Annotated in this window: 412 protein-coding genes, 5 tRNA genes, 1 other RNA gene, 1 pseudogene and 1 riboswitch (2 of these 420 cut by a window edge); of the genes and pseudogenes, 246 read left to right on the top strand and 173 right to left on the bottom strand. The window is 60.5% G+C overall.

The window, feature by feature from the left end; translation table 11 throughout:
- Window positions 1–384: the final stretch of a GNAT family N-acetyltransferase gene (locus ABV589_RS22360; protein WP_367083707.1), read on the top strand. Its footprint begins 741 nt before the window's first position; 384 of the gene's 1,125 nt are visible here — the last part of the coding sequence; its start codon lies off the left edge, out of view; the stop codon is at window positions 382–384.
- A gap of 125 nt (window positions 385–509) precedes the next feature.
- Here the strand turns inward: ABV589_RS22360 and aqpZ are convergent, their stop codons facing one another.
- The 5 genes from aqpZ to ABV589_RS22385 form a co-directional block, all read right to left on the bottom strand.
- Entirely contained in the window at window positions 510–1,205 is a 696-nt protein-coding gene (aqpZ, locus tag ABV589_RS22365; protein WP_367083709.1) for an aquaporin Z, read from the bottom strand.
- 349 nt (window positions 1,206–1,554) lie between these two features.
- Window positions 1,555–3,387, bottom strand: a complete 1,833-nt coding sequence (locus ABV589_RS22370; RefSeq protein ID WP_223007649.1) for an ABC transporter ATP-binding protein — start codon at window positions 3,385–3,387, stop codon at window positions 1,555–1,557.
- 88 nt (window positions 3,388–3,475) lie between these two features.
- A complete protein-coding gene (locus ABV589_RS22375; protein WP_367083711.1) occupies window positions 3,476–4,039 on the bottom strand; it encodes a peptidylprolyl isomerase in 564 nt (187 codons plus the stop codon).
- Window positions 4,040–4,042: 3 nt separating this feature from the next.
- Entirely contained in the window at window positions 4,043–4,846 is an 804-nt protein-coding gene (locus tag ABV589_RS22380; protein ID WP_367083713.1) for an alpha/beta hydrolase, read from the bottom strand.
- A 14-nt stretch (window positions 4,847–4,860) separates the two neighbouring features.
- Window positions 4,861–5,784, bottom strand: a complete 924-nt coding sequence (locus ABV589_RS22385) for a LysR family transcriptional regulator (protein ID WP_007965998.1) — start codon at window positions 5,782–5,784, stop codon at window positions 4,861–4,863.
- A gap of 49 nt (window positions 5,785–5,833) precedes the next feature.
- On the opposite strand from ABV589_RS22385, the gene ABV589_RS22390 reads away from it, so the two are divergent.
- The 3 genes from ABV589_RS22390 (at window position 5,834) to ABV589_RS22400 (ending at window position 8,161) form a co-directional block, all read left to right on the top strand.
- The gene (locus tag ABV589_RS22390; protein ID WP_367083715.1) at window positions 5,834–6,148 is read left to right on the top strand and encodes a 3-phosphoglycerate kinase; all 315 of its coding nucleotides are present in this window, start codon (window positions 5,834–5,836) and stop codon (window positions 6,146–6,148) included.
- Between the two features lie 232 nt (window positions 6,149–6,380).
- The gene (locus ABV589_RS22395; protein ID WP_096796629.1) at window positions 6,381–6,980 is read left to right on the top strand and encodes an FMN-dependent NADH-azoreductase; all 600 of its coding nucleotides are present in this window, start codon (window positions 6,381–6,383) and stop codon (window positions 6,978–6,980) included.
- 323 nt (window positions 6,981–7,303) lie between these two features.
- Window positions 7,304–8,161 (top strand): carboxylate/amino acid/amine transporter, encoded by an 858-nt coding sequence (locus tag ABV589_RS22400; protein ID WP_367083717.1) that lies wholly within the window; start codon window positions 7,304–7,306, stop codon window positions 8,159–8,161.
- A 113-nt stretch (window positions 8,162–8,274) separates the two neighbouring features.
- Here the strand turns inward: ABV589_RS22400 and ABV589_RS22405 are convergent, their stop codons facing one another.
- Window positions 8,275–9,573: a mechanosensitive ion channel family protein gene (locus ABV589_RS22405; protein WP_095138585.1), complete on the bottom strand. Its 1,299-nt coding sequence runs from the start codon at window positions 9,571–9,573 to the stop codon at window positions 8,275–8,277.
- A 191-nt stretch (window positions 9,574–9,764) separates the two neighbouring features.
- Between ABV589_RS22405 and ABV589_RS22410 the strand changes: the two genes are divergently transcribed.
- Window positions 9,765–11,105, top strand: a complete 1,341-nt coding sequence (locus ABV589_RS22410) for a DEAD/DEAH box helicase (RefSeq protein WP_007962527.1) — start codon at window positions 9,765–9,767, stop codon at window positions 11,103–11,105.
- 63 nt (window positions 11,106–11,168) lie between these two features.
- Here the strand turns inward: ABV589_RS22410 and ABV589_RS22415 are convergent, their stop codons facing one another.
- The 4 genes from ABV589_RS22415 to ABV589_RS22430 form a co-directional block, all read right to left on the bottom strand.
- The gene (locus tag ABV589_RS22415; protein WP_007962528.1) at window positions 11,169–11,768 is read right to left on the bottom strand and encodes a hypothetical protein; all 600 of its coding nucleotides are present in this window, start codon (window positions 11,766–11,768) and stop codon (window positions 11,169–11,171) included.
- Window positions 11,769–11,780: 12 nt separating this feature from the next.
- Window positions 11,781–12,365 carry a papain-like cysteine protease family protein gene (locus tag ABV589_RS22420; RefSeq protein ID WP_367083720.1) on the bottom strand — a complete coding sequence of 195 codons (585 nt, stop codon included), beginning with the start codon at window positions 12,363–12,365 and terminating at the stop codon, window positions 11,781–11,783.
- Between the two features lie 262 nt (window positions 12,366–12,627).
- Window positions 12,628–12,903: a hypothetical protein gene (locus ABV589_RS22425; protein WP_041070242.1), complete on the bottom strand. Its 276-nt coding sequence runs from the start codon at window positions 12,901–12,903 to the stop codon at window positions 12,628–12,630.
- Between the two features lie 106 nt (window positions 12,904–13,009).
- On the bottom strand, window positions 13,010–13,744 hold the full coding sequence (locus tag ABV589_RS22430) for a thioredoxin family protein (RefSeq protein ID WP_367083722.1): 735 nt from the start codon (window positions 13,742–13,744) through the stop codon (window positions 13,010–13,012).
- 176 nt (window positions 13,745–13,920) lie between these two features.
- On the opposite strand from ABV589_RS22430, the gene ABV589_RS22435 reads away from it, so the two are divergent.
- Entirely contained in the window at window positions 13,921–14,313 is a 393-nt protein-coding gene (locus ABV589_RS22435) for a hypothetical protein (protein ID WP_007962546.1), read from the top strand.
- Window positions 14,314–14,391: 78 nt separating this feature from the next.
- Here ABV589_RS22435 and ABV589_RS22440 read toward each other — a convergent pair whose 3' ends face one another.
- The 3 genes from ABV589_RS22440 to ABV589_RS22450 all read right to left on the bottom strand — a co-directional run bounded on the left by ABV589_RS22440 (window position 14,392) and on the right by ABV589_RS22450 (window position 16,444).
- Window positions 14,392–15,261 carry a DUF6279 family lipoprotein gene (locus tag ABV589_RS22440; RefSeq protein WP_367083725.1) on the bottom strand — a complete coding sequence of 290 codons (870 nt, stop codon included), beginning with the start codon at window positions 15,259–15,261 and terminating at the stop codon, window positions 14,392–14,394.
- A 71-nt stretch (window positions 15,262–15,332) separates the two neighbouring features.
- Entirely contained in the window at window positions 15,333–16,049 is a 717-nt protein-coding gene (locus ABV589_RS22445) for a TorF family putative porin (protein ID WP_367083727.1), read from the bottom strand.
- Window positions 16,050–16,255: 206 nt separating this feature from the next.
- The gene (locus ABV589_RS22450) at window positions 16,256–16,444 is read right to left on the bottom strand and encodes a hypothetical protein (protein WP_016985943.1); all 189 of its coding nucleotides are present in this window, start codon (window positions 16,442–16,444) and stop codon (window positions 16,256–16,258) included.
- A 351-nt stretch (window positions 16,445–16,795) separates the two neighbouring features.
- On the opposite strand from ABV589_RS22450, the gene ABV589_RS22455 reads away from it, so the two are divergent.
- The 3 genes from ABV589_RS22455 (at window position 16,796) to ABV589_RS22465 (ending at window position 19,339) form a co-directional block, all read left to right on the top strand.
- A complete protein-coding gene (locus tag ABV589_RS22455) occupies window positions 16,796–17,632 on the top strand; it encodes a S1-like domain-containing RNA-binding protein (RefSeq protein WP_202369380.1) in 837 nt (278 codons plus the stop codon).
- 102 nt (window positions 17,633–17,734) lie between these two features.
- Complete coding sequence (locus ABV589_RS22460; RefSeq protein WP_367083729.1) at window positions 17,735–18,139, top strand: DUF2177 family protein; 405 nt, start codon at window positions 17,735–17,737, stop codon at window positions 18,137–18,139.
- Window positions 18,140–18,406: 267 nt separating this feature from the next.
- Window positions 18,407–19,339: a DMT family transporter gene (locus ABV589_RS22465; RefSeq protein ID WP_367083731.1), complete on the top strand. Its 933-nt coding sequence runs from the start codon at window positions 18,407–18,409 to the stop codon at window positions 19,337–19,339.
- On the opposite strand, the gene ABV589_RS22470 is transcribed toward ABV589_RS22465, so the two are convergent.
- Window positions 19,284–20,465, bottom strand: coding sequence for an MFS transporter (locus ABV589_RS22470; protein ID WP_367083733.1), 1,182 nt, complete (start codon window positions 20,463–20,465; stop codon window positions 19,284–19,286). The genes ABV589_RS22465 and ABV589_RS22470 overlap by 56 nt on opposite strands.
- Before the next feature lie 104 nt (window positions 20,466–20,569).
- Between ABV589_RS22470 and ABV589_RS22475 the strand changes: the two genes are divergently transcribed.
- Together ABV589_RS22475 and ABV589_RS22480 are read left to right on the top strand one after the other, a co-directional pair.
- Window positions 20,570–21,463 (top strand): LysR family transcriptional regulator, encoded by an 894-nt coding sequence (locus tag ABV589_RS22475; RefSeq protein ID WP_108589373.1) that lies wholly within the window; start codon window positions 20,570–20,572, stop codon window positions 21,461–21,463.
- 142 nt (window positions 21,464–21,605) lie between these two features.
- Window positions 21,606–21,734 (top strand): PA1414 family protein, encoded by a 129-nt coding sequence (locus tag ABV589_RS22480; RefSeq protein ID WP_367083735.1) that lies wholly within the window; start codon window positions 21,606–21,608, stop codon window positions 21,732–21,734.
- 201 nt (window positions 21,735–21,935) lie between these two features.
- Here ABV589_RS22480 and ABV589_RS22485 read toward each other — a convergent pair whose 3' ends face one another.
- From ABV589_RS22485 to speB, 6 genes are all read right to left on the bottom strand, one after another.
- On the bottom strand, window positions 21,936–22,184 hold the full coding sequence (locus ABV589_RS22485; RefSeq protein WP_007962561.1) for a hypothetical protein: 249 nt from the start codon (window positions 22,182–22,184) through the stop codon (window positions 21,936–21,938).
- Window positions 22,185–22,226: 42 nt separating this feature from the next.
- Window positions 22,227–22,952 carry an MBL fold metallo-hydrolase gene (locus tag ABV589_RS22490; protein WP_367083738.1) on the bottom strand — a complete coding sequence of 242 codons (726 nt, stop codon included), beginning with the start codon at window positions 22,950–22,952 and terminating at the stop codon, window positions 22,227–22,229.
- A gap of 85 nt (window positions 22,953–23,037) precedes the next feature.
- Complete coding sequence (locus ABV589_RS22495) at window positions 23,038–24,417, bottom strand: sodium:solute symporter (RefSeq protein ID WP_047598203.1); 1,380 nt, start codon at window positions 24,415–24,417, stop codon at window positions 23,038–23,040.
- A 185-nt stretch (window positions 24,418–24,602) separates the two neighbouring features.
- Window positions 24,603–26,114 carry a cytosine permease gene (locus ABV589_RS22500; RefSeq protein WP_007962564.1) on the bottom strand — a complete coding sequence of 504 codons (1,512 nt, stop codon included), beginning with the start codon at window positions 26,112–26,114 and terminating at the stop codon, window positions 24,603–24,605.
- Window positions 26,115–26,170: 56 nt separating this feature from the next.
- The gene (locus ABV589_RS22505) at window positions 26,171–26,593 is read right to left on the bottom strand and encodes a nuclear transport factor 2 family protein (RefSeq protein WP_047292404.1); all 423 of its coding nucleotides are present in this window, start codon (window positions 26,591–26,593) and stop codon (window positions 26,171–26,173) included.
- A gap of 10 nt (window positions 26,594–26,603) precedes the next feature.
- Window positions 26,604–27,554, bottom strand: a complete 951-nt coding sequence (gene speB, locus ABV589_RS22510) for an agmatinase (protein ID WP_003222717.1) — start codon at window positions 27,552–27,554, stop codon at window positions 26,604–26,606.
- Between the two features lie 383 nt (window positions 27,555–27,937).
- Here speB and ABV589_RS22515 point away from each other — a divergent pair, with 383 nt between their 5' ends.
- Window positions 27,938–28,831: a LysR family transcriptional regulator gene (locus ABV589_RS22515; RefSeq protein WP_007956593.1), complete on the top strand. Its 894-nt coding sequence runs from the start codon at window positions 27,938–27,940 to the stop codon at window positions 28,829–28,831.
- Window positions 28,832–28,835: 4 nt separating this feature from the next.
- Window positions 28,836–29,432 carry a DTW domain-containing protein gene (locus tag ABV589_RS22520; protein ID WP_367083742.1) on the top strand — a complete coding sequence of 199 codons (597 nt, stop codon included), beginning with the start codon at window positions 28,836–28,838 and terminating at the stop codon, window positions 29,430–29,432.
- A 144-nt stretch (window positions 29,433–29,576) separates the two neighbouring features.
- Here the strand turns inward: ABV589_RS22520 and ABV589_RS22525 are convergent, their stop codons facing one another.
- The 3 genes from ABV589_RS22525 to ABV589_RS22535 all read right to left on the bottom strand — a co-directional run bounded on the left by ABV589_RS22525 (window position 29,577) and on the right by ABV589_RS22535 (window position 34,791).
- Window positions 29,577–30,938 carry an HlyD family type I secretion periplasmic adaptor subunit gene (locus ABV589_RS22525; protein WP_367083744.1) on the bottom strand — a complete coding sequence of 454 codons (1,362 nt, stop codon included), beginning with the start codon at window positions 30,936–30,938 and terminating at the stop codon, window positions 29,577–29,579.
- A gap of 173 nt (window positions 30,939–31,111) precedes the next feature.
- Window positions 31,112–33,274, bottom strand: a complete 2,163-nt coding sequence (locus ABV589_RS22530; RefSeq protein ID WP_367083745.1) for a type I secretion system permease/ATPase — start codon at window positions 33,272–33,274, stop codon at window positions 31,112–31,114.
- Between the two features lie 158 nt (window positions 33,275–33,432).
- A complete protein-coding gene (locus ABV589_RS22535; protein WP_007962570.1) occupies window positions 33,433–34,791 on the bottom strand; it encodes a TolC family outer membrane protein in 1,359 nt (452 codons plus the stop codon).
- Between the two features lie 532 nt (window positions 34,792–35,323).
- Here ABV589_RS22535 and ABV589_RS22540 point away from each other — a divergent pair.
- The 3 genes from ABV589_RS22540 (at window position 35,324) to ABV589_RS22550 (ending at window position 46,265) form a co-directional block, all read left to right on the top strand.
- On the top strand, window positions 35,324–44,668 hold the full coding sequence (locus ABV589_RS22540; protein WP_367083747.1) for a retention module-containing protein: 9,345 nt from the start codon (window positions 35,324–35,326) through the stop codon (window positions 44,666–44,668).
- A gap of 706 nt (window positions 44,669–45,374) precedes the next feature.
- Window positions 45,375–45,746 (top strand): hypothetical protein, encoded by a 372-nt coding sequence (locus ABV589_RS22545; protein ID WP_367083749.1) that lies wholly within the window; start codon window positions 45,375–45,377, stop codon window positions 45,744–45,746.
- Between the two features lie 159 nt (window positions 45,747–45,905).
- A complete protein-coding gene (locus ABV589_RS22550) occupies window positions 45,906–46,265 on the top strand; it encodes a DUF6124 family protein (protein ID WP_367083751.1) in 360 nt (119 codons plus the stop codon).
- 136 nt (window positions 46,266–46,401) lie between these two features.
- Here ABV589_RS22550 and ABV589_RS22555 read toward each other — a convergent pair whose 3' ends face one another.
- The 4 genes from ABV589_RS22555 to ABV589_RS22570 form a co-directional block, all read right to left on the bottom strand.
- Window positions 46,402–51,021, bottom strand: a complete 4,620-nt coding sequence (locus ABV589_RS22555) for a hypothetical protein (protein ID WP_367083753.1) — start codon at window positions 51,019–51,021, stop codon at window positions 46,402–46,404.
- Between the two features lie 183 nt (window positions 51,022–51,204).
- Window positions 51,205–56,007 carry an Ig-like domain repeat protein gene (locus ABV589_RS22560; RefSeq protein WP_367083755.1) on the bottom strand — a complete coding sequence of 1,601 codons (4,803 nt, stop codon included), beginning with the start codon at window positions 56,005–56,007 and terminating at the stop codon, window positions 51,205–51,207.
- A gap of 191 nt (window positions 56,008–56,198) precedes the next feature.
- The gene (locus ABV589_RS22565) at window positions 56,199–56,594 is read right to left on the bottom strand and encodes a YbaN family protein (protein ID WP_007962157.1); all 396 of its coding nucleotides are present in this window, start codon (window positions 56,592–56,594) and stop codon (window positions 56,199–56,201) included.
- Window positions 56,595–56,604: 10 nt separating this feature from the next.
- Window positions 56,605–57,192 carry a YecA family protein gene (locus ABV589_RS22570; RefSeq protein ID WP_007962155.1) on the bottom strand — a complete coding sequence of 196 codons (588 nt, stop codon included), beginning with the start codon at window positions 57,190–57,192 and terminating at the stop codon, window positions 56,605–56,607.
- A 385-nt stretch (window positions 57,193–57,577) separates the two neighbouring features.
- Here ABV589_RS22570 and recQ point away from each other — a divergent pair, with 385 nt between their 5' ends.
- The 3 genes from recQ to ABV589_RS22585 all read left to right on the top strand — a co-directional run bounded on the left by recQ (window position 57,578) and on the right by ABV589_RS22585 (window position 62,169).
- Window positions 57,578–59,707 (top strand): DNA helicase RecQ, encoded by a 2,130-nt coding sequence (gene recQ, locus ABV589_RS22575; RefSeq protein WP_007962153.1) that lies wholly within the window; start codon window positions 57,578–57,580, stop codon window positions 59,705–59,707.
- A gap of 133 nt (window positions 59,708–59,840) precedes the next feature.
- A complete protein-coding gene (locus tag ABV589_RS22580; RefSeq protein ID WP_007962151.1) occupies window positions 59,841–60,275 on the top strand; it encodes a MarR family transcriptional regulator in 435 nt (144 codons plus the stop codon).
- A gap of 127 nt (window positions 60,276–60,402) precedes the next feature.
- Complete coding sequence (locus ABV589_RS22585; protein WP_367083758.1) at window positions 60,403–62,169, top strand: FimV/HubP family polar landmark protein; 1,767 nt, start codon at window positions 60,403–60,405, stop codon at window positions 62,167–62,169.
- Window positions 62,170–62,317: 148 nt separating this feature from the next.
- Here ABV589_RS22585 and ABV589_RS22590 read toward each other — a convergent pair whose 3' ends face one another.
- Window positions 62,318–64,507 carry a patatin-like phospholipase family protein gene (locus ABV589_RS22590; RefSeq protein WP_367083759.1) on the bottom strand — a complete coding sequence of 730 codons (2,190 nt, stop codon included), beginning with the start codon at window positions 64,505–64,507 and terminating at the stop codon, window positions 62,318–62,320.
- A gap of 71 nt (window positions 64,508–64,578) precedes the next feature.
- Between ABV589_RS22590 and ABV589_RS22595 the strand changes: the two genes are divergently transcribed.
- The gene (locus tag ABV589_RS22595; RefSeq protein WP_367083761.1) at window positions 64,579–64,866 is read left to right on the top strand and encodes a SelT/SelW/SelH family protein; all 288 of its coding nucleotides are present in this window, start codon (window positions 64,579–64,581) and stop codon (window positions 64,864–64,866) included.
- On the opposite strand, the gene ABV589_RS22600 is transcribed toward ABV589_RS22595, so the two are convergent.
- Both ABV589_RS22600 and ABV589_RS22605 read right to left on the bottom strand, forming a co-directional pair.
- Entirely contained in the window at window positions 64,860–65,753 is an 894-nt protein-coding gene (locus ABV589_RS22600; RefSeq protein WP_367083763.1) for a DMT family transporter, read from the bottom strand. The genes ABV589_RS22595 and ABV589_RS22600 overlap by 7 nt on opposite strands.
- A 173-nt stretch (window positions 65,754–65,926) precedes the next feature.
- Complete coding sequence (locus ABV589_RS22605; protein ID WP_367083765.1) at window positions 65,927–66,691, bottom strand: AraC family transcriptional regulator; 765 nt, start codon at window positions 66,689–66,691, stop codon at window positions 65,927–65,929.
- 136 nt (window positions 66,692–66,827) lie between these two features.
- On the opposite strand from ABV589_RS22605, the gene ABV589_RS22610 reads away from it, so the two are divergent.
- On the top strand, window positions 66,828–67,643 hold the full coding sequence (locus ABV589_RS22610; RefSeq protein WP_007966031.1) for a UDP-2,3-diacylglucosamine diphosphatase: 816 nt from the start codon (window positions 66,828–66,830) through the stop codon (window positions 67,641–67,643).
- A gap of 116 nt (window positions 67,644–67,759) precedes the next feature.
- Here ABV589_RS22610 and ABV589_RS22615 read toward each other — a convergent pair whose 3' ends face one another.
- Window positions 67,760–68,350, bottom strand: a complete 591-nt coding sequence (locus tag ABV589_RS22615) for an HD domain-containing protein (protein WP_367083767.1) — start codon at window positions 68,348–68,350, stop codon at window positions 67,760–67,762.
- Window positions 68,351–68,376: 26 nt separating this feature from the next.
- Window positions 68,377–68,688 (bottom strand): DUF962 domain-containing protein, encoded by a 312-nt coding sequence (locus ABV589_RS22620; RefSeq protein ID WP_003222750.1) that lies wholly within the window; start codon window positions 68,686–68,688, stop codon window positions 68,377–68,379.
- A gap of 164 nt (window positions 68,689–68,852) precedes the next feature.
- Here ABV589_RS22620 and ABV589_RS22625 point away from each other — a divergent pair, with 164 nt between their 5' ends.
- A complete protein-coding gene (locus ABV589_RS22625; RefSeq protein WP_202962693.1) occupies window positions 68,853–69,908 on the top strand; it encodes an AraC family transcriptional regulator in 1,056 nt (351 codons plus the stop codon).
- On the opposite strand, the gene ABV589_RS22630 is transcribed toward ABV589_RS22625, so the two are convergent.
- A complete protein-coding gene (locus ABV589_RS22630) occupies window positions 69,865–71,319 on the bottom strand; it encodes a TrkH family potassium uptake protein (RefSeq protein ID WP_007966025.1) in 1,455 nt (484 codons plus the stop codon). The two genes, ABV589_RS22625 and ABV589_RS22630, sit on opposite strands and share 44 nt — an antisense overlap.
- Before the next feature lie 121 nt (window positions 71,320–71,440).
- Between ABV589_RS22630 and ABV589_RS22635 the strand changes: the two genes are divergently transcribed.
- The gene (locus tag ABV589_RS22635) at window positions 71,441–72,007 is read left to right on the top strand and encodes a nitroreductase family protein (RefSeq protein WP_367083770.1); all 567 of its coding nucleotides are present in this window, start codon (window positions 71,441–71,443) and stop codon (window positions 72,005–72,007) included.
- Window positions 72,008–72,117: 110 nt separating this feature from the next.
- Here the strand turns inward: ABV589_RS22635 and ABV589_RS22640 are convergent, their stop codons facing one another.
- From ABV589_RS22640 to ABV589_RS22665, 6 genes are all read right to left on the bottom strand, one after another.
- Window positions 72,118–73,458, bottom strand: a complete 1,341-nt coding sequence (locus ABV589_RS22640; protein WP_367083771.1) for a HAMP domain-containing sensor histidine kinase — start codon at window positions 73,456–73,458, stop codon at window positions 72,118–72,120.
- A 170-nt stretch (window positions 73,459–73,628) separates the two neighbouring features.
- Window positions 73,629–74,078 carry a hypothetical protein gene (locus ABV589_RS22645; RefSeq protein ID WP_007966022.1) on the bottom strand — a complete coding sequence of 150 codons (450 nt, stop codon included), beginning with the start codon at window positions 74,076–74,078 and terminating at the stop codon, window positions 73,629–73,631.
- A gap of 276 nt (window positions 74,079–74,354) precedes the next feature.
- Window positions 74,355–75,032 carry a response regulator transcription factor gene (locus ABV589_RS22650; RefSeq protein WP_007966021.1) on the bottom strand — a complete coding sequence of 226 codons (678 nt, stop codon included), beginning with the start codon at window positions 75,030–75,032 and terminating at the stop codon, window positions 74,355–74,357.
- 7 nt (window positions 75,033–75,039) lie between these two features.
- Window positions 75,040–75,450 carry a translation initiation factor 2 gene (locus tag ABV589_RS22655; RefSeq protein WP_041073068.1) on the bottom strand — a complete coding sequence of 137 codons (411 nt, stop codon included), beginning with the start codon at window positions 75,448–75,450 and terminating at the stop codon, window positions 75,040–75,042.
- Window positions 75,451–75,728: 278 nt separating this feature from the next.
- On the bottom strand, window positions 75,729–76,028 hold the full coding sequence (locus ABV589_RS22660) for a YciI family protein (protein WP_367083773.1): 300 nt from the start codon (window positions 76,026–76,028) through the stop codon (window positions 75,729–75,731).
- A 1-nt stretch (window position 76,029) separates the two neighbouring features.
- Window positions 76,030–76,626 (bottom strand): septation protein A, encoded by a 597-nt coding sequence (locus tag ABV589_RS22665; RefSeq protein WP_367083775.1) that lies wholly within the window; start codon window positions 76,624–76,626, stop codon window positions 76,030–76,032.
- An 87-nt stretch (window positions 76,627–76,713) separates the two neighbouring features.
- Between ABV589_RS22665 and ABV589_RS22670 the strand changes: the two genes are divergently transcribed.
- The 6 genes from ABV589_RS22670 to rluB all read left to right on the top strand — a co-directional run bounded on the left by ABV589_RS22670 (window position 76,714) and on the right by rluB (window position 81,725).
- A complete protein-coding gene (locus ABV589_RS22670; protein ID WP_367083777.1) occupies window positions 76,714–77,577 on the top strand; it encodes a PHP domain-containing protein in 864 nt (287 codons plus the stop codon).
- A 13-nt stretch (window positions 77,578–77,590) separates the two neighbouring features.
- Complete coding sequence (locus tag ABV589_RS22675) at window positions 77,591–78,220, top strand: L-threonylcarbamoyladenylate synthase (RefSeq protein ID WP_367083778.1); 630 nt, start codon at window positions 77,591–77,593, stop codon at window positions 78,218–78,220.
- Between the two features lie 123 nt (window positions 78,221–78,343).
- Window positions 78,344–79,042 carry a ScpA family protein gene (locus ABV589_RS22680; protein WP_171061841.1) on the top strand — a complete coding sequence of 233 codons (699 nt, stop codon included), beginning with the start codon at window positions 78,344–78,346 and terminating at the stop codon, window positions 79,040–79,042.
- 11 nt (window positions 79,043–79,053) lie between these two features.
- Window positions 79,054–80,025 (top strand): SMC-Scp complex subunit ScpB, encoded by a 972-nt coding sequence (scpB, locus tag ABV589_RS22685; RefSeq protein WP_367083780.1) that lies wholly within the window; start codon window positions 79,054–79,056, stop codon window positions 80,023–80,025.
- A 145-nt stretch (window positions 80,026–80,170) separates the two neighbouring features.
- A complete protein-coding gene (locus ABV589_RS22690; protein WP_003222773.1) occupies window positions 80,171–80,362 on the top strand; it encodes a DUF1289 domain-containing protein in 192 nt (63 codons plus the stop codon).
- Window positions 80,363–80,504: 142 nt separating this feature from the next.
- Window positions 80,505–81,725, top strand: coding sequence for a 23S rRNA pseudouridine(2605) synthase RluB (gene rluB / locus ABV589_RS22695; RefSeq protein WP_367083782.1), 1,221 nt, complete (start codon window positions 80,505–80,507; stop codon window positions 81,723–81,725).
- 234 nt (window positions 81,726–81,959) lie between these two features.
- Here rluB and ABV589_RS22700 read toward each other — a convergent pair whose 3' ends face one another.
- The gene (locus ABV589_RS22700) at window positions 81,960–82,925 is read right to left on the bottom strand and encodes a hypothetical protein (RefSeq protein ID WP_041073062.1); all 966 of its coding nucleotides are present in this window, start codon (window positions 82,923–82,925) and stop codon (window positions 81,960–81,962) included.
- 71 nt (window positions 82,926–82,996) lie between these two features.
- Window positions 82,997–83,134 (bottom strand): hypothetical protein, encoded by a 138-nt coding sequence (locus ABV589_RS22705; RefSeq protein ID WP_003222780.1) that lies wholly within the window; start codon window positions 83,132–83,134, stop codon window positions 82,997–82,999.
- A gap of 893 nt (window positions 83,135–84,027) precedes the next feature.
- On the opposite strand from ABV589_RS22705, the gene ABV589_RS22710 reads away from it, so the two are divergent.
- From ABV589_RS22710 to ABV589_RS22720, 3 genes are all read left to right on the top strand, one after another.
- Window positions 84,028–85,446 carry an amino acid permease gene (locus ABV589_RS22710; RefSeq protein WP_367083785.1) on the top strand — a complete coding sequence of 473 codons (1,419 nt, stop codon included), beginning with the start codon at window positions 84,028–84,030 and terminating at the stop codon, window positions 85,444–85,446.
- Window positions 85,447–85,629: 183 nt separating this feature from the next.
- The gene (arfB, locus tag ABV589_RS22715; RefSeq protein WP_007965520.1) at window positions 85,630–86,043 is read left to right on the top strand and encodes an alternative ribosome rescue aminoacyl-tRNA hydrolase ArfB; all 414 of its coding nucleotides are present in this window, start codon (window positions 85,630–85,632) and stop codon (window positions 86,041–86,043) included.
- Window positions 86,044–86,274: 231 nt separating this feature from the next.
- Window positions 86,275–87,576: a hypothetical protein gene (locus ABV589_RS22720; RefSeq protein ID WP_367083787.1), complete on the top strand. Its 1,302-nt coding sequence runs from the start codon at window positions 86,275–86,277 to the stop codon at window positions 87,574–87,576.
- A gap of 63 nt (window positions 87,577–87,639) precedes the next feature.
- Here the strand turns inward: ABV589_RS22720 and ABV589_RS22725 are convergent, their stop codons facing one another.
- From ABV589_RS22725 to phhA, 6 genes are all read right to left on the bottom strand, one after another.
- Window positions 87,640–88,839, bottom strand: coding sequence for an MFS transporter (locus ABV589_RS22725; protein WP_367083789.1), 1,200 nt, complete (start codon window positions 88,837–88,839; stop codon window positions 87,640–87,642).
- Window positions 88,840–88,941: 102 nt separating this feature from the next.
- Complete coding sequence (locus ABV589_RS22730; RefSeq protein WP_007965516.1) at window positions 88,942–89,124, bottom strand: hypothetical protein; 183 nt, start codon at window positions 89,122–89,124, stop codon at window positions 88,942–88,944.
- A 70-nt stretch (window positions 89,125–89,194) separates the two neighbouring features.
- The gene (locus ABV589_RS22735; protein ID WP_367083791.1) at window positions 89,195–89,326 is read right to left on the bottom strand and encodes a hypothetical protein; all 132 of its coding nucleotides are present in this window, start codon (window positions 89,324–89,326) and stop codon (window positions 89,195–89,197) included.
- Window positions 89,327–89,580: 254 nt separating this feature from the next.
- On the bottom strand, window positions 89,581–90,774 hold the full coding sequence (locus ABV589_RS22740) for an amino acid aminotransferase (RefSeq protein WP_367083793.1): 1,194 nt from the start codon (window positions 90,772–90,774) through the stop codon (window positions 89,581–89,583).
- Window positions 90,774–91,130: a 4a-hydroxytetrahydrobiopterin dehydratase gene (locus ABV589_RS22745; protein WP_003222798.1), complete on the bottom strand. Its 357-nt coding sequence runs from the start codon at window positions 91,128–91,130 to the stop codon at window positions 90,774–90,776. The genes ABV589_RS22740 and ABV589_RS22745 overlap by 1 nt, the downstream gene beginning before the upstream one ends.
- Window positions 91,131–91,248: 118 nt before the next feature.
- Window positions 91,249–92,040 carry a phenylalanine 4-monooxygenase gene (gene phhA, locus ABV589_RS22750; protein ID WP_367083796.1) on the bottom strand — a complete coding sequence of 264 codons (792 nt, stop codon included), beginning with the start codon at window positions 92,038–92,040 and terminating at the stop codon, window positions 91,249–91,251.
- Between the two features lie 390 nt (window positions 92,041–92,430).
- Between phhA and ABV589_RS22755 the strand changes: the two genes are divergently transcribed.
- The 52 genes from ABV589_RS22755 to flhB all read left to right on the top strand — a co-directional run bounded on the left by ABV589_RS22755 (window position 92,431) and on the right by flhB (window position 151,629).
- Window positions 92,431–93,993 (top strand): sigma-54-dependent transcriptional regulator, encoded by a 1,563-nt coding sequence (locus ABV589_RS22755; protein WP_367083798.1) that lies wholly within the window; start codon window positions 92,431–92,433, stop codon window positions 93,991–93,993.
- Window positions 93,994–94,345: 352 nt separating this feature from the next.
- A complete protein-coding gene (locus tag ABV589_RS22760) occupies window positions 94,346–95,086 on the top strand; it encodes a flagellar basal body rod protein FlgF (RefSeq protein ID WP_007965507.1) in 741 nt (246 codons plus the stop codon).
- A 45-nt stretch (window positions 95,087–95,131) separates the two neighbouring features.
- Window positions 95,132–95,917, top strand: coding sequence for a flagellar basal-body rod protein FlgG (gene flgG / locus ABV589_RS22765; RefSeq protein WP_003222804.1), 786 nt, complete (start codon window positions 95,132–95,134; stop codon window positions 95,915–95,917).
- A gap of 52 nt (window positions 95,918–95,969) precedes the next feature.
- Complete coding sequence (gene flgH, locus ABV589_RS22770) at window positions 95,970–96,665, top strand: flagellar basal body L-ring protein FlgH (RefSeq protein WP_007965503.1); 696 nt, start codon at window positions 95,970–95,972, stop codon at window positions 96,663–96,665.
- Between the two features lie 27 nt (window positions 96,666–96,692).
- The gene (locus ABV589_RS22775; protein WP_161794916.1) at window positions 96,693–97,781 is read left to right on the top strand and encodes a flagellar basal body P-ring protein FlgI; all 1,089 of its coding nucleotides are present in this window, start codon (window positions 96,693–96,695) and stop codon (window positions 97,779–97,781) included.
- A gap of 11 nt (window positions 97,782–97,792) precedes the next feature.
- Window positions 97,793–99,079 carry a flagellar assembly peptidoglycan hydrolase FlgJ gene (gene flgJ / locus ABV589_RS22780; RefSeq protein WP_007965499.1) on the top strand — a complete coding sequence of 429 codons (1,287 nt, stop codon included), beginning with the start codon at window positions 97,793–97,795 and terminating at the stop codon, window positions 99,077–99,079.
- Between the two features lie 21 nt (window positions 99,080–99,100).
- Window positions 99,101–101,146, top strand: coding sequence for a flagellar hook-associated protein FlgK (gene flgK / locus ABV589_RS22785; protein ID WP_367083802.1), 2,046 nt, complete (start codon window positions 99,101–99,103; stop codon window positions 101,144–101,146).
- Between the two features lie 13 nt (window positions 101,147–101,159).
- Window positions 101,160–102,731 (top strand): flagellar hook-associated protein 3, encoded by a 1,572-nt coding sequence (locus tag ABV589_RS22790; protein WP_367083804.1) that lies wholly within the window; start codon window positions 101,160–101,162, stop codon window positions 102,729–102,731.
- A gap of 108 nt (window positions 102,732–102,839) precedes the next feature.
- Complete coding sequence (locus ABV589_RS22795) at window positions 102,840–106,442, top strand: glycosyltransferase (protein ID WP_367083806.1); 3,603 nt, start codon at window positions 102,840–102,842, stop codon at window positions 106,440–106,442.
- 232 nt (window positions 106,443–106,674) lie between these two features.
- The gene (locus ABV589_RS22800; RefSeq protein ID WP_367083808.1) at window positions 106,675–110,343 is read left to right on the top strand and encodes a calcium-binding protein; all 3,669 of its coding nucleotides are present in this window, start codon (window positions 106,675–106,677) and stop codon (window positions 110,341–110,343) included.
- A 255-nt stretch (window positions 110,344–110,598) separates the two neighbouring features.
- Window positions 110,599–111,372 (top strand): glucose-1-phosphate cytidylyltransferase, encoded by a 774-nt coding sequence (gene rfbF / locus ABV589_RS22805; protein WP_007966191.1) that lies wholly within the window; start codon window positions 110,599–110,601, stop codon window positions 111,370–111,372.
- Window positions 111,354–112,436: a CDP-glucose 4,6-dehydratase gene (gene rfbG / locus ABV589_RS22810; protein ID WP_367083810.1), complete on the top strand. Its 1,083-nt coding sequence runs from the start codon at window positions 111,354–111,356 to the stop codon at window positions 112,434–112,436. The genes rfbF and rfbG overlap by 19 nt, the downstream gene beginning before the upstream one ends.
- On the top strand, window positions 112,433–112,993 hold the full coding sequence (gene rfbC, locus ABV589_RS22815) for a dTDP-4-dehydrorhamnose 3,5-epimerase (RefSeq protein WP_166495459.1): 561 nt from the start codon (window positions 112,433–112,435) through the stop codon (window positions 112,991–112,993). Before rfbG ends, rfbC begins: the two co-directional genes overlap by 4 nt.
- On the top strand, window positions 112,990–114,216 hold the full coding sequence (locus ABV589_RS22820; protein WP_367083812.1) for a class I SAM-dependent methyltransferase: 1,227 nt from the start codon (window positions 112,990–112,992) through the stop codon (window positions 114,214–114,216). The genes rfbC and ABV589_RS22820 overlap by 4 nt, the downstream gene beginning before the upstream one ends.
- The gene (locus ABV589_RS22825; RefSeq protein WP_367083814.1) at window positions 114,213–115,070 is read left to right on the top strand and encodes an NAD(P)-dependent oxidoreductase; all 858 of its coding nucleotides are present in this window, start codon (window positions 114,213–114,215) and stop codon (window positions 115,068–115,070) included. The genes ABV589_RS22820 and ABV589_RS22825 overlap by 4 nt, the downstream gene beginning before the upstream one ends.
- A gap of 65 nt (window positions 115,071–115,135) precedes the next feature.
- Complete coding sequence (locus tag ABV589_RS22830; protein WP_367083816.1) at window positions 115,136–115,870, top strand: cephalosporin hydroxylase family protein; 735 nt, start codon at window positions 115,136–115,138, stop codon at window positions 115,868–115,870.
- 55 nt (window positions 115,871–115,925) lie between these two features.
- Entirely contained in the window at window positions 115,926–118,841 is a 2,916-nt protein-coding gene (locus ABV589_RS22835; RefSeq protein WP_367083818.1) for a TIGR00180 family glycosyltransferase, read from the top strand.
- Between the two features lie 30 nt (window positions 118,842–118,871).
- Window positions 118,872–119,873: a UDP-N-acetylglucosamine 4,6-dehydratase (inverting) gene (gene pseB, locus ABV589_RS22840; protein ID WP_367083820.1), complete on the top strand. Its 1,002-nt coding sequence runs from the start codon at window positions 118,872–118,874 to the stop codon at window positions 119,871–119,873.
- Complete coding sequence (gene pseC / locus ABV589_RS22845) at window positions 119,870–121,027, top strand: UDP-4-amino-4,6-dideoxy-N-acetyl-beta-L-altrosamine transaminase (RefSeq protein ID WP_367083822.1); 1,158 nt, start codon at window positions 119,870–119,872, stop codon at window positions 121,025–121,027. Before pseB ends, pseC begins: the two co-directional genes overlap by 4 nt.
- Window positions 121,028–121,058: 31 nt before the next feature.
- Complete coding sequence (locus tag ABV589_RS22850) at window positions 121,059–121,679, top strand: pseudaminic acid biosynthesis-associated methylase (RefSeq protein ID WP_367083823.1); 621 nt, start codon at window positions 121,059–121,061, stop codon at window positions 121,677–121,679.
- A complete protein-coding gene (pseF, locus tag ABV589_RS22855) occupies window positions 121,676–122,371 on the top strand; it encodes a pseudaminic acid cytidylyltransferase (RefSeq protein ID WP_367083825.1) in 696 nt (231 codons plus the stop codon). Before ABV589_RS22850 ends, pseF begins: the two co-directional genes overlap by 4 nt.
- On the top strand, window positions 122,368–123,873 hold the full coding sequence (gene pseG / locus ABV589_RS22860) for a UDP-2,4-diacetamido-2,4,6-trideoxy-beta-L-altropyranose hydrolase (protein WP_367083827.1): 1,506 nt from the start codon (window positions 122,368–122,370) through the stop codon (window positions 123,871–123,873). The genes pseF and pseG overlap by 4 nt, the downstream gene beginning before the upstream one ends.
- Window positions 123,866–124,918, top strand: a complete 1,053-nt coding sequence (pseI, locus tag ABV589_RS22865; RefSeq protein ID WP_367083829.1) for a pseudaminic acid synthase — start codon at window positions 123,866–123,868, stop codon at window positions 124,916–124,918. Before pseG ends, pseI begins: the two co-directional genes overlap by 8 nt.
- 226 nt (window positions 124,919–125,144) lie before the next feature.
- Window positions 125,145–126,071, top strand: coding sequence for a ketoacyl-ACP synthase III (locus tag ABV589_RS22870; protein ID WP_367083831.1), 927 nt, complete (start codon window positions 125,145–125,147; stop codon window positions 126,069–126,071).
- An 86-nt stretch (window positions 126,072–126,157) separates the two neighbouring features.
- A complete protein-coding gene (locus ABV589_RS22875) occupies window positions 126,158–127,447 on the top strand; it encodes a 6-hydroxymethylpterin diphosphokinase MptE-like protein (protein WP_367083833.1) in 1,290 nt (429 codons plus the stop codon).
- Entirely contained in the window at window positions 127,444–127,716 is a 273-nt protein-coding gene (locus ABV589_RS22880; protein WP_367083835.1) for a hypothetical protein, read from the top strand. The genes ABV589_RS22875 and ABV589_RS22880 overlap by 4 nt, the downstream gene beginning before the upstream one ends.
- Window positions 127,717–127,953: 237 nt before the next feature.
- Complete coding sequence (locus ABV589_RS22885; protein ID WP_367083837.1) at window positions 127,954–128,805, top strand: flagellin domain-containing protein; 852 nt, start codon at window positions 127,954–127,956, stop codon at window positions 128,803–128,805.
- A gap of 73 nt (window positions 128,806–128,878) precedes the next feature.
- Window positions 128,879–129,235 carry a flagellar protein FlaG gene (locus ABV589_RS22890; RefSeq protein WP_367083839.1) on the top strand — a complete coding sequence of 119 codons (357 nt, stop codon included), beginning with the start codon at window positions 128,879–128,881 and terminating at the stop codon, window positions 129,233–129,235.
- 83 nt (window positions 129,236–129,318) lie between these two features.
- Window positions 129,319–130,773 carry a flagellar filament capping protein FliD gene (gene fliD, locus ABV589_RS22895; protein ID WP_367083841.1) on the top strand — a complete coding sequence of 485 codons (1,455 nt, stop codon included), beginning with the start codon at window positions 129,319–129,321 and terminating at the stop codon, window positions 130,771–130,773.
- A gap of 130 nt (window positions 130,774–130,903) precedes the next feature.
- The gene (fliS, locus tag ABV589_RS22900) at window positions 130,904–131,299 is read left to right on the top strand and encodes a flagellar export chaperone FliS (protein WP_007966231.1); all 396 of its coding nucleotides are present in this window, start codon (window positions 130,904–130,906) and stop codon (window positions 131,297–131,299) included.
- Window positions 131,300–131,309: 10 nt separating this feature from the next.
- A complete protein-coding gene (locus ABV589_RS22905; protein ID WP_007966233.1) occupies window positions 131,310–131,606 on the top strand; it encodes a hypothetical protein in 297 nt (98 codons plus the stop codon).
- 172 nt (window positions 131,607–131,778) lie between these two features.
- Window positions 131,779–133,254 carry a sigma-54 dependent transcriptional regulator gene (locus tag ABV589_RS22910; RefSeq protein WP_003222863.1) on the top strand — a complete coding sequence of 492 codons (1,476 nt, stop codon included), beginning with the start codon at window positions 131,779–131,781 and terminating at the stop codon, window positions 133,252–133,254.
- 125 nt (window positions 133,255–133,379) lie between these two features.
- Window positions 133,380–134,573, top strand: coding sequence for an ATP-binding protein (locus ABV589_RS22915; protein ID WP_367086224.1), 1,194 nt, complete (start codon window positions 133,380–133,382; stop codon window positions 134,571–134,573).
- 5 nt (window positions 134,574–134,578) lie between these two features.
- Complete coding sequence (locus tag ABV589_RS22920) at window positions 134,579–135,958, top strand: sigma-54 dependent transcriptional regulator (RefSeq protein ID WP_367083844.1); 1,380 nt, start codon at window positions 134,579–134,581, stop codon at window positions 135,956–135,958.
- A 232-nt stretch (window positions 135,959–136,190) separates the two neighbouring features.
- Window positions 136,191–136,520, top strand: coding sequence for a flagellar hook-basal body complex protein FliE (gene fliE, locus ABV589_RS22925; protein ID WP_003222869.1), 330 nt, complete (start codon window positions 136,191–136,193; stop codon window positions 136,518–136,520).
- Window positions 136,521–136,535: 15 nt separating this feature from the next.
- On the top strand, window positions 136,536–138,323 hold the full coding sequence (fliF, locus tag ABV589_RS22930; protein WP_007966239.1) for a flagellar basal-body MS-ring/collar protein FliF: 1,788 nt from the start codon (window positions 136,536–136,538) through the stop codon (window positions 138,321–138,323).
- A complete protein-coding gene (fliG, locus tag ABV589_RS22935) occupies window positions 138,316–139,335 on the top strand; it encodes a flagellar motor switch protein FliG (RefSeq protein WP_007920042.1) in 1,020 nt (339 codons plus the stop codon). Before fliF ends, fliG begins: the two co-directional genes overlap by 8 nt.
- Before the next feature lie 4 nt (window positions 139,336–139,339).
- Window positions 139,340–140,146, top strand: a complete 807-nt coding sequence (gene fliH / locus ABV589_RS22940) for a flagellar assembly protein FliH (RefSeq protein WP_367083846.1) — start codon at window positions 139,340–139,342, stop codon at window positions 140,144–140,146.
- Window positions 140,136–141,494 (top strand): flagellar protein export ATPase FliI, encoded by a 1,359-nt coding sequence (gene fliI, locus ABV589_RS22945; RefSeq protein WP_007966241.1) that lies wholly within the window; start codon window positions 140,136–140,138, stop codon window positions 141,492–141,494. Before fliH ends, fliI begins: the two co-directional genes overlap by 11 nt.
- Window positions 141,495–141,500: 6 nt before the next feature.
- Window positions 141,501–141,950 carry a flagellar export protein FliJ gene (gene fliJ, locus ABV589_RS22950; RefSeq protein WP_103483925.1) on the top strand — a complete coding sequence of 150 codons (450 nt, stop codon included), beginning with the start codon at window positions 141,501–141,503 and terminating at the stop codon, window positions 141,948–141,950.
- Window positions 141,951–142,105: 155 nt separating this feature from the next.
- Complete coding sequence (locus ABV589_RS22955) at window positions 142,106–142,411, top strand: STAS domain-containing protein (RefSeq protein WP_007966243.1); 306 nt, start codon at window positions 142,106–142,108, stop codon at window positions 142,409–142,411.
- A 5-nt stretch (window positions 142,412–142,416) separates the two neighbouring features.
- Window positions 142,417–144,120: a fused response regulator/phosphatase gene (locus ABV589_RS22960; RefSeq protein ID WP_367083849.1), complete on the top strand. Its 1,704-nt coding sequence runs from the start codon at window positions 142,417–142,419 to the stop codon at window positions 144,118–144,120.
- A 30-nt stretch (window positions 144,121–144,150) separates the two neighbouring features.
- Entirely contained in the window at window positions 144,151–144,498 is a 348-nt protein-coding gene (locus ABV589_RS22965; RefSeq protein ID WP_367083851.1) for an Hpt domain-containing protein, read from the top strand.
- A gap of 106 nt (window positions 144,499–144,604) precedes the next feature.
- The gene (locus tag ABV589_RS22970; RefSeq protein ID WP_367083853.1) at window positions 144,605–145,999 is read left to right on the top strand and encodes a flagellar hook-length control protein FliK; all 1,395 of its coding nucleotides are present in this window, start codon (window positions 144,605–144,607) and stop codon (window positions 145,997–145,999) included.
- A 224-nt stretch (window positions 146,000–146,223) separates the two neighbouring features.
- Entirely contained in the window at window positions 146,224–146,727 is a 504-nt protein-coding gene (gene fliL / locus ABV589_RS22975) for a flagellar basal body-associated protein FliL (protein WP_007966247.1), read from the top strand.
- A gap of 9 nt (window positions 146,728–146,736) precedes the next feature.
- Window positions 146,737–147,705, top strand: a complete 969-nt coding sequence (gene fliM / locus ABV589_RS22980; protein ID WP_003222890.1) for a flagellar motor switch protein FliM — start codon at window positions 146,737–146,739, stop codon at window positions 147,703–147,705.
- A gap of 53 nt (window positions 147,706–147,758) precedes the next feature.
- Window positions 147,759–148,220, top strand: a complete 462-nt coding sequence (fliN, locus tag ABV589_RS22985; protein ID WP_164747895.1) for a flagellar motor switch protein FliN — start codon at window positions 147,759–147,761, stop codon at window positions 148,218–148,220.
- On the top strand, window positions 148,221–148,673 hold the full coding sequence (gene fliO, locus ABV589_RS22990; protein ID WP_007966250.1) for a flagellar biosynthetic protein FliO: 453 nt from the start codon (window positions 148,221–148,223) through the stop codon (window positions 148,671–148,673).
- A complete protein-coding gene (fliP, locus tag ABV589_RS22995; protein ID WP_003222895.1) occupies window positions 148,673–149,431 on the top strand; it encodes a flagellar type III secretion system pore protein FliP in 759 nt (252 codons plus the stop codon). Before fliO ends, fliP begins: the two co-directional genes overlap by 1 nt.
- Window positions 149,428–149,697 (top strand): flagellar biosynthesis protein FliQ, encoded by a 270-nt coding sequence (gene fliQ, locus ABV589_RS23000; protein WP_007920026.1) that lies wholly within the window; start codon window positions 149,428–149,430, stop codon window positions 149,695–149,697. The genes fliP and fliQ overlap by 4 nt, the downstream gene beginning before the upstream one ends.
- 3 nt (window positions 149,698–149,700) lie before the next feature.
- The gene (fliR, locus tag ABV589_RS23005; protein WP_007966251.1) at window positions 149,701–150,486 is read left to right on the top strand and encodes a flagellar biosynthetic protein FliR; all 786 of its coding nucleotides are present in this window, start codon (window positions 149,701–149,703) and stop codon (window positions 150,484–150,486) included.
- Window positions 150,487–150,489: 3 nt separating this feature from the next.
- Window positions 150,490–151,629: a flagellar biosynthesis protein FlhB gene (gene flhB / locus ABV589_RS23010; protein ID WP_007966253.1), complete on the top strand. Its 1,140-nt coding sequence runs from the start codon at window positions 150,490–150,492 to the stop codon at window positions 151,627–151,629.
- Between the two features lie 725 nt (window positions 151,630–152,354).
- Here flhB and ABV589_RS23015 read toward each other — a convergent pair.
- Window positions 152,355–152,714: a hypothetical protein gene (locus ABV589_RS23015; RefSeq protein ID WP_367083857.1), complete on the bottom strand. Its 360-nt coding sequence runs from the start codon at window positions 152,712–152,714 to the stop codon at window positions 152,355–152,357.
- Between the two features lie 630 nt (window positions 152,715–153,344).
- On the opposite strand from ABV589_RS23015, the gene ABV589_RS23020 reads away from it, so the two are divergent.
- The 15 genes from ABV589_RS23020 (at window position 153,345) to ABV589_RS23090 (ending at window position 168,760) form a co-directional block, all read left to right on the top strand.
- A complete protein-coding gene (locus ABV589_RS23020; RefSeq protein ID WP_007969653.1) occupies window positions 153,345–153,995 on the top strand; it encodes a hypothetical protein in 651 nt (216 codons plus the stop codon).
- Between the two features lie 228 nt (window positions 153,996–154,223).
- Window positions 154,224–156,353 (top strand): flagellar biosynthesis protein FlhA, encoded by a 2,130-nt coding sequence (gene flhA / locus ABV589_RS23025; protein WP_027613918.1) that lies wholly within the window; start codon window positions 154,224–154,226, stop codon window positions 156,351–156,353.
- 11 nt (window positions 156,354–156,364) lie between these two features.
- A complete protein-coding gene (gene flhF / locus ABV589_RS23030; RefSeq protein ID WP_095139383.1) occupies window positions 156,365–157,705 on the top strand; it encodes a flagellar biosynthesis protein FlhF in 1,341 nt (446 codons plus the stop codon).
- A 113-nt stretch (window positions 157,706–157,818) separates the two neighbouring features.
- Window positions 157,819–158,649, top strand: a complete 831-nt coding sequence (gene fleN / locus ABV589_RS23035) for a flagellar synthesis regulator FleN (RefSeq protein ID WP_003222917.1) — start codon at window positions 157,819–157,821, stop codon at window positions 158,647–158,649.
- On the top strand, window positions 158,646–159,386 hold the full coding sequence (fliA, locus tag ABV589_RS23040) for an RNA polymerase sigma factor FliA (protein WP_003222919.1): 741 nt from the start codon (window positions 158,646–158,648) through the stop codon (window positions 159,384–159,386). Before fleN ends, fliA begins: the two co-directional genes overlap by 4 nt.
- 166 nt (window positions 159,387–159,552) lie before the next feature.
- Window positions 159,553–159,924 carry a chemotaxis response regulator CheY gene (locus ABV589_RS23045; RefSeq protein ID WP_024012118.1) on the top strand — a complete coding sequence of 124 codons (372 nt, stop codon included), beginning with the start codon at window positions 159,553–159,555 and terminating at the stop codon, window positions 159,922–159,924.
- A gap of 17 nt (window positions 159,925–159,941) precedes the next feature.
- Entirely contained in the window at window positions 159,942–160,730 is a 789-nt protein-coding gene (locus tag ABV589_RS23050) for a protein phosphatase CheZ (protein WP_027613919.1), read from the top strand.
- 36 nt (window positions 160,731–160,766) lie between these two features.
- The gene (locus ABV589_RS23055; protein WP_367083859.1) at window positions 160,767–163,049 is read left to right on the top strand and encodes a chemotaxis protein CheA; all 2,283 of its coding nucleotides are present in this window, start codon (window positions 160,767–160,769) and stop codon (window positions 163,047–163,049) included.
- A gap of 49 nt (window positions 163,050–163,098) precedes the next feature.
- Window positions 163,099–164,235, top strand: coding sequence for a chemotaxis response regulator protein-glutamate methylesterase (locus ABV589_RS23060; protein WP_367083860.1), 1,137 nt, complete (start codon window positions 163,099–163,101; stop codon window positions 164,233–164,235).
- Entirely contained in the window at window positions 164,235–164,975 is a 741-nt protein-coding gene (locus ABV589_RS23065) for a flagellar motor protein (protein WP_007967839.1), read from the top strand. The genes ABV589_RS23060 and ABV589_RS23065 overlap by 1 nt, the downstream gene beginning before the upstream one ends.
- Before the next feature lie 15 nt (window positions 164,976–164,990).
- Complete coding sequence (gene motD, locus ABV589_RS23070; protein ID WP_007967837.1) at window positions 164,991–165,881, top strand: flagellar motor protein MotD; 891 nt, start codon at window positions 164,991–164,993, stop codon at window positions 165,879–165,881.
- 43 nt (window positions 165,882–165,924) lie between these two features.
- On the top strand, window positions 165,925–166,713 hold the full coding sequence (locus tag ABV589_RS23075) for a ParA family protein (protein ID WP_003222933.1): 789 nt from the start codon (window positions 165,925–165,927) through the stop codon (window positions 166,711–166,713).
- 131 nt (window positions 166,714–166,844) lie between these two features.
- A complete protein-coding gene (locus tag ABV589_RS23080) occupies window positions 166,845–167,792 on the top strand; it encodes a CheW domain-containing protein (protein WP_367083861.1) in 948 nt (315 codons plus the stop codon).
- Between the two features lie 89 nt (window positions 167,793–167,881).
- Window positions 167,882–168,367, top strand: a complete 486-nt coding sequence (locus ABV589_RS23085; protein ID WP_003222936.1) for a chemotaxis protein CheW — start codon at window positions 167,882–167,884, stop codon at window positions 168,365–168,367.
- On the top strand, window positions 168,368–168,760 hold the full coding sequence (locus tag ABV589_RS23090) for a DUF2802 domain-containing protein (protein WP_007961680.1): 393 nt from the start codon (window positions 168,368–168,370) through the stop codon (window positions 168,758–168,760).
- Between the two features lie 93 nt (window positions 168,761–168,853).
- Here the strand turns inward: ABV589_RS23090 and ABV589_RS23095 are convergent, their stop codons facing one another.
- Both ABV589_RS23095 and ABV589_RS23100 read right to left on the bottom strand, forming a co-directional pair.
- A complete protein-coding gene (locus ABV589_RS23095) occupies window positions 168,854–169,183 on the bottom strand; it encodes an EscU/YscU/HrcU family type III secretion system export apparatus switch protein (RefSeq protein ID WP_047292576.1) in 330 nt (109 codons plus the stop codon).
- Window positions 169,180–170,760 (bottom strand): flagellar hook-length control protein FliK, encoded by a 1,581-nt coding sequence (locus ABV589_RS23100; protein ID WP_367083862.1) that lies wholly within the window; start codon window positions 170,758–170,760, stop codon window positions 169,180–169,182. The genes ABV589_RS23095 and ABV589_RS23100 overlap by 4 nt, the downstream gene beginning before the upstream one ends.
- A 197-nt stretch (window positions 170,761–170,957) precedes the next feature.
- On the opposite strand from ABV589_RS23100, the gene ccmA reads away from it, so the two are divergent.
- From ccmA to ABV589_RS23150, 10 genes are all read left to right on the top strand, one after another.
- Entirely contained in the window at window positions 170,958–171,593 is a 636-nt protein-coding gene (gene ccmA / locus ABV589_RS23105) for a cytochrome c biogenesis heme-transporting ATPase CcmA (protein ID WP_367083863.1), read from the top strand.
- A complete protein-coding gene (ccmB, locus tag ABV589_RS23110; RefSeq protein WP_003222942.1) occupies window positions 171,590–172,258 on the top strand; it encodes a heme exporter protein CcmB in 669 nt (222 codons plus the stop codon). The genes ccmA and ccmB overlap by 4 nt, the downstream gene beginning before the upstream one ends.
- Window positions 172,259–172,336: 78 nt before the next feature.
- A complete protein-coding gene (locus ABV589_RS23115; protein ID WP_367083864.1) occupies window positions 172,337–173,092 on the top strand; it encodes a heme ABC transporter permease in 756 nt (251 codons plus the stop codon).
- A complete protein-coding gene (gene ccmD / locus ABV589_RS23120; protein WP_003222944.1) occupies window positions 173,089–173,265 on the top strand; it encodes a heme exporter protein CcmD in 177 nt (58 codons plus the stop codon). Before ABV589_RS23115 ends, ccmD begins: the two co-directional genes overlap by 4 nt.
- Window positions 173,262–173,717, top strand: coding sequence for a cytochrome c maturation protein CcmE (gene ccmE, locus ABV589_RS23125; RefSeq protein ID WP_041072935.1), 456 nt, complete (start codon window positions 173,262–173,264; stop codon window positions 173,715–173,717). Before ccmD ends, ccmE begins: the two co-directional genes overlap by 4 nt.
- A gap of 3 nt (window positions 173,718–173,720) precedes the next feature.
- Window positions 173,721–175,709 carry a heme lyase CcmF/NrfE family subunit gene (locus tag ABV589_RS23130; protein WP_367083865.1) on the top strand — a complete coding sequence of 663 codons (1,989 nt, stop codon included), beginning with the start codon at window positions 173,721–173,723 and terminating at the stop codon, window positions 175,707–175,709.
- Window positions 175,706–176,242: a DsbE family thiol:disulfide interchange protein gene (locus ABV589_RS23135; protein ID WP_346608346.1), complete on the top strand. Its 537-nt coding sequence runs from the start codon at window positions 175,706–175,708 to the stop codon at window positions 176,240–176,242. The genes ABV589_RS23130 and ABV589_RS23135 overlap by 4 nt, the downstream gene beginning before the upstream one ends.
- Window positions 176,239–176,709, top strand: a complete 471-nt coding sequence (locus ABV589_RS23140; protein WP_108590666.1) for a cytochrome c-type biogenesis protein — start codon at window positions 176,239–176,241, stop codon at window positions 176,707–176,709. The genes ABV589_RS23135 and ABV589_RS23140 overlap by 4 nt, the downstream gene beginning before the upstream one ends.
- Complete coding sequence (gene ccmI / locus ABV589_RS23145) at window positions 176,706–177,908, top strand: c-type cytochrome biogenesis protein CcmI (protein ID WP_367083866.1); 1,203 nt, start codon at window positions 176,706–176,708, stop codon at window positions 177,906–177,908. The genes ABV589_RS23140 and ccmI overlap by 4 nt, the downstream gene beginning before the upstream one ends.
- A gap of 24 nt (window positions 177,909–177,932) precedes the next feature.
- Complete coding sequence (locus tag ABV589_RS23150; RefSeq protein ID WP_367083867.1) at window positions 177,933–178,337, top strand: hypothetical protein; 405 nt, start codon at window positions 177,933–177,935, stop codon at window positions 178,335–178,337.
- Between the two features lie 105 nt (window positions 178,338–178,442).
- On the opposite strand, the gene ABV589_RS23155 is transcribed toward ABV589_RS23150, so the two are convergent.
- Window positions 178,443–178,910: a helix-turn-helix domain-containing protein gene (locus ABV589_RS23155; protein WP_367083868.1), complete on the bottom strand. Its 468-nt coding sequence runs from the start codon at window positions 178,908–178,910 to the stop codon at window positions 178,443–178,445.
- Window positions 178,911–178,994: 84 nt separating this feature from the next.
- Complete coding sequence (locus ABV589_RS23160; protein ID WP_367083869.1) at window positions 178,995–179,882, bottom strand: LysR family transcriptional regulator; 888 nt, start codon at window positions 179,880–179,882, stop codon at window positions 178,995–178,997.
- A gap of 267 nt (window positions 179,883–180,149) precedes the next feature.
- Between ABV589_RS23160 and ABV589_RS23165 the strand changes: the two genes are divergently transcribed.
- Together ABV589_RS23165 and ABV589_RS23170 are read left to right on the top strand one after the other, a co-directional pair.
- Window positions 180,150–180,362 carry a type II toxin-antitoxin system HicA family toxin gene (locus ABV589_RS23165; protein WP_367083870.1) on the top strand — a complete coding sequence of 71 codons (213 nt, stop codon included), beginning with the start codon at window positions 180,150–180,152 and terminating at the stop codon, window positions 180,360–180,362.
- Window positions 180,362–180,766, top strand: a complete 405-nt coding sequence (locus ABV589_RS23170) for a type II toxin-antitoxin system HicB family antitoxin (protein ID WP_007961664.1) — start codon at window positions 180,362–180,364, stop codon at window positions 180,764–180,766. Before ABV589_RS23165 ends, ABV589_RS23170 begins: the two co-directional genes overlap by 1 nt.
- 55 nt (window positions 180,767–180,821) lie before the next feature.
- On the opposite strand, the gene ABV589_RS23175 is transcribed toward ABV589_RS23170, so the two are convergent.
- Complete coding sequence (locus ABV589_RS23175) at window positions 180,822–182,009, bottom strand: MFS transporter (protein ID WP_367083871.1); 1,188 nt, start codon at window positions 182,007–182,009, stop codon at window positions 180,822–180,824.
- Window positions 182,010–182,252: 243 nt separating this feature from the next.
- Between ABV589_RS23175 and ABV589_RS23180 the strand changes: the two genes are divergently transcribed.
- Complete coding sequence (locus ABV589_RS23180; protein ID WP_367083872.1) at window positions 182,253–182,873, top strand: DUF5666 domain-containing protein; 621 nt, start codon at window positions 182,253–182,255, stop codon at window positions 182,871–182,873.
- A 238-nt stretch (window positions 182,874–183,111) separates the two neighbouring features.
- On the opposite strand, the gene ABV589_RS23185 is transcribed toward ABV589_RS23180, so the two are convergent.
- From ABV589_RS23185 to gcl, 8 genes are all read right to left on the bottom strand, one after another.
- Complete coding sequence (locus ABV589_RS23185; RefSeq protein WP_007961659.1) at window positions 183,112–184,107, bottom strand: sulfate ABC transporter substrate-binding protein; 996 nt, start codon at window positions 184,105–184,107, stop codon at window positions 183,112–183,114.
- A gap of 181 nt (window positions 184,108–184,288) precedes the next feature.
- The gene (locus ABV589_RS23190; RefSeq protein WP_047292605.1) at window positions 184,289–185,113 is read right to left on the bottom strand and encodes an ion transporter; all 825 of its coding nucleotides are present in this window, start codon (window positions 185,111–185,113) and stop codon (window positions 184,289–184,291) included.
- A gap of 21 nt (window positions 185,114–185,134) precedes the next feature.
- Window positions 185,135–186,049 (bottom strand): urea transporter, encoded by a 915-nt coding sequence (locus ABV589_RS23195; protein ID WP_367083873.1) that lies wholly within the window; start codon window positions 186,047–186,049, stop codon window positions 185,135–185,137.
- Between the two features lie 200 nt (window positions 186,050–186,249).
- Window positions 186,250–187,665: a pyruvate kinase gene (gene pyk / locus ABV589_RS23200; protein ID WP_367083874.1), complete on the bottom strand. Its 1,416-nt coding sequence runs from the start codon at window positions 187,663–187,665 to the stop codon at window positions 186,250–186,252.
- Entirely contained in the window at window positions 187,662–188,936 is a 1,275-nt protein-coding gene (locus tag ABV589_RS23205) for a glycerate kinase (protein WP_367083875.1), read from the bottom strand. Before ABV589_RS23205 ends, pyk begins: the two co-directional genes overlap by 4 nt.
- Before the next feature lie 170 nt (window positions 188,937–189,106).
- On the bottom strand, window positions 189,107–190,000 hold the full coding sequence (locus tag ABV589_RS23210; protein WP_007961653.1) for a 2-hydroxy-3-oxopropionate reductase: 894 nt from the start codon (window positions 189,998–190,000) through the stop codon (window positions 189,107–189,109).
- Window positions 190,001–190,200: 200 nt separating this feature from the next.
- Window positions 190,201–190,983, bottom strand: a complete 783-nt coding sequence (hyi, locus tag ABV589_RS23215) for a hydroxypyruvate isomerase (RefSeq protein WP_346608359.1) — start codon at window positions 190,981–190,983, stop codon at window positions 190,201–190,203.
- Window positions 190,984–191,159: 176 nt separating this feature from the next.
- Entirely contained in the window at window positions 191,160–192,935 is a 1,776-nt protein-coding gene (gene gcl / locus ABV589_RS23220; protein ID WP_108590493.1) for a glyoxylate carboligase, read from the bottom strand.
- Window positions 192,936–193,203: 268 nt separating this feature from the next.
- On the opposite strand from gcl, the gene ABV589_RS23225 reads away from it, so the two are divergent.
- Window positions 193,204–193,644 (top strand): heme-binding protein, encoded by a 441-nt coding sequence (locus ABV589_RS23225; RefSeq protein ID WP_108590494.1) that lies wholly within the window; start codon window positions 193,204–193,206, stop codon window positions 193,642–193,644.
- Window positions 193,645–193,854: 210 nt separating this feature from the next.
- Entirely contained in the window at window positions 193,855–194,313 is a 459-nt protein-coding gene (locus ABV589_RS23230) for a transposase (RefSeq protein WP_367083876.1), read from the top strand.
- A 126-nt stretch (window positions 194,314–194,439) separates the two neighbouring features.
- Here the strand turns inward: ABV589_RS23230 and ABV589_RS23235 are convergent, their stop codons facing one another.
- Window positions 194,440–195,048: a TetR/AcrR family transcriptional regulator gene (locus ABV589_RS23235; RefSeq protein ID WP_034151540.1), complete on the bottom strand. Its 609-nt coding sequence runs from the start codon at window positions 195,046–195,048 to the stop codon at window positions 194,440–194,442.
- A 134-nt stretch (window positions 195,049–195,182) separates the two neighbouring features.
- On the opposite strand from ABV589_RS23235, the gene ABV589_RS23240 reads away from it, so the two are divergent.
- Window positions 195,183–196,097 carry a DUF808 domain-containing protein gene (locus ABV589_RS23240; protein WP_367083877.1) on the top strand — a complete coding sequence of 305 codons (915 nt, stop codon included), beginning with the start codon at window positions 195,183–195,185 and terminating at the stop codon, window positions 196,095–196,097.
- Between the two features lie 174 nt (window positions 196,098–196,271).
- Here the strand turns inward: ABV589_RS23240 and ABV589_RS23245 are convergent, their stop codons facing one another.
- Both ABV589_RS23245 and ABV589_RS23250 read right to left on the bottom strand, forming a co-directional pair.
- Window positions 196,272–197,060: a VacJ family lipoprotein gene (locus tag ABV589_RS23245; RefSeq protein WP_007969640.1), complete on the bottom strand. Its 789-nt coding sequence runs from the start codon at window positions 197,058–197,060 to the stop codon at window positions 196,272–196,274.
- On the bottom strand, window positions 197,053–198,351 hold the full coding sequence (locus ABV589_RS23250) for a serine/threonine protein kinase (protein ID WP_367083878.1): 1,299 nt from the start codon (window positions 198,349–198,351) through the stop codon (window positions 197,053–197,055). Before ABV589_RS23250 ends, ABV589_RS23245 begins: the two co-directional genes overlap by 8 nt.
- 223 nt (window positions 198,352–198,574) lie before the next feature.
- Here ABV589_RS23250 and ABV589_RS23255 point away from each other — a divergent pair, with 223 nt between their 5' ends.
- Complete coding sequence (locus ABV589_RS23255) at window positions 198,575–198,943, top strand: hypothetical protein (protein ID WP_007969642.1); 369 nt, start codon at window positions 198,575–198,577, stop codon at window positions 198,941–198,943.
- A gap of 122 nt (window positions 198,944–199,065) precedes the next feature.
- On the opposite strand, the gene ABV589_RS23260 is transcribed toward ABV589_RS23255, so the two are convergent.
- Entirely contained in the window at window positions 199,066–200,661 is a 1,596-nt protein-coding gene (locus ABV589_RS23260) for a beta (1-6) glucans synthase (protein WP_367083879.1), read from the bottom strand.
- 301 nt (window positions 200,662–200,962) lie between these two features.
- Between ABV589_RS23260 and ABV589_RS23265 the strand changes: the two genes are divergently transcribed.
- The 3 genes from ABV589_RS23265 to ABV589_RS23275 all read left to right on the top strand — a co-directional run bounded on the left by ABV589_RS23265 (window position 200,963) and on the right by ABV589_RS23275 (window position 204,087).
- Entirely contained in the window at window positions 200,963–201,814 is an 852-nt protein-coding gene (locus ABV589_RS23265; protein WP_003222989.1) for a glycine betaine ABC transporter substrate-binding protein, read from the top strand.
- A gap of 306 nt (window positions 201,815–202,120) precedes the next feature.
- Entirely contained in the window at window positions 202,121–202,432 is a 312-nt protein-coding gene (locus tag ABV589_RS23270; protein WP_003222991.1) for a DUF485 domain-containing protein, read from the top strand.
- Window positions 202,429–204,087, top strand: a complete 1,659-nt coding sequence (locus ABV589_RS23275; protein ID WP_007969644.1) for a cation acetate symporter — start codon at window positions 202,429–202,431, stop codon at window positions 204,085–204,087. The genes ABV589_RS23270 and ABV589_RS23275 overlap by 4 nt, the downstream gene beginning before the upstream one ends.
- A 1,041-nt stretch (window positions 204,088–205,128) precedes the next feature.
- On the opposite strand, the gene gltA is transcribed toward ABV589_RS23275, so the two are convergent.
- Window positions 205,129–206,418 (bottom strand): citrate synthase, encoded by a 1,290-nt coding sequence (gltA, locus tag ABV589_RS23280; RefSeq protein WP_003222994.1) that lies wholly within the window; start codon window positions 206,416–206,418, stop codon window positions 205,129–205,131.
- Window positions 206,419–206,781: 363 nt separating this feature from the next.
- On the opposite strand from gltA, the gene sdhC reads away from it, so the two are divergent.
- The 12 genes from sdhC to ABV589_RS23340 all read left to right on the top strand — a co-directional run bounded on the left by sdhC (window position 206,782) and on the right by ABV589_RS23340 (window position 221,315).
- Entirely contained in the window at window positions 206,782–207,156 is a 375-nt protein-coding gene (sdhC, locus tag ABV589_RS23285; RefSeq protein ID WP_016773673.1) for a succinate dehydrogenase, cytochrome b556 subunit, read from the top strand.
- Window positions 207,150–207,518: a succinate dehydrogenase, hydrophobic membrane anchor protein gene (gene sdhD / locus ABV589_RS23290; protein WP_003222999.1), complete on the top strand. Its 369-nt coding sequence runs from the start codon at window positions 207,150–207,152 to the stop codon at window positions 207,516–207,518. The genes sdhC and sdhD overlap by 7 nt, the downstream gene beginning before the upstream one ends.
- 3 nt (window positions 207,519–207,521) lie before the next feature.
- Window positions 207,522–209,294, top strand: coding sequence for a succinate dehydrogenase flavoprotein subunit (gene sdhA / locus ABV589_RS23295; protein ID WP_007962857.1), 1,773 nt, complete (start codon window positions 207,522–207,524; stop codon window positions 209,292–209,294).
- Window positions 209,295–209,305: 11 nt separating this feature from the next.
- Complete coding sequence (locus ABV589_RS23300; protein WP_003223007.1) at window positions 209,306–210,010, top strand: succinate dehydrogenase iron-sulfur subunit; 705 nt, start codon at window positions 209,306–209,308, stop codon at window positions 210,008–210,010.
- Window positions 210,011–210,269: 259 nt separating this feature from the next.
- Window positions 210,270–213,101 carry a 2-oxoglutarate dehydrogenase E1 component gene (locus tag ABV589_RS23305; protein ID WP_007962858.1) on the top strand — a complete coding sequence of 944 codons (2,832 nt, stop codon included), beginning with the start codon at window positions 210,270–210,272 and terminating at the stop codon, window positions 213,099–213,101.
- 42 nt (window positions 213,102–213,143) lie between these two features.
- Window positions 213,144–214,367, top strand: a complete 1,224-nt coding sequence (gene odhB / locus ABV589_RS23310) for a 2-oxoglutarate dehydrogenase complex dihydrolipoyllysine-residue succinyltransferase (protein WP_367083880.1) — start codon at window positions 213,144–213,146, stop codon at window positions 214,365–214,367.
- A gap of 97 nt (window positions 214,368–214,464) precedes the next feature.
- Window positions 214,465–215,901, top strand: coding sequence for a dihydrolipoyl dehydrogenase (lpdA, locus tag ABV589_RS23315; RefSeq protein ID WP_007962860.1), 1,437 nt, complete (start codon window positions 214,465–214,467; stop codon window positions 215,899–215,901).
- Between the two features lie 202 nt (window positions 215,902–216,103).
- Complete coding sequence (sucC, locus tag ABV589_RS23320; protein ID WP_003223015.1) at window positions 216,104–217,270, top strand: ADP-forming succinate--CoA ligase subunit beta; 1,167 nt, start codon at window positions 216,104–216,106, stop codon at window positions 217,268–217,270.
- Window positions 217,270–218,151 (top strand): succinate--CoA ligase subunit alpha, encoded by an 882-nt coding sequence (gene sucD / locus ABV589_RS23325; protein ID WP_003223019.1) that lies wholly within the window; start codon window positions 217,270–217,272, stop codon window positions 218,149–218,151. The genes sucC and sucD overlap by 1 nt, the downstream gene beginning before the upstream one ends.
- A gap of 455 nt (window positions 218,152–218,606) precedes the next feature.
- Window positions 218,607–219,920, top strand: coding sequence for a branched-chain amino acid transport system II carrier protein (gene brnQ / locus ABV589_RS23330; protein WP_367083881.1), 1,314 nt, complete (start codon window positions 218,607–218,609; stop codon window positions 219,918–219,920).
- A 256-nt stretch (window positions 219,921–220,176) separates the two neighbouring features.
- The gene (locus ABV589_RS23335; RefSeq protein ID WP_007962863.1) at window positions 220,177–220,914 is read left to right on the top strand and encodes a DUF599 family protein; all 738 of its coding nucleotides are present in this window, start codon (window positions 220,177–220,179) and stop codon (window positions 220,912–220,914) included.
- The gene (locus tag ABV589_RS23340) at window positions 220,914–221,315 is read left to right on the top strand and encodes an MAPEG family protein (protein ID WP_007962864.1); all 402 of its coding nucleotides are present in this window, start codon (window positions 220,914–220,916) and stop codon (window positions 221,313–221,315) included. The genes ABV589_RS23335 and ABV589_RS23340 overlap by 1 nt, the downstream gene beginning before the upstream one ends.
- Window positions 221,316–221,403: 88 nt before the next feature.
- On the opposite strand, the gene ABV589_RS23345 is transcribed toward ABV589_RS23340, so the two are convergent.
- A complete protein-coding gene (locus tag ABV589_RS23345) occupies window positions 221,404–221,640 on the bottom strand; it encodes a hypothetical protein (RefSeq protein WP_007962865.1) in 237 nt (78 codons plus the stop codon).
- Window positions 221,641–221,798: 158 nt separating this feature from the next.
- On the opposite strand from ABV589_RS23345, the gene ABV589_RS23350 reads away from it, so the two are divergent.
- The 4 genes from ABV589_RS23350 (at window position 221,799) to ABV589_RS23365 (ending at window position 225,506) form a co-directional block, all read left to right on the top strand.
- Window positions 221,799–222,275, top strand: coding sequence for a PaaI family thioesterase (locus ABV589_RS23350; RefSeq protein ID WP_007962868.1), 477 nt, complete (start codon window positions 221,799–221,801; stop codon window positions 222,273–222,275).
- Window positions 222,272–222,724 carry a PaaI family thioesterase gene (locus tag ABV589_RS23355; RefSeq protein ID WP_103369300.1) on the top strand — a complete coding sequence of 151 codons (453 nt, stop codon included), beginning with the start codon at window positions 222,272–222,274 and terminating at the stop codon, window positions 222,722–222,724. The genes ABV589_RS23350 and ABV589_RS23355 overlap by 4 nt, the downstream gene beginning before the upstream one ends.
- A gap of 81 nt (window positions 222,725–222,805) precedes the next feature.
- Window positions 222,806–224,710, top strand: a complete 1,905-nt coding sequence (gene htpG / locus ABV589_RS23360; protein WP_367083882.1) for a molecular chaperone HtpG — start codon at window positions 222,806–222,808, stop codon at window positions 224,708–224,710.
- Between the two features lie 67 nt (window positions 224,711–224,777).
- Window positions 224,778–225,506: a dienelactone hydrolase family protein gene (locus ABV589_RS23365; protein WP_367083883.1), complete on the top strand. Its 729-nt coding sequence runs from the start codon at window positions 224,778–224,780 to the stop codon at window positions 225,504–225,506.
- Between the two features lie 157 nt (window positions 225,507–225,663).
- Here ABV589_RS23365 and ABV589_RS23370 read toward each other — a convergent pair whose 3' ends face one another.
- Both ABV589_RS23370 and ABV589_RS23375 read right to left on the bottom strand, forming a co-directional pair.
- Entirely contained in the window at window positions 225,664–226,527 is an 864-nt protein-coding gene (locus ABV589_RS23370) for a pirin family protein (protein WP_367083884.1), read from the bottom strand.
- A gap of 60 nt (window positions 226,528–226,587) precedes the next feature.
- Window positions 226,588–227,004, bottom strand: coding sequence for an OsmC family protein (locus ABV589_RS23375; protein ID WP_003223035.1), 417 nt, complete (start codon window positions 227,002–227,004; stop codon window positions 226,588–226,590).
- Window positions 227,005–227,155: 151 nt separating this feature from the next.
- On the opposite strand from ABV589_RS23375, the gene ABV589_RS23380 reads away from it, so the two are divergent.
- Together ABV589_RS23380 and ABV589_RS23385 are read left to right on the top strand one after the other, a co-directional pair.
- Window positions 227,156–228,178, top strand: coding sequence for an amidohydrolase family protein (locus tag ABV589_RS23380; RefSeq protein ID WP_367083885.1), 1,023 nt, complete (start codon window positions 227,156–227,158; stop codon window positions 228,176–228,178).
- 138 nt (window positions 228,179–228,316) lie between these two features.
- On the top strand, window positions 228,317–229,942 hold the full coding sequence (locus tag ABV589_RS23385) for a methyl-accepting chemotaxis protein (RefSeq protein ID WP_367083886.1): 1,626 nt from the start codon (window positions 228,317–228,319) through the stop codon (window positions 229,940–229,942).
- Between the two features lie 149 nt (window positions 229,943–230,091).
- Here the strand turns inward: ABV589_RS23385 and ABV589_RS23390 are convergent, their stop codons facing one another.
- Genes ABV589_RS23390 through purM form a run of 3 tightly spaced genes read right to left on the bottom strand, consistent with a single transcriptional unit; the run spans window position 230,092 to window position 232,522 of the window.
- Entirely contained in the window at window positions 230,092–230,805 is a 714-nt protein-coding gene (locus ABV589_RS23390) for a DUF3108 domain-containing protein (protein ID WP_007962880.1), read from the bottom strand.
- A gap of 8 nt (window positions 230,806–230,813) precedes the next feature.
- The gene (gene purN, locus ABV589_RS23395) at window positions 230,814–231,464 is read right to left on the bottom strand and encodes a phosphoribosylglycinamide formyltransferase (protein ID WP_367083887.1); all 651 of its coding nucleotides are present in this window, start codon (window positions 231,462–231,464) and stop codon (window positions 230,814–230,816) included.
- A complete protein-coding gene (purM, locus tag ABV589_RS23400) occupies window positions 231,464–232,522 on the bottom strand; it encodes a phosphoribosylformylglycinamidine cyclo-ligase (RefSeq protein ID WP_007962882.1) in 1,059 nt (352 codons plus the stop codon). The genes purN and purM overlap by 1 nt, the downstream gene beginning before the upstream one ends.
- 374 nt (window positions 232,523–232,896) lie before the next feature.
- On the opposite strand from purM, the gene ABV589_RS23405 reads away from it, so the two are divergent.
- The 5 genes from ABV589_RS23405 (at window position 232,897) to ABV589_RS23425 (ending at window position 237,583) form a co-directional block, all read left to right on the top strand.
- Entirely contained in the window at window positions 232,897–233,955 is a 1,059-nt protein-coding gene (locus tag ABV589_RS23405) for a DUF2066 domain-containing protein (protein WP_367083888.1), read from the top strand.
- A gap of 34 nt (window positions 233,956–233,989) precedes the next feature.
- A complete protein-coding gene (locus ABV589_RS23410) occupies window positions 233,990–235,063 on the top strand; it encodes an AI-2E family transporter (protein ID WP_367083889.1) in 1,074 nt (357 codons plus the stop codon).
- 219 nt (window positions 235,064–235,282) lie between these two features.
- On the top strand, window positions 235,283–235,987 hold the full coding sequence (hda, locus tag ABV589_RS23415) for a DnaA regulatory inactivator Hda (RefSeq protein WP_003223042.1): 705 nt from the start codon (window positions 235,283–235,285) through the stop codon (window positions 235,985–235,987).
- 225 nt (window positions 235,988–236,212) lie between these two features.
- Entirely contained in the window at window positions 236,213–236,827 is a 615-nt protein-coding gene (locus ABV589_RS23420) for an NlpC/P60 family protein (protein WP_007962885.1), read from the top strand.
- Window positions 236,828–237,046: 219 nt separating this feature from the next.
- A complete protein-coding gene (locus tag ABV589_RS23425; protein WP_007962886.1) occupies window positions 237,047–237,583 on the top strand; it encodes a C40 family peptidase in 537 nt (178 codons plus the stop codon).
- Between the two features lie 133 nt (window positions 237,584–237,716).
- Here ABV589_RS23425 and ABV589_RS23430 read toward each other — a convergent pair whose 3' ends face one another.
- On the bottom strand, window positions 237,717–239,030 hold the full coding sequence (locus ABV589_RS23430; RefSeq protein WP_367083890.1) for a sorbosone dehydrogenase family protein: 1,314 nt from the start codon (window positions 239,028–239,030) through the stop codon (window positions 237,717–237,719).
- Between the two features lie 68 nt (window positions 239,031–239,098).
- Window positions 239,099–239,683, bottom strand: coding sequence for a hypothetical protein (locus tag ABV589_RS23435; RefSeq protein WP_367083891.1), 585 nt, complete (start codon window positions 239,681–239,683; stop codon window positions 239,099–239,101).
- Between the two features lie 163 nt (window positions 239,684–239,846).
- A riboswitch (cobalamin riboswitch) is annotated at window positions 239,847–240,078 on the top strand.
- Between the two features lie 81 nt (window positions 240,079–240,159).
- On the opposite strand from ABV589_RS23435, the gene cobO reads away from it, so the two are divergent.
- From cobO to ABV589_RS23505, 14 genes are all read left to right on the top strand, one after another.
- A complete protein-coding gene (cobO, locus tag ABV589_RS23440) occupies window positions 240,160–240,771 on the top strand; it encodes a cob(I)yrinic acid a,c-diamide adenosyltransferase (protein WP_003223053.1) in 612 nt (203 codons plus the stop codon).
- Window positions 240,768–242,150: a cobyrinate a,c-diamide synthase gene (locus ABV589_RS23445; RefSeq protein WP_367083892.1), complete on the top strand. Its 1,383-nt coding sequence runs from the start codon at window positions 240,768–240,770 to the stop codon at window positions 242,148–242,150. The genes cobO and ABV589_RS23445 overlap by 4 nt, the downstream gene beginning before the upstream one ends.
- Window positions 242,147–242,797 (top strand): 5,6-dimethylbenzimidazole synthase, encoded by a 651-nt coding sequence (bluB, locus tag ABV589_RS23450; protein ID WP_367083893.1) that lies wholly within the window; start codon window positions 242,147–242,149, stop codon window positions 242,795–242,797. The genes ABV589_RS23445 and bluB overlap by 4 nt, the downstream gene beginning before the upstream one ends.
- Complete coding sequence (gene cbiB, locus ABV589_RS23455; protein ID WP_367083894.1) at window positions 242,794–243,702, top strand: adenosylcobinamide-phosphate synthase CbiB; 909 nt, start codon at window positions 242,794–242,796, stop codon at window positions 243,700–243,702. Before bluB ends, cbiB begins: the two co-directional genes overlap by 4 nt.
- Window positions 243,695–244,687 (top strand): threonine-phosphate decarboxylase CobD, encoded by a 993-nt coding sequence (gene cobD, locus ABV589_RS23460; RefSeq protein ID WP_367083895.1) that lies wholly within the window; start codon window positions 243,695–243,697, stop codon window positions 244,685–244,687. The genes cbiB and cobD overlap by 8 nt, the downstream gene beginning before the upstream one ends.
- On the top strand, window positions 244,684–246,135 hold the full coding sequence (locus ABV589_RS23465) for a cobyric acid synthase (protein ID WP_367083896.1): 1,452 nt from the start codon (window positions 244,684–244,686) through the stop codon (window positions 246,133–246,135). Before cobD ends, ABV589_RS23465 begins: the two co-directional genes overlap by 4 nt.
- Before the next feature lie 148 nt (window positions 246,136–246,283).
- Window positions 246,284–246,805 (top strand): bifunctional adenosylcobinamide kinase/adenosylcobinamide-phosphate guanylyltransferase, encoded by a 522-nt coding sequence (gene cobU, locus ABV589_RS23470; RefSeq protein WP_367083897.1) that lies wholly within the window; start codon window positions 246,284–246,286, stop codon window positions 246,803–246,805.
- Complete coding sequence (cobT, locus tag ABV589_RS23475; RefSeq protein ID WP_367083898.1) at window positions 246,802–247,857, top strand: nicotinate-nucleotide--dimethylbenzimidazole phosphoribosyltransferase; 1,056 nt, start codon at window positions 246,802–246,804, stop codon at window positions 247,855–247,857. Before cobU ends, cobT begins: the two co-directional genes overlap by 4 nt.
- Complete coding sequence (cobC, locus tag ABV589_RS23480; protein ID WP_367083899.1) at window positions 247,854–248,429, top strand: alpha-ribazole phosphatase family protein; 576 nt, start codon at window positions 247,854–247,856, stop codon at window positions 248,427–248,429. Before cobT ends, cobC begins: the two co-directional genes overlap by 4 nt.
- Before the next feature lies 1 nt (window position 248,430).
- A complete protein-coding gene (locus ABV589_RS23485; RefSeq protein WP_367083900.1) occupies window positions 248,431–249,162 on the top strand; it encodes an adenosylcobinamide-GDP ribazoletransferase in 732 nt (243 codons plus the stop codon).
- A gap of 200 nt (window positions 249,163–249,362) precedes the next feature.
- Complete coding sequence (locus ABV589_RS23490) at window positions 249,363–249,767, top strand: MarR family transcriptional regulator (protein WP_367083901.1); 405 nt, start codon at window positions 249,363–249,365, stop codon at window positions 249,765–249,767.
- 53 nt (window positions 249,768–249,820) lie between these two features.
- Window positions 249,821–251,029, top strand: coding sequence for an MFS transporter (locus tag ABV589_RS23495; protein WP_367083902.1), 1,209 nt, complete (start codon window positions 249,821–249,823; stop codon window positions 251,027–251,029).
- On the top strand, window positions 251,026–251,151 hold the full coding sequence (locus ABV589_RS23500) for a hypothetical protein (protein ID WP_256588587.1): 126 nt from the start codon (window positions 251,026–251,028) through the stop codon (window positions 251,149–251,151). The genes ABV589_RS23495 and ABV589_RS23500 overlap by 4 nt, the downstream gene beginning before the upstream one ends.
- Window positions 251,152–251,204: 53 nt before the next feature.
- Window positions 251,205–251,762: a glutathione peroxidase gene (locus ABV589_RS23505; protein WP_367083903.1), complete on the top strand. Its 558-nt coding sequence runs from the start codon at window positions 251,205–251,207 to the stop codon at window positions 251,760–251,762.
- A gap of 193 nt (window positions 251,763–251,955) precedes the next feature.
- Here ABV589_RS23505 and ABV589_RS23510 read toward each other — a convergent pair whose 3' ends face one another.
- The 3 genes from ABV589_RS23510 to ABV589_RS23520 form a co-directional block, all read right to left on the bottom strand.
- A complete protein-coding gene (locus ABV589_RS23510; protein WP_367083904.1) occupies window positions 251,956–253,227 on the bottom strand; it encodes an outer membrane protein transport protein in 1,272 nt (423 codons plus the stop codon).
- A 146-nt stretch (window positions 253,228–253,373) separates the two neighbouring features.
- Window positions 253,374–253,856: a hypothetical protein gene (locus ABV589_RS23515; protein ID WP_367083905.1), complete on the bottom strand. Its 483-nt coding sequence runs from the start codon at window positions 253,854–253,856 to the stop codon at window positions 253,374–253,376.
- 274 nt (window positions 253,857–254,130) lie between these two features.
- Complete coding sequence (locus ABV589_RS23520) at window positions 254,131–254,355, bottom strand: hypothetical protein (RefSeq protein WP_007962908.1); 225 nt, start codon at window positions 254,353–254,355, stop codon at window positions 254,131–254,133.
- A 1,019-nt stretch (window positions 254,356–255,374) separates the two neighbouring features.
- On the opposite strand from ABV589_RS23520, the gene ABV589_RS23525 reads away from it, so the two are divergent.
- Both ABV589_RS23525 and rmuC read left to right on the top strand, forming a co-directional pair.
- The gene (locus ABV589_RS23525) at window positions 255,375–255,698 is read left to right on the top strand and encodes a sel1 repeat family protein (protein WP_258679027.1); all 324 of its coding nucleotides are present in this window, start codon (window positions 255,375–255,377) and stop codon (window positions 255,696–255,698) included.
- A 175-nt stretch (window positions 255,699–255,873) separates the two neighbouring features.
- Window positions 255,874–257,238: a DNA recombination protein RmuC gene (gene rmuC, locus ABV589_RS23530; RefSeq protein WP_202371152.1), complete on the top strand. Its 1,365-nt coding sequence runs from the start codon at window positions 255,874–255,876 to the stop codon at window positions 257,236–257,238.
- 143 nt (window positions 257,239–257,381) lie between these two features.
- Here the strand turns inward: rmuC and ABV589_RS23535 are convergent, their stop codons facing one another.
- Both ABV589_RS23535 and ABV589_RS23540 read right to left on the bottom strand, forming a co-directional pair.
- Window positions 257,382–260,852 (bottom strand): NahK/ErcS family hybrid sensor histidine kinase/response regulator, encoded by a 3,471-nt coding sequence (locus tag ABV589_RS23535; protein WP_367083906.1) that lies wholly within the window; start codon window positions 260,850–260,852, stop codon window positions 257,382–257,384.
- Between the two features lie 247 nt (window positions 260,853–261,099).
- A complete protein-coding gene (locus tag ABV589_RS23540; RefSeq protein ID WP_367083907.1) occupies window positions 261,100–261,642 on the bottom strand; it encodes a TetR/AcrR family transcriptional regulator in 543 nt (180 codons plus the stop codon).
- Window positions 261,643–261,733: 91 nt separating this feature from the next.
- Here ABV589_RS23540 and ABV589_RS23545 point away from each other — a divergent pair, with 91 nt between their 5' ends.
- The 4 genes from ABV589_RS23545 (at window position 261,734) to ABV589_RS23560 (ending at window position 266,513) form a co-directional block, all read left to right on the top strand.
- Window positions 261,734–262,921 (top strand): MFS transporter, encoded by a 1,188-nt coding sequence (locus tag ABV589_RS23545; RefSeq protein ID WP_367083908.1) that lies wholly within the window; start codon window positions 261,734–261,736, stop codon window positions 262,919–262,921.
- 51 nt (window positions 262,922–262,972) lie between these two features.
- Window positions 262,973–263,284, top strand: a complete 312-nt coding sequence (locus ABV589_RS23550; RefSeq protein ID WP_367083909.1) for a cupin domain-containing protein — start codon at window positions 262,973–262,975, stop codon at window positions 263,282–263,284.
- 105 nt (window positions 263,285–263,389) lie between these two features.
- The gene (locus ABV589_RS23555) at window positions 263,390–264,541 is read left to right on the top strand and encodes a TDT family transporter (RefSeq protein WP_367083910.1); all 1,152 of its coding nucleotides are present in this window, start codon (window positions 263,390–263,392) and stop codon (window positions 264,539–264,541) included.
- Window positions 264,542–264,638: 97 nt separating this feature from the next.
- Window positions 264,639–266,513, top strand: coding sequence for an MFS transporter (locus tag ABV589_RS23560; protein WP_367083911.1), 1,875 nt, complete (start codon window positions 264,639–264,641; stop codon window positions 266,511–266,513).
- 123 nt (window positions 266,514–266,636) lie between these two features.
- Here ABV589_RS23560 and sugE read toward each other — a convergent pair whose 3' ends face one another.
- From sugE to rdgC, 3 genes are all read right to left on the bottom strand, one after another.
- Entirely contained in the window at window positions 266,637–266,951 is a 315-nt protein-coding gene (gene sugE / locus ABV589_RS23565; RefSeq protein ID WP_003223093.1) for a quaternary ammonium compound efflux SMR transporter SugE, read from the bottom strand.
- A 119-nt stretch (window positions 266,952–267,070) separates the two neighbouring features.
- A complete protein-coding gene (locus ABV589_RS23570; protein ID WP_367083912.1) occupies window positions 267,071–268,036 on the bottom strand; it encodes a bile acid:sodium symporter family protein in 966 nt (321 codons plus the stop codon).
- A gap of 146 nt (window positions 268,037–268,182) precedes the next feature.
- Window positions 268,183–269,103 (bottom strand): recombination-associated protein RdgC, encoded by a 921-nt coding sequence (gene rdgC, locus ABV589_RS23575; RefSeq protein WP_367083913.1) that lies wholly within the window; start codon window positions 269,101–269,103, stop codon window positions 268,183–268,185.
- Between the two features lie 159 nt (window positions 269,104–269,262).
- On the opposite strand from rdgC, the gene ABV589_RS23580 reads away from it, so the two are divergent.
- The 4 genes from ABV589_RS23580 to ABV589_RS23595 all read left to right on the top strand — a co-directional run bounded on the left by ABV589_RS23580 (window position 269,263) and on the right by ABV589_RS23595 (window position 269,805).
- Window positions 269,263–269,338 (top strand) — tRNA-Val (locus ABV589_RS23580).
- A gap of 19 nt (window positions 269,339–269,357) precedes the next feature.
- Window positions 269,358–269,434 (top strand) — tRNA-Asp (locus ABV589_RS23585).
- 199 nt (window positions 269,435–269,633) lie between these two features.
- A tRNA-Val gene (locus tag ABV589_RS23590) sits at window positions 269,634–269,709 on the top strand.
- A gap of 19 nt (window positions 269,710–269,728) precedes the next feature.
- Window positions 269,729–269,805 (top strand) — tRNA-Asp (locus ABV589_RS23595).
- 218 nt (window positions 269,806–270,023) lie between these two features.
- On the opposite strand, the gene ABV589_RS23600 is transcribed toward ABV589_RS23595, so the two are convergent.
- Both ABV589_RS23600 and ABV589_RS23605 read right to left on the bottom strand, forming a co-directional pair.
- Window positions 270,024–271,160: a catalase family protein gene (locus tag ABV589_RS23600; RefSeq protein ID WP_367086225.1), complete on the bottom strand. Its 1,137-nt coding sequence runs from the start codon at window positions 271,158–271,160 to the stop codon at window positions 270,024–270,026.
- Between the two features lie 26 nt (window positions 271,161–271,186).
- The gene (locus ABV589_RS23605) at window positions 271,187–272,995 is read right to left on the bottom strand and encodes a di-heme-cytochrome C peroxidase (RefSeq protein WP_367083914.1); all 1,809 of its coding nucleotides are present in this window, start codon (window positions 272,993–272,995) and stop codon (window positions 271,187–271,189) included.
- 270 nt (window positions 272,996–273,265) lie between these two features.
- On the opposite strand from ABV589_RS23605, the gene ABV589_RS23610 reads away from it, so the two are divergent.
- From ABV589_RS23610 to ABV589_RS23640, 7 genes are all read left to right on the top strand, one after another.
- Window positions 273,266–273,982 carry an FKBP-type peptidyl-prolyl cis-trans isomerase gene (locus ABV589_RS23610; RefSeq protein ID WP_007966725.1) on the top strand — a complete coding sequence of 239 codons (717 nt, stop codon included), beginning with the start codon at window positions 273,266–273,268 and terminating at the stop codon, window positions 273,980–273,982.
- A gap of 294 nt (window positions 273,983–274,276) precedes the next feature.
- Window positions 274,277–274,732: a YkvA family protein gene (locus ABV589_RS23615; protein WP_007966726.1), complete on the top strand. Its 456-nt coding sequence runs from the start codon at window positions 274,277–274,279 to the stop codon at window positions 274,730–274,732.
- Between the two features lie 113 nt (window positions 274,733–274,845).
- Complete coding sequence (locus ABV589_RS23620; RefSeq protein ID WP_007966727.1) at window positions 274,846–275,187, top strand: helix-turn-helix transcriptional regulator; 342 nt, start codon at window positions 274,846–274,848, stop codon at window positions 275,185–275,187.
- Window positions 275,184–275,555, top strand: a complete 372-nt coding sequence (locus ABV589_RS23625) for a hypothetical protein (RefSeq protein ID WP_003223109.1) — start codon at window positions 275,184–275,186, stop codon at window positions 275,553–275,555. Before ABV589_RS23620 ends, ABV589_RS23625 begins: the two co-directional genes overlap by 4 nt.
- Window positions 275,556–275,954, top strand: coding sequence for an SEL1-like repeat protein (locus ABV589_RS23630; protein ID WP_027613365.1), 399 nt, complete (start codon window positions 275,556–275,558; stop codon window positions 275,952–275,954).
- Between the two features lie 245 nt (window positions 275,955–276,199).
- Window positions 276,200–280,843, top strand: coding sequence for an RHS repeat protein (locus ABV589_RS23635; RefSeq protein WP_367083915.1), 4,644 nt, complete (start codon window positions 276,200–276,202; stop codon window positions 280,841–280,843).
- The gene (locus tag ABV589_RS23640) at window positions 280,840–281,148 is read left to right on the top strand and encodes a contact-dependent growth inhibition system immunity protein (RefSeq protein WP_367083916.1); all 309 of its coding nucleotides are present in this window, start codon (window positions 280,840–280,842) and stop codon (window positions 281,146–281,148) included. Before ABV589_RS23635 ends, ABV589_RS23640 begins: the two co-directional genes overlap by 4 nt.
- A gap of 174 nt (window positions 281,149–281,322) precedes the next feature.
- Here the strand turns inward: ABV589_RS23640 and ABV589_RS23645 are convergent, their stop codons facing one another.
- A complete protein-coding gene (locus ABV589_RS23645) occupies window positions 281,323–283,113 on the bottom strand; it encodes a bifunctional diguanylate cyclase/phosphodiesterase (RefSeq protein WP_367083917.1) in 1,791 nt (596 codons plus the stop codon).
- Between the two features lie 134 nt (window positions 283,114–283,247).
- On the bottom strand, window positions 283,248–285,332 hold the full coding sequence (locus ABV589_RS23650) for a carboxy terminal-processing peptidase (RefSeq protein WP_367083918.1): 2,085 nt from the start codon (window positions 285,330–285,332) through the stop codon (window positions 283,248–283,250).
- Window positions 285,333–285,470: 138 nt separating this feature from the next.
- Between ABV589_RS23650 and ABV589_RS23655 the strand changes: the two genes are divergently transcribed.
- A complete protein-coding gene (locus tag ABV589_RS23655) occupies window positions 285,471–286,433 on the top strand; it encodes a zinc-binding dehydrogenase (protein WP_367083919.1) in 963 nt (320 codons plus the stop codon).
- A 97-nt stretch (window positions 286,434–286,530) separates the two neighbouring features.
- On the opposite strand, the gene ABV589_RS23660 is transcribed toward ABV589_RS23655, so the two are convergent.
- The 6 genes from ABV589_RS23660 to ABV589_RS23685 all read right to left on the bottom strand — a co-directional run bounded on the left by ABV589_RS23660 (window position 286,531) and on the right by ABV589_RS23685 (window position 291,889).
- Window positions 286,531–287,184 carry an HAD family hydrolase gene (locus tag ABV589_RS23660; protein WP_367083920.1) on the bottom strand — a complete coding sequence of 218 codons (654 nt, stop codon included), beginning with the start codon at window positions 287,182–287,184 and terminating at the stop codon, window positions 286,531–286,533.
- A 34-nt stretch (window positions 287,185–287,218) separates the two neighbouring features.
- On the bottom strand, window positions 287,219–288,208 hold the full coding sequence (locus tag ABV589_RS23665; protein WP_252144357.1) for an ABC transporter ATP-binding protein: 990 nt from the start codon (window positions 288,206–288,208) through the stop codon (window positions 287,219–287,221).
- Entirely contained in the window at window positions 288,205–289,005 is an 801-nt protein-coding gene (locus ABV589_RS23670) for an ABC transporter permease (protein WP_007965346.1), read from the bottom strand. Before ABV589_RS23670 ends, ABV589_RS23665 begins: the two co-directional genes overlap by 4 nt.
- Window positions 288,992–289,828: an ABC transporter permease subunit gene (locus ABV589_RS23675; protein WP_163005303.1), complete on the bottom strand. Its 837-nt coding sequence runs from the start codon at window positions 289,826–289,828 to the stop codon at window positions 288,992–288,994. Before ABV589_RS23675 ends, ABV589_RS23670 begins: the two co-directional genes overlap by 14 nt.
- A 5-nt stretch (window positions 289,829–289,833) precedes the next feature.
- Window positions 289,834–290,640: an alkaline phosphatase family protein gene (locus tag ABV589_RS23680; protein ID WP_367083921.1), complete on the bottom strand. Its 807-nt coding sequence runs from the start codon at window positions 290,638–290,640 to the stop codon at window positions 289,834–289,836.
- 181 nt (window positions 290,641–290,821) lie between these two features.
- Window positions 290,822–291,889, bottom strand: coding sequence for an ABC transporter substrate-binding protein (locus ABV589_RS23685; protein WP_027613356.1), 1,068 nt, complete (start codon window positions 291,887–291,889; stop codon window positions 290,822–290,824).
- 352 nt (window positions 291,890–292,241) lie between these two features.
- Between ABV589_RS23685 and ABV589_RS23690 the strand changes: the two genes are divergently transcribed.
- Window positions 292,242–292,955: a UTRA domain-containing protein gene (locus ABV589_RS23690; protein WP_007965348.1), complete on the top strand. Its 714-nt coding sequence runs from the start codon at window positions 292,242–292,244 to the stop codon at window positions 292,953–292,955.
- A gap of 644 nt (window positions 292,956–293,599) precedes the next feature.
- On the opposite strand, the gene ABV589_RS23695 is transcribed toward ABV589_RS23690, so the two are convergent.
- The 10 genes from ABV589_RS23695 to minC form a co-directional block, all read right to left on the bottom strand.
- Window positions 293,600–294,547, bottom strand: a complete 948-nt coding sequence (locus ABV589_RS23695; RefSeq protein ID WP_367082655.1) for an IS110 family transposase — start codon at window positions 294,545–294,547, stop codon at window positions 293,600–293,602.
- Window positions 294,548–295,008: 461 nt separating this feature from the next.
- Window positions 295,009–296,343: an amidohydrolase gene (locus ABV589_RS23700; RefSeq protein ID WP_367083922.1), complete on the bottom strand. Its 1,335-nt coding sequence runs from the start codon at window positions 296,341–296,343 to the stop codon at window positions 295,009–295,011.
- 66 nt (window positions 296,344–296,409) lie between these two features.
- Window positions 296,410–298,563: a mechanosensitive ion channel family protein gene (locus ABV589_RS23705; RefSeq protein WP_367083923.1), complete on the bottom strand. Its 2,154-nt coding sequence runs from the start codon at window positions 298,561–298,563 to the stop codon at window positions 296,410–296,412.
- 77 nt (window positions 298,564–298,640) lie between these two features.
- On the bottom strand, window positions 298,641–298,817 hold the full coding sequence (locus ABV589_RS23710; protein ID WP_177327380.1) for a hypothetical protein: 177 nt from the start codon (window positions 298,815–298,817) through the stop codon (window positions 298,641–298,643).
- A gap of 150 nt (window positions 298,818–298,967) precedes the next feature.
- Entirely contained in the window at window positions 298,968–300,257 is a 1,290-nt protein-coding gene (locus ABV589_RS23715; protein WP_007965355.1) for a M18 family aminopeptidase, read from the bottom strand.
- 167 nt (window positions 300,258–300,424) lie between these two features.
- On the bottom strand, window positions 300,425–301,525 hold the full coding sequence (locus ABV589_RS23720) for a hypothetical protein (RefSeq protein WP_367083924.1): 1,101 nt from the start codon (window positions 301,523–301,525) through the stop codon (window positions 300,425–300,427).
- 50 nt (window positions 301,526–301,575) lie between these two features.
- Window positions 301,576–302,211, bottom strand: a complete 636-nt coding sequence (locus tag ABV589_RS23725) for an RluA family pseudouridine synthase (protein WP_007960625.1) — start codon at window positions 302,209–302,211, stop codon at window positions 301,576–301,578.
- A gap of 168 nt (window positions 302,212–302,379) precedes the next feature.
- Window positions 302,380–302,634, bottom strand: coding sequence for a cell division topological specificity factor MinE (minE, locus tag ABV589_RS23730; protein ID WP_003223146.1), 255 nt, complete (start codon window positions 302,632–302,634; stop codon window positions 302,380–302,382).
- Entirely contained in the window at window positions 302,634–303,446 is an 813-nt protein-coding gene (minD, locus tag ABV589_RS23735; protein ID WP_007960626.1) for a septum site-determining protein MinD, read from the bottom strand. The genes minE and minD overlap by 1 nt, the downstream gene beginning before the upstream one ends.
- A gap of 199 nt (window positions 303,447–303,645) precedes the next feature.
- Complete coding sequence (minC, locus tag ABV589_RS23740; RefSeq protein WP_045121954.1) at window positions 303,646–304,383, bottom strand: septum site-determining protein MinC; 738 nt, start codon at window positions 304,381–304,383, stop codon at window positions 303,646–303,648.
- 117 nt (window positions 304,384–304,500) lie between these two features.
- Here minC and ABV589_RS23745 point away from each other — a divergent pair, with 117 nt between their 5' ends.
- Both ABV589_RS23745 and ABV589_RS23750 read left to right on the top strand, forming a co-directional pair.
- On the top strand, window positions 304,501–305,436 hold the full coding sequence (locus ABV589_RS23745; RefSeq protein WP_367083925.1) for a lipid A biosynthesis lauroyl acyltransferase: 936 nt from the start codon (window positions 304,501–304,503) through the stop codon (window positions 305,434–305,436).
- A 35-nt stretch (window positions 305,437–305,471) separates the two neighbouring features.
- Entirely contained in the window at window positions 305,472–306,644 is a 1,173-nt protein-coding gene (locus ABV589_RS23750) for a patatin-like phospholipase family protein (protein ID WP_367083926.1), read from the top strand.
- A gap of 138 nt (window positions 306,645–306,782) precedes the next feature.
- Here the strand turns inward: ABV589_RS23750 and ABV589_RS23755 are convergent, their stop codons facing one another.
- The 8 genes from ABV589_RS23755 to puuE all read right to left on the bottom strand — a co-directional run bounded on the left by ABV589_RS23755 (window position 306,783) and on the right by puuE (window position 315,005).
- Window positions 306,783–307,568: an outer membrane protein OmpK gene (locus ABV589_RS23755; protein ID WP_367083927.1), complete on the bottom strand. Its 786-nt coding sequence runs from the start codon at window positions 307,566–307,568 to the stop codon at window positions 306,783–306,785.
- Between the two features lie 373 nt (window positions 307,569–307,941).
- A complete protein-coding gene (locus ABV589_RS23760) occupies window positions 307,942–308,727 on the bottom strand; it encodes an outer membrane protein OmpK (RefSeq protein ID WP_367083928.1) in 786 nt (261 codons plus the stop codon).
- 158 nt (window positions 308,728–308,885) lie between these two features.
- On the bottom strand, window positions 308,886–310,244 hold the full coding sequence (locus tag ABV589_RS23765; RefSeq protein ID WP_367083929.1) for a nucleobase:cation symporter-2 family protein: 1,359 nt from the start codon (window positions 310,242–310,244) through the stop codon (window positions 308,886–308,888).
- Window positions 310,245–310,481: 237 nt separating this feature from the next.
- Window positions 310,482–311,804, bottom strand: a complete 1,323-nt coding sequence (locus tag ABV589_RS23770) for a urate hydroxylase PuuD (protein ID WP_027613343.1) — start codon at window positions 311,802–311,804, stop codon at window positions 310,482–310,484.
- A 51-nt stretch (window positions 311,805–311,855) separates the two neighbouring features.
- Window positions 311,856–312,359: an ureidoglycolate lyase gene (locus ABV589_RS23775; RefSeq protein ID WP_007960648.1), complete on the bottom strand. Its 504-nt coding sequence runs from the start codon at window positions 312,357–312,359 to the stop codon at window positions 311,856–311,858.
- Window positions 312,360–312,482: 123 nt separating this feature from the next.
- Window positions 312,483–313,478 (bottom strand): allantoicase, encoded by a 996-nt coding sequence (gene alc, locus ABV589_RS23780; RefSeq protein WP_367083930.1) that lies wholly within the window; start codon window positions 313,476–313,478, stop codon window positions 312,483–312,485.
- An 88-nt stretch (window positions 313,479–313,566) separates the two neighbouring features.
- The gene (uraD, locus tag ABV589_RS23785) at window positions 313,567–314,082 is read right to left on the bottom strand and encodes a 2-oxo-4-hydroxy-4-carboxy-5-ureidoimidazoline decarboxylase (protein ID WP_098967921.1); all 516 of its coding nucleotides are present in this window, start codon (window positions 314,080–314,082) and stop codon (window positions 313,567–313,569) included.
- Entirely contained in the window at window positions 314,079–315,005 is a 927-nt protein-coding gene (puuE, locus tag ABV589_RS23790; protein WP_367083931.1) for an allantoinase PuuE, read from the bottom strand. Before puuE ends, uraD begins: the two co-directional genes overlap by 4 nt.
- A gap of 421 nt (window positions 315,006–315,426) precedes the next feature.
- Between puuE and uraH the strand changes: the two genes are divergently transcribed.
- Window positions 315,427–315,780: a hydroxyisourate hydrolase gene (gene uraH, locus ABV589_RS23795; RefSeq protein ID WP_003223171.1), complete on the top strand. Its 354-nt coding sequence runs from the start codon at window positions 315,427–315,429 to the stop codon at window positions 315,778–315,780.
- A gap of 210 nt (window positions 315,781–315,990) precedes the next feature.
- Here the strand turns inward: uraH and ABV589_RS23800 are convergent, their stop codons facing one another.
- The 3 genes from ABV589_RS23800 to ABV589_RS23810 all read right to left on the bottom strand — a co-directional run bounded on the left by ABV589_RS23800 (window position 315,991) and on the right by ABV589_RS23810 (window position 318,818).
- On the bottom strand, window positions 315,991–316,617 hold the full coding sequence (locus tag ABV589_RS23800; RefSeq protein WP_064586707.1) for a LysE family translocator: 627 nt from the start codon (window positions 316,615–316,617) through the stop codon (window positions 315,991–315,993).
- An 89-nt stretch (window positions 316,618–316,706) separates the two neighbouring features.
- Window positions 316,707–318,056 carry an NCS2 family permease gene (locus ABV589_RS23805; RefSeq protein WP_007960656.1) on the bottom strand — a complete coding sequence of 450 codons (1,350 nt, stop codon included), beginning with the start codon at window positions 318,054–318,056 and terminating at the stop codon, window positions 316,707–316,709.
- 315 nt (window positions 318,057–318,371) lie between these two features.
- Window positions 318,372–318,818, bottom strand: coding sequence for a MarR family transcriptional regulator (locus ABV589_RS23810; RefSeq protein ID WP_367083932.1), 447 nt, complete (start codon window positions 318,816–318,818; stop codon window positions 318,372–318,374).
- A gap of 82 nt (window positions 318,819–318,900) precedes the next feature.
- Here ABV589_RS23810 and ABV589_RS23815 point away from each other — a divergent pair, with 82 nt between their 5' ends.
- Window positions 318,901–320,067, top strand: a complete 1,167-nt coding sequence (locus ABV589_RS23815; protein WP_367083933.1) for a PLP-dependent aminotransferase family protein — start codon at window positions 318,901–318,903, stop codon at window positions 320,065–320,067.
- Between the two features lie 167 nt (window positions 320,068–320,234).
- Here the strand turns inward: ABV589_RS23815 and ABV589_RS23820 are convergent, their stop codons facing one another.
- The 5 genes from ABV589_RS23820 to ABV589_RS23840 form a co-directional block, all read right to left on the bottom strand.
- Entirely contained in the window at window positions 320,235–320,606 is a 372-nt protein-coding gene (locus tag ABV589_RS23820) for a glutathione S-transferase N-terminal domain-containing protein (RefSeq protein WP_007960660.1), read from the bottom strand.
- A 103-nt stretch (window positions 320,607–320,709) separates the two neighbouring features.
- The gene (folE, locus tag ABV589_RS23825) at window positions 320,710–321,255 is read right to left on the bottom strand and encodes a GTP cyclohydrolase I FolE (RefSeq protein ID WP_003442011.1); all 546 of its coding nucleotides are present in this window, start codon (window positions 321,253–321,255) and stop codon (window positions 320,710–320,712) included.
- Between the two features lie 77 nt (window positions 321,256–321,332).
- On the bottom strand, window positions 321,333–321,890 hold the full coding sequence (locus tag ABV589_RS23830; RefSeq protein ID WP_367083934.1) for a Smr/MutS family protein: 558 nt from the start codon (window positions 321,888–321,890) through the stop codon (window positions 321,333–321,335).
- A gap of 74 nt (window positions 321,891–321,964) precedes the next feature.
- Window positions 321,965–322,285, bottom strand: a complete 321-nt coding sequence (locus tag ABV589_RS23835; RefSeq protein WP_003223191.1) for a hypothetical protein — start codon at window positions 322,283–322,285, stop codon at window positions 321,965–321,967.
- A gap of 130 nt (window positions 322,286–322,415) precedes the next feature.
- Window positions 322,416–323,006, bottom strand: coding sequence for a cysteine hydrolase family protein (locus ABV589_RS23840; RefSeq protein ID WP_003223193.1), 591 nt, complete (start codon window positions 323,004–323,006; stop codon window positions 322,416–322,418).
- Between the two features lie 238 nt (window positions 323,007–323,244).
- Between ABV589_RS23840 and prmB the strand changes: the two genes are divergently transcribed.
- Window positions 323,245–324,153, top strand: coding sequence for a 50S ribosomal protein L3 N(5)-glutamine methyltransferase (gene prmB, locus ABV589_RS23845; RefSeq protein WP_064586711.1), 909 nt, complete (start codon window positions 323,245–323,247; stop codon window positions 324,151–324,153).
- 160 nt (window positions 324,154–324,313) lie between these two features.
- Here the strand turns inward: prmB and ABV589_RS23850 are convergent, their stop codons facing one another.
- Complete coding sequence (locus ABV589_RS23850) at window positions 324,314–325,105, bottom strand: hypothetical protein (RefSeq protein ID WP_367083935.1); 792 nt, start codon at window positions 325,103–325,105, stop codon at window positions 324,314–324,316.
- A gap of 99 nt (window positions 325,106–325,204) precedes the next feature.
- Window positions 325,205–326,158, bottom strand: a complete 954-nt coding sequence (locus ABV589_RS23855; RefSeq protein ID WP_367083936.1) for an alpha/beta fold hydrolase — start codon at window positions 326,156–326,158, stop codon at window positions 325,205–325,207.
- 130 nt (window positions 326,159–326,288) lie between these two features.
- Here ABV589_RS23855 and aroC point away from each other — a divergent pair, with 130 nt between their 5' ends.
- The 5 genes from aroC (at window position 326,289) to mtnC (ending at window position 330,506) form a co-directional block, all read left to right on the top strand.
- Window positions 326,289–327,380 carry a chorismate synthase gene (gene aroC / locus ABV589_RS23860; RefSeq protein WP_095667109.1) on the top strand — a complete coding sequence of 364 codons (1,092 nt, stop codon included), beginning with the start codon at window positions 326,289–326,291 and terminating at the stop codon, window positions 327,378–327,380.
- Between the two features lie 31 nt (window positions 327,381–327,411).
- Window positions 327,412–328,557: an MFS transporter gene (locus ABV589_RS23865; RefSeq protein ID WP_367083937.1), complete on the top strand. Its 1,146-nt coding sequence runs from the start codon at window positions 327,412–327,414 to the stop codon at window positions 328,555–328,557.
- The gene (locus ABV589_RS23870; RefSeq protein WP_367083938.1) at window positions 328,554–329,180 is read left to right on the top strand and encodes a methylthioribulose 1-phosphate dehydratase; all 627 of its coding nucleotides are present in this window, start codon (window positions 328,554–328,556) and stop codon (window positions 329,178–329,180) included. The genes ABV589_RS23865 and ABV589_RS23870 overlap by 4 nt, the downstream gene beginning before the upstream one ends.
- Window positions 329,181–329,272: 92 nt before the next feature.
- Window positions 329,273–329,818 (top strand): acireductone dioxygenase, encoded by a 546-nt coding sequence (locus ABV589_RS23875; RefSeq protein WP_027613329.1) that lies wholly within the window; start codon window positions 329,273–329,275, stop codon window positions 329,816–329,818.
- Between the two features lie 4 nt (window positions 329,819–329,822).
- Window positions 329,823–330,506 carry an acireductone synthase gene (gene mtnC, locus ABV589_RS23880; protein WP_367083939.1) on the top strand — a complete coding sequence of 228 codons (684 nt, stop codon included), beginning with the start codon at window positions 329,823–329,825 and terminating at the stop codon, window positions 330,504–330,506.
- A 189-nt stretch (window positions 330,507–330,695) separates the two neighbouring features.
- Here mtnC and ABV589_RS23885 read toward each other — a convergent pair whose 3' ends face one another.
- Window positions 330,696–330,974, bottom strand: a complete 279-nt coding sequence (locus ABV589_RS23885) for a DUF3509 domain-containing protein (protein ID WP_045121953.1) — start codon at window positions 330,972–330,974, stop codon at window positions 330,696–330,698.
- A 378-nt stretch (window positions 330,975–331,352) separates the two neighbouring features.
- On the opposite strand from ABV589_RS23885, the gene ABV589_RS23890 reads away from it, so the two are divergent.
- The 10 genes from ABV589_RS23890 (at window position 331,353) to ABV589_RS23935 (ending at window position 340,646) form a co-directional block, all read left to right on the top strand.
- Complete coding sequence (locus ABV589_RS23890; RefSeq protein WP_367083940.1) at window positions 331,353–333,191, top strand: long-chain-acyl-CoA synthetase; 1,839 nt, start codon at window positions 331,353–331,355, stop codon at window positions 333,189–333,191.
- A gap of 97 nt (window positions 333,192–333,288) precedes the next feature.
- Window positions 333,289–333,807: an ankyrin repeat domain-containing protein gene (locus tag ABV589_RS23895; RefSeq protein ID WP_007960690.1), complete on the top strand. Its 519-nt coding sequence runs from the start codon at window positions 333,289–333,291 to the stop codon at window positions 333,805–333,807.
- 214 nt (window positions 333,808–334,021) lie between these two features.
- Entirely contained in the window at window positions 334,022–334,552 is a 531-nt protein-coding gene (locus ABV589_RS23900; protein WP_367083941.1) for a hypothetical protein, read from the top strand.
- 71 nt (window positions 334,553–334,623) lie between these two features.
- On the top strand, window positions 334,624–334,815 hold the full coding sequence (locus ABV589_RS23905; protein ID WP_007960694.1) for a PLDc N-terminal domain-containing protein: 192 nt from the start codon (window positions 334,624–334,626) through the stop codon (window positions 334,813–334,815).
- A 237-nt stretch (window positions 334,816–335,052) separates the two neighbouring features.
- Complete coding sequence (gene speE / locus ABV589_RS23910; protein WP_041068886.1) at window positions 335,053–335,928, top strand: polyamine aminopropyltransferase; 876 nt, start codon at window positions 335,053–335,055, stop codon at window positions 335,926–335,928.
- A 256-nt stretch (window positions 335,929–336,184) separates the two neighbouring features.
- Window positions 336,185–336,418, top strand: a complete 234-nt coding sequence (locus tag ABV589_RS23915; protein WP_007960696.1) for a hypothetical protein — start codon at window positions 336,185–336,187, stop codon at window positions 336,416–336,418.
- A gap of 213 nt (window positions 336,419–336,631) precedes the next feature.
- The gene (locus tag ABV589_RS23920; protein WP_007960698.1) at window positions 336,632–336,979 is read left to right on the top strand and encodes a ribonuclease E inhibitor RraB; all 348 of its coding nucleotides are present in this window, start codon (window positions 336,632–336,634) and stop codon (window positions 336,977–336,979) included.
- Between the two features lie 494 nt (window positions 336,980–337,473).
- Entirely contained in the window at window positions 337,474–338,883 is a 1,410-nt protein-coding gene (locus ABV589_RS23925; RefSeq protein WP_367083942.1) for a circularly permuted type 2 ATP-grasp protein, read from the top strand.
- Between the two features lie 12 nt (window positions 338,884–338,895).
- Window positions 338,896–339,846, top strand: a complete 951-nt coding sequence (locus ABV589_RS23930) for an alpha-E domain-containing protein (protein WP_007960702.1) — start codon at window positions 338,896–338,898, stop codon at window positions 339,844–339,846.
- The gene (locus ABV589_RS23935) at window positions 339,843–340,646 is read left to right on the top strand and encodes a transglutaminase family protein (protein ID WP_027613320.1); all 804 of its coding nucleotides are present in this window, start codon (window positions 339,843–339,845) and stop codon (window positions 340,644–340,646) included. Before ABV589_RS23930 ends, ABV589_RS23935 begins: the two co-directional genes overlap by 4 nt.
- 120 nt (window positions 340,647–340,766) lie before the next feature.
- Here the strand turns inward: ABV589_RS23935 and ABV589_RS23940 are convergent, their stop codons facing one another.
- Window positions 340,767–341,534, bottom strand: a complete 768-nt coding sequence (locus ABV589_RS23940) for a cytochrome c (protein WP_367086226.1) — start codon at window positions 341,532–341,534, stop codon at window positions 340,767–340,769.
- A gap of 638 nt (window positions 341,535–342,172) precedes the next feature.
- On the opposite strand from ABV589_RS23940, the gene ABV589_RS23945 reads away from it, so the two are divergent.
- From ABV589_RS23945 to ABV589_RS23955, 3 genes are all read left to right on the top strand, one after another.
- A complete protein-coding gene (locus tag ABV589_RS23945; protein WP_367083943.1) occupies window positions 342,173–343,378 on the top strand; it encodes an acetyl-CoA C-acetyltransferase in 1,206 nt (401 codons plus the stop codon).
- A gap of 24 nt (window positions 343,379–343,402) precedes the next feature.
- A complete protein-coding gene (locus ABV589_RS23950) occupies window positions 343,403–345,547 on the top strand; it encodes a 3-hydroxyacyl-CoA dehydrogenase NAD-binding domain-containing protein (protein WP_367083944.1) in 2,145 nt (714 codons plus the stop codon).
- Window positions 345,548–345,642: 95 nt separating this feature from the next.
- Entirely contained in the window at window positions 345,643–346,371 is a 729-nt protein-coding gene (locus tag ABV589_RS23955; RefSeq protein ID WP_123586182.1) for an amidotransferase, read from the top strand.
- 132 nt (window positions 346,372–346,503) lie between these two features.
- Here the strand turns inward: ABV589_RS23955 and ABV589_RS23960 are convergent, their stop codons facing one another.
- The 3 genes from ABV589_RS23960 to ABV589_RS23970 form a co-directional block, all read right to left on the bottom strand.
- Window positions 346,504–347,475 (bottom strand): magnesium and cobalt transport protein CorA, encoded by a 972-nt coding sequence (locus ABV589_RS23960; RefSeq protein ID WP_007960718.1) that lies wholly within the window; start codon window positions 347,473–347,475, stop codon window positions 346,504–346,506.
- A gap of 134 nt (window positions 347,476–347,609) precedes the next feature.
- Entirely contained in the window at window positions 347,610–348,332 is a 723-nt protein-coding gene (locus ABV589_RS23965; protein ID WP_047292972.1) for a 1-acylglycerol-3-phosphate O-acyltransferase, read from the bottom strand.
- Between the two features lie 217 nt (window positions 348,333–348,549).
- Window positions 348,550–349,239 carry a crotonase/enoyl-CoA hydratase family protein gene (locus tag ABV589_RS23970; protein ID WP_007960722.1) on the bottom strand — a complete coding sequence of 230 codons (690 nt, stop codon included), beginning with the start codon at window positions 349,237–349,239 and terminating at the stop codon, window positions 348,550–348,552.
- Between the two features lie 295 nt (window positions 349,240–349,534).
- On the opposite strand from ABV589_RS23970, the gene ABV589_RS23975 reads away from it, so the two are divergent.
- Window positions 349,535–349,624, top strand: a tRNA-Ser gene (locus ABV589_RS23975).
- 164 nt (window positions 349,625–349,788) lie between these two features.
- Window positions 349,789–350,109: a YbjQ family protein gene (locus ABV589_RS23980; RefSeq protein ID WP_027613311.1), complete on the top strand. Its 321-nt coding sequence runs from the start codon at window positions 349,789–349,791 to the stop codon at window positions 350,107–350,109.
- A 64-nt stretch (window positions 350,110–350,173) separates the two neighbouring features.
- Here ABV589_RS23980 and ABV589_RS23985 read toward each other — a convergent pair whose 3' ends face one another.
- Window positions 350,174–350,452, bottom strand: a complete 279-nt coding sequence (locus ABV589_RS23985; protein WP_367083945.1) for a hypothetical protein — start codon at window positions 350,450–350,452, stop codon at window positions 350,174–350,176.
- Window positions 350,453–350,691: 239 nt separating this feature from the next.
- Here ABV589_RS23985 and ABV589_RS23990 point away from each other — a divergent pair, with 239 nt between their 5' ends.
- From ABV589_RS23990 to ABV589_RS24005, 4 genes are all read left to right on the top strand, one after another.
- Window positions 350,692–350,880 carry a hypothetical protein gene (locus tag ABV589_RS23990; protein ID WP_007960727.1) on the top strand — a complete coding sequence of 63 codons (189 nt, stop codon included), beginning with the start codon at window positions 350,692–350,694 and terminating at the stop codon, window positions 350,878–350,880.
- 325 nt (window positions 350,881–351,205) lie between these two features.
- A complete protein-coding gene (locus ABV589_RS23995; protein WP_007960728.1) occupies window positions 351,206–351,574 on the top strand; it encodes a glycine zipper domain-containing protein in 369 nt (122 codons plus the stop codon).
- 134 nt (window positions 351,575–351,708) lie between these two features.
- Window positions 351,709–352,134 carry a YMGG-like glycine zipper-containing protein gene (locus tag ABV589_RS24000; protein WP_367083946.1) on the top strand — a complete coding sequence of 142 codons (426 nt, stop codon included), beginning with the start codon at window positions 351,709–351,711 and terminating at the stop codon, window positions 352,132–352,134.
- A gap of 122 nt (window positions 352,135–352,256) precedes the next feature.
- Window positions 352,257–352,424 carry a hypothetical protein gene (locus ABV589_RS24005; protein ID WP_003223252.1) on the top strand — a complete coding sequence of 56 codons (168 nt, stop codon included), beginning with the start codon at window positions 352,257–352,259 and terminating at the stop codon, window positions 352,422–352,424.
- Between the two features lie 265 nt (window positions 352,425–352,689).
- Here the strand turns inward: ABV589_RS24005 and ABV589_RS24010 are convergent, their stop codons facing one another.
- Complete coding sequence (locus ABV589_RS24010; RefSeq protein WP_367083947.1) at window positions 352,690–353,073, bottom strand: hypothetical protein; 384 nt, start codon at window positions 353,071–353,073, stop codon at window positions 352,690–352,692.
- On the bottom strand, window positions 353,066–357,853 hold the full coding sequence (locus tag ABV589_RS24015; RefSeq protein WP_367083948.1) for an RHS repeat-associated core domain-containing protein: 4,788 nt from the start codon (window positions 357,851–357,853) through the stop codon (window positions 353,066–353,068). The genes ABV589_RS24010 and ABV589_RS24015 overlap by 8 nt, the downstream gene beginning before the upstream one ends.
- Window positions 357,854–358,099: 246 nt before the next feature.
- On the opposite strand from ABV589_RS24015, the gene ABV589_RS24020 reads away from it, so the two are divergent.
- Window positions 358,100–358,795: an HAD-IA family hydrolase gene (locus ABV589_RS24020; protein WP_027613306.1), complete on the top strand. Its 696-nt coding sequence runs from the start codon at window positions 358,100–358,102 to the stop codon at window positions 358,793–358,795.
- 78 nt (window positions 358,796–358,873) lie between these two features.
- On the opposite strand, the gene ABV589_RS24025 is transcribed toward ABV589_RS24020, so the two are convergent.
- Window positions 358,874–359,620 (bottom strand): 3-oxoacyl-ACP reductase family protein, encoded by a 747-nt coding sequence (locus ABV589_RS24025; RefSeq protein WP_367083949.1) that lies wholly within the window; start codon window positions 359,618–359,620, stop codon window positions 358,874–358,876.
- A gap of 126 nt (window positions 359,621–359,746) precedes the next feature.
- Here ABV589_RS24025 and ABV589_RS24030 point away from each other — a divergent pair, with 126 nt between their 5' ends.
- Window positions 359,747–360,673: a LysR family transcriptional regulator gene (locus tag ABV589_RS24030; RefSeq protein WP_367083950.1), complete on the top strand. Its 927-nt coding sequence runs from the start codon at window positions 359,747–359,749 to the stop codon at window positions 360,671–360,673.
- Between the two features lie 133 nt (window positions 360,674–360,806).
- Here ABV589_RS24030 and ABV589_RS24035 read toward each other — a convergent pair whose 3' ends face one another.
- The 3 genes from ABV589_RS24035 to ABV589_RS24045 all read right to left on the bottom strand — a co-directional run bounded on the left by ABV589_RS24035 (window position 360,807) and on the right by ABV589_RS24045 (window position 364,441).
- A complete protein-coding gene (locus ABV589_RS24035; protein ID WP_367083951.1) occupies window positions 360,807–361,535 on the bottom strand; it encodes an aspartate/glutamate racemase family protein in 729 nt (242 codons plus the stop codon).
- A 53-nt stretch (window positions 361,536–361,588) separates the two neighbouring features.
- Window positions 361,589–363,127: an NCS1 family nucleobase:cation symporter-1 gene (locus ABV589_RS24040; RefSeq protein WP_367083952.1), complete on the bottom strand. Its 1,539-nt coding sequence runs from the start codon at window positions 363,125–363,127 to the stop codon at window positions 361,589–361,591.
- A gap of 579 nt (window positions 363,128–363,706) precedes the next feature.
- Window positions 363,707–364,441, bottom strand: a complete 735-nt coding sequence (locus ABV589_RS24045; protein WP_367083953.1) for a phosphoadenylyl-sulfate reductase — start codon at window positions 364,439–364,441, stop codon at window positions 363,707–363,709.
- 163 nt (window positions 364,442–364,604) lie between these two features.
- Here ABV589_RS24045 and thrH point away from each other — a divergent pair, with 163 nt between their 5' ends.
- Window positions 364,605–365,222: a bifunctional phosphoserine phosphatase/homoserine phosphotransferase ThrH gene (thrH, locus tag ABV589_RS24050; RefSeq protein ID WP_367083954.1), complete on the top strand. Its 618-nt coding sequence runs from the start codon at window positions 364,605–364,607 to the stop codon at window positions 365,220–365,222.
- A 109-nt stretch (window positions 365,223–365,331) separates the two neighbouring features.
- On the opposite strand, the gene pabB is transcribed toward thrH, so the two are convergent.
- From pabB to ABV589_RS24070, 4 genes are all read right to left on the bottom strand, one after another.
- On the bottom strand, window positions 365,332–366,675 hold the full coding sequence (gene pabB / locus ABV589_RS24055) for an aminodeoxychorismate synthase component I (protein ID WP_367083955.1): 1,344 nt from the start codon (window positions 366,673–366,675) through the stop codon (window positions 365,332–365,334).
- Between the two features lie 322 nt (window positions 366,676–366,997).
- Window positions 366,998–367,984, bottom strand: coding sequence for an alpha-L-glutamate ligase-like protein (locus ABV589_RS24060; RefSeq protein ID WP_367083956.1), 987 nt, complete (start codon window positions 367,982–367,984; stop codon window positions 366,998–367,000).
- Window positions 367,984–369,519: an inactive transglutaminase family protein gene (locus tag ABV589_RS24065; protein ID WP_007960894.1), complete on the bottom strand. Its 1,536-nt coding sequence runs from the start codon at window positions 369,517–369,519 to the stop codon at window positions 367,984–367,986. The genes ABV589_RS24060 and ABV589_RS24065 overlap by 1 nt, the downstream gene beginning before the upstream one ends.
- A 5-nt stretch (window positions 369,520–369,524) precedes the next feature.
- Window positions 369,525–370,061: an ATP-dependent zinc protease gene (locus ABV589_RS24070; protein ID WP_007960896.1), complete on the bottom strand. Its 537-nt coding sequence runs from the start codon at window positions 370,059–370,061 to the stop codon at window positions 369,525–369,527.
- Between the two features lie 347 nt (window positions 370,062–370,408).
- Here ABV589_RS24070 and ABV589_RS24075 point away from each other — a divergent pair, with 347 nt between their 5' ends.
- The 6 genes from ABV589_RS24075 to prpD all read left to right on the top strand — a co-directional run bounded on the left by ABV589_RS24075 (window position 370,409) and on the right by prpD (window position 379,012).
- Entirely contained in the window at window positions 370,409–371,131 is a 723-nt protein-coding gene (locus tag ABV589_RS24075; RefSeq protein ID WP_174377155.1) for a GntR family transcriptional regulator, read from the top strand.
- On the top strand, window positions 371,128–372,018 hold the full coding sequence (gene prpB / locus ABV589_RS24080) for a methylisocitrate lyase (RefSeq protein WP_083366502.1): 891 nt from the start codon (window positions 371,128–371,130) through the stop codon (window positions 372,016–372,018). Before ABV589_RS24075 ends, prpB begins: the two co-directional genes overlap by 4 nt.
- Before the next feature lie 142 nt (window positions 372,019–372,160).
- Window positions 372,161–373,288 (top strand): 2-methylcitrate synthase, encoded by a 1,128-nt coding sequence (gene prpC / locus ABV589_RS24085; RefSeq protein WP_003223270.1) that lies wholly within the window; start codon window positions 372,161–372,163, stop codon window positions 373,286–373,288.
- Window positions 373,289–373,494: 206 nt separating this feature from the next.
- Window positions 373,495–376,089: a Fe/S-dependent 2-methylisocitrate dehydratase AcnD gene (acnD, locus tag ABV589_RS24090; RefSeq protein WP_367083957.1), complete on the top strand. Its 2,595-nt coding sequence runs from the start codon at window positions 373,495–373,497 to the stop codon at window positions 376,087–376,089.
- A 55-nt stretch (window positions 376,090–376,144) separates the two neighbouring features.
- Window positions 376,145–377,335: a 2-methylaconitate cis-trans isomerase PrpF gene (gene prpF / locus ABV589_RS24095; RefSeq protein ID WP_367083958.1), complete on the top strand. Its 1,191-nt coding sequence runs from the start codon at window positions 376,145–376,147 to the stop codon at window positions 377,333–377,335.
- A 192-nt stretch (window positions 377,336–377,527) separates the two neighbouring features.
- Window positions 377,528–379,012, top strand: a complete 1,485-nt coding sequence (prpD, locus tag ABV589_RS24100; RefSeq protein ID WP_367083959.1) for a 2-methylcitrate dehydratase — start codon at window positions 377,528–377,530, stop codon at window positions 379,010–379,012.
- Window positions 379,013–379,021: 9 nt separating this feature from the next.
- On the opposite strand, the gene ABV589_RS24105 is transcribed toward prpD, so the two are convergent.
- Window positions 379,022–379,756, bottom strand: coding sequence for an alanyl-tRNA editing protein (locus ABV589_RS24105; protein ID WP_367083960.1), 735 nt, complete (start codon window positions 379,754–379,756; stop codon window positions 379,022–379,024).
- Between the two features lie 66 nt (window positions 379,757–379,822).
- Entirely contained in the window at window positions 379,823–380,743 is a 921-nt protein-coding gene (locus ABV589_RS24110; RefSeq protein WP_367083961.1) for an EamA family transporter, read from the bottom strand.
- An 82-nt stretch (window positions 380,744–380,825) separates the two neighbouring features.
- Between ABV589_RS24110 and ABV589_RS24115 the strand changes: the two genes are divergently transcribed.
- Entirely contained in the window at window positions 380,826–382,241 is a 1,416-nt protein-coding gene (locus ABV589_RS24115; RefSeq protein WP_367083962.1) for a PLP-dependent aminotransferase family protein, read from the top strand.
- Window positions 382,242–382,335: 94 nt separating this feature from the next.
- Here the strand turns inward: ABV589_RS24115 and ABV589_RS24120 are convergent, their stop codons facing one another.
- Window positions 382,336–383,154: a pyruvate, water dikinase regulatory protein gene (locus ABV589_RS24120; RefSeq protein WP_007960912.1), complete on the bottom strand. Its 819-nt coding sequence runs from the start codon at window positions 383,152–383,154 to the stop codon at window positions 382,336–382,338.
- 174 nt (window positions 383,155–383,328) lie between these two features.
- Between ABV589_RS24120 and ppsA the strand changes: the two genes are divergently transcribed.
- The 9 genes from ppsA to ABV589_RS24165 all read left to right on the top strand — a co-directional run bounded on the left by ppsA (window position 383,329) and on the right by ABV589_RS24165 (window position 392,755).
- Window positions 383,329–385,704, top strand: a complete 2,376-nt coding sequence (gene ppsA, locus ABV589_RS24125; protein ID WP_007960913.1) for a phosphoenolpyruvate synthase — start codon at window positions 383,329–383,331, stop codon at window positions 385,702–385,704.
- A 187-nt stretch (window positions 385,705–385,891) separates the two neighbouring features.
- Window positions 385,892–386,881 (top strand): alpha/beta fold hydrolase, encoded by a 990-nt coding sequence (locus tag ABV589_RS24130; protein WP_367083963.1) that lies wholly within the window; start codon window positions 385,892–385,894, stop codon window positions 386,879–386,881.
- Between the two features lie 226 nt (window positions 386,882–387,107).
- Window positions 387,108–387,599: a ribonuclease E activity regulator RraA gene (gene rraA / locus ABV589_RS24135; protein ID WP_215501079.1), complete on the top strand. Its 492-nt coding sequence runs from the start codon at window positions 387,108–387,110 to the stop codon at window positions 387,597–387,599.
- Between the two features lie 21 nt (window positions 387,600–387,620).
- A complete protein-coding gene (locus tag ABV589_RS24140) occupies window positions 387,621–388,616 on the top strand; it encodes a zinc transporter ZntB (protein WP_183782180.1) in 996 nt (331 codons plus the stop codon).
- A gap of 63 nt (window positions 388,617–388,679) precedes the next feature.
- Window positions 388,680–388,928: a hypothetical protein gene (locus ABV589_RS24145; protein ID WP_003223293.1), complete on the top strand. Its 249-nt coding sequence runs from the start codon at window positions 388,680–388,682 to the stop codon at window positions 388,926–388,928.
- A 2-nt stretch (window positions 388,929–388,930) separates the two neighbouring features.
- On the top strand, window positions 388,931–389,755 hold the full coding sequence (locus ABV589_RS24150) for a mechanosensitive ion channel domain-containing protein (protein ID WP_007916401.1): 825 nt from the start codon (window positions 388,931–388,933) through the stop codon (window positions 389,753–389,755).
- An 87-nt stretch (window positions 389,756–389,842) separates the two neighbouring features.
- On the top strand, window positions 389,843–390,433 hold the full coding sequence (gene sigX, locus ABV589_RS24155; RefSeq protein ID WP_011333251.1) for an RNA polymerase sigma factor SigX: 591 nt from the start codon (window positions 389,843–389,845) through the stop codon (window positions 390,431–390,433).
- A gap of 107 nt (window positions 390,434–390,540) precedes the next feature.
- Window positions 390,541–391,590 carry an OmpA family protein gene (locus ABV589_RS24160; RefSeq protein ID WP_007960920.1) on the top strand — a complete coding sequence of 350 codons (1,050 nt, stop codon included), beginning with the start codon at window positions 390,541–390,543 and terminating at the stop codon, window positions 391,588–391,590.
- A gap of 145 nt (window positions 391,591–391,735) precedes the next feature.
- Window positions 391,736–392,755 carry a quinone-dependent dihydroorotate dehydrogenase gene (locus ABV589_RS24165; protein WP_367083964.1) on the top strand — a complete coding sequence of 340 codons (1,020 nt, stop codon included), beginning with the start codon at window positions 391,736–391,738 and terminating at the stop codon, window positions 392,753–392,755.
- A 267-nt stretch (window positions 392,756–393,022) separates the two neighbouring features.
- On the opposite strand, the gene ABV589_RS24170 is transcribed toward ABV589_RS24165, so the two are convergent.
- Entirely contained in the window at window positions 393,023–393,238 is a 216-nt protein-coding gene (locus ABV589_RS24170) for a ribosome modulation factor (RefSeq protein WP_003223300.1), read from the bottom strand.
- 532 nt (window positions 393,239–393,770) lie between these two features.
- Here ABV589_RS24170 and rlmKL point away from each other — a divergent pair.
- Both rlmKL and ABV589_RS24180 read left to right on the top strand, forming a co-directional pair.
- Window positions 393,771–396,041 (top strand): bifunctional 23S rRNA (guanine(2069)-N(7))-methyltransferase RlmK/23S rRNA (guanine(2445)-N(2))-methyltransferase RlmL, encoded by a 2,271-nt coding sequence (gene rlmKL / locus ABV589_RS24175; RefSeq protein ID WP_367083965.1) that lies wholly within the window; start codon window positions 393,771–393,773, stop codon window positions 396,039–396,041.
- A gap of 148 nt (window positions 396,042–396,189) precedes the next feature.
- Window positions 396,190–398,577 carry a diguanylate cyclase gene (locus tag ABV589_RS24180; protein WP_367083966.1) on the top strand — a complete coding sequence of 796 codons (2,388 nt, stop codon included), beginning with the start codon at window positions 396,190–396,192 and terminating at the stop codon, window positions 398,575–398,577.
- Window positions 398,578–398,733: 156 nt separating this feature from the next.
- Here the strand turns inward: ABV589_RS24180 and dacB are convergent, their stop codons facing one another.
- Entirely contained in the window at window positions 398,734–400,194 is a 1,461-nt protein-coding gene (gene dacB, locus ABV589_RS24185) for a D-alanyl-D-alanine carboxypeptidase/D-alanyl-D-alanine-endopeptidase (RefSeq protein WP_367083967.1), read from the bottom strand.
- A 234-nt stretch (window positions 400,195–400,428) separates the two neighbouring features.
- Here dacB and ABV589_RS24190 point away from each other — a divergent pair, with 234 nt between their 5' ends.
- Window positions 400,429–400,773: a YggL family protein gene (locus tag ABV589_RS24190; protein ID WP_003223308.1), complete on the top strand. Its 345-nt coding sequence runs from the start codon at window positions 400,429–400,431 to the stop codon at window positions 400,771–400,773.
- Between the two features lie 131 nt (window positions 400,774–400,904).
- Here ABV589_RS24190 and ABV589_RS24195 read toward each other — a convergent pair whose 3' ends face one another.
- Window positions 400,905–402,095: a benzoate/H(+) symporter BenE family transporter gene (locus ABV589_RS24195; protein WP_367083968.1), complete on the bottom strand. Its 1,191-nt coding sequence runs from the start codon at window positions 402,093–402,095 to the stop codon at window positions 400,905–400,907.
- Window positions 402,096–402,505: 410 nt separating this feature from the next.
- Between ABV589_RS24195 and ABV589_RS24200 the strand changes: the two genes are divergently transcribed.
- Window positions 402,506–403,270 carry a GntR family transcriptional regulator gene (locus ABV589_RS24200; protein WP_007961054.1) on the top strand — a complete coding sequence of 255 codons (765 nt, stop codon included), beginning with the start codon at window positions 402,506–402,508 and terminating at the stop codon, window positions 403,268–403,270.
- A 182-nt stretch (window positions 403,271–403,452) separates the two neighbouring features.
- Here the strand turns inward: ABV589_RS24200 and guaD are convergent, their stop codons facing one another.
- The 4 genes from guaD to xdhA all read right to left on the bottom strand — a co-directional run bounded on the left by guaD (window position 403,453) and on the right by xdhA (window position 409,618).
- Entirely contained in the window at window positions 403,453–404,757 is a 1,305-nt protein-coding gene (guaD, locus tag ABV589_RS24205; protein ID WP_367083969.1) for a guanine deaminase, read from the bottom strand.
- A gap of 13 nt (window positions 404,758–404,770) precedes the next feature.
- Window positions 404,771–405,628 carry a xanthine dehydrogenase accessory protein XdhC gene (gene xdhC / locus ABV589_RS24210; RefSeq protein ID WP_367083970.1) on the bottom strand — a complete coding sequence of 286 codons (858 nt, stop codon included), beginning with the start codon at window positions 405,626–405,628 and terminating at the stop codon, window positions 404,771–404,773.
- A gap of 143 nt (window positions 405,629–405,771) precedes the next feature.
- Complete coding sequence (xdhB, locus tag ABV589_RS24215) at window positions 405,772–408,171, bottom strand: xanthine dehydrogenase molybdopterin binding subunit (protein WP_367083971.1); 2,400 nt, start codon at window positions 408,169–408,171, stop codon at window positions 405,772–405,774.
- Window positions 408,164–409,618: a xanthine dehydrogenase small subunit gene (gene xdhA, locus ABV589_RS24220; protein WP_367083972.1), complete on the bottom strand. Its 1,455-nt coding sequence runs from the start codon at window positions 409,616–409,618 to the stop codon at window positions 408,164–408,166. Before xdhA ends, xdhB begins: the two co-directional genes overlap by 8 nt.
- 268 nt (window positions 409,619–409,886) lie before the next feature.
- Here xdhA and ABV589_RS24225 point away from each other — a divergent pair, with 268 nt between their 5' ends.
- The 12 genes from ABV589_RS24225 (at window position 409,887) to ABV589_RS24280 (ending at window position 427,687) form a co-directional block, all read left to right on the top strand.
- Window positions 409,887–410,546 (top strand): GntR family transcriptional regulator, encoded by a 660-nt coding sequence (locus ABV589_RS24225; RefSeq protein ID WP_045122360.1) that lies wholly within the window; start codon window positions 409,887–409,889, stop codon window positions 410,544–410,546.
- 2 nt (window positions 410,547–410,548) lie between these two features.
- Window positions 410,549–414,037 (top strand): chromosome segregation protein SMC, encoded by a 3,489-nt coding sequence (gene smc, locus ABV589_RS24230; RefSeq protein WP_367083973.1) that lies wholly within the window; start codon window positions 410,549–410,551, stop codon window positions 414,035–414,037.
- Between the two features lie 260 nt (window positions 414,038–414,297).
- Window positions 414,298–415,161, top strand: a complete 864-nt coding sequence (gene zipA, locus ABV589_RS24235; RefSeq protein WP_047293036.1) for a cell division protein ZipA — start codon at window positions 414,298–414,300, stop codon at window positions 415,159–415,161.
- A 215-nt stretch (window positions 415,162–415,376) separates the two neighbouring features.
- Entirely contained in the window at window positions 415,377–417,734 is a 2,358-nt protein-coding gene (gene ligA, locus ABV589_RS24240) for an NAD-dependent DNA ligase LigA (protein ID WP_367083974.1), read from the top strand.
- A gap of 253 nt (window positions 417,735–417,987) precedes the next feature.
- The gene (locus ABV589_RS24245) at window positions 417,988–419,151 is read left to right on the top strand and encodes a putative zinc-binding metallopeptidase (RefSeq protein ID WP_367083975.1); all 1,164 of its coding nucleotides are present in this window, start codon (window positions 417,988–417,990) and stop codon (window positions 419,149–419,151) included.
- Between the two features lie 147 nt (window positions 419,152–419,298).
- Window positions 419,299–419,395: signal recognition particle sRNA small type (gene ffs / locus ABV589_RS24250), an RNA gene on the top strand.
- Window positions 419,396–419,625: 230 nt separating this feature from the next.
- Window positions 419,626–421,575: a hypothetical protein gene (locus ABV589_RS24255; protein WP_367083976.1), complete on the top strand. Its 1,950-nt coding sequence runs from the start codon at window positions 419,626–419,628 to the stop codon at window positions 421,573–421,575.
- Between the two features lie 251 nt (window positions 421,576–421,826).
- Window positions 421,827–423,920, top strand: coding sequence for a DNA polymerase III subunit gamma/tau (dnaX, locus tag ABV589_RS24260; protein ID WP_367083977.1), 2,094 nt, complete (start codon window positions 421,827–421,829; stop codon window positions 423,918–423,920).
- Between the two features lie 67 nt (window positions 423,921–423,987).
- Window positions 423,988–424,326, top strand: coding sequence for a YbaB/EbfC family nucleoid-associated protein (locus tag ABV589_RS24265; RefSeq protein WP_003223337.1), 339 nt, complete (start codon window positions 423,988–423,990; stop codon window positions 424,324–424,326).
- Between the two features lie 300 nt (window positions 424,327–424,626).
- Window positions 424,627–425,661, top strand: a complete 1,035-nt coding sequence (locus ABV589_RS24270; protein ID WP_135295317.1) for an NADP-dependent oxidoreductase — start codon at window positions 424,627–424,629, stop codon at window positions 425,659–425,661.
- A gap of 66 nt (window positions 425,662–425,727) precedes the next feature.
- Window positions 425,728–426,330, top strand: a complete 603-nt coding sequence (gene recR / locus ABV589_RS24275) for a recombination mediator RecR (protein WP_007965550.1) — start codon at window positions 425,728–425,730, stop codon at window positions 426,328–426,330.
- Between the two features lie 208 nt (window positions 426,331–426,538).
- Window positions 426,539–427,687 (top strand): acyl-CoA dehydrogenase family protein, encoded by a 1,149-nt coding sequence (locus ABV589_RS24280; protein WP_367083978.1) that lies wholly within the window; start codon window positions 426,539–426,541, stop codon window positions 427,685–427,687.
- Between the two features lie 136 nt (window positions 427,688–427,823).
- On the opposite strand, the gene ABV589_RS24285 is transcribed toward ABV589_RS24280, so the two are convergent.
- Both ABV589_RS24285 and fnr read right to left on the bottom strand, forming a co-directional pair.
- Window positions 427,824–428,372, bottom strand: coding sequence for an adenine phosphoribosyltransferase (locus ABV589_RS24285; protein ID WP_003223345.1), 549 nt, complete (start codon window positions 428,370–428,372; stop codon window positions 427,824–427,826).
- Between the two features lie 78 nt (window positions 428,373–428,450).
- Entirely contained in the window at window positions 428,451–429,185 is a 735-nt protein-coding gene (gene fnr / locus ABV589_RS24290; RefSeq protein ID WP_003223347.1) for a fumarate/nitrate reduction transcriptional regulator Fnr, read from the bottom strand.
- 154 nt (window positions 429,186–429,339) lie between these two features.
- Here fnr and ABV589_RS24295 point away from each other — a divergent pair, with 154 nt between their 5' ends.
- Window positions 429,340–429,822 carry a hypothetical protein gene (locus ABV589_RS24295; protein ID WP_367083979.1) on the top strand — a complete coding sequence of 161 codons (483 nt, stop codon included), beginning with the start codon at window positions 429,340–429,342 and terminating at the stop codon, window positions 429,820–429,822.
- On the opposite strand, the gene hemN is transcribed toward ABV589_RS24295, so the two are convergent.
- The 8 genes from hemN to ABV589_RS24335 form a co-directional block, all read right to left on the bottom strand.
- The gene (gene hemN / locus ABV589_RS24300; protein WP_367083980.1) at window positions 429,819–431,201 is read right to left on the bottom strand and encodes an oxygen-independent coproporphyrinogen III oxidase; all 1,383 of its coding nucleotides are present in this window, start codon (window positions 431,199–431,201) and stop codon (window positions 429,819–429,821) included. The two genes, ABV589_RS24295 and hemN, sit on opposite strands and share 4 nt — an antisense overlap.
- 213 nt (window positions 431,202–431,414) lie before the next feature.
- A complete protein-coding gene (locus ABV589_RS24305) occupies window positions 431,415–432,098 on the bottom strand; it encodes a sulfite exporter TauE/SafE family protein (protein WP_027613258.1) in 684 nt (227 codons plus the stop codon).
- Window positions 432,091–432,303, bottom strand: a complete 213-nt coding sequence (gene ccoS / locus ABV589_RS24310) for a cbb3-type cytochrome oxidase assembly protein CcoS (RefSeq protein WP_007965536.1) — start codon at window positions 432,301–432,303, stop codon at window positions 432,091–432,093. The genes ABV589_RS24305 and ccoS overlap by 8 nt, the downstream gene beginning before the upstream one ends.
- A gap of 22 nt (window positions 432,304–432,325) precedes the next feature.
- Window positions 432,326–434,776 (bottom strand): heavy metal translocating P-type ATPase, encoded by a 2,451-nt coding sequence (locus ABV589_RS24315; RefSeq protein WP_367083981.1) that lies wholly within the window; start codon window positions 434,774–434,776, stop codon window positions 432,326–432,328.
- A 164-nt stretch (window positions 434,777–434,940) separates the two neighbouring features.
- A complete protein-coding gene (locus ABV589_RS24320) occupies window positions 434,941–435,480 on the bottom strand; it encodes a FixH family protein (protein ID WP_367083982.1) in 540 nt (179 codons plus the stop codon).
- 11 nt (window positions 435,481–435,491) lie between these two features.
- Window positions 435,492–436,907 (bottom strand): cytochrome c oxidase accessory protein CcoG, encoded by a 1,416-nt coding sequence (gene ccoG / locus ABV589_RS24325; RefSeq protein ID WP_367083983.1) that lies wholly within the window; start codon window positions 436,905–436,907, stop codon window positions 435,492–435,494.
- A 222-nt stretch (window positions 436,908–437,129) separates the two neighbouring features.
- Window positions 437,130–437,540 carry a type II toxin-antitoxin system VapC family toxin gene (locus ABV589_RS24330; protein ID WP_367083984.1) on the bottom strand — a complete coding sequence of 137 codons (411 nt, stop codon included), beginning with the start codon at window positions 437,538–437,540 and terminating at the stop codon, window positions 437,130–437,132.
- Entirely contained in the window at window positions 437,540–437,794 is a 255-nt protein-coding gene (locus tag ABV589_RS24335; RefSeq protein WP_047599120.1) for a type II toxin-antitoxin system Phd/YefM family antitoxin, read from the bottom strand. Before ABV589_RS24335 ends, ABV589_RS24330 begins: the two co-directional genes overlap by 1 nt.
- 627 nt (window positions 437,795–438,421) lie before the next feature.
- On the opposite strand from ABV589_RS24335, the gene ABV589_RS24340 reads away from it, so the two are divergent.
- Window positions 438,422–439,426 carry a metallophosphoesterase gene (locus ABV589_RS24340; RefSeq protein ID WP_367083985.1) on the top strand — a complete coding sequence of 335 codons (1,005 nt, stop codon included), beginning with the start codon at window positions 438,422–438,424 and terminating at the stop codon, window positions 439,424–439,426.
- Between the two features lie 56 nt (window positions 439,427–439,482).
- Here the strand turns inward: ABV589_RS24340 and ccoP (ABV589_RS24345) are convergent, their stop codons facing one another.
- The 8 genes from ccoP (ABV589_RS24345) to ccoN (ABV589_RS24380) form a co-directional block, all read right to left on the bottom strand.
- Complete coding sequence (gene ccoP / locus ABV589_RS24345) at window positions 439,483–440,466, bottom strand: cytochrome-c oxidase, cbb3-type subunit III (protein WP_202369687.1); 984 nt, start codon at window positions 440,464–440,466, stop codon at window positions 439,483–439,485.
- A complete protein-coding gene (locus ABV589_RS24350) occupies window positions 440,463–440,648 on the bottom strand; it encodes a CcoQ/FixQ family Cbb3-type cytochrome c oxidase assembly chaperone (RefSeq protein ID WP_003175465.1) in 186 nt (61 codons plus the stop codon). The genes ccoP (ABV589_RS24345) and ABV589_RS24350 overlap by 4 nt, the downstream gene beginning before the upstream one ends.
- Before the next feature lie 6 nt (window positions 440,649–440,654).
- The gene (gene ccoO / locus ABV589_RS24355; protein ID WP_024164411.1) at window positions 440,655–441,263 is read right to left on the bottom strand and encodes a cytochrome-c oxidase, cbb3-type subunit II; all 609 of its coding nucleotides are present in this window, start codon (window positions 441,261–441,263) and stop codon (window positions 440,655–440,657) included.
- A complete protein-coding gene (gene ccoN / locus ABV589_RS24360) occupies window positions 441,263–442,705 on the bottom strand; it encodes a cytochrome-c oxidase, cbb3-type subunit I (protein WP_007969186.1) in 1,443 nt (480 codons plus the stop codon). The genes ccoO (ABV589_RS24355) and ccoN (ABV589_RS24360) overlap by 1 nt, the downstream gene beginning before the upstream one ends.
- A gap of 481 nt (window positions 442,706–443,186) precedes the next feature.
- A complete protein-coding gene (ccoP, locus tag ABV589_RS24365) occupies window positions 443,187–444,140 on the bottom strand; it encodes a cytochrome-c oxidase, cbb3-type subunit III (RefSeq protein WP_367083986.1) in 954 nt (317 codons plus the stop codon).
- The gene (locus ABV589_RS24370; protein ID WP_007969188.1) at window positions 444,137–444,334 is read right to left on the bottom strand and encodes a cbb3-type cytochrome c oxidase subunit 3; all 198 of its coding nucleotides are present in this window, start codon (window positions 444,332–444,334) and stop codon (window positions 444,137–444,139) included. The genes ccoP (ABV589_RS24365) and ABV589_RS24370 overlap by 4 nt, the downstream gene beginning before the upstream one ends.
- A 5-nt stretch (window positions 444,335–444,339) precedes the next feature.
- Entirely contained in the window at window positions 444,340–444,948 is a 609-nt protein-coding gene (gene ccoO / locus ABV589_RS24375) for a cytochrome-c oxidase, cbb3-type subunit II (RefSeq protein ID WP_003223389.1), read from the bottom strand.
- A 10-nt stretch (window positions 444,949–444,958) separates the two neighbouring features.
- Window positions 444,959–446,383, bottom strand: coding sequence for a cytochrome-c oxidase, cbb3-type subunit I (ccoN, locus tag ABV589_RS24380; RefSeq protein WP_103368400.1), 1,425 nt, complete (start codon window positions 446,381–446,383; stop codon window positions 444,959–444,961).
- A 95-nt stretch (window positions 446,384–446,478) separates the two neighbouring features.
- On the opposite strand from ccoN (ABV589_RS24380), the gene ABV589_RS24385 reads away from it, so the two are divergent.
- A complete protein-coding gene (locus ABV589_RS24385) occupies window positions 446,479–447,156 on the top strand; it encodes an alpha/beta family hydrolase (protein ID WP_367083987.1) in 678 nt (225 codons plus the stop codon).
- A gap of 1,051 nt (window positions 447,157–448,207) precedes the next feature.
- Window positions 448,208–448,567, top strand: coding sequence for a hypothetical protein (locus ABV589_RS24390; RefSeq protein WP_367083988.1), 360 nt, complete (start codon window positions 448,208–448,210; stop codon window positions 448,565–448,567).
- Between the two features lie 244 nt (window positions 448,568–448,811).
- On the opposite strand, the gene ABV589_RS24395 is transcribed toward ABV589_RS24390, so the two are convergent.
- The 3 genes from ABV589_RS24395 to inhA all read right to left on the bottom strand — a co-directional run bounded on the left by ABV589_RS24395 (window position 448,812) and on the right by inhA (window position 452,164).
- Window positions 448,812–450,377, bottom strand: a complete 1,566-nt coding sequence (locus ABV589_RS24395) for a PAS domain-containing methyl-accepting chemotaxis protein (protein ID WP_003223402.1) — start codon at window positions 450,375–450,377, stop codon at window positions 448,812–448,814.
- A 102-nt stretch (window positions 450,378–450,479) separates the two neighbouring features.
- A complete protein-coding gene (locus tag ABV589_RS24400) occupies window positions 450,480–451,271 on the bottom strand; it encodes a type II CAAX endopeptidase family protein (RefSeq protein ID WP_367083989.1) in 792 nt (263 codons plus the stop codon).
- A 206-nt stretch (window positions 451,272–451,477) separates the two neighbouring features.
- Window positions 451,478–452,164, bottom strand: coding sequence for an isonitrile hydratase (inhA, locus tag ABV589_RS24405; RefSeq protein ID WP_367083990.1), 687 nt, complete (start codon window positions 452,162–452,164; stop codon window positions 451,478–451,480).
- A gap of 88 nt (window positions 452,165–452,252) precedes the next feature.
- On the opposite strand from inhA, the gene ABV589_RS24410 reads away from it, so the two are divergent.
- Window positions 452,253–453,236, top strand: a complete 984-nt coding sequence (locus ABV589_RS24410) for a GlxA family transcriptional regulator (protein WP_367083991.1) — start codon at window positions 452,253–452,255, stop codon at window positions 453,234–453,236.
- On the opposite strand, the gene ABV589_RS24415 is transcribed toward ABV589_RS24410, so the two are convergent.
- The 5 genes and pseudogenes from ABV589_RS24415 to ABV589_RS24435 form a co-directional block, all read right to left on the bottom strand.
- Window positions 453,205–454,098 carry an alpha/beta hydrolase gene (locus ABV589_RS24415; RefSeq protein WP_367083992.1) on the bottom strand — a complete coding sequence of 298 codons (894 nt, stop codon included), beginning with the start codon at window positions 454,096–454,098 and terminating at the stop codon, window positions 453,205–453,207. The genes ABV589_RS24410 and ABV589_RS24415 overlap by 32 nt on opposite strands.
- Before the next feature lie 176 nt (window positions 454,099–454,274).
- Window positions 454,275–454,913: pseudogene (locus ABV589_RS24420) on the bottom strand (BRCT domain-containing protein).
- A gap of 12 nt (window positions 454,914–454,925) precedes the next feature.
- The gene (locus ABV589_RS24425; RefSeq protein ID WP_367083993.1) at window positions 454,926–455,315 is read right to left on the bottom strand and encodes a hypothetical protein; all 390 of its coding nucleotides are present in this window, start codon (window positions 455,313–455,315) and stop codon (window positions 454,926–454,928) included.
- 390 nt (window positions 455,316–455,705) lie between these two features.
- Window positions 455,706–457,532 carry a glycoside hydrolase family 15 protein gene (locus ABV589_RS24430; RefSeq protein WP_367083994.1) on the bottom strand — a complete coding sequence of 609 codons (1,827 nt, stop codon included), beginning with the start codon at window positions 457,530–457,532 and terminating at the stop codon, window positions 455,706–455,708.
- The gene (locus tag ABV589_RS24435; protein ID WP_367083995.1) at window positions 457,525–458,325 is read right to left on the bottom strand and encodes a glucose 1-dehydrogenase; all 801 of its coding nucleotides are present in this window, start codon (window positions 458,323–458,325) and stop codon (window positions 457,525–457,527) included. The genes ABV589_RS24430 and ABV589_RS24435 overlap by 8 nt, the downstream gene beginning before the upstream one ends.
- A gap of 242 nt (window positions 458,326–458,567) precedes the next feature.
- Here ABV589_RS24435 and ABV589_RS24440 point away from each other — a divergent pair, with 242 nt between their 5' ends.
- Complete coding sequence (locus tag ABV589_RS24440; protein ID WP_367083996.1) at window positions 458,568–459,740, top strand: MFS transporter; 1,173 nt, start codon at window positions 458,568–458,570, stop codon at window positions 459,738–459,740.
- 183 nt (window positions 459,741–459,923) lie between these two features.
- Here ABV589_RS24440 and ABV589_RS24445 read toward each other — a convergent pair whose 3' ends face one another.
- Window positions 459,924–461,057: a cupin-like domain-containing protein gene (locus ABV589_RS24445; protein ID WP_367083997.1), complete on the bottom strand. Its 1,134-nt coding sequence runs from the start codon at window positions 461,055–461,057 to the stop codon at window positions 459,924–459,926.
- Window positions 461,058–461,237: 180 nt separating this feature from the next.
- On the opposite strand from ABV589_RS24445, the gene ABV589_RS24450 reads away from it, so the two are divergent.
- A protein-coding gene (locus ABV589_RS24450) for an alpha/beta fold hydrolase (protein WP_367086227.1) crosses the window boundary here: on the top strand, window positions 461,238–461,373 show its 5' end (the start). It continues 551 nt past the right edge of the window; 136 of the gene's 687 nt are visible here — the first part of the coding sequence; the start codon lies at window positions 461,238–461,240; its stop codon lies off the right edge, out of view.

Below are 461,373 nucleotides of genomic sequence, written 5' to 3' on the forward strand. Positions count from 1 at the left end.
GCGCGGATGCCAGAGGCGATTCGGGTGGTCTTCGCCAGGCAGGGTTCACGGCCGGTGGCGATGGCGTTCAGTCTGGTCGGGGGCGACAGCTTCTACGGACGTTATTGGGGCTGCCTCGCCGAGTTTGACCGGCTGCATTTCGAGACCTGTTTCTATCAGGGCATGGACTATGCGATTGCCCACGGTTACCAGCGCTTTGATGCCGGTGCTCAGGGCGAGCACAAGCTTATTCGCGGTTTTGAGCCGGTGATCACCCATTCGTGGCATTACCTGCGCCATCCGGGCCTGAAGGCCGCCGTCAAAGACTTCCTGCAACAGGAACGCGCCGGCGTTCTTGCGTACGCCGAGGAAGCCAGAACAGCCTTGCCCTATCGCCAAACCTAGATCCCTGTAGGAGCTGCCGCAGGCTCGGGCCGCGATCGGACGATCTTTTGATGTTGTTTTTAAGATCAAAAGATCGTCCGATCGCGGCCCGAGCCTCCGGCAGCTCCTACAGGGAGGCGGTGGTTTCACGTGGACTCTTTACCCAGCCAGCGATAAATCGTCCCGCCCACTACCGCGCCCAGCAGCGGCGCGACCCAGAACATCCACAACTGCGCGATCGCCCAGCCGCCGACCATCAGCGCCGGCCCGGTGCTGCGTGCCGGGTTGACCGAGGTGTTGGTGACCGGAATCGAGATCAGGTGAATCAGCGTCAGGCCCAGGCCGATGGCAATCGGTGCGAGGCCCGCCGGGGCGCGTTTGTCGGTGGCGCCGAGGATGATGATCACGAACATCCCGGTCATCACCAGCTCGGTGACAAAGCCTGCCGCCATGGAGTATTTGCCCGGTGAATGCTCACCGTAACCGTTGGAGGCCAGGCCGGCGGCAATGTCGAAGCCTTCCTTGCCACTGGCGATGTGGTAGAGCAGGGCGGCGGCGAGTATCCCGCCCAGCACCTGGGCGATGACGTAGGCCGGCAACTCCCTGGCCGGAAACCGCCCGCCAACCACCAAACCGACCGACACCGCGGGATTGAGGTGACAGCCGCTGATGTGGCCAATGGCGAACGCCATGGTCAGCACCGTCAGACCAAACGCCAGGGCCACCCCCAGCACCCCGATGCCCAACGGCGAAGACGCCGCAAGCACCGCACTGCCACAACCACCCAGAACCAGCCAGAACGTACCCAACAACTCAGTGACTGAACGTTTGAACAGAGACATGAGAGAGTCCTTGATAGGCGTGCTATCGAGACTGTGTTGCGTTGTGCTTCCTTGCCGATTTACGACAGGTTCCGCGCTGGAACCTTGGCTGAGTACAGCAGGCTTTGGATGGATTTCCAGCAGGCGCAAAAAACCGCCAGAGCCTGTGTTTGGCGGGCTGGGGCGGTTTTCTGGCGGGCAGGCATTGTGTGGCGAGGGAGCTTGCTCCCGCTGGACAGCGAAGCTGTCCCAATACTATCTGCACCTGTAGTGTCAGGCTCGCACAGTTGGCGGGCTTTGCGCCTGCTGCGCAGTCGAGCGGGAGCAAGCTCCCTCGCCACAAAAGTTCACTAAGTCAGATTTTTTGTGATCAATCGATGCCGACAAACCCTCCGGTCTGGTGCGCCCACAACCGCGCATACAAGCCGCGATGCGCGAGCAGTTCGGCGTGGGTACCGCTCTCGGCAATCTTGCCGTTTTCCAACACTACCAGCCGATCCATACGGGCGATGGTCGAGAGGCGGTGAGCAATGGCGATCACGGTTTTGCCTTGCATCAGGGTTTCCAGGCTTTCCTGAATCGCCGCTTCGACCTCCGAGTCGAGTGCCGAGGTCGCTTCGTCCATGATCAGGATCGGCGCGTCCTTGAGCAGCACCCGGGCAATCGCGATGCGCTGACGCTGACCGCCGGACAGTTTCACCCCGCGCTCGCCGACGTGCGCGTCGAAACCGGTGCGGCCCTCTGCGTCCGACAGCAACGGAATGAACTCGTCGGCGCGGGCCTTGTGCACCGCGTCCCAGAGTTCGGCGTCGGTGGCGTCGGGCTTGCCGTACAGCAAGTTGTCACGGATCGAGCGGTGCAGCAGGGAGGTGTCCTGCGTAATCATGCCGATGCGTGCGCGCAGGCTTTCCTGGCCGACTTCGGCGATGTTCTGCCCATCGATCAGGATGCGTCCGCCCTCTACGTCATACAGGCGCAGCAGCAGGTTGACCAGGGTCGATTTGCCGGCACCGGACGGCCCGATCAGGCCGATTTTCTCTCCGGGTTTGATGGTCAGGTTGAGGTCGCCGATGATGCCTTTCTTCTTGCCGTAGTGAAAATCCACGTGCTCGAAACGCACTTCGCCACGGGCCACGGCCAGCGGTTTGGCCTGCTCACGATCGGTGACGCTGACCGGTTGCGAGATGGTCTGCAGACCGTCCTGGACCATGCCGATGTTTTCGAAAATGCCAGTGACCACCCACATGATCCAGCCGGACATGTTGACGATGCGGATCACCAGACCGGTGGCCAGGGCGATCGCGCCGACGGTGATCAGTGACTGGGTCCAAAGCCACAGCGCCAGCGCAGTGGTACCGACGATCAGCAGGCCGTTCATGGTGGTGATTGCCACGTCCATGCTGGTCACCACGCGGCCGGCCATCTGTGCCTTGACCGTCTGTTCTTCGATGGCTTCCTTGGCGTAATGTTGTTCGAAGTTGGTGTGGGCGAACAGCTTGAGGGTGGCGATGTTGGTGTAGCCGTCGACGATCCGCCCCATGAGTTTCGAGCGCGCGTCGGAGGCCTCCACCGAACGCTCTTTCACCCGTGGCACGAAGTAATACAGCGCGCCGATGTAGGCGGCGATCCACGTCAGCAGCGGAATCATCAGGCGCCAGTCGGCTTCGGCGAACAGCACCAGCGAACTGATCGCGTAGATCACCACGTGCCAGAGCGCATCCACCGCCTGCACTGCCGAGTCACGCAGCGAGTTGCCGGTCTGCATGATGCGTTGGGCGATGCGCCCGGCGAAGTCGTTCTGGAAAAAATTCAGGCTCTGCTTGAGCACGTAGCTGTGGTTCTGCCAGCGGATCATGCTGGTCATGCCGGGGCTCAGGGTCTGGTGCACCAGCAGGTCGTGCAGGCCGAAAAAGATCGGCCGCAGTACCAGGGCGACCACCACCATCCACGTCAGTTCGAGGGCGTGGTCGCTGAAGAAATTCGGGTTGGGCGTGCCTTGGGCCAGGTCGATGATGCGGCTCAGGTAACTGAACAATGCCACTTCGATCAGCGCGGCAAACAGGCCGACGACGAGCAGGGCGGCAAAACTTGGCCAGACCTGCTTCAGATAATAGGTGTAGAAGGGCCAGACACGATCCGGCGGGGAGGCTGTGGGAGCGTCACGGAATATGTCGATCAGTTGTTCGAAACGGCGATAGAGCATCAGATAACCGCCCGGAAGCCGGGCTCTCCTTTTATCGGTGTGAGCGGCGTGGCGTCAGGCCAGCGCCGCTCGAAACGCCCTGTACAGCTTAGTCGATGACTTTGGCCGACTTGATGATCACAGGGTCGACAGGCACGTTTTGCATGTTGCTTTTAGTGGTGGTTTGCGAGTTGACAATGATGTCGACCACGTCCATGCCCTTGACCACTTTGGCGAATACCGCGTAACCGGCGTCACGGCCCGGGTCGAGGAAAGCGTTGTCCGCCACGTTGATGAAGAACTGGCTGGTGGCCGAATCCGGGTTGGAGGTGCGCGCCATCGACAAGGTGCCGCGAACGTTGTGCAGGCCATTGCTGGCCTCGTTCTTGATCGGCGCCTTGGTTTCTTTCTGCTGCATCTGTGGGGTGAAACCACCGCCCTGAGCCATGAAACCTGGGATCACGCGATGGAAAATGGTGTTGGTGTAAAAGCCGCTGTTGACGTAATCCAGAAAGTTTTTGGTACTGATTGGCGCCTTGACCGGATCCAGTTCGATTTCGATCTGGCCGTTGGTGGTGTCCAGCAGCACGTGCGGTGCTTTTGCAGGCGTGGCAGCCATCAGGTTGGCAGCAAACAGCACGGTGCCGGCGGCGAGGGCGAGTTTTTTCAACATGGGTCAGTGTTCCTGAGATTGAGTATCGGCTGTGGCAAGGAACTCCAGCAGCGTTTGGTTGAAGCGTTCGGGTTGATCGAGCGGGGTGGCGTGGCGCGAATCGGCGATGACCACCAGCCGCGCATCGGGCAGCAGTTTTACATAGGTTTCTTTCAGTGCCACCGGTGTGTAGTCACGGTCGGCGGTGACGATGAGGGTTGGACAGGTCACCCGGGAAAGTCGTTCCTGAACGCCCCAGCCAACAATCGCATCGAAGCTGGCGAGATAAGCACGTTTGTCGTTTTTTGCCCAGCGTTCGGCCATTTTCTGCCGCAGATCAGCTTGTTCAGGCTTAGGAAAAAGTTTGCTGCCCAGCGCCTTGCCGATGGTCGCGAGACTGAGCATGCGCATCAGGCTCCAGCGCTTGAACCACTGCCAGTAATCGTCGCAGCTGCGGATCTTCACCTCGGGGGCGCTGTTGACGATGGTCAGGCTTTTCAGCATGTGCGGTTGATCGACGCCGAACTGAAAGCCGATCATCCCGCCCATCGACAGCCCGACGTAGTGCACCGGGCCGAGGTTCAAGTGCTCGATCAGTGCCAGCAGATCGGCGCTGAACCCGGCGATGCTGTAGCGCTCGCGAGGTTTGTCCGAGCGACCGTGACCGCGTATGTCAGGGACGATCACCCGGTAATGCGCCGACAGCGCCGGGATTTGCATTTCCCAGTCCAGGGTGCTCGAACCGAGCCCGTGAACCAGCAGCAACGGGGTGCCGTGGCCATATTCCTCGTAGTGCAGGTTGCAACCTTCGTGCTCGAAATAGGCCATCGGTGAACTCCGTGTCAGGCTTGCTCAGGGGCGGCGAACGGTGCGTCCAGCGGCAAGGTGTCGAAGGTACGCAACAGTTCGATGAGGATTTGCGTTGCCGGGCCCAGCGGTTTGTCCTTGTTCGAATACAGATAGAAGCTCGGGTTGCGGCTGCCGCCCTGATCCAACGGTAGCAGCTTGAGCGTGCCTTCCTTCAATTCCCGTTCGATCATGTGTCGTGGCAGCCAGGCAAAGCCCAGGCCGCTGCTGACGAACGTGGCAGCCGTGGCGAGGCTGCCGACGGTCCAGCGCTGTTCGGCGCCGAGCCAGCCGACGTCGCGTGGTTGCTGGCGGCCGGAGTCGCGAATCACCACCTGCATCTGGGTTTCCAGGTCCTGGAAGTTCAGTTCGCGATTGAGGCGATGCAGCGCGTGATCCGGGTGGGCGACCGCGACAAATTCGACGTCGCTCAATTCCGCGCCGAGGTAACCGGGAATGCTCAGACCGGTGATCGCCAGATCGGCCACGCCCTCGAGCAATACCTCTTCGACCCCCGACAACACCTCCTCGCGCAGACGCACACGGCAGCCGCGACTCTGCGGCATGAACGCGGTCAGCGCCCGCACGATGCGTGCGCTGGGGTAAGCCGCATCGACCACCAGCCGCACCTCGGCCTCCCAACCTTGCTCCATGTGATGGGCGAGGTCTTCCAGTTGGCTGGCCTGTTTCACCAGTTGTCGCGAGCGGCGCAGCAGTACGCCGCCGGCCTCGGTGAGCACCGCTTTGCGCCCGTCGATGCGCAGCAATGGCACGCCGAGCTGGTCCTGCATGCGGGCGACGGTGTAACTCACAGACGATTGCGAACGGTGCAGAACCTCGGCGGCCTGGGCGAATCCGCCGTGGTCGACCACGGCCTGCAATGTTCGCCATTGATCAAGGGTCACGCGGGGCGCTTTCATCAATAGCTCCTCTTGTCCTAAGCTGGCCGTCCCTCATGGAGACTGGCGAATGAAAAAATTCTGTTGTGTGGTGCTCGCATTGCTGCCGCTGAGTGCGTTTGCTTACCCGATCGATGTGCAGAAGAACCTCAATGGCTTGAAGATCGACTACGAGACCTTCGACACCGACAAAGACATCGGCTCCATAAAAGTCGTCAACTTCGGTGATGTCGATGCAATCTGCAAAGTCGTTTTCAACAATGGCCCGGAAGCACCGCGTACGCGCAACATCGAAGTCCCGGCCCGCAAGCATACGAATGCCACGGCCAAGTTCTCCCGCGAGATCATCAGGCTGCGCATCGACCTGAGCTGCAGCCCGAAATAACACCGTCAATCCCTTGTGGGAGCGAGCTTGCTCGCGAATTGGCCGTTTCAGTCGACATCATTGCTGAATGACACACCGCTTTCGCGAGCAAGCTCGCTCCCACAGGGGTGCCAGTGCATCTAAACGAATTATTCGATGCTTTGCAGCAATTATTTGCGATTTTTCATCGATACAACCCTGTTTAACCTTCACTCCATCGACCTACAACATTCTCGGATGGAGACTACACACCATGTCCCGCGTTCTGATCATCGAAAGCAGCGCCCGCCAGCAAGACTCGGTTTCCCGTCAACTGACCCAGACCTTCATCGGTCAGTGGAAAGCGGCGCATCCCAACGATCAGATCACCGTGCGTGACCTCGCCGTGAATCCCGTTCCACACCTGGACGCCAACCTGCTGGGCGGCTGGATGAAGCCTGCCGAGCAGCGCAATGCCAGCGAACAATCGTCGCTGGAGCGCTCCAACGAATTGACCGACGAGCTGCTCGCCGCCGACGTACTGGTGATGGCTGCGCCGATGTACAACTTCGCGATCCCGAGCACCCTCAAGGCCTGGCTCGACCACGTGCTGCGTGCCGGCGTGACCTTCAAGTACACCGAAACCGGCCCGCAAGGCCTGCTCAGCGGCAAACGTGCCTACGTGCTCACTGCTCGCGGCGGGATCTACGCCGGCGGCCCCGCCGACCATCAGGAACCGTACCTGCGTCAGGTAATGGGTTTCATCGGCATCCATGACGTGACCTTCATTCACGCCGAAGGCATGAACCTGGGCGGTGACTTCCAGGAGAAGGGCCTGAATCAGGCCAACGCCAAACTGTCCCAGGTCGCTTGATATGTTAATCGCCAGATAATCGCCGCTTGTTTAAGTGACCTGGCGCAACCCTTCAAGGCTCTACGCGCATCGAACCTCCCTTTGCACTTGTTGCTCCTGAGTGCTGTAGCCCGATTGAACGCTTTAGCGAGATCGGGCTTTTTTTTGCCTGGGATTTCTCTGACTCACTGCTTCCCGTAGGAGCTGCCGCAGGCTGCGATCTTTTGATCGTGTTTTTTACAATCAAAAGATCGCAGCCTGCGGCAGCTCCTACAGTGGGATTTTGTGTTGGTTGCAGGATGTAAAAACCGCTATCGTCGCCGCCATTCGAAACAGAGGCGACCATGGGCTATCTACTTTTTGTCACGCTGATCCAGGCGTTTTCCTTCAGTCTGATCGGCGAATACCTGGCCGGACACGTCGACAGCTACTTCGCGGTGCTGGTGCGCGTGGTGCTGGCGGGGCTGGTGTTCATTCCGCTGACCCGCTGGCGTTCGGTGGAGCCGGCGTTCATGCGCGGCATGCTGCTGATCGGCGCGTTGCAGTTCGGCATCACCTACGTTTGCCTGTACCTGAGCTTCCGGGTGCTGACGGTGCCGGAGGTATTGCTGTTCACCATCCTCACGCCGCTGCACGTGACGCTGATCGAAGATGCGCTGAACCGACGCTTCAATCCATGGGCGCTGGTCGCAGCACTGGTCGCGGTGGGTGGAGCAGCAGTGATTCGCTTCGACCGGATCAACCCGGACTTCTTCATGGGCTTTTTGCTGCTGCAACTGGCCAACTTCACCTACGCCGCAGGGCAGGTGATGTACAAGCATCTGGTGGCAAAACACCCGAGTGATCTGCCGCATTACCGACGTTTCGGCTTCTTCTACCTCGGCGCGTTGGCGGTGGTATTGCCGGCATTCCTGCTGTTTGGTAAAGCGAACTTTCTGCCGGAAGCACCGCTGCAATGGGGCGTGTTGCTGTTCCTCGGACTGGTCTCGACGGCGCTGGGCATGTACTGGTGGAACAAGGGCGCTTGCATGGTCAACGGCGGCACGCTGGCGGTGATGAACAACCTGCATGTGCCGGTGGGGCTGCTGCTGAATCTGCTGATCTGGAATCAGCACGAAGAGCTGGGGCGATTGTTGCTCGGCGGCAGCGTCATCCTCGCCGCAGTATGGATCAGCCGTTTGGGTATCAGACGCACCGCGTAACCCGGTGTAGGAGCTGCCGAAGGCTGCGATCTTTTGCTCTTCAAAATATCAAAGTCAAAAGATCGTCCGAACGCGGCCCGAGCCTGCGGCAGCTCCTACACGGTAAGCGTGCGTTACATCAGGTGTTTCTGGGGTTCCGGAATGTGCGCCGAACCGAGCACCGCCGGCAGCAACCCGGTACGCAAATCCCCGCCACTCGGTTGCTGATACAGGCTCAAGCCAAACTCCGGCAGCACCGCCAGCAGATAATCGAAAATATCGCCCTGAATCCGCTCGTAATCAGCCCACACCGTGGTGGTCGTGAAGCAGTAGATTTCCAGCGGAATGCCCTGCGCGGTGGTCTGCATCTGGCGAACCATGCAGGTCATGTTCGGCTGCACCTCCGGGTGACTTTTCAGATACGCCAGCGCATAGGCGCGGAAGGTGCCGATGTTGGTCATGCGCCGGCGGTTGGCCGACATCGCCGCGACGTTGCCCTGCGCCTCGTTCCACGCCTTGAGTTCGGCTTTCTTGCGGCCCATGTAGCCGGTCAGCAGGTGCACCTGGGAGAGCTTTTCTTCCTCATCGTCGCGGATGAAGCGCACTCCGCTGGCGTCGATGAACAGACTACGCTTGATCCGCCGCCCACCGGACTGCTGCATGCCGCGCCAGTTGCGGAACGACTCGGACATCAAGCGCCAGGTCGGGATCGAGACGATGGTCTTGTCGAAGTTCTGCACCTTGACCGTGTGCAAGGTGATGTCGACCACGTCACCATCGGCGCCGACTTGCGGCATTTCGATCCAGTCGCCGACCCGCAGCATGTCGTTGCTGGTCAGTTGCACACTGGCGACGAACGACAGCAACGTGTCCTTGTAGACCAACAGAATCACCGCTGACATTGCACCCAGACCGGAGAGCAGCAACAGCGGCGAACGGTCGATCAAGGTAGCGACGATGATGATCGCGCCAAACACGTACAGAACCATTTTCGCCAGTTGCACATAGCCCTTGATCGAGCGAGTCCGGGCGTGTTCGGTGCGGGCGTAGATGTCCAGCAGCGCATTGAGCAGGGCACTGACCGACAGCAGCAGGAACAGAATCGTAAAGGACAGCGCCACGTTGCCGAGAAAGGTCATCGCGGTTTTGCTCAGTTCCGGCACCAGGTGCAGGCCGAACTGGATCACCAGCGACGGGGTCATCTGCGCCAGACGTTGAAACACCTTGTTGTGGCGAAAGTCGTTGATCCAGTGCAGCGCCGGCTGGCGCCCGAGCATGCGGCTGGCGTGCAGGATCAGATAGCGCGCCACTCGTCCGAGGACCAGCGCGATCACCAATAGCAGCATCAGCGCCAGGCCGGATTGCAGGAACGGGTGCTGTTCGAGGGCACCCCAGAGGTCTTGGGCGTTGAGCCAGAGCTGTTTGAAATCCATGTGAGCAACGATTCTTCTGTAAGACGCGATGGGCGATTAGAGCATTTAAGACGCTGTCTATTACCGTTGGTGACAAATCGAGCAACAAAAAAGCCACTGATTACGCCCGTTTGTATAAAGAAACTCGGCCTGAGCGCTCGAAACCGGTAACCTATGCAGCTGTTTTTTTGCATATCTTCGAGGTAGCACCCGTGTTTTCCCAATTCGCCCTGAACGAACGCCTGCTCAAAGCCGTGGCCGAGCTGAAATTTGTCGAGCCAACGCCTGTGCAAGCAGCGGCCATTCCGCTGGCGCTCCAGGGGCGTGACCTGCGGGTGACGGCGCAAACCGGTAGCGGCAAGACCGCCGCTTTTGTCCTGCCGATCCTCAATCGCCTGATCGGCCCGGCGAAGATCCGCGTCAGTATCAAGACCCTGATCCTGCTGCCGACCCGCGAACTGGCCCAGCAGACCCTGAAGGAAGTCGAACGCTTTTCGCAGTTCACTTTCATCAAGTCCGGCCTGATCACCGGCGGCGAAGATTTCAAGGTCCAGGCGGCCATGCTGCGCAAGGTGCCGGACATCCTCATCGGCACACCGGGCCGGATGATCGAGCAACTCAACGCCGGCAACCTCGATTTGAAAGAAGTCGAAGTGCTGGTGCTCGACGAAGCCGACCGCATGCTCGACATGGGCTTCGCCGAAGACGTGCAACGTCTGGTCGACGAATGCCCGAACCGTCAGCAAACCATGCTGTTCTCCGCCACCACCGGCGGTTCCGGCCTGCGCGAGATGATCGCCAAGGTGCTGAACAACCCTGAGCACCTGCAGCTCAACGCGGTCAGCCAGCTGAACTCGACCACTCGTCAGCAGATCATCACTGCCGACCACAATCAGCACAAAGAACAGATCGTCAACTGGCTGCTGGCCAACGAGACCTACCAGAAGGCCATCGTCTTCACCAACACCCGCGCCATGGCCGACCGCATCTACGGCCGCCTCGTGGCTCAGGAATACAAGGCGTTCGTGCTGCACGGCGAGAAAGACCAGAAGGATCGCAAACTGGCGATCGATCGTCTGAAGCAGGGCGGCGTGAAGATCCTGGTAGCGACCGACGTCGCGGCCCGTGGTCTGGACGTTGATGGCCTGGATCTGGTGATCAACTTCGACATGCCACGCAGCGGCGACGAATACGTGCACCGCATCGGTCGTACTGGCCGTGCCGGTAACGACGGTCTGGCGATCTCGCTGATCTGCCACGGCGACTGGAACCTGATGTCGAGCATCGAGCGCTACCTCAAGCAGAGCTTCGAGCGCCGCACCATCAAGGAAGTCAAAGGCACCTACGGCGGGCCGAAGAAGGTCAAGGCCTCGGGCAAAGCCGTTGGCGTGAAGAAGAAAAAGACCGACGCCAAGGGCGACAAGAAGAAAACCGCCGCCAAGACCCCGACCAAGCGCAAGAGCGCCAACCGGCCGAAGCCGGATTCTCTGGTGAGCAGCGACGGCATGGCCCCGCTCAAGCGCCGCAAGCCGGCAGAGCCTGCGGCTGAATAAGTCGTTTCAAGCGGCCAATAAAAAACCCGGACAGTGTCCGGGTTTTTTTATGCGCGGGGTTTGTCAGTTGCCCAACTGTCCGCTGGTGTCGGCGTCAAAGCGCTGTTTGGCGCGATCTGCCGCTGGTTTGAGCAGCGCGAGCAGCGCGGCTTCGCTGTACAGCCGCGAGTCCCCAAGCTCTTTCGGCGTTGGCTCGATCGGGATCAGCACATCTTCACCGTCAGCGTGCAGCCAGATCGCCACGACGTGCAGTGCCGAGACAAACAACACGCGCAATTCAACGCTTTTGCCCTGCAGTTGCGGCGCCTGTTCCGCCAGTTTCAACGCGCCCACGGTGTCGGCGGCGCGGGTGCCGTGGTTCAGCGAAGCGAACTCGACATGGCCACGTACCTCGGCCAGTTGCGCATCGGCAATACTCACGCCGTCGGCAAACACCAAGTAATGCCAGTCGCCGATGCGTGCGTCTTTCAGACCTTTGCCCAGACTCAGGTCATCCAGCGTCAGCGAGTAGCCGCGATAGGCTTCGCTGAGGCTGACTTTGGCCGGTGCCGCGTTGGCGAACTGGCGGTTGATGCCGAAGCCCTGGTTTTGCAGCGCGGCTTGCAACACCGGACGCAAAGTCTGTACGCCGTTGGAAGGCGCCTTTGGATAAGTCAGTTGCATGATGTCGCCCTCCTAGTTTTTCGCGGTGAAGTAAGTGTGAGTCCAGTTGCCGCCGCCGTTGTACGAACCCGGGAAGGAGTTCAGCGCGCGGGTCGAGTAACCGTAGATCGAGTCGGCAACCAGCACATAGTTGCCGTTGGTGCCGTAGATCGCCAGGAAGTGCGCACCGCCACCATACCAGGCACAACGCAGGCCGACCGGGCGGCCCATGTTGATCTGATTCTGAATGGCCGACATCTGCAGCGAGCCCTGATTCATGCCGTTGTAGCTGCGGGTGGTCTGCAGGGCCGAATCCAGGTAGCCATAGACGTTGCACGGGCCAGGCTGGCTGCAGCAATTGCGGTCCAGTTGGGTGCTGGCGACGCCGCACTGAGTCCAGGATCCGGTGCCATAGTAGTTGCCGACCGATGTGGAAACGGCGGCCCAGCACCAGTTGGTCTGGGTCTGTTTCTGCATGCTGAAGTTGAGGTTGACAGCGGCCAGTGCCGCCGTTTGCGCAGTGGCTTCAACCTCGACCAGTTGCGGGTCCAGCAGGTGGCCAATGAGGCACCTTGGCAGGCTCTCGCCGGTGAATGATGTTGCTTGAGTGGTTAACATTTTTTCAGTCCTCCATGAATGAAAACAAGCGTCCAGCTTGTGGTTGTGTTGCGGTAATGCCGAGCGATCGGTGGTTAACGGTTTTCATCTGCGATGAACGGTGCCGATCTCCTTGCTCGAGGTAACCTTAGTCTGCATATGCGTTTATGCAAGAAAATAAATGCATAAATGCATTTTTGGCAGCAAAAGATCGCAGCCTTCGGCAGCTCCTACAGAGTTCGGTGTAGGAGCTGCCGAAGGCTGCGATCTTTTGATCTTGCTTTTAGCCCTCGGCTTTTTTCTCAGCCGTCCCCAATTCCTTCAAGCGCTGATCAATCAACTGGCACTTGTCCGGCAGATCCGCACTGGCCGTCCCCAGGTCCATTTTCTGCAACTCGGCGTTGATCTCCTTGGCCTTGGCCGGATTCTGTTCGGTGAGCTTGGCCACTTCCTTGGCCAGTTGTTCACGTTTGGCGGTGGCCTCTTCCGGCGTGCAGGCCCAGACGGGCAGGGCGCAGGCGAGGGTGGCGGCGAGGGTGAGCTTGAGCAGGGTTTTCATGGGGGCGGGCCTCCGTTCCGGTTAAGGCGGGTTAACCGGTGGAGGGCCGGATGACGTAAAAAGTTCAGAGTTGTGGCAGCCAGCAAGGTTTGCTGCCACAGGTTTATCAACTGCCATGACAGCAACTGGATTTTGTTTCTCTCTCATATCGGTCGTGGTGCCGCACCCATTCCATGATCTCGTCCTCATTGCGGCCCTTGGGCGTGAGGTCGAGATAGTTGTAGGCCCCAACCAACATATCCAGCCCACGGGCATAAGTTGAGTAGGTATGAAAAATCTCCCCGGATGCATTGCGATAAAACACACTCAGCCCCGGCATTTCTTCCTCGGCGCCGTCAGTCTTTTCGTAGTTGTAGGTAGCCTTTCCGGCTTCGGCGTCCTCGGCTCTGGCGCAAACACCAAAGTCGTAGTTGAAATCGGAACCGTCTGACGACACCCAGTCGAATTTCCAGCCCATGCGCTGCCTGAAGGCCTGAAACTGTTCGAACGGTGCGTGGGAGACCGCCACCACCGCGATATCGTGATGAGCCAGATGCTGGTTCGCGCCGTCGATGTGGTCGGACAGGAACGAGCAGCCCTGGCAGCCTTCCTCCCAGTCCTTGGCGAACATGAAGTGGTAAACAATCAGTTGACTGTGTTGGCCGAACAAGTCGGCCAGTTTCAGTTCGCCGTTCGGGCCGTGGAAGCGGTAGTCCTTGTCGACTCTGACCCAGGGCAACGCCCGGCGTTTGGCGCTGAGGCGATCGCGCTCGCGGGTGAAGGCCTTTTCGTCGGCCAGATGTTGTTTGCGCGCGGCGAGCCATTCTTCGCGCGATACCACCGGATGATTCTCGACGTTCATGATGATTTCTCCTGCGGGGGTTGAAACCGTCTCTGTCAGACTAGTCGTTTAACCCTCGATCAATTCGACAGACCGCCGGTCGGTCGCCGCGGAAAATGCCGCTGAACGGCTGCGGTGCGTCCGGGTCACAACCTATGACAGCGCCCCAAATCACGCGCACCGGAGGTTGAATCAGGATGACGACTTATAACTGGGATTTGATTGAACGTTTGCTGCATGAAGTGCAGAACAGTGCAGGCGAAAGTTTCGCGCCGCGAAAATATGCCGAGGATTATGCTGCGGCGAAAGCCAGCGCCGGTGAGCCGATCGAGAATCTGGATCACCTGAAAACGGTGGCTTGCGAATACGAAGGCTTGTTGCTTGATCGTGGATTTATCGAACCGCGTCCGGATCATATGGGCAGCACCGGCAACAATTTCATTCTGACCCCGCGTGGGTCGAGCCTGTTGAGCCTTATCGACAGCAGCATTCCCGGCAATGATCATCCACGGCAGGTGCTGGATGAGCAGGACGATGCGCTGGATGAAGCGACATTCGATGAAGTGGCTTCAAAGGCGCAGATTGCCTGAAAGTAAAAGATCGCAGCCTCCGGCAGCGCCTGCACATAACCCTGTAGGCGCTGCCGAAGGCTGCGATCTTTTGATCTTCTATTCCTGCTTTGCTGCCTTCAGACACTTCAAATCATTGAAGTCCTTACGCACACCCTCGATCTTCTTCAACAACCGCTGACGCTGCTGCGGCGTACTCTCCGCCATCAGATCCACCGCCAGCGAACGCGCCTGCGCTTCGGTGTTGGCGTAGGCCTTCTGGTAATCCGCTGTCCATAATCGCTCGCGGTTGACCAGAAGTGTCTCGATTCGCTGTGGGAATTCCGGACTTTTACGCTGGGCAACGGCGTTACTGAACTGCTGCTGCCAATGCGCGCGGTTGGCGATCCATTGAGTGTTCTGATCGCCCAGTGCGGTTGACCAGGCCATCACTCGTTGTTCCTGAGTAACGCTCAACGGGCCGAGCCAGTCGGTCAGGCGCTTGTCCATGCGTGCAGCGCGTTCAGCAATCTGCTGCGCCAGCGGCGGTTTGACGAATTCCTTTTCCCGTTTGCGCAGGTCCTTGGCGAACGCGTCGTTCATCTCGGCAACTTGTTTGTCGTCCAATCCTTGCAGCAATTCGACGGCCGACGGGGTGATCTGGTGCGCAGTTTCAGCGATGGCCTGTTTGGCCTCTGCGGTTCGCGCTTGCAACGCCGCGTCCGTCACCTGATTGGTTTCGACCATCGCCTGCAAGCGATCCAGCCAGTCGAGATAGCCCGGCAACTGCGTGGTGCAGTGCCAGTTCAGGTGTTCCTTGAGCCGTTCGTTGAACCAGTCCTTCTGCTCGCCGTTCATGTCCAGGTAGTCGCCAAGCGTCCACGGAATGATCACGTCGAGATTGCGGTAGGCCAGGCCGACACGGCTGCAGGCGCCGAGGGCGAGGGTGAAGATCAGCAGGGTGGCGATGTACTTGAACCAGCGAGACATGAGCGAGTCCTTGCGAGAGCCTGACGTCTGATTCCTATGTGAACGCAGGAGGCTCCCGGCAGTTCAGCCGATCAATAGAAAGCGCGTTCGGCCTTGAGCGTGACCAGGCCGTCGCACTCGCTGTTTTGCCCGGAGTAAGCCGAGCAATCGCTGCCACTGAGGTTGGAATTGCTATAGATCAGGTCGAGGTCGACGCCCATGAATGGCCGGGAAAATTTCACCGACCAATCGGTAAAACTGCTGACGTAACCACCGTCCACCGACACCGGCGTGTTCAGTTGATGGGTGGTGTATTTCATGCTGATCCCGATGCCGAACGGCTGATTGCCGCCAAGGTCGGCGAACAGCGTGTTGTTCTGTTTGTCCGGGTCGTTGCTGAAGGCCACGCCGAAACGACTGCCGAGCAGGGTCAGGCCGCCGAACAGTTCCTGGCTGTCGAGGGTGTCCACTTTGGGGTAGCTGTAGTGGATCATCCCGACTTCATAGCCGAGCGACTGATCGAAAGGTTGTTTGAAGCCGACGTAGGAGTCGATTTCGAGGTTCTTGCCCGGGGTAAGGCCCATGCTCGGTGCGTACTGGCCGACATACAGGCCGCTGTCGTGACTCAGATCGAGGCCACCGTGGAAAGAACCGACTGCGGCAGGTTTGACCAGCCCCTGAGCCATGCTGCGGCTGGGCGTGGTGCCGAGTTTGAGGTCGAAGTCGCCGAGTTCGCGCTGGAAAATCTGCGCGTGCGCGGACGAGCAGACCAGCAGGCCGACAAGCACTAAACGGAAAGATTTGAGCATGCGTCACTCCATGAACAGCGAGGGCAGGGCTTGAACCTGCTGAAACGCTTAATCCAGACGCGTGCAAGGATACCGGCGAATGCTCGGCAATGATGGCCGTTCGTCGATTTTCAAAGATTGATTAAACAGAATGGAGGCTGTTGCGCGGGTGCCAGTCCAGACGCTTCGAAGCTCAAAGCGTCTCAGGACGGGTGTATTACCGGGTATTACTTCTTGCCCAGGCTGATCTGCTTGGACGGGCCGAACGTCTGGCCGCTGACGCCTTTGGCAATTTGCTGGATTTCACCGCCGGACTTGAGGAACGCTGCGATCTGATCGTTAATCGATTCGCTGGTTTCAACGGCTGGAGCTGGCTTTGCTTTGCTGGTGGATGCTTTTACACGCATGGCGGCCATTAACCTGTAGAAAAGTAACTCGGCCAGGCATCGTACAGGAATAACTTGACAATTGCTTGATAAATATCCCCCGGAATAACTGAGCGCCTGGGTGGAGTATTCTCGATCAATTATTCGAAATATCATCCTAAGCTGCTGTTTTAAATACGAACATTTATTCGCCACGAGTGAGATTGTCTGCGGTGAAAAGGCGTGGCAATGCCTGCGATGGTCTGACGAATGGCGCTCCAGTCGCGTCAGATACAGGAAAATCAAGGCGTTCCGCCGATTTTTCCGAGACGGCCGTTCAGCCAGCGAACGAGACGGGCAAAACCGGGTAGAATGCCGCCCACGCAATGAGGGTTCTGGAAAATGGCTTTAGTCGGGCGTTACAACAGTTTGCAAGTGGTTAAACACACTAACTTCGGTTTATATCTGGACGGCGGTGCCGACGGCGAAATTCTTTTGCCCAACCGTTATATCCCTAAAGATATTCCCAGCGAAGATGAAGACTGGCTCAACGTATTTATTTATCTGGACAGCGAAGACAAACTTCTCGCTACCACTGAAAAACCAAAAGTTCAGGTCGGTGAATTTGCCAGTCTGAAAGTTGTTGAAGTCAACAGTATCGGTGTGTTCCTCGATTGGGGCCTGCCGAAGGATCTGTTGCTGCCGTATTCCGAAGAAAAGCGCCAGATGACCGCTGGCGAGTACTGCGTGGTGCACGTCTATCTCGATAAACATACGCGTCGCATCACCGCGACTGCGCGCCTGGATCGCTACCTCGACAAGACCCCGGCCAACTACAGCGCCGGTCAGGAAGTCGATTTGCTGGTTGCCGAAGCCACCGACATGGGCTTCAAGGCGATCATCAACAACAAGCACTGGGGCTTGATCCACAAGAATGAGATCTTCAAGTTCATGCGTTCCGGCATGCGCGAGAAGGGTTTCATCAAGGAAGTGCGTGCCGACGGCAAGATCAGCCTCAGCCTGCAACCGGTTGGCCAGGAAGCGGCAAGCAGCCTGAGTTCGAAGATTCTTGCCAAATTGCGTGAAAGCAACGGCACGCTGGCCATCAGTGACAAGAGCGATCCGGCGCTGATCAGCAGCATGTTCGGTGTCAGCAAGGGCAACTTCAAGAAGGCCATCGGTTCGCTGTACAAGGAAGGCAAGATCGTCATTCACGCCGATCGCATTGAACTAACCTGAGCCACCGCCGGCCCCATGTAGGAGCTGCCGCAGGCTGCGATCTTTTGATTTTCAAAGGCAAAAGATCGCAGCCTGCGGCAGCTCCTACATGAGGGTTCGCAGATGAAGAAAGTGTTGATTGCCTATGGCGCCACACTGCTGGCGTTTCTGTTGCTCGACGGTATCTGGCTCGGCGTATTGATGGCGCCGACCTACCGCGAGCTGCTCGGTTCGCTGATGCTCGAAAAACCGCTGCTGGTTCCGGCAGCGGTTTTTTATTGCCTGTACGTTTTTGGTTGCGTGCAGTTTGTGGTGTTGCCGGCGCTGAGCTGGCAACGGGCGGCAACGATGGGCGCATTGTTGGGGCTGGTGGCGTACGGCACGTATGACCTGACCAATTGGGCGACGTTGCGCGGGTGGTCGGTGCAGGTGAGTTTGATGGATTGGGCGTGGGGGGGCTTTGCGACGGCTGTTGCCTGCTCGGTCGGATTTTTGGTGACGAAACGACTACTGAGTTCACCACCCTGATCTGCGTTGTTCAAACTGACGCCATCGCTGGCAAGCCAGACTCCCACAGAGTTTTGTGTCGAACAAAGAGTCAATGAGCAAACCGGTCATTGTGGGAGCTGGCTTGCCAGCGAATGGCGGCGCAGCCGACGGCCATTCACCGCTGACGTTCCTGACGCAGACAAAGTCTTTTTCAGACGGCTTTTTTTGCCCGAGTGATTGATAATCCCCGACACAGATTTTCGACCAGTGGATGGCTGCCATGTTGTGTGTGTTCGAGGTGTTGCGGTGAGTGTCGAGCGGCGCAATGCCGATGGGTTTGCCTTGCAGGTGATGATCGGCCTGTGCCTGATCTGGGGCGTGCAGCAAGTGATGATCAAGTGGGCCGCGCCGGACATCGCGCCGGTGATGCAGGCCGCTGGACGCTCGGGGATATCCGCGTTGCTGGTGGGCCTGCTGCTGTGCTGGAAGGGTGGCTGGGATCAGGTCGGCAACACCTGGCGCGGCGGCCTGCTGGCCGGTGCGCTGTTTGGCCTGGAGTTCTTCTTCATCGCCGAAGGCCTGCAACTGACCACCGCCGCGCACATGTCGGTGTTCCTTTACACCGCGCCGATTTTCACCGCGCTCGGCGTACATTTTCTGTTGGCCAGTGAACGCTTGCGCCCGCTGCAGTGGCTGGGGATTCTGCTCGCGTTCGTCGGTATCGCCATCGCCTTCGCCGGCGGCGTGTCGTGGGACAACCTCGACCGGCGCATGCTGCTGGGTGATGCATTTGGTGTCATCGCCGGCGCTTGCTGGGGCGCGACCACCGTGGTGGTGCGCGCCTCGCGTCTGTCAGAGGCACCAGTGACGTTGACTCTGTTCTATCAGTTGATCGTCGGCTTCGTCGGTCTGCTGTTGATCGCACTGTTCAGCGGCCAGATCACTCACGTCAGCCTGACCACCGTGGCGGTCGCCAGCGTGTTGTTTCAGGGCCTGGTGGTGTCGTTCTTCAGTTACCTGACGTGGTTCTGGCTGCTGCGCCGCTATCTGGCGGCCAATCTGGCGGTGTTTTCGTTCATGACCCCGTTGTTCGGCGTCACGTTCGGCGTGGTCCTGCTCGGTGAAGAATTGAGCGTGAACTTCGTCATCGGCGCGGTGCTGGTGTTGCTCGGCATCACCTTTGTCAGCGCTGAGCAGTGGGTGCGTCGGCGTTTGCGCAAAGCCCTCGGCCAGCGCTGACCGATTGCAGCGCCAGCCCGCCGGCAATCAGCAGACCGCTGCCGGCAATGATCAGCGCCGGTTGCAGACCACCGCTGAAATGGCTGCTGAGCGCCGCCAGCAACGGCCCGCTGAGCTGGCCGACGGCGAAGCATGCGGTCAGCAGTCCGGCGTTGCGCTGAGTTGTATGCGGCGCCAGTTCTCGCGAGCGTTGCATCACCAGTTGCATGCAAGCGAGGAACGGCATGCCGCATAACACCACCCCCAGCGCCAGGCCATAACCGCTGCCCAACAAGCACGCAAAGACTCCCAGCGCCTGCAGCCACAGCGTGGCCGTCAGCCAGTGACGCGTGGTGTTCGGATCGTGGCGACGCAGACTCACCAGCAGCACGCCAATCGCCGCGCCGAGGCCGAAGCACGGCCAGAACAGATCAGCCTGCCATTGCCCGTGAAACTGCGCGTTGGCCATTTGCGAAAGAAACGTGGCGGGGATGATGTAACCCACGCCATACAGCGCATACACCACTGCCAGTCGCGGGATGCCGCGATTCGAATGGCTGACATTGAGCGTGGCGACCGGCGTGTGCACACCCGGTTGCGGCAGGATTCGTACGATTGCGAGCAACATCACCAGCGCCACGGCGGCATAGATCAGCCACAGCGTGGCGGAAGTCTGGTTCAGCAGATGTGAGAACAGCGCCAGCAGCCCGGTCAAAAAAATCCCCAGCCCCGGACCGGCAAATACCAGCGCCCCCAGCCGTGGCCGACCTGCAGCCGCTGCCAGTGGCTGACTCAGTGCGGTAATCATCACCAGCACCCAGGCACTCGCCACCCCGGTGCCGAAGCGCAACAGCAAATGCGCCCAGAAGCCGTTGGCCCAGAACGACGCCAGGGTCAGCAGCACGCACAGCCACAAGCCGCCATGCAACCGGCGCTGCACTTGCGGCGGACGATGGGCGAACATTGCGTCCACTGCGCCCAGCAGGTAGCCGAGGTAGTTGGCCGCGGCAATCAGACCGGTGGCGGTCAGGTCAACCTGGCCCTCGCTGAGCAGGTGCGGCAGTTGTGGCGTGAGGGCGAAACGCCCGATGCCCATGGCCATCATCAGGGCGACGAAGCAGGCGGATAAGCGAATCAGTGGCGACATGGTCGGGATTCCTGTGAAGGAGCGATGACCGTCAGGCTAGAACCGTTTGACTTTCTTTAAAATTGAATAATAGTGAGCAACTTGTTCTGTTATGGAGAAAACTCGTGGAGTTCAGCCAATTGCGGATCTTTCAGGCAGTCGCCGAGGAAGGTTCGATCACCCGCGCAGCAGAACGCCTGCACCGGGTGCCGTCCAACCTGTCGACCCGGCTCAAGCAGCTGGAAGAGCAATTGGGCGTCGAACTGTTCGTTCGTGAGCGTCAGCGTTTGCAGTTATCGCCTGCGGGAAAAGTCCTGCTGGACTACACCGGCAAGCTGTTCGCCCTGCGTGATCAAGCCAGTGCGGCAGTGATGGGCGGGCAACCGGCGGGGGATTTCGTTCTCGGTACGCTGTACAGCACCGCGGCAATCCACTTGCCGGCGTTGCTCGCGCGCTATCACAAGCAATATCCGGCGGTGAATCTGCAAGTGCAGTCCGGCCCCAGCGGCGAGTTGCTCGAAGGTCTGGTCTCCGGGCGTCTCGATGCGGCGTTGGTGGACGGTCCGCCGCAACTGGCCGGGATCGACGGGGTGCCGCTGTGTGACGAGCGTCTGGTGCTGATCAGTGAAGCCGATCACCCGCCGATCCGCAGCGCCAAAGAGGTCGAGGGCAGGGCGGTGTTCACCTTCCGTCATGGCTGCGCCTATCGCGCACGGCTGGAGGCGTGGTTCGTCCACTATCAGGCGGCGATGGGCCGGGCGATGGAGATCGAGTCGTATCAGGGCATGCTGGCTTGCGTGATTGCCGGCAGCGGTGTGGCATTGATGTCGGAGTCAATGCTGGCCAGTCTGCCGGGGCGCGAAAGCGTCGCGGTGCACCCTTTGGCCGAGCCGTTCGCCAGTGCGACAACGTGGCTCATGTGGCGCAAGGGCATGGTCGGGGCCAACCTCAATGCCTGGATTGAACAGCAGCAAGCGCTCTATCCCGTGGCTGCGAACGAAACCCGGCAAACGGCGTGAACCAACCGATAGTAATTCTGTTCAATTCAGTAACAGATCATTGCGGATTTGGCCGAGCATTGCGTAGGACTTCGGACTATTATCAGTGCGAAGCGGCCTCAGAATTCCGGTCGCTCAGCACTACCCTGAAGGGGGCATGACGATGAAAGATAAAATTCAGAACTGGCTGCACGATTTGGGTGTTGCCCTCGGCTTGATCGAACCGCCTCTGCAACCCGTACCGATCCGCACCGATGACGAACAGCGCCGGCGTCAGCCTCGCCGGCGGTAAGCACCACCCCATGTGAGTGACGCTGTTGTGGCGAGGGAGCTTGCTCCCGCCCGGCTGCGCAGCAGTCGTAAGGTCACTGAACAAGGTCCGTCTGGCACAACCGGGCTGAATGGTTTTGGGGCTGCTTCGCAGCCCAGCGGGAGCAAGCTCCCTCGCCACAGGGTTTCAGCTCACCCTGATGGTTGTATTTGGCAAACCCTCTCAATGCCGTCCAATCTCCAGTAAAAACCGGCTCAAGTCATTCGCGGTCTTCGCGGTCTTGAGCATGTGATCCTCTTCGGCAGTGAATGCCGTCAGTCCGAATTCATCTTCCAGATGGAAGATCAGATCCTCGATATCCGCCTTCTCCAGCCCCAGTTGCACCAGGCTGGTGTTGTCGTTGAAGTCGCGATTTTCCAGCAGGCGCTTGATGAACCGATGTACGGCGGCACGCACGGCAGCTCTTCTCATGGCAGACAGTTTCGTTGTTGTTTTGACTGATTACAGCAGGCCTCAAGCGTGTCGGCGCAGCCATTCGTCAATCATCGAGCGCAGATGCTCGCCGGAAAAACTGCCGAAATGTCCGCCATGCACCGTGCGGATCGGTAGCGCCTGCAAGCGCCGCAGACTGGCGGCGTAATCCTGCAGATTGGAGTGGTAGGCGTCCTCGATCAACGGCCCGTCGTAAATGATGTCGCCGCTGAACAACGTTTCGGTCGCCGCTTCATACAGGCTGATCCCGCCCGGCGAATGCCCCGGCGTGTGCAGCACCTGCAAGGTGCGGTTGCCCAGATCCAGCACGTCGCCATCCTCGACAAACCCGGTGGCCGGCGCGGCCTTGACCCGGTATTCGGCGTAGCACAGCGGGCAGCCCGGGTGCGCCTCGAACATGTCGTCGCCGACGAAGGCCCGGCTCAGGTCATTGTCACCATCCGGCGCGGCAAGAATGTCGGCCTCGGCGCGATGTACCAGGCGTTCGGCGAATTCGTGATGCCCGGCGATGTGATCAAAGTGGCAGTGGCTGGCGACGGCCACCAGCGGCCGTTCGGTGAGCCACGGCAACTGTTCGCGCAGGCTGACCAGCCCCGAGCCGCTGTCGAGCAGCAGATCCTTGTTGCGGCCCTGGATGTGCCAGAGGTTGCAGCGGTAGAACGGGCGGATGTACGGCTCGTGGATCAACCGGATGCCATCGCTCAAGCTCAAAACGTCGAACCATTGATCGCGAGAAACAATCTTCATCAATCATTTTCTCCAGACGAAAAAAACGGGTGTGGCAACCGACGCCACACCCGTCGAAGAAAGCATCAAGTCGTTACATCAAAGCTTAGATCGCACTCGCCACCGTCGCCGGGCGCGGGGAGACCAGGCTGACCACCACAAAACTCACCAGGCCCACAGCCAGGCTGTAGTAGATCGGCGTGTTGGCGTCCAGACCGTCCTTGAACATGAACAGCAGAGCGGTGGCAAAACCCAGGCCCATGCTGGCGATGGCGCCGGCGGTGGTCGCGCGTTTCCAGAAAATCGCACCGATCAGCGGAATCAGCATGCCGCCCACCAACAGGTTGTACGCCAGGGTCAGGGCGCTGATCACGTCATTCACCACCAGCGCGATGCCCAGGACCACGACACCGGTCAGCAGGGTGAACAGGCGGTTGATCGCCAGGCTCGACTGTTTGCCGCCGCGCAATTTCGGCAGCAGGTCTTCAGTCAGGGTGGTGGCAGCAGCGAGCAGGCCGGCGCTGGCGGTGGACATCATCGCCGCCAGTGCCGCAGCGATTACCAGACCACGGATGCCGTCCGGCAGCGACAGTTTGACGATGGCGGCGAAGGCGTTGTTGACGTTGTCCAGATCCGGGATCAGTACGTGAGCGGCCATGCCGATCAGTGCGCAGGCCAGACCGTAGAGGATGCAGTAGATACCGGCGATGCTGCCGGCGTACTGGGCGACTTTGGCGGTCTTGACGGTGAACACCCGTTGCCAGATGTCTTGACCGATCAGGATGCCGAAGAAGTAGATCATGAAGTAGGTGATGATCGTGTCCCAGCCGATGGTGGTGAAGTTGAACGCCGCTGCCGGCAGCTTCAGCACCAGTTCGTCCCAGCCGCCGACGCGGTACAGGCAGATCGGCAACAGGATGAACATCAGGCCCACGGTCTTGATGATGAACTGGACGATGTCTGTCAGGGTCAGCGACCACATGCCGCCGATCGCCGAGTAGATCACCACCACGCCACCGCCGAGCAATACCGAGATCCAGAAGGGCAGGCCGAACAGCACTTGCAGTACGGTGCCGATCGCCAGGATCGAGGTCACGCCGATCATCAGGGCATAGGCCAGCATGATCGCCGCGCTCGCCGAGCGGGCCATCGGGTTGTAGCGTTTTTCCAGCACCTGGGTAACGGTGTAGATCTTCAGTTTCAGCAGTGGTTTGGCAAGGAACAGGTTCAGCGCGACGATGCCGCAGCCCAGTGCCGCGCACAACCAGAAGCCGGAAATGCCATGCACGTAGCCCAGACGCACGGTGCCGACGGTGGACGCGCCACCGAGTACGGTCGCGGCCATGGTGCCCATGTACAGGCTCGGGCCCAGGTTACGCCCGGCGACCAGAAAGTCCTCGTTGGTCTTGGCCTTGCGCATGCCGTAGTAGCCGAGCAACAGCATGCCGGCGGCGTAGATGAGGACGACGAATAAATCCAAAGCCATGATGGCGTGTCTCCGATTGTCTTTTTTATGTGGAACGCTGAATCGAATGCCTCTCTGTGGCGAGGGAGCTTGCTCCCGCTGGGCTGCGAAGCGGCCCCAACAGCTTCATTGCGACTGCTGCGCAGTCGAGCGGGAGCAAGCTCCCTCGCCACAAGAACTCCAATCCTTCAAATTTTCTGTGTGAATCAGGCCGCCTGGCGCAGTGCCGATTTAGCTGGCGACTTCGCGCCTTGGCTGCGCGCATCCTGCGGTCCAAACACCTCCCGCGGTTCCGGGAACAGGCTCAGCAGCGTCAGGTACACCACCGAGGCCAGGCCCAGGGTCACCGGCAGGCTGATGTCGATACCACCGGCCATCTCGCCCAGCGGGCCGACGAACTGCCCCGGCAGGTTGACGAAACACAGGCCGACCGCCGCGCTCGGGATCCATGCGCCCAGGCCACGCCAGTTCCAGCCGTGGTTGAACCAGTAGCGTCCGCCTTGCTCGCCGCGAGTGAACACCTGCAGGTCATCCGGGCAGTAGAAGCCGCGACGCATCAAGAGGCCGATGATCATGATCACCATCCACGGGGTGGTGCAGGTGATGATCAGCACGGCGAAGGTCGACACGCTTTGCACCAGGTTCGCCGCGAAGCGCCCGATGAAGATGAAGGCAATCGACAGCACGCCGATCAGCAGCGTGGCTTTCACGCGTGACAGCACCCGTGGGAACACGCTGGACATGTCCAGCCCGGTGCCATACAGCGAGGTGGTGCCGGTGGACATGCCGCCGATCACCGCAATCAGGCACACCGGCAGGAAGAACCAGCTCGGCGATACCGCCAGCAGGCCGCCCACATAGTTGTTCGCCGCGATGTAGTCCGGCGCCTTGATCGCGACAATGGTCGCGGTGGTCAGGCCGAACAGGAACGGGATGAACGTGGCGATCTGCGACAGCACCACGGCGGCCATGATCCGCTGCTTGGAGGTGTCACGCGGGATGTAGCGCGACCAGTCGCCGAGGAACGCACCGAAGGAAATCGGGTTGCTCATCGCCACCAGCGCCGCGCCGATGAACGCCGCCCAGAAGCCCGGTTGACCGAGGTTCACCGTGCCGGCGTAGTTCACATCGAAAGGACCGGCGAAGGCGAAGATGCCCAGCAGGAACAACAGGCTGGCGCTCCACACCGCGATCTTGTTCACCCACAGCAGAAAGCGGAAGCCGTAGATGCACACGGTCAGCACCAGAATCGCGAACAGACCGTAGGCCAGACCCAGGGTCAGGTCGGTTTCCGGCAGACCGATCAGGCGTTTCGCACCCCCGATCAACGCATCCCCCGAACTCCACACCGAGAGCGAGAAAAACGCGATGGCGGTCAACAGCGACAGGAACGAGCCGACGATCCGCCCGTGCACGCCGAAGTGGGCACCCGAGGACACGGCATTGTTGGTGCCGTTGAGCGGGCCGAACAGGCCCATCGGTGCGAGGATCAGCGAGCCGAGCAGCACGCCCAGCACAATTGCCCAGACGCCGGCCTGAAACGACAGGCCGAACAGCACCGGGAAACTGCCGAGCACGGCGGTGGCAAAGGTATTGGAACCACCGAAGATCATCCGGAACAAGTCCGTCGGGCCTGCGGTGCGTTCGTGGTCCGGGATCTGCTCGACCCCGTGGGTTTCAATTTGCGTAAGGCTTTGGTCGTTGTTGTTGTTATTCATGATCTGCTCCGATCATAAAGGCGCGCCTCATCGTGTGTGAGGCGTCACCTGTTTGGCTAAGGGGATGGCAGCCCTTCCGGCATTGCGGACAAATGTTCGTGGCAGGCCAGCCAATGGCCTTGTTGTTCTAGGCTCGACGCTTGTTTCCTGAAAACAATCGTCTCGCGCTCCTGGCTGAAATGTTGCTCCCCTTGCATGCGCAGCTCGGTGGCCACGTCATGGATAAACACCGCCACGTCACCTTGCAGGCTGACGAAGGCGTTGCTCGAAGTGCACGACAGCACTTCAAAGCCATCCTCGGCGCGCCAGCTGTCCCACAAGGCCTGATAGGCATCGCGCGACAGCAACGGCTGTTCGAGGGTGTAAAACACGAAACTTGCATCGGCGCTGAACGCGCCGAAATAAGCTTCGCGATCGTTGCGAGCGAAGGCGGACACCAGATCGGCGGCCGCTTTCAACACCTGATCACGTTCGTTCATGGCCGAACCCTCAGCGGTGGACCACGCCCGGCAGTACGCAGAGCATTTCGTACAGCAGGTTGGCGGCCAGCAGCGAGGTGTTGCCGGTGGTGTCGTAAGCGGGCGAGACTTCTACCAGATCGCAGCCGATCAGGTCGAGGCCCTGGCAGCCACGAACGATTTCAATCGCCTGAATGGTCGTCAGACCACCGATTTCCGGGGTGCCGGTGCCGGGCGCCCAGGCCGGGTCGATACCGTCGATGTCGAAGCTCAGGTACACCGGGCCGCCGCCGACTTTCTCGCGCACTTCGGCCATCAGCGGTGCCAGCGACTTGTGCCAGCACTCTTCGGCTTGTACGACGCGGAAGCCCTGATCGCGGCTCCAGTTGAAGTCGTCAGCGGTGTAGCCCTGTGCGCGCAGACCAATCTGCACCACGCGGTCGCAGTCCAGAAGACCTTCTTCGACGGCGCGACGGAAGGTCGTGCCGTGGGCGATCTTCTCGCCGAACATGTGATCGTTGACGTCAGCGTGGGCATCGATGTGCACCAGACCGACCTTGCCGTGCTTTTTGTGGATGGCACGCAGGATCGGCAGGGTGATGGTGTGGTCGCCACCCAGGGTCATCGGGATCACGTTGTGCTCGAGGATGTTGTCGTAGGCTTCTTCGATGATGCGCACGGCGTCGAGCAGGTTGAAGGTGTTGATCGCCACGTCACCGATGTCGGCAACCGACAGCGAGTCGAACGGCGCGGCGCCGGTGGCCATGTTGTACGGGCGGATCATCACCGATTCGGTGCGGATGTCGCGCGGCCCGAAGCGGGTGCCGGGGCGCAGCGAAGTACCGATGTCCAGGGGCACGCCAACGAAGGCAGCGTCCAGGCCGGCAGCGGTCGGTACATGGGGGAGTCGGAGCATGGTGGCGATGCCGCCGAAGCGCGGCATTTCGTTGCCGCCCAGTGGTTGGTGAAGAATCTTGTCCACGGGTAGGGCCTCATCGTCTTTGTTTTATTTATGTCGGCGCACCGTCGAGCACAGGTTCGGACGCCGCTGTGGGGCCGATTCTGCGAAATGTAGTGCGGGGGAAGAATCGCTACGGGCAAAAACTTAGTTCAGATTTTTCTAAACTAATGGAGAGGCGCGGGATAGACTTCCCGAACCCGTACCGATACCCCTGTGGCGAGGGAGCTTGCTCCCGCTGGGCGGCGCAGCCGCCCCAAAACCACACGACTCGGTACACCTGATCAACTGTATTTGCCGGGTTTGCGACTGCTTCGCAGCCGAGCGGGAGCAAGCTCCCTCGCCACAAGGGATGTGGTGTGGTGCAGCGTTCTACGCACCTGTGATCCTTGTTTGTGGAGTACCTGATGGCCAACGCTTTACCCGACCTGAAACTATTGCGCATCTTCGTCAGCGTGGTCCGGCATCAGGGTTTTGCCAATGCGCAGCAGGAGCTCAACCTGTCGACCTCGGCGATCAGCACCTACATGAGCCAGCTCGAAGCGGCGCTCGGTCTGGTGCTGTGTCATCGCGGGCGCGGCGGGTTCAGCCTGACCAGCAAGGGCGAGCTGTTCCATCAGGAAACCCTGCGCCTGCTCGCCGAACTCGAAGGTTTCGAGCAATACGCCGCCGCGCTCAAGGGCGAACTGCGTGGCACGCTCAACCTCGGGGTGATCGACTCCACCGTCAGCGACAAGGCCTTGCCGTTCGCCGAAGCCATTGGCGCCTACAGTCAGGAACACCCGGCGGTGCATTTGCACCTGTCGGTGATGAGCCCCTACGAACTGCAACTCGGTGTGCAGGACAACCGTCTCGACTTGGCGATCGGCGCGTTTTCCACGCGCATGAGCGGTCTGGTGTACATGCCGCTGTACCGCGAGCAACACTGGCTGTATTGCAGCAGCCGGCATCCGCTGTTCAACGAGCGGCGAATTCCCGAGCAGGTCATCACCCAGCAACGCATGGTTGGCCGTGGTTACTGGAGCCAGGCAGAGCTGGCGCGCCATGGTTTCAAGCACAGCGCGGCGACTGTGGAAAGTATGGAGGCGCAACTGATTCTGGTGCTGTCCGGCGCCTACATCGGTTACCTGCCGGAGCACTACGCCCAGGCCTGGGCCGACAAGGGCGACTTGCGCGTGTTGCTGCCGGCAACTTTCGGTTATCAGGCACCGTTCTCGATGATCATGCGTCGTGGCCGCAGCCGCGAACCGCTGATCCAGACCTTCCGTGATTTGCTCAAAGCACAGCTCAATCAGGCATAGAACCATGTCCAGACCGCAATGCCCGCGCTGCCTGCGCCCACAAACCCACTGCCTGTGCCCGCTGATCCCGAGCCTCGACAGCCGCACCCGCGTTCTGCTGTTGCAGCATCCGAGCGAGGTCAATCACGCGCTCAACACCGCGCGACTGGCGGCGCTGGGTTTGACCAATGCCGAGCTGATTGTGGGGGAGGTGTTCGAGGATTTGCCGGCGTTGTTGAACCGACCCGGTTATCAGGCGCGGTTGCTGTTTCCCGCTGACGATGCGCAGCCGATGCAGGCTTACCGCGAATCCGATGAGCCGCTGCTGTTGGTGGTGCCGGACGGCACCTGGCGCAAGGCGCGCAAGATGCTCCATCTCAATCCATTGTTGGCGGCGTTGCCGCGGGTGACGCTGGCGCAGGGCGGGGTGTCGCGTTACCGGTTGCGCAAGGCGCCGGGGCCGGGGGCGTTGTCGACGATTGAGGCGATTGTGCAGGCGCTGGAAACCCTTGAGGCGCCGACGACTTTTTCGCCGTTACTGAAGCCGTTCGAGGCGTTGATCGAGGGGCAGATTGCGGCGATGGGGGCGGAGGTTTTTCAGCGTAATCATGGCGACAGATAAGTGTTGGCAGTACTGGCCTCATCGCTGGCAAGCCAGCTCCCACAGGTTCTGAGGTGTTCGCAGATTTTGTGTTCGACACGGACACTGTGGGAGCTGGCTTGCCAGCGATGAGGCCAGCCAATTCACCACAAAATCCAGACATTTCTACCGCTCCCGCATCGCCTCGGTCCGGGCTTTGAGCACCGGTTTAAGCAGATAATCCAGCACACTTTTCTCCCCGGTAATGATGTCCACCGTCGCCACCATCCCCGGGATGATCAGCAGCGGTTTCACATCGCCGCCCAAGTGGTTTTTATCTGTGCGCACCTGAATCAGGTAGAAGCTGTTGCCCTTGTCATCGGTGATGGTGTCGGCGCCGATCAGTTCCAGTTTTGCGCTCAGGCCGCCATAGATCGTGTAGTCATAAGCACTGAACTTGACCATGGCTTTCTGGCCCGGATGGAGGAACGCGACGTCTTGCGGACGGACCTTGGCTTCGATCAGCAGGTTGTCTTCCAGCGGCACGATTTCCACCATGTCGCTACCCGGCTGCACCACGCCGCCGATCGTGTTGACCTTCAGCTGCTTGATCACCCCGTGCACGGGCGAGGTCACGGTGGTGCGGCTGACGCGGTCGTCGATGGCGATGCTCGAGGCGGTGATTTTCGACAGGTCGGTGCGTTTCTGATTGAGGTCCTTGGCGGCGTCGGAGCGGAAGGTCTGTTCCGACTCGTCGATCTTGCTCTTGATCTCGTTGATTGCCGATTCGGCCCTTGGGATCGCCAGGGTCGTTGCGTTGAGTGAACCGCGAATTTCCACCGCGCTGCGTTTCAGTCGCAGGATCTCCACCGGTGATACCGCACCCGTGCCGACCAGTGGCGCCGACATGTTCATCTCTTGCTGCAGCAGCGCCAGACTGGAGCTGTACTGGCCTTGCTTGGAGCGAAACTCCGCCAGCTCCTGAGTCTTCTGCCGCAGTTGTTCGGTGAGGGTGCGTTGCTCACTGGCCAGACGCCGTTGGCGCTGGTCATACAGCGCGCGCTCGTCTTCGGCGACCTGTGGCGCCTTGGCGATCACTTCGTCAGACAGCTTGAACGGACGGCCCTCGGCTTCGGCGGAAAGGCGTTCGACTTGCGCGGTCAGGGCGTAACGATCGGCTTCGCTCTCACCCTTGTTCGACAGAAACCGCGTGTCATCCAGGCGCAACAGTTTGTCGCCCTTGTTCACCATCTGTCCTTCACGGACAAAGATCTCGGTGACGATCCCGCCCTCAAGGTTCTGGATCACCTGGACCTTGCTCGAGGGAATCGCCTTGCCTTCGCCCATGGTCACTTCTTCGAGCACGGCGAACTTGGCCCAGACCAGCGCACTGATCAACAGCGCTGCCGCCAGCCACACGGTGATCCGCGACCAGCGCGGCGAATCCTGCAATGCCGCGCCGGCGGTTTCCGGCATGAACTCGGCTTCGGCGCTTTTGCCGAAACTGTCGAAGTAGCCGCGTGATTTGCTATCTGAAGCTGCAGACATGGGGCGATACCCCTCACTCAAGAGAAACAGGTCAACACAATCCTTGTGGCGAGGGAGCTTGCTCCCGCTTGGGTGCGCAGCGCCCACAAGATCTTTGGGGCTGCTTCGCAACCCAGCGGGAGCAAGCTCCCTCGCCACAGACAGTAGGTGGCCGCAGGTTTATGTTGCATCGACTAAACCGCCGCCGAGCCGACCCGGCCTTTGCGCAGTGCATCGATGACCGCTTCTTTCGGGCCGTCGGCGACGACCCGGCCGTTGTCCAGTACCAGCAGCCGATCCACCAGGCTCAGCATCGAGGTGCGGTGGGTGACCAGCAGCAGCGTCTTGCCTTGCACCCAGCCGTGCAGCTTCTGGCGCAGCAGGTCTTCGCTGCTGTTGTCCATGGCGCTGGTGGGTTCGTCGAGCAGCATGATCGGTGGGTCGAGCAGCAACGCCCGGGCCAGTAACACCGCTTGGCGCTGGCCGCCGGAAAGTAATTGGCCGCGTTCGCCTACCGGCCGGTCGAAACCTTGCGGATGCTGGCGCGCCAGTTCGGTGACGCCGGTCAGTTCGGCGACTTCGAGCATGCGTGAATCGCTGATGTAGCGGGCGCCGAGGGTCAGGTTGTCGCGCAGGCTGCCGGCCAAAAGCGGCAGGTCGTGGGCGACATACCCGATCTGCTGGCGCAGGTCGGCGACATCCAGTTGCCGCAGGTCGAGACCGTCGAGCAGCAACTGGCCTTCCTCGGGTTCATAGAAGCCCATCACCAGCCGCGCCAGGGTGCTTTTGCCCGAGCCGCTGCGGCCGATGATGCCGATCCGCTCGCCGGGTTTCATGCTGAAGCTGACGTTGCTCAGCGCCGGTGCATTCTGGCCGTTGTAGTGAAAGGTCACGCCACTGACGTCCAGCGCACCTTGCAGTTGCGTGCGTTCCAGTGGCCGCTGCTTGCCGTCGCGCTCCTGGGGCAGGCCCATCAGTGCGTCGGTGCTTTTCATGGTCAGTTGCGCTTGCTGGTAGCGGGTGATCAGCCCGGCGATCTGTCCCAATGGCGCGAGCACCCGGCTGCCGAGCATGTAGCTGGCGACCAGCGCACCGACGCTGAGGTTGCCGGCGATGATGCTGTAGACCCCGGCGACAATCGTCGCCATCCCGGAAAACTGCTGAATGAACAGCGTGCCGTTGGTCGCCAGCGCCGAAAGATTGCGCGCGTGGCTGTCGAGGCGGGTGAGGGCGCCGTGGGTGCTTTCCCATTTGTGCTGGCGCTCGCTTTCGGCGCTGCAGGCCTTGAGGGTTTCCAGGCCGCCGAGGGTTTCGATCAGCAGCGCCTGCCGTTCGGCACCGAGGCTCAGGCTTTTCTGCACGGTGTCACGCAGGCGGACCTGAATCGCCAGGGCAAAAATGATCGTGAGCGGAAACGCCAGCAGCGGAATCACCACCAGCCAGCCGCCGAGCAGGCCGATCACCACCAGCATCAACACCACGAAGGGCAGGTCGATCAGGCTGGTCAGGGTCACGGCGGTGAGGAATTCGCGCAGGCCCTGAAAGTCATGAATGCTCTGGGCGAAACCGCCAATGGTTGCCGGCCGCGCTTTCATCGACATGCCGGTGATGCGTTCAAATAAAGTCGCGGAAAGGATCACATCGGTTTTCTTGCCGGCAGTGTCCAGCAGGTGCGCGCGCACCACCCGCAACACCAGTTCGAAACCGGTGCCGATCAGCAGGCCGATCGCCAACACCCACAGGGTCGACGTGGCCTGATTCGGCACCACGCGGTCGTAGGTCTGCATGACGAACAGCGGCACCATCAGGCCCAGCAGGTTGATCAGGAAACTGGCGAGAATTGCATCGCTGTACAGCCATTTCGACAGCTTCAGCGTGTCGCGAAACCAGGCATGCACCCGCGGCACCAGCGGTGACCGCAAGTCTTCGAGTTCGTGGCGCGGACGGGCGAACAAGGCCTGGCCGCTGTAGTGTTCGGCGAGTTCTTCGCGCTCGACCCATTGCTCGCCACCATCGGCTTCGCTGGGCAGGATCAGCGCCTTGCCGTCGTCGGCGAACCGTCGCAGCACGGCGGTGCGCCCATCCTTGAGCAGCAACAGGATCGGCAGATTCAGCGTAGAAATATCCTTCAGCTCGCGGCGCAACAAACGCGCCTGCAAACCGGCCCGGGCCGCTGCGCGGGGCAGCAGGTCCAGGCTCAGACGTTGCTTGTTCAGAGGCAGCCCGGCACTCAGGCTGGCGCGACTGACCGTCGCGCCGTGGAGCTTGCAGAGGATCAACAGACCGTCGAGCAACGGGTCATCGAAGCTCAGCCGCGGATCGATCCCGGTGTGTCCGCCTTCGGCCATGCTGGTCATATTGATCGCCCCTGTAATGACTGGTCCAACCTTGTGGCGAGGGGATTTATCCCCGATGGCTGCGCAGCAGCCCCATGGAACTCATTGCTGCTCAAATCTTTGGGGTCACTGCGCAACCCAGCGGGAGCAAGCTCCCTCGCCACAATGGATCGTGGGACTTACTTCAGCTCAGGCAGGCGTGCTTCGTTTTTGACTTCGGTCGCTGCGATCGCATCCGCCGGCAGAACCACCCGTTGCTTGCTCAGCAACTGGCCCATGTTCGCCAGCACGCGGTACATCGAATATTCCTCGGTGTAGCGGATTTCGGTGTAGCGGCGGTTAGCGTTGTAGAGCTCGTTTTCACTGTCGAGCAAGTCGAGCAGGGTGCGTTGTCCGAGGCCGAACTGATCCTGATACGCCGCGCGTACACGCTTGGTGGTCTCGGCGTATTCGCGGGCGGTCGGGGTCTGCTTGTTCGCGTTGACCATCGCGTTCCAGGCCAGGTGAATGTTCTCGTTCAACTGGCGCAGGGCGTTGTTGCGAATGTCCATCGCCTGGTTGATCTGGTGCGCATCGGACGCCAGACGGGCCTTGTCGCTGCCGCCGCGGAACAGGTTGTAATTCATGATCACGCCGACGCGCCATTCGTTGTCGTGGCCTTCATCGCCTTGCACGTTGTTGTTCGCACCCACCGCCGCTTCGGCGTCGAAACGCGGGTAGAACGGCGATTTGGCGACTTCGTACTGGCTCTCGGCTGACTGCACGTCCGCCTGCGCGGATTTCAGGTACGGGTTGTTCTCGACCATGCTCTGCTGGGCTTCCGGCAGGCTGGTGGGGATTTCGCCGCGAGTCGACGGTGGCGCTTCCAGCTCATCGGGCATGCGTCCGACCACGGCGTAGAAGTTCGATTCGGCATCCGCCAGATCGACCTCGGCAGTGTCGAGGTTGTTTTGCGCCAGCGCCTTACGGGCCACCGATTGATCGGAGTCGGCGGTGCTGCCGATGCCGCGCTGGGTGCGCAGGCCGATCTGGTCATTCACGCGCAAGTGCGCTTGCAGGTTGTTCCTGGCCAGGGTCACCAGTTCACGGCGCTTGAGCACTTCGAGGTAGACCTCGATGGTGCGCAGCGCCAGATCCTGAGCGGTGCCCTGTGCGTAATAGGCGCGCGAGTTGGACACGCCCTTGGTGCGCTCGACCTCGTTGGCGGTGTTGAAGCCGTCGAAGATCATCTGCCGCAGGCGCAGTTCCGACTGGGTGTAATTGAGGATTTCGGTGTGGTGATTACCGAAAGCCCGGGTATTGGTGTTGTCGCTGTAACCGCGCCCGTAAGCGGCATTCAAATCGACGGACGGATAGAAGCCACCCTTGGCCACTTTCACCTGTTCATCGGCGGACAGTTTGGCGTCCACGCGCGAGGCGAGATCCGGGTGGGTGGCGATGGTGCTTTGAATCGCTTCGGTCAGGTTCATGGCCTGGGCTTGGGAAGTGCAAGCCATGGCCAGCAAAACCGCGCTGCAGAGGGGGGTTAAAACGCGCATGGGGTGCATCTCCCTGGTCCTGATGGTGCGTTACTGTCGCCAAATATTTGACGATAATTTGAGGTGTAAGCGTTTCACTCTTGTAACAACAGAGCTAAGAACATCCTGAAGCGTAGCTAAGAAAAAATTTTCATAAGGCTTATGCCGAAAAAAACTTATGCGCTTGGCGAAAACCGGCACATTGTTCAGGGCGAAAGCCTTTGTTTCATGCGCTTTAGGGAGCACAAAAAGGCTTGAGGAAAGTTCCACTCACTTTGCGACATACGGCGAAGTACTGCTGAAGGGGAGGGACGCGTAGCGGCAAACGAGCGACAGATTTTTGTCACTCAGGTGATTCACCACCGTTACGTAGCGTTAGTGGGCTAACCGCATCGATCAGGACGCCGAAGTGCTTGAAAGCACTGAAGTTTCCTTTTCTGCGCAACCCGCGAAACGAACTGTCGAGGTGCGAGCGTCACCCCGGCAACCCGCTTGAGCCATGGGCTGCTTCGCGAACCAGTGCCGACGGTGGTCGGCAGCGGAGGAATTTCACATGGCAACGCTCATCGGGATCGTCACTAAAGTCATTGGTCAGGTTTTTGCGCAGGGCACCGACGGCACGCGCCGCGCCCTGGTCGAGGGCGACCGCTTGTTTGCCGGCGATCAAGTGATCACCGGGGCAGAAGGTGCCGTCGCCATTCATCTGCAAAATGGTCACGAGTTGACCCTGGGCCGCGACAGCAGCATGACCCTGTCCGGGCAACTGCTGGCCAATCAGGCCGTACATGTCGATTCCCCTGAAGCGCTGACCCCCAGCGAAGCACAACTGACGGACGTCGAGCAGATTCAGAAAGCCATCGCTGCCGGCGAAGACCCGACCAAAGCGGCAGAGGCCACCGCCGCCGGCCCGAATGCACCGGGCGGCGTGCCGGGTGAGTTGGGTGGCGGTCACAGTTTTGTGCTGCTGACGGAAGTCGGTGGGCGTGTGGACCCGGTCATTGGCTTCCCGACCGCCGGTTTCAACGGCATCCCAGAGTTTCCTGAAGAGCGCCATAACGTCGTCATCGACAATGGCGACAACACGCCAATCGTGCCGCCGCCGGTCAACAATCCGGTGACCCTCAGTGGCCTTGCCGTGCCTGGCGGTGAGCTGACCCTCAACGAAGCCAACCTGCCTGCCGGCTCCTCCGCCAACCCCGGCGCGCTGACCCAGAGCGGCAGCTTTACGGTGTCGGCGCCGGATGGCCTGAGCAGCCTGAACATCGGCGGCATCAACGTGATCAGCGGTGGCGTGGCGGCGGGTTTTCCGCAGTCGATCACCACACAACTGGGCAACACCCTGACCATCACCGGCTACAACGCCGCGACCGGAGTCGTCAGCTACAGCTACACCCTCAACGGCAACGACGCCCATCCGGCCGGTGACGGTGCCAACAGCCTCAGCGAACATTTCACCGTGACCGCAGGCGACAGCAATGGTGACAGCGCCACCGGCTCGCTCGACGTCAACATCATCGACGACGTGCCCAAAGCGGTGAATGACAGTAACGCCAACACCGCCTCGGAAACCCTGCTGACCCTGACCGGCAACGTGCTGACCAACGACGTGCAAGGCGCCGACCGTGTACCCACCGGCCCGGTCACCGCCGGTACGTTCACCGGCACCTACGGCACCCTGGAACTGCACACTGACGGCACTTACACCTACACGCTCAACACCACCGACGCAGACTTCAAAAACCTGCACGGCGGTGGCAATGGCACCGAAACCTTCACCTACACCATCACCGATTCGGACGGCGATACCAGCACTGCGAATCTGGTTTTGCAGATTCACAACAACGACGATCCGGTGCTGATCAATGGCTTGAACGTCGATGGTGGCGAGCTGACGGTCTATGAGAAAAACCTCGGCACTGGCAGCGAGCCGGATTCCAACGCACTGACCCAGAGCGGCACGTTTACCATCACCGCACTGGATGGTGTCACCACGCTGACTGTGGGTGGCATTGCCGTAGTGACCAATGGCGTGGCCGCAGGCTTCCCTCAATCGGTCACCACGCCGTTGGGCAGCACGCTGACCATCACCGGTTTCAACGCCACCACCGGCGTGGTGAGTTACAGCTACACCCTCGATCACAATGACGCGCATCCAACCGGCAACGGCGCCAACACCTTGCCAGAGCAATTTGCCGTCACCGTGGTGGACGACAACGGCACGACGGCCAATGCGACCCTCGACGTCAATGTGGTCGACGACCTGCCCAAAGCGGTGAACGACAGCAACACCGGCACTGCCTCGGAAACCAGTCTGACCCTGACCGGCAATGTCCTGACCAACGACGTGCAAGGCGCGGACCGCGTGCCGACAGGCCCGGTCACCGCCGGTACGTTCACCGGCACCTACGGCACGCTGGAACTGCACACTGACGGCACCTACACCTACACGCTCAACCCGACCGACGCCGACTTCAAAAACCTGCACGGCGGCGGTAACGGTACCGAGACCTTCACCTACACCATCACCGATTCGGACGGTGATACCAGCACTGCGAATCTGGTGTTGCAGATCCATAACAACGACGATCCAGTGATCATCAGCGGCCTGGATGTGAACGGCGGCGAACTGACCGTCTACGAGAAAAACCTCGGTACCGGTAGTGCGCCTGATGCCAACGCACTGACTCAAAGCGGCACCTTCACCATCACCGCTCTGGACGGTGTTACCACGCTGACAGTGGGTGGTATCGCTGTCGTGACGAATGGCGTGGCGGCAGGCTTCCCGCAATCGGTGACTACACCATTGGGCAGCACCCTGACCATCACTGGTTTCAACGCAGCAACCGGTGTCGTCAGCTACAGCTACACCCTCGATCACAACGATGCGCATCCGACTGCCAATGGCGCCAACTCGCTTTCCGAACAGTTCGGCGTCACGGTGGTCGACGACAACGGCACCACTGCCAACGCCACGCTTGATGTGAATGTGGTCGATGATCTTCCTAAAGCAGTGGATGACAGCAACACCGGCACCGCGTCAGAAACCAACCTCACGCTGACCGGCAACGTCCTGACCAACGACGTACAAGGCGCCGACCGCGTACCGACCGGCCCGGTCACCGCCGGGACTTTCACCGGCACCTACGGCACCCTCGAACTGCACACCGACGGCACCTATACCTACACGCTGAACACCACCGACGCCGACTTCAAGAACCTGCACGGCGGCGGCAACGGCACTGAAAATTTCACCTACACCATCACCGATTCGGACGGCGATACCAGCACCGCCAATCTGGTGCTGCAGATCCACAACAACGACGATCCGGTGGTCATCAGTGGCCTCGACGTAAACGGCGGCGAGCTGACGGTTTACGAAAAAAACCTCAGCACCGGTAGCGCGCCTGATGCCAGTGCGCTGACTCAAAGTGGCACGTTTACGATCACCGCTCTGGACGGCGTCACCACGCTGACCGTCGGTGGCATTGCGGTGGTCACCAACGGCGTAGCCGCAGGCTTCCCGCAATCGGTCACCACACCGCTCGGCAGCACGCTGACCATCACCGGTTTCAACGCCACTACGGGTGTTGTGAGTTACAGCTACACGTTGGATCACAACGACGCCCACCCAACCGCCAACGGCGCCAACAACCTGCCCGAGCAGTTCGCCGTCACCGTAGTGGACGACAACGGCACCACCGCTAACGCAACCCTCGATGTGAACATCATCGACGACCTGCCAAAAGCCGTGAACGACAGCAACGCCAATACCGCGTCAGAGACCAATCTGACCCTCACCGGCAATGTGCTGACCAACGATGTTCAGGGCGCCGACCGCGTGCCCACCGGCCCGGTTACCGCCGGTACGTTCACCGGCACCTACGGCACCCTCGAACTGCACACCGACGGCACCTATACCTACACGCTGAACACCACTGACGCCGACTTCAAGAACCTGCACGGCGGCGGCAACGGCACTGAAAATTTCACCTACACCATCACCGATTCGGACGGCGATACCAGCACCGCCAACCTCGTCTTGCAGATCCACAACAACGACGATCCGGTGATCATCAGCGGCCTGGATGTAAACGGCGGCGAACTCACCGTCTACGAGAAAAATCTCAGCGACGGCAGTGCGCCTGATGCTAACGCGCTGACCCAGAGCGGCACCTTCACCATCACCGCTCTGGACGGCGTCACCACGCTGACCGTCGGCGGCATTGCGGTGGTCACCAACGGCGTAGCCGCAGGCTTCCCGCAATCGGTCACCACACCGCTCGGCAGCACCTTGACCATCACCGGATTCAACGCCACCACCGGTGTCGTCAGCTACAGCTACACTCTGGTCGACAACGAGGCACACCCGACCGCCAACGGCGCCAACAATCTGCCTGAACAGTTCGCCGTCACCGTGGTGGACGACAACGGCACCACTGCCAACGCCACCCTCGACGTCAACATCATCGACGACCTGCCAAAAGCAGTGAACGACAGCAACGCCACCACCGCGTCGGAAAGCCAGTTAATCCTGACCGGCAACGTCCTGGCCAACGACGTGCAAGGCGCCGACCGCGTACCGACAGGCCCGGTCACCGCCGGCACGTTCACCGGCACCTACGGCACCCTGGAACTGCACACCGACGGCACCTACACCTACACGCTGAACACCTCTGACGCTGACTTCAAGAACCTGCACGGCGGCGGCAACGGCACTGAAAATTTCACCTACACCATCACCGATTCGGACGGCGATACCAGCACCGCCAACCTCGTCCTGCAGATCCACAACAACGACGATCCGGTGATCCTCAACGGTCTCGACGTCAATGGCGGCGAACTCACTGTCTACGAGAAAAACCTCAGCGACGGCACCAGCCCCGATGCACCGGCGCTGACTCAGAGCGGCACCTTCACGGTAACGGCCCTCGACGGCTTGCAAACCCTGACCGTGGGCGGCATCAACGTCGTCACCGGTGGTGTCGCGGCAGGCTTCCCGCAATCGGTCGTCACGCCGCTGGGTAGCACGCTGACGATCACCGGCTACAACCCGACGACCGGCGTGGTCAGCTACAGCTACACCCTGGTCGAAAACGAAACCCATCCCAACGGCAACGGCGCCAACAGCATCACCGAGAACTTCAACGTGGTGGCGACTGACACTGACGGCAGCACCGCCAGCGGCCAGATCAATGTCAACATCATCGATGACTTGCCGAGTGCGCACGCCGATTCCGCCTCGGTGGCGGAGGGCGGCACCGTCAGCGGCAACGTGCTCGACAATGACATCGGCGGCGCCGACGGCCCGGCCGTGACCGGCGCGGTGGTCGGTGTGCGCGCCGGCTCCGACACCTCGACCTCGGCCATCGGCGGCCTCAACAGCAACATCAATGGCACCTACGGTTACCTGACGCTGGATGCCAACGGCAACGCGGTCTATCACAGCAACCCCAATGCCGTGAACGGCCCCGGTGCGGTGGATGTGTTCACCTACACCGTGCGCGATTCCGATGGCGATGAAAGCACCACCACCATCACCATCGATGTCGCCAACAGCAAGCTGAATGCGACCAGCGATACCGACGTCACCGTCTACGAAAAAGCCCTCGACCTGACCAAGGACGGCGCCGATCTGGCCCCCGGTACGGTCATCGGCAGCGATCCGACCAGCACCGGCGAAACCGCCTCCGGCACACTGGTCGGTTCGGTCACCGGTGCGGTCGGCGCCATCAGCTATGCGCTGGTCGGCAGTGCCACCGGCAACTACGGACAGATCGTGCTCAACCCCAACGGCACTTACACCTACACCCTGACCTCACCCGCGACCACCACGCCGCATGCCGACGACGGGGCCAATACCCTGACTGAAACCTTCACCTATCAGGCGACCGACTCGCTGGGCAATGTGGTCACCAGCACCATCGTCGTCAGCATCGTCGATGACGTGCCCAAGGCGATGAACGACAGTAACGCCACCAGCGCCTCGGAAACCCAGCTGACTCTGACCGGTAACGTGCTGACTAACGACGTGCAAGGCGCGGACGTGGTCGCCACCGGACCGAATGCCGGGCCGATCACCGCCGGTACGTTCACCGGGACTTACGGCACGCTGGTGCTCAACGCCAACGGCACTTACACCTACACGCTCAACCCGGCTGACGCCGATTTCAAGGCGCTGCACGGCGGTGGAAACGGCACTGAGACATTCACCTACACGCTCACCGATGCCGACGGCGATACCAGCACCGCCAACCTGGTGCTGAACATCCACAACAACGACGATCCGGTGGTGCTCAACGGCCTCGACGTCAATGGCGGCGAGCTCACCGTCTACGAGAAAAACCTCAGTGACGGCACCAGCCCCGATACTCCGGCGCTGACCCAGAGCGGTACCTTCACCGTCACGGCCCTGGATGGCCTGCAAACCCTCACCGTCGGTGGCATTGCCGTCGTGACCAACGGGGTTGCCGCAGGCTTCCCGCAATCGGTGGTGTCGCCGCTGGGCAGCACGTTCACCATCACCGGTTACAACCCGGCGACCGGCGTGGTCAGCTACAGCTACACCCTGGTGGACAACGAAAACCACCCGACCGGTAACGGCGCCAACAGCCTCACCGAAAACTTCAACGTGGTCGCGACGGACACCGATGGCAGTACCGCCAGCGGCCAGATCAACGTCAACATCATCGATGACCTGCCGACCGCCAAGGCCGACACCGGCTCGGTGGCGGAGGGCGGTACGGTCAACCTCAGCGTGCTCGGTAACGATGTGACCGGCGCCGATGGTGCAGCGGCAGGCGGGGCAGTGGTCGGCGTGCGCGCCGGCAGCAACACCGCGACCTCGGCGATCGGCGGCCTCAACAGCAACATCAACGGCGCCTACGGCTACCTGACTCTGGACGCGGCGGGCAACGCCATCTACCACAGCAACCCGAACTCGGTGAACCCGCCGGGCGCCACCGACACGTTCACCTACACCATCCGCGACGGTGACGGCGACGAAAGCACCACCACCATTACCATCAACGTTGCCGACAGCAAACTGGTGGCGTCGGTCGATCAGGACGTGACGGTCTACGAAAAAGCCCTCGACCTGACCAAGGACGGCCAGGATCTGGCCCCCGGCACGGTCACCGGCAGCGACCCGAGCAACACCGGCGAAACCGCCACCGGCACCTTGGTCGGCGCGGTCACCGGCGGCAGCGGGGCGCTCACCTACACCCTGGTCGGCAGCGCCACCGGCACTTATGGGCAGATCCAGCTCAACGCCGACGGCACTTACACCTACACCTTGACCTCGGCGCCGAAAACCACGCCGAACGCCAACGACGGCGCCAATACCCTGAGCGAAAGCTTCACCTACAAAGCCACCGATGCGCTGGGCAACAGCACCACCAGCACGATCGTGGTCAATATCGTCGACGACGTGCCCAAAGCCGTGGCGTCGGATCGCTCGGTGGCGGCGGTGGAGATCGATTCCAACCTGCTGATCGTCCTCGACATCTCCGGCAGTATGGCCGACGCCTCCGGTGTGCCGGGGCTGTCACGGCTGGCGCTGGCCAAGCAGGCCATCAGTGCCTTGCTCGATAAATACGATGACCTCGGTGATGTGAAGGTGCAGCTCGTCACCTTCAGTAGTAATGCCACTGACCGGACTTCGGTGTGGGTCGATGTGGCGACGGCCAAGTCCATACTCGCCGGCCTCACCGCCGGTGGCGGTACCAACTACGACGCCGCCGTTGCGGTGATGCAGTCCGCGTTCAACACCTCGGGCAAACTCACCGGGGCGCAGAACGTCGGCTACTTCTTCTCCGACGGCAAACCCAACGAAGGCGACATCAACGCTGCTGACGAAGCCGCGCTGAAAAACTTCCTCGATGCCAACAACATCAAGAACTACGCGATCGGTCTGGGCAGCGGCGTGAGCAACGCCAACCTCGACCCGCTGGCCTATGACGGCATCAGCCACACCAACACCAACGCGGTGGTGGTCACCGATCTCAATCAGCTCAACTCGGTGCTGTCGGGCACCGTCGAAGGCGCGCCGGTCACTGGTTCGCTGCTGGGCGAGGGCGGTACCTTCGGCGCCGATGGCGGCTTCATCAAATCCATCGTGGTCGACGGCACCACTTACACCTATGACCCGCGCGCCAACAGCGGCCAGGGTTCGTTGACCGCATCCGGCGGCACCAATCACGGCACGTTCAACACCGTGAACAACACGATCAGCATCGCCACCAACAACAGCGGCACGCTGGTGATCAACCTCGACACCGGTGACTACAGCTACACCTCGCAAAAAACCACAACAACGGTGATCACCGAGAATATCGGCTTCACCCTCAGCGACAACGACGGCGACCTCGCCAGCTCGACGCTGACCGTGAAAGTGATCCCCAACTCGCCACCGGTGGCGACGGACGACCACGTCATCACCAACGTGCTGTCGAGTAGCGTCACGGTGCCGGGCGAACTGTTGCTGGCCAACGACAGCGACCCGGACGGCGACCCGCTCAACGCCTCGCCAACCACCTTCAACACTGGCTGGGCGGCCAAGGGTGCGGACTTTACCGGTACCGGTGCGATCAACTTCGCCGGCACCGGCAACACCGCGGCCAACCAGGCCCTGGCCGACGTGCGCAACGCGTTCGCCGCCAACACCGCCGCGATGACCGCCGTGCTGGTGGTCAGCGGTTACCTCGGTGCGGTGACCAACGCCAATGCCAACGATGAGGACCTGATCACCGTCAAACTGAAACAGGGCGAGACGCTGAACCTGGATCACAACCTCGCGGCCGGTCACGTCACGATGGAATACTCGGTCAATGGCGGCGCATTCGTCAGCATCGCCGACGGCGGCACCATCACTGCCAGCGCCGATGGCACCTACCAGATTCACGTGACCAACATCAGCAACACCAGCGGCAGCAATCCGACGGCCGCGGAAAACTATCAACTGACGATGACGGTCAACTACGCCGGCGCCCACGACGTGACGCCGGATTTCCACGGCACCTACACCGCTAATGACAACCATGGCGGCAGCGACACCGCCAACGTCAGCATCACCTATCAGGATGGCCACACCCTCACCGGTACGGCCGGGGATGACATTCTGGTGGCGGGCACCGGCAACAACATCCTCAATGGCGGCGACGGCAACGACGTACTCACCGCCGGTTCCGGCAACAACGAGATGCACGGCGGTGCGGGCAACGACTTGCTCTACAGCGGCCCGGGCAATGACATTCTCGACGGCGGCACCGGCATCGACACGGTCAGCTATGCCCATGCCACCGCCGGGGTCACGGTCAACCTCGGCCTGCTCGGTGCGCAAAACACCATCGGCGCCGGCACCGATACGATCAGCAATATCGAGAACCTGGTCGGCTCGAACTTCAACGACACCCTGACCGGCGACAACAATAACAACGTGATCAACGGCGGCCTGGGCAACGACATCCTCAACGGTGGCGGCGGCGATGACCTGCTGATCGGCGGCATGGGCAACAACACCCTGACCGGCGGCCCGGGCGCGGACACCTTCCAGTACCTGAAGGGCAACAGCGGCCACGACACCATCACCGACTTCACCCCCGGCACCGACAAGCTCGACCTGTCGCAACTGCTGCAAGGTGAAAACGGCACCACGGCGTCGCTCGACGACTACCTGCACTTCACCGTCACCGGCAGCGGCGCTTCTGTCCTTACCAGCATCGACGTCAGCGCCCTGGCCGGCGCCACGCCGAACCAGACCATCGACCTGGCCGGCGTCAACCTTGCCAGCCACTACGGCGTGACGCCGGGGGCGGGTGGGGTGGTGGCCGGCGGGCACGACACGGCGACGATCATCAGCGGGATGCTCAATGATCATTCACTGAAGGTGGACACGGTGTGATCAAGGCCTGAAACGACAAAACCCGCCGCTCCGGTTGATCGGGGCGGCGGGTTTTTTCTGCCTGACGGAATGTGTTGCCGGTGCACCCAATCTCCCTGTAGGAGCTGCCGCAGGCTGCGATCTTTTGCCATTGCTCTTTTCGTCATCAAACAAGATCAAAAGATCGCAGCCTCGTTGCACTCGACAGCTCCTACAGAGGAGGGGGGCCAGCCTGCGAGCCGACCAATACCCGACTGGATGCACCCATTCCAACTGTGGGAGCCAGCCTGCTGGCGATAGCGGCCTGGCAAACAACATCAACATCGCGGGTGAATTATTCGGCCACTGTCTGCACGTAAACGTAACTAGCATGAGCATGTTTAAAGTACACGAACCGTTACGCCATAACGGCTACAACGCCTTGCGCCGTTACCTACGCGTACGCCAGAATCCGCCGGCTTACACGGCTATGGGGCGGGCTGTATCGTTTCCCTGTCACTGAAAATCAGTGATCGGGTTTGGTAGCCCGTCTTGAATTGTCGTTCTTGCGACACCTCCAAATGCTGCCTCTTATTGAGAACGGCTTTGTATGGTGGTCATGCGTGGGGCTCATTCGTGAGCGCCGGGTTTTGCCAATTCGACCGGTCTACCAACCCGCGCATGGCCGCCACCCATCGTTTGGTAGCGAGGGGTGATGGCTCCCATTTTTCAAATTGGAGCTTCATCTATGTTCAAAGCCACACCCAACCCCCCAAACACCTCGATCCCGTACGACCCAGCGCTCGAACCGCAGAAGATAAAAGCGGCAACCGACCGCGCCATCAACTTCTACCTCAACCCCGGCGCACTGAAGATTTCGATCCCTACAGCCTCGTCACGCCAGTCGAGCAGAATCTTCCTCATCGACCCCACCGTGGACGAGGAAACCTTGCTCGTCGAAGCCTGCGAATCTCTGGCCGCCGCCAGCGACATGGCCCGCGACATCGGCGACACCGTCGACCACTCACAGCGCCGGGCCATGCTGATGCTGCATCAGGTGATCATGCTCAGTGAACTGATGGTCAACCGGGTACTGGACGGCCGCCGCGTCCCGAACTAATCACCGGTCCCCTGTAGGAGCTGCCGCAGGCTGCGATCTTTTGATCTTGTTTTTCAAGATCAAGATCAAGATCAAAAGATCGTCCGAACGCGGCCCGAGCCTGCGGCAGCTCCTACAGGTCGTAATCCTTTCAAAGTACCTTGATCGGAGTTCCAACTGATGCCCGAAACCCCAACCAATCCGCCGATCACAGAATCGGTATCACCCTACGAATCCCACAACTCCAAAAAACTCCACGAAGCCGCCGAACGCGCCCTCGACCACTACCTCGCGCCCGCGCAAATCATGGCGACGCCCTACACCCCCAGCAGCATGTTCCTGGTCAACCCGCAAACCGACACCGAGTCCCTGCTGGCCAACGCCTGCGAATCCCTGGCCTCGGCCACGGTGATGCTCGGCGATTTCGCCGGGACGCTGGAAGGGGCGAGTCGCAATACGGTGTTGGGCATTGCGCAGGTGGTGATGCTGGGAGAGTTGGCGGTGAATCAGGCGCTGGATAATGTTGTGCCCAAGGAATAGGCGCTGATAGGTCTGGCCTCATCGCGTGCAGGCTCGCTCCCACAGTGGATCCGCGTTGGTCACAGGTTATGTGCCCGGCAAAGATGCCTTGTAGGTGTGAGCCTGCTCGCGATTGCCATTAAACAAATTCGTCCACTTATCCACTAATACACACCGGGATTCCAGTTGCGCCGGTTGACAACGCCCTAAGGACCCAGCCCGCGCCACCGTAAGAGACGAAGCCGAACCCTCCGTTACTTGGGTCGGGCTGTGAGTTGTTCAGACAGCATAGATACGTTTGCTGCGAGTCCTCAACATAAGCACTCTGCAGGGCTTCATAGAGTGGATAGTTCGTAGGATGGTTCGGGTAAAAGGGGGAGCCACCGTGCTGATTCATCCAAACTATTGCCTGTGGCGTGGTCATGACTGTACCGCTGCTGAAAAGCATTGCAACGTTCCTTGTCGTCACTTTGAAGTGCTTCTGTTGGGGCGGAAGAGCGCTGTCCTGGACCGTAATCTCCGTTGTTCCGTTTCCGGTGCTTCTAACGCGGCCAGTACCATCAACTGAGGCTACATTGCTGTTTAGGCTTGAGTATTTGTAAGGAGGAACTCCACCCGTAGCTGGTCTTGCTACTACAGTGCCAGCCGGATCACCTACACGGCGCCACCCGCTGATTCCATCGGCATTGATATTAACGCCATTAATTGTCAGGTCTGATGTATCCACCCTAAGCTCTGAAATCACGTTCACCACCCGCGGATCCGACGAGGCCCCCGTGCCGTACAGCGCCTTGGCAGTAAAACTATGGGACGCTACGCTCAGCCCATTGATTGTCAACGTCCAGATACCGGTCGATGCATCGGCCTTGACTTTGCCCATGGGCACGACGCCGTCCAAGATTTCCACTTCCTGCCCTTTAGCCCCGGAGCCTTCAAGATTGATTGAGGTGTCGAGTGTCATGCCGCCCGGGAGAATTTCTACGCCTTTGGAGTCTTCAGCGTGAATGATGGTCGGGGGGGCGCTGGCCGTCACTGTCAGCGTCCACACCCCCGACTCCGTCCCGCTGCCATACAACGCCTTGGCCTTGAACACATGCTCCGTAGTTGTCAGCCCGGTCAGCTCAACCGTCCATATACCTTTGTCATCGGCCCTGTCCTTTTTGCCAGTGGAGGTGGCACCGTCGAAAATCTCCACCTCAAGAAAGGTATTCGCCGTCCCCGTCAGATGAACAGTGCGGTCAACAGTGTTGCCACCATTATTGATCGGCTGCCCGTTGGAATCATGCGCGGCGGTGATGGCCGGCGCCACGCCATTCAACGCCGTCAAACGCCAGAGGTTAGACGTCGGGTTGTTCGCGTATTGGCCAACGGCCTTTAAGGAGTGCAGCACGTTCAGCGCTAACTCGCTGACGGTATGGGTCCAGATCCCGTCGGGTCCAGCTTCCGCGAAGCCCTTGGAGATCGTGCCGAGGAAAACTTCCACCTTCTGGCCGATAGGCGCGGAGCCGGTGAGTGTGACGCTGGTGTGCACGGTATGACCGTTATCGGGAATGCTCCAGTTGCTCTGATCTTTTACTGAGGTGATGGTCAGTGCGGTATTGGCCGTCACCGTCAACGTCCACGGCGTGGATACCTGCCCAATGCCATACAGCGCAGTGGCGGTGAAGCTGTGAGCGGCCAAGCTCAAGCCTGTCATGGTCAACTCCCACAGGCCGGTCGTCAGGTTAACCGTGGCTTCGCCTTTGACGGTATTGGCATCCTTGATCTGGACTTTCTGCCCTTTGGCGCCGGTTCCTTCAAGCTTGACTTGGGTATCAACGGTGATTGCGCCTTCGGCAATTGCTACTTCTTTGGAGTCTTTCGATCCGGTAATTGCTGGCCGCACATCTTCAAATGCTTTGATCATGTAAGTGCGCACAGGGAAAACCACTGCCTCGCTTTCATTCGTGCTCTTGCCGAACGCTGCCTTGAATTCCATCCTCAGCGTGCTGCCATTCTTGAGGTTTCTCAAGCCTGCAAGGGCGATGCTCCGCTCGTAATAGCCTTGATCGAGCCACTGAGTGCTGACCATTGAGCCTGGTGCCGTATGGATCTGCAGGTTGTAGTCGCTGCCATCCGTGTTCGTCCCTTTCAGACGCAGCCAGACATATTGGCCTGTGGCAATCAACGGCCAGACGCCCATGCGATAGGTGGCATTAGCGGTCAATTTACTCACATCGAACTGTGGACCGGCGCCGTTGTTGTCGGCGTCCAGAATCACCGGCAGGATCAAGCTTGAGTCCGGCAGGACTTCGATATTCAACAACAGCGGCAACGAGGTACGGGGCACAGCGCTGCGGATGACGGTGTACGTCACGGTGACGGTTTTGCCGAGGCTGAAGGCCAACACCGACAGTGGCACCGTGATCTGCAGCCCTTCGCTGACCAGTTGCAGCGGGCTGGTGTGGGAGCCGCCGGCTGCCGCAGTGGCGCCTGTCCATTGCACGCTCAGTTTGTCATCGTGGAGCAGGCTTGCCCCGGGGATCAGCACCACGATTTCAGGCAGAGTCGGCTTGAAGGTGTTGCCGGTCTGACCGCGTACGGTCGGGGCGAGGGGGGCCGTTACGACCACGACCCATGGATCCGATACCTGCCCACTGCCATATTGGGCAGTGGCAGTGAAGTTGTGGGACGCAACGGCCAGTCCCGTCACCGTGAACTCCCAGTCACCATTCTGTGCATCAACGTCAGCCGTACCTTTGACGGTGGCGCCATCCTTGATTTGGACCTTCTCGCCTTTGGCCCCTTTCCCTTTAAGCTTGACCATGGTGTCGACAGTCGTACCGCCATCCGGGATTTCCACCTCGCCAGGTAAACCCTTCACCGAGTCAATAGTTGGTGGTACCAATTCCACCACTTCCCCGACGACAAAAACCAACGGATTCGAATAACTGATCTTGTCCGTCGCATCCCGAACGATGTGGTAGCGCACACTCAACTGTTCACCGCGACGGGCTTCAAAGTACTGCTGCACAAACGCGGCGTTGAGCGGAAATTTAACGTCTTTGCCGGCGCTCAGGGCATTGAGTGTCTTGTGGTCTTCGAACAGCAACTTGTTCGACGCATCATGCAATTGCCAGTGCACCACATCCTTGGGCAGGGTCGGATTGTTCACCGGGTTGGGGCAGGTGACTTCGCTGATGCCGTTGGGCAGGTCCTTGGGTTCCAGCGCACCGTCCTGTTCACCGAGCAGGATGGGCGGAACCAGCTCAAGCCTGGGCTCGCCGATGTTCAGCGGCGCGGCGGGCAGGGAAGGCCGGCGAATGACCTCGTCGTTCTCGCCTTCGCTGAGCAGGTTATACGACACCTTCAGCGTGCCGCCTTCGCCGGGTTTCAGGTAGTCGGGGCCTGAAATGATGACGATGAAGCCGTCGGGGTCATTGGTCTCCTGCAGGGTCGGAAAGATCCAGTCCAGCTCGGGTTCGAAAGCGGTGCCATCCGCCTGGGTGATGCTCCAGAGCAGTTCGATGGCGTTGTCCGCGGTGATCAGCGGATCGAAGGGGAAGCGCACGATCACGTTCGCCAGGTCCGGATCCAGCGCACCGCTCACGGCGCTTTCGACGATGGGGGCTGCCAGGCGTTTGGGTTCACCCTTCATGTTGATGAAGCGGCCTCTGGAGCGTTGAATGATGCGGCCGTCACGTTCCAGATCGAAGAAAAACACCCCCTGGGTTTTTGCCAGTGCCCGGGCACCGTCGTTGTCCATCGGCACCTCGACCACAAGCGGTGGGTTTTTGTCGATGCGCTGGCAAGCGTCGACCGCCACGGGGTCGCCGTCGAGGGTGGTGCCCTGCAAGTGCATGATGATGATGTCGTCGAGTTTGAAGTCGTCGGACGATGCAGCAAAGACCTGGAGCAGCAATTGTTCATTGCCTAACTGGTCGAGGTCGAGTTCGTTGCCGTCAGCCTGTTTGAGAATCGGCGCATCCAGCCGCGAGTTGCCGGTGTCGACGACAATGCGCGCTTCCTTGCACCAGTCCTCGGAGTCGTTGTCGACAAAGTCTCTGACCAGGAATGACACCGCCAGCCCTTCGTTCCCGGAATCACCCGCCGCCAGGATGATGTCTTTACTGATATGGATGACGATCGGGTTATTCAGCGGGTCGTCGATCTGCGCTTGAGTGACCGGCGCCGACGCCACCAGCTTGCCGCCCCAGCTCGCGATGATCACGTCGCCCACGGCGATGTCGGGATAAGGCAGGTTGGAGCCACTGCCGGGTACGGCAACCACCATAATCTCCACACCCTTTTCGGCGGTGTCCTTGTCGACACCGTCCTGAACAATTTCCGGTGGCCTGAATGCCATGTGCAGGTTGGAGTGGCCCTGCTCTGGGTTGGTGTCCTGGCCGGCGGGGATTTCCAGTTTGACCGCGAGTTGGAGCGGTGGAGCAAAAGGCTCCGGCTGTTGAGCGACTCGTGTCACCCGATAGGCCAGCTCCCAGGCGCCGGTCTGAAAGCGGCCCGGTGCGACGAACAGGGTGGTGCGCTGGGTTTGCTCGGCCGGCTGGGTAACGGTTTGCTGGTCGACCGGAACGTTGTTGAGCAGCAGCTCGACCTTGTCGCCCAGACCTTTGTTCGACCAGACCGGGAGCTGCACCTTCAGGCCCAGAGCGGGAAAATTGAGCAGTGCGGCGGCGCGGTTGATGGCCCACTTGCCGTCCGGTAGCAACTTGGCGCCGGGGATTTCGGGGTCGAGCAGCGCGCGTGTACTGATGGCCTTTTTGGGTTGGACGAGCATGACGGGAACTCCTGCCGAACGGTGTGGGCGGTGGAGTGATTGAGCGATCAGACGGGGGATTTGGCTACTGTCAGATCTGACAGGTGAGTATGGATTTTCGACCAGCGGTCACACCCTTGGATTCGCTTTACGGTGTTTCTCAGCCAAAAAGACAACGGCCAGCGAAGGCCGTTGTCCCCTTCATCAGCGAATGCCTACAACGTTAGAATAACCACCCCCTGTTGTGGCGGATCCTTCACCTCCTGAAACCAGATACCTGGTTTTTTTTGCCGGATATGGCCACCAATAGTTACTGTCATCGGTTGACCAGTAATGATAATTTCCCATGGGCCACCGACTTCCATAAGCCACATGTATTTCGTACAACTCCGCCATGCTGGGGATCCGAGCGCCTGCCGACGCGGCCGATGAGTTGGCTTGCCCCCAGGTTGCATTCCCTAAGCCTATGCAGTGGATTACGTTCGTCACCGTCACGTTGTAGCTCTTGGACTGGTTGGCGCTGTCTCGGGCGGTGATGGTCGCTACCCCCCTGCCGCGCACGGTCACTAACCCGGTTCCATCGACTACCGCTACTCCCGTGTTGCTTGAGACATAGGTATAACCTGGCAGGCCACCGGAGGCCTGATGTCGCACCGAGTTACCAGAGTCGAAAGCAGGAAGAACTTCGGGGTTGCCCGGAATGATGTAAGTCTTGCCACCCAACGTGACCGGGCTGGTATTGAAGTTCAACGGTGCCAACGGATTTTCCCGAATAAAGCTGCGCGACGCGGTCTGTTGATTGTTGGCTACCGACTTCGCGTACACCGTGTTCGAGCCCAGATGAATGCCGAGGCTGAGTGACCAGTCACCGCTGCCGTTGGCAGGCACGGTTTGCCCCGCCACGTTGTTGAGAAAAATCTGCACGCTGTACAGCGGCGTTGCTGCTCCGCTCACGACCACCGAGGTATCGGTGGTTGTCCCGCCCGGGCCCAGTTCGCCGCCTGAATGCCGGACCGAAGTCAGCGTAGTGGTGCGATGGGCCCTGACGGTAAATGAGTGGAGGGGTGACTCAAGCTGACCTCCATAGAGTGCTTTGGCTTTGAGGGTGTAGGTGGTGTTCTGACTGAGGCTGGCAAGTCGAATGCTGCCGCTGCCATTGAGGCCCAGTGGTATCGGCGCACCAATGGGTGCTGCACCGTCGTATAGCTGGACACGCTGATTGCTGTCCGCACTGACGGTTACTGTGACCTCGCTTTCGTACGTCGTGCCATTGTGGCCAATGGAGCCTTTGACGTCGGTGACGGAAACGATACGAGGAGTCGTAGAAACTGCCACGGTAAAGGCACGAGTCGCAGATTCCGGTTGCGTACCGTACAAAGCCCTGGCCTTGATGGTATGGGTGATGGCGCTCAGACCGGTCAGTGTTTTGGTCCAATTGCCACTGGAATCTACAGGTGTGACGGGAGCGACAGCCGTGTTGTTATCGTAGATTTGCACGCTCTGGCCGTTACTCGCAGTGCCGGTAACCGTCACCGTGGCGTCGAACGTTGTGCCATTGGGAGGGATTTCTCCCTTTGAATCACTGATCAGGGAAATGATTGGAGCCAACGCTTCCAGCACAGTGAAAACTCTAACCGCAGATTCTGGCTGACTACCGTACAGTCCCTTTGCCGAGATTCGGTACACGGACGGGGTCAGGTTGGTCAGCGTCTTGGTCCAGTTCCGATTGTTGTCGACGGGTGTGTCGGGTGCAATGGGCGTCGTGCCGTTGTAAATCTGGATACGCTGGTTGGCGACAGCAGTGCCAAAGATGTCCACGTCAGTTTCGAACGTCGTGCCATTGTTGCTGATATCACCTTTTGAGTCGCGCACCCCGGATATGGCTGGAGCCGTAGCTTGCGCCACTTTAAATGTCCGGACTGTCGACTCCAGTTGATCGCCATAGGTTGCCTTGGCTTTGACCGGGTAAGTCCTTGGCGTCAGATTCTGCAGCCGGGTGCTTCCTTCGCCATTGCCGCCAAGTGTTATCGGGTTTCCGATTGCCGTTGCCCCGTCGTAAAGCTGCACCACCTGATGACTGTCCGCGTGAACTGATACAGCGACCTCAGTGAAATAGGTCGTGTCGTTGTCATCAACGGGACCATTGGCGTCCGTAACGGCGGTAATGCTTGGCTTCGTAGCGACAGCAATCGTGAAGGTTCGCGGCTCGCTGATTTTGTCATCGACGTCGTATAGGGCAATTGCCTCCACCCGTTGCAAACCCTCAATCAAATCCACCGTCAATGTCCATTTGCTGCTGGCATCCACGCTTGGCATGCCTTTGGATACGCCATTGATCTGGACATCGACTTCTTCGGCCCGCGTGGCTGTCCCTTCGATCGTCACACGCTTGTCATAGGTCTGGCCCGCTTCGGGAATGACCGTGCCTTGTGCCGTCTTCACGGTGGTGATGACGGGTGTGACGTACTCGTAGTGCTGGTGAATGATCAGCGGCAGTTTCGGGAAAACGATCGCGGCATCTTCATCCGTGCCGTTATCGAACATGACTTTGCAAACCACGATGGCGTTGGAGCCGTGAAGCAATTTCAGCAGTTCCGTCTTGAGCAGGGTTTCATTCAGACCTTGAGTGAGTTGCGTTGAGTTCACTTCATGCGCGCTGAGCAGATCGATTCGATAAGCGCCCGTGCTGGCCAGGCCCTCGATGTACAGCCAGACCCGTTGCTTCAAGGCAATAAACGGCCATGCCTTGACCAGAACGTTCGCGTTCCCGGTGAGCTCCATTACCAGCAATTCACCTGCGGTCGACTGTGGAACCTCGGGTCTTGGCAGCTCCGTTTCAGGGTCTTGAAAAGTGAGAATTTTCAGCGGGAGGGTTTCCGAAGCGGTCCACAAGCCATAGCGCTGGACGTCGTAATTGACCGCTACCTCGCGATTGATATTGGCGCCGACAAACGAAGGTGGCAGGTGGAACCTCACGGTGCCGGTGGCCTCGGCGGGTTTCTCCAGGTCTTCCGAAGTCCCGGCGCCTGGCGTGCCCCGCCATTTCAATCCGAGTGTGTCGAGCAAGGTGTCCATGGTCGCGTAGCTGCAATCGATGTCCACGCCATTACGTGCGTCCATTGGATTCAGCATGCCGCCGGGGGCCTGGACAACCGTAGGTGGCGGTAATTTGCCCAGAGGGATGCCGACCATCACCTCCAGAGGCGCGGAATAGCTGTATTCCCCGGAGGCAGCGTGCAGCAACGTGTAGATGACGGTCACGTAGTAGCCGATATTGGCCGAGACATAGCGTTTGTCCACGCGGAACCTTACGGGTTGGCCGACTGTTGCCAGGGTGATCGGCACGCTTGCGGTGGTGCTGCCGTAGAGGGTGACCCCGATCCAGTGGTAAGTCAGCGTATCGCCCTTGACCCAGTCCACCGGTCTGACCAGCACATGCACCAGTTTGTCTGTTTGAGACGGATCGAGAATGTCATCCGGTGCTTCTTCGACCTTGGGCGCTGGAAGCGTTGCTCGCCATGTGCCCACGCTGGCCCGCAGAAACTCGGACTCACTGGTTCCATACTGGCCGGTAGCATCGTTGAATACCCGGTATTGCAGTTTGAGGCTGCCGTTGTCCAGCGCTAAAACGTGCTCGCTGCTGACGTAAATCGTCACCTCGCCGGCTTTCTGCTCTTCACCTGAGACGGTGTGCTCTTCTTCGTGCAGATAGGCATCGTCGTTGGACTTTTTGCCCAGCCAGATCAACGTGAGGTGATCGCCATTGCGGATACCCGGGTACCTGACCACCACGGATGCCGCCATTACCGTAACCGGCAAAATGTTCCCGACCACCTCGTTGATGGTCGGAGCCGGCAGCAAAGACGGATTACCGATCACCGTAGCGAAGGTGCGCCTGGAATAAAGCGTCGGGCTGCCATCCTGCTTGCGCAATGCATAGGAGGCGTCGAGGGTGCCTTGGGCAAAGAGTTTCACGAACTCGTAGGCAACCGGGATCTCATGCAAATAGGGCGGGTTGCGGACGATGGCTTCAACGCTGAATGTCTGAGGTGGTCTGCCGGGAATCGGAGTGCCAACTACAGTGATCACGAGCGTGTCACCGGCAGTGAAGACGTCGTTGGATTTGATCAGGATCTGCAGGGTGACCGGGTTGGCATCCAGGTCCGCAAGGATGATTTTCCCGTCATCCGCTTCCTTGATGATGAGCGCATCGAGACGTGATACCCCGGCATCGACCTTTACGGTCGTGGCCTCTGACCACTTCACGCTCCAGTTGTAAACCACATCGCAAACATCGTAGTGGATCTTCATTGCCGCACTGTCACCGGCAGTGAGGATATCTTCGGGCCGGGCCATGACGACAATGTCGACGGTGCCTTCCACTTCTGCCTCTGTCAGCACATGTGGCAGAAGAAAAACGCTACCCCACATTGCGAGAATGATGTCGCCCTCCGCGATATTCGGATAGCGCGTGATGGTCATTGGCACGCCCGTGTCGAGCCACGGCTTGGTCACACCGTTATCGATGACATCCTGCGGTAACCCGACCATCTTCAGCTCCGAATGCCAAGGCTCGAAGGGACGCGTGTCGTCACCGGCCGGGTCGTCGATTTCCAGCAACAGCGTCAATTTGGCCGATGGATCGTCGGGCACGGTTTCGCCGGCCCGGGTCAACAGGTAGTGGCAGGTGAATAATCCCGGTAGCAACCCGTCCTTGGGAGCGAAGAAGAACCATCGCTGATTGAGGTGTTCATCGCTGACCTTGAGTTCGGCGACCTTTTCGTCATTCAGGAAAACTTCCAGCAGATCATCGATCGCCATGCCTAGGTAGGGGTCGATAAGGGCAAACAGACCGTCAGGGAACGCCTCAAATGCTTTTTTGTTGATCCCTCCGTCAGCACCCGGCACCGGGATGACCATGTCGGCGAAGTAGGGTGGGTACAATCCTGACAACGGGGCGGGCAGTTCATTGCGACTGGGGAACAGGGACCGACGGAAAGTGAACATGATCAACTCCATCCAGATTGGTGCACCCGTGAACTCAAGGATTTCTGGCTCTGAAAGTTCGAGCTGTGGATCAGGGGCAGGAGTGATTTAAGGCCTGAAGGGGAGGGACTGGCTACTGTCAGAAATAACAGGTGGGCGGGTATATCCGATGAACGGTTGGTCGCTTTTACGAGAGTGAGAGCAGGGTGAAATCAGGGATTGCGCAAGGTTTTCTGTTTGAGGATATACACCGTCACCAATACCGCGCTGGTCAACATGAACCCCCGCGCCCACGGCAGTGGCACCAGGTAGCACGAGAACAGAATGCTCGCCCACATCAAGCCGATCGCGTAGACCTTGCCCTTGAGCGGTATGCCGTTGCCGTCGAGGTAGTCGCGAATCCATGGCCCGAGCTTCGGGTGCTCGATCAGCCATTGATAGAAACGCGGAGAGCTGCGCGCGAAACAGGCGGCCGCCAGCAAAAGGAAAGGGGTGGTGGGCAGCACGGGCAGGAAAATCCCGATCACCCCCAATGCCACGCTGAGCCAGCCGACGGCCAGCAAGAAGTAGCGCAACATCAGGGAGCGGTTGCCTATGGGGTTGTCCATAGGCCGGATCTTAGTGGTGACGTGGCTTGAGGATCGCCGGTTTTTCGTCTGGCGCCTGGCACAGCAGGTACAGCGCGGTCAGGGCTTCCGGGATCTGCACGATCATGTCGTCCATCAGGTTGGCGTCCTTGGCGATGTCTTCGAACTCTGGCTGCTCGTCGAACAAGCCCGAACCGACCATGATCGGCAGGAGCATTTCGCTGACTTCTTCTTCGGCGGTCTCGAACCAGGCCGCTTCACGCAGGAACACGCCTTCCATGAAGCCGATGCACCAGCCGCGCAGTTCGGAGTCGTCCGGCTCGTCGCCCAGGTCCAGGTCGCACGGCAGTTCGAATTCTTCGTCGGACGCCAGTTGACGGGCGATGTGCGCCTTGAGGCCGATCAGCGTGGCCTCGATCTCTTCGCGCTGGGCCTCGCTGCTGTAATGCGGCTCTTCGGCGAACAGGGCGTCGATCCACTCACGCTCCGGTACATCTTCTGCACAGATCGACAGGGCGGTCAGGTAACCGTGGGCGGCCACGTAATCCAGCGCCTCTTCGTGCAGCTCGTCGGCGTCGAGAAAGACTTGCAGGCGGGTTAGTTGCTCAGCGAAGGACATTACGGGGCTACCTTGGGGGAATAAACAATGCGGGAATTCTAGGCCTTCTTGCGCGCTCAAGCCAGCCGCACGGCAGATTTGCCCCGCCACGGCCCGCAGATCCACCGCCCATCCCTGTAGGAGCTGCCGAAGGCTGCGATCTTTTAATTTTGTTTTTCAAGATCCAGATCAAGATCAAAAGATCGCAGCCTTCGGCAACTCCAACAGAAGATGAGTCTTCTCAGCGGCACCCCCTGCCGGGGAGGGCTCGGGTATACTGCCGCGTTTTGCGCTCCCTGCTCGTATTGCGGTGGTCTGGCAATGCGCTCTTACGTTTTGTTTAAGCAGCTGTGGCTGTCCTGAACCAGCCTGTGCAGGGATGTTTCGGTAGATTTTTGGAGTTTTTATGCTCGAACAGGCTCAACGCGTCCTCAAAGACATCTTCGGCTACGACAGTTTCCGTGGCCGTCAGGGTGCAATCATTGAGCGCGTGGCCAGCGGCGGTGATGCGCTGGTGCTGATGCCTACCGGTGGCGGCAAGTCCCTGTGTTTCCAGGTGCCGGCGCTGCTGCGCGAAGGCCTGGCGGTGGTGGTGTCGCCGTTGATCGCCTTGATGGACGATCAGGTCGCCACCCTCGAAGAGCTGGGCGTGGCCGCCGCTGCACTGAACTCCACCTTGAGCGCCGAACAGCAGCGCGATCTGGCGGCACGGATCAAACGCGGCGAAGTGAAAATGCTCTATCTGGCGCCGGAGCGACTGGTGCAGCCGCGCATGCTGTCGTTCCTGCAGGGCTTGAACATTGCTTTGTTCGCCATCGACGAAGCGCACTGCGTGTCGCAATGGGGCCACGACTTCCGTCCGGAATACCTGCAATTGGGCCAGTTGGCGGAAATGTTCCCCGACGTGCCGCGCATCGCCCTGACCGCCACCGCCGACAAGCGCACCCGCGAAGAAATCGTCACCCGCCTGCACCTGCAGAACGCCGAGCGCTTTCTGTCGAGCTTCGACCGGCCCAACATCTTTTACCGCATCGTGCCCAAGGAGCAGCCGCGCAAGCAGTTGCTGGCGTTCCTCGCCGAGCGGCGCAGCGATGCCGGCATCGTCTATTGCCTGTCGCGCAAGAAGGTCGAGGAAGTTGCCGCGTTTCTCAGCGAGCAGGGCTTCCCGGCGCTGCCGTATCACGCCGGTTTGCCCAATGATCTGCGCGCCTACCACCAGAAGCGCTTCCTCAACGAGGAAGGCCTGATCATGGTCGCCACCGTGGCGTTCGGCATGGGCATCGACAAGCCCAACGTGCGTTTCGTCGCGCACCTCGACCTGCCGAAATCCCTTGAGGCCTATTACCAGGAAACCGGGCGCGGCGGCCGTGATGGCCTGCCGGCGGACGCGTGGATGGCCTACGGTTTGCAGGACGTGGTGATGCTCAAGCAGATGCTGCAGAACTCCGAAGGCGATGAGCGTCACAAGCGTCTGGAGCAGCACAAGCTCGACGCCATGCTCTCGCTCTGCGAAGAAACCCGCTGCCGCCGGCAGACCCTGCTGGCGTACTTCGACGAAGACATGCCCGAGCCGTGCGGCCACTGCGACAATTGCGTCGACGGTGTGCAGACCTGGGACGCCACCGAGCCGGCGCGCCAGGCGCTGTCGGCGATCTATCGCACCGGCCAGCGCTATGGCGTCGGCCACTTGGTGGACGTGTTGCTGGGCAAGGACAACGAGAAGGTGCGCAGCTTCGGCCATCAGCATCTGTCGGTGTACGGCGTCGGTAAGGCGCTGAGCGAGAGCGAATGGCGCTCGTTGTTCCGGCAACTGGTGGCGCGTGGTCTGGCCGATGTCGATCACGAGGGCTACGGAGGCCTGCGCCTGAGCGACACCTGCCGGCCATTGCTCAAGGGCGAAGTGACCCTGGAACTGCGCCGCGATCTCAAGCCGCAGGTCACCGCCAAGACCGCCAGCAAGAGCCCGGCCAGTCAGCTGGTGCGTGGCGAAGAGCGCGAACAGTGGGAAGCCCTGCGTGCACTGCGGCGCAAACTCGCCGAGGAGCATGGTGTGCCGCCGTACGTCATCTTCCCCGACTCGACCCTGCTGGAAATGCTCCGCAGTCAGCCGACCTCGCTGGCCGACATGGCGCGGGTCAGCGGCGTTGGTGCACGCAAGCTGGAGCGTTACGGCGAGGCTTTCCTCGAAGTACTTGGCGGCGAGGCCGAAGCGCCGAAAGCGGTGGCCGACGTGCGCCACGAACTTATCACCCTGGCCCGCGCCGGCATGACCCCGATGCAGATCGCCGGGCAACTGCAGTGCTCGGAAAAGAACGTCTACACCATGCTCGCCGAGGCCATTGGCAAACAGCAGTTATCGCTGGAGCAGGCCTTGGACTTGCCGGAAGAACTGATGGGCGAAGTGCAGGACGCGTTCCTCGACGGCGAGGGCGAGTTACCGTCGGTCGCCGAAGTGGCCGAACTGTTCGCCGGTCGAGTTCCGGAAGGCGTTCTTTACTGCGTAAGGGCTGCGTTGCAATCCGAGTTTGAAATGTAAGAGGGCGTTTGCGCCAACCGTCAGGCAGTTGTAACGATTCAGTACAGGTCGGCTCTTGCCTATAGCTAAATGTCATGCTTAGCTGACTAATAATTAGTTTTTCTCTATTTGTCAGTCTACTCATGAGTGTTTTATGCCGTTAACCGATCAACACCGCTTTGGCATGCAATTGGCCCAGATGTCCCGAGGCTGGCGTGCCGAACTGGATCGCCGGCTGGCTGGTCTGGGCTTGTCCCAGGCGCGCTGGCTGGTGCTGCTGCATCTGGCGCGTTTCGAAGACGCGCCGACCCAACGCGAGCTGGCGCAAAGCGTCGGTGTCGAAGGGCCGACCCTCGCGCGCTTGCTCGACAGCCTGGAAAGCCAGGGCCTGGTGCAACGTCAGTCGGTGATGGAAGACCGCCGGGCGAAAAAAATCGTGCTCTGCGCCCCGGCACTGCCGCTGATCGAACAAATCGAAACCATCGCTACACAGTTGCGTCACGAATTGTTCGAAGGCGTCGACGAGGCCGATTTGAAGGTATGCATGCGCGTTCACGGGCACATTCTGGCCAACCTGGAAAAATCTTGAGGCATAACCGCGCGCAGGTTTTTTGAGGGATCGCGCAGAGCAGACTATAAGAACTACTGGGCAATATCGTGTTCGTACCGGATGTGCGAACGCATAGAAACCGGTTTTGCTTATTTAAGGGATGCTCATGCTCGCAAGTCGGCACGTTGTACTGCGCGGTGGCGCCAGATGGCTGCTGGTCGCTGGTGTATTCAGCTATTCGACCTGGTCGATGGCACTGGGGCTGGGCGACATCACCGTCCACTCGGCCCTCAATCAGCCGCTCAAGGCCGATATCGCGCTGGTGGATGCCGCTGGCCTGAGTGCCGGCGATCTCTCGGCCAGCCTCGCCACGGCCGATGAATTCGCCCGGGCCGGGGTCGAGCGGGTGTTTTTCCTCAATGACCTCAAGTTCACCCCGATCCTGCATGGCAATCGCCAGATGATCCGGGTGACCTCGCGCAAACCGGTCAATGAACCCTTTCTGAATTTTCTGGTGCAGCTCGATCAGCCCAATGGCCGCCTGCTGCGCGAGTACACTGTGCTGATCGATCCGCCCGGATCGCCAAGTATCGTGCCGGCTACCGACGAGCCCGATCCACGTCCGCAATCCTCTGAATTCCCCACCGTCGAGCCCGCCACGGCGGCGCCTCAGGCTGCTCAGGGCAAACGCGATGCCGCCCCTTCAGCGCCACCCGCTCCGGCGGCGCCAGCCAACGATGCCGTGGCCGAGCAATTGGCGGCCAGCGTGTTGCTCAGTCAGCAACTGCAAAAGACCGTCGACGAACTCAACGCCAGACTGCAGGCGCAGGATGTGCAGATTGCCGACGGCAAAAAGCAGATCAGTGATCTGCAAACGCGATTGAGCGAACTGCAACAGCCACCGGCGCCAGCCATCACGCCGCCAATACCCGCGCCAGTCACCACCGCGCCTGAAGCTGCCGACGATGGCCTCAACTGGCCGCTGCTCGGTGGCTTGCTGGTGCTGTTGGGATTGTTGGGTGCCGGGCTTTTCGTCCGACGTCGCCGGCAACTGGCGGAGGTCACGGCGCCACTGGCAGCTCTGCCCGCCGTTCGGCAAACAGATCCTGAAGACCCGCCAGCCACACAATCCGCCAGCCTGCGAACCACCACCGAACACCGCGAAGAACCGGCGGCCGGCGATGTGCTGGAGGCGGTGGGGATCTATCTGGCCTATGGGCGTTTGGGTGAGGCGGTCGGGCTGTTGCGCAATGCCATGGACAAGGAGCCAGAGCGTACGGAGCTGGGTGTGCAATTGCTCGAAGTGTTGGGGCGGCAAGGGGACAGCGCAGCTTATGAACAACAGGAAAACCGCCTGCGTGATGCCGGGGTGGATCCGCAGCAGCTGGCCGCGATCCGTGAGCGGCATCCAAAATTGACCGGCGCTGCGCCGATAACCCCGGCGGTGTCGATGGTCGCAGCCACAGCGGTGGCGCCTGAGCCATCGGCGCCCGAGGATGATTTCGAATTGAATCTGGGTGAGCTGTCGATGGCGTCCAGTTGGGATCTTGAAGACAGTCGTTCGACACCTGAGCCGCCCGCAGAACGGACTGCATCGAACTCCGATCTTGAAATCCTGCCGCCGGACTTCGAGCTGCCCGAAACGGTGGCCAGCGAAGAGGCGGAGCTGGAGTGGATCCCCGAACCGGACGCACAGCCGCTGGACGATGACTTTCTTAACGAGTTCGGTGATCCGGGCGAGTCGCTGGCACTGGAACCGCTGGAGCTTGGGGGCACTGAGCCGGAACACGGTTCTGAGAAGCTCGAACAGGCGCAGACTTGCATTGATGACGGGGATATCGACAGCGCAATTGCCTTGCTCAATGAATTGCTCAAGGAGGGGGACGAGCCACTCAAACAGACGGCGCGGACGTTACTCGCGGGTATTCGCTAGCCAAGGTGGTTGATATTGATGAGGAGATTGTTCAGGCCCCATCGCGAGCAGGCTCACTCCTACATTTGAACTGCATTTACAGATCCCTTGTAGGAGTGAGCCTGCTCGCGATGACGGCCTGTCAGGCGCCATCAATCCAGGAAAATACTCAGAACGTCTGCCCCAGATTCAGATAAACCGCCTGCTCATTCGCATCATTCAAGCCATAGGTGAAGTTCAGCGGTCCCAACGGCGTATCGAAGCCGATAAACACACTCGCTGCATTGATGTAGCCGCTGTCGAATTCATTGTCGTTGTTCCACGCCCGCCCACGTTCCAGCGAAGCCCCGGCATACAGCGGGAAGTCCAGTGGCAGGTAGGAGCGTGGTGTCAGCCGGCGGTAATACACCGCGCGTATCAGGCTGACGTTTTGTCCCGAAATCGAATCCTCGCGAAAGCCCGATAACTGCCGCGCACCGCCGAGCAGGAAGCTCGACGTCACCACGTTGGCATCGTCCAGCGTTCGGCCATAACGGCCGCCGAGAATCAGCGTATCCGGGCCATGGCTCATGGCTTTGTCCAGCTTGAATTCCCATTGCCGGTAGCGCGTGTCCGACCCCAGCCCCGGTTCGAATTGCATCAGGGTCAGGCTGACGTCCTTGCCCTCGTGGGGGAAGTAGACATTGTCCAGCGAGTCGAACGAGTACTTCAGCGAGTAGAAACCTTCAGTGAAGTTTTCCCTCGGCAGATCCTGATCGCCGATTCGCACATCCGCTTTGCCCCAGGCCTCGCCGACGCCGAAACGGATTTCGCCGTTGTTGCCGATCTGCCGACCGAAATTGAGGCCGAAACCATAGCGCTCGACGCGGTATTGAGCGATCGGATCGTTGTCGAGTATTGAATCGACGTTCTGCGCTTCAAACGCAGCATACGGGGCGACGAAGTAGCGTGAACCGACGTCCAGTGGCTGATAGAACTCGCTATACAGTTCCTGCTTGTCGCCGATCTGCGCGCGGGTCAGCCATTCCGCGCCGAGGCGGTTGATGCCGTTGATGCGATAGCTGGCGCCGAGGTTGAAGGCGCTGTCACCGCGCATGTCGTCCGACAGATTCAGGCCGACCCGCAGGTAATCGGTGCCGCTGCGTTTGCCCCGGGCGCTGATCACCAGGGTGTGATCCTGGCCCTTGTGCACCACGCGGTACTGCACCTGTTCGAAGTAATCGAGGCCGTACAGCGTGCCCATGTCCGAATGCAGTCGACCGAGGTCCAGCGGCTCGCCGATCGGCTGACGGATGTAATAGCGGATCACTTCGTCGCCGACTTTCGAGTCGTTTTCGACCCTGATCGCGGTGATGATCGGCGTGCGCTGGCCCGGCGCGCGGGCTGCGTTCAGTTCGGCGTCCTGAGATTCGTGAGGTTTGAGCTGAGCGAGGCGGGCGTCGAGAATCCGCGTGGCGCGGTAACCGGCATCGATCATCTCCTGGGCCTTGCCGAAGTCGGTCACGCCGAATGCCGCCAGCGCCGGCTGGATCAGCACATCGGTGGGTTTGAGGGCGGCCAGTTGTTCTTCGGAGTTGCGCCGGGTCATCAGGGTTATCGACTGGTTCAGCACATCGACCACGGTCGTCAGTTGTTTGCGGTTGCGCAGTGGCGTACCGATGTCGACCACGATTGCCACGTCAACGCCCATCTCCCGCACGACGTCGAGCGGGATGTTGTCAGTCATGCCGCCGTCCACCAGCAGCCGTCCGTCGAGTTCGACCGGGGCGAACACCGCCGGGATCGACATGCTGGCGCGGATCACCTGCGGCAGGTGGCCTTTGCGGAACACCACTTTTTCGCCATTGGCGATGTCGGTGGCCACGGCGCGGAACGGGATCGGCAGCTTGTCGAAGTCGCGGGTGTCACTGGTGTGCGCCAGCAGGCTCTCCAGCATCAGCGCGAGGTTCTGGCCCTGAATCACCCCCAGCGGCAGGCCGAGGCTGCCATCATCGCGAAAACTCAGTTGCTGTTTCACCAGAAAGTCGCGGTCGTCCTGTTTGCGTCGAAACGGCACGTCTTCGCGGGGCGGTGCGTCGGACAGCGCCTGCTGCCAGTCGATGTTCAGCGCGAGTTTTTCCAGTTCGTCGATCTTGTAGCCCGAGGCATACAGGCCACCAACCACCGCGCCCATGCTGGTACCGGCAATCGCGTCGATCTTGATCCCTTGTTCCTCCAGAGCCTTGAGCACGCCGATGTGCGCTAGGCCACGTGCGGCACCACCGGACAGCACCAGGCCGACTTTCGGGCGGGGGGCTTCAGTGGCATTTACAAACACTGGCAGGAAGCCAAGCAGCAGGCAGAACAGCAAACGGCGCATGGTGAGTCTCGGGGCAAGCGATAAAGCCGGCTATTATAGCGGCGCCCTCTGTCTCAGGAGTTTCAGCGCACATGTCTGCTGCAAAACCGGAAATCGTCATCACTTATTGCACCCAATGCCAGTGGCTGCTGCGCGCCGCGTGGCTGGCGCAGGAACTGCTCAGCACCTTCGGCGACGACCTCGGCAAGGTCTCGCTGGTGCCGGGCACCGGCGGGGTATTTCACATCAGCTGCGACGACGTGCAAATCTGGGAGCGCAAGGCCGACGGCGGTTTTCCCGAGGCCAAGGTGCTCAAGCAGCGAGTGCGCGATCAGATCGATCCTGACCGCGACCTCGGTCACAACGACCGCACTCAGTGAGACGCGGCTTCGGCAGCCACGGTTTTCTTGTCGGCGCTGCCTGACATCCGCGCCGAGACCACGATGGCGACGATGATCAGCGCGCCGCCGAGCAGCATGCGCAGCGTCGGGTTTTCATTGAACAGCAGCCAGGCGATGGTGATGCCGTAAACCGGTTCCATGGCGAACACCACGGCGGCAGTGCGTGCCTTGATCACCGCGAGGCTGGCGACGAACAGGCTGTGGGCGACGCCGGTGCAGAACACCCCGAGCAGGGCGATCCACAGCCAGTCCAATGCACGTACTTCGCTCAGTTGCGGGGCCGCGACCGGCAGCAGACACAGCGCCACCACCACGTTCTGGCACAGCGCGGCCTGCACCGCCGGGATGCGTCCGGAGCTGGCGCGGTTGGTCAGCGACAGCAGGGCGAACAGCAAGCCCGACAGCACCGCCCAGAGCAACCCGGTGGTGGCGCCGCTGGCCAGATCGAACGCCGGGGTGACCAGCACCAGACCGACGCTGACCAGCACCACCAGCACGATTTCATTGGCGCGGATGCGTTCGCGGAAGATCAGCCCTTCGAGAATCACGGTGAACGCCGGGAAACTGGCAAAACCCAACGTAGCAATCGCCACCCCGGCGACCTTCACCGCGATGAAAAAACTCACCCAGTGCCCGGCCAGCAATACGCCGCTGAGCGCCAGACGGCGCCAGTCAACCGCCTGCAGTTTCTGCCAGCCGTTCTGACTGGCGAAGCGGGCGAAAAAGGCCAGGGCGAGCACGGCAAACGCCGCACGTCCGAAGACGATCACCGCCGGCGAGGCGGCCGCGAGTTTGCCGAACACACCGGTCAGGCCGAACATCAAAGCGCCAATATGCAGGGCGCCGAGGGCGGTACGCGGAGTCATTGCAATCCTTCTTGAGTCTGTCGATACGCAACATGATCACTGTAGGAGCTGCCGAAGGCTGCGATCTTTTGATCTTGATCCTTCAAAGCAAGATCAAAAGATCGCAGCCTTCGGCAGCTCCTACACGTGGATGCACATTGAAGCGTGTTGCGGCTCGCAAGTCTGTCGGCGAACTAGCGTTTTTTGTCGCAGGAGTCTCGGCGCAACTGCCCCGGTGACGCGCCGAACTCGCGCAGCACGGCGGCCGAGAAGGCACTTTGCGAGCTGTAACCGACCCGACTGGCGATTTCGCCGATCGGCAACGCGGTCTCGCGCAGCAAGCCTACTGCCTTGTGCAGGCGTCGGCTGCGAATGTAGTCCATCGGCGTTTGCCCGCATTCGGCCATGAACCGCGCATGCAGGCGGGCGCTGGACAGCCCGGCGATCTGCGCCAGATCGGCCACTTGCAGCGGGTAGGCGGCGTGTTGCTCGATGTGCGCATCCAGCGCCGCGTAGGGCAGGCGCCGTGCCGAGAGTTCGCCAGGTCTGGCGTGATTCAGGCTGGCCAGCAGCAAGACTGCGCCTTGTTGCGCAATCAACGGATCACTGACCGGACTGTTCGCCAGCCAGTTGACCAATTGGCTTTGTCCCGCATCAAGAGACAACCGCGCAGGCTGGTCGAGCAAGCGCTGACTGGCGTCGGCATGCTCGCCCAGTGAATCGTTCAGCCATTGCCCGTCGGGCACGTCCAGCACCAGACAACGACTGCCATCGGGGCTGCCGCAAGCGTGATGCGCGCCGCCGGGAACCACCACGAAACTCTGCTGGCGTACCTGGCTGCCCTGACCTTCGACTTCGAAATCCAGCGCGCCGGACAGGCCGAACACCAGTTGCGCGTGGTCGTGGCTGTGGATGATCAGATCGTGGGTGTACTGGCGCAGTGTCAGGATCGGGCGCATGGCAGAAGTCTCCGAAGTGAGCGCCAGTCTACACCGGGACACCGGGCTTGCGCGCTGTCACACGACTGACGCCTGCCTGTCATGGTCGATTAACCCGGCGCGTGCACAGTGGCGAAAACATCGCAGAGGGTTGCCCATGACCAGCGCCGAGCTTGCCAAACCCAGCCGCAAACAACGGGTGCGTACTTTGTGGATTTCCGACGTGCACCTGGGCACGCGGGATTGCCAGGCCGAGCACTTGTCGCAGTTTCTCAAGGGCTACCACGCCGACAAGATCTACCTGGTCGGTGACATCATCGACGGCTGGAAGCTGCGCGGTGGCATGTACTGGCCGCAAGCGCACACCAACGTGATCCGCCGCCTGCTGACCATGAGCAAGCGCGGCACCGAGGTGATCTACGTCACCGGCAACCACGATGAATTCCTGCGCCGTTATTCGAAGCTGATCCTCGGCAACATCCAGTTGGTCGATGAGGCGGTGCACGTCACGGCGGATGGCCGGCACCTGCTGGTGATCCATGGCGATCAGTTCGACGTGATCACCCGCTACCACCGCTGGCTGGCCTTTCTCGGCGACTCGGCCTACGAATTCACCTTGACCCTCAACCGCTGGCTCAATCACTGGCGCGCCCGGTATGGCTACGGTTACTGGTCGTTGTCGGCGTACCTGAAGCACAAGGTGAAGACGGCGGTGAGCTTCATCAGCGACTTCGAAGAAGCCATCGCCCACGAATGCGTGAAGCGCGAGTTGCACGGCGTGGTCTGCGGGCACATTCACCATGCCGAGATTCGTAAAGTCGGCGAGGTGGACTACCTCAATTGCGGCGATTGGGTGGAATCGTGCACAGCATTGATCGAGCACTGGGACGGCACGATCGAGCTGTATCGCCTGGCGGATGCGCAGGCGCGGGAGGCGCAGCTCAAGGCGGCCAAGGTCGCCGAGATCGCCTGATTTTTCAGGTGTACAAAAGGGCCTCATCGCTGGCAAGCCAGCTCCCACAGGTATTGTGAACACCACAGATCACTGTGGGAGCTGGCTTGCCAGCGATGAGGCCGGTGCAGACAACATCAGGCGGGGGCGTGTTCTTCCATCGCCGCCTTGTAGATCGAGTGCTTCGGCTGCGCAAACAGCCGCTCCAGCATCGGCTCAAAAAAACTCAACGGCAGGCTGTCATACGCCGGGTCGAACGCCGCCGCATCGTATCTGGCGCAGAACTCCACCGTCGCCTGATACTGCGGATGCGCGGCGAATTGCTCGCGCAGGTGCCGATCCATGCCCAGATGATGGAAGAAGTAGTAGCCCTGAAAGATCCCGTGCTTTTCGACCATCCACAGATTTTCGGCACTGACGAACGGCTTGAGAATCGCCGCCGCGATGTCCGGGTGGTTGTAGGAACCGAGGGTGTCGCCAATGTCATGCAGCAGCGCACAGACCACGTATTCCTCGTCACGCCCGTCGCGATAGGCGCGGGTCGCGGTTTGCAGCGAATGGGTCAGGCGATCCACCGGGAAGCCGCCGAAATCACCTTCGAGCAACTTCAGGTGCGCGACGATCCGTGACGGCAGTTGCCGGGCGTAGGCGCTGAAGTCAGCGGCGATGATCGCCCAGTCTTCCTGGGTGCCGTCCTGCATGTGGGTGAAGCGGGCATTGGCGTTCATCGGCCAGCCTCCAGGTGTGTCGGGTTTCAGAACGCCACGCGGCCGAGAATCATGTCGCGGTACATGACGAAATCGCCGAGCAGGCTGTACAGCGGATGCTGGAAAGTCGCCGGACGGTTCTTTTCAAAGAAGAAGTGGCCGACCCAGGCAAAGCTGTAACCGGCCAGCGGCAGGGCCAGCAACAACAGCCATGCGCCTTTGGCGATGGTCATGGCCAGAATGAATATCACCAGCGTGGTGCCGATGAAATGCAACCGGCGGCAGGTACTGTTGGCGTGTTCGCTGAGGTAATACGGATAGAACTCGGCGAAGGTATTGAATTGCTTGATGTTTTCCACGACCGCGATCTCTGTGGTTATTGTTCTGACGGCAAGTTGTTCGGCGGGTAGCTTATTTGAGTCTAGAGTGAACACTGGCATCAGACAGTGACAATGGGCGCCACTTTAGTATCCTTCGCAAATCGGGTCGTAACATGCGATCCATCATGTAAAAGAATAACGCCATGAGCGAACGAACGACTTCTGCAAGCTGGGCGATGGGGATTGTCAAAGCATTGGAGATGGACGGCCTGGATTGCCGGGTACTGTTCAAGCAACTGGGGCTCGATTACGCCGCCCTGAATGATCCGGATGCGCGCTTCCCGCAAGATTCCATGACCCGCCTCTGGCAACGGGCGGTCGAGCTGTCCGGCAACCCGGCGATCGGCCTGAACATGGGCAAGGTGGTGCGCCCGGCGTCGTTCCACGTTGCCGGCTACGCCTTGATGTCGAGCAACACCCTGGCCGAAGGCTTTCAACGCCTGGTGCGTTATCAGCGGATCATCGCCGAGAGCGCCGACCTGAGTTTTCGTCTGCTCGAAGAAGGCTACGCACTGATCCTGACCGTGCATGGCGATCACCTGCCACCGACCCGGCAGAGCGCCGAAGCCTCGCTGGCCTGCGCGCTGGGTCTATGCGGCTGGTTGACCGGGCGCACCCTGCATCCGGTCAAAGTGCTGTTTCAGGGTGACGAGCCCGCCGATCTGCAACCTTACCGACAAGCCTTCCACGCGCCGCTGATGTTCAACGCGCCGTACGATGCGCTGATTTTCGAACGGGCCGACATGGAAGCACCGCTGCCCACCGCCAACGAAGCCATGGCGCTGCTGCACGACCGGTTTGCCGGGGAATACCTGGCGCGGTTTTCCGAAAGCCGCGTGACCCACAAGGCGCGCCAGGTGTTGTGCCGTTTACTGCCGCAGGGCGAGCCCAAGCGCGATACGGTGGCGCAGACCCTGCATCTGTCGCAGCGCACCTTGCAGCGCCGGTTGCAGGAGGAGGGCACCAGTTTTCAGCAGTTGCTCGACGACACTCGCCGCGAACTGGCCGAGCAGTACCTGGCGCAGCCGAGCATGACCTTGCTGGAGATTGCCTATCTGTTGGGTTTTGCCGATCCGAGCAACTTCTTCCGCGCGTTCCGTCGCTGGTTCGACACCACGCCCGGCGATTACCGGGCGCGACTGTTGCAGGCGCCGATCAATGACGCCAAAAGGCCGGAATACACAGCACAAACACCGTAATGATCTCCAGTCGGCCAAGCAGCATGCCGAACGACAGGATCCACTTGGCCGCATCCGGCAGGGTGGCGAAGTTGCCTGCCGGGCCGATGGTTTCGCCCAGACCCGGGCCGACGCCGGACACGGTGCTGGCAGCGCCGGTCAGTGCGGTCATCCAGTCCACGCCGAGCAGCGACAGCAGCAGGGCGATCACGCAAATCGTGATGGCGAAGAAGAACGAAAAGGTCAGGATCGAACGCACGATCTCCTCGTCGAGACGGTGACCGTTGTACTTCTGCTTGATCACCGCGCGCGGGTGAATCAGCTGGTTAAGGTTGGCCTTGAGCAGGATGTAGGCGACCTGGAAACGGAAGATCTTGATCCCGCCCGCCGTCGAGCCGGAGCAGCCGCCGACAAAGCCCAGATAGAAAAACAGCATCAGCGAGAAGTTGCCCCACAGGCTGTAGTCGCCGAGGGCAAAACCGGTGGTGGTGACTACCGAGGTCACGTTCAGCGCCACGTGCCGCAGCGCATCCAGCCAGTGCAGGTTGGTGGTCCACCAGTACCAGGTGCCGAGCACCAGCCAGGTCACCAGCAACATGCCGAGCAAACCCTGCACCTGCTGATCCTTGATCAGCGCCTTGCGATTGCCGCGCATGGTCGCGACGTACAGGGTGAACGGCAGGCTGCCGAGGATCATGATGACCACCGCCACCCAGTGCACCGCCGGTTGCGTCCACTTCGCCAGCGACTGGTCGGAGGTCGAGAAACCGCCGGTGGAGATCGCCGACATCGCGTGATTGATCGCATCGAACGGGCTCATCCCGGCCCACCAGAACGCCAGGCTGCCGAGGATCGTGATACCGACGTAGGCGGCCACAATCAGGCGCGCCACCATGTGCGAGCGCGGCATGACCTTTTCCGAGCGGTCGGACGATTCGGTCTGGAACAGGCGCATGCCACCGATGCGCAGCAACGGCAGAATCGCCACCGCCATGCCGATGAAGCCGATCCCGCCGAGCCAGTGCAGCAGCGAGCGCCACATCAGAATCCCCGGCGACATGGTGTCGAGCCCGCTGAGCACGGTCGAGCCGGTGGCGGTGATACCGGACATGCTTTCGAAGAACGAGTCGGTGTAGCTGATGTGCTGGGTCAGCAAGAACGGCAGCGCGGCGAAAATGCACACCACCAGCCAGCTGCTGACGGTCAGCAGATACATGTCGCGCGGGCGCAGGTGGATGTGTTCGGGGCGGCCGGGAATCACCAGCGCGAGGCCGGCGACGAAGGTGATCATGCTCGCCCAGAGAAACGACGGCAGATCGCCGGTGCGCTCGAAAATCACCAGGGTGGCCATGGGCACGACCATGGCGATGGCCAGGGTGATCAGGAAGATGCCGATGATGAAACCAATGATCCGTAAGGTCGGCAACGCCATGAAGTCCGCTCGGGCTGAAGGAGGAAGGGCGCCATTCTACCCGTGGGGCAGGGCATGTAAACCGGCACCCTGTTGCCGGATACCGCTAGAATAGCCGCACATTTTTCTCTGGAGGTGGCCGATGCAGGCTCTCGACGCGTTGCTCAACCGTGTTTCCGTTCCACGCCTGGTCGAACCGGCCCCTACTGCCGAGCAGCGCGAAGCTCTGTTTGGTGCAGCCCTGCGTGCCCCTGATCACGGCCACTTGCAGCCGTACCGTTTCCTCACCGTCGAAGGCGCGGCACGTGAGCAAATGGGCGAGTTGCTGGCCGAAGCGGCGCAGATGCAGGAAGGCGAAGTCACTGAAGCGATGATCGACAAGGCGCGCAACGGCCCGCTGCGGGCACCGCTGGTGGTGGTGGTGATCGCGAAACTGCAGGACCACGTCAAATATCCGAAGGCCGAGCAGTTGCTGGCGGCGGGGTGTGCGGCCCACGGGATTCTGCTGGCGGCGTATGCGCAGGGGATTGGTGCGGTGTGGCGTACTGGTGAACTGGCGTATTCGAAACATGTGGCCCAAGGGTTGGGGCTGGCGGAAGGCGAAGAGGTGATCGCGTTCCTGTACCTCGGCACGCCACAGAAGGAGCCGCGTGTGGCCGAGAAGGTTGATCTGGCCGAATTCGTCAGCGCCTGGCCCGGCAAGGCCTGACACCACCGATCAAATGTAGGAGTGAGCCTGCTCGCGATAGCGGTGGATCAGACGAAAATTCATTGACTGATCCACCGCTATCGCGAGCAGGCTCACTCCTACAGTTTTGATCAGGGTTGCACGACAGCGCCCGGTACCAACGGCAATTCCAGACTGGCGACAAACCCGCCCTCGGGATGATTGGCCAGCAGCAGACTCCCGCCATGCCGCTCCGCCGCGCGTCTGGCAATCGCCAGGCCCAGGCCATGTCCCGGCGCCGTCTGCCCCGGCGCCCGGTAGAACGGCTCGCCCAACTGGCTCAGATGCTCGGTCTGCACGCCCGGCCCGTGGTCGCGCACGCTCACCACAATCCGCTCGCCCTGACGCGTGGCCTGCATCTCGATTGCCTGATCCACCGGGTTGAAGCGTTGGGCGTTGCGCAAAAGGTTATCGACGGCGCGCTCGATCATGGTTGGCCAACCGGTCAGCGTCAGGTGTGGTTCGGCATCCAGGCGCACGGTCTGCTCCGGCGAGCCAAGTTGCGCGTCCTTCTGCAGTGTGCCGAGCAGCGCATTCAGGTCTACTTCTTCAGCACTGGCGTTGTCGGCATCGACTCGCGCCAGCACCAGAATTTCGCTGATCAGCGCTTCGAGGCGATCACATTCGCGGGTCAGGCGCGGCCAGAGTTTTTCCCGTTCTTCAGGATTGGCCCGTTCCGCCAGTGCCAGGGCAATACGCAGGCGCGCCAGCGGTGAGCGCAGTTCGTGGGATACATCACGCAGCAATTGGCGCTGGCTGCCGATCAGGCTTTGCAGGCGCGCGCCCATGCGGTTGAAATCAGTGGCGAGCACGCCGAATTCGTCTCGGCGGTTCGCCAGTTTCGCCAGGCTGTTCTGTTGATAGGTGGTCTGCCCCAGATCATGCACCGCCCCACGCAAGCGGCTGAGCGGGCGGGTAATGGAGAAGGTCACCAGCAGGCTGAACAGGGTCAGCACCACCAGCGCGATGCCCAGCGCACTCAGCGGCCAGAGCAGGCTTTCGCGGTGCCAGGCATCGAGTTCCGGGTGCGGGATGCGGAAGATGAACAGGTAGGTGTCACCGGTTTTTTCGCTGGTGAACTCGTCGGTCAGGCGCCGCCAGGGCAGGCGTCGGTCATCGTTGTTCTGCCGGGCTTCAAACGCCGCGGCGCGGCGCGGGAAGGTGCCGCGCACCACGGGGTCGCCGCTTTCGTTCAACACCTGCACGTCGATGTGATATTGGCGTTTGCGTTGTTCGAGGATGTCCTGCGCGGCGTCTTCGCCCTGGGCTTCGTAGGTTTGCGTCCATTCGGCGGCCAGGGTGTTGAGGCCCGGGTGACGGCTGAGAATCCACGCGTCCTGATTGAGCATGTGCCCGAGCAAGATCGACAGCCCCGCCACCAGAGCGATGGCCAGCCAGAAGCTCGCGAGAATACGCCAGAACAATGAACGCACAGAAAATCCTCAATCAGACGCGTAACCCCTGTAGGAGCTGCGGCACGCTGCGATCTTTTGATCTTATTTTTCATAAGCAAAATCAAAAGATCGCAGCGTGCCGCAGCTCCTACAGAGGGCGGATGTGAACAGGCCCGACGGGGTTAGCCGTCGGGCCTGTGATTAGAACATTATTGCGCTTTTTGCGGCTGCTGCGCTTTCCACGCCTTGAACTCGGCCCATTCGGCGCGGCGTTCAGCCTGTTTTTTCTGGATCTCGTCGAATTTCTTCTGTTGATCCGGTTTCAGCAGGTTACGTACGTCAGCTTCGGCTTTCTTGTGGTTGGCGGCCATCTCGTCTTTCATGGCTTTCTGGTCAGCCGGCGAGAGTTTTTCCAGGTACTTCTCGACTACCTGGCGACGCTCGTGCATCTGCTCGCCCATGATCTTGCGGATCTGATCGCGCTGTTCGCGGGACAGGTCGAGTTGGCTGTACGGGCCTTTGCCGTGCATGCCGTGCATCTGACCGCCGTGGCGTGCACCGTCCATCGGGCCACCCATCGGGCCGCCATCCTGTGGCACAGCCATGGCGACGGTTGGCAGAGCGGCAGCGAACATCAGAGCGATAAGAGTCTTGCGCATGGTGTATCTCCTTGTCTCGTTCCCGGTACGTTCCGGATGAGTTCAGATTACGGAGATCAAGGTCAGCGGCGGTCAGCGCTGCGTAAAGCTTGGGTAAAGACGCTTCGTACCCTGCCTGACAAATATCACTGGCACTCCGCCTGTGGCGAGGGAGCTTGCTCCCGCTGGACTGCGCAGCAGTCCCTCTTTTTTGATTTGAAAAACGAGGGCCGCTTCGCTGCCCAGCGGGAGCAAGCTCCCTCGCCACATATAGCATTCAGGCAGGTCTTTCCCGATTTACAGGCTGTAGTAGTAACCACGGCTGCGCAGGGCGACGATCCGCGGGCGGCCGTCGGGGTGGGGGCCGATTTTCTTGCGCAGGTTGCTGACGTGCATGTCGAGGCTGCGGTCGTACAGGGTCAGCTTGCGGCCGAGGGCCAGTTGCGCCAGTTCCTGTTTGTCCAGCGGCTCGCCGGGCTGCTTGAGCAGTGCTTCGAGCAGGCGGCTTTCGGAAACGGTGAGGGTCAGTTCTTTCTCGTCGATGCTGACCACGCCGCGCACCGGGCTGAAGCTCAGATCGCCCAGTTCGAGCTGGGTCGACACAGCGGCCGGATGGCTGCGGCGCAGCACGGCGCGCAGGCGCGCGGTGAGTTCACGCGGATCGCAGGGTTTGGCCAGGTAATCGTCGGCGCCCAATTCCAGACCGAGAATGCGATCCAGTGGTTCGCCCCGGGCCGAGAGCATCAGCACCGGCAGATCGGCGTGTTCGCTGCGCAACTGCTTGAGCAGTTCCAGACCACTGCCGTCGGGCAGCATCACGTCCAGCACCACCGCCGCCGGGGCGGATTCGGCCAACGCCTTGCGCGCGCTCTGGCCATCATGGCAGGCGCGTACCTGGAAGCCTTCCTGGCTCAACCAGCTACTCAGGAGTTCGCACAACTCCTGGTCATCATCAATCAGTAACAGCTCGCTCATGACTCACTCAATTTAGCCATTGCCGACGTTTTCGGCTTGCTCCACTGGCAAAGATACCGCACAGCAGCGCCAATAGCGCTACCCCGGCGCCGGTGACGAACCATTGCTGCTGTTCGGTCAACAGTCGTGGCAAGGGGCTTGCCTGGGCTTCCTTGAGTTGCAGCTTCAGGCGCTGGTTCTCCTGACGCAACCGGGCGAGCTGGGCGCTTTCGCGGGTGTTGTCGGCATTTTGCAGTTGTTTGCTCAATTCTTCCCGCTGCTGCTCGCTGGCCTTCAGGCGCTGCTGCAGTTCGGTAATCTGACTGCCGGCACTTAACGACAATGGCGTGGAGCTGCCGCTTTCGGTGGTTTCCTCACCATGGGCGGGTGCCATGATCGTCAACGTGACCCACATCAGACACAACGGACCTTTGCGCATTGCGATTCCTGCTTGCAAATGGATATTGGGCAGGTTGTCGGCAGGCAAACGAGAATAATGAGCGATTGAGAGTGGGGAGAAGCGGGAAGGTTCAGTGTCAGAGGCAATGTCGAGCGTGGTGAGTTGAACAATTTGAGCTTGGGGAGTCATTGTGGCGAGGGAGCTTGCTCCCGCTGGGGCGGAAGCGCCCCCCGCTTTCCAGCTCATAGGCAATGAGACTGCTGCGCAGTCCAGCGGGAGCAAGCTCCCTCGCCACAAAGTCCCTCGATATTCCTTGGTTACGGCAAGACTTGCTTGAACGGCTTGACGGTCACGTTGGCGTACACGCCGGCGGCAATGTACGGATCGGCGTCGGCCCAGGCCTGGGCGGCGCTGAGGGAGTCGAATTCGGCGACGATCAGGCTGCCAGTGAAACCCGCAGCGCCCGGATCATTGCTGTCGACCGCCGGGTGCGGGCCGGCCAGTACGATGCGGCCTTCGCCCTTGAGCACTTGCAGGCGTTCGAGGTGGGCCGGGCGCGCGGCGAGGCGGGCTTCGAGCGAGTTGGCGACGTCGGTGGCAATGATTGCGTAGAGCATGTCAGTCCTCGGTTTTTGGCGTTGTGGTATCGGCGTCATGCAGATGGCGGGACAGGTAGATGCCCTGACCGACCAGGAACAGCACGGTCATGCCCAGGCTGCCGAACACCTTGAAGTCGACCCAGATGCTCTGGAAGGTGAATGCCACGAACAGGTTGGCAGCGCCGCAGAACAGGAAAAAGGCGATCCAGGCGATGTTCAGGCGGGTCCAGACCGGATCCGGCAGGGTCAGCGCGTGGCCCATGATGCGTTTGATCAGCAGGCGGTCACCGATGAAGTGGCTGCCGATGAAGGCCAGGGCGAACAGCCAGTTGACCACCGGGGCCTTCCATTTGAGGAAGGTCTCGCTGTGGAAGGCCAGGGTCAGGCTGCCGAACACCAGGCAGGCGATCAGGGTCAGCCATTGGCTCTTTCCCAGCTTGCGCTGTTTGATGAACAACGCGCCGTAGACCACCAGGGAGCTGATGATCAGCATCGCCGTGGCGCTGTAGATACCGCCTACAGTCACTTGATGGCCAGCGATGTCGACGACCCGTGGATCCAGTTTGTAAACGATGAAAAACAGCAGAAGCGGGATGAAATCGATGAATTGTTTCACAGTGAGAGCCAGAAGCTGGATGTGGCGGCATAATAACAAACATATGGGCGCGCGATAGCGCCAGCTGATTTGAGGTTACAACTCCCCGTGAATGTTGATTTGCACTGCCACAGCACGGCCTCCGATGGCGCCTTGGCGCCTGCGGTTCTGGTTGCGCGTGCGTTCGAAAACGGCGTGCGAGTCCTGGCGTTGACCGATCACGACACCCTCGAAGGCCTCGCCGAAGCGCGCACGGCTGCCGAGGCGCTGGGCATGCAACTGGTCAATGGCGTCGAGCTGTCCTGCACCTGGGGCGGCGCGACCATTCATGTGCTGGGCTATGGTTTCGACGTCAACGCCGCGCCATTGGTCGAGGCCATCGCCAAGTTGCACGATGGTCGCTGGCTGCGGTCGGAAGAAATAAGCCGCAAGCTCGCCCTTAAAGGCATGCCCGGAGCCCTCGACGGCGCTCGGCAGATCCAGCAGGAACTGGGCGACAGCGGCAACGCCCCGGCCCGTCCGCATTTTGCCGACTGGATGGTGCGTGAAGGTTTTGTAAAGGATCGCGCCGAAGCATTCCGCAAATGGCTCGGCGCCGGCAAGCTGGGTGACGTCAAGCAGCACTGGCCGACCCTGGAAGACACCGTCGGCACCCTGCGTGCCGCCGGGGCGTGGGTCAGTCTGGCGCATCCCTGGCATTACGATTTCACCCGCAGCAAGCGCCGAAAGCTGATTGCCGACTATATTCAAGCGGGCGGGCATGCAATCGAAGTGGTCAATGGCCATCAGCCTGCGGAACAGGTCGGCAGCCTGGCAATCCTTGCCCGCGAGTTCGGTCTGCTGGTCAGCGCCGGCAGTGATTTCCATGGCCCTGGAGGCTGGTCCGAAATTGGCCAGTACCGGCCGGTTCCCGAGGACCTTCCACCCCTGTGGTGTCGGTTCAAACATGACACAGTTATTGCCGCCGTCTGAACAGGTAGAAAACGTGAGTCAATTTTTCCAGATCCATCCGGAAAACCCGCAAGCGCGCCTGATCAAACAGGCGGTCGAGATCATCCGCAAAGGCGGGGTGGTGATTTATCCCACGGACTCTTCCTACGCCATCGGTTGCCAGATCGGCGACAAGACTGCCATCGAGCGCGTGCGCCGTCTGCGTCAGCTCGACGAGAAGCACAACTTCGCGCTGATCTGCAGTGACCTGTCGCAATTGGGCAACTACGCCAAGATCGACACCGGCACTTTCCGCATTCTCAAGGCGCATCTGCCGGGGCCTTACACCTTTATCCTCAACGCCACCCGCGAAGTGCCACGGCTGTTGCTGCATCCAAAAAAACGCACCATCGGCCTGCGGGTGCCGAGCCATCCGATTGCCCTGGCGTTGCTGGCCGAACTCGGCGAGCCGCTGATGAGCGTGACCTTGATCATGCCCGGCGACGAAGACCCGCTGAGTGATCCGTACGAAATGCGCCAATTGCTCGAACATCAGGTAGACCTGATCATCGACGGCGGTTTTGGCGGGATCAAGGCGTCCACCGTGATTGACCTGCCCGGCGACGACCCGGAAGTGATCCGCGTCGGTTGCGGCGACCCCGCGCCGTTCATGGTCGAGGCCTGAATGTCCGCAGTGGAAACCGTTGTCGATCCCCAGGCCGGCGCCCAGCAGGAACTGCCGTTTGCCATGGTCTATGGCCAGGCGGTCACGGAAATGCCGCTGGACCTGTACATCCCGCCGGATGCACTGGAAGTGTTTCTCGAAGCCTTCGAAGGCCCGCTTGACCTGCTGCTGTACCTGATCCGCAAACAGAACATCAACATCCTCGACATCCCGGTGGCGGAAATCACCCGCCAGTACATGGGCTATGTCGAGTTGATGCAGTCGGTGCGCCTGGAACTGGCCGCCGAATACCTGGTAATGGCCGCGATGCTGGCCGAGATCAAGTCGCGGATGCTCCTGCCGCGCGCCGAAACCGTCGAAGACGAAGAGGACGACCCGCGCGCCGAACTGATCCGTCGCCTGCAGGAATACGAGCGCTTCAAGGCTGCCGCCGAAGGCATCGACGGCTTGAGCCGGGTCGGTCGCGACGTGGTCGTGCCCAAACTCGACGCCCCGGAAGCCCGGGCGCGCAAGCTGCTGCCGGACGTGGCGCTGGAAGAGATTTTGATGTCCATGGCCGAAGTGCTGCGCCGGGGCGATATGTTCGAGAGCCACCAGGTCAGCCGCGAGGCACTGTCGACCCGCGAGCGCATGAGCGATGTGCTGGAACGGCTCAAGGGCGGTGGTTTTGTGCCGTTCGTCGAGCTGTTCACTGCCGAGGAAGGTCGCTTGGGTGTGGTGGTGACCTTTATGGCGATCCTTGAGCTGGTCAAGGAATCCTTGGTCGAGCTGGTGCAGAATGAGCCGTTCGCCGCGATCCACGTGCGAGCCCGAGCCGAATAACGAGTCGAAACATGAACCTGACTGAACCCCGCGAGCTGGCGCCCCTGCTTGAAGCCTTTCTGTTGGCCTCGGGAAAACCGCAATCGCTTGAACGCCTCTACGAACTGTTCGAAGAGGGCGAGCGCCCCGAACCGCCGGTCTTCAAGAAAGCCCTGAGCCTGCTGGCCAAGTCCTGCGAGGGCCGCGCGTTCGAGCTCAAGGAAGTCGCCTCCGGCTACCGCTTGCAGATCCGCGAGAAGTTTTCGCCGTGGGTCGGGCGTTTGTGGGAAGAGCGTCCGCAGCGCTATTCCCGTGCGCTGCTGGAAACCATGGCGCTGATCGCCTATCGCCAGCCGATCACTCGCGGCGAGATCGAAGACGTGCGGGGCGTGGCGGTCAACACCAACATCGTCAAGACGCTGATCGAGCGCGAGTGGATCCGCATCGTCGGTTACCGCGACGTGCCGGGCAAACCGGCGATGTTCGCCACCACCAAGGCGTTTCTCGATCACTTCAACCTGAAGAACCTCGAAGACCTGCCGCCGCTGGCCGAACTGCGCGAGATGGAAACCGAGCCAGTCCTCGATTTCGACGACGCGCCAGTGCCGCAGGGCCTGCAGGAACAGGTCGACGCCAGCGCCGAGCCGGAAGAGCCGAAGGAAGAAACCAGCTTCCATACGCTGTTGCTGGAACTGGACAGCATGGAGGAGGGGATCAAGACCGACTTCGATGATCTGTTGCGCGATGCCGCGGATGGCGAAGCGTCGACGACTGAGCCGGAAGTCGAGACCGTCGAGCCGGCGGTTGAAGTTGAACTCGAGACCGAGCCAGAGGCCGAACCGGAAGAGGACATTCTTGGCGTCGCCGAAGCCCGGGAAAAACTCCTGGCCGCTGTCGCCGCGCTCGAACAATCGGTGCCTGAACCCGAGCTGAGCGAAGAAGAAGCCGAAGCCCGCGCCCTGGCCGAAGCGATCGAGGCCGAACGCCGCGAGTTCGAGGACTGACAATCAAATTTTCTGAACACTGACGAACCCTGTGGGAGCGGGCTTGCCCGCGATTGCGGTGCATCAGACACAAATATGCTGGCTGACGCTCCGTCATCGCGGGCAAGCCCGCTCCCACAGGGATCAATGTGTTCTGGAGAAAGGTATGAGCTCGACAAAAGACCCCTGCATCAGCCTCTGCAAATTCACCGACGACATCTGCCTGGGCTGTGGCCGCAGCAAGCGCGAGATCCGTGCCTGGAAGAAACTCGACAAGGACGACAAGCGCACGGTACTGGCCGAAGCCGCGCTGCGCCTGATCAAACTCGGTGGTGCCGGTCGGCGGAAAAAGAAATAAGTCGCCCACCATCAGCTAGTCTCTGATGCGCGATGGCGCACATCCGCGTATGATTCGCGACCCTTCGGCGATCCCTTCGCCCGAAAACCAGATTTCAATGCTTCAGGCGCCGCCTGAACAGACCACACCGGGAGGTGCCCAGATGAGTGACATCAATCAGCAAGACGACCAGGAAATCGGCCCAGCAGGCGAAAAACTGCAGAAGGTCCTCGCCCGTATCGGCGTCGGCTCGCGCCGTGACGTCGAAGCCTGGATCAGCCAGGGCCGGATCAAGGTCAATGGCAAAGACGCCACCCTCGGCCTGCGCGTCGACATGCACGACGCCATCACCATCGATGGCAAGGTGATCAAGCGCGAAGAGGCTGCCGAATCAGTGCGCCGCGTTATCATGTACAACAAGCCCGATGGCGAGATCTGCACCCGTGACGACCCGGAAGGCCGTCCGACCGTGTTCGACAAGCTGCCGCGTCCGAAAGAAGGTCGCTGGATCAACATCGGTCGTCTCGACATCAACACCACCGGTCTGCTGATGTTCACCACTGACGGTGAGCTGGCCAACCGTCTGATGCACCCGTCCTACGAAATGGATCGTGAGTACGCCGTGCGTGTACGCGGTGAAGTCGACGACGAAATGATCGAGCGCCTGAAGGCCGGCGTGGTACTGGAAGACGGCCCTGCGCGTTTCACCGACATTCAACAGGCACCGGGCGGCGAAGGCTTCAACCACTGGTATCACTGCGTGGTGATGGAAGGCCGTAACCGTGAGGTTCGTCGTCTGTGGGAATCGCAAGGTCTGGTGGTCAGCCGTCTGAAGCGCGTGCGTTTCGGTCCGGTGTTCCTCAACTCCGACCTGCCGATGGGCCGCTGGCGCGAAATGAGCCAGTACGAAGTCGACGTGCTCAGCGCCGAAGTCGGCCTGACCCCGGTGGCGATGCCGCAACTCAACGCCAAGAGCAAGGACAAGCTGGAGCGTATGCAGCGCAAATCGTCGCGGCCGATGGCCAAGACCGAGCGCGTGCGTACCCTGCGTCCAGCCGCTGGCGCGCCGACCGGTCCGCGTCCGAGCCGTGAGCCGCAGATCGAAGGCGAGCGTCCTGGCCGCAAGCCGGTTGCCCGTGATGGCGAACGCGCACCGCGTCCGGCCAATGGTCGTACCGAGCGTGGCGAAGGTCGTGCGCCTGCCGGTCGTGGTACGCCAGTGGCGGATCGTCCTGCCGACACCACCAACAAGCGTCCGGCCAAGCCTGCAGCCAAGCGCCCGGGGATCAAACTGGTCGACGGTGACAAGCCATCGGGCAAGCGCCGTGGCGCCCCGGCCGGCTCCGGTCAGCGCCCGGGTTTTGGTCGCAAGAAGCCGGAATAAGGCAGCTGTGAGCTTTGAGCGGCAAGCTTCGAGCTAAAGCAAAAAAACGCCAACCGCAGGGTTGGCGTTTTTTTTCGTCTGGCGAAAGGTATGTGGTGCTTTTGAGGGCCTCATCGCTGGCAAGCCAGCTCCCACATGGATCTGCGGTGTTCACAGGATTTATGCAGCGCAACAAAAACCTGTGGGAGCTGGCTTGCCAGCGATGACGCCAATGCAGCCACCTAATATGCAGGATCAGAACACAAACCGCCCGTCAAACACCGGCTTGTCATCCAGCGCCAAAACGCCGCCAGAAAAGATCAGGTCCAGGTGATGACTGCCTTTCGCGCCACCGCCGAGGCCCAGGTGCAGGCCGCAATGGCGCTCCTCGAACCCGGCGTTGCGCGCGTACAGATCTTTCACCCCTTCGTTGGTACCAATCCCCAGTTCCTCGATGCGCCGGTTCGACGGGTTGGCGTCCAGGTACTTGTTGAAATCATGCTCCAGCCCCGGCACATCGGTGGCGATGCGGCTGATGGTCGAGTTCTCGATCCACAGTTCCAGTGGCGACTCCAGCACGCCGTACTTGCGGGCAAACGGGATGGTGCTGAGGAACGTGCCCTTGAATTTCACATGGCCGTTGATGGCTTCGCTATGGGTGGCGATTTCGCCGGGGGCCAGGTCGAAGTTGCCGACGCCGTTGATGTCGGTCCATTTCTTGATGCTGCTCAGCGGCGTTTCAAACCAGGAACCGTGGTCGTCCTTGAAGCTCAGCGTCGTCGCTTGGGACATGCGCTGGATCAAGTGGCTGTTGAGCCCGGCGATACGCTGCGGGGTGACGCTGAAGGTGTCGTAGAAATAGTCGCCGTAATCCTTGAACAGCAGCGACTTCTTCCAGTTTTCCGCCATCACGCCTTGCAAGGCGCGAACGAACTCCGGGCCGTCGGGGCGCGGGTTGGGCAGGGTGGAAGAGTCGTAGAAGAAAATGTACAGATCGCTGTCGGCAATCGCCGCGGTCAGCGTGGCGGTGCTTTCCAGATCAAGGCGTCTGGCGCTGAAGGTGAAGCGGGGATGATCGCCGGCCTGTTCGGCGATGGCGCCGGTCAGGGCTTCGTAATCGGCGGTGTGGCCGAGCAGTACCTTCGCCGAATCGAGACCGGCAAGGGCAGGGTGATGTTCGAGGTAGTAAAGGAAATGCGAGATCGCGCGGGGCTTATCCATGAGTCCTCCCTGACTGACCGTGAAGAAAGCGGCAGGCACGACCGGCCGGATCGTGCCTGCCTGGGGATGTCTTACAGAGGCCACATCGCCGTGCCGAACGGAACCACCGCGTCGGCTTGCATCATTTCCACGGCGGCCTCATGGGTTGGTGCTTCAAACCATTCGTCCAGTTGCAGTTCGGTATCCAAGTCTTTTTCCAGTGCTTGCATGGTCGATCTCCTAGATGACTTTCGCGGTTATGACTGGCCGGTCGAGTTGGCCGGCAAGACGTGAAAAACCTAGTTCAGGGTGTTTTGTAATGCAAAAAATTATTTATTTAAAATTTAAATAAACTTTTTATTCTGTTTTCAAGCGGAGATTTTCTTATTTGAAAACAAAAAACTAAGCGGCAACTTTCATTAGCAAGCTTGCTACCGTCAATTTGCAGACGTCCTACAGAATTTTCCGAAATGGAAAATCTACGTTACGCCTCGTAAAGAAAAGTTTACGGAAACACCGGTAAAGCCCAGTGGATTTACCCCTTTGCCGACGCTGTAAGGAAAACCTGCCGAAGCCCGGCTGCAAAGGCGTCGCGCAGGGCTCTGGCGCGCTTGTTTCAGCGCTGTTTGCAGGGTGAGATGCGCCTCATGCCTGTCGTGCAGGCGCATAACAAGAAGGAGGCGCAATGAACGCCGAGATTGATCTTCACTTCTCTCCGTGGGGCGGTTTTTCGCTCGTCCCCGTCGATGGCCTGCAAAGGCCTGACTCAATTTTTGCAGCCGCCCGGGCATCTCGAGGCGGACCCACGCAATCCCGGCAAGCGCCACGCTGATCCAGCGGGGTCTGGCAGCAGGGGGTTGGCGGTGTACAATGCGCCGCGTTTTAACTGTGACCCTCTGCGTAATCGCGTAAACCTCAAGGTTATCCGCCTTGTTCACTCCGCCACGTCACAAGCGTGTCGGGTTCGATTTCGTCACAGATAAAAACAAACAGGTGACGCATGACCGTTGTAAAAAAACTGAATTCCTGGTGCTTGCGCTGGGGTTTGATCGAGGTTGTCTGAAATCGCAACCTTGCAGCAACGTCTACTGAACATCATCAAACCTTGCGTGGGACCTTTTTCATGAGTGGACAAAACTCGCAATCAGGCGAGCTGAAACGCGGCCTGAAAAATCGCCATATTCAACTGATCGCCCTCGGTGGTGCGATCGGTACCGGATTGTTCCTCGGCTCGGCCGGGGTTCTGAAATCCGCCGGCCCGTCGATGATCCTCGGCTACGCCATCTGCGGCTTCATCGCCTTCATGATCATGCGCCAGCTCGGCGAGATGATCGTCGAAGAGCCGGTGGCCGGTTCCTTCAGCCATTTCGCGCACAAGTACTGGGGCGGTTTTGCCGGCTTCCTGTCGGGCTGGAACTGCTGGATTCTGTACATTTTGGTGGGCATGTCGGAGCTGACCGCGGTCGGCAAGTACATCCACTACTGGGCGCCGGACATCCCGACCTGGGTCACCGCTGCCGCCTTCTTCGTGCTGATCAACGCGATCAACCTGGCCAACGTCAAAGTCTTCGGTGAAGCCGAGTTCTGGTTCGCGATCATCAAGGTCGTGGCGATTGTCGGCATGATTGCGCTGGGCAGCTACCTGCTGGTCAGCGGCCATGGCGGCCCGCAGGCCTCGGTCAGCAACCTGTGGTCGCACGGCGGGTTCTTCCCCAACGGCGTCAGCGGTCTGGTGATGGCGATGGCGATCATCATGTTCTCCTTCGGTGGCCTGGAAATGCTCGGTTTCACCGCCGCTGAAGCGGACAAGCCGAAAACCGTGATCCCGAAAGCGATCAATCAGGTGATCTACCGCATCCTGATTTTCTACATCGGCGCGCTGGTGATCCTGCTGTCGCTGACCCCATGGGACAGTCTGCTGGCGACTCTCAACGCGTCCGGCGATTCGTACAGCGGCAGCCCGTTCGTGCAAGTGTTCTCGATGCTCGGTAGCAACACCGCCGCGCACATCCTCAACTTCGTGGTCCTGACCGCAGCACTGTCGGTGTACAACAGCGGCACCTACTGCAACAGCCGCATGCTGCTGGGCATGGCCGAACAGGGTGATGCACCCAAAGGTCTGGCGAAGATCGACAAGCGCGGCGTGCCGGTGCGTTCGATCCTGGCTTCCGCAGCGGTGACGCTGGTGGCGGTGCTGCTCAATTACCTGATCCCGCAGCAGGCGCTGGAATTGCTGATGTCGCTGGTGGTTGCGACCCTGGTGATCAACTGGGCGATGATCAGCTTCTCGCACTTCAAGTTCCGTCAGCACATGAACAAGACGCAGCAGACGCCGCTGTTCAAGGCGCTGTGGTACCCGTACGGCAACTATGTCTGCCTGGCGTTCGTGGTGTTCATCCTTGGCGTGATGCTGCTGATCCCTGGCATCCAGATCTCGGTGTACGCGATTCCGGTGTGGGTCGTGTTCATGTGGGTCTGCTACGTGATCAAGAACAAGCGCGGCGCGCAGCAGGCGCTGCACGCGGCGAGTGCTTCGAAGTAAGCGCTAAGGCAACAAACAACAAACCCGGCCAATGTGCCGGGTTTTTTATTGCCCCTGTAGGAGCTGCCGAAGGCTGCGATCTTTTGATCTTGATCTTTAAAGCAGATCAAAAGATCGCAGCCTTCGGCAGCTCCTGCAGGGTTGATGGCGTATCCTGCACCTTCTGAATACGGATGCTTTTCCATGCTGGTGATTTCCAATAACGTGCATCTGCCGGATGCCGAGATCGAATTGACGGCCATTCGCGCGCAAGGCGCCGGTGGACAGAACGTCAACAAGGTCTCCAGCGCCGTGCACCTGCGCTTCGACATTCCGGCCTCGTCCTTGCCCGAGTTCTACAAGGAGCGGCTGCTGGCGCTGCGTGACAGTCGCATCACCAGCGATGGCGTGCTGATCATCAAGGCTCAGCAATACCGCACGCAGGAAGCCAACCGTGCCGATGCGCTGGAGCGTCTGGTCGAGCTGATCCTCAGCGCCACCAAGGTCGAAAAGAAACGTCGCCCGACCAAGCCGACCCTCGGCTCGAAGAAGCGCCGGCTCGAATCCAAGACCAAGCGCGGCAACATCAAGGCTGGGCGTGGCAAGGTGGATTTTTAAGGTTTGGCGTCCTGAAAGTGTTCCATTCCATCAGGAGCGGGCATTGTATCCATTGCGCACCACTCAACTTAAATGAGTTCCCGAATGTTGAAGTACACGTGCACATAAGAAAATCAATCAACTTTTGTTTTCTTATAACTAATCGGTCTACCAGACTGTCATATCTGACAGGTGTGCCGGATTGCTATTGCACGTTTACTGAGCTCTCTTTTCTTGATTGAGCAAAAGCAAATGAGCAACTTAATTGATGGGCGTGGTGCTCCTGATACTGATTTTGGTGTGCGCAGCGAGGTTGTTTTATATGGAGAACAAGGTCAGAGGCTTCAAGCTCGGGTCGTCACTCTCCTCTCAAATCCGAACAGGATTCTCTGCGGCGCAACTGACGAGGCGCGGCAAGAAACTTACCTGTCCATGCTTGATGAGGAAGGACGTATCGACAAAAGCTTCGGCAATTCGGGTAATGTTGTTTTTAAACTCTCGGAATTTTTTCCTGGGTGGGATTTGGCGCAGCCCTATAGCGTGAAATTTGATAGTGTTCATAGTAAGTATGTGTTGGGGTTCTTCGCTCGTAAAGACGGCTTTAATCGTGCTACCGGCCTGGCTCGATTCGATTTGAATGGGGAGTTCGATGAAGGGTTTGGCAGCAAAGGCATCATGCTGTGGTTTCCAGATTTGAAGGAGGTTGTTCCTGCAAGTTCAGATGTTCCGAAGGTGAAGCAACTTCTGGCGGATAAGGGGCGCGACTACCACGGAACTATGGAATTATTGGACGATGGCGGCGTTTTGCTTCTGACCACGCTTGACTACAGAGGATCTTTTGATAGAGCTTATGTGGTCAAGTTAAAAAATAACGGTAGTTTGGACGTAGTGTTCGGTAATCGCGGGTATGTACTTGTTTTTCGAGGTTCATCTGCTTCGGTCATAGGGCAGGATATGTTTCGTCAAGGTGTTGGTTATGTTGTCGCCGCTTCAGAAGGCCTTCGTGATAAAAGTTGGTTTGTTGGTCGGTATGATGCCCGTGGTGATCTTGACTCCAGTTTTGGGGTCGAAGGATATTATGATGGAGTCCCTTCGGTTAAAAACGTCATTCTGAAACGCGACGATCGTTCTCAGTTTTATATTGTAGGTACTTCGGATAATGGAGTTCCGCAGTATCTATATCTCCAGCTTCAACGTCGCGGGCTCGAAGGCGAGGAAGATCCACTTTTTGGCAAACAAGGATGGGGAGGATATATCAAAGATTATTTCAGCGATATCTATATAACCAAAGCAGCCCTCTATAATTTGAAATCAACCGCCGTGGTAGCAGGTTATGCTTATTTGAGTGGCGGGTCGGATAGCCAGGCATTTATTGCCAGTCTTGAACAAGACATGGGGTGGGATGAGGGGTTTGGTGATGGTGGAAAGATTGTATTTCCAGAAAAAGATCAGATTATTCACGATCTCGCGGTCCAGGAAGATCGAAAAATTGTGTTTGTTTCCAGTAAAAATAGAGAGCGCGGTAGCTTCGCCATCTTCCGTTTGCATGGTTAGCGTATAAAAGCTGCAGGTGTTTATTGGCCATTCGGAACCACCTGAATGGCCAATATTGGGCGATTACTGAAAGTGGTGTTTTGCTGTAATGCGGTACAAATACACACTCAGGATCAGGCCGCTCAGTGAGGCGACAGCGGCAAACAGGAAGATCGAAGCAAAACCGAAGCCCGACGCAATGGCCCCAGCCAACGGCCCGGTGATCCCCAGTGACAAGTCGATAAACAACGAATAGGCGCCGACCGCCGCACCACGGCTGGAGGCTGGCACCAGATTCACCGCTTCCACGCCCAGCGCCGGGAACACCAGCGAGAAACCGAAACCGCTGAGTGCTGCCCCGGCCAGCGCCCAATGCGCATCCGGTGCCAGCCACAGCAGCAACAGTCCAAGGGTTTCCACCGACAGGCAGGCGATCGCCACGCGGAAGCCGCCAAGACGGTTGATCAGGTTGCCGAACAGCAGCCGCGCGCCGATGAAGCTGGCGCCGAACAGGCTCAGGCACAGCACCGCGTTGTCCCAGTGCCGGGTGGCGTAATACAGGGTGATGAAGGTGGCGATGGTGCCGAACCCGATCGAGCCCAGAGCCAGACCGCAGCCGTGCGGGAACACCCGACCGAGCACATGCATGAACGGCAGGCGCTCACCGGCGACAATCGGCGCCGCGGTTTTCGGCCACGCCAACAGCAGGCCCAGCGCCGCCAGCAGGATGATGCTCACGCCCATGCTCCACAGTCCCAACTGGCCGACCAGCCACACACCGAACGGCGCGCCGACCGCCAGCGCACCGTAACTGGCGATGCCGTTCCACGAGATGACTTTGGCGGTATTCGCCGCGCCCACCCGGCCGATGCCCCAACCAATCGAGCCGGAGCCGACCAGACTTTCCGCGCTGCCCAACACCAGTCGGCCGATCAACAGGCTGATCAGGCTGAGCATCGGCAGGTTCGGTGTCCAGGCCGAAATCAGCATGAACACGCCGCTCAAGCCGCAACCGGCCAGACCGATCATCACCGCGCGCTTGCTGCCCTGATTGTCGATGATCTTGCCGGCGTACGGACGGCTGAGCAGGGTGGCGAGGTATTGCACGCTGATCACCAGCCCGGCGATCACCGCGCCAAAGCCCAGATCACTATGGACGTAACCCGGCAGCACGGCGAGCGGGATGCCGATGTTCAGGTAGCCGATGAAGGTGAAGAGGACGATGGAAACGACTTGCAGCGTGACCGCCAGGGGACGCTGGGGTTGTGGCATAGAGGACGACATGGGTAACGATCCACGGCAAAGCAGGATTAGATAGGCTGCTTATGATACCGGCGCGGACGTGTCAGGGGCGGGGAAAAGTAAAACTATTTCCGGGCGCTGGCTTCAGGGTTTGGCCGGGGCGACCAGTTGTGTGGTGACCAGAGCGGCGAGAGCGTTTTCTTCGCTGCCGAAACGGGCGAGCAGGGCGGCCTGTTTTTCCGGGGAGAGGCGCTGCCAGATCTCGATCATTTTTTCGGTGGCGCCGATCAGGACGGCGGCTTGGCTTTCAGAGAATTCGTCGGTCATGGCGGGCTCGGTTTCAGGCAGTGTGGAAAGCGCATCTTAGCGCTTTCCACACGGTCTGTACGGCGGGGTTTTACTCTTCGCTGTCGGCCTGGCGGCTCTCAACGGCTTCTTTCTGCTCGGGCTGCTCCGCGCCGGCTTGTTGCGTGGTCGTCTGCTCAGGTACGTGCAGGCTTGGGAAGGGGAGATTAGGAATCTCGTGCATGGTTGCGCTCCTCGCTAAGTCTGTTGATAGATCTGGTAGATCCGCGCTTCTTGAAAGCCTGCGCAGGATACAGCAGGAAAAATGACAAACAGACTTTTAATTCAAAATAATGCGACAGATGGCCGCAGGGGGAGGCGCCGCGAACAAATGCAGGAGCTGCCGAAGGCTGCGATCTTTAGACTTTGATTTTAAAAACAAAGATCAAAAGATCGCAGCCTGCGGCAGCTCCTACAGGGGTATTGCAGTGGCTGGATCTATTTGCTGACGTCAGCGATGGCTTGTGCCAGCAGCGCCAGGCGCGTGGCATCGATCCCGGCGACGTTGGCCCGGCCTGAACTGACCATGTACACGCTGTGCTGCTCACGCAGTTGTTTGACCTGCTCCGGTGACAGCCCGGTGTAGGAGAACATGCCGCGTTGCACGCCAATGTGCGCAAAGCGCTCACGCAAGCCGTGCGGCTCCAGTGCTTCGACCAGACCGCTGCGCAATTGGGCGATGCGCAAGCGCATGGCTTCCACTTCGTCGGCCCAGCGGGCTTTCAGCTCCGGATCGGCGAGGATGGTCGCGACCACGGCCGCACCGTGATCCGGTGGCGTTGACCACAGGTTGCGGGCGATGTTGGCCAGTTGACTGCGAATGTCGGTCAGCTTGTCGGCGGTTTTCGCGCAGACAATCAATGCGCCGGTGCGGTCGCGATACAGGCCGAAGTTCTTCGAGCAGGAACTGGTAATCAGCAGCTCGGGTACTTCGGCGGCGAACAGCCGGGTCGACCACGCGTCCTGCTCCAGACCATCGCCAAAGCCCTGGTAGGCAAAGTCGATCAGCGGCAGCAGGTCACGGCGGCGCACGACGTCGAGCACGCGCTGCCAGTCGTCATGGTTCAGGTCGAAACCGGTCGGGTTGTGGCAGCACGCATGCAGTAGCACCACGTCGCCTTGCGGCACTTCGTCAAGCACGGCCAGCATCGCATCGACGTCGAGGCGGTTGTTGCTGCCCACGTAGGGGTAGTGACTGACCTTGACCCCGGCCGCAGCAAAGATAGTTTCGTGGATCGGCCAGGTCGGGTTGCTCAGCCACACGCCTTTGCCCGGCAGGCACTGGGCGATGAAGTCGGCAGCCAGACGCAGGGCACCAGTGCCGCCCGGGGTCTGGGTGGCGCCGGCGCGCTGTTCGGCGATCAGCTTCGAGTTGGCGCCGAGCACCAGCTCATTGACGACCTTGCCGAACAATGGATTGCCGTGACCGCCGATGTAGGTCTTGGTGTCCTGGCTTTCGACCAGTCGCGCCTCGGCGATTTTCACCGCCTCGGGGATCGGCGTCAGGCCCTGGGCATCCTTGTAGACGCCAACGCCGAGGTCGAACTTGCGCGGGTTAGTGTCCTGCGCATAGGCCTCCATCAAACCGAGGATCGGGTCGCCGGGTACCCGGCCGATGGCGTCGAAGTGCATTACTTGCGTCCTTCTGCGGTCTTGGCCACTTCGTCAGTGCGTGCGGCCATGATGAAGTCGTTGCGGTGCAGGCCTTTGATCGAGTGGCTCCACCAAGTCACGGTGACTTTGCCCCACTCGGTCAACAGACCCGGATGGTGACCTTCGGCCTCGGAAATCTCGCCGACGGCGTTGGTGAAGGCCAGTGCGTGTTTGAAGTTCTTGAACAGGAAGACCTTCTCCAGCTGCATGATGCTGTCGCGTACTTCGATGTTCCAGTCCGGGATCTGCTTGATCAGGATCGGCAGTTCTTCGTCGCTGACTTGTGGCGCATCGGCACGGCAGGCTTCGCAGTGGGCTTGGTTCAAAGTGGACATGGTGTGATTCCTGAAATCGAGTGTGTTTTTTTTATAGAAGCTATCGGCCCGTCAATGCCGTCACGCTAAACCAAAGTGGCGGCGACTGACAGACTCAATTCTCAGCAAAAGTCGCGGATCACGCGGCTTTCGGTTTTGGCGGAAATTTCGGTGCGTGCAACCCCAGCTGCATGCCTTGGCGAACCATGGCCATGATGTCTTCATGGGCAACGTCGAACAGGCGCTTGAGGTTTGGCAGGACGAAATACAGCGGCTGCAGGATATCGATGCGATACGGTGTGCGCATGGCTTCCAGCGGATCGAAGGCCTGATGTTCTGGCTCTTCCGACAGCGAGTAAACGGTTTCCTTCGGCGAGGACAGGATGCCGCCGCCGTAGATGCGTTTGCCTTGCGGGGTATCGACCAGGCCGAACTCGATGGTCATCCAGTACAGGCGCGCCAGGTACACACGCTCTTCCTTGGTGGCCTGCAGGCCGAGTTTGCCGTAGGTGTGGGTGAATTCGGCGAACCACGGGTTGGTCAGCAGCGGGCAGTGACCGAAGATCTCGTGGAAAATGTCCGGCTCTTGCAGATAGTCCAGTTCTTCGCGGGTACGAATGAACGTGGCCACCGGAAACTGTTTGCTGGCGAGCAATTCGAAGAAGGTCTGGAAGGGAATCAGTGCCGGGACGCGGGCAACCTGCCAACCGGTGGTCTCACCGAGCACCTTGTTGATCTCGCCGAGCTGCGGAATGCGGTCGTGGGGCAGACCGAGTTTTTCGATACCGTCCAGGTACTCCTGGCACGCCCGACCCTCGATCACTTTCAACTGGCGAGTGATCAGCGTGTTCCACACCGCATGTTCTTCGGCGGGGTAGTCGATAAAACCTTGCGCATCGGGCTCGCGGGCCACGTATTGCGTCTGCTTCATACTGCTCTCCTGCTAGGGGAATTCGTTCTTGTTATGTCCAGCGATGGCTTCAGAATTACCTGAGAGCGGGGTGGGATGCAGCAGGTTGAACGCATGTCTCGTAGGAAAAGTCGCTGGATTTCGTAAAAAAATCGTTACGCATTGGCGCGTATCTCGGGTTTGCGGTGATTTGCAGGTTTGAAAACGGCGGTTGCTGTCACATAATCTTGACAACAATCTGCGCGCCTCGACAGAAAAATGGGTTCCGGGCGCACCGCAATACCCTGTGGGAGCGAGCTTGCTCGCGAACGCGCTAGGTCTGACACATCAATGTTGGATGTGCTGACGCCTTCGCGAGCAAGCTCGCTCCCACAGGAGTTGTGTTCAATCCCAATTTTTCGGGTCATTCATATGCGTATCAAAGTCCACTGCCAAAACCGCATCGGCATCCTGCGCGACATCCTCAACTTGTTGGTGGAGTACGGGATCAACGTGGCGCGCGGCGAGGTCGGTGGTGAGCACGGCAATGCGATCTACCTGCACTGCCCGAACCTCATCAACATCCAGTTCCAGGCGCTGCGGCCCAAATTCGAGGCGATTGCCGGGGTGTTTGGCGTCAAGCGCGTCGGGCTGATGCCCAGCGAGCGTCGGCACATGGAGCTGAACGCGTTGCTCGGCGCGCTGGAATTCCCGGTGCTGTCGATCGACATGGGCGGCTCGATCGTTGCTGCCAACCGCGCGGCGGCGCAGTTGCTCGGAGTGCGCGTGGATGAAGTGCCGGGGATTCCGCTGTCGCGCTATGCCGAGGATTTCGACCTGCCGGAACTGGTGCGCGCCAACAAATCGCGAATCAACGGCATGCGCGTCAAGGTCAAGGGCGACATCTTTCTCGCCGACATCGCGCCGCTGCAATCGGAACATGACGACAGTGAGGCCATGGCCGGTGCGGTACTGACCTTGCACCGCGCCGATCGCGTCGGCGAGCGCATCTATAACGTGCGTAAACAGGAGCTGCGCGGCTTCGACAGTATTTTCCAGAGTTCGAAGGTAATGGCCGCTGTCGTGCGTGAAGCGCGGCGCATGGCGCCGCTGGATGCGCCGCTATTGATCGAAGGCGAAACCGGCACCGGCAAAGAATTGCTCGCCCGCGCCTGTCACCTCGCCAGTCCGCGCGGGCAGTCGCCGCTGATGGCGCTTAACTGCGCAGGACTTCCGGAGTCGATGGCCGAGACCGAACTGTTCGGCTACGGCCCCGGCGCGTTCGAAGGGGCGCGCGCCGAAGGCAAGCTTGGCCTGCTGGAGCTGACGGCAGGCGGCACCCTGTTCCTCGATGGCGTCGGCGAAATGAGCCCGCGCTTGCAGGTGAAGCTGCTGCGCTTTCTGCAGGACGGCTGCTTCCGCCGGGTCGGCAGTGATGAAGAGGTGTATCTGGATGTGCGGGTGATCTGCGCGACCCAGGTCGACCTGTCCGAATTGTGCGCCCGTGGCGAATTTCGTCAGGATCTTTATCACCGCTTGAACGTGTTGTCGCTGCACATTCCGCCGCTGCGCGAATGCCTCGACGGTTTGACCCCGCTGGTCGAGCATTTCCTCGATCAGGCCAGCCGCCAGATCGGCTGCTCGCTGCCGAAACTGGCGCCGGCGGCGATGGATCGCCTCAGCCATTATCACTGGCCGGGCAACGTGCGGCAGCTGGAGAACGTGCTGTTTCAGGCGGTTTCGCTGTGTGACGGCGGCACGGTCAAGGTCGAGCACATCCGCCTGCCGGATTACGGCGTGCGTCAGCCGCTTGGCGATTTCTCGCTGGAGGGTGGGCTGGACGAGATCGTCGGGCGCTTTGAAAAAGCCGTCTTGGAACGCCTGTATTCCGAGCACCCGAGCAGTCGGCAACTGGGGAAGCGGTTGGGGGTTTCGCATACCACCATTGCCAACAAGCTGCGTGAATACGAAGTCGGTAAAGATTCTGCCGAGTAACCATTGTGGCGAGGGAGCTTGCTCCCGCTCGGCTGCGCAGCAGTCGTAAACCGGATCAATGCGGTTTGTCTGATACACCGTATTGAATGGGTTTGGGGTTGCTACGCAACCCAGCGGGAGCAAGCTCCCTCACCACAAGGTTCTTTTTCCATCTGCAAAAATCGGGATTGCCGCCTAGCGGCATAACACCGCCGGTTTTTCGACTTCGATACATTTCCAGTTCCCCCGCAAAACCCCGCAAGTCCTTTGTTTACCGGGCTGCAAGCCGCCAGAAAAAAGTTGGTCTGCAAATTGCTTATGGCTCAGCAGTACAGCGGTGGGCGGCAAACGTCCGGCATGCAGAGGAAAGAGTGTGGACAAGTACCTTTATGTGGCAATGACCGGCGCCAGTCAGAACGCACTGGCGCAAAAGGCCCATGCCAACAACCTGGCGAACATCTCCACCAATGGTTTTCAGCGCGACCTGGAGCAGGCGCGTTCGATGCCGGTGTTCGGTGACAGCTTTCCGGCGCGTGCGTTTGCCATGAGCGAACGGCCCGCCACCGACTTCACCGCCGGTTCGCTGGTGCAGACCGGCCGTGATCTCGACGTGGCCGTGACCGGCAACGGTTTTATTGCCGTGCAGAACCCCAACGGTGGTGAAAGCTACGTGCGCACCGGCAGCCTGAACATCGACGCCCTCGGCGTATTGCGCGCCGGCAACGGCATGCCGGTACTCGGCAATGGCGGTCCGATCGCCGTGCCGCCGGAGCAGCAGGTCGAAGTCGGTGAAGACGGCACCATCAGTATTCGTGCGATGGGCGAAGGCCCGCGCGTCATGGCGGAAGTCGACCGGATCAAACTGGTCAACCCGGACATCAAGAACCTCAACAAAGGCCTCGATGGCTCGATCTACACCAAGGACGGCCAACCGGCGCCGGCCGATGCCAACGTCAAACTGGTGTCGGGTTTCCTTGAGTCGAGCAACGTCAATGCCGTGGAAGAAATGACCTCGGTGCTGGCCCTGGCCAAGCAGTTCGAGTTGCACGTCAAGATGATGAACACCGCCAAAGACGACGACCAGGCCATGGCTCGGGTCTTGCAGATCAGCTAATTATCAGAACGTCGCGCCGTAAAACAGGCGCACGAGGAGAATCGAATGCTTCCGGCTCTATGGGTTGCCAAAACCGGTCTGTCCGCCCAGGACACCAACCTGACCACCATTTCCAACAACCTGGCGAACGTCTCGACCACGGGTTTCAAACGTGACCGTGCCGAGTTCCAGGACTTGCTGTACCAGATCAAGCGTCAGCCAGGCGCCCAGTCGACCCAGGACAGCGAACTGCCGTCGGGTCTGCAACTGGGTACCGGTGTGCGCATCGTCGGCACCCAGAAAAACTTCACCGCCGGCAGCCTGCAAACCACCGAGCAGCCGCTGGACATGGCCATCGACGGTCGCGGTTTCTTTCAGATCCTGCAGCCGGACGGCACCACGTCCTATACCCGTGACGGTACTTTCCACCTTGACTCCAACGGCCAGATCGTCAACGCCAGCGGTTTCGCCCTGGAGCCGGCCATCGTCATCCCGAACAACGCCCAGAGCTTCACCGTCGGCACCGACGGCACCGTGTCGATCACGGTGCCAGGCAACCCGGCCGCTCAGGTGATCGGCAACCTGCAAACCGCCGACTTCATCAACCCGGCCGGTCTGCAAGCAGTGGGCAACAACCTGTTCCTGGAAACCGCTGCTTCGGGCGCGCCGCAAATCGGCACCCCGGGCCTGAACGGTTTCGGTACCACGCTGCAGAACACCCTGGAAGGTTCCAACGTCAGCACCGTTGAAGAGATGGTCAACATGATCACCACTCAGCGCGCCTACGAGATGAACTCCAAGGTGATCTCCACCGCCGACCAGATGCTCTCGTTCGTAACGCAGAATCTGTAATCAAGTCTATGGGGCGGCCATGCGGTCGCCAGCAACACCGTGAGGTAGGGTCATGAAACGCTTCGTATCTGTTCTGGCATTGGGTGGGGTCGTCTCGCTCGCGGGCTGCGTCGCACCGACGCCCAAGCCCAATGACCCTTATTACGCTCCGGTGTTGCCGCGCACGCCGTTGCCGGCAGCCGCCAATAACGGCTCGATCTATCAGGCCGGCTTCGAGCAGAACCTGTACAGCGACCGCAAGGCGTTCCGGGTCGGTGACATCATCACCATCACCCTGAACGAGAAGACTCAGGCCAGCAAAAACGCTAACTCCCAAGTGGCCAAGAACAGCAAGACCGGCATCGGCCTGACTTCGCTGTTTGGCGGCAGTGGCACCACCAACAACCCGTTGGGTGGCAATGACCTGAGCCTGGACGTCGGCTACAGCGGCGACCGCGCGACCAAGGGCGACAGCAAGGCGGCGCAGGGCAACACCCTGACCGGCTCGATCACCGTGACCGTGGCCGACGTGCTGCCCAACGGCATCATCGCCGTGCGCGGTGAGAAGTGGATGACCCTCAACACCGGCGATGAGCTGGTGCGGATCGCCGGTCTGGTGCGTGCCGATGACATCGCCACCGACAACACCGTGTCGTCGACCCGCGTCGCCGATGCGCGCATCACCTACTCGGGCACCGGTTCGTTTGCCGATGCGAGTCAGCCAGGCTGGTTCGACCGTTTCTTCCTCAGCCCGCTGTTCCCTTTCTAGGTGGCGACTTTGAATTTCAAGAGCCTCATGCTGGCTGCGGCCCTGTTGTCCGCAGCCTTTGGTGCCCACGCCGAGCGGCTGAAAGATATCGCCAGCATTTCCGGCGTGCGTTCCAACCAGTTGATCGGTTACGGCCTGGTGGTCGGGCTTAACGGTACCGGCGACCAGACGACGCAAACCCCGTTCACCCTGCAGACCTTCAACAACATGCTCTCGCAGTTCGGCATCAAGGTGCCGCCAGGGTCGGGCAACGTGCAGTTGAAAAACGTCGCGGCGGTGTCGGTGAGTGCCGATCTGCCGGCGTTCGCCAAACCGGGGCAGCAGGTCGACATCACCGTGTCTTCGATCGGTAACTCCAAGAGCCTGCGCGGCGGCACCCTGTTGCTGACCCCGCTCAAGGGTATCGACGGCAACGTCTACGCCATCGCTCAGGGCAACCTGGTGGTCGGTGGTTTCGATGCCGAAGGTCGTGACGGTTCGAAGATCACCGTCAACGTTCCGTCGGCCGGTCGTATCCCCGGTGGTGCGTCGGTTGAGCGTTCGGTGCCGAGCGGTTTCAACCAAGGCAACAGCCTGACGCTGAACCTCAACCGTTCCGACTTCACCACTGCCAAGCGCATCGTCGACAAGATCAACGACATGCTCGGCCCTGGCGTGGCGCAAGCCATCGACGGTGGCTCGATCCGTGTGACCGCGCCGCTGGATCCGAGCCAGCGCGTCGACTATCTGTCGATCCTCGAAAACCTTGAAGTCGACCCGGGTCAGGCGGTGGCGAAAGTCATCATCAACTCGCGTACCGGCACCATCGTGATCGGCCAGAACGTGAAAGTTTCGCCGGCGGCCGTGACCCACGGCAGCCTGACCGTGACCATCACCGAAGACCCGATCGTCAGCCAGCCGGGCCCGTTGTCCAATGGGCAGACCGCCGTGGTGCCACGCTCGCGGGTCAATGCCCAGCAGGAAGCCAAGCCGATGTTCAAGTTCGGCCCGGGCACCACCCTCGACGAAATCGTGCGGGCGGTGAATCAGGTCGGCGCGGCACCGGGCGACCTGATGGCCATTCTCGAAGCACTCAAGCAGGCCGGCGCGTTGCAAGCCGACCTGATCGTGATCTGAGGACGGCGACCATGGATATGCGCAAAGGCAGTCTGGTGGGCACGGGCGATTCGGGGTCGTACTCCGACCTCAATCGTCTGAACCAGCTCAAGGTCGGCGACAAGAACAGCGATGCGAACATGCGCAAGGTGGCGCAGGAATTCGAATCGCTGTTCCTCGGCGAAATGCTCAAGTCGATGCGTTCGGCCACCGAGGCGCTGGGTAAAGACAACCCGATGAACACCCCGGCGGCCAAGCAATATCAGGAAATGTACGACCAGCAACTGGCGGTGTCGCTGTCCCGCGAGGGCGGTGGTATCGGTCTGGCCGACGTGCTGATGAAGCAGATGTCGAGGAACAAGCCGCTGGCGCCGGGTGAGGCTGCAGCCGCGTCCGCCGCCAAGCAAGAGGCGGCGAAAGCCGCTGCGGTGCAGACCCCGATTGCTGCCGGCACCACCGCCACCAGCGGGCCGTTATCGCGGCTCAATGGCGAGCGTCCGTTGTGGGCCTCGCGTTCCGGGCGTGTCGCCAATACCGAAGCCTCGCACAGCAATGACATGGCGATGATCAACAAGCGTCGCCTGGCGCTGCCACCAAAGCTGGCCGATCGTTTGCTCGCCGGTCTGGTGCCGTCGGCCACGCCGGCCGCCGCCAATGCGTTGCCGCAACGCACCGCGACCACGGCCGCCACCGGCGCCGGCCCGCTGTACAACGGCGACTGGCTGAGCCGTGCCGAAGACGCCAAGGCGTCCGGCGGGCAGATGCAGATTTACGGCCGGGCAATGGCGCAGATTCCGCTGGCGCCGGCCAAGCGCGCCTTCAGCTCCGCCGACGAATTCGTCAACACCATGCTGCCGATGGCCAAAGAAGCCGCTGCGCGTATTGGCGTCGATCCGCGTTATCTGGTGGCGCAAGCCGCACTGGAAACCGGCTGGGGCAAATCGGTCATGCGCGCCCAGGATGGCAGCAGCAGTCACAACCTGTTCGGGATCAAGGCCAGCAGCAACTGGACCGGCGATTCGGCCCGGGCGATCACCAGCGAGTTCCGCAACGGGCAGATGGTCAAGGAGACGGCGCAGTTCCGTTCCTACGCCTCGTACAAGGACAGTTTCCACGATCTGGTGACTTTGCTGCAGACCAACAATCGCTATCAAGATGTGGTGAAGTCGGCCGATAACCCAGAACAGTTTGTACGCGAGTTGCAAAAGGCCGGTTACGCGACCGACCCGAACTACGCGACGAAGATTTCGCAGATAGCCAAGCAGATGAACAGTTTCGAAAACTACGCTGCGGCCGGCGTTTCCACGACGCCTCTATAAACATACGGTAAGGTTTGAATCATGAGTTTGCTCAATATCGGGATGTCGGGGTTGGCCGCGAGCTCTTCCTCTCTGGCGACGACAGGTAACAACATTGCCAACGTCGACACCGCCGGTTATTCACGCCAGCAAACCGTGCAGGGCACCAAGGCCTCGCAGCAGTTCGGCAACGTCTTCATCGGTACCGGTACCACCCTGGCTGACGTGCGCCGGGTCTACAACTCTTACCTCGAAAACCAGCTGCATACCGCCACCTCGCTCAACAGCGAAGCGGCTGCGTACGGTGCCCAGGCCACTGCGCTGGATGCCTCGATGTCCGATACCAACACTGGCCTGACCGGTGTGCTGCAGAAGTTCTTCACCACGATGCAGGGCGTGGCGACCTCGGCCACTGACGACACTTCTCGTCAGTCGGTGCTGACGGGTGCGCAGGCGCTGACCAGCCGTTTCAATGCGCTGGCCAAACAGCTGAACGATCAGAACACCACGATCAACGGCAACCTGGGCGACATGACCTCCCAGGTCAACAAACTGGCGACTTCGATTGCCAACCTGAACCAGAAGATCGGCGAGATTTCCACCAGCGGCGGCCAGCCGAACGACCTGCTCGACACCCGTAACGAAGCGGTGCGCCAGCTCTCCGAGCTGACCGGTGCACAGGTCGTCGAACGTGGCACCAGTTTTGACGTGTATATCGGCACCGGCCAGCCGCTGGTGATCGGCAACACCACCAACACCCTGAGCACCGTGCCGAGCAAGGACGATCCGACGCGCATGGCCATTCAGATGGACCGTGGCTCAAGCGTCATCGACATCACGTCGGCCATGAGCGGCGGCGAAATCGGCGGCCTGCTGACCTATCGCAAGGAAGTGCTCGATCCGTCGCTCAATGAGCTGGGGCGTGTCGCGCTGGTCGTCGCCGATCAGATCAACAGCCAGCAAGCCCAGGGCATCGACAAGAACGGTGACTTCGGCGCAGCGCTCTTCAACAACATCAACAGTGCCGCGCTGGTCAGTCAGCGCAGCATTGCGCAGTCGGGCAACAGCGCAGGCTCGGGCAACCTCGATGTCACCATCAAGGACACCGGCAAGCTGACCACCAGCGATTATCAGGTGACCTTCACCAGCGCCACCAACTATTCGGTCAAGCGCTCCGATGGCACCGACATGGGCTCGTTCAGCACCACGACGACGCCACCGCCGGTGATCGACGGCTTCACCCTGGCCCTCAACGGCGGCGCCCTGAGCGCTGGCGACACCTTCAAGGTGACGCCGACCCGTAACGCGGCCAGTTCCATCCAGACCGTGCTGACCGATCCGAAGAAAATCGCTGCGGCAGCACCGCTGACCGGGGTGGCCAGTGCCAACAACTCCGGTACCTACACCCAGCCGACGCTGACCGATTCGATCGACATCTACAACCCGGCGTCGCAGACCGAGTTGCAGAATGCGCTCAAATATTCGACGCCGGTCAAACTGGTGTTCGGTGCGGTCGCCAGCGGCAGCCAGTCGTACAACATGGTCGACGCCAAGGGCAACACCATCGGTTCGGGCACCATCGTGCCGGGGCAGGCCAACACCTTGAACCTCAAGGTCGGCATGGTCGACTCCACCGGTGCGCCGGTGATGGACACCACTGTCACGCCGAACGTGCAGAAGACCTTCACCGTGCAGACCACCGTGGGCGCGACGCCGAAGTCCGGCGAGACCTTCACCATCAACCTGACCGGCGCAGCCTCTTCGGACAACCGCAACGCCCAGGCGCTGGTTGGCCTGCAGACCAAGCAGACCGTGGACACCGGCAGCGGCAGCAAAGGCATCAGCTTGACCGACGCCTACAACAAACTGGTGACCAACGTCGGTACCAAGGCTGCGCAGAGCAAGTCCGACAGCGACGCCACTTCGGTGATCCTCGATCAGGCCAAGGGCGCGCGCGATTCGCTGTCCCAGGTCAACCTCGATGAAGAGACCGGCAACCTGGTCAAGTATCAGCAGTACTACACAGCGTCTTCGCAGATCATCAAAGCTGCGCAGGAAACTTTCGCCACGCTGATCAACAGTCTTTAAGGAGTCGTAATTCATGCGCATTTCCACCGCCCAGTATTACGCGACGCAAGCTGCTCAATATCAGCGCAACTACAGCAAGACGGTCGCGACCGCCAACGAAGCGAGCAGCCTGCAGCGCATCAACACCGCTGCCGACGATCCGATCGGCGCCGGTCGTCTGCTCAAGCTGGGTCAGCAAAGTGCGATGCTCGACCAGTATCAGGGCAACATCGACACCACCAAGAGCGCGCTGACCGTGCAGGAGTCCACATTGAACTCCATCACCACGGCACTGCAGCGCGCCAAGGAAATCGGCCTGGCGGCCAACAACGGCATCGCCACCGATGCTGACCGCAAGGCGTACGCGGCGGAACTGGGCCAGATCCAGCAACAGGTGCTGGGCCTGATGAATTCCAAGGACGCCAACGGCAACTATCTGTTCTCCGGTTCCAAGACCGATACCGCGCCGTACTCGCAGAACGTCGACGGCACCTACACCTACAACGGTGACCAGACTCAGATCAACCTGGGCATTGGTGACGGCATGTCGGTCGCGACCAACACCACCGGTTGGGATGCGTTCCAGCAGACCATCAACACCAGCCGCACCCAGACCAACATGACCGCTCCGGCGGTGGATGACGGTCGTGTGGTGCTGTCCAACGGTACGGTCGGCACAGCGGCGACATACAACGCCAAATTCTCCGGCGGACAGCCATACACTGTCAGTTTTGTCAGCAGCACCCAGTTGAAGATCACCGATGCCCTGGGCAACGACGTGACGTCCGAAGCCAGCCAGAACGGCGTGATCAGCAACAGCAACGGCACCAACCAGGCCGTCAGCTTCCGCGGCGTCGACTTGAAGTTGAACATCAACCTCAAGGCCGGTGACACCAATCCGGACGCGGTCATCGCCGGTCACAGCTTCCAGCTGTCGGCCACGCCTGACTCTTTCACCACCGCGCGCAGCCCCGGCAACCCGTCGACCGCAGTGATCACCGGCGCCAGCGTGACCGACCAAGCGGCCTACAGTGGGGCTTTCCCGTCGGGCGGCGGTGCGGTGCTGAAGTTCACCAGCGCCACCGACTTCGATCTGTACGCGGCCCCCGTGACCGCTGACAGCAAACCGGTGTCCTCGGGCACCATGGTCGGTGGCAACGCCACGGCTGCCGGTGTGACTTTCGCCATCGGCGGTACGCCGGGCGCGGGCGATCAGTTCTCGATCCAGTCCAACAACCACCAGACCCAGAACGTGCTCGACACCCTGGGCCAGATGGTCACGGCGCTGAACCTGCCGGTCGATGGTGATCCGGTGGTCAAGCAGAAATTCCAGGGGGCCATGGAGTCGGCGTTGGGCAACCTCGACAGCGCCTCCAATCAGATTGGCGCTGCCGTGACCTCGATCGGTGCTCGTGGACAGTCGCTCGACGACCAGGACACGACTAACCAGAGTCTGATCCAGGCCAATACCATGACCCAGGGTTCGATCCGTGACTCGGATCCGGCCGAGGTGATGACCCGCCTGACGTTGCAGCAGACCATGCTGCAAGCCTCGCAATTGGCCTTCAGCAAAATCAGTCAGTTGGGTCTGTTCAACAAGATCTGACACTGAACGGGCGCGCGAGCGCCCGTTTGCCCAGTTCCTCAGTTAATGTTTTTTGCGGTTTCATGGGCTCGCTTTACCGAGCGGGCTCGTACCGCCTGCGAGCCCGCCGTGAATTCACTTCCCCTCGTCAGCCTTGTCATTCCTGCCTTCAACCCGCGCTTCTTCGAGCGCGCATTGCGCAGCGCCGTCAGCCAGGGCTATGGCCATCTCGAAATCATCGTGTGTGATGACAGTCGTGGTCCTGAAATCGAAGCCATCGTCGCGGCGATAACCGAGCAGAGCGGGGTTGTCGTGCATTACGTGCGTAACCCGCGCACCCTGGGCATGGTCGGCAATCTGCAAGCCTGCCTGGATCTGGCCCAGGGCGAATTCATCAAGTTTTTGTGTGACGACGATCAGCTGTTCGCCAGCTGTATCGAGCGTCAGGCTGATGTCTTGGCCAATCGTGACGAAGTCAATCTGGTGCTGGCCCAGCGTCTGTTCTGGGACGCCGACGACATGGTCCTGCCTTCACGCCTGGAAAATACGCCACTGTCACCGGTCAGTGGGTTGTTCAAGGGGGAGGACCTGCTGGCGCTCTTCGAGACGTTCCCGTCGAACCTTCTCGGTGGTTTCAGTAATGCCCTGTTCCGCCGCGCCGACGTTGTCGAATTGCTGCCGGCGTTGACGCAGCCGGGCCACTGTTTTGTGGCGAGCCTGGATTTCGCATTGTTCGTGTGTTTGCTGCGACGCGGCAACGCGGTGATCTCCAATCATGTCTTGAGTATCGAACGCCTGTATCCGGATCGCCTGAGTGGCCAGCAAGTGATGAAGGATGCTCTGGCCGTCGAGCAGCAATGGCTGCTGCAAATGCTCAAGGCGCGCAGCGGCGAATCGGCGCCCGCCAAGGGCTGGGTGCGTTATGTGCCCATGCCCAAGGCAGATGAGTCGCCCCGGGTCTGGGTGGAGCTGCCGCTGAGCCGCACGCTGGGCACCAAACAAAGTGCGCAGATCTGGCAGGTCGGCGCGGACAGCCAGAGTTTTGCCGAACTCTATGCGCAATGGCTGGAGTGCCGCAGGCTCAGCGACGTGCAGAACAGACTGCTGCCGGACACGCTGGCGAGCTGGCCGTCCACGCCGCGAATCGTGCCAGTCGTGGTGGATGAGCAGGGCAGTTCCGCGGCGCTGGAACGCACCCTGGAGAGTCTCGCCGCGCAGGTCTATCCACCCGAGTTGACGCTGGTACTGTCCACCGATTGTTCCGAGCCGGTACTGGACGGTCGGGTGTTCCATTTGCCGTTGCAGGACGATTACCTGCAACAGATCAATCAACTGCTGCCGCAGCTGGAAGGTGCTGACTGGTTTTATCTGCTGCGCGCCGGTGATCGTCTGGTGCCCCCGGCCCTGCTGATGATGGCCGAGCGCATCGCCTTCAACAGCGCCCTGCATTGTCTGTACAGCGATGAAGGCAGCTTGCGCGCAGGGGAATCGGTGGAGCCGGCATTCAAGCCCGACTTCAACCTGGATCTGCTGCGCAGCTACCCTTATGTCGGCCGCGCGCTGGCGTTCCGGCGCGAGGTTTTTCTGGCGCTCGGCGGTTTCGATTCGACCTTCACTGAGCTTGCGCCTCACGACATGCTCTGGCGCATGGTTGAGGATCACGGCACCCAGGCGGTCGGACACCTGGCCGAGATTGCCATCGAGTCGACATTCGACCTGACCCAGTGGCTGTCGCTGCCGGCCGTGACGCAAAACAATTCACGATTGCTGTCGGCTCATCTTGACCGTCTGGGTATCTCCCACGACCTGCGCCGAGGCAGTGTCGACCTGCTCAATCGAGTCGATTATCGGCATGCGCAGCGGCCGCTGGTCTCGATCATCATTTCGACCCGCGACCAGATTGCGGCGCTGCAACGCTGCGTCGAGAGCCTGCTGGAAAAAACCGCTTACAGCGAATATGAGCTGCTGCTGGTCGACAATGGCAGTCAGACCGCCGAGGCTCGTGCCTGGCTGGACGGCATGGCGCAATTGGGCAGCGAGCGTGTACGCGTGCTGAGTTACCCACAGCAGGGCAATGTCGCCGCATTGCGCAACTTTGCCGTGAGTCAGGCAAGGGGCGAATACGTCCTGCTGCTCAATCCTTATACGGTGATCACTCAGGCTGACTGGCTCGACGAACTGCTCAATCACGCGCAGCGCCCGGAAGTCGGCATCGTCGGTGCCAAGCTTTTCAATCCTGATGGCTATGTTTTGCATGCGGGTCTGGTGCTCGGTTTGCAGGGGCCGGCCGGCTTGCCGTTCTATGGCCAGTCGATGCAATCCTCCGGCTACATGTTCCGTTTGCAGGTGGTCCAGGATCTGAGCGCCGTTGGCGCCGATTGCCTGATGGTGCGCAAGTCAGTGTTCGATGCAGTGGGCGGCCTGGATGAGCAGAGCCTGCCGCGCATGCTGTATGAAGTGGATCTGGCGCTGCGCGTGGCCCGCCAGGGTTATCTGGTGGTGTGGACGCCCTATGCGGCGCTGGCGCTGGGCGCGCAGCCAGTCGATGCGGTCAACGATGAGGAAGGGGTCTCGCACAATCAGCAGGAAGAAACGTTCTTCAAGCGCTGGCTGCCGGTCGTTGCCCGTGACCCTGCCTACAATCCCAATCTGTCTTTGCACAAGCACACGGGCTCAAGCTTCACGCTCGAACCGGGCCTGCGCACCGGCTGGAGTCCTTTCAGCACTGGCACCCAGCCGAAGATTCTCGGGTTGCCGATCAACGCCTCGGCGATCGGTCACTATCGTGTCACGCAACCGCTGATCGAACTCGAAGCGGCAGGGCGGGTGCAAGGGCAGATTCGCTATAGCGTGAACCTGCCGCCGATCGTTGAAATCGAGCGCATGTCGCCTGATGTAATCGTTCTGCAAGGGCGTTACACAGAGGCGTCGGTCAACGAAATGCCGGTGCTGCGCAACTACTTCAATGCGCGGCGCATCTACGAGCTGGATGACTACGTCATTGATGTGCCGCATCGCAATGCGCATATCCGCAACATGCCGGACAAGTATGAAATGGAACGCATTGTTCGCCGGGCAATCGGCATGTGCGACCGTGTCGTGGTTTCGACTCAGCCATTGGCCAACGCATTGTCGGACATGCATCACGACATTCGCGTCGTACCGAACATGTTGGCGAAAGAGTTCTGGTGCAACCTGCGCAGCCAGCGCCGCACTTCGAAAAAGCCTCGCGTCGGCTGGGGCGGCGGCACCAGTCACCATGGTGACCTGGCGGTGATCGCCGATGTCGTGCGCGAACTGGCCGATGAGGTCGACTGGGTGTTTTTCGGCATGTGCCCGGACGACCTGCGTCCCTACATGCATGAGTTCCACGGGGTGATTCCCCTTGATGCGTACCCGGCGAAACTGGCCAGCCTCAATCTCGATCTGGCCCTGGCACCGCTGGAGTTCCACATCTTCAACGACTGCAAGAGCAACCTGCGTCTGCTGGAGTACGGCGCCTGCGGCTACCCGGTGATCTGCACCGACACCGAGGCCTATCGCGGTTACCTGCCGTGCACACGGATCAAGACCAACACCACGGATGAATGGCTGCAGGCAATCCGCATGCACCTGGCCGACCCGGATGCGAGCTACCGCATGGGCGACGAGTTGCGCGAGGTGGTGCTGCGCGACTACATCTTGCGCGGCGACAATCTGCGTTACTGGGAGAATGGCTGGCTGGCGGATTGATCGGTTCGTCCGGGCAGTAGCGAAAAAACAGGCGACTTTCACAGTCGCCTGTTTTTTTTTGCCTGCCTGTTCGTCTTTATTTCATTCCCGATACATTTCTTTTCGGCGGGCTCAAGGATTGGGTATTTCCTGTCGATATCAACACAATCGCTGTTCCAGAAAATTTCGCCGCGATGTCGTGTGATCGCCACGCTGGCCTGTACCGGTTCACAAACAAGGCAAGGAAGAAGTAATGGCAGTTATAAACGGGACAAACGGCGCGGATACGCTGAACGGTACCAGTGACGATGATCAGATCAATGGTCTGGATGGCAACGACCTGATCAAGGGCAGTGCCGGTGCGGACAAGATCGACGGTGGGGCCGGTTTTGATACGGTCGACTACTCGGCTTCCGCAGCGGGGGTCAATATCGACATCCGGCCGGGTACCGGTCTGGCCGGTGTTGGCGGCGACTCGCAGGGCGACACCCTGACCAACGTCGAAAAAGTCATCGGCTCGGCGTTCAACGATACCTTCACCACCGAAGCTTCTCTCTTTGCTACCTACGATGGCGGCGCCGGCAATGACATTTACTATGTCTCGGGTGGCGGTGTGACCGTCATCGAGCAGGCGGGCGGCGGCAACGATGAAGTGCGTGTCAGCTACAAGGACCATATGCTGGCGGCCAACGTCGAGCGTCTGACCTACACCGGCACTGGCCCGTTTACCGGCTGGGGCAATGCCAGCGACAACATCATCACTGGCGGCAGCGGCAATGACGTGTTCTATGGCGGTGGTGGTGCCGACCAGTTCATTGGTGGCGCTGGTCGCGACACCGTGTCGTACCTCGACAGTACGGTGGCCATGAGCATCAACCTGAAAACCGGCGTCATTTCGGGGATCGGTGCAGGTGATACGTTCAACGGCATCGAGGTGATCGCCGGTTCCAGATTCAACGACACGTTCGTGGTCGATACCCGAATTTCCGGTGTCGATGGCGGTGAAGGTATTGATACTGTCGATTTCTCGACCTCTGCTGCCGGCATCAATGTCGATATCCGTCCGGGCACTGGGCTGGCGGGCGTTGGCGGCGATTCGCAGGGTATGACCCTGGCCGGTATCGAGAAGGTCATCGGGTCGGCATTCAGCGATACCTTCACCACCGAAGCTTCTCTCTTTGTTACCTACGATGGCGGCGCCGGCAATGACATTTACTATGTCTCGGGTGGCGGTGTGACCGTCATCGAGCAGGCTGGCGGCGGTAACGATGAAGTACGGGTCAGCTACAAGGACCATATGCTGGCGGCCAACGTCGAGCGCCTGACCTACACCGGCACTGGCCCGTTTACCGGCTGGGGCAATGCCAGCGACAACATCATCACTGGCGGCAGCGGCAACGACGTGTTCTATGGCGGTGGCGGTGCCGACCAGTTCTTCGGTGGCGCCGGTCGCGACACCGTGTCGTATCTGGACAGCACGGTGGCCATGAACATCAACCTGAAAACCGGCGTCATTTCGGGGATTGGTGCAGGTGATACGTTCAACGGCATCGAGGTGATCGCCGGTTCCAGATTCAACGACACGTTCGTGGTCGATACCCGAATTTCCGGCGTCGATGGCGGTGAAGGTATTGATACTGTCGATTTCTCGACCTCTGCTGCCGGCATCAATGTCGATATCCGTCCGGGCACCGGGTTGGCGGGCGTTGGCGGCGATTCGCAGGGTATGACCCTGGCCGGTATCGAGAAGGTCATCGGGTCGGCATTCAGCGATACCTTCACCACCGAAGCTTCTCTCTTTGTTACCTACGATGGCGGCGCCGGCGATGACATTTACTATGTCTCGGGTGGCGGTGTGACCGTCATCGAGCAGGCTGGCGGCGGTAACGATGAAGTACGGGTCAGCTACAAGGACCATACGCTGGCGGCCAACGTCGAGCGCCTGACCTACACCGGCACTGGCTCGTTTACCGGTTGGGGCAATGCCAGCGACAACATCATCACTGGCGGCAGCGGCAACGACGTGTTCTATGGCGGTGGTGGTGCCGACCAGTTCATTGGTGGCGCTGGTCGCGACACCGTGTCGTACCTCGACAGTACGGTGGCCATGAGCATCAACCTGAAAACCGGCATCATTTCGGGGATCGGTGCAGGTGATACGTTCAACGGCATCGAGGTGATCGCCGGTTCCAGATTCAACGACACGTTCGTGGTCGATACCCGAATTTCCGGCGTCGATGGCGGTGAAGGTATTGATACTGTCGATTTCTCGACCTCTGCTGCCGGCATCAATGTCGATATCCGTCCGGGCACCGGGCTGGCGGGCGTTGGCGGCGATTCGCAGGGTATGACCCTGGCCGGTATCGAGAAGGTCATCGGGTCGGCATTCAACGATACCTTCACCACCGAAGCTTCTCTCTTTGTTACCTACGATGGCGGCGCCGGCGATGACATTTACTATGTCTCGGGTGGCGGTGTGACCGTCATCGAGCAGGCCGGCGGCGGCAACGATGAAGTACGGGTCAGCTACAAGGACCATACGCTGGCGGCGAACGTCGAGCGCCTGACCTACACCGGCACGGCTTCGTTTATCGGCTGGGGCAATGCCAGTGACAACATCATCACTGGCGGCAACGGCAACGACGTGTTCTATGGCGGTGGTGGTGCCGACCAATTCATTGGTGGCGCCGGCATGGACACCGTGTCGTACCTTGACAGCACCGTGGGCGTCAGCGTCAACCTGACAACCGGTATCAATACCGGGATCGCGCTGGGTGATACCTACAACAGCATCGAAGCGATGCGTGGTTCAAACTTCAACGACGTCTTTGTTGGCGGTGCTGCCGCACTGGCATTCGACGGTGGTACGGGCTTCGATCTGGTCAGCTACCAGTCGTCTGCCAGTGGTGTCACTATCGACCTGAAAACCAACGTCAACGCTGGTGATGCCACTGGCGATACCTTTGCCGGGATAGAGATCTTCCAGGGCAGCAATTTTGCCGACACCTTGTCCGGTACCGCGATCAATGACAACTTCGTCGGCGGCGGTGGTGCCGATGTGATTGACGCTCGTGAAGGGGTCGACACTGTCTGGTACCTCAACAGCACCGCGGCGGTGAACATCAATTTGCAAACCGGCTTCAATCAGGGAGGCGACGCGCAGGGCGATGTGCTGATCAACGTCGAGAGCATTATCGGCACCCACTTCAATGACATTCTGACCGGCAATGCGCTGGCCAACGGACTTGAAGGCGGTCTCGGCAATGACACCATTTATGGCGGGGATGGCAATGACATCATCTACGGCAGCTTCTACACCGAGCTCGGGCCGTTCGCCGTCGACGTGGCTGCCGCGGGTCCACAAGCCGACATGTTGTTCGGTGGCACTGGCAACGACAAGATCGTCAGTGCCCCGGACGACCGTGGCACCATCGCCTATGGCGAGGCCGGGCATGACACCATTTATGTCGTCAGTGGTACCGCAGATGGCGGGGAAGGCAACGATGATCTGCTCGGTACAGGTGCGAACTTTGTCCTGCTCGGCGGCGCGGGTAATGATGCGTTGACCTTTGGCGCCCTGGGTACTGCCTTCGGGCAGATGAAGGCCACCGGCTTCGCCAATGGCGGAGAGGGGGATGACATCTATTTCGTCAACACCGGTATGTTGGTGACGATTCGGGATGACGGGCTCAGCACCAATGACACCTTGATCCTGAATAACATCCGCTCGGCCAGTACGTTGCAGTTGGCACGGGTAGGCGATGACCTGTACCTCAACGACGGCCATTCCCCACTGTCCGATCCAACCGCCCAAGGCGTAAAACTGCAGGACTGGTTCGCCGGTGGCAACACCATCGAGCACTTCAAAGCGGCCAACGGTGATGTTCTGCCGATCAATGACGGGTTCAGCATGTTTGGCTGATTCGTTCCAATCGTTGTAACAGCTCGATGAAAGGGATGAATCCGATGACGGATTCATCCCTTTTTTCATGGCCGCACGTCCTGCCACACACTGCGCACCGAGCTGGCGCGTTTCCTGCAAGTCCCCCTCAAATCGCCATAAAACGAGCGCTTGCGGTCATCGCCGCGGCGCCGCCAGCGGCAAAAGGTTTGGCCAGAAGGCGCGCGCCGCTCAAGAAAGCTCTGCGCAGCCCGGTGAAGAACAAGAGGGGAGACGATGAAGGCAGTAATTTTGGCGGGTGGCCTCGGCACGCGCATCAGTGAAGAGTCGCACCTCAAGCCCAAGCCGATGATCGAGATCGGCGGCAAGCCAATTCTCTGGCACATCATGAAGCAGTATTCCGCTCACGGAATCCACGACTTCGTGATCTGCCTGGGCTACAAGGGCTACGCGATCAAGGACTTCTTCGCCAATTACTTCCTGCACACTTCCGACGTCACGTTCAACATGCGCGAGAACCGCATGGACGTGCATCAGAATTACAGCGAGCCATGGAGTGTCACCCTCATCGACACCGGCGAGGAAACCATGACCGGTGGCCGTCTGCTGCGTGCCGGCCGTTATCTGAAGGATGAAGAGGCGTTCTGCTTCACTTACGGCGACGGCGTTTCCGATCTGAACATTCGCCAGTTGGTCGAGTACCACAAGGCCCATGGCCGCCTGGCGACCGTGACGGCGGTGCAACCACCGGGTCGTTACGGCGCCCTGGAGCGCCAGGGTGATCAGGTCCTCGGTTTCACTGAAAAACCACGCGGTGACGGCGGCTGGATCAATGGCGGGTTTTTTGTCCTGTCGCCAAAAGTGTTGCCGTATATCGCGGGTGATGAAACCACCTGGGAGGCTGAGCCATTGGCACGGCTGGCCCAGGATGAACAGCTCAAGGCGTTCGAGCACGACGGCTTCTGGCAACCCATGGACACCCTGCGCGACAAAAACCACCTCGAAGCGCTGTGGCAGAGCGGGGAGGCCCCATGGAAGCAATGGGCCTGAGTGCGGATTTCTGGCGTGGCAAGCGCGTCCTGATTACCGGCCACACCGGTTTCAAAGGCAGCTGGCTGACCCTGTGGCTGCAAAGCCTCGGCGCGCACGTCAGCGGTTTCTCGCTGGATCCGTCAACCGAACCAAGCCTGTATGAACTGGCACGGGTTCACGAAGGGATCAACGATCAGCGCGGCGACCTGCGCGATCTCGGCGCGTTGCTGGAGATCATCGCCGACACCGAGCCGGAAATCGTCCTGCACTTGGCCGCGCAGCCGCTGGTGCGTGAAGGTTATCGCGATCCGCTGGGCACTTATTCCAGCAATGTCATGGGCACGCTGAACCTGCTCGAAGCGATTCGTCAGGTCGGTTGCGTGCGCGCCTGCGTGCTGGTGACCACCGACAAGGTCTACGCCAACAAGGAATGGCTGTGGCCGTACCGCGAAGACGAAGCCCTCGGCGGTCACGATCCTTACAGCAGCAGCAAGGCTTGCTGCGAACTGTTGGCGCAGTCTTATGCGGCGTCGTTTTTCCCGGCCGACAAGTACGCCGAGCACGGTCTGGCCCTGGCCACCGCGCGCGCCGGCAACGTGCTGGGTGGCGGCGACTTCGCCCCTGAACGGCTGATTCCCGACGTGCTCAAAGCCTGGACTGCCGACGAGCCGGTGACCCTGCGTTATCCGCAAGCCGTGCGCCCGTGGCAGCACGCGCTGGAACCGCTGGCTGGTTACCTGCAACTGGCTGCCGGCCTCTACGAGCAAGGCCCGGAATACGCCGGGGCGTGGAACTTCGGACCCGGCGAGGCGGACATGTGCAGCGTCGGCGAAGTGGTCGAGCTGCTCGCCAGTCGCTGGCCGCAGGCACGCGGTCTGCGCATCGAAAAAAGTGAATTGCACGAAGCTGGCCTGCTGCGCCTCGACAGTAGTCGCGCCCGTCAGGTGCTCGGCTGGCAGCCACGCTGGACCTTGCAGCAATGCCTGACCCAGACCCTCGACTGGCATCTGGCGTGGCAGAACGGCGATGACATGCGCACCGTGACCCTCGGCCAACTGAACCTGTACCGGGGCGCGCTGTGAGCGAGTTTTCCTTGAAACAATTGCCGCTGGCCGGGCTGTTCAGCGTGCAGCACAAACGCTTCGAAGATCAGCGCGGGCATTTCGCCCGGCTGTTCTGCGAGGGCAGCCTGAGTGCGTTCGGCAGCGAATTTCACATCCGCCAGATCAACCACTCCTGCACTCGCGAGAAGGGCAGTGTGCGCGGTCTGCATTACCAGAACGCCAACGCCCCGGAAGCCAAGCTGATCACCTGCCTGCGCGGTGAAGTGTGGGACGTGGCGGTGGATCTGCGTCCTGACTCCGAGACCTTTCTGCACTGGCACGCCGAGCACCTCAAGGCTGGCGACGGTCGCAGCCTGTTGATTCCGGCCGGCTTCGCCCATGGTTTCCAGACCCTCACCGACGACGCCGAACTGCTTTACCTGCACAGCGCCGATTACGCGCCGGAGCATGAGGGCGGGCTGTCGGTGAACGATCCACGGCTGGCGATTGCCTGGCCGTTGCCTGTCAATAATTTGTCAGCGCGTGATTCCAGCCATCCTGCGCTAGATCAACACTTTGCCGGAGTGCGTTTATGAACTGCCGTGGGTGCGCCGCACCGCTGAGCCTGCCGCTGATCGACCTCGGCACCTCGCCGCCATCCAACGCCTATGTGCACGCCGATCGGCTGGAACAGGCCGAACAATGGGTGCCGCTCAAGGTTGCCGTTTGCCAGCAATGCTGGCTGGTGCAGACCGAGGATTACACCCGTGCCGACAGCCTGTTCGATGCCGAATACGCCTACTTCAGTTCGTTTTCCAGCACCTGGCTGGCCCACGCCGAGCGCTATGTCGCCGAGATGGTCGAGCGCTTTGCGCTGAACGCCGACAGCCGCGTGGTCGAAGTGGCGGCCAACGACGGCTACCTGCTGCAGTACGTCGCTGCTCGCGGTATTCCGTGCCTGGGTGTCGAGCCGACCCGCAGCACCGCGCAAGCGGCGCGGGAAAAAGGCCTGCAGATTCGTGAAGTGTTTTTCGGCCGCGACAGCGCTGCGCAGTTGTATAGCGAAGGTTGGGGCGCCGACCTGATGGCGGCCAACAACGTGCTCGCGCATGTGCCGGACATCAACGATTTCCTTGGTGGTTTCGCCACGCTGCTCAAGCCGACCGGCGTCGCTACCTTCGAATTTCCGCAACTGCTGACGCTGATGGCCGGTGCGCAGTTCGACACGCTGTACCACGAGCACTATTCCTACCTGTCGCTGACTGCCGTGCAGACCCTGTGCGAGCGCAATGGTCTGGAAGTGTTCGACGTCAGTCAGTTGAGCACCCACGGCGGTTCGCTGCGGGTGTTCGTGCAACGCAAGGACGGTGAGCGTCGTGCGGTGCAGCCGGCGGTGCAGCAACAACTGCAGGCCGAACTCGATGCCGGGGTGAAAACCCCTGAGTACTACGCGACCCTCGCGCCGGCAGCCGAACGCATCAAGCATGAACTGCTGCGCTTCCTGTTGCAGGCCAAGGCCGACGGCAAGCGTGTGGTCGGTTACGGCGCGGCGGCCAAGGGCAACACCTTGCTCAACTACGCCGGGGTCAAACCGGATCTGCTGGCCTGGGTGGCCGATGCCAACCCGCACAAGCAGGGCAAATTTCTGCCGGGCAGTCGTATCCCGATTGTTGCGCCGGCGCAGATCGATATTGAACAACCGGATTACGTGCTGGTGCTGCCGTGGAACCTGCTGCACGAAGTCAGTCAGCAACTGGCGCAGGTGCGCCAGTGGGACGGGCGCTTCGTGATCGCCGTGCCTGAGATGAAAGTCCTGTGAACGTCCTGGTTACCGGGGCCACTGGTTTCGTCGGCCGGCATCTGGTCGCGGCGTTGCTGGCGCGTGGCTGCGCCGTTCGCGCGGTGGCACGCAATATAGATACGGCTGCGAGCATGCCATGGATCAATGACGTCGAATTCGTCGCGGCGGATATTCACGCGGCGGATCTGGACATTGCGGCGCTCACCGACGGCATTGACGTCCTTGCGCACCTGGCCTGGCCGGGGCTGCCGAACTATCGGGCGCTGTTCCATTTCGAGCACAACCTGATGGCCGACTACCGCTTTATCAAAGGCGCGGTCGAGGCGGGCGTGCAGCAAGTGTTGGTGACCGGCACTTGCTTCGAATACGGCATGCAAAGCGGCCCGCTCAGCGAAAGCACCGCGCCCCAGCCGAGCAATCCTTACGGGTTGGCCAAGCACAGCTTGCACCTGTTTTTGCAGAACCTTGCGCAAGAACATCCGTTCACTTTGCAGTGGGCGCGCCTGTTCTATTTGCATGGCGAAGGGCAGAACCCCAACAGTCTGCTGGCAGCGCTGGATCGGGCGATCGATAGCGGCGACGCGGCATTCAACATGTCTGGCGGCGAGCAGTTGCGCGACTTTTTGCCGATCGCCAGCGCCGCCGATTACCTCGCCGCGATCGTCCATCAGCGCGATTTCAACGGCGTGATCAATTGCGCCAGCGGCCAGGCGGTTTCGGTAAGAACCCTGGTCGAGCAACGCCTGCGTGAACGCGGCGCTTCGATCGATTTGAATCTGGGGCATTACCCCTATCCGACACACGAACCCATGGCGTTCTGGGCGGTGGTCGACCGTTTGCAACAGTTGCTTGAGGCGCAGCGAACCCATTGATGTGCTTCGACGCGAATGCCGTTTGGCAGCGCGACTAACAAATGACTTTTCAGAGAGACCGGACAATGAGCGATAACGTAATCAAAGCTTTCGAGGCGGAGTGCCACGCCGAAGTCAACGCCCAGGGCCAGGACAAGGACCTGAAGGCGCTGGCCCAGGAGTTCTACAACCAGTCGGCCAGACACAAGTACACCTATCACTTCTCGTGGATGGGCCGTCCGATCATTCAATTGCCACAAGACATGATGGCGATGCAGGAACTGATCTGGCGCATCAAGCCTGACCTGGTGATCGAGTGTGGCATTGCCCATGGCGGTTCGATCATTTACTACGCCTCGTTGCTGGAGCTGCAGGGCCACGGCGAAGTGCTGGGTATCGATCGCGACATTCGTGCGCACAACCGCGAAGCCATCGAAAGCCACCCGATGATCAAGCGCATCAGCATGATCGAAGGCTCCAGCCTGGATCCGGCAGTGGTCGAGCAAGTGCGTCAGGCCGCCGCCGGCAAGAAGGTGATCGTGGTGCTCGACTCCAACCATACCCACGAACACGTCCTCGAAGAGCTGCGTTTGTATGCGCCACTGGTTTCGCTGGACAGCTACTGCGTGGTCATGGACACCGTGGTTGAAGACATGCCGGCCGATGCCTTCCCGGATCGTCCATGGGGCCCGGGTGACAACCCGAAAACAGCGGTCTGGGCCTACCTCAAGGAGAACGCTGATTTCGAGATCGACCAGCACATGCAGGACAAGCTGCTGATCACCGTTGCTGCGGATGGCTATCTGCGTCGGGTTCGTTAATCGGTTCCATCATCAAAGCGTTTTTCGGGCGGTTTCGCCGATTGTGGGAGAAGTTATGCAAGGCAAGTACGGTACTGAAAACAGGCTGCCATTGAGCGAGTTGCTGACGGTGGTTCTGATCACCCACAACCGCCCGGCTTTTTTGCGTCGAGCGCTGCAGTACTACAGCAGCCTGCCTTGCAAGGTGCTGGTGCTGGACTCTTCTCCCGAGCGCCCGGAAGGTGACTTTTCCTCGGTCGATTATCAGCACCTGCCGCAATTCGCCTATTGGGGCATGCAGGCCAAACTGACCTATGGCGTCGAGCAGTTGACCACGCCGTATATGGTGTTCGCTGCCGACGACGATTTCATCCTGCATGAGTCACTGGCCGAGTCGGTGAGCTTCCTTGAAGCCAACCGCGACTACGGTTTGTGCCACGGCTATTGCCTGATGTACCTGGCGCTGGCCGGGAGTGTCAGTTACTACCGCCGCGACAAGAAAATCTGTGAAGACTACGCCTCGGAACGTGCCGAGGATCGCGTCCTCGACTTCATGCATCAGTACGTACCGCCGTTCTATGGTGTGTGCCGAACCTCGATCATCCAGGACTGGTATGCGGCATTGCCGGCGGGCACCAGTTTCGAATGGCAGGAGATTGGTCACAGCTACTACCTGCTGGCGAACGCCAAGGCGCGGGTGCTGCCAATCCCGTATGTCGTACGCGAAATCAACGTCGGTTTCTCCGACCACAACACCGAGGTGTATCACGCGCTGTCGTACACCGATGCCAAATCGGTGGCCGAGCGTGAAGCCTTCGCCGAATTCCTCGCCTCGCTGCCGACGGGCATCACCGACCTCGACCAGGCGCAGCGCAAGGCGTTCGCCCTGGAAAGCTTCGCGGCGATGACCGATAGCCTGGTGACCGGTCGCGCACTGACGGCCGAGCTGATTTTCCAGTCCATCTGGAACAACGTATCCAAAACCCCGGAGCGCCGCTTCGGGCCACTGCAGTACGTCGAGATGCCGTTCTACAACCAGCGCTTTTTTGATTTGCTGGCCGAGTTTGAATTCCTGTTGCACGCGATGCCGGCTGGCCGTGTGCAACTGGAACAGCTCGAGGGTGTCTGGACCCGCCAGGAATACCTGCAGCAGGCCCGCAATAACGACACGCCGGAAAGCGTGCTCGATCGGTTGTGGCAGGCCCATGACAGCAATGCGTTCAACCGTCGTGTGGTCAAGCGTCTGGTCGAGCAACTGCAGGCGTCCGGCGATGACACACAAGCTCAGGAAATGGCTGCCTGGGACGCGCGTCTCGAGACGGTGTCGAAGGCCGATCACTACCCGGTCTTCAGCAAGATGCGTTCGGGTCGTCTGCTCGAATGGCTGGCGTGCCGTACGCCGGACGCCGAGCAGCGAGCGTTGGTTGCCGCGCACCTGGCGGCGAACAACGGCGGGCCACAGTTCGGCATTTTCCTGCTGGACCTGGACAACGACGTCGACCAGTTGCAAGTGACCCTCGACAGCCTGGTTGAAGGCCACAGTAAAGCCTTCAAGATCGTGGTCTTCACCACGGGCGAACCGCAGGCTGCGACCACGGCGCAGAACACCTTGCACTTTGTCCGCGTCACCCCGGGCAATTTCGTCGACAAGCTCAACCTGAGTGCGGCCCAGTCGCCATGCGACTGGCTGCTGTTGGCACAAGTGGGCGATGAGTTCACGGCGGGTGGCCTGCTGCGTGCCGGCCTGGAATTGATGTCGGCCACTGGCCTTCGCGCGGTCGCCACCGATGAAATCCAGCGCAATGATGAGGGCGCGCTGATCGACGTGTTCCGCCCCGGCTTCAATCTCGACTTGCTGCAGAGCAACCCGTCGTTGATGGCCCGCCATTGGCTGATTCGTCGTGACGTGTTCCTTGAGGCGGGCGGTTACCAGGCTGATTTCAGCAAGGCGTTGGAGTTCGACCTGCTCTTGCGTCTGATTGAGCAGGGCGGTCTTGAGGGGCTGGCGCATCTTGACGAGCCACTGCTGATTACCCAGGTTCCGGTGCAAGAAGAGGTGGCCCACGAGCGTCAGGCGCTGCTGCGTCATTTGACCCATCGCGGCTACAAGGCCAAGGTCACGTCGTCGCTGCCGGGGACCTGGCAAGTCGATTATCGCCATACCGAACAGCCGCTGGTGTCGATCATTGTACCGGCCATCGACGATCTGCCGGCACTGCGTCGCTGCGTGGAAGGCGTGTTGCTCAGAACCCGTTACAGCCGTTATGAAGTGCTGATTGCGGCCAATCCGAATCAGTCGGCCGAGGTCAATGACTGGCTGGGCGCGCTGCGTAACCCTAAAGTCAATGTGCTGCGTGCCGATCAGCCGCTCGGCGAGACGGCGTTGTACAACGCCGCCAGCGAACAGGCGCAGGGTGAATACCTGGTACTGCTGGCCACTGACAGCGAAATCGTCAATCCGAACTGGATCGATTCGTTGCTCAACCATGCCCAGCGTCCCGAGGTCGGTATCGTCGGTGCCAAACTGGTCGACCGCGACGGCAAGGTTTCTCAGGCCGGTTTGATTCTCGGGATGAACGGCGGCGTCGGCTCGGCCTTCATCGGCGAAAAACATGCGGCTGCGGGTTACATGCAGCGTCTGGCGGTCGAGCAGAACTACTCGGCGGTGTCGAAGGTGTGTCTGATGGTGCGCAAAGAGTTGTTCGACGCACTGGGCGGTCTGGACGAAGTCGATTTCGCCAGCGGTTTCAGCGATGTCGACCTGTGCCTCAAGGCCGGGCAGGCGGGCTACCTCATCGTATGGACGCCGTCGGTGCAGGTACTGCATACCGGCGAGCTGCCGCAAGCACCCGAGGCGCTGCAGGTTTTGCGGGAGAAATGGAGCGGCGCCTTCGCGCAGGATCCGGCTTACAACGCGAACCTGGCCCTCACCGGCAAAGGTTTTACGCTGGCTGAAAATACCTCGATCGACTGGTCGCAGTTACTCGCTTGAGTCCGTCGGACAAGGAACAGGAATCAGCACATGTTCAACGGTAAATCGATCTTCATCTCCGGCGGCACCGGCTCGTTCGGGCGCAAGTTCATCGCCCGTCTGCTTGAGCAATACCAGCCCAAGCGCGTGGTGGTGTTCTCCCGCGATGAGCTCAAGCAGTACGAAATGCAGCAGACGTTCAACGCGCCGTGCATGCGTTACTTCCTTGGTGACGTGCGCGACGCCGACCGTCTGCGGCAGGCCATGCGCGGCATCGACTACGTGGTGCACGCGGCGGCGCTCAAGCAGGTGCCGGCGGCGGAGTACAACCCGACCGAGTGCATCCGCACCAACGTCAATGGCGCGGAGAACATCATCGCCGCCGCCATCGACAACGGTGTGAAAAAGGTCGTGGCGCTGTCCACCGACAAGGCCGCCAGCCCGATCAACCTGTACGGCGCGACCAAGCTGCTGTCGGACAAGTTGTTCGTCGCCGCCAACAACATTGCCGGCGAACAACAAACGCGTTTTGCCGTGGTGCGCTACGGCAACGTGGCGGGCTCGCGGGGTTCGGTGGTGCCGTTCTTCAGCACGCTGATCGCCGACGGCGCGCAGGAATTGCCGATCACCGACGAGCGCATGACCCGCTTCTGGATCACCCTCGATCACGGCGTACAGTTTGTTCTCGACAGCTTTGCGCGGATGCACGGCGGCGAAGTGTTCGTGCCGAAGATCCCGTCGATTCGCATCGTCGATCTGGCGCGGGGCATGGCCGAACATCTGCCGCACAAGAACGTCGGTATTCGTCCCGGTGAAAAACTGCATGAACTGATGGTGCCGCTGGACGATGCGCGGATGACCCTGGAATTCGCAGACCACTACACCATCCAGCCTTCCATCCGCTTTACCAGCGTCGATGTCGATTTCTCCGTGGACAAGCTCGGCGAACGTGGCCGGCCGGTAAGTGAGGATTTCGAATACCGCTCCGACACCAATCCGCACTACCTCTCGGTCGGGCAGATCGCCGAGCTGCATGCGAAGTTGTCGGCATGATTCCCTACGGTCGGCAGAGCGTTGATCAGGCGGACATCGATGCAGTGGTCGAGGTGCTGCAATCGGACTGGCTGACCCAGGGCCCGACCATCCAGCGCTTCGAGCAGGCGATGGCCGAGCGTTGCCAGGCCGACTTCGCGGTGGCGGTGTGCAACGCCACCGCGGCGCTGCACATTGCCTGCCTCGCGGCCGGCCTAGGCCCGGGCGATCGCTTGTGGACCACGCCGAACACCTTTCTGGCCTCGGCCAACTGCGGGCGCTATTGCGGCGCCGACGTCGATTTCGTCGACATCGATCCGCTGACCTGGAACCTCGATGCCTTCGCCCTCGCGGCGAAACTCGATCAGGCCGAGCAGGACGGCACGTTGCCGAAAGTACTGGTGGCGGTGGCGTTCTCCGGGCAGAGCTGCGACCTGCGCAAGATTGCCGAACTCGCCGAGCGCTACAACTTCACCGTGATCGAAGATGCCTCGCACGCAGTGGGCGCCAGCTACGCGGGGCGCCCGGTGGGTTGCGGGGAATTTGCGGCGATGACCGTGTTCAGTTTTCACCCGGTGAAGATCATCACCAGCGCCGAAGGCGGCATGGTCCTGACCAATCGCCCGCAACTGGCGGAGCGTCTGCAACGCCTGCGCAGCCACGGCATGACCCGCGATCCGCAGCAGATGAGCGAACCCAGCCACGGCCCGTGGTATTACCAGCAGATCGAGCTGGGCTTCAATTACCGGATCACCGATTTGCAGGCGGCGCTCGGTCTGTCGCAATTGGCCAAACTGGACGGCTTCATCGCCCGTCGCCGCGAACTGGCGGCGCGCTACGAGCGGTTGCTGGCGTATCTGCCGCTGACCTTGCCCAGCGCGCAGCCGGAGGCAGAATCGGCGTGGCATCTGTATGTGGTGCGCCTGCAGACCGAGCGCATCGGCCTGAGCCACCGTCAGATGTTCGAAGGCTTGCGTGCCGCCGGTATCGGCGTGAACCTGCACTATATTCCTGTGCATTTGCAGCCGTACTATCGCGACCTGGGTTTTGCCGAAGGCGATTTCCCCGAAGCCGAACGTTATTACGCCGAGGCGATCAGCCTGCCGCTGTATCCGCTGCTCAGTGATGAGCAGCAGGATCATGTGGTCGAGCAATTGCGCCGGCTGACCGAATAAATCCCGCTGCGGCGGCGAATGAGACTGTGCAATGCGTGATCTGAGTGAGCAGGAAAAATTCTGGCAGGGCGATTTCGGCAACCAGTACGTCGATCGCAACATCGGTCAGCCGCTGGTCGCGGCCAACCTGGCGTTGTTCGCCAAGGCCCTGAGCCGCGCCGGGCGCATCGACAGTGTGGTTGAGCTGGGCACCAATGCCGGCAACAACCTGCAGGCGCTGCATCAGTTGCTGCCGCACAGTGAATTGTTCGGCGTCGAGATCAATGAAAGCGCTTGCGCGCAGGCGCGGGCACTGGGCATCGCGCAGATCTGGCACGGCTCGCTGTTCGACTTCCCCCGCGAGCGCAGCTACGACCTGACCCTGAGCAAAGGCGTGCTGATCCATCTGGCGCCGGAGCTGCTGCCGACTGCCTACGCGCAGTTGTATGCGTTGAGCCAGCGCTACATTCTGATCGCCGAATACTACAATCCGGCGCCGGTGGAAGTGTCCTATCGCGGCAACAGCGGCAAGCTGTTCAAGCGCGATTTCGCCGGAGAAATGCTCGACCGGTATACCGATCTGCGCTTGCTCGATTACGGCTTTGGTTATCACCGTGATCCGCAGTTTCCGGTGGACGACATCACCTGGTTCCTGCTGGAAAAACGTCCTTGAACAGCGTCGCAATCATCCCGGCCCGTGGCGGCAGCAAGCGCATCCCGCGCAAGAACCTGTTGCCGTTCGACGGCGTGCCGATGATCGTTCGCTCGATCCGTACGGCGCTCGACAGTGGCCTGTTCGAACAGGTCGTGGTCAGTACCGACGATGCCGAAATTGCCGAACTGGCGTTGGCCCATGGTGCGCAAGTGCCATTCCTGCGCCCGGCTGAACTGGCGGATGATTTCACCGGCACCGCGGCGGTGATCGAGCATGCCTTGCAGCAACTGCCGGCCTTCGATTACGCCTGCTGCGTGTACGCCACCGCACCGTTGTTGCAGGCGCGCTTTCTGCGGCAAGGATTTGAGCTGCTGCAGCAGCACCCGGACAAAGCCTTTGCGTTCTCCGTGTGCAGCTTTGGTTTCCCGGCGCAGCGGGCGCTGACGCTGGACGGGCAGGGCGCATTGACGGCGTTGTACCCGGAGTTTCGCCAAACCCGCTCGCAGGATCTGCCCGAAGCCTTTCAGGACGCCGGCCAGTTCTACTGGGGCCGTAGCGAAGCGTGGTTGCGCGGTGAGGTACTGTATTCGCCCGCAAGCCTGCCGGTGATACTGCCGCGGCATCTGGTGCAGGACATCGACACGTTGCAAGACTGGAAACGCGCCGAATACCTGTACGCCGCGCTCAAGGCCGGCGGAGAACTGCAATGAGAGTGCTGATCCGCGCTGACGCTTCGCCGACCATCGGCAGTGGCCACATTGCCCGCTGCCTGACGCTGGCGCGAGTGCTGCGCAAACAGGGCAGTCATGTCGCGTTTGCCTGTCGGCGGTTGCCGGGGCATCGGCTCGATGCCTTGGCCGCCGAAGGTTTCGAGACCTTCACCTTGCCTGACGTCTACCCCGACGAAGACCCGCAGCAAGCCATCGAATCGATGCTGCCGTGGCAGGCGGACATCGAGGCGCTGGACGCCTTGCTGGCAGGTCACGCTGCATTCGACTGGATCATTGCCGACCACTACGGCCTCGATCATCAGTGGCAGACCGCCGCCCGCCGCTGGGCGCCTCGGATCGCGGCGGTGGACGATCTCGCCACCCGGCATTACAGCGTCGATCTGCTGCTCAATCAGAACTTGTCTGGCCTCAGCGAGGACTACGCGCCGCTGCTGCCCGAAGGCTGCCGCACCTTGCTCGGCCCGCGCTACGCCATGCTGCGCGAAGAATTCGTCTGCTCGGCCATCGAGATCAAACCAAGGGCCCGCCGGGTGCTGGTAAATTTTGGTGGTTTCGACGCGGCGATGCAGACCCATCACGCGATGTTGGCCCTGAAGGACTTCACCGAACTGGAAGTGGATTTCGTCGCCGGTGCAGACAATCCGGCATGGGCGCAAATGCAGGCGCTGGCCGCAACCAGGCCGCACTGGCGCCTGCACAGTTTTGTCAGCGATTTCCAGCAACGCATGACGGAGGCCGATCTGTTTATCGGCGCCGGTGGCGGTACCAGTTGGGAACGCGCGGCCCTCGGTCTGCCGACGATCTGCATCGCGGTTTCGAACAATCAGCAGGCCAACGGCGAAGTCATGGCGGCGGCCGGTGCGCATGTGTTCATGGGTGCCCGCGAGCAGGTCAGCGTCGAACAACTGCGCGACGCCATCGGTTTTGTCGTCGACAATGTCTATCTGCGCCAGAGTCTGGCCGAGCGCTCACGGCAACTGGTCGACGGGCGCGGTGCGTTGCGCGTGGCGGCGGCGCTGGCCGGCGCGGTGCTCACGTTGCGTCCGGCGACCCTCGATGATGCGCAATTACTGTTCGACGGGCGCAATGCCGAGGCTGTGCGGCGCTGGTCACTGGACACTGGCGCAATCGAATGGCCGCAGCACCTGAACTGGCTCAATGCGAGCCTGCGCAACCCGCAGCGTCTGCTGTTGATTGCCGAGGCCGATGACGGCGCGGTCGGCGTCTTGCGTTATGACTTGCGTGGATTCGAGGCTGAAGTGTCGCTGTATCTGCTGGGCGGGCGTTTCGGTCTGGGCTGGGGCAGGGCGCTGCTGGCGCGAGGTGAGGCGTTCGTTCGCGCGCACTGGCCGCAGTTGAGCGCGATTAGCGCTCAGGTTCTGCCGGATAATCGTCCCTCTTTGAATGTATTTCGTGACGCCGGATTCACCCAGAGTGCCTGCGCGTTCACCCAGGTTTTGAAGGATCACCGCGATGAGTAGTTTCAAGATTGGCGAGCGCCTGATCGGTGCCGATGCGCCGCCGTTCATCATTGCCGAAATGAGCGGCAACCATAACCAGTCGCTCGAGGTGGCTCTGCAGATTGTCGAGGCCGCCGCCAAGGCTGGCGCGCATGCCTTGAAATTGCAGACCTACACCGCGCAGACCATGACCCTGGATCTGGCCGAGGGCGAGTTTTTCATCAAGGACCCGAACAGCCTGTGGGCCGGTACTTCGCTCTACGACCTGTATGAGAAAGCTCATACCCCATGGGAGTGGCACGCGCCGATTTTCGCCCGGGCCAAAGAACTGGGGATGCTCGCGTTCTCGACGCCGTTCGATGACACGGCGGTGGACTTTCTCGAGAGCCTTGATGTGCCGGCCTACAAGATCGCCAGTTTCGAAAACACCGACCTGCCATTGATCCGCCGTGTGGCCGCGACCGGCAAACCGCTGATCATCTCCACCGGCATGGCCAGCATCGCCGAGCTCGACGAAACCGTGCGCGCCGCCCGCGAGGCAGGGTGCAAGGATCTGGTCTTGCTCAAGTGCACCAGCACTTACCCGGCAACCCCGCTCAACAGCAATGTGCGTACGATCCCGCACCTGCGTGAACTGTTCGGTTGCGAGGTGGGGCTGTCCGATCACTCCATGGGGGTTGGCGTGTCCGTGGCCGCTGTGGCACTCGGCGCGACGGTGGTGGAAAAGCACTTTACCCTCGACCGTTCGGCGGGCGGGGTCGATGCCAGTTTCTCGCTGGAACCTGCGGAGCTGGCCAGTCTGGTGGTGGAAACCGAACGCGCCTGGCAGGCCATGGGCCAGGTGCATTACGGCGTCACCGAGGCCGAGCGCAAGTCGCTGGTCTATCGCCGTTCGCTGTACGTCACTGCCGACATGGCGGCCGGTGAGCCCTTTTCCGGGGACAATCTGCGCGCCATTCGCCCGGGTCTCGGTCTGCCGCCCAAGCACACCGATGCCGTCCTCGGTCGCCGCGCTCGTCAGGCGATCAAACGTGGCACGCCGCTGGACTGGTCGTTGGTCGAATAACCCGATCTGCAACCGATTCGGCAAAATAGCGTGACCTGCGAGTCATAACGCGCATCTTCACTGTATTGTATTGACCGGGGAGATGGCGCCTGGCCGTGTATCGGTTCCAGTGATAGCCCTTTGCGCTCCCCGTGGCTGCCCTTTGTGGCGGCCGTTTTCTGTTTGTCGGCGCCCCTCGAATCCTTGCGAGCGGTGGTTTTGGGCTGTTTTTTATTGGGAAGCCGTAATGATTGGCATAAAAAGCATTGCGAGCTACGTTCCTGTAGCCGGCGTGGACAATTACGCACAAGGTGCAAAATTCGAGAAGGATGAAGAGTTCATCCTCGGCAAAATCGGTTCGGCCTTCCTGCCGCGCAAAGACGCTGAACAGGAAACCTCCGATCTGTGCGTGGAAGCGGCCAATGCGCTGTTTGCCAGCAACCCTGAACTGAAGCGTGAATCGATCGACGCACTGATCGTCGTCACCCAGAACGGTGACGAAGAAGGTCTGCCGCACACCGCTGCCATCGTCCAGGACAAACTCGGTCTGCCGACTAATGTTGCGGCGTTCGACATTTCTCTGGGCTGCTCCGGTTACGTCTACGGCATCTACGCGATCAAGGGCTTCATGGAAGCCGCCGGCCTGAAGAACGGCCTGCTGATCACCGCTGACCCGTATTCGAAAATCGTCGACCCGGAAGACCGCAACACCACCATGCTCTTCGGCGATGCCGCCACTGCCACCTGGATGGGCGAAGACCCGGCCTGGGCACTGGGCAAGGCCAAGTTCGGCACCGACGGTTCCGGCGCACCGCACCTGAAAGTCACCGATGGCGTGTTCTTCATGAACGGGCGTCAGGTGTTCAACTTCGCGCTGCTCAAAGTCCCGGCGCACTTGCACGAATTGCTCGACGACTCCGGCCTCAACGCTGACGACATCGACGCCTTCTGCATTCACCAGGGCAGTGCGGCGATTGTCGATGCGGTGGCGCGGCGTTTCGAAGGCGAGCCGGAGAAGTTCATCAAGGACATGGTCGAGACCGGCAATACCGTGTCGTCGAGCATCCCGCTGCTGCTGGAAAAACACGTGCTCAATTCCGACTGGCAGCGCATTGCCCTGAGCGGGTTCGGCGTTGGTCTGTCGTGGGGCTCGGCGATCATCTATCGCCCTTGAGCCCGGTCAAAAACGGCGGATACAAAAATAGCGTTCAAGGTTACCCTTGAACGCTATTTTTTTGCCCGAACGAAACGCGAGGCGTCATGAGCGAGTTTTTCCAACCCAATGCCCAGGTCATCCAGCAACGCTGGCCGGCGTTGTTCGAGCGGTTGCTGGCGGAAGACGGCTCAGTCGTTCAAGCCGAACTGGTGCAGGGCATGGGCTCGACGCTCAGCGTTAATGGCATTCAACTGACCAGCCGCCACGACCGGGTCCACGAAGCCCGCATCCAGGCGGCCAGCCTGGTGGAAAAACCGCAGCTGCACGTGTATGGCACTGGCCTCGGTGATCTGCCAGCGGTGCTGCTGGAGCGCGCTGGCCTTGAGCAGTTGTACGTGCATATCCTCAATGGCGCGTTGTTCGCGCTGGTGCTGCAACTGCTTGATCAACGGCAATGGCTGGAAGATCCGCGTGTGCAGCTGTTCTATGCCGGTGATCTGTCAGACATCTGCACACCGTTTTTCGCCCTGCCGGCGGAGATGCTGCTGGCTGATGACTTCAACGCGAAGATCCGCGATCGGCTGGTCAGCGAAGTGCACCTGAGCTTCAACAATCGTGAGTTCGATCCACACTTGCCGTTCATTCAACAGCGCTTGCAGGACTGCCTGCCGGTGTTGCTGGGCGATGACGATGTGGCGCAGTTGTTCGGCAGCGCCAATGGCCGGGAGATCTATGTGATCGGCACCGGGCCGACCCTGGAAGGGCATTTCCAGCGTCTGGCGGCGGTGCACGCGCAGGCTGAACGTCCATTGTTGGTGTGCGTCGATACCGCTTACCGGCCGCTGCGTGAACACGGCATCGTCCCGGATCTGGTGGTCACCATCGATCAGCGCATCAGCTTCCGGCATTTGCCGTTCGAGGACTCCGCTGGCATCCCGCTGGTGTATCTGCCCATGAGCGATCCTGTGGTGCTGACCGCCTGGAAGGGCAAGCGCTACGGCGGTTACTCGGCCAGTCCGGTGTACTCCGCGTTGTGTGAGCAATACCCGCGCGGGCAATTGCATGTCGGTGGCAGCGTGATTCATCCGGCGGTGGACCTGGCGGTGAAGATGGGCGCGTCGCGCATTACCCTGTTCGGTGCTGACTTCGCGTTCCCGATGAACAAGACCCATGCCGGCTGGAACGACGGCGATCTGGGGCCGGGGGTTGATCAGGCGCGGCACTGGGTGCAGGACGGCCATGGCCAGCGGGTCAGCACCCAGCTGAATTTTCGCGGCTATCTGTGTGTGCTGGAGCGCTATATCGCCGCGCATCCGCAGGTGCAGTTCTTCAACAGCAGTCGCGCGGGCGCATTGATTGCCGGGACGCAGTTCAATCAGGAGTTTGTGCAATGACCACGATTGAGCAGTGCGTCGACGAGTGCCGGCAGTGCGCCGGGCTGTTTCGGCTCGGGCGGGATGTCGAGGCGGCGCTGGATATGGTCGATGTGTTCGGAGGCGCGCAGCAGTTGCTGATAGCTGCGCCTGCGCCGATTCAGCAGGACTGGGCCTTTGTACTCACGCACATGCTCGATTGTCAGGAGCGTCAGGACTGGTTGGGGCTGGCTGACTGGATGGAGTACGAGTTGATCGAAGTGTTGCAAAAAGCACGATCGGCAACGTGAGCGACCGCACTGGCCCGCGGCTTTAGGTGGGGGTCGGTTTTATGGCGTCATTTTTTCGCAGGTGGGAGGGCGCTAAGCCCTTGTTTTCTCGGGGGTGGCAGGGTGATGGCAAATTTTTTTCAAAAAACCCTCAAGCAACTTGCCAACCCGACGATAACTATTACGAAGGTTCTCTAGGCCATTCCAGGCGGTTGCCAGGGCCGGAAGCCGCAGTACCCAACCAACGAGGAATTCGTCATGGCTTTAACAGTAAACACCAACACCACGTCGCTGAACGTTCAAAAGAACCTGAACCGTGCTTCCGACGCTCTGTCGACTTCGATGCAGCGCCTGTCTTCCGGCCTGAAAATCAACAGCGCTAAAGACGACGCTGCCGGCCTGCAGATCTCCACTCGTATGCAATCGCAAATCCGTGGTGGCAACCAGGCTATCCAGAACGCCAACGACGGTATCTCCGTTGCCCAGACCGCTGAAGGCGCTCTGCAAGCTACTACCGACATCCTGCAGCGTATGCGTGAACTGGCTGTTAAAGCACGTACCGGCACCAACGGCACTGCTGACCAGAAAGCGACCAACCTTGAATTCGCCGACATGTCCGACGAAATCAGCCGTATCGCTGCTTCCACCAACCTGAACGGCAAAAACCTGCTGGACGGTTCGGCTGGTACTGTGACTCTGCAAGTTGGTGCTAACACCGGTACTGCCAACCACATCGACCTGGTACTGAGCTCCAAGTTCGACGCCGTCAGCCTGTCCGTGGACAAAGGTACTCTGGCTCTGACCGGTACTGACGCTGCAAACGCCGGTAGCAACATCGACGCCGCCATCACCGCAATCGACGCTGCTATCGCTGCGATCGGTGATACCCGTGCCAGCCTGGGTGCTTCGCAAAACCGTCTGACCAGCACCATCTCCAACCTGCAGAACATCGTTGAGAACACCACTGCTGCACAGGGTCGTGTACAAGACACCGACTTCGCCGCAGAAACTGCTAACCTGACCAAGCAGCAAACTCTGCAGCAGGCTTCGACCTCCGTTCTGGCTCAAGCCAACCAACTGCCTTCCGCTGTACTGAAGCTGCTTCAGTAATTTCGGAATGAGTTCGGGCGGGGGAGTGCGCTAGTCGTGCTCTCTCGCCTTTTTACGTTAGGAGGTGATGAGCATGGACATGAGCGTGAAGCTTAACCAGTCTTATCCGGCTCCCAAGCCAGTAACGCCGGTTGCTGACAAACCGTCAGAGACGCCTGAAGTCAGCAAGTTGCAAGCGCCGGTCGCTGCCAAGAGTCAGGATACGGACGATGCCAAGTTGAAGCTGGCGGTGCAGGAGATCGAAAAGTTTGTTCAGTCGATCAAGCGCAATCTGGAGTTCTCCATCGACGAACATTCCGGAAAGGTCATCGTCAAGGTGATCGCAAGCGAGACGGGTGAGGTCGTTCGACAGATCCCCTCCGCAGAAGCCCTCAAGCTGGCAGACAGCCTCGCCAACGCGAGCCACGTATTGTTCGACGCCAAAGTCTGAGAGCTGGCATGAATAGTGTTTGTCTTTCTTTAATGACGCCGGGAAGGGTCAAAAGAACGGCAGCAAACTGAAGGGAGATGCACATGGCAAGTCCAATTTTACCGGGTTCGGGCCTGGGTTCCGGCCTGGACATCGGTGCGATCGTTACTGCGCTGGTCAACGCCGACAAGTCGCCGAAGCAGACGCAAATCGATACTGCGACCAAAGCCAATACGCTGAAGATTTCCGGCATCGGTTCGTTGAAGAGCGCGCTGACGGCGTTCCAGACGGCAATGACCAATCTGAGCAGCAAAACCAACCCTGCGTTTGCCGGCTTCACCGCCACTTCGGCCAATACGTCGGTTCTGAACGCCACTGCCGACAGCACCGCAGTAGCGGGAAGCTACAACGTAGTCGTGAGTCAGCTGGCCACCGGTTCGAAAATCGCCAGTGCCTCTTTCGCCGGCGGCGCCTCCAGTGCCATTCCGAGTGGTACCCTGAAAATCAGTCAGAATGGCACTGATTACAATGTCGACATCCCGGCCGATGCCACCTTGCAGAGCACCCGTGATGCGATCAACAAGGCTCAGGGTGCCAACGGTATTTCCGCCAACATCGTGACCGACGCCAATGGTGCTTCGCGTCTGGTGATCAGTTCGAGCAAGACCGGCGAAGGTTCCGACCTCACCGTCAGCGGTATTGCCGGTCTGGAAATTGATGGCACCAAGGCAATGAGCGGCACTCCGGCGGCAGGTGATTCAGGCGCCGTCAACGGCGTTGCAAAAAATGCCCTGTTGACCATTGACGGCCTTCAGGTAAGTAGCAAAAGCAATACGGTAACCGGCGCAATCAGTGGCCTGACCCTGAATCTGACGACGGTCAGCGCTAACGCGAACTCTCCGACTGTTGTCAGCGTAGATGCCAACACCAAAGGCTTGCAGACATCGATTCAGTCGTTTGTCGACGCTTACAACACGCTGAAGACCACCATTGATACGTTGTCCAAGGCGACGCCGGACGCCGATGGCAAGCTGACCGTGCAAGCGGCCTTCACTGGCGACGCGATGCCGCGCGCGCTGATTGCCGACGTGCGTGCCGAGTTGACGGCCAAGGGCGCTGGCGGTCCGTTGGCCGTACTGTCCCAGCTGGGCGTAATGACCGATCGCAACACCGGTAACCTGACATTTGATACCACGGCTTTCAACAAAACCATGGCTCAGCCAGGCATGACTGGCCAGGTTCAGCAATTGTTCACCGGCACCGATGACACCAACGGTCTGCTGGCGCGCATGACCAAGGCAACGGACCCGTACCTCAAGCCGGCGGCAGGTGATATCACCGGCAGCGGTCTGCTTGATCAGCGCATGGCCATCCTGAACAAAAACACGCGCAATCTTACCGATCAGCAGACGGCTCTGGATGTACGTGTTGCCAACCTGACCAAGACGTTGACTGCCAAATACAACGCCATGGACTTGCTGGTCGGGCAGATGAAGGCCACGGCGAGCAACATCACGTCGTTCTTCAGCACGCTGAACGCTCAGCAATCCGCGAAGTAACAGGCAAGAACGACAAAAACCCGGCTACGCTTTATCGGCGTGCGCCGGGTTTTTGTCTTTTGATCTAAAGTTCTGTGGCTCGTTGGCGATACACTGGTTATACGAGTCAATGTGGCAAATGAGGTAGAACATGAATCCAATGTTAGCCCTTCGGCAATACCAGAAAGTCGGCGCGCACGCCCAGACATCCGAGGCGAGCCCGCACCGTCTGGTACAAATGTTGATGGAAGGCGGTCTGGAGCGCATCGCTCAGGCCAAGGGCGCTATCGAGCGCAAGGATATTCCCGCCAAGTGCACGGCCATCAGTAAAGCCGTTGGCATCATTGGTGGGCTGTGTGAAGGCCTGGATCTGGAAAACAGTGCTGATTCGGTAGGTGAGCTCAACCAGCTTTACATCTACATGATGAAGCGACTCGCTGAGGCCAACGTCAAGAGCGATCCGAAAATCCTCGACGAAGTTGCCGGCCTGCTGCGCACCGTAAAGGAAGGCTGGGACGGCATCGCTCCGCCAGGTCCCCAGTTTTAAGGAGAGCACCATGAGTCTTGTATTGCAGCGAATCGCCGATACCCGTGAAGCCTTGGTCAGTGCGCTGGCCGAACGCAACTGGGAAGCCATTGGCGAGCTGGATCTGGCTTGCCGTTCCTGCATGGAAGACGTCATGGCCGAGGCCTCGCTGGATGAGGAGGCCTTGCGCAGTAACCTTGAGGAGTTGCTCCATGTTTACAAGGAGCTTCTGGAGGCGGCCATGGGTGAGCGGCAGGCGATAGCCAACGAGATGTCGCAGATCACCCAAGCGCAAAAGGCGGCAAAGGTTTACCATCTGTTTGGTTAATTAACCCCCAGTTAATCCAGACATGTGCGCCATAAATTTGACTGTGCACGGTTTTTTGACTTAACTAGTGGCTGTTTTCAGATTTCAGGCGTCTACAGGCACAAGGTGTCCTGCAAGCGTCTCGCTTGCCCCATTTTTCGGGCATTGAGTTGACTAGGGAAGTTGCTATTGCATGTGGCGTGAAACCAAAATTCTGCTGATCGATGACGATAGCGTCCGCCGCCGCGACCTGGCGGTGATTTTAAATTTTCTCGGCGAAGAAAATTTACCCTGCGGCAGCCATGACTGGCAGCAGGCTGTCGGCTCTTTGTCATCAAGTCGTGAAGTCATCTGTGTACTGATCGGGACGGTAAATGCTCCGGGTGCACTTTTGGGCTTGTTAAAGACACTCTCGACGTGGGATGAGTTCCTTCCGGTTTTGCTGATGGGCGATAATTCTTCCGTCGACCTGCCGGAAGACCAGCGCCGCCGGGTGCTTTCGACCCTGGAAATGCCGCCCAGCTACAGCAAACTGCTCGACTCCCTGCACCGTGCCCAGGTCTATCGCGAGATGTACGACCAGGCCCGCGAGCGTGGCCGTCATCGCGAGCCGAACCTGTTCCGCAGCCTGGTCGGCACCAGCCGGGCGATTCAGCACGTCCGGCAGATGATGCAGCAAGTGGCCGATACCGACGCCAGCGTGCTGATCCTCGGCGAGTCCGGCACCGGCAAGGAAGTGGTTGCGCGCAACCTGCATTACCACTCCAAGCGTCGCGACGCGCCGTTCGTGCCAGTCAACTGCGGGGCGATCCCGGCAGAACTGCTGGAAAGCGAACTGTTCGGCCACGAGAAGGGCGCCTTCACCGGCGCGATCACCAGCCGTGCCGGGCGTTTCGAACTGGCCAACGGCGGCACGCTGTTCCTCGATGAAATCGGCGACATGCCGCTGCCGATGCAGGTCAAATTGCTGCGCGTGCTGCAGGAGCGCACCTTCGAACGCGTGGGCAGCAACAAGACCCAGAGCGTCGACGTGCGCATCATTGCCGCGACCCACAAGAATCTCGAAAGCATGATCGAGATCGGCACCTTCCGCGAAGACCTCTACTATCGCCTGAACGTGTTCCCGATCGAGATGGCGCCGCTGCGTGAGCGCGTCGAAGACATTCCGCTGCTGATGAACGAACTGATCTCGCGCATGGAACACGAAAAGCGCGGCTCGATCCGTTTCAACTCGGCGGCGATCATGTCGCTGTGCCGTCACGGCTGGCCGGGCAACGTCCGCGAACTGGCCAACCTGGTGGAGCGCATGGCGATCATGCATCCGTACGGGGTGATCGGCGTGGTCGAGTTGCCGAAGAAATTCCGCTACGTCGACGACGAAGACGAGCAGATGGTCGACAGCCTGCGCAGCGATCTCGAAGAGCGCGTGGCGATCAACGGTCATACGCCGGACTTCACCGCCAACGCGATGCTGCCGCCGGAAGGCCTGGACCTCAAAGACTACCTCGGCGGTCTGGAGCAGGGTCTGATCCAGCAGGCGCTGGACGATGCCAATGGCATTGTGGCGCGTGCCGCCGAACGTCTGCGTATTCGTCGCACCACACTGGTGGAGAAGATGCGCAAGTACGGCATGAGCCGGCGCGAAGGTGATGAACAGGCGGATGATTGACGCCTGTTTTTCAACACCTTCATTTATAAGCAGTTTTTTTTAGGCACGGGTATTGCTACAGCCCTCGCAACGTTCCGTTTAACTGACGGTCAGCCAAGCGAGAGAACACAATGCCCCACGCCCAGATGTCATCTGCCTCCAATGTCGAGGGGCAACCGTCGTCCGTAGAGCAGACGAGCCGCCTGGGGCTTGAGCAGGCGTTCGCACTGTTCAATCAGATGTCCAGCCAGTTGACCGATTCCTACAGCATGCTTGAAGCCCGGGTCACCGAGCTCAAGGGTGAGCTGGCGGTAGTCAGTGCCCAGCGCATGCAGGAGCTGGCAGAAAAAGAACGCTTGGCCAATCGCCTGCAAAACCTCCTTGATCTGTTGCCCGGTGGCGTCATCGTGATTGACGGCCACGGCATGGTTCGCGAAGCCAATCCGGCGGCGATCGACCTGTTGGGGCTGCCGCTGGAAGGCGAATTGTGGCGCCATGTCATCGCGCGTTGCTTTGCCCCGCGTGAAGACGACGGTCATGAAATCTCTCTGAAAAACGGTCGACGCCTGTCGATCGCCACCCGCTCGCTGGATGCCGAGCCGGGGCAGTTGGTGCTGCTCAACGACCTGACAGAAACCCGCCACCTTCAAGCTCAATTGGCGCGCCATGAGCGCCTGTCGTCGCTGGGGCGCATGGTCGCCTCGCTGGCCCATCAGATCCGCACGCCGTTGTCCGCCGCGTTGCTTTACGCCAGTCATTTGACCGAGCAGGAACTGCCCGTCGCCACCCAGCAGCGCTTCGCCGGTCGTCTCAAGGAGCGCCTGCATGAGCTGGAGCATCAGGTGCGCGACATGCTGGTGTTCGCCCGTGGCGAGCTGCCGCTGACCGACCGGGTCACCCCGAATGCGTTGATGCAGTCGCTGCAAGCAGCGGCGCTGACCCATGTGCAGGATTTGCCCATTCGCTGGCAGTGCGACAGTCATGTCGGCGAATTGCTGTGCAACCGCGACACCCTGGTCGGGGCGATTCTCAATCTGATCGAAAACGCAATTCAGGCCAGCGACGGCAATGTGCGCCTGAAAGTGCATTGCTACACCCGCGACAACAGCTTGCGCCTGTGCGTCAGCGACAGCGGCAGCGGCATTGATCCGCTAGTGCTGGAGCGTCTCGGCGAGCCGTTTTTTACCACCAAAGTGACCGGCACCGGGCTAGGCCTGACCGTGGTCAAGGCAGTGGCGCGGGCACATCAGGGAGAATTGCAGCTGCGTTCGCGGGTCGGGCGTGGCACGTGCGCGCAGGTGATCCTGCCGCTGTTTTCCGCTGTACAGGGAGCTGAGTAAACGTCATGGGCATCAAGGTTTTGCTGGTCGAGGATGACCGCTCGTTGCGCGAAGCGCTGGCCGATACGCTGTTGCTGGCGGGCCACGACTACCATGCAGTCGGCAGTGCCGAAGAGGCGCTGCAGGCGGTCGAGCGCGAAGCGTTCAGTCTGGTGGTCAGCGACGTCAACATGCCTGGCATGGACGGCCATCAACTGCTCGGTTTGCTGCGTGCGCGGCAGCCGCAATTGCCGGTGCTGCTGATGACTGCGCACGGCGCGGTCGAGCGTGCGGTGGATGCGATGCGCCAGGGTGCGGCGGATTACCTGGTCAAGCCGTTTGAGCCCAAAGCGTTGCTGGACCTCGTTTCGCGGCATGCCTTGGGCAGCATCAGCATTACAGATTGCGAAGGTCCGGTAGCGGTCGAGCCGGCCAGTGCGCAGTTGCTCGAACTGGCGGCGCGGGTGGCACGCAGTGATTCCACGGTGTTGATTTCCGGCGAGTCCGGTACCGGTAAGGAAGTGCTGGCGCGTTACATTCACCAGCAATCCCACCGCGCCAGTCAGCCGTTCATCGCGATCAACTGCGCGGCGATCCCCGACAACATGCTCGAAGCCACGCTGTTCGGTCACGAGAAGGGCTCGTTCACCGGCGCCATCGCGGCTCAGGCCGGCAAGTTCGAACAGGCCGATGGCGGCACCATTCTGCTCGACGAAATTTCCGAAATGCCCCTGGGCCTGCAAGCCAAGTTGCTGCGAGTGCTGCAGGAGCGTGAAGTCGAGCGCGTCGGTGCGCGCAAGCCGATCACCCTGGATATTCGCGTAGTCGCGACCACCAACCGTGATCTGGCCGGTGAAGTGGCAGCGGGTCGTTTCCGTGAAGACCTTTTTTACCGCCTGTCGGTTTTTCCCCTGGCCTGGCGTCCACTTCGCGAGCGCACTGCCGATATCTTGCCGCTGGCCGAGCGGTTGCTGAACAAACACGTCAATAAAATGAAGCATGCGGCGGCGAAACTTTCGCCAGACGCCCAGGCTTGCCTGACCCACTACCCGTGGCCGGGCAACGTGCGTGAGCTGGATAACGCGATTCAACGGGCGCTGATTCTGCAGCAGGGTGGTTTGATCCAGCCGCAGGATTTCTGTCTGACCGGCGCAGTGACCTACACCGCGGCGCCGGTGCAACCGCTGGTGCGCGAGATCGAAGTCGAGGCCGAATCCGCCGGGGCGCTGGGCGATGACCTGCGGCGCCGGGAGTTCCAGATGATCATCGACACCCTGCGCACCGAGCGTGGCCGGCGCAAGGAGGCTGCGGAAAAACTCGGTATCAGCCCGCGTACCCTGCGTTACAAGCTGGCGCAGATGCGTGATGCCGGGATGGACGTCGAAGGCTATCTGTTCGCTACCTGAAAGTTGTCGCAGTCAATTGTGGGAGCGAGCTTGCTCGCGAAAGCGGTGGGGCAGTTGCGAAAATGTCGACTGATTCTCCCTCTTCGCGAGCAAGCTCGCTCCCACAGTGATTTCACGGTGCCTGGACGGGCTTTTATAAAATAAGTCCGCGGAGCTGGCACCGTTGTTGCTAACACCTGTGTACCCGCCGAGTGAGTGTCAAAAAATTGCGGGCCGCCCAAGAGAGTAGACCATGAGCCAAGGTATTGAATTCAATCGGTTGATGATGGACATGAAGGCCATGAAAATGGACGCCATGGCCACGCCGAAATCGACTGCCGCCGTCCCTGAACTGGCAGGCAGCAGCTTTTCCGACATGCTCGGTCAGGCCATCAACAAAGTCAGCGATACCCAGCAGGCGTCAACTCAGTTGGCCAACGCATTTGAAATCGGCAAGAGCGGCGTCGATCTGACGGACGTGATGATCGCCTCGCAGAAAGCCAGCGTGTCGTTCCAGGCTCTGACCCAGGTGCGCAACAAGCTGGTTCAGGCTTATCAAGACATCATGCAGATGCCGGTTTAAGGACGAGATTGAGTCATGGCAGAAGCAGTCGCCGATAACGTTCCGGCCAAGGCCACCCCGATAGACGGCAAACCGCCGCTGTTCGGCCTGTCCTTCCTGGAAAACCTCTCCGAGATGACCATGCTGCGTCAGGTGGGCCTGTTGGTCGGCCTGGCTGCGAGCGTGGCGATTGGCTTTGCCGTGGTGCTGTGGTCGCAGCAGCCGGATTACCGTCCGTTGTACGGCAGCCTTGCCGGCATGGACGCCAAGCAGGTCATGGACACCTTGGCCTCCGCCGACATCCCTTACACCGTCGAGCCGAACTCCGGCGCCTTGCTGGTCAAGGCCGACGACCTGTCCCGTGCGCGGATGAAACTCGCGGCCGCTGGTGTCACTCCCAGCGACGGCAACATCGGTTTCGAAATCCTCGACAAGGAACAGGGTCTGGGCACCAGCCAGTTCATGGAAGCGACGCGTTACCGTCGCGGCCTTGAAGGCGAACTGGCGCGCACCATCTCCAGCCTGAACAACGTCAAGGGCGCCCGCGTGCACCTGGCGATTCCGAAGAGCTCGGTGTTCGTGCGTGATGAACGCAAGCCAAGCGCTTCGGTGCTGGTCGAGTTGTACTCCGGGCGTTCGCTGGAGCCGGGTCAGGTGGTGGCGATCATCAACCTGGTGGCGACCTCCGTGCCTGAATTGAGCAAATCGCAGATCACCGTCGTCGATCAGAAGGGCAACCTGCTTTCCGATCAGGCGGAAAACTCCGAAATGACCATGGCCGGCAAGCAGTTCGATTACAGCCGCCGCATGGAGAGCATGCTCACCCAGCGCGTGCACAATATTCTGCAACCGGTACTGGGCAACGATCGGTACAAGGCTGAAGTCTCGGCCGACATTGATTTCAGTGCCGTCGAATCCACCGCCGAGCAGTTCAACCCGGACCAACCGGCGTTGCGCAGCGAGCAGTCGGTCAACGAACAACGCACCGCCAGCAATGGCCCGCAAGGTGTGCCGGGTGCGCTGAGCAACCAGCCGCCGGCGCCGGCTTCGGCCCCGCAAACCACCGGTGGTGCGCAAGCTTCTACCGGCATGATTCAGCCCGGTCAGCCACTGGTCGATGCCAACGGTCAGCAGATCATGGACCCGGCCACCGGCCAGCCGATGCTCGCGCCGTATCCGGCCGACAAGCGTCAACAATCCACCAAGAACTTCGAGCTCGACCGTTCCATCAGCCACACCAAACAGCAGCAGGGTCGCCTGAATCGTCTGTCGGTGTCGGTGGTGGTCGACGATCAGGTCAAGGTTAATGCGGCCAACGGTGAAACCACCCGCGCGCCGTGGAGCGCCGACGAATTGGCGCGCTTCACCCGTCTGGTGCAGGACGCGGTCGGCTTCGATGCCAGCCGTGGCGACAGCGTCAGTGTGATCAACATGCCATTCTCCGCCGAGCGCGGTGAAGTGGTCGCCGATATTCCGTTCTACTCCCAGCCATGGTTCTGGGACATCGTCAAACAAGTGCTGGGTGTGCTGTTCATCCTGGTGCTGGTGTTTGGTGTGCTGCGTCCGGTGTTGAACAACATCACCGGCGGCGGCAAAGGCAAGGAGCTGGCCGGTCTGGGCAGCGACGTGGAACTCGGTGGCATGGGCGGCCTGGACGGCGACCTGGCCAACGACCGCGTGAGCCTCGGTGGTCCGCAGAGCATTCTGTTGCCTAGCCCGAGCGAGGGTTACGACGCACAACTGAATGCAATCAAGAGTTTGGTGGCCGAGGATCCGGGTCGCGTGGCTCAGGTCGTGAAAGAGTGGATTAACGCAGATGAGTGATAACCGAGCCGCAACCGTCAAACTGAACAAGGTCGACAAAGCCGCGATTCTGCTGCTGTCCCTGGGTTCGACCGATGCCGCGCAAGTGCTGCGCCATATGGGCCCGAAAGAGGTTCAGCGTGTGGGTGTGGCCATGGCCCAGATGGGCAACGTCCATCGCGAGCAGGTCGAGCAGGTCATGAGCGAGTTCGTCGACATCGTCGGCGACCAGACCAGCCTTGGCGTCGGCTCCGACGACTACGTGCGCAAAATGCTCACCCAGGCGCTGGGTGAAGACAAGGCCAACGGCCTGATCGACCGCATCCTGCTCGGTGGCAACACCAGCGGCCTCGACAGCCTGAAGTGGATGGAACCGCGCGCGGTTGCCGACGTGATCCGTTACGAACACCCGCAGATTCAAGCGATCGTGGTGGCATACCTCGACCCGGATCAGGCCGGTGAAGTGCTCGGCAACTTCGACCACAAGGTGCGTCTGGACATCATCCTGCGCGTCTCGTCGTTGAACACCGTGCAACCGGCTGCGTTGAAAGAGCTGAACCAGATTCTCGAGAAGCAGTTCTCCGGCAACTCGAATGCCTCGCGCACCACCTTGGGCGGCATCAAGCGTGCGGCGGACATCATGAACTTCCTCGACAGCTCGATCGAAGGCCAGCTCATGGACTCGATCCGCGAAGTCGACGAAGACCTGTCCGGTCAGATCGAAGACCTCATGTTCGTGTTCAACAACCTGGCCGATGTCGACGACCGTGGCATTCAGGCGCTGTTGCGCGAAGTCTCTTCCGACGTGCTGGTGCTGGCCCTCAAGGGTTCGGACGAAGGCGTCAAGGAGAAGATCTTCAAGAACATGTCCAAGCGTGCCGCCGAACTGTTGCGCGACGACCTCGAAGCCAAAGGCCCGGTGCGCGTCAGCGACGTGGAAACCGCGCAGAAGGAAATCCTCACCATTGCCCGTCGCATGGCCGAGGCCGGCGAGATCGTGCTCGGTGGCAAGGGCGGCGAGGAAATGATCTAAGCCCATGGACAAGCATGACGAGTCAGTGACGGATCTGATCCGCGCCCGCGATGTCCGTGGTTTCGAATCCTGGGCGCTGCCCAGCTTCGATCCGCCGAAACCGGAACCCGAGCCGGAACCGGAGCCCGAACCGCCGGAAATGGAAGAAGTGCCGCTGGAAGAAGTCCAGCCACTGACTCTGGAAGAACTCGAAAGCATCCGTCAGGAGGCTTACAACGAGGGCTTCGGCATCGGCGAGAAAGAAGGGTTTCACAGCGCCACGCTGAAGGTGCGTCAGGAAGCCGAAGTGGCGCTGGCGGCGAAACTCGCCAGCCTCGAGCAACTGATGACCCACCTGTTCGAGCCGATTGCCGAGCAAGACACGCAGATCGAAAAGTCGCTGGTCGACCTCGTGCAACACATCACCAGACAGGTAATTAAGCGCGAACTGGCGATCGACTCCAGTCAGATCGAACACGTCATGCGCGACGCGCTCAAGCTGTTGCCGTTGGGCGTGGACAACGTGCGTCTGTACGTCAATCCGCAGGACTTCGAGCAGGCCAAGGCCTTGCGCGAGCGTCACGAAGAAACCTGGCGCATCGTCGAAGACGACACGTTGCTGCCGGGCGGTTGCCGGGTTGAAACCGAGCACAGCCGCATCGACGCCAGCATCGAGACCCGCGTGACCCAGGTCATGGCCAAACTGTTCGACCAGTTGCATGAACAGGCCCTGCACCCGGCGGCGCCCGATCTGAGCCTGGACATTCCTGAAGAAAGCCAAGCGGCGGCTGCGCCTGAAGAGCCGCTCGCGGACACCCCCGATGCGCCTTGAACGCACCAGTTTCGCCAAGCGCCTCAGCACCTATGCCGACGCCACTGAAATCGCCGGCGCGCCGATTCTCGAAGGCCGCCTGCTGCGCATGGTCGGCCTCACCCTTGAAGCCGAAGGCCTGCGCGCCGCCATGGGCACCCGCTGCCTGGTGATCAATGACGACAGCTATCACCCGTCTCAGGTGGAAGCGGAAGTCATGGGTTTTTCCGGCAGCAAAGTCTTTCTGATGCCGGTCGGCAGCGTCGCCGGTATCGCCCCGGGCGCCCGTGTGGTGCCGCTGGCCGAAACCGGTCGCTTGCCAATGGGCATGAGCATGCTCGGTCGCGTACTCGATGGCGCCGGACGCGCGCTGGACGGCAAGGGCGGGATGAAGGCTGAAGACTGGGTGCCAATGGACGGCCCGACCATCAACCCGCTGAACCGCGACCCGATCCACGAACCGCTGGACGTCGGCATCCGTTGCATCAACGGTTTGCTGACGGTCGGGCGTGGTCAGCGTCTGGGTCTGTTCGCCGGTACCGGTGTCGGTAAATCGGTGCTGCTGGGCATGATGACCCGCTTCACCGAGGCCGACATTATCGTCGTCGGTCTGATCGGTGAGCGGGGTCGAGAAGTTAAGGAGTTCATCGAGCACATCCTCGGTGAAGAAGGCCTCAAGCGTTCCGTGGTCGTCGCCTCGCCGGCGGACGATGCGCCGCTGATGCGTCTGCGCGCGGCGATGTACTGCACGCGGATCGCCGAGTATTTCCGCGACAAGGGCAAGAACGTCCTGTTGCTGATGGATTCGCTGACCCGTTTCGCCCAGGCCCAGCGGGAAATCGCCTTGGCTATCGGTGAGCCGCCAGCGACCAAGGGTTATCCGCCCTCGGTGTTCGCCAAACTGCCGAAACTGGTGGAGCGCGCCGGTAATGCGGAGAAGGGCGGGGGTTCGATCACCGCGTTCTACACCGTGTTGTCCGAAGGCGATGACCAGCAGGACCCGATTGCCGACTCGGCGCGGGGCGTGCTCGACGGCCACATCGTGTTGTCCCGGCGTCTGGCCGAGGAAGGTCACTACCCGGCCATCGACATCGAAGCGTCGATCAGCCGGGTGATGCCGGCCGTGGTCTCGGCGGAACACATGCAGCGCGCGCAGTACTTCAAGCAGCTGTGGTCGCGCTATCAGCAGAGCCGCGACCTGATCAGCGTCGGCGCTTACGTCGCCGGTGGCGACCGCGAGACCGATCTGGCGATCTCGCTGCAACCGCAACTGACCCGCTACCAGCGCCAGGGGCTGAACGACAAGATCAACATGGGCGAGAGCCAGGCTTACCTCGAAACCCTGTTCGCGCCTGCGGCGGGCGGGTAACCGGCCATGGCCGTGAGCCGAGCTGCGCGTCTGGCACCGGTGGTGGAAATGGCCGAACAGGCCGAGAAAACCGCCGTGCAGCGCCTGGGTTATTTTCAGGGCCAGGTCAAAGTCGCTGAAAGCAAACTCGCCGACCTCGACGCCTTTCGTCTGGATTATCAGGAACAGTGGATCGTGCGCGGCAGCGACGGGGTTTCCGGGCAATGGCTGCTGGGGTATCACGGCTTTCTGGCGCAACTGGACACCGCGATCGACCAGCAGCGGCAAAGCCTGGTCTGGCACCAGAACAACCTGATCAAGGCGCGCGACGCCTGGCAGCAAGCATTCGCCAAGGTCGAAGGTTTGCGCAAACTGGTACAGCGCTACCGCGAAGAGGCGCAACGCCTCGAAGACAAGCGCGAGCAGAAGCTGCTGGACGAGTTGTCGCAGCGCTTGCCGCGCCACGATCCTTTTTAAACCAGATCAAAAGATCGCAGCCTTCGGCAGCTCCTACACCGATCCTGCAGGAGCTGCGGCACGCTGCGATCTTTTGACTTTGCTCTGCACCTTGCCCCAACCCTGTCCAGGTGCTAAACCTTGTACACGTTCGTCAATGACAAGGAAGCCAGTCAATGTCAGTCGTTACAGAAGTCTCTCCGGATGGTCAAAAACTGACGATTTCGGTCAGGGGGCGGTTCGATTTTGGGCGCCATCAGGAATTTCGCGAGTCCTATGAGCGGCTTAACAGAAAACCTGACTCCATCGTGGTTGATCTGAAAGATGCCACCTACCTCGACAGCTCCGCGCTGGGCATGCTGCTCCTGCTGCGCGATCACGCCGGCGGCGACGACTCGGACGTGCGCGTGATCAACAGCAACTCCGACGTGCGCAAGATCCTCGCCATCTCCAACTTCGACAAACTGTTCGACATCAGTTGACGGCCATGCAGGCGCAAGAGCCGCTGACCATCCTGATCGCCGAAGACAGCGCCGCCGACCGTCTGCTGCTGTCGACCATCGTCCGCCGTCAGGGCCATGAAGTGCTGACCGCCGCCAATGGCGCCGAAGCGCTGGAGGTGTTTCGGCGTCAGCCACCGCATCTGGTGCTGATGGACGCGATGATGCCGGTGATGGACGGCTTCGAAGCGGCGCGGCAGATCAAGGCGCTGGCGGGGGAGACCCTGGTGCCGATCATCTTCCTGACCTCGCTGACCGAAAGCGAAGCCTTGGCCCGTTGTCTGGAGGCGGGTGGCGACGACTTTCTGGCGAAGCCCTACAACCAGGTGATCCTCGCCGCCAAAATCAAGGCGATGGATCGCTTGCGCCGCTTGCAGGCCACGGTCCTGCAGCAGCGCGACCTGATCGCCAAGCATCACGATTACCTGCTTAATGAACAGCGCGTGGCCAAAGCCGTTTTCGACAAGGTCGCGCATTCGGGTTGCCTGAGCGCGCCGAATATTCGCTACCTGCAATCACCCTATGCGCTGTTCAACGGCGATCTGCTGCTGGCGGCCTATACCCCGGCCGGCGACATGCATGTGCTGCTGGGTGATTTCACCGGTCACGGCTTGCCGGCGGCGGTGGGGGCGATGCCGCTGGCCGAAGTGTTTTACGGCATGACCGCCAAGGGCTACGGTCTGGCGGAAACCCTGCGCGAGATGAATGCCAAGCTCAAGCGCATCCTGCCGGTGGACATGTTCTGCTGCGCGACCATGCTTTGCCTGAGCTTTCAGCGCCGCACGGTGGAGGTGTGGAACGGCGGCATGCCCGACGGTTATCTGCACCGTATCGCCACGGGCGAACGGTTGCCGCTGGCGGCGCGCCATTTGCCGTTGGGGGTGCTCAGCCCGCAAGCGTTTGACGATCGCACTGAAGTGCAGGCCATGGCGGTCGGGGATCGCGTGTTCCTGCTGTCAGATGGCGTGATCGACACCACTGACGCCGATGACCGGTTGTTTGGCGTCGAGCGTCTGCAGCAACTGTTTGCCGCCAATCGTGAGCCGGACAATCTGTTCGCCGAGATCGAGCAGGCCTTGCACGCCTTTCGCGGCGAGCCCCGCGACGATGTGAGCATGGTCGAGATCAGCCTGCTGGAAGCAACGCAGGTAGTGCCGTCGACGCCGGTATATTCCGACAGTGGCCAATCGTGCCCGCTGGACTGGTCGGTAAGCTTCGAGTTTCGCGGGGCTACGCTCAAACGTTTCAATCCCTTGCCGTATCTGCTGCAGTTGTTGCAGGAAGTACACGGTTTGCGCACCCAGGGCGGGGCGATCTACAGCGTGCTCGCCGAGTTGTATTCCAATGCGCTGGAACATGGCGTGCTGGGTCTCGATTCCAGCCTCAAGCGCGATGCCGCCGGGTTTGCCAGCTATTACCAGCAGCGTAATGCGCGCCTCGAGGCCTTGCAGGACGGTTACGTGCGCGTGCATCTGCAAGTGAAGCCGCAAGGTGCCGGAGGCTGCCTGGTCATTCGCGTCGAAGACAGCGGCAAGGGTTTTGACGTGGCGAGGGTGATGGAGCGGCCGCTGGACGATGTCCGTTTGTCGGGGCGCGGCGTCAGTTTGATCCGGCAATTGGGGCATAACGCCAGTTGGTCGGACGAAGGTCGCAGTGCTTGCGTAGAGTTTTTCTGGGAGGTTAAGGCATAATCCGCCGATTCTTGATCAAGGAGTGAACAAGTGACTGACCAACATGTGGATCGCGAAGTACTCGATGCGTTGCGCGAAGTGATGGAAGACAGCTATCCGGATTTGCTGGATACCTTCCTGACCGATTCTGAAAGTCGCTTGCATCAATTGCAAAAGACCGCCGACGCCAAGGTGTTGGCCGAGGTCGCCCATAGTTTCAAGGGCAGCGCCAGCAACATGGGCGCCGTGCGACTGGCGACGCTCTGTCAGGAGCTGGAGGCGGATGCCAAAGGCAAAAGCCCTGCGGAAATCGTCAAACTGGTGGCCGATATCAGCAGCGAATTCGCCGATGTCCGCCCGATCTACGAAGACGAACGCCAGCACGCCCTGACGCATTGAATCCTGCCGTCCGACGCTTTTCGCAAGCGCCGGACAAAACTGGCCCGACACTTGCAATAATCCCCGTCAACTGTACCTACGATCCCAGTGCAGCGGAGACCGTGTCATGCCTGCGACCCCCAATGTTCTTCTTCAATCTGCCGCCCAGGCCAAGGCGCAAGCTGCCGCCGCGAAAGCGCCGGTCATAGCCGCAGACACCGGGGATAAGGCCTCAAGCTTCGCTCAGGTGTACGCTGATCAAGGCCCGAAGAAGCCCCTTGCGAGCGCTGACAATTCGGTGAAGCCGGCGCGCGACAAGGTGGCCGACAACAGCGACAAGAAGGATTTCAGCAAGGATAAATCTGCCGCCACGCAACAGACCGTTGCCGATAGCGGCAACGCCTTGCCTGCCGACAAGACTGCACTGACAACCTCCGATGATCAGGCAGCCGCTGACAAGGCCGCCGCCGATGCTGCCGCGGACAGCGCGCAGACGCCAGTGGCGGACACCCCTCCGGTGGATCCGGCACTGGATCCGGCACTGGCGCAAACCGTGCAACCGCTGGTGACCGCGCCAGTGGTGGCAGCGCCAGTCGCTGCAACACCGGAGCCGGCCAAGGCTGAAACACCGGTCGTGGCCGCAACCGTCGCGCCAGCCGTGGTCAAAGATCCGGCGGCATCGACCGACAGCGCTTTCGACCCGGCGACCGATCCGCTTGACTCGCTGCCGGCGGTGCGCATGGCGATGGAGCAGGGCGGACACATTTCCGCCAGCAGCCAGACACAAGCCAAAGCTACGCCGGCCCAGATCCAGGCCGACGGTGAATTGACTGCGGCGCAGAATTTCGCCGCCGGCATGGCCAGCATGCTCGACGTGCAGGCCGACAAGGACAGCACCAGTCAGAATGGCGAAAAGGCCTTCAGCGGGTTGATCGACGATGGCCTGAAAGATCTGAAGGCTGCTACCAGCGACACCCGGGTCGATGATTTCGCCAACCGTCTGGCAGCGCTGACGCAGGCGGCCACCCCGAAAACCGCGAACGCGGTGCCGGTGAACCAACCGATCGCCATGCATCAGAGCGGCTGGACCGAAGAAATCGTCAACCGCGTCATGTACCTGTCCAGCGCCAACCTGAAGGCGGCGGATATTCAATTGCAGCCGGCAGAACTCGGGCGTCTGGATATCCGGGTGAACATGGTGCCGGACCAGCAGACCCAGGTGACCTTCATGAGCGCGCATCCAAGCGTGCGTGAAGCCCTAGATGGTCAGATGCATCGCTTGCGTGACATGTTCACCCAGCAGGGCATGGGCCAGGTCGACGTCAATGTCTCCGATCAGAGCCGTGGCTGGCAGGGTCAGCAGGGTCAGGAACAGGCGCAGCAGGGCCAGAGCGGCCGCACCAGCGCCGTTGGTGGACGCCTGGATTCGGTGGAGGAAGAGCTGACGCCAGCGGCAGTGGCGGAAGCTGCTGCGCAAACCACCAGTGTCATTGGCAGCAGCGCCGTCGACTATTACGCCTGATTCAAAGTATCCCCAAAAACCTGTGGGAGCTGGCTTGCCAGCGATGGCGGCGGCACATTCAAAACCAATGTGTCAGACAAATCGCTATCGCTGGCAAGCCAGCTCCCACAGGGCTTGCATCGATTCATACTCCCACTCCTCCAAAGCTCCGACACTTCTGGCATAACACTTGCTCTTGCCTTGCCGTGCGACTGTGAAAACCCGATTAGTGACGGATTATTGGCATGGCGAAGAGCGAAGCAGCAGCTGTAAAAGACCCCGCGACCAAAGGCAAACTCAAGATGATCATCCTGATCGTGGTGGCTCTGCTGCTGGCGATCGGTGTGTCCGTGGGCGCGACCTGGTACTTCATGCACAGCGCTCAGAGCAAGCCTGCCGCAGCGGCCGAGGCCACTCCGGTCGGCAAGCAACCGGCGATTTTCGAGCCGATGGCACCGGCGTTTGTCGCCAACTACAACCAGAACGGCCGTCAGCGCTACATGCAGGTGAGCATCACCATGCTGGCGCGTAACCAGGCCGATCTGGAAGCGCTCAAAGTGCACATGCCGGTGATCCGCAACAACCTGGTGATGCTCTTCTCCGGTCAGGATTTCGCCACGCTGGCGACCCCGGTCGGCCAGGAGATGTTGCGCCAGAAAGCTACCGCCAGCGTCCAGGAAGTGGCGCAGAAAGAGCTGGGCAAAGTGGTGATCGAACAGTTGCTTTTCACTAATTTCGTACTGCAGTAGGAACACGACATGGCCGTGCAGGATCTGCTGTCCCAGGATGAAATCGACGCGCTGTTGCATGGCGTCGACGATGGTCTGGTACAGACCGATAACGCTGCCGAACCCGGCAGTGTCAAAAGCTACGACCTGACCAGCCAGGATCGCATCGTCCGCGGACGCATGCCGACTCTGGAAATGATCAACGAGCGTTTTGCCCGTTACACCCGCATCAGCATGTTCAACATGCTGCGCCGCTCGGCGGACGTTGCCGTCGGTGGCGTACAGGTGATGAAGTTCGGCGAATACGTGCACTCGCTGTACGTGCCGACCAGCCTCAACCTGGTCAAGATCAAACCGTTGCGCGGCACCGCGCTGTTCATTCTCGACGCCAAACTGGTGTTCAAGCTGGTGGACAACTTCTTCGGCGGCGACGGCCGTCACGCCAAGATCGAGGGGCGTGAATTCACCCCGACCGAACTGCGTGTGGTGCGCATGGTGCTCGAGCAGGCGTTCGTCGATCTGAAGGAAGCCTGGCAGGCGATCATGGAAGTCAATTTCGAGTACATCAACTCGGAAGTGAACCCGGCCATGGCCAACATCGTCGGCCCGAGCGAAGCGATCGTGGTCTCCACCTTCCACATCGAACTCGATGGCGGTGGCGGTGACCTGCACGTGACCATGCCGTACTCGATGATCGAGCCGGTACGCGAAATGCTCGACGCCGGTTTCCAGTCGGACCTCGACGATCAGGACGAGCGCTGGGTCAACGCCCTGCGCCAGGACGTGCTCGATGTCGACGTGCCGATCGGCGCCACCGTGGCCCGCCGCCAGTTGAAGCTGCGCGACATCCTGCACATGCAGCCGGGAGATGTGATCCCGGTGGAGATGCCGGAAGACATGATCATGCGCGCCAACGGCGTACCGGCCTTCAAGGTCAAGATGGGCTCGCACAAAGGCAACCTCGCGTTGCAGGTGATCGAGCCGATCGAGCGTCGTTGAAGCGCCGCTCTTACTCCCACGTATTTAACTGAATTGTTGCCCGCCGAGGACACATGATGAACGACGAAATGAACGCCCAGGACGATCAGGCACTGGCCGACGAATGGGCTGCGGCCCTGGAAGAGACCGGTGATGGCAGCCAGGCTGACATCGACGCGCTGCTGGCCGCCGACGCTGGCGCCGCAAGCTCCAACCGTCTGCCGATGGAAGAGTTCGGCAGCGTGCCGAAGAACAACGATCCGGTGACCCTGGACGGTCCGAACCTGGACGTGATCCTCGACATCCCGGTGTCGATCTCGATGGAAGTGGGCAGCACCGACATCAACATCCGCAACCTGCTGCAACTGAACCAGGGTTCGGTGATCGAGCTGGATCGTCTGGCCGGCGAGCCGCTGGACGTACTGGTCAACGGCACCCTGATCGCGCACGGCGAAGTGGTGGTGGTCAACGAGAAGTTCGGCATCCGCCTGACCGACGTGATCAGCCCAAGCGAACGCATCAAGAAGCTGCGCTGAGTGAAACGGTTTCTCTGGGCATTGCTGGCATTGCCATTGAGCGTGCTGGCCGCCGAGCCGTCGACGGCGACGACCGTGCCTGCTGCCACCGCGCCGATGGTCAACAGCGGCGTGGCCGGGCAACTGACCCAACTGGTGTTCGGCCTGTTGCTGGTGCTGGGGTTGATCTTCTTCCTCGCCTGGCTGCTGCGCCGGGTGCAACAGTCGGGGCCGGCGGGCAAAGGCCAGGTGATCGAGCTGATCGGCTCCCGCGCGCTCGGCCCGCGTGACCGGTTGATGCTGGTGCAGGTCGGCAACGAGCAGATTCTGTTGGGCCTCAGTCCTGGCACCATCACCGCGCTGCACGTGCTCAAGGAGCCGGTGCAAGTGCCGAGCAGCAGCGAAAAAGCGACCCCGGAATTTGCCCAGCATCTGCTGAAGATTCTCGGCAAGGATCAGAAGGATAAGAAGTAATGGGTGCGCTACGCATCGTCTTGACGCTGGCCCTGATGCTGGCCGCGCCGCTGGCATTCGCCGCCGACCCGTTGTCGATTCCGGCGATCACGCTGGGCACCAACGCCGACGGCGCGCAGGAGTATTCGGTCAGCCTGCAGATTCTGCTGATCATGACCGCCCTGAGCTTCATTCCGGCGGCCGTGATTCTGATGACCAGTTTCACCCGGATCATCATCGTCTTCTCGATCCTGCGTCAGGCCCTTGGCCTGCAGCAGACGCCGTCGAACCAGATCCTCACCGGCATGGCGCTGTTCCTCACCATGTTCATCATGGCCCCGGTGTTCGACCGGGTGAACAACGATGCGCTGCAGCCGTACTTGGCGGAAAAACTCACCGCCCAGCAAGCGGTGGAAAAAGCCCAGGTGCCGATCAAGGACTTCATGCTCGCCCAGACCCGCACCAGCGATCTGGAGCTGTTCATGCGTCTGTCCAAGCGCACCGACATCGCCACCCCGGATCAGGCGCCGCTGACGATTCTGGTGCCGGCGTTTGTCACTTCCGAGCTTAAAACCGCGTTCCAGATTGGCTTCATGATCTTCATTCCGTTCCTGATCATCGACCTGGTCGTGGCCAGTGTGCTAATGGCGATGGGGATGATGATGCTCTCGCCGCTGATCATTTCGCTGCCGTTCAAGATCATGCTGTTCGTACTGGTGGATGGCTGGGCACTGATCATCGGCACCCTGGCCAGCAGTTTCGGAGGTGTCTCGCCATGACGCCGGAAGTCGCGGTCGATATCTTTCGTGAAGCGCTGTGGCTGACCACCTTGATGGTCGCGATTCTGGTGGTGCCGAGCCTGTTGGTCGGCCTGCTGGTAGCGATGTTTCAGGCAGCGACGCAGATCAACGAACAGACCCTGAGCTTCCTGCCGCGTCTGCTGGTGATGCTGGTGACGCTGATCGTCGCCGGTCCGTGGATCGTGCAGACGTTCATGGAATACATCATTCAGTTGTACAAAAACATTCCGATGGTCATCGGCTAAGCCATGCAGTCGCTGCTTCAGCTGACCGACACCCAGATCAGTACCTGGGTGGCGTCGTTCATGTTGCCACTGTTTCGCGTTGCCTCGATGCTGATGGTCATGCCGGTGTTCGGCACCACGCTGGTGTCGCGGCGGATACGCCTGTATTTCGCCGTGGCCATTACCGTGTGCATTGCCCCGGGGTTGCCGCCGATGCCGGAGGTCAGTCCGCTTGCGCTCAGCGGCTGGTTGCTGATTGCCGAGCAGATTCTGGTCGGTGCGGTGCTGGGGTTTTCCCTGCAACTGTTTTTTCAGGCGTTTGCCGTGGCCGGGCAGATTGTCGCGATCCAGATGGGCATGGGCTTCGCCTCGATGGTCGATCCGGCCAACGGTGTCTCGGTGGCGGTGATCGGGCAGTTCTTCACCATGCTGGTGACCTTGCTGTTCCTGTCGATGAACGGCCACCTGGTGGTCTTCGAAGTGCTCACCGAAAGCTTCACCACGCTGCCGGTTGGCGGCGGGTTGATGACGGCGCAGTATTGGGAGCTGGCCGGCAAGCTCGGCTGGGTGCTGGGGGCCGCGTTGTTGCTGGTGCTGCCGGCGGTCACCGCGCTGTTGGTGATCAACATCGCATTCGGCGTGATGACCCGCGCCGCGCCGCAACTGAACATCTTCTCCATCGGTTTCCCGCTGACCCTGGTGCTGGGCCTGTTCATCGTCTGGGTCGGGTTGGCGGACATCCTCAATCAGTATCAGCCGCTGGCCAGCGAGGCCTTGCAGCTGTTACGCGAACTGGCACGGGCGCGCTGAGTCATGGCTGAGAGCGAAAGCGGTCAGGACAAAACAGAAGACCCCACGGACAAACGGAAAAAGGACTCCCGGGAGAAGGGCGAGATTGCCCGCTCCAAAGAGCTCAATACCCTCGCCGTGATGATGGCCGGCGCCGGTGCGCTGCTGGTGTTCGGCGGCATGCTGGCCGAAGACCTGATGGAGCTGATGCGCCTGAACTTCACCCTCTCGCGCGAAGTGATCATGGATCAGGGGGCCATGGGCAGGTTTCTGTTGCAGTCGGGCCAGATGGCGCTGCTGGCAATCCAGCCGATCATGATCACCCTGTTGCTGGCGGCGTTGATCGGGCCGATCTCCCTCGGTGGCTGGCTGTTTGCGGCCGGCTCCATGGCGCCCAAGTTCAGCCGGATGAACCCGGCCTCGGGCCTGAAACGGATGTTTTCGTTCAAGGCGGTGGTCGAACTGCTCAAGGCGCTGGCGAAGTTTCTGATCACCTTGTCTGTGGCGCTGGTGGTGTTGTCATCCGATGTCGACGATTTGTTGCGTATCGCTCATGAACCGCTCGAGATGGCGATCATTCACAGCGTCACGCTGGTCGGCTGGAGTACGTTGTGGCTGGCCTGCGGCCTGATCATCATCGCCGCCGTCGATGTCCCGGTGCAGCTCTGGGAAGCGCACAAGAAACTGCTGATGACCAAGCAGGAAGTGCGCGACGAGCACAAGGATCAGGAAGGCCGGCCGGAGGTCAAGCAGCGCATCCGCCAGACCCAGCGCGAGATGTCGCAGCGGCGGATGATGGCGGCGATTCCCGACGCCGACGTGGTTATCACCAACCCGACCCACTACGCCGTCGCGCTCAAGTACGACTCGGAGAAGGGCGGCGCGCCGGTGTTGCTGGCCAAGGGCAGCGACTTCCTCGCGCTGAAGATCCGCGAAATCGCCGTCGCCAACAACGTCATGCTCCTCGAATCGCCGGGGCTGGCGCGCTCGATCTACTACTCCACCGAGCTTGAACAGGAAATCCCCGGCGGCCTGTACCTCGCGGTCGCTCAGGTATTGGCCTACGTCTACCAGATCCGCCAGTACCGCGCCGGCAAGGGCAAACGCCCGGATCCGCTCAAGGACGATCTGCCGATTCCGCCGGATCTGCGCCGCGATTCCTGACGTCGGTGTGATGAAAAAAACCGCCGCCCCGATTTAACGGGGCGGCGGTTTTTTTATGCCTGACCCAATGATATTTTGGCTCCTGCCGCGGTCATTGTGTGGTGAGGGGATTTATCCCCGATGGGCTGCGCAGCAGACCCAAGGCCTGTCACTGCAATCTTTCAGAAATACCGCGAGCTCAGGTTTTACGACTGCTGCGCAGCCGAGCGGGAGCGAGCTCCCTCGCCACAGTTTCTCGTCTGACTTCTCAGCCCGGCAACTCCAGATTATCCAGCGCCCGATTCACCTCCAGCTCGCCACCTGACCCAATGAAACTTCGACTCCTGCCGCAGTCATTGTGGCGAGGGAGCTTGCTCCCGCTGGGCTGCGCAGCAGACCCAAATCCTGTCACTGCAAATTTTCAGAAATACCGCGAGTTCAGGGTTTACGGCTGCTGCGCAGCCGAGCGGGAGCGAGCTCCCTCGCCACAGTTTCTCGTCTGACTTCTCAGGCCGGCAACTGCAGATTATCCAGCGCCCGATTCACCGCCAGTTCCCCACCCGGCCCAATGAAGCTTCGACTTCTGATGCAATTATTGTGGCGAGGGAGCTTGCTCCCGCTGGGCTGCGCAGCGGTCCTAAAACCTGTCACTGCGATCTTTCAGAAATACCGCGAGTTCAGGGTTTACGGCTGCTGCGCAGCCGAGCGGGAGCGAGCTCCCTCGCCACAGTTTCTCGTCTGACTTCTCAGGCCGGCAACTGCAGATTATCCAGCGCCCGATTCACCGCCAGTTCCCCAAGCATGATCAGTTGCGCAATCCCCAGCAGCGTCCTGCGCTGCGACGCCGGTATGAGGTGGGCGAAGTCATTGGCGATGGTTCTGGCTGAGGCGAGGGTTTCGCAGGCATCGGCCAGCAGTTCCTCGTTTTTGAAGTCGGCGGTGACGGCGTACATCGAGCGGGTTTTACGTTGAATGGGCGTGGCGCCGGGGGAGCAGAGGTAATGGTCGAGGGCGCGATCGGCCGCTTCGTGGAGCTTTTTTGAATCGAGGGATTCGTAGGGGGAGGTGGCGTCGGTTTCGGGTGGGTTGGGTGTTGGTTTGATCATGGTGAAGCTCCTTTGAGGTGGAGCCGCTACAACCTGTCGCTAAACAGGAGGGTGGCGGCTGTACGCAGGTTAGCGAACCGGTCAAAGGCACCCGGCAGACCCGAAGGTCTCCCGCATACAGCCACCATGACGAAATCGCGAAAATACAGATCCGCAACGAAGCCTGGAACGCTGATGCACCTTTGAATTGAGTTCGAGTCGCTAAACCCGATCGCTGATTCGTCAGCGACCGATCCACAATAGAACCCGACCCCAAGGCGCACAAGCCGGCGGATTCTGGCTTGGCTGTAGGCAATGGCGCAAGGATGTGTAGCCCGCAAGGCGTGTCTTTAAGTGTCTTTTAAACATTTGCGTTTAAAAGGCGCTGTGGCTCTTGCGGTGTGGCTGCTGGGCTCTTCGCGGGCAAGCCCGCTCCCACAGGTGATCTGTGTGATACCTCCAATCTGTGTTCATTGCGGCGCGATTCCTGATAAATCAGAAGACCGCGACCTTCCGCCTGTCTGAAAAAGACCTCAACCTGTTAGTTCTGACAGTGGACACAAAGGGCATTCAGCTATCCCATGTTCCTTGGCAGGTTTCCCGGGCAAGTCGCCTTCTGACCTGTGTCTAACATTCGCCAAGGAGAAGATCATGCAGGAAAACTACAGAAAGCTTGAAGGAATGAGGTACGAGTTCGTTTCCGGGTCGGTGGTGAAAGAGTCTGTGCATATCGCTTGCACGGTCACTTTTATGGCGACGTTGGACTTAACGCATTTCAAGTACATGAGTAATACGTATGTGCCGGGTTATCTCGATTCGAGTACCAATGCGATCAAGCCAGAGTTGGAAGGGGTGGCCTACCATGGTCTCTACAACAGATTCAACAGTGCAGCTGGCAACATTGGCACCGTTGAGGCGTTGGTCAGAGTGTTCTCCTCTCCTGATAACTACTTCGATATATGGAGTGGCAATGGTCTACAGATGCGTTATCAAAAGCCCCAATTCGACACGGTCGGTGATCAGATAAAAATCACCGGTGGGCGGGACTATCGATGGGAGGACGAGCGGGAGATAAAGCCGCAGGATGTGCCGAACATTCACTTTACCTGGGCACTGAGTGTGCTGAAGGCACGCCCCGATGATCCTTTTCATGAGCCTGATGAAATCGTGAGATTTGGCTATTCTGAGGAAGAGTATGTCGAGGTGGAAGGCAGGCAGATCCGTAAGGGGGCGCGCTATCTGGTGGGCCGCGATTTGCGTCTTGGTGAAATTAATCCAAAGCAAATTTTGATTGCCGGATAAATTCGCCAATACGCGAGTTTTTCTGATTTTTGTTCACCTGCGCTAAGGGTGACAGCCGTCCTGCGACTGTTTTGCGGTCGGCTCCATGGCGCCCGGCTTCAGGCAAGACAATTCCCCGAAATAAACCTCAATTTCAATCCCCGGCAAAAGTTGGAAGGCTTCTTGCAGTAGCCGCCGTGCGCCTGCTTTGGGCGTCAAAAGTTTGCTTTAAAGGAACGGGGAAAACCGGTGGATCGCTCTCAGTTATTCAACACTGCTCGCTCGAATGTTGCCGACCTCAGTCGAGGCAATCTGGGCGTGCCGTTGTTGCTGCTGGTCATGCTGGCGATGATGATGTTGCCGGTGCCGCCGTTCCTGCTGGATGTGTTCTTCACCTTCAACATCGCCCTGTCGATCGTCGTCCTGCTGGTCTGCGTGTATGCGCTGCGGCCACTGGATTTCGCGGTGTTCCCGACCATTCTGCTGGTGGCGACGCTGCTGCGGCTGGCGTTGAACGTGGCCTCGACGCGGGTGGTGATGCTCCACGGTCAGGACGGCCATGCCGCTGCCGGTAAGGTGATCCAGGCCTTCGGTGAGGTGGTGATCGGCGGTAACTACGTGGTCGGTATCGTGGTCTTCGCGATCCTGATGATCATCAACTTCGTCGTGGTGACCAAGGGTGCCGGGCGGATTTCCGAGGTGAGCGCGCGCTTCACCCTCGATGCGATGCCCGGCAAACAAATGGCGATCGACGCCGACCTCAACGCCGGTCTGATCGACCAGAACCAGGCCAAGGCTCGCCGTCAGGAAGTCGCGCAAGAGGCCGAGTTCTACGGTTCGATGGACGGTGCCAGCAAGTTCGTCCGTGGTGACGCCATCGCCGGCCTGCTGATTCTGTTCATCAACCTCATCGGCGGTATGGCCGTCGGTATCTTCCAGCACAACATGACCTTCGCCGACGCGGGCAAGGTGTACGCCTTGCTGACCATCGGTGACGGTTTGGTGGCGCAATTGCCATCACTGTTGTTATCGACAGCGGCAGCGATCATGGTGACCCGTGCTTCCGGTTCGGAAGACATGGGCAAACAGATCAACCGGCAGATGTTCGCCTCGCCAAAAGCCCTGGCGGTGGCCGCTGGTTTGATGGCGGTCATGGGCCTTGTCCCGGGCATGCCGCACTTCTCGTTCCTGAGCATGGCCGCGCTGGCTGCCGGTGGCGCGTATCTGTTCTGGAAAAAGCAGAACGTCGCCAAGGTGCAGGCGCTGCAAGAGGTTCAGCGTCAGCAGGAACTGCTGCCGTCGCCGGCCCGCGCCATGGAAACCAAGGAACTGGGCTGGGACGACGTGACCCCGATCGACATGATCGGCCTGGAAGTCGGTTACCGCCTGATCCCGCTGGTAGATCGCAACCAGGGCGGGCAGTTGCTGGCGCGGATCAAGGGCGTGCGCAAGAAGCTCTCGCAGGATCTGGGCTTCCTGATGCCGACCGTACACATTCGCGACAACCTCGATCTGGCGCCGAGCGCCTATCGCCTGACCCTGATGGGGGTGATCCTCGCCGAAGCCGAGATCTACCCGGATCGCGAACTGGCGATCAACCCGGGGCAGGTCTACGGCACGCTCAACGGCATTACCGCCAAAGATCCGGCTTTCGGCCTCGAGGCGGTGTGGATCGAAGTCAGCCAGCGTGCGCAGGCACAATCGCTCGGTTACACCGTGGTCGACGCCAGTACCGTGGTCGCAACTCACTTGAACCAGATTCTGTACAAGCACTCCAGTGAGCTGATCGGCCACGAGGAAGTGCAGCAACTCATGCAATTGCTGGCCAAAAGCTCGCCGAAACTGGCTGAAGAGCTGGTGCCGGGGGTGGTTTCGCTGTCGCAGTTGCTCAAAGTGCTGCAGGCGTTGCTCGCCGAACACGTGCCGGTACGCGATATCCGCAGCATTGCCGAGGCTATCGCCAACAACGCCGCCAAGAGTCAAGATACCGCCGCCTTGGTGGCCGCAGTACGCGTCGGCGTATCCCGCGCCATCGTCCAAAGCATTGTAGGCACTGACTCCGAGCTGCCTGTGATCACCTTGGAACCAAGGTTGGAACAAATATTGCTCAATAGTCTGCAGAAGGCAGGACAAGGCTCTGAAGAGGGCGTTCTGCTGGAGCCAAGCATGGCCGAGAAGCTGCAGCGTTCGCTCATCGAAGCGGCGCAGCGTCAGGAAATGCAAGGTCAACCGGTGATTCTGTTGGTAGCAGGCCCGATCCGCGCGATGCTCTCGCGCTTCGGTCGCCTCGCAGTTCCAGGGCTGCACGTGCTGGCCTACCAGGAAATACCGGACAACAAGCAAGTGACCATCGTTGCGACAGTAGGGCCCAACGGCTGAGGTAGTGGTTTATGCAAGTTAAGCGTTTCTTTGCCGCCGATATGCGTCAGGCCATGAAGCTGGTTCGTGATGAGCTGGGCGCTGATGCCGCCATCATTGGCAACCGCCGCATTGCCGGCGGCGTCGAGCTGACGGCGGCGCTGGATTACAAATTGTCGGCGCTGGCGCCACGGGTTCCGAACATGGAGCTCGAGGACGAGCTGCGCAAGACCCAGTCGCGCATCGTTACCGCCCAGGCCGAGCTGAGCCTGCGTGGCGAAGCCGACGGCAACACCAATCGCCAGTTGTTCGCCGGGCTGCCGTTGACGGCCGGCCTGCCGCTGACCGCTGCCGAACCGTTGAGCGAACCGACTTACGCCGCCCCGGCGCGTCCGGCTCCGGCACCTGCACCGGCGGCCGCTGGTGTCGATCCGCGTGCGCTGGATTCGATGCGTTTCGAATTGAACAGTCTGCGTGAGCTGATGGAAGTGCAGCTCGGCACGCTGGCCTGGAATCAGCTGCAAGGCAGCCGTCCGGCCCAAGCCAATCTGTATCGCCGTCTGCAACGCATCGGTCTGTCCGGGCCGTTGTCGCGCGATCTGCTGGCGATGATCACTGACATCGAAGAACCACGTCAGGCCTGGCGCATGCTGCTCGCGCATCTGGCGCGAATGATTGCCGTACCGGAAGTCGAGCCGCTGGAAGAGGGCGGGGTGATTGCCATGGTCGGTCCGGCCGGCATGGGCAAGACCACCACCCTGGCCAAACTCGCTGCGCGCTACGTGCTCAAGTATGGCGCGCAGAACGTGGCGCTGGTCAGCATGGACAGTTTCCGTATCGGTGCCCAGGAACAGCTGAAGACCCTGGGGCGGATTCTCAATGTGCCGGTGACCCACGTCGATCCGGGCCAGTCGCTGGTGCAGGCGCTCGATCCGCTGCTGCGCAAACGCGTGGTGCTGATCGATACCGCCGGCCTGCAGGCCAGTGATCCGGCCCTGCGCATGCAACTGGAAAGTCTGGCCGGGCGTGGCATCCGTTCAAAAAATTATCTGGTGCTGGCAACCACCAGCCAGAAACAGGTTCTAACCGCCGCTTATCACAGTTACAAGCGTTGCGGGCTTGCCGGCTGCATCCTGACTAAACTGGATGAGACGGCCAGCCTTGGCGAAGTGTTGAGCCTGGCGATCAGTCATGAACTGCCGGTCGCGTACCTGACCGATGGCCCACGGATTCCGGATGATCTGCATCTGCCGCGCCGTCATCAACTGGTCAGCCGCGCCGTCAGCGTGCAAATGCAGGAAGAACCCAGCGAAGAAGCCATGGCTGACATGTTCGCTGATATCTACCACAGCCCGACCAAGCAGGTTGGCTGAGGTAATGAACAGTTTTTGTACCTACATCGATGGTCTGCCATGCATTGTTCCGGTTGTGAACGCGCAGCCAGTAATGTGGCCTCCGTCTATGCAAGACAAGGTAAAGAAATAACATGGGCAGCATGCATCCCGTACAGGTGATCGCGGTGACCGGCGGCAAAGGTGGCGTCGGCAAGACTAACGTGTCAGTGAACTTGTCTCTGGCGCTGGCAGAGCTTGGCCGTCGGGTCATGCTGCTGGACGCCGATCTGGGGCTGGCGAACGTCGACGTTCTGCTGGGGCTGACCCCCAAACGTACTCTGGCCGATGTGATCGAAGGCCGCTGCGAGCTGCGCGACGTGCTGTTGCAGGGGCCCGGCGGGATCCGCATCGTGCCGGCCGCCTCCGGCACCCAAAGCATGGTGCACCTGAGCCCGGCGCAACATGCCGGTCTGATTCAGGCCTTCAGCGACATCGGCGACAACCTCGATGTGCTGGTGATCGACACCGCTGCGGGTATTGGTGACTCGGTAGTCAGTTTTGTCCGCGCCGCCCAGGAAGTGTTGCTGGTGGTCTGCGACGAGCCGACCTCGATCACCGACGCCTACGCGCTGATCAAACTGCTCAACCGTGACTACGGCATGAACCGCTTCCGCGTCCTCGCCAACATGGCGCAGAGCCCGCAGGAAGGGCGCAATCTGTTCGCCAAGTTGACCAAGGTCACGGATCGCTTCCTCGACGTCGCCTTACAATACGTCGGCGCCGTGCCGTACGACGAAAGCGTGCGCAAGGCCGTGCAGAAGCAGCGAGCGGTCTATGAAGCCTTTCCGCGTTCCAAGTGCGCGCTGGCATTCAAGGCGATCGCGCAGAAGGTCGATACCTGGCCGCTGCCTGCCAACCCGCGCGGTCACCTGGAGTTTTTCGTCGAGCGCCTCGTGCAGCAAACGGCAGGGCCTGTGTTATGACCGCGAGCGGTATGAACTACTACAAGAAGTCGGCACGTGACGCGCAATACGAGTTGATCGAGCGTTACGCGCCACTGGTCAAGCGCATTGCCTATCACCTGCTGGCGCGCTTGCCGGCGAGTGTGCAGGTTGAAGACCTGATTCAGGCCGGGATGATCGGCCTGCTCGAAGTCTCGACCAAATACGACGCCAGCAAAGGCGCCAGTTTCGAAACGTACGCGGGCATCCGGATCCGCGGCGCGATGCTCGACGAAGTACGCAAAGGGGACTGGGCTCCGCGCTCGGTTCACCGCAACACCCGTATGGTCAGCGACGCAATTCGCGCAATTGAAGCTAAAACCGGCCGTGACGCTAAAGATCACGAGGTTGCGGCCGAACTCCAATTGAGTCTCGACGATTACTACGGGATTTTGAATGACACCCTGGGCAGCCGGCTGTTCAGTTTCGACGACCTGTTGCAGGACGGCGAACACGAAGGGCTGCACGAGGATGGCGCCAGTGCTCATCTTGAGCCGTCACGCGATCTGGAAGATGAACGCTTCCAGGCGGCGCTGGCGGACGCGATTGCCAATTTGCCGGAGCGTGAGCGACTGGTGTTGGCGCTGTACTACGACGAAGAACTGAACCTCAAGGAAATCGGTGAAGTCCTTGGCGTCAGTGAATCGCGGGTCAGCCAGTTACACAGCCAGTGCGCGGCCCGTTTGCGGGGGCGTTTGGGGGAGTGGCGAGCGCGCTGAAGGCAGTGTGGGGACACTGCGAACGAGGCTGGTGCGGTGATGAACGGCACCGGTCTTGCTCTGTTGTGCTCCAGACAGTCTTCGAGTGCTGCGCCGATTGATTGAAGTGGCGCGTCCAGGTGCTGGGCGCGTTTAAGACTGCTTGGAGGTCGAATTGAACAAAGACATGAAAATCCTCATCGTTGATGACTTCTCAACGATGCGGCGGATCATCAAGAACCTGCTGCGCGATCTCGGGTTCACCAACACCGTCGAGGCCGACGATGGCACGACCGCCATTCCGGTGCTCAACAGCGGCAGCATCGACTTTCTGGTAACGGACTGGAACATGCCGGGCATGACCGGTATCGACTTGCTGCGCCACGTGCGTGCCGATGAAAAACTCAAGCATCTGCCGGTGCTGATGGTGACCGCTGAAGCCAAGCGCGAGCAAATCATCGAGGCCGCTCAGGCCGGTGTGAACGGCTACGTGGTCAAACCTTTCACGGCTCAGGCGTTGAAAGACAAAATCGAGAAGATTTTCGAACGCATCGGCTGATGACGCGCGGGGGAGCTATGGAGCATAACGAATCTTCACAGGGCGATTTCGAGTCGACCCTGAAAAAACACGCGGTCGAACTGGTCGAGAGCCTTGAAAAAGGCAGGTTCGGCGACGCTGTGCAACTGATCCATGAGCTCAATCAGACCCGTGACCGCGGCCTGTATCAGGAAGTGGGCAAGCTCACACGCGAACTGCACAGTGCGATCGTCAATTTCCAGATCGATCCGCACATGCCGCAGGCCGAGGAAGTGTCGCAAATCACCGACGCCACCGAACGCCTGGGCTATGTGGTCAAGCTGACCGAAGCCGCGGCCAACCGCACCATGGATCTGGTGGAAAGCGCCACGCCGGTGGTCAATGGCCTGGCTGAAGAAGCCCAGGCGCTGAGCACCGATTGGGGCCGCTTCATGCGTCGCGAGGTCGGGGCTGAAGAGTTCCGCGAGCTGGCGCGCCGGGTCGACGGTTTTCTGTCACGCAGCAGCACGGACAACCGTGCGGTGTCGAGCAATCTGAACGACATCCTGCTGGCTCAGGATTATCAGGACCTCACCGGTCAAGTGATCAAGCGTGTGACCCAGCTGGTCACCGAAGTCGAAAGCAATTTGCTCAAACTCGTCCTCATGGCCAGTCAGGTGGACCGCTTTGCGGGCATCGAACACGACCGCGCCGCGATGCTTGCAGAAAAAGATCCACAAAAACATCTCTCGCAGGGTGAAGGTCCGCAGATTCATGCCGATAAACGAGAAGACGTTGTGTCCGGTCAGGACGATGTGGACGATTTGTTATCCAGCCTTGGATTTTGAGTTTTAGGTTTTTAGACCTGTAGGAGCACCCCATTAATGAGCTTCGGCGCCGATGAAGAGATCCTTCAGGATTTCCTGGTTGAGGCCGGCGAGATTCTTGAGCAACTGTCCGAACAACTGGTCGAGCTGGAAAGCCGCCCGGATGACGCAGATCTGCTCAACGCAATTTTTCGCGGTTTCCACACTGTAAAAGGGGGCGCCGGCTTCCTTCAGCTCAATGAGCTGGTGGAGTGCTGTCACATCGCCGAAAACGTGTTCGACATCCTGCGCAAGGGTGAGCGTCGCGTTGATGCAGAACTGATGGACGTGGTGCTTGAAGCACTGGACGCGGTGAACAGCATGTTCAGCGAAGTCCGTGAACGTGCACCGATCACTGCCGCTACCCCGGAACTGCTGGCCGCGCTGGCGCGTCTGGCCGAACCGCAATCGGCTGACGAAGCCCCGGCTTCGCCGGTGGCCGAGATGATCGAAGAGCTGGTCGTCGAAGGCGATTCGAGCGATTCGGGCGACATCACCGATAACGAATTCGAACAGCTGCTCGATTCGCTGAACGCCGTCAAGGCCGAAGCCGAAGCGCCGATTGCTGTGGCATCTGCGCCGGTTGCCGATGCGGCCGCCAGCGATGAAATCACCGACGCTGAATTCGAGTCCTTGCTCGATCAGTTGCACGGCAAAGGCCAGTTCGCGCCGGACGCCGTGGCACCGACGGCAGCCGCTGCGGCGGCACCGGCGGCGGGCGACAGCTCGGACATCACCGACGACGAATTCGAAGCACTGCTCGATCAGTTGCATGGCAAGGGCAACTTTGCCGTGGAAGCGCTGGAGTCGGCGATCGCCTCGGCACCGGTTGCGCCTGCCGCACCGGCGGCCGCCGCTGCCGGCAGCGATCTGATCAGCGATCACGAATTCGAATCGCTGCTCGACGAATTGCACGGCAAAGGCAAGTTCACCGACGTTGGCGCCGCTGCTGCGGGCACCGCATCGACCGTGGCTGCATCTGCCGCCAAGGCTGCTGCCGCTCCAGCCGCTGCGCCGAAGGCTGCACCCAAGCCTGAGCCGAAGGCCGAAGCGCCAAAACCGGCCGCCGCTGCTGCACCGGCCCCTGCCCGCGCTGCCGCGGCGCCGCCACCGGAAAAACCGGCGAGCGAAGCCGAGACCACCGTGCGGGTCGATACCGCGCGTCTCGACGAAATCATGAACATGGTCGGCGAACTGGTACTGGTGCGTAACCGCCTGGTGCGCCTGGGTCTCAACAGCGGCGACGAAGCCATGTCCAAGGCCGTGTCGAACCTCGACGTGGTCACGGCTGACTTGCAGACCGCAGTGATGAAGACCCGGATGCAGCCGATCAAGAAGGTCTTCGGGCGCTTCCCGCGTCTGGTTCGCGACCTCGCGCGTCAGCTCAAGAAAGAGATCAACCTGGAACTGGTGGGTGAAGAAACCGACCTCGACAAAAACCTTGTCGAGGCCCTGGCCGACCCGCTGGTCCACTTGGTGCGCAACGCGGTTGACCACGGTATCGAGTCGCCGGAAGAACGCGAAGCTTCAGGCAAGGCCCGTGGCGGTCGCGTGGTACTGGCCGCCGAGCAGGAAGGCGACCACATCCTGTTGTCGATCTCCGACGACGGCAAGGGCATGGACCCGAACGTGCTGCGTTCGATCGCGGTAAAACGCGGTGTGATGGACAAGGACGCGGCCGATCGCCTGAGCGATACCGAGTGCTACAACCTGATTTTCGCCCCGGGTTTCTCGACCAAGACCGAGATCTCCGACGTGTCCGGCCGCGGTGTCGGCATGGACGTGGTGAAGACCAAGATTTCCCAGCTCAACGGTTCGATCAACATCTACTCGACCAAGGGCCAGGGCTCGAAGATCGTCATCAAGGTGCCGCTGACGCTGGCGATCATGCCGACCCTGATGGTGATGCTCGGCAATCAGGCGTTTGCGTTCCCATTGGTCAACGTCAACGAAATCTTCCACCTCGACCTGTCGACCACCAACGTGGTGGATGGCCAGGAAGTGGTGATCGTGCGGGACAAGGCGCTGCCATTGTTCTACCTCAAGCGCTGGCTGGTCAGCTCCGCCGCTCACGAAGAGCAGCGCGAAGGCCATGTGGTGATCCTTTCGGTGGGCACCCAGCGGATCGGCTTCGTCGTCGATCAACTGGTCGGCCAGGAAGAAGTGGTCATCAAGCCATTGGGCAAAATGCTGCAGGGCACTCCGGGCATGTCCGGCGCCACCATCACCGGTGACGGCCGCATCGCGCTGATTCTCGATGTTCCAAGCATGCTCAAGCGTTACGCGACGAAGCGTATTTGAATCCGGGGCAGCGGGGCGACGACGTCCCGCTGCACCTAATGGAGTGTTTATGGCAGTCAAAGTCCTGGTGGTGGACGATTCGGGTTTTTTCCGCCGCCGCGTCTCGGAAATTCTTTCAGCGGATCCGAGCATCCAGGTGGTCGGTACGGCCACCAACGGTAAAGAGGCGATCGATCAGGCCCTGGCCCTCAAGCCGGACGTGATCACCATGGACTACGAGATGCCGATGATGGATGGCATCACGGCGGTGCGGCACATCATGCAGCGCTGCCCGACCCCGGTGTTGATGTTCTCCTCGCTGACGCACGAAGGCGCCCGGGTCACCCTGGATGCGCTGGACGCCGGCGCGGTGGATTTCCTGCCGAAGAATTTCGAAGACATCTCGCGCAACCCCGAGAAGGTCAAGCAACTGCTGTGCGAGAAGGTCCACAGCATATCGCGCAGCAATCGTCGCTTCAGTGCCTACAGTGCGCCGGCTCCGGCCGCGGCACCGACGCCTGCGCCAGCCCCGGCGGCTTCGAGTTTCAGCAGCCACAGCGCTGCTGCACCGACGCGTCCATCGCCGGCTCCAGCACCTGCGCGTGCGCCAGCCGCCAGCGCGTCGTCGCCGGCACCGAAACGCAAAGCCTACAAACTGGTTGCCATCGGTACTTCGACCGGCGGCCCGGTTGCCCTGCAACGGGTGCTGACCCAATTGCCGGCGAACTTCCCGGCGCCGATCGTGCTGATCCAGCACATGCCGGCGGCGTTCACCAAGGCGTTTGCCGAGCGCCTGGACAAGCTGTGCCGCATCAGCGTCAAGGAAGCCGAGGATGGCGACATCCTGCGTCCGGGCCTGGCGCTGCTGGCCCCGGGTGGCAAGCAGATGATGATCGACGGCCGTGGCGCGGTGAAAATCCTCCCGGGCGACGAGCGTCTGAATTACAAACCGTGCGTGGACATCACCTTCGGTTCTGCAGCCAAGTCTTACGGTGACAAAGTTCTGGCGGTGGTGCTCACCGGCATGGGCGCCGACGGCCGTGAAGGCGCACGTCTGCTCAAGCAGGGCGGCAGCTCGGTGTGGGCGCAGGATGAGGCAAGCTGCGTGATCTACGGCATGCCGATGGCCATCGTCAAAGCCGATCTGGCTGACGCGGTCTACGGCCTGGACGACATCGGCAAGCACATCGTCGAGGCGTGTATCTGATGGATGTTCTAAGCCTTATCGGGATTATCCTGGCGTTCGTCGCCATCATCGGCGGCAACTTCCTTGAAGGCGGTCACCTCGGCGCGCTGGCCAACGGCCCGGCCGCGCTGATCGTGCTCGGTGGCACCATCGGTGCAGCGCTGCTGCAATCGCCGATGAGCGCCTTCAAGCGCGCCATGCAGATTCTCGCCTGGATCCTGTTTCCACCGCGCGTGGACCTGGCCGGCGGCATCGACCGCGTGGTCAACTGGAGTCTCACCGCACGCAAGGAAGGCTTGCTCGGCCTGGAAGGCGTCGCCGATGCCGAACCGGACAACTACTCGCGCAAGGGCCTGCAATTGCTGGTCGACGGTGCTGAGCCGGAAGCGATCCGCAGCATCCTCGAAGTGGATTTCTACACCCAGGAAGCGCGCGACATCGAGGCTGCCAAAGTCTTCGAAAGCATGGGCGGCTACGCGCCGACCATCGGCATCATCGGTGCGGTGATGGGCCTGATTCATGTGATGGGCAACCTCGCTGATCCGACCCAATTGGGTAGCGGCATTGCCGTGGCATTCGTCGCGACCATCTATGGCGTGGCCAGTGCCAACCTGGTGTTGCTGCCGGTGGCGGCCAAGCTCAAGTCAATCGCGTTGCGGCAGTCGCGTTATCGCGAAATGTTGTTGGAAGGTATTTTGTCGATCGCCGAAGGTGAAAACCCTCGCTCTATCGAGCTGAAGCTTCAGGGCTTCATGGATTGATGGGGGTAATGGACTATGGCTCGCCGCAGGCATCAGGAAGAACACGTTAATCACGAGCGCTGGCTCGTGTCCTACGCGGATTTCATCACGCTGCTGTTCGCGTTCTTCGTGGTGATGTACTCGATCTCGTCGATCAACGAAGGCAAGTACAAGGTCATTTCCGAAGCGCTGATCGGGGTTTTCACCGACTCCGATCGCTCGCTCAAGCCGATCCCGATCGGGGAGGAACGCCCAAAAACCGTGACCCCGGCCAAGCCGCTGGTCAAGGACAGCGAGCAGGTTGACGCCGGTATCGCCGGGGCCAGCGATCCGCTGAAAAGCATTGCCGATGACATCAGTGCCGCGTTCGGCGACTTGATCAGCTCCAACCAGATGACCGTGCGCGGCAACGAGTTGTGGGTCGAGATCGAACTCAACTCCAGCCTGTTGTTCGGCAGCGGCGACGCGATGCCGAGTGATATCGCGTTCAACATCATCGACAAGGTCGCGGCGATCCTCAAACCGTTCGACAACCCGATCCACGTCGAAGGCTTCACCGACGATCAGCCGATCCGTACCGCGCAGTATCCGACCAACTGGGAGCTGTCCTCGGCGCGCTCGGCGAGCATCGTCCGCATGCTGGCGATGCAGGGCGTGAATCCTGGCCGTCTGGCTTCGGTGGGGTATGGCGAGTTTCAGCCGGTGGCCAATAACGCCACTGCCGAAGGCCGGGCGAAAAACCGTCGTGTGGTGCTGGTGGTGTCGCGCAATCTCGATGTGCGCCGCAGTCTGACCGGCACCGGTACCGCCAATGCACAACCGGACGCGGCATTGAAGCGTGCTGGCACACAAACTGCACCGTCCCCGGTCAAGACGCCGGGACGCGAGAGTGCCGTCAATTCTCCGTCGCCCGCATTAATACGCTGAGCTATGTCTCGGTCGAGCATCTCGGCCGGGAGGAACGAACCGAATGAGAGTCTGGGCAGTCGCCAATCAAAAGGGTGGTGTCGGTAAAACCACATCTTCCATCGCTTTAGCCGGATTGCTGGCGGAGGCGGGCAAGCGCGTGGTTGTGGTCGATCTCGACCCGCACGGCTCGATGACCAGCTATTTCGGCTACGACCCCGACAGCCTGGAACACAGCAACTACGACCTGTTTCTGCACAAGGGCAGCGTGCCGCAAGGCTTGCCCGGGCAGTTGCTGCTGTCGACCAGCGACGAACGCATTTCCCTGTTGCCGTCCAGCACCGCACTCGCCACCCTTGAGCGTCAGTCGCCGGGGCAGAGTGGTCTGGGCCTGGTGATCGCCAAGAGTCTGGCGCAGCTGTGGCAGGACTTCGATTACGCGATCATCGACAGCCCGCCGTTGCTCGGCGTGCTGATGGTCAACGCCCTGGCCGCGAGCCAGCAACTGGTGATCCCGGTGCAGACCGAGCACCTGGCCGTCAAAGGTCTGGAGCGCATGGTCAACACCCTGGCGATGATCAACCGCTCGCGCAAACAGGCGCTGCCGTTCAGCATCGTACCGACCCTGTTCGACCGCCGCACCCAGGCGTCGCTGGGCACTCTGCGCGTACTGCGCGACAAGTTTCCGGAAGAGATCTGGCAGGGTTACATCCCGGTCGATACCCGTCTGCGCGACGCCAGCCGGGCCGGGGTCACACCTTCGCAATTCGATGGTAAGAGCCGTGGCGTGCTGGCTTATCGCGCGCTGCTCAAGCATCTGCTGGCGCAACAACTTGTTCCGCAGGTGGCTTGAATGACGTTGACCTCTGTAGGAGCTGCCGCAGGCTGCGATCTTTTGATCCGGTTTTGCGTGGCTTCTGAAAAGATCAAAAGATCGTCCGAACGCGGCACCGAACCTGCGGCAGCTCCTACAGGGAGTTGTGTATGAATCGGCCGGTGAAGTTAACGTCGAAGCCGCAGTTGGCATTGCAGTCCTATCTGGACAGCTTGCTGCAGGAGATTCCTGACGAGTTGCAGGTCGAGGCGCCGGTCGAGGTGGTCGAAAGTGCTGCGACGCTGGACGAGTTCCAGGCAGCGGTGCTGGAAGAGCAGGCGCGTGATGCGCAGAAAGCCGCCAAGCCTGCCGCCCCGGTTGCCGCGCCTGCCGTGGCGCCCGTTGCTAAAGCACCGGTGGCATTGATCGAAGAAGCCGAGCCGCCGCGCGCGCCGGTGTCGACACTCGCACCGCTGTTGCAAACCCAATTGCTGAAAACCGCGCCGGAGCCGGTGGTGGTCGAACCTGCTCCGGTTGCGCCCGCACCCGTCGAGCAGACGCTGGTGCCTCCGGTGGTGGAAGTGCATTTGCCGCCGAGCAACACGCCGCCTCCGGTGGACACCGATGGCCGTCCGGCCTGGGCTGCCGAAGCCTTCGAATGCCTGTTGTTCGATGTTGCCGGCCTTACCCTGGCGGTGCCGCTGGTGTGCCTCGGTTCGATCTATTCGCTGGCCGGCCACGAGTTGACGCCGCTGTTCGGGCAGCCGGAATGGTTCCTCGGGATTCTGCCGAGCCAGGCCGGCAACCTGAAAGTGTTGGACACCGCGCGCTGGGTCATGCCGGATCGCTATCGCGATGACTTCCGTCAGGGCTTGCAGTATGTGATTTCGGTACAAGGTTACGAATGGGGCCTGGCGGTGCATCAGGTCAGCCGTTCGTTGCGTCTGGATCCGAATGAAATCAAATGGAGAAGTCACCGGGGTCAGCGGCCATGGCTCGCCGGCACGGTGATCGAGCACATGTGTGCATTACTTGATGTAGCCGCGCTGGCCGAGTTGATCGCCAGCGGCGGGGCAAAGCACTTGGGCGGTCACAAGCCGCTACATAAATCGACATAGCAGCCGACATAACAGTCAGGCGAAGGCATTTTCAATGCCTCCACACAGAACACACACCGCCCAGTGCGGTTTTTTCGAGGGGTCAGGGTATGAGTAGTCAGGCGACGAATGCAAAAGGTTCTGAAGATCCGATCCTGCAATGGGTGACCTTCAAGCTGGACAACGAAACCTACGGCATCAACGTGATGCGCGTTCAGGAAGTCCTGCGTTACACCGAAATTGCTCCGGTACCGGGTGCGCCAAGCTACGTGCTGGGCATCATCAACCTGCGCGGTAACGTGGTCACCGTGATCGACACCCGTCAGCGCTTCGGCCTGAACAGCGGCGAGATCAGCGACAACACCCGTATCGTCATCATCGAGGCCGACAAGCAAGTGGTCGGGATCATGGTCGACAGCGTGGCCGAAGTGGTTTACCTGCGTCAGTCGGAAATCGAGACCGCGCCGAACGTCGGTAACGAAGAGTCGGCCAAGTTCATCCAGGGCGTGTGCAACAAGAACAACGAACTGCTGATCCTGGTCGAGCTGGACAAGATGATGAGCGAAGAAGAATGGTCGGAACTGGAGAGCATCTGATTGATTCTCGAGGTTGCGGTCATTGTCCTGTTCCTCTTCTGGGCAGGCACGCTGGCAATGTTTCTGGCGTACATCAAGGCGCAGCGCGTAATCGCTGCGCAACAGGCCCAGGGCGATGCGCTGCGTGATCAGCGCATCAAGGATCTGGCCAAGCGTGTCGACGACTATCAGAACGGCAACGTGCGCATGGGCGAAGCCCTGCACGAGCTGCGCTCGGTCGTCGGCCCGTTGCCGGACAAGATAGTTGCGCTGGAGCAGCGCGACCCGTCGAGCCTGTCGTTCGCCCAGGCGGCGAAACTGGTGGGCATGGGCGCGAGCGTTGATGAGCTGACCCAGTCCTGCGGCTTGACCCAGGCTGAGGCGGAGTTGATGCGCAAATTGCACAGAAGCTGAAGATCAAAAGATCGCAGCCTGCGGCAGCTCCTACATCGGGACTCGCGTTTCCCTGTAGGAGCTGCCGCAGGCTGCGATCTTTTGCTTTCAAGGCTAATAATCATCCCCACGTGCGGTGATGTCCTTCTCGACCATCGGCGCATCCGGGTCGTGCCCCTCGGGGAATTTCCCCTTCAGATTCCACGCAAACGCGATGATCTCGGCGATTGTGCGATACAGCTCCTCGGGGATGCTGTCGCCCAGCTCCATGCGCGCCAACAGCCGCACCAGCTCGGCGTTTTCATAGATCGGCACTTCGCAGTCGCGGGCGATGCGCAGGATTTCTTCGGCCAGTTCCTCGTCGCCCTTGGCGGTGAGGGTCGGGGCGTGGTTGCCGTCGTATTTGAGGGCGATGGCCTGGCGTGGAGCAGTGGAATCGTTCATGCGGTTTCGTCGACCCAGCGGTGTTCGAGGCGGGTTTGGTTGCCTTGCGGCGGGGTGCCGAGGTGGCAATCGAGATCGCCGACGTTCAGGCCGCGATCGAGCAGGCGCTGGCGCAGGGCGAACAGATTGGTTTCGATCAGGTCGGCGGTGTACGGGCGCTCGGCCCAGAGCTGGCTCGACAGGCTGCCGGCAATCAACTGCGCCTGAATCTGCATCGGCCCCAGCGGCTCCATGTCGAAGGCCAGATCGACGCGCCACAGCTGCTGTCTGGGTTCGCGCTCGTTGCGGCGTTCGTTGGGTTGCGGTTCTCTTTCCGGCGCTTCTTCGCGCTGAAACTTGACCTGCAACGGCACGATGTCCTGCAGGTTGCGCATGGGGATTTCCAGCTGCCAGGTGCTGAGCAGACGGCCGTCGTCGGTGACCCCGGTCTGTTCCAGACTCGACAGCTGATGGCTTTGCAGGCGCGACACGGCGGCTGCTGCGAGGCGCAGCAGATGCTCCAGATCGCCTTCGCCGTCGAGACTTTGCAGCAGACGGTCGGGCAGGGGGAAACTGCTCGGCACGGGCTTGGCGCTGACCTGACCGAGGGTGCCGAGGGCGTTGCGCACGAAACTCGGCAGCGCTTGCGCCAGGGTGTTGGCGGCGATGATCGCGTTGAAACTGGCATTGCCCGGCGCACCCGGCGACAGCTGCGCGATCAACTTGAGCAGATCGGCTTTCATGTCCGGGGCCAGCGCCGGATTCTGTCCGCTCAGCAATTTGGCTTCGAGAAAGGCACCGCTGTTGGCCAGAGCCAGGGCCACGCCTTTGGCGGTGCTCATCTGCTGCACATCCGGCAGGTTGGCGAGCAGGCGCACGACGGCAGCGCGCAGATCCTGCGAGGTCTGATCGTCGTCGGCCGGCAGGTTTTGCAAGGCGTTGAGCAAACCGTCCAGCGAACCTTGGCGAGTCTGCTGGCCGAGCAGTTGTTGGCTCACGGCCAATTGCTCCTGACGGCTGCTCAGTGGCACGAACTTGAGGGTTTGCGAGTCTTCGACCAGTGCCGAGAGCAGGGTGCCGATGCGCAGCGGCGTCGGGCTGTCGATGTCCAGTGTGGCGCCACTTTGCGCGGTGTTGAGCAGGCTCACCAGCGAACGGTACACCGTCGGCTGCCCCGGCACCTGCGGCAGTGTCTGCGAGGTCAGCACCTTGCCTTGCAGCAGCGTACCAACCGGCAGCTGCGCCGTATCGATGCGGGTGAGGGCGGCGACGTTGCTGGCGATGGCCTGTTGCACGGTGATCGCCAGATTGCCCGCCGACGGCTGAGTGACGGCCAGGTTGGTGCCGGTCGGCAACGGCAGGTTGCTGCTGGCTTGCACGGTGGTCTGCCGACCGCCGTCGACGGTGACCTTGAGCAGCAGTTGAAAGGTCTGATCCGCCTGCTTGAGTGACAACACCTCGGCCTGGGCGCTTTGCCCGGCGCCGATCAAGCCTTCGACCGGGGTCAGCAGCTTGAGCAACTCACCGCTCATCGCCAGCGGACGCGCGTTCGCCGGGGTGGTGGGCGGGAGCGGGAGGATGTTCATTTCGCCTGTCATACGCGGACACAACCTGAGGAAATTGCACTCTTGAGAGTAAGGCACGGCATGTATAATGCCGCGCGTCTTGCGCTTCGTTCAGAAAACATAGCAATTGTTTGATCCAGCTCTCTGGTTCGCACCGTCATTGCATTTATCCTGCATCTCTTTAACGGCCGCGCCAGAGCCGACTTGAACCGTATAAGGCCCGTGATCCCTTGACCAGTCCTGTCCTGCAAACCGTTGCCCTTGCCTGTGAGCGAGACTTGCGGCTGCTCTTCGAAAATCTCGAATTGCGACTGGCCAGTGGCGATATGGTGCAGATCAGCGGCCCCAACGGCAGCGGAAAAACCAGTCTGCTGCGCCTGTTGTCCGGGTTGATGCAGCCGACCAGCGGTCAGGTGCTGCTCAACGGTCATCCTTTGACGGCCCAGCCGAGCGAACTGGCGCGCAACCTGTTGTGGATCGGCCACGCCGCCGGGATCAAGGACCTGCTGACCCCGGAAGAGAACCTGTCCTGGCTCTGCGCCCTGCATCGGCCCGCCGAGCGCGAGGCGATCTGGCAGGCATTGGCTGCAGTAGGATTGCGCGGTTTCGAAGATGTTCCCTGCCACACCCTGTCCGCCGGTCAGCAACGCCGCGTGGCGCTGGCACGGTTGTATCTGGACAGCCCGCCGCTGTGGATTCTCGACGAGCCGTTCACCGCGCTCGACAAACAGGGCGTGGCACAACTCGAAGAACACCTGGCCGGGCACTGCGAACGCGGCGGTCTGGTGGTGTTGACCACGCACCACACGTTGAGCCGCATGCCGGCCGGTTATCGCGATATCGATCTGGGGAACTGGGCAGTATGAGTGTGTTCGGCCTGCTGGTCGCCCGTGAGTCCCGCCTGCTGTTTCGTCGCCCGGCGGAACTGGCCAATCCGCTGATTTTCTTCGCCATCGTCATTGCCTTGTTCCCGCTGGCCGTCGGCCCGGAAACTCAAGTCTTGCAAAACCTGTCCCCGGGGTTAGTCTGGGTGGCCGCGCTGTTGTCGGTCCTGCTTTCGCTGGACGGATTGTTTCGCAGTGATTTCGAAGATGGCTCCCTGGAACAGTGGGTCCTTTCGCCGCACCCGCTGCCCCTACTGGTGCTGGCCAAGGTGCTGGCACACTGGCTGTTCTCGGGACTGGCACTGGTTCTGCTCTCGCCGTTGCTGGCGTTGATGCTTGGTTTGCCGGTCGCCTGCCTGCCGGTGTTGCTGTTGTCGTTGCTGCTGGGTACACCGGTGCTGAGTTTGCTCGGCGCAGTGGGCGCGGCGCTGACGGTTGGTTTGAAACGCGGCGGCCTGTTGCTGGCGTTGCTGATTCTGCCGTTGTACATCCCGGTTTTGATCCTGGGCAGTGGCGCCTTGCAGGCCGCCTTGCAAGGCATGCCGGCGACCGGGTATCTGCTGTGGCTGGGTAGCCTGACCGCCCTGGCGATCACCCTGACACCTTTTGCAATAGCTGCTGGCCTGAAGATCAGCGTCGGCGAATAATGAGGTCTGGTTAAAATTTAACCAGCAAAGACCCTGAGACTGCTCACACCGATGAGCGGCACCCGTGATGGAAACAGTATGAACTGGACCTGGTTTCACAAGCTCGGCTCGCCCAAGTGGTTCTACGGCATCAGCAGCAGGTTTCTGCCGTGGCTGAGCATCGCAGCGTTGCTGCTGATCAGCGTTGGCGTGGTCTGGGGCCTGGCCTTCGCGCCGCCGGATTATCAGCAGGGCAACAGCTTTCGCATCATCTACATCCACGTGCCGGCGGCGATGCTCGCGCAGTCGATCTACGTGATGCTGGCGGTGTGCGGCGTGGTCGGGCTGGTGTGGAAGATGAAACTGGCTGACGTCGCCCTGCAATGTGCGGCGCCGATTGGCGCGTGGATGACTGCCGTGGCGTTGGTCACCGGCGCGATTTGGGGCAAGCCGACCTGGGGCTCGTGGTGGGTCTGGGATGCGCGGCTGACGTCGATGCTGATTCTGCTGTTCCTGTACTTCGGGGTGATTGCGCTGGGCAACGCCATCAGCAACCGCGACAGCGCCGCCAAGGCCTGCGCGGTGCTGGCGATCGTCGGGGTGATCAACATTCCGATCATCAAATACTCGGTGGAGTGGTGGAACACCCTGCACCAGGGCGCGACCTTCACCCTCACGGAAAAACCGGCGATGCCTGCCGAAATGTGGCTGCCGCTGCTGCTGACGGTGCTGGGGTTCTACTGCTTCTTCGGCGCCGTGCTGTTGTTGCGCATGCGCCTTGAAGTGCTCAAGCGCGAAGCCCGCGCCAGTTGGGTCAAGGAAGAAGTGCAGAACAGTCTGGAGGCCGTGCGATGAGTTTCGCTTCATTCGGCGACTTCCTCGCCATGGGCCATCATGGCCTGTACGTCTGGTCGGCCTACGGCATCTGTCTGGCGGTGCTGATCCTCAACGTGGTCGCCCCGATCGCGGCCCGCAAGCGCTATCTGCAACAAGAGGCGCGTCGTCTGCGCCGGGAGAACGGCAAGTGAATCCGCTGCGCAAAAAACGTCTGACCCTCATTCTGGCGATCCTGGTCGGGGTCGGCGCCGCCGTCGGCCTGGCCCTCAGCGCCCTGCAGGAAAACATCAACCTGTTTTACACACCGACCCAGATCGCCAACGGCGAAGCGCCGCACGACACGCGGATCCGCGCCGGCGGCATGGTCGAGAAGGGCTCGCTGCAGCGCTCGCCGGACTCACTGGACGTCAAATTCGTCGTCACCGACTTCAACAAAGCCGTGACCATCACCTATCGCGGCATCCTCCCGGATCTGTTCCGCGAAGGGCAGGGCATCGTCGCCCTGGGCAAACTCAACGCTGACGGCGTAGTGGTGGCCGACGAAGTGCTGGCCAAGCACGACGAGAAGTACATGCCGCCGGAAGTGACCAAAGCGCTGAAAGACAGTGGTCAATCGGCACCGACCCCAGCGAAGGAGGGTTGATCGATGACGTCTGCACTGTTTATTCCTGAACTCGGTCATCTGGCGATGATTCTGGCGCTGTGTTTTGCGCTGGTGCAGGCCGTGGTGCCGTTGCTCGGCGCGTGGCGCGGCGACCGTCTGTGGATGGGTCTGGCTCAGCCGGCGGCGTGGGGCCAGTTTGCGTTCCTGCTGTTTGCCTTCGGTTGCCTGACCTACGCGTTCATGACCGACGATTTTTCGGTCGGCTACGTGGCGATGAACTCCAACAGCGCCTTGCCGTGGTACTACAAGTTCAGCGCGGTGTGGGGCGCCCACGAAGGGTCGTTGCTGCTGTGGGCGTTGATCCTCGGTGGCTGGACCTTTGCGGTGTCGGTGTTCTCCCGGCAGTTGCCGCAAGTCATGCTCGCCCGCGTGCTGGCGGTGATGGGCATGATCAGCACCGGTTTCCTGTTGTTTCTGATCCTCACTTCCAACCCGTTCTCGCGGATCCTGCCGCAGATTCCGGCGGACGGGCGTGACCTCAATCCGTTGCTGCAAGACATCGGCCTGATCGTCCATCCGCCGATGCTCTACATGGGTTACGTCGGTTTCTCGGTGGCCTTCGCCTTCGCCATCGCCGCTTTGCTGGGTGGTCGTCTCGACGCCGCGTGGGCACGCTGGTCGCGGCCGTGGACGATTGTTGCCTGGGCCTTCCTCGGCATCGGCATCACCCTCGGTTCGTGGTGGGCGTACTACGAACTCGGCTGGGGCGGCTGGTGGTTCTGGGACCCGGTGGAAAACGCCTCGTTCATGCCATGGCTGGTCGGCACCGCGCTGATTCACTCGCTGGCGGTCACGGAAAAACGTGGGGTGTTCAAGAGCTGGACGGTGTTGCTGGCGATCGCCGCATTTTCGTTGAGCCTGCTCGGCACGTTCCTCGTGCGTTCCGGCGTGCTGACCTCGGTGCACGCGTTTGCCTCCGATCCTGAGCGTGGCGTGTTCATTCTGATCTTCCTGCTGTTCGTGGTCGGCGGTTCGCTGACGCTGTTTGCGTTGCGTGCGCCGGTGGTCAAAAGCCAGGTCGGCTTCAACCTGTGGTCACGGGAAACCCTGCTGCTGGGCAACAACCTGGTGCTGGTGGTGGCCGCGTCGATGATCCTGCTCGGCACCCTGTATCCGCTGATTCTCGATGCGATCAGCGGCGCCAAGCTGTCGGTCGGCCCGCCGTATTTCAACGCGCTGTTCATACCGTTGATGGCGTTGCTGATGCTGGTGATGGCGGTCGGCGTAATCGTCCGCTGGAAGGACACCCCGGTGAAATGGCTGGCGAACATGCTGACTCCCGTGCTGCTCGGCAGCGTCGCGTTGGCGGTGGTGGCCGGTGTCGCTTACGGCGATTTCAACTGGGCGGTGATCGCGACGTTCCTGCTCGCCGCGTGGGTGCTGCTCGCCGGTGTGCGCGACATCTTCGACAAGACTCGCCACAAGGGCCTGATCAAAGGTCTGCCAACCCTGACCCGCAGCTACTGGGGCATGCAGATCGCTCACTTGGGCATCGCCGTGTGCGCCCTCGGTGTGGTGCTGTCGAGTCAGAACAGTGCCGAGCGCGACCTGCGTCTGGCGCCGGGCGAGTCGATGGATCTGGCCGGTTATCACTTCATCTTCGAGGGCGCCAAGCACTTCGAAGGGCCGAACTTCACCTCCGATAAGGGCACTATTCGGGTGATCCGTGAAGGCAAGGAAGTCAGCGTGCTGCACCCGGAAAAACGCCTGTACACCGTGCAGAGTTCGATGATGACCGAGGCCGGGATCGACGCCGGTTTCACCCGCGATCTCTACGTCGCACTGGGCGAACCGCTGGAAAATGGCGCTTGGGCGGTGCGGGTTCACGTCAAGCCGTTCGTGCGCTGGATCTGGTTCGGCGGGCTGCTGACCGGTCTGGGCGGATTGCTGGCGGCGCTGGATCGGCGTTATCGAGTCAAGGTCAAAGCCAAGGTGCGTGAAGCCCTCGGCCTGCAAGGAGCGGCTGCATGAGACGTTGGTTGATGCTGGTACCCCTGGCGATTTTCCTGCTGGTGGCGGTGTTTCTTTATCGCGGGCTGTACCTCGATCCGGCGGAGCTGCCGTCGGCGATGATCAATAAGCCCTTCCCGGAGTTCACTCTGCCGAACGTGCAGGGCGACAAGACCCTGACCAAGGCTGACATTCTCGGCAAACCGGCGCTGGTCAACGTCTGGGGCACCTGGTGCATTTCCTGCCGGGTCGAGCACCCGGTGCTGAACAAACTGGCCGAGCGCGGCGTGGTGATCTACGGCATCAACTACAAGGACACCAACGCCGATGCGTTGAAGTGGCTGGCCGAATTCCACAACCCGTACGTGCTGGATATCCGTGACGACGAAGGCTCGCTGGGTCTGAACCTCGGCGTGTACGGCGCGCCGGAAACCTTCTTCATCGACGCCAAGGGCATCATTCGCGACAAGTACGTCGGGGTGATCGACGAGCAGGTCTGGCGCGAAAAACTTGCAGCCAAATATCAGGCGCTGGTCGATGAGGCCAAGCCATGAAGCGTTTTCTGGCTGCGGTGGTCTTGGGCCTGAGTCTGGCCGGCGTGGCTCACGCCGCCATCGACACCTACGAGTTCGCCAAGGAAGGTGATCGCGAGCGTTTCCGTGAGTTGACCAAGGAACTGCGTTGCCCCAAGTGCCAGAACCAGGACATCGCCGACTCCAACGCACCGATTGCCGCCGACCTGCGCAAAGAGATTTTCCGCATGCTTGGCGAGGGCAAGGACAATCAGCAGATCATCGATTTCATGGTCGATCGCTACGGTGATTTCGTCCGCTACAAACCGGCGCTCAATGCCAAGACCGCACTGCTGTGGTTCGGCCCGGCCGGTCTGTTGTTCGGTGGTCTGGTGGTGATCGCAGTGATCGTTCGCCGACGCCGCGCACAACGCACCGAGACCCCGCCATCGCTGTCCACCGAAGAACGTCAGCGCCTCGACCAACTGTTGGATAAAAACCAAGAATGATTGATTTCTGGCTAGCCGCAGGGCTGTTGCTTCTGGTCGCCCTGAGTTTTCTGCTGATCCCGGTTTTGCGTGGCCGTCGCGCCCAGCGTGAAGAGGATCGAACTGCCCTGAACGTGGCGCTGTATCAGGAGCGCGTCGCCGAGCTGCAAGCGCAGCAGGCTGAAGGCGTACTCGATGCGACGCAAATGGACAGCGGTCGCGCGGAAGCGGCGCGTGAGCTGCTCGCCGATACCGAAGGCGTTGCCGCACCGCGTGTGTCGAAACTGGGCAAGCCGTTGCCGTTGTTGGCAGCGGTTCTGGTGCCGGTGTTGGGCCTGGGTCTGTATCTGCATTTCGGTGCTGCGGACAAAGTCGAGCTGACCCGCGAATTCGCCCAGGCGCCGCAGTCGATGGAAGAAATGACCCAGCGTCTGGAGCGTGCTGTTGCGGCGCAGCCGGATTCGGCGGAAGGCCTGTACTTCCTCGGGCGCACCTACATGGCCCAGGATCGCCCGGCGGACGCGGCGAAGATGTTCGAACGCGCCGCCAACCTGGCCGGTCGCCAGCCGGAGCTGCTCGGCCAGTGGGCACAGGCGCAGTATTTTGCCGATGGCAAGAAGTGGTCGGACAAGATCCAGGCCCTGACCGACGAAGCGCTGAAAGCCGATCCGAAAGAAGTCACCAGCCTTGGCCTGCTCGGCATCGCCGCGTTCGAAGGCGAGCGTTACCAGCAAGCCATCGATTACTGGAACCGTTTGCTAACGCAATTGCCAGAGGACGACAAATCCCGCGAAGCCCTGCAGGGCGGCATCAATCGTGCCACCGAACGGCTTGAAGCCAGTGGTGGCAAGGTCGCTGCGAGCCCGGCCGCCAAGGCTGCCGCGCTGCTCAAGGTGCGCGTGGATCTGTCCAGTGAACTCAAGGGCAAGGTACAACCGGGCGACAGCGTGTTCATCTTCGCCCGTGCCGTTTCCGGCCCGCCGGCGCCGCTGGCGGCCAAGCGCCTGACCGTGGCCGATCTGCCGGTGACCGTCGAACTGGGCGATGCCGACGCGATGATGCCGCAGTTGAAACTGTCGAACTTTCCTGAAGTCCAACTGGTTGCGCGCATTTCCCGTGCCGGTCAACCGACCGCCGGGGAGTGGGTAGGTCGCAGCGGCCCGCTGGCCAGCAGCACCACCGCGCCGCAAACACTGACCATCGACAGCCCGGACCAGTAACCGGAACAACAGGAAAGCACCGCCATGCACAGTCTCGCCCGAATCGCAGTCATCACCATGGCCCTGGGCATGAGCGCCTGTGCGGTGCACCGACCGGAACCGACCACCAGCCCCCCACCGATCCCGCCGTCACAACCGAGCCCGACCCCGTCGACCTCGCCGACTCCGGGCAAAAGCATCCCGGCCAAACCGTCCAAGCCAGTCCCACGCACCTCAGCCAGCTTCGCTCCGCCACCGGGCGGCAACAGTCACTGGGACCAGAAGCTCGGCGTCTACGTCCTCGACGACCAGCCCAACACCTTCTACCGCCAGCGCACCTACTTCCGCTGGAACAACGGCTGGACCCGCTCCGTCAGCCCCAACGGCCCATGGGAAGACACCGACATCCACGGCGTTCCGCCGGGGTTGGGCAAGCAGTTCGGGCAGTGATGAAAAACGGCGATCTCTGGATCGCCGTTTGTTTGTCTGGTGTTCACAAAATGATTATTCAGAGAATCGCACGATAGGCGCTTAGCGCCCGAACTGGTGAATGCCTCACTCGTATCCTGTCCTTAACGCCTGTGCCTGCTCCGCGAGAAGCGCCATTGCCTGCTCGCTGGCGGTGTCGCGCCGGGTTTTATAGTCCATCAAATCGGCGAAACGCACACGTCGGTGCTTGCCGGTTTTGTGGTAGGACAACTCGCCACTTTCCAGCAGTTTTATCAGGTGCGGGCGTGAGACATTGAGCAGGTCGGCGGCTTCCTGAGTGGTCAGCTCGGCATGCACCGGTACGACTTGGACGGCATTGCCTTCAGCCAGCTCCGCCAGAATGTCCACCAGCAAGCGCAGTGCAGAGGTAGGTAGTTCGACCTGGTGCGCCTGATTCTGCTCGTCGAAAATCTGAATGTGCTGGGTTTCGAATCGGGTCGCGAGGTAGGCGTTGAGCGCGCGTCTGCCTTCGATTGCGGCTTTGACTTCGCGCTCCACAGGGAGATTGAGAGAGGGGTGAAGGACAATCGACATAATGAATTCCAGCATTCTGAATAGAGGATGCTGGAACGTTATTCGAATTAAACGAAAATCGCAATAAACGAAACGGAGGCTGGTTCAGGACAGGTGTGTCAGCAAATTTTCCATGTATTCCACAAACGCCCGCGCCTTCGCATTGACCATCCGCCCCGTGGGAAACATCGCCCACAAGTCCTGATCCGGCAATACCCAGTCACTCATCACCGCCCTGACCGCGCCGCTTGCCAGCTCCGGGGCGAACATCCATTGCGAGGCGATGGTCAGGCCCTGATCGGCCAGCACGGCGGCGCGCAAACCCTCGGCGGCGCTGACCCGCAGGCGGCCGGTGAGGGTTTGCGTCTGTTGTTCGCTGCCCTGAGTGAAGGTCCAGGTGGCGCCGCCGCTGAGGTTGTAGACGATGCCTTGGTGCTTATCCAAATCGGCAGGGCGGCTGGGTTCGCCGTGGCGAGCAAAGTACGCCGGGGTGCCGAGGACCACGCGGCGGCAGTCGGCGATCTTGCGCGCGGTGAGGCTGGAGTCGCTGAGCGGACCCATGCGCAGGGCGACGTCGATGCCTTCTTCCACCAGATTGATGTTGCGGTCGTCGAGCATCAGATCGATGTTCAATTGCGGATGCTGATCGAGAAACGGGCCCAACTGCGGCACGACGTGCAGGCGACCGAAAGTCACCGCAGCGCTGATCCGCAGGTTGCCGCGCAATCCGCCGGCGCTGCCACGGGCGGCGTTATCGGCTTCGTTGGCTTCATCGATGGCGCGTCTGGCCCGCTCGAAAAACGCCAGCCCCGCCTCGGTTGGCGTCAGGCCACGAGTCGAGCGCAGCAACAGGCTGACCGCCAGGCGTTTTTCCAGTTGAGCGATGGTTTTCGACACGGCGGGCTGGCCGATATTCAGCCGTCGAGCGGCGGCGGAAAAGGAGCCGGTTTCGACCACGTAGACGAAGGTTTCCATGGCGGCGAGGCGGTCCATCAGTCTTCCTGCAAATCTGAAAGTTGTCGTAGTCCCCTTGTGGGAGCGGGCTTGCTCGCGAAAGCGGTCTGACATTCAGCACAGGTATTGGCTGATCCAACGCCTTCGCGAGCAAGCCCGCTCCCACAGGGAATAGGGTGCTGAGTGTAATCCGCGTCCATTCAATCACATGCGGTAAAACAACCGAACGTCGTTCTGCAGATTTATGTGCTTGAGTAAAGATAACTCTAGAGTTACTTTAATTCGGCCGGAGCAAGGAGGCGCCAGGTGCAAAGCAGGCTATTGATCAAGGAGCTGGAGGAAGCAGGCTGGACGCTGGATCGAGTCACCAGCAGTCATCACATCTTCACTCACCGTTACAACCCTTACACCATTCCCGTTCCCCACCCGAAAAAGGATTTACCGTTGGGGACGGTCAAAAGCATCAGGAGGCGTGCCGGGTTGTACCCCCCGCCAGCCAGCTATAAGGGAGATCCATAATGCAATATCCGATCTGCATCGAATGGGGTGACGACAACACCGCCATCGGTATTCAGATACCTGACATTCCCGGCGCCGTCACGGCCGGGGACACTTTCGAGGACGCCTATAACGCAGCCGTTGAAGTCGCCCATCTCATGTTGCAGGAGATGGCGGCGGACGGGGAATCGATTCCGATGCCGACGTCGGCAGCGGCGCATCGCAATAATCCGGAGTTTGCCGACATGGGCTGGGGGATGCTCGAGCTGGATATCTCGCCGTACATGGGCAAAACCGAGAAGGTCAACGTGACGTTGCCAGGCTACGTGATCCAGCGCATCGATCGCTATGTGCGTGAACACAATGTCAAAAGCCGCTCTTCGTTTCTGGCGGATGCGGCGATGGAGAAACTGGTTCGCTATTAAGCGGCATCGCTCCCACAGGCCCGGTGAGCAACCTGTGGGAGCGAGCCTGAGCGCCTTACGCCGTTGCCAATGAACCACGCTGCGATGCACTCAAAAACCGCACCAGCGCCAGCAGCGGGAAGGCGCTGCCGACAATCACGATCCACAACCAGCCGCCATGCTCATACACCGCACTGGCGACCGACGAGCCGAAGGCGCCGCCGATGAAGATGCTGGTCATGTACAGCGCATTCAGGCGACCACGGCTTTTGGCGTCCAGCGAATAGACTGCGCGCTGACCAAGAACCATGTTCATCTGTACGCAGAAATCCAGTACCACACCGGTCACGGCCAGGCCGATGACGCTGTAGGCCGGATGAATGAACGCCGGCAGAAAGCTCAGGCTGGCGAACAGCATGGCCAGCAGCGAAGCGATGCGGGTGTGGCCGGCATCAGCCAGGCGTCCGCTGATCGGCGCGGCGATGGCCCCGATGGCGCCGACCAGGGCGAAGATCGCGATCTCGCTCTGCGACAGACCGTGGTTGCGCGCCAGTTCCAGCGGCACCGCTGTCCAGAACAGGCTGAAGGTGGCGAACATGCAGCCCTGATAAAACGCGCGCTGACGCAGCACCGGTTGCTGGCGCAGTAGGGTCCACAGCGAACCGATCAACTGGCCATACGTGGCGCTGTGATCCGGTTGGCGCTTGGGCACGGTCAACGCCAGCACCACGCTGATCGCCGCCATCAACGCCGCAGCAATCATGAACATCGCGCGCCAGCCGAAATGGTCAGCTACCACGCTCGACACCGGCCGTGCCAGCAGAATGCCCAGCAGCAGGCCACCCATGATTCCGCCGACTACCCGGCCACGGGACTCCTCCGGCGCCAGATGCGCGGCCAGCGGAATCAGGATCTGCACCGACACCGAACTGAAACCCACCAGCAACGAGATCAGCAAAAACACATTCGGCTGACTGGTGAACGCCGCGCCGAGCAGGCTGGCAATCGCCACCACGGTGGTGATGATCATCAGGCGACGGTTTTCCAGCAGGTCGCCCAGCGGCACCAGGAAGAACAGGCCCAGCGCATAACCGGTCTGCGTCAGCGAGACGATGAAGCTGGCCATGGTGTCGGAGAGGCCGATGTCCGGCGCGATCAGGCCGATGATCGGCTGCGCGTAGTAGATGTTGGCGACGATCGCACCGCAGCAGAAGGCGAACAGCAGCACCATGCCTCGGGTCATTGTGTGAGTTGTGGCGTTCATAAGGTTTCTCGATCCAGCGAAAGGGAATGCGGTGAGGCTAAGGGACGCACCGGAGCGGCGGTAGAAGCCTTGTATCGATAGCAGTTATTCCGTTGCGGAATAATTGGCTTCAGCGGCGGTGTCGTCCATCGGCGAACCTTGCGTCCGGCCGGGGAGGGGTGATGATACATTCACTTACATCTTCTTCGATAGCGTGCTTATGTTTACCGCTGCGCTTTTACTGTTCATCACCGGAGGATTGCCATGTTGCGCCAGCTGCTGCGTCACACCACCACGATTGCCTTGATCGGCCTGCTCAGTGCCACTGCAGTGCAGGCCGCTGATGCTCCGGGTACGCGGCTCGGCGTGCGCGGCGAGATCACCGGGGTCAGCGCCGACTCGCTGAAAGTCCACGTCAATAGCGGCGAGAACGTGGTGATCCGGTTGAACCCGGACACCAAGGTTCGCGCCGTCACCCTGGCCAATATCGAGGACATCAAGCCCGGCAGCTACATCGGTTCGGCCGCCATGCCGCAGGAGGATGGCACGCTCAAGGCAATGGAAGTGCACGTATTCCCGCCGGAACTGGCCGGCAGCGGTGACGGCCATCGGCCCTTTGATCTGGCCAAGGGCAGCAGCATGACCAATGGCAGCGTCGGCGATCTGGTGGTGAGCAATGGACGGGTGCTGACCGTCAACTACAAGGGCGGGCAGCAGAAGATCCTGGTGCCGGAGGATGTACCGATCGTCAATCTGACGCCGGGGGATCGCAGCTTGCTCAAGGTCGGGGTGAAGATTGTCAGCTTCGTGACCCAGGACGCAGACGGCACGCTGACCGCGCAATCTATTTCCGCCGGCAAGGATGGCGTCACGCCGCCTATGTAAAAGCCCCTCACCCTAACCCTCTCCCGGAGGGAGAGGGGACTGTTTGGGGGATGCTGAAACAATATGTCGACCTGAAACTTGGTTGCCGAATCCATAATCCATAAGGTCTTTCAGGTCGATGTAACTCGCCAGGCACCTCGGCCGGCCCCCTCTCCCTCCGGGAGAGGGCTGGGGTGAGGGCAAAACTGCCATGAAAAAGGCGACCACTGAGGGTCGCCTTTTTCATGTCCGCCAAATCTTACTGGCTGTAGATCTGATCAAAGATCCCGCCGTCATTGAAATGAGTCTTCTGCACCGAACGCCAGTCGCCGAAGGTCTTCTCCACCGACAGGAAGTCGACTTTCGGGAAGCGGTCGGTGTACTTCGCCAGCACCGCCGGATCCCGTGGGCGCAGGTAGTTGGCGGCGGCGATTTCCTGGCCTTCCGGCGACCACAGGTACTTCAGGTATTCATCGGCGGCAGCGCGGGTGCCTTTCTTGTCGACCACTTTGTCGACCACCGACACCGGTGGCTCGGCTTCGGCGGAGACGCTCGGGTAGATCACTTCGAACTGATCGCGACCAAACTCGCGGGCGATCATTTCCGCTTCGTTCTCGAAGGTCACCAGCACGTCGCCGATCTGGTTGGTCATGAACGTGGTGGTCGCAGCGCGGCCACCGGTATCGAGCACCGGCGCTTGCTTGAACAGCTTGCCGACGAAGTCCTTGGCCTTGTTCTCGTCACCGCCATTCTTCAGCACGTAGCCCCAGGCCGAGAGGTAGGTGTAGCGGCCGTTGCCCGAGGTTTTCGGGTTCGGCACGATCACCTGCACGCCGTCCTTGAGCAGGTCTGGCCAGTCTTTCAGGGCTTTCGGGTTGCCTTTGCGCACGATGAACACGGTGGCCGAGGTGAACGGCGCGCTGTTGTTCGGCAGGCGGGTGACCCAGTTTTCCGGCACCAGTTTGCCGTTGTCGGCGAGGGCGTTGATGTCGGTTGCCATGTTCATGGTGATGACGTCAGCCGGCAGACCATCGATCACCGAACGCGCCTGCTTGCTCGAACCGCCGAAGGACATCTGCACCGTGATGTTTTCGTTGTGCTCGGCCTGCCAGTGTTTCTGGAACGCAGTGTTGTAGTCCTTGTAGAAATCGCGCATCACGTCGTAGGAGACGTTGAGCAGGGTCGGTGCGGCTTGAGCCACGCTGCCAAAGGCGAGACCGGCGGCGAGAAGTGAGGCGCCAAAGAGTTTTTTCACTGCGCATTCCTTGTTTTGTTTTGTGTAGGAGCTGCCGCAGGCTGCGATCTTTTGATCCTGATCTTTTAAAAACAAGATCAAAACATCGCAGCCTGCGGCAGCTCCTGCAGGGGGTGATGTTCAATTGCCACTGACTATAACGGGGCTGGCATAGTCGTTTAAAGATTAAAAAGCTCTGTGCTTATTCCAATTTCTTGAACAGCGCATTACCGCATCGTGAGCAGAACGCCGCGCCATGTTCATGGCTGTTTTTCTTGCACACCGGGCAGTCGTGCTGCAGTTGTTCGCCGCGCATGGCGTTGGCCAGTTCTGCAGTGAAAATCCCGGTGGGCACGGCGATGATCGAGTAACCGGTGATCATCACCAGCGACGAAATCACCTGGCCCAGCGGAGTCTTGGGCACGATGTCGCCGAAGCCGACGGTGGTCAGGGTCACGATAGCCCAATAGATGCCTTTGGGGATGCTGGTGAAGCCATGTTCCGGGCCTTCGATCACGTACATCAGGGTGCCGAACACCGTCACCAGGGTGCAGACGCTGACCAGAAACACCACGATCTTCTGCTTGCTGCCGCGCAGCGCCGACATCAGGTAGTTGGCTTGCTTGAGGTACGGGCTGAGCTTGAGCACGCGGAAGATCCGCAGCATGCGGATGATGCGGATGATCAGCAGGTACTGCGCATCGCTGTAATACAGCGCCAGAATTCCGGGCACGATCGCCAGCAGATCCACCAGTCCGTAGAAACTGAAGGCGTAGCGCAACGGTTTCGGTGAGCAATACAGGCGCAGGATGTATTCACCGAGAAAAATGACGGTGAAGCCCCACTCGATGTAGGCCAGCACATCGGCGTAGTTCTGGTGAATGCTGTCGATGCTGTCGAGCATCACCACCACCAGGCTGGCGAGGATGATCAACAGCAAGGTGCCGTCGAAGCGCCGCCCGGCGAGGGTGTCGCTCTGGAAAATCATCACGTAAAGCCGTTCGCGCCAACTGTTGCTGCTGTCCATGGATAACGCCTGAATTGAAGATCAGCGCAGCCTAGGTTGATTGTCCCCCTGTGCGCAAGGCGTGGCGTCGACGGCCGCTTTGCCGAGCATCTGGATCCCGGCGCGGATCAGCCAGCCGGCGAGGATGAACGGCGCGGTCAGCGTCGCCAGGCCCATGGCAGCAAACAGCGGCGTGACCAGCAGCGCAAGGACGATGCCCACCAGCGGCAGCCACGGTTGTTGGCGCTGCGCACTGAAGGCGAGGGCGGCGAGCACCGCGTTGTAACTGCCCAGCCCCAGCAACGCGGTGCTGCTTTCGTGGTGCAGCAGGCTCGACGCCAGGCCGATAGCCGACGCGAGCAATGCCCAGCAAAAAGCGCGGCGATCAGCGATCAGTAAGCCGATGCCGATCAACGCACCGGCCAGCGGATGACCGAGGAACATCACCTGACCCAATCCACGCAGTCCTGCGGCGAGCAGGTTCAGCGTGTTCATCTCGATGTGCGCCATCGGCGCGGACGGTTCGGCGAACAGCAACAGGATCCAGCTGATGGCCACGAACGGCGAGGTGTAAGCCGGTATGGAACGGCTGCGATACACATGCTTGAGCCACTGCTGAGTGACCATAGCACTGAGACCACCGGCTGCCAGAATCAGCGGCGGCAGCAGCGGTGACCAGGGGAAATACAGGCTCACCAACAGGCCGAGCAGCACGCCGTTGTAGCTGAACAACCCGGCCTGACGATCCGCCTTGGCATAATTGCGCCGTTGCGCGGTGAGCAATCCGGCGACGGCACCGAGCAACGCGCCGGCAAACAGTACCGGCGCGGTGAGCAGGATCGCCAGCAGGCACAATAGGCCGCACAGCGGATGGCGCTGGAGGAATATCTGACTGAAACCGTTGAGCAAAGCCTCGGCCCAGTCGGGGCAGTGGGTGTTGAAATGATTGGCAGGCATGTTGAAAAAATCTGGGCAGTTGGACAATCAAAGGGTCTTGCCAATAACCGTGGCGAGGGAGCTTGCTCCCGCTGGGTCGCGAAGCGGCCCCAAAATGGGTTAATGCGGTTCTTCTTTGAAAACCGTCATGCCCTAAAAGCGACGACTGCTTTGCAGCCGGGCGGGAGCAAGCTCCCTCGCCACAGGTTTTGTATTGCTAGTCAGATCAATGTTTCGATCCGCAGTGAGTTGGTCGACCCCGGCTGCCCAAACGGCACGCCGGCGGTGATCAGCAAGGTATCGCCACGCTCGGCCATGCCTTGCGCCTGGGCGATTTCCAGCGCCGTCGAACACACTTCATCAACCTGACGCAGGCGATCATTGACCACCGAGTGAATACCCCACGCCACGCTCAAGCGCCGTGCCGTCTGCAGGTTCGGCGTCAGGTTGAGGATCGGCGCTTTCGGCCGTTCCCGTGCCGCGCGCAATGTCGAAGCGCCCGACTCGCTGTAGTTGACCAGCACGGCCACCGGCAGCACGTTGCTGATGCGGCGGATCGCGCAACTGATCGCATCGGACACCGTCGCTTCGGCTTTCGGTCGGCTGACGTCGAGTTGGGTCTGATAGTCCGGACCGTTCTCCACCTGACGGATGATCTTGCTCATCATCTGCACGGCTTCCAGTGGGTATTCGCCGGAGGCGGTTTCGGCCGAGAGCATCACCGCATCCGCGCCTTCAGCCACAGCGTTGGCGACGTCGGTGACCTCGGCGCGGGTCGGTGCCGGGGAGAAACGCATCGATTCGAGCATCTGCGTCGCCACCACCACCGGTTTACCCAGTTCGCGGCAGGTGCTGATGATGTTCTTCTGAATTTGCGGCACGCTTTCCGCCGGCACTTCCACGCCGAGATCGCCGCGAGCGACCATGATCGCGTCGCTCAGTTGGGCGATTTCGCGCAGTTGCTCAACCGCCGACGGCTTCTCGATTTTCGCCATCAGAAAGGCTTTGTCGCCGATCAGTTCGCGGGCTTCAAGAATGTCTTGCGGGCGCTGCACGAACGACAGCGCCACCCAATCCACACCCAGCTCCAGACCGAAGCTCAGGTCGCGGCGATCCTTGGCCGTCAGTGGGCTGAGGTCGAGCACCGCTTGCGGCACGTTGACGCCTTTGCGGTCCGACAGTTCACCGCCATTGAGCACGGTGGTGTCGATCGCGTCGGTGTATTTGCTGACCACACGCAGGCGCAGTTTGCCGTCATCCAGCAGCAGATCCATGCCGGCTTCCAGCGCGGCAATGATCTCCGGATGCGGCAGATTCACTCGGCGTTCGTCGCCCGGTGTGGCGTCCAGATCGAGGCGAAACGCCTGACCGCGATGCAGCTGCACCTTGCCGTCGGCGAACTTGCCGACGCGCAGTTTCGGCCCCTGCAAATCCATCAGGATGCCCAGCGGATAGTTGAGCTGGCGCTCGACTTCGCGGATCCACTGATAGCGCTTGGCGTGGTCGGCGTGATCGCCGTGGCTGAAGTTCAGGCGGAAGATGTTGACCCCGGCCTCGACCAGTTCACGGATGTCTTCGATGCCATCGACGGCAGGCCCGAGGGTGGCGAGGATTTTGACCTTTTTATCAGGCGTCATGATTTGCAGTTCTCAAGGATCAGGATGGCGCGGAAGTCGTTGACGTTGGTGCGGGTCGGCTCGGTGACGATCAGCGCGTCGAGCGCCTCGAAGTAGCCGTAACCGTTGTTGTTATCCAGCTCGTCGCTGGCGCTCAAACCGAGGGCGGCGGCGCGGGCGTAGCTGTCCGGGGTCATGATCGCGCCGGCGTTGTCTTCCGAGCCGTCGATGCCGTCGGTGTCGCCGGCCAGCGCGTAGACGCCGGGCTGGCCCTTGAGGCTGTCGGTGAGGCTGAGGAGGAATTCGGCGTTGCGTCCGCCACGGCCATTGCCGCGCACGGTCACGGTGGTTTCGCCGCCGGAGAGAATCACGCACGGCGCTGCCAGTGGCTGCCCGTGGTTGATGATCTGCCGGGCGATGCCGGCGTGGACTTTCGCCACTTCGCGGGATTCACCTTCGAGGTCGCCGAGGATCAGCGTGCTGAAACCGGCCTGACGGCATTTCACCGCCGCGGCATCCAGCGATTGCTGCGGGCGGGCGATCAGCTGGAAGTGGCTGCGGGCCAGGCTCGGATCACCGGGTTTGACGGTTTCCGATTCCGGACTTTGCAGCCAGTTGCGTACCGAGGCCGGGACTTCAATGCCGTAGCGCTTGAGGATCGCCAGGGCTTCGGCGGAGGTGCTTGGGTCGGCCACGGTCGGACCGGAGGCGATGACCGTGGCGAGGTCGCCCGGCACATCGGAAATCGCGTAGGTATACACAGTGGCAGGCCAGCAGGCCTTGCCGAGGCGGCCGCCCTTGATCGCCGAGAGGTGCTTGCGCACGCAGTTCATCTCGCCGATGGTCGCGCCGGATTTGAGCAGGGCTTTGTTGATCGACTGCTTGTCGGCGAGGGTGATGCCTTCGGCCGGCAGGGCGAGCAGGGCAGAGCCGCCACCGGACAGCAGGAAGATCACGCGGTCGTCTTCACTCAGGTTGCTGACCAGTTCCAGCACGCGTTTGGCCACGGCCAGACCGGCAGCGTCCGGCACCGGGTGCGCGGCTTCGACCACTTCGATTTTTTCGCACGGAGCGCCGTGACCGTAACGGGTCACCACCAGACCGGAGATTTCACCCTGCCAGCTGCGCTCGACCACTTGCGCCATGGCAGCGGCGGCCTTGCCAGCACCGATGACGATCACCCGACCCGTGCGATCGGCAGGCAGATGGGCTTCGAGGACTTGGTTCGGATGGGCCGCGTCGATGGCTGTGGCAAACAGCTCGCGCAGCAGTTGTTGCGGATCGACCGACATGGCGGGCTCCCGGAATTCTTGTTATTGGGATGGAACGACAACGGTGCAGCAACGCGATCCTTGTGGGAGCTGGCTTGCCAGCGATTCAGGCGCCGCGGTCATTCAGACGGACCGAGTCGATGCCATCGCGGGCAAGCCCGCTCCCACAGGGAGCGAGCCAGAAGCGCAGATTATTTCTTGTCGCGAATCGAGAAGTTGGCCATGTGTTCCAGACCCTTGATCAGCGCCGAGTGGTCCCAGTTGCTGCCACCGATGGCCGCGCAGGTGCTGAACACTTGCTGGGCGTTGGCAGTGTTCGGCAAGTTGATGTTCAGCTCCTTGGCGCCTTGCAGGGCCAGGTTCAGGTCCTTCTGGTGCAGACTGATGCGGAAGCCCGGATCGAAGGTGCCCTTGATCATGCGCTCGCCGTGCACTTCGAGGATCTTCGAGGAGGCGAAACCACCCATCAGCGCTTCACGCACCTTGGCTGGATCGGCACCGTTTTTCGAGGCGAACAGCAGGGCTTCGGCGACGGCCTGAATGTTCAGCGCGACGATGATCTGGTTCGCCACTTTGGCGGTTTGACCGTCGCCATTGCCACCCACCAAAGTGATGTTCTTGCCCATGGCCTGGAACAGCGGCAGGGCGCGTTCGAAGGCATCGGCGTCGCCACCGACCATGATGCTCAGGGTCGCAGCCTTGGCGCCGACTTCACCACCGGATACCGGGGCGTCGAGGTATTGCGCGCCTTTTTCGTTGATCTTTTTGGCGAAAGCCTTGGTGGCGGTCGGCGAGATCGAGCTCATGTCGATCACCACTTTGCCTTTGCCGATGCCGGCGGCAATGCCGTCAGCGCGGAACAGCACATCATCGACCTGTGGGGTGTCCGGCACCATGACGATGATGAATTCGGCTTCCTGCGCCACTTCGCGCGGGTTGGCCAGGGCGACGGCGCCAGCGGCGACCAGATCGGCCGGAGCAGCGTCGTGGTGCGCCGACAGGAACAGGCTGTGACCGGCTTTCTGCAGGTTCGAAGCCATTGGGTGGCCCATGATGCCGGTGCCGATAAATCCGATTTTAGCCATGAGAAAATCCTCTTGTTTTTATGTAGCCAGATAATGGGCCTGGCACACCTTGTGGCGAGGGAGCTTGCTCCCGCTGGGGGGCGAAGCACCCCTAAAACCATCCATCGCGGTGTATCAGGCAAAACCGGTGTGCAGGATTTACGACTGCTTCGCAGCCGGGCGGGAGCAAGCTCCCTCGCCACAGGGGTTTTGCATTGCCGTCAGATTGCGTTATGGCTCTTGAGCCAGCCGAGGCCGGCCTCGGTGGTGGTCAGCGGCTTGTACTCGCAACCCACCCATCCCTGATAACCAATGCGATCCAGGTGTTCGAACAGGAAGCGGTAGTTAATCTCACCGGTGCCCGGCTCGTTGCGCCCCGGGTTGTCCGCGAGCTGCACGTGGTTGATCTCGGCCAGGTGCGATTGCAGGGTGCGGGCCAGATCGCCTTCCATGATTTGCATGTGGTAGATGTCGTATTGCAGGAACAGATTGGCGCTGCCGACCTGCTCGCGAATCGACAGGGCTTGCGCCGTGTTGTTCAGGTAGAAACCCGGGATGTCGCGGGTGTTGATCGCTTCCATCACCAGTTTGATACCGGCCGCCTGCAGCTTGTCGGCCGCGTACTTGAGGTTGGCGACGAAGGTCTTTTCCACGGTGGCATCGTCCACGCCCTGCGGACGAATACCGGCCAGGCAGTTGACCTGGGTGTTGCCCAGCACTTGCGCGTAGGCAATCGCCAGATCGACCCCGGCGCGGAACTCTTCGACCCGGTCCGGCAGACACGCGATACCGCGCTCGCCTTTGGCCCAGTCACCGGCCGGCAGGTTGAACAGCACTTGGGTCAGACCGTTGGCATCGAGCTTTGCCTTGATTTCGGCGGAGCTGAAGTCGTACGGGAACAGGTATTCCACACCACTGAAACCGGCCTTGGCGGCGGCGTCGAAACGGGCAAGGAAATCCTGTTCGGTGAACAGCATGGACAGGTTGGCAGCGAAACGCGGCATGGTGGTCTCCCGTAAATCTTGTGAGGTTCCCCTTGTAGGAGCGAGCCTGTGTGGCGAGGGAGCTTGCTCCCGCTGGGGCGCGCAGCGGCCCCAAAAGCGTTACGACTGCTTCGCAGCCGAGCGGGAGCAAGCTCCCTCGCCACATGGCTAGCTCCCACAGGGAGAGCGGTCAGCAGTTAATCGAGCAACGAAATCGCCGTTGGCGCGTCGTTGCCGACCAGCGCCAGGTCTTCGAATTCGTTGACGGCGTTGATCTCGGTCCCCATGGAGATGTTGGTCACACGCTCCAGGATGATTTCGACGATCACCGGCACCTTGAACTCTTCGATCAGCTCTTCGGCCTTGCGCAGGGCAGGGGCGATGTCCGCTGGTTCGAACACACGCAGTGCCTTGCAGCCCAGGCCTTCGGCGACTGCGACGTGGTCGACACCGTAACCGTTGAGTTCCGGCGCGTTCAGGTTATCGAAGGACAGCTGCACGCAGTAGTCCATTTCGAACCCGCGCTGGGCCTGACGGATCAGGCCCAGGTACGAGTTGTTCACCACGACGTGGATGTAAGGCAGTTTGAACTGAGCGCCGACCGCCAGTTCCTCGATCATGAACTGGAAGTCATAGTCCCCCGACAGGGCCACGACTTTACGGTTCGGATCGGCCTTGACCACGCCCAGCGCTGCCGGAATGGTCCAGCCCAGAGGGCCGGCCTGACCGCAGTTGATCCAGTGACGCGGCTTGTAGACGTGCAGGAACTGCGCGCCGGCAATCTGCGACAGACCAATGGTGCTGACGTAGCAGGTGTCTTTGCCGAACACCTGGTTCATTTCTTCGTAAACGCGCTGCGGCTTGACCGGCACGTTGTCGAAGTGGGTCTTGCGCTGCAGGCTGGCCTTGCGCTGCTGGCAATCCTGCAGCCAGGCGCTGCGGTTTTTCAGCTTGCCGGCGGCTTGCCATTCACGGGCGACTTCGATGAACACGGTCAGCGCTGCAGCGGCGTCGGAAACGATGCCCAGGTCCGGGGTGAACACGCGGCCGATCTGCGTGCCTTCGATGTCGACGTGAATGAACTTGCGCCCTTCGGTGTAGACGTCGACCGAACCGGTGTGACGGTTGGCCCAACGGTTGCCGATGCCCAGTACCACGTCGGACTTGAGCATCGTGGCGTTGCCGTAACGGTGCGACGTCTGCAGACCGACCATGCCGACCATCAGCGGGTGATCGTCAGGGATGGTGCCCCAGCCCATCAGGGTCGGGATCACCGGAATACCGGTCAGCTCGGCGAACTCCACCAGCAGATCGCTGGCGTCGGCGTTGATGATGCCGCCACCGGCCACCAGCAATGGGCGCTCGGCCTGATCCAGCAGGGCCAGAGCCTTCTCGACCTGAACGCGGGTCGCGGTGGGTTTGGCCAGCGGCAGTGGCTGGTAAGCGTCGATGTCGAATTCGATTTCAGCCATCTGCACGTCGAACGGCAGGTCGATCAGCACCGGGCCTGGACGGCCGGAGCGCATTTCGTAAAAGGCTTTCTGGAACGCGTAAGGTACCTGGCCCGGCTCCAGAACCGTGGTCGCCCACTTGGTGACGGGCTTGACGATGCTGGTGATGTCGACGGCCTGGAAGTCTTCCTTGTGCATACGGGCGCGGGGTGCCTGGCCGGTAATGCAGAGGATCGGAATCGAGTCGGCCGAGGCGCTGTAGAGCCCGGTGACCATGTCGGTACCGGCCGGGCCGGACGTACCGATGCACACGCCGATGTTGCCGGCCTTGGTGCGGGTGTAACCCTCGGCCATGTGCGACGCGCCTTCGACGTGGCGAGCGAGGACGTGATCGATGCCACCGACTTTTTTCAGTGCGGAGTACAGCGGGTTGATCGCAGCACCCGGAATGCCAAAAGCGGTATCAACCCCTTCACGGCGCATCACCAGAACGGCGGCTTCGATTGCTCTCATTTTGCTCATGGTTTTGTGCCTCTTTACGTTTTGTAATTGTATACAAGTGGCTTTGCGCAGAGTGTATTCACGGCGGACGGCGCAGGTCAATCCATTTTCTCAAGCGCCTGTTTCATTCGTCGGAAGCCGTTTCTACTGTGGCTTTTCGTCGCATGTGGCGCTTTTGCAGAATTATTGTATACAAAAAAATAATTCATTGTGTTCTATTTGTGGCATCGGGCTGCGGCACAAACGCGCAGCCCCACGACTTTCCCAATAACAAAATGAGGACGGCACCATGAGCGCTTTAACCTTGAAAGTCGCAGTCAACCTGGTCAACCAGGCCATCAGCGTCGGGCGCGGCATCAACGCTGCGCCGCTGACCATCGCGGTACTCGATACCGGCGGCCACCTGATCACCCTGCAACGCGAAGACGGCGCCAGCCTGCTGCGCCCCAACATCGCCATCGGCAAGGCCTGGGGCGCCATCGCCCTGGGCAAGGGCTCACGCCTGCTGGCGCTGGACGCGCAACAACGCCCGGCCTTCATCGCCGCGCTCAACAGCATGGGCCAGGGCAGCGTCGTCCCGGCCCCGGGCGGGGTGTTGATCCGTGATCAGGCGGGAAATGTTCTGGGCGCGATCGGGATCAGCGGCGATCTTTCGGATATTGATGAGCAGGTGGCGATCAAAGCGGTGGAGGCGCTGGATTTGAGGGCGGATGCGGGGGTGGCGGGTTGATCTTTAGCGTCTGATCAAAAGTCATCGCTGGCAAGCCAGTTCCCACAAGGTTTTGTATTGAGCAACGATTTGTGAACGACATAAGCCACTGTGGGAGCTGGCTTGCCAGCGATGGCGGCCCGACTGACACATCGTGATAAAAGACTGCCCCGTCCAAATCGATCGCTGCGGACTAGCCTTCTGATGAACTCATCATGAAGGGGCAATGGATTGCCTGATCTTCCCGCTTCACATCGTCTGCGAACCGGCCGCTACGCCGAAGCCAATCGAATCTATCTACTGACAACCAACACGCTTGATCGCGAGCCGATCTTTGCTGACTTCGCTTTGGGCAGATTGGTTGTTCGTCAATTCCGGCGGGCACAAGAGCTTGGGCTGGCAAAGTCACTGGCGTGGGTGGTCATGCCTGACCATTTTCATTGGCTCGTTGAGCTGGAAAATTGTTCGCTCAGAAGGCTGATGGGTGAAACCAAGTCGCTGATAACCAAAGAAGTGAATTTATCCATCGGCCGTAGCGGGCCGCTTTGGCAGCAGGGTTACCATGACCGTGCATTGAGGCGGGAAGATGATCTGGTGAAGATGGCGCGCTATGTAGTGGCCAATCCATTGCGGGCAGGATTGGTGGAAAGGCTCGGTGATTACCCGCTGTGGGATGCCATCTGGGTTTGATCTGATACTGAGTTGCCGCCATCGCTGGCAAGCCAGCTCCCACAGGCTCTTGTATTGAACACAAATTTTGCGAACGAAACAGATCCTTGTGGGAGCTGGCTTGCCAGCGATAAGGGCACCACGGTCTTACTGATCCGGCTCACACCCCTTCAACACCAACCGGATAATCGTCTGCGCCGCCGCCTCGTAATCCGCCTCGTCGAGCTTGTCCTTGCCGGTGACCGCAGAAATCTGCCAGTCGAAGTCGGCATAGGTCTGGGTCGCGGCCCAGATGCTGAACATCAGGTGGTTGGGGTCGATCGGGGCGATCTGGCCGCGGTCGATCCAGCTCTGGATGCAGTCGATGTTGTGCTTGGCCTGGCTGTTGAGCTGCTCCACCAGATCGGCGCTCAGGTGCGGGGCGCCGTGCATGATTTCGCTGGCGAACACCTTGGAGGCGAAGGGCAGGTCGCGGGAGATGCGGATCTTGGAGCGGATGTAGCCGCTGAGCACTTCGCTCGGCACGCCGTCCGGGTTGAACGGGGTCGAGGCCTGCAGGATCGGCACGATGATGCTTTCCAGGACCTCGCGGTAGAGGTTTTCCTTGGACTTGAAGTAGTAGTAGACGTTGGGCTTGGGCAATCCTGCCTTGGCGGCGATGTCGCTGGTTTTGGTCGCAGCGAAGCCTTTGTCGGCAAACTCCTCACTGGCGGCACGCAGGATCAGTTCTTTGTTGCGCTCGCGGATTGTGCTCATAAACCCGGTGGTTCCTTGCCTGTTCTGGCGGTTGCGCATGGTAGCACCGGCCTCGCGCATGGCTCAAGAATGCCCCGTGTGGCCCGCAGTCGCGGTATGCTGCGCGGCATTATTCACGTAAGGAAACATGATTCATGGCAGGAAGCAGTTTGCTGGTGCTGATCGACGATATTGCCACCGTTCTGGATGACGTGGCGTTGATGAGCAAAATGGCCGCGAAGAAGACCGCCGGCGTACTCGGCGATGACTTGGCGCTCAATGCCCAGCAAGTCTCCGGGGTGCGCGCCGAGCGGGAAATTCCCGTGGTCTGGGCCGTCGCCAAGGGCTCGTTCCTCAACAAGCTGATTCTGGTGCCGTCGGCGCTGGCGATCAGTGCGTTCGTGCCGTGGCTGGTGACGCCGCTGTTGATGGTCGGCGGCGCGTACCTGTGCTTCGAAGGTTTCGAGAAACTCGCGCACAAGTTTCTGCACAGCAAGGCCGAAGATGATGCCGACCACGCGCAACTGAGTGCGGCGGTGGCTGAGCCGAGCACCGATCTGGTGGCGTACGAGAAGGACAAGATCAAAGGCGCGATCCGCACTGACTTCATCCTCTCGGCGGAAATCATCGCCATTACCCTTGGTACCGTGGCCGAGGCATCGCTGACCCAGCAAGTGATCGTGATGTCCGGCATCGCCATCGTCATGACCGTGGGGGTTTATGGCCTGGTGGCCGGCATCGTCAAACTCGACGATCTAGGCCTGTGGCTGACCCAGAAATCGGGTGCGGCAGCAAAAAACATCGGCAATGCAATCCTGCGCGCCGCCCCGTACATGATGAAAGGCCTGTCGGTGATCGGCACGGCGGCAATGTTCCTCGTCGGTGGCGGCATCCTTACCCACGGCGTTCCTGTGCTGCATCACTGGATTGAAAGTGTCGGTGTGGCGGCCGGTAGCGCCGGGTTTGCAGTCCCTGTGCTGCTCAATGGCGTAGCGGGGATCATCGCGGGCGCGGCAGTGCTGGCGGTGGTTTCGGTGGTCGGTAAAATCTGGCGCGCAATCAAAGGCTGAATACCGTTCTTTGTAGGAGTGGGCCTGCTCGCGATGAGGTCGTGTCAGTCACCTTTCATGTGTCTGATACACCGCTATCGCGAGCAGGCTCACTCCTACAGTTTGATCCAGGTTGTGCCATGAAAAAGGGCCATTCGACTCGCATCGAATGGCCCTTTTTTGTTGCCGCCGAAGTTACTCGGCAATCTGCAGCTTGCGCGACTCGGTGTAGACGTAACGCACTTTTTCGTACTCGAACGGCGAGTTCATCTGGCCGTAGCGGAAGTTGGTCTGGTAGCGCTTGTCGACCGCGCGCAGGGCCCAGATTTCCGGGTGGTTGGAGCTGACTTCCGACACGTTCAGGTAGTTGATCGCCGATTCGGCGGTGTAGTCCACGGCCAGGCCGGCGGTGTCGCGAATGTTCGACGGGCCGAGGATCGGCAAGACGAAGTAGGCACCGCCCGGTACGCCGTAAAAGCCCAGGGTCTGGCCGAAGTCTTCGCTCTGGCGCGGCAGGCCCATGGCGGTGGCCGGGTCCCACAGACCGGCGATGCCGATGGTGGTGTTGAGCAGCAGGCGTGCGGTGGTTTCCATTGAACGCTTGCCCTTGAACTGCAGCAGGCTGTTGACCAGGTTCGGCACATCGCCAAGGTTGTTGAAGAAGTTGCTCACCCCGGTGCGCAGGAAGCTTGGCGTCACGTAGCGATAGCCGTCGACCACCGGCAGGAACACCCATTGGTCGAAGCGGTAGTTGAAGTGGTAGACGCGGCGGTTCCACGACTCCAGCGGGTCATAGACGTTGAGCGCGTTGAGTGTCGAGCGCTCGAACTCACGCTGGTCCAGCCCCGGGTTGAACTTGAGTTTGGACAGCGGCTCCTTGAAGCCGTCGCTGTCGACCACCACCGGCGCGTTGGCTTTGCTGTTGTCGGCCTGGGCCACGCCTGCACTGAGGAGCGCTGCAATCAGCAGGAGATATTTAGCCACGGAAGAACTCCAGCATGGCGTCGCTGTTGACGCGGTAGTTAAGGTTGCCGCAATGGCCGCCCAGTGGGTAAACGGTCAGGCGATCGCCAAAGGTCTTGCGCAGGAAACCGAGGTCGCCAGGGCCGAGGATCACGTCGTCGGCGTTGTGCATTACGGCGATTTTCGGGCTGTCGTGCAGGTAATCCTTGAGTGCGTACAGGCTGACCTGGTCGATCAGTTGCAGCAGGCTGCCGCCATCAGTGCGCGCGCGCCACATCGGGATCACCTGTTCGGTCAGGTAGCAGTCGAAGTCGCATTGCAGCGCACGCTTGAGGAACGGCGTGAGGCTGGTGCCTTCGGTGATCGGGAATTTCGGCGGAGTGATCAGGCCACGACGGTTGATCAGGTCGGAGGTGAAGGCGATGTCGGCCGCCGAGAAGCGGAACGAGGTGCCGATCAGCATCGCCATCTGCTCGTTGGTCAGGTGCTGTTTCGACTGCTGGAAATCGTAGAGCAGGGCGTCGTTGAGGTCGATGTAGCCTTTCTGCTGGAAGTAGCGGGTCAGTTTGTTCAGCACCAATTCGTAGAACGTGGTGCTGTTGTTGATGCCTTTCACCTCGGTCTGCACCAGCTTGTCGAGGTTGGTGATCGAGGTGTAGAGATTGACCGGCGGGTTGAGCAGCAGGACTTTCTTGAAGTTGAAGCTGCGTCGGGTCTCGTCCAGGTGCGCGACGAACGCGGCATCCAGGGCGCCGAGGCTGTAGCCGCTGAGGTAGTACTCGGTGACCGGCAGTTTCGGATGCTGCGCGCGCACGGCCTGCATCACCCGGTACATGTCTTCGGCGTCTTCCTTGGTGATGCCCGGGGTGGCGAAGCGTGAAGCGGCGCTGATGAAGTCGAAGCTGGTGGGCGACGACAACTGCACCACGTGGTAGCCGGCCTTGTAGTAGAGCTTCTTCAGGTACTCATTGAGCGTGCTGTCATAGCGCGCACCGGTGCCGGCGATCAGGAAGATCAGCGGCGCCGGTTTGTCCTGCTCGGCGATACGGTAGGTGAGTTTTTTCACCGCCCAGAAATTGTCCGGGAGGATGAAGGCCCGTTCCGGGCGCAGGGTGATGCTGTGGTCGGACTGATTGATCTCGTCGTTCGACGGCAATTCCGGACGCAGGTCCGGTGGCGTGGTGGCGATGGTCGCCTCGAACGGGTTGGTCAGGGGATAGCCATAACTGGCGGCATCGATATCCACCGCCAGTGCGGACGCACTCAGAATAAGGCCGCTGAACAGCGCGGCGAAGCGCAAGGAACGGAGCATGACTGGATCCCTTAAAGGAAGGTGCCGAATGAAGTTCGCAGGCTATGACCACCGGGCTTGCGCCAAAGTGCCATGCCTCGGCACCAAACAGGCAGAATTCGGAGTAATAGTAGCTGGACGATACACTTTGCAAGGCGCGGATGACCAGTTAACAGTTGTTAGTGCTTGCCAATGCGTGCGGGCAGATTAAGCTGGCCGCCGATTTCGTTGATTGGAGAGTTTCATGTCCCGCCGCTTGCCCGTGATTCTGTTGCTCGTGCTGTTGCCGCTGTGGCTGGCCGCCAGTTATGGCGCGCGTTATGGCTTCATGGAGGACGGACAGTGGGTCGGCATCTGCGTCGATGAGGCGAGCCGCTGGGAATGCGCGGTGCGCTCGAACCTGGGGCTGATGATTCACTTCAAGGTGCTGGGCTGGACTGCGCTGGGCGCGGCGCTGCTCGGTTTTGTCCTGCCGGGGCGGGCAGGGTGGTGGCTGGCGGTGCTGGCGCTGGTGTTCGGGTTGCCGGCGCTGGCGTTGTACAACACCACTTTGGCGGTATTTGCGGTGGTGATTGGCGGGTTGCGGTTGGTCCGGGCCTCTCGTAGCGCCTGACAGTCAGTCATCGCGGGCAAGCCCGCTCCCACAGGGTTTTGGGTGAACACAACATGTATGTACGACCCGAAAACCTGTGGGAGCTGGCTTGCCAGCGATGAGGCCGGCTCAGGTGCTGAAGATCATCCCTTGCGAATCCGCAGGCAGCGCCAAAGTGCCGCCACCATCAACCCGCTGACCAACGCCCAACCCCATGCCTGCTGATTGAACAAGCCTTCTACATACAGCTGCGGCGCAATGCCGGCGCCGATGATAAAGGTCAGCAGGGCGATTTCCCGGCGCGGCACGTTGACCGGACGGCACACGTACACCAGCCCCGGCAGAATGAACGCCATGCTGGCAAAACTGCGATAACGCGCATCGAAGACCATCTCCAGCATCATCACCGCCGCCGCAAACCCTGCCAGCGCAACCAGCCAGCCGGCACGGCGCTCCAGCAGATTGAACGCCCTTTCACGCCATCCCTGACGGTTGCTCATGGTCAGCGCGGCATGCGCCAGCACCAACAGATTCAACGCCGTCAGCAAGCCGACCCACAACCATTCGCTGGCAAACCGTGTAGTCACCCGCGCCAGATCGCCCCAGGCGCCGATCGAGCAGGCGGCAACTGCCGCAAGCAGGGGCAGAACCAACGCCGATCGGGTGGTACGCACCCGGCCGCCGAGCAGCAGCGTGCCGAGGAAGATCAGCCCGCCAACTGCGAGCCATTCCTTCCAGTACGGTACGTTGCTCACCGGCCCGGCGAGTACGCCTTTGTCCTGGCGATCGGCATCGAACAGGCCCCAGTAACCGCCGACCGCGCCTTCGCTGCCACGCTTCCAGGGCTGGTCGAAGGCTTCGATCAGGTTGTAATGCCAGCCTTCCTTCTCGGCCATCGCGACAAAACCACGAATGAACTTGGCCTCGTTGACCCGACTCGGCAGGGCGGTTTCGCGCTGGCGACCTTCGCTGGGCCAGCCGGTTTCGCCGATCATCACGTCTTTGGGTGCGAATTTGTTGCCGAACACCTGACGCACATCCGCCACGTGTTGCAGGGCGACGTCGATGTTCGACGGATCATCTTCCCAGTACGGCAGCAAATGAATGGTCAGGAAATCCACCGCCGGCGCGACTTCCGGGTGCTTGAGCCAGAATTCCCAGACATCGGCATAGGTGACCGGTTGCTTGACCTGGCTTTTGACTTTGTTGATCAGCTTCGCCAGTTGCGCGCCGGTGACTTCCTTGCGCAGCAAGGCTTCGTTACCGACGATGACTGCGCTGACCACATCCGGGTTGGCGTTGGCCGAGGCGATCAACAGGTCGACTTCTTTTTCGGTGTCCACCGGGTTGCTGTTGACCCAGGCGCCGATCATCAACTTCAGACCATGCTTGCGCGCCAGATCCGGCAGGGCTTCGAGGCCGGTCATCGAGTAGGTGCGGATGCATTCGAAACGCGTCGCCAGCAGGGCGAGGTCGGCGTCCATGCGTTCCGGGCGCAGTTTGAACGGCACGTCGAACGGCGACTGATCCTTGTCGAACGGCGTGTAGGAGGCGCATTGCAACTTGTGCGTCGGGGTCGCAGCGTCCGGCAGGATCACCGGTTTGCCGAGGCCATACCAGAAGCCGCCAAGGGCAAACAGGCCGAGCAGACAGGCGAAGAGATAAGGAACGAACGGGAAGCGGGAAGTCGCGGACATGGTCAGGCCGAGTGGCTGCAAAGCGACGCATGTTACCTGCATTTATCTGCGGGTTGGTGGCCTGCATGATTTGCACATGCAAAGTTCGGGCGGATTGTCTGGCGCCAATTATTCAGAGGTGATTAATGGCCTTCTGATGTCGTTTCTCGTTGTCTTGAGGTCGCTGCCAGAGCAGGTCGCCGCGGGCGTCAGGCCGATGATCGAAAGCGTCAGTGCCCTTATAGAAAAGACGACTGATGTTCGGATGAGTTTGCGGTCAGGCGTGATGGGGGCGCTGTGCACCATAACAATACGTTGACGATGCCCGGCATCCGTCGGGCGCAGCATTTCGGGGAAGTAAACGATGAAGATGCGACGACTTTTAGGCGCAGGTGCCGCTCTGGTGCTTGCGATGAGCTCCACTTTCGCCAGCGCTGAAAAACAGACCCTGAACATCGGTTACGTTGACGGCTGGTCCGACAGCGTCGCGACCACCCACGTGGCCGCCGAAGTGATCAAACAGAAACTCGGCTACGACGTGAAGTTGCAAGCCGTTGCCACCGGGATCATGTGGCAGGGCGTTGCCACCGGCAAACTCGACGCGATGCTCTCGGCCTGGCTGCCGGTCACCCACGGCGAATACTGGGCGAAGAACAAGGATCTGGTCGTCGATTACGGCCCGAACTTCAAGGATGCAAAAATCGGCCTTATCGTGCCGGAGTACGTCAAGGCGAAATCGATCGAAGACCTCAAGACCGATGACAGCTTCAAAAACCGCATCGTCGGCATCGATGCCGGTTCAGGCGTAATGCTCAAAACCGATCAGGCGATCAAGGATTACGGCCTGGACAAATATACGCTCAAGGCCAGTTCCGGCGCCGGCATGATTGCCGAGCTGACCCGTGCCGAGAAGAAGAACGAATCGATTGCCGTCACCGGTTGGGTGCCGCACTGGATGTTCGCCAAGTGGAAACTGCGCTTCCTCGACGACCCGAAAGGCGTGTATGGCGCGGCTGAAACCGTGAACAGCATCGGCAGCAAAGAGCTGGACGCCAAAGCCCCGGAAGTCGCCAAGTTTCTGAAGAACTTCCAGTGGGCGTCGAAAGACGAGATCGGCGAAGTCATGCTGGCCATCCAGGACGGCGCCAAGCCTGAAGCGGCGGCCAAGGATTGGGTCGCCAAGCACCCGGATCGCGTGGCTGACTGGACCAAATAACCCCGCCCAACGCAGCTCCCCTGTAGGAGTGAGCCTGCTCGCGATAGCGTCCTTTCAGTTGATACAAATGTCGACTGATACAACGCCATCGCGAGCAGGCTCGCTCCCACATTTGTTTCTGGGCAACCCTCACCTGCAGGGTTTACGGCTGTTTCAAAGCCTCTTTCCAATTCTTTCGGCTAATTAGCGTCCGAAAATTGGCGAAAACGTCATGTCGTTCTAATACTAAGGTCGTCTGGAACCCGTTCCGCAGCCGCATACAGTGGATATGTTCCAACAATAATCTGTGCTGCGAGGATAAAAACAATGAACGACAGCATTTACCTCTCGATTCAAAACAGCCCGCGCTTCAAGGAGCTGGTGAGAAAAAGGGAACGATTCGCCTGGATACTCTCGGCGATCATGCTAGGGCTTTACTCCGCTTTCATCCTGTTGATCGCTTACGGGCCGCAAGTGCTCGGGGCGAAACTCAGTCCCGGGTCTTCGATTACCTGGGGCATTCCGATCGGCGTCGGCCTGATTGTTTCGGCCTTCATCCTGACCGCAATCTACGTACGACGCGCCAACGGCGAGTTTGACGACCTGAACAATGCGATTCTCAAGGAGGCTCAGCAATGATCCGGCGTCTACTGGCTCTTTTGAGCATCGCAGCGTTCGCCCCAGCCGTCTGGGCCGCTGACGCCCTGACCGGCGAAGTCCACAAACAACCGCTCAACGTTTCCGCGATCGCCATGTTCGTGGTGTTCGTCGGCGCGACCCTGTGCATCACCTACTGGGCCTCCAAACGCAACAAATCGGCCGCCGACTACTATGCGGCGGGCGGCAAGATCACCGGGTTCCAGAACGGTCTGGCGATTGCCGGCGACTACATGTCGGCGGCGTCCTTCCTGGGGATTTCCGCGCTGGTGTTCACCTCCGGCTACGATGGCCTGATCTACTCGATCGGCTTTCTGGTGGGCTGGCCGATCATTCTGTTCCTGATCGCCGAGCGCCTGCGTAACCTGGGCAAATACACCTTTGCCGACGTGGCGTCCTACCGCCTCGGGCAAACCCAGATCCGCACCCTGTCCGCCTGCGGTTCGCTGGTGGTGGTGGCGTTCTACCTGATCGCGCAAATGGTTGGCGCCGGCAAGCTGATCCAGCTGCTGTTCGGTCTCGACTACTACGTTGCGGTGATTCTGGTGGGCATCCTGATGTGCCTCTACGTGCTGTTCGGCGGCATGCTGGCGACCACCTGGGTGCAGATCATCAAGGCGGTGCTGTTGCTGTCGGGCGCCTCGTTCATGGCGCTGATGGTGATGAAACACGTCAACTTCGATTTCAACACACTGTTCTCCGAAGCGATCAAGGTTCACCCCAAAGGTGAAGCGATCATGAGCCCGGGCGGTCTGGTGAAAGATCCGATTTCGGCGTTCTCTCTGGGCCTGGCGCTGATGTTCGGTACTGCCGGCCTGCCACACATCCTGATGCGCTTCTTCACCGTGAGCGACGCCAAGGAAGCGCGCAAGAGCGTGCTGTACGCCACCGGTTTCATTGGCTACTTCTACATCCTGACCTTCATCATCGGTTTTGGCGCGATCCTGCTGGTCAGCACCAATCCTGACTTCAAGGATGCGGCGGGCGCGCTGCTTGGCGGCAACAACATGGCGGCGGTGCACCTGGCCGACGCGGTAGGTGGCAGTGTGTTCCTTGGCTTCATCTCGGCGGTGGCGTTCGCGACCATCCTGGCGGTGGTGGCCGGTCTGACCCTGGCCGGTGCTTCGGCGGTGTCGCACGACCTGTATGCCAGTGTGATCAAGAAGGGCAAGGCCAACGACAAGGATGAAATTCGCGTGTCGAAGATCACCACCATCGCCCTGGGCGTGCTGGCGATCGGTCTGGGTATCCTGTTCGAAAGCCAGAACATCGCGTTCATGGTCGGCCTGGCGTTCTCCATCGCGGCGAGCTGCAACTTCCCGGTGCTGTTGCTTTCGATGTACTGGAAGAAGCTGACCACCCGCGGTGCGATGGTCGGTGGCTGGTTGGGGCTGGTGAGTGCGGTGGGCCTGATGATTCTTGGCCCGACCATCTGGGTGCAGATTCTGCATCACGAGAAGGCGATCTTCCCTTACGAGTACCCGGCGCTGTTTTCGATGATCATTGCGTTCATCGGGATCTGGTTCTTCTCGATCACCGACAAGTCGGCGGCGGCCGAGAACGAGCGGGCGCTGTTCTTCCCGCAGTTTGTGCGTTCGCAGACTGGCCTTGGGGCGAGCGGGGCGGTTTCGCACTAAGCGTTGATTAGATGTTTTTAGGGAAATGCCCCGGTTTAGAGATCGGGGCATTTTTTTTGTGGGCGGTTATCGGGCTGGGATTGGGTACATATCCGTTGCTGCGGTAACGGCGGCTTAGGGTTTCGCCCTTACGGCGACTCACTTTTTTTACAAACGCCTAAAAAAAGTAAGCAAAAAAACGCTTGCTCCTACGTTCGGCCCGCTCGCTAAGGCTCGGGGTTCCTTCGCTGCGGGATCGATCCGGGGGCAGCGTCTACGGTTTGCTTCGCTGCACCTCCTCTCGCTGTGTTTGGCTGCGCCAAACGGTCGCTGCGCTCCCACCCCCGGATCAATCCCTCCACTCAGCCTTCCGACGTCGCCCGTGGATCAAGATCAAAAGCTGCAGCCGAGCTTGCGCTCATCCTGTTGAGTGGTGGAAAAGCATGCGGTCGGCTTGTGTTCTGTGTTGGATCTACCCCTCATCGGAACGCCGCCCGCCCAGCCCTCTCCCGAGGGAGGGGGAGCCGATTTTTGAGCCTTTCAGAACCTGAGTTCGACAGGGTGTTTCACGTCGGCGTAACTCTCCCAAACACCGCGATCAGTCCCCTCTCCCTCCGGGAGAGGGCTAGGGTGAGGGGCTCTTGATCTGGTTTTTGATCTGGCTTTGGCTTTTGATCTTTTGCCCCTTCGGCAGGCCGAGCGTAGGTGTCCATCAGGGGGGGGCGCGCAGCGCCATGCGGCGAAGCCGCATACATCGAGAGGAGGTGCAGCGAAGCAAACCGTAGGCGATGCCCCCGGATGGACACCGTAGCGAGGGAACACTGAGCCTCAGCGAAGTGCCGTACGCCGGGGCAAAGCCTTTTGGGTTACCTTTTCGGCGTTTGGAAAAGGTGACTCGCTGTAAGAGCGAAACCGCCAGCGGCAGCACCCGAAGCAACGGATATACACCTAAAACCCCAAAAACCCAGTCGGCCCACAGGCCGCTGAGACCAAAAACAAAAACGGCCCCTATATAAGAGGCCGTTCCCGATACAACTCAAAGACGTTATCGCAAGACAAGCCTTATTTGCGATCTTCCAGCTTGGTGATATCACGCGACTCGTAGCCAGTGTACAACTGGCGCGGACGGCCGATCTTGTACGGGCTGGAGAGCATTTCTTTCCAGTGCGAAATCCAGCCGACAGTACGAGCCAGCGCGAAGATCACGGTGAACATGCTGGTCGGAATGCCGATCGCCTTGAGGATGATCCCCGAGTAGAAGTCGACGTTCGGGTACAGCGAGCGTTCGATGAAGTACGGGTCGGTCAGCGCGATCTCTTCCAGGCGCATGGCCAGTTCGAGTTGCGGATCGTTGTTGATGCCCAGTTCCTTCAGTACTTCGTCGCAGGTCTGCTTCATTACAGTCGCGCGCGGGTCGCGGTTCTTGTAAACGCGGTGACCGAAGCCCATCAGCTTGAACGGGTCGTTCTTGTCCTTGGCCTTGGCGATGAACTTGTCGATGTTCGAAACATCGCCAATTTCGTCAAGCATGGTCAGAACAGCTTCGTTCGCACCGCCATGGGCAGGGCCCCACAGTGCGGCGATACCGGCGGCGATACAGGCGAACGGGTTGGCACCCGAAGAACCTGCCAGACGCACGGTGGAGGTCGATGCGTTCTGCTCGTGGTCGGCATGGAGGATGAAGATCCGGTCCATGGCCTTGGCGAGTACCGGGCTGATCGGTTTGATCTCGCACGGGGTGTTGAACATCATGTGCAGGAAGTTTTCCGCGTACGTCAGGTCGTTGCGCGGGTACATCATGGGTTGGCCCATGGAGTACTTGTAAACCATCGCTGCCAGGGTTGGCATCTTGGCGACCAGACGGATCGCGGAGATTTCGCGATGCTGCGGGTTATTGATGTCCAGGGAGTCGTGGTAGAAGGCCGAGAGGGCGCCGACTACGCCGCACATGACGGCCATCGGGTGGGCGTCGCGACGGAAGCCGTTGAAGAAGGTTTTCAGCTGCTCGTGAACCATGGTGTGGTTTTTCACGGTGCTGACGAACTGGGCCTTCTGCTCTGCAGTCGGCAATTCGCCGTTGAGCAGCAGGTAGCAGGTTTCCAGGTAGTCCGATTTTTCAGCCAGCTGTTCGATCGGGTAGCCGCGGTGCAACAGAATGCCGTTGTCGCCGTCGATATAGGTGATCTTCGATTCGCACGAGGCGGTCGACATGAAACCCGGGTCGAAAGTGAAGCGGCCCGTGGCCGTCAGGCCCCGAACATCGATTACATCGGGACCAACGGTGCCGGTTAAAATGGGCAGCTCGACGGGGGCTGCGCCCTCGATGATCAACTGCGCTTTTTTGTCAGCCATGTGGCCTCCTATTTATGCTTGAACCATCAGACAGACCCCCCACGCAGGGCCCGCACCACTATAGTGAGATAAATTCGAATGTCAATTTGCCTAAAGTCTTGCTCCAGAAGGCTTTAAGCGCACTTTTTCCTCGAAATTGACTGCCATTTACGCCTTTTATGCGACTTGTGCAATCAGCTATTGGGGGTAGGTGATTGCGTTGTCATTAGTAGCCTAACTGTCTATACTCGGCCACCGACCGCCAAGGGCTTTTGGGCTTGCTTTCATTGGGGGTCGCATCCCTGGGTGGTGGTTACCTGACCAGTGCACTCCCCAACAACTTTGCCCTGATTGTTAGGGGCTCTTCAGTGTGAAAAAAAAGCCGTGAAAAGCCAACGACCTGTAAACCTAGACCTAAGGACCATCAAACTCCCAGTCACTGCTTACACGTCCATTCTTCACCGTATCTCCGGTGTCATCCTCTTCGTGTGCCTTGCCATCATGCTTTATGCATTGGACAAGTCGCTGAGCTCCGAGGAAGGCTTCGGTCAGGTGAAAGCGTGTCTGACCAGTCCGCTAGCCAAGCTAGTGATTTGGGGCATCCTGTCCGCTCTGCTGTATCACCTGGTTGCCGGTGTGCGCCATTTGATCATGGACATGGGCATCGGTGAGACGCTGGAAGGCGGCAAGCTGGGCTCGAAAATCGTTATCGCCGTTTCCGTGGTGGTAATCGTTCTGGCAGGAGTCTGGATATGGTAACTAACGTCACGAACCTCTCGCGTTCGGGCCTCTATGACTGGATGGCGCAACGTGTGTCGGCGGTCGTTCTCGCGGCTTACTTCATTTTTCTGATCGGATACGTCGTGGCCCACCCAGGCCTCGAGTACGCCCAGTGGCATGAACTGTTCGCCCACAACGGGATGCGTATTTTCAGTCTCCTGGCCCTTGTTGCTCTCGGCGCTCACGCCTGGGTCGGCATGTGGACCATCGCGACTGACTACCTGACGCCAATGGCGTTTGGCAAGTCCGCGACGGCTATACGTTTCCTTTTCCAGGCAGTATGCGGCGTTGCGATGTTCGCTTACTTCGTCTGGGGTGTGCAGATTCTCTGGGGTATCTGAGTCATGGCTAACATTCCAACGATTTCTTTCGACGCCATCATTATTGGTGGTGGCGGTGCCGGCATGCGCGCTGCGCTGCAGCTGGCACAGGGCGGTCACAAGACTGCCGTGATCACCAAGGTTTTCCCGACCCGTTCGCACACTGTATCCGCCCAGGGCGGCATCACCTGCGCGATCGCGTCCGCCGACCCGAACGATGACTGGCGCTGGCACATGTACGATACCGTCAAGGGTTCCGACTACATCGGTGACCAGGACGCTATCGAATACATGTGTCAGGAAGGCCCGGCTGCCGTTTTCGAGCTGGACCACATGGGCCTGCCGTTCTCGCGTACCGAGCAGGGCCGTATCTACCAGCGTCCGTTCGGTGGTCAGTCCAAGGACTACGGTAAAGGCGGCCAGGCTGCCCGTACCTGCGCAGCCTCCGACCGTACCGGTCACGCGCTGCTGCACACCCTTTATCAGGGCAACCTGAAAGCCGGTACCACGTTCCTGAACGAGTACTACGCTGTCGATCTGGTGAAAAACCAGGAAGGCGAATTTGTCGGTGTGATCGCGATCTGCATCGAAACCGGCGAAACTTCGTACATCCGCGCCAAGGCCACCGTACTGGCCACTGGCGGTGCTGGGCGTATCTACGCCTCCACTACCAACGCCCTGATCAACACCGGTGACGGCGTTGGCATGGCGCTGCGTGCTGGCGTGCCGGTGCAAGACATCGAAATGTGGCAGTTCCACCCGACCGGCATCGCCGGCGCCGGTGTACTGGTGACCGAAGGTTGCCGTGGTGAAGGTGGTTACCTGATCAACAAGCACGGTGAGCGTTTCATGGAGCGTTATGCTCCGAACGCGAAAGACCTCGCTGGTCGTGACGTGGTTGCCCGCTCGATGGTTAAGGAAATCATCGCCGGCAACGGTTGCGGTCCGAATGGCGACCACGTAATGCTCAAACTCGACCACCTGGGCGAGGAAGTGCTGCACAGCCGTCTGCCAGGCATCTGCGAACTGTCGAAGACTTTCGCCCACGTTGACCCGGTGGTTGCGCCGGTTCCGGTTGTTCCGACCTGCCACTACATGATGGGCGGCGTTGCCACCAACATTCATGGTCAGGCGATCACCCAGAATGCCGAAGGCGTGGATCAGATCATTCCTGGTCTGTTCGCCGTAGGCGAAGTGGCTTGCGTATCGGTACACGGTGCCAACCGTCTGGGCGGCAACTCGCTGCTCGACCTGGTGGTATTCGGCCGCGCTGCCGGCCTGCACCTGGAAAAGGCGCTGACCGACGGCATCGAATACGACGACGCTACCGAAGCCGACATCGAAGCTGCCCTGTCGCGTCTGAACGCGCTGAACGGCCGTACCGATGGCGAAGACGTGGCGACCCTGCGTCGCGAGCTGCAAAGCTGCATGCAGAACTACTTCGGTGTATTCCGTACTGGCGAATACATGCAGAAGGGTATCGCTCAGCTGGCCGATCTGCGCAAGCGCATCGCCAATGTGAAGATCAACGATAAGTCGCAGGCGTTCAACACCGCGCGTATCGAAGCTCTGGAACTGCAAAACCTGCTGGAAGTGGCTGAAGCTACCGCCATTGCGGCCGAAGTACGTAAAGAGTCCCGCGGCGCCCACGCCCGTGAAGACTTCGAAGACCGTGACGACGAAAACTGGCTGTGCCACACCCTGTACTTCCCGGGTGAGAAACGTGTCGCCAAGCGTGCCGTGAACTTCTCGCCGAAGACTGTTCCGACTTTCGAACCTAAAGTCCGGACTTATTAAGGGTGACCGCCATGTTGCAAGTCAGTGTTTATCGCTACAACCCTGATCAGGACGCTGCGCCGTTCATGCAGGAATTCCAGGTCGATACCGGTGGTAAAGACCTGATGGTGCTGGACGTGCTGGCGCTGATCAAAGAGCAGGACGAGGGTTTCTCCTATCGTCGCTCTTGCCGTGAAGGCGTCTGCGGCTCCGACGGCATGAACATCAACGGCAAGAACGGCCTGGCGTGCATCACGCCGCTGTCCGCTGTCGTAAAAGGCAACAAGTTGATCGTTCGTCCGCTGCCAGGTTTGCCGGTTATCCGTGACCTGGTTGTCGATATGAGCATCTTCTACAAGCAATACGAGAAGGTTAAGCCTTACCTGCAGAACGACACGCCGGCTCCGGCCATCGAGCGTCTGCAGTCCCCTGAAGAGCGTGAAAAGCTCGACGGTCTGTACGAGTGCATCCTGTGCGCCTGCTGCTCGACCTCGTGCCCGTCCTTCTGGTGGAACCCGGACAAGTTCCTGGGTCCAGCTGCCCTGCTGCAAGCGTACCGCTTCCTGGCAGACAGCCGTGACACCAAGACGTCCGAGCGTCTGGCTTCGCTCGATGACCCGTTCAGCGTCTTCCGCTGCCGGGGCATCATGAACTGCGTCAACGTATGTCCGAAAGGCCTGAACCCGACTAAGGCCATCGGTCACATCCGTAACATGCTGCTTTCGAGCGGCGTGTGATTCAGCTGCTGTAACCGTAGAACCGCTGTAACGAAGAGGCTGTGGCGCGGGCTTCAACCCGCGTCATGGCTATAACCAGAGCAGTAGCCACAAGCTGCAGCTCTTATTTTGAAGAAATGAGACAAGCAGGGGCATCCGGGCTGGTACCCGGACTATCAGCGTGATCCTAAGTGGCTTGTTTTGGTCGCTGCATTCGGACTTCTGCAAGTTTGCTCGGTATTGACGCCGATGGTGTTCCCCTAACCGAGGGTGACCAAGCATGCAAGAAAGCGTGATGCAGCGCATGTGGAACAGCGCCTACCTTTCAGGTGGAAACGCTGCCTATGTGGAAGAGCTTTATGAGCTCTACCTGCACGACCCTAACGCTGTGCCAGAAGAGTGGCGCACCTACTTTCAGAAGCTGCCTGCCGACGGCAGCTCTGCCACTGATGTTTCGCACTCCACAATTCGCGATCATTTCGTGCTGCTGGCAAAGAACCAGCGCCGCGCCCAACCGGTTTCCGCCGGCAGCGTGAGCAGTGAGCACGAGAAGAAGCAAGTTGAAGTGCTGCGATTGATCCAGGCCTACCGTATGCGTGGCCACCAGGCAGCCCAGCTGGACCCGCTGGGGCTGTGGCAGCGTCCTGCACCTGCAGACCTGTCGATCAATCATTACGGCTTGACCAATGCCGATCTTGATACGACCTTCCGTGCCGGCGACCTGTTCATCGGCAAAGAGGAAGCGAGCCTACGCGAAATTCACGAAGCGTTGCAGCAGACATATTGCCGCACCATCGGCGCTGAATTTACGCACATCACCGATTCCGAGCAGCGCCAGTGGTTCCAGCAGCGTCTGGAAAGCGTGCGCGGTCGTCCGACGTACTCGGCCGACATCAAGAGCCACCTGCTCGAGCGCGTCACTGCCGGTGAAGGCCTGGAAAAATACCTGGGCACCAAATACCCGGGCACCAAGCGTTTCGGTCTGGAAGGCGGCGAAAGCCTGATTCCGATGCTCGACGAACTGATCCAGCGTTCCGGTTCCTACGGTACCAAGGAAGTCGTCATCGGCATGGCCCACCGTGGCCGTCTGAACGTGCTGGTCAACACCTTCGGCAAGAACCCGCGCGAGCTGTTCGACGAGTTCGAAGGCAAGAAGAAGGTCGAGCTGGGTTCCGGTGACGTTAAATACCACCAGGGCTTCTCGTCCAACGTGATGACCGCCGGCGGTGAAGTTCACCTGGCCATGGCGTTCAACCCGTCCCACCTGGAAATCGTTTCCCCGGTGGTCGAAGGTTCGGTTCGTGCCCGTCAGGATCGTCGCAACGACCCGACCGGTGAGAAGGTTCTGCCGATCTCCATCCACGGTGACGCTGCATTCGCAGGTCAGGGCGTGGTCATGGAAACCTTCCAGATGTCGCAGACCCGCGGTTTCAAGACCGGCGGTACCGTGCACATCGTGATCAACAACCAGGTGGGTTTCACCATCAGCAACCCGCTGGACTCGCGCTCCACCGAGTACGCCACCGACGTTGCGAAGATGATCCAGGCGCCGATCCTCCATGTGAATGGTGATGATCCGGAAGCCGTGCTGTTCGTCACCCAGCTGGCCATCGACTACCGCATGCAGTTCAAGCGTGACGTGGTGATCGACCTGGTCTGCTACCGTCGTCGCGGCCACAACGAGGCCGACGAGCCAAGCGGCACCCAGCCGCTGATGTATCAGCAGATCACCAAGCAGCGCACCACCCGTGAGCTGTACGCTGATCGTCTGACCCAGGCCGGTGTAGTCGACGCAGAGCGTGTTCAGGCGAAAGTCGACGAATACCGCAACGCGCTGGACAACGGTCTGCACGTAGTGAAATCGCTGGTCAAAGAGCCGAACAAAGAGTTGTTCGTGGACTGGCGTCCGTATCTGGGCCACGCCTGGACTGCGCGTCACGACACCCGTTTCGATCTGAAGACCCTGCAGGAACTGTCCGCCAAGCTGCTGGAAATTCCGGAAGGCTTCGTGGTTCAGCGTCAGGTCGCGAAGATCTACGAAGACCGTCAGAAGATGCAAGCCGGCGGCCTGCCGATCAACTGGGGTTATGCCGAAACCATGGCGTACGCAACCCTGGCGTTCGAAGGTCACCCGATCCGCATGACCGGTCAGGACATCGGCCGCGGTACGTTCTCGCACCGTCACGCTGTGCTGCACAACCAGAAAGACGCGGGCACCTACATTCCGCTGCAGAACCTGTACGACGGTCAGCCACGCTTTGACCTGTACGACTCGTTCCTCTCGGAAGAAGCGGTACTGGCCTTCGAATACGGTTACTCGACCACCACACCAAACGCGCTGGTGATCTGGGAAGCCCAGTTCGGCGACTTCGCCAACGGTGCACAGGTCGTTATCGACCAGTTCATCACCAGCGGCGAACACAAGTGGGGCCGTCTCTGCGGTCTGACCATGCTGTTGCCGCACGGTTACGAAGGTCAGGGTCCTGAGCACAGCTCGGCACGTCTTGAGCGTTACCTGCAGCTGTGCGCCGAGCACAACATTCAGGTGTGCATGCCGACCACCCCGGCCCAGATCTACCACTTGCTGCGCCGTCAGGTGATTCGCCCGCTGCGCAAACCTCTGGTAGTGCTGACGCCGAAGTCGCTGCTGCGCCACAAGCTGGCCGTCTCGACCCTGGAAGATCTGGCTGAAGGTTCGTTCCAGACCGTGATCCCGGAAATCGATGCCCTGGACCCGAAAAAGGTCGAGCGCGTTGTTCTGTGCAGCGGCAAGGTCTACTACGACCTGCTGGAAAAACGTCGTGCCGAAGGCCGTGACGATATCGCCATCGTGCGTATCGAGCAGCTGTATCCATTCCCTGAGGACGACTTGAAAGAAGTCCTGGCGCCTTATACCAACGTCAAGCATGCCGTCTGGTGTCAGGAAGAGCCGATGAACCAGGGTGCCTGGTACTGCAGCCAGCATCACCTGCGTCGCAGCATCGGTAACCTCAACAAGTCTCTCGTACTCGAGTACGCGGGCCGTGAGGCTTCTGCTGCCCCAGCATGTGGTTACGCATCGATGCACGCCGAGCAGCAGGAAAAACTGCTGCAAGACGCGTTTACCGTTTAACGCCTTCGCGCACCTGAAACCGAATTTAAGGAACCACAGATAATGGCTATCGAGATCAAAGCCCCCACTTTCCCGGAATCGGTTGCCGATGGCACCGTTGCCACCTGGCACAAAAAACCGGGCGACGCCGTCAAACGTGACGAACTGATCGTCGACATCGAAACCGACAAGGTCGTACTGGAAGTGCTGGCTACCGCCGACGGCGTGCTGGGCGCAATCGTCAAGAACGAAGGCGACACCGTTCTGTCCGACGAAGTCCTGGGCTCCATCACTGAAGGTGGTGCTGCTGCGGCTGCTCCAGCCGCCGCTGCTGCTCCGGCCGCTGCTGCCGCTGCCCCGGCTGCTGCCGAAGGCGAAGACGATCCTGTTGCTGCTCCGGCTGCGCGCAAGCTGGCTGAAGAGAACGGCATCAACATCGCTTCCGTTGCCGGCACCGGCAAAGGCGGTCGTGTGACCAAGGAAGACGTGGTGGCTGCTGTTGCCGCGAAGAAAGCCGCTCCAGCTGCTGCACCTTCCAAGGCTGCTGCTCCAGCCGCTGCTGCTCCTGTGTTCGCCGCTGGCGACCGCGTTGAAAAACGCGTGCCGATGACTCGTCTGCGTGCCAAGGTTGCCGAGCGTCTGGTAGAAGCCCAGTCGAACATGGCGATGCTGACCACCTTCAACGAAGTCGACATGACCGAAGTCATGGCCCTGCGTTCGAAGTACAAGGATCTGTTCGAGAAGTCCCACAACGGCGTACGCCTGGGCTTCATGTCGTTCTTCGTCAAGGCGGCCACCGAAGCGCTGAAACGCTTCCCGGCAGTCAACGCTTCGATCGACGGCGCGGACATCGTCTACCACGGCTACGCCGACATCGGTGTTGCCGTTTCCAGCGACCGTGGCCTGGTTGTGCCGGTTCTGCGTAACGCCGAGCTGATGAGCCTGGCGGAAATCGAAGGCGGCATCGCCACGTTCGGCAAGAAAGCCCGTGACGGCAAACTGTCGATGGAAGAGATGACCGGCGGTACCTTCACCATCACCAACGGTGGTACCTTCGGTTCGATGATGTCGACCCCGATCGTCAACCCGCCGCAGGCAGCGATTCTGGGCATGCACAACATCATCCAGCGTCCTATGGCCATCAACGGTCAGGTCGTGATCCGTCCGATGATGTACCTGGCACTGTCCTACGATCACCGTCTGATCGATGGCAAAGAAGCTGTGACCTTCCTGGTGACCATCAAGAACCTGCTGGAAGATCCGGCTCGTCTGTTGCTGGATATCTGATAGAAGCAGCCATGCGCTGCGGGTGGCGTACCGTCGGCAACGGCGGTACGGCTCGCAGCGCGCGGCTTGAAGCTTTTCGCTAAAGAGGATTTTTTGAATGTCGCAGAAATTTGACGTAGTAGTGATCGGTGCCGGCCCTGGCGGCTATGTTGCTGCCATCAAGGCCGCGCAGCTGGGTCTCACCACTGCCTGCATCGAGAAGTACACCGACGCTGAAGGCAAACAGGCCCTCGGCGGTACTTGCCTGAACGTCGGCTGCATTCCGTCCAAGGCGCTGCTGGACAGCTCCTGGAAGTACAAGGAAGCCAAAGAGAGCTTCAACGTTCACGGTATCTCGACCGGCGAAGTCAAAATGGACGTCGCAGCGATGGTTGGCCGCAAGGCTGGCATCGTCAAGAACCTGACCGGCGGCGTTGCCACCCTGTTCAAGGCCAACGGCGTTACTTCGATCCAGGGCCACGGCAAGCTGCTGGCCGGCAAGAAAGTCGAAGTCACCAAGCCTGACGGCTCGGTTGAAGTCATCGAAGCCGAAAACGTCATCCTGGCACCAGGTTCGCGTCCGATCGACATTCCACCGGCTCCGGTCGATCAGAAAGTCATCGTCGATTCGACTGGTGCTCTGGAATTCCAATCCGTACCTAAGCGTCTGGGCGTGATCGGCGCTGGCGTGATCGGTCTGGAACTGGGTTCGGTGTGGTCGCGTCTGGGTTCCGAAGTGGTTGTCCTGGAAGCACTGGACACCTTCCTGATGGCAGCGGACACCGCTGTTTCCAAGGAAGCGCTGAAAACCCTGACCAAGCAAGGTCTGGACATCAAGCTGGGTGCTCGCGTAACCGGCTCGAAAGTGAACGGCGACGAAGTCGTGGTTAACTACACCGATGCCAACGGCGAACAGTCCATCACTTTCGACAAGCTGATCGTAGCCGTTGGTCGCCGTCCGGTGACCACTGATCTGCTGGCTGCCGACAGCGGCGTGACCCTGGACGAGCGCGGTTTCGTGCACGTTGACGATCACTGCGCCACCACCGTACCGGGCGTTTACGCCATCGGTGACGTGGTGCGCGGCATGATGCTGGCGCACAAGGCCTCGGAAGAGGGCATCATGGTTGTCGAGCGCATCAAGGGCCACAAGGCTCAGATGAACTATGACCTGATCCCTTCGGTTATTTATACTCACCCGGAAATCGCGTGGGTAGGCAAAACCGAGCAGGCCTTGAAAGCCGAAGGCGTTGAAGTTAACGTCGGCACCTTCCCGTTCGCCGCTTCCGGCCGTGCCATGGCCGCCAACGATACCGGTGGTTTCGTCAAGGTCATCGCTGATGCCAAGACCGACCGCGTATTGGGCGTGCACGTGATTGGCCCGAGCGCTGCAGAACTGGTTCAGCAGGGCGCGATCGGTATGGAATTCGGCACCAGCGCTGAAGACCTGGGCATGATGGTTTTCTCCCATCCGACCCTGTCTGAAGCCTTGCACGAAGCTGCTCTGGCTGTGAATGGCGGCGCCATCCACATTGCCAACCGCAAGAAGCGTTAAGACACACAATAAGAAACCACGGCGGTAACGGCCCGTCGTGAGCCTTGCGAGCAAGTCTCACCGCGGAATGTCCGCTGGACGCAGTCTTGCGTAGCTGCACCGGGTATCCGGAAAGGCTACGCAAGCAGCAGTCACAGGTGGCGCGGCACTCATCAAGAGCGCAGCGCCGAATGCGCAGTACCTAACGAAGACGGTAAAAAGCATGAATCTTCACGAGTATCAGGGTAAGCAGCTGTTCGCTGAATACGGCCTGCCAGTTTCCACTGGTTACGCAGTAGACACCCCGGAAGCAGCAGCAGAAGCTTGCGACAAAATCGGCGGCAGCGAGTGGGTTGTCAAAGCCCAGGTCCACGCCGGTGGTCGCGGTAAAGCGGGCGGCGTCAAGCTGGTTCGCAACAAAGAAGACGCCAAGGCCTTCGCACAGCAGTGGCTGGGCAAGCGTCTGGTGACTTACCAGACTGACGCCAATGGTCAGCCAGTCACCAAGATCCTGGTTGAATCGTGCACTGATATCGCTAAAGAGCTGTACCTGGGCGCTGTCGTTGACCGTTCGAGCCGTCGCATCGTGTTCATGGCTTCCACCGAAGGTGGCGTGGACATCGAGAAAATCGCTCACGACACTCCAGAAAAGATTCTGAAGGCCACTATCGATCCACTGGTTGGCGCTCAGCCATTCCAGGGTCGCGAGCTGGCGTTCCAACTGGGTCTGGAAGGCAAGCAAGTTGCCCAGTTCGCCAAGATCTTCGTGGGTCTGGCCAAACTGTTCCAGGATCACGATCTGGCCCTGCTGGAAGTGAACCCGCTGGTGATCAAGGCTGACGGCGATCTGCACTGCCTGGACGCCAAGATCAACATCGACGCCAACGCCATGTACCGTCAGCCTAAGCTGAAGACTTTCCACGATCCGTCGCAAGACGATCCGCGCGAAGCGCACGCTGCCAAGTTCGAACTGAACTACGTAGCCCTGGAAGGCAACATCGGCTGCATGGTCAACGGTGCCGGCCTGGCCATGGGTACCATGGACATCGTCAACCTGCACGGCGGCAAGCCAGCCAACTTCCTCGACGTAGGTGGTGGTGCTACCAAAGAGCGCGTGACCGAAGCCTTCAAGATCATCCTGTCCGACACCAACGTCGCTGCAGTACTGGTCAACATCTTCGGCGGCATCGTTCGCTGCGACATGATTGCCGAAGGCATCATTGGCGCTGTGAAAGAAGTCGGCGTGAAAATCCCGGTTGTTGTTCGCCTTGAAGGCAACAACGCTGAGCTGGGCGCTAAAGTACTGGCAGAAAGCGGTTTGAACATCATCGCTGCTACCAGCCTGACCGACGCTGCTCAACAAGTTGTCAAAGCTGCGGAGGGCAAATAATGAGCGTCCTGATCAATAAAGACACCAAAGTTATCTGCCAGGGTATTACCGGTTCGCAAGGTAGTTTCCACACCCAGCAAGCCATCGAATACGGCACCAAGATGGTTGGTGGCGTAACTCCGGGCAAAGGCGGCACCGAGCACCTGGGTCTGCCAGTGTTCAACACCGTCAAAGACGCAGTAGCTGCCACTGGCGCTACCGCCAGCGTGATCTACGTTCCGGCTCCTTTCTGCAAGGATTCGATCCTGGAAGCTGCTTTCGGCGGCATCAAGCTGATCGTCTGCATCACCGAAGGCATTCCTACCCTGGACATGCTGGACGCCAAAGTTAAGTGCGACGAGCTGGGTGTTACCCTGATCGGCCCTAACTGCCCAGGCGTGATCACCCCAGGCGAATGCAAGATCGGCATCATGCCAGGTCACATTCACTTGCCAGGCAAGGTCGGTATCGTTTCGCGTTCCGGCACCCTGACCTACGAAGCTGTGAAGCAGACCACTGACGCCGGTTTCGGTCAGTCGACTTGCGTCGGCATCGGTGGTGACCCGATCCCGGGTTCGAACTTCATCGACATCCTGAAGCTGTTCCAGGAAGACCCGAAGACCGAAGCGATCGTGATGATCGGCGAGATCGGCGGTTCGGCTGAAGAAGAAGCGGCTGCCTACATCAAGGCACACGTGACCAAGCCGGTTGTTTCCTACATCGCTGGTGTGACTGCTCCTCCGGGCAAGCGCATGGGCCATGCTGGCGCAATCATCTCTGGCGGCAAAGGCACTGCAGACGAGAAATTCGCTGCGCTGCAAGACGCAGGCGTAAAAACCGTGCGTTCGCTGGCAGACATCGGCAAGGCCCTGGCCGAGCTGACCGGTTGGGCTGTCAAGTAAGCCTCGTGCTTGACTGACGCTTCACCAGACAAAGGCCACCTTCGGGTGGCCTTTGTTGTTTCTGGCATATGGGTATTTGAGTGGATTTTTGTGGCGAGGAAGCTTGCTCCCGCTGGGCTGCGAAGCAGCCCCAATACAATCTCCAGGTTCATGAGGGTTTACTGGGTTTGCGCCTGCTGCGCAGTCGAGCGGGAGCAAGCTCCCTCGCCACAGGGTTGTGGTTAGGAAAAATAGATGCGTAAACGCGACACAGACACGTCGTGTATCGGATAGTTCGCCCTCAAACAGTGCGTTTGTCAGACAAATTCGTTAGGCTAGCAGCCATTTTTGCGTCTGCCGCCCACAAGGCATGCAACGCGCTAAACGGGTCAGCCCCATACGGACTGACAGCATTTCCCTAACCCCACAGGGAAATCCCCCTCTAAATTCCGATTCAGTAGTGTGGTATTTCCTTAATGAAAGTTTTGAAAGGTCAGGACATCCTGGCACTGGGCTTCATGACATTTGCCCTGTTTGTCGGGGCCGGCAACATCATTTTCCCGCCTATCGTCGGTTTGCAGTCCGGACCTAACGTCTGGATGGCGGCGCTGGGCTTCCTGATCACGGCGGTCGGTCTGCCGGTGATCACCGTCGTCGCCCTGGCCAAGGTCGGTGGTGCGATGGATGCGCTGAGCAGCCCGATCGGCAAGATCGCCGGTGGTGTGCTCGCCGCGGCCTGCTACCTGGCGGTCGGCCCGCTGTTCGCCACTCCGCGAACCGCGACCGTGTCGTTCGAAGTGGGTCTGGCGCCGCTGACCGGCGAAAGCCCGCTGGCACTGTTCCTCTACAGCTCGGTGTACTTCCTGCTGGTGTTCTTCATTTCGCTGTACCCGGGTCGCCTGCTCGATACCGTGGGGCGTTTCCTCGCACCGCTGAAGATCATCGCCCTGGCCGTCCTCGGCATTGCCGCATTCGCGCTGCCGGCCGGTGACATCGGTGTCGCCACCCCGGAATACGTTGCCGCACCGTTTTCTCAAGGTTTCATCAATGGTTACCTGACCATGGACACCTTGGGCGCTCTGGTATTCGGCATCGTTATCGTCAACGCGATCCGCTCCCGTGGCGTCGAGTCGCCTGCGCTGATCACCCGTTACGCGATCATTGCCGGCCTCATCGCCGGTGTCGGTCTGGCGCTGGTGTACATCAGCCTGTTCCGCCTCGGTTCCGGCAGCCATGAGGTCGCGGTCGGTGCCAGCAACGGCGCGGCGGTGCTGCATGCATACGTGCAACACACCTTCGGTTCGCTGGGCAGCGGTTTCCTCGCGGTGCTGATCTCGCTGGCGTGCCTGGTGACGGCGGTCGGTCTGACCTGCGCCTGCGCCGAATACTTCAGCCGCGTACTGCCATTGTCGTACAAGACCCTGGTGATCATCCTGGCCGCGTTTTCGCTGCTGGTGTCCAACCTGGGCCTGACCAAGCTGATCGCGTTCTCGATCCCGGTGCTGACCGCGATCTACCCGCCATGCATCGTTCTGGTAGCTCTGAGCTTCTGCAAGGACTTCTGGCATGAACACGGTCGGATCCTCGGCCCGGTGATGCTGGTGTCGTTCCTGTTCGGCACCATCGACGCGCTCAAGGGCGCCGGTCTGGCTGACTGGATGCCGTCGCAGCTGTCGCACCTGCCGCTGAGCGAGCAGGGTCTGGCGTGGCTGGTGCCATGCGTGATGACCCTGGTGGTCGCCGTGGTCTGCGATCGCCTGCTGGGCAAGCGCAGCGAAGCCGTTGCCTGACGTTGTCTGACCCGCCACAAACGGGTCTTCAGCGCTTAAACAGAAATGCCCCGTATCAATCGATACGGGGCATTTTTTATGGATGTCAGGCAGTGTCTTTTTCCTTGAACCAGCGTCGAAGCACTGCATCGATTTTATGTAGGAGTGAGCCTGCTCGCGATGGCGTCGTGTCTGTCAGATCAATGCCGGATGTGCCACCGGATCGCGAGCAGGCTCACTCCTACAGGTAATGCATTCACATTTCACAGGAAAACGAATGTCGTTCATCCAAGCCAACCTGATCCACCTGCTGGCCGCGCTCTGGTTTGTCATCTGCTGGGGCGGCTACACCCGTTATGCGTCGTGGAAGGCCCGCGACACCGCGTGCCTCGCCAGCGTGCTGCACCTGTATCGCGAAGACTGGATGCGCCGCATGCTGCTGCGTGACAACCGTATCGCCGACGCCAGCGTGATCGGCAACCTGGAGCGCAACGCCTCGTTCTTCGCCTCCAGCACCCTGATCATCCTCGCCGGCATTCTCACCGTACTGGGGGCGTCCGAGCGCGCCGTGTCGTTGCTGGCGGATATCCCGATGGTGCAGCAGGCATCGCAGGGTATGTCGGAGATCAAGTTGCTGTGCCTGGCGCTGGTGTTCGTCTATGCGTTTTTTACGTTCAGCTGGTGCATGCGTCAGTACAACTTTGCCGCAGTACTGGTCGGCTCGGCGCCGATGATTGGTGAGCGACAGGTTTCCGAGCAGGAACGCAAGGCCTTCGCCCTGCGGGCGGCGCGAGTGATTTCGATGGCGGCCAACCAGTTCAACTTCGGCCTGCGCTCTTATTACTTCGGCATGAGCATGCTGGCATGGTTTGTCAGCCCATGGCTGTTCATGTTGATGAGTGCCGGGGTGGTCATCGTGTTGTACCGCCGCGAGTTTCATTCCGACGTGCTTGATGTGATGGTCTATACCCCTACAGAGGCGCCATTGCCCGAAACCAATAAAGAGGCCGTTTAATGAGTATTCCGTTCTGGTGTGTGTTTATCAGTGCATTGTTGATTTACATCGCGCGTATGCCGGTGGGCAAGGCCATGAAAGAGCAGGGTGGTTACAACAACCATCTACCGCGCCAACAGCAGGCGCAACTCACTGGCTACGGCGCGCGGGCGCTGGCGGCGCACCAGAACTGCATCGAAGCGTTCATTCTGTTTGCCGTCGGCGTGCTGATGGCGCACACCACACAAACACAAGGCTGGTTGATCGATGCCCTGGCGATCATCTTTGTGATCGCGCGAATTCTTTACGTGTGGTTGTACCTGGCGGATAAACCATCCCTGCGCAGCCTGGTGTGGCTGGTCGGCCTGATCTGCAGTTTGTTGCTAATGATTAGTCCGACTTTTAGAACTGTTTTGCTCTAACACAGCCTATAAACCAAGGCTGACAAAAAATCACAGGCAAAAGAAAACCCGCACTTGGCGGGTTTTCTTTTTCTGCATCAAGTCGCAATTATTGCTTCTTGGCAGCTTCTTCCTGAGCAGCTTGATTCGATTCAGCCTGAGCTTTGGCAGCTTCGGCGTTTTCTTTTGCTGCGTCGTTCACTTTATCCTGAGCTTTGTTCATGTCTTGCTGAGCTTGCTCAGCATGTTGGTTGGCATCTTGAGCTTTGTCCTCGGATTTTTTATCGCAGGCAGCGAGACCGAGGGAAGCGGTCAACATCAAGGCAATAGCTAAAGTCTTACGCATGGGGTGTTTCTCCTTATGGAAAATAACTACTGGCCTTAAGAGCACTGGCCCAAAGGTTAAGTTCCTCATTTCGTTCAGATATATAAGTTTGTTTTTTAGTGGAACTTTTGCGGCATTTCCTACTACTGGCAAAAGGCTCTAACGCGAGTAATTATCAAATGGCTGAAAACCCCGTTTTTGAGCGCGCAACACGCTTTCTCTCGGCCCTGCGCCATTGTCAGGTGCTCGGTCTGACGGTTCACAGCGCCAGCAGCGAAGGGCTGACGGTGAGGCTGCCGTACAGCGCGCAAATCGTCGGCAACCCGCAGACCGGGGTCATCCACGGCGGAGCCATTACCTCGCTGATGGACACCGCGTGCGGCATGTCCACGCTGTGCGTGCTACCGGAATTCGAAGTCTGCCCGACCCTGGACCTGCGCATCGACTACATGCACGCCGCCGAACCAAACAAGGATGTCTATGGCTTTGCCCAGTGTTATCGAGTCACCACCGATGTGATCTTCGCCCGCGGCTTTGCCTATCAGGACGATCCGCAGCAGCCGATCGCCCATGTCGTCGGCACCTTCATGCGCATGGGCAAGGGTCTGAAAGGCACTCAGGGATTTGCCGGCAAGGTCAAAGGAGAGAATCGATGAGCGATGACTGGAAGCAACAGCTGCTGCAGGCTCACGCTCAGGGTGATTACGCGCCGCTGCTGCAACTGATTCCTTATGCAGGATTGATCGGCGTCGAATGCTCGCGAGTCGGCGATGAATTGCTGTTCAAGCTGCCGGCGAACAAGGACAACATTGGTAACCCTTTATTGCCGGCGATCCATGGCGGGGTGATTGCCGGGTTCATGGAGCTGGCAGCCGCGTTGCATTTGCTGATCTTCACCGGTTCGCCCGGGGTGCCGAAGATTATCGACTTCTCCCTGGATTACCTGCGTGCCGGGCAGTTTCGTGACACCTGGGCCAAGTGTCAGGTCTGTCGCCAGGGCCGGCGCGTGGCCAACGTCGCCATCACGGCCTGGCAAAGTACCGAGAGCGAACCGATTGCCACCGCCCGTGCACATTTCAAAATTGATGAGCCCTTGAAATCCTGAACGCTGCCCCCAACTCAGTGAACAACCCGCCGCCGACCCTTTGGGTCGTGGCCACTGCCATCTGATTGGAGTTTGATGACCATGAGTGTGGAAACTCAAAAGGAAACCCTGGGCTTCCAGACCGAGGTAAAGCAGCTGCTGCACCTCATGATCCATTCGCTGTATTCCAACAAGGAAATCTTCCTTCGCGAATTGATCTCGAACGCCTCTGACGCTGTCGACAAGCTGCGCTTCGAAGCCCTGGCCAAGCCTGAGTTGCTCGAAGGTGGCGCTGAACTGAAAATCCGTGTGAGCTTCGACAAGGACGCCAAGACCGTCACCCTCGAAGACAACGGTATCGGCATGAACCGTGACGATGTGATCACCCACCTGGGGACCATCGCCAAGTCGGGCACCGCCGATTTCATGAAGAATCTCTCGGGCGATCAGAAGAAAGACTCGCACCTGATCGGCCAGTTCGGTGTCGGCTTCTACTCGGCCTTCATCGTGGCTGACAAAGTCGACGTGTACAGCCGTCGCGCCGGCACTCCTGCCAGCGAAGGCGTGCACTGGTCGTCGAAAGGCGAGGGCGAGTTCGAAGTCGCCACCATCGACAAGCCAGAGCGCGGCACCCGCATCGTCCTGCACCTGAAATCCGCTGAAGACGAGTTCGCCGACGGCTGGCGTCTGCGCAACATCATCAAGAAATACTCCGACCACATCGCGCTGCCGATCGAGTTGCCGAAAGAAGTCACTGCCGCTGAAGGCGAAGAGCAGCCTGCCGTTGAATGGGAAACCGTCAACCGCGCCAGCGCCCTGTGGACCCGTCCGCGCACTGAAGTGAAGGACGAGGAATACCAGGAGTTCTACAAGCACATCGCTCACGACTTCGAAAATCCGCTGGCCTGGAGCCACAACAAGGTCGAAGGCAAGCTTGAGTACAGCTCGCTGCTGTACGTGCCGGCCCGCGCGCCGTTCGATCCGTACCAGCGTGAAGCGCCGAAAGGCCTGAAGCTGTACGTGCAGCGCGTGTTCGTGATGGATCAGGCCGAGTCGTTCCTGCCGCTGTACCTGCGCTTCATCAAGGGTGTGGTCGATTCCAACGACCTGTCGCTGAACGTGTCGCGGGAAATCCTGCAGAAAGACCCGATCATCGACTCGATGAAGTCGGCGCTGACCAAGCGCGTGCTGGACATGCTCGAAAAACTGGCGAAAAACGAACCTGAGCAATACAAGGGTTTCTGGAAAAACTTCGGTCAGGTCATGAAAGAAGGCCCGGCAGAAGATTTCGCCAACAAGGAAAAAATTGCCGGTCTGCTGCGTTTCGCATCGACCCAGGGTGACGACGGCGAGCAGGTCGTTGGTCTGGCTGACTACCTGGCGCGCGCCAAGGAAGGTCAGGACAAGATCTACTACCTCACCGGCGAAACCTACGCGCAGGTCAAGAACAGCCCGCACCTGGAAGTCTTCCGCAAGAAAGGCATCGAAGTGCTGCTGCTGACCGACCGTATCGACGAGTGGCTGATGAGCTACCTCAGCGAATTCGACGGCAAGACCTTTGTCGACGTGGCGCGCGGTGATCTCGATCTGGGCAATCTGGACTCGGAAGAGGACAAGAAAGCCGCAGAAGAAGTTGCCAAGTCCAAAGAAGGTCTGGTCGAGCGCCTGAAAACCGCGCTGGGTGATTCCGTTGCCGAGGTTCGCGTCTCTCACCGTCTGACCGACTCGCCAGCCATCCTGGCCATCGGCGAACAGGACCTGGGCCTGCAAATGCGCCAGATCCTCGAAGCCAGCGGGCAGAAAGTGCCGGAGTCGAAGCCGATTTTCGAATTCAACCCGAGCCACCCGCTGATCGAGAAACTCGACGGCGAGCAGAACGAAGGGCGTTTTGGCGACCTGTCGCACATCCTCTTCGATCAGGCCGCCCTGGCGGCTGGCGAAAGCTTGAAAGACCCGGCCGCTTACGTGACCCGTCTGAACAAGCTGCTGGTTGAACTGTCAGCTTGATCACGTTGTAGAAAAACCCGCTTCGGCGGGTTTTTTCATTCTGGTGTTTAACCTTCAGGAGTCAGAAATGAGCCAAGTCACTGTACGTTCCGTGGTCTATCAGATCGACGGCCAGCCCTATGAAGGTCGTGTGGCGTTCGACGCCGAGCACAAGGGTGCGCGCCCGGGCCTGTTGATGGCGCCGAACTGGATGGGCGTCAGCGCCGGTGCCGAGGAAATCGCCAAGTCGGTCGCGGCCAAGGGCTACGTGGTGTTGATTGCTGACGTGTACGGCCAGGCGGTACGTCCGCAGAACGGCGATCAGGCCGGCGCGGCGATGATGCCACTGAAAAACGACCGTGCACTGCTGCGCAAGCGCATGCAGGCCGCGTTCGAGCAGTTGCAGAAGCAGGGTGAGGCGGCAGTCGATACATCGAAGCTTGCGGTGTTCGGTTTCTGCTTTGGTGGTTGCTGTGCGCTGGATCTGGCGCGTACCGGTGCACCGGTGAAGGCGGCGGTGTCGTTCCACGGCACACTGGACTCGCCGAACCCGGCGGATGCCAAGAACATCAAGGGTTCAGTGCTGGTATTGCACGGCGCTTCCGATCCGTTGGTGCCGAAAGAGCAATTGCCGGCGTTTGAGGATGAGATGAACGCGGCGAATGTCGATTGGCAGTTGCTCAGCTACGGCGGTGCCGTGCATTCGTTCACCGATCCGCATGCCAACGTGCCGGGCAAGATGATGTACGACGCGAAGACCGCCAAGCGTGCGTTCAAGTCGATGCATGACTTGCTGGAAGAAGTGTTCAAAGGCTGATTGTGCAGTCAGGTATTGACTCGATCGGTGCCTGATCCGGCCTCATCGCTGGCAAGCCAGCTCCCACAGTGTTCGATTCGTTTGCTGGATATTTGTCCGGCGCTAAACCTGTGGGAGCTGGCTTGCCAGCGATGGCTGACTAACAGGCGACACAGAGCTAAGGCAATTCGATACGCTCGACTTCCCCCGGCACTGTCGGCCAATCCCCGGCCGCCCATTTGCGCCGTGCCTCATCGATCGCTGCCGGATCGCTCGCGACAAAATTCCAGTTGATCCGCCGTGGCCCGTCCAGCGGTGCGCCGCCAAACACCACGGCGTGCACATCACTTTCGGCAAACAGGCTCAGCTCTTCCCCGGCCGGCAATACCGCCAGCGCATGGGGTTCGAGGGGTTCGCCATTCAACTGCGCATCGCCACTCAACACATAAACCGCACGTTCTGCGTGCTCGGTCGGGATCAGCAAGGTGGTCGCGGTTTGCATCTTCACTTCGGCGTACAACGTAGGAGAAAGCACCGGCACCGGCGATTCCAGGCAAAAGCCTGACCCGGCGATCATCCGGATCTGCACACCAAGGTTATCGCTGACCGGCAAGGTTGCCGCCGGGTGATGGCTGTAATGCCCCGGGCCTTGCTCGTGATCCTTGGGCGAAGCCAGCCAGATCTGCAGCCCGTGCATGGTGAAGCTTTGTTCCCATAGCGACTCGGGCGTGCGCTCGACGTGAGCAATCGCACTGCCGGCGGTCATCCAGCTGACATCGCCGGCGCTGACCACCTGATCGGAGCCGAGGCTGTCTTTGTGCTGGATCTGTCCTTCGAACAGGTAGGTCAGGGTCGACAGACCAATGTGCGGATGCTGTCGGATGTTCATGCCTTTGCCCGTCGGATAAACCGTTTCGAGCATGTGGTCGAAAAACACGAAAGGCCCGACGCTGCGGCATTTGGCTGACGGCAGCGGACGCAGGATCGGCTGGCCTTCGACGTCTTCGGCGCGCGGGCGGATGATCAGTGGTTGCGTATCCATGGTGCATTCCAGGCTGAGCGGGTGATGCCAGAAGCATAACCCGCCGCTGGCACGGGAGTGCTACTGGCTATCGAAGCCTTGTGGGGCGTGGGTTTCGATGCTGACGTCGGTGGTGGTCATCAGTTTGTGGATCGGGCAGCGATCGGCCACGCGCAGCAGTTCTTCGCGTTGCGCGTCGGTCAGCACGCCCTTGAGCGTCAGGGTGACGTGCAGCACGTATTTACCTTTCTGCTCTTCACTGTTGTCGCGTTTGACCTCGACCCCCACGCCGGTCAGCGGGATGTCTTTCTTTTTTGCGTACATCTTCAAGGTCAGGGCCTTGCAGGCGCCAAGGGCCGCGTCGAAGTAATCGTGCGGCTCTGGGGCCGAGCCCTCACCGCCGGCAGACTTCGGCACGTCGGCAAACAATTCGTGGTCATCGATCTTTACGGTGTGACGAAAACCTTCGGCGGAGACGGTATTGACGGTAACAGTCATGGCAACCTCACTGGCAGTAGGAAAAGTCGTGCGATCAAAAAAGACCTTGCAGTTATAGAGCATTCCTACGGAGGCGCGTTCCACTTTCCTGCAGATGAACCCTTATGATCGGCTCAGGGTCTAGGCTATGCCTACCTGCCGGAGATTACTTGTGCCCTTGTTTCGTTTGAGTCTTGCCTGCCTGCTGGCATTTGCCGGTAGCGCCAGCGCCCGGGATTACACCTACAGCGATGCGCACCTGCACTACGTGGATTTTTTCCAGGAAACCGCCGGCATGGCGAAATTGCTCACGGCCATGCAGGACAATTCCATCGACCATGTGATGATTTCCGGGATTCCCGTGGCGAAGAAATGGCACGAGGACGAACCCAAACGTCCGCGCTATTACGCCGGCGATGATGCCGATGCCTACTGGTACAGCGCCACTGACGTGATCGTCGCTGATGCCGTGCTGAAACTGACACCGGAGCAGCGTCTGCACTTTCATCCATTCCTCTCGGGCTTCAACCCCAACGACAAGAACTCCGCCGCACACATCCAGCGCATGCTCGATCTGTATCCGGGGCTGTGGCAGGGCATTGGCGAAGTGTTTACCCGCCATGATGACCTGACGGCGTTGACCGCCGGAGACACGCCGCGGGCCAATAATGAGGCGATGACCCGCATCTATCACCTTGCAGCGGAAAATGATTTGCCGGTGATGCTGCATTCCAACATCACCTCCAAGCGTGAGAAGAATCCGCTGTACCTGAAAGAAGTCGAGGAACCGCTGCGTAATCACCCGCACACGCGGTTCATCTGGGCTCACGCGGGCACCAGCGCGGAGATCCATCGGCACCAGACGCATTTGAAATTTCTTCTGCCCACCGTCAGCCGGATGCTGGAGGCTTATCCAAATCTGTTCATCGATCTGTCCTGGAGCATGCTCACACCGTATCTGCTCGACGAGCAGGGCAAGCCGCGCGCGGAATGGCTGGCATTGGTGGAGAAATACCCTGAGCGCTTTATGGTGGGTTCGGATGTTGTAGGCCGATTCAACAAGCTCGGTGAGGAAATGCGCAGTTTCACGCCGTTCCTTGATGCCTTGCCCGAAGACGTCGCGATTAAAGTCGCCCGGGATAACTTCTTGGCGATATTGCCGCGAACAGCAGCAAAGTCCGGGAAACCGCGCTGAATCGATAATGCCAAGGGTTCGAAGTATCAAGGCCTTTTGATATCACCTTTTCGTCTTACGCAAATTGTCTGCGGGCCGATACCTTCTAAAGCAACCAGCTGCAGGGTTGATGCAGCGCTTTTGGAAGGAGCCAGAGTAATGAGTATCCGCAGTCTCAATATCGCGCCGCGTGCCGGCCTGGGTTTTGGTGTGTTGGCGCTGATGGTGTTTGCCCTGGGGGCGTTCGCCCTGCTGCAAATGTCGAACATGCGCGCCCAGTCTGATGAGGTCGACAACAACTGGCTGCCGAGCGTGATGGCGGTGGGCGAGATGAGTCAGGACATGCTGCGCCTGCGTGCGCTGACCATGCGCCTGCTGCTCAATCGTGACCCACAGGCGCTGGCGCAGAATGTCGCCAAGCTCAACGAATTGCGGGGTGTGCTCAGTGAAGCGCAGCAACGCTATGACGTGCTGATTGTGCTGCCCGAAGAGCGCAGGTTGTTCGACCGCTTCAAGGTCGCCGAGCACAAGTATCTGGAGTTTCAGGCGCAGGTCATGCAGTTGTCGGCGCAGAACCGGGTGGAGGAGGCTGCCGCCATCCTCAATGGTGAGATGAGCCCGTTAGCCGATGACATGGCCGTCACCCTCAAGGAACTGGTCGAACTGAACAAGCACAACGCCAACCTCGCCACCGAAGCCGCGCGACTGGTGTTTATCAATTCGCGGGTGTGGGTGGGGGTAATGATCGGCATCACCGCGCTGATCACCATCGGTCTGGCATTGCTGTTGACCCGCAGCATCGTCCTGCCGCTGGCGCAATCGCTGGGCGTGGCGGAGGTGGTGGCCGGTGGTGATCTGACCGGCGATATCCGTATTTCCGGCAAGGATGAGCCGGCGCGGCTGCTGCAGGCGCTGAAAAGCATGCAGCACAATCTGCGCGACACCATCCGCCAGATATCCGACTCATCCAGCCAGTTGGCGTCCGCTTCCGAAGAACTCAGTTGCGTTACCGAAGACGCCACGCGCGGGCTGCATCAGCAAAGTCTTGAGATCGAACAAGCCGCCACAGCGGTCAATCAGATGACCGCTGCCGTGGAAGAGGTGGCGAGCAACGCCGTGGCTACCTCCGAGGCGTCCCGCGAGTCTGACCGCATTGCCCAGCATGGGCGTGAGCAGGTCAAGCAGACCGTGGTTTCAATCGAATCGCTGGCGCAGGATGTCACCGCCAATGCAGCGCAGGTGGAGGAGCTGGCGCAAAAGGTTCACGGCATCAGCAAGGTGCTCGACGTGATCCGCTCGATTGCCGAGCAGACCAATCTGCTGGCGCTGAACGCGGCGATCGAGGCGGCGCGGGCCGGGGATGCCGGTCGTGGCTTTGCGGTGGTGGCCGATGAAGTACGGGCGCTGGCTCATCGCACACAGCAGTCGACCCAGGAAATCGAGCAGATGATCGGTGGCATTCAGCAGGGCACCGATTCGGCGGTGAGTTCAATGCAGCAGAGCAACATCCGTGCGCATTCGACGCTGGAACTGGCCAAGGCGGCAGGCGTGGCGCTGGAGGAAATCGCTTCGGCGTTCACCTTGATCAACGAGCGCAACCTGGTGATCGCCAGTGCCTCGGAGGAGCAGGCAGCGGTGGCGCGGGAGGTGGATCGTAATCTGATGAATATCCGTGACCTGGTAACGCAGACCTCGGCGGGGGCGAATCAGACCAGTGCGGCCAGCCAGGAGTTGTCGCGGCTGGCGGTGGATTTGAACAATATGGTGGCCAAATTCTCGGTCTGAACCTGTCCCTGTAGGAGCTGCGGCACGCTGCGATCTTTTGATCTTGAAGCAGAATCAACAGATCGCAGCGTGCCGCAGCTCCTACAGGGGGAAGGAATTGCAGGCACAAAAAAGCCCCGCATCTGCGGGGCTTTTCGGTGTAGCGCGGATCAGCTGCCTTTAACGGTTTTGCCGTTGACCGTACCGTCCTGGAGCATGATGTTGTACTCCTTGCCGTCGGTTTCAACCTGTTGCAGGCGGACCAGCAGGTAATCCCAGTCCTTGGCGAACCACAGCACAGTGATGCGCTTGCTTTGTGTCGGGTCGCGCACGCGCTCGACCTTGATTGCATCGATCTTGCCGGCCTTGGTGTCGACTTTCTCGGCACCCAGTACGCGGAAATCGTAAGTATCGACTTCACCGTCGTCGACCACCTGATAGCTCATGGTCTTCTTGCCGGCGGCGACGTCATGCTGCAACGCCAGTTGGTAGGTCGACTTGTCGACCATGCCACGGTTCAGCGGGATCTTCACCGCGTCGCCACGGTCGGTGCCGGTGACCATCTTGCTGTTCCAGTCGAAGTCCAGATCAGCCTTTTTCGCTTTGCCCAGACCGCCACGTTCGAAGTGGTAGGACTGTGGCAACAGGGTATCCTTGTCCAGGGTCAGGGTGCTTTCTTCGGTCAGGCTGGCGATCATCATCGACGCCTTGAAGCTGAGTTTCCAGACGCCGTTGGCTTCCTTGGTCAGGCTGCGTTCGGCGGTGCCGCTCATGGGCAACTGTTTCCAGTCGGCGGTGTAGCTGGCGGAGAACGGTTGAAGGTCTGCCGCCTGCGCGAATGGCAGGGCGAGCAGAGCGCAAGCGAAGAGCAGGGCGCGACGCATAAAATCTCCTAGTGTCGAATCAAGTGGCCGCTGGCCGCGAGTAACTGGCCATCCAGTAAAGCACCTTGTTCGCCGAGTGCCAGTCGGCCTTCGGCAAACCAGCGTATAGCCATCGGGTAGATCAGGTGTTCCTGGACATGCACTCGCTGCGCAAGTGTCTGCGGCGTGTCGTGCAACTCTACCGGTATTACTGCCTGTACGACCAGTGGTCCACCATCGAGTTCCTCGGTGACGAAGTGCACGGAGCAGCCGTGCTCGGCGTCGCCGGCCTCCAGCGCGCGCTGATGAGTGTGTAACCCTTTGTATTTGGGCAGCAGCGACGGGTGGATATTGAGCAGGCGACCCTGGTAATGACGCACGAAGTCAGCGCTGAGAATGCGCATGAAGCCGGCCAGTACCACGAGTTTCGGTTTGAATTCGTCGATCAGTTCGATCAGGGCAGCATCGAAGGCCTCGCGACCTTCGAAAGCCTTGTGATCCAGCGAGCGGGTGGCGATACCCGCGTCACTGGCGCGTTGCAGGCCATAGGCGTCGGCGCGGTTGGAAATCACCGCAGCGATGCGGACCGGGCTGTCGCCGGTCCGCGTGCTGTCGATCAGAGCCTGCAAGTTACTGCCGGTGCCGGACAACAGCACCACGACATCACAGGTTGCGGACATTAATGAGCCTTAAGGTTCTGCAGGTCAACCTGGGCAGCGCCTTCAGCAGCGGCAGCGATCTTGCCGATGACCCAAGGCTGCTCGCCGGCATCACGCAGGGTGTTCAGGGCCACTTCAACGTGCTCCTGAGCCACGCAGATCACCATGCCGACGCCGCAGTTCAGTACGCGGTGCATTTCGGTCTCGTCGACGTTGCCTTTCTCTTGCAGCCAGTCGAAGACTGCTGGGCGAGTCCAGCTGGCCACGTCAACCACGGCCTGAGCGCCTTTTGGCAGAACGCGCGGGATGTTGTCCAGCAGACCGCCACCGGTGATGTGGGCCATGGCCTTGACCGCGCCGGTGTCCTTGATCAGCTTGAGCAGCGGCTTCACGTAGATGCGGGTCGGGGCCATCAGCAGGTCGGTCAGCGGTTTGCCGTCGAGCTGAACGGTTTCGATGTCGGCACCGGACACTTCGATGATCTTGCGGATCAGCGAGTAGCCGTTGGAGTGCGGGCCGGACGATGGCAGGGCGATCAGCGCGTCACCGGTGGCGACTTTCGAGCCGTCGATGATTTCGGCTTTTTCCACGACGCCGACGCAGAAGCCGGCCAGGTCGTAGTCTTCGCCTTCATACATGCCAGGCATTTCAGCGGTTTCGCCGCCGACCAGGGAGCAGCCAGCCAGTTCGCAGCCTGCCCCGATACCGGTGACGACGGTGGCGGCCACGTCAACGTTCAGCTTGCCGGTGGCGTAGTAGTCGAGGAAGAACAGCGGTTCAGCGCCGCACACCACCAGATCGTTGACGCACATGGCGACCAGGTCCTGGCCGATGCTGTCGTGCTTGTTCAGGTTCAGCGCCAGGCGCAGCTTGGTGCCGACGCCGTCGGTGCCGGAAACCAGCACTGGCTGCTTGTAGCCGGCCGGGATTTCGCAGAGGGCGCCGAAACCGCCCAGACCGCCCATGACTTCCGGGCGCGCAGTGCGCTTGGCGACGCTCTTGATGCGTTCGACCAATGCTTCACCGGCGTCGATGTCTACACCGGCGTCCTTGTAGCTCAGGGAGGGTTGCTTGCTCATGATCCAGGCCTTTAGGGGAGGGGATTCAGGGGTAACGACCGAGTTCAGCGGGAACATCGAAATCGAGGGGGCGATGGCCTCACGCGAATTTCGGGGTGCCCGGCTGTTGCCGGTCTGCGAAGGCGCGCGATTTTATCAGGCTTGAGGGGCAGCGGCCATCCTCGCGCCGACGGGCAGGGGCATAATCGACTGAAATTTTTTGCAATTGTGCCAGGTGGCTGCCTGTATAAGGTGTGCCGATTAACCGTCTATCGTTATCACTGTGCAAAAACTTACCGCTAGCGTGTGAATGTTTTGCGATGGCAGATTGTCACAGCCTTGCTTAACCGGTTCACGCGGCCTGTTCCAGCCGCTCCTGTCGACGGGAATTTTCCATGCGTTTTTGTAAATTGTTGGTTGTGGGTTGTTTGTCGTTGGTCAGCCTGGCGAGTCATGCCGAAAACCTCAAGGGTCTCTATCAAGTGCGCCAGCCGGTCAGCAGCCAGGCGCCGGAAGAGCGTGATCGCGCCACGCAGGCGGCACTGGATACGCTGGTGTTGCGCCTGACCGGTGACCCCAAGGCTCCGCAGAATCCGGGGCTGGCGGCGATTCGCAAGGATCCGCAGCAGATCATCAGTCAGTTCGGTTTCGATGCCGGGCCGCCGGAGGTGCTCAAGGTCGATTTCGATCCGGCCACCACCGAGCAGGCGCTGCGCCGGGCCGGGCTGTCATTGTGGGGGGCGAGTCGGCCGTCGATTCTGAGCTGGTGGCTGAACGATTCGACTGAAGGTTCGAGCCTGGTCGGCGACGGTCAGGCAGCGGCTGCACCGCTGCGTTCTGCGGCTCAGCATCGCGGCTTGCCGCTGCGTCTGCCGCTGGCGGATCTCAGTGAGCAACTGGTGGCCACCGCGCCGGTGCTGGACGGCACCGATCCCGCGCCATTGCGCGGCGCTTCGGAGCGTTACGGCGCGGATGCCTTGTTGGCGGTGCATACGCACGAAGAGGGCGGGCAGTGGCAGGCCAAGTGGCATCTGTGGCTGGGCGATCAGAAAGAGGCCGGCAGCGTGCAGGGCGCCGATCAGGCTACCGTGGCCGATGCGGTGATGCTGGCAGTGGCTGAGCGTCTGGCCCCGCGATTTGTTGCCAAGCCCGGCGCTTCCGGTCAACAGACCCTCGAAGTGCAGGGCATGAATCTTGAGCACTACGCCGCGCTGCTGCGGTTACTCGAACCGTTCGGTGTGCGTCTGCAGAGTGTCGATGGCGATCGCATTGTGTATCGGGTCAACGGCAGTGCCGATCAGTTGCGTTCGCAATTGTCGCTGGCGAAGTTGCAGGAGTTGCCGGCCGAAGCACCGACGCCAGTGGCAGCGCCGCAGCCAGCGGTCGCAGGTGCGGCGCCTGTTGCGGCTCCAGCGCCTGCACCGGTAGCGCCTTCGTTGCGGTTTCGCTGGTAAGTCTTTCCTTATATAGAAGCAGTAGGAGTGGTACATGGCCGATTCGCGGCGTTGGTTCTGGCTCGGTGGGGTAGTCCTGCTTTGCGCATTTGTCTGGTTGCTGCATCCGATCCTCACGCCGTTTCTGGTGGCGTTGCTGCTGGCTTATCTGTTCGATCCGCTGGTGGATCGCCTTGAGCGACTCGGTCTGTCGCGTACCTGGGGCGTGATTGCGGTGTTTGCCTTGTTCACCCTGATCGTCACCACGTTGCTGCTGGTGCTGGTGCCGATGCTCGCCAAGCAGTTGGTGCGCTTGTACGAGCTGGCACCGCAGATGCTCGACTGGCTGCAGCACACCGCGCTGCCGTGGGCGCAATCGAAGCTGGGGTTGTCGGACGGTTTCTGGAAGTTCGACAAGGTCAAGGCGGCGATCAGCGAACACATGGGGCAGACCACCGACATCGTTGGTGTGGTGCTGAGTCAGGCGACGGCCTCGAGTCTGGCGCTGATCGGCTGGCTGGCGAATCTGGTGCTGATCCCGGTGGTGAGTTTTTATCTGCTGCGCGACTGGGACGTGATGATGGCCAAGATCCGCAGCCTGTTGCCGCGTGATCGTGAAGAAACCATCGTCTCGCTCGCCGGTGAGTGCCACGAGGTGCTTGGCGCGTTTGTGCGCGGGCAATTGCTGGTGATGCTGGCGCTGGGGGTGATTTATGCGGCGGGTCTGATGATCGTCGGTCTGGAACTGGGGCTGTTGATCGGCCTGATTGCAGGCTTGGCGGCTATCGTGCCGTACATGGGGTTTGTCATCGGCATTGGCGCGGCGCTGATTGCCGGGCTGTTCCAGTTCGGTGGCGACCTGTACCCGATGATTGGCATCGTCGCGGTGTTCATGGTCGGGCAAGCGCTGGAAGGCATGGTGCTGACGCCTTTGCTGGTGGGTGACCGCATCGGTCTGCATCCGGTGGCGGTGATCTTCGCGATCCTGGCGGGTGGCGAGCTGTTCGGTTTCACCGGGGTTCTGCTGGCATTGCCGGTGGCGGCGGTGATCATGGTGCTGGTGCGTCACGTGCACGATTTGTACAAGGACTCGGATATTTACAGCGGGGCAGATGAGCCCGAGTTGTAATCCGGTTACGGACGACCCGGCATTGCGCCGGGTTGGCCCGTGTTTTGCGGTGAGTCTGCTCGGCGTCGCGTCAGAGAAACCGTCATAAAACCAGCGTGTTAACGCAAACCTTTGATTTTGCTTGGAGTCTGTCGCATTGTGCGCTCAGCTTCACGGGTATAAACTTCGCAAACTTTACACAGAGGCCACTAACGGTTCATTGAGAACTGTTCAGTCAGCATGAAACCGATTCAGCTGCCCCTAGGTGTGCGTCTGCGTGACGACGCCACCTTCATCAACTACTACCCAGGCGCCAATGCCGCTGCACTCGGCTATGTCGAGCGCCTATGCGAAGCCGACGCCGGCTGGACCGAAAGCCTGATCTACCTGTGGGGCAAGCATGGGGTAGGGCGTACGCATCTGTTGCAGGCGGCTTGCCTGCGCTTCGAGCAGATGGGCGAGCCTGCGGTGTACCTGCCGCTGGCCGAGTTGATGGATCGCGGCATCGAAATCCTCGACAACCTTGAACAGTACGAACTGGTCTGCCTGGATGACTTGCAGGTGATTGCCGGCAAGGCCGACTGGGAAGAGGCGATGTTTCATCTGTTCAACCGTCTGCGTGACAGTGGTCGGCGTCTGCTGATCGCCGCTTCTACTTCGCCACGCGAATTGCCGGTGAAACTGGCCGATCTCAAATCGCGCCTGACCCTGGCGCTGATTTTCCAGATGCGTCCGCTCTCCGATGAAGACAAATTGCGTGCCCTGCAATTGCGCGCGTCGCGTCGCGGCCTGCACCTGACCGATGAAGTCGGACACTTTATCCTGACCCGCGGCACCCGCAGCATGAGTGCATTGTTCGACCTGCTCGAACAGCTGGATCAGGCCTCGTTGCAGGCGCAGCGCAAGTTGACGATTCCGTTCCTGAAAGAAACCCTCGGCTGGTAGCCAGCCCTTGAAATACGTGGCTTTGACCACGTTTTGACATATTTCAGGCGCCAGAAAATCCGCTTTTCCGCACCCTGTGCAGACCGCGTATCGACTCAAATGGGCTTAAGCGCTTAGATGTAAACGAGAAACCGGGAAGTCACAAAAAGATCGATTGAATTTGCAAATGAGGCCGATAGCGGGCATAGTCTCGGCTTCTTTACAACTTCAGCCACGGTCGTGCCCATGCTAAATCGCTTCGCACCCCTCGTGCCTCTCGCACTCGTCACCCTGTTGTTCGGTTGCGCTGCTCATTCTCCAGTTCAAGAGCAGCCTCAACAGGTTAAAAATTCTGCCACTGCCCAGTCTTCCGTTATTTACCAGGAAGAGCTGGACACCGAAAAGGAACTCTCGGACTTCAACAAGAAGCCGTACGAGCTTCCGGTTCTGGCCGACAGCATCCTTGAACGCGGCATGTCCCTGATCGGTACCCGTTACCGTTTCGGCGGCACCTCTGAAGCCGGCTTCGACTGCAGCGGTTTCATCGGTTATCTGTTCCGCGAAGAAGCCGGCATGAATCTGCCGCGCTCCACCCGTGAAATGATCAACGTGGATGCGCCTCTGGTCTCGCGCGGCAACCTTGAGCCGGGCGATCTGCTGTTCTTCGCCACCAATGGTCGTCGCGGTCGTGTAAGCCACGCCGGGATCTACCTGGGTGACAACCAGTTCATCCACTCCAGCAGTCGTCGCAGCGGCGGTGTTCGCATCGACAGCCTGGGTGACAGCTACTGGAGCAAGACCTTCATCGAAGCCAAGCGCGCCCTCGCGATGGCACCGACCGTGGTCACCGCTCGCAAGTAATTCCCCCGTTGTCGTCACGTCCGTGGCGACAAAAAACGGCTCCGGCACGGAGTAGACCTAAACTTTACAAGGTGAAGTTAAAGTCTTACTTGAAGTTTGTCGTATAGCCGCTAGAATCCTGTATCTATATTGATGGCAAACCGCCTGCGTGCTCCGCAGGCGGTTTTGTTTCTGTCCATTCGGCAGAGAAAGCCGCAGCCAGATCAGGATGTTCTGCTTATGACGATGTCGGCCCGCCTTGCTTTGATCTTCTTCGCAGCGCTGCTCAGCGCCTGCGCCAGCCGCACGCCGCCGCCTGCGCCCGTGGTACGTGCCCCGGTCGTGTTCGGACCTTCCCAAGCTTTTTCGCCGGCTGCTGAAGACGTGCTGTTTCGCGCGCTGGGCCTGGTTGGCACGCCTTATCGCTGGGGCGGCAACACACCGGACTCCGGGTTCGATTGCAGTGGCCTGATCGGTTTCGTCTACCGCGATGCTGCTGGCATTTCCTTGCCGCGCTCGACGCGCGAGATGATCGTGATGCAGGCGCCGAACGTCGGCAAAGAGGGTTTGCAGACCGGCGATCTGATCTTCTTCGCCACCAACGGCGGTTCACAGGTCAGTCATGCGGGGATTTACGTCGGGGAAGGGCGCTTCGTGCATGCGCCGGCCACCGGCGGCACGGTGAAGCTGGACAGCCTGTCAAAGGCTTACTGGCAGAAGGCGTATCTGAGTGCCAAGCGGGTGCTGCAGCCGGAGCATCTGGCGCGTAACCCGTAATTCAAAGAGCTCACAGTCCAATGTAGGAGTGAGCCTGCTCGCGATAGCGGTTGATCAATCAACACTGATGTTGAATGTGACACCGTCATCGCGAGCAGGCTCACTCCTACAGTTGTTTCAGGTCAGGCAAAAGTTACTTGGCGGACGACACCCGCCACACCTTGTTCCCCACATCATCGGCCACCAGCAAACCACCTTGCTGGTCGATCACCACGCCTACCGGGCGACCCAAGGCGTTTTCGTCCTTGTCGAGGAAACCGGTCAGCACATCCACCGGTGCTCCGTTCGGCTTGCCGGCGGCGAACGGGACGAAAATCACTTTATAGCCACTGTGCGGTTTGCGGTTCCATGAGCCGTGCTGGCCAATGAAGGCGCCTTCCTTGAACTGCGCCGGCAGGCTGTTGCCTTCGGCGAAGGTCAAGCCCAATGAAGCGGTATGCGGGCCGACGGCGTAGTCCGGGGCGATAGCCTTGGCCACCAGATCCAGATTCTGCGGCTTCACCCGCACATCCACGTGCTGTCCGTAATAGCTGAATGGCCAGCCGTAGAAGCCGCCGTCCTTGACCGAGGTGATGTAATCCGGCACCAGGTCGCTGCCGATCTCGTCACGCTCGTTGACCGCTGTCCACAACGCGCCACTGGTGGGCTCCCACGCCAGGCCGTTGGGGTTGCGGATGCCCGAGGCGAAGATCCGGTGATTGCCGGTGGCGCGATCGACTTCCCAGATCGCCGCGCGACCTTCTTCTTTATCCAGACCATTCTCGCCAACGTTGCTGTTCGAGCCGACGGTGACGTACAGCCTGCTGCCGTCCTTGCTGGCGACGACGTTTTTCGTCCAGTGGTGGTTCAGCGTGCCGCCCGGCAAGTCGGTGACTTTGATCGGCTGGGTTTTGATCTCGGTCGCGCCGGGTTCGTAGTGGAAGCGCAGCAGGCGATCGGTGTCGGCGACATACAGGTCATTACCGACCAGGGTCATGCCGAACGGCGAGTTGAGGTTTTGCAAGAACACCGTGCGGGTCTCGGCCACGCCGTCGTGGTCGGCATCGCGCAACAGGGTGATGCGATTCGGGCTCGGCACGCCAGCGCCGGCCTTGCCCATGACTTTCTTCATCACCCAGCCACGAATGCCGCTGCTGTCGTCAGGCTTGGGTGGCGCGTTGGTTTCCGCCACCAGCACATCACCGTTGGGCAGCACGTAGAGCCAGCGCGGGTGATCGAGGCCTTCGGCGAATGCGGCCACTTGCGTGCCGGCCGCGGCGGTCGGTTTACCACCCGCAGGCCAGCCGATCGCCGGGGCGATGTTCACCGTCGGGATCAGGGTCTTGTTCGGTTCGGGCAGTTTCGGTGACGGGCCGGTGCCGTCGGAGACTTGCAGGCTGGAGGATTCACCACAGGCGGTGAGCCCTCCGGCGAGGGCGATGACGAGAGCGAGCTGGGACTTGCGCATTACTGATCTTCCCTATGAATGCATTGACCTAATCATAGAGAAGCACAGGCGTGCGATGGTTCAACCGCTCAACCGCGGGCCTCTTTGAACAGCACGGCGATGCCCGGATGATAATTGCCCGCTTCGCTGCGCAATTTGCGGTAGGCGTAGGGGAAATACCAGGCCACTGCGCAGCTATGTTCCTTTTGCAGGTCGTCGACCATGTCCTGCAGTTCTTCGGGGCTGGCGCTGTGCTGGGCCTTTTGCGGGGCGACGAACAGGCAGCCGAGCTTGAGGTCGCTGGCAAAACTGATGCGTTTGGCATCGCTGGTGATGTCCAGCAGGGTCTGGGTCAGGTTGAGATTGTTGACCCGCGGCCAGCGCTGGGTGGCCTGAAGGTAGGCGCGGTCTTCAGGCCCGGCAATGAACAGATCGGCGCGGGCATTGCGCTCGCCGTCCTCGTTCTGCTTTCGGGTCGAGGTATCACAAAGGGTCACCAGCTCGGCCATCCATGCCGCCGCAGAGAGCAAGCCGAGATTGGCTTTCTCGTCATGCCAGTAAGGGGTGTCGTTGTCGCCGCGAATGGCGTTGTAGCGGTCGATACAGTCAAACCAGCGTTCGAGCATCGGGCGCAGGAATTCCAGGCGCGGGTTGCTGATGATCATGCCTTGCATCGTCATCATCCTTATTGTTGTGATGGGCTTTTTCGAGAAAAGCATGGCTCTTTGATATCATTTGTATCAGTGTGGCACAAGAATGGCGCCAGATAATTGATCGACGGCAGTTATTCGCCCGACGGCCCCCTCTTTAATTGACGCTCCACCCCCAACCCTCTAACCTTCGCGGCTTGTTTCAGGTGCTCTGTGACGCGTGTCGACAGAGTGAAACAGGGAAGCCGGTGAGGGTTGTCTTCAGGTGAAGAACGATCACGATCCCGGCGCTGCCCCCGCAACGGTAAATGAGTGAAAACTGCGCATTGAGCCACTGTGTCGACCGACGCGGGAAGGCGCGCAGTCTGGCGATTCGCCGCTCATGAGCCCGGAGACCGGCCTGATCCATCCAGCGGCATCACGGTGGGCGATGCCAGGCTTTTTGCCGTCTATTCTTGTGCCTGCCCGCCGTTATCCAGCCTCAACGGAGAGCTCCCCTCATGACCGATTCCCCCGAGCGCGACGAACGCCACCTGGCGCGTATGCAGCGTAAAAAAGCCGTGATCGACGAACGCATCGCCAATTCGCCTGACGAGTGCGGCCTGGTGCTGGTGTTGACCGGCAATGGCAAAGGCAAAAGCAGCTCGGCGTTCGGCATGCTTGCCCGCGCCATGGGCCATGGCATGCAGTGCGGCGTGGTGCAGTTCATCAAGGGCCGCAACAGCACTGGCGAGGAGCTGTTCTTCCGCCGCTTCCCTGAACAAGTGCGTTTTCACGTGATGGGCGAGGGCTTCACCTGGGAAACCCAGGATCGCCAGCGTGACATCGCCGCCGCCGAAGCCGCGTGGGCCGTGTCCCGCGAGCTGCTGCGTGATCCGTCGATCGGCCTGGTGGTGCTGGATGAGCTGAACATCGCGCTCAAGCACGGCTACCTCGATCTGGATCAGGTGCTCAGCGATCTGCAGGCACGTCCGCCGATGCAACACGTGATCGTCACCGGTCGCGCGGCCAAGCCGGAAATGATCGAAATGGGCGATACCGTCACCGAAATGGGCATGCTCAAACACGCCTTCCAGGCCGGCATCAAAGCGCAGAAAGGCGTCGAACTTTGAATCAACCACGTCACTGCCCGGCGGTACTGATCGCCGCGCCGGCCTCCGGTCAGGGCAAGACCACCGTCACCGCCGCACTCGCGCGCTTGCATCGCAATCAGGGGCGCAAGGTGCGCGTGTTCAAGTGCGGCCCGGACTTCCTCGACCCGATGATTCTCGAGCGCGCCAGCGGTGCGCCGGTGTATCAACTGGACATGTGGATGGTCGGCGAGCAAGAAAGCCGCCGCCTGTTGTGGGAAGCCGCCGCCGAAGCCGATCTGATCCTGATCGAAGGTGTGATGGGCCTGTTCGACGGCACGCCGTCCAGCGCTGATCTGGCGCGGCATTTCGGTGTGCCGGTGCTCGGCGTGATCGACGGCACCGCCATGGCCCAGACCTTTGGCGCCCTGGCTTTGGGGCTGGCGCGTTATCAGCCGGACCTGCCGTTTGCCGGCGTGCTGGCCAACCGCGTCGGCACCTTGCGTCATGCGCAATTGCTCGAAGGCAGCCTCACCGAAGGCTTGCGCTGGTACGGCGCGCTGTCCCGGGAAACCGGGATCGAGTTGCCGAGCCGGCACCTAGGTCTGGTGCAGGCCAGCGAACTGAATGACCTCGACCTGCGTCTCGATGCCGCCGCCGAAGCCTTGGCCAGCAGTTGCGAGGTAGCGCTGCCACCTGCCGTGGAATTCGCCGCGCCTGAAATGATTCCTGCCGAACCGCTGCTCGACGGTGTGCGCATTGCCGTCGCTCGCGACGAAGCCTTTGCCTTCACCTACGGCGCCAGCCTCGACCTGCTGCGGGCGATGGGCGCCGAGTTGAGCTTCTTCTCGCCGATCCGCGATACGCAGTTGCCCGAAGCCGACAGTCTGTATCTGCCCGGTGGCTACCCGGAATTGCACCACGTCGCGTTATCGCAAAACACCGCGATGCTCGATGCGATCCGTACGCACCACGCCGCCGGTAAACCGCTGCTCGCCGAGTGCGGCGGCATGCTCTATCTGCTCGACGCGTTGACCGATGTCGACGGCACCCGCGCCGAACTGGTCGGCCTGCTGCGCGGTGAGGCGGTGATGCAAAAACGTCTGGCGGCACTGGCGCTGCAAGCGGTGGATTTGCCGGAAGGTTCGTTGCGCGGTCACACCTATCATCATTCCCTGACCAGCACCGAACTGACCCCGATTGCCCGGGGCATCAGCCCCAATGGCGGGCGCGGGGCCGAAGCGGTTTATCGGGAAGGGCGGATGACCGCGTCTTACGTGCATTTCTACTTTCCGTCGAATCCGACGGCGATTGCTGCATTGTTAGCGCCAGATCTCGAGGCCGCCTTCGCGAGCAAGCTCGCTCCCACATTGGATCACCTAACCCCTGTGGGAGCGAGCCTGCTCGCGAAGAGGCCATGACCGACAACGCCTATTCCGAGGCCGAACGCGCAGCCGTCTACCGAGCCATCGCCGAACGCCGCGACATGCGCCACTTCACCGGCGGCACGGTCGAACCGGAGCTGCTGCGCCGCCTGCTCGAAGCCGCGCATCAGGCGCCCAGCGTCGGCCTGATGCAGCCGTGGCGCTTCATCCGCATCAGCGATCGCGCCTTGCGCGGGCAGATCCAGAACCTCGTCGAAGAAGAGCGCATCCGCACCGCCGAGGCCCTCGGCGAGCGCAGTGACGAGTTCATGAAGCTCAAGGTCGAAGGCATCAACGACTGCGCCGAAGTGCTGGTCGCGGCGCTGATGGACGATCGTGAAAAACACATTTTCGGCCGCCGCACGTTGCCGGAAATGGACATGGCCTCGCTGTCCTGTGCGATCCAGAATCTGTGGCTGGCGGCCCGTGCCGAAGGACTGGGCATGGGTTGGGTCTCGCTGTTCGAACCGCAGGCACTGGCCGATCTGCTGCAGCTGCCGGTCGGGGCCAAACCGCTGGCGGTGTTGTGTCTGGGGCCGGTCGAGGCATTCTATCCGGCGCCGATGCTGGTACTCGAAGGGTGGGCGCAGGCGCGGCCGCTCAATGAGTTGCTGTACGAAAATTATTGGGGAGTGAATCAATGAGTGTGGCGTTGTTGAGTGTCGCCGCGGTTGCGCTGGATGCGCTGCTGGGTGAACCGAAACGCTGGCATCCGCTGGTGGCGTTCGGCAATTTTGCCGGGCGCATCGAGCGCCGTTTCAACGCGGGCGGGCGCGGCTGGCGCAGTCACGGGGTCACCGCGTGGGTGATCGCGGTGCTGCCGCTGACGCTGCTCGCCACGGCGTTTTCCTGGGCGCCGTATATGGGCTGGATCGTCGAGATTCTGGCGCTGTATTGCGCCCTCGGCATGCGCAGCCTCGGCGAACACGTCGAGCCCGTGGCCAAAGCCCTGCGCAGTGATGATCTGGAAGAAGCACGCAAGCGTGTTGGCTATCTGGTCAGCCGCCAGACCAGCGAACTGGACAGCACCGCTGTTGCGCGCGCGGCCACCGAGTCGGTACTGGAGAACGGCAGTGACGCGGTGTTCGCCGCGCTGTTCTGGTTTGTCGTGGCCGGTGCGCCGGGGGTGGTGCTTTATCGCCTGAGCAACACGCTCGACGCGATGTGGGGCTATCGCAACGAGCGCTTCGAGCGCTTCGGCTGGTGCGCGGCAAAGATCGACGACGTGCTCAACTACATTCCGGCCCGGCTGGTGGCGCTGACCTACGCGCTGCTGGGCAACACCCGGCTTGCATGGAAATGCTGGCGCAGCCAGGGCCCGCAATGGGACAGCCCGAATGCCGGTCCAGTGATGGCGGCCGGTGCCGGCGCGTTGAATGTCGAACTGGGCGGCCCGGCGATCTATCACGGCGAACTGCACGAGCGTCCGCAACTGGGCGAAGGTCCGCCGGCGGATGCCGATTCGATTGATCGCGGCTGGCAATTGGTCCAGCGCGGGGTATGGTTATGGCTGCTGATTCTCTGCGTGGGGGCTGAATTCTATGCTTGAGCACGGTGGCCGGCTGCGCAAGGCTGCACTCGATTACGGGATTGCCGAAGCCGACTGGCTCGATCTGTCCAGCGGCCTCGCCCCTTGGCCGTTTGAGGTGCCGCCTATTCCGTTGCGCGCCTGGGCACGTTTGCCGGAAACCGACGACGGCCTGGAACAGGCTGCGTGCGATTACTACGGCGCCTCGCAGGTGCTGCCGGTGGCCGGTTCGCAGATGGCGATCCAGTTGCTGCCGCGTTTGCGCCGCGCCGGCAAGGTCGGAGTGTTGTCGCCATGTTATGCCGAGCACGCCGAGGCCTGGCGGCGCAGTGGTTACATCGTGCGCGAAGTGCTGGAGCAGGAAGTCGAATTCTTTCTCGACAGCCTCGACGTGCTGGTGGTGGTCAATCCGAACAACCCCACCGGCCTGAGCCTGACCCCGGCGCGGCTGCTCGACTGGCACGCGCGGCTGGCTCAGCGTGGCGGCTGGCTGGTGGTCGATGAAGCGTTCATGGACAACACGCCGCAGCTGAGTCTGGCGCCGCATGCCCACCAGATCGGATTGATTGTGCTGCGTTCGTTCGGCAAGTTTTTCGGTCTGGCCGGGGTGCGTCTGGGCTTTGTGCTGGCCGAGCGCAAGTTGCTCAGATTGCTCGCGGAACAGGTCGGACCCTGGGCGGTCAGCGGGCCGACGCGGGTGCTCGGTCAGGCCTGCCTGCAAGACACCGAAGCGCATACCCGGCAACGTATTCGCAGCGACGAGGCCAGCGAACGTCTGGCGCTGTTGCTGGAGCGCTACGGCTTCAAACCCCACGGTGGTTGCGCGCTGTTTCAGTGGCTGATCACCGAACACGCGGCGGCGCTGCACGAATTCATGGCCCGACGCGGCATCCTTCTGCGCATCTTCACCCACAACAGCAGCCTGCGTTTTGGCCTGCCTGCCAACGCCGCTGAAGAGGCGCGCCTCGAACAGGCGCTGCAAGCTTTCGCCAAGGAAATCCAATGACAACCTTGATGGTTCAGGGCACCACCTCCGATGCCGGTAAAAGCACGCTGGTGACGGCGCTGTGCCGCTGGGCCACCCGTCAGGGCGTGGCAGTGGTGCCGTTCAAACCGCAGAACATGGCGCTCAACAGCGCGGTGACCGCCGACGGCGGCGAGATCGGCCGGGCGCAAGCGGTGCAGGCGCAAGCCGCGCATCTCGAACCGCACACCGACATGAACCCGGTGTTGCTCAAGCCCAACAGCGACACCGGCGCGCAGGTAATCATCCATGGCCGCGCGGTCACCAGCATGAACGCGGTGGCGTATCACGACTACAAAGCCATCGCCATGCAAGCGGTGCTCGCGTCGCACGAGCGGCTCAGCGCGGCGTATCCGCTGGTGATGGTCGAAGGCGCTGGCTCGCCGGCCGAGATCAATCTGCGTGCCGGGGACATCGCCAACATGGGCTTTGCCGAGGCGGTGGATTGCCCGGTGCTGCTGATTGCCGACATTAATCGCGGCGGGGTGTTTGCGCATCTGGTCGGCACCCTTGAGTTGCTGTCGCCGAGCGAACAGGCGCGGGTCAAAGGCTTCATCATCAACCGCTTTCGCGGCGACATTGCTTTGCTGCAACCGGGCCTCGACTGGCTGCAACAGCGCACCGGCAAACCGGTGGTCGGTGTGCTGCCGTACGTGATGGATCTGCACCTGGAAGCCGAGGACGGCATCGATCAGCGCCAGACCGACAAGGCCGAGCAAGTGCTGAAAGTGGTGGTGCCGGTGCTGCCGCGCATCAGCAACCACACCGACTTCGATCCGCTGCGTCTGCATCCGCAGGTCGATCTGCAATTCATCGGCCCGGGGCAGGCGATTCCTGCCGCCGACCTGATCATCCTGCCGGGCTCGAAAAGCGTGCGCAGCGACCTCGCGTATCTGCGCGCCAACGGCTGGGACGCAGCGATCAATCGGCACTTGCGTTACGGCGGCAAGTTGCTGGGGATCTGCGGCGGTCTGCAGATGCTCGGCGAGCAGGTGCACGATCCGCTGGGTCTGGAAGGCGCGCCGGGTTCGAGTGTCGGTCTGGGTTTGCTGGCGTTCGAAACCACGCTGGAAGCCGAGAAGCAATTGCGCAATGTCCGTGGGCATCTGGCGCTGGAAAACGCTGAGGTCAGTGGCTATGAAATCCATGCGGGCGTGACGGTGGGGCTGGCGCTGGAGAACGCTGCGGTGCATCTGGATGACGGTCGTTGCGACGGCGCGATGAGTCTGGACGGGCAGGTGTTCGGCACTTATCTGCACGGCTTGTTCGAGTCGCCGCAAGCCAGTGCCGCGTTGCTGCGCTGGGCCGGGTTGAGCGATGTGCAGGAGGTGGATTACCACGGCTTGCGCGAGCGCGATATCGAGCGGCTGGCGGATCTGGTGGAGCAGCATCTGGATACCGGGCTGCTGCGTCAGCTCTGCGGGATTTGAGCGGCCTGTCCAGGCCCCATCGCTGGCAAGCCAGCTCCCACAGGGTTCGATGTCGGATACATATTTTGTGAACACAGCTGAACCCTGTGGGAGCGGGCTTGCCCGCGAAGGGGCCGGTGATCTCACTAAACTTTTTCTGGATAAAAAAATGCTCCAACTGATCCTCGGCGGCGCCCGCTCCGGCAAAAGTCGCCTGGCGGAAAAACTCGCCAGCGACAGCCATCTGGCGGTCACTTACATCGCCACCAGCCAACCGCTGGACGGCGAAATGAACGCGCGCGTCGCCCATCACCGCGCCCGGCGTCCGGCCGAATGGGCGCTGATCGAAGAGCCGCTGGAACTGGCCCGCGTCCTGCGTGAAAACGCCAGTGCCGAGCGTTGCCTGCTGGTGGATTGCCTGACCCTGTGGCTGACCAATCTGCTGATGCTCGATGACGCCGCGCGTCTCGCCGCCGAGCGCGAAGCCCTGCTGGACTGCCTGGCGTCATTGCCGGGAGAAATCATTTTTGTCAGCAACGAGACCGGAATGGGTGTCGTGCCGCTGGGCGAATTGACTCGCCGCTACGTCGATGAAGCCGGTTGGCTGCATCAAGCTCTGGCCGAGCGTTGTCAGCGAGTCGTTCTGACCGTCGCCGGCCTGCCCCTGACCCTGAAAGGACCTGCGTTATGACCCAAGCGTGGTGGTTGAACCCGTGCCAATCCGTGAGTGCCGAGATCGTTGAGCAAGCGGCGGCGCGCCAGCAACAACTGACCAAACCAGCCGGCTCCCTCGGTCGCCTCGAAAGCGTGGCGGTGCAACTCGCCGGGTTGCAGGGGCAGATCAAGCCGACGCTGGAGCAGGTCTGGATCGCGATTTTTGCCGGTGATCATGGCGTGGTCGCGGAAGGCGTTTCGGCGTTCCCGCAGGAAGTCACCGGGCAGATGTTGCTGAACTTTGTCAGCGGCGGTGCGGCGATCAGCGTGTTGGCGCGGCAGCTCGATGCGCAGCTGGAAGTGGTCGATCTGGGCACCGTGACTCCGACGTTGAATCTGCCGGGTGTGCGTCATCTGAACATCGGCCCGGGCACGGCGAATTTCGCCAAGGGCGCGGCGATGACCCAGGCACAGGGCGAACTCGCGTTGCAGGCCGGTCGCGACAGCGTGCTACGCGCCAAAGCGGCTGGCGCGCAGTTGTTCATCGGCGGCGAAATGGGCATCGGCAACACCACTGCCGCCAGTGCGCTGGCGTGTGCCTTGCTCGACTGCCCGGTGGCGCATCTGACCGGTCCCGGCACCGGGTTGAACGCCGAAGGCGTCAGCCATAAAGCACAAGTGATCGAGCGCGCACTGGCGCTGCACGCGGCACAGCGCGGCGATGCGTTGCAAACCCTGTTCAACCTCGGCGGTTTTGAAATCGCTGCACTGGTCGGCGCGTACCTGGCCTGTGCCCAGGAAGGCGTCGCGGTGCTGGTCGACGGCTTTATCTGCACGGTCGCCGCGTTGGTCGCGGTGCGGCTGAACCCGGCCTGCCGCGAGTGGCTGCTGTTCGGTCATCGTGGCGCCGAGCCGGGCCATCGTCATGTGCTGGAAACCCTTAACGCCGAACCGTTGCTGGAGCTCGGCCTGCGTTTGGGCGAGGGCAGCGGGGCGGCGTTGGCCGTGCCGCTGTTGCGTCTGGCCTGTGACCTTCACGGGCAGATGGCGACGTTCGCCGAAGCCGCGGTGGCGGATCGTCCGGCATGACCTTGCGTCTGGACCTGCTGCGCCACGGTGAGACTGAGCTGGGCGGCGGTTTGCGCGGCAGCCTCGATGATGCGCTCACCGAAAAAGGCTGGGCACAGATGCGTGCCGCCGTGGTGGCGGGCGGGCCATGGGATCGATTGATCAGCTCGCCGCTGCAGCGTTGTGCGCGGTTTGCCGCCGAGCTGGGTGAGCAACTGAATCTGCCGGTTCATTTGGACAAGGATCTGCAAGAACTGCATTTCGGCGCCTGGGAAGGGCAGAGCGCGGCGGCACTGATGGAGACCGATGCCGAGGCGCTGGGGCTGTTCTGGGCCGATCCATATGCCTTCACGCCACCACAGGGTGAGCCGGTCAGCGATTTTGCTGAACGTGTGCTGGGCGCGGTTGCGCGGTTGCATCAGGCCTATGCCGGTGAACGTGTTTTGTTGATCAGTCATGGCGGCGTGATGCGCCTGTTGCTGGCGCAGGCGCGTGGCCTGCCGCGTGAGCAGTTGCTCACTGTCGAAGTCGCGCATGCTTCGCTGTTTGCGCTCAGCATCGAAGCCGATGGCGTGCTCAAGGAAGGTCACTGAGATGCTGCCACTGTGGATCGCCCTGCAATTTCTCAGCAGCTTGCCGATTCGCCTGCCGGGGATGCCCGAACCTGATCAGCTCGGCCGTTCGCTGCTGTTTTATCCGCTGGTGGGGCTGCTGTTCGGGCTGATCCTCTGGGCAATCAATCTGGCATTGGCGGGTGCGCCGTTGTTGCTGCATGCGGCGCTGTTGCTGACGGGGTGGGTGCTGCTCAGCGGCGCGCTGCACCTCGATGGACTGGCCGACAGCGCCGACGCCTGGCTCGGTGGTTTCGGTGATCGCGAGCGCACGCTGACCATCATGAAGGATCCGCGCAGCGGGCCGATTGCGGTGGTGACGCTGGTGTTGGTGTTGCTGCTGAAGTTCTGCGCGTTGCTGGCGCTGATCGAGCAGGGGCATGCAGTGATGTTGATCATCTTGCCACTGCTGGGGCGCGCGGCGTTGCTGGGGCTGTTTCTGACCACGCCGTATGTGCGGGCGGGTGGGTTGGGGCAGGCGTTGGCTGATCATCTGCCGCGTCGGGCGGGTTGGTGGGTGCTTGTGGCGAGTGCGCTGGGTTGTTTGTTGGTCGGCGGGGTGAAAGCGATTGTTGCGCTGGTTGTCGCGTTCGTCGGGTTTGTCTGGCTACGGCACGTGATGATGCGGCGGTTGGGCGGGACCACGGGTGATACGGCGGGGGCGTTGCTGGAATTGCTGGAGATGGCAGTGCTGGTTGGGGTGGTGTTGGTCTGAATACTTATGTTGCCTGGTCTGGCCTCATCGCTGGCAAGCCAGCTCCCACAGGTATTGGGGGCGTTTGCAGATTTTTTGATCACTTGCAAAAACTGTGGGAGCTGGCTTGCCAGCGAAGGCGGTGTGTCAGACGCCACAAACCTTATTGATAAACTCATGTGTAACTTGATTTAACACAGTCGCGGGTATATACACGCATCATGCTTCCTTCTCAGTGTTTGTGCACCAACCTGCGTCGCGCCGCTCGTGGCGTCAGCAGGCATTACGACGGCGCTCTCGACGGCTTCGGGATCAACGTTGCCCAGTATTCTTTGCTGTGCAACCTGCAGCGTCTGGATCAACCGAGCATCTCGGAATTGGCCGAAGCCATGGGCCTGGATCGTAGCACTTTGGGGCGCAACCTGCGGGTGCTCGAAGGCGAGGGCCTGGTGACGCTGGCCGAGGGCGAGGACATGCGCAACCGCATCGTCCGGCTCACCGAAACCGGTGCGCAGCGTCTTGCGGCGGCCCTGCCGGCCTGGGAAGCGGCGCAACAGCGATTGATCGATCGCCTGGGCGCCGAGAAGCGTGAAACCTTGCTGCGACTGTTGGACGAACTGGCCTGAGGGCCGGTTTTTCCGGATTTAAGCGGGTATATACCCGCGAACGGAGAATAACAATGACATCGATGTGGCGTACGTGCGGTTGGGTGTTGCTGGGAAGTGCGCTGATTCTGGCGTTGTCATTGGGCGTGCGACACGGCTTCGGTCTGTTCCTGTCGCCGATGAGTGCGCAGTTCGGCTGGGGGCGCGAAGTGTTTGCCTTCGCCATCGCCTTGCAGAACCTGATCTGGGGTCTGGCGCAGCCGTTCACTGGCGCCCTGGCTGACCGCTTCGGTGCGGCGAAAGTGGTGCTGGTCGGCGGCGTGCTGTATGCCTTGGGTCTGGTGTTCATGGGCTTGTCCGATTCGGCATTGAGCCTTTCGCTGAGTGCCGGTCTGTTGATCGGCATCGGCCTCTCCGGCACCTCGTTCTCGGTGATTCTCGGGGTTGTCGGACGCGCCGTGCCACCGGAAAAACGCAGCATGGGCATGGGGATCGCCAGTGCTGCCGGCTCGTTCGGTCAGTTCGCCATGCTGCCCGGCACTCTAGGCCTGATCGGCTGGCTCGGCTGGTCGGCGGCGCTGCTGGTACTGGGGCTGCTGGTGGCGATGATTGTGCCGTTGGTGAGCATGCTCAAGGACAAGCCGCTGCCGGTGCTGGGCCACGAGCAGACCCTGTCCGAAGCCCTGCGCGAAGCCTGTTCGCACTCGGGGTTCTGGCTGCTGGCGTTCGGCTTCTTTGTCTGCGGCTTTCAGGTGGTGTTCATCGGTGTGCATCTGCCAGCCTATCTGGTTGATCAGCATCTGCCGGCCACGGTCGGGACCACGGTGCTGGCGCTGATCGGGCTGTTCAATATCTTCGGTACTTACACTGCTGGCTGGCTCGGCGGGCGCATGTCCAAGCCGCGTCTGCTGGCCGCTTTGTACCTGCTGCGCGCGGTGGTGATCGTGCTGTTCCTGTGGCTGCCGGTGACGACGACCTCGGCGTACTTGTTCGGCATGGCCATGGGTTTCCTCTGGCTGTCGACGGTGCCGTTGACCAACGGCACGGTGGCGACCTTGTTTGGCGTGCGTAACCTGTCCATGCTTGGCGGTATCGTGTTCCTCTTTCATCAGCTCGGTTCGTTCCTCGGCGGCTGGCTGGGTGGGGTGGTGTATGACCGTACCGGGAGTTATGACTTGATCTGGCAAGTGGCGATTCTCCTGAGTCTGCTGGCGGCCGCGCTGAACTGGCCGGTGCGCGAGCGTCCGGTGGCGCGTCTGCAGCCGGCTGTTGGCGCCGTATGAAGCGCTCCTGGCCGCGAATCGCCTTCACCGCACTCGGCGCGCTGTTGCTGGCGCTGGTGTGGTGGGGCTGGCATCAGGGCGGCCTGGCATTGATGCAGTTGGGACTGGGCGCTTGCCTGTAGGCTTGGATGGCGAGTAACGTCGGGGTCTGATGACTGCTCAAGGATGCCCCGACATGCTCATGCGCTGGTGTGCTGTACCCGCGTTGCTGATGGCGTTGACCGGACTGGCCCAGGCGGCTGACTGTCCGGAGGCGCTGCAAGGCTCGCTGCCGAAGTTGCGCGCCAAGGAATCCGTCGATCTGTGCCAGCGCTACGCCGGCAAACCGCTGGTGGTGGTCAATACCGCCAGTTTCTGTGGCTTCGCCCCACAGTTCGAGGGCCTCGAAGCGCTCAATCAGCATTACAAGGCGCAAGGCCTGGAAATGCTCGGCGTGCCGTCCAATGACTTCAAGCAGGAGTCCAAGGACAGCGCCGAAACCGCCAAGGTCTGCTACGCCAACTACGGCGTGACGTTCACCATGACCGAGCCGCAGAAAGTTCGTGGCGACGACGCTACTCATCTGTTCAAGGTGCTGGCCGAACAGAGCAGTGCGCCGAAGTGGAATTTCTACAAGTATGTGATCGACCGGCAAGGCAAGGTGATTGCCAATTTCTCCAGCCTGACCAAGCCGGATGACCCGGAGTTCATTGCGGCAGTCGAGAAGGCCATCGCCTCAAAACCACTGCCATGAAGAGGCATGCCTTTGCCCCGTTCCTGCAGGCGCTGCGGAACGCTGCGATCTTTTGATTTTAAAGATCAGGATCAAAAGATCGCAGCGTGCCGCAGCTCCTACAGGAACGGTCATGCGAGAACAGAAAAGCCCCGCTTTCTGCAAAGAGAGCGGGGCTTTTCTGTGGGCGAGGGTTCAGCCTCGCCATGCAACATCAGAAGCGATAGGTCGCGCCAACACCGAAGCCGTTCGCCGAGTTTTCATACTTGGCGTCGTAGGTCTGGCCACGATCGTTCTGGTTGTGGACCTTGACCGACTCTTCCTTCAGGTACGAGTAAGCGACGTCGATGGTCAGGTCGTCGGTCGGGCTCCAGCCGGCACCGATGCTGAAGATCGTGCGGTCGCCAGTCGGGATGCGTGGCGAACGGTCGACGTTGTTGGTCGGCGACTGGTCGAAGGTCAGACCGGTACGCAGTACCCATTCCTTGTTCAACTGGTACGAAGTACCCACCGCGTAAGCCCAGGAGTCGTGCCAGTTCTGGTCTTCGGTGATCTCGCCGAACTGACCGGCCAGCAGCGGCTGCACGCCAGAGTTCTTGACGGTGATCTTTTCCAGCTGGCTCCAGCGGGTCCAGGTGCTACCGGCGTAAACGTTCCAGCGGTCGTTGATCGCCTGAGTGACCGAGAAGTCCACGGATTCAGGGGTGGTGATTTTCAGCGAAGCGTCGTACTTCTGCTGGGCGCCCAGGCCGACGGCGCCCAATACGCCGTAGTTGACCTTGGTGTTGCCTTCGAGCTTGTAATCGACTTTCGAGTGATAGGTCAGACCCAGACGAGTGGTGTCAGTGGCTTGTACCAGCACGCCGATGTTGTAGCCCAGTGCGGTGTCGTCACCCTTGATCTTGACCTTGCCGTCCGGCGCAGCCTGAGTGATCGACAGGTTGGATTCCAGCGTACCGTCGATGCGGTTGATGGTCGGACCGAAACCGATCGACACCACGTCGTTGAACTTGTAGCTGACAGTCGGCTGGAAGGTGATGACTTGTACTTCGGATTTGCTGCCGAAGTAACGGCCGGCAAAGCCTTTTTCGTAGTCGGTAATCAGACCGAACGGCACGTACACGCCGAGGCCGAATGCCCAATGCTCGTCGATCGGTTTGACGTAGAAGCCCATAGGTACGGAGGTGAAGGGCACCATGTCGCCTTTGTTGCTGCCGCCGTTAGGGCTGGAGCTGGCGTCGCTGATATCGGTCTTGGCATCGAGGAATGCAACACCACCGGTGACCTGTTCGCGCGTGAGGCGCGACATGCCGGCAGGGTTGCCATAAACAGTGCTTGCATCGTCGGCAGAAGAGGATCGCCCAGCGTAACCAGTGCCCATCCCGCTGATACTGTGTTCGTTGATGGCAAAGCCAGCTGCGAAGATCTGGGTGGATGCCATGGTAACGGCGAGGCTAAGGGTGGTTTTGAGCATGACTTTTTTCATTATTAGAACTCCTGGTGATCACCGGGGCGAAAATTACCAACATTTTCGTTCCAGCGCTATAGTCCCTATGGCTTGAGTTAGAGCGGTTTTGTAGGACAATCCGACCAGATTGGCGACCTGTTGAGCGATCTTCCAAAACTCGCCAGTTAACACGCGACCTGATTCACCGGTGAAACACAGGTTTGCCAGGCGTAGGTGAAGTCGCGCAGACGACCTTGCGGCTGGAAGGTCTGACGCCAGATTCGCGCCATGCCCAGCAGATCGTCGGGGTCGGGGAGGGTGGGGTGTTGTTCTTCTACCAGCAGCCAGGCAATGGCGGTGGCGTAACGCAGGTTGACGGTCAATTCCAGGTGCGGGCCACTGAGAAAGGCATGTTGGCTGGCGAGGCCGCGAACCAGGCTGGCACGCTCCGGATCGAGCGCCAGATAATGATCCCAAAGGGCCTGGTGACGGTGCTCGGCAATCCGGTAGAGGCCGTGGCCACGGCGGTCATGCAAGGCGGAACCGAGGGCGGACTGGCTGGCCGCTATCCCCAGCAGCAGGGATTCGGCGGTTGCGCAGTGACGTCCCAGATAAATCAGTGTGGGACGGATCACGTAGCGACACAGTTCGCTGGCAGCGATACCCATAATGCCCTCGATTCTTGTAATGGGGCGGCGAAACCTGAAGGGGCCTTGGCAGCGGTGATTCGACTCAGGCTCGCCGGAAGCGGATCAAGCCGCTTGAGTTGAAGTGTAGTGTCATATTCGCGACGTAAAGGCCTGTTTTTAAAATATTTCCGCCAGCGAGCCACAGGCGTTATATCCGAAGGTGCTTAGGCGTGAAGGGCTAAAAGCGAAATATCGGGCAATAAAAAACCCCGCATTGTGTGCGGGGCTTTTGCTTTTGCAGCCTTTTCGGCTCTCAGGCAATCAAGGCCTGACGCGTACGATCAATAATGGCCTGCAGCGGTTCGGCGCTGGAGTACTGATCAGGGTACAGACGCTCGCTGTGGCGAGCGATCCCGTGTTCATTGACCACGGTGAAGCTGAAGCAGCCTTTGCGAGCGGCCATGATCAGGCAGTTCATTGGGGCAAAAGCGTTGGTTAGGGTGCGAATGGCATCCTGAGTCTGGATTTGAGTAGACATAGTTATTAGGTGTTCCTACAAATGACACGGATAAGAACCGTGCAACGTTAAAACGTTCCAGTAATGTCGACCACCATTGGTCGAACAAAGAACCCGACTGGAACAAAGCAGCCAGTTTGAAGCGCTGATAAGTTGGCGCGCTTGGGCTGGCAGGTAGGTACTTAGGAGGACAGGCAACACATCGAGGGCAAAGGTTCTGGGCCCGGGGTGAAGATCCTGATCAATTTGCAGGTTGGTTCGGTCAGAGTAAGTGCTCTTCGCAACACCCTTTGCATTCATTCAAAGGCAGTGTCGGCGCAAGATTTACCTGGAAACCATCGAGGGGTCGTTCCCGCTTTTTTCGGTGAAGGGCTTCTGGAAAGAAGGTTGACCGTGGGGATGTGTTCGACCGGAATTGACTTTCAGCTTGGTACTAACGCCGCGGATAGTAACGGAACGTCCTGGGCATTGCAAACGCCGTCGTAAAAAAGATTCCGTGAGTCGCCAGGCATTGAGGTGGTGTCCCGCTTCTTCACGAGCAGGCTCGCTCCCACATGGGAAACACCATCCAGTGCGGGAGCGAGCCTGCTCGCGAAGGGATCACCCTGATCAACCGCCGATCGCCACAAAAGCGTGCAGCCATGCCCATCGCCAATCCGCTTATCCCCAGCTCGAGGCGCAAAACGAGCCAAAAAAGCGCATCGATATAACCGGGTAACAGGTACTTGTGCACATTAGTTGCGCAGGACGTAACCTCACTGTCATATCAATCCTGACCTCGATGGCTGCCTGCATCAAAAGTTTAAGTCAATGAAAAATATCGTCTTTTTTTGTTGGTGAAAAAATCGTCAGTTTGACTGCGAGCCCCATTCCACAAGGCTTTGCGGAGGTTCGGGAGCGGTTGTCCACTGAGTTATCCACAGCTTCTGTGGATTGTCCCTAGCGCTTGCTCTAGGACGGGCGTGCCGGGTTTTTTCGACTTTACCTGTACGAAAAAGAGAGTAGAGTGGCGCGCCTTCCGATCTGTCCCACAGTGTTTTATGAAGTTTCGCTCAGTATCAGACTCTGTTACCTCCGAACACCCTCGTGTTACCCCTCCCAAGCGATTTTCCGTGCGTGTAGCCGAATGGCTGCTCGACAGCCCGCGCTTGGGCGAAAGCCGTAATGCCAAACATCTGGCGGGGCGTCTGCTCAAGCAACCGGCGCGCGAAGGCGTGGTCGCCGCGCAAAGTCGTCTCGGCCAATTGATGTGCCGCGAGTGCGGCAATGCCCGGGATCGGCGCATCGGGCAGGATCTGCTGCGCCAGGCCGCCCGCGCGGGCGACCGGCGTGCACAACGGGAACTCGGTCTGCTCGAAGACTGAGCTGTCCAACGTCCCGCGCCTTGGTTAACCTTCAGGCTTTATCGGATCGGCAGGAGTGGCTATGGCTATGGACTTGACCAGCGTGTTGCTGGGTCTGGCGGGCGCGGGATTGCCGCTGCTGGCGCTGGCCTGGCAACTGCAGCGGCGGGCCAGCGACCGGCAAGCCGAGGTCGCCTTGCTCGAAGAGCGCCTGGCCATGGCACAACTGGCGCAGGACGGGCTCAACGCGCAGCTGGAGGCCAGCCGCGATGAAATCGTTGACCTCGGCCAGGCCAACGCCGCCAAGCAGGCTGAGCTTGCCGCCCTGCGCCGCGAAGTCGAGCTGCTGCAGATCGAGCGCGATGACGCCCGCGACGCCTCCCACGCGTGGAACATCGAGCGCGCCAACAAGGAAGCCGAATTGCGTCGCCTCGACGCGCAGGCTGCGTCACTCAATGCCGAACTGCGCGAGCAACAGGAAAGCCATCAACAACGTCTCAATGACCTGCAAGGTTCGCGCGATGAGCTGCGCGCGCAGTTCGCCGAGCTGGCGGGGAAGATCTTCGATGAGCGTGAACAGCGCTTTGCCGAAACCAGTCAACAGCGCCTCGGGCAGTTGCTCGATCCGCTGAAGGAACGCATCCAGTCCTTCGAAAAACGTGTGGAAGAAAGCTATCAGGCCGAAGCCCGCGAGCGCTTCTCGCTGGCCAAGGAGCTGGAGCGCCTGCAAGCGCTTAACTTGCGCCTGAGTGATGAGGCGACCAACCTGACCCGCGCCCTCAAAGGCCAGAAGACCCAGGGCAACTGGGGTGAGCTGATTCTTGAGCGGGTGTTGGAACACGCCGGTCTGGAGAAGGGCCGCGAGTACCAGACTCAGGTCAACCTCAAGGGGCCGGACGGCGAGCGCTTCCAGCCGGATGTGATCATTTACCTGCCGGGCGACAAGCAGGTGGTGGTCGACTCCAAGGTCAGCCTCACGGCGTACCAGCAGTACGTCGCCGCTGAAGACGACACCCTCGGCCAGATCGCGATCAAGCAGCACGTGCTGTCCCTGCGCAGCCACGTCAAAGGCCTCGCCGGCAAGGATTACAAGCGTCTGGAAGGCCTGCACAGCCTCGATTTCGTCTTGCTGTTCGTGCCGATCGAAGCGGCGTTTTCGGCCGCATTGCAGGCCGAGCCGGCGCTGTTCCAGGAGGCGTTCGACCGCAACATCGTGATCGTCAGCCCGACCACGCTGTTGGCGACTCTGCGGGTGATCGACAGCCTGTGGAAGCAGGAGCGACAAAGCCAGAACGCCCGGGAAATCGCCGAGCGGGCCGGGTGGCTGTACGACAAGTTCGTGCTGTTCATTCAGGATCTGGACGAAGTCGGCAATCGCCTGCAGCAGCTGGACAAGGCCTACAGCTCGGCGCGCAACAAGCTCACGGAAGGCCGCGGCAACCTGGTCAGCCGCAGCGAGCAGCTCAAACTGCTCGGCGCGCGGGCCAGCAAGAGTCTGCCGGCGGATCTGCTGGAGCGGGCGATGACCGATGTCGATGGGCTGGTCGAACTGCCGGAATAAACTCGATTCTGTGGCGAGGGAGCTTGCTCCCGCTGGGGGGGCGAAGCACCCCTTGAGTCTGAATCCCCGATTGGCCTGATTCACCGTTTCGCGACTGCTGCGCAGTCGAGCGGGAGCAAGCTCCCTCGCCACACGGGGGATTGTTACAGCGGCACATACCGACTCAACAACGCCCGCAACGCCGCCGGTTTCACCGGTTTGGCCAGATAATCCAGCCCCGCCGCATGCACCTGCGCCACCGTCTCTGGGCGGCCATCGGCACTGATCACCACCCCCGGCACTGGCTCACCCAGTGTGGTGCGCAACCACGCCATCAGCTCGGTTCCCGTGTCGCCATGGTCGAGGTGATAGTCGACCAATGCCAGTTGCGGCCGCACGCCCTCGTTCAGCAACGCCGCACATTCCTCACGATTGCGCGCCGTCCACACCTGGCAGCCCCAGCGGGTCAGCAGGCTGTTCATGCCAATCAGAATGCTGTCTTCGTTGTCGATGCACAGCACCTGCGCACCGCTGAGCAGCTTGCCGTTCAACTCCACCGCAGCATTCGTCGGCACCGACTGCGCCCGGGCCAGCGGCACACTGACACTGAACACGCTGCCGCGCCCCGGCCACGAACGTACGCGCAGGGTATGGCCGAGCACGCGACATAAACCGTCGGCAATCGCCAGGCCCAGCCCGAGGCCTTTTTCGGCGCGGGTCTGATGGCTGTCGAGGCGTTTGAATTCCTCGAAAATCACTTGTTGTTTGTCTTCCGGAATCCCCGGCCCGCGATCCCACACTTCCAGACACAGTTCGCCGCCACGTCGGCGCACGCCCAGCAACACTGGCCCTTTGGCGTAACGGAAAGCGTTGGTGAGGAAGTTCTGCAGAATCCGCCGCAGCAATTTGATGTCACTGTCGATACGCAACTGGCTGCCGCGCACGCGGAAGGTCAGACCCTGTTCCTGGGCCAGCGCCTTGAATTCGGCACCGAGCGTGTCGAACAGCTCATTGAGCGCGAACGGCTTGCGATCGGGGTTGATCTTGCCGTTTTCCAGGCGGGAAATGTCCAGCAAATCGCTGATCAGGTCTTCCGCCGAACGCAGCGAGCTGTCGAGGTGTTGCACCAGTTTTTGCGCCTCGCTGCTCAAGCCGTCTTCCTGATGGGAGAGGGCGGCAGAGAACAAGCGAGCGGCGTTCAACGGCTGCATCAGGTCATGACTGACGGCGGCGAGGAAGCGGGTTTTCGACTGGTTGGCGGCCTCGGCATGGCCCTTGGCTTCGGTCAGCGCGACGTTGAGCTGTGACAACTCCTGCGTACGCTCGCTGACCCGTTGCTCCAGCCCCTCGTTGGCCTCGGTCAGCGCCTGCTCGGCTTCGCGGAACGCGGTGATGTCGGTGAAACTCATGACGAAACCGCCACCGGGCATCGGGTTGCCGATCAGCTCGATCACCCGGCCATTGGGGAACAGGCGTTCGGACGTGTGCGCGCGGCCCTGACGCATCCAATGCAGACGCCGGGCGACGTGGACTTCTGCCTCACCGGGGCCGCACAGGCCACGTTCGGCGTTGTAGCGAATGATGTCGGCAATCGGTCGGCCGACGCTGATCAAACCGTCCGGGTAGTTGAACAGCTCCAGATAGCGGCGGTTCCAGGCCACCAGTTTCAGCGACTGGTCGACCACGCTGATGCCCTGGGTGATGTTCTCGATCGCGCCTTGCAGCAGGGCACGGTTGAACTGCAGGACTTCCGAGGCTTCGTCAGCGATACGGACGACGTCCTCCAGCTGCATTTCCCGACCTTCAATCGCAGCTTTCACTACCGCCCGCGTCGACGAAGCGCCGAGCACACCGGCCAGCAGGCGTTCGGTGTGGGCGATCCATTCGCCATCGGCATTCTGGTTCGGGTTGAAGGCCTTGCCCTGGCGGTAGGCGAAACGAATGAAGCTCTGCCGCGCGCGTTCTTCGCCGACAAAGCGCGCCGCCAGTTGCAGCAAGTCATCAATCTGCACTGCGAGCATCGAACGCGCACTCGGCCGGGCACTGATTTCCTGACCGATGAAACGCCCGGCCTGCCAGTGTTCCGAAACCCGCGTGCGCGACAGCACCGAGACCCAGGCGAACAACGTGAAGTTGCCCGCCAGCGACAGCACCACACCTTGGGTCAGTGGCGTGATCGGCAGGTTCAGCGGATTGCTGTGCAGCCACGCCAGGCCCGGGAATGTGCTCAGCGACCAGCCGAGGCTGTGGGCGGCAATCGGCAGGATCAGCGTGTAGAACCAAAGGAACGTACCGGCCGCCAGGCCGGCGAACACCCCACGGCGGTTGGCCTGCTTCCAGTACAGCGCGCCGAGCATCGCCGGGGCCAGTTGGGTGACGGCGGCGAAGGCGATCTGGCCGATGGTCGCCAGGCTCGCGGTGGAGCCGAGCAAGCGGTAGCTGACGTAGGCCAGCAACAAAATCAGCACGATGCTCACCCGGCGCACCGAGAGCATCCACTGGCGGAACACCTCGAACGGGCGCTCGGCATTGTTGCGGCGCAACAGCCACGGCAACAGCATGTCGTTGGAAACCATGGTCGACAGCGCCACACTGGCGACGATCACCATGCCGGTGGCCGCCGACGCGCCGCCGATGAATGCCAGCAACGCCAGGGCCGGATGGGCCTGGGCCAGCGGCAGGCTGATCACGAACGAGTCGGGCAACACGTGGCTCGGCAACATCATTTGCCCGGCGAGGGCGATCGGCACCACGAACAGCGCGGCCAGCGCCAGATACGCCGGGAACACCCACTTGGCCAGACGCAGATCCTGCGGGTCGATGTTCTCCACCACGGTGACGTGAAACTGTCGCGGCAGGCAGATGATCGCCATCATCGCCACCCCGGTTTGCACCACCATCGACGGCCAGTTGATGGTTTCTTTCCAGTATTGCTCAAGCCGTGGTGCGAGCATCGCCTGATTGAACAGGTCGTCGAAACCGTCGTACAGCCCGTAGGTCACGAACGCGCCAACGGCAAGAAAGGCGAACAGCTTGACCAGCGATTCAAACGCAATCGCCAGCACCATGCCGCGGTGGTGTTCGGTGGCGTCGAGGTTGCGCGTACCGAAGACGATGGTGAACAGCGCTAGCACCAGCGAGACGATCAGCGCGGTGTCCTGGGCGCGGGTGCCCATGGCGTCGGCGCCCGCGCCGATCAGCAGGTTCACGCCGAGCACGATGCCTTTGAGTTGCAGGGCGATGTAGGGCAGGACACCAACCAGACAGATCAACGCCACCACCACCGCCAGCGACTGCGATTTGCCGTAGCGCGCGGCGATGAAGTCGGCAATCGAGGTGATGTTCTCCTGCTTGCTGATCATCACCATTTTCTGCAGGACCCACGGCGCGCCCAGCAACAACAGGATCGGCCCGAGGTAGATCGGCAGGAATGACCAGAGCTGTTCGGCCGCCTGACCGACCGCGCCGAAGAACGTCCAGCTAGTGCAGTAAACCGCCAGCGACAGGCTGTACACCCACGCGCGCATCCGCGGCGGCAACGGCGTGCTGCGACGGTCGCCGTAGAAGGCGATGGCGAACATGATGGCCATATAGGCGAGGGCGACGGCGGCGATCAGCCCGGTGGACAACGACATGCAACACTCCCGACAAAAGACTCCCCGGCAGTCCTGCCCGGGCGGACAGTCTCGCATGAGTATGGCGGTTAGTCAGTGTCGACCAAGGTCGTGGCGTGGCGGGGTGTCGCAGGTTTGAAACCGGGTGGTTTTTGGGGTGACTGGTCAGGCCCCATCGCTGGCAAGCCAGCTCCCACAAGGATCTCCAGTGGGCACAGATTTTGTGAACACCACAGACCCTGTGGGAGCTGGCTTGCCAGCGATAGCGTCAGTCCTGTTTCAAAGCAATATCGATTAGTCGATGCAATTCATCCACCTCCAGCGCCGCCGCCGAAAACAGAATCCGGAACACCACCGGCGCCACCACCAGATTGATCAACCGATCAATGCTCGGTGCCGACTCGTCAGGGTGGCGCTCAATGATCGTCTGCAACTGCCCACCAAGAATCGTCACGCAATACCCCGGCGTGGCGCTGGCCTGCACGTCGCGCATCATGTTGCGCCCCGGTTCTGAACTCATTTCGTCCAGATATTGCTCGGCCCAGGCGCGGATGTCACCGCGCAGATCACCGGTCACCGCCGGTTCGCTGTCGGGGCGCATGCGGGCGAGGGCGACGTCGGCCAGCAGCGCCGCCAGATCTCCCCAGCGCCGATAGATGGTCGACGGCGTGACCCCGGCCCGCGCCGCAATTTGCGGGACGGTCACCGTGCTGCGCTCCTGTTCTTGCAGAAGTGCGCGGACTGCCGAATGAATCGACTCTTGCACCCGGGCACTGCGACCGCCCGGGCGTAAACCTTCTTTAATAGCCATGCGCCAGACCTTAACACAAAGAATTTGCTTTAAGCCAAAGCCGAGAGCACACTCCGCAAAAGCAAAAAATTAGCTTTTGCGGAGTGTGCCCATGACCAGCCTTGCTTCCAACCGTGGCAGCCTGATTTTTCTGGCGATCACCTTATTGAGTTTTCTCGCCGCTTCCACAGCGCCGACACCGTTGTATCACCTGTATCAAGATCAACTGCACTTCTCGGCAGCGGTGCTGACCCTGATTTTCGGCGTGTATGCGCTGAGTCTGCTGGCGGCGCTGTTGACGGTCGGATCGCTGTCCGATCACCTGGGACGCAAACCGGTGATTTTCACTGCCGTGCTGCTCAATGCGCTGGCAATGCTGCTGTTTATCAGCGCCGACAGTGTTGCCTGGCTGATCAGCGCCCGCGTGCTGCAAGGTTTTGCCACCGGCATGGCCACCGCTGTTCTGAGCGCGACACTGCTCGACACCGATCGCCAGCAAGGGCCGTTGATCAACAGCGTCGCTCCGTTGCTCGGCATGGCGCTGGGCAGCATGGGCTGTGGATTGCTGGCCGAATTCGCTCCGGCACCGTTGCAGTTGACGTACTGGCTGCTGCTGGCGCTGTTTGTGTTGCAGGCGGTGTATGTCTGGCGTCTGCCGGAAAGCGTCACTCCACAATCCGGGGCCTGGGCTTCGCTGCGGCCGACCTTGCATGTGCCGGTTCAGGCGCGTTCGACCTTGTGGCGTGTGCTGCCGCTGAACACCGCAACCTGGGCCCTCGGCGGCTTTTTTGCCTCGCTGGCGCCGTCGCTGGTGCGCACTGCTACCGGTTCGACTTCGAACTTGATCGGCGGTGCTACCGTTTCGGCGCTGACCGTGACCGGGGCGCTGATGATCTTCACTTTGCGCAACCGTCCCGCCGGCAAAGCCCTGCAAATCGGCGCCAGTCTGCTGCTTGTCGGCGTGCTGCTGATTTTGCTTGGCGTGCACAGTGCCAGTCTGGCGCTGTTTTTCCTCGGTACGCTGGTCGCCGGTTGCGGCTTTGGCTCGGGTTTCCTCGGCGCGGTGCGCAGCCTGGTGCCGTTGGCCCTGCCGCATGAACGGGCCGGTTTGATGTCGGCGTATTACGCGCTCAGTTATTTGGCGTTCTGCTTGCCGGCGTTGCTGGCTGGGCATTTGACCCGCACTTACGGTTTGCTGGTGACCACTGACGGCTACGGTGCCGGATTGATCTTCCTGGCCGTCGCCGCGCTGTTGCTCAGCCTGCGCCCGCAAACGGTCAAGGCTTGCAGCGCTCCATAAACGTCGGGCTTTCAGTTACCTTTGGCCGGCCTTCTTTTCATGGATCGACAGATGAAGATTATCCGCAGCAAGTCGTTCACCGCCGAGCGTGCCTGGGGCGCGCTGGACATCGCCAACATGAACGGCATTACCACGCGTCTGCACTGGACCGATCAGCCGTACAAATGGCACGTCAACGATGGCGAGGAAGTGTTCGTGGTGCTCGATGGTCAAGTGCAGATGCACTATCGCGAACAGGGTGAAGAAAAGCAGGTGCTGCTTGCGGTCGGTGACATCTTTTACGCCTCCGTCGGCACCGAGCACGTAGCCCACCCGCAGGGCGCGGCGCGGATTCTGGTGATTGAAAGCGAAGGCAGTGTCTAGACTCTTATCTGTAAAGTAGATAACAGATAGAGAAATTACCCGTTATATAGATATTCGATTCGGTTCTACCATGGACTCAACCTCACCTGAGGACAGGAGTTCATGATGACTTGCCCCAACATTGCCAAACCCGGCATCAAGCCGTTCCGCCAACTTCAGCATCCGCGTGAAGTGATCCGTCAATTCACCCCGAACTGGTTCGCCGCCACCATGGGCACCGGCGTGCTGGCCCTGGCGCTGGCGCAACTGCCGGTGGCGATCCCAGGGCTGCACGCGGTGGCCGAGGGTTTGTGGCTGTTCAACATTCTGTTGTTCACCTTGTTTACCTTCGCCTATGCCGCGCGCTGGATTTTATTCTTCGATGAAGCGCGGCGGATCTTCGGTCACTCCACGGTATCGATGTTCTTTGGCACCATTCCCATGGGTTTGGCGACCATCATCAACGGTTTTCTGCTGTTCGGCCTGCCACGCTGGGGCGAGGGTGTGATTCATCTTGCCGAAGTACTGTGGTGGCTCGACGTGGCGATGTCGCTGGCCTGTGGAGTGTTGATCCCCTACATGATGTTTACCCGCCAGGAACACAGCATCGACCAGATGACGGCGGTCTGGCTGTTGCCAGTGGTGGCCGCAGAAGTGGCAGCGGCCAGCGGCGGCTTGCTCGCGCCGCATCTGGCCGATGCCCACGCGCAACTGGTGGTGCTGACCACCAGCTACGTGCTCTGGGCATTTTCCCTGCCGGTGGCGTTCAGCATTCTGACCATCCTGTTGCTGCGCATGGCGCTGCACAAACTGCCCCACGAAAACATGGCCGCCTCGAGCTGGTTGGCCCTCGGTCCGATTGGCACCGGCGCGTTGGGCATGCTGCTGCTGGGTGCTGATGCACCGGCGATCTTCGCCGCCAACGGCCTGCCGGGCATCGGTGAAATCGCTGCGGGCCTGGGGCTGGTCGCCGGCATCACCTTGTGGGGCTTCGGCTTGTGGTGGATGTTGATGGCGCTGCTGATCACCGCGCGTTACCTGCGTGACGGCATCCCGTTCAACCTTGGCTGGTGGGGCTTCACCTTCCCGCTGGGCGTGTATTCGCTGGCGACTCTCAAGCTCGCCAGCACGCTGCACCTCGGTTTTTTCAGCGTGGTCGGCTGTGTGCTGGTGAGCCTGCTGGCGGTGATGTGGCTGATCGTCGGTAAACGCACCGTGCAAGGCGCGTGGCGCGGTGAGTTGTTTGTCTCGCCATGTATTGCAGGGTTGAAGAAATAACCTGAAAAGTTTAGGTAAGGTGTGGCCTGGATCGCCGATCGAGATTCCAATAAGCAGATCCAGGCCATTCTCTACCGACCTCAGGGAAACACGGAAGATGAGTCACCCCTCACAGTTCAACCTGCTTCGCACTCGGCGCTTTCTGCCGTTTTTCATCACGCAGTCGCTGGGCGCGTTCAACGATAACGTGTTCAAGCAGTCGCTGATCCTCGCCATTCTGTATCGGCTGACCATCGAAGGTGACCGTTCGATCTGGGTCAACCTGTGTGCGCTGCTGTTTATCCTGCCGTTCTTCCTGTTCTCGGCGCTCGCCGGGCAGTTCGGGGAAAAATTCGCCAAGGACGCGCTGATTCGTCTGATCAAACTCGCGGAAATCGCGATCATGGCCGTAGGATCGATCGGTTTTCTTTTCGATCACCTGTCGCTGATGCTGGTGGCGCTGTTCGCCATGGGCACCCATTCGGCGTTGTTCGGGCCGGTGAAGTATTCGATCCTGCCGCAAGCGCTGCGTGAGGATGAACTGGTCGGCGGCAACGGGCTGGTGGAAATGGGCACGTTCCTGGCGATTCTCGCCGGGACCATCGGCGCCGGGATCATCATGTCCTCGACGCACTACGCGCCGCTGGTTTCGACCGCGATTGTCGGGATTGCGGTGCTGGGATATCTCGCCAGTCGCAGCATTCCGCGCGCGGCGGCGGCCTCGCCGGAAATGCGCCTGAACTGGAACATCTTCAGCCAGTCCTGGGCCACGCTGAAACTCGGTCTGGGCCAGACGCCGGCGGTGTCGCGCTCGATTGTCGGCAACTCGTGGTTCTGGTTTGTCGGGGCGATTTACCTGACGCAGATCCCGGCCTACGCCAAGGAGTGGATGCACGGCGACGAAACCGTGGTGACGCTGATTCTCACCGTGTTTTCGGTGGGCATTGCGCTGGGTTCGATGCTTTGCGAGAAGCTCTCGGGGCGCAAGGTCGAGATCGGCCTGGTGCCATTCGGTTCGTTCGGTCTGACCGTATTTGGCCTGCTGCTGTGGTGGCATTCCGGCGGTATCCCGGAAAGTGTCAGCGGCCACAGCTGGATTGAAGTGCTGGGCTTTGTGCACACCTGGGCGGTGCTGGTGGACATTCTCGGCCTCGGCATTTTTGGCGGCTTCTATATTGTGCCGCTGTACGCCTTGATCCAGTCGCGCACCGCCGAGAACGAGCGGGCGCGGGTGATTGCCGCGAACAACATTCTCAACGCGCTGTTCATGGTGGTCTCGGCGATCGTTTCGATCGTGTTGCTGAGTGTGGTCAAACTGTCGATTCCGCAGCTGTTCCTGGTGGTGTCGCTGCTGAACATCGGCGTCAACGCCTACATCTTCAAGATCGTCCCCGAGTTCAGCATGCGTTTCATGATCTGGCTGCTCAGCCATTCCATGTACCGTGTCGAGCACCGTAATCTCGAAGCGATCCCGGACGAGGGCGCGGCGTTGCTGGTGTGCAACCACGTGTCGTTCGTCGATGCACTGCTGATTGGCGGCGCGGTGCGTCGGCCGATTCGCTTTGTCATGTACTACAAAATCTACAACCTGCCAGTGCTGAACTTTATCTTTCGCACGGCGGGGACGATTCCGATTGCCGGACGCAACGAAGACATCCAGATCTACGAAAAAGCCTTCACCCGGATTGCCCAGTATCTGAAGGACGGTGAGCTGGTGTGCATCTTCCCCGAAGGCAAGTTGACCACCGATGGCGAGATCAACGAGTTCAAGGGCGGCCTGACGCGGATTCTCGAAGAAACCCCGGTGCCGGTGATTCCGCTGGCGTTGCAGGGGTTGTGGGGGAGTTTCTTCAGCCGCGATCCGAACAAGGGGCTGTTCAAGCGATTGTGGTCGCGGGTGACGTTGGTGGCGGGTTCGGCGGTTGAGGTTGACGCGGCGGAACCGGCCAAATTGCAGGGGATGGTGGGGGCGTTGCGCGGGGCCGTCAGATAATCGGTGATAGTGCTGGCCTCATCGCTGGCAAGCCAGCTCCCACAGGTTTTCTGGATTTACACAAGATTTGTGTTCACCGGAGATCACTGTGGGAGCTGGCTTGCCAGCGATGGGGCCAGTGGCTTAAGCGCTGACCTTGAGGCCAATCAACCCGGTAATGATCAACGCGACACTGGCCAGCCGAATCAGCGCCATCGACTCGCCAAACAGAATGATCCCGGCAATCACCGTGCCCACGGCACCGACGCCGGTCCAGATCGCATAAGCCGTACCCAGCGGCAATTCCTTCATCGCCAGTCCCAGCAGGCCAAGGCTGATGGCCATGGCCGCAACGGTCAGTACGGTGGGGAGCGGGCGGGTGAAGCCGTCGGTGTATTTCAGGCCGACGGCCCAGCCGACTTCAAACAGGCCGGCGAAAAACAGAATGATCCAAGACATGAGAGACCTCCATCAATTGACGGGGCCGTCCCCAGATTGATAACTCGATCGAGCCGCAGGGTCGTCCCCGCGTTGCGCAATAGTCTGCCGAGCATTAATCCGGGGATCAAGCTTCCCGGTCAGTTGGCCGGCTGCTGCGCCAGCGCCTCACGGTCTTGTTTCTCGCTCATGCGCCGGAAGTACGTCGAGAGCAGCGCCCCGGAAATGTTGTGCCAGACACTGAACAACGCACTCGGCACCGCCGCCAGCGGCGAGAAGTGCGCACTCGCCAGCGCCGCGCCCAACCCCGAGTTCTGCATGCCGACTTCCAGCGCCAGTGACTTGCGTTGCGCCAGCGGCAACTTGAACAGGCGTCCGGTGAAGTAACCCAGCAAGTAGCCGAAGCTGTTGTGCAGCATCACCACGACCATGATCAGCAGTCCGGATTCGGCAATCTTCGCCTGACTGGCGGCCACCACGGCGGTGACGATGATCACGATGCTGACCACCGACACCAGCGGCAACACATCCACCGCGTGGCGCACCTTGTCGCCGAGCAGGCGTTGCGCGACCACGCCGAGCACGATTGGCAGCAGCACCACTTGCAGGATCGACCAGAACAATTCCATGAACGATACCGGCAACCACGCCGACGCCAGCAGCCAGATCAGCGCCGGGGTCAGCAGCGGGGCGAGGAGGGTGGTGACGGCGGCAATCGCCACCGACAGCGCCAGATCGCCGCGGGCCAACCAGGTCATCACGTTGGAAGAGGTGCCGCTCGGGCAGCAGCCGACCAGAATCACCCCGACCGCGATTTCCGGCGGCAGGTGGAAGATCTGGCAGAGCAACCACGCCACACCGGGCATGATCACGAAATGCGCAACCACGCCCAAAGCCACGCGCCACGGATGGCGGGCAACGGCGGCGAAGTCGTCGAGTTTGAGGGTCAGGCCCATGCCGAACATCACCAGCCCCAGCAGCGGCACGATCGCGCCCTTGAGGCCGAGGAACCACGCCGGTTGCAGGAACGCGATTACGGCGAAAATCAGAACCCAGTAAGCGAAGGTGTTGCCGACAAAGCGGCTGAGTGCAGCCAGTGCGCGCATGGCGTGTTCCTTATTATTAATGAGCACCACAAAACAACTGTAGGAGTGAGCCTGCTCGCGATAGCGGTTGTTCAGTCAACATTGCGTTGAATGTCAGTTCCTCATCGCGAGCAGGCTCACTCCTACATTTTGGACGTTACAGGGGTTTAGATCCCCTGCGGAGTCTCTTCACCGCCCAACGCTTCCACCAGCGCCGGCAGGAAGTCGCCAAAGGTCAGCATCATCAGGGTGAAGCTGGCGTCCAGTTGGCCCAGCGCCTCGTCACCACCGTCCTGTTCCGCCTGATCCTGCAGCAGGTCTTCGAACTTCAGGCGTTTGACGGTCATCTTGTCGTCGAGCATGAACGACAGTTTGTCCTGCCAGGCCAGCGACAACTGGGTGACCACTTTGCCAGTGCTCAGGTGCAACTGGATTTCTTCGCTGGTCAGGTCCTGACGCTTGCAACGCACGATGCCGCCGTCTTCGTGGGTGTCGCGCAGCTCGCATTCGTCCAGAACGAAGAAGTCCGGGGCCGCTTGCTGGGTGGTGACCCACTCGGTCATCACCGCGGTCGGCGCGGTTTTCACGGTCAGCGAACGCACGGGCAGGGTGCCTAGCACTTCACGCATTGTGGAGAGCAGGTCTTCGGCGCGTTTCGGGCTGGCCGAGTTCACCAGAATCAAGCCCTGTTTCGGCGCGATGGCGGCGAAGGTCGACGAACGACGGATAAAGGCGCGCGGCAGGAAGGCCTGGATGATTTCATCCTTGATCTGATCGCGTTCCTTCTTATAGACCTTGCGCATCTGCTCGGCTTCGATCTCTTCGACTTTCTCCTTGACCGCGTCGCGCACGACGCTGCCCGGCAGAATGCGTTCTTCCTTGCGCGCAGCGATCAGCAGGAAGTCACCGCTGACGTGCACCAGTGGCGCATCTTCGCCCTTGCCGAATGGCGCGACGAAACCGTAGGTGGTCAACTCCTGGCTTGCACATGGACGCGCCAGTTTGGTGGCCAGTGCAGTTTCCAGCGCCTCGGCATCGACAGGCAGGTCTTGGGTCAGGCGATAGATCAGCAGGTTTTTGAACCACATGGGGTGAGTCTCTCCTTTATACAAAGGGGGGCATTATTGTCTTCGCCGGGTCATAGGCCAACCCTTCTCTAAGCCTTTGGAAGGCCTGAGAAAATTAATTAAAAAAGTGCTTGCCAGAGGTTGGGTCGCTCCGTAGAATGCGCGCCACACCGAAGCGAAGGGTGATTAGCTCAGCTGGGAGAGCGTCTGCCTTACAAGCAGAATGTCGGCGGTTCGATCCCGTCATCACCCACCATTCGTTTCAAGTGTTTAGCGCAGCGGTAGTTCAGTCGGTTAGAATACCGGCCTGTCACGCCGGGGGTCGCGGGTTCGAGTCCCGTCCGCTGCGCCATATTCGGTAACCTGGACCACTGAACGCCAGGTCACCACGGAAAAACTCGCTGAAGCGGGTTTTTTTCTGTCTCAAGTTTGTACCTTGTTCCATCGGGTTTGTGTCGTTTCACCGGTTTTCGGATTTTTTTGAAAAAAACTTCAATTAAATCAACACATTACGAAAACTTGTGGCATAATGCGCCCCGTAACGAAGCGAAGGGTGATTAGCTCAGCTGGGAGAGCGTCTGCCTTACAAGCAGAATGTCGGCGGTTCGATCCCGTCATCACCCACCATTCGTTTCAAGCGTTTCGCGCAGCGGTAGTTCAGTCGGTTAGAATACCGGCCTGTCACGCCGGGGGTCGCGGGTTCGAGTCCCGTCCGCTGCGCCATATTCGGTCACCTGGACCCACTGAACGCCAGGTCACCACAGAAAGCCCGCCTAGTGCGGGTTTTTTGCTGTCTGCGATTTGATAATTTCTGCAATGCCTCTGTGGTGAGGGGATTTATCCCCGATATCCTGCGCAGCAGGCCCAAAGTCTTCAAGCTGGGGCTGCTTCGCATCCCATCGGGGATAAATCCCCTCACCACAAATCATCTCCTCGTCTCCTCACTGTTCGGCATTGCGGCTGTGCCGATAGTCGCTCACCGCCTCATACACCGCTTTACGCAAGCGGTTGATCCCGCCAATCGGTCGGTGCGCTTCGATGCCAAACCACGGATTGAACGACAGGTTGTCACACGCCAGATTCAAAGCCGGCGTGTCGAAGTCCTGCGCAGGCAGGGTGATCCGCGCGACGGTTTCGAACGCTGAATCCTGCTCGCGCCATTCGATGCTGGTGTCCTCGATCGGCATGTACTTGTTCGCATCCTGACGCTGAATCTGCAGCACAAAACACGCCGGCACCCGATCCGTCGACAGTTGCTGGTTCAAGGCGCTGCGCAGGAAATTCGGCAGGTCGTGGTTTTGCGGGGGCAGGGTATAGGCCGGGCAATTGTCCGGATCCGGCGCAACGCGAAACTTGGCATTGGCCTCGCCAAATTTGTAAGGCGATACCGAAAAGTAGGTGGTCGCGGTCGGGCTGTTCGGGGGTGGCGACAGGGTTGCCAGGGCGATGAACAAATGGCGGATCTGCCAGCTGCGAGGATCCCAACCGGGGAAAAACGCCATGATCTTTTTGCCGTCAGCCTGAGCCGCCACATTCTGACGATACTCGGCGACATCGCTGACAAAGAAATTCGGGTGGCTGAACATCACAAAATCTTGCTCATGGCGCTCTTGACGGTCGCCGAGCAATGGTCTGCCAGGCACATCGAGCAGTTTGATGGCCATGCCCCGGGCGTCGCGGATGCTGTCGAACTGCGGATAGGCGTTGCCATTGGACAGGCGAATCATCGCCTGCCAGGTTTTGCCCGGTTCGCTGAAAATCCCTTGGCGCAGCGCTGGCGTCAGTTCCGGCAGCACCGTAACTTCGGCTTTCACGCAACCATGGGCCTTGGCATGCGCGTCGCGCAGATAGCGCGTGCCTTCGCGGTGTTGATCGACAATGCGTACGGCGGTCTGGATCACCTCCTGGGTCATCGCCGCTTCACCGGCGGGAATCTGTTCCTGCGCCGACACCGGGCCGCGGTGTTGCCAGGCGAACCACGCGGTCGCGATGGCCCAGCCCAACAGGCCGATAATCAGCAATGCCAGCAGGGCGTTGCCTAGCAGGCGCCCCAGCCACAACCAGACGCGGGCGAGCATCGACGGTCTTTTGTACGGGGTGATCATCATGGCAATTGCGCCTCCAGTGGTCCGCCCAGTACTTTCAAGTATTCCAGCAAGGCCCAGCGTTCTTCGGGTTGCAGCAGTCGGCCGATAACCCCATTGCCGCGCTCGCCGGCGCGGAATTCGTGACCGCTGTTGTGGTTGCCGGAGATTCGCGTGTCGAACAGGAAACCATTGGTAAAGGCTTCGGTGCGATAGCCCAGATGGCGGGGGTCGTATTCGAACGATCCTTTATAGAAAGTCGTGGCGCGCTCATCCTCCGGCGACAGCAATTGATAAAGGCTCGGCACCGAACCGTTGTGAAGGAACGGCGCGGTGGCCCAGACACCGGCCAATGGCCTGGCCTTGTAGGCAAGTTTTTCGCGTACGCCGATCGGCAGGCCGAAACCATCGAGTTGCGGTTTCTCCTGCGCGGTGACGCCAGCCTCGCGATAGGCACGGTTTTCGACGAACGCGGTGACATAGGCCAGGCCCTTGGCCACCGATAGCTGATTCAGATCCAGTGGTTCGGTGGGCTTCGGATGCAGTTTCACATCCATCTGCTCCAGCTCCTTCAGATCCCATTGCAGCGGCGTCAGGTCGAAACGGTGGTTGGCAATGTTGGTTGCGGCATTCGGATCGGTGCCGATCACGTCCACCGGCAGCATGTGCAAGTGCTGCACCCAGCGCTCGCCCTCCTGAGTCTGGCGTGGCACGTGGCAACCGGCGCAGTTTTCGGCAAACAGCGCTCGCCCCTTGGCGGCCAGCGGTTTATCGATAGCACCCAGCACATCCTCCGGCCAGGCGGGTGGTTGCAGGCGTTGCAGGGTTTCTTCGATCTTGTGCAGATCACGCACGCGCACACTCGACGCGTAACGTGCATCGCCCTGCAGTGGCTGGCCGTTGCTGTCGAAGAAATTCAACGTGGCGCCGACGCCCAGCGCTTCACCGATGTTGCGCGCCATCGGTTGCTGCGCCGAGCCGTTCCATTGCACCCAATCGAAGGTCCACATGTCCCACAGTTGCGGGTAGTCCACCGGGGCGTCGGCCACGCGGTAGTTGCTGGGGGAGATCGCGTCGCCGAAGGTGGCGTTGGCGATGCGGCCGAAGGCATCGGTGCGTCCCGGGCCTTCCTCGGTCGGGTAGAGGCCGCGATGAGTGTCGTTCCAGGCGACTTTGAGGAAGGTGTTCAGCGACTCCTTGAAGTCCTTGCGCAGTTGCTCGTGGCGCAGGTCGTAGTCGTTGCCCAGCACAGTGCGAGCGAAACGTTCGAACTTCCACGGGTTGTAGTAGGTCGAGGTCAGACTGGCGACCAATGCCTGTCCGAAACTGCCACCGCGCAAGGTAGGAACGCTGGAAGGCAAGACATGTTGCGCCGAACCGCCGTCAATCCGCACGGCCTGGCCGTTGAAGCGCAATTCGCCGGTGTGGCAGGCGGCGCAGGTGATATCGAGAAATTGCTCGGTGCCGCCGGGGTTCTGATGACGGGCAAAGCCGACCGGCAGATTGCCGGGGTTGCTCGACGTGGCTTTCTGCTGTGGATCGACCAGAAAACCGAAGCGTGCGAGGTATTCCGGGGACGCGAAACGCTGCTGCGAGAAGGGCAGTTCCAGCGCCTCGAACCACTCATAGCGCAGGCCTTTGACCTGTGTGCCCTGCGGCGTGAAGTAGTAAGTCTGGCGTTCCTCCTCACTCCACTGCTGCAGGTAATGCACCTGTCGGGCCGGGGTATAGAAGGGCAGTTTCGGGTTGGCGACGTAGTACAGAATCACGGCCAGGACCAAGCCCAGCAGTACCACGATCAAAGTCAGCACACGGAATAAGAGGCGCAAGATAAACATCCTTGTCGAGTTGTTGCGCTGTTATGCCTCAGCTGTTGCAGGTGCGGCAAGTGGCCATTACGTCAACTGTCATAGGAAGTCCCACCAGTCCTTGTCAGCTCCAGATGACAGAAGCTTCATCGTCCCTTGGCCCGAATGCGTTTTAATCCCTGAACTTATCAGACATTTCCTGCTCTCATGCCGGTAGCCATTGGTCGTGGCGGCCTGATAAGCTCGCGGCTTTACTCGATTGCCCTTTCGGCGCATGAACAAGGAAATAGCATGAAACAGCATCGGTTGGCGGCGGCGGTAGCCCTGGTTAGCCTGGTCCTCGCGGGTTGTGATTCGCAGACCAGCGTAGAGCTGAAAACCCCGGCGCAAAAAGCTTCCTACGGTATCGGCCTGAATATGGGCAAGAGCCTTGCTCAGGAAGGCATGGATGATCTGGACTCCAAAGCGGTAGCCCAGGGCATCGAAGATGCCGTCGGCAAGAAAGAACAGAAGCTGAAAGATGAAGAACTGGTTGAAGCCTTCGCCGCACTGCAAAAGCGTGCTGAAGAGCGTATGGCCAAGATGAGCGAAGAGTCGGCAGCCGCTGGCAAGAAATTCCTCGAAGAAAACGGCAAGAAGCCTGGTGTCACCACCACTGCTTCCGGTCTGCAGTACGAAGTGGTCAAGAAAGCCGACGGCCCACAGCCCAAGCCTACCGACGTAGTGACTGTTCACTACACTGGCAAGCTGACCAACGGCACCGTGTTCGACAGTTCGGTTGAACGTGGCAGCCCGATCGATCTGCCGGTCAGCGGCGTGATCCCGGGTTGGGTTGAAGGTCTGCAACTGATGCACGTTGGCGAGAAGTACAAACTGTACATCCCTAGCGATCTGGCTTACGGCGCGCAATCGCCAAGCCCGGCAATCCCGGCCAACTCGGTTCTGGTTTTCGACCTGGAACTGCTGGCCATCAAGGATCCAGCCAAAGAAGACGCTGCCGCCAAGTAATCGGCTGTAGCTTCGAAGACGACGCCTCGCTTATGCGGGGCGTTGTTGCATCTGGACAATGCTGGCGGTAAACAGAGCGAACGGATGGCGCTTACAGCAGTCCTAGAGATTGAGGCCGCCAGCGCTAGACGTCCTGAGCCGCCAAGTCAATGAAATATTGGGGTTTTTTATGTGAGTAAAAAACGCCCGATCTGAGCGCGGCCCTTATAAAACGGGGCTTTCAGCGCTGAAATGCAGCTCTGTTCACAAGGTTATCCACAATTTGTGTGGATAACATTTCAACGGGAGAAATAGATGAAAGCGCCGTGGAATTTCGCCCGATTTCTGCCCCTCGCCGGTCGATTGCTGGCGCGTGGGCGTCTGCCGACCCTGTTGTTCGCCGTGGCGAGCAAAGGAGCGGCGCAAGGCAATCGGCTTGGCAAACTCAAGGATGATCTGCGTTTGCTCCAGGCGTTGTGTCTGGCTTACTGGCGTGGCGAATACCGGACGATCAGCCCGAAAGCCATCGTCTCGGTGGTGGCGGGTCTGATGTACTTCCTCAGCCCGGTGGATGCGATTCCGGATTTCATCCCTGTGTTCGGTATGCTCGATGACATCGCCGTTCTGGCCTGGCTGATGAAAACCCTCGATGATGAGCTCAATGCTTTTCGGCTCTGGCGCAACCGGCAGCAGCCGGAAAAACTCGCGGTGGTCGAGCGCCTGCCCGACACCCCCGAGCAACTTCAGCTTCAGGGCCCGAAAAAGCCTTGATTCATTCCTGCCTGGATACAGATAGATACCCCCCGCGACCTTGGCCGCTGTTAGGATTACACTTCTAGGGAAAAGTGCCGACTCGCTAAGTGTTGTTGTCCTACGGGGTAGTCATGGATATTCAGATAATTGCACGCGATGGCGAACCCGAGTATGCGGTTCTGCCATGGGTCCAGTATCAGGCTCTACTGAAAGCAGCAGGCATCAACGAAACACCGCAACAGCAGGCGCCAACGCCCGCTGTCGCAACGCCGGACCCGATTCTTCCAGGTCTGGATCAACTACGCAGTTTGCGCGAAGGGAAGGGCATCGCCATTGAGGCGCTGGCCCGCACGGTAGGCATCAGCCCGTCTTATCTGGCCATGATTGAAAGTGGCGAGCGTCAGCCTGACGCCGCGATTCGCCGCAGCCTGGCCTGGGAACTGACGGTGCCCGGTTGGAGGGATGAATCGTGAGCGTACGCATCAGTCGTCAACATTGGGACGGATTGCTGGGGGAGCTGGATCAGGCGCGCAGGCAGCGCCATCTGTTGACCTATCGAGCCTTGCTCGAACGTTTGCAACTGCCGACGCCGGCGATGCAGACGCTGACCGCGGCACTTGAGCATCTGGCCGCACTGGATGCCAAGGCCGAGCAGCCATTGCGCAGTTCGCTGGTGATCAGCCAGGGTGCCAGCCGTTTGCCACGTACCGGTTTTTTTGAGTGTGTCGAACGTCTGGGGCGCTTTTCCGGGCCATCCGATGGTGTCGCGGCTGCCTCCTGGCATGCGTCGGAAGTGGTCAGGGTGTTCGAATACGAGTACCCGGAATCGGCGGAGGCCTGAGTGTTCTTGCGACTCAAGGCGTCGGCCAGTTACTGGTTGGCCCGTAGGCTGTTTCACTGGTCGTGGTTTGTCCGCCAGCCCAGAGGCTGGCGCTGGCTCGAAGGGCAGTTTGCGCGCATGGCCAATCTCGGCGATGTCGGCGCGCAAAGCTTTTATGGGCACATTCTGACGTTTCGCGGGGTTGGCCTGGGTGCCCGCGAAGAGGGTGTGCGGCTGTTGCGTCTGGCGGCGCTCGCCGGTGATGGCAAAGCGGCTTATCAGGTCGGCGTGATCAGCTTGGCCGGTACTCCGAGCAAGGCGCCGGATCCGACCGAAGCGGCGCGCTGGTGGACGCTGGCCGCCAAGGCCGGTCACCCGTTGGCCGAGCTCAAACTCAAAGAGTTGAGCGCTCGGGATTAAACCCGGTAATCATTTTGTATCGCTCGATAAACGTGGCGTGAGGGAAACCTCACGCCACGTTTGCGTTTATCGCCATACGTTTTGTAGTAATTGGTCTTTTGCAGATTAGTCCTACAGTAAACGCCTACTCGCCTGACTTCTTTCCTGATTGATCCCCCGCAAAGTCCCCGCGCCTAATTTTTGCGCGAGGGAACGCTCATGTTTGACCCGGTTTTTCATTCCACCCCGCATCGTCGCGTGCGCTGATGGAAGCCGTCAGCCGTATCGAGCAGGAACTCGACAGCTTCCCTGACACCCTCAACCTCTATCGCCAGCAGCTTGAACATTGGTTCAGCAAGGCGGCCGACCAAGTCAGCCACGCGGCGGATCTGCCGTCGCTGATGGGCATGGAGCGGGTCATCCGCTTCGGCGATCGCCTCACCGCGGTCAGCACGGGCGACAGTGAGTTTTCCTCCAGCGTCGTGCAGTGCCCGAAAAGCGGGGTACTGGCGATCGAGAGCAAATTCGAGTCGGTGTACGACATTCCACTGGGCGACATCGTGGTGGATGTGGTGGCGGTGGATGATGGCCAAACCTCCCCCGTCGCACTTGATGCGCAAGGCCGGGGAACATTCACCGGTACGCCAGGCAAGTTCTATCGCGTGCAGGTGCACAGCGACGTTACCCCGGAGCAGATCGAGGCGCTGTTCCAGTCCTACGACGGCTTGACTGGCGAGCTGGATGGCTGGCTGCGCAGCGAGTGGCAGGAGTTCAAGCCGCAGTGGTCGCAGTCGGTGGCGACGGCGGCGGGTAACGGCATGCTCGCCGGGAGTTGGGCGGCGATCGAGGGGGTGTGGGACAGCATCGGCATGCTGTCGGAGATTCTGCGGGACCCCGGCAAGTTTGCTGAGCGATTGGGGCGTGGTGCGGAGGATCTGATCGAGCTGGCGAAAACCGCTCCGGATGTCATGCAGAAGCTGCAGTTGCTGGTCAGCGATGAGGCGGCGCTGTGTTTGCTGCTGCGCAGTGCGAGTCTCTGGCTGGAGATGCTGCCACCCAGCCAGATCGCCGGCAAAACCGCTGAAACGGCGTCGATGATGATCGTGCAGGTGCTGATCGATGTGCTGATTGGCGTTGTGTTGACATTCGTCGGGGCCGGCGCCGGGATCGCTTATCTCACCCTGCGTCTGGCGGATCGCGCCGCCCAGTTGCTCGCGGTTGTGAAACGCCTGGTCAGGGCGATGTTCGGCATCGTCAACACGTTCATCCATTACGTCGACCAGTACAAAACTGTCGCCGCGCGGGGCATTGCCGCCGGGGTGAAAAAGGGCCGCATGCAACTGCGCTGGGATGCGAAACGCAATGCCGCCCTGAAGAAAAACGAGCCTCACGATAACGCTCCCGATCAAGCGAAAAACCCCAACGGCGACAGCGCCGATTGCGCACCGCTGACCTGCACCAACGGCTGTCCGGTGTCGATGGTCACCGGTGAAGAATTGCTGACCCTGACCGACGGCACGCTCGATGGGGTGTTGCCGTTCGAATTCACCCGGCTGTACCGCACCAGCGCGGTGGAGATCGATGTCGGGCTGGGGTTTGGCTGGAGTCATTCGCTGGCGCATCGGCTGGAGTTCGATGGCGAGGTGGTGATCTGGGTCGATCACGAAAACCGCCGCACGCGGTTTCCGTTGCCCAGCGTTGAACGGCCGGCGATTCACAACAGCCTGTCGCGGGCGGCGATTTTTCTCGGCGATGAGCCGGAGGAACTGATCCTCGCGTTGGCGGGGGATGCGGCGCGGTTTTATCACTTTCGCGCCGGGCGGTTGGTGGCGGTCAGTGATGCGTATGGCAATCGTCTGACGGTGCATCGCGATTTTTCCGAGCGTGTGCAGCGTCTGGATAACGGCGCAGGCCGGTCGCTGCTGTTGCGCTACGACCGGGCGCATCTGGTGGCGGTTGATTACCAGGTGTTCGAGGCTGATGGCTGGCGCACCGAGCAAACGCTGGTCAGTTATTGCTACGACGCCCGTCAGCGGTTGTTGGCCGCGACCAACGCCGTCGGTGACAGCGAACGTTACGACTACGACGACCAGCACGTCATCCTGCAGCGGCAACTGACCGGCGGCGCGAGCTTTTTCTGGGAGTGGCAGCGCTCGGGCAAGGCGGCGCGTTGCGTGCGCCATTGGGCCTCGTTCGCGCAGATGAACACGCGGTATGTCTGGGACGACGACGGTCGTGTCACGGTGCATTACGTCGATGGCACCGAAGAAACCTACGTCCACGATGACAGCGCACGGCTGGTGCGCAAGGTCGAGGCCGATGGTGGTGAGCACCTCAAGGCTTATGACGACGCGGGGCGGCTGATCGCCGAGCAGGATCCGCTGGGCGCGGTCACCGAATACCGCTACGACGACGTCGGACGTTTGGTGGCGCTGATTCCGCCGGACGACGAGCCAACGTCCTACGAGTACCGCAACGGTTTCCTGCACAGCCGGTCTCGCGGCGAGGCAGTGTGGACATTTCGGCGCAACGCCGAGGGCGATGTCACCGAGGCGGTCGATCCTGACGGTCAGGTCACTCATTACTACTACGACACGCGTGGGCAGTTGCTGTCGATCCGCTATCCGGACAGCAGCCGGCACAAGTTGTCGTGGAACGACCTCGGCCAACTGACTGAAGAGACCCTGCCCGACGGTGGTGTGCGGCGCTTTTCCTACGACGCGCTGGGGCGACGGACCACCACTTGCGACGAACACGGCGCGATCACCCACCAGCAGTGGGACGCTGTTGGCCGACTGGTCCAAACGACTTTGCCTACAGGCGCCACTCGCGCCTACAGCTACGGCGCCTACGGCCAGGTCACTGCCGAGCGCGACGAGCTCGGGCACATCACCCGCTACGAGTATGACGACGACCTGCACCTCGTCTCGCGCAAGATCAATCCCGACGGCACCCGGGTGCAGTACCGCTACGACCATGCGCAGTTGTTGCTCACGGAAATCGAGAACGAGTCCGGGGAAAAGTACTGCCTGGACTACACGCCCACCGGATTGATCCGACAGGAAACCGGCTTCGACGGCCGGCGCACCGCGTACGCCTACGACCGCAACGGGCACCTGCTGGAGAAGACCGAGTTCGGCGATGACGGCTCGACGCTGGTCACGGCCTACGCGCGTGATGCGGCCGGGCGTCTGCTGCTCAAGACCCTGCCGGACGGGGTGGAGGTGGCTTACACCTACGACCGACTGGGCCGTTTGACCGGGGTCGATGACGGTCAAAAGCATCCGCTGGCCTTTGAATACGACCGACAAGACCGGCTGATCACCGAGCATCAGGGCTGGGGCACCTTGCGTTATGCCTATGACGCCTGCGGCCAGCTCAAACGCCAGCGTCTGCCGGACAACAGCAAGCTCGATTACCACTACGCCAAGGGCGGCGCGCTGACCGCGATCGACCTCAATGGCGCGCGGCTGAGCAGCCACGTCTACCAATCCGGTCGCGAACAACAACGGCAACAAGGCCTGCTGCGCAGCGACTATGCCTACGACGAGCAGGGCCGTTTGCTGGCCCACGCTGTAGGCCATCAGCACGACTCGCTGTATCGCCGCGATTATGCCTACAGCGCCAACGGCAACCTCGAGCATATTGCCGACAGCCGCCACGGCCAGCGCACCTATGGCTATGACGCCCTCGACCGCTTGATCCGCGTGCGTCACTCGCGCGACGAACTGCCGGAATCCTTCGCCCACGATCCGGCCGGCAACCTGCTGATGCAGGACCGCCCCGGCCCCACGCGGATCAAGGGCAACCGCCTGCTGATGCAAGGCGATCGGCACTACGACTACGACGCCTTCGGCAACCTGATCCGCGAACGTCGTGGCCGCGATCAGCAACTCGTCACCGAATACCGCTACGACTGCCAGCACCGCCTGATCGGCCTGACCCGCGCCGACGGCCAGACCGCGACCTACCAATACGACGCCTTCGGCCGCCGCATCCGCAAAACCGTCGACGGCATCAGCACCGAGTTCTTCTGGCAAGGCGACCACCTCGTCGCCGAAAGCAGCCCGACGCACCACCGCAGCTACGTCTACGAACCCGGCACCTTCCGCCCCCTGGCGCTGCTCGACGGCAAAGGCCCGAAAAAGGCCTGCCCGTTCTACTACCAACTCGACCACCTCGGCACCCCGCAGGAACTGACCGACTACAGCGGCGAAATCGTCTGGTCGGCGCAATACGACGCCTACGGAAAAGTCGCCGCCATCACCCTCGCCGGCGAGGACTACCTGGACCAGCCGCTGCGCTTTCAGGGGCAGTATTTCGATGCGGAAAGTGGGCTGCATTACAACCGGCATCGGTATTACGACCCGCGATTGGGGCGGTATCTGACGCCGGATCCGATCAAGTTGGCGGGTGGACTCAACCAGTACCAGTACACGCCGAATCCGACGGGGTGGGTGGATCCGTTGGGGTTGGCTTGCAATCCGTGTCCGGGGGCAATACAAGCTGATGGGCCTTACAGCGAGATTGTGCCAGGTGGCGGCTTGGCTACGCATGAGGCTCAGGGCGGACACCTAATAATCAAACATATTGGTAGAACGGATGCGCAGTTAGCCCAAAGATTAATGGCGGAGCCACATATTCCAGCAGCTTCTACATTTTCCGATCGCGCCGGAGCAGAGGCCGCTGTTTCAGAGGCTTTGAGGGTGAATACGCAAAAGGTGCAGGATTTTTTAAATAGCAAAAAAGGAAAGACTACTATCACCCATCATCTCAACCAGCCAGTAGGAGTGAGTTTACTCAATGGTGCCACACATCCTCAGTCGGCACTAAAGCTCCTGCTAGTTCTGAAAAAAGCCCCTACACTTCCTTTGGGATATTTTTTGCTGACCGGATTTCCAGAGCTATGAATCACGAACTCCCAGAGCTTCACGACTTTTTTGGGGCCTACTTTCATCAAGACTGGCTAATAGAGTACGACACCCCCGATGAAATTATTGCTGACTTCTTACAAACTTCCGATCCGGAAATAATACTTTCTGTCTGTAAAGAGCTGCAATTCTTGCTGAGTCAAAATAAAGATGAGTTGGCGTTAAGGGACTACTTGTTAAGAAAACTCAGTTGCTACTACTGCTATTGGAATGAGTGGGCTTCCGGCCAAGAATGGTTAAATTACGTGCTAGCTGTGCTGCAAAATGGAAAAAAATTAGAGTGAAGTGCTCTTGTAATAATTTCTGAAGTTGTATCTAGACAATTTTTGCAGGTTTGGAAAATGGTTGTGTTGTCTTTTCAAGAAAGTTAAGGGCTTAAGAATTAGAGAAATGTCAAAAAAATCTGTATGAGCTAGCTCTAGCTGAATATCAATCCAAAGGTTGTTTTGTGTGGAAAGTCAACGCTGGCCAATCAGTTGCGGCAGTTGAAGATCGGCAGCACTGAGACTATCAATCACATGCACGCTATACCCCGGAACATTCTTCGCATGGTGCTTCGCCTGCGAAGCCATCTCCGCCAGCTGACTCGCATCCAGTTCGGCGCAGGCTGCGGGGTGCAGGTGGACGACGCCGATGGACAGTGACAGCAACGGGAATTCCTGCCGCACACCCTGACGATTCGGCGCGATGAAGCAGCCGGCCTCCAGGTGTTCCGGGCGATAGAAGCGCCGGCATTGGCTTTGGAAGTCGTCGAGCAGTTGGTTGAGGCGTTTGCGCCAGTCTTCCGGGCCGAGCACCAGCAGGAAGTCGTCGCCGCCGATGTGGCCGACGAAGTCGCGGGACGGGTCGACGCGTTCGTTCAGGCATTGCGCCAGGCACAGCAGGACTTCGTCGCCACGGCCGTAGCCGTAGATGTCGTTGAAGGGTTTGAAGCTGTCGATGTCGACGTAGCAGATGATCGATTCGCGGCCCTGTTGCAGCAGGCGGGTCAGGCATTGCTGGATCGGCACGTTGCCGGGCAGCAGGGTCAACGGGTTGGCGTAGCGCGCCTGCTGGATTTTCAGTTCGGTGATCAGTTTGAGCACGTCGATCACCCGACCGAGGCCGAGATAACCGCCGTTGAGGGTGATGATGAAATCTTCTTCGATGCGTTGCCGGGCGCGGCTGGTGATCAGGCGGCTGACCTGTTGCAGCGACTGGCTCATCTCCACGGCGAGGAAGTCGTCGTTCATCAGGCGGCTGATCGGTTTGCGCGCGAACAGGTCGGTGGCGAACGGTTTGAGCAGTGCGTCGGACAACGAATGCCGGTGGACGATGCCGCACGGCTGACCCTGTTCGTCGAGCACCGCCAGTGAGTTCAGATTGGCCTGGCGGCGGAAGGCCTCCAGCACCGTGGCGGTCGGTGTGTCGCGATGCACCGCGGGTTGCTCGTTGAGCAGGGCGCTGAGGTCGCTGCCTTCGTCGTTCAACGCCACGGTGCTGCTGTCGTGTTTCGGCATCAGGGCCCGCGCATCGCGGGGTGGATGTTCCTGAGGGCGGCCGAGCAGGTAACCCTGCACCAGATCGACGCCCATCTCGGTCAGCACCGCCAGTTCTTCCGGCAACTCTATGCCCTCGGCAATCACCTGCGCCCGCGAAGCCTTGGCGATTTGCAGGATCGAGCCGACGAACTCGCGCTTCAGCGCATCCTGATGAATGCCGTCGATGAAGTGGCGGTCGATTTTCACATAGTCCGGACGCAGCTCCGACCATAGACGCAAGCTCGAATAGCCGGCACCCAAGTCATCCAATGCAATCGAAAAGCCCATCGCCCGATAGTGATGCAGGGCGGTTTGCAGCAACTGGAAATCGTCGATCGGCGTCTGTTCGGTAAGTTCGATCACTACTTGGCTGGGTGGAATGCCGAAATCCTGCAGCAGTTGCAGAGTCCGTCCCGGTTGGTGCGCGGCTTCGAGCAGGGACTCCGGGGATACGTTGAGGAACAGCTTGCCCGGCAGTTGCTGCTCGTTGAAACGACGGCAGGCAGACTGGCGGCAGGCAATCTCCAGTTCGCTCAGGCGACCGGCCTGGCGGGCCACCGCGAACAGGGCGATAGGCGAGTGCAGGGGACTGTTGGACGGGCCGCGGGTGAGGGCTTCGTAGCCGAGGATGCGGCGCTCGGAGAGACAGATGATCGGCTGGAACAGACTGTGCAAACCGCTTTGAGTCAGGATCGAGCTCAAGGCACTCAGCTGTTCGGTCGTGGTCATGGCAATCTCTGGCGATAAAAAAAGGACTGGGAGCGTTCTCGATGAAGAGAGCCGCTCCCAGTCCTTTATTGCACGACAGAATGATGACTGTTTGATGACGATCCAGGGAGCGTCAGCACTAAATTGCCATCATCTTACTTCTTGGCCACCTGATTGCTCAGCTTCAGGTAATCCAGCAGAACGCGCCCGGTCTCGCTCAGGTAGGCGTCGTCCTCGGGTTTGACCTTGTCCGGCTCGGCCGCCGCAAGTGCGTCGTCGTCTTCTTTCTTCAGCTCTTTGAGCGGCTCTTCGCCTTTTGCCTTGCGACGGATGTTCTCCATCGCCAGTTGCTTGGCATCGATGTCCGCATGCTGGGCACGACGGTCGGCTTCGTTGAGGCTGACGGTTTTTTCTTCCATCAGCTTCTGCGCCAAGGCCAGCTTGTCACGGATGAACACGAACTCGGCATCCTTGGAGCTGCGTGCGTCATGCTCGGATTTGAGCTGCGCCAGGTACGGCTTGAACGGATCGACCGCAGGTTTGATCGCCGCCTTGATGGTGTCCCACGGCATGGCTTCCGGCAGGGCGCTCTCGCCGATTTCCTTGGTGTCGATGATCGACGGGTAGTCGATGTCCGGCAGTACGCCCTGATGCTGGGTGCTCTGCCCGGAAACCCGGTAGAACTTGGCCAGGGTCAGTTTCAGCTCGCCATGGTTCAGCGGCTGAATGGTCTGCACGGTGCCTTTGCCAAAGGTCTGGCCACCGATGATCAATGCGCGATGGTAGTCCTGCATGGCGCCGGCGAAAATCTCCGAAGCCGAGGCGGACAGGCGGTTGACCAGCAGTGCCATCGGGCCTTTGTAGAACGCACCCGGGTTTTCATCTTCCAGCACATCGACGCGGCCATCGGCGTTACGCACGAGGACGGTCGGGCCTTTGTCGATGAACAGGCTGGTCAGCTCGGTGGCTTCCTGCAGGGACCCGCCGCCGTTGTTGCGCAGGTCGATGACCACGCCGTCGACTTTCTCTTTCTGCAGTTCGGTCAGCAGTTTCTTGACGTCACGGGTGGTGCTCTTGTAGTCCGGATCACCGGCACGGAACGCCTTGAAGTCGAGGTAGAAGGCCGGAATCTCGATGATGCCGAGCTTGTAGTCCTTGCCGTCCTGTTTCAGGTTCAGCACGGATTTTTTCACCGCCTGGTCTTCAAGCTTCACCGCTTCACGGGTGATCGGCACGATCTTGCTGGTCTGGTCGTTCGGCGCATTGCTGGCCGGAATCACTTCCAGGCGCACCACGGTGCCTTTCGGGCCGCGGATCAGCTTGACCACTTCGTCGAGGCGCCAGCCCACCACATCGACCATCTCTTTGTTGCCTTGGGCAACGCCGATGATCTTGTCGGCCGGTGCGACCTGCTTGGTCTTGTCGGCCGGACCTGCCGGCACCAGACGCACGACTTTCACTTGATCATTGTCGCTCTGCAACACAGCGCCGATGCCCTCGAGGGACAGGCTCATGTTGATGTCGAAGTTCTCCGCGTTATCCGGCGACAGATAGTTGGTGTGCGGGTCGTAGGACATGGCGAAGGTGTTGATGTACGCCTGGAAGATGTCTTCCGCGCGGGTCTGGTCCAGACGCGCCAGTTGGTTCTTGTAGCGCTTGGTCAGGGTTTCCTGGATCTGCTTGGAATCCTTGCCGGCAATCTTCTGCCGCAGCACTTCGTCCTTGACGCGTTTGCGCCACAGGTCGTCGAGTTCAGCGGTGGATTTGAGCCAAGGGGCGTCCTTGCGATCGATCAGCAAGGTCTCCTTGGTGGTGAAGTCCATCTTGTCGACGCCCTTGTTCAGCTCCGCAATGGCGAAGTCCAGACGCGCCTTGACGCGGTCCAGATAGCGCTTGTAGATGGTGAACCCGGCGTTGAGGTCGCCGCTCTTGAGGAAGTCGTCGAACTGGGTCTTCCACTTGTCGAATTCGGCGATGTCGCTGGCCATGAAGTAGCTGCGCGACGGGTCCAGCAGCTTGATGTAGCTGTCGTAGATGATCACCGAGCGCGCATCATCGAGCGGCGGCTTGCTGTAGTGGTGACGCTTGAGCAACTCGACGACGTTGAGACTGGCGATCACTTCGTCGCGGTCAGGCTGCAAGTTGTCCCAGCTGTTGGCTGCGAATGTTTTGCCCGACATCGGCAACAGGCCGATACCGATGAAAAGAGCGAGGGCGGTGCTGGGGAGCAAATGCTTCATGCTGATTCGACGCGGGGACAATTGATAACGCATATTAGGCCGTCTTTGAAGTCGCCGGTTCTACGAGAGCCGGTCGCATAATGCAAAAAGCCCGGCGCTACAGCTTCGGGCTCAGTCCAGACTCACTATGGAGGCACTGTGAAGGCATTGCAAGGCGTTGAAGGTCAAGTGGCATGGCTTGAAGAGCCGAGTCCGGTATGTGATGCAGGGCAAGTGCGCATTCGCGTGGCGGCGGCGGGCCTTAATCGCGCCGATTTATTACAGAAAGCCGGGCTTTATCCACCACCGCCCGGTGCCAGTCAGGTGCTCGGTCTTGAGTGCTCCGGGGTGATCAGCGAGGTCGGCGCCGGTTCGTCCTGGCAGGTCGGCGACCGCGTCTGCGCCTTGTTGGCCGGGGGCGGGATGGCTGAAGAAGTGGTCGTCGACGGACGGCACGTGCTGCCGGTGCCCGAGGGCGTTTCGTTGATCGAGGCCGCTGCATTACCCGAGGTTTATGCAACGGTCTGGCTGAACGTGTTTCAACTGGCGGCGCTGAAACCCGGCGAAAAGGTTCTCCTGCACGCCGGTGCCAGTGGAATTGGTTCAGCCGCCATTCAGCTGTGCAAGGCGTTCGGCAATCCCTCTTGGGTCAGCGTCGGGTCTGCCGAGCGCTTGGCCTACTGTGAGGCACTGGGCGCCCAGGGCGGCGTGATACGCAGCGATGATCTGGAGAGCCTGCGCGACTTCGGGCCGTTTGACGTGATTCTTGATCCGGTGGGCGGCAACTACGCCGCGCTGAACCTCAAACTGACGGCACTGGACGGACGCTGGGTGCTGATCGGTTTGATGGGCGGGCGTGAGGCGAAACTGGACCTGGCGCAGGTGCTGGGCAAGCGCGTGCAGTTGCTCGGTTCGACGTTGCGCAGTCGCGACGATCAGTTCAAGGCCGACCTGCTCAGTGACCTGGGACAGCATGTGTGGCCGCTGTTTGCCGAAGGACGGTTGAGCCCGCAACTGGCAAAAACCTTCGCGGTGAAAGACGCCGAAGCGGCGTTTGCCGAATTGGCGAGCAATACGGTTTCGGGGAAGGTGGTGCTGGTGATTGACGACAGCCTGAGCTGATTGGAAGGGCAAGATCAAAAGATCGCAGCCTGCGGCAGCTCCTACAGTGGGAGGGTGTACACCTTGTAGGAGCTGCCGCAGGCTGCGATCTTTGTTTTTACTTCCAGAGATGGATCGGCCAGCCGGATTTTTCGGCATGCTCCAGCAGCGCCGGATCCGGATTTACTACATGCGGGAAATCCACCTTCAGCAGCAACGGCAAGTCATTGCGTGAGTCGGAGTAGAAACTCGCGCCTTCCAGATTCTCTTCCTCGGCGTCCAGCCATTCCAGCAGGCGGGTGATCTTGCCTTCGCGGTAGGTCAGCGTGCCGACGGTCTGGCCCGTGTAAACGCCGTGCGCGACTTCCAGTTCGATGCCGAGAATTTCGTCGATGCCCAAGCGCTCGGCAATCGGTTTGACCAGGTGCGTGCCGGAAGCCGAGATCACCAGAATCCGGTCACCGGCCTTGCGGTGGGCGGCGATGGTTTTGGTCGCGTCGCTGAAGATGATCGGTTCGATGAAGTCTTCCACCCACGGGCCGACCAGATGCTCCACCTCTTCCGGGGTACGGCCGATCATCGGCTCCAGGCTGAACGCCATGAATTCTTCCATGCGCAATTTGCCATGGCTGTAGGCGTCCATCAGCTCGTTGTTCTTGCGCATGAACGACTCGGGATCGACCCAGCCCAGGCGCCCCATCTGCTCGCTCCAGAGGGTGGCGCAGTCGCCGTGGATCAGGGTTTCGTCCAGATCAAAAATTGCCAGGGCCATCAGTGCAGTTCTCTCTTCAACGTCAGCAAAGTCATCAGGCTACCTCACACAGGGCCGTCGGATCGATGGAAAGCGCCAGACGCTGACCGTCGGGATGCAGATCCGCCGCCGAGCGGTTGAGCACGTCCACCACCAGTTCCACGCCACGCGCCTCGACTCGATAGCGGATCACGTTACCGAGCAGGCTGTGACTGCGGATCTGCGCGTCGAGTTCGCCATTGAGGCTCAGCTCGATGGCTTCCGGGCGAATCGCGATGCGGTGGTTGATCGGCCGTTGCAGCAGCTTCGAGGCGCTGTCGGCGTCGAGCAGGTTGTAGTTGCCGATGAAGCCCGCAGCGAACAGATCCACCGGCGCGGTGTAGAGGGTTTCGGCATCGCCGCTCTGCACGATCTTCCCCTGGTTCATCAGGAAAATCCGGTCGGACATGGTCAGCGCTTCCTCCTGATCGTGGGTGACGAAAATCGTGGTCAGACCGAGTTCGCGCTGGATCTGCCGGATCTGCTCGCGCAGGTGTTTGCGAATCCGCGCATCCAGCGCCGACAGCGGTTCATCCAGCAGCAGTAAGCGTGGGCGAGTCACCAGCGAGCGGGCGAGGGCCACGCGCTGGCACTGACCGCCGGAGAGCTGGTGCGGATAACGGCTGGCGAAATCGTTGAGCTCGACCAGTTTCAGTACTTCGGCGACGCGCTTGTGGCTGTCGTCGGCATTGACCTTTTGCATGCGCAGGCCGAAGGCGACGTTCTGTTCGACGGTCATGTTGGGGAACAGCGCGTAGCTCTGGAACACCATGCCGATCCCGCGTTTCTGCGGGCTCAGCGGCACGATGTCGACGCCATCGAGCAGGATCTTGCCGCCATCCACCGGCGTCAGCCCGGCAATGCAGCGCAGCAGCGTGGACTTGCCGCAACCGGACGGGCCGAGCAGGGTGACGAACTCGCCCTTGTTGATCTCGCAGTTGATGTCGCTGAACACCGTGGTGCCCGCGTAGTTTTTCTTCAGGTTCTGGACGCTGACATAGCTCATTCGCTTTTGTCCTTGTTCAAGATGTTGGCGATCCAGGTCAGGACCAGCACGAAAAAGAAGTACGAGATCACCAGCGCACTGGTGAAGTGGCCGCTGCTGTTGCGCATGTTGTTCAGGTACACCTGCAGGGTTTCGTAGCGCGTGCCGACCAGGATGTTGGCGAACACGAACTCACCGAACAGGAACGAGAACGACAGCAGCAACGCGACCATCAGGCCTTTGCGCAGGTTTGGCAGCACCACCAGAAACGCCGCCTGAAAGGTGCTGGCGCCGAGCAGTTGCGCGGCGTCCATCAGGTCGCGCAGGTTGATCGCCTGCAGGTTGTTGGTGATCGCCCGGTACATGAACGGCAGCGCCACGGTGAAGTAGCAACCGATCAGAATCCACGGCGTGCCGACCATCGCCAGCGGCCCGGAACCATAGAGTTGCAACAGCCCGACCGACGACACCACTGGCGGCACCGCGAAGGGCAGCAGGATCAGGATGTTCATCAGCGCATCGAGTTTCGGGAAGTGGTAATGCACCACGAACAGCAGCGGCAGGATCAGCACCACCGACAGCACCAGCGCGCCGACGCACACCAGCAGCGACTGGCCGAAGGCATGCAGAAAGCGCGGGTCGCTCCACAGCTGGAGGTACCACTTGAAGGTGAAACCGCTGGGCAGGATGGTCGCCGACCAGCTGCTGGCGATCGAGTAGATCAGCGTGCCCACCAGCGGCAGCAGCAGGATCGCGAACAACAGATAAACCACGACGCGGTGATAGACACCGGCCGGGCCGGATTCAGCGCGAGACATGGTAGCTCCTCTTCAACAGCAGTTGATGCACGACGGTGACAATGGTCATCAACGCCACCAGCACCACAGCCAGGGCGCTGGCCAGATTCGGATCCAGCGAAATATCCCCGGAAACCATCGCCGCGATGCGGATCGGCAGCACGTTGAAGTTACCGGTGGTCAAGGCGTACACCGTCGCGTAGGCACCGAGGGCGTTGGCCAGCAGGATCACGAAGGTGCCGAGCAGCGCCGGGGTCAGTACCGGCAGGCCAATGTGGCGCCAGAATTGCCAGCCGTTGGCGCCGAGCAGCGCGGCGGATTCGCGCCAGTCTTCACGCAAGGCGTCGAAGGCCGGGTAGAGCAGCAGCACGCCGAGGGGAATCTGGAAATAGGTGTAGAGGATGATCAGACCGGTTTTCGAATACAGGTTGAAGTCCTGAATGATCCCCGCCTGCTTGAGCATGATGGTGATGCTGCCGTTGAACCCGAGCAGGATGATGAATGCGAAGGCCAGCGGCACACCGGCGAAGTTGCTGGTCATGTTGGCGAAGGCATTCACGAAGTTGCGCAGTTTCGAGTCGACCCGGCGCAATGAATACGCCCCGAGCACGGCGATGATGATGCCGAACACACTGGACCAGAAACTGATCTCCAGGCTGTACTGGATCGCCTGCAGATAGAACTTCGAACTGAAGATCTTGCTGAAGTTGGCAAAGCCCCAGCCGAACTCTTCCGACTGCAGGCTGTTGATCATCACCCAGACCAGCGGGGCGATTTCGAACACGATAAAGAACAGCGCAAACGGCACCAGACACAGGGCCGCCAGCCATTTGCCGCGAGTCATGGCATTCACTTGAGCAGCTCCCGGCACACAGGTTTGTCGTGGGGCACGCCGAGCAGTTCGCAGACGGTGCCGCAGATCTCGGTCTGCTTCGGTGTGGCGTCAGCGTTGAGGCTGAAGGCGTTGCCGAGGACGAACAGCGGCACCTGGCGTTCTTCCGGCAGCAGGCCGTTGTGCGAGCGGTCGTTGTTCATGCCGTGATCGGCAGTCACCAGCACTTGATAACCGGCGTCGAGCCAGCCTTGCAGGTAATCGGCGAGGATGATGTCGGCCGAGCGCGCGCTGTTGCGGTATTGCGCGGAGTCGAGGCCGTGCTTGTGGCCGGCGTCGTCGATGTTCATCGGGTGGATCAGCAAAAAATTCGGCGCATGGCGCAGGCGCAGGCTTTCCGCGTCGGCGAACAGGTGCGAATCCGGGTAGTGGTCACTCCAGTAGAAGTGGCCGTGCTGGATCGGTAGCGCTGGATCGTCGGTATGACGGTCGCGGGCCGCTACGAACGGTGAGCGGTTGTACAGCTCGCTGACCCAGTGATAGGCCGCAGCAGCGGTTTTCAGGCCGGCGTCGCGGGCGTAGTGATAGATGCTGCGCTGGTTGGACAGGCGCGCAACGTTGTTGTGGACGATACCGCTGTCGATCGGCGGTACGCCGGTGAGAATGCATTCGTAAAGCGGTCGGGACAGGGCCGGCAACTCGCACTCCAACTGATAGAGCGCGGCGCGTCCTGCGCCAACGTAAGCCTGCAGATGCCCCATGGCGTGACGCGCGACCTCGTAATTGAGACCGTCGAGCACGACAAGGATGACGTTGTGCTTCATAGGGGCAAAAACTCCGCGAAAACAGGAAATTTCAGATTCAACCTGGATCCCCGTGGGAGCGAGCCTGCTCGCGAAAGCGGTGGTTCATTCAACAATGATGTTGACCGCGATACCGTCTTCGCGAGCAGGCTCGCTCCCACATTTGGATCTTCGACCAATCACACGATGGTGATTCGTCGTCTTACTTCATCTCTACGATGACTTCTTCGTTCCACTTCTGCGGCAGGGCCTTGGAGGTTTTTTCCCAGGCGTCGGCGTCCTTGATCGGCGTGACTTTCTTGTACTGCTCGTTTGGCAGCAGCTTGGCTTTCACGTCTTCCGGCAGTTGCAGATGTTCGGCACGGATCGGACGGGCGTTGCCGCGAGCGAGGTTGGTCTGGCCGGCGTCGCTGAAGATGTATTCGCGGGTCAGCTTGGCGGCGTTCGGGTTTTTCGCGTACTTGTTGATGATGGTGGTGTAGCCGGAAATCACCGAGCCGTCGGACGGGATCAGCACCACGTAGTCATCCGGGTTGGCCATCTTGGCCTTGTAGCTCAGGCCGTTGAAGTCCCAGACCACGCCGACTTCGATCTCGCCTTTTTCCATCGTGGCGATGGTCGGGTTGGCCATCGACAGGCGACCCTGCTTGGCGATGTCTGCAAACAGCAGCAGCGCCGGCTGGATGTTCTTCTCGTCGCCACCGTTGGCCAGGGCTGCGGCCAGTACACCGTTGGCGGCTTGCGCGGCGGTGCTCACGTCACCGATGGAAACCTTGTACTTGCCGCCTTTGAGGTCAGCCCATTTGGTCGGGACTTCGGAGCCGTGCAGCAGCTTCTTGTTGACGATGAAGGCGATGGTGCCGGTGTAGGCCAGTGCCCAGTTGCCGTCCTTGTCCTTGGCCCAGTCCGGGACCTGATCCCAGGTACTTGGCTTGTACGGTTGCACCACGCCTTGCTTGACTGCGATCGGGCCGAACGCCGCGCCGACGTCGCCGATGTCGGCGGTGGCGTTGTCTTTTTCAGCGGCGAACTTGGCGATTTCCTGGGCCGAGCTCATGTCAGTGTCGATGTGTTTCAGGCCGTAGGTCTTGGCCAGGTCTTCCCAGGTGCCTTTCCAGTTGGCCCAGTCATCGGGCATGCCGACGCTGTTGACGGCGCCTTCCGCTTTCGCAGCGGCTTCGAGGGTTTTCAAGTCGGTGCCGGCGGCCATGGCCGAGGTGCACATTGCAATGGTCGAGCCTAACAGTGTTGCCAGGAAAAGCTGTTTCATTCCGAAGCTCCTTGGTCGTGTTCAACGCTGCGATTGCGGTTTGTGTTGGTCTAGGTCAGCAATACCTGAGCCAATTTAAGGGGGCTGGATGACACTTTGATGTCGGCGGTCGCCCGGCAGGCCTTTTATTGGCCCGATTTCGGCGCTTGCCCGGTAAGCGTAGACCAAGGTCAAAGCCCCGGCGGACAAGGGACTTGGCCGATGTATTGCAAGTCATGAGAGCGACCGTCGGGCGGGTTTGTCATCTCTCGGTCATCTGCACTGCCTAGGCTTGCAACCCATGGAAACGGCTTGCAGGCCGTACGGTTTTTGCCCCGAAACAGTGCTGGTCTAGTCCAGATAGGTAACGTTAATGCGCGATGAGGCAACAAAAGCGGTGACAGCGATTGGTCAGGTGCTGCAGGAGCAACTTGATCACGGTCTGCTCGCGCCCGGGAGCAAGTTGCCGGCCGAGCGCAAGCTCAGTGAGTTGTTCGGCACTACACGGATTACGGTGCGCGAGGCGTTGTTGCAACTGGAGGCGCAGGGGCAGATTTATCGCGAGGAGCGCCGTGGCTGGTTCGTTTCGCCGCCACGTCTGGCATACAACCTGATGCAGCGCAGTCACTTTCACGCGATGGTCAGTGCGCAGGGGCGGGTGCCGTCGACCGAGGTGATTTCGGCGCGGTTGCAGCCGGCGTCGGTGGCGGTGTGTGCATTGTTGCAGTTGCCTGCTTTGTCGAGCGTGATTCAGATTTGTCGGTCGCGGCGGATTGATGGGCGGCTGGTGTTGTATGTCGAGCATTATCTGAATCCGCAGTATTTTCCGGGGATTCTGGGGTTTGATTTGAATCAGTCGATGACCGAGTTGTATGCGCGGCATTACGATTTGCGCTATGGGCGGGTGCGGTTCGAGATTGTGCCGACGTCATTGTCGGTGGATGCGGCGGCAGCTTTGCGGGTGTCTGTCGGGAGTCCGGGGTTACGGATTGCTCGGGTCAATTATGATCAGCATGAGCGGTTGATTGATTGTGATCTGGAGTTTTGGCGGCATGATGCGATTCACGTTGGTGTAGATGTTGTTTGAGCGTTTGGCCTTGGCGGCCTCTGGGCCGACCAGGCTGTTGGGTTCTGCGTGAATATCCGTTTCTTCGGGTGCTGCCGCTGACGGTTTCGCTCTTACAGCGAGTCCCTTTGGCAAACGCCCCAAAGGAACCAAAGGTCTGTGCCCTGACGTTCGGCCCGCTCGCTAAAGCTCGGGGTTCCTTCGCTCCGGGATCGATCCGGGCGCATCGCCTCCGGTTTGCTTCGCTGCACCTCCTCTCGATGTGTTCGACTTCGTCGAACGGTCGCTTCGCTCCCACCCCCGGATCAATCCCTCCGCTCAGCCTGCCGACGGGCCGGTGAGTCAAGATCAAGAGCTTTCGGCGAGCTGACACTCGGCCATTTGAGTGGTGAAGAGCCTGCGGTCGGCTTTTGCTTTTCTGTAGGAGTGAGCCTGCTCGCGATGGCGGCCTGAAAGCCGACCAATCACCAACTTCCTGCACTCAATCCAACTGTGGGAGCTGGCCTGCCAGTGGTGGTGACCTCTCAGCCGACCAATCTCCAACAGCCCACACCCAATCCACTGTGGGAGCGAGCTTGCTCGCGAAGGCGGCCTGACAGCCGACCAATCTCCAACTGCCTGCACCCAATCCCACTGTGGGAGATTCTATGGTTGAGGGAAAGCCCTCAACCGGCCTTCGGTTGATATTCGCTTTGCCCCTTGAGCAGAGCGAATACCACCCGCGCAAGCTTTCGAGCCAGTATCACCAGTGCCTGTGTCGTGCTGAAGCCTCGGGCTCTTTGCTCCTCGTAGAAGCCTTTCCAGGCTGGCGTACGACTGGCCGACATGGCTGCGTTATGCAGCAGTCGACGAGCTTCCGGATCTCCACGCTTGGTCAGGCTTCGGCGACCATCCTTCTGCCCCGACTGTGACACTCGTAAATCCATCCCCAAAAACGCGATGAATGCATCTGCATTCCTGAAATCACCCCGTTGAAACGCAACAATCAAACGGGCTCCAGTCAAAAAACCAACGCCTTCGACTTTCGTGCATCGCTTCAGTTGGGCAAGCAAACCGGCTTCTTTCAACTGCTCGTTGATCATCTTCTCGACCAATGTCTCAAGCCTCTGCATTGAAGCCACTTGCTCGGCAAACGCGCTTTTAAGCAGCGGCTCATTTTTCCAACTTTGCACCAAGCCAACGCGCGCCTGAACCAGCGCTGCGCGACGACGAAAAAGGCTCAAGAGTCGGCGATACAGCGGCGATGGCGGAATCCAGGGATGCAGTTCTTCGTATTCATTTTTCAGATAACGGGCAAGCAGTTTGGCGTCCAGCGCGTCGGTTTTAGCGCGAACATTCACTCCTTTGCGGTAATGACTCAGCTCGTAGCCACCGACCATGTAAATCGTGCACCCGGCTTCATGGGCCAGATCGGCGAACGCCAAGTGATAGATATTGGTCGATTCAATGGCCAGATCAACCGGTGCAGGCAAGGCTTTCAGCCATTTCTCGATCGCTGCCTTGTCATTGGAAATAGTCTCGAGCAGATCCAGCTCGGCCTGATAGATGACCAGCTCATTCTTGGCGACATCCACGCCCACGATTGGCTTGGAAACAGAAACCGACATTGCCATTGAACACCCCCCGAGATATGGTTTTGAACACTTGAAGGGATCACCCAGGGGCGCAGGCTTGTTCCTATCGTCGGTCTAGCCAGATGCATTCTTTATCGGCGCTTGGGTGAAAGGAGGAGGGGCGAAATCTCCCACGGATCTGTACTGCGTCAACAGTCAGAATCTGGCTTTGTCCCTCCTCCTCCCTTCAAGTCTCAGCATACAAGCTGGCTTGCCAGCGATGGTGGCCTGACAGCCGACCAATCTCTCACTGCCTGCACCCAATCTCTCTGTGGGAGCTGGCCTGCCAGTGATGGTGACCTCCCAGCCGACCAATCTCCAACTGCCTGCACTCAATCCAACTGTGGGAGCTGGCTTGCCAGCGATGGCGCCCTGACAGCCGACCAATCTCTAACAGGCTGCACACGGTCAAATGTGGGAGCGAGCCTGCTCGCGAAGGCGCCCACACTGTCACTTCATCTCTACTTGCCCGCCCCGGCATTGGCATACAAATAATCCGTCGCCAGCGACGCCATCGTCCTCACCCCAACCACCAGCGCCGACTCGTCCACAAAGAACCCCGGATTGTGATTCGGCGCCGCCTTGCTCATGTCCTGATCCCGTGGCGTCACCCCGAGGAACACAAACAGCCCCGGCACTTCCTTGGCAAAGAACGAGAAGTCTTCCGCGCCGCCCACCAGCGGTGCATTGACCACGTCATCCTTGGCTGCCCACTTCAACGTCGGCAGCATTTTTTCCGTCAGTGTCGGGTTGTTGATCGTAGGGTCGTATTTTTCGATGATGGTCACGTCGGCTTTCGCGCCGCCGCTTTCGGCGATTTTTTCGATGGTCTGGCGCACGTCGGCGTGGAGTTTCTGACGGATGCCGTAGTCGTAGGAGCGGATGGTGCCGCTCATGTCCACGGATTCGGGAATGATGTTGTAGCGAGTGCCGCCGTTGATGGTGCCGATGCTGACCACCGACGGATAGGATGAGATGTCGGTGCGGCGGCTGACCACGGTTTGCAGGCCGACGATGGTTTGTGCGCCGACGGTGATCGGGTCGATGCCGTCCCAGGGGCGGCCGGCGTGGGTTTGTTTGCCGAGGATTTTGATGCGCAGGTCGTCGGAGCTGGCCAGGGTGGCGCCTGGACGGTAGGCGATCTGGCCGGCGGGGACGCCGGCCCAGACGTGGAGGCCGAAGACGGCGTCGGGTTTGGGTGATTTCATCACGCCTTCTTCGACCATCATTTTCGCGCCCCAGGTGTTTTTGCCGTCGGGGATGAAGTCGCTCGGGCCTTCTTCGGCGGGCTGGAAGTAGAACACCACGGTGCCCGGCAGAGTGTCGCGCAAGCCTGTGAGAATTTTCGCCGTACTCAGCAGGATCGCGGTGTGGGCGTCGTGGCCGCAGGCGTGCATCACGTCGACTTCTTTGCCCAGATAGGTGCCTTTGGCTTTCGAGGCGAAGGGCAGGTCGGCGACTTCCTTGACCGGCAATGCGTCCATGTCGGCGCGCAGAGCCACGGTCGGGCCGGGCAGGGCGCCCTTGAGGATGGCGACCACGCCGGTGCGGGCGACGTTGGTTTTGACTTCCAGGCCCATCGCCTTCAGTTGTCTGGCGACCAGTTCCGCGGTGCGTGTCTCGGTGTTGCCCAGTTCCGGATGCGCGTGGATGTCGCGGCGGGTTTCCAGCAGTTGCGGTTCAAGTGCCTTGGCCTGCGTGGCGATCTGTTCGCGGGTGCTGTCCAGGGTGGCGGCGCTGGCGGTGCCGGCCAGCAGGGTGAGCAGAACGGTCTGGGCGATACGTGTCAGCTGCATCGGGTTTCTCCATGGTTATTGTTTTTCTGGCTTCCCTGCCTGTGACCCGAGTGTCTGCGCGAAGTGCTATTCCTTCGGCTGGCCACCGCCGGCAGTGATGACCTGCACGCTCATGCGCGGCGTCGCCAGATCGAGTCCGGCTTCGTCCAGATGGCGCTTGAGCGACAGGTTGAACGCTCGGGAAACTTCCCATTGTTTGATCGGTGCAGTCTTGAAGCGGGCGCGCAGGATCGCGCTGCCGGATTCGAAACTTTCCACGCCCTGAATCTCCAGCGGCGACCAGATGTTGCGCCGCTGCAGCGGGTCGGTGCGCATTTTCTGGCCGACTTCGCGCATCAGTTTGATCGCGTCGTCGATTTCCATGTTGTACGGCACCGCCACCCGGAAGATCGCGTAGCCGAACTCGCGGGAGTAGTTCTTGATGCTTTTGATTTCGCTGAACGGGATGGTGTGGACGATGCCGTCGATGTCGCGCAGGCGCACGGTGCGGATGGTCAGGCCTTCGACGGTGCCGAGGTGGCCGCCGACATCCACGTAATCGTCGATCGCCAGCGAGTCTTCGATGATGATGAACAGACCGGTGATCAGGTCCGCCACCAGCGACTGCGCACCGAAACCGATGGCCAGACCGATGACACCGGCACCGGCCAGCAGTGGCGTGACGTTCATGCCCATGTTCGCCAGGGCGACGATCAGCGCGATGATGAAGATCGCCACGAACAGCACGTTGCGGATCAGCGGCATCATCGTCTGCGCGCGGGCATTCGCCAGGCCTTTGCGCGAGCGGGTGAGGGCGTGGTGCACGGCGGTGTCGGCGAGGATCCAGATCAGCCAGGAGAAAATCAGCGTACCGATCAGGCTGAACAGTTTGACGCTGACATCGTGCCCTTCGCCCTCGGCAAACCCGATCAGCGACTTGCCCCATACGCGCAGGCCGAGCTCGATGAAGGTCAGCCACACCAGCAGGTGGGCGAGGGTGTAGAAGAAGCTTTTCAGGCGTTCCGAATACAGCGCATGACGCTTCGGCCCGCGCTGCGGTTTGAGCGAGTGACGGCGCACGAGGCCGTTGATCACCATGCACATCACCAGCAGCACCGTGCAGATCAGCGACTGACGCAGGGCGGTGCTGGTGTCGCCGGCGGAGACGAAGGTGGCGAACAGCGAGATGCCGACCAGCACCAGCGCCGGCACGTACCAGAAGGTGCCGAGGATATCGATGGTGTCGCTGAGGGCGCGGCGGGTCAGGCGGCGGGACAATGGCTGGTTGCGGATCAGGTGCGCGATCGGCCGGCGGAAACGCAGGATGAACAGCCCGGTGAACAGCGCCGCGAGCACGTTGGTGATGGTCGCGGTGGTGTGCGCCAGGTGCACGCCGAGGCCTTCGACCAGGCGCGGGTCACTCAGCGCTTCACCGAACGCGGCGAAGCTGCCGATCAGCCACAACGGACGGAACGCCTGATGCCGCAGGATGTACAGCGCCCGATGCCGGTGCGGACCGTCGAGCAGCGAGAAGGCGATCACGCAGATCGCCGAGAAACAGGTGCCGACCACCAGCGCATAAGCCAGCACCATCGCCAGGCTTTTACCCAGCGACGATGGCAGCGCGTAGCTCATGTACACGGTGATGACCAACGCAATCAGCCACGGCCCGAGCTTGCGCAGGGCGAAGCGCAGCATGTCGAGGGCCTTGGGGTGTTGCGGCAGTTCTTCGGTCAGGCCGAAACGCATGCGCACTCGGTGGCCGAGCCAGATCAGCGCGGCGGCGAGCAGGCTCCAGACCATCAGGATCACCGCGAAGCCGAAGATGATCGGCAGCCATTCGCTGGCCGGCAACATCAGGTTATCGAGTTCGTCCCTGGCCAGATCGAACTCGTCGGACCAGCGGGTCAGCGGGCTGTCGTCACCGGAGAACTGCTTCTCGAAACTGGCCAGGGTGCCGCCGATCAGGCCCAGCACGCCTTCTTCCGGTGAGGCCTGGGCTTTCTTGGTGGCGTCGCGCAGCTTTTTCAGGTCGCTCAGCAACTGTGCGCGTTGCTTGTCGTTTTCCAGCGACTTGATGACTTCATCCAGCGACTGGCCCAGCGGCTCCTGCGCCTCCGGCTGCGTCTTGGTGGAGTTGAGCAGCCCCGGCAAGCCGACCGCATGGGCAGGGGCCAGCGGCAGCAGCGTCATCAGGCAGACAAGGAACAGGCAGGGCAGTGCAAACAGACGAGCGAACACTAGGCGGTCAACCTCGCAAAGGGGCGAATTGAGCGAGTGTACGAGGCAGCCGGAATCAATGCGAGCCGGGCGCCGATTTATTCGTTGAGTTTGGCGAGGATCTTGTAGACCACGGTCGCCAGGATCATCAGCATGCCGATCCACATGGCGAAGACACCGGCGTTCTTGTCGCGGAAGTTGAAGCCGATGGCGAGCAGGATCATCCCGGACAGGATCGGGACGAGCATGGCGTGGAAGGAGGACATCGAAATCATGGAGACTGCCTTGTCATAGGGGATGATTTAAGTCTAGGTCGCTTTCGACCTGTAGGAGCTGCCGAAGGCTGCGATCTTTGCTTTTGATCTACCAAAACACAAGATCAAAAGATCGCAGCCTGCGGCAGCTCCTACAGGGGGGCGATCAGCTTACGGTAGTTCGCGGCTGGCGTAGAACGCGCTCAGCACTTTGACCAGGTGCGCCAGGTCGTGGCTGCCGCACAGTTCGCGGATCGAGTGCATGGCGAAGGTCGGCAGGCCGATGTCGACGGTGCGCACGCCCAGGTGGCTGGCGGTGATCGGGCCGATGGTCGAGCCGCAGCCCATGTCGCTGCGCACCACGAAGCTCTGCACCGGTACTTCTTCGGCCATGCACAGGTGGCGGAAGAACCCGGCGGTTTCGCTGTTGGTGGCGTAGCGCTGGTTGCTGTTGACCTTGATCACCGGGCCGGCATTGAGTTTCGGGCCGTGGTTGGCGTCGTGCTTCTCGGCGTAGTTCGGGTGCACGCCATGGGCGTTGTCAGCCGAGACCAGCAGCGATTTCTGGATGGTGCGGACGAACTCGTCACCTTCCGGCAGCAGACGGCGCAGGGTCTGTTCGAGCATCGGGCCATCGGCACCGCAGGCCGAGCAGGAGCCGACTTCTTCGTGATCGTTGCACACCAGCACGCAGGTTTCTTCGCTGTCGGCAGTGAGCAGAGCTTGCAGGCCGGCGTAGCAGGACAACAGGTTGTCGAGGCGCGCGCCGGCAATGAAGTCGCCATGCAGGCCGATGATTGCCGCGCTTTGGGTGTCGTAGAAACTCAGCTCGTAATCCAGCACCACGTCGGCGTTCAGACCATGTTCGCGAGCCAGCTGATCAGTCAGTACCGCGCGGAAGTCGACGCGCTCGTCACCGGCGAACTGCGCGAGGATCGGCGGCAGCTCGGTCTGCGCGTTGATCGCCCAGCCCTGATTGGCTTCACGATTGAGGTGAATGGCCAGATTGGGAATGATTGCAATCGGTGCCTTGAAGTCGATCAGCTGGCTTTCGACCTTGCCGTCGCGGCGGAAGGTGACGCGCCCGGCCAGCGACAGGTCGCGGTCGAACCACGGTGCCAGCAGCGCGCCGCCGTAGACTTCAACGCCCAGTTGCCAGAAGCCCTGACGTTGCAGTTCCGGTTGCGGCTTGACCCGCAGGCACGGGCTGTCGGTATGGGCGCCGACCAGACGGATGCCGTCGTGCAGCGGCGAGTTGCGGCCCATTTTGATCGCGACGATCGAGGAGTCGTTACGGGTGACGTAGTAACGGCCGTTGGCCTCGGTGGTCCACGGCTCGCGCTCGTCGAGGCGCACGTAACCGGCGGCCTCCAGACGCTGAACAAGGCTGGCGGTGGCGTGGAACGGGGTAGGGGAGGCCTTGAGGAAGTCGATCAGGCCTTGGTTCAACTCTTCGCGCATAAGAAGCTCCAGACAGCAATGGGCGGGAGTTTAACGCATCGGCCAGCGAATTGAATCCGGAGCGGATTCCTGTAGGCGCTGCGGCACGCTGCGATCTTTTGATTTTGATTTCAACGAACAGAATCAAAAGATCGCAGCGTGCCGCAGCTCCTACAGGATGGTGGTGTTCAGCGGGCGGAGGCTACGCGTTTTTTCAGGTAGTTCATGATGACTTTTTCATCCTCCGGTTTATCCGGACGCGGCAGCTGTTGCGGCCAGGGCTTCTGGCTCAGCAGTTTTTTCTGCCGGCTTTCGTCCCAACGGAGTATTTCTCGCGAGGCGCATTCCCACCATTCGTGGCGGCAGGCGCTGTAGTACGGATCTTCCGGCGCCGCGCTGCCGTACAGCAGGTCGCGACCGACCTTGCGCAGCGTGCCGCTCTGGTGGCGCAGCTTCCATTTGATTTTCAATCGGCGCCAGGCCGACGGGAACGGTTTGACCCGTGGCACATCGCTGCACAGATCCACCAGGCGCTGGCTGAACTGCTCGCCGTGCTGGGAGAAGAAGTATGTCTGCATCGCGTGAAAGAAACGTTTTTCTGCGAAGTAGTGGTAGACGTGTTTGCGCGCCTCCACCACCTGGCGTTCGCGCATGGCGTACGACAGGGCGATCTGTTCGATGGTGTGGATTTCGAAGCCGCCGAGTGTCCATTCATCAATCAGGCGGATCGACCTTTCGAATAGCGCCGAGTCGCTGTCGGTCACACCGCACAAACCGCTGTTGTAGAGCTTGAAACCGTTATCCGGTGTCACGCCGTGGCGGCGCAGGTCGCGACCGAGTTTTTGATAGTCGGGACGCTGGTGCACATCTTTCCAGTCGTACTCGAAGCGATCCATCACCGAGCGGTTCGGCTCGATGAATTTGAACAGTTGACTGGGGTGGCGGGTGAACAGGGTGTCGGTGTCGACGAACAAGGTCTTTTCCGCCCACTGCATGCCTGCGGCAATGGCGCAGGCCTTGCGGCGGTGATGATAGCCGTGGGTGCCTTGCCAGCGGGTCAGGGTCGCGTCGTCCAGCAGCACCGTGTCGACCGGCCAGCCCGCATAGTCGTCGGGGCGATCGGTGAGAATGCGGATGGCCGGTCGCTCGCCGTTTTTGGCTTGGGACAGCGCGGTCAGGATGCTGAACTTGGCTTCGCGCCGGTACACATCCTGATTGCCGTAAATCAGGTAAAGCAGTTGATGACGAACTTTCGTGAGGGGGGTTACCAGGGAATCAATACAACTCATCCGAAAACAAAATCCTTGTACAAAAAAACGCGCTGCCGCTCAGGCAACGCTTAAAACGGTGCCGGGCATTCGAAGCGCAGACGCTCGCCGGTTTGCGGGTGGGTGAAGCTCAGCATGCTGGCGTGCAGGCACAGACGCGGCCACGCGGCCAGGGCCTGTTCGTGGGCGTAGAGCCCGTCGCCCAGCAGCGGGTGACCGATGGACAGCATGTGCACTCGCAACTGGTGCGAGCGCCCGGTGATCGGCGTCAGCTCGACGCGGCACCAATCGCCGCAACGTTCCAGTACGCGCCAGAAGGTCAGCGCATGCTTGCCGAATTCGTGGTCGACCACGTGTCTTGGTTTGGTCGGTGGATCGTAACGCAGGGGCAGGTCGATGCTGCCGCTGTCCAGTTCCGGCTGACCCCAGGCCAGGGCGGTGTAGGCCTTTTCGGTTTCACGGTCGTGAAACTGCCGCGACAGTTCGCGGTGGGTGTCGGCGTCGCGGGCCAGCAGAATGATGCCGGAGGTTTCCCAGTCCAGGCGATGGACGATGCGTGCTTCCGGGTAGCCGTTTTCCTGCAGGCGGGTGATCAGGCAGTCCTTGTTGTCGTCGGCGCGACCGGGCACCGAGAGCAGCAAGGTCGGTTTGTCGACCACCAGTACGGCGGCGTCCTGATGAATGATGCGGATGTTGGACAACGGCATTAAAACAGCCTCGTAACAAATGCCAACGGCGGCTCAGACTGCTGATAACCCTGTAGGAGCTGCCGAAGGCTGCGATCTTTTGATATTGAAGATCAAAAGATCGCAGCCTTCGGCAGCTCCTACACGAGCATCAACAGCCCGAGCCGCCGTAGCGACTGCCGGATCGACTCAGCGATCGGGCAGGGTGATGTTGAGTTCCAGAATCGAGCAACTGCCCTGGCTTTCCAGTGCAACGTGTACATCGTCGTTGCCGATGTTGACGTACTTGCGGATCACGTCGACCAGTTCCTTCTGCAAGGCTGGCAGGTAATCCGGCGTGCTGCGCTGGCCGCGCTCATGCGCCACGATGATCTGTAGACGCTCTTTCGCTACCGAGGCGGTACTTGGCTTTTTGTTGGCACGAAAGAAGTCAAAAAGGTTCATTACCTACCTCCAAACAGGCGCTCGAAGAATCCCTTCTTCGTAACATCGAGGAAACGATGTTCTTTTTCTTTGCCCAGCAGACGATCAACGGCATCGCTGTAGGCCTGACCGGCATCGCTCTGGTCGTCGAGAATCACTGGAACGCCCGAGTTGGAAGCCTTCAGGACCGCCTGCGACTCAGGGATGACGCCCAGCAGGGTCACGGCCAGAATTTCCTTCACGTCTTCGACGCCCAGCATTTCGCCATCGCTGACGCGCTGTGGGTTGTAACGGGTCAGCAGGAGGTGTTCCTTGATCGGCTCTTCGCCGAGTTCGGCACGACGCGATTTGCTGGCCAGCAGGCCGAGCATGCGGTCCGAATCTCGTACCGAGGACACTTCCGGGTTGGTCACGATGATCGCTTCGTCGGCGAAATACATGGCCAGGTGCGCACCTTTCTCGATGCCCGCCGGGGAGTCGCAGACCACGAAGTCGAAGTCTTCCTTCAACTGCATCAGGACTTTTTCCACGCCTTCCTGGGTCAGCGCGTCTTTGTCGCGGGTCTGGCTGGCGGCCAGCACGTAGAGGTTTTCCAGGCGCTTGTCTTTGATCAGCGCCTGCTGCAGGTTGGCTTCGCCGTTGACCACGTTGACGAAGTCGTACACCACGCGACGCTCGCAACCCATGATCAGGTCGAGGTTACGCAGGCCCACGTCGAAGTCGACGATCACTGTTTTGTGGCCGCGCAGAGCGAGGCCGGTACCGATAGCGGCGCTGGTGGTGGTCTTACCCACACCACCCTTGCCGGATGTAACCACGAGAATCTTGGCCAAGGTGTTTCACCCCTAAGGAAGAAGGACTTTTTAGCCCCTGAAAAACATCTCTTGAAAACTACTGCAGTCGGACAGCCTTGGCTGGAATTCGGCGCAAGTCGCAATTGCCGGGGGCAAACGCTGCTTGATCCTTTTTCCTACTTCGTTTGAGCCGTTTTCGCTACGTTTTAGAGATGCTTGGAAAATGCGGCAGTATCCGTTAAAGCCGAATGATGTTCAACACGTCGGCCGACAGGCTGACCTGGACGCCGGAGCCCCACAGTGGATCGCGGCGCAAATCTTCGGAAACCTTGTAATGCCCGGCGATGGAGATCAGTTCAGCGCTCAATTGCTGACAGAAAATCCGGGCCTTGGTGTCGCCTTTGACGCCGGCCAGTGCGCGACCGCGCATCGGGCCGTATACATGGATGTTGCCATCGGCCAGAAGTTCCGCCCCCGGACTGACCGAGGACACCACCACCAGATCGCCACCCTGGGCATATATCTGTTGGCCACCACGTACTGGCGTAGTGATAACGCGGGTCGCTTTGACGGTCGGCTCCGGCGGCTTTTCCGGCTTCTTTTTGACTTCCGGTTCCGGCGCTTCCAGCGGTCGCTCACGAGCGCCGGACGGCGGCAGCACCGGGATGTCGATGGCGATGGCGGCGGCGATATCTTCGATACGGCTGGCGCGGATCGCCAGGGTGCGCAGGCCATGCTGGCGGCACACGCGCATCAGGCCGGGCAGATCGACCGCGCCTTCGCCGGGCGGCAGTTTGTCCAGCGCCAGGACCAGCGGCGCATTGCTGAAGAAATTCGGCGCCTGGGCGACTTTGGCGGCCAGTTGCCGATCAAGGCTGTCGAGGTCGTTGCGGGACAGTTCCAGCACCGTGATGGCCAGCATGCTGCCCTTCAACTGGAACACGGGATCTCGGTCTGGCGATTCGTTTTGGCTCATATCGGCATACAACGGCTTGTCACTAAAAGTGCCGAGACTTATAACGAGAACGCCCGCGAGCCGCAAGCCGGGTCGAACGATGTAGAATGCGCGGCCACTGAATTTACGGAAGCTTTAATGGATCGCCCGCGTTTTCGAAGAGCCTATCTTTCTCCCCGCTTCTGGCCGCTCTGGTGCGGTCTGGGGCTGTTGTGGCTGGTCGTGCAGTTGCCGTATGCGGTTTTACTGACGATCGGTCGAATCCTGGGCGCGTTGATGTATCGCGTGGCCGGCGACCGGCGGCGCATCGCCAAGCGCAATCTCGAGCTGTGCTTCCCGGAAAAATCCGCTGCCGAGCGCAAACGCCTGCTCAAGGAAAACTTCGCCTCCACCGGCATCGCGTTTTTTGAAATGGCGATGAGCTGGTGGTGGTCGCGCGAGCGTCTGGCCAAACTGGCGCATGTCGAAGGCCTGGAGCATCTGCAAAACGCCCAGCGCGAGGGCAAGGGCGTGATCCTGATGGCTGCGCACTTCACCACCCTGGAAATCGGCGCGGCGCTGCTCGGTCAGCAGCACACCATCGATGGCATGTACCGCGAGCACAAGAACCCGTTGTTCGACTTCGTCCAGCGTCGGGGCCGTGAGCGGCACAATCTCGATTCGCTGGCGGTGGAGCGTGACGACGTGCGTGGCATGCTCAAGCTGCTGCGTTCGGGCCGGGCGATCTGGTACGCACCGGATCAGGACTATGGCGCCAAGCAAAGCATCTTCGTGCCGCTGTTCGGCATTCAGGCAGCGACCGTGACCGCGACCACCAAATTCGCCCGCTTGGGTAAAGCGTTGGTGGTGCCGTTCACTCAGGAGCGTCTGGCGGACGGCAGCGGTTACCGGCTGGTGATCCATCCGCCGCTGGAAGACTTCCCGGGCGAGACCGAAGAGGCCGACTGCATCCGCATCAACCAATGGGTGGAAAGTGCATTGCGCGCCTGCCCTGAGCAATACTTGTGGGCGCACCGCCGCTTCAAGAGCCGTCCACCGGGCGAGCCGAAGCTTTACCCGAAACGGCGCGGCTGATTCACTCACCCTTTCAAGCACCATGGAGCGTTGCGATGAGCCCAGCTGAACCGGTCACAGGTTTGATTCTTTCCGGCGGCGGGGCTCGGGCGGCGTATCAGGTGGGGGTGCTGGCGGCGATTGCCGAATTGCTGCCGCTGGGTGCGGACAACCCGTTTCCGGTGATCGTCGGCACCTCGGCCGGGGCGATCAACGCGGTCAGCCTCGCCAGTGGCGCCAGCGATTTTCGCGCGGCCATCGAACGCCTGACCCTGTTCTGGCAGGGCTTTCGCAGCCATCGAGTGTTGCGCAGCGACTGGCCGGGAGTGATCCGGCAGGCCAGCCGCTTTGTCAGTCACAGCCTGCTCGGCATGGGCCGACACCTGCCGGTGGCGTTGCTCAACAGTTCGCCGCTGCGCGACCTGCTCAATGAAAAACTGCACATGCCCGGCATCGCCGAGTCCATCGCGCGCAAGCAATTGCATGCGGTGGCGGTGACCGCGTTCGGCTACGAGTCGGGACAGGCAGTGACCTTCTATCAGGGCGGCGGCAAGATCGATGCGTGGTTGCGCCATCGACGCATCGGCGTGCCGGCGCAATTGTCGGTGGACCATTTGCTGGCCAGTTCGGCGATCCCGTTGCTGTTTGCCCCGGTGAAAATCGGCGAGGAATATTTCGGTGACGGCGCAGTGCGGCAATCGGCACCGATCAGCCCGGCGCTGCACCTGGGCGCGAGTCGGGTGCTGGTGGTGGGCGTCAGCGGCAACCCGCGGGGTTTCGATCCGCAGCAACCGCTGGAGCGTGCCTACACCGGGCAGCAGCCAACGCTGGCGCAGATTGGCGGACACATGCTCAACAGCACGTTCATTGACAGTCTGGAGAGCGACATCGAATTGCTGCAGCGCCTCAACCAGTTCAGCCACCTGATGCCCGAGGGCACGCCGACCCGCGAGCTGGGCGTGGCGCCGGTGGAGGTGCTGGTGATTTCGCCGAGCCAGCCGATCGATGAAATCGCGGCGCGCCATCGTCAGGAATTGCCGGCGGCGTTGCGTCTGTTTTTGCGTGGGCCGGGAGCGACCAAGACCAGTGGGGCAGGGGTGCTGAGTTATCTGCTGTTCGAGGCGGGGTATTGCAGCGAGCTGATCGACCTGGGACGGCGCGATGCGTTGGCCAAGCGTGAGGAACTGTGCCGGTTTCTGGGGATCAGCGAAGTGGTCGTTCCCACATGAAGTCTGCGGTGCGGCAAATCGCTGGCAAGCCAGCTCCCACAGGTTTTTGGGTGGGCACAAAAAAGTGAACGACACATAACCCTGTGGGAGCTGGCTTGCCAGCGATGGCGTCCTCGCAGACGCCATCTACACCCGTCATCAGAAGTGGAACTTCACCAGGAAGCTGGTCACGTTCTGATTGGTGGTAAAGCCACGGGTGTCGTCGATCCCGTACTTGTCTTTCCAGTAGTCGTATTCCACACCGACGTACAGTTGCTTCTCGCCGAAATGCAGCGCCTTGCCCAGGTCGTATTTGACCTGTGGGTTGAAGTGCAGGTTGGCGTGGTATTCGCCTTTGCTGTTGACGTCGTTGTCGACCACCCAGTCCATGTAACCGTCGATCAGCACGTTCGAGCTGCCGACCGGGATGGTGTAGGACCAGACCGGGGTGATCTGCCAGACGTTGTCACCCGGACGCGAGCCGTCGGTGTGACGCTGGTAGAAGTTCAGCTGGAAGTAGTCGAAACCCGGGATCGCCAGGTCAAAACCTGGACCGATCAGGTACGACTCGACGTCGCCTTCACCGAACTCGTAAGTCATCGCCAGCAGCACGTCCTTGATCGGGCCGAATTCGAGCTTCTGGTCCAGTACCTTGCCCAGCGAGATGCGCGGCTGGAACTCACCGTAATAGGTGTTGTTGCCGACGCCGCCATCCGGCTTGCCGTTGTAGAAGATCTTGTCAATGAACAGGAAGTTATCCCCGTACTTCCAGGCATCGGCGTGCTCGAAGGTGACGGTCTGCTGGATCGCCGGATTGACCTTGAAGTCTTTGCCGTAGAGGTAGGTCAGGCTGTTGTTCTGCCATTGCAGCAGGCCATCGGCCATGGCCTCGCCGCCGGCCAGCATCGATCCCGCGAGCATCAGGCTGGTGCACATACGTTTCATTCGGTTGCTCCCAAAGTAGGTGTTCCACGTTTATTTTTTTAAGATCGGCGCTCTGGTGTGGCGCCTTTTTTCGTTGCTGCAAAAGTCATCCGACCGGTCAGCTTTGATGCTGTTAGCAAGAGCTGAGCCAAGGCTTTCGAAAAGCAAAAAAACGCCCTTTCGGCTGCTGAAAAACAGTCGATTGAGCGTGTTTTCGGGATGCCTCGGTACTGACCGGGGCCGGGATAAGTTGGCCCGTTGGTCAGGAATTAAATCCGGGCTTTTTTTTAGACCGAATTCAAGAGGCCGCGGAGAATACTGACTCCTCGGCCAGGTCTCAAGTGCCCCGCAACAGAGCACCGACGACAGGTATGGGGCACGGTTGCGGGCCATCTTAGAAATGCACCTTCACCAGCAGGCTGGCGGTGTTCTGATTGGTGTCGAAGCTGTGGGTGCTTTCGATCCCGTATTTGTTTTTCCAGTAACTGTATTCGGTGCCGACATACAGCTGTTTCTGGCTCCAGCCCAGGGCTTTGCCGAGGTCGTATTTGATCTGCGGATTGATGTGCAGGTTGGCGTGGTAGGTGCCGCGCGAGTTCTGATCGTTGTCGACCACCCAGTCCAGATAGCCGTCGATCAACAGGTCGGAATTACCCAGCGGCACGCTGTAAGACCAGCCCGGGGTGATCTGCCAGACGCCATCGCCGGGGCGCGGGCCTTCGGTCTGGCGGCGGAAGATGTTCAGGGTCACGTAATTGAAACCGGGCACTTTCAGGTCGAAGCCGGGGCCGATCAGGTAGGCCTCGCTGTCGCCTTCGCCGTACTCGTAGGTCATTGCCAGCAGCACATCCTTGATCGGGCCGAACTCGAGCTTGCGATCGAAGATCTTGCCGAACGAGAAGCGTGGGGTGAATTCGCCGTAGAAAGTGTGCGGGCCTTTGTTCGCGTCTTCTTTGCCGTTGTAGAAGATCTTGTCGACGAACAGGAAGTTGTCGCCGTACTTCCACTTGTCGGCGTGTTCGAACGTCACCGTCTGCTGGATCGACGGGTTGATCGCGAAGTTCTTGCCGTACAGGTAGCTCAGGCTGTTGGTCTGCCACAGCAGTAAATCGCCGGCCATGGCCTGACTCGCGGCCAGCAGGCCGCCACTCAACAGAACGTTGGTTTGCGTGCGAATCATTGGTTGCTCCCTCTTGTTTTTATTTTTAAGGCGCAGAGCTGTTGACCCTTGTAGGAGTGAGCCTGCTCGCGATGGCGTTCTTTCAATCAACTCATGTGTTGAATGTCATACCGTCATCGCGAGCAGGCTCACTCCTACAGGGGGGTAGCGTTTTTCAGTTAATGCTGATGTGCATGGCAGTCGTTGATCGCTGCGCGTTCCTTGCCGCCAAGAATGTTGAACAACAGATTCAGCGTCAGCGCGCTGAGGGTGGCCATGGCGATGCCGCTGTGGGTGATCGGGCTCATCCACATTGGCAGATGCGCGAAGAACTCCGGACGCACCACCGGGATCAGGCCCATGCCGATGCTCACCGCCACCAGCAACTGGTTGCGGCGGTCACCGATGTCCGCCTCTTGCAGGATCTTGATCCCGGTGGCGGCGACCATGCCGAACATCGCAATCGCCGCACCGCCCAGCACTGCTGGCGGAATCGACGCGACAAGAAATGCCGCTTTTGGCAGCAGGCTCAGCACGATCAGCAGACCACCGGCAACGATGGTCACCGAACGGCAGCGCACGCCGGTCATCTGCACCAGGCCGATGTTCTGCGCGAAGGAGGAGTGGGTGAAGGTGTTGAAGAAACCGGCCACGAACGAGGCGCCGGCATCGCACAGCAGGCCGCGACGCAGCATGCGTGGGCAGACTTCCTGACCGGTGATCTTGCCCAGTGCAAGGAACATCCCGGTGGACTCGACGAAGATGATCACCACCACCAGGCACATCGACAGGATCGGCGCCAGTTCGAATTTCGGCATGCCGAAGTGCAGCGGGGTGACAAACTGAACCCACGGCGCGTTGGCCATGCCGCTCAGGTCCACCATGCCGATCGCGCCGCACAGCACGTAGCCGAAACACATGCCGATCAGTACGGAAATATTGACCCAGAAGCCGCGCATGAAGCGGTGGATCAGCAGAATGGTCGCCAGCACCAGAGCGGCGATGGCCAGATAAACCGGGGAGCCGAATTGCGCAGCGGCGGCACCGCCACCGGCCCAGTTCACGGCCACGGGGAACAGCGACAGACCGATCGAGGTGATGACCGTGCCGGTCACCAGCGGTGGGAAGAAACGTACGACCTTGGACATGAACGGCGCGATGAGCATGCCGAAGAACCCGGCGGCGATCGTGGCACCGAAGATCCCCTGCAGACCGATACCGGGCATGCCGGCCATGGCAACCATGCTGCCGACCGCCGCGAAACTGGCGCCCATCATCACCGGCATGCGGATGCCCATCGGGCCGATCCCTAAGGACTGCACGATGGTGGCGATGCCGGCGACCAGCAGGTCGGCGTTGATCAGGAAGGCGATTTCTTCACGACTCAGGCCAGCGGCCTGTCCGATGATCAACGGCACCGCGATGGCACCGCCGTACATCAGCAGAACATGTTGCAAACCGACCAGGATCAGTTGCAAAAGGGGCAAACGCTGAATGGCGGGTGCGTCGGGGATGCGCGCTTTGGACAGCTCGGACATGCAACACCTCGGATCTTTTTTATTCTTGTGATTGAACAGCTGCCGGGTGGCTCACAGCTGTCCTTTTGCATCATTGATATTTGTGGCTGCAGAGATTTTTTGTGGCGAGGGAGCTTGCTCCCGCTGGACTGCGCAGCAGTCCCTGCTCTTCAGGCAAAGAGAGGGGCCGCTTCGCGACCCAGCGGGAGCAAGCTCCCTCGCCACAAAAGCCTGCTTTTACACAGGCTTTTGTCTGGCTCAGTTGGTCTGCGCTCCCTGCGCGATCCATGCACCGATCAGGTCACGTTCCTGCTGGGTCATCTGAGTGATGTTGCCCAATGGCATGATCTGCGTGGTGATGGCTTGCGCCTGGATCCGCGCCGCGTTCTGGCGGATCTGCTCGGGGGTGTCGAACATCACACCGGCGGGCGCCGCGCTGAACAACGGGCTGGTCGGTTTGGCCGAATGGCAGACCGCGCAGCGTTCCTGGATCACGTTGTGCACCTTGTCGAACGCAGGACCTGCGTTGGACGCTTGCGCCGGTGCCGCAGCAGGGGCAGCCGGAGCGGCTGGCGCTGCAGGTGCCGCCGCTTCAGCCGGTTTCGCGCCACCGCCCAGTGCCGTTTCCGGCAGTGGCTGGTACTCGATTTTCGCGGGTGCCTTGGCCACGTCCGGTGCGGTCGGCATCGGCGCAGGGCCGGTGACGTACGCCAGGGTGATCATGCCCACCGCTGCCACGGGCAGGGTCCAGGCAAACTTGTGGCTGTCGTGACGGGTGTTGAAGTAGTGACGCACCAACACCGCCAACACTGCGATCCCGGCCAGGATCAACCAGTTGTACTGGCTGCCATAAGTGCTTGGGAAGTGGTTACTGATCATGATGAACAGCACCGGCAGGGTGAAGTAGTTGTTGTGACGCGAACGCAGCAAGCCCTTGGCTGGCAGCGCCGGGTCCGGCGTGCGGTTCTCGGCAATCGCCGCGACCAGTGCACGCTGCGCTGGCATGATGATGCGGAACACGTTGCCGACCATGATGGTGCCGATGATCGCGCCGACGTGCAGGTACGCACCACGACCGCTGAACACCTTGCTGAAGCCATACGCCGCGCCGATGATCAGCACGAACAGGATGAAGCCGAGCAGGGCGGGTTTCTTGCCAAGGGCCGAATCGCAGAGGAAGTCGTAGATGAACCAGCCGGCGATCAGCGAACCGATGCCGATGGCCACGCCTTCAGGGCCGGTCAGGCCGCTGCCGGGTGCCACGAGGTAGAGCACGGGGTTGGAGTAGAACACCACGCACAGCAGCGCGATCCCCGACATCCAGGTGAAGTAGGCTTCCCATTTGAACCAGTGCAGGTTCTCCGGCATCGACGGTGGGGCCAGTTTGTATTTTTCCAGGTGATAGATACCGCCGCCGTGGATCGCCCACAGATCACCGGCCAGACCGGTTTTCGGGTTGACGCGGTTGAGGTTGTTCTCCAGCCAGACGAAGTAGAACGACGCGCCGATCCAGGCCACGCCAGTGATCATGTGAACCCAGCGCACGCTCAGGTTCAGCCATTCCAACAGATGTGCTTCCACAGTCTTTACCTCTCGCCTGTCACTCTTGTTGTCGAGTGATCAGACCTTCTCTTATTGGTGGGGGGCGAGGATCAAACGCTCATCCTCTTTGAAAAAATGCTCATCGCAGTTATTGCCTGTGCCACTGCGATCAACCACCAGGAAGTCATCCCGCTTTTCGATCGTCAGCACCGGGTGGTGCCAGACGCCGCGATGGTAATTGATGCCCTGCCTGCCGTTGGTGACGAAGGCGCGGACCAAGCCTGATACAGGTTCATCGCCAAGTGGCGCGACCACGATCAGAAAGGGGTTGCCGAGCAGCGGAATGAAAGCCTGGCTGCCCAGCGGATGGCGTTCCAGCATGCTCACGGTCAGCGGCATGTCCTGCGCGTCGGCGCGGAAGATGCTGATGATCGCGTTGTCCTCAGGCGTAGCGGTTTCGACCGTCGCCAGTTTGTGGAAGCGCATGGTCGAACCGTTGTTGATCATGAAGTGGTCGCTGCCGTCGGTTTCGATCACGTCACCGAAGGGGGCGAAGGCTTCTTTGGTCAGCGGTTCAATCTGTAGTGTGCGCATGCTGTTCTTTTCCGAATTCTGTGTTGTTAGAACTATCGCCATCGCGGGCAAGCCCGCTCCCACAGTGGACTGTGGCGTTCACAAAACCTGTGGGAGCTGGCTTGCCAGCGATTGGGTTCAACCTTATTTAGCGACCTTGCCGAGTACGCGCAGGCGGCTCACACCACCGTCCGGGAACACGTTCAGACGGATGTGGGTGATCGGGCCCAGTGCCTTGATCTGCTCGACGAAGGTGTGTTCGGCGTGCATTTCCAGCTTCTGGCTCGGCAGCAGTTCACGCCAGAACAGCGACTGGGTTTCGATCTGGCTGTCGGTGCCGCCCTTGACGAACGCGCCCTGGATCGAGCAGGTGTCCGGGTAGTTACCCTTGAAGTGCAGGGTGTCGACGATGATTTTTTCGATTTCGCCCGGGTGGCCCAGCGCGACGATCACCCAGTCATTGCCCGGGGTGCGACGACGTGCGGTTTCCCAGCCGTCGCCCATGTTGATGCCACGGCCCGGGTTGAGGATGTTGCTCATGCGGCCGAAGTGTTCGTCGGAGCAGGCGAGGGCGCGGCCACCGTTAAGGGCTGCAGCCAGGTCGACTTGCTCGTTATCGCCAATCGCGGACCAGTCGCGGAACGGAATGCCGTACACGCGCAGACGGGCGACACCGCCGTCCGGGTAGATGTTGAAGCGCAGGTGGCTGAACGCTTGGTCGTTGCTGATTTCGTGGTAGTGGTGGCTGTTGCCTTGCAGCTCGACGGCCGACAGCACTTCAGTCCACTGGGTGTTTTCGTCCGGCTCGCCCGAGGCCAGGAAGCACGCTTCCAGCGAGGCCGATGGCGGGAAGTTGCCGGTGAAGAATGAGGTGTCGATGTCCACGCCCTTGATCGAGCCCGGTACGCCCAGGCGGATTACCGCGCTGTCGTAGCCTTCGAAGCGCTTGCGACGCGATTCCCAGCCGTCCATCCACTTGCCGTTGTCGTCGAACACACCCTCCTTCCACACGGCCGGGGTCGGCTGAAACAGACGATTGGCGTCTGCGAACCAGTCATCGGTGACCGAGATGATTTTGGTGCCCAGACGGGCATCGGCCAGGTTGACGAACTTCTCGAAAGGTACGGCGTAAGCTTTCATTCTTCTTGTCTGCCTTTAATAAGTTGGCTGGGGATGCTTGCAAGACCCTGGGTACTCTCCGCGTCTGATGTACTCGGGTCAGGCTTCGCTAAAGAGTCAGTAAACGGAACAGGGCGATCTTGTTGATCTCCGCCAGCGCGCATTTGAATTCGGTGTCGACCGAGTTGTGAATGCGCGTTTCGAACGCCGCGAGGATCTGATGCCGGTTGCTGCCTTTTACCGCCATGATGAAGGGAAACTTGAACTTGGCCTTGTAGGCGTCGTTCAGCTCGGTGAAGCGCTGAAACTCTTCGGCCGTGCATTGGTGAATACCGGCGCCCGCCTGTTCATTGGTGCTGGCTTCGGTCAGTTGGCCCTGGACGGCGGCTTTGCCGGCCAGGTCCGGGTGAGCGTTGATCAGTGCCAGTTGACTGGCGTGATCGGCGCTCAACAGGATGTCGCTCATGCGCTGGTGCAGGGTTTCGATCTCGTCGATCGATGCGTCCACGCCCAGGTCGTAAGCCTTCTCGGCCACCCATGGCGAATGTTCGTAGATGTCGGCGAAGGCTTTGACGAAAGCGTCGCGGCTCAGGGTCGACGGTTGCAGGGTTTGAAAGCGGCTCATTTAGCGGCCCCTTGGTACGGGTGGGTTTCGTGCCAGTGACGCGCGATGTCGACGCGACGGCTGAACCACACCTGTTCATGACTTTTGGCGTATTCGATGAAGCGCTTGAGCGACGCCAGACGCGCCGGACGGCCGATCAACCGGCAGTGCAGACCGATCGAAAGCATCTTCGGCGCTTCGGCGCCCTCGGCGTACAGTACGTCGAACGCGTCTTTGAGGTATTCGAAGAAATCGTCGCCCTTGTTGAAACCCTGCACCTGGGTAAAGCGCATGTCGTTGGTGTCGAGGGTGTACGGGATCACCAGGTGCGGCTTGCCGGTCGGGTTGTTCGGTTCCCAGTAGGGCAGGTCGTCGTCGTAGGTGTCGCAGTCGTAGAGGAAACCGCCTTCTTCCATCACCAGGCGTCGGGTGTTCGGGCCGGTGCGGCCGGTGTACCAGCCCAGTGGGCGCTCGCCGGTGAGTTCGGTGAGGATGCGGATCGCTTCGAGCATGTGCTCGCGCTCCTGCGCCTCGTCCATGTACTGGTAGTCGATCCAGCGGTAGCCGTGGCTGCAGATCTCGTGACCGGCTTCGACCATCGCGCGGATCACATCCGGGTGGCGCTGGGCGGCCATGGCCACGGCGAAGATGGTCAGCGGAATGTCGAATTCCTTGAACAGTTTCAGAATCCGCCATACGCCGGCGCGGCTGCCATACTCGTAAAGCGATTCCATGCTCATGTTGCGCGCGCCTTGCAGCGGCTGGGCGGCAACCATTTCGGAGAGGAAGGCTTCGGATTCTTTGTCGCCGTGCAGAATGTTGCGCTCGCCGCCTTCTTCGTAATTGAGCACGAAGGACAGGGCGAGGCGCGCGTTGCCCGGCCAGTGTGGGTGAGGAGGGTTACTGCCGTAACCGATCAGGTCGCGTGGGTAGTCAGCGCTCACTGCAGTCTTCCTTCTTATTCGTTGACAGGTTTGTGTAACGGCCTGCACAGGCTGGCGTCACAGCGATGGGCTGATTGTATACAACTTTATTCGCAATTTGTAAGCCTGAATTTTCGCATTTTTCACCGACTGTCATCTTTTGCTGCTAATGGCATAAACCTGCAAGAAACCTGCCTGATCAGTCAGCTAATGGCTGTGAGGTTCAATAGCCAGGCGCTTTAGGCGCAGATCCGCAGTAAACACCCGAATGGCGAGGGTGATGCGAAAAATGTCGTTTTTATTGTGTACAATTTTTTTGAAAAGTGTCTTAATCAGTCGCTCGCCGCAACTTTTCGTGCTCCGAATCGGTGCGGTCTCCTTTTTACCTGACTTCGGGAGGCGCGAAGTCTGACTGCTCTTTGCGGCCAGGCGCGCAGAATCAATGGGACGTTTGACAACACACGTTTTGGACGCTGCACACGGTTGCCCGGGCAGCTCGATCAAGGTCGAGCTGTACCGCGTTGAAGGTTCGCACCTGGAATTGGTCGCCAGTGCGATAACCAACAGCGATGGCCGGGTCGATGCGCCGCTGCTGCAAGGCGATGACTACCGCACCGGGGTCTATCAGGTGCAGTTCCATGCCGGCGATTACTACCGCGCCCGTGGCGTGCAACTGCCGGAACCGGCGTTCCTCGACGTGGTGGTGCTGCGTTTCGGCATCTCCGCCGAGCAGGATCATTACCACGTACCCCTGCTGATCTCGCCTTACAGCTATTCCACCTATCGGGGCAGCTGACCCCCAAGCAGCTGCCCCCACCGGGAAGCGACTGCGCATATAGCTTCTTTGGTCTTTCGCCCGCTCACACTGCGGGCTTTTTTTCGGCCCTGAAAAAGTGGTGTCTGGTCTGACGCCATCGCTGGCAAGCCAGCTCCCACAGTGTCCGGGTCGTACACGAAAAATGTGAAGACCCCCGAACCTGTGGGAGCTGGCTTGCCAGCGATGCTTTTAACGGCTCAACAGAGAAGCAGCGCCAGCCCCACTGAACAACCCGGCACTCACCCGGTTGAACCAGCTCTGCCCCTTGCCGCTACGCAGATAGCGCGCCGCACCATGCGCACCCAGCCCGTAAGCCAGTTTGCAGCACAGGTCGAGCACCACCCAGGTCGCGATCATGATCAGCAACTGCGGCAGGAACGGTTGTTGGGCGCTAAGGAACTGCGGCAGAAACGCGGCGAAAAACAGAATGTCCTTCGGATTGCTCGCGCCCAACACAAAGGCCCGGCCGAACAGTGTGCGAAAACGCGGCACTGGCGCGGCCTGCGGCACTTCGGCACCCACCGACGGCTGACGCGATTGCTGCCAGCTCTGCCAGGCGAGATAGAACAGGTACAGCGCGCCAACGATTTTCAGTGCGCTGAACAATTGCTCCGACGCCAGCAGCAGGGCGCCAAGCCCCAATGCCGACGCACTGAGCAGGCAGATTGAAGCAATCACACCACCGAGAAACGCCGGGTAAGAGCGGCGCAGACCGTAATTCAGACTGTTGCTGATCATCAGCAATGACAGCGGCCCCGGAATCAGGATCACCACCAGTGCAGCGCCGCTGAACAGCAGCCAGGTTTCCAGACTCATCACTTTCCTCCTTTTTGTTGTATTGAAAAATGCACAAAAGCCCCACCCCGTGAGGGTGAGGCTGTTTTGAAGCCTGAACCGCGTAGCGCTTACAGGAAGATGAACTTGGCGATGAAGATCGCGCAGAGCACCCACAGGCTCACGGAAATTTCCTTGTACTTGCCGGCACCGGCTTTCAACGCCACGTAGGTGATGAAGCCCAGCGCGATGCCGTCGGCGACTGAGAAGGTCAGCGGCATCATGATCGCGGTGACGATTGCCGGAATTGCATCAGTGGCTTCGTCCCACTCGATATGGGCCATGCCGCCCATCATCAGCATCGCGACGTAAATCAGCGCACCGGCGGTGGCGTAAGCCGGAATCATCCCGGCCAGCGGTGCGAAAAACATCGCGGCTATAAATAGCACACCTACGGTGACGGCGGTAAGACCAGTCCGACCACCAGCGGCTACACCCGCGGCACTTTCCACATAGCTGGTGACGGGCGGAACGCCGACCACCGCGCCGAAGACGCTGGAGGCGCTGTCGGCTTTCATGGCGCGGGAAAGGTTTTCGATACGCCCGTCAGCGTTGACCAGATTGGCGCGCTGGGCGACGCCCATCAGGGTGCCGGCGGTGTCGAACATGTGCACGAAGAGGAAGGCCAGCACCACGCTGATCATGCTGACGTTGAACACACCGGCGACGTTCATCGCCATGAAGGTCGGCGCCAGGCTTGGCGGGGTCGACATGATCCCTTCGTAGTGCACGATGCCCAGGCCCCAACCGGCGAGGGTCACGGTGATGATGCTGATGAGGATCGCACCGAAGACTTTGTGGTAGCTGAGGATCGCGATCATCAGGAAGCAGATCGCCGCCAGCAGCGGGCCGGGTTCACGCAGGGAGCCGAGTTTGATCAGGGTGGCCGGGCTGTCGACGACAATGCCCGCGGTTTTCAGGCCGATCAGTCCGAGGAACAGACCGACGCCAGCGCCCATCGCAAAGCGCAGGCTGACCGGGATGCTGTTGAGCAGCCATTCGCGAATCCGCGAGAAGGTCAGGATCATGAACAGCACACCGGAAACGAACACCGCACCGAGCGCGGTTTCCCAGTTGTAGCCCATGGTGCCGACCACGGTGTAGGTAAAGAATGCGTTGAGGCCCATGCCCGGCGCCAGGCCCACCGGCCAGTTGGCGTACAGGCCCATCAGCAGGCAGCCGAGTGCGGCAGCGATGCAGGTGGCGACGAAGGCTGCACCGTGATCGATCCCGGCATCGGCCATGATGTTCGGGTTGACGAAGATGATGTAAGCCATGGTGATGAAGGTTGTCAGACCGGCAATCAGCTCGGTCTTCACCGTGGTGCCATGCAAGCTGAGTTTGAAGATGCGCTCCAGCACGCCGGTGCGTAAGGGCGGTGAGAGTTCCAGCGTCGATGCTTCGGATTTGCGGCTTTCCACAGCGAGTACTCCTCAAGAGTTTTATTGTTATTTCCAGGGCCGGACCCATGAGGGGTGGCAGCAGCCCTTTGAGGCATACGCGAATTTGTTGACCATGCGGTCAGGAACTCGCACGCAGTGGATTATGCTTTTGTGTACAAATAAAGCAAATATTGTTTTTGGTTTTGTTTACGAAAGGTCAGGCGATAGGGATATATCGCCTTCAGAGACCCCATCGCTGGCAAGCCAGCTCCCACAGGGTTCGTGGGTTTCTTCACATCTGTGTACGCCGCTGCCCTAGTGGGAGCTGGCTTGCCAGCGATGAGGCCAGTCCAGTCAATCCAGATGTGACTGAGTGCTCCCAAGCGCCATATTCACCGCCAGCCACCCATTCACCGCCGCCTCCCCAGCTTCAGCAAACACCCGCTCGAGCAACTTCACCTGTTCACGCCGTAACGCCTGCTCAAACTTCGCACCTTCAACGGTCAATTCCAGCAGACGTTTACGCTTGTCCGCCTCCGACGCCACGCTCTCCACCAGATGCATTTCCTGCAACTGGCGCAACGGCATGTTCAGCGCCTGTTTGCTCACGCCGAGCAATCCCAACAACTCCTTCACACTCAAATTCGGATAACGCGCGATGAAAAACACAATTCGCTGATGCACCCGGGACAGGCCACGGCGCTCGAGCATTTCATCGGCTTTGGCGGTGAACGCCTGATAGCCGAAGAAAAACGCTTCCATCGCCTGTTGCTGGCTGGCAGGGTTTTTAAGGTCAAGCATGTTGACGTACTCGCTCAAGCTGTCGTAGTTTCGGTCAAGCAGTTTGACTCATTTTTCCCAGACCTCGCTACCGGTGACTCCCATGGCTTTTTCCGAACGTGTCTCGCGCCTTAAAAGTTCTCTGATCCGTGAAATTCTTGCCGCCGCCCAGCGCCCGGAAGTGATGTCGTTCGCCGGTGGTCTGCCGGCCGAAGCCATGTTGCCGAAAGTCGAATGGTCCGAGATGCCGCTGTCCCTTGGCCAATACGGCATGAGCGAAGGCGAGCCGGCGCTGCGTGAAACGCTGGCGGCGCAGGCGCGAGCGTTGGGTCTGGACTGCACGGCGAGCCAAGTGCTGGTGGTCAGCGGTTCCCAGCAGACCCTCGATCTGGCGGCCAAGTTGTACATCGACAAAGGCACCGAAATTCTTCTGGAGGCGCCAACCTACCTGGCCGCGTTGCAGATCTTCCAGCTGTTCGGCGCCGATTGCCTGACCGTGCCGCAAGAGGCCGATGGCCCGAATCTGGCCCAACTGCGCAGTCGGCTGGAGCAGCATCGCCCGGCGTTCATCTACCTGATTCCGACATTCCAGAACCCGTCCGCCGTGCGCTACAGCGAAGCCAAGCGCGCCGCCGTCGCCGCGTTGCTCGACGAATTCGGTGTGACCCTGATCGAAGACGAGCCGTACCGCGAACTGACGTTCGATGGCGGCAGCGCCAAACCGATTGCCGGGTGCCTGAAAAAGGCCAGCTGGATCTACACCGGCACGGTGTCGAAAACCTTGCTGCCGGGTTTGCGCGTCGGCTACCTGATTGCCAGCCCGGATCTGTTCCCGCATCTGCTCAAGCTCAAGCAATCGGCGGATCTGCACACCAATCGCATCGGCCAGTGGCAGGCGCTGCAGTGGATCGGCACGGAAAAATATCAGCAGCATTTGAGTGAATTGCGTGGCTTCTATCGCGAGCGCCGCGATGCGTTTCAAGCGGCGCTGGAAAGGCATTTTTCCGATCTGGCGGACTGGAACATGCCGCAGGGTGGGTTGTTTTTCTGGCTGACCTTGAAGCAGCCGCTGGATACGCGAACTTTGCTGAACGAGGCGCTGGCCAATGATGTGGCGTTCATGCCGGGTGAGCCGTTCTTTCCCGAACCGGATAAAAACCTCGGGCACCTGCGATTGAATTTCAGCCACATCGACCCGGCGCGACTGGATGAGGGGCTCAATCGTCTGGCGGCGGTGGTGAGGCAGGCGCAACTTGAGAAAGCGGCCTGAAAAACGAATAAACCGGCTTGAGGGCCGGTTTATTTTTGTCTGAGTAATGTGCTGTTCTTGCGGTCCTTATCGCTGGCAAGCCAGCTCCCACAGGTTTTGTGAACGCCACAGATTATTGTGGGAGCTGGCTTGCCAGCGATGGGGCCATAAGCAACACAACATCAATATCAGACCGCAGCAAACCGCTTATCCAGATAATCAATAATCACCTTGGACTCATACATCCACGTCGTCTGCCCATTTTCTTCAATGCGCAGGCACGGCACCTTGATCTTGCCGCCCTGATCCAACAGCGTCTGGCGATCCTGTTCATTGTTCTTCGCGTCCTTCAGTGCGACCGGCACATTCAGGCGACGCAGCGTACGACGGGTTTTCACGCAGAACGGGCAGGCGTGGAACTGATACAGGGTCAGGCCTTTGGCGGCGGCGTTGACTTGCGCCTGTACCTCGGCCGGGCGCTGTTTCTTGCCCGGGCGGGTGATGAAGTCAATGAAAATGATCAGTTGGCCAAGGCCGACACGAAGCGCTTTTACGAACACGTTGAAAGCCTCACGGTGCGAAGAGAGAAGGGCGCGCAGCTTACCCGATTTTTCACAGGCGAAAAAAAACCGGCGATCAACGCCGGTTTTTTTCTGCAGCCGATTACTTGATCAGGCTGAGGAACTCGCTGCGAGTCGCCGCGTTTTCGCGGAACTCACCGAGCATCACCGAAGTGATCATCGACGAATTCTGTTTCTCGACACCGCGCATCATCATGCACATGTGCTTGGCCTCGATCACCACGGCCACGCCCAGTGCTCCGGTGACTTGCATCACCGCATCAGCGATCTGGCGGCTGAGGTTTTCCTGGATCTGCAGGCGGCGGGCGTACATGTCGACGATTCGCGCGACCTTCGACAGGCCCAGCACCTTGCCGCTCGGGATATACGCGACGTGGGCCTTGCCGATGAACGGCAGCAGGTGGTGTTCGCACAGCGAGTACAACTCGATGTCCTTGACCAGCACCATTTCGCTGTTGTCGGAGCTGAACAGGGCACCGTTGGTGACCTCTTCGAGCGTCTGTTCATAACCGCGGCAGAGGTACTGCATGGCTTTGGCGGCACGCTTTGGCGTGTCGAGCAGGCCCTCGCGGGACACGTCCTCGCCCAGTTGGCCGAGAATCGCGGTGTAATTCTGTTCCAGGGACATGAAACTACCTGTGGGGATTTTCGCAAAGGGCAAGGGTACGGTGGCGGACACAACCCTGCAAGTTCGGTGTAACGCGATTATTCGTCGCGGCCTTCCATCATCGTGCGTTTGAGCATCACGTACACCGCGCCCGCACCGCCGTGTTTCGCCTGGCACGAGGTGAAGCCGAGCACTTGCGGATGCTGGCGCAGCCAGGTGTTGACGTGGCTTTTGATCATCGGCCGCTTGCCGTCCAGGCGCACGGCCTTGCCGTGGGTGACGCGCACGCAGCGGATTTCGAATCTGGTCGCTTCGGCGAGAAAGGCCCAGAGGGTCTCGCGGGCTTTTTCGACGGTCATGCCGTGCAGGTCGAGGCTGCCTTCGAACGGGATCTGGCCGACCTTGAGCTTGCGCATCTGGCTTTCCTGCACCCCGTCTCGGGCCCACATCAACTCGTCTTCGGGGCCGACGTCGATCACGAACTGATCGGACAGGCCATCCACGGTGGTGGTCTCGGTGCGCACGGTGGCGGACTGGCGCAGTTTGGCGATCTGCGCGCGGTCGGCCTTGGGTTTGCCGGTGTCGGCGCGGTCGTGCTTGATCGGCTTGACGCCTTGGATCGCACTTTTGAACAGGGAAAAATCGTCGTCTTGCATGTCAGCCTCCGCGAAGGGCGGCCAGTTTACCCAAGTCGAAACAAAACGGCCCGGCAAAAAGCCAGGCCATCACCTCAGTCGTGTTTTTTCATCAGGTGCGGGGACATGTTCAGCTCCCGCGATTGCCGGGCGCGGCGCCGGCATCGACGCCACAGGGCCACACCGAAGTACAGGAACAACAAGCCGACCGCGAGAATGATCGCCGACCCCGTCGGCGTGGCATTCAAATCGCCGAGCGCTGGCGGGCGCCCCAGCAGGCTGGCGGCACCGGCCATCGCCAGCAGCACACCGAACGTCGCCAGAATGGCGGCGATCGCTGCGCCGAATCGAAAACGCCAGTTGCTTTGGCCTTTGGGCCGCAAGCGGCGTGCGTCAAATCCATCGGATAACTTCATTCCGACCTTCCTCAATGGGTATCGGCCCTTCGACCGGGAGTTGACCGGGTTGTTCCTGAGGCTAAGGCAATTGCAGCAAATGCGAGGCTTTTGCGGATGAGCGGCGCGGTGAGCCGCTCATCAGAGCAGATCAGATCAGATCTTGCGTCAGGGCGAGGGTGGCGAAGTTGTCGGCCATGATCGCCATTTCCGCTTCCTGGACCACGGCGGCGCTGAGCACGCGGCCCTTGAACGGCAGGTCGCGGGTGGCGCAGGCGTCTTCGACCAGGGTGCAACGGAAGCCCAGGTTCTTTGCCGCACGCACGGTGGTGCTGACGCTGGAGTGGCTCATGAAGCCGCAGACGATCAGGTCCAGCGAGCCAAGATTCTGCAGACGGTCCAGCAGTTCGGTGCCGTGGAACGCACTCGGCAGCAGTTTGCCGATGATGGTTTCATCACCCTGCGGCTCAAGGCCAGGGATGAACTCGCCGCGCTCGCCCTGCGGGTCGAACAGGCCACCGACGGTGCCGAGATGACGCACGTGCACGATCGGCCGACCGGCTGCACGGGCCGCAGCGACCAGTTGTTTGATGTTCGCGACGGCCGCGTCCATGCCGCTCAGGGCCAGCGGGCCACTGAGGTACTCTTTCTGGGCATCGATGATGACCACGGTGGCATGGCTCAGGGTGGCCGCTGCGTAACCGCGGCCGCTGAGTTGAAACATCGTTTTTGGAACGGACATTCGGGGCTCCTTGGGGTGGGGCTTTTGCGGCATTGTCCTCTGGCTGAGCGGTTCTGTGAACCGCTACCATCGTAGGCAGCGTCGTTATTGGCCTGCAGCCTTGTCAAGTTACACGTTCTGTTCAATGGCTGATGCAAAAATCAGAAAAGTCCTACTGTCGCTCGACTGATTTTCCTGCGTCGTCGGCGCGCGTTTTGGCTGGTAGAATCGCCAGTCGTTTTTTCTGGAGTTCTGCCCCGTGATCACTTCCCGACTTCGTACCCTGCGCGACCACATCCGTTGGGCCGTCAGCCGCTTCCATGGGGAGGATCTGTTTTTCGGCCACGGCACCGACAACGCCTGGGATGAAGCCCGGCAGCTTGTGCTCGGAGCCTTGCACCTGCCGTGGGAGATCGCCGACAGCTACCTCGACTGTGCGCTGGAAGACGACGAACTGGTCAACCTGCAACGCCTGCTCAAGCGCCGCATCGAAGAGCGCATCCCGACTGCGTACCTGTTGGGCGAAGCGTGGTTCTGCGGCATGTCGTTCATCGTCGATGAGCGCGTGCTGATTCCGCGTTCGCCGATTGGCGAGTTGATCGAAAACCGCTTTGCGCCGTGGATCGGCGACGAGCCTGCGCGGATCCTCGACCTGTGCACCGGCTCCGGCTGCATCGGTATTGCCTGCGCCTACGAGTTCCAGAACGCCGAAGTGGTGCTGGCGGACCTGTCGTTCGAAGCGCTGGAAGTGGCCAACCAGAACATCGAGCGCCATGGCGTCGATGAGCGCGTGTACACCGTGCAGGGCGATGGTTTCGATGGTTTGCCGGGGCAGCGTTTCGACCTGATCGTGTCGAACCCGCCGTACGTTGACGCAGAAGATTTTGCCGACATGCCGGACGAATACCAGCACGAACCGGAGCTGGGCCTGGCCTGCGGTGATGATGGCTTGAACCTGGTACGGCGGATGCTCGCCGAAGCGGCGGATCACCTGACCGAGAAGGGGCTGTTGATCGTTGAGGTGGGCAACAGCCAGGTGCACGTCGAAGCGCTGTACCCGGAAGTCGACTTCGCCTGGCTCGATTTCGAGCGCGGCGGGCATGGCGTGTTCATGTTGACCGCAGAACAGTGCCGCAATCATCAGGCGCTGTTCGCTTCCCGCGTTTGACCTGACTGACTTCTGTGGCGAGGGAGCTTGCTCCCGCTGGTCTGCGAAGCAGACCCAAAATATGCAATGACGGTGCACCAGGCATACCGCATGCGCATGTTTTACGACTGCTTCGCAGCCGAGCGGGAGCAAGCTCCCTCGCCACAGGTCATCGCTGATTTCAGCGGTGCGTAGCAATCCAGATCAACAACCCCGCCTGAAACACCGCAAACGCCACCAGACACGTAATGGTGAAGCGCAGCCCGGCGTCTTCACGCTTGAACTTGCTGACTTTGTCTTCCTGCTTCTTCAGCTTCACTTCCTGCTCGGCCAGATTTTGCTCGGCCTGTTGCAGCATCTGCGCCGCTTCGAGAATCTCGACGATCTGCAGCTTTTCGCTGTTCCAGTCGCCCAGCAAGTCACCGACCTGCACCTGTTTGACGCTGCCCTTCAAGTGCTGGGCATCGGCGTACACCACATCAAAACCATGCACACGCAAGAAGTGATCGCGGCGCAGACGGGTGTCTTCGTTCAGCGCGTCCTTGTTGTTCAGGTCGATGCCGTCGACGGTGTAGGCGGGCCAGCGTTTTTTCGCCCAGTTGATGCCTTGCGCGGCCATGAAGCGGCCGATGCCACGGTTCAACGGTTCAATCTGCAAGCCGCTGTCGGGGCCGAAATGCACACGTTTGCTGGTGTGATTGACCCACACATCCAGATGGTTCTGCTCTTTGCGCACGCGCTGACCGGGCAGTTTGATCGCCATGCGCATCAGGCTGTGTTCTTTGCTGTTGCGCTCGGCATAGCCGAACTCGACAAAGCGCAACGGCCGGCCACCGGTGTGACGGTCAGTCTGCAGGGGGGCCAGGCGGAGCATCTTGTGGTGCTCGACGCTGACGTCCGCCCATGGCAGCTCGACCGCTGGCGGTGCGTCTTTTTCAGCGGTGGTGTCGGGTGAAGTCGGGGTATCAGTCATAACGGCGAGATCCTGTCCAAGCCCTGCTTGTCGCCAGCCGATACGCTGGCGACAAAGGCTTATCGGCCGTTTTTTGCAGGACTGGAGGGCAAACTACGGTTAACGGTTGCGAATGCCGTCAATAAATTCGATGAGTTTGCCACCCAGTTCCGCCGCCAGCGGCAAATTCGGGTCCTTGTAGGAGGCCAATTGCCGCTTCACATCGGCGGGGACGATGCGCATGACGTGGTTCATGCCTTCGATCACCACCAGTTCGGCGTCGGGTTTCGCGGCTTTCAGCGCCTGCGCATCGCCGACGCCGACCTGCATGTCGTTGCTGCCCTGAACGATCAGCGCCGGCATCTTCAGTTGCGCAAAAGCCTTGGCCGGGTCCTGGCGGAACAGCGAAATCAGGTACGGCTGCACGCTCGGGCGGAAGATCGGTTGCAACGGCGCCGGCACGTCGGCATCGGTGTGACCGGCCTTGAGGCTGTCGAGAATCTGGTTACTGCGCAGCATCAACGGTGGCGGCAGGCTGCGCGCCAGTTGCTCGCGGATCACCTGATCCACCGGGCGCGCGCTGCCGGACAGCGAAATCAGCGCAGCAGCATCTGCGCGAGGAGCGGCGAGGGTGGCAATCAGTGCGCCTTCACTGTGACCGAGCACAATCAGCGGGCCGAAGCGCGGATCGCTTTTCAGCTTCTGGCTCCACGCCACGGCGTCGTCGACGTAGCCTTCCACCGACAGATTGCGCTCGTCAGGCGTGGCCGGCCGGCTCGCAGCCACCCCGCGCTTGTCGTAGCGCACGCTGGCGATGTTGTGTTTGGCCAGCACCCAGGCCAGCCGCTTGAGGCTGTCATTGCGCCCGCCATCGGGGTTGTTGCCGTCACGATCTGTAGGACCGGAGCCGGCAAGGATCAGGACAACCGGCACCGGGCTGTCGGATTTTGGCAGCAACAGCGAGCCGAAAAGTTCACCGTTGCCGGTGTCCAGAGAGATCGGGCGCTGCAGGACAGTCGCGTGGGCAAAGCCGGTAAACAGGGTAAGACTCAAGATCAGAACTCGCAGCATCATCACGCCATCATTCGCCAAGGTGCCGGTTGGACTCACCAACACCGCTAAGGTTCGAGGATGAACTACTCGGTTAGCCTGCGTATACTGGCGCGCATCACGAATTCGGGTTTGATTTCACGGAGCGTCCTGCATGTCCGGCAATACCTATGGCAAGTTGTTCACTGTCACCACCGCTGGCGAAAGCCATGGTCCGGCGTTGGTCGCCATTGTCGACGGCTGCCCGCCGGGCCTGGAGATTTCCCTCGACGACCTGCAGCGCGACCTCGATCGCCGCAAGCCGGGCACCAGCCGCCACACCACCCAGCGCCAGGAAGCCGACGAAGTCGAAATCCTCTCCGGCGTGTTCGAAGGCCGCACCACCGGCTGCTCGATCGGCCTGCTGATCCGCAACACCGACCAGAAGTCCAAGGACTACTCGGCGATCAAGGATCTGTTCCGCCCGGCGCACGCCGACTACACCTACCACCACAAATACGGCGAGCGCGATTACCGCGGCGGCGGTCGCAGCTCGGCGCGGGAAACCGCCATGCGTGTGGCGGCAGGGGCCATCGCGAAGAAATTCCTCGCCACCCAGGGCATCGTCATCCGCGGCTACATGAGCCAGCTCGGCCCGATTGAAATTCCGTTCAAGACCTGGGATTCGGTGGAACAGAACGCCTTCTTCAGCCCGGATCCGGACAAGGTCCCGGAGCTGGAAGCCTACATGGACCAGTTGCGTCGCGATCAGGACTCGGTCGGGGCGAAGATCACCGTGGTTGCCGAAGGCGTGATGCCAGGCCTCGGCGAGCCGATTTTCGACCGTCTCGACGCTGAACTGGCGCATGCGCTGATGAGCATCAACGCCGTGAAAGGCGTGGAAATCGGCGCCGGTTTCGCCTGCGTCGCCCAGCGCGGCACCGAGCATCGCGATGAACTGACCCCGGAAGGTTTCCTCAGCAACAATGCTGGCGGCATCCTCGGCGGCATCTCATCCGGTCAGCCGATCGTCGCGCATCTGGCACTGAAGCCGACGTCGAGCATCACCACCCCGGGCCGTTCGATCGACATCCACGGCAACCCGGTGGACGTGATCACCAAGGGCCGTCACGACCCGTGCGTCGGCATCCGCGCCACACCGATTGCCGAAGCGATGATGGCCATCGTGCTGATGGATCACCTGCTGCGTCATCGTGGGCAGAACGCCGACGTGCGCGTCAGCACCCCGGTGCTGGGTCAGCTTTGATGGTTGATCGCCAAGCCGTCGCGGTCTGACCGTGGCGGCGCTCCCGTACTGGCGGCTGTCCAGTTTCTATCTGTTCTATTTCGCCTTGCTCGGCTCGACAGCGCCGTTTCTGGCGCTGTACTTCGATCATCTCGGCTTCAGTGCTGCGCGGATCGGCGAACTGGTGGCGATCCCGATGCTGATGCGCTGCGTGGCGCCGAACATCTGGGGCTGGCTCGGCGACTACACCGGCAAACGCCTGGCCATCGTGCGCTTCGGTGCGGTGTGTACGCTGCTGACGTTCTCGCTGATTTTCGTCAGCAAGACCTACGCCTGGCTGGCGATGGTCATGGCGTTGCACGCGTTCTTCTGGCATGCGGTGTTGCCGCAGTTCGAAGTCATCACCCTCGCGCATTTGCAGGGGCAAACCGCGCGCTACAGCCAGATTCGCCTGTGGGGCTCGATCGGTTTCATCATCACCGTGGTCGCGCTGGGCCGTTTGTTCGAATGGCTGAGCCTCGACATCTACCCGGCGGCGCTGGTGCTGATCATGGCCGGTATCGTCCTCAGCAGCCTGTGGGTGCCGAACGCGCAACCGCCGCAAGGCAATCGGCCGAGCGGGGAGGGCTTTCTCAAGCAATTGCGCAGCCCCGGTGTGCTGGCGTTTTACGCCTGCGTTGCGCTGATGCAGATGAGTCATGGGCCGTATTACACCTTTCTGACTTTGCACCTTGAACGACTCGGTTACAGCCGTGGCACGATCGGCATGCTCTGGGCTGTGGGCGTGGTCGCCGAAGTGCTGATGTTCATGGCGATGAGCCGGATTCTCGCGCGGTTCTCCTTGCGCCGCGTGCTGATGGCGAGTTTTCTGCTAGCGGCGCTGCGCTGGTTGCTGCTAGGTTCGTTCGCCGAATTCCTCTGGGTGCTGTTGTTTGCCCAGGTGCTGCACGCGGCGACCTTCGGCAGCTTTCATGCGGCTGCCATCGCGTTCGTGCAACGTAGCTTCGGTGCGCGTCAGCAAGGTCAGGGCCAGGCGCTGTACGCGGCGCTGGCCGGCACTGGTGGCGCGCTGGGTGCGTTGTATTCCGGTTACAGCTGGAATGCCCTCGGCGCGACATTGACCTTTAGTATTGCCAGTCTCGCGGCGCTCGCTGCTGCCGTTATCATTGCCACACGTATGCAAGAGGACAGGCCATGAGCCTTACGCGTGAACAGCTCGCCCAGCAGATCGTCGACGCCGGGCGTTTTCTTTATGGTCGCGGCTGGTCGCCGGCCACCAGCAGCAATTACTCGACGCGTCTGTCGCCGAGCGAAGCGCTGCTGACCGTGTCCGGCAAGCACAAGGGCCAGTTGGGTGTGGACGACGTGCTCGCCACGGATTTGTCCGGCAACAGCCTGGAACCGGGCAAAAAGCCCTCCGCCGAAACCCTGCTGCACACCCAGCTCTATAGCTGGCGCGCGGAAATCGGTGCGGTGCTGCACACCCACTCGGTGAACGCCACAGTGCTGTCGCGCCTGACGCCACAAGACTATATCGAGTTCGAAGACTACGAACTGCAAAAGGCCTTCAGCGGCATCTCGACCCACGAATCCCGGGTGCGCGTGCCGATCTTCGACAACGATCAGGACATTGCGCGCCTCGCCGCCAAGGTGCAGCCTTGGCTCGACGCCCATCCCGATTGCGTCGGTTATCTGATTCGCGGCCACGGCCTCTATACCTGGGGCGCGCAGATGAGCGATGCCCTGCGACAGATCGAGGCCTTCGAATTTCTGTTTGAATGCGAGTTGAAAACCCGCAGCGTCATGAACCGCCAAGGCTGACTTCACCAGAAGCCGCCCATTTGCCTGATCAAATGCACTGCCCGACCGGTCTGCAAGAACCGGACGGCAAGGCCGATACCGAGGAATTGCCCATGAGCAGCCTGTCCGTCTATCACGTTTCCAGCCCCGAGATTCCGAACAAGGTGCTGACCCATTTCGAAGACATCGCCTCGACGCTCGCCGAGCAGGGCGTACGCTTCGACCGCTGGCAAGCCGCGGCGAAGATCCAGCCCGGAGCCAGCCAGGAAGAGGTGATCAGCGCCTATCAGGAGCAGATCGACAAACTGATGACCGAACGCGGTTACATCACCGTCGATGTGATCAGCCTCAACAGCGATCACCCGCAAAAAGCCGAACTGCGCGCCAAGTTCCTTGAGGAGCACCGCCATGGCGAAGACGAAGTGCGCTTTTTCGTCGCCGGTCGTGGCCTGTTCACCCTGCACATCGACGATTACGTCTACGCGGTGTTGTGCGAGAAGAACGACCTGATCTCGGTGCCGGCCGGCACCAAACACTGGTTCGACATGGGCGAGCACCCGCACTTCGTGGCGATTCGCCTGTTCAACAACCCGGAAGGCTGGGTCGCCAATTTCACCGGCGAAGACATCGCCGGTCGCTTCCCGCGGCTGGAGGACTGAGCCGATGTCGATCAAAGCCATTGTCACTGACATTGAAGGCACCACCAGCGCGGTGAGTTTCGTGTTCGACGTGCTGTTCCCGTACGCCGCCAAACACCTGCCGGACTTCGTGCGGCAGAACGCCGAACGTACCGACGTCGCCGAGCAACTCGACGCCGTGCGCCGTGACAGCAATGCACCGCAGGCCGATGTTGAACGGGTTGTTGAAATTCTCTTGAGCTGGATCGAGGAAGATCGCAAAGCCACGCCGCTCAAAGCCTTGCAAGGCATGGTCTGGGCGCAGGGTTATCACGCCGGGCAGTTGAAGGGGCATGTTTACCCGGATGCCGTTGAAGCGCTGCAACGCTGGCACGCGGCGGGTTATCAACTGTTTGTGTATTCGTCGGGTTCGATCCAGGCGCAGAAGCTGATCTTCGGCTGCTCCGAGGCGGGGGATCTGACACCGCTGTTCAGCGGTTACTTCGACACCACGTCGGGGCCTAAACGCGAAGAACAGTCCTATCGCAACATCCAACAGGCGATTGGCGTCGAACCGGGGGAGATTCTGTTTCTGTCGGACATCGTCGAGGAACTGGATGCCGCGCAGGCTGCCGGTTTGCAGACCTGTGGCCTGGCCCGCGAGGGTGGAGAACTGGGAAGCCATATCACCGTCGACAGCTTCACCGGCATCGAACCCGAAGCCTTCTAACCACACAAGTCCCTGTAGGAGCTGCCGAAGGCTGCGATCTTTTGATCTTGATTTTGGTATTAAAGATCAAGATCAAAAGATCGCAGCGTTCCGCAGCTCCTACATAAAAAGCGTGCACAAAAAAACAGGCCGGGCAGTGAAAGCTGTCCGGCCTGTTTTTGTTTAAAGCTGTTTAAAGCTTCGAATCAATTACAGCGAGTGATACGTCGGCAACGCAAAGCGCTGCTGGCTTTGCAGCATCGCAATTTGCGGCAGCTCACTGGCTTCTTCCGCCAGGTCACGACGAATCGCGCTGATTGCCCACGACAGCTGGTCGGCATTGTGCATTTGCTGATACGTCAGGGCGCGTTTGAACACTTTGCCTTCACTGCTGCGCAAGGTCAGCAGGATCCCGCCATCGGGACGTGGCGCAGTGGTGACGGTGAAGTTGGAGAACAGCGAGGTAAATTTCTCTTGGATCAGGCTCATGTCTTTCAGCTCCGTATGCACTTGAATGGCAAGCATGCAAAGGAGGTTGCAGTGATTGTGCCAGCACGCGAAAAAATAAAAACCTATATAAATCAATAGCTTAAAAATCGTTAAATTTGCAGGGGTCGTGCAAACTGCATGAATGGCCATCGTGCATCCTGCATTTTGCGGGATTCTCATGAGTTGCACGGAACCAAATGGCAAAGGCGCAATCACCGCCGCCAAGCGTGACAGGGCGGATACAAAACATTGCAAAAACCGCGTGTACAGGCCGAGAAGCGCTGACGTATTTTCGATCTCGACCCTGCTCACGATGCAGGTCATGCCCACAGCCCGAACAATAAAAAACCGGCCGACCAGGCCGAACGGGGAGCTGCCATGAGTCACGCGCCGAGCGACACGATTACCTGGAGCATGATGCTCCGCAAACTGCCGACGATCGCCAAAGCCATCCCGCGGGTGGTCAAGGGCATGAAAGTCGCCAACGTCACGGATCCGACCCAAACGTGTGGCCTCGGCTGGACCTTCGAGCAAGCCACGTTGCGCAACCCTGACGGCGTGGCATTGCTGCAGGACAACGTCTTGCTCACCTATTCGCAGGTCAACCAATGGGCCAACAGGATTGCCCATTATCTGAGTGCGCAGGGCATCGGCAAGGGTGATGTGGTGGCGGTGTTCATCGAAAACCGCCCGGAACTGCTGGTGACCATTCTGGCGCTGGCCAAGGTCGGCGCAGTCAGCGCGCTGCTCAATACTTCGCAGACCCGCGACACGCTAATTCACAGCATAAATCTGGTGGCGCCAGTGGCGATTGTCCTCGGTGAGGAACTGCAGCCGGCGTTTGCCGCGATCCGCGAGCAGGTGTCGATCCCGGCGCAGCGGACCTGGTTTATCGCCGACCGTGATACCTATAGCCACCCGGGCATTGCGCCCGAGGGCTACATCAACCTGATCAGTGCCAGCGCCGATGCGCCCGGTGACAACCCGCCCAGCAGCGGCGAAGTGTTCTTCGACGATCCGTGCTTTTACATCTACACCTCCGGCACCACCGGTCTGCCCAAGGCCGGCGTGTTCAAGCACGGGCGCTGGATGCGCAGCTCCGCCAGCTTCGGCATGATCGCCCTGAACATGGGCCCCGACGATGTCGTCTATTGCACCTTGCCGCTGTACCACGCCACCGGCCTTTGTGTGTGCTGGGGCTCGGCGATCAATGGCGCTTCCGGGTTTGCGATCCGCCGCAAGTTCAGCGCCAGCCAGTTCTGGTCGGACGTGCGTCGCTACAACGCAACCACCCTCGGCTATGTCGGCGAGTTGTGCCGTTATCTGGTCGATCAACCGGCCAGCGCCGATGACAGCCGTCACGCGGTGCGCAAGATGATCGGCAACGGTTTGCGCCCCGGCGCCTGGGCCGAGTTCAAGACCCGGTTTGCCGTCGAGCACATCTGTGAGCTGTACGCGGCGAGCGACGGCAACATCGGCTTCAGCAATATCCTCAATTTCGACAACACCATCGGTTTTTCGCTGATGGCTTGGGAACTGGTGGCCTACGACCACGACAGCGGGCAGCCGTTGCGCAGCGCTGATGGTTTCATGCGCAAGGTCAACAAAGGCGAGCAGGGTCTGTTGCTGGCGCGGATCGACGAAAAAGCCCCGCTGGACGGTTACACCGATCCGCAGAAAACCGCCAAGGTGGTATTGCACGATGTGTTCAGCAAGGGCGACCGCTTCTTCAACACCGGCGACTTGCTGCGCAATATCGGTTTCGGCCACGCGCAGTTCGTCGATCGCCTCGGCGACACCTATCGCTGGAAGGGCGAAAACGTCTCGACCACTGAAGTGGAAAACCTGTTGCTGCAGCACCCGCATATCTCCGAGGCCGTCGCCTACGGTGTCGAAGTGCGTAACACCAATGGTCGTGCCGGCATGGCGGCAATCACGCCCGCCGAGTCACTGGCGACCCTGGATTTCACCGAATTGCTCGCATTCGCCCGTCAGCGCATGCCGGCCTATGCGGTACCGCTGTTCCTGCGGGTGAAGGTGAAAATGGAAACCACCGGAACCTTCAAATACCAGAAGACCCGCTTGAAAAACGAAGGCTTCGACCCCGGCCAGACGGGCGATGACCCGATCTACGCGTGGTTGCCCGGCACCCAGACTTACGTGCAGGTGACGGACGCAGTTCTGGCCGATATTCATCAGGGCAAATATCGTTATTGAGGTTGGCTATGGCACGACTTGAGAAAAAGGGGGTGACAGCTATGGTCGCGCTCGGGAAACTGTCGGCTTTGCGAATAACCGAAAGTGGAGTTGCCCCATGTCTGACCAAAGCCGCCAGATGACCCCTGAAGAAGCTGCCGAATTCACCGAGCAGGTGTTCAACAAGGCGCGCGAAGGTGATGCGCTGATGCTTGATCGGCTGATCAGCGCCGGTTTGCCGGTCAACCTGAAAAACAGCAAGGGCGACACCCTGCTGATGCTCGCCAGCTACTACGGTCACGTCGATGCGGTACAGGTGCTGCTCAAGCACAAGGCCGATCCGGAAATGCGCAACGGTAATGGCCAGAGCCCGATTGCCGGTGCCGCGTTCAAAGGTGACCTTGCGGTGGTCAAGGCGTTGGTGGAGGCGGGCGCGGAGATTGAAGGTTCGTCCTTCGATGGTCGTACCGCGTTGATGATGGCGGCGATGTTCAACCGTGTTGAAATCGTTGATTACCTGATCGGCAAAGGTGCGAATCCGCAAGCCAAGGATGCCAATGGCGTCACCGCGCTGGACGCGGCCCGCACCATGGGCGCGGTCGATACCACGGCGCAGCTGGAAAAATTGCTGGCCTGAACTCGATTCTCCAGTTGATGTGAATCCTGTGGCGAGGGAGCTTGCTCCCGCTCCAGTGCGCAGCGCTGGTAAAAATGGTGAAATCACTGTTTGGGGCCGCTTCGCGCCCCAGCGGGAGCAAGCTCCCTCGCCACAGTTGTTCTGTGTGCAGCCTGAGGCTGCAATGCGCTATCCTCCGCGCCCTCAAATTCAACCTTCCACAGGATCTACCCTCATGAAAGCCGCCCTCGTCGAACTCATCAGCAAAATCAGCTCCGGCTGCATGGGCGAGGACGAGATCCTGAACGTGGCCGACGAAGCGGCGCAGGCCTACGCTGATGCCGATGCCTTCCTGGCGGCCAACCCGGACATCAACTACGACGACAGCTTCCCGATCCCGCTGGGCGAGTGGGTGGTGGTCGGCAGCCTGCCGGAAACCGTGCTGTTCCAGGCTGATACCTACGCTGACCTGTTCGCGCAGATCGTCGCCTCGTTCGGTCCGGGCGTGGATTTCAACCTCAAGCCCAAGCAACTGGCCAAGACCGAAGCGCTGACCGCACTCAACCGCATCCAGGTGCAGATGAGCAGCCTGAACAAGGAAAACGGCGGTTACACGCTGATGAACTTCAGCCAGTTGCTCGACGACGAGCTGCAAGTGGTGCTGGTCTACGGCAATGACGTGCCGCGCGTGCTGGAACTGTGCGCCGAAGTCGGCATCGCTGCGGCGCCTTCGCTGGAAGCGCTGAAGGTCGCCGTTCACGTCTGAACGCAATAAAAGGGAACCCTGCGCGCGACCGTCTATCCTAAAAGTGCATGCCACTATTCTGGAGCGACACCATGGGTTCCACGTTCAACGGTCTGATTGGCCTGATCATTCTTGCCCTCGACATCTGGGCCATCATCAACGTACTGAAAAGCGGCGCCGAGACCGGGATGAAAATCCTCTGGGTCCTGCTGATCATCCTCCTGCCGGTACTGGGCCTGATCATCTGGGCGATCGCCGGGCCACGGGGCAACGTGCGGGTCTGACCACAACTTTGAAAGTACCCCATAACCTGTGGGAGCTGGCTTGCCAGCGATAGCATCGCAGCGGATTCACTGACAGACCGCGTTGATTGCATCGCTGGCAAGCCAGCTCCCACAAGGTTATGCGGATTGCCGATGAACAGAGGTTCGACCTGTCATCTTCGGCAACGTAGAATGCGCGCCTTTCCCGGGCAATCGTCCCCACGATCGACGCCCGCGCATTCATCGGAGCACTTGACCATGACCGTCACCAAGACCAGCGAGTACCTGGAAACCCTCTACGAAGGCTACGGCCAGCGTTTTCGCATGGAAAAACTGCTGCACGAAGTGCGCACCGAACACCAGCACCTGGTGATCTTCCAGAACCCGCGCATGGGTCGGGTAATGGCGCTGGACGGCGTGATCCAGACCACCGAAGCCGATGAATTCATCTACCACGAAATGCTCACCCACGTGCCGATCCTCGCCCACGGCACCGCCAAGCGCGTGCTGATCATCGGCGGCGGCGACGGCGGCATGCTGCGCGAAGTGACCAAGCACGCCAGCGTCGAGCACATCACCATGGTCGAGATCGACGGTACTGTGGTCGACATGTGCAAGGAATTCCTGCCGAACCACTCCAAGGGCGCCTACGACGACCCACGGCTGAACCTAGTGATCGACGACGGCATGCGTTTTGTTGCCACCACCACGGAAAAATTCGACGTAATCATCTCCGACTCCACCGACCCGATCGGCCCGGGCGAAGTGCTGTTCTCGGAGAACTTCTACCAGGCCTGCCACCGTTGCCTGAACGAAGGCGGGATCCTCGTGACCCAGAACGGCACGCCGTTCATGCAGATCGATGAAGTCAAGACCACCGCCGGCCGCCTGCGCAGCCTGTTCCCGGACTGGCACTTCTATCAGGCGGCCGTGCCGACCTACATCGGCGGTTCGATGACCTTCGCCTGGGGCTCGACCAACCCGGCCTACCGCAAGCTGAGCCGTGAAACCCTGCAACAGCGCTTCATCGGCAGCGGCATCGTCACTCGCTACTACAACCCGGAAATCCACATCGGCGCATTCGCGCTGCCACAGTACGTGCTGCAGGCGATCAACAAGCCCAGCAACGACTGACCAGGTCGATGGATTCCTTGTGGCGAGGGAGCTTGCTCCCGCTTGAGTGCGCAGCACTCACAAAATCTGCGATTTCTAAATATTTTGGGGCCGCTTCGCAGCCCAGCGGGAGCAAGCTCCCTCGGCACAAAATTTTTCCAGTCATGAAAATGATGTTTTTTTCATGTTCGTGCGCCGCAATCCTTTTGAACGATCAATCTCGCCAAAAGTCGAGATAGATGTAAGCCCATTTGCGGGTTTGATCGAGGAGGCACCGATGCAAAAGTGGAAAGTCACTTTCGTGGACGATCATGGTGAAATTGTCGATGAGGTGTTCGAGCGCGCGGAATGCCCCAGCGACGACGAGGCTGCACGCCTGATCAAGGAACGGCTTCTGCCCGTGGCCGCCGAACTGGATCTGAACGATCTGGAAGGGCGCACCCCCGACGCCGGGGCGAAAAGCCTGAAAACCCAGAACAGCATCGAAATCCGCAGCATCACTCCAATCTGAAAACTTCCTTTCATCCGAAGCAACCAGGCCTTGGCAGCAGCTCTACCTTGGGGCTAATCTGCAAGCGAGATCAGCGAAACGATCGCTAAGGTCTGGTCTTGTCAGCTACATGCTTGTTTCCCGCCGGCAACCCGTTTGCCGATGTACTTTTGGCCTGTAAGGCCCGGGGCGGGAATACGGAAAGTCTATCCATCTATCCGAGGGGGACGATTCATGAGCACAGCCTATCAAGAAGACATCAGCAGCAATGTTCTGCGCCGCATGAAAGAAGGCGGTTTCGACTTTTCCCGATTCCATCCCATCGAGTTCTACGCCATTTTCCCGGACGAGGAGCGGGCGCGCAGGGCGGCAGGCAAATTTCGTGGTGAATCCATCAATGCCCAGGTCAGTGCGCGCGACGATGGCGCCTGGTCGCTGGAATTGAGCAAAGTGATGTACGCGACCTATGACGACATTGGCGATTTCGAGCAGGGCTTCTCTGCCGTGGTCGAGCCGCTGGGCGGCATCATCGAAGGCTGGGGCGTCAAGCAGGAGGTGCGCAACCGCCATCGTCTGAACTGATCTCTGGTTTAGCTTTTTTAAAGTCAAAAGATCGCAGCCTTCGGCAACTCCTACAGGTGATTGGTAGGAGCTGCCGGAGGCTGCGATCTTTTGCTTTTGCTTTCAAAACATTTCAGAAAGGCAAAAAAAAGCCACCGGAGAGGGTGGCTGAAAGGGAAGACCGATAAGGAGAGGAAACCGGTCAGGGTCACGGCCTGCGGGGACTGCACGGGCAGTCCGGATCAGGTGGGCTGCAGCCTCCCTTGTGGGAAGTTTGCAGCGGATGCGCGGATTATCCGCAGCCCGGCGCAAGCAGTGAAATCAACTCTGACTATGCTGGTGATAGGCGATGCAATGCGTCGCAATGAAGCGGGGGCAATCCGCTTGGGGCATTTGCCGCACAGGAATGGTGCGGTGCTTGCGGCGTGATTATCCAAGCGATTGAAATCAAAGCGTTTATGCCGATGGCACGGGCCTTGCGAAGGCCTGTAGGTCCGGGTGACAAGGAGTACGGCATGATCCGCACCTATTTTGATGAAATGTACGATGCCGGCGGCCAGGTCCGCCCGCATTACCGCGAGTTCGCCCGCTGGCTGGCGGACACGCCTGACGAGTTGCTGGCACAACGGCGACGCGAGGCCGATCTGCTGTTCCACCGGGCCGGGATTACCTTCACGCTCTATGGCGATGAGCAGGGCACCGAGCGCCTGATTCCATTCGACACCATTCCGCGCAGCATTCCCGCCAGCGAGTGGCGGATCGTCGAGCGCGGCTGCATCCAGCGGGTCAAGGCGTTGAACATGTTCCTCGCCGACCTTTATCACGAGCAGCGCATCATCAAGGCCGGGATCATCCCCGCCGAACAGGTGCTGGCCAACGAGCAGTACCAGTTGGCGATGCAGGGCCTGGATCTGCATCGCGATATCTATTCGCACATTTCCGGCGTCGATCTGGTGCGCGATGGCGACGGCACCTACTACGTGCTCGAAGACAACCTGCGCACCCCGAGCGGCGTGAGCTACATGCTCGAAGACCGCAAGATGATGATGCGCCTGTTCCCCGAACTGTTCGCCGCCCAGCGCATCGCGCCCATCGACCACTATCCGAACCTGTTGCTCGACACGCTGAAAAGCTCCAGCCCGATCGACGATCCGAGCGTGGTGGTGCTGACGCCGGGGCGTTTCAACAGTGCGTTCTTCGAACATGCCTTCCTCGCACGGGAAATGGGCGTTGAACTGGTGGAGGGTGCCGACCTGTTCGTGCGCGACGACAAGGTCTTCATGCGCACCACCGACGGGCCGAAAGCGGTGGACGTGATCTACCGCCGTCTCGACGACGCGTTCCTCGATCCGCTGGCATTCAACCCCGACTCGATGCTCGGTGTGCCGGGGCTGTTGTCGTCCTATCGCTCGGGCAACGTGGTGCTGGCCAATGCCATCGGTACTGGCGTGGCGGACGACAAATCTGTGTACCCGTTTGTCACCGAGATGATCCGTTTCTACCTCGACGAAGAACCGATCCTGAAGAACGTGCCGACCTGGCAGTGCCGTAACCCCTCGGAACTGTCCCATGTACTGGCCAATCTTGCGGATCTGGTGGTCAAGGAAACCCAGGGCTCCGGCGGTTACGGAATGCTGGTGGGGCCGGCGTCAACCACGGCGCAGATCGATGCGTTCCGTGAGCGGATCAAGGCCAAGCCCCACGCGTACATTGCGCAACCGACGCTGTCGCTGTCGACCTGTCCGACCTTTGTCGAAAACGGCATTGCGCCGCGCCATATCGACCTGCGTCCGTTTGTACTGTCTGGCCGCGAAACCCGGGTTGTGCCCGGCGGTTTGACCCGTGTCGCCCTGCGTGAAGGCTCCCTGGTGGTGAACTCCTCTCAGGGCGGCGGAACCAAGGACACCTGGGTGGTCGAGGATTGAAGGAAGCTTGCCATGTTAAGTAGAACTGCCTCGGATCTGTACTGGATGTCGCGTTACCTGGAGCGGGCGGAAAACCTCGCACGGATGCTCGATGTCAGCTATTCGCTGTCGCTGATGCCGCAGGACGGTCGCGGCGACGGTTTGCACGAACTGGCCATGCCGCTGTTGATCACCGGCACCCTCGACGATTACCTGGAGCGTCACGGCGAACTGCATGCCGAACGCCTGCTGCATTTCTTCGCCCTTGACGCAGCCAACCCGGCGAGCATCTACAGCTGCCTCGGCGCAGCGCGCGCCAGTGCGCATGCGGTGCGCGGGCGCATCACCGCGGACATGTGGGAGAACATCAACGCCACCTGGCTGGAGATTCGCGGCATTGCCGAGCAAGGCCTCAGCCGCTACGGCATGAGCCGCTTCTGCGAGTGGATCAAGGAACGTTCGCACCTGTTCCGGGGCGCGTCCTACGGCACGATCATGCGCAACGATGCGTTCCGTTTCATTCGTCTGGGGACGTTCATCGAGCGTGCTGACAACACGCTGCGCCTGCTCGATGCGCGCTATGAAATGGCTGGCGATCAGGCAGAAGCGGTCAGCGACGGCACCGCCCACGCCTATTACCAGTGGAGTGCGCTGTTGCGAGCGCTGTCATCGTTCGAGGCCTACACCGAGATCTACCGCGACGCCCCCGGCGCCCGGCATGTCGCCGAGCTGCTGCTGTTGCGCGCCGATGTACCGCGCTCGCTGCGCGCCTGCACCGAGGAAATCGACCAGATCCTCGCCCAGTTACCGGGTGCCAATGGCCGTCCGGCACAGCGCCTCGCTGCTGAGATGGACGCACGCCTGCGCTACACCGGCATCAACGAAATCCTCGCTGAAGGCCTGCACGCCTGGCTCACCGAATTCATCCCGCTGGTGCGCCAGCTGGGCAACGCGATTCACAGTTCATACCTGGAGGCTGCATGAGACTTTCCATTAGCCACGAGACCACCTATCACTATGAAGATCAGGTGCGGGCGAGCATCCAGTATCTGCGCCTGACCCCGCACGACAGCGAGCGTCAGCACGTGTTGAGCTGGCAGCTCGACCTGCCGCGTCCGGTGCGCGCCCAGCTCGATCCGTTCGGCAACATCCTGCATGTGCTGACCATGGACGAACCGCACGAAGCGATCATTATCGGCGCCCGTGGCCAGGTCGATATCGACGAATTGCGCGAGGCTGAGCATGAGAGCCAGTCGGCGCTGCCGTTCCTGCGTTTCACCCGTCTGACCGAGGCCGACGAAGCGCTACGGGCGTTTGCCGACAAGTCCTGCAAGCAGCGACGTGATCGCACCGCGCTGATCGACTTGATGCACGGTTTGAACCAGCACATCAGCTACACGCCGGGTTCGACTGAAGTCGACACCAGCGCCGCCGAAGCCTTTGCCGGGCGCGCCGGGGTTTGTCAGGATCACACCCATGCGTTTCTGGCGTGCGCGCGTAGTCTGGGAATTCCGTCGCGTTATGTGTCGGGTTATCTGTACAGCGAGGACGCCGAGCATCTGGCCAGTCATGCCTGGGCCGAAGCGTGGCTGGATGACGCCTGGTACAGCTTTGACGTTACCAACCAGTTGGCCCGCCCGGAGCGCCATCTGAAACTGGCGGTGGGCCTGGATTATCTGGATGCCTGCCCGGTACGCGGCATGCGCCGGGGTGGTGGTTGTGAGCAGATGCATGCCAAGGTGTTCGTGTCGCCGACGCCAGTCATTTCCGTGCAACAACAGTAGATCCGGGATATCGCTATCGCTGGCAAGCCAGCTCCTACAGGATTACCGCGAATTCAGAGTCAGCGCGAACCTGTGGGAGCTGGCTTGCCAGCGAAGAGGCCGGTGATATCACCGCAACGCTTATGGCTTAACCTTGCGCCCAGCCATGTGCTGCAGATAACCGATCAGCAACTGCAAGTCCCCCTCTGGCAACACATCCGCCGAAAACCCCGGCATCTTCGCCTGCGGCCACTGGCGCAAACTCTGCGGATCACGAATGTAGCGCTTGAGGAAGTCCGCGCCGAAATACTCGGTCGGGTTGTACGGAATATTCAGATCCGGCCCGAACTGCGCATCCCCGGCACCGTTCAACCGGTGACAGGCCAGGCAATTCTTCTGAAACAGGGCAAACCCCTGATTCACCGGGTCATCCGTTTTCAGCTTGGGATCCGGCAGCAGGACAGGGAAGCGCTCGGCCACTGGTGCCATGCGTTTGATGCTCGCCACCTGGAACGGCCATTGTTCCGGGCTGATATTGCCGGCCTGCGGGTCGGTCCACACCAGATAGAACGGCCCGGCACTGTGCTTGCCTTCGGACAGTGGCGGCCACGGCTGCGCCGGATCCTCGATCGCCAGCCAGGCCTGCGCGCCTTTTGTGTTGAGCAACGGTGCAGCGTTCAGTTCGGCGGCAAACCCGTCAAGTGCCACCGCTTGCAGGTGATCGGTCGGTTTGATCCCGGTGAGCAGCGCCGCCACGGGCACGGCGCGATAAGTCATGTCCTTCTTGTAGGACACATCGTTGTTGATGGTCAGAGTTTGTGCTTGCGGATGCTTGAGCAACTCTTCGGTCTGCCAGGTGCGACTGTTCTCGCCCAGTTCCAGCATGAGCTGCGCCGCAGACAAGGGCATGCTCAGCAGCAAGGCCCAGAACACAATGAGCGTTTTCAAATGATCGCCGTCCCTGTCGTGGAAGTGCGCAAAGGTTCGCACAGCCACGCTGGCCCGGGTAGCGGGCCAGTCACATTTTGTCTGGTGATAGCGGGCGCCTGCCGCTTGAGTCAGCCAATCACCTTGGTCAGATTGGGCAAAATCAACAACAGCGTCGTGGCGAAAAGAATGAGTCCTGCTTGACGAACTTTCGGTTGTTTGAACATGGCTTGACCGCCTTTTTTGTTATTTCCTGATGTTTGCCTGCATATCCATGACGGCAAACGCTGCACTTCCTGTTGAAGAACGTCGGCCCCGGCAAAACCCGACGACCCTGACGTACATGTACTACCTTAGAGGCCACGTCACGCTTGGCTTAGATCCATTTCATATGTATTTGTTGCTGTTTGCGATAAAAACGGCATGAGGCTTATTGCCAGCTTCCTCGCCGCCCGCTGGCTAGACAACTCGCTGACCTGAACCGGTTCACCTGAGGCTAAATGACCGTCCGTCTGAGCGTGCGCGTCAACATCATTGAGCGCTGTGGTCATTGAATCCATGCGCGCTCAGGACAACAGTGACAGCACGAAATTCACTCACCGCACAGGTTCGAGGACGTCATGACCCAAGCTTTGATTTTCGATGCGTTACGCACGCCCCGCGGCAAAGGCAAGGCCGATGGCGCGCTGCACAGCGTCAAACCGGTGAATCTGGTCGCCGGGTTGTTGACCGCGCTGCAAAGCCGTACCGCGCTGGACACCAGTCAGGTCGATGACGTGGTGCTCGGCTGCGTCACGCCGATCGGCGATCAAGGCTCAGATATCGCCAAGACCGCAGTGCAGGTGGCCGACTGGGATGTCAGCGTCGCGGGTGTGCAGATCAACCGCTTCTGCGCCTCGGGCCTGGAGGCAGTGAACCTCGGCGCGATGAAAGTCCGGTCCGGTTTCGAAGACCTGGTAGTGGTGGGGGGCGTCGAGTCGATGTCACGGGTGCCGATGGGCAGCGACGGCGGCGCCTGGGCACTGGATCCGCAAACCAATCTGCACAGCCACTTCACCCCGCAGGGCGTTGGTGCGGACCTGATCGCCACCCTTGAGGGCTTCAGCCGTGAGGATGTCGATGCCTACGCGTTGCACTCGCAGCAAAAAGCCGCACGGGCGCGGGCCGACGGTTCGTTCAACAAGTCGCTGGTGCCGGTGCAGGATCAGAACGGCATCATCCTGCTCGACCACGACGAATTTATTCGCGCCGAATCGACGATGGAAGGCCTGGGCAAACTCAAGCCGAGTTTCGAGATGATCGGCCAGATGGGGTTTGATGCCACCGCGCTGCGGGTCTACAGCCACGTCGAGCGGATCAACCATGTGCACACGCCGGGCAACAGCTCCGGCATCGTCGATGGCGCGGCGCTGATGTTGATCGGCTCCGAAGCCAAGGGCCGTGCGCTCGGCCTGCAACCGCGGGCCCGGATCGTCGCCACGGCGGTGACCAGTACTGACCCGACCATCATGCTCACCGGCCCGGCACCGGCCACGCGCAAGGCCTTGGCCAAGGCCGGCTTGCGCGTGGAAGACATCGATCTGTTTGAGGTCAACGAGGCGTTTGCCTCGGTGGTGCTCAAGTTCATCAAGGACATGGCGGTCGACCCGGACAAGGTCAACGTCCACGGCGGCTCGATCGCCATGGGCCACCCGCTGGGCGCCACCGGTTGCGCGATCCTCGGCACCTTGCTCGATGAACTGGAAGCCCGGCGCCTGCGCTACGGCCTGGCGACGCTGTGCGTCGGCGGCGGCATGGGCATTGCCACCATCATCGAACGCCTCTGAGCCCCGAATTCAAGGAACCTTGTTATGAGCCAAGCCATTCGTTACGAAAAAGGCCAGGACGGCATCGTCGTGCTGACCATCGACATGCCGGGCCAGAGCGCCAACACCATGAATGCCGTGTACCGCGAGGCCATGGGTGCCTGCGTGGCGCGGCTGGTGGCGGAAAAAGACAGCATCGCCGGGGTGATCATCACGTCGGCGAAGAAAACCTTCTTTGCCGGCGGCGACCTCAATGAACTGATCAAGATCGGCAAGCCCGAGGCCAAAGCTTTCTATGACATGGTGCTGAGCCTCAAGGGGCAATTGCGCACCCTGGAAACCCTCGGCAAACCGGTGGTCGCGGCGATCAACGGCGCCGCACTCGGCGGCGGCTGGGAAATCTGCCTGGCCTGCCATCACCGGGTGGCGCTGGACGATGCGGCGGTGCAACTCGGTTTGCCGGAAGTGACGCTGGGCCTGCTGCCGGGTGGCGGCGGGGTGGTGCGCATGGTGCGCATGCTGGGCATCGAAAAAGCCCTGCCTTATCTGCTCGAAGGCAAAAAGGTCCGTCCGCAACAGGCATTGCAGGCCGGTTTGATCGATGAACTGGCGGCGGATCGCGACGAGTTGCTGGCCAAGGCGCGCGCCTGGATTATCGCCAACTCGACTGCAGTTCAGCGTTGGGACGTGAAGGGCTATCAGATCCCAGGTGGCACGCCGTCGAATCCGAAAGTTGCGCAGATGCTGGCGATAGCGCCGTCGATCCTGCGCAGCAAAACCCAAGGCACGCTGCCGGCGCCAGAGAAGATTCTGTGTGCGGCGGTGGAAGGCGCGCAGGTCGATTTTGACACCGCGCACCTGATCGAAACCCGTTACTTCACCGAACTGACCACCGGGCAGATCTCGAAAAACCTGATCGGCACCTTCTGGTTCCAGCTCAACGAGATCAACGCCGGTGGCTCGCGCCCGCAGGGCTTTGCGCCGTATGTCACGCGCAAGGTCGGTGTGCTGGGCGCGGGCATGATGGGCGCCGGGATCGCCTTCGTCAGTGCCTCGGCCGGCATCGACGTGGTGCTCAAGGACATCAACCTGGCGGCGGCCGAGAAGGGCAAGGCGCATTCGGCGGCGTTGCTGGACAAGAAAGTCGCCCGTGGCCAGATGACGGCTGAGAAACGCGAGGCGGTGCTGGCGCGGATTCACGCCACTGAAGATGATGCGGATCTGGCGGGTTGTGATCTGATCATCGAGGCGGTGTTCGAGGATCGCGAACTGAAGGCAAAAGTCTCGTCGGCAGCGCAAAAAATTGTCGGTTCTGATGCGGTAATCGCCTCCAACACGTCGACTCTGCCGATCACCGGACTGGCGACCGCAGTACCCGATCAAAGCAAGTTCATCGGTCTGCATTTTTTCAGCCCGGTGGACAAAATGCCGCTGGTGGAAATCATCAAAGGCGCGCAGACCAGTGCTGAAACCCTGGCGCGAGGTTTCGACTTTGTTCTGCAAATCAAGAAAACCCCGATCGTGGTCAACGACAGTCGCGGTTTCTTTACCTCGCGGGTATTTGGCACCTTCACCAATGAAGGTATCGCCATGCTCGGCGAGGGCGTGAGCGCGCCGATGATCGAGACCGAAGCGCGCAAGGCCGGGATGCCGGTCGGGCCGCTGGCGATCTCCGACGAAGTTTCCCTCAGCCTGATGAGCCATATCCGTCAACAAACGGCCAAAGACCTGCAAGCGGAAGGGAAAGCGCTGACAGATCATCCGGCGTTCGCTGTGATTGACTTGTTGCTCAACGAATACAAGCGTCCGGGCAAAGCCGCTGGCGGTGGTTTCTACGATTACCCGGCGGGTGGTCAGAAACATCTGTGGCCGGAGTTGAAGACGCGCTTCGAGAAGGCCGACGGGCAGATTTCGCCGAAAGATGTGCGTGATCGTCTGTTGTTCGTGCAGGCCCTGGAAACCGTGCGCTGCGTGGAGGAGGGCGTGCTCACCTCAACGGCGGATGCCAACGTCGGCTCGATCTTCGGCATCGGTTTTGCGCCGTGGACCGGCGGCGCCTTGCAGTTCATCAATCAGTACGGCGTGCAGGACTTCGTCGCACGCGCGCAGTATCTGGCCGAGCAGTACGGCGAGCGCTTTGCGCCACCGGCGCTGCTGCTGGAAAAAGCCGCGAAAGGCGAGCTGTTTTAAGTGATCGGGTGAACGCTGCGGGGCTTGCCTTGCCGGGGTGTTTCAAGGCAGGCTCTGGGGTGTTCATTATTCCCATCACGTGTCAGGTATTTTTTATGTCGCTACGCATCTGCATTCTGGAAACCGACATCCTGCGTCCGGAACTGGTCGATCAATATCAGGGTTACGGGCAGATGTTTCAGCGCCTGTTCTCGCAGCAACCGATTGCCGCCGAGTTCACCGTGTACAACGTGATGCAGGGCGAATACCCCAGCGACGACCTGACCTTCGATGCGTACCTGATCACCGGCAGCAAGGCCGATTCGTTCGGCACCGACCCGTGGATCCAGACCCTCAAGCAATACCTGCTGACCCGTTACGAGCGCGGCGACAAGCTGCTCGGCGTGTGTTTCGGCCATCAACTGCTGGCGCTGCTGCTGGGTGGCAAGAGCGAGCGCGCCAGCCAGGGCTGGGGCGTCGGCACCCACAACTACAAACTGGCGGCCAAGGCGCCGTGGATGAGCCCGGTGCGTGAAGAGCTGACGCTGCTGATCAGTCACCAGGATCAGGTCACCGCACTGCCGGAAAACGCCACGGTTATTGCCTCCAGCGATTTCTGCCCGTTTGCCGCGTATCACATCAATGATCAGGTGCTGTGCTTCCAGGGGCACCCGGAATTCATTCACGACTATTCGCGGGCGCTGCTGGATCTGCGCCAGGACGCGCTGGGTTCGCAGATCTACTCGAAAGGCGTGGCCAGTCTGGAGCAGGAGCACCATGGCACCACGGTGGCGGAATGGATGATGCGGTTTGTGGCGCACAAGCCTGAGGCAGCAGCCATTTAAGACCTGACATTTACCTATGTGGCGAGAGAGCTTGCTCCCGCTCGGATGCGCAGCAGCCGTAATTTACGGCAACTTGATTTCTGTATGGGGGTGCTTCGCACCCCAGCGGGAGCAAGCTCCCTCGCCACAGGACTACAACCATCCCGACCTCTTGAAACTCGCCCACAAACTCACACATCCCACCGTGATAAACCCCAGCACGGCGAAATAGCCGTAATGCCAGCTCAGCTCCGGCATGTTCTGGAAGTTCATCCCGTAAATCCCCGCCACCGCCGTCGGGAACGCCAGAATCGCCGCCCACGCGGCAAACTTGCGTTGCACCACACTCTGCCGTGAGGCCTCCAGCAACACACCGATCTCGATGGTCTGGCTGGCAATGTCCGCCAGCGTGGTCAGGTCTTCCATCTGCCGGGTGACGTGAATCTGCACATCGCGAAAGTACGGACGCATGTTCTTGTCGATGAACGGGAAGCTCAGCTTCTGCAGCTCCTCGCCGATCTCCACCATGGGCGCTGCATAGCGGCGCAGGCGCAACACGTCGCGGCGCAAGCCGTGGAGTTTCTGAATGTCATGCTCGTTCAATGCACTGCACAGCACGTTGCGCTCCAGCTCATCGATTTCGGCATGGATCGCTTCACCCACCGGCTGATAGTTTTCGATCACGAAATCAAGAATTGCATACAGTACGAAATCTTCCCCATGCTCCAGCAACAGCGGTCGCGCCTCACAGCGCTGGCGGACATGCGCGTAGGACGCCGAGTGACCATTGCGGGCGGTGATGATGTAGCCCTTGCCGGCGAAGATATGCGTTTCGATGAACTGCAAAATGCCGTGTTCGCGGATTGGCGAGTAGGTGACGATAAACAAAGCGTCGCCAAAGGTTTCCAGCTTCGGCCGGCTGTGTTTCTCCAGGGCGTCCTCAATGGCCAGTTCGTGCAGGTTGAACTGACGTTGCAGTTTGGCCAGCTCCTGAGCGTCCGGCTCTTCCAGTCCGATCCAGACAAAGTGTCCGGTTTTCGCAGCCCAGGCAGCGCCTTCGTCAAGCGTGATATTGGTGACTTTCTTACCAGCGCTGTAAACCGCAGCAGCAACAACTCGACCCATGGTGGTGGTTCACTTCTTCTTGGCAGATGGCAGGGAGTACAAGGCTTCAGCTTAGCCGTGTCGCTGCTTGAGAGTCAGTGAAATCTGTACAGTTCAGCCGGCAAAAGAAAACCCGCACGAGGCGGGTTTGTTTTTCACGCAGCCTGCAGCTGCTGATCCATCGCGGCGATGCATTCGCGCATCTGCTCGCGGCACTGGGACATGAGCATGGGCATGTCATCCATGGTCAGCCCGGCTGTAGGAATAGCCGGCAGCGAGCGTATGAGAATTTTACCGCTGCGCCAGCGGTTCAGGCGCATGTGCTTGATGTAGCTGCTGACACACACCGGCACGATCGGCACACCGGCGGCGATCGCCATCTGGAACGCGCCTTTCTTGAACGGCAGCAGTTCTTCACCGAGGTTGCGCGTGCCTTCCGGGAATACCCAGATCGACGTATCTTCGTGCTGCAAGGTGTGGGTGGTGGTGAGCATCGACTTGCGCGCCTTGTGCGCGTTCCCACGATCAATCAACACATTACCCGCGAGCCAGAACAGTTGCCCGAACAGCGGCACCCATTTCAGGCTTTTCTTGCCGATACACACGGTTCGTCGCGGCACCACGTTGCCGAACACGAACAGGTCGTAGTTGGACTGATGGTTGGCGACGATCACGCAACTGTCGGGTTTGTTCATCAACGGGCCGACATCGGCTTTTACCCGCAGGCGCAGAATGCACATCGCCGGAAGCGCATAGAGGCGGGCGCACAGTCGGCTGTTGTCCGGGTTGAACGGACGGCACAGCCCGAGGATCACTCCCAGCACGCCGGCCAGAATAAAGTGCAGGCCCATCAATAACATACGAAACACAAACAGCATTTTCAGGCCCCACCGGGACAAAAGGTGGCGCAGTGTACGGATGTGCACTGTTTTCGGCAATTGCTGCTATAGAGTGCGGAGATAGGCGATGTTTAAGCGCATGTTTCCGAGTTGATTGTCAGACCCGTACTAGAGCAGTCGACGCTCGATCAACCGAACGCGCAAGAAATAGCCCGACACGACGGTCGGGCTTTTCTTCGGCTTCGGAAGCGCGGGCTTAGCCCAGATGTTCCTGATCCTGGATGATCGCGTTGTCGAGGGCTTCGAGCAGCGCCTTGCGCACTTTGAGCTTGGTGTTCTTGTGTGCGTTCATGTTGATCTTCTTCAACTGACGCGCCGCGGCCAGGGCTGCGCCTTGCAGCTCTTCGGCAGCCACCACCTTGTCGAGGAAACCGGCATCCACCGCACTTTTCGGATCAAACATCTCGCCGTTGATCACCGAACGATGGAACGCCGAGCGGCGCAGGCGATCGCGCGCCAGCTCGATGCCGGCGTGGTGCATGGTCATGCCGATCTGCACTTCGTTCAGACCGATGCTGAACGGGCCATCAACGCCAATGCGGTAATCGGCAGACAGCAGCAGGAATGCACCTTTGGCTACGGCGTGGCCCGGGCAGGCAACGATCACCGGAAACGGGTGAGAGAGCAGGCGACGGGCGAGTGTCGAACCGGCGGTCACCAGCGCCACGGCTTCTTTCGGGCCGGCGGTCATCACCTTCAAGTCATAGCCGCCGGAGAGGATCCCCGGCTGACCGGTAATGATCACGATGGCACGATCAGTCACCGCCTGATCCAGCGCCGCGTTGAACGCCGCAATCACGTCCGGGGAAATGGCATTGACCTTGCCGTTGTTCAAGGTCAGGGTCGCGATACCGTCTTCGAGGTGGTAGGCAATCAACTCACTCATGACGCTATTCCTTGTAAGAAAGATGGGCAGACGTTACCCACCGCCGTAGGCCAGGTAAAGCGCTGTGACTGACTCGCCGGTCACCGTTTCCGGCCGCGCCCGGCGTAGCACGCCGTTCTGCTTCTATATAGAAGGGTGGCCGTCACCAGAGATTGGCCGGTTTGCCATCGCCCAGGGTGGGGCGAAACGCCTTTTTGTCTTAACCGCATGAAAATTCTGAAAAAAAGTTTGCCATCAGAAAAGCTTTCGACTACATTAGCGCGCCTCGACAGACAGAACATGTTTGAAGAGATACGGTGAAGTGTCCGAGTGGCTTAAGGAGCACGCCTGGAAAGTGTGTATACAGGAAACTGTATCGAGAGTTCGAATCTCTCCTTCACCGCCAAATTCAATACGCAGAACCCCTGATTTCGAAAGAGATCAGGGGTTTTGTGGTTTCTGGCGTCTGGATTTTAATCCGTCACGGAAGTCATGTGCGCAGGTGCCCGGTCTGATTTCCCATGGCACATTACAATCGCCGCTTTATCTGTAGAAAAAAGGATTGCTCCCATGATCATCTCCACCACCCACGCCATCGAAGGCCGACAGATCACCGCGTACCTGGACATTGTCAGCGCGGAGTCGGTGCAGGGCGTCAACGTGATCCGTGACATGTTTGCCGGCATGCGCGATTTTTTTGGTGGGCGCTCGCAGACGCTGGAGCGGGCGTTGAAAGAGGCGCGGGTTCAGGCGACGGACGAGATTAAGGAGCGGGCGCGGGCGTTGCAGGCGGATGCGGTGGTCGGGCTGGATTTCGAGATCAGCATGCCGGCGGGCAAGGGCGGCATGGTTGTGGTGTTCGCGACGGGGACGGCGGTCAAGTTGCGTTGATGTAATCGCCTGTTCAAGCGAGCCCATTCAGACGATGAATGGGCTTTTTGCGTTTTGCTTTCGGTCAGCCCTGAGGCTTGAGGATGACAAGTCCGTGGGCGTCATAGGTCAGGGGCGTATCGATCGCGACCAGAGGCGGGGTGCCGGTTGAGGGCGTTGGATCAGCAGGCTGACTCGGGTGGTAGATAACGCCGGGGGTCAGAACCGGTTTGTTCGGATAGGTGATGGTGATGTCGCCCGAAGCGAGCTTTTCCTTGAATTTCTCACCGGCGGCTTTGCCGGCAGCGATTTGTTCGTCCGTGAGTTTTACGACCGGCATTTCCGGAAATCCATTGATTTTCATGTTCTCTCCTTGAGATTCATTTGTATGAAAAAGGGCAACGGCCTGTGGCCGGGAATCTTTAGCGTTGTGAGATCAACGGTTCGTGCGGATGTTGAATTTGCGTAGGCCATTCGTCGGGCATCGGTCGAACTGAACCGCAAGTCCGGTAATGACCGGCTAGTCTCAAAAGCCTTGGAGGTCGATATTTTTTCAGGCAAAAGGGCTTTGCCGGTGTCGATCCATTGCAAAGGGGAGAGGCTATGACTGATCCGTATATCGAAGATGATGGAGCCGAATTTTCATTCAACAACTGTGTCCGTTGCGGCCAGACGGAGTACCAATCGGGCTTTGGCGAGGATCCGGTGCAGACCGGCAAGATCAAGTCCACAGCGCCCAAGGGGCCAAAGGCTAAATTCCTTCCAAAGGTGTCGGCCCGCTCAAGAAAGTAAAGTGAGACCGAACGACCCCGTCTATGAACGGGGTTTTTTATGCCTGATGTTTATGAAGGGAAATCTCCTACAAGTGATAGGACGGATTGTGTTTTTTTTCACAAACTTTTCACGTCCACGGACGTAGGGTGAAGCCATCCGTTAGAAAGCAAGTCTCCAGCCCGTCTCCCCAGCGGGCTTTTTTTTGCCTGCGATTAAACCTTTTGCCAAATCGCTGTCCAATCGGCGCCAAGTGCGCGGCGACAGCTGATTTATCTGGACTTCAGCGCGTCGGCAGCTTTCAATCTCGGCCCCTTTTGATCCCCCTATTTTTGAGGTTTTCGTCATGCGTCTAACATTGCCTGCTCTGGTTCTGGGGCTTCTGGTTGCTCAAGGTGCGGTCGCCGGTGAAGGCACTGCTGCACTCGGCGGCGGTCTGGGTGGTGCGCTGGGTAACGTGGTCGGCCAGAAGATGGGCGGCAGCACCGGCGCAGCGATTGGTGCCGGTGTTGCAGGTGCGGCCGGCAGTGCCATGGCAGCCGGCAAAGGCAGCCGCACCAAAGCGGCTATCGGCGGTGGTGTTGGCGCGGCCGGTGGTTCGGTGATCGGCAACAGCCTGGGTGGCCGAAATGGCGCGACCATTGGCGCCGGTCTGGGTGGCGCTGCGGGTGGTGCCGTCGGCGCCAACCTGTCCAAAGGGCACAAGCGTCACTGATAGCGAACGTTTGTCAGAAATAGCCCGGCTCGATGTCGGGCTTTTTCATGGCTGAACGTTTTCCCGAAAAATGTCTCCAATCTGACATAGGCCCTATGGGCATACCCTCCCGATTCGGGAACTGTGAGGTTCAAATGCGCTTGTCATTGTCTGCACTGTTTTTCGGATTACTCATCGCTCAAGGTGCGATGGCCGCCGGAGATGGCAGCGCCGCCGTGGGTGGCGGTTTGGGCGGTGTGCTCGGTAATGTGGTCGGTGGTCAGCTCGGTGGCAGCACCGGTGCCGCGGTCGGTGCGGGTGTTGGTGGCGCGGCGGGCAGCGCGGTCGGGGCGAATAAACACAATCGCACCGAAGCCGCCATTGGCGGTGGTCTCGGCGCGGCCGGCGGTTCGGTGGTCGGCAACAGCCTGGGCGGCTCCACCGGTTCGGCCATCGGTGCTGGTTTGGGTGGTGCGGCGGGTGGTGCAGTGGGCAATAATCTGGGTGGCGATGGCGGCAAAGCTCATTCCGGTGGTGGTCACAGGCACAACAAGTACAAACATAAAAATCGTCATCATTGATTGGATATCGAAAAACAAACCCGGCCTGGCGCCGGGTTTTTCGTGTCTGGCGGTCGGACTCTGGAACGATTGGCTGTAGGGCTTTTCGAACGTATACAACCCACCAGACGTAGAGGTTTGCCATGACGCCTGAAACCGAAGGCAAGGAAGAAAAAGGCCCGAGCGGTTTGCCGTTTATCAATGATCCGGGAAACGAGGATCCGGGGTCGCTGATGGACGATGCGACGGTGCCGTTGAATGATGCGGATGAGGCAGATATGGAGTATGAGGAGGATGAGGATGAGCAGTGATTGCTTGTTCTTTTGATTGAGTGCGGTAGTGCTGCTTTCGAGTTTTCAGGGCCTGGGTTTCTGTCAGGCCCTTTGTGAGGTGTGAGATGAGTGGTGAGCAGAAGGATGACGATGTCGATCAGACGCCGGAGTATCCGTTGCCTTCGCCTACGGATCCTTTGGAGCGGGATGAGTTGCCGTTGGAGGATGAGGAGGAGTAGCGCTCATCCTGTGATTCCTGGAAGGCTGCAAGCGCAAGGGCCAGTCCAAACATCACTTTAATTGGCTATTGGACAGAAAAAGAGACATCAATCCTGTCCGCACTGACTTTAACGAAGCGCCCATTCAGATGGGGATATTCGTAGTGGATATCCTGGTCCGAAAAATCGACAAACGATCGGAGGGTGTCTCCATCCAAGTAGCCATAAATGTCACAGGAGAAACCGCCATCAAGCATCTCAACCTGCTGGTTTTCGCGTTCAGTCGCTATCACGCACTCTTTATCAGGCAGCAGCATTTCGAACTCCACGTCGTAAGTGCTTCCCACCGCTATTTTTGAGGGGCTGTAGCTGACGAAACACCTGAGCGAAAAACCCTCAACTACCAAGTCAACAGCGTCTTCTACGAATTGATCTATTCCGACGACTAATGCTTTGTATGTCTTAGTCATGAGCAGGCCTCACGTTTTTATCTTGGGCGTTGCCATTGATGGTCCGCCAAAGTTCCTTTCCACTTTTGGTGTGTAACGTCGTAATTTCATCATTCGTGTTGGTGCCCACGAAAGCAAATTTCGCTTCACCTTTCCGATTGTTCCCCATCAATAGCAAATACCCTGATCGCACCTCTCCTTTGTATAAATACTCCACACGAGTACCTTGATTCACTACTTCTCGTGCGACGAGTAAATATTCCCCCTTGTTCATCGCCTTAAATTCGGCGCCATGCTTTTCAAAATGGCCTAAGAGCTTTTCGTCACTTCCAAAATCTTGAGGGCGGGAATTCGGTTTGGGAAGCGTTGGGTTAGCCTCATCAACAATTGAACCATCAACCCTGTCCGGTGATGAACAACCCGGCTTCTTCGGCGGCGGACAGTTGGCATTCAACCCCAACGGATCCACCCATCCCGTCGGATTCGGCACGTACTGGTATTGGTTTAGTCCTCCAGCCAACTTCACCGGATCCGGCGTCAGATACCGCCCCAGCCGCGGGTCGTAATACCGGTGCCGGTTGTAATGCAGTCCGCTTTCCGCATCGAAATACTGCCCCTGAAAGCGCAGCGGCTGGTCCAGGTAGTCCTCGCCGGCCAGGGTGATCCCGGCAACTTTGCCGTAGGCGTCGTATTGCGCCGACCAGACGATTTCGCCGCTGTAGTCGGTGAGTTCCTGCGGGGTGCCGAGGTGGTCGAGTTGGTAGTAGAACGGGCAGGCCTTTTTCGGGCCTTTGCCGTCGAGCAGGGCCAGGGGGCGGAAGGTGCCGGGTTCGTAGACGTAGCTGCGGTGGTGGGTTTTGCTGCTCTCGGCGACGAGGTGGTCGCCTTGCCAGAAGAACTCGGTGGTCTGGCCGTCGACGGTTTTGCGGATGCGTCGGCCGAAGGCGTCGTATTGATAGGACGCGGTTTGGCCGTCGGGGCGGGTCAGGCCGATCAGGCGGTGCTGGCAGTCGTAGCGGTATTCGGTGACGAGTTGCTGGTCGCGGCCACGGCGTTCGCGGATCAGGTTGCCGAAGACGTCGTAGTCGTAATGGCGGTCGCCCTGCATCAGCAGGCGGTTGCCTTTGATCCGGGTCGGGCCGGCGCGATCCTGCATCAGCAGGTTGCCGGCCGGATCGTGGGCGAAGGATTCCGGCAGTTCGTCGCGCGAGTGACGGACGCGAGTCAGCCGGTCGAGGGCGTCGTAGTAATAACTGCGCTGGCCGTGACGGCTGTCGGCGATACCGGCCAGATTGCCGTTGACCGCATAGCTGTAGTGACGCAAGTACAAGGGGCGCGTTTGCTGATTGACGGTATGCAGCTGTAATCGGCCCTGATCGTCGTAGGCATAGTCGCTGCGCAGCAGGCCTTGTTGCCGTTGTTGTTCGCGACCGGATTGATAAACGTGGCTGGTCAGCCGCGCGCCATTGAGGTCGATGGCCGTCAGCGCGCCGCCCTTGGCGTAGTGGAAATCGAGCTTGCTGTTGTCCGGCAGACGCTGGCGCTTGAGCTGGCCGCAGGCGTCATAGGCATAACGCAGGGTGCCCCAGCCCTGGTGCTCGGTGATCAGCCGGTCTTGTCGGTCGTATTCAAAGGCCAGCGGATGCTTTTGACCGTCATCGACCCCGGTCAAACGGCCCAGTCGGTCGTAGGTGTAGGCCACCTGAACCCCGTCAGGCAGGGTTTTCAGCAGCAGACGCCCGGCCGCATCACGCGCGTAGGCGGTGACCAGCGTCGAGCCGTCATTGCCGAACTCGGTCTTCTCCAGCAGGTGCCCGTTGCGGTCGTAGACGTAAGCGGTGCGCCGGCCGTCGAAGCCGGTTTCCTGTCGGATCAATCCGGTGGGCGTGTAGTCCAGGCAGTACTTTTCCCCGGACTCGTTCTCGATTTCCGTGAGCAACAACTGCGCATGGTCGTAGCGGTACTGCACCCGCGTGCCATCGGGATTGATCTTGCGCGAGACCAGATGCAGGTCGTCGTCATACTCGTAGCGGGTGATGTGCCCGAGTTCGTCGCGCTCGGCAGTGACCTGGCCGTAGGCGCCGTAGCTATAAGCGCGGGTAGCCCCCGTAGGAAAGGTCGTCTGTACCAGTCGGCCAACGGCGTCCCACTGCTGGCGAGTGATCGCACCGTGTTCGTCGCAAGTGGTGGTCCGTCGCCCCAGCGCATCGTAGGAAAAACGCCGCACACCACCGTCAGGCAGGGTCTCTTCGGTCAGTTGGCCGAGGTCGTTCCACAACAACTTGTGCCGGCTGCTGTCCGGGTAGCGGATCGACAGCAATTGCCCGCGCATGTCGTAGTAGTAATGGGTGACCTGACCGTCGGGATCGACCGCCTCGGTGACATCGCCCTCGGCGTTGCGCCGAAATGTCCAGACTGCGTCACCGCGAGAACGGCTGTGCAGGAAACCGTTGCGATACTCGTAGGACGTTGGCTCATCGTCTGGCGGAAGCAGCGCGATCAGCCGTCCGACGTCGTCGTAGCGGTATTCGGTGACCGCGCCCAGCGGATCCTGCTCGGCGATCAGCCGCCCCGCGTCGTCATAAGCCTTGAGGTGCTCACCACCATCGGCCTCGACCTTGCGCACCAGCCGTGCGCTGTCATCGTGGGCGTAGGTTTCTTCGGTGCCATCGACGTAATGCACCGTGACGCGGCCGTCGTCGTCCCAGACATACCGCGTGTTCATCTGCGCGAACGAGGCCCAATGGCGCACGCAACGCGCCGACTTGCCCGAGCGTTCCCATTCCCAGAAAAAGCTCGCGCCGCCGGTCAGTTGCCGCTGCAGGATGACGTGCTGGTCGTCGTAGTCGTAACGTTCGCTGTCACCGACGGCGTTGGTCGCGGCCGACAAACGCTGACGGGCGTCGTAGCAATAACTGACCAGCGTTTGCTCGGTGCGCCAGCCATCAGCCTCAAGCACCTGGTAATCAACCGCGACTAGATGCGCCCGGTCGTAGCGCAACAACAGCGAGCGCCCGGCGCCATTGTCCAAGCGCTGCACACGCTCGGAAAAATCGCGATGCACCGTCAGACGATTGCCATACCCATCACTGACCGCGACCAACCGCCCGGCGCGAAAGTGATAAAACCGCGCCACATCCCCCGCCAGCGCGAGAATCAGTTCTTCCGGTTCATCCCCGAGAAAAATCGCCGCCCGCGACAGGCTGTTGTGAATCGCCGGCCGCTCAACACCGGGCAACGGAAACCGCGTGCGGCGGTTCTCGTGATCGACCCAGACCACCGCATCGCCATCGAACTCCAGCCGATGCGCCAGTGAATGACTCCAGCCAAACCCCAGCCCGATATCGATCTCCACCGCACTGGTGCGGTACAAGCGGGTGAACTCGAACGGCAGCAAACCATCCAGCGTGCCGTCGGTCAGGGTCAGCAATTCCTCGCCGGTGACCATCGACACCGGACAGCCGTTGGTGCAGGTCAGCGGCGAGCAATCGGCGCTGTCACCGTTGGGGTTTTTCGCCTGGTTCGAAGCGTCGTCGTGAGGTTCGTGACGCTCCATCCGGGTCGTGCCACGGGACTTGTCACGAACCATCGGTGCCGGATTCGGCACGGTGAAAACCACAGCATCCGCCTGACGAATGTTCAGCGGGATCGCCGGCGTTGGCTTCAACGGCACATCGCGAGCGTTGACCAGCAACGGCTTCAACGCGCCGGCGTGCTGGTTCAGATCGGCAGGGGAGGTCAGTTCGCTCAGACGCAACGCCGACGCGGCCAGCCATTCTCGCGCCCGGGGCGACCTGATCTTGCTCAGTACCTTGCTGCTCAGTCGCACGGGCACGCCAACGCCGCCGGCAACGCGCATCAGCAAAAAGCTGATCAACAACTCGACCCGAACTTCTGCCACCACTTCCGCCAGGTACTGCGGCGGCAGCATCTTCAACCAACTGTTAAACGCGGCCAGCTGGATAAACAGCAACGGCTCGTCACTGAGGATCAGCAAGCCATTGGCGATGGCCTCACTGGAGGCGTCGAGCAGCGCTTGCAGCTCGACATCGCTCAAGTACTGCAGAAGTTTTTCGCTGTTGGCCTGCAGGTCGGCGAGCAGGCCGAACAGCTGTTTAACGTCATCCCAGATGGCGTGCAGGGCTTTCTCGAAACCGCGCCAGTCGGCCTGTTGCAATTGCTGGTAACGATCAGCCAAACCGGCGCCGGAAAACTCCGCCCACAGTGGCTGAAACCCGTCCCACTCCTGACGAAGCCAGACCTCCAGCCCATCCACAATCCCGTCGTAGGAGGCATACAGCGCTTGGATATGGGTGCTGGAAACATCAGGAAAGAAGGTGATGCGATAACGCTGGCCCCGGTCGCAATCGCTGACTTCCAGAATGCCGCTCGGGCCGATGGTATGGCGCAGCGGTTCACCGAAACTCAATACCCCGTCGATTTCGCCGATCACCGGTTCGAGCAGCACCGGGGTATTGCCGATCGGTACGAAGCGCGCCGCCTCGAACAGGTGCACCAGAGTCAACGGACCGCTCGCGGGGCACATGACCACCGAGGTCTGGATCGGCTGGCGGGATTTGACGGGCGCGCTGAGGTGGACGTCGTTGCCGACCTTGAACACCTGCTCGACATCCAGCGCCGTCCCGGTCCAGAACTGCTCGGCCCAGGCCTCGTAGTTGTTCAGGCACAGGCGGAACTCGTGGATCAATGTTTCGAAGTCCGGGTGTTGCGGGTTCAGGGCGGCAACCACCAGCAGGCCGATGCTGTTGTTCAGGGCCAGGAGCCGATCGGTTTGGAACATTCGCAGGCACTCGCGCACGTGAAAGAGGTGCGCGGACTTTGCGGGGGATCAAACGGGAAAGAAGTCGGGAAAGTAGGCGTTATCTGTAGGGCATTTCGCTAAATACCAGCGAGTCATTCCATGGCCCTTAAACATTGCCCGTTGCTCAATGTCCGCCGGCCTCGTTATGCTGCTGAACCCATTAATCAGATCCGCGTAGCGGCGCCGGCTGGGCCGCCCGGGATGTTTTTGATAACGGATCCGATGATGAATGCACCGATGAAGACGTTTGGCCCGATCAAGGCCGTGATTTTCGACATGGACGGTTTGTTGCTGGACACCGAAGGCATCTACACCGAGGTTACCTCGCTGATTGCCGAGCGTTACGGGCGGACCTTCGACTGGAGCGTTAAACAGAACATCATCGGTCGTGGCGCCAATGACCTGGCGAACTACGTGGTGCAGGCGCTGGATCTGCCGATCAGCGCCGAAGAGTTTCTGCTGATCCGCGAACCGCTGATGCGTGAACGCTTCCCCAAGGCCCAGGCGATGCCGGGCGCGGAGGAACTGATTCGCCACCTCAAGGCACACAACATTCCGATCGCCGTGGGCACCAGTTCGTCGCGGCAGTCGTTCGGCCAGAAAACCACCCTGCACCGCGACTGGTTTGCCCTGTTCGATTTCATTGTCACGGCGGACGATCCGGAAGTCGGTGCAGCGAAACCGGCGCCGGACATCTTCCTCACGGCGGCCCGGCGTCTGGGCGTCGCGCCTGAGGATTGTCTGGTATTCGAGGATTCGCCGTTTGGCGTAACCGCAGCGAAAGCGGCGGGGATGACCGCTATCGCGATTCCCGATGCGGCCATGGCCGACGAAAAATACGCACACGCCGACGGGATTTTGCGCACGCTCAAGGCGTTCACCCCGAGTGCCTGCGGTTTGCCGGCGCTGGAGTGGGCTTGATCAGCCAATAAGCGCCCATAAAAAACGCCGCCCTCGGCAAAGAGGCGCGGCGTTTTTTGTACCCGGGATTCAGCGCAATCAGGCGCCAAAACCACCGTCGATGGTCAGGCTGGCACCGGTGATGTAACCGGCTTCCGGGCCTACCAGATAGGCAACGAAGCTGGCGATTTCATCGGCGGTGCCGTAACGACCGACGGCCATCAGCGGGATCAGGCTCTCGGCGAAATCGCCATGGGCCGGGTTCATGTCGGTGTCGACCGGGCCGGGCTGCACGTTGTTGATGGTGATGCCGCGAGGGCCGAGGTCGCGGGCCAGGCCTTTGGTCAGGCCGACCAGCGCCGATTTGCTCATCGCATACACACCGCCACCACCGAAGGGCATGCGGTCGGCGTTGGTGCTGCCGATGTTGACGATGCGCGAGCCTTCGCCCATGTGTTTTGCCGCTTCCTGAGAAGCGATGAATACGCTGCGCACGTTGATCGCCAGAGTCTGGTCGAAATCTTCCAGTTTGAAGTCTTCCAGCGGCGCGATGGCCAGGACGCCGGCGTTGTTCACCAGAATATCCAGGCGGCCAAAGGCCTCGACCGTGGCGCTGACGGCATTGCGGATGGCTTTTTCATCGGCGCTGTCGGCCTTGATCGCCAAGGCTTTGCCGCCGTTGGCGATGATGCTGTTCTGCAACTCTTCAGCCTTGGCGGTGGAGCTGACGTAGGTGAATGCGACAGCGGCGCCTTCGGCGGCCAGACGTTTGACGATGGCGGCGCCAATACCACGGGAACCGCCTTGAATCAGAGCGACTTTGCCGCTGAGGTGTTGAGTGGTCATGTTCGATCTCCAGAGAATTCAAGGCGGGGTGCCTTGGTGTTGGAACCGAGTATCGGCCTCGCATCGACAACCGTGTAGACCATGATTGCTATAGTCTGTGTAAACCAGAAGTTTATAGTGACGATCATGGAAACGTTCAGCAGCATCGAATGCTTCGTGCGCAGCGCCGAAGTCGGCAGTTTCGCCGAAGCCGCCCGGCGCTTGAGCCTGACCCCGGCCGCCGTCGGCAAGAGTGTGGCGAAGCTCGAGGTGCGCCTCGGGGTAAGGCTGTTCCAGCGTAGTACACGCAGCCTGACTCTGACCGAGGCCGGTCAGCTGTTTTTGAGTCAGGTCAGTGGCAGTCTGACGACGATTCAGAATGCGGTGGCTAATCTGTCGAGTGTCGAAGGACTGCCGGCGGGGTCGCTGAAGGTCAGCATGGGCACGGCTTTCGGCTGCCTGCACATCGTGCCGATGCTCGGTGAGTTTTTACGGCGCTACCCGGCGATCAGCCCGGATTGGCATTTTGATAACCGTCAGGTCGATCTGATCGGGCAGGGTTTCGATGCGGCCATCGGTGGCGGTTTCGAATTGCCCCAAGGGGTGGTGGCACGCAGGTTGAGTCCGGCGCATCGAGTGTTGGTGGCGTCCACGGATTATTTGCAGGCCAATCCGGCCATTACAGAGCCGGACGAACTCAAGTACCACGACGGCATTCTGATTCGCTCGCCGCAAACCGGGCGCGTACGTTCCTGGCAGTTGACCGGTCGTGATCCTCAGGTCTGTCGCCCTTTGACGCTCAAGGCGCGCATGACCATGAGCGACTCCGAAGCCGCTTGCATCGCGGCCTGCCAGGGCCTGGGCATTGCCTTGGTGAGCATGCCGTTTGCCTCGGGGTATCTGGAGTCGGGCCGGTTGCAGCGGGTGCTGCCGGACTGGTACATCGACGACGGCTACACCTCGATCTATTACGCCGAACACAAGTTGCTGCCGGGCAAAACCCGGGCGTTTGTCGATTTTTTGATTGAGCAGTTTGCGCAGCGGGGGTTGGCGCAGCGGTTCAGTGCTGTCTGAGCAGGACTTTGGGACCGAGGTGATGCCATCGCGGGCAAGCCACGCTCCCACAGGTTCTTCGTCGTTCACATGATGGTGATACAACGCGAAACCTGTGGGAGCGTGGCTTGCCCGCGATGAACGATAACCCGGTCTACCGGGCAAACCGCTGCGCCCAGCCAATGATCTGCTTCGGTCGTGGCGTCGCGTAAGTCCGCACCTTGGACGTCGATAACCCCAATCGCACCAGCGATTCAGCAATGGTCACCGCCGCCGTCACGCCATCCACCACCGGCACCCCGGTGCGGCGACGGATCTGTTCATCCAGTCCGGCCATGCCGCCGCAACCCAGGCAAATCACTTCGGCCTTGTCCTGAGTCACCGCCAGTTCCGCCTGCTGCACGATGGCTTCCAGCGCGCGCTGCGGTTCATGCTCCAGCTCCAGCACCGCCAGGCCGCTGGCCCGCACCGACGCACAGCGATCCCACAGGCCCGATAGTTTCAGCCGATCCTCGATCAGCGGCACGGTGCGATCCAGCGTGGTGACTACTGAATAGGCGTGGCCGAGAAACATCGCGGTGCTGGCAGCGGCGTCGGTGATATCCACCACCGGCACATTGAGCAATTCCTGCAAGCCTTCGCGACCGTGTTCGCCGTAGCCGGCCTGAATCACCGCGTCGAACGGTTGGTCGTAGGACATCACCCGGTCCATCACGGCGATGGCTGCCAGGTAACTTTCGAAATTGCCTTCCACCGAGTCGGCGCCGAAGAACGGCGTGAGGCCGACGATTTCCGTGCCGGGAGACGCGACGGCCTGTGCCGAGCGGGCGATGGCCTGGGTGATGGATTCGGTGGTGTTGACGTTGACCACAAGAATACGCATGGGAAGTCCTTATTGCGGGCAGTTCAGCGGCCCAAATCCGGGCCGCAAGGAAGTTAATGGCTGACGTTGTCGACGGCGATCGATTCGCCGCTGATGTCGGCGTAGTGCGGCTGACGTTTGGCGATGATCAGGTAGAGCATTCCGGCAATGCCGGCGCCCACCAGCCAGGAGAACGGCGAGATGCTGTGGAAGCCCGGCACCAGCGCCAGGACAATGGCGATCAACGCTGCCGGAATGAACGCCGCCACCGCGCGGAAATTCACTCCGCGGCTGTAGTAATAGGCGCCATTGGGGTCTTCGCTGTAGAGCTGCGGGACGTGGATCCGGCCTTTGCGGATCAACCAGTAGTCGACCATGATCACCCCGTACAACGGGCCGAGCAGGGCGCCGAGGCCGGAGAGGAAGTACACGATCACCAGCGGGCTGTTGTAGAGGTTCCACGGCAGGATCAGCACGGCGATGGTCGCGCTGATCAGCCCGGCGCGGCGGAAGGTCAGGTACTTCGGCGCCAGGTTGCTGAGGACGAAGGCCGGGGCGACGAAGTTGGCCATGATGTTCACCGCCACGGTGACGATCAGGAACGCCAGGCAACCGAGCACCAGAAAGAACGTATTGGGAATCGAGGCGATGATTTCGGTCGGGCTTTCGATGATCCGTCCGTTGATCTGAAATTGCGCACCGCAGAGCAGGACGGTGATGGCAGCGAACACCAGTATGTTCACCGGCAGGCCCCAGAAATTGCCAACCTTGATGGTCTTGCGGCACGGCGAAGAACGCGCAAAGTCGCAGAAATTGAGGATCAGCGTGCCGTAGATCGCCAGCCAAAGTGCGCCGCCGGCAAAGATGTTGCGCCACATTTCGCCACCGCTCAGCGGTTCGCGGATCGACCAGGCAATGGTCGCGTTGGCCTGGGTGTACATCCAGGCGGCGAGGGCGGCGACGGTCAGCAGAATCACCGGGCCGGCAAAGGCTTCGTAGCGGCGAACCATTTCCATGCCGTAGGCGAGGATCGCCAGTTGCACGAACCAGATCGCCACGAAACACACCCAGCCCAGGGTCGACAGACCGAGGATCGAGTTGTGGTCGTAATCGGCGAAGCCAGGATGAATCGCCGTCAGCAGCACGCGAAATACCACCGACGCCAGATACGTCTGAATGCCGAACCAGGCGATGGCGATCACCGCGCGAATCAGTGCTGGAATCTGCGCGCCGTGGATGCCGAAACTGATCCGGCTGATCACCGGAAACGGCACCCCGGTTTTCTGTCCCATGTAGCCGGACAGGTTCATGAAGAAGTACACCAGCGCCGCGCCGATCCCCAGCGACAGCAGAATCTGCCAGCCCCCCAGACCCAACGCATACAGGCCGATGGCGAACGAGTAGTTGGCGATGTTGTGCACATCGTTGGTCCACAGGGCAAAGATGCTGTATTTGCCCCAGCGCCGACCTTCGGCGCGGGTCGGTGCCAGGTCGCGGTTGTGCAGGCGCGGGCTGAGTTGTAACGGTTGAGCCAGACCCGCGTCGGGCAATGGCTGGTCGAGGGCAGAGGCGGGCAGATTCAGCGCGATGTTGTTGGAGAGACTTGTACGCATTCCGGCAGGCTCCTGATGGGCGGGCCGCGATGACTGTGCATGAGCCCAGGGCTCGACAAATCTTCGGCGCGGCCAGCAAACATCACTGGTTACGGGGCATCTGCAGCCTGTACGGGATAGGGCGCTTCAGGCTTGCGGATCGAAAGTGTGTGGTCATGTTTTGCGGTTTTGTATACAAAACATGTATGCACTAAAGCCAGATCTGTGCCAGTCAGCGATCTATGCAGCGCTGCGCTCATTTCGAAAAGTTATCGAAGAGCGCTAAGTGTTTGAAAATAAGTGGTTATAAATTGACCGATTGAACAGGTATTTATTTTTTGCGGGGGATTTTGCGGAGGGGGCAAAGCGCAGGGATATTCAGAAGGGATGTAACTTTTCAGGGCGTGAAAACAAAAAGTGCACACATAAATGGCACCGATGGTGACATTCGTGTGTACACATTTTTTCATGGCACCACGAAGCAAATGTGTGAGCGAGCTTGCTCGCGAAGGCGTCTTTCCAGTCAACAAATCCGGTGACTGTCAGACCGCTTTCGCGAGCAAGCTCGCTCCCACAGGGGGGCATCATTGAGACAGAGATTTACGCCTTGCTGATGATATTCCCCGCATGCAACCCGCACTCTTTCTGCGTCGCTTCTTCCCACCACCAGCGGCCTTCGCGCTCATGCTGGTTCGGCAGCACCGGGCGGGTGCAGGGTTCGCAGCCGATGCTGATGAAGCCGCGTTCATGCAGGCTGTTGTACGGCAGTTCGAGCATGCGGATGTAACCCCAGATCTCTTCGCTGGTCATCTGCGCCAGCGGGTTGAACTTGTAGAGCGTGCGTTCCGGGGTGGAGAACGCGGTGTCGATCTCCAGCACGGCCACGGCGCTGCGGGTGCCCGGGCTCTGGTCGCGGCGCTGGCCGGTGGCCCAGGCTGTGACGCCGGACAGTTTGCGCCGCAGTGGTTCGATCTTGCGGATGCCGCAGCATTCGCCATGGCCATCTTTATAGAAACTGAACAGGCCTTTCTCCTTCACGAACGGTTCGAGTTTCGTGTAGTCCGGCGACACCAGTTCGATATCGATCTTGTAGTGCTCGCGCACTTGATCGATAAAGCGATAGGTTTCCGGATGCAGGCGGCCGGTGTCGAGGCTGAACACCTTGACGTTCTTGTTCAGCTTCCAGGCCATGTCCACCAGCACCACATCCTCGGCGCCGCTGAAAGAGATCCACAGTTCATCACCGAACTCGGCGAACGCGAGTTTCAGGATGTCCTGGGCGGATTTGTTGGCATAGGTCGTGGCGAGTTCCACGACATCGAACGTTGGGCTCATCAGGGCGGCTTCCTACAGGTCGGTGGCGCTGGGCGCTCTATATGGCGGCGATGTTAACAAAAAGCGGCGGCGTACGGGGCGCCCGCTGCGTTGCACGGTGGCGGGGGAGTCGCTAGAGTTCGGGCTCGCTCGACTCAATAATCACTACAAACGGGAGTGTCTTGTGGAAATTGCTTGCCTGGATCTGGAAGGGGTACTGGTGCCGGAAATCTGGATCGCCTTCGCCGAAAAAACCGGAATCGACTCGCTCAAGGCCACCACCCGGGACATTCCCGATTACGACGTGCTGATGAAGCAGCGCCTGCGCATCCTCGACGAGCACGGCCTGAAACTCTCGGACATTCAGGAAGTGATCGCCACCCTCAAGCCGCTGGACGGCGCGGTGGAGTTCGTCGACTGGCTGCGCGAGCGCTTCCAGGTGGTGATTCTCTCGGACACCTTTTACGAGTTCTCCCAGCCGCTGATGCGTCAGCTGGGCTTTCCGACCTTGCTTTGCCACCGCCTGATCACCGACGACAGCGGGCGAGTGACCAGCTATCAATTGCGTCAGAAAGATCCCAAGCGTCAGTCGGTGCTGGCGTTCAAGAGCCTGTACTACCGGGTGATTGCGGCGGGGGATTCGTATAACGACACGAGCATGCTCGGCGAGGCGGATGCGGGGATTCTGTTCCACGCGCCGGACAACGTGATTCGCGAGTTCCCGCAGTTCCCGGCGGTGCATACGTTTGCCGAGTTGAAGCAGGAGTTCCTCAAGGCCTCGAACCGGGATTTGAGTTTGTAATTACAACATTGTGGCGAGGGAGCTTGCTCCCGCTCGGCTGCGCAGCAGTCGTAAGATTTTGGGGAGCGCTTCGCACTCCAGCGGGAGCAAGCTCCCTCGCCACAAAAAGTTATAGGTTTTGCAGGGTGTCGAGGAGGATTCTTACCTTGGTAATCGACTCCTGATACTCCGCCTGCCAGTCCGAGTCGGCCACGATCCCGCCGCCGCCCCAGCAACACACCTGCCCATCCTTGACCAACAGACTGCGAATTGCGATGGAGCTGTCCATCTCGCCGCGCACATCCAGATACAGCAACGAACCGCAATACAAACCGCGCCGCGTCGGCTCCAGTTCGTCAATGATCTGCATCGCGCGGATCTTCGGGGCGCCCGTGATCGAGCCACCGGGGAAGCTGCCAGCAATCAGGTCGAGGGCGTCGCGGTCATCCGCCAGTTCACCGGTCACGCTGCTGACCAGGTGATGCACGTTGGGATAACTTTCCAGACTGAACAGCTCCGGCACCCGTACCGAGCCGATGCGGCAGGTGCGGCCGAGGTCGTTGCGCAGCAGGTCGACGATCATCAGGTTTTCCGCGCGATCCTTGGGGCTGGCCAGCAGTTCGGCGGCGTTGGCGGCGTCTTCGGCAGGTGTCAGGCCACGCGGGCGGGTGCCTTTGATCGGGCGGGTTTCCACCTGACGCTGGCTGACTTTGACGAAGCGCTCCGGCGACAGGCTCAGCACCGCGTCGCCGTCGGGCAGGCTCTGAAAACCGGAAAACGGTGTCGGACAGGCCTCGCGCAACGCGCAATAGGCCAGCCACGGGTCACCCTGACAGGTTGCGCGGAAGCGCTGGGCGAAGTTGACCTGATAGCAGTCGCCGGCCTGGATGTATTGATGAATGCGTTCCAGCGCCTGGCGATAGTTGTCCGGCGACAGGTCGGCGGTCATCGGCGTGTCCAGCTTGAACGGCGTCAGTGGCGCTGAAGCCGGTTGGCTGAACAGCGCGATCAGCCGTTGCCGCTCGCTGTCGGCCAGCGACGGGTGAAACACCAGTTGGCTGGTGGCGCTCTGGTGATCGCTGATCAGCGCCCAGTCGTACAGGCCGAACCGCGCGTCGGGCAATTGCAGATCGTCCCGGGCCTGGCTCGGCAGGTGTTCCAGATGCCGGCCAAAGTCGTAACTCAGATAGCCGATCAGGCCGCCGGCGAAGGGCAGGTCATAGCCCGCAGGCAACTGTGCTTCGCCCAGGCGGGTCAGATTTTCCCGCAGGCGTTGCAGGAAAACGCTACCGCTTTCATCAGGCAACACCGCCAGGTGTTCCAGCGGCCAGGCGCTGAGCAGGTCGTAACGGCCACGGTCGGCACTCGGTCGGCCGCTGTCGAGCAGCACGGCACCGGGCGCATGGCGGATGGCCGCGAAGTAGTCGGCGGGGTTGGCGCGGTAGGGCAGCGGGTGTACGGAACAGGTCAACATGGGCGGGGCAGATCGGCCATTGAGGCGGGGTGGGGATTGTAGTCCTCTCGGCTGCCAGATCAAAATCAAAAGCTACCCCCTCACCCCAGCCCTCTCCCCCAAGGGGGCGAGGGGGAAAGGGGGAAGATCTTCATGCTTTTCAAGATCCGAGTTCGGTTCGATATCTCAAGGGGGCGAGGGGGAAAGGGGGCGGATCTTCATGCTTTTCAAGTTCTGAGTTCGACTCGAACTTGCAGGTCGATGTACTTCGAGCATCCAACACGGTCAGTCCCCTCTCCCTCCGGGAGAGGGCTAGGGTGAGGGGCTCTTCAGCTTTTCAGCTTCAGCCCTCGACCGCCGGAATATGCCCAAACATTTCCTGAGTGAACGCCACCCGTTCCTCAACCGACTCGCTCACCCCAAGCGCCTTCAGCTCTTCCAGATGCGCTTCGACCGCATGCGTACGCTGGGTCAGCCCGCAATCGTTGGCAATCTGGATATTCAGCCCCGGCCGCGCATTCAGCTCGAGAATCAGCGGACCTTTTTCCTGATCCAGCACCATGTCCACACCGATATAACCCAGCCCGCACAACTCATAGCAGCCAGCGGCAAGTTTCATGAAACCGTCCCAGTAGGGCAGTTGCACGCCATCCACCGCGTTGGTGGTGTCGGGATGCTTGGTGATGATGTTGTTCAGCCAGGTGCCACGCAGGGTCAGGCCGGTAGCGAGATCAACACCCACGCCGATGGCGCCCTGGTGCAGGTTGGCCTTGCCGCCGGACTGGCGGGTCGGCAGGCGCAACATCGCCATCACCGGGTAACCCATCAGCACGATGATGCGGATGTCCGGCACGCCTTCGTAGCTGATGCTCTTGAAGATCTGGTCCGGGGTCACCCGGTATTCGATCAGCGCGCGGTCGCGGTGGCCGCCCAGCGAATACAGGCCGGTGAGGATGCTGGAAATGTGGTGCTCCAGCTCTTCGTGGGCGAGGATCTTGCCCGAGACTGTGCGATAGCGGCCCTCGAAGCGGTCGGCGATGACGATGATGCCGTCACCGCCAGCACCCTGGGCCGGTTTGATCACGAAATCGTTACGCCCGCCGATGATCGCGTCGAGCTTGTCGATTTCCTTCTCCGTGGAGATCACGCCGTACAGCTCCGGCACATGAATGCCGGCCTCGATGGCGCGCTCCTTGGTGATGATCTTGTCATCGACGATCGGGTACAGGCTGCGCTTGTTGTACTTGAGCACGTAGTCGGCGTTACGCCGATTGATGCCCATGATGCCCCGCGCTTCCAGAGCCTTCCAGGTCTTCCAGAAACCGAACATCAGGCGTCAGCCTTCTTCAGGAAAGCCTTGAAACGTACCAGTTCGGTCAGGCGGTAGCCGCGATAGCGACCCATCGCCAGCATGAAACCGACCAGAATCAGCAGGATCGCCGGGAAGGTGAATACGAAGTAAACCAGCTCCGGCACAGTCATGATCAGGTGCGCCAGCGACGCCGCGAACAGCGTGCCGATCGCCACTTTCATGGCATGGCTGGCGCCGCGTTCTTCCCAGGTGATCGACAGGCGTTCGATGGTCATGGTCAGAATCACCATCGGGAACAGCGCCACCGACAGACCGCGCTCCAGACCCAGCTTGTGGCTGAACAGGCTGATGGCGGCAATCAGCACCACCACGAAGGTCAACACCACCGACAGGCGCGGCAGCATCTGCAGCTTCAAATGTTCCAGATACGAACGTAAAGACAGGCCCAGCGCGGTGATCACGGTAAACAGCAGGATGCCGAAGCCCAGTTGCGTTTCGCGGAAGGCCAAGGCGATCAGCACCGGGGTAAAGGTGCCGAGGGTCTGCAGGCCGATCAGGTTGCGCAGGATCAGGATCACCAGCACGCCGATCGGGATCATCACCATGATCATGAACGTCTGCTGGGTCTGCAGCGGCAGGCCGTACAGCGAGTATTCGAGGAAGTTGGCGTCGGTGTTTTCGTCGGTCAGCTTGGCCAGACGAATCGCGTTCATCTCGCTGTTGTTCAGGCTGAAGGTCACGTTGGCTTTCTTCGCGCCCTCGATGGTGATCAGGTTTTCATCACCGGTCCACCACAGCAGGCGGTCGGTCGGCAGGCCTTGCTCGCCGGTTTCCGGGTTGAAGTACAGCCAGTCGTTGCCGTTGAAACTGCGCAGCCACAGTTCCGGGGTTTGCGGTTGATCGGCGACGAGGCGGATGGTGTGGACTTTTTCTACCGGCACGTGAGCGATGGACAGCAGCAGTTCGACGATCTTCGCCTTGTGCGGTGTCGACGGGTCGCCTGCCAGCAGCAGTTTGACGTTGTCGTCGTTGGCGTTGTTGACGCGTTTGATCGCTTCGCCGATGAAGGTCTCGACGTCGGCCGAGTGCTGGCGGATCGGCGCGAGCAGAGCTTCGGCGGCGATTTTTTCCGGGCCTTCGATGGCGATGCTGTCGCGGAAGGTCGGGCCTTTGATCTTGGATTTTTCCGCGGTGTAGCGCTTGGTCAGCACCAGACGGTAATAAAGGGTCTGGTTGCCCTTGGCCCGGCGCGCCGACCAGGTGACCTTGCGGTTGCCGTCGACGCGGTTGACTGCCACGCCGTAGTTATTGGAGATAAAGCTTTCGTTGAGGCTGACGTAATCGCGGCTCAGCGGTGGCACGAACATCTGGACCTTCACCGGGTCCTTGGTGCTGGCGACGAACTCGACTTTGGCGTCGATGTTCCACAAGTCGTCGGTGGCGTCTTCGGTCACCGGGATGCCGAGTACGAAAATCTGATAGGCCGTAACCGAAACGCCCAGGAGCACCAGAATGGTGATCAGGATTTTCAGGTGGAAGGTTAGAGAACGCATGGAAATTACTCGGCGGTATGAGCGGCGATGGTGCAGGCAGGTTTGCCGGCAGCGTATTTAAGACTGGGGTCGACCAGCGCGTCGAAGCGTTTCAAGGCTTCGGAGCCGATCAAAAGCGGGTATTGGAACGCACTTCGGTCGGTCAGGTTCACTTCGATGCTGCGCAGCGCCGTGCCCATGCAGATATCCAGCTCGATCACCGGGCGCGCGGTGTACTTTTTACCTTCTTCCGGGTCGTAGTCGCCGGCGCGGCGTTTGATCTTGCTGACCCGGGCCAGCGGCCGCTCGATCGGGTGCGAATGCGCCGCGTCGATCGCCAGGTAGAAACGCACCCAGGACTCGCCGTTGCGTTTGAAGCGTTTGATATCGCGGGCGCTCAGCGAGGCGGTTTTGGCGCCGGTGTCGAGCTTGGCCGCGACTTGCAGATTGATGCCGTCAAGCGCTGCATATTCGTTGAGGCCGTACACGGTTTTTTCCCCCGCGGCAGCGAGGCCGGGCAGGCAAAACAGCGCAAAAAATGTGGGGAAGGGCTTGAGTCTCATAAATCCTGGTGCGCAGCGTTCCGTTTTCGGTTCAGGTTCCTGGCAATACTGCGCAAGCTCCTTCGTGTGCCTATCAGCTTTTTATGACAAGCCGTACAAATGGCCAGCAAATGCGGGCGGCATTCTAGCACGGTGGTTTTATGGCGCCAGCGCTCGCGCCGGTCTATAAACAGATCAAAAGATCGCAGCCTGCGGCAGCTCCTACATTGATTCCTGTAGGAGCTGCCGCAGGCTGCGATCTTTTCGGGTTATTAGACGATTGTCGACAATATCCATTTATCCTTTGACTGATGCCGGCTAATTGGCTAGTTTTTGCCGCATTGGATTTAAAGGTGTCGACAATCATGCTGGATCAACTCGATCCCCCGGTCATCAGCGGCGACGATTCCGAAACACTCTCGGAAAACGTCTTCCGGCGCATCCAGGCGGCCATCGTCAAAGGCGAGATCGCCCCGGGCAGCAAGATCTCCGAGCCCGAGCTGGCGCGCACTTATGGCATCAGTCGCGGGCCGCTGCGCGAGGCCATCCATCGGCTCGAAGGCCAACGCTTGCTGGTGCGCGTACCGCATGTCGGCGCGCGGGTGGTGTCGCTCAGCCACGCCGAATTGCTCGAACTCTACGAAATCCGTGAATCCCTCGAAGGCATGGCCTGCCGGCTCGCGGCCGAACGCATGAGCGTCGAAGACATCGACGAACTGCGTCGGGTGCTGGAAACCCATGAGCGCGACGCGGCGTTTCAGGCCGGGGTCGGCTACTACCAGCAGGAAGGCGATTTCGACTTTCATTACCGGATCATCCAGGGCAGCGGCAACCGCACGCTGACGCAGATGCTTTGCGGCGAGCTGTACCAACTGGTGCGCATGTACCGCATCCAGTTTTCCACCACGCCCAACCGCCCGCGTCAGGCCTTCGCCGAACACCACCGGATTCTCGATGCCATCGCCGACCGTGACGGCGAACTCGCGGAATTGTTGATGCGCCGCCACATCGGCGCCTCGAAACGCAACATCGCCCGTCATTACCAGGACGGCGCCGACAATAAGACAGCCACTGAACGAGGTGAGTCATGAGTTCCAAGCAGAACACTCCAGGCCAGCGTTTCCGCGATGCGGTCGCCAGCGAGCATCCATTGCAGGTGGTCGGCGCGATCAACGCCAACCACGCGCTGCTGGCCAAGCGCGCCGGGTTCAAGGCGATCTACCTGTCCGGTGGCGGGGTGGCCGCAGGCTCGCTCGGCGTGCCGGATCTGGGCATCACCGGCCTGGATGACGTGCTCACCGACGTGCGGCGCATCACCGACGTCTGCGACCTGCCGCTGCTGGTGGATGTCGACACCGGTTTCGGTTCGTCGGCGTTCAACGTGGCGCGCACCGTGAAGTCGATGATCAAGTTCGGCGCCGCGGCAATTCACATTGAGGATCAGGTCGGCGCCAAGCGCTGCGGCCACCGTCCGAACAAGGAAATCGTCAGCCAGCAGGAAATGGTCGACCGCATCAAGGCCGCGGTCGATGCGCGCACCGACGACAGCTTCGTGATCATGGCGCGTACCGATGCGCTGGCGGTTGAAGGTCTGGAGTCGGCACTGGATCGCGCCGCCGCGTGCATCGAGGCCGGCGCCGACATGATCTTCCCGGAAGCCATCACCGAGCTTGAGATGTACAAGCTGTTCGCCAATCGGGTGAAGGCGCCGATCCTCGCCAACATCACCGAGTTCGGCTCCACCCCGCTGTACACCACCGAGCAACTGGCCGGCGCCGACGTGTCGCTGGTGCTGTACCCGCTGTCGGCGTTCCGCGCGATGAACAAGGCAGCGGAAAACGTCTACACCGCGATCCGCCGCGACGGCACCCAGCAGAATGTCATCGACACCATGCAGACGCGCATGGAGCTTTACGATCGCATCGACTACCACACGTTCGAGCAGAAGCTTGATGCGTTGTTTGCCGCTAAAAAATAAAGATCAAAAGATCGCAGCCTTCGGCAGCTCCTACATCAACCGCATTTCCCTGTAGGAGCTGACGAGTGCAACGAGGCTGCGATCTTTTGCCAACAACACCGTAATTGCAGATTCCCTAACAAATTCAAGATTGGAGACAGCAATGGCCGAAGCAAAAGTACTCAGTGGCGCCGGGCTCCGGGGCCAAGTTGCCGGGCAAACCGCATTGTCCACCGTGGGCCAGGCCGGTGCCGGGCTGACTTATCGCGGTTACGACGTGCGTGAACTGGCAGCAGACGCACAATTTGAAGAAGTGGCATACCTGCTGCTGTACGGCGAACTGCCGACCCAGGCGCAACTCGACGCTTACCAGCAAAAGCTGAGCAAGCTGCGCGACCTGCCGCAGGCACTGAAAGAAGTCCTGGAACGCATCCCCGCCGACGCTCACCCGATGGACGTGATGCGCACCGGTTGCTCGTTCCTCGGCAACCTCGAGCCGGAGAAAGACTTCTCCGAACAACGCGACAAGACCGACCGCTTGCTCGCCGCATTCCCGGCGATCATGTGCTACTGGTATCGCTTCAGCCACGACGGCAAGCGCATCAACTGCGTCAGCGACGAGCCGACCATCGGCGGTCACTTCCTGCACCTGCTGCACGACAAGAAGCCGAGCGAACTGCACGTCAAAGTGATGAACGTGTCGCTGATCCTTTACGCCGAGCACGAATTCAACGCCTCGACCTTTACCGCTCGCGTTTGCGCGTCGACCCTGTCCGACCTGTATTCCTGCGTCACCGCCGCGATCGGTTCGTTGCGGGGCCCGCTGCACGGCGGTGCCAACGAGGCGGCGATGGAAATGATCGAGCGCTTCTCGTCGCCGGAAGAGGCGATCAAAGGCACCCTCGGCATGCTCGAACGCAAGGACAAGATCATGGGCTTCGGCCACGCGATCTATAAGGACAGCGATCCGCGCAACGAGGTGATCAAGGGCTGGTCGAAAAAACTTGCCGACGAAGTCGGTGACAAGGTGTTGTTCCCGGTTTCCGAAGCCATCGACAAGACCATGTGGGAGCAGAAAAAACTGTTCCCCAACGCCGACTTCTATCATGCCTCGGCGTACCACTTCATGGGCATCCCGACCAAGCTGTTCACGCCGATCTTCGTCTGCTCGCGCCTGACCGGCTGGGCCGCGCACGTGTTCGAACAACGCGCCAACAACCGCATCATCCGTCCAAGCGCCGAGTACATCGGCGTCGAACAGCGCAAGTTCGTGCCAATCGAACGTCGCTGAATGGGGAGGGCCGAACACGGATCTTGAACTGCAACGAAATCCCTGTGGGAGCTGGCTTGCCAGCGATAGCGTTAGGTCAGTCAGCATCTATGTCGGATGTTACTCCGTCATCGCTGGCAAGCCAGCTCCCACAGGGTTCAGTGTGAATTTCAGGGTTGATGTCCGGCCCCTCCCTTTGAAACTACCGTGACCCGAGTCCTGACCCGATGAACACAGCATTCCGCAAAAACCTGCCCGGCAGTTCCCTGGATTATTTCGACGTCCGTGCGGCGGTCGAGGCGATTCAGCCCGGCAGCTACGACACCCTGCCGTACACCTCCCGCGTGCTGGCGGAAAACCTCGTGCGTCGCTGCGACCCGGCCACGCTTACCGATTCGCTGAAGCAACTGATCGAGCGCAAACGTGACCTCGACTTCCCATGGTTCCCGGCGCGTGTGGTGTGCCACGACATTCTTGGCCAGACCGCACTGGTCGACCTCGCCGGCCTGCGTGACGCGATCGCCCAGCAAGGCGGCGATCCGGCGCAAGTCAACCCGGTGGTGCCGACGCAACTGATCGTTGACCACTCGCTGGCGGTGGAGGCGGGCGGTTTTGACCCGCAGGCATTCGAGAAAAACCGCGCCATCGAAGACCGGCGCAACGAAGACCGTTTCCACTTCATCAACTGGACCAAAAAGGCCTTCAAGAACGTCGACGTGATCCCGCCGGGCAACGGCATCATGCACCAGATCAACCTGGAGAAAATGTCCCCGGTGATTCAGGTGCGCGACGGCGTGGCGTTCCCCGACACCTGCGTCGGCACCGACAGCCACACCCCGCACGTCGATGCGCTGGGCGTGATCGCCATCGGCGTTGGCGGTCTCGAAGCCGAGAGCGTGATGCTCGGTCGCGCCTCGTGGATGCGCCTGCCGGAAAGCGTCGGCGTCGAACTGACGGGCAATCTGCAGCCGGGCATCACCGCCACCGACATGGTGCTGGCGCTGACCGAATACCTGCGCAAACAGAAAGTCGTCGGTGCCTGGCTGGAGTTCTTCGGCGAAGGCGCGTCCGCGCTGACCCTCGGTGACCGCGCGACCATCTCCAACATGGCCCCGGAATACGGCGCCACCGCGGCGATGTTCTACATCGACCAGCAGACCATCGACTACCTGAAACTCACCGGTCGCGAAGACCAGCAAGTGCAACTGGTCGAGCAGTACGCCAAACTCAACGGCCTGTGGGCCGACAGCCTGAAGGGCGCGCAATACGAGCGTGGCCTGACGTTCGACTTGTCGTCCGTGGTGCGCAACATGGCCGGCCCGAGCAACCCGCACGCCCGCGTGGCGGTGGCGGATCTGGCGGCCAAAGGCATCTCCGGGCAGTGGGATGACGTGCCGGGGCAAATGCCTGACGGCGCGGTGATCATCGCGGCCATCACCAGCTGCACCAACACCAGCAACCCGCGCAACGTGATCGCCGCCGGTCTGCTGGCGCGCAACGCCAACAAGCTCGGCCTGACCCGCAAGCCGTGGGTCAAATCCTCGCTGGCACCGGGTTCGAAAACCGTGGCGCTGTACCTCGATGAAGCGGGGCTGACCACGGAGCTGGAGCAACTCGGTTTCGGCGTCGTCGCGTTTGCCTGCACCACTTGCAACGGCATGTCCGGCGCCCTCGATCCGGTGATCCAGCAAGAGATCATCGACCGCGATCTGTATGCGACGGCCGTGCTTTCCGGTAACCGCAACTTTGACGGGCGCATTCACCCGTACGCCAAACAGGCGTTCCTCGCGTCGCCGCCGCTGGTGGTCGCTTACGCCATCGCCGGGACCATCCGTTTCGACATCGAGAAAGATGTGCTGGGCGTGGTCGACGGCAAGGAAATCCGCCTGAAAGACATCTGGCCGAGCGACGAAGAAATCGACGCCGTGGTGAAGTCGTCGGTCAAGCCGGAGCAGTTCCGTCAGGTCTACATTCCGATGTTCGCCATCCACGAAGACACCGGCCCGAAAGTCACGCCGCTGTACGACTGGCGCGAGATGAGCACCTACATTCGGCGTCCGCCGTACTGGGAAGGTGCGCTGGCCGGTGCGCGGCCGCTGAAGGGCATGCGCCCGCTGGCGGTGCTGCCGGACAACATCACCACCGATCACCTGTCACCCTCCAACGCGATCATGCTCGACAGCGCCGCCGGCGAATACCTGGCGAAAATGGGCCTGCCGGAAGAGGACTTCAACTCCTACGCCACGCACCGCGGCGACCACTTGACCGCGCAGCGTGCGACCTTCGCCAACCCGAAACTGTTCAACGAAATGGTTCAGGAAAACGGCAAGGTCAAACAGGGGGCGCTGGCGCGGGTCGAGCCGGAAGGCAAGGTCATGCGCATGTGGGAAGCCATTGAAACCTACATGGAGCGCAAGCAGCCGCTGATCATCATCGCCGGTGCCGATTACGGTCAGGGTTCGTCCCGCGACTGGGCGGCCAAGGGCGTGCGTCTGGCGGGTGTGGAGGCGATCGTCGCCGAAGGTTTCGAGCGCATCCACCGCACCAACCTGGTGGGCATGGGCGTATTGCCGCTGGAGTTCAAACCGGGCACCGACCGTCACACGCTGGCCATCGACGGCAGCGAAACCTACGACGTGATCGGCGCCCGCACTCCGCGCGCCGACCTGACGCTGGTGATCCATCGCAAGTCCGGCGAGCGCGTTGAAGTGCCGGTGACCTGCCGTCTGGACACCGCTGAAGAGGTGTCGATCTACGAGGCTGGCGGCGTGTTGCAGCGCTTCGCCCAGGACTTCCTCGAAGAGTCGGCGGTTGCCGTTTAAATCACGTAGTGCGAGCGCGGGTCGGTTGACCCGCGTTTGCTGTTAAGGAGCAACCATGGCTCACACACCACAGATCAAAATCCCCGCCACCTACATGCGTGGCGGTACCAGCAAAGGCGTGTTCTTCAGCCTCAAGGATCTGCCCGAAGCCGCGCAGATTCCCGGCCCGGCCCGCGATGCCTTGCTGTTGCGGGTGATCGGCAGCCCCGACCCGTACGACAAGCAGATCGACGGCATGGGCGGCGCCACGTCGAGCACCAGCAAAACAGTAATCCTGTCGAAAAGCATCAAGGCTGATCACGACGTCGATTACCTGTTCGGTCAGGTGTCGATCGATAAACCGTTCGTCGACTGGAGCGGCAACTGCGGCAACCTCTCGGCGGCGGTCGGTTCGTTCGCCATCAGCAACGGTCTGGTGGAGGCCAGCCGCATCCCGCACAACGGCGTGGCGGTGGTGCGCGTGTGGCAGGCCAACATTGGCAAGACCATCATCGCCCACGTGCCGATCACCAATGGCGAAGTGCAGGAAACCGGTGATTTCGAACTCGATGGCGTGACCTTTCCGGCCGCCGAAGTGCAGGTCGAATTCATCGATCCGGCGGCGGAAGAAGAAGGCGGCGGCGGTTCGATGTTCCCCACCGGCAACCTGATCGATCAGCTTGAGGTGCCGGGTGTCGGCACGTTCCAGGCGACCATGATCAATGCCGGGATCCCGACGATTTTTGTCAACGCCGCAGACATCGGCTACACCGGCACCGAGCTGCAAAGCGCGATCAACAGCGACCCGCAAGCCCTGCAGATGTTCGAAACCATCCGCGCCTACGGTGCGTTGCGCATGGGCCTGATTTCCAGTCTGGACGAAGCGGCCAAGCGACAGCACACGCCGAAAGTCGCGTTCGTCGCCAAGCCTGCGGATTACATCGCGTCCAGCGGCAAGGCGATTGCCGCCGCTGATGTGGATCTGCTGGTGCGTGCGTTGTCGATGGGCAAATTGCACCACGCGATGATGGGCACGGCGGCGGTGGCAATCGGCACGGCGGCAGCGATTTCCGGGACTCTGGTGAATCTCGCTGCGGGCGGTGTCGAGCGCAATGCCGTGCGCTTCGGCCATCCCTCCGGAACCTTGCGCGTGGGTGCCGAAGCCAGCCTGGAAAACGGTGAGTGGGTGGTGAAAAAGGCCATCATGAGCCGCAGTGCGCGGGTGCTGATGGAAGGCTACGTGCGCATCCCCCGCGACGCCTTCTGACCCAACACATAACCCCTGTAGGAGCTGCCGAAGGCTGCGATCTTTTGATCTTGTTTTTCAAGATCAAGATCAAGATCAAGATCAAAGGATCGCAGCCTGCGGCAGCTCCTACAGGGATTGCATTTCAATAATAAAAATTTGCCAGCCTGAACCGAGGTCCCATCAACGAACCACTGCAAGAGTGAATCGAACATGAGCGCCAACGTCGACCAGAACAACCGCCCCGACTACGACCGTGTCCTGCAGGACATCGCCGATTACGTCCTCACCTTCAACGTCGAATCTGCCGAAGCCCTCGACACCGCCCGCAACTGCCTGATGGACACCTTGGGCTGTGGTCTGCTGGCGCTGCGTTTTCCCGAATGCACCAAACACCTCGGACCCATCGTCGAGGGCACCGTGGTGCCGTTCGGCGCACGGGTGCCGGGCACCTCCTATCGCCTCGACCCGGTGAAAGCCGCGTGGGACATCGGCTGCATCGTGCGCTGGCTCGATTACAACGACACCTGGCTTGCCGCCGAATGGGGGCATCCGTCGGACAACCTCGGTGCGATTCTCGCGGTGGCCGATCACCTGTCGCAGAAACGCATCGCCAACGCTGAGGCGCCGCTGACAGTGCGTGACGTGCTCGAAGCGATGATCATGGCCCACGAGATCCAAGGCGTGATCGCTCTGGAAAACTCGTTCAACCGCGTCGGCCTCGACCACGTTCTGCTGGTGAAAGTCGCTTCGACCGCCGTCACAGCCAAACTGATGGGCGCCAATCGCGAGCAACTGCTGTCGGCGTTGTCCCATGCGTTTGCCGATGGTCAGGCGCTGCGCACTTATCGCCATGCGCCGAATGCCGGGTCACGCAAATCCTGGGCGGCGGGGGACGCGACCAGTCGTGGCGTGCGTCTGGCCGACATCGCCCTGCGCGGCGAGATGGGCATCCCCGGCGTGCTGACGGCAAAGCAATGGGGCTTCTATGACGTGTCGTTCAGCCACACCAACAACGATCTGGCGCTCAAGCCCGAAGGCAAACGTGCCTTCAGTTTCTCGCGGCCCTACGGCAGTTACGTGATGGAAAACGTGCTGTTCAAGATCAGCTTCCCCGCCGAATTCCATGCGCAGACGGCCTGCGAAGCAGCGGTGACCTTGCATCCGTTGGTGCGCAACCGCTTGCATGAGATCGATCGCATCGTCATCACCACCCATGAGTCGGCGATTCGCATCATTTCCAAGGTCGGGCCGCTGGCCAACGCCGCCGACCGCGATCACTGCCTCCAGTACATGACCGCCGTGCCGCTGGCGTTCGGCAATCTGCTGGCCGAACAATACGAGGACGACTTCCACGCCGCGCACCCGATCATCGATGTGCTGCGCGAGAAGATGGTCATCGTCGAAGACCCGCGTTTCACCCGCGAGTATCTGGAGGCCGACAAGCGCTCGATTGCCAACGCGGTGCAGGTGTTTTTCAAGGACGGTTCCAGCACCGAGAACGTCGTGGTCGAATACCCGATCGGCCACCGTCGCCGCCGCGCCGAGGGCATCCCGTTGCTGGAGGACAAGTTCAAGGCCAACCTGGCGACGCGTTTCACTGGCCAGCGCAGCAACCAGATCTTCACCCTGTGCAAGGATCAGCAAGCGCTCGAAGCCACGCCGGTCAATCGCTTCGTCGATCTGTTGGTGATTTAGACCAGTCATTCAGGCCGTTTCAAAACGCAGGATCACGCGCCGGTGGGTCCTGCTCTTCTTCTCGATCTTTTCGCAATACACCCGGCCGATTTCCCGGGTGTTGTGCACGTGGGTGCCGCCACAGGGCTGGATGTCGACGCCAGTGACCTCGACCATGCGCAAGTCACCCTGAATGGCCGGCGGCTTGACCGTCTTGCTGGCGGTTTTCTCCAGCAGCGTGGGGTATTCCGAGGCCGGCATCGACAGCACATTGACCGTGCACGCTTGCTCGATCAACGCGTTGAGGTCGCGGGTGATGCTGTCCTTGTCGAGGGTCATCTCCGGCAGATCGAAATCCAGTCGGCCCTTGTCGGCGCTGATGCTGCACCCGGTGACTGGCGCATTGATCAGCGCACCCAGCAGATGCAGGCAGGTGTGCATCTTCATGTGCTGATAGCGCCGCTCCCAGTCGAGGCTGGCGTTGACCAGTGCACCGGTACACAACTGCGGCGGACACTCCTGCACCTGGTGCCAGATGATCGACGGCAGCAGGGGATCGCGCAGCGTTCCGGTGACCTCGATCCGCGTGCCATCCACCAGACAGAAGTGCCCGGTGTCGCCGGGCTGCCCGCCGCCGGCGGGATAGAACAGCGTGTGCTCCAGCACCACGGCCTGATCGACCACCGCGATGATCCGGGCACCAAAGGCGCGCCGGTAGGGTTCGCTGTTAAACAGGCTGAGGGTTTCCATGGTGTGTACCGACATTTGAACCTCCGATGTTCAAAGTTGAGTGGTGTGTGATCCCTTGTGCGCACGTCGGGTCGTTGGCTTTCAGCGTTTGAGCGGTAGCTTGGTAATTGCAAAACCGGCGAGCAGGATCGCCGAGTACAGCATCAGGTCGCGGGAGATCGGCGTGCCTTCGTACCAGGCGCCGATGAGCAGGGCGAACACCGGGAAGATGATGAAGATGAACGACAGCAGCACCGGGCTCAGGCGTTTGAGCAGGATGAAATACACGATAAAGCCGCCCACTGACGCCACCAGTCCGAGGTACAGCAGAGCGCCCCATGAGCGGGCTCTCACGTCGTGGAATACCGGCGCTTCCAGGTTCAAACCGACAATAAATAACGTCAGCCCGGCGATGCCGATCGGCAGGGTGTTGTAGGTGATCACGCTGATCGCGCTGCCGTGCTTTTTGGTCACCACGTAGCACAGCGCATGCAGGATCGCTGCGCACAGAATGGCCAATACGCCGAGCCATTCCGCCTGATCCAGATGCAGGCCCTGGCTGCGAATGATCATGAACAGGCTGGCAAAACCGATGGCGATACCGAGCATCTGCGTGGGGAGGATTTTCTCGCGCAGAAACAGCGCGGAAAACATCAGGATAAACACCGGCATGCAGCTGAACAGCAGCGCGGTCAGGCCTGAGGAAACGTGCATCTCGCCGTAGTTGAGCAGGTAGTACGGCAGACTGAAGTACGACAGCGTGACGAACACAAAAAACCAGCGGCTCTGGCGTGGGAACAGCAGTGGCTCCTTGCGCAGCACGGCGAAGCTCAGGAACAGCGGAAAGGCGATCAGAAAACGCAGACCCGCAGCAGTCAGTGGCGGCACGCTTTCCACGGCAATCCTGATCCCCAGCCACGTGGTGCCCCAGCTCAGGCAGACGATCAGAAATAACGTGCTGGTGAGCAATCCGGCGAGCCACGGCTTGCTGGCGTTCAACGGTGCGCTGATGGCAGTCGACATGCTGGTTGCTCCGCATTGACCTGGTGATTGAAAGGGGCTATCCCTGATTGCACCTGTTTTCAGCACGCTATTCGGGGCGACAATGACTGTCAAAGTAAGTATTGCCATGGTGTCAATCCTGCGCGACGGCCTCGCCAACGGTGTCGGCGTGAAGTACAAGCGTCTGGCAGATGCGGTGGAGCATGCGATTGCTGAAGGCGTGATCGCTGCCGGCGCGAAGCTGCCGCCTCACCGGTTGTTGGCCGACAGCCTGGGGGTAACCATCGGTACCATCAGTCGCGCGTATGGCGAGCTGGAGCGGGTTGGTCGGGTCGTGGCGCGAGTCGGCGATGGCACCTACGTGCGTGAGCGCGGGATGGAGCGGCCGCAGGACAAGGGCTTTCGCAATGTCAGTGAGGAGCCGCGCGCCTGTTTCGACATGAGCCGCAATCAGCCGATACCCGGGCAGGAAGCGCTGTTCATGAGCCAGACATTGCACAGCCTCGGCAGCGATCCGCACGGCTTGCAACAGTTGACCGGCTACACCGTCGAAAGCGGTTTGCTGCGGCATCGGCAGGCGGGCGCGCGCTGGTTGAGCCATGGCGCGTTTCAGCCGCCGGCCGATCAGGTGTTGTGCGTCAACGGCGGCCAGCATGGCTTGCTGTGCGCCTTGATGGGCCTGCTCAAGGCCGGCGACACGCTGGTCACCGAGCATCTGACTTACCCGGGACTGATCAGCGTTGCGCGCCAGTTGGGGATCAAACTCATCGGGGTCGCGATGGATGATGAAGGGCTGCTGCCGGCGGCATTGGAAGAGGTCTGTCGGCAGCATCGCGTCTCGGCGTTGTACTGCACACCGACGATTCAGAACCCGACCGCCGCAGTCATGTCGGTGCCCCGGCGTGAGGCGATTGCCGAGATCTGTCGTCAACACAATCTGCTGATTTTCGAAGACGACGCGCATGCGGTGCTGGCCCGCGAGCGGCCATTGCCGCTGAGCCATTTCGCCGCCGAGCGCGCGGTGTTGATCGGCAGTCTGAGCAAGGCGGTTTCAGCCGGCCTGCGGGTCGGTTATCTGCATGCACCGCAAGCGCTGATCGGGCGCCTGAGTGCGGCCATTCGCGGCACCTGCTGGATGGCCAATCCGCTGGCGATGGAGTTGGCGAGCCGCTGGATCGACAACGGCATGGCCGAGCGTTTGCTGGATGAGCAGATCAGCGAAATCGGCCGGCGCAAGACCTTGGTCGCGCCGGTGTTGGCGGGGCTGAATTACAAGGCGGATGCGCACAGTCCGCACTTCTGGATCGAGGTACCACAGTTGTGGCGGGCCTCGCAGATCGCTGCGGAACTCAAGGAAAACAATTACCTGGTGGCCACCGCCGAGGCCTTTGCGGTCGGGCATGCGGCGGTGCCGCAGTTCATTCGGGCGAGTGTATGCAATGCGGTGGGGGATGATCGGTTGTTGCTGTCCGGGTTCGAGGCCCTGGCAAACGCCCTGATACAACATCATCCCCTGTAGGAGCTGCCGCAGGCTGCGATCTTTTGCTCTCGCTGTTAACGATCAAAATCAAAAGATCGCAGCCTGCGGCAGCTCCTACAGTGGATGAGTTTTGTTATTTGAAACGCCGCTCCACGCCTTTTTCCACCAGAATTTTCGCCGAGATCTCCTCCACCGAAAAATGCGTGGAATTGATGTGCGGGATGTTCTCGCGGCGGAACAGGTTTTCCACTTCGCGCACTTCGAATTCGCACTGGGCATAGCTCGAATAACGGCTGTTGGGTTTGCGCTCGTTGCGGATCGCGGTGAGGCGGTCGGGGTCGATGGTCAGGCCGAACAGCTTGTGCTGATGGGCGCGCAGGGCGGTCGGCAGGGTCAGGCGCTCCATGTCGTCTTCGGTCAGCGGGTAGTTGGCCGCACGGATACCGAACTGCATCGCCATGTACAGACACGTCGGCGTCTTACCACAACGCGACACGCCCACTAGTATCAGGTCCGCCTTGTCGTAATAGTGGGTGCGCGCGCCGTCATCGTTGTCGAGGGCGAAGTTCACCGCCTCGATGCGCTCCATGTAATTGGAGTTGTGCCCGATCGAATGCGACTTGCCGACGGTGTAGGAAGAATGTTCGGTCAGTTCCTGTTCGAGCGGGGCGAGGAAGGTCGAGAAGATGTCGATCATGAAACCATTGGACGTTGCGAGAATCTCACGGATGTCCTGATTGACGATGGTGTCGAAGATGATCGGACGGAAGCCGTCGGTTTCGGCGGCTTTGTTGATTTGTTGTACCATGGCCCGCGCTTTGTCCGCGTTGTCGATATACGGCCGCGTGAGCTTGGTGAAGGTAATGTTTTCGAACTGCGCCAGAAGGCTTTGACCCAGGGTTTCGGCAGTAATGCCGGTGCCATCGGAGATAAAGAAAGCAGATCGTTTCATTTGCACCTTGGGCCTTAAGCTAAAGAGTATTTCTGGATATGATAGGCGCGATTTGCCGGCCGCCATTGGCCCGCATTCTCACTTATTTTCCAGGTCCAGGCCATACAGCCGGCCCACGCTCCCCCGAGCAGCCGGTTTCTGAGCTTTTCCAACACAGTTAGTGGAGAGATCACCTTGGTAGAGTACGTAGTTTCCCTCGATAAGCTCGGCAAACACGATGTTGAGCATGTGGGGGGCAAGAACGCATCCCTGGGCGAGATGATCAGCAACCTGGCGGGTGCCGGTGTGTCGGTCCCCGGCGGCTTTGCCACCACCGCGCAGGCCTATCGCGACTTTCTCGAACTGAGCGGCCTCAACGACCAGATCCACAAGGCTCTCGACGCCCTGGACGTCGATGACGTCAACGCGCTGGCCAAGACCGGCGCGCAGATCCGTCAATGGATCATGGACGCCGAATTCCCTGAAAAACTGAATACCGAGATCCGCACCGCGTTCGCCGCGCTGTCGGCCGGCAACCCTGACGTGGCCGTGGCCGTGCGTTCTTCCGCCACCGCCGAAGACTTGCCGGACGCATCGTTTGCCGGCCAGCAGGAAACCTTCCTGAACATCCGTGGTGTGGAAAACGTTATCCGCGCCGCCAAAGAGGTGTTCGCTTCGCTGTTCAACGACCGTGCAATTTCCTACCGCGTGCACCAGGGCTTCGATCACAAACTGGTCGCCCTGTCCGCGGGCGTGCAGCGCATGGTGCGTTCGGAAACCGGCACTGCCGGCGTGATGTTCACCCTCGATACCGAATCCGGTTTCCGTGACGTGGTGTTCATCACCGGCGCCTACGGCCTGGGCGAAACCGTCGTACAAGGCGCGGTCAACCCCGACGAATTCTACGTGCACAAAGGCACCCTGGATGCCGGTCGCCCGGCGATCCTGCGCCGCAACCTCGGCAGCAAAGCGATCAAGATGATCTACGGCGACGAGGCCAAGGCCGGTCGTTCGGTGAAAACTGTCGATGTCGACAAGGCCGAACGCGCGCGTTTCTGCCTGACCGACGCCGAGGTCAGCGAGCTGGCCAAGCAGGCGATGATCATCGAGAAGCACTACGGCTGCCCGATGGACATCGAGTGGGCCAAGGACGGTGACGACGGCAAGCTGTACATCGTGCAGGCCCGCCCGGAAACCGTGAAAAGCCGCACCCAGGCCAACGTCATGGAACGTTACCTGTTGAAAGAAACCGGCACCGTGCTGGTGGAAGGTCGTGCCATCGGCCAGCGCATCGGCGCCGGTAAAGTGCGGATCATCAAGGACGTCTCGGAAATGGACAAAGTCCAGGCCGGCGACGTGCTGGTTTCCGACATGACCGACCCGGACTGGGAACCGGTGATGAAACGCGCCAGCGCCATCGTCACCAACCGTGGCGGGCGTACCTGCCACGCGGCGATCATCGCCCGTGAACTGGGGATTCCAGCGGTCGTGGGTTGCGGCAACGCCACCCAACTGCTGAAGGATGGCCAGGGCGTGACCGTGTCCTGCGCCGAAGGCGACACCGGTTACATCTTCGAAGGCGAGCTGGGCTTCGACGTCAAGAAGAACTCCGTGGACGCCATGCCGGAGCTGCCGTTCAAGATCATGATGAACGTCGGCAATCCGGACCGCGCCTTCGACTTCGCCCAGCTGCCGAACGCCGGTGTCGGCCTGGCCCGTCTGGAATTCATCATCAACCGCATGATCGGCGTCCACCCGAAAGCGCTGCTGAACTACGACGGCCTGCCGCAGGAAATCAAGGACAGCGTCGACAAGCGCATCGCCGGTTACAACGATCCGGTCGGTTTCTACGTCGAAAAACTGGTAGAAGGCATCAGCACCCTCGCGGCAGCGTTCTGGCCGAAGAAGGTCATCGTGCGTCTGTCGGACTTCAAGTCCAACGAATACGCCAACCTGATCGGCGGCAAGCTGTACGAGCCGGAAGAAGAAAACCCGATGCTCGGCTTCCGTGGCGCTTCGCGTTACATCAGCGAATCGTTCCGTGACTGCTTCGAGCTCGAATGCCGCGCGCTGAAACGCGTGCGCAACGAGATGGGCCTGACCAACGTCGAAATCATGGTGCCGTTCGTCCGTACCCTGGGCGAAGCTAGCCAGGTGGTCGATCTGCTCGCTGAAAACGGCCTGGCCCGTGGCGACAACGGCCTGCGCGTGATCATGATGTGCGAACTGCCATCCAACGCGATTCTCGCTGAAGAATTCCTCGAATTCTTCGACGGTTTCTCGATCGGTTCCAACGACCTGACCCAGCTGACCCTGGGCCTGGACCGTGACTCCGGGATCATCGCGCACCTGTTCGACGAGCGTAATCCAGCGGTCAAGAAGCTGCTGGCGAATGCGATTGCCGCGTGCAACAAGGCCGGCAAGTACATCGGCATCTGCGGCCAAGGCCCTTCGGACCACCCGGATCTGGCCAAGTGGCTGATGGAACAGGGCATCGAAAGCGTGTCGCTGAACCCGGACTCCGTGCTGGAAACCTGGTTCTTCCTCGCGGAAGGTCAGGCGCAGGCTTGATCCATATGTGAACGGCCATCCTCCCCTGTGGGAGCGGGCTTGCTCGCGAAGACGGAATAAGATCCGCCACAAATGTTGGCTGATACACCGCTTTCGCGAGCAAGCCCGCTCCCACAAAGGTCGGGGGCTTTGAGATTGAAGTAGGGCGGGCTCCTGTAGATGCCGCCCTTTTTTGTGCAAGAGCATTATGCAAAGCAGCAGCAACCTGTTTCCTGTCGCTCTGATCAGCGCCGAACGTCGCGGTGATCTGAGCGAAGACGTGTATCGACTCAAACCCGGCAACAGCCCGGACTGGTCCGTGGAGATCGCCGTGACCCGTTTGGGCATGGCCGATGACACGGCACCTCGCGGTGTGCCGGTGATTTTGCTGCACGGCAGCTTTTCCAACCGGCGCTTCTGGTTTTCCCCCAAAGGCCTGGGACTGGGCGCGTACCTGACGCGTCTGGGCTTCGACGTGTGGATCCCGGAGATGCGCGGACACGGCCTGTCGCAGCGCAATGAGGACTACCGGCGCAACCGCGTGGCCGACTACGCCCGTTACGATCTGCCGGCGATTGCTGCATTCGTCCGCGAGCAGAGTGGGCAGGTGCCGCACTGGATCGGCCATTCACTGGGTGGCATCACCTTGGCAGCGGCGCTGGGTGGCGAATACCTTGGCGAACCGGCGGTGGCTTCTGCGGCGTTTTTCGGCACGCAAGTCAGCCGCACGTACTGGCCGCTGAAGATTCCACCGGTGGAGTGGAGCGGACGCTTCATTCTCAAGCGTTTCGCGCAATTGTCCGGCTCCCGCCTCAAGCGCGGTCCGGAAGACGAGCCGATCGGTCTGGCGCTGGAAAGCATGCGCTGGTACGGCTTGTTCGGGCGGTTTGGCGACAAGGACAAGGATTGGTGGGCAGGGCTTGCCGAGGTTCAGGTGCCGGTGCTGGCCGTAACGGCAGCGGGCGATCATCAGGATCCGGCGTGGGCCTGTCGCAAGCTGTTCGAGCAGATCGGCTCCGAGCACAAACAGTTCGTCAATCTGGGACGCGAGCATGGCTTCAGCGACAACTTCGGACATGTCGAGATGCTGGTGAGCAAAGCGGCGCAGGCCGAAGTCTGGCCGTTGGTGGCACGCTGGCTGAACGATCAGCAGACGCCGTTACTCGGCGACAAGCCCGATCTGGCCGCTGCGGTCTGAGCCGCAGTCTCTGAAAAGAGCATTTCGTTCAGGTCGGCTTGCGGCTAAGATATGACGCATTGTGCGGTTCTGGTCATATTTAGTGGCTGTTTAGCTATTACGTTTCAGCGTTTGTTCAGGTTCGTTCAGCGACCATTGCATGAACTAAGGTAAACAGCGACCGCCGGGACTCGTTTCAAAAGAGTGCGACATCCTTGATCGTCTTCCTTTTTACAGGAGTTTTTCGATGAACCATTACCTCACGCCTGACCTGTGCGACGCCTATCCGGAGCTGGTGCAGGTGCTGGAACCGATGTTCAGCAATTTCGGCGGCCGTGATTCCTTCGGCGGCGAAATCGTGACCATCAAATGTTTCGAAGATAACTCGCTGGTCAAGGAGCAAGCCGAACTCAAGGGTAACGGCAAGGTGCTGGTGGTCGATGGCGGCGGTTCGCTGCGTCGCGCGTTGCTGGGCGACATGATCGCCGAGAAAGCCGCGAAAAACGGTTGGGAAGGGATGGTCATCTACGGTTGCATCCGCGATGTCGACGTTATTGCCCAGACCGATCTCGGCGTTCAGGCGCTGGCCAGCCATCCGATGAAAACCGAAAAACGCGGCATCGGCGACCTCAACGTAGCGGTGACTTTCGCCGGCGTGACGTTCCACCCGGGCCAATACATTTATGCGGACAACAACGGCGTGATCGTTTCGCCGAGTCCGCTGAAAATGCCTGAATAAGCTTTCGACAAAGGGATGCGGATGTTCGAGGAAGAAAACGCGCAGTGGGGGCTGGTGCATGCCCTGGTGCTGGACGGAAAAGGTGGCGCGCGCGCGATTGCCCGGACTGACCTCGACGATCTGCAGCTGCAGGCCCATGAGAGCCTGTGGCTGCATTGGGATCGCAGCCATCCACAAACCCAGACCTGGCTGCGCAAATCCAGCGGCCTGAATGAATTTGCCTGCGACCTGCTGCTGGAAGAAAACACTCGACCGCGCCTGTTGCCGTTGCCGGACGCCGAGCTGCTGCTGTTTCTGCGCGGGGTCAATCTCAATCCCGGTGCCGAACCGGAAGACATGGTCTCGGTGCGGATTTTCGCTTCGGCGCAACGGGTCATCTCTCTGCGTTTGCGTCCGCTGCGCGCCACCGATGAACTGTTGGCGCTGTTGAGCGAAGGCAAAGGCCCGAAAACCTCCTCTGAACTGATCCTGTATCTGGCGCAATTCCTCACCAACAAGGTGCAGGATCTGGTCACGTGCCTGTCGGAACTGGTCGATGAAGAGGAAGAAAAACTGGATGCCGACGAACGGTATACCCCCGAGCATGGCTCGATTCTGCACATCCGGCGCAGGGCGGCCGGACTGAAGCGTTTTCTGGCACCGCAGCGGGACATTTTCGGACAGCTCACGCGGATAAAACTGCCGTGGTTCGTCGACGATGACGCCGACTACTGGAACGAATTGAACAACAGCCTGACGCGCTACCTCGAAGAGCTGGAATTGACCCGAGAGCGCATGGGGCTTGTGCTGGAGGCTGAAGACCGGCGTTTGAACGTGCGCATGAATCGCACGATGTATCGCTTCGGCATCATCACCTGCATCTTTTTGCCGATGAGTTTTCTCACCGGCCTGTTGGGCATCAACGTGGGCGGCATTCCGTTCTCCAGCAGCCCCTATGGTTTCCTGATTGCCTGTCTGACGGTGCTGGCGATGGCCTTCGGTCAATGGTGGTTATTCCGCCGTTTGCGCTGGGTGTGAATATGCAACATGTGACCCGACCAAATTTGCCCGCGTCTTTCACAGACATCACGAGAGGTGCGTATGCACGATCCGTTTGAACAGTCTTTGCGCGACATGCTCAACGCCTCGCCGTCCAGCCGTGACGACGACGCATGCCTGGGTCGCGTACTCAAAACCGCCAACCGCCAAGTGGGCGCCGGTGATCTGTTCAGCCTGCTGGGCCGCTGGCTGCCCGCGCTGATGATCGCCCTGAATAACGGATCGGCCCACGTTTCGCCGGTTTCCCGTCTTCGTAAAACTACTGCACGCACTGCTGATAAGGCTGATTGAATATGGAACTTGATCTCTGGACTCAGAGCCTCGTCACTGCAATGACTGCGTTGTGGACCAAAGTCGCCAATTTCATCCCGAACCTGTTCGGCGCACTGGTAGTGCTGCTGTTGGGTTTCGTGGTGGCCAAGCTGCTCGATACCTTGCTGTCCAAATTGCTCGCCAAACTGGGCCTCGATCGCCTGATGGGCGGCACCGGGCTGACCAAGTTGATGTCGCGGGCCGGCCTGCAAGTGCCGATCTCGACCTTGATCGGCAAGATCGTCTACTGGTTCGTTCTGCTGATTTTTCTGGTTTCTGCAGCAGAGTCCCTTGGACTTGAGCGAGTTTCAGCTACGCTGGACATGCTGGCGTTGTATTTGCCGAAAGTTTTCGGCGCCGCGCTGGTGCTGCTGGTCGGTGTTTTGCTTGCGCAACTGGCCAACGGCCTGGTGCGCGGTGCGGCAGAAGGCGTAGGGCTGGACTACGCTTCAGGTTTGGGTCGAATTGCACAGGGGCTGGTGATCATCATCAGCATCTCGGTTGCGATCAGTCAGCTTGAGGTCAAGACTGACCTGCTGAACCATGTGATCGTCATCGTATTGATTACCGTTGGTCTGGCCGTTGCGCTGGCCATGGGTTTGGGAAGCCGGGAAATTGCCGGTCAGATTCTTGCGGGAATCTATGTGCGTGAGTTGTATCAGGTTGGGCAACAAGTGCGTGTTGGCGAGGTCGAAGGCCAGATCGAAGAGATCGGCACGGTTAAAACCACATTGCTGACCGATGAGGGTGAGCTAGTCTCACTTTCCAATCGGATCCTGCTGGAACAGCATGTGAGTAGCCGCTAACCCGGCAAACCCTGCTAATGTATGCCGCCGCAAAATGCCCTGAGAGGGGTGCGGCGGACATTGACCTGACTGTCGGCACGACTTGTTTTGAATAAAGCCCAAACGCTATCCACGCGCTATGACCCCCGTGAGCTCTCTGATGAGGAGTTGGTCGCGCGCTCGCATACCGAGCTGTTTCACGTGACGCGCGCCTATGAAGAGCTGATGCGGCGTTACCAGCGAACATTATTTAACGTTTGTGCGAGATATCTTGGGAACGATCGCGACGCAGACGATGTCTGTCAGGAAGTGATGCTTAAGGTGTTGTACGGCCTGAAGAACTTCGAGGGGAAATCGAAGTTCAAAACCTGGCTCTACAGCATCACGTATAACGAATGCATCACGCAGTATCGGAAGGAACGGCGAAAGCGTCGCTTGATGGACGCCTTGAGTCTGGACCCGCTGGAAGAAGCGTCGGAAGAAAAGGCGCCGAAACCCGAGGAGAAGGGCGGACTCGATCGCTGGCTGGTGTATGTGAACCCGATTGACCGTGAAATTCTGGTGCTACGATTTGTCGCAGAGCTTGAATTTCAGGAGATCGCAGACATCATGCACATGGGTTTGAGTGCGACAAAAATGCGGTACAAACGTGCTCTAGACAAATTGCGTGAGAAATTTGCAGGCATTGCTGAAACTTAGTTCAGCGCAAATATCTCTTACGTGTAGGCAAGTTCTGATAGACTTGCCGCCGAGTTGTCCCCCGGTTTGCGGGACTGCTTCACAATCACCAGATGGGGATTTAACGGATGAAACTGAAAAACACCTTGGGCTTGGCCATTGGTTCTCTTATTGCCGCTACTTCGTTCGGCGCATTGGCACAAGGCCAAGGCGCAGTTGAAGGCGAGATCAACTACAAGAAGCAGTACAACGACAGTGTTGATCACGTCGAAGACGGCTTCAACCCAGGCGCCAAAATCGGTTACTTCCTGACCGACGACGTCTCGATCAACTTCGGCTGGGATCGTAACAACCACACCCGTTCGAACGACGGTACCGGCAGCCAGAAACTGCGCGGTGACAACTTCGGTCTGACCGCTCAATACCACTTCAACAACGCTGGCGACGCTCTGCGTCCTTACGTTGAAGGTGGCGTTAAGCACGGCAACCTGACCAACGTAGCTGCTGACGGCCACACCGGTCGCGACCAGTCGACTTTCCTGACTGCTGGCGCTGGCGTTAAGTACTACTTCGCCGAAAACTTCTTCGCCCGTGCTGGCGTAGAAGCTGACTACAAACTGGACAACGGCCGTTGGGACTACGCTCCATCGGTTGGTCTGGGTGTGAACTTCGGTGGCGGCGGCAAGCCAGCTGCTGCTCCAGTTCCAGCTCCGGCTGAAGTCTGCTCCGACAGCGACAACGATGGCGTTTGCGACAACGTTGACAAGTGCCCGGACACCCCAGCCAACGTAACTGTTGACGCTGATGGCTGCCCAGCAGTTGCTGAAGTTGTTCGTGTAGAGCTGGACGTGAAATTCGACTTCGACAAGTCGGTCGTCAAGCCAAACAGCTACGCTGACATCAAGAACCTGGCTGACTTCATGAAGCAGTACCCAGCCACTCACACCACTGTTGAAGGTCACACTGACTCCGTCGGTCCTGACGCTTACAACCAGAAACTGTCCGAGCGTCGTGCAAACGCCGTCAAGCAGGTTCTGACCCAGCAGTACGGTGTTGAGTCGTCCCGCGTTCAGTCGATCGGCTACGGCGAATCCCGCCCAGTTGCTGACAACAAAACTGAAGCTGGCCGTGCTGTTAACCGTCGCGTAGAAGCGCAGGTTGAAGCTCAAGCTAAGTAATTAGCTGCCGCTACTAGAAAAGCCCGGCTCAGGCCGGGCTTTTCTTTGCCTGCGATTTGAGCAACAGGGCATTGGCGCCTCGCGCCCGGGACCGTTGGCCGGCTATAATCGCCGCCTCTTTTCGCCGCCCGAGTCATCGCCGCCCATGTACACCCTGGCCCGTCAGCTGTTGTTCAAACTTTCCCCGGAAACCTCCCACGACCTGTCGCTGGATCTGATCGGCGCGGGTGGGCGTTTGGGCCTCAATGGCATGCTGTGCAAGAGGCCGGCGAATGTGCCGGTGACGGTCATGGGCCTGGACTTCCCGAATCCGGTGGGTCTGGCGGCCGGTCTGGACAAGAACGGCGCGGCCATCGACGGTTTCTCGCAACTGGGTTTCGGTTTTGTCGAAATCGGCACCGTCACCCCGCGTCCGCAACCGGGCAACCCGAAACCACGGATCTTCCGTCTGCCGGAAGCCGAGGCGATCATCAACCGCATGGGCTTCAACAACCTCGGTGTGGATAACCTGCTGGCGCGGGTCGCTGCAGCCAAATACAAGGGCGTGCTGGGGATCAACATCGGCAAGAACTTCGACACCCCGGTCGAACGCGCGGTGGATGACTACCTGATCTGCCTGGACAAGGTCTACGCTCACGCCAGTTATGTCACGGTCAACGTCAGCTCGCCGAACACCCCGGGCCTGCGCAGCCTGCAGTTCGGTGATTCGCTCAAGCAATTGCTGGCCGACCTCGCCACGCGTCGCGCCGAACTCGCTCTGCGCCACGGCAAGCACGTACCGCTGGCGATCAAGATCGCTCCGGACATGACCGACGAAGAAACCGCGCAAGTGGCTCAGGCGCTGATCGAAACCGGGATGGACGCGGTGATCGCCACCAACACCACCTTGAGCCGGGTCGGCGTCGAAGGCATGGAGCACGGTGACGAGGCGGGCGGTCTGTCCGGCGCTCCGGTGCGTGAGAAGAGCACGCATACCGTGAAAGTGTTGGCGGGTGAATTGGGTGGTCGCTTGCCGATCATTGCGGCTGGTGGCATCACCGAAGGCAAGCATGCAGCGGAGAAGATCACGGCGGGTGCGAGCCTGGTGCAGATTTACTCGGGCTTCATCTATGAGGGCCCGGCGCTGATTCGTGAATCGGTAGACGCGATTGCCGCGCTGCGCTGACGGTTTCTGAGGGCTTCTGTGGCAAGGGAGCTTGCTCCCGCTGGGTTGCGAAGCAAACCCAAGTTTGTCAGGTATAGCGAGGATTCAGGATTTACGACTGCTGCGCAGCCGAGCGGGAGCAAGCTCCCTCGCCACAGGGGATTGCATTTTCAGGCATAAAAAAGGGCTCCTCGAAGGAGCCCCTGGGCCGTAGCCCGCCGTCCGGGAAGGACGTGCATGGTAAGTCGCTAAAAATTCAGATTGTCGTGTTGCAATAAGTGCCCTGTGTCAGCCGACGGCGTGAAGTTCGTTGAGTCTGTGGATCCCCGCAGTGCCGGTCATACCGTCCCAGTTGTCGCCGCGTCCTTCTCGCCAGCCGTTGATCCAGGCTTGACGTACCGACGGTAGAGTAAATGGGCAAAGCTCGCGGGATTTGCCACCAACGCCATATTGATATCCGCGCAAAAATGCTCTTTCCAACGGATCACGCTTAAGTCTTCTCATAGGGTGTTTCCCTCACTTGTTGACTGTTTGTGTCGCGTCGACCTCAACCGAGGTCCTGGCAGAAAAACTCTGCCGTGGTACGGCTCGCTGCCGGCGTGGCGAGCCAAGGTGTTGACGCCGTTGCGACGTCAACCTGTGGTCAGTTCTAACCAATGAGTCACACCGAGGGAATGATCGTTTTGTCATAAGGACGTAACGAAAATAGTGCTACAGCCATAAGTAACGACCGGTTTCATGAACTTTTTTTCAGCAAACCCCGGTATGATCGGCCCCGCACTGGATGATGGGGTTAATCCTTTAGTGAGAATGACCCACGTTTACGCTGGGGTAATATTCGACGAAGGGTTGCTTTGAGTCATTTTGTTTCATCAACTTTAATAACTGTCCTTGCATCTAAGCTCTTTTAACCCGAGCAGCGGGGATGGAACGGCACACCTTCGTGCCACGCGGGCGCTCTTTTAGAAAAGCGCCTGATTGAAAACCGGATCGGCAATGCGTTGCCGGTTCACTAGCCAAAGGCTCTGGAAATACCATGTCCGACCGTTTCGAACTCTTCCTCACTTGCCCCAAAGGCCTTGAAGGCCTGCTCATCGAGGAAGCCGTCGGGCTTGGCCTTGAAGACGCCCGCGAGCACACTTCCGCCGTGCGTGGCATGGCGACCATGGAAACCGCTTATCGCCTGTGCCTGTGGTCGCGTCTGGCCAACCGGGTGTTGCTGGTGCTCAAGCGTTTCCCGATGAAAGACGCCGAAGACCTGTACCACGGCGTGCTTGACGTCGAGTGGCAGGATCACATGCTCTCTGACGGCACTCTGGCCGTTGAATTCAGCGGCCACGGCTCGGGCATCGACAACACCCACTTCGGCGCGCTGAAAGTCAAAGACGCCATCGTCGACAAACTGCGTACCCCGCAAGGCGACCGTCCGTCTATCGACAAGCTCAACCCGGATCTGCGCATTCACCTGCGCCTGGATCGCGGCGAAGCGATCCTGTCCCTCGACCTTTCCGGCCACAGCCTGCACCAGCGTGGCTACCGCCTGCAGCAGGGCGCGGCACCGCTGAAGGAAAACCTCGCGGCAGCGATCCTGATCCGTTCCGGCTGGCCGCGCATTGCGGCCGAAGGCGGCGCGCTGGCTGACCCGATGTGCGGCGTCGGCACCTTCCTGGTCGAAGCGGGGATGATCGCCGCCGACATGGCGCCGAACCTGCGTCGCGAGCAGTGGGGCTTCACCGCCTGGCTGGGTCACGTTCCGGCGCTGTGGAAAAAACTCCATGAAGAAGCCGTTGAGCGCGCCGCTGCCGGTCTGGCCAGGCCGCCGCTGTGGATTCGCGGTTACGAAGCCGACCCGCGCCTGATTCAACCGGGCCGCAACAACGTCGAGCGCGCCGGGCTTAGCGAGTGGATCAAGATCTATCAGGGCGAAGTCGCGACCTTCGAGCCGCGTCCGGACCAGAACCAGAAAGGTCTGGTGATCTGCAACCCGCCGTACGGCGAGCGTCTGGGCGACGAAGCCAGCCTGCTGTACCTCTATCAGAACCTTGGCGAGCGTCTGCGTCAGGCCTGCCTGAATTGGGAAGCGGCGGTGTTCACCGGTGCGCCGGATCTGGGCAAGCGCATGGGCATTCGCAGCCACAAGCAGTATTCGTTCTGGAACGGCGCGCTGCCGTGCAAACTGCTGCTGATCAAGGTGCTGCCGGACCAGTTCGTCACCGGCGAACGGCGTACCCCGGAACAGCGTCAGGCCGAGCGTGAGCAAGCGGCCTACGATCAGGCGCCGAACGAGCCGCAAGAGCGCAAGTTCAACAAGAACGGCAACCCGATCAAACCGACGCCAGCCCCGGCGCCAGTGATCGAGCAGCCGCGCCTGAGCGAAGGCGGGCAGATGTTTGCCAACCGCCTGCAGAAAAACCTCAAGGCGATGGGCAAGTGGGTCAAGCGCGAGGGCATCGACTGCTACCGCGTCTACGATGCCGACATGCCGGAATACGCCATGGCCATCGACCTGTATCACGATTGGGTGCACGTGCAGGAATACGCCGCGCCGAAGTCGATCGATCCGGAAAAGGCCTCGGCGCGCATGTTCGACGCCCTGGCGGCGATCCCGCAGGCGCTGAACGTCGACAAGAGCCGCGTGGTGGTCAAACGCCGCGAGCGTCAGAGCGGCACCAAGCAATACGAGCGTCAGGCGGCGCAGGGCAAGTTCAATGAGGTCAGCGAAGGCGGCGTCAAGCTGCTGGTGAACCTCACCGACTACCTCGACACCGGGCTGTTCCTCGATCACCGGCCGATGCGCATGCGCATTCAGAAAGAGGCCGCCGGCAAGCGCTTCCTCAATCTGTTCTGCTACACCGCGACCGCCAGTGTGCACGCGGCCAAGGGCGGTGCGCGCAGCACCACCAGCGTCGATCTGTCGAAGACTTATCTGGACTGGGCGCGGCGCAACCTGTCACTGAACGGCTTCTCCGACAAGAACCGTCTGGAGCAGGGCGACGTGATGGCCTGGCTGGAAAACTGCCGTGAAGAGTACGACCTGATCTTCATCGACCCGCCGACCTTCTCCAACTCCAAGCGCATGGAAGGCATCTTCGATGTACAGCGTGATCAGGTGCAGTTGATCGACCTGGCGATGGCGCGTCTGGCAAGCGGCGGCGTACTGTATTTCTCCAACAACTTCCGCAAGTTCCAGCTGGAGGAGAACCTGGCCGAGCGTTACGCGGTCGAGGAAATCAGCGCGCAGACCATCGATCCGGATTTTGCGCGTAACACCAAGATCCACCGCGCCTGGAAAATCACGGCTCGTTGACGCTTGGGCGGGTTGGATCCACAGAGCCTTGATTTTTAAAGGCTCTTGGATCCGATCAGCGCTAGCCAAATTAATGGCTAATAGCTATAACTCAACTCATGGCCAATGGGGTTTTCCCCCCGAAACAATGGCGTCGTGAGTTGCCCCTATGTCGTTGCACCCCGTGCGCCCAAAGATTCTGGGTTTTATCAGCGAAGACGTCTCGGCCTGGCTGGTCGCGCTGCTGGTATTGCTCGCCGGCGGGATTCTCACGGGGCTGCTCGCCTGGGCCACCCTCAATCAGTTTCACCATCAACTGCGCCAACGCTTCCAGCTGCTGGCCAGTGAGCGTTACAGCCGCATCGAAGAACGTTTCCAGGATCAGGAACAGCGTCTCGACGGCCTGCGCCGTTTCTTCGCCAACTCCGATTCGGTCTCGCGCAGCGAATTCGACGGCTATGCCAAACCGCTTCTATTACGCACCCAGGCCTATTCCTATGCGCCGCGGGTCAGCCGTGCCGAACGCCCGGCGGTCGAACAGGCCGTGCGTAACGAAGGTTTCAGCACCTTCACCTTTCGTGAGCTGACCGCTGACGATCAGTTGCAGACCGCCGCTGATCGCCCCGAATACGTCCCGGTGATCTACACCCAGAGCCTCAGCCGCTTGCCCACGCCGCTGGGTTACGACTTGCTGGCGCAACCGCTGCGCCGGGCGACGCTGGAACGCGCCGACCGCAGCGGGCACATGGTGGTGTCGCAGCCATTGCATCTGGTGGGGATTGATCCGGCGTATGCCCGGGGCGTCTTGCTGCTGGCGCCGGTCACCCGTGAAGAGGCGCCGAAAGGGCCGCCGCAAGGCTATGTGATGGCGGTGATCAGCATGCAGCAGTTGCTGGCCGACGGACTGCCGGAGGAGCACCAGGATTTCCTCAACGTACGCATTCTCGACCTGTCCACCGACGATCAGCATGAAGTGCTTTACGAGTCGGCCAACAAAGCGGGAGCCAGTGATCTGTCGGCTACGCAGTTGTTGCGCATGGCCGACCATGACTATCAAGTGGACATTCAGCCCAGCGAAGCGTTTCTGCAGGCCAACCATTCGTCGATCAGCAGCCTGGTGGTGCTGGGGGCGCTGCTGAGTCTGTTGCTCAGCGCACTGCTTTACGTGCTGGTCAGTCAACGCCAGCGCGCCTTGCGCATGGTCGAACTGCGCACGCAGGAACTGCACGCCCGCGAACAGGAATTGCGGGGTACCCACGGCCAGTTGCGCGGCGTGCTGAATGCCGCGACCCAAGTGGCAATCATTGCCACCGACCTGCGCGGGGTGATCAACACCTTCAACCCGGGTGCGGAACAGATGCTTGGCTACAGCAGCGCCGATGTGGTCGGCCACATGACCCTGGAAAACCTGCATCTGCCGCGAGAGCTGGCCGCGCGTTCGGCGGAGTTGAGTGCGCGTTACGGCAAGAGCATTCCGACCTGCCACGCGATGTTGGTCGAGGGCGGCGAGGTCGGCGGGCATGAGGCGCGCGAGTGGACGCTGGTGCGCAGCGACGGCAGTCATCTGCCGGTAAACATGCTTGCCACCCCGGTGCTCGATGAGCAGGGTTTGTGGGTCGGGCATCTGGCGATCTGCATCGACATCACCGAGCGCAAGCGCGTGCACGAAGCGCTGGCGGCGCGGGATGTGTTGCTCAAGAAACTCAGCGCTCACGTGCCCGGTGGCATTTACCAATTCAAGATGGAATTCGACGGGCGCTTCAGCGTGATTTATGCCAGCGATGGCATCCGCGAGATCTACGAGCTGGAGCCGGACGTGCTGCTGCTCAATGCCGAGGCGATTTTCACCCGTATCCATCCGCAAGACATCACCCGCGTGCGCAGCTCGATCCGCGCCTCGGCGGACAATCTCAGCCCATGGCGCGAGGAGTACCGAGTGCAGTTGCCCGAGCGTGGCCTGCGCTGGGTGCGCGGCGAGGCGACGCCCGAAGAGCTGCCGGGCGGCGGCGTGCTGTGGCACGGCTACATCTCGGACATTTCCGATCTGAAGCGGGTGGAAGAGGAGCTGCGGGCGCTGTCGGTGACTGACTCGCTGACCGGCATCCACAACCGCCGCTACTTCCAGGAACGCCTGACCACCGAAATGGCCCGGGTCGAGCGCGGCGGCGGCGAGCTGTCAGTGATCATGCTCGACATCGACCACTTCAAACGGATCAACGACCAGTACGGCCATGCCGTGGGCGACCGGGTGCTGCAGGCGGTGTGCGAGCGCATCGGCCATCGTTTGCGGCGTACCGATGTGTTCTGTCGTCTGGGCGGCGAAGAGTTCATGGTGCTGTGCCCGGACATCGACGGCGAGCATGCGTACATACTGGCGGTGGAGTTGTGGCAAGGCCTGCGCAGTGCGCCGGTGGATGTGGTCGGGGTGGTGACGGCCAGTTTCGGCATCGCCAGCTGGCGCCCGGGGGAGGGCGCGGATGCGCTGCTGCTGCGCGCGGATTCGGGGGTGTATGCGGCGAAGCAGGGCGGGCGTGACCGGGTGGAGCAGATGAGCTGATCAGATCTGACAAGTGAGCCGCGTGAGCCCTTGTGGCGAGGGAGCTTGCTCCCGCTTGAGTGCGTAGCGCTCACAAAATCATTGGGGCCGCTGCGCAGCCCAGCGGGAGCAAGCTCCCTCGCCACAGAGAGTTGCTTCCACAGGTTTAAGGGTGGCTTACAGCGCTGAAGCGGTCTGCGGCAGGCGCGGCTGCTTGTACAGATCCAGCAGCACCTGATCCAGCACCGAAGACGCACCGAACGGGGCCTTGTCGTTGAGGATCGCCACCACCGCCCAGGTGTTGCCGTTGACGTCGCGGCTGAAGCCGGCAATCGCGCGCACGGTGTTCAGGGTGCCGGTCTTGACGTGGGCTTCGCCGCGCATCGCGGTGGTCTTCAGGCGTTTGCGCATGGTGCCGTCGGTGCCGGCAATCGGCAGCGAGCTGATGTACTCGGCGGCGTACGGGCTGTGCCAGGCGGCTTGCAGCATGTTGGCCATCTCGCGGGCGCTGACGCGTTCGGCACGGGACAGCCCGGAGCCGTTCTCCATCACCAGGTGCGGCGCGGTGATGCCTTTCTTCGCCAGCCACTGGCGGACTACGCGTTGTGCGGCCTTGGCGTCGTCACCGTCGGCTTCGTTGCGGTACTTCTGACCGAGGCTCAGGAACAGCTGCTGAGCCATGGTGTTGTTACTGTATTTGTTGATGTCGCGGATGATTTCCGCCAGATCCGGTGAGTACGCGCGGGCCAGCAGCTTGGCGCTGCTCGGGGTCGCGGCGAGGCGATCCTTGCCCTGGATGCTGCCGCCCAGTTCTTTCCAGATCGCGCGCACGGCACCGGCGGTGTAGGTCGCGTGGTCAAGCAGCGACAGATAAGTCTGCGAGCTGCAGCCATCGCCCAACTGGCCGGCGACGGTCACAGTGACGCTGCCATCAGGCTGGGTCACCGGGTTGTAGCGCACGCCGCCGGTGCATTGCTTGGAGTTGAGCGCCTTGACCGTGTTTTCGATGCGCACGCTGGCAATCGGCGGCTCCACCGAGATCAGCACCCGGCCACCGTCATTGCGCGCGACGAAGCGCAGGGCCTTGAGGTTGACCAGCAGCGAGTCGGGTTTGACCAGGAACGGCTTGTTCTCGTCATTGCCGTCGTCGTTGAACTCGGGCAGTTGCGGCTGGATGAAGAAGCTGCGGTCTAGAATCAGGTCGCCGGTGACCTGGGTCACGCCGTTGGCGCGCAGGTCGCGCATCAGCAGCCAGAGTTTCTCCATGTTCAGCTTCGGATCGCCGCCGCCCTTGAGGTACAGGTTGCCGTTGAGGATGCCGCCACTCAGGTCGCCGTCGGTGTAGAACTCGGTTTTCCACTGATGGTTGGGGCCGAGCATTTCCAGCGAGGCGTAGGTGGTGACCAGTTTCATGGTCGAGGCCGGGTTGACCGAGACGTCGGCGTTGTACACGGTCGGGTTACCCGGGCCGTCGAGCGGAATCATCACCAGCGACAGCGCAGTCGGCTGCAGCTTGCTGGCCTTGAGGGCTTTTTCGACGTTAGGGGTGAGGGCGGTATTGATAGTGGCCGCAGAAACCGGCAGGGCCAGAGGCAGAAGAAGGCTGGCGAGAAACAGTGGACGCAACGATTTGATCATCTGAAATAAAACCCTGCACAAGAGGGGGAAAATAACGAAGGCATGGATGAAAAAGCCCTCAGTGGTCATGAAAGTGTCGGCATTATGCCCCAAGGTGTAACAGCTTGTGCCTTGCCTGGGGCGGCCATTTGGTTATTTTTTTTACGGGCGGTCGCCATCGCGCCCAGAGAGTCGGGCAATTGACCGCTTAAACTGGTAAAGTGCCGGCCGTTATTACTTAAGAGGATTGTTCCAATGGCGACTAACCGTTCCCAGCGTCTGCGCAAAAAACTGTGCGTTGATGAATTCCAAGAGCTGGGTTTCGAACTGAACCTGGACTTCAAAGAAGATTTGTCCGAAGAAGCCATTGACGCTTTCCTCGAAGCATTCATCAAAGAAGCCATGGAAGCCAACGGTCTGGGTTATGTGGGCGGCGATGACTTCGGTCTGGTTTGCCTGCAGAAGCGTGGCTCGGTCAACGAAGAGCAGCGCGCTGCCGTTGAAGCCTGGCTGAAAAACCGTAGCGAACTGACCGGCATGACCGTCAGCCCGCTGCTGGACGTCTGGTATCCGGAAAAGCCGATCAACGCGGCCAAGTGATACTGAAAAAAACGGCGACCTGAGGGTCGCCGTTTTTTTTGGGAAGATCAAAAGATCGCAGCCTGCGGCAGCTCCTACACGGGAATATGCGTTTCCCTGTAGAAGCTGCCGCAGGCTGCGATCTTTTGCTTTCAGGCTTTACGCCAATTCAAAATCAGTAGCGTCAGAACCCCCGCCACAATCCCCCAGAACGCCGACCCAATGGAAAACAGCGTCAACCCCGACGCCGTGACCATGAAGGTAATCAGCGCCGCCTCACGCTCCTTCACCTCGGTCATGGCAATGCTCAGCCCGTTGATGATCGAGCCGAACAGCGCCAATGCGGCAATCGACAGCACCAGTTCTTTCGGCAACGCGGCAAACAGCGCCGCCAATGTGGCGCCGAACACCCCGGCAATCCCGTAGAAAATCCCGCACCAGACCGCCGCGGTGTAGCGCTTGTTGCGATCTTCATGGGCGTGCGGCCCGGTGCAGATGGCTGCGCTGATCGCCGCGAGGTTGATGCCGTGGGAGCCGAATGGCGCCAGCAGCAGCGAGGCGATGCCGGTGCTGGTGATCAGTGGTGAGGCCGGCACGTTGTAGCCGTCGGCGCGCAGCACGGCGATGCCGGGCATGTTTTGCGAGGTCATCGCCACCACGAACAGCGGAATGCCGATGCTGATGGTCGCCGCGAGGGAGAAGTGTGGAGTGGTCCAGACTGGCGTCGCCAGTTCCAGATGGAAACCGCTGAAGTCCAGCAGGCCCATGAAGCCCGACAGCGCGGTGCCGATCAGCAACGCGGCAAGTACCGCATAACGCGGCGACAGGCGCTTGACCAGCAGATAGGTGAAGAACATCCCCAGCACCAGCCCGGTGCGGTGTTGCGCGGCGACGAAGATTTCGCTGCCGATCTTGAACAGAATCCCCGCCAGCAACGCTGCCGCCAGCGACGCCGGAATCTTTTTCACCAAGCGTTCGAAGCTGCCGGTCAGCCCGCAAATCGTTACCAGCACCGCGCAGGTGATGTAGGCGCCGATGGCCTCGCCGTAGCTGACGCCACCGAGGCTGGTGATCAGCAGGGCTGCACCCGGTGTCGACCAGGCGATGGTGATTGGCGTGCGATAGCGCAGCGACAGGCCGATCGAGCACACCGCCATGCCGATCGAGATCGCCCAGATCCACGAGGAAATCTGCCCGCTGCTCAGGCCCGCCGCTTGCCCGGCCTGGAACATCAGCACCAGCGAACTGGTGTAGCCGGTCATCATTGCGATAAAACCGGCGACGATCGCCGAAGGCGAAGTGTCGGCGAGAGGGCGCAGGCGGGTGTAGGTGGCGTCGTTCATGACGGCGGTGTTCCTTCTTATGGAAAGCAGTGAATCCAGCAGGTCTGTGTGCGTGCCCGGTTTTTTGTGGCGAGGGAGCTTGCTCCCGCTGGGCAGCGAAGCTGTCCCAATATGGGCGACGCGGTATTTCAATCCACTTGCGTCGCCTGGGTTTACGACTGCTGCGCAGCCGAGCGGGAGCAAGCTCCCTCGCCACAATGTTGAGTACGGCGGCGGTTTTGGTGTTTAAGCCTAAACTCAATCGTAACGGATCGTTGCAATACAGCCGTGGTCACAAACAGCCATACAGTCGTGTTGCCACCATCCATTGTGTACAATCGCGCTGTTTTTTACGCGATACTTGCCAGCGACCTACTGTGCCGTATTACAGTCACGGTCTATTCGCCGCAGTTCTCCCGACTCGAGTGCCCATGAACGAACAGTTGCAACCCCTCAAGAAACAACCGCGAGCAGGCAAAGCCGGCCGCAGCGGAACCCAGGACGATATTGTCTACGCGCATATCTTCGAGGCGATCCTCGAACAGCGTCTGGCGCCCGGCACCAAGTTGAGCGAAGAAGCGCTGGGGGAAATCTTCGGGGTCAGCCGCACCATCATTCGCCGTGCGCTGTCGCGTCTGGCCCATGAAGGCGTGGTGCTGTTGCGGCCGAATCGTGGCGCCGTGGTCGCCAGCCCGAGCGTTGAAGAAGCGCGTCAGGTGTTCATGGCCCGCCGTCTGGTGGAGCGCGCGATCACCGAGCTGGCCGTGCAACACGCCACCGCCGAGCAGATCGCCGAACTGCGCCAGATGGTCAACGACGAGCGCGACAGCTTCTCCCGTGGCGATCGCGGTGCCGGTATCCGTCTGTCGGGCGAATTTCACCTGAAACTGGCGGAAGCGGCGAAGAATGCACCACTGATCAGCTTCCAGCGCAGCCTGGTGTCGCAGACTTCGCTGATCATCGCCCAGTACGAAAGCGGCAACCGCTCGCATTGCTCGTATGACGAGCACACCCAGTTGATCGACGCCATCGAAGCGCGCAACGGTGAACTGGCGGTGGACCTGATGATGCATCACATGGATCACATCGACAGCAAGCTCAACCTCGATGAGGAAAGTGCGTCGGATGATCTGCATGCGGTGTTCTCGCATTTGCTGCAGACCAAGAAGCCTGGGCGCCCGGCGGCCAAGCTTTGAGCTGACACCGAGTCGCTCCAATCGCTGGCAAGCCAGCTCCCACAGGGATTTGTGGGGTTCACCGAATCTGCGATACACCGAGAAACCTGTGGGAGCTGGCTTGCCAGCGATAGCAATCTGACAGGCAACAAAAATCCCCCAGGCTGAAAAGCGCTGGGGGATTTTTTATGCCTTGGGAAAACTCAGCGCTGATGCACCAAAGTACCCGCCGCATACGTCTGCTGCACCGTGCGGTCATCGCCCAGTGTCATCAGCACAAACAACGTTTCGGCAATGTTGTTGGCCTGTTTCAGGCGATAGCTCAGCAATGGCGTGGCGTTGTAATCCAGCACCAGGAAGTCCGCATCGGAGCCCGGTTGCAGGTTGCCGATCCTGTCTTCCAGACGCAGTGCCCGCCCACCGCCCAGCGTCGCCAGGTACAGCGACTTGAACGGACTCAACCGCGCGCCCTGCAACTGCATGACTTTGTAGGCTTCGTTCAGGGTTTGCAGCAACGAGAAGCTGGTGCCGCCGCCGACGTCAGTACCGAGGCCGACGTTCAGTTTGTGCTTCTCGGCCATCGGCAAGTTGAACAGACCGCTGCCGAGGAAGAAGTTCGAGGTCGGGCAGAACGAGATCGCCGAACCGGTTTCCGCCAGACGCGCACATTCGTCATCGCACAGGTGCACGCCGTGGGCGAACACCGAGCGTTCGCCGAGCAGCTTGTAGTGATCATAAACGTCCAGATAGCCCTTGCGCTCCGGGAACAGTTCCTTGACCCACTCGATTTCCTTGAGGTTCTCGCTGATGTGGGTCTGCATGTACAGATCCGGGTATTCGGTCAACAGTTGGCCGGCGAGGGTCAGTTGCTCCGGGGTGCTGGTCGGCGCGAAGCGCGGGGTGACCGCGTAATGCAGGCGGCCCTTGCCGTGCCAGCGTTCGATCAGCGCCTTGCTCTCGACGTAGCTCGATTCGGCGGTGTCAGTCAGATAGTCCGGCGCGTTGCGGTCCATCATCACCTTGCCGGCGATCATCCGCAGGTCGAGCTTCTCGGCGGCCTCGAAGAACGAATTCACCGATTGCGGGTGCACGCTACCGAACACCAGCGCGGTGGTGGTGCCGTTGCGCAGCAGTTCCTTGATGAAAATGTCCGCCACTTCATCGGCGTGAGCCTTGTCACCGAACTGGCTTTCGCACGGGAAGGTGTAGGTGTTGAGCCAGTCCAGCAATTGCTCGCCGTAGGCCCCGACCATGCCGGTTTGCGGCAGGTGGATGTGGGTGTCGATGAAGCCCGGGGTGATCAGCGCGTCCTGATAGTGGGTGATCTCGATGTCCGCAGGCAGGGTCGGCAGCAGTTCGCTGGCGTGGCCGAGGGCGCTGATCTTGCCGCCATCGACCACCAGCAGGCCATCTTCGAAATATTCGTAGGAGGCTTCGATCCCGACTTCGGCGGGGTCGGCGATGCTGTGCAGGATGGCGGCGCGGTAGGCTTTGCGAGTCAGAGGCATGAGGGTTCTCTAATCAGTTTGAGGCTTTGAGTTTGGCGGCCTGACTGCGCCGCGAAACCGGCAGCAGTTTGGCAATCGGTTCGGCGCTGGCGCTGTGCTGGCCGAAATTGGCGTTATAGGTGGCGATGATTTCGCCGGCGATGGAGATGGCGATTTCCACAGGCAGTTTGCCTTTGACTTCGCCGATGCCCATCGGGCAGCGCATGCGTTGCACGACGCCGCTGTCGAAACCGCGATCACGCAGGCGATGTTCGAACTTGGCCCGTTTGGTCTTCGAACCGATCAGGCCGAAGTAGGCGAAGTCGTTGCGTTTGAGAATCGCGGCAGTGAGTTCCAGGTCGAGCTGATGATTGTGGGTCATGACGATGCAGTAGCTGCCGGCGGGCAGGTCGTCGATTTCATCCACAGGCTCTTCGGCGACGATTTTACGCACGCCGTGGGGGATCTGTTCGGGGAATTCCTCCTCCCGCGAATCGATCCAGCGTACTCGGCACGGCAGGCTGGCGAGCAGCGGCACCAGCGCGCGGCCGACATGCCCGGCGCCGAACACGGCGATCTGCGCCTGCACCTGGCCCATCGGTTCGAACAGCAACACCGTGGCGCCACCGCAACACTGGCCGAGGCTGGCGCCGAGGCTGAAGCGCTCCAGATGGGTGTCCTGCTTGCCGCTGGCGAGCATCTCGCGGGCGATCTGCATGGCTTTGTATTCCAGATGCCCGCCACCGATGGTGTCGAAGGTCTGTTTCGCGCTGACGACCATTTTCGAACCGGCATTACGCGGGGTCGAGCCGAGTTCTTCGATGATCGTCACCAGAACGCAGGGTTCGCCCTGGTTCTGCAGGTCGGCGAGGGCGTCGATCCAGTTGTACATGTTCACCTCGACATCTTCGTTGTCTGTTCGGGCCTCATCGCTGGCAAGCCAGCTCCCACAGGTTTTGTGGTGTACCGCAAATCCTGAAATCACCACAGATCACTGTGGGAGCTGGCTTGCCAGCGATAAGCCGCACCTCGGTCCTAGAGCGGAGCCAACTCGGTTTCAGCTTCGACCGCTTTCACGGTCTTCAGCTGGCGCATCTGCTCACACCCCCACAACACCCGCTCCGGGGTCGCCGGTGCATCGATCTGCGGTTGATGCTTGTAATCACCGAGGCTCGCCACCGCGTCCTTGATCGCACACCAAGACGCAATCCCGAGCATGAACGGCGGCTCGCCCACGGCCTTGGAATGGAACACCGTGTCTTCCGGGTTCTTGCGGTTTTCCACCAGCTTCACTCGCAGGTCCAGCGGCATGTCTGCCACGGCCGGGATCTTGTAGCTGGCCGGACCGTTGGTCATCAGCTTGCCCTTGTTGTTCCAGACCAGTTCTTCCATGGTCAGCCAGCCCATGCCCTGAATGAAGCCGCCCTCGACCTGACCGATGTCGATCGCCGGGTTCAGCGAGGCGCCGACGTCGTGGAGGATGTCGGTGCGCAGCATCTTGTACTCGCCGGTGAGGGTGTCGACGATCACCTCGCAGCACGCCGCGCCGAAGGCGAAGTAATAGAACGGCCGACCACGGGCCTGGCTGCGGTCGTAGTAGATTTTCGGGGTCTTGTAGAAACCGGTGCTCGACAGCGAGACCTGATTGAAATACGCCAGCTGGATCAGCGCTTCGAAGGTCATGATGTGGTCGCGCACGCGCACATGACCGTTGTGGAATTCCACGTCTTCTTCGCTGACCTTGTAGTGCCGCGCGGCAAACTCCACCAGACGCTGCTTGATAATCTCGGCGGCGTTCTGCGCCGCTTTACCGTTCAGGTCAGCGCCGCTGGAGGCCGCTGTCGGCGAGGTGTTCGGCACCTTGTCGGTGTTGGTCGCGGTGATCTGTACCCGATCCATTTCCACCTGGAACACTTCGGCCACCACTTGCGCGACCTTGGTGTTGAGGCCTTGGCCCATTTCCGTGCCGCCGTGGTTCAAGTGGATGCTGCCGTCGGTGTAGACGTGGATCAGCGCGCCGGCCTGATTGAGGAAACTGGCGGTGAAGGAAATGCCGAATTTCACCGGGGTCAGCGCCAGGCCTTTTTTCAGGATCGGGCTGTTGGCGTTGTAGCGACGGATCGCTTCGCGGCGCTCGGCGTACTGGCTGCTTTCTTCCAGTTCGGCAGTCATCTCTTCGAGCATGTTGTGCTCGACGGTCTGGTAGTAGTGGGTGACGTTGCGCTCGGTCTTGCCGTAGTAGTTGGCCTTGCGCACCGCCAGCGGATCGAGGTTGAGGTGACGGGCAATCGCGTCCATCACTTCTTCGATGGCGACCATCCCTTGCGGGCCGCCGAAACCCCGGTAAGCGGTGTTCGACGCGGTGTTGGTCTTGCAGCGGTGACCGTTGATGGTGGCGTCACCGAGGTAGTACGAGTTGTCCGAGTGGAACATCGCCCGGTCGACAATCGACGCCGACAGGTCCGGCGAGCAGCCGCAGTTGCCGGCCAGGTCCATGTTGATCCCGTGCAGGCGCCCGGTGCTGTCGAAGCCGACGTCGTACTCGACGTAGAACGGGTGACGCTTGCCGGTCATCAGCATGTCTTCGACCCGTGGCAGACGCATTTTGGTCGGCTGACCGGTGAGGTGCGCGACCACCGCGCACAGGCACGCCGGGCTGGCGGCCTGGGTTTCCTTACCGCCGAAACCACCACCCATGCGGCGCATGTCGACGACGATCTTGTTCATCGACACGTCGAGCACTTCGGCCACCAGTTTCTGTACTTCGGTGGGGTTCTGCGTCGAGCAATAGACGATCATGCCGCCGTCTTCGGTGGGCATCACCGAGGAGATCTGCGTCTCCAGATAGAAGTGTTCCTGGCCGCCGATGTGCAGCGTGCCTTGAATGCGGTGTTCAGCGGTCGCCAGCGCCGAGGCCGAATCGCCACGTTGGTGAGTGTGGCTGTCGAGCACGAAGTGGCGTTTGCGCAGGGCTTCGACCACGTCGAGCACCGGTTCGAGATCTTCGTATTCGATGATCGCGGCCATGGCAGCCTTGCGCGCAGTTTCCAGGTCTTTCGCCGCGACGGCGAGCACCGGTTGGCCGACGAATTGCACATCGTCGATGGCCAGCAGCGGATCGCCCGGCAGCAGCGGGCCGATGTCTTTCAGGCCCGGCACGTCTTCGTGGGTGATCGCAATGCGCACGCCTTCGAAGGCGTAGCAGGGCTTGGTGTCGATGCTGATGATTTTCGCGTGGGCGCGGTCCGACAGCCGTGCGTAAACGTGCAACTGATTGGGGAATTCCAGGCGATCATCGATGTACTGCGCTTCACCGGACACATGCTTGGCGGCGCTGTCGTGCTTGACGCTGCGGCCGACGCCGGTGGTCAGGTCCCTGGCGAACAGTTCCGCCAGTTCAGCTTGAGTCTTCTCTACGGCGTGATGGTTAGACATAAGCGGTCACCCGAGTCTCGATGTGCGGTGTTTGCAGTTCGATGAAGTATTTGCGCAGCAGGTTCTGCGCACTGAGCAGGCGATATTCCTTGCTGGCGCGGAAGTCCGAGAGCGGCGTGAAGTCTTCGGCCAGTGCTGCGCACGCGCGTTCGACCACGGCGCTGTTGAACGGCTGGCCGAGCAGTACGGCTTCGCAGTGGGCGGCGCGTTTCGGGATCGCCGCCATGCCACCAAACGCCATGCGCGCGTCGCTGATCACGCCGTTTTCCACGCGCAGGTTGAACGCGGCGCAGACGGCGGAGATGTCGTCGTCCAGACGCTTGGAGACCTTGTAGGCGCGAAAGCGCTGTTCGGCCGTGGCGCGGGGGACGATGATCTTCTCGATGAACTCGCTTTCCTGACGGGCGGTGACCTTGTAGTCGATGAAGTAATCTTCCAGGTTCAGCGTGCGCCGGGTTTCGCCCTTGCACAGTACGACCTGCGCGCCGAGGGCGATCAGCAACGGTGGCGAATCACCGATCGGCGAGGCGTTGCCGATGTTGCCGCCGAGGGTGCCCTGGTTGCGGATCTGCAGCGAGGCGAAGCGGTGCAGCAGTTCGCCGAAGTCCGGGTACTCTGCAGTCAGCGCTTCGTAGCAGTCGGAGAGGGCGGTGGCGGCACCGATTTCGATACGGTCGTCGAAGCTTTCGATGCGCTTCATCTCGGCGACGTTGCCGACGTAGATCATCACCGGCAGGGTGCGGTGGAACTGGGTGACTTCCAGCGCCAGATCGGTGCCGCCGGCCAGCAGCCGCGCTTGTGGGTAAGCGTCATACAGATCGGCCAGATCGGCGACGGTCAGCGGCACCAGGCAGCGCTTGTCGCCGCTGTTGAGTTCGCCGATATCGGTCGGGGCAATGGCTTTGAGGCGGGCGATGGTCTCGGCTTCGCGGGCATCGAACTGGTCCGGTTGCTTGCCACAGCAGGATTGTTCGGCGGCGGCGAGGATCGGCCGGTAGCCGGTGCAGCGGCAGAGGTTGCCGGCCAGCGCTTCGTGCGCCTTGGCCGGATCCGGTGCATCGCTGTTCTTTTGCAGGGCGAACAGCGACATGACGAAGCCGGGGGTGCAGAAGCCGCACTGCGAGCCGTGGCACTCGACCATGGCTTTCTGCACGCTGTGCAGTTCGCCCTGGTGCTTGAGGTCTTCGACGCTGATCAGTTGTTTGCCATGCAGCGACGACACAAAGGTCAGGCACGAGTTGAGGCTGCGATAGCGAATGTGTTCGCGGCCGGCGTCATCCGTTTGCAACTCGCCGACCACCACGGTGCAGGCGCCGCAGTCGCCGCTGGCGCAGCCTTCTTTGGTGCCGGATTTGCCCACGTGTTCGCGCAGGTAATTGAGCACGGTCAGATTCGGGTCCAGGGCGTGCTCGCTACGGAGTTCCTGGTTAAGTAAAAACTGGATCACGGAAGGCCTCGCAGACTCATTATTGTTGTTAACCGACTTGAGCCGAATTTAGCAGGTCTGACTTTTCGGTCAATGGTTTTCTGACTTAAAGGTCAGGAAAAACGGTTTTGTCGATTAACGCGTGCTCTATTGAGTATTGACCCTGAGCGGATCCACTGCTTTTTTTGCTTGAATCGTGCCAAAAACCGCGCTGCGGGCACTCCGCCATGACCGTGCATATGCGCTACACTGCGCCGCTTGTGCAGATCGAAGAGTTTGAAGGACAACCATGACGTTCAAGGCGCCGGACAGCCTCGCCGAGCAAATCGCTCACCACCTCGCCGAACGCATCATTCGTGGCGAAATGAAGCCGGGAGAGCGCATCCAGGAACAGAAGGTCACGCTGGCCCTCAATGTCAGCCGCGGATCGGTCCGCGAAGCCCTGCTGATCCTCGAACGCCGCCACCTGATCGCGATCCTGCCGCGACGGGGCGCCCATGTCACCGAACTCACCGCGCACAAGGTGCAGAGCCTGTGCACGCTGATGAGCGAGCTGTACATCCTGCTCGGCAACGCGGTCGCCAATGGCTGGCAGACCCAGGCCGACATGGCGCCGTTCGTGCAGATCCAGCAACGCCTGGGCGCCAGCTACGAGCGCCAGGACATCCGCACCTTCGTCGACGACAGCTTCGCCGTGATGCGCGCCGCGTACCCGTTTGCCAACAACCCGTACCTGCAAGAGACCGTCGAGAACCTGCAGCCGGCCATGAGCCGTGCGTACTTCCTCGCCCTCGAACAGCGCAAGGCCGAAATGAGCGAGTTCCTTGAGCTGTTCGAGCGCCTGCTGGCCGCTGTGCTCGCTCGTGATTTGCCGCAGATCCGCATCGTGCTGACGGCTTACGCCCAGCGCAGCTGCGATCTGGTGGTCTCCGCCCTGACGGTTGCCTGAGCGTGCGGCTAAAGTGCATCAAACTGGCGGGGTTCAAGTCCTTCGTCGACCCGACCACGGTGAACTTCCCCAGTAACATGGCGGCGGTCGTCGGGCCGAACGGTTGCGGCAAGTCGAACATCATCGACGCCGTACGCTGGGTAATGGGCGAAAGTTCGGCGAAAAACCTGCGTGGCGAGTCGATGACCGACGTCATCTTCAACGGCTCGACCAGTCGCAAACCGGTGAGCCAGGCGAGCATCGAACTGGTGTTCGACAACTCCGACGGCACCCTGGTCGGCGAGTACGCGGCTTACGCCGAGATCTCCATTCGCCGCAAAGTCACCCGCGACAGCCAGAACAGCTATTTCCTCAACGGCGCCAAATGCCGCCGTCGCGACATCACCGATATCTTCCTCGGCACCGGTCTCGGCCCGCGCAGCTACTCGATCATCGAGCAGGGGATGATCTCCAAGCTGATCGAAGCCAAACCGGAAGACCTGCGCAACTTCATCGAAGAAGCGGCGGGGATCTCCAAGTACAAGGAGCGCCGGCGCGAGACCGAAAACCGCATCCGCCGCACCCACGAAAACCTGGCGCGTCTGACCGACCTGCGTGAAGAGCTTGAGCGTCAGCTCGAACGTTTGCACCGGCAGGCCGAGTCCGCGAAGAAGTATCAGGAATACAAGAGCGAAGAGCGCCAGCTCAAGGCGCAACTGTCGGCCCTGCGCTGGCAGGATCTGAACGATCAGGTCGGCCAGCGCGAATCGATCATCGGCAACCAGGAAGTCAGTTTCGAAGCACTGGTCGCCGAGCAGCGCAATGCCGATGCCGCCATCGAGCGCCTGCGCGACGGGCACCATGAACTGTCCGAGCGCTTCAATCTGGTGCAGGGCCGCTTCTATTCGGTCGGTGGCGACATCGCCCGGGTCGAGCAGAGCATCCAGCACGGCCAGCAGCGCTTGCGCCAGTTGCAGGACGATCTGAAAGAGGCCGAGCGCGCGCGTCTGGAAACCGAATCGCACCTGGGCCACGACCGCACGCTGCTGCTGACCCTCGGCGAAGAGCTGGACATGCTCACCCCCGAGCAGGAAGTCACCAGCGCCGCCGCCGAAGAAGCCGCCGCTGCGCTGGAGGATTCCGAAAGTGTCATGCACGGCTGGCAGGAGCAGTGGGACACCTTCAACCTGACCGCCGCCGAACCACGGCGCCAGGCCGAAGTGCAGCAGTCACGGATCCAGCAGTTGGAAACCAGCATGGAGCGTCTGGCTGATCGGCAGAAGCGTCTCGCTGAAGAGCGCGATCTGCTTTCCGCCGACCCGGAAGACGCGGCGATCATGGCGCTCAACGAGCAGCTCGCCGAGTCCGAAGCGACCCTCGAAGATTTGCAGACCAGCGAAGAAGCGCAGGTCGAAAAACTGGAGCAACTGCGTCAGGAATTGCAGCAGGCACTGACCGCGCAGCAGCAGGCGCAGGGCGATTTGCAGCGCCTCAACGGGCGACTGGCGTCGCTGGAAGCCTTGCAGCAAGCCGCGCTCGATCCGGGCACCGGCACCGCCGAATGGCTGAAGGAACACAACCTCGCCGAGCGCCCGCGTCTGGCCGAAGGCCTGAAGGTTGAGGCGGGTTGGGAGCTGGCGGTGGAAACCGTGCTCGGCGCCGATCTGCAAGCGGTGCTGGTGGACGACTTCAGCGGCTTCGATCTGTCCGGTTTCACCCAAGGCGATCTGCGCCTGCTCAGCCCCGCCAGCGATGGTGTGCGGGTAGCGGGCAGCTTGCTGGATAAAGTCGAGGCGCAGATCGATCTGTCGCCGTGGCTCGGCCAGGTCAAACCGGTCGACAGCCTTGAGCAGGCCTTGGCCTTGCGCGGCCAGTTGAGTGCCGGGCAGAGCCTGATCAGTCGCGACGGTTACTGGGTCGGTCGGCACTTCCTGCGGGTGCGTCGCGCCAGTGAAGCCGAGAGCGGCATGCTCGCCCGGGGCCAGGAAATCGAGACGCTGCAGGCCGAGCGCGAAGAGGGCGAAGCCACGGTCGAAGCCATGGAAACCCGTCTGCAAACCCTGCGTGCGCAACAGCGGCAGCAGGAAAACGGCCGTGAGCATTTGCGCCGTTTGCTGCAAGACGAAGCCCGCTCCCAAGGTGAATTGAAAGCCCAGTTATCCGCCGGTAAAGCCAAGGCCGAACAATTGACGCTGCGCCGCACCCGCCTCGATGAGGAACTGATCGAACTCGGCGAACAGCGCGAGCTGGAGCACGAACAGGTCGGCGAAGCGCGCATGCATTTGCAGGAAGCGCTCGACGCCATGGCGCTGGACACCGAGCAGCGCGAGTTGCTGCTGGCCCAGCGTGACAGCCTGCGCGAACGCCTCGATCGCGTGCGCCAGGAAGCGCGCCAGCACAAGGATCACGCCCATCAACTGGCGGTGCGCCTTGGCTCGTTGCGTGCGCAACATGACTCCACGCGGCAGGCGCTGGAACGTCTGGAAATGCAGGCTGAGCGCCTGACCGAAAAACGCGAACAGTTGAGTCTGAATCTGGAGGAGGGCGAGGCACCGCTGGAAGAGCTGCGCCTGAAACTCGAAGAACTGCTCGACAAACGCATGACCGTCGACGAAGAGCTGAAGACCGCGCAGATCGCACTGGAAGACGCCGACCGCGAATTGCGCGAGGCGGAAAAACGCCGGACCCAGGCCGAGCAGCAATCGCAGCTGATCCGTGGTCAGCTCGAGCAACAGCGCATGGAATGGCAAGCGCTGACCGTGCGTCGCAAGGCGTTGCAGGATCAACTGCTCGAAGACGGCTACGATCTCAATGGCGTGCTCGCGACATTGACCCCCGAAGCCAGTGAACGCGCCGCCGAAGAAGAACTCGAACGAATCAATGCGCGGATTCAGCGCCTGGGCGCGATCAACCTCGCGGCCATCGACGAATACACGCAACAATCCGAGCGTAAACGTTATCTGGATGCGCAGGATGCCGATCTGGTTGAGGCACTGGAGACCCTGGAAAACGTCATTCGCAAGATCGACAAGGAAACCCGTAACCGCTTCAAAGATACCTTTGATCAGATCAATGGCGGATTACAGGCACTTTTCCCGAAAGTTTTCGGTGGTGGCAGCGCGTATTTGGAACTGACGGGCGAAGATCTACTCGATACAGGGGTGACGATCATGGCGCGGCCGCCAGGGAAGAAGAACAGCACCATCCATTTGCTCTCCGGCGGGGAAAAAGCCCTCACTGCGCTGGCACTGGTTTTTGCGATCTTCAAATTGAATCCGGCGCCGTTCTGCATGCTCGATGAAGTTGACGCGCCACTGGATGACGCTAACGTTGGACGCTACGCACGATTGGTCAAAGAGATGTCGCAGACCGTGCAGTTCATCTATATCACCCACAACAAGATCGCCATGGAAATGGCCGATCAACTGATGGGCGTGACGATGCACGAGCCGGGTTGCTCGCGACTGGTAGCCGTGGATGTCGAGGAGGCGATGGCGATGGTGGACGCCTGAGCCAGCGTGGTGTCGGAAGGGGTACGAATAGTCTGTAGGACTTTTTTACCGGCTTCGACTTGCTGGCCAATCGACATATTCGCGCAAGCCAATGTGACAGACGGTGTAAAGTTGTCTTTGGTCGTGCTAGTTTAATGTCAATTTTTCGTATACGTGGGCAAAACGCCTGTCAGAACATAGAGTTGGCGCCACGTTTTAAAGCGGTTTACACAATGTAAGCCCCTTATTTTTCAGCATTTTTTATAGAGGCACGGGATTACATGGAAATCGGTCTGCGCGAGTGGCTGATCGTCATCGGCATCATTGTGATAGCCGGTATTCTTTTCGATGGCTGGCGCCGTATGCGCGGCGGCAAGGGAAAACTGAAATTCCGTCTTGACCGAAGTCTGTCCAACCTGCCGGACGAGGACACCAGCGCTGAGCTGTTGGGCCCGGCCCGCGTGCTGGATACGCATAAAGAGCCGCAACTGGACGAACACGATCTGCCATCGGTGAGCATGCCGGCCCGCGAAGCACGCGAGCCTCGCGAATCCGGCTCCAAGCGTGGCAAGCGCGGCAGCAACGGCCCGGCCCAGGGCGACCTGAATCTGGACCTGGATCTGGATGGCGGCCCGAGCTTCAGCAGCCGTGATGATGACTTCGTCGAAGACAGCAAGCCTGCGCCGGCCGTGGCCGACAAGGATCAGCCGCAAGCCGAGGAAGTGCTGGTGATCAGCGTGATCTGCCGCGACGCCGCCGGCTTCAAAGGCCCGGCCCTGCTGCAGAACATTCTGGAAAGCGGTCTGCGTTTCGGCGAGATGGATATTTTCCACCGCCACGAAAGCATGGCTGGCAACGGTGAAGTGCTGTTTTCCATGGCCAACGCGGTCAAGCCGGGCATTTTCGATCTGGACGACATCGACCATTTCAGCACCCCGGCGGTGAGTTTCTTCCTCGGCCTGCCAGGCCCGCGTCATCCGAAGCAGGCCTTCGACGTAATGGTCGCGGCGGCGCGCAAGCTGTCGCAGGAACTGAACGGCGAGCTGAAAGACGACCAGCGCAGTGTGCTGACCGCGCAGACCATCGAGCACTACCGTCAGCGCATCGTCGAATTCGAACGCCGCGCCCTGACCCAGAAGCGCTAAGCCCAGAGCGCAGTTGTGGAGGGGGCTTGCTGTGGCGAGGGAGCTTGCTCCCGCTGGGCTGCGAAGCAGCCCCAAAATCACGGCGGCTTCGCCACCTGGCGGGACGGTGCGACGATTCGACAAGCTCCCTCGCCACAATGTCCATAGCCTTGAGCTAATGTGATTTAGAAGATTGAGCAGCCTCGGCTGCTCTTTTGCTTTATGAGAGAACACCCATGACCGCCGCCAAAAACCGCATTCTAGAGCTGCGCGCTGAACTCGATCAGCACAACTACCGTTATCACGTCCTCGACGAACCGAGCATTCCGGACGCCGAGTACGACCGGTTGTTCCACGAGCTCAAGGCGCTGGAAGCGGCCAATCCGGAACTGATCACCAGCGACTCGCCGACCCAGCGCGTCGGCAGCGTGGCACTGACCGCGTTCACCCAGGTGCGTCACGAAGTGCCGATGCTCAGCCTCGGTAACGCCTTCGAAGAAGCCGACATGCGCGAGTTCGATCGTCGGGTGACCGAAGGGCTGGATCTGCCGGCCGGTGACCTGTTCGGTGGCGGCGCAGCGGTGGAATACAGCTGCGAACCTAAACTCGATGGCCTGGCGGTCAGCCTGCTGTATCAGGACGGCGTGCTGGTGCGCGGCGCTACTCGCGGCGACGGTACCACCGGTGAAGACATCAGCGTCAACGTGCGCACCGTGCGCAACATCCCGTTGAAGCTGCATGGCACAGGCTGGCCGGCGACTCTGGAAGTGCGCGGTGAAGTGTTCATGTCCAAGGCCGGCTTCGAGCGCCTCAACGCCTCGCAACTGGAAGTCGGCGGCAAGACCTTCGCCAACCCGCGCAACGCCGCTGCCGGCAGCCTGCGTCAGCTGGATTCGAAGATCACCGCCAACCGTCCGCTGGAATTCTGCTGCTACGGCATCGGCCAGGTCTCCCACGATATTTCCGACACTCACATCGGCAACCTCAAGCAATTGCAGAAGTGGGGCATGCCGATCAGCCACGAGCTGAAACTGGCCAAAGGCATCGGCGAGTGCCTGGATTACTACCGCGACATCGGTGAGCGCCGTAACGCGCTGGCCTACGAAATCGACGGTGTGGTGTTCAAGGTCAACAGCATCGCCGATCAGCGTGAGCTGGGCTTCCGCGCCCGCGAACCGCGCTGGGCGATCGCGCACAAATTCCCGGCCATGGAAGAACTCACCGAGTTGCTCGACGTGGAATTCCAGGTCGGTCGCACCGGCGCCGTCACCCCGGTGGCGCGATTGAAACCGGTCAAGGTCGCCGGTGTCACCGTGGCCAACGCCACCCTGCACAACATGGACGAAGTGGCGCGCCTGGGCCTGATGATCGGCGACACGGTGATCATCCGCCGCGCCGGTGACGTGATCCCGCAAGTGGTGCAAGTGGTGATGGATCGTCGTCCCGAAAACGCGCGTGCGGTGCAGATTCCCGAGAGCTGCCCGGTCTGCGGCTCGCATGTCGAACGCACGCAACTGGTCAAGCGCAGCAAAGGCAAGGAAACCATCAGCGAAGGCGCGGTGTACCGCTGCGTCGGTCGTCTGGCCTGTGGCGCGCAACTGAAGCAGGCGATCATTCACTTCGTCTCGCGCCGGGCGATGGACATCGAGGGACTTGGCGACAAGAGCGTCGAGCAACTGGTCGATGAAGGTCTGGTCAGTTCACCGGCGGATCTGTATGCGCTGAAGTTCGACGACATTGTTGATCTGGAAGGCTTTGCCGAGGTCTCCAGCAACAAGCTGTTGGCGGCGATTGAAGACAGCAAGCAACCGGGACTGGCGCGGTTCATTTATGCGCTGGGCATTCCCGACGTCGGCGAGGAGACGGCCAAGGTGTTGGCGCGCTCGCTGGGTTCGCTGGAGCGCGTGCAGCAGGCGTTGCCGCAAGTGCTGACCTACCTGCCGGACATCGGCCTGGAAGTGGCTCACGAGATTCACAGCTTCTTTGAAGATGCACACAACCAGCAAGTGATCGCCGAGTTGTTGGGGCATGGTCTGCAGATTCAGGATCAGGGTGAGCTGGGCGCCGAGTTCGCCGCCAGCACCACGCTCGGTGGTCTGCTCGACAAGCTGCACATTCCCTTTGTCGGCCCGGGCGGTGCGCAGAAACTGGCGGACAAGTTCGGTTCGCTGGACGCGGTGATGAATGCCGACTGGCTGGACATGCGTCAGGCGCTACCGGAGAAGCAGGCCAATTCGGTGCGCGAGTTTTTTGCTGTGCCCGAGCATCGGCAGATCGCCGAGTCTGCCGAAAAACAGCTGCGGGATTTCGGCATGCACTGGCTGAGCGAGAAGAAAGTCGTCGAAGGCCTGCCGCTGTCCGGCGAAACCTGGGTGTTGACGGGCAAGGTCGAGTTGATGAGCCGTGATGTGGCCAAGGAACATCTGGAAAGCCTCGGCGCCAAGGTTGCCGGCTCGGTCTCGGCGAAAACTCATTGTGTGGTCGCAGGGCCCGGTGCCGGTTCGAAACTGACCAAGGCCAATGAGCTGGGGGTGAAGGTGATGGATGAAGAGGCGTTTATCGCGTTCCTCAAAACCCATGGCATTTCTGCCTGATACCGTTTAGGTCGGCAGTCTGCTTTTGTGGCGAGGGAGCTTGCTCCCGCTCGGCGACGAAGTCGTCGCAAAACCACCATCCTCGGTATTTCAGGGTAAATGAGGTCGCATGGTTTTGGGGGGCTGCTTCGCAACCCGGCGGGAGCAAGCTCCCTCGCCACATCGGCAGTGTCACTCAGTAGCTGCGTTGTATTCGGGAACATTGTTGACTTCAGGATGATCTAGTCTTGGCAAGCCCCAGGGAGAGATCACCATGTACCGCTTTTTCGAGCAGCTCAGTTCCCGCATCGTCGCGCCGTTCATGGGCGAATCTTCACGCAACAGCAAAATCTGGCCGTGCCGCTGCGGCCAGTCGCTGTTCTTTCGCAACAGCCAGTGCCTGGCTTGCAGCGCCCTGTTGGGCTATCAGCCTGAAGAAAGTCGCCTGACCTCGTTGCAACCCGGCCCGCAGGACGGCAGCTGGACACTCGATGCCGATCCCGACGCCGGATTGTTTCGTCGCTGCGCCAACCTCGACACTCCCGCCGCGTGCAATTGGCTGCTGCCGGATAACGGCCATGACAGCCTGTGCATCGCCTGCAGCCTCAATCGCACCATCCCCGACCTTTCTGTGACGGAAAACCCCGAACGCTGGCGCAAGGTCGAGATCGCCAAGCGCCGGCTGGTGGCGCAACTGATCACCCTGGGCCTGCCGGTCATCCCGAAAACCGTGGATGAGGCCACCGGTCTGGCCTTCGACTTCATCGGCGTCGACCTCGAAGGCAATGCGCCGATGACCGGCCACGCCAACGGCCTGATCACCCTCGACATCAAAGAAGCCGACGACGCCCATCGCGAGCAGGTGCGGGCGGCAATGCATGAACCCTATCGCACGCTGCTCGGGCATTTTCGGCATGAGGTCGGGCATTATTATTGGGATCGTTTGATCGCCAACGGTCCGTGGCTCGAAGCTTTTCGCAAGCTGTTCGGCGACGAGCGCGCCAGTTACGCCGAAGCGCTCGACCGACACTATCAGCAAGGTGCACCGCTGGACTGGCCGCAACATTACGTCAGCGCCTACGCGACCATGCACCCCTGGGAGGACTGGGCGGAAACCTGGGCGCATTACCTGCACATGATGGATGCGGTGGATACTGCGCTGGGTTTTGGCATGAGCGCGCGGGAAATGGACTTCGATTACCAGCCGTTTCCACCGAGCACTCTGTACGACCCGGAGCACCCCGGCGGCGCGGCGTTCCTGTCGTTCGTCAACGCCTGGATCGAACTGGCGGGGATGCTCAACGAACTGTCACGCAGCATGGGCCAGCCGGATTTCTACCCGTTTGTGTTGCCGGCGGCGGCGATTGCCAAGCTGCACTTCATCCATCTGGTAATCCAGCAGGCGGGCGGCAAGGCGGACGAGGTGCTGACCCTGTAGCAGCTGCCGCAGGTTGCGATCTTTTTAGGCTCAGCGCATGTCCTTGAACCCGTTCATATTTTTTATCTGAAACCAACGGTTGTAACTTCGCTTCAGACAGGTACAATGGCGCGGCTCGCCGACAGGTGAGTGTCGTTATGGTGACCCCATCGGTCCCCCCGCAACGATTACCCGTGAACCTGGTCAGAGCCGGAAGGCAGCAGCCACAGCGGGAACATTGTGTGCCGGGGTGTGGCTGGTGGGGTTACCACCTTAACGAACATTGAGCGCTTCAACAGAACTGCATGGGTTTCGCCCACTGCGGTTTTTTTATGCCCGCGATTTGGGCTTTCACGCCGGCTCCCTGTGGGAGCGAGCCTGCTCGCGAAGGCTGTCCCCCCGATGCCTGTTCCGCTACCAAGGCTGAACAGTGGCATACTCCACCGTCTTGCTGCGCGCGTCGTTGACAAGTTCGCGCCCTGGCTACGAGGTTGTATGCACCCGGAACATCACGATTTATCCACCGCCGTGTATTTGCCCGTCACGGACGAGACCTGCGCGAGCCTGTTGCAGCCCGAGGGCTCAAAAAACCTCGACGAGCTGACGGATGCGCAACTGGCCGCCGTGCTGGTCATCCAGAATCTGGCTCAGGCCACCGAAAAGGATCTCACCGCCGCAGCGGCGGAGAAGGTGCTGGCGCGCCTGATCGCCTGGGCGGTCGATGGCGGGGCAGGGCTGCTGTCCGAGTCGCAACGGCTGTTTGACCCGCGCCAGTTGTACTTCGGTCTGAATGCCATCAGGGGATTGAACCTGCGATTGCTGTTGGCCGAAGAGGTGGCGGCGCAGGATTACCTGCTGCCCGATGGCAAGTGGGATGACGAGTTCAAGACGCGCCACCACTCAATCAACAATCCGTTCAGCCAGCAGATGATCAGCCCGGCACACCGCGAGCGCTGGCTCAGCGCCGCGCAGGACAAACTGGTCAGAACCTTCCGCGCCAACCTCGATGAAGACCTGCACGTGCAAGGCTACGCCGGGATCGGCAAGAGCCATCTGGTCGGCGCATTGACCGAGTGCCTGCGCCCGGAGAAAACCCTGTTGCTGGCACGCACCCCGGAAAAACTTGCGACCCTGTGCCAGCGCATGGGCGTAGCCAGTGAGCGCAAGCCCGGCATCACCTTTGAGGCGTTCGCGCGCGGGCTGATTTATGGGCGCAAGCCACAGCCGGCAAGCGCCGCCGGCCGAGTCGCGAGCAAACAGAGTCTGGCGCAGGAGTTGAACATCCTCGGTTTTCGCGAGCATGACGCGCAACGAACCCTGAACGTCTGCCTGGAAACCCTCGAGCGCTATTGCCACTCCCGGGACTACAGCCTGTCGGCGCATCATCTGCCGTATTTCAAACTGTCCTTGTCCGGTCTTGAGTCCAAGGTGCTGCTGGAATATTCGAGCCGCGTCTGGACTTACCTCGAGGCCAACCCGGTGTGGGGCCGGCAGAGTGGCTTCGAAGCGTTGTTGCTGATCAAACGGGCAAGCCTCGCCGGCTGCGTGGTGCCGCCGCGTTATACCCACGTGCTGATCGACGAGAGTCAGGACATTCCCGCTTCGCTGCTGCAGATCATCGAGCGCGGCCAACAGGTGCTGATCACGCTGGGCGATGAGTACCAGCACGCCGAGCGCGATCTGGTGAAAAGAAAGCGTGAAGTGCGCCAGAGCGATATCACCTACTCGGTGCGTTCGGGACGCAATGTCGAGCGTCTGGTCAATCCGCTGATTTCCCGCCACTCGGAAAAGAGCAAGGTGCCCTTTGAAGGCGCGCGTGAAGCGGACGTCGGCATCGAGTTTTATCCGCAGGGCTTTGTCCCGCCGGAAGGTTGCGTGGTACTGACGGCGTCACCGTGGGACACGATGAAGTGGGCCATGCAGCTGCACGATGCCAATTGCCTGTTCTGCTTTGCCGACATGAAAGCGCAGCGCGATCTCGAACACTTCATGACCAGCGCCATCGAGTTGTTCAAGGTCGATTACTACAGTTCCACGCACAGCGAGAAGGGTCCGCATCGCTATTTCAGCGACTTGCCCACGTGGCAGTTGGTACGCGATGCCAATCAGTTCGACGAAGCGTTTCTTTGGGTCGAGGCCGAGCTGGAAAAAGGCTTCAAGGTCGCTGACCTGACCCGGCTCAACCGGATGATCGGCGGCCCCGGCAAAAGCTGCCTGCTGATGCAGGCGCACGAGGCGGGCGGCATGGAGTTCGACCGCGTTCTGCTGACCCCCGAGCTGCTGACCAACGTGCAGTTCAAGGACGCCTACGCGTTCGATCAGCGGATCTGCGCCGTGTACATCGCCATCTCCCGCGCCCGGCAGCAGCTTTATCTGCCGTACGACGTGGTCGAGTGGATCGAATTCCACGACTACCAGAAATTCCGCGAATCGCACGGCTACTGATTGCCCCCCCTTGGAGGAGTGAGCCTGCTCGCGATTGCTTCGGTTCAGTCAACATCGATGCCGACTGACATGACACTATCGCGAACAGGCTCACTCCTACAGGGCGTTATGGGGTGTCGCAGTCCCGATCCCGAGCCGAAATTTTCCCGCCAACAACAGCTTGGCCAGATTAGACGAGCACACCGGATGCAATTTTGCCCCTGCTCCGCTAGCATTAGCCGCTTCAGCTTCCTTCGTTGCGACGGTTTTCGATGAGTTATCAGGTTCTTGCACGTAAATGGCGTCCGCGCTCGTTCCGCGAAATGGTCGGCCAGACCCATGTGCTCAAGGCTCTGATCAATGCCTTGGACAGCCAGCGGCTGCACCATGCGTACCTGTTCACCGGTACGCGCGGGGTCGGTAAGACCACCATTGCGCGGATCATTGCCAAATGCCTGAACTGTGAGACAGGTATCACGTCCAGCCCCTGCGGCGAGTGTTCGGTGTGCCGTGAAATCGACGAAGGGCGCTTTGTCGACCTGATCGAGATCGACGCCGCGAGCCGGACCAAGGTCGAGGACACCCGCGAGCTGCTCGACAACGTGCAGTACGCGCCGAGCCGCGGGCGCTTCAAGGTCTATCTGATCGACGAAGTGCACATGCTCTCCAGCCATTCCTTCAATGCGCTGCTGAAAACCCTCGAAGAGCCGCCGCCGTACGTCAAGTTCATCCTGGCGACCACCGACCCGCAGAAACTTCCGGCAACGATTTTGTCGCGTTGCCTGCAGTTTTCCCTGAAGAACATGACGCCCGAACGCGTGGTCGAGCATCTGACCCACGTCCTCGGCGCCGAAAACGTGCCGTTCGAAGACGACGCGCTGTGGTTGCTGGGTCGCGCTGCTGACGGTTCGATGCGTGACGCCATGAGCCTGACCGACCAGGCCATCGCCTTCGGTGAAGGCAAGGTGCTGGCCGCCGATGTGCGGGCGATGCTCGGCACGCTGGATCACGGTCAGGTTTTCGACGTGTTGCACGCACTGATCGAAGGCGATGCCAAGGCGTTGCTTGAAGCCGTGCGCCATCTGGCCGAGCAAGGCCCGGACTGGAACGGCGTGCTCTCGGAAATTCTCAACGTGCTGCACCGTGTCGCCATCGCCCAGGCATTGCCGGAAGGTGTCGATAACGGTCATGGCGACCGTGACCGCGTATTGGCGCTGGCGCAGGCGCTGCCGGCCGAAGACGTGCAGTTCTATTACCAGATGGGCCTGATCGGTCGCCGCGACTTGCCGCTGGCGCCGGATCCCCGTGGTGGTTTCGAAATGGTCCTGCTGCGGATGCTGGCCTTCCGGCCCGCGGACATGGCGGACGCCCCGAGGCAACCGCTAAAGCCAGTGGGGATCAGCCAGGCCACAGTTGATTCCGCAAACGCAGTGGCTGCCGCGCCCAAGCCTGCGCCGGTAGTCGCTGCGGCTGTTGCGCCGGCACCGGTTGTTGCTCCAGCGCCAGCCCCGGCTCCTGAGCCCGCGCCTGTGGTGGCCGCTGCACCCGCGCCAGAGCCAGAAGCAGAGCCTGAGCCAGTCGTCGCCGAAGCGGTGGTCGACCTGCCGTGGAACGATCCGGTCGAACCCGAGCCAGAACCCGAGCCGGTGCAGCAACCAGCCGTCGAGCCGGTGCTGGAAACCGCCAGCGAGCAGCCCGAGCTGCCGCCGATGCCGCTGCCGACCCCGGACAGCGTGGTGCCGGATGCGCCGGAGTGGGCGGCCGCGCCGATTCCCGAGCCGTCGGTCGCCGACGTCGATGCCGCCACCCCGGGTATGGACCTCGACGACGAGCCGCCGCTGGACGAAGACTACATCGAGCCGGACATGGATTCGGCCTACAGCTACCTCGACGATCTGGCCAGCGAACACACCGCCGAGCCGGCCCCGGAACCCGAGCCGGAGCCTGCCGCCGCGCCGGCCACCGGTCTGGCGTTGCAATGGCTGGAGCTGTTCCCGCAACTGCCAATCTCCGGCATGACCGGCAGCATCGCCGCCAACTGCACGCTGATCGCGGTCGATGGCGACCATTGGCTGATGCACCTGGACCCGGCGCACAGCGCGCTGTTCAACGCCACGCAGCAGCGGCGCCTGAACGATGCGTTGAACCAGTTTCACGGTCGCACGCTGACCCTGACCATCGAGCTGATCAAACCCGAACAGGAAACCCCGGCGCAGGCCGCGTCCCGTCGCCGGGCCAACCGTCAGCGCGAGGCGGAGGAATCGATCCACGGTGATCCGTTCATCCAGCAAATGGTTCAGCAGTTCGGTGCGGTGGTGCGACACGATACTATTGAACCTGTCGATGCCTTGGTCGCCCAAGGCTAATAACTGAGGGCGTTCGGCGTTATGCGCCGGGCGCTGTTTTGATCCAAGTACTTTTGAGGTGATTCCCATGATGAAAGGTGGCATGGCCGGCCTGATGAAGCAGGCGCAGCAGATGCAGGAAAAAATGGCCAAGATGCAGGAAGAACTGGCCAACGCCGAAGTCACCGGCAAGGCCGGTGGCGATATGGTCACCGTGGTAATGACCGGTCGTCACGACGTGAAAAGCGTCAGCATCGACCCTAGCCTGGTTGAAGGCCTGAGCGAAGACGACAAGGAAATGCTCGAAGCCGTGGTCGCCGCCGCCGTCAACGACGCCGTGCGCAAGATCGAAGCCAACAGCCAGGAAAAAATGGGCAGCATGACCGCCGGCATGAACCTGCCAGCGGGTATGAAACTGCCATTCTGATTCGCCTTTGCGGGTTGGATGAGCTACACAAAATGCCAGGCATTGCGCCTGGCATTTTTGTTTCCGTTCCTCGGGCGTTCCGTATTCATTTGTGGCGAGGGAGCTTGCTCCCGCTCGGCGACGAAGTCGTCGTAAACCCTGAAAACCCCGTATACCTGAAAGAAAGCAGGTGGAGCGCTTCGCACTCCAGCGGGAGCAAGCTCCCTCGCCACAGGAGTCGAGTAGAAACATCGAACGCTGTGATGTCACCAAGGTCTGCTCCCTATACCCCTGAATTCCCCATTCACAGGAGACGCTGACATGTCCGACCCTCTGACCCTCAATCAACGCTTCGTCCTCGCCTCGCGTCCGGTGGGCGCGCCGACCCCGGAAAACTTCCGTCTGGAGCGCGAAGCGTTGCCGGATCTCGAAGACGGCCAGGTACTGCTCAAGACCCTGTACCTGTCGCTGGACCCTTACATGCGCGGACGCATGAGTGACGCACCGTCCTACGCCGCGCCGGTACAAATCGGCGAAGTGATGACCGGCGGGGCTGTCAGCCGAGTCGAGAATTCCCGTCATCCGAAATTCCACCAAGGCGATCTGGTGGTCGGCCTCACCGGCTGGCAGAGCCACAGCATCAGCGACGGCCGTAACATCATGCCAATCCCGTCCGGCCTGCCGAGTCCGTCGATGGCCCTCGGTGTGCTGGGCATGCCGGGGATGACCGCGTACATGGGGCTGATCGACATCGGTCAGCCGAAAGAAGGCGAGACCCTGGTGGTGGCTGCAGCGTCCGGTGCGGTCGGTTCAGTGGTCGGTCAGGTGGCGAAGATCAAGGGCCTGCGCGCCGTGGGTGTGGCCGGTGGAGCCGACAAATGCAAATACGTGGTCGAGGAGTTGGGTTTTGATGCCTGCATCGATCACAAGGCGCCGGACTTTGCCGAACAACTGGCCAAGGCTTGCCCGAAAGGCATCGACATCTATTACGAGAACGTCGGCGGGCATGTGTTCGATGCCGTGGTGCCGCTGCTCAACCCCAAGGCGCGGATCCCGCTGTGCGGGCTGATCGCCGGTTACAACGCCACTGAGGTGCCGCAAGGCCCGGATCGTCTGCCAATGCTGCAGCGTACGTTGCTGACCAAGCGTGTGCGGATTCAGGGCTTCATCGTGTTTGATGACTACGGCGACCGTCAGCCGGAATTCATCAGCCACATGGTGCCGTGGGTGCGCGACGGCAAGGTCAAATTCCGCGAAGACGTGGTGGAAGGTCTGGAGCAGGCACCCGAGGCGTTCATCGGTCTGCTGGAGGGACGCAACTTCGGCAAACTGGTAGTGAAGGTTGCCCAGGACTGAGCATTTGACGCTGGCCAGAGGCGCGGGTATAAACCGCGTCTCGTTGTTTTGTCGGACTTTTTACCCATGAGCTTCAGCCCTTTGATTCGCCAACTGATCGACGCCCTGCGCACTTTGCCGGGCGTGGGTCAGAAAACCGCCCAGCGCATGGCGTTGCAGTTGCTCGAGCGTGATCGCAGCGGCGGCACGCGCCTGGCCCAGGCCTTGAGCCAGGCCATGGAAGGGGTGGGTCACTGCCGCCAGTGCCGCACGCTGACCGAAGACGATCTGTGCCCGCAATGCGCCGACACGCGCCGCGACGACACGCTGCTGTGCGTGGTGGAAGGGCCGATGGACGTGTATGCAGTGGAGCAGACCGGTTTCCGTGGGCGTTACTTCGTGCTCAAAGGCCACCTGTCGCCGCTCGACGGTCTGGGGCCGGAGGCCATCGGTATTCCGCAGTTGATGGCGCGCATTGAAGAGGCGGGCACCTTTACCGAAGTCATCCTTGCCACCAACCCGACGGTGGAAGGTGAGGCGACTGCGCATTACATCGCCCAACTTCTGGCCAACAAAGGCCTGATCGCCTCGCGGATTGCTCACGGTGTGCCGCTGGGTGGAGAGCTGGAGCTGGTGGATGGCGGGACGCTGGCGCATTCGTTTGCCGGGCGTAAACCGATTTCCCTCTGACAGGTGTAGTGCCTGATCTGGCCCCATCGCTGGCAAGCCAGCTCCCACAGTGATTTCGGTCGTTCACAATGTTGTGCACACCAAATAAACCTGTGGGAGCTGGCTTGCCAGCGATGGGCGCACCTCGATTTGGCTGATTCACACAATTGAGTTGAAAACCAAGCAAGCGCTCGGTTAACGTCGGCCAACCCTTCGATGGAGTTCGCCGATGCCTGCCTTCCAGGAATACTTCGACCCCAGCCACCAAATGGTCCGCGACAGCGTCAGACGTTTCGTCGAGCGCGAGATCCTGCCGGACATCAACGCGTGGGAAGAGGCCGAAAGCTTTCCCCGTGAGCTGTACCTGAAGGCCGGGGCGGCGGGGATTCTTGGCATTGGCTATCCGGAAGCGCTGGGTGGCAGCCACGAAGGTGATGTGTTCGCCAAAGTCGCCGCCAGCGAGGAACTGATGCGCTGCGGTTCCGGTGGTTTGGTCGCAGGCCTCGGTTCGCTGGATATCGGCCTGCCACCGATCGTCAAATGGGCCCGGCCCGAGGTGCGCGAGCGCGTCGTGCCGCAAGTGCTCAGCGGCGAGAAGATCTGCGCGTTGGCAATTACCGAACCCGGCGGCGGTTCCGACGTCGCCAACCTGCAAACCCGCGCTGTGCGTGACGGCGAGTTCTACCGGGTCAGCGGCAGTAAAACTTTCATCACCAGCGGCGTACGTGCCGATTTCTACACCGTCGCGGTGCGCACCGGAGCGCCGGGTTTCGGCGGCATCAGTCTGCTGTTGATCGAGAAGGGTACGCCCGGCTTCACCGTAGGCCGCCAGTTGAAGAAAATGGGCTGGTGGGCCTCGGACACCGCTGAACTGTTCTTCGACGATTGCAGGGTGCCTGTGGGCAATCTGATCGGCGCGGAGAACATGGGCTTCGCCTGCATCATGGGCAATTTCCAGAGCGAACGGCTGGCGCTGGCGCTGATGGCCAACATGACTTCACAACTGGCCCTCGAAGAAGCTCTGAAGTGGGCGCGTGAGCGCGAAGCGTTCGGCAAACCAATCGGCAAGTTTCAGGTGATCAAGCATCGGTTGGCGGAGATGGCCACAGCGCTGGAAGTATCGCGCGAGTTCACCTACCGCCAGGCGGCGAAAATGGCGGCGGGGCAGAGCGTGATCAAGGAGATTTCCATGGCCAAGAACTTCGCCACGGACACCTCGGACCGGATCACCAGTGAAGCGGTGCAGATTCTTGGCGGCCTGGGTTACATGCGCGAAAGCCTGGTGGAGCGGCTGTATCGGGATAACCGCATTCTGTCGATTGGCGGCGGAACGCGGGAGGTGATGAACGAGATCATCAGCAAGCAGATGGGGCTTTAATTCATTGGTGATGCAGCTGACGGCATCGCTGGCAAGCCAGCTCCCACAGGCTTTTTGGGGGGTACACAATATTTGTGAACGACCGAAATCACTGTGGGAGCTGGCTTGCCAGCGATGGCGCCAGTGAATGCGACGCTTACTTATCCGTCAGAGCAAACTGCGTCAGACAGAAAGTAGGAATCCCCATGTCCTCAAGACGCTGCGAACCCCCCAGCTCCGGCAGATCAATGATCGCCGCCGCCTCATGCACCCGCGCGCCCATGCGGCGGATCAGGTTGGCCGCGGCGATCAGCGTGCCACCGGTGGCGATCAGGTCATCGAACATCACCACCGAGTCGCCTTCACACAGGCTGTCGGCGTGCACTTCGAGGAACGCTTCGCCGTACTCGGTCGCGTAACCTTCGGCCAGCACGTCCGCGGGCAGTTTGCCTTGCTTGCGGAACAGCACCAGCGGCTTGTTCAGTTGGTAGGCCAGCACCGAACCGATCAGGAAACCGCGCGCATCCATCGCGCCGATGTGGGTGAAGTCGGCTTCCACATAACGGTGGGCGAAGCTGTCCATCACCAGGCGCAGGGCCTTGGGCGACTGGAACAGCGGGGTGATGTCGCGAAAGATCACGCCCGGTTTCGGGAAGTCGATCACGGGGCGGATCAGGGATTTGATGTCGAAGGAGTCGAAGACCATCGTCGAGGTGTCCTGGCAGGGCTGCAAACGGCGCAGTATACCCGCGGCTGAAACGCTTCGCTCAACCGCGGATCGAGATCAGCCTTCGAGCGAACCGCCGGCCAGGGCGCAGAGCTGAATCGGGTCGAGGATGTGAATCTCCTTGCCCTCGGCGGCGATCAGTTCGTTCTGCTGGAAGCGGGTGAACACCCGCGACACGGTTTCCACCGCCAGGCCCAGATAATTGCCGATTTCATTGCGCGACATGCTCAGGCGGAACTGGTTGGCCGAGAACCCGCGAGCCCGGAAGCGGGCCGACAGGTTGACCAGGAACGTGGCGATGCGCTCGTCGGCGGTTTTCTTCGACAGCAACAGCATCATTTGCTGGTCGTCGCGGATCTCGCGGCTCATCACCCGCATCAACTGACGGCGCAGCTGCGGCAGTTGCAAGGCCAGTTCGTCGAGGCGTTCGAAAGGTATTTCACAGACCGAGGTGGTTTCCAGGGCCTGAGCCGACACCGGGTGTTTCTCGGTGTCCATGCCGGACAGGCCGACCAGTTCGCTCGGCAGGTGGAAGCCAGTGAGTTGTTCTTCGCCGCTGTCGCTCAGGCTGAAGGTCTTGAGGGCGCCGGAGCGTACTGCATAGACGGAATCGAAGGTGTCGCCCTGGCGGAACAGGAACTCACCCTTTTTCAACGGGCGGCCACGTTTAACGATTTCGTCCAGCGCATCCATGTCTTCCAGATTCAGAGAAAGTGGCAGGCAGAGAGGGGCCAGGCTGCAATCCTTGCAATGGGCCTGGTTGTGAGCGCGCAGTTTGACTGGCTCGGACATTTCTTAAATCCTTGTGGGAAAACACACATAAGCCGTAAGGGTAACCCACGGGAGGACGTTCAGGCCAGCCTGTGGCGAGTTTGTCCCACGGGCGTAAAGCCGTAGGGCAAGTGGCCGATAAACAGGTATCAACACGCATGCAAGGAACCTCTCGATGGCCGCCATTGACACGCTGAATCCCGGTAACAACGGCGTTGCGTCTGTGCCGAGCACCGCCAGGACAGGGACCGACAGCGAGCAGAATCCCGCCTCTGCGCCGTTGGCAACCCCGACCTTGGTCGAGGGCGTCAAAGTGTCGCTGTCCGGCGCCTCCATCGAAAAATCCTACAGCGCCGGGGGCGAGAACGCCGACATCGAAGACAGCGGCTTGCCCGAGAACGTCCAGCAGTTGCTGAAGATGATCCGCAAACTGCAAAAAGAGATTGCCGAGAAGAAAGCCCGGATGGCCGCTGTCATGTCTGACAAAACCATGACCAACGAAGCCAAGGTCAACATGCTCGCCGCGCTGCGCGGTGCCATCGCCGCACTGAATACCGGGCTGATCAGCGCCAATCTGGCCCTGTCCAAAGTCATGGACCAGTCGGGCCTCAGCGCCGAGCAAAACCTCAAACTCGGCTCACTGCTGACGAAAAACTAGATCACCCGCGAAAAGCGCTGGCGGTTCTGCTGTTCCAGATACGCGTCGAACACCATGCATACCGAGCGCACCAGCAGGCGTCCGGCTGGCAGCACTTCGATGCGCTCGCGCTCCAGACTGATCAGCCCATCGTTGGCCATGCCTTGCAGTTGCGGCCACAGCGCGCCGAAATAACCCTGAAAATCGATGTTGAACGCTTGCTCGATCTCGGCGAATTCCAGGCTGAAATTGCAGATCAACTGCTGGATCACCGCGCGGCGCAGGCGATCGTCGGCATTGCACACCAGGCCCCGGCTGGTCGCCAGTTGCGCGGCGGCGAGGGTGTTCTGGTACTGGTTCAGGTCGCTGTTGTTCTGGCAGTAGAGATCGCCGATCTGGCTGATCGCCGACACTCCCAGGCCAATCAGATCGCAATGTCCGTGGGTGGTGTAGCCCTGAAAGTTGCGCTGCAGGGTCTGTTCTTCCTGAGCAATCGCCAGCTCATCGTCGGGCAGGGCGAAGTGATCCATGCCGATGTAGCGGTAGCCGGCGGCGGTCAGTTGTTCGATGGTGCGCTGCAGCATTTCGAGTTTTTGCGCAGGGCTCGGCAGCTCGTGGCTGTTGATCCGCCGCTGCGGCATGAAACGCTCCGGCAGGTGTGCATAGTTGAACACCGAGAGCCGGTCCGGTTGCAGGCTGATGACTTCGTCGACGGTGCGCGCAAAGTTCTCCGGGGTCTGCTTCGGCAGGCCATAGATCAGATCAATGTTGATCGAGCGAAATTGCAGGGTGCGCGCCGCATCGATCACTGCGCGGGTTTCTTCCAGGCTCTGCAGGCGATTGACCGCCCGTTGCACCGCCGGATCGAGGTCTTGCAGGCCGATGCTGACCCGGTTGAAGCCGAGTTCGCGCAGCAGGCCCATGGTCGACCAGTCGGCCTCGCGCGGGTCGATCTCGATGCCGTAGTCGCCGGAATCGTCATCCAGCAGATTGAAGTGTTTGCGCAGGTGCGCCATCAGCTGCCGCAGTTCGTCGTGGCTGAGAAAGGTCGGGGTGCCGCCGCCGAAGTGCAACTGCTCGACTTTCTGCGTCGATTCCAGATGGCAGGCGATCAACTGGATTTCCTGCTCCAGCCGTTGCAGATACGGCTGTGCACGCCCGCGATCCTTGGTGATGACCTTGTTGCAGGCGCAGTAGTAACAAATGTTCGCGCAGAACGGCACGTGCACATACAGCGACAACGGGCGCTGCGCCTTGCGGCTGTCGCGCAGGGCATGGAACAGGTCGAAGGTGCCGACCTGACTGTTGAATTGCACGGCCGTCGGGTACGAGGTATAGCGTGGCCCCGCCAGGTCGTAGCGGCGGATCAGATCAGTGTCCCAACGAATGGCGTCGAGCATGCGGGCATTCCCCCGGATAGGCTGGCAGTGTGGCGAGTCTATCGGGGTGCGACGACGGGGCTGTTGATTTGCATCAACGGCGGATTGGTAGTGATTGTTTTTGTGGCGAGGGAGCTTGCTCCCGCTGGACTGCGCAGCAGGCCCCTGGTTTTGCTGTCAAATCGGGAGGGGGCGCTTCGCACCCCAGCGGGAGCAAGCTCCCTCGCCACAGTTTTAGTGACCCATCAACCAATGTTGGTGAGGGCCAGGAAGGGTCCAGATCCCGAATAGAATCACCAGCAACCCCCCAGCCATGCGCACGCTGCGTTTGCGCAGCAACGCCGTGACCCGCTCGGCCGCCAGCCCGGTCGCCAGCAGCACCGGCCACGTCCCCAACCCGAACGCCAGCATCAACAACGCACTGTCCAGCGCATTGCCCTGGCTCGCCGACCACAGCAGCGTGCTGTAAACCAGTCCGCACGGCAGCCAGCCCCACAGCGCGCCGAGCAATAACGCACGGGGCAGACTCGATACCGGCAGCAGACGATTGGCCACCGGCTGAATGTAACGCCACAGTCCGCGACCGAGGCTTTCGATGCGGGTCAATCCGCTCCACCAACCGGCCAGATACAGGCCCATGGCGATCAGCAGCAATCCGGCGAGGATGCGCATGACCATCGCCGCCGGGCTGTTCGCTACCGCCCAGCCGGCGAGGCCGATCAGCAAACCGGCGGTCGCGTAACTGAGGATCCGACCGAGGTTGTACGCCAGCAACAGACGAAAGCGTCGGCTGCGCTGCTCCTTGGGAATCGCCAGGGTCAGTGCGCCCATCAGGCCGCCGCACATGCCCAGGCAATGCCCGCCCCCGAGCAGGCCGAGGATCAGCGCGGAAACCAAAAGCGGCGCCAGCTCAAGCATGGGGTGGCGCCTTGTCCTGCGGTTTGTCGGCTTTGGCTTCGTCCACGGCGGCGGTGTGGTTCGGGTCCTGATCATCGAACAGGATGCTGTGGGCCGGGCCGTCGAGGTCGTCGTACTGCCCGCTGTCCACCGCCCAGAAGAAAATGTACACGGCGATGGCCACGATCAGCAGGGCGGCCGGGATCATCACGTAAAGAGCTGGCATCGGTACTCCAGGCCCGTGCGGCTCAGGCCGGCAGCGGGCGGGTTTCTGAACGGGTGCCGGCAACCGGCGCGCTCGGCAGGCGAGCCAGACGCAGGGCGTTGAGCACCACGGTCAACGAACTGATCGACATGCCGACTGCAGCCCACACCGGGGTGATCCAGCCGAGGGCGGCGAACGGCAACATGAGGCCATTGTACAGCGCCGCCCACAGCAGGTTCTCGATGATTACCCGACGGGTGCGCCGCGCCAGTGTGAACGCCTGCACCAGCGCGTCGAGGCGGTTGGACAGCAGCACCGCGTCGGCACTGGTTTTCGCCAGATCAGTGGCCGAGCCCATGGCCACGCTGATGTCGGCAGCGGCCAGCACCGGTACGTCGTTCACCCCATCGCCGAGCATCAGCACTTTGCGCCCTTGTGCGTGCAGTTGTTGCAACACTTGCAGTTTGTCATCCGGGCGCAGACCGCCACGGGCCTCGTCGATGCCCAGTTCCGCAGCGACGCTGGTGACCATCGGCGAGCTGTCGCCAGACAGCAGCAGCGTGCGCCAGCCACGGGCCTTGCAGGCGGCGAGCAGGGCAGGCGCATCGTCGCGCAGGCGGTCGTCGAGAACGAACCACGCCAGCGGCCCTTGATCGTCCCCCAACAGCAGCCATTGGCCCGGCTCATCCGGCATCGCCGGCGATGGTGAACCGCTGAGGGCGCAGACAAATTCTGCCTGACCAATGCGCAAACGCTGTGTGCCAACCAGCCCTTCGAGGCCGAGTCCCGGCGTGCTGTGCACCTCTTCAGCCGCCAGCGGCGCACGGCCAAAGGCGCGGGCAATCGGATGTTCCGAACGGTTTTCCAGAGCGGCGGCGAGGCTCAGGCATTGATCGCTGTTGAGCGCACCCAGCGGGCGAATCGAACGCAAAACCAGCCGCCCCTCGGTGAGCGTGCCGGTCTTGTCGAAGATCACCGTGTCGATCTGGTTCAGGCCTTCCAGCACATGGCCGCGCGTCAGCAACAGACCGAGTTTGTGCAGGGTGCCAGTGGCGGCGGTCAACGCCGTCGGGGTTGCCAGCGACAGCGCGCAAGGGCAAGTCGCGACCAGCATCGCCAGCACGATCCAGAACGCCCGCGACGCATCCAGCTGCCACCACAACAGGCCGATGGCCGCCGCGGCAATCAGCGACAACAGCAAGAACCACTGCGCAGCGCGGTCGGCGATTTCCGCCAATCGCGGCTTCTCGGCCTGGGCGCGATCGAGCAGACGGACGATGGCCGATAGCCGCGTATCCTGACCCAGCGCAAGTACCTCGACGGTGAGCGCGCCCTCGACATTCAGCGTGCCAGCAGTGACCGCATCGCCCAGCGTGCGCGGTTGCGGCAGGTATTCGCCGGTCAGCAGCGATTCGTCGATGCTCGACTGGCCGTCGAGGATCTTGCCATCCGCCGGCAGGATCGAACCCGGTTGCACCATTACCCGATCGCCCAGACGCAGTTCGCTGAGCAGGATGCGTTCACTCTGGCCTGTGTTGTCGAGGCGCAGGCACGAGGCCGGCAGCAGATTGACCAGTTGTGCCGTCGCGGCGGCGGTGCGTTCGCGGGCCCGGCGTTCCAGATAGCGTCCGGCAAGGAGGAACAGCGCGAACATCCCGACCGCATCGAAATACAGCTCGCCGACCCCGGTGATCGAGGTCCAGATCCCGGCGATGTAGGCGCTGCCAATCGCCAGTGACACCGAGACGTCCATGGTCAGATGGCGGGTGCGCAAGTCGCGCATGGCGCCCTTGAAGAACGGCGCGCAGCTGTAGAACACGATGGGCGTGGTGAGGAACAGCGCAACCCAGCGCAGGATCGTGTGCAGCTCGGGGCTGAGGTCGATATTGAATTCCGGCCACGTGGCCATCGTCGCCATCATCGCCTGGAACCACAACAGCCCGGCGACGCCGAGTTGGCGCAGGGCCAGACGGTTTTCGCTGGCCAGTTGTTCGCTGGCGCGGTCGGCCTGATACGGGTGGGCGGCGTAACCGATGTGGCGCAGCTCCGCGAGGATCTGGCTCAGTGGCAATTGTGCGTCGGCCCATTGCACGTGCAGGCGATGGTTGGACAGATTGAGCCGCGCTTCGGCCACTGCCGGCAGGGTGCGCAGGTGTTTTTCGATCAGCCAGCCGCAAGCGGCGCAACTGATGCCTTCCATCAACAGGGTGGTTTCGGCGAGTTCGCCCTCGTGACGGACGAAGGGTTGTTGCACGTCGGCGCGGTCGTACAGCGCCAGTTCATCGGTCAATTGCACCGGCAAGGCTTCGGGGTTGGCCGAGGCTTCGCTGCGATGCTGGTAATAACTTTCCAGACCACCAGCCACGATGGCTTCGGCCACGGCCTGGCAGCCGGGGCAGCAGAACTCGCGGGCCTCCCCGAGCACAACGGCGGTGAAGCGACTGCCCGACGGAACGGGCAGGGCGCAGTGGTAGCAGGGAAGTGGGGTGGTCATTTGTGATGCCGTACAAATCTATTGTGGCGAGGGAGCTTGCTCCCGCTCGGCTGCGAAGCAGTCGTATGGCAGCGAACTCATTCTGCCTGAATGAACCGGGAAGCTGGTTATAGGGGCGCTTCGCACCCCAGCGGGAGCAAGCTCCCTCGCCACAGTGCAGCTTTTTATTTATCCAGGTCTTCGGCGCCCTGCAGCGGTTCATCACCGAGCAGCAGATCCTTGTCGTGGCTGACCTGTTCTTCTTCGAACATGCGCCACACGTGGTCGTCCTGAGTGCCCAGCAATTCGACAAAACGTCGGCCTTCAACCTTGTCGCCCAACTGGCCGATGTAACGACCGGCCTCGGTTTCGCTGCGGGTCAGGACGATCTTGCGATCCTTCTCCGGCTGGGTCGGCGAGATCAGGTTCAGTTCCAGGGTTTTCGGCTGGCTGGCACCGCTCAGGCGCAGGTCGACTTCGCCAGTGAGCTCATCCAGATGGACGTTGGCGCGCATCTTCAGATCCTGCGCCAGCAGTTCACGGTCCAGCGAGCGATTGATGCCTTTGCCGGCCTCGTAGTAGTTGTCGTTGACCAGGTTGTCCGGGTTGTTCACCGCGATGGTCACCATCGACAGGGTCAAGGTCACCGAACAGGCCAGAATCCCGATGATGATCCATGGCCAAAGGTGCTTGTACCAAGGACTGGCGGCGTTTGCTGCAGGCATGTTCAGTTCTCTCAACGGGTTTGTGGGCCGATGAATCGGCTCTTGGCTTCAACGTGGACACTGTCGTCGTCGGCGTCCTTGAGGATGAATTTCACCTCGTTGGTGCTCGACGGCAATTGTTCCGGTGCGCTCGACAACTCCACCGGCATGCTGAAGATTTCGCCGGCCGGGACCTTGATCTCGCGTTTGCCTTGCAAACGCAGATCCGGCAGGCCGGCGGCTTCCAGCACGTAGGTGTGGTCGCGCTGATCCTTGTTCATGATCTTCAGGCTGTAGACGTTTTCGATCCGGCCTTCGGCGTTCTCGCGGTACAGCACGCGGTCCTTGCTGACGTCGAAGCCGACCAGCGAGCGCATGAAGAACGCCGTCACCAGCAGACTGATCATCGCCAGCAGCACCACCGCATAGCCGATCAGGCGTGGTCGCAGTTTATGGGTTTTCTGGCCGGACAGGTTGTGTTCGGTGGTGTAGCTGATGAGGCCGCGCGGGTAGTCCATCTTGTCCATGATCGCGTCACAGGCGTCGATGCACGCCGCGCAACCGATGCACTCGATCTGCAGACCGTCACGGATGTCGATGCCGGTCGGGCACACCTGAACGCACATCGTGCAGTCGATGCAATCGCCCAGACCCATGGCCTTGTAGTCGACGCCTTTCTTGCGCGGGCCGCGGGCTTCGCCGCGCCGCGGGTCGTAGGAAACGATCAGAGTGTCCTTGTCGAACATCACGCTCTGGAAACGTGCGTACGGGCACATGTAGATGCACACCTGCTCGCGCAGCCAGCCGGCGTTGCCGTAGGTGGCGAGGGTGAAGAAACCGACCCAGAAGTACGACCAGCCATCGGCCTGGCCAGTGAAGAACTCGAACACCAGTTCGCGGATTGGCGAGAAGTAACCGACGAAGGTCATGCCGGTGACGAAACCGATCAATAGCCACAGCGAATGTTTGGCGAGTTTGCGCAGGAACTTGTTGCCGCTCATCGGCGCTTTATCGAGCTTGATACGCTGGTTGCGGTCGCCTTCGGTGACTTTCTCGCACCACATGAAAATCCACGTCCACACGCTTTGCGGACAGGTGTAGCCGCACCAGACGCGGCCGGCGTAAACGGTGATGAAGAACAGGCCGAACGCGGCAATGATCAGCAGCCCCGACAGCAGAATGAAGTCCTGCGGCCAGAAGGTCGCACCGAAGATGAAGAACTTGCGTTCCGGCAGGTTCCACCACACCGCCTGATGCCCGCCCCAGTTCAGCCACACCGTACCGAAATACAACAGAAACAGCGCGGCGCCGCCGATCATCCGCAGATTGCGGAACAGGCCGGTGAAGGCACGGGTGTAGATTTTTTCTCGAGAGGCGTAAAGGTCGACGCTGTTGTTCGCGTTTTTGCTCGGTGGTGTGACGTCGTGTACCGGAATCTGGTTACTCATCATTGCATCCCACGGCAGTGGACAAATGCCTCGGTCGATACGTGCCGACCGCGGTCAGAAAGGGGGGTCGCAGTGGCGCAATGATACGCCTGTCGCTCTGGCTCAAGGGTGCGACCTTTGGTCGCGTTGGGGAAAAAGCGTTATTGGTGTAGCGAATGCAGCAAAGCCTGATGCAGATCAATTGACTTGTTGAGTATGGACGGTTTTGGGGGGGCGGCTAATTCATTGTTCCCACGGGTTGATCAGGGTGACGCCGCTCGAGCGGAAATCACCGACATTGCGAGTGACCACTGTGAGTCCATGCACCAGGGCCGTGGCAGCTATCAATGCATCGCTTTCATTGGCCTGGTCGGGTACATGCAGGCTGGCACAACGCAGTGCCACCGCGGCATCGACCGGCAGGATTCGGGCTTCGAATGCCGGAATGACGTGACGCGTCAGCCAACTGCGCAACAGCTTTCCTTGAGCAGGATCACGCCGTTCCATTCGCAGTACTCCGGTTTCCAGTTCTTTCAAAGTAATAGCGGAAATGTACAGGCGCGGGGCGATGACGCCTTTGGCCCAACTGACCACATTGGCATCGGCTTGCGGCTTGCGAAGTTCGGAAATCACATTGGTGTCGAGTAAGTACATCAGGACAGATCCACGGGACGATGAATGATGACTGCGCGCTCGGTTTCGAAATCGATGTCGGCAGCCTCCGGCATGACCAACAAATCGACAATGCTCGTGTTTGCGCCGCTCAGTTTCTGATATTCCTCAATGCTCAACAGGACATGAGAGGCCTTGCCACGGTCGGTGATGATCACTGGACCCAGACGGGCAGCCTTTTTGGCGCTGCTGGTGTCCTGATTGAATTCACGGCTGGAGATGGTGGTGATTGCCATCATGGTTGACCTCTCGCAATACAGATGTAGCAACGTTACTACTTCGCTTTGGGGGCGGCAATCAAGGAAGACAGGACTCAGCCGTCCGTTGGTCGGTCCGTGGCTGGCATCAGTCGAGCCAGCCTCGCACAAGGCGCAGGCCGGCTCGGGTTGATTCAGGCGTGGCTTCAAGACTCAGGGAAGTCTGCCGCCGCCCAGGCTCTCGAGACTGCCGGTATTTCTGTGGGGCTTTGTGGTGCTTCTGGAGTCGGGTTGCAACGGATTACCCAGTGTCACGGCAATCGATTCCACGGGGTGGTTCGATGGATCGATTGCCTGATCGTTGTCTGTGAGTTTCTGATCAACCGGCAGAGGGTCTGTGCTGTCATTCAACATAGCGGCTTCATCCTTGAAGTGGCTCCGATGAGGGTCAACGGGCTGTGGACGACCCTACAGAGCATAGCGAATCGAGTCCATCAGGCATGTGTCTCAAAGTATTAATTTCGAAGGCGATTTTAATATTTCAGAAATATGATTAGTTAATTAGTGGCTTTTGTTTTCCTGTTTTTTTCGAATAGCTTAGTGGCTGTTCTGCAGCGTGTTGGTTGCATGTTCATGTTTTGAAATTTAACGGAATAATGGAGTGTTATGAAAATCAAGGAAGTTAAAAAGCTTTTCGCTTGTCTGTGTCTGATGTCCCTGACTTCTCTCGCCAGTGCCAATGAAGGTATGCCGCAGCACATGGTATTTGCATCAGACCCGCAATACCCGTGGACAGAAAAGTCGGACAGTGGCGAGGATGAGTCGAGCGCGGATTTCGAAAAGCGCGCGAAATGGCTGGTGGAAACCCAGTTCGCGAGCATTGCCCAGTTTCGCAGCGAGATGGGCGGGCAGGGCGCCGTGCCCCTGATGATCAACGGCGACATGACCGCGTTCGGCCATGGCTGGCAGCGCTCCTATGTCGGTTCGATGCTGAAAAAACACTTTGGCGATCACGTGCTCTACGGATTGGGCAATCACGACTACCAGAACAACGTGAATGACTGTTTCAGTGAAAGTTGCGCAGCGGGCAGTATTGTTGATTACCGTGATCATCATGTCGGTAAAGTCGATGAATTTGATCTGGAAGTCACTGGCAGTTTTGTGAATAAACACTATCTGGGTAGTCTTGCTTATTCAAAGAATATTGGTGAAGTGCATCTGGTGCAGTTGAACAATGAACCCACTTATGCGGTGAAGATTTCTCACGCGTTGAATCCGACCACATTCGATATCACGGCGTCGCTGGACTGGCTGGAAAATGATTTGCGAATAGCGCGAGCGCAGGGCTACGCGATCATTATCAACATGCACAAGCCCTATGAGTGGAAAGGCAGTTGGGATCAAGAGAAGCGCTTTCGCGAAATGATTGAAAAGTATCAGGTGACGGCGATGTTCGCCGGCCACTTCCACGACGAGGGTGGTAGCCAGACCTATATGGGGAGCGTGCCGATGTTTCTCAGCGGTTCAGCTTCTCAGCAGACGTACCTGACCGCCACGTTTTCCAAGGATCGCAAGCAATTGGAGGTGAGTCTGGTCGAGGACAATCAGTGGCGCAAACGTACGCCGGTGGCCATCGTGCCGGTGAAGTCGATCCGGGCCAGTAACCCATAAAAAAATCCCCCGCCAGAGCACTGGCGGGGGATTCTTCATTACATCAAGCCCTGGCCTTACTGCGCCTCGGCTTCCGGCGCTTTTTCACCGTGGGACAGGCTGTACACGTAGGCTGCCAGCAGGTGCACCTTGTCGTTGCCTTGCAGTTGTTCCTGCGCAGGCATCTGGCCCTGACGGCCGTAACGGATGGTCTGCTGCAGTTGCGCGAAGCTCGAACCGTAGATGAACGCGGCCGGGTGGGTCAGGTTGGGTGCGCCCATGGCTGGGGTGCCTTTGCCTTCCGGACCGTGGCAGGCCACGCAGTTGGCGGCGAACAGTTTCTGGCCGTTGGCCGGGTCCGCCTTGGTGCCTTCCGGCAGTTTGCGGCCATCGAGCTGGGTCACCACGAAGGCGGCGACGTCGGCTACGCCTTGTTCGCCGATGACTTCGGCCCAGGCCGGCATCACTGCGTGACGACCGCCCATGATGGTGGTCTTGATGGTTTCCGGCTCGCCGCCCCAGCGCCAGTCGGCGTCGGTCAGGTTCGGGAAACCATAGGCGCCCTTGGCGTCGGAACCGTGGCACACCGAGCAGTTGGAGGCGAACAGGCGGCCACCCATTTTCAGTGCTTGCGGATCCTTGGCGACTTCCTCGATCGGCATCGCCGCGAACTTGGCAAAGATCGGACCGAATTTGGCGTCCGAGCGGGCCATTTCCTTTTCCCACTCGTGCACGCCGGTCCAGCCGGTCTGGCCGTTGGCGAACGCGGTCTGCTTGTCGTTATCAAGGTAGTTGTAGCCCGGCAGCAGGCCTTTCCAGTTGCCCAGGCCCGGGTACAGCACCAGATAACCCAAGGCAAACACGATGGTGCCCACGAACAACATGAACCACCATTTCGGCAGCGGGTTGTCGTACTCCTCGATCCCGTCGAAGGAGTGGCCCACGGTCTCTTCCGTCTGCTCGCTGCGCTGGCCCTTGCGGGTCGACAGCAACAGCCAGGTCAGGGAAAAGATCGTACCGAGACTGAGGACTGTGACGTACAGACTCCAGAATGTAGTCATTCTTTGTTACTCCTAGAAGCTTGCTCGACGTGCTTGATGGCTTCGGGATCATCCGCAAAAGGCAGCAAGGTTGCGTCTTCAAACTCCGACTTGCGCTTGGGGCTGAACACCCACAACGCCAAACCGATGAAGGCCACCATCACGACAACGGTGCCCAGGCCGCGAATCATCCCGATATCCATAAAGAATCACCGTTTGCTTTTGATGATGGTGCCCAGGCCCTGAAGGTAGGCCACCAGCGCGTCCATTTCGGTTTTGCCCTTCACGGCATCTTTTGCACCGGCGATGTCTTCGTCGGTGTAAGGGACGCCGAGCGTGCGCAACACTTCCATTTTCTTGGCCGTGTCTTTGCCGTCGAGCTTGTTTTCCACGAGGAACGGGTAAGCCGGCATTTTCGACTCAGGCACCACGTTGCGCGGGTTGTACAGGTGCGCACGTTGCCAGTCATCGGAGTAACGACCGCCCACGCGAGCCAGATCCGGGCCGGTACGTTTGGAACCCCACAGGAACGGGTGATCCCAGACGCTTTCACCGGCAACCGAGTAATGGCCGTAGCGTTCGGTTTCAGCGCGGAACGGCCGGATCATCTGCGAGTGGCAGCCGACACAACCGTTGGCGATATAGACGTCGCGGCCTTCCAGTTCCAGTGCCGAACGCGGCTTCATGCCTTCGACCGGCTTGTTGGTGACGTCCTGGAAGAACAGCGGAACGATCTGGGTCAGGCCGCCAATGCTGACGGCGATGACCATGAAGAAGGCCAGCAGGCCAATATTCTTCTCGACAGCTTCATGCTTCATCAGTGAGCTCCAACAACAGCGATCTGGGCGGCGGCTTCGGCTTCCGCCGCGTTCGAGGCGCGCACGGTGCGCCAGACGTTGTAAGCCATCAGGAACATGCCGCTGGCGAAGAATGCACCGCCCAGGGCACGGACGATGTAGCCCGGGTGACTGGCCTGCAGCGCTTCGACGAACGAGTAGGTAAGGGTGCCGTCATCGTTGATTGCACGCCACATCAGGCCCTGAGTGATGCCGTTGACCCACATCGAGGCGATGTACAGCACGGTGCCGATGGTTGCGAGCCAGAAGTGCGCGTTGATCAGGCCGACACTGTGCATCTGCGCACGACCGAACAGTTTCGGGATCATGTGGTAGATCGCGCCGATCGAGATCATCGCCACCCAGCCCAGAGCGCCGGCGTGTACGTGGCCGATGGTCCAGTCGGTGTAGTGCGAGAGCGAGTTGACGGTCTTGATCGCCATCATCGGCCCTTCGAAGGTCGACATGCCGTAGAACGCCAGCGACACCACGAGGAAGCGCAGGATCGGGTCGGTGCGCAGCTTATGCCAGGCGCCCGAGAGGGTCATCATGCCGTTGATCATGCCGCCCCAGCTTGGCGCCAGCAGGATGATCGACATCGCCATGCCCAGCGATTGTGCCCAGTCCGGCAGTGCGGTGTAGTGCAGGTGGTGCGGGCCGGCCCAGATGTACAGGGTGATCAGTGCCCAGAAGTGCACGATCGACAGGCGATAGGAGTAGATCGGACGTTCGGCCTGTTTCGGCACGAAGTAGTACATCATCCCGAGGAAGCCGGTGGTCAGGAAGAAGCCCACGGCGTTGTGGCCGTACCACCACTGGATCATCGCGTCGGTTGCGCCCGAGTAGGCGGAATAGGACTTGAAGAAACTCACCGGCAGGGAGGCGTGGTTGACGATGTGCAGCATCGCGGTCACGACGATGAACGCGCCGTAGAACCAGTTACCGACATAGATGTGCTTGGTCTTGCGCTTGGTGATGGTGCCGAAGAACACCAGCCCGTAGGAGACCCAGACAATGGCCAGCAGAATGGCGAGCGGCCATTCCAGTTCGGCGTATTCCTTGGTGGTGGTGTAACCCAGCGGCAAGGTAATGATTGCGCCGACGATGACCGCCTGCCAGCCCCAGAAGGTGAAGGCGGCGAGGCTGTCGGAGATCAGTCGCGTCTGGCAGGTTCGCTGCACGACATAGTAGGAAGTGGCAAACAGTGCACAACCACCGAAGGCGAAAATCACCAGGTTTGTGTGCAACGGGCGCAGGCGTCCAAAGCTCGTCCACGGCAGACCGAAGTTCAACTCCGGCCAGACCAGTTGCGAGGCGATGAAGACACCGAGCCCCATGCCAAGGATCCCCCAGACCACCGTCATGATGGCGAACTGGCGGACTACCTTATAGTTATAAGCAGTCGGACTGATTGCTGTGCTCATTCTAAGGTTCCACGGTTTGGGTGTTTTATTAGGATTAAAATCGGCCGCAAGTATGCAGAGAGCAGGGGGTCATTGCAACGCGCCATGACCTGGGTCAATGCTTTCCAACGCTGATTCTGCGGCCTTTCCATACGCCGCGTAAGGACAAAAATGGCCTCGGACAAAATGTCGCAGCGGACGAAAGAAGCGAGGGGTTCAGGTCAGTTATAACGAGGTGTGTTCGAACGCAGTGATCGGGTGACGGACGGTCATTGGCGCGACAGCCGGTATCTACCGGGCTTTGCGCGCTGTCAGTCAGGCGATTTGTCGAACACATCGCTCAAGGTCGACCTGGAACCGGCACGGGCCAGTCCGCATCGAGCAAGCGTAGACCCGATTCGGGGGATTCGAAAGGAGAGGGTGTGACGGGGTGCGACAATGCGTCGCAAAGGGGCGGGATGCTGCCGCACCGAGAATGGTGCGGCAGAGGTGTACGCAATGCTTATTGCTTGTTGTCTTCAGTCATCAGTTTTTCTGTATTCAATCCGTGCGACAGGCTGTACACATAAGCGGCGAGCAATTGCACTTTATCGTTGCCCAACAACTCATTCTGCGCCGGCATGTGGCCCTGACGACCGTGGCGGATGGTCTGCTCAAGCTGCGTCAGACTCGTGCCATAAATAAATCCGGCCGGGTGCGTCAGATTCGGCGCACCCATGGCTTCAGTGCCGTGGCCGGTTGCCCCATGACAGGCTACGCAGGTGGTGCTGAACGCTTGCTGTCCGGCTTGCAGGTCAGCCTTGCTGTCGGCGGGCAGTGGCAGGCCGGCCAGTTCGTGACGCACATACGCCGCGACGTTCTTCACCCCGGCTTCACCGAGCACTTCGCCCCAGGCCGGCATCGCCGCCATCCGCCCACCCATGATGGTGGTCTTGATGGTTTCGGCGTCACCGCCCCAGCGCCAGTCCTTGTCGGCCAGGTTAGGGAAGCCGAACGCGCCCTTGGCGTCGGAGCCGTGGCACACCGAGCAGTTGGAGGCGAACAGCCGGCCACCCATTTTCAGCGCCTGCGGATCCTTCGCCACTTCTTCCACCGGCATGGCGGCGAATTTGGCGAAGATCGGCCCGAATTTGGCGTCGGCCTTGTTCATTTCCTTTTCCCATTCGTGCACGCCGGTCCAGCCGTCCTCGTAGCCGGGCAGGACGCCTTTCCAGTTGCCCAGGCCCGGATACAGGATCAGATAGCCCACGGAAAACACCAGCGTGCCGGCGAACAGCATGAACCACCACTGCGGCAGCGGGTTGTCGTACTCCTCGATGCCGTCGAAGCTGTGGCCCATGGTCTGGTCGACGCTGCCCTTGGTCTCGCCCCGGCGGGTGCCGATCAGCAGCCAGGTCAGGCCGATCAGGCTGCCGATGGTCAGTACGCAGATCCACGTACTCCAGAAGGTGGTCATGGCCGGGTACTCCTTGGTTCAGGTGCTTGGGTAATGTCGGGTTGCGGCTCGTCGGCAAACGGCAGCAGGCGCGCTTCGGCGAATTCCGGGGTGCGCTTGCGGTTGAACACCCAGATCGTCAGGCCGACGAAGGCGACGAACACCACGACGGTGCCGAGGCCGCGAATCAGCCCTGAGCTCATTTCAATGACCATCGTGCTCACCTCTTGCTCTTGATCGCAGTGCCGAGCACTTGCAGGTAGGAGACGAGGGCGTCCATTTCGGTCTTGCCCTTGAGGCTGGCGACCGCGCCGCTGATGTCATCGTCGGTGTACGGCACGCCGAGGGTGCGCATGGTCTTGAGCTTGGTTTCGGTGTGGCTGCTGTCGACCGCTTGCGTCACCAGCCACGGGTAGGCCGGCATTTTCGATTCAGGCACCACGTTGCGCGGGTTGTACAGGTGCGCGCGGTGCCAGTCGTCCGAGTAACGCGCGCCGACCCGTGCCAGGTCCGGCCCGGTACGCTTCGAGCCCCAGAGGAACGGGTGATCCCACACGCTCTCGCCGGCCACCGAGTAGTGCCCGTAACGTTCGGTTTCGGCGCGGAACGGACGGATCATCTGCGAGTGGCAACCGACGCAGCCTTCGCGGATGTAGATGTCGCGGCCTTCCAGTTGCAGCGCGGTGTAAGGCTTCATGCCTTCCACCGGTTTGTTGGTGACGTCCTGGAAGAACAGCGGGACGATCTGGGTCAGGCCGCCGATGCTCACGGCGAACACCATCAGCAGCATCAGCAGGCCGACGTTCTTTTCAATCGTTTCGTGTTTCATGGCGGACTCCTCAGGCCATCTGCGCGGCAGCAACGACGTCAGCAGGCTGCGAGGCCCGCACGGTGCGCCAAGTGTTGTAAGCCATCAGCAACATGCCGCTGAGGAAGATCGCCCCACCCACCAGACGCACGATGAAGCCTGGGTGGCTGGCCACCAGGGTTTCGACGAAGGAGTAGGTCAGCGTGCCGTCCTCGTTGACTGCGCGCCACATCAGGCCCTGGGCGATGCCGTTGACCCACATCGAGGCGATGTAGAGCACGGTGCCGATGGTCGCGAGCCAGAAATGCGCGTTGATCAGGCCGATGCTGTGCATCTGCTCTTTGCCGAAGACTTTCGGGATCATGTGGTACAGCGCGCCGATGGAAATCATCGCCACCCAGCCGAGCGCGCCGGCGTGAACGTGACCGATGGTCCAGTCGGTGTAGTGGGAGAGGGCGTTGACCGTCTTGATCGCCATCATCGGACCTTCGAAGGTCGACATGCCGTAAAACGCCAGCGAGACCACGAGGAAGCGCAGGATCGGGTCGCTGCGCAACTTATGCCAGGCGCCCGACAGGGTCATCATGCCGTTGATCATGCCGCCCCAACTCGGTGCCAGCAGAATCAGCGACATCACCATGCCCAGCGACTGCGCCCAGTCCGGCAGTGCGGTGTAGTGCAGGTGATGCGGGCCGGCCCAGATGTACAGGGTGATCAGCGCCCAGAAGTGCACGATCGACAGGCGATACGAATACACCGGACGTTCGGCCTGTTTCGGCACGAAGTAGTACATCATCCCGAGGAACCCGGCGGTGAGGAAAAAGCCTACGGCGTTGTGGCCGTACCACCATTGCACCATCGCGTCGGTTGCACCGGCATACACCGAGTAGGATTTGGTCAGGCTCACCGGCAACTCAAGGTTGTTGACGATGTGCAGAATCGCCACGGTGATGATGAACGCGCCGAAGAACCAGTTGCCGACGTAGATGTGCTTGGTCTTGCGCTGCATGATCGTGCCGAAGAACACGATGGCGTAGGCGACCCAGACGATGGTGATCAGGATGTCGATCGGCCATTCCAGTTCGGCGTATTCCTTGGAGCTGGTGTAACCCAGTGGCAGGCTGATCGCTGCCAGCAGGATCACCAGTTGCCAGCCCCAGAAGCAGAACGCGGCGATTTTCGGCGCAAACAATTGCGTCTGGCAGGTGCGTTGTACGGAGTAGAACGAACTGGCGAACAGCGCGCAGCCACCGAAGGCGAAGATCACCGCGTTGGTGTGCAGCGGGCGCAGACGGCCGAAACTGGTCCAGGGCAAATTGAAGTTGAGTTCCGGCCAGACCAATTGGGCCGCGAGAAAAACCCCGAGCCCCATGCCGACGATGCCCCACACCACCGTCATAATGGCGAATTGGCGGACCACCTTGTAGTTGTAGGCGGTACTGATAGAAGTGTTCATGGTTCCCCATCCACGGTTCAGCCGAAGTGAGCGCGCGCAGAAAACGCCGCGAATCCTTCGCCTGGAGTTATAGGCAGACTAAAAGCGAGGCAAGCATGGACAAACAGCACAAGGCCAGTATTGACGGGGATCAATGGGCGCAGTGCGTGCGGGATCGTGGGTGGCTTTGGGACGCCGCGTCGGGCGAGGCTTCGGCGACCCTGATCCTGGCGCATGGTGCGGGGGCGCCGATGGACAGCGACTGGATGAACGATATGGCTGGGCGCCTTGCTGCACTTGGGGTGAATGTGTTGCGGTTTGAGTTTCCTTATATGGCGCAGCGGCGTATCGACGGTGGCAAGCGTCCGCCTAATCCGGCGCCGAAACTGCTTCAGTGTTGGCGTGAAGTGTTCGCTGAAGTGCGACGTCATGTCGCTGGGATTTTGGCCATCGGTGGTAAGTCCATGGGCGGGCGGATGGCCAGTCTTTTGGCTGACGAATTGGGCGCCGATGCGCTTGTCTGTCTTGGATATCCGTTTTATGCGGTGGGGAAACCTGAGAAACCGCGGGTTGAGCATTTGGCTTCTCTGCGGACTCGGACGTTGATTGTTCAGGGGGAGCGGGATGCGCTTGGCAATCGGGACGCTGTCGAGGCTTACGATCTATCGCCGAGTATTGAGGTGTTTTGGCTGGCCTCTGGGGATCATGATTTGAAGCCGCTGAAGGTTTCCGGGTTTACGCATGAGCAGCATTTGGCGTCGGCTGCGGAGAAGGTTGCCGGGTTTCTTCGGTGAGGCTTTGTTTGGAGGCATATCCGTTGCTGCGGTCACGGCCACTTAGGGTTTCGCCCTTACGGCGACTCACTTTTTTTACAAACGCCTAAAAAAAGTAAGCAAAAAAACGCTTGCTCCTGCGTTCGGCCCGCTCGCTGGGGCTCGGGGTCCCTTCGCTCCGGGATCCATCCGGGCGCAGCGCCTACGGTTTGCTTCGCTGCACCTCCTCTCGCTGTGTTTGGCTGCGCCAAACGGTCGCTGCGCTCCCACGCCCGAATGAATCCCTCCACTCAGCCTTCCGATGTCGCCCGTGGATCAAGATCAAGAGCTGCAGCCGAGCTTGCGCTCATCCTGGAGTGGGGCGGCTGCGCCGCGGGTTTTGTGTAGGAGCTGCCGAAGGCTGCGATCTTTTGATCTTGATCTTGTGGGAGCTGGCCTGCCTGGCGGCCTACGACCCGACCATTCACTTACTGATGCACCCCATCCAACTGTAGGAGTGAGCCTGCTCGCGATGGCGCCCTGATACCTGACCAACATCCTGCAGACTGCATGCAATCCCTGTGGGAGCTGGCTTGCCAGCGATGACGGTCTGACAGCCGACCATTCCCTTACTGACGCACCCAGTCCAAATGTGGGAGCGAGCTTGCTCGCGAAAGCTGCCTGCCAGACACCATCAAAATATCAGGAAAAACCCGACACTCCCTGCGCATAAACGTAACCTCGCAAGCACGTTTAAAGTACACGAACCGTTACGCCATAACGGCTACAACGCCTTGCGCCGTTACCTACGCGTACGCCAGAATCCGCCGGCTTACACGGCTATGGGCCGGGCTATATCGTTTCCCTGTCACTGAAAATCAGTGATCGGGTTTGGTAGCCTGTCTGTAATAGCCGTATGGCAACACCTATGCAGTCCCTTTTTGGGACTCGGTTTTATGGTGGTCATGCGTGGGGCTCATTCGTGAGCGCCGGGTTCCTATTGCAGCCGGTCTACCAACCCGCGTATGGCCGCCACCCATCGTTTGGTAGCGTGGGTGATGGCTCCTTGAAATCTGCGATAGGAGTTACATCCATGTTCAAAGCCACACCCAACCCACCAATCACCGATCCAACCCCTCGCCACCCCGAGCTCGAGTCCCAAAAGACAAAAGACGCCGCCGACCGCGCACTCGACTATTACCTTGGTCCCGATATCCCGAAGTACTTCCCACCCAAGGCTCGCCCCATCTACATGGTCGATCCCACGCTCGATGACGAAACTCTGCTCGTCGAAGCCAGTGAATCACTGTCGTCAGCCAATGCCATGGCCGGCAATATCGCCAACTCGGTGAAAGGCCCCGAGCGCAAACCGCTGCTGGCGCTGCAACAGCTGATCATGTTGAACGAGCTGGTGGTCAATCGACTGCTGGATAAGCTGAAGTTATCTCAATAATTTTGCTGGCCGTTATGGCCTCTTCGCGAGCAAGCTCGCTCCCACATTGGTTCTGCGTACACAGGACTAAATGTGGGAGCGAGCTTGCTCGCGAATGCGGTCTGCCAGACACCATCAGTTTCAGACTGGCAACAAAAAGCCCGGACGCTTTCGCTGTCCGGGCTTCCAGGTCAAAAGATCGCAGCCTTCGGCAGCTCCTACAATAAACAGTGTAGGAGCTGCCGCAGGCTGCGATCTTTTGCTTTTAGCGGTTAAACCGCTCCACCAACGAATACTGCGTATTCGCCGTCTTGGTCAGCTCTTCACTCAGCAATGCCGAGTTATGCGCTTGCTCGGACGTCTGGTCCGCCAGTTCCGAAATGTTGCTGATGTTGCGGCTGATTTCCTCAGCCACCGCACTTTGCTCTTCGGTGGCGGCGGCGATCTGCGTGGTCATGTCGGTAATATTGGCCACCGCTTCGCTGATGCCCACCAGTGCCTGATCCGCCTCCAGCACTCGCGCCACACCTTCTTCCGCCTGGCGATGCCCGGCTTCCATGGTTTGCACGGCGCTGGACGCGGTCTGCTGCAGCTTGGCGATCAGAGCGTGGATCTGGCCGGTAGACTCGCTGGTGCGTTGCGCCAGTTGACGGACTTCGTCGGCGACCACGGCAAAACCACGGCCCATCTCGCCGGCACGTGCCGCTTCGATGGCGGCGTTGAGGGCGAGCAGGTTGGTCTGGTCGGCGATGCCTTTGATCACGTCGACCACGCCGCCGATTTCGTCGCTGTCCTTGGCCAGTTGGGTGACGGTCAGGCCGGTTTCACCGACCACCACCGACAGGCGCTGAATGGCTTCGCGGGTTTCCCCGGCGATATCTCGGCCACGACCGGTCAGGCGATTGGCTTCCTGGGTGGCGTCAGCGGTGCGCTGGACGTGGCTGGCCACTTCCTGGGTGGTGGCGGCCATCTGGTTGACGGCGGTGGCGACCTGTTCGGTTTCCACACGCTGACGTTCCAGACCGCTGGAGCTGTTGTGCGCCAGGGCGTCGGACTGTTTGGCCTGATCGGTCAGGTGTTCGGCGGTGTCCTGCAGGCGGGTCAGGCAGGTTTTCAGGCGCGCTTCCTGGCTGAGGATCGACATTTCCAGACGCGCCTGCGCGCCACGGCTGTCGGTGTACATCTGCGCGATCAGCGGGTCGGAAGTGGTCTGCTCGGCCAGACGCAGCAGGCGTTTGAGCCCACGTTGCTGCCATTGCAGGCCCATCAGGCCCAGCGGTACCGACAGGCCGGCAGCGAGGGCAAAGCCCCAGTGCGAGTTCAGGGTCGCGCCGATCACGAAGCTCAACTGGCTGACCAGAATGAACGGCAGCCAGTCCTGCAGCACCGGCAGCCATTTGTCGCTGGAAGGAATTGCCGACTTGCCTTGGTTGATGCGTTGGTAGAGCGCTTCGGCACGGCGGATCTGTTCGGCGGTGGGTTTGATCCGCACCGACTCGTAACCGACCACCTGATTGCCGTCGAACACCGGTGTCACGTAGGCGTTCACCCAGTAGTGGTCACCGGATTTGCAGCGATTCTTGACAATGCCCATCCATGGCAAGCCTTGTTTCAATGTGCCCCACATGTGCGAAAACACCGCAGCCGGCACGTCGGGGTGACGAACCAGGTTGTGCGGCGCACGGATCAGCTCTTCACGCGAAAACCCGCTGATTTCGACGAAAGCGTCGTTGCAGTAGGTGATCACGCCTTTGGCGTCGGTTGTGGAAATCAACCGCTGCTGAGCCGGGAAAGTCCGTTCGCGTTGTGTAATGGGCTGGTTGTTACGCATGGTTTTTCAATCCGCAAGGCTTTGAAAGGTTGTCGGCGTTGTCAGGAAATTATTGAAGATTTTTTTCAGATATATGTACGGCGTCGCAAAACCGCGCTTGCTTCAACCGGCCAGCATCGGATAGGTGAACAGCGCAAAATGCAGCAGGTTCAGCCCGAAGTGCGTGGCGATCGCCGCCGCCAGCCCGCCGAAACGGTAGGCCAGACCATAGCCGACCCCCGCCAGACCCGCCAGCAACACCCAATGCCATCCAGCGCCCAGATGCGCCAGGGCAAAGATCAGCGACGCCAGCAGCAGCGCGAGGTTGTCGCCGTGGGGCAGATGCTTGAACAGCCGGCTCAAGCCGCCCTGTATATAGCCACGAAACAGCGCCTCCTCGACCAGCGTCACCAGCAGCAGATTGTTCAGCAGCCACAGCCACGCCTGATCGGGCCACTTCGGCGCCCAGGCAATCATGCCGAACAGAAGCGCTCCACCCAGCGCCATTACGGCGCTCAACGTCAGCCCTAGGACGCTGGCGAACACCGTCAGACGCAGCGAGCGGGCCGCGACAATCCACGGGCAGGCGAGCAACAGCCAGAAGCCGATCAGGGGTTTGTCCAGATTCAGGTACATCGCGAACGGCACAGCGTCGTCGGTGAAACGCAGCGGGGCGATGGCCCGGCCGTTGGCGAATCCCGGCAACCAGTGCAGTGCCAGCGACAGCGCGAGGAAGATGAACACGGCATGCCCCAGCAGGCGCGCCACCGGCACCTGCTGTTGGCGCACGGCGAAACCGGTCACCAGCAACAATCCGAAGGAGATCAGCGCGAGCCAGCCGAGTTGGCCGAAACTCAACGCCAATCCATAACCGAGGCTGAGAAGTGCCAGATAGAGCCATGGCAACGCCTTCATCGAAAGTCCTTGTGCAGAATTTTGTGGAAGGGCTTTCTACACGGGTGAGGGCGTTGGGACAAGTAAAGCTGTGGCGGGAAACGGTGACACGCCGCAATCCTCTGTGTAGGAGCTGCCGCAGGCTGCGATCTTTTGATCTTGAAACGCCAAAGTCAAAAGATCGCAGCCTGCGGCAGCTCCTACAGGGTTTTATGTGTGGCTGAGGATCAGTGCAGGTTGAGTTTCGCGGCTGCGCGTTCGGTGATCTCCGAGCGCAGTTTCAGCGACGGCGCAGCACGCAGGCGGGCCTCGTCGACAATCGCGCTCGGTGCCGTATCAGGGCTGCCCGAATTGAACGGCGGCGCCGGCGCATATTCCAGTTGCAACTGAATCAACTGCGCCGCCTCGGCCCCCACCAGTTCGGCGGCCAGCACCAGCGCAAAATCGATCCCGGCGGTGATCCCGCCACCGGTAAACAGATTGCCGTCGCGCACCACCCGATCCTGCACCGCAATTGCGCCGAGTTTTGGCAGCAGTTCGTGATAGGCCCAGTGGGTGGTGGCGCGTTTGCCGCGAAGCAGTCCGGCTGCACCAAGCACCAGCGAGCCGGTACAAACCGACGTCACGTATTTGGCCTGCGCCGCCTGACGCTTGATGAACCCCAGCGTCTGCTCATCTTCCATCAGCGGCCCGACCCCGGCGCCGCCGGGCACGCAGATCACATCCAGATTCGGGCAGTCCTCGAAGGTGGTGGTCGGTTTCAGCAGCAGGCCGGTGCTGGCGGTGACCGGCACCAGATCTTTCCAGATCAGATGCACCTGCACGTCGGGCAGCGAGGCCAGCACGTCATAGGGACCGGTCAGGTCGAGTTGCTGCACCTGCGGAAACAACAGAAAACCGATCTGCAACGTCATGATTCTTTCTCCATTTGAGGGGTGGACGGCTTCACTGTAGGCGCGTAGGTTTTGGCGCATACGCCAATCAGCCCACGAATTACGCCAAATGCCGAAAACCATTCACGTACTCGCGTTTGCCAACGTACAAATCCTCGACGTTACCGGGCCGCTGCAAGTGTTTGCCTCGGCCAACGACATCGCCCGTCAGCGCGGCTTGCCCGTGCCTTATGCGCCTTCGGTGATTACCCGCGAGGGCGGGGCGGTGATGTCGTCCGCCGGGCTGGCGGTACTGGCCGAACCGTTGCCACAGCAGGCCAGCGATACCTTGATCATCGCCGGTGGCTGGGGCATTTACCTGGCGGCGGAAGATGTGCCGCTGGTGGATTGGGTGCGCGAGCATGCGGCGAAATGTCGACGCGTGGCCTCGGTCTGCACCGGCGCCTTCTTGTTGGCCGCCAGTGGCTGGCTCGACGGTCGCCGCGTGGTCACCCACTGGACACGCTGCGAGCAACTGGCGCAGCAGCACCCGAAGTTGCAGGTCGAAGCCAACCCGATCTTCATCAACGACGGCCCGGTCTGGACCTCGGCCGGCGTGACCGCCGGCATCGATCTGGCATTGGCGATGGTCGAGGAAGACCTGGGCCGCGACATCGCCCTCGACGTCGCCCGGCATCTGGTGGTGTTCCTCAAACGCCCCGGCGGGCAATCGCAATTCAGCGTGACCCTGGCCCTGCAGAATCAGGGCAATCGCTTTGATGAACTGCACGCCTGGATCGCCGAAAACCTCACCTGCGACCTCGGCGTCCCGACCTTGGCCGAACAGGCCGGCATGAGCGAACGCAGCTTCATCCGCCACTACCGCGCCGACACCGGCCAGACCCCGGCCCGCGCCATCGAGCTGATCCGCGTCGAAACCGCGCGGCGTCTGCTCAGTGATACCGGGTTGCCGGTGAAACGGATTGCGGCCAACTGCGGGTTTGGCAGTGAAGAGACGTTGCGCCGCAGTTTTTTGCGCGCGATCGGGGTGACGCCGCAGGCGTATCGGGAGCGGTTTTCGGTCAGTGCTGGAGCAGATCCAGTAATGCCTTGAGGGTTTGCTGCGGTGCTTCTTCGGGAATGTTGTGACCGACATCGGGCAGCACGCGCCTTTCGTAGGGGCCGGTGAAATGTGCAATGTCTTCATCTGATTCCGGCGCCGGGCCAACCCCGTCATCGGCACCGCACAGGGAGATCGTCGGCACGCTGATCGGCGGTTGTTTGATCAACGCGTCTTCCATCCATTGCAGCGCCGGATCGCCTGCGGCGTACATGAAGCGATGGCGGTAAGAATGAATCACCACGTCAACGAAGTCCGGGTTGTCGAAGGCCGGAGCGCTCAGCGGATAACGTTCGGCGTTACGTGCCCAGGTCGGTGACCACAATTTCCACAGCAGTTCACAGAACGCCTGCCGATTTTGCGTCAGGCCTGCGACGCCGCGTGGCGTGTGGAAATAGTACTGGTACCAATAACGATGCTCGGTCTCGGGATCCAGTGGCCGGGTCGAATTGGCGATGTCCTGCACGTTATAACCATCCCCCGTCACCAACCCGCGCACCCGCTCGGGAAACAACGCCGCAACGATGCAAGCTGCCCGACCGCCCCAGTCGTAACCGCAAAGCGTGGCTTGTTCGATACCCAGTGCATCCATCAACTCCAGCAAATCCTGGGCGAGGGCTGCTTGCTGGCCAGAACGCAGCGTGTCCGGGCTATTGAAACGGGTCGGGCCGTAACCGCGCAGATACGGCACGATCACCCGATAACCCTCGGCGGCAAGCACCGGGGCGATTTCGTCGTACGCCCGGGGCGAGTAGGGGAAGCCATGCAGCAATATGACTGCGTCGCCGTTGGACGGGCCGTGCTGTTCAAAGGCAACGGTCAGGTTCGGTGTCAATACGCATTGAATGTCAGACACGGCAGACTCCACGGCAATGGGCGTCAGGCAACACTAGACCATTCCTTGGTGGCGAGGGAGCTTGCTCCCGCAGGCCTGCGCAGCGGGTCCATTGAAGTATGGGGTCGCTTCGCAACCCGGCGGGAGCAAGCTCCCTCGCCACAGGGGAAGCGTCACTTGCCGGCGTCCGTTCCTGGTCAGCCGAACAGCACCTTTTGCCAATGATCTTCGCTGATGATCGCAATCGGCACGCCGCTGTCTCTCAGCTCAACGGCTTTCTTGATCTTGGTGCCGTAAGAGCTGTGAAGCTACTGATCATTGCCAATGCTCCCCACTACCAAATAGTGAATCTTTTTGCTGACGGAACCGCCAATAAGGCCGCCGCGTTCGAGGATCTGCGACTCACATTCTTTACGTGGCCCATAGGCCATGACGCCTGTAAACAGGAACACCCGATCAATCAGGCATAACTGCGGGGCAGGGTTGTCGAGAGGAAGACTGGTCGGCGCGGCAAACGTGGGTGTTTGTGTTGGTGCGACTGGCAGCCCGGTGAACTGATGCAGCATTTCCAGCAGCTCCGCAGACTCGTCTGCGTCCAGAACTCCGTCACTGAGCATGTCGGCAAGGCGCCTGTAAAGGATGTTCACAACCGGATCATCCAGGTGCACCAAATGGGTTTCAATCCAGGTTCTGAGAAACTCGGCTTCTTGCTGGTTGATCGTGCCGTCTGCGGCAAGCCCGGCTGCGATGCCAATGAGAGCATCGACCGAGCGCCGCTCGATCTTTGCCTGGTGAAAGAACACACTGCTCTGAAATTCCTGATGCAAATCGACCATCGTTGCTTCTCCTTAAGCCTCGGCTTCCGCCACCTGATTGAAATACTTCGTCCGGTCCGGGGTAAACGTCACTCGCATCTTCGTCCGCGAGCAGGTCAGCGAGCGCTCTTCAGCTAGATCAATATCCAGATCCTCACCACGCAAGCCTTGCCACTGCGCCAGGTATTTCAGCGAGCCGTATTTCTCGGTTTTCTTCAGGCTGCGGCTCACGCCTCCTTTCCAGCCGAGCACCGGCAGTTCGCCGGCGAGGCATTGTTGCGCAAGGTCGGGGAAGCGGGTGGCGCGCTGGCGGCCGATTTCCCAGCACTTGATCAGGCCTTTGTCGCAGGCTTCCCAGAGTTGGCTGCGGGTGAGGCCGGTGCGCAGGGGCGTGGCGATGGGGCGGTGGACGTGCTGGGTCATTCTGGTTCCTTGAATTCGGGTTTTATTGGACAGCTCCGCTGTGCCCGTTGCGGTGGATGGTAGGGGGGGATGTAACAGCTGGCAACAGGGTATTTCAGGGTGTAAGTGCAGGTTGTGGGGGAGGGATACGGCGGGGATTGTTTAGACGAAGTAGGGGCTGAATGACCTGGCGTGTGGCGAGGGAGCTTGCTCCCGATCGGCTGCGCAGCAGGCGCAAAGCCAGACAATGCGGTTCTTCTGGAGAAATGGTGGCGCAGGGATTGGGGCCGCTTCGCGCCCCGGCGGGAGCAAGCTCCCTCGCCACAGAAGTTCACCAACGTTTATTTTTGTGTGGGAATTTGTTCTGCAGAACCCGAGTTGAAGGGATATTTCCGACAGAGTGCGGCGAAATTACGGCTGCCAAACACTCTTCTCCCCACTCAAACGCCGATCAAGAAAACTCGCCGCACTGATCAGTGCCAGATGCGTCAGCGCTTGCGGGGTGTTGCCCAGATGGCGGCCTTTGCTGTCGAACTCTTCGGCGTACAGCCCCAACGGGTTCGCATAGCGCAACAGTTGTTCGAACTCCAGGTGGGCCTTTTCCACCTGACCGGCCCGCGCCAGGCATTCGACGTACCAGAACGAGCACGCGGCAAACGCGCCTTCGGTGCCGGTCAAACCGTCGATGTTGGCGTCGTCGTTGCGATAGCGATAAACCATGCCGTCGCGCACCAGATGTTTCTCGATCGCTTCAAGGGTCGACAGCCAGCGCGGGTCCTTGGCGCTGACGAAACGCACCAGCGGCATCAGCAGCATCGAGCCGTCGAGCGCGGTGCCGCCCTTGTACTGGACGAAATGCCCGCGCTCCTCGTTCCAGAAGTTGTCCCAGATGTCGGCGTAAATTGCCTGTCGGGTCTGATCCCACTGGGCGAACGGTGCTGGCAGCGAGCGTTTCGAGGCCAGGCGAATCGCCCGGTCCAGCGCCACCCAGCACATCAATCGCGAATGCAGAAAGTGATGCTGCTCACCGCGCATTTCCCAAATGCCTACATCGGTGGTCTGCCAGGTCTCACACACCTGATCGACCACTTCACGCACGTGTTTCCAGCCCTGATGGGAAATCGCGTCGCCGTACTTGTTGACCAGATACACCGCGTCCATCAGTTCGCCAAAGATATCGAGCTGAATCTGGTCGTACGCGCCATTGCCGATGCGCACCGGTTGCGCGCCGCCATGACCGGAGAGGTGGGAGAGTTCGGTTTCCGGCAATTCCTGACGACCGTCGATCGCATAGAGGATGTTGAGTTTGGTCGAATTTCCCTGACAATCGCTGACCCGCCCACGCAGCCAGCCCATGTAAGCGTTGGCCTCGTCGACAAAACCCAGGCGCATGAACGCGTAGACGGTGAACGAGGCGTCGCGGATCCAGGTGTAGCGATAATCCCAGTTGCGCTCGCCGCCGGGGGTTTCCGGCAGGCCGAAGGTGGCGGCGGCGAGGATCGCGCCGTGCTTGCGCGAGGTCAGCAGCTTCAGCGCGAGGGCCGAACGATTGACCATCTCGCGCCAGCGCCCGCGGTAGTTGGACTGGCCGATCCAGTCGCGCCAGAACTTCAGCGTGCGCTCCAGGCACATTTTCGCGCCGTCATCCTTGAAGCGCGGATCGTCGGCGCCACCGAGGACGAATTCGGCGTGCTGATCCTGTTTCAAACTGAAGGAGGCAACGGCCGACTCGCCATCGAGGTGCAACGCCTGATCCGCCACCAGCCGCAACGATGGCTGACCCTCGGCGCTGAAAATCACCGATTGTTGATCCATCTGCGCCCGGGTATTGGCGCGCGCGTAGTCATGCCGCACCGCGCAGCGCAGGTGAAACGTCGCTTCCCCGCTGACCACTCGCACCCGGCGCATCAGCAGCGGCAGGTCATCGACGCTGTCGCCGATCGGCAGCAGGTCGGTGATTTCCACCACGGCCTGTTCGCTGAGCCAGCGCGTCTGCAAAACATTGGTGTCAGGCAGGTAGATCTGTTCGCGCCGGGCATCGGGCAAGTCCGGGGCGAGCTGGAAAATCCCCGCCTCGGGCGTGTCGAGCAGCGAGCAGAAGATCGATGGGCTGTCGAATTCCGGCCAGCAGAAAAAATCCACGCTGCCCTTGTCGTTGACCAGTGCCGCACTGCGCAGGTCGCCGATGATGCCGTGGGCGTCGATCGGGCTTTGTCGTTCAGGATGATGCTCAGCCATTGCCGCGAAACTCCGGATAAAGACTCATGCCGCCGTCGATGAACAGGGTGGTGCCGACGATGTAGTCGGCGGCGTCGGAAGCGAGAAACACCACCGCGTTGGCGACGTCCTCAACGTCGCCGATGCGACCGTAGGGGATCAGCTCCAGCAGCTTTTCACCGGCGGCGCCTTCGGTGGCTTCTGTGTTGATCGCCGTACGAATCGCTCCCGGCGCGATGCCGTTGATGCGGATGCGCTGCTGGCTGACTTCCTGGGCGAGGGTCTGCATCAATTGATCGACGCCGCCCTTGGATGCTGCGTAATTGACGTGCCCGGCCCACGGAATGCGCTGATGCACCGAACTCATGTGAATGATCTTGCCGGCCGCGCGGGACACGCCTTCGCGCACCCCTTGGCGGTTGAAAATCCGCAGCGCGGCGCGGGCGCAGAGGAACTGGCCGGTGAGGTTGACGCCAATCACCGTGTTCCAGTCTTCCAGAGTCATGTCCACCGCCGCGGCATCCTTTTGCAGACCGGAATTGGCCACCAGAATGTCCACTGAACCAAAGGCGTCCAGAGTCTCGGCGAACAGCCGTTCGACCTCGTCTTCCTTGGAGACATCGGCGCCGATGGCCAGTGCCTGACCGCCGTCGGCGATGATTTGCTGCGCCAGCGCCTCGGCGGGTTCGGCCTGACGGTTGTAATTGATCACGACGGCTGCGCCGGCAGCAGCCAGCGCTTTGGCGGCAGCGTGGCCGATGCCGGAGCTGGCGCCGGTGACCAGTGCCACTTGGCGGGCGAGGGATATTTGCATGCGAAGTCGTGCCTTGAGTGAGGGCCTATTTAGCTGACTGGTCGCAGGCCGGGAGAGTTCAGAGCAAAGATCAAAAGATCGCAGCGTGCCGCAGCTCCTACAGGGAATGTAAGGACCTGTAGGAGCTGCCGAAGGCTGCGATCTTTTGATCTTCAAAGCCTTCACATTCCACCAACAATTCCGCGCTTCCACGCTCATCAGCCTTTATGGCAACTTGGCGGCCCCTGATGAGGCTGCAACCCATGGCAAACCCCTACCGCGAATTGTTCACCGCCCCCGGTGCGCGAAATTTTGTTCTGGCCGGGATGATCGCGCGCATGCCGATTTCCATGACCGGCATCGGCGTGATCACCATGCTTTCGCAACTCAAGGGCGGGTACGCGCTGGCCGGTGCGGTGGCGGCGACGTTTGCATTGGCGACGGCGTTTTGTGCGCCGCAGGTCTCGCGGCTGGTGGATCGTTTCGGCCAGGGCAAAGTGCTGCCGCTGTCGGCATTGATCGGTGGCGGGGCGCTGTTGATGTTGCTGCTGTGCACGCGTCTGCAGGCGCCGACCTGGACGCTGTTCATCTTCGCCGCGCTGGCCGGTTGCATGCCGAGCATGTCGGCGATGGTGCGTGCGCGCTGGACCGAAATCTATCGCGGCCAGCCGCAATTGCAGACGGCCTACGCGCTGGAATCGGTGCTCGATGAAGTCTGCTTCATCGTCGGCCCGCCGCTGTCGGTGGGGTTGTGCGTGGTGGCGTTTCCCGAGGCCGGGCCGTTGGCCGCGCTGCTGGCGCTGGCGATCGGGGTGACGGCGTTTGTCGCCCAGCGCAGCACCGAGCCGGCGGTGCACCCGCAAGAATCACAGCATCAGGGTTCGATCATTCGCTCGACCGACGTGCAATGGCTGCTGGCGTTGATGCTTGCCATGGGCGTCATCGTCGGGGTGGTCGATGTGGTCAGCGTCGCCTTCGCCCAGCAGCAGGGCCAGCCGGCGGCGGCGAGCATCGTCTTGTCGGTGTATGCGATCGGCTCGTGTCTGGCCGGGATTGCGTTTGGCGCGATGCGTTCGAAACTGCCGTTGCCGCGCCTGTTTCTGTACGGCGGCGTGGCGACGGCGGTGACCACGCTGCCATTGTTGCTGGCGAGCAATATTTTCGGTTTGTCGCTGGCAGTGTTTGTCGCGGGATTGTTCTTCTCGCCGACGCTGATTGTGGCGATGGCGTTAATCGAGCGCATTGTGCCGCCGGCCAAACTGACTGAAGGCCTGACCTGGCTGGTGACGGGGCTGAGTATCGGCGTGGCGATCGGCGCGGCCGGCTCGGGCGCGTTGGTGGATGCGTTTGGCGCGCGTAGCGGCTTCTGGCTGGCGATTGCGGCGGGGGCGGTGGTGTTGGCGTCGGCGTTTCAGAGTTATCGGCACCTGAAATAAGCCGGCTTTGGCGAGCTGTTGTGGTGAGGGAGCTTGCTCCCGCTCGATTGCGCAGCAATCGCAAACCCGTCGGCCAGATTTCAGAACTCATTGAGACTCAGAGCTTGGGACCGCTTCGCAGTCCAGCGGGAGCAAGCTCCCTCGCCACAGTTATTGATACCTTCAGGCGTTTGGTGGTGTCGGTTACCAACCCCGGCCCGAATTCACCCAGAAATTTACTGACAGTGACGTCGACACCGATTCCACCTGATGGAACCAGCCCTCCGGCAGAAATAGCAGATCCCCGGCCTCCAGCGTCACGCGCAGGAATGTCACATCGCGTGCCGCAGGAAAGCGCTCATAGTCCGGCGCGTCGGGGTTGAAGTCGCAGCCATCCAGGCCACCCTTTGGCGCTGTCGACCAGGTGCCCAGCGCCTCGCGGTGATGCGGGGCGGCGAGGGTGAACTGCTTCTGGCCCCAGACCTGCGCGAACAGGTTGTCGGTGTCGTCGCGGTGCAGAGGCGTCAGCGTGCCTTTGGGGCCGATCCAGATGCGTGGTGGGATGAACAGCGAGGCATCGAAGTAGGGCGGGTACTTGATCTGCTGCAGCAATTGCGCAGGCAGGATGTTGTTGCCCATGTAGGCCGGCGGTTCGCCGTCAGCCCGTTTGACTGCCGGTTGATCCAGCGAGGCAATGAACTCGGCCATCGACGTCGAGCGGAAATCACGTTCGGTGGAAAAGGTTTTCTTCACGTAATCGCCGTGGCGGGTGATGCCCTGCAGTTCAGCGAAATGCACCAGCGATTCTTCGCGACTGAGATTGAACAGCGGCCAGTCTTGCAAGGCATTGCTGATCACCACCGGGATGCCATTGGGCAAGTATCTGCTTTTGAATTCGCTGACCGACAATTCATCGCGCGCATGGCGCTCGATGCCGGTCTGCACCGGCAGCCCGGCGGTGAGTTTTTCACTGAAGCGTGGCGGGGTCGGGTAGCGCTTGTTCATGTCGACCTTTTGCGCCACGGCGCCACCGTGCATCGCGTGCTCGATGATCTGCGGCAGCAGCGTCGCCAGGCCCATGTTGCCGCCGATTTTCAGGCGGCCGCTGGCGAACAGTTCTTCGACATTGACCCTGCCGCCCATGATCCCGAGAAAATCGCCCTCGGCGACTTCAATGGTCACGTCGGGGCTGGGGTGGCGACCGGGCGCGGTGCGACTGCTGGCCTTGACCTCCGACCAGTAGGCCTGCTGCGGACCAAACACGAATTGGAAAATGCCTTCGATGCCGACGGCACCGGCATTGGCGAACAACTTGCCCAGGATGCTCTGCAGGTCCACGGTGAATCCTCATTATTGGTTTTGGCCTGAACAGTTAACGAGCGCCTGTTGGCGCAATTTACCGGCGCGCGACTAATTTGCCAGGGGCGTAATCCGTCTCTCTCTACAGACAAATTTTTTGAGGAAAGCCGGGTGAACAAGCTGACCCTGCTGTGCCTGCCGTACTCCGGCGCCAGCGCCATGGTCTACAGCCGCTGGCGGCCAAAACTGCCGCAATGGCTGCAACTGCAACCGGTGGAGTTGCCGGGGCGCGGCGCGCGTTTCGACGAGCCGCTGCACACGGACATGCGGGCGCTGGCGATGCAACTGGCCAAGG

The organism is Pseudomonas sp. HOU2 (assembly GCF_040729435.1).
Classification (GTDB): Bacteria; Pseudomonadota; Gammaproteobacteria; order Pseudomonadales; family Pseudomonadaceae; genus Aquipseudomonas.

Coding starts and splice junctions, on each gene's coding strand:
- gltA (WP_003222994.1), bottom strand. CDS start 206,418: ATGGCTGACAAAAAAGCGCAGTTGATCATCGAGGGCGCAGCCCCCGTC.
- ABV589_RS23540 (WP_367083907.1), bottom strand. CDS start 261,642: ATGGCTATTAAAGAAGGTTTACGCCCGGGCGGTCGCAGTGCCCGGGTG.
- ABV589_RS22585 (WP_367083758.1), top strand. CDS start 60,403: ATGCTCGCAAGTCGGCACGTTGTACTGCGCGGTGGCGCCAGATGGCTG.
- ABV589_RS23890 (WP_367083940.1), top strand. CDS start 331,353: ATGAGTCACGCGCCGAGCGACACGATTACCTGGAGCATGATGCTCCGC.
- ABV589_RS24005 (WP_003223252.1), top strand. CDS start 352,257: ATGACGCCTGAAACCGAAGGCAAGGAAGAAAAAGGCCCGAGCGGTTTG.
- ABV589_RS23305 (WP_007962858.1), top strand. CDS start 210,270: ATGCAAGAAAGCGTGATGCAGCGCATGTGGAACAGCGCCTACCTTTCA.
- ABV589_RS24045 (WP_367083953.1), bottom strand. CDS start 364,441: ATGAGCCCAACGTTCGATGTCGTGGAACTCGCCACGACCTATGCCAAC.
- hyi (WP_346608359.1), bottom strand. CDS start 190,983: ATGCCGCGTTTCGCTGCCAACCTGTCCATGCTGTTCACCGAACAGGAT.
- ABV589_RS23990 (WP_007960727.1), top strand. CDS start 350,692: ATGACTGATCCGTATATCGAAGATGATGGAGCCGAATTTTCATTCAAC.
- fliM (WP_003222890.1), top strand. CDS start 146,737: ATGGCCGTGCAGGATCTGCTGTCCCAGGATGAAATCGACGCGCTGTTG.
- dacB (WP_367083967.1), bottom strand. CDS start 400,194: ATGATCAAATCGTTGCGTCCACTGTTTCTCGCCAGCCTTCTTCTGCCT.
- ABV589_RS24145 (WP_003223293.1), top strand. CDS start 388,680: ATGCACGATCCGTTTGAACAGTCTTTGCGCGACATGCTCAACGCCTCG.
- ABV589_RS22385 (WP_007965998.1), bottom strand. CDS start 5,784: ATGAAAGCGCCCCGCGTGACCCTTGATCAATGGCGAACATTGCAGGCC.
- ABV589_RS23520 (WP_007962908.1), bottom strand. CDS start 254,355: ATGTCTACTCAAATCCAGACTCAGGATGCCATTCGCACCCTAACCAAC.
- ABV589_RS23555 (WP_367083910.1), top strand. CDS start 263,390: ATGACTTGCCCCAACATTGCCAAACCCGGCATCAAGCCGTTCCGCCAA.
- pseB (WP_367083820.1), top strand. CDS start 118,872: ATGTTCAACGGTAAATCGATCTTCATCTCCGGCGGCACCGGCTCGTTC.
- flgJ (WP_007965499.1), top strand. CDS start 97,793: ATGGATATGCGCAAAGGCAGTCTGGTGGGCACGGGCGATTCGGGGTCG.
- ABV589_RS23970 (WP_007960722.1), bottom strand. CDS start 349,239: ATGAGTGAGTTGATTGCCTACCACCTCGAAGACGGTATCGCGACCCTG.
- ABV589_RS24030 (WP_367083950.1), top strand. CDS start 359,747: ATGGAAACGTTCAGCAGCATCGAATGCTTCGTGCGCAGCGCCGAAGTC.
- ABV589_RS22495 (WP_047598203.1), bottom strand. CDS start 24,417: ATGGCTTTGGATTTATTCGTCGTCCTCATCTACGCCGCCGGCATGCTG.
- ccoG (WP_367083983.1), bottom strand. CDS start 436,907: ATGAGTAACCAGATTCCGGTACACGACGTCACACCACCGAGCAAAAAC.
- ABV589_RS23410 (WP_367083889.1), top strand. CDS start 233,990: ATGGCCGATTCGCGGCGTTGGTTCTGGCTCGGTGGGGTAGTCCTGCTT.
- ABV589_RS22450 (WP_016985943.1), bottom strand. CDS start 16,444: ATGGCCGCCATGCGTGTAAAAGCATCCACCAGCAAAGCAAAGCCAGCT.
- uraD (WP_098967921.1), bottom strand. CDS start 314,082: ATGAGCCGCTTTCAAACCCTGCAACCGTCGACCCTGAGCCGCGACGCT.
- ABV589_RS24130 (WP_367083963.1), top strand. CDS start 385,892: ATGCAAAGCAGCAGCAACCTGTTTCCTGTCGCTCTGATCAGCGCCGAA.
- ABV589_RS23260 (WP_367083879.1), bottom strand. CDS start 200,661: ATGCAGGTAACATGCGTCGCTTTGCAGCCACTCGGCCTGACCATGTCC.
- ABV589_RS22880 (WP_367083835.1), top strand. CDS start 127,444: ATGACCACGATTGAGCAGTGCGTCGACGAGTGCCGGCAGTGCGCCGGG.
- fliE (WP_003222869.1), top strand. CDS start 136,191: ATGAGCCAAGGTATTGAATTCAATCGGTTGATGATGGACATGAAGGCC.
- ABV589_RS23080 (WP_367083861.1), top strand. CDS start 166,845: ATGAATCGGCCGGTGAAGTTAACGTCGAAGCCGCAGTTGGCATTGCAG.
- ABV589_RS23375 (WP_003223035.1), bottom strand. CDS start 227,004: ATGACTGTTACCGTCAATACCGTCTCCGCCGAAGGTTTTCGTCACACC.
- ABV589_RS23485 (WP_367083900.1), top strand. CDS start 248,431: ATGCTGCCACTGTGGATCGCCCTGCAATTTCTCAGCAGCTTGCCGATT.
- purM (WP_007962882.1), bottom strand. CDS start 232,522: ATGAGCAAGCAACCCTCCCTGAGCTACAAGGACGCCGGTGTAGACATC.
- ABV589_RS22705 (WP_003222780.1), bottom strand. CDS start 83,134: ATGCAAGCACTGGAAAAAGACTTGGATACCGAACTGCAACTGGACGAA.
- ABV589_RS24335 (WP_047599120.1), bottom strand. CDS start 437,794: ATGGCAATCACCACCATCTCCAGCCGTGAATTCAATCAGGACACCAGC.
- htpG (WP_367083882.1), top strand. CDS start 222,806: ATGAGTGTGGAAACTCAAAAGGAAACCCTGGGCTTCCAGACCGAGGTA.
- ABV589_RS23935 (WP_027613320.1), top strand. CDS start 339,843: ATGAGACTTTCCATTAGCCACGAGACCACCTATCACTATGAAGATCAG.
- ABV589_RS23765 (WP_367083929.1), bottom strand. CDS start 310,244: ATGTCCGAGCTGTCCAAAGCGCGCATCCCCGACGCACCCGCCATTCAG.
- ABV589_RS24440 (WP_367083996.1), top strand. CDS start 458,568: ATGGCAAACCCCTACCGCGAATTGTTCACCGCCCCCGGTGCGCGAAAT.
- ABV589_RS23195 (WP_367083873.1), bottom strand. CDS start 186,049: ATGCCTGCCAATCATTTCAACACCCACTGCCCCGACTGGGCCGAGGCT.
- ABV589_RS24190 (WP_003223308.1), top strand. CDS start 400,429: ATGGCGACTAACCGTTCCCAGCGTCTGCGCAAAAAACTGTGCGTTGAT.
- ABV589_RS22835 (WP_367083818.1), top strand. CDS start 115,926: ATGCAAGGCAAGTACGGTACTGAAAACAGGCTGCCATTGAGCGAGTTG.
- cbiB (WP_367083894.1), top strand. CDS start 242,794: ATGAGTGTGGCGTTGTTGAGTGTCGCCGCGGTTGCGCTGGATGCGCTG.
- ABV589_RS23335 (WP_007962863.1), top strand. CDS start 220,177: ATGTCGTTCATCCAAGCCAACCTGATCCACCTGCTGGCCGCGCTCTGG.
- ABV589_RS23645 (WP_367083917.1), bottom strand. CDS start 283,113: ATGACCACGACCGAACAGCTGAGTGCCTTGAGCTCGATCCTGACTCAA.
- ABV589_RS22820 (WP_367083812.1), top strand. CDS start 112,990: ATGAACTGCCGTGGGTGCGCCGCACCGCTGAGCCTGCCGCTGATCGAC.
- ccmI (WP_367083866.1), top strand. CDS start 176,706: ATGATTGATTTCTGGCTAGCCGCAGGGCTGTTGCTTCTGGTCGCCCTG.
- ABV589_RS24385 (WP_367083987.1), top strand. CDS start 446,479: ATGGACAAACAGCACAAGGCCAGTATTGACGGGGATCAATGGGCGCAG.
- ABV589_RS23350 (WP_007962868.1), top strand. CDS start 221,799: ATGGCTGAAAACCCCGTTTTTGAGCGCGCAACACGCTTTCTCTCGGCC.
- ABV589_RS22875 (WP_367083833.1), top strand. CDS start 126,158: ATGAGCGAGTTTTTCCAACCCAATGCCCAGGTCATCCAGCAACGCTGG.
- ABV589_RS22605 (WP_367083765.1), bottom strand. CDS start 66,691: ATGCGCCCGATCCTGACACTGCGCCAGTACACCCACGATCTGATCATC.
- ABV589_RS24315 (WP_367083981.1), bottom strand. CDS start 434,776: ATGACCACCCCACTTCCCTGCTACCACTGCGCCCTGCCCGTTCCGTCG.
- ccoP (WP_202369687.1), bottom strand. CDS start 440,466: ATGACTACATTCTGGAGTCTGTACGTCACAGTCCTCAGTCTCGGTACG.
- ABV589_RS23525 (WP_258679027.1), top strand. CDS start 255,375: ATGAAGTTTCGCTCAGTATCAGACTCTGTTACCTCCGAACACCCTCGT.
- ABV589_RS24065 (WP_007960894.1), bottom strand. CDS start 369,519: ATGCGTTCTCTAACCTTCCACCTGAAAATCCTGATCACCATTCTGGTG.
- aqpZ (WP_367083709.1), bottom strand. CDS start 1,205: ATGTCTCTGTTCAAACGTTCAGTCACTGAGTTGTTGGGTACGTTCTGG.
- cobU (WP_367083897.1), top strand. CDS start 246,284: ATGCTCCAACTGATCCTCGGCGGCGCCCGCTCCGGCAAAAGTCGCCTG.
- ABV589_RS22635 (WP_367083770.1), top strand. CDS start 71,441: ATGCAGGCTCTCGACGCGTTGCTCAACCGTGTTTCCGTTCCACGCCTG.
- ABV589_RS22710 (WP_367083785.1), top strand. CDS start 84,028: ATGAGTGGACAAAACTCGCAATCAGGCGAGCTGAAACGCGGCCTGAAA.
- alc (WP_367083930.1), bottom strand. CDS start 313,478: ATGAAAGCTTACGCCGTACCTTTCGAGAAGTTCGTCAACCTGGCCGAT.
- ABV589_RS24390 (WP_367083988.1), top strand. CDS start 448,208: ATGTTCAAAGCCACACCCAACCCACCAATCACCGATCCAACCCCTCGC.
- fliR (WP_007966251.1), top strand. CDS start 149,701: ATGCAGTCGCTGCTTCAGCTGACCGACACCCAGATCAGTACCTGGGTG.
- ABV589_RS23810 (WP_367083932.1), bottom strand. CDS start 318,818: ATGCTTGACCTTAAAAACCCTGCCAGCCAGCAACAGGCGATGGAAGCG.
- ABV589_RS23495 (WP_367083902.1), top strand. CDS start 249,821: ATGACATCGATGTGGCGTACGTGCGGTTGGGTGTTGCTGGGAAGTGCG.
- ABV589_RS22435 (WP_007962546.1), top strand. CDS start 13,921: ATGACGACTTATAACTGGGATTTGATTGAACGTTTGCTGCATGAAGTG.
- ABV589_RS24035 (WP_367083951.1), bottom strand. CDS start 361,535: ATGCGTATTCTTGTGGTCAACGTCAACACCACCGAATCCATCACCCAG.
- ccmB (WP_003222942.1), top strand. CDS start 171,590: ATGAGTGTGTTCGGCCTGCTGGTCGCCCGTGAGTCCCGCCTGCTGTTT.
- ABV589_RS23420 (WP_007962885.1), top strand. CDS start 236,213: ATGCTAAATCGCTTCGCACCCCTCGTGCCTCTCGCACTCGTCACCCTG.
- ABV589_RS22440 (WP_367083725.1), bottom strand. CDS start 15,261: ATGTCTCGCTGGTTCAAGTACATCGCCACCCTGCTGATCTTCACCCTC.
- fliI (WP_007966241.1), top strand. CDS start 140,136: ATGCGCCTTGAACGCACCAGTTTCGCCAAGCGCCTCAGCACCTATGCC.
- ABV589_RS22560 (WP_367083755.1), bottom strand. CDS start 56,007: ATGTTCACTTTCCGTCGGTCCCTGTTCCCCAGTCGCAATGAACTGCCC.
- ABV589_RS22395 (WP_096796629.1), top strand. CDS start 6,381: ATGTCCCGCGTTCTGATCATCGAAAGCAGCGCCCGCCAGCAAGACTCG.
- ABV589_RS24295 (WP_367083979.1), top strand. CDS start 429,340: ATGGCCGCCATTGACACGCTGAATCCCGGTAACAACGGCGTTGCGTCT.
- ABV589_RS23085 (WP_003222936.1), top strand. CDS start 167,882: ATGAGTAGTCAGGCGACGAATGCAAAAGGTTCTGAAGATCCGATCCTG.
- ABV589_RS22555 (WP_367083753.1), bottom strand. CDS start 51,021: ATGCTCGTCCAACCCAAAAAGGCCATCAGTACACGCGCGCTGCTCGAC.
- ccoO (WP_003223389.1), bottom strand. CDS start 444,948: ATGAAACACGAAACGATTGAAAAGAACGTCGGCCTGCTGATGCTGCTG.
- ABV589_RS24410 (WP_367083991.1), top strand. CDS start 452,253: ATGCCGAAAACCATTCACGTACTCGCGTTTGCCAACGTACAAATCCTC.
- ABV589_RS22430 (WP_367083722.1), bottom strand. CDS start 13,744: ATGAACGTCGAGAATCATCCGGTGGTATCGCGCGAAGAATGGCTCGCC.
- ABV589_RS23695 (WP_367082655.1), bottom strand. CDS start 294,547: ATGGCAATGTCGGTTTCTGTTTCCAAGCCAATCGTGGGCGTGGATGTC.
- ABV589_RS23180 (WP_367083872.1), top strand. CDS start 182,253: ATGTTGCGCCAGCTGCTGCGTCACACCACCACGATTGCCTTGATCGGC.
- odhB (WP_367083880.1), top strand. CDS start 213,144: ATGGCTATCGAGATCAAAGCCCCCACTTTCCCGGAATCGGTTGCCGAT.
- ABV589_RS22550 (WP_367083751.1), top strand. CDS start 45,906: ATGCCCGAAACCCCAACCAATCCGCCGATCACAGAATCGGTATCACCC.
- ABV589_RS22660 (WP_367083773.1), bottom strand. CDS start 76,028: ATGCTCTACGCAATCATTGCCACCGACGTCGCCAACTCGCTCGAAGCC.
- ABV589_RS23635 (WP_367083915.1), top strand. CDS start 276,200: ATGGAAGCCGTCAGCCGTATCGAGCAGGAACTCGACAGCTTCCCTGAC.
- ABV589_RS22735 (WP_367083791.1), bottom strand. CDS start 89,326: ATGCACGAGATTCCTAATCTCCCCTTCCCAAGCCTGCACGTACCTGAG.
- ABV589_RS23240 (WP_367083877.1), top strand. CDS start 195,183: ATGGCAGGAAGCAGTTTGCTGGTGCTGATCGACGATATTGCCACCGTT.
- flgH (WP_007965503.1), top strand. CDS start 95,970: ATGAAACGCTTCGTATCTGTTCTGGCATTGGGTGGGGTCGTCTCGCTC.
- ccoN (WP_103368400.1), bottom strand. CDS start 446,383: ATGAACACTTCTATCAGTACCGCCTACAACTACAAGGTGGTCCGCCAA.
- pseG (WP_367083827.1), top strand. CDS start 122,368: ATGAGAGTGCTGATCCGCGCTGACGCTTCGCCGACCATCGGCAGTGGC.
- ABV589_RS22725 (WP_367083789.1), bottom strand. CDS start 88,839: ATGTCGTCCTCTATGCCACAACCCCAGCGTCCCCTGGCGGTCACGCTG.
- sdhD (WP_003222999.1), top strand. CDS start 207,150: ATGGTAACTAACGTCACGAACCTCTCGCGTTCGGGCCTCTATGACTGG.
- ABV589_RS23370 (WP_367083884.1), bottom strand. CDS start 226,527: ATGGATACGCAACCACTGATCATCCGCCCGCGCGCCGAAGACGTCGAA.
- pabB (WP_367083955.1), bottom strand. CDS start 366,675: ATGTTGACCTGTTCCGTACACCCGCTGCCCTACCGCGCCAACCCCGCC.
- ABV589_RS24430 (WP_367083994.1), bottom strand. CDS start 457,532: ATGGCTGAGCATCATCCTGAACGACAAAGCCCGATCGACGCCCACGGC.
- ABV589_RS23340 (WP_007962864.1), top strand. CDS start 220,914: ATGAGTATTCCGTTCTGGTGTGTGTTTATCAGTGCATTGTTGATTTAC.
- ABV589_RS23930 (WP_007960702.1), top strand. CDS start 338,896: ATGTTAAGTAGAACTGCCTCGGATCTGTACTGGATGTCGCGTTACCTG.
- motD (WP_007967837.1), top strand. CDS start 164,991: ATGGCTCGCCGCAGGCATCAGGAAGAACACGTTAATCACGAGCGCTGG.
- ABV589_RS22645 (WP_007966022.1), bottom strand. CDS start 74,078: ATGCGCAAGACTCTTATCGCTCTGATGTTCGCTGCCGCTCTGCCAACC.
- minE (WP_003223146.1), bottom strand. CDS start 302,634: ATGAACCTTTTTGACTTCTTTCGTGCCAACAAAAAGCCAAGTACCGCC.
- ABV589_RS23915 (WP_007960696.1), top strand. CDS start 336,185: ATGCAAAAGTGGAAAGTCACTTTCGTGGACGATCATGGTGAAATTGTC.
- ABV589_RS24105 (WP_367083960.1), bottom strand. CDS start 379,756: ATGTCGGTACACACCATGGAAACCCTCAGCCTGTTTAACAGCGAACCC.
- ABV589_RS23430 (WP_367083890.1), bottom strand. CDS start 239,030: ATGCGCAAGTCCCAGCTCGCTCTCGTCATCGCCCTCGCCGGAGGGCTC.
- ABV589_RS23615 (WP_007966726.1), top strand. CDS start 274,277: ATGAAAGCGCCGTGGAATTTCGCCCGATTTCTGCCCCTCGCCGGTCGA.
- ABV589_RS23775 (WP_007960648.1), bottom strand. CDS start 312,359: ATGCGCACACTACAGATTGAACCGCTGACCAAAGAAGCCTTCGCCCCC.
- ABV589_RS22470 (WP_367083733.1), bottom strand. CDS start 20,465: ATGTCGCCACTGATTCGCTTATCCGCCTGCTTCGTCGCCCTGATGATG.
- ABV589_RS23510 (WP_367083904.1), bottom strand. CDS start 253,227: ATGAAAAAAGTCATGCTCAAAACCACCCTTAGCCTCGCCGTTACCATG.
- ABV589_RS22625 (WP_202962693.1), top strand. CDS start 68,853: ATGAGCGAACGAACGACTTCTGCAAGCTGGGCGATGGGGATTGTCAAA.
- ABV589_RS23875 (WP_027613329.1), top strand. CDS start 329,273: ATGAGCAGCCTGTCCGTCTATCACGTTTCCAGCCCCGAGATTCCGAAC.
- ABV589_RS23980 (WP_027613311.1), top strand. CDS start 349,789: ATGATCATCTCCACCACCCACGCCATCGAAGGCCGACAGATCACCGCG.
- speE (WP_041068886.1), top strand. CDS start 335,053: ATGACCGTCACCAAGACCAGCGAGTACCTGGAAACCCTCTACGAAGGC.
- ABV589_RS23150 (WP_367083867.1), top strand. CDS start 177,933: ATGCACAGTCTCGCCCGAATCGCAGTCATCACCATGGCCCTGGGCATG.
- ABV589_RS22910 (WP_003222863.1), top strand. CDS start 131,779: ATGTGGCGTGAAACCAAAATTCTGCTGATCGATGACGATAGCGTCCGC.
- recR (WP_007965550.1), top strand. CDS start 425,728: ATGAGCTTCAGCCCTTTGATTCGCCAACTGATCGACGCCCTGCGCACT.
- ABV589_RS22800 (WP_367083808.1), top strand. CDS start 106,675: ATGGCAGTTATAAACGGGACAAACGGCGCGGATACGCTGAACGGTACC.
- ABV589_RS24320 (WP_367083982.1), bottom strand. CDS start 435,480: ATGCCTGCAGCAAACGCCGCCAGTCCTTGGTACAAGCACCTTTGGCCA.
- ABV589_RS23610 (WP_007966725.1), top strand. CDS start 273,266: ATGAAACAGCATCGGTTGGCGGCGGCGGTAGCCCTGGTTAGCCTGGTC.
- fliS (WP_007966231.1), top strand. CDS start 130,904: ATGAATCCAATGTTAGCCCTTCGGCAATACCAGAAAGTCGGCGCGCAC.
- lpdA (WP_007962860.1), top strand. CDS start 214,465: ATGTCGCAGAAATTTGACGTAGTAGTGATCGGTGCCGGCCCTGGCGGC.
- ABV589_RS24015 (WP_367083948.1), bottom strand. CDS start 357,853: ATGTTCCAAACCGATCGGCTCCTGGCCCTGAACAACAGCATCGGCCTG.
- ABV589_RS23060 (WP_367083860.1), top strand. CDS start 163,099: ATGGCAGTCAAAGTCCTGGTGGTGGACGATTCGGGTTTTTTCCGCCGC.
- ABV589_RS24225 (WP_045122360.1), top strand. CDS start 409,887: ATGACGTTCAAGGCGCCGGACAGCCTCGCCGAGCAAATCGCTCACCAC.
- ABV589_RS22600 (WP_367083763.1), bottom strand. CDS start 65,753: ATGACTCCGCGTACCGCCCTCGGCGCCCTGCATATTGGCGCTTTGATG.
- ABV589_RS23650 (WP_367083918.1), bottom strand. CDS start 285,332: ATGAAGCATTTGCTCCCCAGCACCGCCCTCGCTCTTTTCATCGGTATC.
- fliP (WP_003222895.1), top strand. CDS start 148,673: ATGGGTGCGCTACGCATCGTCTTGACGCTGGCCCTGATGCTGGCCGCG.
- ABV589_RS23715 (WP_007965355.1), bottom strand. CDS start 300,257: ATGCGCGAAGAGTTGAACCAAGGCCTGATCGACTTCCTCAAGGCCTCC.
- ABV589_RS23065 (WP_007967839.1), top strand. CDS start 164,235: ATGGATGTTCTAAGCCTTATCGGGATTATCCTGGCGTTCGTCGCCATC.
- ABV589_RS23670 (WP_007965346.1), bottom strand. CDS start 289,005: ATGTCTCGCGCTGAATCCGGCCCGGCCGGTGTCTATCACCGCGTCGTG.
- prpD (WP_367083959.1), top strand. CDS start 377,528: ATGAGCGCCAACGTCGACCAGAACAACCGCCCCGACTACGACCGTGTC.
- ABV589_RS24025 (WP_367083949.1), bottom strand. CDS start 359,620: ATGACCACTCAACACCTCAGCGGCAAAGTCGCTCTGATTCAAGGCGGT.
- ABV589_RS23755 (WP_367083927.1), bottom strand. CDS start 307,568: ATGAAACGTATGTGCACCAGCCTGATGCTCGCGGGATCGATGCTGGCC.
- ABV589_RS22530 (WP_367083745.1), bottom strand. CDS start 33,274: ATGACCAGCATGGCCGAAGGCGGACACACCGGGATCGATCCGCGGCTG.
- ABV589_RS22615 (WP_367083767.1), bottom strand. CDS start 68,350: ATGAACGCCAATGCCCGCTTCACCCACATGCAGGACGGCACCCAGGAA.
- ABV589_RS24040 (WP_367083952.1), bottom strand. CDS start 363,127: ATGCGTACAAGTCTCTCCAACAACATCGCGCTGAATCTGCCCGCCTCT.
- ABV589_RS24305 (WP_027613258.1), bottom strand. CDS start 432,098: ATGCTTGAGCTGGCGCCGCTTTTGGTTTCCGCGCTGATCCTCGGCCTG.
- pyk (WP_367083874.1), bottom strand. CDS start 187,665: ATGACGCCTGATAAAAAGGTCAAAATCCTCGCCACCCTCGGGCCTGCC.
- prpB (WP_083366502.1), top strand. CDS start 371,128: ATGAGTTCCAAGCAGAACACTCCAGGCCAGCGTTTCCGCGATGCGGTC.
- ABV589_RS23175 (WP_367083871.1), bottom strand. CDS start 182,009: ATGAACGCCACAACTCACACAATGACCCGAGGCATGGTGCTGCTGTTC.
- folE (WP_003442011.1), bottom strand. CDS start 321,255: ATGTCCCTGGAACAGAATTACACCGCGATTCTCGGCCAACTGGGCGAG.
- ABV589_RS24020 (WP_027613306.1), top strand. CDS start 358,100: ATGAATGCACCGATGAAGACGTTTGGCCCGATCAAGGCCGTGATTTTC.
- ABV589_RS24265 (WP_003223337.1), top strand. CDS start 423,988: ATGATGAAAGGTGGCATGGCCGGCCTGATGAAGCAGGCGCAGCAGATG.
- ABV589_RS22905 (WP_007966233.1), top strand. CDS start 131,310: ATGAGTCTTGTATTGCAGCGAATCGCCGATACCCGTGAAGCCTTGGTC.
- ABV589_RS23300 (WP_003223007.1), top strand. CDS start 209,306: ATGTTGCAAGTCAGTGTTTATCGCTACAACCCTGATCAGGACGCTGCG.
- brnQ (WP_367083881.1), top strand. CDS start 218,607: ATGAAAGTTTTGAAAGGTCAGGACATCCTGGCACTGGGCTTCATGACA.
- rfbF (WP_007966191.1), top strand. CDS start 110,599: ATGAAGGCAGTAATTTTGGCGGGTGGCCTCGGCACGCGCATCAGTGAA.
- ABV589_RS24165 (WP_367083964.1), top strand. CDS start 391,736: ATGTACACCCTGGCCCGTCAGCTGTTGTTCAAACTTTCCCCGGAAACC.
- fliL (WP_007966247.1), top strand. CDS start 146,224: ATGGCGAAGAGCGAAGCAGCAGCTGTAAAAGACCCCGCGACCAAAGGC.
- ABV589_RS23020 (WP_007969653.1), top strand. CDS start 153,345: ATGCAGGAAAACTACAGAAAGCTTGAAGGAATGAGGTACGAGTTCGTT.
- ABV589_RS22405 (WP_095138585.1), bottom strand. CDS start 9,573: ATGGATTTCAAACAGCTCTGGCTCAACGCCCAAGACCTCTGGGGTGCC.
- ABV589_RS23690 (WP_007965348.1), top strand. CDS start 292,242: ATGCGCGATGAGGCAACAAAAGCGGTGACAGCGATTGGTCAGGTGCTG.
- ABV589_RS24000 (WP_367083946.1), top strand. CDS start 351,709: ATGCGCTTGTCATTGTCTGCACTGTTTTTCGGATTACTCATCGCTCAA.
- inhA (WP_367083990.1), bottom strand. CDS start 452,164: ATGACGTTGCAGATCGGTTTTCTGTTGTTTCCGCAGGTGCAGCAACTC.
- ABV589_RS24170 (WP_003223300.1), bottom strand. CDS start 393,238: ATGAGAAGACTTAAGCGTGATCCGTTGGAAAGAGCATTTTTGCGCGGA.
- ABV589_RS23700 (WP_367083922.1), bottom strand. CDS start 296,343: ATGCAGCTGACACGTATCGCCCAGACCGTTCTGCTCACCCTGCTGGCC.
- ABV589_RS23515 (WP_367083905.1), bottom strand. CDS start 253,856: ATGGGTATCGCTGCCAGCGAACTGTGTCGCTACGTGATCCGTCCCACA.
- ABV589_RS24115 (WP_367083962.1), top strand. CDS start 380,826: ATGACTGTCAAAGTAAGTATTGCCATGGTGTCAATCCTGCGCGACGGC.
- ABV589_RS23390 (WP_007962880.1), bottom strand. CDS start 230,805: ATGCGTCGCGCCCTGCTCTTCGCTTGCGCTCTGCTCGCCCTGCCATTC.
- ABV589_RS23045 (WP_024012118.1), top strand. CDS start 159,553: ATGAAAATCCTCATCGTTGATGACTTCTCAACGATGCGGCGGATCATC.
- ABV589_RS24160 (WP_007960920.1), top strand. CDS start 390,541: ATGAAACTGAAAAACACCTTGGGCTTGGCCATTGGTTCTCTTATTGCC.
- fliF (WP_007966239.1), top strand. CDS start 136,536: ATGGCAGAAGCAGTCGCCGATAACGTTCCGGCCAAGGCCACCCCGATA.
- ABV589_RS22700 (WP_041073062.1), bottom strand. CDS start 82,925: ATGGATAAGCCCCGCGCGATCTCGCATTTCCTTTACTACCTCGAACAT.
- ABV589_RS22775 (WP_161794916.1), top strand. CDS start 96,693: ATGCTGGCTGCGGCCCTGTTGTCCGCAGCCTTTGGTGCCCACGCCGAG.
- ABV589_RS22375 (WP_367083711.1), bottom strand. CDS start 4,039: ATGTTGAAAAAACTCGCCCTCGCCGCCGGCACCGTGCTGTTTGCTGCC.
- ABV589_RS23355 (WP_103369300.1), top strand. CDS start 222,272: ATGAGCGATGACTGGAAGCAACAGCTGCTGCAGGCTCACGCTCAGGGT.
- ABV589_RS23115 (WP_367083864.1), top strand. CDS start 172,337: ATGAACTGGACCTGGTTTCACAAGCTCGGCTCGCCCAAGTGGTTCTAC.
- ABV589_RS23490 (WP_367083901.1), top strand. CDS start 249,363: ATGCTTCCTTCTCAGTGTTTGTGCACCAACCTGCGTCGCGCCGCTCGT.
- ABV589_RS24400 (WP_367083989.1), bottom strand. CDS start 451,271: ATGAAGGCGTTGCCATGGCTCTATCTGGCACTTCTCAGCCTCGGTTAT.
- fliN (WP_164747895.1), top strand. CDS start 147,759: ATGATGAACGACGAAATGAACGCCCAGGACGATCAGGCACTGGCCGAC.
- ABV589_RS24070 (WP_007960896.1), bottom strand. CDS start 370,061: ATGAGACTCAAGCCCTTCCCCACATTTTTTGCGCTGTTTTGCCTGCCC.
- ABV589_RS23235 (WP_034151540.1), bottom strand. CDS start 195,048: ATGAGCACAATCCGCGAGCGCAACAAAGAACTGATCCTGCGTGCCGCC.
- ABV589_RS23940 (WP_367086226.1), bottom strand. CDS start 341,534: ATGCCCTTGTCTGCGGCGCAGCTCATGCTGGAACTGGGCGAGAACAGT.
- ABV589_RS22570 (WP_007962155.1), bottom strand. CDS start 57,192: ATGTCCTTCGCTGAGCAACTAACCCGCCTGCAAGTCTTTCTCGACGCC.
- ABV589_RS23855 (WP_367083936.1), bottom strand. CDS start 326,158: ATGATGCTGCGAGTTCTGATCTTGAGTCTTACCCTGTTTACCGGCTTT.
- sugE (WP_003223093.1), bottom strand. CDS start 266,951: ATGTCTTGGATCATTCTGTTTTTCGCCGGCCTGTTTGAAGTCGGCTGG.
- ABV589_RS22730 (WP_007965516.1), bottom strand. CDS start 89,124: ATGACCGACGAATTCTCTGAAAGCCAAGCCGCCGTCCTGATCGGCGCC.
- rluB (WP_367083782.1), top strand. CDS start 80,505: ATGAGTGACATCAATCAGCAAGACGACCAGGAAATCGGCCCAGCAGGC.
- hda (WP_003223042.1), top strand. CDS start 235,283: ATGAAACCGATTCAGCTGCCCCTAGGTGTGCGTCTGCGTGACGACGCC.
- cobC (WP_367083899.1), top strand. CDS start 247,854: ATGACCTTGCGTCTGGACCTGCTGCGCCACGGTGAGACTGAGCTGGGC.
- ABV589_RS22590 (WP_367083759.1), bottom strand. CDS start 64,507: ATGCGCCGTTTGCTGTTCTGCCTGCTGCTTGGCTTCCTGCCAGTGTTT.
- ABV589_RS24330 (WP_367083984.1), bottom strand. CDS start 437,540: ATGTACTTACTCGACACCAATGTGATTTCCGAACTTCGCAAGCCGCAA.
- ABV589_RS23255 (WP_007969642.1), top strand. CDS start 198,575: ATGTCCCGCCGCTTGCCCGTGATTCTGTTGCTCGTGCTGTTGCCGCTG.
- ABV589_RS22565 (WP_007962157.1), bottom strand. CDS start 56,594: ATGGACAACCCCATAGGCAACCGCTCCCTGATGTTGCGCTACTTCTTG.
- ABV589_RS24255 (WP_367083976.1), top strand. CDS start 419,626: ATGCACCCGGAACATCACGATTTATCCACCGCCGTGTATTTGCCCGTC.
- ABV589_RS22755 (WP_367083798.1), top strand. CDS start 92,431: ATGCGTATCAAAGTCCACTGCCAAAACCGCATCGGCATCCTGCGCGAC.
- ABV589_RS23620 (WP_007966727.1), top strand. CDS start 274,846: ATGGATATTCAGATAATTGCACGCGATGGCGAACCCGAGTATGCGGTT.
- ABV589_RS22720 (WP_367083787.1), top strand. CDS start 86,275: ATGAGCAACTTAATTGATGGGCGTGGTGCTCCTGATACTGATTTTGGT.
- prpF (WP_367083958.1), top strand. CDS start 376,145: ATGGCTCACACACCACAGATCAAAATCCCCGCCACCTACATGCGTGGC.
- ABV589_RS23720 (WP_367083924.1), bottom strand. CDS start 301,525: ATGAGTTGTATTGATTCCCTGGTAACCCCCCTCACGAAAGTTCGTCAT.
- ABV589_RS23835 (WP_003223191.1), bottom strand. CDS start 322,285: ATGAAGTTATCCGATGGATTTGACGCACGCCGCTTGCGGCCCAAAGGC.
- ABV589_RS23140 (WP_108590666.1), top strand. CDS start 176,239: ATGAAGCGTTTTCTGGCTGCGGTGGTCTTGGGCCTGAGTCTGGCCGGC.
- ABV589_RS23155 (WP_367083868.1), bottom strand. CDS start 178,910: ATGTCGATTGTCCTTCACCCCTCTCTCAATCTCCCTGTGGAGCGCGAA.
- ABV589_RS23925 (WP_367083942.1), top strand. CDS start 337,474: ATGATCCGCACCTATTTTGATGAAATGTACGATGCCGGCGGCCAGGTC.
- fliA (WP_003222919.1), top strand. CDS start 158,646: ATGACCGCGAGCGGTATGAACTACTACAAGAAGTCGGCACGTGACGCG.
- ABV589_RS23465 (WP_367083896.1), top strand. CDS start 244,684: ATGACAACCTTGATGGTTCAGGGCACCACCTCCGATGCCGGTAAAAGC.
- ABV589_RS23535 (WP_367083906.1), bottom strand. CDS start 260,852: ATGTCGTTGTCCACCGGGCTGATCGCCGCCGTCGCCCTCGCCTATATG.
- ABV589_RS23570 (WP_367083912.1), bottom strand. CDS start 268,036: ATGCGCGCACTGGCTGCACTCAGCCGCTTTGTCGGCAACACCTTCGCT.
- ccoO (WP_024164411.1), bottom strand. CDS start 441,263: ATGAAGCATGAAGCTGTCGAGAAGAATATTGGCCTGCTGGCCTTCTTC.
- ABV589_RS22500 (WP_007962564.1), bottom strand. CDS start 26,114: ATGAATAACAACAACAACGACCAAAGCCTTACGCAAATTGAAACCCAC.
- ABV589_RS23945 (WP_367083943.1), top strand. CDS start 342,173: ATGACCCAAGCTTTGATTTTCGATGCGTTACGCACGCCCCGCGGCAAA.
- ABV589_RS24350 (WP_003175465.1), bottom strand. CDS start 440,648: ATGGATATCGGGATGATTCGCGGCCTGGGCACCGTTGTCGTGATGGTG.
- ABV589_RS23550 (WP_367083909.1), top strand. CDS start 262,973: ATGAAGATTATCCGCAGCAAGTCGTTCACCGCCGAGCGTGCCTGGGGC.
- ABV589_RS24270 (WP_135295317.1), top strand. CDS start 424,627: ATGTCCGACCCTCTGACCCTCAATCAACGCTTCGTCCTCGCCTCGCGT.
- minC (WP_045121954.1), bottom strand. CDS start 304,383: ATGAGCCAAAACGAATCGCCAGACCGAGATCCCGTGTTCCAGTTGAAG.
- dnaX (WP_367083977.1), top strand. CDS start 421,827: ATGAGTTATCAGGTTCTTGCACGTAAATGGCGTCCGCGCTCGTTCCGC.
- ABV589_RS22380 (WP_367083713.1), bottom strand. CDS start 4,846: ATGGCCTATTTCGAGCACGAAGGTTGCAACCTGCACTACGAGGAATAT.
- sucC (WP_003223015.1), top strand. CDS start 216,104: ATGAATCTTCACGAGTATCAGGGTAAGCAGCTGTTCGCTGAATACGGC.
- ABV589_RS23385 (WP_367083886.1), top strand. CDS start 228,317: ATGAGTATCCGCAGTCTCAATATCGCGCCGCGTGCCGGCCTGGGTTTT.
- ABV589_RS22870 (WP_367083831.1), top strand. CDS start 125,145: ATGATTGGCATAAAAAGCATTGCGAGCTACGTTCCTGTAGCCGGCGTG.
- ABV589_RS23870 (WP_367083938.1), top strand. CDS start 328,554: ATGAGCCTTACGCGTGAACAGCTCGCCCAGCAGATCGTCGACGCCGGG.
- ABV589_RS24120 (WP_007960912.1), bottom strand. CDS start 383,154: ATGAAACGATCTGCTTTCTTTATCTCCGATGGCACCGGCATTACTGCC.
- arfB (WP_007965520.1), top strand. CDS start 85,630: ATGCTGGTGATTTCCAATAACGTGCATCTGCCGGATGCCGAGATCGAA.
- ABV589_RS24395 (WP_003223402.1), bottom strand. CDS start 450,377: ATGCGTAACAACCAGCCCATTACACAACGCGAACGGACTTTCCCGGCT.
- prpC (WP_003223270.1), top strand. CDS start 372,161: ATGGCCGAAGCAAAAGTACTCAGTGGCGCCGGGCTCCGGGGCCAAGTT.
- ABV589_RS24245 (WP_367083975.1), top strand. CDS start 417,988: ATGTACCGCTTTTTCGAGCAGCTCAGTTCCCGCATCGTCGCGCCGTTC.
- ABV589_RS23170 (WP_007961664.1), top strand. CDS start 180,362: ATGCAATATCCGATCTGCATCGAATGGGGTGACGACAACACCGCCATC.
- ABV589_RS23435 (WP_367083891.1), bottom strand. CDS start 239,683: ATGCAAGGCATGATCATCAGCAACCCGCGCCTGGAATTCCTGCGCCCG.
- ABV589_RS23205 (WP_367083875.1), bottom strand. CDS start 188,936: ATGTCGGTCGATCCGCAACAACTGCTGCGCGAGCTGTTTGCCACAGCC.
- purN (WP_367083887.1), bottom strand. CDS start 231,464: ATGTCCGCAACCTGTGATGTCGTGGTGCTGTTGTCCGGCACCGGCAGT.
- ABV589_RS23920 (WP_007960698.1), top strand. CDS start 336,632: ATGAGCACAGCCTATCAAGAAGACATCAGCAGCAATGTTCTGCGCCGC.
- flgG (WP_003222804.1), top strand. CDS start 95,132: ATGCTTCCGGCTCTATGGGTTGCCAAAACCGGTCTGTCCGCCCAGGAC.
- bluB (WP_367083893.1), top strand. CDS start 242,147: ATGACCGACAACGCCTATTCCGAGGCCGAACGCGCAGCCGTCTACCGA.
- ABV589_RS23500 (WP_256588587.1), top strand. CDS start 251,026: ATGAAGCGCTCCTGGCCGCGAATCGCCTTCACCGCACTCGGCGCGCTG.
- recQ (WP_007962153.1), top strand. CDS start 57,578: ATGCTCGAACAGGCTCAACGCGTCCTCAAAGACATCTTCGGCTACGAC.
- uraH (WP_003223171.1), top strand. CDS start 315,427: ATGGGACGTTTGACAACACACGTTTTGGACGCTGCACACGGTTGCCCG.
- ABV589_RS23345 (WP_007962865.1), bottom strand. CDS start 221,640: ATGCGTAAGACTTTAGCTATTGCCTTGATGTTGACCGCTTCCCTCGGT.
- ABV589_RS22535 (WP_007962570.1), bottom strand. CDS start 34,791: ATGCGCGTTTTAACCCCCCTCTGCAGCGCGGTTTTGCTGGCCATGGCT.
- ABV589_RS23365 (WP_367083883.1), top strand. CDS start 224,778: ATGAGCCAAGTCACTGTACGTTCCGTGGTCTATCAGATCGACGGCCAG.
- ABV589_RS24110 (WP_367083961.1), bottom strand. CDS start 380,743: ATGTCGACTGCCATCAGCGCACCGTTGAACGCCAGCAAGCCGTGGCTC.
- ABV589_RS22650 (WP_007966021.1), bottom strand. CDS start 75,032: ATGAGCGAGCTGTTACTGATTGATGATGACCAGGAGTTGTGCGAACTC.
- ABV589_RS23760 (WP_367083928.1), bottom strand. CDS start 308,727: ATGATTCGCACGCAAACCAACGTTCTGTTGAGTGGCGGCCTGCTGGCC.
- fnr (WP_003223347.1), bottom strand. CDS start 429,185: ATGTCCGAGCCAGTCAAACTGCGCGCTCACAACCAGGCCCATTGCAAG.
- ccoN (WP_007969186.1), bottom strand. CDS start 442,705: ATGAGCACAGCAATCAGTCCGACTGCTTATAACTATAAGGTAGTCCGC.
- ABV589_RS23995 (WP_007960728.1), top strand. CDS start 351,206: ATGCGTCTAACATTGCCTGCTCTGGTTCTGGGGCTTCTGGTTGCTCAA.
- ABV589_RS23225 (WP_108590494.1), top strand. CDS start 193,204: ATGAGCGCTTTAACCTTGAAAGTCGCAGTCAACCTGGTCAACCAGGCC.
- ABV589_RS22630 (WP_007966025.1), bottom strand. CDS start 71,319: ATGGCGTTGCCGACCTTACGGATCATTGGTTTCATCATCGGCATCTTC.
- ABV589_RS23640 (WP_367083916.1), top strand. CDS start 280,840: ATGAATCACGAACTCCCAGAGCTTCACGACTTTTTTGGGGCCTACTTT.
- ABV589_RS23190 (WP_047292605.1), bottom strand. CDS start 185,113: ATGGACAGCAGCAACAGTTGGCGCGAACGGCTTTACGTGATGATTTTC.
- ABV589_RS22955 (WP_007966243.1), top strand. CDS start 142,106: ATGTCAGTCGTTACAGAAGTCTCTCCGGATGGTCAAAAACTGACGATT.
- ABV589_RS23900 (WP_367083941.1), top strand. CDS start 334,022: ATGAAAGCCGCCCTCGTCGAACTCATCAGCAAAATCAGCTCCGGCTGC.
- aroC (WP_095667109.1), top strand. CDS start 326,289: ATGTCCGGCAATACCTATGGCAAGTTGTTCACTGTCACCACCGCTGGC.
- ABV589_RS23270 (WP_003222991.1), top strand. CDS start 202,121: ATGAACGACAGCATTTACCTCTCGATTCAAAACAGCCCGCGCTTCAAG.
- ABV589_RS22445 (WP_367083727.1), bottom strand. CDS start 16,049: ATGCTCAAATCTTTCCGTTTAGTGCTTGTCGGCCTGCTGGTCTGCTCG.
- ABV589_RS22460 (WP_367083729.1), top strand. CDS start 17,735: ATGAAGAAAGTGTTGATTGCCTATGGCGCCACACTGCTGGCGTTTCTG.
- ABV589_RS23015 (WP_367083857.1), bottom strand. CDS start 152,714: ATGATCAAACCAACACCCAACCCACCCGAAACCGACGCCACCTCCCCC.
- ABV589_RS23560 (WP_367083911.1), top strand. CDS start 264,639: ATGAGTCACCCCTCACAGTTCAACCTGCTTCGCACTCGGCGCTTTCTG.
- ligA (WP_367083974.1), top strand. CDS start 415,377: ATGACCGCCGCCAAAAACCGCATTCTAGAGCTGCGCGCTGAACTCGAT.
- ABV589_RS24200 (WP_007961054.1), top strand. CDS start 402,506: ATGAACGAACAGTTGCAACCCCTCAAGAAACAACCGCGAGCAGGCAAA.
- ABV589_RS23680 (WP_367083921.1), bottom strand. CDS start 290,640: ATGAAGCACAACGTCATCCTTGTCGTGCTCGACGGTCTCAATTACGAG.
- ABV589_RS22850 (WP_367083823.1), top strand. CDS start 121,059: ATGCGTGATCTGAGTGAGCAGGAAAAATTCTGGCAGGGCGATTTCGGC.
- ABV589_RS23840 (WP_003223193.1), bottom strand. CDS start 323,006: ATGTCCGTTCCAAAAACGATGTTTCAACTCAGCGGCCGCGGTTACGCA.
- ABV589_RS24285 (WP_003223345.1), bottom strand. CDS start 428,372: ATGGTCTTCGACTCCTTCGACATCAAATCCCTGATCCGCCCCGTGATC.
- ABV589_RS24280 (WP_367083978.1), top strand. CDS start 426,539: ATGCCTGCCTTCCAGGAATACTTCGACCCCAGCCACCAAATGGTCCGC.
- ABV589_RS22420 (WP_367083720.1), bottom strand. CDS start 12,365: ATGTTAACCACTCAAGCAACATCATTCACCGGCGAGAGCCTGCCAAGG.
- ABV589_RS23725 (WP_007960625.1), bottom strand. CDS start 302,211: ATGCCGTTGTCCAACATCCGCATCATTCATCAGGACGCCGCCGTACTG.
- fliG (WP_007920042.1), top strand. CDS start 138,316: ATGAGTGATAACCGAGCCGCAACCGTCAAACTGAACAAGGTCGACAAA.
- ABV589_RS23660 (WP_367083920.1), bottom strand. CDS start 287,184: ATGGCCCTGGCAATTTTTGATCTGGACGAAACCCTGATCCACGGCGAC.
- ABV589_RS24140 (WP_183782180.1), top strand. CDS start 387,621: ATGTTCGAGGAAGAAAACGCGCAGTGGGGGCTGGTGCATGCCCTGGTG.
- ABV589_RS23830 (WP_367083934.1), bottom strand. CDS start 321,890: ATGCAAGACGACGATTTTTCCCTGTTCAAAAGTGCGATCCAAGGCGTC.
- ABV589_RS23955 (WP_123586182.1), top strand. CDS start 345,643: ATGTCGCTACGCATCTGCATTCTGGAAACCGACATCCTGCGTCCGGAA.
- fliH (WP_367083846.1), top strand. CDS start 139,340: ATGGACAAGCATGACGAGTCAGTGACGGATCTGATCCGCGCCCGCGAT.
- ABV589_RS23100 (WP_367083862.1), bottom strand. CDS start 170,760: ATGACAGGCGAAATGAACATCCTCCCGCTCCCGCCCACCACCCCGGCG.
- ABV589_RS24150 (WP_007916401.1), top strand. CDS start 388,931: ATGGAACTTGATCTCTGGACTCAGAGCCTCGTCACTGCAATGACTGCG.
- ABV589_RS23800 (WP_064586707.1), bottom strand. CDS start 316,617: ATGAGTCTGGAAACCTGGCTGCTGTTCAGCGGCGCTGCACTGGTGGTG.
- acnD (WP_367083957.1), top strand. CDS start 373,495: ATGAACACAGCATTCCGCAAAAACCTGCCCGGCAGTTCCCTGGATTAT.
- ABV589_RS23425 (WP_007962886.1), top strand. CDS start 237,047: ATGACGATGTCGGCCCGCCTTGCTTTGATCTTCTTCGCAGCGCTGCTC.
- ABV589_RS22390 (WP_367083715.1), top strand. CDS start 5,834: ATGAAAAAATTCTGTTGTGTGGTGCTCGCATTGCTGCCGCTGAGTGCG.
- ABV589_RS23950 (WP_367083944.1), top strand. CDS start 343,403: ATGAGCCAAGCCATTCGTTACGAAAAAGGCCAGGACGGCATCGTCGTG.
- ABV589_RS23050 (WP_027613919.1), top strand. CDS start 159,942: ATGGAGCATAACGAATCTTCACAGGGCGATTTCGAGTCGACCCTGAAA.
- ABV589_RS22455 (WP_202369380.1), top strand. CDS start 16,796: ATGGCTTTAGTCGGGCGTTACAACAGTTTGCAAGTGGTTAAACACACT.
- ABV589_RS22915 (WP_367086224.1), top strand. CDS start 133,380: ATGTCATCTGCCTCCAATGTCGAGGGGCAACCGTCGTCCGTAGAGCAG.
- ABV589_RS23160 (WP_367083869.1), bottom strand. CDS start 179,882: ATGGACCGCCTCGCCGCCATGGAAACCTTCGTCTACGTGGTCGAAACC.
- ABV589_RS23275 (WP_007969644.1), top strand. CDS start 202,429: ATGATCCGGCGTCTACTGGCTCTTTTGAGCATCGCAGCGTTCGCCCCA.
- ABV589_RS22960 (WP_367083849.1), top strand. CDS start 142,417: ATGCAGGCGCAAGAGCCGCTGACCATCCTGATCGCCGAAGACAGCGCC.
- ABV589_RS23685 (WP_027613356.1), bottom strand. CDS start 291,889: ATGAAACAGCTTTTCCTGGCAACACTGTTAGGCTCGACCATTGCAATG.
- hemN (WP_367083980.1), bottom strand. CDS start 431,201: ATGCTCGACGCCATTCGTTGGGACACTGATCTGATCCGCCGCTACGAC.
- ABV589_RS23135 (WP_346608346.1), top strand. CDS start 175,706: ATGAGACGTTGGTTGATGCTGGTACCCCTGGCGATTTTCCTGCTGGTG.
- ABV589_RS23905 (WP_007960694.1), top strand. CDS start 334,624: ATGGGTTCCACGTTCAACGGTCTGATTGGCCTGATCATTCTTGCCCTC.
- ABV589_RS23710 (WP_177327380.1), bottom strand. CDS start 298,817: ATGATTTCGATGTCCTCCTTCCACGCCATGCTCGTCCCGATCCTGTCC.
- ABV589_RS22655 (WP_041073068.1), bottom strand. CDS start 75,450: ATGCGCAAAGGTCCGTTGTGTCTGATGTGGGTCACGTTGACGATCATG.
- xdhB (WP_367083971.1), bottom strand. CDS start 408,171: ATGTCTAACCATCACGCCGTAGAGAAGACTCAAGCTGAACTGGCGGAA.
- ABV589_RS22485 (WP_007962561.1), bottom strand. CDS start 22,184: ATGAGAAGAGCTGCCGTGCGTGCCGCCGTACATCGGTTCATCAAGCGC.
- ABV589_RS23055 (WP_367083859.1), top strand. CDS start 160,767: ATGAGCTTCGGCGCCGATGAAGAGATCCTTCAGGATTTCCTGGTTGAG.
- ABV589_RS22580 (WP_007962151.1), top strand. CDS start 59,841: ATGCCGTTAACCGATCAACACCGCTTTGGCATGCAATTGGCCCAGATG.
- ABV589_RS23545 (WP_367083908.1), top strand. CDS start 261,734: ATGACCAGCCTTGCTTCCAACCGTGGCAGCCTGATTTTTCTGGCGATC.
- flhF (WP_095139383.1), top strand. CDS start 156,365: ATGCAAGTTAAGCGTTTCTTTGCCGCCGATATGCGTCAGGCCATGAAG.
- ABV589_RS22540 (WP_367083747.1), top strand. CDS start 35,324: ATGGCAACGCTCATCGGGATCGTCACTAAAGTCATTGGTCAGGTTTTT.
- ABV589_RS23095 (WP_047292576.1), bottom strand. CDS start 169,183: ATGAACGATTCCACTGCTCCACGCCAGGCCATCGCCCTCAAATACGAC.
- scpB (WP_367083780.1), top strand. CDS start 79,054: ATGAACCTGACTGAACCCCGCGAGCTGGCGCCCCTGCTTGAAGCCTTT.
- mtnC (WP_367083939.1), top strand. CDS start 329,823: ATGTCGATCAAAGCCATTGTCACTGACATTGAAGGCACCACCAGCGCG.
- ABV589_RS22370 (WP_223007649.1), bottom strand. CDS start 3,387: ATGCTCTATCGCCGTTTCGAACAACTGATCGACATATTCCGTGACGCT.
- guaD (WP_367083969.1), bottom strand. CDS start 404,757: ATGCCTCTGACTCGCAAAGCCTACCGCGCCGCCATCCTGCACAGCATC.
- ABV589_RS23750 (WP_367083926.1), top strand. CDS start 305,472: ATGAGCCCAGCTGAACCGGTCACAGGTTTGATTCTTTCCGGCGGCGGG.
- ccoS (WP_007965536.1), bottom strand. CDS start 432,303: ATGCCAGCTCTTTACGTGATGATCCCGGCCGCCCTGCTGATCGTGGCC.
- rfbG (WP_367083810.1), top strand. CDS start 111,354: ATGGAAGCAATGGGCCTGAGTGCGGATTTCTGGCGTGGCAAGCGCGTC.
- rraA (WP_215501079.1), top strand. CDS start 387,108: ATGAACCATTACCTCACGCCTGACCTGTGCGACGCCTATCCGGAGCTG.
- ABV589_RS23745 (WP_367083925.1), top strand. CDS start 304,501: ATGGATCGCCCGCGTTTTCGAAGAGCCTATCTTTCTCCCCGCTTCTGG.
- flhB (WP_007966253.1), top strand. CDS start 150,490: ATGGCTGAGAGCGAAAGCGGTCAGGACAAAACAGAAGACCCCACGGAC.
- flgK (WP_367083802.1), top strand. CDS start 99,101: ATGAGTTTGCTCAATATCGGGATGTCGGGGTTGGCCGCGAGCTCTTCC.
- ABV589_RS22505 (WP_047292404.1), bottom strand. CDS start 26,593: ATGAACGAACGTGATCAGGTGTTGAAAGCGGCCGCCGATCTGGTGTCC.
- ABV589_RS23985 (WP_367083945.1), bottom strand. CDS start 350,452: ATGAAAATCAATGGATTTCCGGAAATGCCGGTCGTAAAACTCACGGAC.
- ABV589_RS23960 (WP_007960718.1), bottom strand. CDS start 347,475: ATGGGTCGAGTTGTTGCTGCTGCGGTTTACAGCGCTGGTAAGAAAGTC.
- ABV589_RS22545 (WP_367083749.1), top strand. CDS start 45,375: ATGTTCAAAGCCACACCCAACCCCCCAAACACCTCGATCCCGTACGAC.
- pseI (WP_367083829.1), top strand. CDS start 123,866: ATGAGTAGTTTCAAGATTGGCGAGCGCCTGATCGGTGCCGATGCGCCG.
- ABV589_RS23815 (WP_367083933.1), top strand. CDS start 318,901: ATGGCTTTTTCCGAACGTGTCTCGCGCCTTAAAAGTTCTCTGATCCGT.
- ABV589_RS23895 (WP_007960690.1), top strand. CDS start 333,289: ATGTCTGACCAAAGCCGCCAGATGACCCCTGAAGAAGCTGCCGAATTC.
- cobD (WP_367083895.1), top strand. CDS start 243,695: ATGCTTGAGCACGGTGGCCGGCTGCGCAAGGCTGCACTCGATTACGGG.
- sdhA (WP_007962857.1), top strand. CDS start 207,522: ATGGCTAACATTCCAACGATTTCTTTCGACGCCATCATTATTGGTGGT.
- ABV589_RS23675 (WP_163005303.1), bottom strand. CDS start 289,828: ATGACTCGCGGCAAATGGCTGGCGGCCCTGTGTCTGGTGCCGTTTGCG.
- ABV589_RS22425 (WP_041070242.1), bottom strand. CDS start 12,903: ATGAAAACCCTGCTCAAGCTCACCCTCGCCGCCACCCTCGCCTGCGCC.
- ABV589_RS22740 (WP_367083793.1), bottom strand. CDS start 90,774: ATGCACTTCGACGCCATCGGCCGGGTACCCGGCGACCCGATCCTCGGT.
- ABV589_RS24195 (WP_367083968.1), bottom strand. CDS start 402,095: ATGAACGACGCCACCTACACCCGCCTGCGCCCTCTCGCCGACACTTCG.
- ABV589_RS23265 (WP_003222989.1), top strand. CDS start 200,963: ATGAAGATGCGACGACTTTTAGGCGCAGGTGCCGCTCTGGTGCTTGCG.
- ABV589_RS23075 (WP_003222933.1), top strand. CDS start 165,925: ATGAGAGTCTGGGCAGTCGCCAATCAAAAGGGTGGTGTCGGTAAAACC.
- ABV589_RS24435 (WP_367083995.1), bottom strand. CDS start 458,325: ATGCAAATATCCCTCGCCCGCCAAGTGGCACTGGTCACCGGCGCCAGC.
- ABV589_RS24180 (WP_367083966.1), top strand. CDS start 396,190: ATGTCGTTGCACCCCGTGCGCCCAAAGATTCTGGGTTTTATCAGCGAA.
- sucD (WP_003223019.1), top strand. CDS start 217,270: ATGAGCGTCCTGATCAATAAAGACACCAAAGTTATCTGCCAGGGTATT.
- rdgC (WP_367083913.1), bottom strand. CDS start 269,103: ATGTGGTTCAAAAACCTGCTGATCTATCGCCTGACCCAAGACCTGCCT.
- ABV589_RS22490 (WP_367083738.1), bottom strand. CDS start 22,952: ATGAAGATTGTTTCTCGCGATCAATGGTTCGACGTTTTGAGCTTGAGC.
- ABV589_RS22610 (WP_007966031.1), top strand. CDS start 66,828: ATGACCAGCGCCGAGCTTGCCAAACCCAGCCGCAAACAACGGGTGCGT.
- ABV589_RS23405 (WP_367083888.1), top strand. CDS start 232,897: ATGCGTTTTTGTAAATTGTTGGTTGTGGGTTGTTTGTCGTTGGTCAGC.
- ABV589_RS24425 (WP_367083993.1), bottom strand. CDS start 455,315: ATGACCCAGCACGTCCACCGCCCCATCGCCACGCCCCTGCGCACCGGC.
- ABV589_RS22515 (WP_007956593.1), top strand. CDS start 27,938: ATGGCCAACGCTTTACCCGACCTGAAACTATTGCGCATCTTCGTCAGC.
- ABV589_RS23210 (WP_007961653.1), bottom strand. CDS start 190,000: ATGGCTAAAATCGGATTTATCGGCACCGGCATCATGGGCCACCCAATG.
- ABV589_RS23850 (WP_367083935.1), bottom strand. CDS start 325,105: ATGACTGATACCCCGACTTCACCCGACACCACCGCTGAAAAAGACGCA.
- ABV589_RS22970 (WP_367083853.1), top strand. CDS start 144,605: ATGCCTGCGACCCCCAATGTTCTTCTTCAATCTGCCGCCCAGGCCAAG.
- pseC (WP_367083822.1), top strand. CDS start 119,870: ATGATTCCCTACGGTCGGCAGAGCGTTGATCAGGCGGACATCGATGCA.
- ABV589_RS22525 (WP_367083744.1), bottom strand. CDS start 30,938: ATGTCTGCAGCTTCAGATAGCAAATCACGCGGCTACTTCGACAGTTTC.
- ABV589_RS22890 (WP_367083839.1), top strand. CDS start 128,879: ATGGACATGAGCGTGAAGCTTAACCAGTCTTATCCGGCTCCCAAGCCA.
- ABV589_RS23130 (WP_367083865.1), top strand. CDS start 173,721: ATGACGTCTGCACTGTTTATTCCTGAACTCGGTCATCTGGCGATGATT.
- xdhC (WP_367083970.1), bottom strand. CDS start 405,628: ATGTACAACTGGATCGACGCCCTCGCCGACCTGCAGAACCAGGGCGAA.
- fliQ (WP_007920026.1), top strand. CDS start 149,428: ATGACGCCGGAAGTCGCGGTCGATATCTTTCGTGAAGCGCTGTGGCTG.
- phhA (WP_367083796.1), bottom strand. CDS start 92,040: ATGAAGCAGACGCAATACGTGGCCCGCGAGCCCGATGCGCAAGGTTTT.
- fliD (WP_367083841.1), top strand. CDS start 129,319: ATGGCAAGTCCAATTTTACCGGGTTCGGGCCTGGGTTCCGGCCTGGAC.
- cobO (WP_003223053.1), top strand. CDS start 240,160: ATGACCGATTCCCCCGAGCGCGACGAACGCCACCTGGCGCGTATGCAG.
- fliJ (WP_103483925.1), top strand. CDS start 141,501: ATGGCCGTGAGCCGAGCTGCGCGTCTGGCACCGGTGGTGGAAATGGCC.
- ABV589_RS24010 (WP_367083947.1), bottom strand. CDS start 353,073: ATGACTAAGACATACAAAGCATTAGTCGTCGGAATAGATCAATTCGTA.
- ABV589_RS23505 (WP_367083903.1), top strand. CDS start 251,205: ATGCTCATGCGCTGGTGTGCTGTACCCGCGTTGCTGATGGCGTTGACC.
- ABV589_RS24060 (WP_367083956.1), bottom strand. CDS start 367,984: ATGTTCGGTTTCTGGAAGACCTGGAAGGCTCTGGAAGCGCGGGGCATC.
- ccmD (WP_003222944.1), top strand. CDS start 173,089: ATGAGTTTCGCTTCATTCGGCGACTTCCTCGCCATGGGCCATCATGGC.
- ABV589_RS22690 (WP_003222773.1), top strand. CDS start 80,171: ATGAGCTCGACAAAAGACCCCTGCATCAGCCTCTGCAAATTCACCGAC.
- ABV589_RS22415 (WP_007962528.1), bottom strand. CDS start 11,768: ATGCAACTGACTTATCCAAAGGCGCCTTCCAACGGCGTACAGACTTTG.
- ABV589_RS22480 (WP_367083735.1), top strand. CDS start 21,606: ATGAAAGATAAAATTCAGAACTGGCTGCACGATTTGGGTGTTGCCCTC.
- gcl (WP_108590493.1), bottom strand. CDS start 192,935: ATGAGCAAAATGAGAGCAATCGAAGCCGCCGTTCTGGTGATGCGCCGT.
- ABV589_RS22745 (WP_003222798.1), bottom strand. CDS start 91,130: ATGTCCACTTTGAACCAAGCCCACTGCGAAGCCTGCCGTGCCGATGCG.
- cobT (WP_367083898.1), top strand. CDS start 246,802: ATGACCCAAGCGTGGTGGTTGAACCCGTGCCAATCCGTGAGTGCCGAG.
- ABV589_RS22885 (WP_367083837.1), top strand. CDS start 127,954: ATGGCTTTAACAGTAAACACCAACACCACGTCGCTGAACGTTCAAAAG.
- ABV589_RS24370 (WP_007969188.1), bottom strand. CDS start 444,334: ATGGTCATTGAAATGAGCTCAGGGCTGATTCGCGGCCTCGGCACCGTC.
- zipA (WP_047293036.1), top strand. CDS start 414,298: ATGGAAATCGGTCTGCGCGAGTGGCTGATCGTCATCGGCATCATTGTG.
- ABV589_RS22920 (WP_367083844.1), top strand. CDS start 134,579: ATGGGCATCAAGGTTTTGCTGGTCGAGGATGACCGCTCGTTGCGCGAA.
- fleN (WP_003222917.1), top strand. CDS start 157,819: ATGGGCAGCATGCATCCCGTACAGGTGATCGCGGTGACCGGCGGCAAA.
- ABV589_RS23965 (WP_047292972.1), bottom strand. CDS start 348,332: ATGCTGTTTGTGTTTCGTATGTTATTGATGGGCCTGCACTTTATTCTG.
- ABV589_RS23600 (WP_367086225.1), bottom strand. CDS start 271,160: ATGCTCGCCCGCGTCTGGTTGTGGCTGGGGCGCCTGCTAGGCAACGCC.
- ABV589_RS22790 (WP_367083804.1), top strand. CDS start 101,160: ATGCGCATTTCCACCGCCCAGTATTACGCGACGCAAGCTGCTCAATAT.
- ABV589_RS22595 (WP_367083761.1), top strand. CDS start 64,579: ATGTCTGCTGCAAAACCGGAAATCGTCATCACTTATTGCACCCAATGC.
- ABV589_RS24340 (WP_367083985.1), top strand. CDS start 438,422: ATGAAAATCAAGGAAGTTAAAAAGCTTTTCGCTTGTCTGTGTCTGATG.
- ccoP (WP_367083986.1), bottom strand. CDS start 444,140: ATGACCACCTTCTGGAGTACGTGGATCTGCGTACTGACCATCGGCAGC.
- ABV589_RS22830 (WP_367083816.1), top strand. CDS start 115,136: ATGAGCGATAACGTAATCAAAGCTTTCGAGGCGGAGTGCCACGCCGAA.
- ABV589_RS22400 (WP_367083717.1), top strand. CDS start 7,304: ATGGGCTATCTACTTTTTGTCACGCTGATCCAGGCGTTTTCCTTCAGT.
- ABV589_RS23665 (WP_252144357.1), bottom strand. CDS start 288,208: ATGAGCTATGTCAGCGTCCAGAACCTGAAGAAAAACTACGCGGGCACC.
- rlmKL (WP_367083965.1), top strand. CDS start 393,771: ATGTCCGACCGTTTCGAACTCTTCCTCACTTGCCCCAAAGGCCTTGAA.
- ABV589_RS23885 (WP_045121953.1), bottom strand. CDS start 330,974: ATGAGCCTGATCCAAGAGAAATTTACCTCGCTGTTCTCCAACTTCACC.
- ABV589_RS23250 (WP_367083878.1), bottom strand. CDS start 198,351: ATGCTCCGTTCCTTGCGCTTCGCCGCGCTGTTCAGCGGCCTTATTCTG.
- ABV589_RS22520 (WP_367083742.1), top strand. CDS start 28,836: ATGTCCAGACCGCAATGCCCGCGCTGCCTGCGCCCACAAACCCACTGC.